The 418,780-nt window shown below is 58.4% G+C and carries 369 protein-coding genes, 3 tRNA genes, 1 other RNA gene and 1 pseudogene; 175 read left to right on the forward strand and 199 right to left on the reverse strand.

What is annotated here, in order from left to right:
- Window positions 1-158: 158 nt before the first annotated feature.
- Window positions 159-965 (reverse strand): response regulator, encoded by an 807-nt coding sequence (locus tag ACZ5C3_RS26025; RefSeq protein WP_464033995.1) that lies wholly within the window; start codon window positions 963-965, stop codon window positions 159-161.
- A gap of 234 nt (window positions 966-1,199) precedes the next feature.
- Between ACZ5C3_RS26025 and ACZ5C3_RS26030 the strand changes: the two genes are divergently transcribed.
- Together ACZ5C3_RS26030 and ACZ5C3_RS26035 are read left to right on the forward strand one after the other, a co-directional pair.
- Complete coding sequence (locus ACZ5C3_RS26030) at window positions 1,200-1,442, forward strand: NepR family anti-sigma factor (protein ID WP_424628211.1); 243 nt, start codon at window positions 1,200-1,202, stop codon at window positions 1,440-1,442.
- Entirely contained in the window at window positions 1,442-1,990 is a 549-nt protein-coding gene (locus ACZ5C3_RS26035) for a sigma-70 family RNA polymerase sigma factor (protein ID WP_464033996.1), read from the forward strand. The genes ACZ5C3_RS26030 and ACZ5C3_RS26035 overlap by 1 nt, the downstream gene beginning before the upstream one ends.
- 100 nt (window positions 1,991-2,090) lie before the next feature.
- Here ACZ5C3_RS26035 and ACZ5C3_RS26040 read toward each other — a convergent pair whose 3' ends face one another.
- The 15 genes from ACZ5C3_RS26040 to urtA form a co-directional block, all read right to left on the reverse strand.
- Window positions 2,091-3,746, reverse strand: coding sequence for a CHASE domain-containing protein (locus ACZ5C3_RS26040; protein ID WP_464033997.1), 1,656 nt, complete (start codon window positions 3,744-3,746; stop codon window positions 2,091-2,093).
- A gap of 217 nt (window positions 3,747-3,963) precedes the next feature.
- Window positions 3,964-4,179: a hypothetical protein gene (locus tag ACZ5C3_RS26045; protein ID WP_464033998.1), complete on the reverse strand. Its 216-nt coding sequence runs from the start codon at window positions 4,177-4,179 to the stop codon at window positions 3,964-3,966.
- Between the two features lie 68 nt (window positions 4,180-4,247).
- On the reverse strand, window positions 4,248-4,883 hold the full coding sequence (gene ureG / locus ACZ5C3_RS26050; RefSeq protein WP_464033999.1) for an urease accessory protein UreG: 636 nt from the start codon (window positions 4,881-4,883) through the stop codon (window positions 4,248-4,250).
- Window positions 4,884-5,078: 195 nt separating this feature from the next.
- A complete protein-coding gene (locus tag ACZ5C3_RS26055; RefSeq protein ID WP_464044360.1) occupies window positions 5,079-5,882 on the reverse strand; it encodes an urease accessory protein UreF in 804 nt (267 codons plus the stop codon).
- Window positions 5,782-6,348 (reverse strand): urease accessory protein UreE, encoded by a 567-nt coding sequence (ureE, locus tag ACZ5C3_RS26060; protein WP_464038438.1) that lies wholly within the window; start codon window positions 6,346-6,348, stop codon window positions 5,782-5,784. Before ureE ends, ACZ5C3_RS26055 begins: the two co-directional genes overlap by 101 nt.
- A gap of 22 nt (window positions 6,349-6,370) precedes the next feature.
- Window positions 6,371-6,670, reverse strand: coding sequence for a putative quinol monooxygenase (locus ACZ5C3_RS26065; protein WP_464034000.1), 300 nt, complete (start codon window positions 6,668-6,670; stop codon window positions 6,371-6,373).
- A 40-nt stretch (window positions 6,671-6,710) separates the two neighbouring features.
- Window positions 6,711-8,426, reverse strand: a complete 1,716-nt coding sequence (gene ureC, locus ACZ5C3_RS26070; protein WP_464034001.1) for an urease subunit alpha — start codon at window positions 8,424-8,426, stop codon at window positions 6,711-6,713.
- 60 nt (window positions 8,427-8,486) lie between these two features.
- On the reverse strand, window positions 8,487-8,792 hold the full coding sequence (locus tag ACZ5C3_RS26075; RefSeq protein ID WP_464034002.1) for an urease subunit beta: 306 nt from the start codon (window positions 8,790-8,792) through the stop codon (window positions 8,487-8,489).
- An 8-nt stretch (window positions 8,793-8,800) separates the two neighbouring features.
- Window positions 8,801-9,103, reverse strand: a complete 303-nt coding sequence (locus ACZ5C3_RS26080) for an urease subunit gamma (protein WP_464034003.1) — start codon at window positions 9,101-9,103, stop codon at window positions 8,801-8,803.
- A 46-nt stretch (window positions 9,104-9,149) separates the two neighbouring features.
- Window positions 9,150-9,986: an urease accessory protein UreD gene (locus ACZ5C3_RS26085; protein WP_464034004.1), complete on the reverse strand. Its 837-nt coding sequence runs from the start codon at window positions 9,984-9,986 to the stop codon at window positions 9,150-9,152.
- A gap of 35 nt (window positions 9,987-10,021) precedes the next feature.
- The gene (gene urtE / locus ACZ5C3_RS26090; protein WP_464034005.1) at window positions 10,022-10,717 is read right to left on the reverse strand and encodes an urea ABC transporter ATP-binding subunit UrtE; all 696 of its coding nucleotides are present in this window, start codon (window positions 10,715-10,717) and stop codon (window positions 10,022-10,024) included.
- A gap of 3 nt (window positions 10,718-10,720) precedes the next feature.
- On the reverse strand, window positions 10,721-11,482 hold the full coding sequence (gene urtD / locus ACZ5C3_RS26095; protein WP_464034006.1) for an urea ABC transporter ATP-binding protein UrtD: 762 nt from the start codon (window positions 11,480-11,482) through the stop codon (window positions 10,721-10,723).
- A gap of 4 nt (window positions 11,483-11,486) precedes the next feature.
- On the reverse strand, window positions 11,487-12,656 hold the full coding sequence (urtC, locus tag ACZ5C3_RS26100) for an urea ABC transporter permease subunit UrtC (RefSeq protein WP_464034007.1): 1,170 nt from the start codon (window positions 12,654-12,656) through the stop codon (window positions 11,487-11,489).
- Window positions 12,653-14,203, reverse strand: coding sequence for an urea ABC transporter permease subunit UrtB (gene urtB, locus ACZ5C3_RS26105; protein WP_464044802.1), 1,551 nt, complete (start codon window positions 14,201-14,203; stop codon window positions 12,653-12,655). Before urtB ends, urtC begins: the two co-directional genes overlap by 4 nt.
- A 139-nt stretch (window positions 14,204-14,342) precedes the next feature.
- Window positions 14,343-15,665: an urea ABC transporter substrate-binding protein gene (gene urtA / locus ACZ5C3_RS26110; protein ID WP_464034008.1), complete on the reverse strand. Its 1,323-nt coding sequence runs from the start codon at window positions 15,663-15,665 to the stop codon at window positions 14,343-14,345.
- Between the two features lie 527 nt (window positions 15,666-16,192).
- Here urtA and ACZ5C3_RS26115 point away from each other — a divergent pair.
- The 3 genes from ACZ5C3_RS26115 to ACZ5C3_RS26125 all read left to right on the forward strand — a co-directional run bounded on the left by ACZ5C3_RS26115 (window position 16,193) and on the right by ACZ5C3_RS26125 (window position 18,436).
- Window positions 16,193-17,626, forward strand: a complete 1,434-nt coding sequence (locus ACZ5C3_RS26115) for a DEAD/DEAH box helicase (RefSeq protein ID WP_464034009.1) — start codon at window positions 16,193-16,195, stop codon at window positions 17,624-17,626.
- 34 nt (window positions 17,627-17,660) lie between these two features.
- Window positions 17,661-17,948, forward strand: coding sequence for a translation initiation factor IF-1 (gene infA, locus ACZ5C3_RS26120; protein WP_464034010.1), 288 nt, complete (start codon window positions 17,661-17,663; stop codon window positions 17,946-17,948).
- 275 nt (window positions 17,949-18,223) lie between these two features.
- Window positions 18,224-18,436, forward strand: a complete 213-nt coding sequence (locus ACZ5C3_RS26125) for a cold-shock protein (protein ID WP_002714433.1) — start codon at window positions 18,224-18,226, stop codon at window positions 18,434-18,436.
- Between the two features lie 116 nt (window positions 18,437-18,552).
- Here ACZ5C3_RS26125 and ACZ5C3_RS26130 read toward each other — a convergent pair whose 3' ends face one another.
- From ACZ5C3_RS26130 to cpaB, 3 genes are all read right to left on the reverse strand, one after another.
- The gene (locus ACZ5C3_RS26130; protein ID WP_464034011.1) at window positions 18,553-19,146 is read right to left on the reverse strand and encodes a TadE/TadG family type IV pilus assembly protein; all 594 of its coding nucleotides are present in this window, start codon (window positions 19,144-19,146) and stop codon (window positions 18,553-18,555) included.
- The gene (locus ACZ5C3_RS26135; protein WP_464034012.1) at window positions 19,143-19,718 is read right to left on the reverse strand and encodes a TadE/TadG family type IV pilus assembly protein; all 576 of its coding nucleotides are present in this window, start codon (window positions 19,716-19,718) and stop codon (window positions 19,143-19,145) included. Before ACZ5C3_RS26135 ends, ACZ5C3_RS26130 begins: the two co-directional genes overlap by 4 nt.
- Before the next feature lie 458 nt (window positions 19,719-20,176).
- Window positions 20,177-21,001 carry a Flp pilus assembly protein CpaB gene (gene cpaB / locus ACZ5C3_RS26140; RefSeq protein ID WP_464034013.1) on the reverse strand — a complete coding sequence of 275 codons (825 nt, stop codon included), beginning with the start codon at window positions 20,999-21,001 and terminating at the stop codon, window positions 20,177-20,179.
- A 425-nt stretch (window positions 21,002-21,426) separates the two neighbouring features.
- On the opposite strand from cpaB, the gene ACZ5C3_RS26145 reads away from it, so the two are divergent.
- The 8 genes from ACZ5C3_RS26145 to ACZ5C3_RS26180 all read left to right on the forward strand — a co-directional run bounded on the left by ACZ5C3_RS26145 (window position 21,427) and on the right by ACZ5C3_RS26180 (window position 29,777).
- A complete protein-coding gene (locus ACZ5C3_RS26145; RefSeq protein ID WP_464044361.1) occupies window positions 21,427-21,609 on the forward strand; it encodes a Flp family type IVb pilin in 183 nt (60 codons plus the stop codon).
- A 306-nt stretch (window positions 21,610-21,915) separates the two neighbouring features.
- Entirely contained in the window at window positions 21,916-22,440 is a 525-nt protein-coding gene (locus tag ACZ5C3_RS26150; RefSeq protein ID WP_464034014.1) for an A24 family peptidase, read from the forward strand.
- Window positions 22,441-22,804: 364 nt separating this feature from the next.
- Complete coding sequence (locus ACZ5C3_RS26155) at window positions 22,805-24,286, forward strand: type II and III secretion system protein family protein (RefSeq protein WP_464044803.1); 1,482 nt, start codon at window positions 22,805-22,807, stop codon at window positions 24,284-24,286.
- Window positions 24,287-24,307: 21 nt separating this feature from the next.
- Entirely contained in the window at window positions 24,308-25,045 is a 738-nt protein-coding gene (locus ACZ5C3_RS26160) for a CpaD family pilus assembly protein (RefSeq protein ID WP_464034015.1), read from the forward strand.
- Window positions 25,042-26,304, forward strand: a complete 1,263-nt coding sequence (locus tag ACZ5C3_RS26165; protein ID WP_464034016.1) for an AAA family ATPase — start codon at window positions 25,042-25,044, stop codon at window positions 26,302-26,304. Before ACZ5C3_RS26160 ends, ACZ5C3_RS26165 begins: the two co-directional genes overlap by 4 nt.
- A gap of 21 nt (window positions 26,305-26,325) precedes the next feature.
- Window positions 26,326-27,804, forward strand: coding sequence for a CpaF family protein (locus ACZ5C3_RS26170; protein WP_464034017.1), 1,479 nt, complete (start codon window positions 26,326-26,328; stop codon window positions 27,802-27,804).
- A gap of 11 nt (window positions 27,805-27,815) precedes the next feature.
- The gene (locus ACZ5C3_RS26175) at window positions 27,816-28,790 is read left to right on the forward strand and encodes a type II secretion system F family protein (protein ID WP_464034018.1); all 975 of its coding nucleotides are present in this window, start codon (window positions 27,816-27,818) and stop codon (window positions 28,788-28,790) included.
- Between the two features lie 9 nt (window positions 28,791-28,799).
- Window positions 28,800-29,777, forward strand: coding sequence for a type II secretion system F family protein (locus tag ACZ5C3_RS26180; RefSeq protein WP_464034019.1), 978 nt, complete (start codon window positions 28,800-28,802; stop codon window positions 29,775-29,777).
- A gap of 63 nt (window positions 29,778-29,840) precedes the next feature.
- Here the strand turns inward: ACZ5C3_RS26180 and ACZ5C3_RS26185 are convergent, their stop codons facing one another.
- Window positions 29,841-30,644: a tetratricopeptide repeat protein gene (locus ACZ5C3_RS26185; protein WP_464034020.1), complete on the reverse strand. Its 804-nt coding sequence runs from the start codon at window positions 30,642-30,644 to the stop codon at window positions 29,841-29,843.
- 146 nt (window positions 30,645-30,790) lie between these two features.
- Here ACZ5C3_RS26185 and ACZ5C3_RS26190 point away from each other — a divergent pair, with 146 nt between their 5' ends.
- Together ACZ5C3_RS26190 and ACZ5C3_RS26195 are read left to right on the forward strand one after the other, a co-directional pair.
- Entirely contained in the window at window positions 30,791-32,173 is a 1,383-nt protein-coding gene (locus ACZ5C3_RS26190) for a leucyl aminopeptidase family protein (RefSeq protein ID WP_464034021.1), read from the forward strand.
- Window positions 32,166-33,011, forward strand: a complete 846-nt coding sequence (locus ACZ5C3_RS26195; RefSeq protein WP_464034022.1) for a C40 family peptidase — start codon at window positions 32,166-32,168, stop codon at window positions 33,009-33,011. Before ACZ5C3_RS26190 ends, ACZ5C3_RS26195 begins: the two co-directional genes overlap by 8 nt.
- 8 nt (window positions 33,012-33,019) lie before the next feature.
- Here ACZ5C3_RS26195 and ACZ5C3_RS26200 read toward each other — a convergent pair whose 3' ends face one another.
- The 6 genes from ACZ5C3_RS26200 to ACZ5C3_RS26225 all read right to left on the reverse strand — a co-directional run bounded on the left by ACZ5C3_RS26200 (window position 33,020) and on the right by ACZ5C3_RS26225 (window position 41,473).
- Window positions 33,020-34,657 carry an ABC transporter ATP-binding protein gene (locus ACZ5C3_RS26200; RefSeq protein ID WP_464034023.1) on the reverse strand — a complete coding sequence of 546 codons (1,638 nt, stop codon included), beginning with the start codon at window positions 34,655-34,657 and terminating at the stop codon, window positions 33,020-33,022.
- A gap of 5 nt (window positions 34,658-34,662) precedes the next feature.
- Window positions 34,663-35,841 carry an ABC transporter permease gene (locus ACZ5C3_RS26205; RefSeq protein WP_464034024.1) on the reverse strand — a complete coding sequence of 393 codons (1,179 nt, stop codon included), beginning with the start codon at window positions 35,839-35,841 and terminating at the stop codon, window positions 34,663-34,665.
- Complete coding sequence (locus tag ACZ5C3_RS26210) at window positions 35,838-36,947, reverse strand: microcin C ABC transporter permease YejB (RefSeq protein WP_464034025.1); 1,110 nt, start codon at window positions 36,945-36,947, stop codon at window positions 35,838-35,840. Before ACZ5C3_RS26210 ends, ACZ5C3_RS26205 begins: the two co-directional genes overlap by 4 nt.
- Before the next feature lie 3 nt (window positions 36,948-36,950).
- On the reverse strand, window positions 36,951-38,819 hold the full coding sequence (locus ACZ5C3_RS26215; protein WP_464034026.1) for an extracellular solute-binding protein: 1,869 nt from the start codon (window positions 38,817-38,819) through the stop codon (window positions 36,951-36,953).
- A complete protein-coding gene (locus ACZ5C3_RS26220) occupies window positions 38,816-40,705 on the reverse strand; it encodes an extracellular solute-binding protein (protein WP_464044363.1) in 1,890 nt (629 codons plus the stop codon). Before ACZ5C3_RS26220 ends, ACZ5C3_RS26215 begins: the two co-directional genes overlap by 4 nt.
- 225 nt (window positions 40,706-40,930) lie before the next feature.
- Complete coding sequence (locus ACZ5C3_RS26225) at window positions 40,931-41,473, reverse strand: c-type cytochrome (protein WP_464034027.1); 543 nt, start codon at window positions 41,471-41,473, stop codon at window positions 40,931-40,933.
- 211 nt (window positions 41,474-41,684) lie between these two features.
- On the opposite strand from ACZ5C3_RS26225, the gene ACZ5C3_RS26230 reads away from it, so the two are divergent.
- Entirely contained in the window at window positions 41,685-42,431 is a 747-nt protein-coding gene (locus ACZ5C3_RS26230; protein WP_464034028.1) for a 3-deoxy-manno-octulosonate cytidylyltransferase, read from the forward strand.
- On the forward strand, window positions 42,428-43,291 hold the full coding sequence (locus ACZ5C3_RS26235) for a prephenate dehydratase (protein WP_464034029.1): 864 nt from the start codon (window positions 42,428-42,430) through the stop codon (window positions 43,289-43,291). The genes ACZ5C3_RS26230 and ACZ5C3_RS26235 overlap by 4 nt, the downstream gene beginning before the upstream one ends.
- A 1-nt stretch (window position 43,292) precedes the next feature.
- Here ACZ5C3_RS26235 and ACZ5C3_RS26240 read toward each other — a convergent pair whose 3' ends face one another.
- Window positions 43,293-44,315, reverse strand: a complete 1,023-nt coding sequence (locus ACZ5C3_RS26240) for an LLM class flavin-dependent oxidoreductase (RefSeq protein ID WP_464034030.1) — start codon at window positions 44,313-44,315, stop codon at window positions 43,293-43,295.
- A gap of 382 nt (window positions 44,316-44,697) precedes the next feature.
- Here ACZ5C3_RS26240 and metF point away from each other — a divergent pair, with 382 nt between their 5' ends.
- The 3 genes from metF to ACZ5C3_RS26255 all read left to right on the forward strand — a co-directional run bounded on the left by metF (window position 44,698) and on the right by ACZ5C3_RS26255 (window position 50,311).
- Window positions 44,698-45,600 carry a methylenetetrahydrofolate reductase [NAD(P)H] gene (gene metF / locus ACZ5C3_RS26245; RefSeq protein ID WP_464034031.1) on the forward strand — a complete coding sequence of 301 codons (903 nt, stop codon included), beginning with the start codon at window positions 44,698-44,700 and terminating at the stop codon, window positions 45,598-45,600.
- Between the two features lie 3 nt (window positions 45,601-45,603).
- The gene (gene metH / locus ACZ5C3_RS26250; protein ID WP_464034032.1) at window positions 45,604-49,446 is read left to right on the forward strand and encodes a methionine synthase; all 3,843 of its coding nucleotides are present in this window, start codon (window positions 45,604-45,606) and stop codon (window positions 49,444-49,446) included.
- 289 nt (window positions 49,447-49,735) lie between these two features.
- On the forward strand, window positions 49,736-50,311 hold the full coding sequence (locus ACZ5C3_RS26255; protein WP_464034033.1) for a hypothetical protein: 576 nt from the start codon (window positions 49,736-49,738) through the stop codon (window positions 50,309-50,311).
- 74 nt (window positions 50,312-50,385) lie between these two features.
- Here ACZ5C3_RS26255 and glpK read toward each other — a convergent pair whose 3' ends face one another.
- The 7 genes from glpK to ACZ5C3_RS26290 form a co-directional block, all read right to left on the reverse strand.
- Window positions 50,386-51,891, reverse strand: coding sequence for a glycerol kinase GlpK (glpK, locus tag ACZ5C3_RS26260; protein ID WP_464034034.1), 1,506 nt, complete (start codon window positions 51,889-51,891; stop codon window positions 50,386-50,388).
- A gap of 140 nt (window positions 51,892-52,031) precedes the next feature.
- Window positions 52,032-52,805 (reverse strand): SDR family NAD(P)-dependent oxidoreductase, encoded by a 774-nt coding sequence (locus tag ACZ5C3_RS26265; RefSeq protein WP_464034035.1) that lies wholly within the window; start codon window positions 52,803-52,805, stop codon window positions 52,032-52,034.
- Between the two features lie 20 nt (window positions 52,806-52,825).
- Window positions 52,826-53,968, reverse strand: a complete 1,143-nt coding sequence (gene pimD, locus ACZ5C3_RS26270; protein ID WP_464034036.1) for a pimeloyl-CoA dehydrogenase small subunit — start codon at window positions 53,966-53,968, stop codon at window positions 52,826-52,828.
- A gap of 14 nt (window positions 53,969-53,982) precedes the next feature.
- Window positions 53,983-55,170: a pimeloyl-CoA dehydrogenase large subunit gene (gene pimC / locus ACZ5C3_RS26275; protein WP_464034037.1), complete on the reverse strand. Its 1,188-nt coding sequence runs from the start codon at window positions 55,168-55,170 to the stop codon at window positions 53,983-53,985.
- 27 nt (window positions 55,171-55,197) lie between these two features.
- Window positions 55,198-56,382, reverse strand: a complete 1,185-nt coding sequence (locus ACZ5C3_RS26280; protein WP_464034038.1) for an acetyl-CoA C-acyltransferase — start codon at window positions 56,380-56,382, stop codon at window positions 55,198-55,200.
- On the reverse strand, window positions 56,379-58,055 hold the full coding sequence (gene pimA / locus ACZ5C3_RS26285; protein ID WP_464034039.1) for a dicarboxylate--CoA ligase PimA: 1,677 nt from the start codon (window positions 58,053-58,055) through the stop codon (window positions 56,379-56,381). The genes ACZ5C3_RS26280 and pimA overlap by 4 nt, the downstream gene beginning before the upstream one ends.
- A 3-nt stretch (window positions 58,056-58,058) precedes the next feature.
- Window positions 58,059-60,146 carry a 3-hydroxyacyl-CoA dehydrogenase NAD-binding domain-containing protein gene (locus tag ACZ5C3_RS26290; RefSeq protein WP_464034040.1) on the reverse strand — a complete coding sequence of 696 codons (2,088 nt, stop codon included), beginning with the start codon at window positions 60,144-60,146 and terminating at the stop codon, window positions 58,059-58,061.
- A 126-nt stretch (window positions 60,147-60,272) separates the two neighbouring features.
- Between ACZ5C3_RS26290 and ACZ5C3_RS26295 the strand changes: the two genes are divergently transcribed.
- From ACZ5C3_RS26295 to ACZ5C3_RS26345, 11 genes are all read left to right on the forward strand, one after another.
- Complete coding sequence (locus tag ACZ5C3_RS26295; RefSeq protein WP_464034041.1) at window positions 60,273-61,154, forward strand: IclR family transcriptional regulator; 882 nt, start codon at window positions 60,273-60,275, stop codon at window positions 61,152-61,154.
- A 39-nt stretch (window positions 61,155-61,193) separates the two neighbouring features.
- On the forward strand, window positions 61,194-61,991 hold the full coding sequence (locus tag ACZ5C3_RS26300) for an ABC transporter ATP-binding protein (protein ID WP_464034042.1): 798 nt from the start codon (window positions 61,194-61,196) through the stop codon (window positions 61,989-61,991).
- A complete protein-coding gene (locus ACZ5C3_RS26305; protein WP_464034043.1) occupies window positions 61,988-62,701 on the forward strand; it encodes an ABC transporter ATP-binding protein in 714 nt (237 codons plus the stop codon). The genes ACZ5C3_RS26300 and ACZ5C3_RS26305 overlap by 4 nt, the downstream gene beginning before the upstream one ends.
- A 173-nt stretch (window positions 62,702-62,874) precedes the next feature.
- The gene (locus tag ACZ5C3_RS26310) at window positions 62,875-63,753 is read left to right on the forward strand and encodes a branched-chain amino acid ABC transporter permease (protein ID WP_464034044.1); all 879 of its coding nucleotides are present in this window, start codon (window positions 62,875-62,877) and stop codon (window positions 63,751-63,753) included.
- 1 nt (window position 63,754) lies between these two features.
- Window positions 63,755-64,774 (forward strand): branched-chain amino acid ABC transporter permease, encoded by a 1,020-nt coding sequence (locus ACZ5C3_RS26315; RefSeq protein WP_464034045.1) that lies wholly within the window; start codon window positions 63,755-63,757, stop codon window positions 64,772-64,774.
- A 9-nt stretch (window positions 64,775-64,783) separates the two neighbouring features.
- On the forward strand, window positions 64,784-66,007 hold the full coding sequence (locus ACZ5C3_RS26320; protein WP_464034046.1) for an ABC transporter substrate-binding protein: 1,224 nt from the start codon (window positions 64,784-64,786) through the stop codon (window positions 66,005-66,007).
- A gap of 192 nt (window positions 66,008-66,199) precedes the next feature.
- A complete protein-coding gene (locus ACZ5C3_RS26325; protein WP_464034047.1) occupies window positions 66,200-67,426 on the forward strand; it encodes an ABC transporter substrate-binding protein in 1,227 nt (408 codons plus the stop codon).
- A gap of 120 nt (window positions 67,427-67,546) precedes the next feature.
- On the forward strand, window positions 67,547-68,836 hold the full coding sequence (locus tag ACZ5C3_RS26330; protein ID WP_464044364.1) for a glycerate kinase type-2 family protein: 1,290 nt from the start codon (window positions 67,547-67,549) through the stop codon (window positions 68,834-68,836).
- 150 nt (window positions 68,837-68,986) lie between these two features.
- Window positions 68,987-70,027, forward strand: a complete 1,041-nt coding sequence (locus ACZ5C3_RS26335; protein ID WP_464034048.1) for a branched-chain amino acid ABC transporter permease — start codon at window positions 68,987-68,989, stop codon at window positions 70,025-70,027.
- Window positions 70,027-71,802 carry a branched-chain amino acid ABC transporter ATP-binding protein/permease gene (locus ACZ5C3_RS26340; protein WP_464034049.1) on the forward strand — a complete coding sequence of 592 codons (1,776 nt, stop codon included), beginning with the start codon at window positions 70,027-70,029 and terminating at the stop codon, window positions 71,800-71,802. The genes ACZ5C3_RS26335 and ACZ5C3_RS26340 overlap by 1 nt, the downstream gene beginning before the upstream one ends.
- Window positions 71,799-72,509 (forward strand): ABC transporter ATP-binding protein, encoded by a 711-nt coding sequence (locus tag ACZ5C3_RS26345; protein WP_464034050.1) that lies wholly within the window; start codon window positions 71,799-71,801, stop codon window positions 72,507-72,509. Before ACZ5C3_RS26340 ends, ACZ5C3_RS26345 begins: the two co-directional genes overlap by 4 nt.
- A 74-nt stretch (window positions 72,510-72,583) precedes the next feature.
- On the opposite strand, the gene ACZ5C3_RS26350 is transcribed toward ACZ5C3_RS26345, so the two are convergent.
- On the reverse strand, window positions 72,584-73,738 hold the full coding sequence (locus tag ACZ5C3_RS26350; RefSeq protein ID WP_464034051.1) for an ABC transporter substrate-binding protein: 1,155 nt from the start codon (window positions 73,736-73,738) through the stop codon (window positions 72,584-72,586).
- Window positions 73,739-74,107: 369 nt separating this feature from the next.
- Between ACZ5C3_RS26350 and ACZ5C3_RS26355 the strand changes: the two genes are divergently transcribed.
- On the forward strand, window positions 74,108-74,530 hold the full coding sequence (locus tag ACZ5C3_RS26355; RefSeq protein WP_464034052.1) for a PaaI family thioesterase: 423 nt from the start codon (window positions 74,108-74,110) through the stop codon (window positions 74,528-74,530).
- 39 nt (window positions 74,531-74,569) lie between these two features.
- On the opposite strand, the gene ACZ5C3_RS26360 is transcribed toward ACZ5C3_RS26355, so the two are convergent.
- Complete coding sequence (locus tag ACZ5C3_RS26360) at window positions 74,570-75,481, reverse strand: LysR family transcriptional regulator (RefSeq protein WP_464034053.1); 912 nt, start codon at window positions 75,479-75,481, stop codon at window positions 74,570-74,572.
- Between the two features lie 110 nt (window positions 75,482-75,591).
- On the opposite strand from ACZ5C3_RS26360, the gene ACZ5C3_RS26365 reads away from it, so the two are divergent.
- Window positions 75,592-76,218: a pyridoxamine 5'-phosphate oxidase family protein gene (locus ACZ5C3_RS26365; protein WP_464044365.1), complete on the forward strand. Its 627-nt coding sequence runs from the start codon at window positions 75,592-75,594 to the stop codon at window positions 76,216-76,218.
- A gap of 17 nt (window positions 76,219-76,235) precedes the next feature.
- Here ACZ5C3_RS26365 and ACZ5C3_RS26370 read toward each other — a convergent pair whose 3' ends face one another.
- The gene (locus ACZ5C3_RS26370) at window positions 76,236-76,964 is read right to left on the reverse strand and encodes a glutathione S-transferase family protein (RefSeq protein ID WP_464034054.1); all 729 of its coding nucleotides are present in this window, start codon (window positions 76,962-76,964) and stop codon (window positions 76,236-76,238) included.
- A 106-nt stretch (window positions 76,965-77,070) separates the two neighbouring features.
- Here ACZ5C3_RS26370 and ACZ5C3_RS26375 point away from each other — a divergent pair, with 106 nt between their 5' ends.
- The 3 genes from ACZ5C3_RS26375 to ACZ5C3_RS26385 are packed head-to-tail and all read left to right on the forward strand — an operon-like array spanning window position 77,071 to window position 78,321.
- Complete coding sequence (locus ACZ5C3_RS26375) at window positions 77,071-77,781, forward strand: helix-turn-helix transcriptional regulator (protein ID WP_464034055.1); 711 nt, start codon at window positions 77,071-77,073, stop codon at window positions 77,779-77,781.
- Complete coding sequence (locus ACZ5C3_RS26380) at window positions 77,774-78,082, forward strand: YkgJ family cysteine cluster protein (protein WP_464034056.1); 309 nt, start codon at window positions 77,774-77,776, stop codon at window positions 78,080-78,082. The genes ACZ5C3_RS26375 and ACZ5C3_RS26380 overlap by 8 nt, the downstream gene beginning before the upstream one ends.
- Window positions 78,083-78,138: 56 nt before the next feature.
- Window positions 78,139-78,321, forward strand: coding sequence for a hypothetical protein (locus ACZ5C3_RS26385; RefSeq protein ID WP_464034057.1), 183 nt, complete (start codon window positions 78,139-78,141; stop codon window positions 78,319-78,321).
- A gap of 20 nt (window positions 78,322-78,341) precedes the next feature.
- Here ACZ5C3_RS26385 and ACZ5C3_RS26390 read toward each other — a convergent pair whose 3' ends face one another.
- The 7 genes from ACZ5C3_RS26390 to ACZ5C3_RS26420 all read right to left on the reverse strand — a co-directional run bounded on the left by ACZ5C3_RS26390 (window position 78,342) and on the right by ACZ5C3_RS26420 (window position 84,792).
- Window positions 78,342-78,797, reverse strand: coding sequence for a hypothetical protein (locus tag ACZ5C3_RS26390; RefSeq protein WP_464034058.1), 456 nt, complete (start codon window positions 78,795-78,797; stop codon window positions 78,342-78,344).
- Window positions 78,798-78,946: 149 nt separating this feature from the next.
- A complete protein-coding gene (locus tag ACZ5C3_RS26395; RefSeq protein ID WP_464034059.1) occupies window positions 78,947-79,642 on the reverse strand; it encodes a nitroreductase in 696 nt (231 codons plus the stop codon).
- A gap of 5 nt (window positions 79,643-79,647) precedes the next feature.
- On the reverse strand, window positions 79,648-80,892 hold the full coding sequence (locus ACZ5C3_RS26400; RefSeq protein WP_464044366.1) for an acyl-CoA dehydrogenase: 1,245 nt from the start codon (window positions 80,890-80,892) through the stop codon (window positions 79,648-79,650).
- 12 nt (window positions 80,893-80,904) lie between these two features.
- The gene (locus ACZ5C3_RS26405; protein WP_464034060.1) at window positions 80,905-82,032 is read right to left on the reverse strand and encodes an acyl-CoA dehydrogenase family protein; all 1,128 of its coding nucleotides are present in this window, start codon (window positions 82,030-82,032) and stop codon (window positions 80,905-80,907) included.
- Between the two features lie 78 nt (window positions 82,033-82,110).
- On the reverse strand, window positions 82,111-82,869 hold the full coding sequence (locus tag ACZ5C3_RS26410) for an SDR family NAD(P)-dependent oxidoreductase (RefSeq protein WP_464034061.1): 759 nt from the start codon (window positions 82,867-82,869) through the stop codon (window positions 82,111-82,113).
- 29 nt (window positions 82,870-82,898) lie between these two features.
- On the reverse strand, window positions 82,899-84,023 hold the full coding sequence (locus ACZ5C3_RS26415) for a CaiB/BaiF CoA transferase family protein (protein ID WP_464034062.1): 1,125 nt from the start codon (window positions 84,021-84,023) through the stop codon (window positions 82,899-82,901).
- A gap of 46 nt (window positions 84,024-84,069) precedes the next feature.
- Window positions 84,070-84,792 carry a TetR family transcriptional regulator gene (locus tag ACZ5C3_RS26420; RefSeq protein WP_464034063.1) on the reverse strand — a complete coding sequence of 241 codons (723 nt, stop codon included), beginning with the start codon at window positions 84,790-84,792 and terminating at the stop codon, window positions 84,070-84,072.
- Between the two features lie 137 nt (window positions 84,793-84,929).
- Between ACZ5C3_RS26420 and ACZ5C3_RS26425 the strand changes: the two genes are divergently transcribed.
- Both ACZ5C3_RS26425 and ACZ5C3_RS26430 read left to right on the forward strand, forming a co-directional pair.
- Window positions 84,930-86,102 (forward strand): acetyl-CoA C-acetyltransferase, encoded by a 1,173-nt coding sequence (locus ACZ5C3_RS26425; protein WP_464034064.1) that lies wholly within the window; start codon window positions 84,930-84,932, stop codon window positions 86,100-86,102.
- Between the two features lie 79 nt (window positions 86,103-86,181).
- The gene (locus tag ACZ5C3_RS26430) at window positions 86,182-87,735 is read left to right on the forward strand and encodes an acyl-CoA synthetase (RefSeq protein WP_464034065.1); all 1,554 of its coding nucleotides are present in this window, start codon (window positions 86,182-86,184) and stop codon (window positions 87,733-87,735) included.
- 7 nt (window positions 87,736-87,742) lie between these two features.
- Here ACZ5C3_RS26430 and ACZ5C3_RS26435 read toward each other — a convergent pair whose 3' ends face one another.
- Window positions 87,743-88,339 carry a hypothetical protein gene (locus ACZ5C3_RS26435; protein ID WP_464034066.1) on the reverse strand — a complete coding sequence of 199 codons (597 nt, stop codon included), beginning with the start codon at window positions 88,337-88,339 and terminating at the stop codon, window positions 87,743-87,745.
- A gap of 171 nt (window positions 88,340-88,510) precedes the next feature.
- On the opposite strand from ACZ5C3_RS26435, the gene putA reads away from it, so the two are divergent.
- Window positions 88,511-91,519, forward strand: coding sequence for a bifunctional proline dehydrogenase/L-glutamate gamma-semialdehyde dehydrogenase PutA (putA, locus tag ACZ5C3_RS26440; RefSeq protein WP_464034067.1), 3,009 nt, complete (start codon window positions 88,511-88,513; stop codon window positions 91,517-91,519).
- A gap of 21 nt (window positions 91,520-91,540) precedes the next feature.
- Here putA and ACZ5C3_RS26445 read toward each other — a convergent pair whose 3' ends face one another.
- The 3 genes from ACZ5C3_RS26445 to ACZ5C3_RS26455 are packed head-to-tail and all read right to left on the reverse strand — an operon-like array spanning window position 91,541 to window position 93,562.
- The gene (locus tag ACZ5C3_RS26445; protein WP_464044367.1) at window positions 91,541-92,038 is read right to left on the reverse strand and encodes a TPM domain-containing protein; all 498 of its coding nucleotides are present in this window, start codon (window positions 92,036-92,038) and stop codon (window positions 91,541-91,543) included.
- A 2-nt stretch (window positions 92,039-92,040) separates the two neighbouring features.
- A complete protein-coding gene (locus ACZ5C3_RS26450) occupies window positions 92,041-92,904 on the reverse strand; it encodes a TPM domain-containing protein (RefSeq protein ID WP_464034068.1) in 864 nt (287 codons plus the stop codon).
- Window positions 92,905-92,926: 22 nt separating this feature from the next.
- On the reverse strand, window positions 92,927-93,562 hold the full coding sequence (locus ACZ5C3_RS26455; protein ID WP_464034069.1) for a LemA family protein: 636 nt from the start codon (window positions 93,560-93,562) through the stop codon (window positions 92,927-92,929).
- 276 nt (window positions 93,563-93,838) lie between these two features.
- On the opposite strand from ACZ5C3_RS26455, the gene ACZ5C3_RS26460 reads away from it, so the two are divergent.
- A complete protein-coding gene (locus tag ACZ5C3_RS26460) occupies window positions 93,839-94,672 on the forward strand; it encodes an enoyl-CoA hydratase (RefSeq protein WP_464034070.1) in 834 nt (277 codons plus the stop codon).
- Window positions 94,673-94,843: 171 nt separating this feature from the next.
- Here ACZ5C3_RS26460 and ACZ5C3_RS26465 read toward each other — a convergent pair whose 3' ends face one another.
- From ACZ5C3_RS26465 to ACZ5C3_RS26475, 3 genes are all read right to left on the reverse strand, one after another.
- Window positions 94,844-96,127: an acetyl-CoA C-acyltransferase gene (locus tag ACZ5C3_RS26465; protein ID WP_464034071.1), complete on the reverse strand. Its 1,284-nt coding sequence runs from the start codon at window positions 96,125-96,127 to the stop codon at window positions 94,844-94,846.
- A gap of 104 nt (window positions 96,128-96,231) precedes the next feature.
- Complete coding sequence (locus ACZ5C3_RS26470; protein WP_464034072.1) at window positions 96,232-96,786, reverse strand: N-acetyltransferase family protein; 555 nt, start codon at window positions 96,784-96,786, stop codon at window positions 96,232-96,234.
- Window positions 96,787-96,915: 129 nt separating this feature from the next.
- Window positions 96,916-97,128: a DUF1127 domain-containing protein gene (locus ACZ5C3_RS26475; RefSeq protein WP_464034073.1), complete on the reverse strand. Its 213-nt coding sequence runs from the start codon at window positions 97,126-97,128 to the stop codon at window positions 96,916-96,918.
- Window positions 97,129-97,243: 115 nt separating this feature from the next.
- Between ACZ5C3_RS26475 and ACZ5C3_RS26480 the strand changes: the two genes are divergently transcribed.
- Complete coding sequence (locus ACZ5C3_RS26480; protein WP_464034074.1) at window positions 97,244-98,185, forward strand: transcriptional regulator GcvA; 942 nt, start codon at window positions 97,244-97,246, stop codon at window positions 98,183-98,185.
- On the opposite strand, the gene ACZ5C3_RS26485 is transcribed toward ACZ5C3_RS26480, so the two are convergent.
- The gene (locus tag ACZ5C3_RS26485; protein WP_464034075.1) at window positions 98,155-98,742 is read right to left on the reverse strand and encodes a TetR/AcrR family transcriptional regulator; all 588 of its coding nucleotides are present in this window, start codon (window positions 98,740-98,742) and stop codon (window positions 98,155-98,157) included. The genes ACZ5C3_RS26480 and ACZ5C3_RS26485 overlap by 31 nt on opposite strands.
- 52 nt (window positions 98,743-98,794) lie before the next feature.
- Here ACZ5C3_RS26485 and ACZ5C3_RS26490 point away from each other — a divergent pair, with 52 nt between their 5' ends.
- Window positions 98,795-99,214: a VOC family protein gene (locus tag ACZ5C3_RS26490; protein WP_464034076.1), complete on the forward strand. Its 420-nt coding sequence runs from the start codon at window positions 98,795-98,797 to the stop codon at window positions 99,212-99,214.
- Window positions 99,215-99,279: 65 nt separating this feature from the next.
- On the opposite strand, the gene ACZ5C3_RS26495 is transcribed toward ACZ5C3_RS26490, so the two are convergent.
- The 4 genes from ACZ5C3_RS26495 to ACZ5C3_RS26510 all read right to left on the reverse strand — a co-directional run bounded on the left by ACZ5C3_RS26495 (window position 99,280) and on the right by ACZ5C3_RS26510 (window position 105,244).
- Window positions 99,280-102,423, reverse strand: a complete 3,144-nt coding sequence (locus tag ACZ5C3_RS26495; protein ID WP_464044368.1) for an efflux RND transporter permease subunit — start codon at window positions 102,421-102,423, stop codon at window positions 99,280-99,282.
- A 9-nt stretch (window positions 102,424-102,432) separates the two neighbouring features.
- Complete coding sequence (locus tag ACZ5C3_RS26500) at window positions 102,433-103,635, reverse strand: efflux RND transporter periplasmic adaptor subunit (RefSeq protein ID WP_464034077.1); 1,203 nt, start codon at window positions 103,633-103,635, stop codon at window positions 102,433-102,435.
- A 695-nt stretch (window positions 103,636-104,330) separates the two neighbouring features.
- Window positions 104,331-104,525 carry a hypothetical protein gene (locus ACZ5C3_RS26505; RefSeq protein ID WP_464034078.1) on the reverse strand — a complete coding sequence of 65 codons (195 nt, stop codon included), beginning with the start codon at window positions 104,523-104,525 and terminating at the stop codon, window positions 104,331-104,333.
- A 362-nt stretch (window positions 104,526-104,887) separates the two neighbouring features.
- Window positions 104,888-105,244, reverse strand: a complete 357-nt coding sequence (locus tag ACZ5C3_RS26510) for a hypothetical protein (RefSeq protein WP_464034079.1) — start codon at window positions 105,242-105,244, stop codon at window positions 104,888-104,890.
- 783 nt (window positions 105,245-106,027) lie between these two features.
- Here ACZ5C3_RS26510 and ACZ5C3_RS26515 point away from each other — a divergent pair.
- On the forward strand, window positions 106,028-106,357 hold the full coding sequence (locus ACZ5C3_RS26515; RefSeq protein ID WP_464034080.1) for a hypothetical protein: 330 nt from the start codon (window positions 106,028-106,030) through the stop codon (window positions 106,355-106,357).
- 228 nt (window positions 106,358-106,585) lie between these two features.
- Entirely contained in the window at window positions 106,586-109,945 is a 3,360-nt protein-coding gene (locus ACZ5C3_RS26520; RefSeq protein WP_464034081.1) for an AAA family ATPase, read from the forward strand.
- Window positions 109,946-109,989: 44 nt separating this feature from the next.
- Here the strand turns inward: ACZ5C3_RS26520 and ACZ5C3_RS26525 are convergent, their stop codons facing one another.
- From ACZ5C3_RS26525 to ACZ5C3_RS26535, 3 genes are all read right to left on the reverse strand, one after another.
- Window positions 109,990-111,180: a patatin-like phospholipase family protein gene (locus ACZ5C3_RS26525; RefSeq protein ID WP_464044370.1), complete on the reverse strand. Its 1,191-nt coding sequence runs from the start codon at window positions 111,178-111,180 to the stop codon at window positions 109,990-109,992.
- A gap of 330 nt (window positions 111,181-111,510) precedes the next feature.
- Window positions 111,511-112,149, reverse strand: coding sequence for an alpha/beta hydrolase (locus ACZ5C3_RS26530; protein ID WP_464034083.1), 639 nt, complete (start codon window positions 112,147-112,149; stop codon window positions 111,511-111,513).
- A complete protein-coding gene (locus tag ACZ5C3_RS26535) occupies window positions 112,146-113,084 on the reverse strand; it encodes a ring-cleaving dioxygenase (protein WP_464034084.1) in 939 nt (312 codons plus the stop codon). The genes ACZ5C3_RS26530 and ACZ5C3_RS26535 overlap by 4 nt, the downstream gene beginning before the upstream one ends.
- A gap of 128 nt (window positions 113,085-113,212) precedes the next feature.
- Between ACZ5C3_RS26535 and ACZ5C3_RS26540 the strand changes: the two genes are divergently transcribed.
- Window positions 113,213-114,094 carry a LysR family transcriptional regulator gene (locus tag ACZ5C3_RS26540; protein WP_464034085.1) on the forward strand — a complete coding sequence of 294 codons (882 nt, stop codon included), beginning with the start codon at window positions 113,213-113,215 and terminating at the stop codon, window positions 114,092-114,094.
- A gap of 281 nt (window positions 114,095-114,375) precedes the next feature.
- Here the strand turns inward: ACZ5C3_RS26540 and ACZ5C3_RS26545 are convergent, their stop codons facing one another.
- From ACZ5C3_RS26545 to kce, 7 genes are all read right to left on the reverse strand, one after another.
- Entirely contained in the window at window positions 114,376-115,332 is a 957-nt protein-coding gene (locus tag ACZ5C3_RS26545) for a cyclase family protein (protein WP_464034086.1), read from the reverse strand.
- Window positions 115,333-115,375: 43 nt separating this feature from the next.
- Window positions 115,376-116,110, reverse strand: a complete 735-nt coding sequence (locus ACZ5C3_RS26550; protein WP_464034087.1) for an ABC transporter ATP-binding protein — start codon at window positions 116,108-116,110, stop codon at window positions 115,376-115,378.
- Window positions 116,100-116,822, reverse strand: coding sequence for an ABC transporter ATP-binding protein (locus ACZ5C3_RS26555; RefSeq protein WP_464034088.1), 723 nt, complete (start codon window positions 116,820-116,822; stop codon window positions 116,100-116,102). The genes ACZ5C3_RS26550 and ACZ5C3_RS26555 overlap by 11 nt, the downstream gene beginning before the upstream one ends.
- Entirely contained in the window at window positions 116,819-117,811 is a 993-nt protein-coding gene (locus ACZ5C3_RS26560; RefSeq protein WP_464034089.1) for a branched-chain amino acid ABC transporter permease, read from the reverse strand. The genes ACZ5C3_RS26555 and ACZ5C3_RS26560 overlap by 4 nt, the downstream gene beginning before the upstream one ends.
- Complete coding sequence (locus ACZ5C3_RS26565; RefSeq protein ID WP_464044371.1) at window positions 117,808-118,683, reverse strand: branched-chain amino acid ABC transporter permease; 876 nt, start codon at window positions 118,681-118,683, stop codon at window positions 117,808-117,810. The genes ACZ5C3_RS26560 and ACZ5C3_RS26565 overlap by 4 nt, the downstream gene beginning before the upstream one ends.
- Window positions 118,684-118,711: 28 nt before the next feature.
- Entirely contained in the window at window positions 118,712-119,968 is a 1,257-nt protein-coding gene (locus tag ACZ5C3_RS26570; protein ID WP_464034092.1) for an amino acid ABC transporter substrate-binding protein, read from the reverse strand.
- Between the two features lie 142 nt (window positions 119,969-120,110).
- A complete protein-coding gene (gene kce / locus ACZ5C3_RS26575) occupies window positions 120,111-121,046 on the reverse strand; it encodes a 3,5-dioxohexanoate:acetyl-CoA acetone transferase (protein ID WP_464034093.1) in 936 nt (311 codons plus the stop codon).
- Between the two features lie 297 nt (window positions 121,047-121,343).
- On the opposite strand from kce, the gene ACZ5C3_RS26580 reads away from it, so the two are divergent.
- The gene (locus tag ACZ5C3_RS26580; protein WP_464034094.1) at window positions 121,344-121,997 is read left to right on the forward strand and encodes a TetR/AcrR family transcriptional regulator; all 654 of its coding nucleotides are present in this window, start codon (window positions 121,344-121,346) and stop codon (window positions 121,995-121,997) included.
- A gap of 68 nt (window positions 121,998-122,065) precedes the next feature.
- On the opposite strand, the gene ACZ5C3_RS26585 is transcribed toward ACZ5C3_RS26580, so the two are convergent.
- From ACZ5C3_RS26585 to ppk2, 8 genes are all read right to left on the reverse strand, one after another.
- Window positions 122,066-122,611 carry a hypothetical protein gene (locus ACZ5C3_RS26585; RefSeq protein ID WP_464034095.1) on the reverse strand — a complete coding sequence of 182 codons (546 nt, stop codon included), beginning with the start codon at window positions 122,609-122,611 and terminating at the stop codon, window positions 122,066-122,068.
- 13 nt (window positions 122,612-122,624) lie between these two features.
- Window positions 122,625-124,073 carry an LVIVD repeat-containing protein gene (locus tag ACZ5C3_RS26590; RefSeq protein WP_464034096.1) on the reverse strand — a complete coding sequence of 483 codons (1,449 nt, stop codon included), beginning with the start codon at window positions 124,071-124,073 and terminating at the stop codon, window positions 122,625-122,627.
- A 341-nt stretch (window positions 124,074-124,414) separates the two neighbouring features.
- On the reverse strand, window positions 124,415-126,973 hold the full coding sequence (locus ACZ5C3_RS26595; protein WP_464034097.1) for an ATP-binding protein: 2,559 nt from the start codon (window positions 126,971-126,973) through the stop codon (window positions 124,415-124,417).
- Between the two features lie 430 nt (window positions 126,974-127,403).
- Complete coding sequence (locus ACZ5C3_RS26600) at window positions 127,404-127,937, reverse strand: HdeD family acid-resistance protein (RefSeq protein ID WP_464034098.1); 534 nt, start codon at window positions 127,935-127,937, stop codon at window positions 127,404-127,406.
- 182 nt (window positions 127,938-128,119) lie between these two features.
- Window positions 128,120-129,574, reverse strand: a complete 1,455-nt coding sequence (locus tag ACZ5C3_RS26605; RefSeq protein WP_464034099.1) for a GntP family permease — start codon at window positions 129,572-129,574, stop codon at window positions 128,120-128,122.
- A 3-nt stretch (window positions 129,575-129,577) separates the two neighbouring features.
- A complete protein-coding gene (locus ACZ5C3_RS26610; protein ID WP_464044372.1) occupies window positions 129,578-130,630 on the reverse strand; it encodes a patatin-like phospholipase family protein in 1,053 nt (350 codons plus the stop codon).
- Between the two features lie 343 nt (window positions 130,631-130,973).
- Window positions 130,974-132,644 carry a Na/Pi cotransporter family protein gene (locus tag ACZ5C3_RS26615; RefSeq protein WP_464034101.1) on the reverse strand — a complete coding sequence of 557 codons (1,671 nt, stop codon included), beginning with the start codon at window positions 132,642-132,644 and terminating at the stop codon, window positions 130,974-130,976.
- A 162-nt stretch (window positions 132,645-132,806) separates the two neighbouring features.
- A complete protein-coding gene (ppk2, locus tag ACZ5C3_RS26620; RefSeq protein ID WP_464034102.1) occupies window positions 132,807-133,604 on the reverse strand; it encodes a polyphosphate kinase 2 in 798 nt (265 codons plus the stop codon).
- A gap of 369 nt (window positions 133,605-133,973) precedes the next feature.
- Here ppk2 and ACZ5C3_RS26625 point away from each other — a divergent pair, with 369 nt between their 5' ends.
- The 3 genes from ACZ5C3_RS26625 to ACZ5C3_RS26635 all read left to right on the forward strand — a co-directional run bounded on the left by ACZ5C3_RS26625 (window position 133,974) and on the right by ACZ5C3_RS26635 (window position 141,178).
- On the forward strand, window positions 133,974-136,724 hold the full coding sequence (locus ACZ5C3_RS26625) for an HAD-IC family P-type ATPase (RefSeq protein ID WP_464034103.1): 2,751 nt from the start codon (window positions 133,974-133,976) through the stop codon (window positions 136,722-136,724).
- 297 nt (window positions 136,725-137,021) lie between these two features.
- Complete coding sequence (locus tag ACZ5C3_RS26630) at window positions 137,022-138,116, forward strand: efflux RND transporter periplasmic adaptor subunit (protein WP_464038439.1); 1,095 nt, start codon at window positions 137,022-137,024, stop codon at window positions 138,114-138,116.
- The gene (locus ACZ5C3_RS26635) at window positions 138,113-141,178 is read left to right on the forward strand and encodes an efflux RND transporter permease subunit (protein WP_464034104.1); all 3,066 of its coding nucleotides are present in this window, start codon (window positions 138,113-138,115) and stop codon (window positions 141,176-141,178) included. Before ACZ5C3_RS26630 ends, ACZ5C3_RS26635 begins: the two co-directional genes overlap by 4 nt.
- Before the next feature lie 92 nt (window positions 141,179-141,270).
- On the opposite strand, the gene ACZ5C3_RS26640 is transcribed toward ACZ5C3_RS26635, so the two are convergent.
- From ACZ5C3_RS26640 to ACZ5C3_RS26650, 3 genes are all read right to left on the reverse strand, one after another.
- Window positions 141,271-141,750: a DUF992 domain-containing protein gene (locus ACZ5C3_RS26640; RefSeq protein ID WP_464034105.1), complete on the reverse strand. Its 480-nt coding sequence runs from the start codon at window positions 141,748-141,750 to the stop codon at window positions 141,271-141,273.
- Window positions 141,751-143,085: 1,335 nt separating this feature from the next.
- Window positions 143,086-143,162 (reverse strand) — tRNA-Arg (locus ACZ5C3_RS26645).
- 140 nt (window positions 143,163-143,302) lie between these two features.
- On the reverse strand, window positions 143,303-144,781 hold the full coding sequence (locus ACZ5C3_RS26650) for an ATP-binding protein (protein WP_464044373.1): 1,479 nt from the start codon (window positions 144,779-144,781) through the stop codon (window positions 143,303-143,305).
- Window positions 144,782-145,110: 329 nt separating this feature from the next.
- Here ACZ5C3_RS26650 and rpmH point away from each other — a divergent pair, with 329 nt between their 5' ends.
- The 8 genes from rpmH to ACZ5C3_RS26690 all read left to right on the forward strand — a co-directional run bounded on the left by rpmH (window position 145,111) and on the right by ACZ5C3_RS26690 (window position 151,568).
- Entirely contained in the window at window positions 145,111-145,245 is a 135-nt protein-coding gene (rpmH, locus tag ACZ5C3_RS26655; protein WP_006609582.1) for a 50S ribosomal protein L34, read from the forward strand.
- Between the two features lie 49 nt (window positions 145,246-145,294).
- A complete protein-coding gene (gene rnpA, locus ACZ5C3_RS26660) occupies window positions 145,295-145,684 on the forward strand; it encodes a ribonuclease P protein component (protein WP_464034107.1) in 390 nt (129 codons plus the stop codon).
- Window positions 145,685-145,687: 3 nt separating this feature from the next.
- Entirely contained in the window at window positions 145,688-147,532 is a 1,845-nt protein-coding gene (yidC, locus tag ACZ5C3_RS26665) for a membrane protein insertase YidC (protein ID WP_464034108.1), read from the forward strand.
- 60 nt (window positions 147,533-147,592) lie between these two features.
- Window positions 147,593-148,261, forward strand: a complete 669-nt coding sequence (yihA, locus tag ACZ5C3_RS26670) for a ribosome biogenesis GTP-binding protein YihA/YsxC (protein WP_464044374.1) — start codon at window positions 147,593-147,595, stop codon at window positions 148,259-148,261.
- Window positions 148,262-148,420: 159 nt separating this feature from the next.
- Window positions 148,421-148,822: a DUF423 domain-containing protein gene (locus ACZ5C3_RS26675; protein ID WP_464044375.1), complete on the forward strand. Its 402-nt coding sequence runs from the start codon at window positions 148,421-148,423 to the stop codon at window positions 148,820-148,822.
- A gap of 75 nt (window positions 148,823-148,897) precedes the next feature.
- A complete protein-coding gene (argB, locus tag ACZ5C3_RS26680; protein WP_464034109.1) occupies window positions 148,898-149,794 on the forward strand; it encodes an acetylglutamate kinase in 897 nt (298 codons plus the stop codon).
- A gap of 17 nt (window positions 149,795-149,811) precedes the next feature.
- Window positions 149,812-150,870, forward strand: a complete 1,059-nt coding sequence (locus ACZ5C3_RS26685) for a DUF1036 domain-containing protein (protein ID WP_464034110.1) — start codon at window positions 149,812-149,814, stop codon at window positions 150,868-150,870.
- Window positions 150,867-151,568: a pyrimidine 5'-nucleotidase gene (locus ACZ5C3_RS26690; protein WP_464034111.1), complete on the forward strand. Its 702-nt coding sequence runs from the start codon at window positions 150,867-150,869 to the stop codon at window positions 151,566-151,568. The genes ACZ5C3_RS26685 and ACZ5C3_RS26690 overlap by 4 nt, the downstream gene beginning before the upstream one ends.
- A gap of 33 nt (window positions 151,569-151,601) precedes the next feature.
- On the opposite strand, the gene ACZ5C3_RS26695 is transcribed toward ACZ5C3_RS26690, so the two are convergent.
- Complete coding sequence (locus ACZ5C3_RS26695) at window positions 151,602-152,813, reverse strand: DNA recombination protein RmuC (protein ID WP_464034112.1); 1,212 nt, start codon at window positions 152,811-152,813, stop codon at window positions 151,602-151,604.
- Window positions 152,814-152,986: 173 nt separating this feature from the next.
- Here ACZ5C3_RS26695 and def point away from each other — a divergent pair, with 173 nt between their 5' ends.
- The 3 genes from def to truA all read left to right on the forward strand — a co-directional run bounded on the left by def (window position 152,987) and on the right by truA (window position 155,240).
- Window positions 152,987-153,502, forward strand: coding sequence for a peptide deformylase (gene def / locus ACZ5C3_RS26700; protein WP_464034113.1), 516 nt, complete (start codon window positions 152,987-152,989; stop codon window positions 153,500-153,502).
- Window positions 153,503-153,570: 68 nt separating this feature from the next.
- A complete protein-coding gene (fmt, locus tag ACZ5C3_RS26705) occupies window positions 153,571-154,503 on the forward strand; it encodes a methionyl-tRNA formyltransferase (protein ID WP_464034114.1) in 933 nt (310 codons plus the stop codon).
- Entirely contained in the window at window positions 154,503-155,240 is a 738-nt protein-coding gene (gene truA / locus ACZ5C3_RS26710; protein ID WP_464034115.1) for a tRNA pseudouridine(38-40) synthase TruA, read from the forward strand. Before fmt ends, truA begins: the two co-directional genes overlap by 1 nt.
- Here the strand turns inward: truA and ACZ5C3_RS26715 are convergent.
- From ACZ5C3_RS26715 to dapD, 4 genes are read right to left on the reverse strand one after another with little or no spacing between them, the layout of a single operon-like run.
- The gene (locus ACZ5C3_RS26715) at window positions 155,237-155,617 is read right to left on the reverse strand and encodes a RidA family protein (RefSeq protein ID WP_464034116.1); all 381 of its coding nucleotides are present in this window, start codon (window positions 155,615-155,617) and stop codon (window positions 155,237-155,239) included. The genes truA and ACZ5C3_RS26715 overlap by 4 nt on opposite strands.
- A 14-nt stretch (window positions 155,618-155,631) precedes the next feature.
- Window positions 155,632-156,201 carry a phosphorylase family protein gene (locus ACZ5C3_RS26720; protein WP_464034117.1) on the reverse strand — a complete coding sequence of 190 codons (570 nt, stop codon included), beginning with the start codon at window positions 156,199-156,201 and terminating at the stop codon, window positions 155,632-155,634.
- A 10-nt stretch (window positions 156,202-156,211) separates the two neighbouring features.
- A complete protein-coding gene (gene dapE / locus ACZ5C3_RS26725; protein WP_464034118.1) occupies window positions 156,212-157,366 on the reverse strand; it encodes a succinyl-diaminopimelate desuccinylase in 1,155 nt (384 codons plus the stop codon).
- On the reverse strand, window positions 157,366-158,211 hold the full coding sequence (dapD, locus tag ACZ5C3_RS26730; RefSeq protein ID WP_464034119.1) for a 2,3,4,5-tetrahydropyridine-2,6-dicarboxylate N-succinyltransferase: 846 nt from the start codon (window positions 158,209-158,211) through the stop codon (window positions 157,366-157,368). Before dapD ends, dapE begins: the two co-directional genes overlap by 1 nt.
- A gap of 157 nt (window positions 158,212-158,368) precedes the next feature.
- Here dapD and ACZ5C3_RS26735 point away from each other — a divergent pair, with 157 nt between their 5' ends.
- Window positions 158,369-159,733: an AmpG family muropeptide MFS transporter gene (locus ACZ5C3_RS26735; RefSeq protein WP_464034120.1), complete on the forward strand. Its 1,365-nt coding sequence runs from the start codon at window positions 158,369-158,371 to the stop codon at window positions 159,731-159,733.
- 84 nt (window positions 159,734-159,817) lie between these two features.
- Here the strand turns inward: ACZ5C3_RS26735 and ACZ5C3_RS26740 are convergent, their stop codons facing one another.
- The 5 genes from ACZ5C3_RS26740 to ffs all read right to left on the reverse strand — a co-directional run bounded on the left by ACZ5C3_RS26740 (window position 159,818) and on the right by ffs (window position 163,282).
- The gene (locus ACZ5C3_RS26740) at window positions 159,818-160,240 is read right to left on the reverse strand and encodes a hypothetical protein (RefSeq protein WP_464034121.1); all 423 of its coding nucleotides are present in this window, start codon (window positions 160,238-160,240) and stop codon (window positions 159,818-159,820) included.
- Window positions 160,241-160,263: 23 nt separating this feature from the next.
- Complete coding sequence (gene recR / locus ACZ5C3_RS26745) at window positions 160,264-160,869, reverse strand: recombination mediator RecR (RefSeq protein ID WP_464034122.1); 606 nt, start codon at window positions 160,867-160,869, stop codon at window positions 160,264-160,266.
- A gap of 1 nt (window position 160,870) precedes the next feature.
- Window positions 160,871-161,191, reverse strand: coding sequence for a YbaB/EbfC family nucleoid-associated protein (locus ACZ5C3_RS26750; protein WP_424628332.1), 321 nt, complete (start codon window positions 161,189-161,191; stop codon window positions 160,871-160,873).
- A gap of 24 nt (window positions 161,192-161,215) precedes the next feature.
- Window positions 161,216-163,075, reverse strand: a complete 1,860-nt coding sequence (locus ACZ5C3_RS26755) for a DNA polymerase III subunit gamma/tau (RefSeq protein ID WP_464044376.1) — start codon at window positions 163,073-163,075, stop codon at window positions 161,216-161,218.
- 110 nt (window positions 163,076-163,185) lie between these two features.
- Window positions 163,186-163,282: signal recognition particle sRNA small type (gene ffs, locus ACZ5C3_RS26760), an RNA gene on the reverse strand.
- A gap of 160 nt (window positions 163,283-163,442) precedes the next feature.
- Here ffs and ACZ5C3_RS26765 point away from each other — a divergent pair.
- The 4 genes from ACZ5C3_RS26765 (at window position 163,443) to ACZ5C3_RS26780 (ending at window position 166,510) form a co-directional block, all read left to right on the forward strand.
- Complete coding sequence (locus ACZ5C3_RS26765) at window positions 163,443-163,868, forward strand: HIT domain-containing protein (RefSeq protein WP_464034123.1); 426 nt, start codon at window positions 163,443-163,445, stop codon at window positions 163,866-163,868.
- A 20-nt stretch (window positions 163,869-163,888) separates the two neighbouring features.
- Window positions 163,889-164,827: an NAD(+) diphosphatase gene (gene nudC, locus ACZ5C3_RS26770; RefSeq protein ID WP_464034124.1), complete on the forward strand. Its 939-nt coding sequence runs from the start codon at window positions 163,889-163,891 to the stop codon at window positions 164,825-164,827.
- A gap of 129 nt (window positions 164,828-164,956) precedes the next feature.
- Window positions 164,957-165,910, forward strand: a complete 954-nt coding sequence (locus ACZ5C3_RS26775) for a sugar kinase (protein WP_464034125.1) — start codon at window positions 164,957-164,959, stop codon at window positions 165,908-165,910.
- An 87-nt stretch (window positions 165,911-165,997) separates the two neighbouring features.
- Window positions 165,998-166,510 (forward strand): Lrp/AsnC family transcriptional regulator, encoded by a 513-nt coding sequence (locus ACZ5C3_RS26780; protein WP_464034126.1) that lies wholly within the window; start codon window positions 165,998-166,000, stop codon window positions 166,508-166,510.
- A 50-nt stretch (window positions 166,511-166,560) separates the two neighbouring features.
- Here the strand turns inward: ACZ5C3_RS26780 and ACZ5C3_RS26785 are convergent, their stop codons facing one another.
- Window positions 166,561-168,060, reverse strand: a complete 1,500-nt coding sequence (locus ACZ5C3_RS26785) for a phosphomannomutase/phosphoglucomutase (RefSeq protein ID WP_464044377.1) — start codon at window positions 168,058-168,060, stop codon at window positions 166,561-166,563.
- A gap of 173 nt (window positions 168,061-168,233) precedes the next feature.
- Between ACZ5C3_RS26785 and ACZ5C3_RS26790 the strand changes: the two genes are divergently transcribed.
- Window positions 168,234-168,836 (forward strand): DUF938 domain-containing protein, encoded by a 603-nt coding sequence (locus ACZ5C3_RS26790; RefSeq protein WP_464034128.1) that lies wholly within the window; start codon window positions 168,234-168,236, stop codon window positions 168,834-168,836.
- A 12-nt stretch (window positions 168,837-168,848) separates the two neighbouring features.
- On the opposite strand, the gene ACZ5C3_RS26795 is transcribed toward ACZ5C3_RS26790, so the two are convergent.
- The 3 genes from ACZ5C3_RS26795 to ACZ5C3_RS26805 form a co-directional block, all read right to left on the reverse strand.
- A complete protein-coding gene (locus ACZ5C3_RS26795) occupies window positions 168,849-169,388 on the reverse strand; it encodes a TIGR02281 family clan AA aspartic protease (RefSeq protein WP_464034129.1) in 540 nt (179 codons plus the stop codon).
- 141 nt (window positions 169,389-169,529) lie between these two features.
- Window positions 169,530-172,001 (reverse strand): ATP-dependent helicase HrpB, encoded by a 2,472-nt coding sequence (gene hrpB / locus ACZ5C3_RS26800; protein ID WP_464034130.1) that lies wholly within the window; start codon window positions 171,999-172,001, stop codon window positions 169,530-169,532.
- 43 nt (window positions 172,002-172,044) lie between these two features.
- Window positions 172,045-173,352: a UDP-glucose dehydrogenase family protein gene (locus ACZ5C3_RS26805; RefSeq protein ID WP_464034131.1), complete on the reverse strand. Its 1,308-nt coding sequence runs from the start codon at window positions 173,350-173,352 to the stop codon at window positions 172,045-172,047.
- Window positions 173,353-173,506: 154 nt separating this feature from the next.
- Between ACZ5C3_RS26805 and ACZ5C3_RS26810 the strand changes: the two genes are divergently transcribed.
- The gene (locus ACZ5C3_RS26810) at window positions 173,507-174,565 is read left to right on the forward strand and encodes an acyltransferase family protein (RefSeq protein WP_464044378.1); all 1,059 of its coding nucleotides are present in this window, start codon (window positions 173,507-173,509) and stop codon (window positions 174,563-174,565) included.
- A 180-nt stretch (window positions 174,566-174,745) separates the two neighbouring features.
- Window positions 174,746-177,760 carry a DNA polymerase I gene (gene polA / locus ACZ5C3_RS26815; RefSeq protein ID WP_464034133.1) on the forward strand — a complete coding sequence of 1,005 codons (3,015 nt, stop codon included), beginning with the start codon at window positions 174,746-174,748 and terminating at the stop codon, window positions 177,758-177,760.
- 87 nt (window positions 177,761-177,847) lie between these two features.
- Here polA and ACZ5C3_RS26820 read toward each other — a convergent pair whose 3' ends face one another.
- A complete protein-coding gene (locus ACZ5C3_RS26820; RefSeq protein WP_464044379.1) occupies window positions 177,848-178,474 on the reverse strand; it encodes a glutathione S-transferase family protein in 627 nt (208 codons plus the stop codon).
- Between the two features lie 111 nt (window positions 178,475-178,585).
- Here ACZ5C3_RS26820 and pyrE point away from each other — a divergent pair, with 111 nt between their 5' ends.
- The 3 genes from pyrE (at window position 178,586) to ACZ5C3_RS26835 (ending at window position 181,610) form a co-directional block, all read left to right on the forward strand.
- A complete protein-coding gene (pyrE, locus tag ACZ5C3_RS26825) occupies window positions 178,586-179,149 on the forward strand; it encodes an orotate phosphoribosyltransferase (protein WP_464034134.1) in 564 nt (187 codons plus the stop codon).
- A gap of 97 nt (window positions 179,150-179,246) precedes the next feature.
- Window positions 179,247-180,671 carry a sodium:proton antiporter gene (locus ACZ5C3_RS26830; RefSeq protein ID WP_464038440.1) on the forward strand — a complete coding sequence of 475 codons (1,425 nt, stop codon included), beginning with the start codon at window positions 179,247-179,249 and terminating at the stop codon, window positions 180,669-180,671.
- A 165-nt stretch (window positions 180,672-180,836) separates the two neighbouring features.
- Window positions 180,837-181,610 (forward strand): DUF2865 domain-containing protein, encoded by a 774-nt coding sequence (locus tag ACZ5C3_RS26835; protein WP_464034135.1) that lies wholly within the window; start codon window positions 180,837-180,839, stop codon window positions 181,608-181,610.
- Window positions 181,611-181,669: 59 nt separating this feature from the next.
- Here the strand turns inward: ACZ5C3_RS26835 and ACZ5C3_RS26840 are convergent, their stop codons facing one another.
- The 6 genes from ACZ5C3_RS26840 to ACZ5C3_RS26865 form a co-directional block, all read right to left on the reverse strand.
- Window positions 181,670-182,731 carry an alpha/beta fold hydrolase gene (locus ACZ5C3_RS26840; protein WP_464044380.1) on the reverse strand — a complete coding sequence of 354 codons (1,062 nt, stop codon included), beginning with the start codon at window positions 182,729-182,731 and terminating at the stop codon, window positions 181,670-181,672.
- A 187-nt stretch (window positions 182,732-182,918) separates the two neighbouring features.
- On the reverse strand, window positions 182,919-183,350 hold the full coding sequence (locus ACZ5C3_RS26845) for a hypothetical protein (protein WP_464044381.1): 432 nt from the start codon (window positions 183,348-183,350) through the stop codon (window positions 182,919-182,921).
- A 222-nt stretch (window positions 183,351-183,572) separates the two neighbouring features.
- Window positions 183,573-184,550: a formylglycine-generating enzyme family protein gene (locus tag ACZ5C3_RS26850; RefSeq protein ID WP_464034138.1), complete on the reverse strand. Its 978-nt coding sequence runs from the start codon at window positions 184,548-184,550 to the stop codon at window positions 183,573-183,575.
- A gap of 68 nt (window positions 184,551-184,618) precedes the next feature.
- Window positions 184,619-185,035: an SgcJ/EcaC family oxidoreductase gene (locus ACZ5C3_RS26855; protein WP_464034139.1), complete on the reverse strand. Its 417-nt coding sequence runs from the start codon at window positions 185,033-185,035 to the stop codon at window positions 184,619-184,621.
- A 168-nt stretch (window positions 185,036-185,203) separates the two neighbouring features.
- Window positions 185,204-186,820 (reverse strand): phosphoenolpyruvate carboxykinase, encoded by a 1,617-nt coding sequence (locus ACZ5C3_RS26860; protein WP_464034140.1) that lies wholly within the window; start codon window positions 186,818-186,820, stop codon window positions 185,204-185,206.
- Window positions 186,821-187,037: 217 nt separating this feature from the next.
- Window positions 187,038-187,775, reverse strand: coding sequence for a HugZ family pyridoxamine 5'-phosphate oxidase (locus ACZ5C3_RS26865; protein ID WP_464034141.1), 738 nt, complete (start codon window positions 187,773-187,775; stop codon window positions 187,038-187,040).
- A 245-nt stretch (window positions 187,776-188,020) separates the two neighbouring features.
- On the opposite strand from ACZ5C3_RS26865, the gene ACZ5C3_RS26870 reads away from it, so the two are divergent.
- The 5 genes from ACZ5C3_RS26870 to ACZ5C3_RS26890 all read left to right on the forward strand — a co-directional run bounded on the left by ACZ5C3_RS26870 (window position 188,021) and on the right by ACZ5C3_RS26890 (window position 192,024).
- A complete protein-coding gene (locus ACZ5C3_RS26870; protein WP_464034142.1) occupies window positions 188,021-188,722 on the forward strand; it encodes a response regulator transcription factor in 702 nt (233 codons plus the stop codon).
- 92 nt (window positions 188,723-188,814) lie between these two features.
- Window positions 188,815-190,662 carry a stimulus-sensing domain-containing protein gene (locus ACZ5C3_RS26875; RefSeq protein ID WP_464034143.1) on the forward strand — a complete coding sequence of 616 codons (1,848 nt, stop codon included), beginning with the start codon at window positions 188,815-188,817 and terminating at the stop codon, window positions 190,660-190,662.
- A complete protein-coding gene (locus ACZ5C3_RS26880) occupies window positions 190,659-191,105 on the forward strand; it encodes an HPr kinase/phosphorylase (RefSeq protein WP_464034144.1) in 447 nt (148 codons plus the stop codon). Before ACZ5C3_RS26875 ends, ACZ5C3_RS26880 begins: the two co-directional genes overlap by 4 nt.
- 206 nt (window positions 191,106-191,311) lie before the next feature.
- A complete protein-coding gene (locus ACZ5C3_RS26885; protein WP_002713595.1) occupies window positions 191,312-191,713 on the forward strand; it encodes a PTS sugar transporter subunit IIA in 402 nt (133 codons plus the stop codon).
- A 5-nt stretch (window positions 191,714-191,718) separates the two neighbouring features.
- Window positions 191,719-192,024, forward strand: a complete 306-nt coding sequence (locus ACZ5C3_RS26890; RefSeq protein WP_464034145.1) for an HPr family phosphocarrier protein — start codon at window positions 191,719-191,721, stop codon at window positions 192,022-192,024.
- 3 nt (window positions 192,025-192,027) lie between these two features.
- Here the strand turns inward: ACZ5C3_RS26890 and ACZ5C3_RS26895 are convergent, their stop codons facing one another.
- Window positions 192,028-193,734 carry a glycosyltransferase family 39 protein gene (locus ACZ5C3_RS26895; RefSeq protein WP_464044382.1) on the reverse strand — a complete coding sequence of 569 codons (1,707 nt, stop codon included), beginning with the start codon at window positions 193,732-193,734 and terminating at the stop codon, window positions 192,028-192,030.
- Between the two features lie 157 nt (window positions 193,735-193,891).
- Here ACZ5C3_RS26895 and lepA point away from each other — a divergent pair, with 157 nt between their 5' ends.
- Together lepA and ACZ5C3_RS26905 are read left to right on the forward strand one after the other, a co-directional pair.
- Window positions 193,892-195,697, forward strand: a complete 1,806-nt coding sequence (gene lepA / locus ACZ5C3_RS26900; RefSeq protein WP_464034146.1) for a translation elongation factor 4 — start codon at window positions 193,892-193,894, stop codon at window positions 195,695-195,697.
- 306 nt (window positions 195,698-196,003) lie between these two features.
- Window positions 196,004-196,183: pseudogene (locus ACZ5C3_RS26905) on the forward strand (YegP family protein); the annotation flags it as partial.
- 216 nt (window positions 196,184-196,399) lie between these two features.
- Here ACZ5C3_RS26905 and ACZ5C3_RS26910 read toward each other — a convergent pair.
- A complete protein-coding gene (locus ACZ5C3_RS26910; protein ID WP_464044383.1) occupies window positions 196,400-198,610 on the reverse strand; it encodes a sensor domain-containing protein in 2,211 nt (736 codons plus the stop codon).
- Between the two features lie 419 nt (window positions 198,611-199,029).
- On the opposite strand from ACZ5C3_RS26910, the gene mepA reads away from it, so the two are divergent.
- The 5 genes from mepA to modC all read left to right on the forward strand — a co-directional run bounded on the left by mepA (window position 199,030) and on the right by modC (window position 202,840).
- Window positions 199,030-199,965 (forward strand): penicillin-insensitive murein endopeptidase, encoded by a 936-nt coding sequence (mepA, locus tag ACZ5C3_RS26915; protein ID WP_464034147.1) that lies wholly within the window; start codon window positions 199,030-199,032, stop codon window positions 199,963-199,965.
- Window positions 199,966-200,128: 163 nt separating this feature from the next.
- Entirely contained in the window at window positions 200,129-200,338 is a 210-nt protein-coding gene (locus ACZ5C3_RS26920) for a TOBE domain-containing protein (protein ID WP_464034148.1), read from the forward strand.
- A 289-nt stretch (window positions 200,339-200,627) separates the two neighbouring features.
- Window positions 200,628-201,449 (forward strand): molybdate ABC transporter substrate-binding protein, encoded by an 822-nt coding sequence (gene modA, locus ACZ5C3_RS26925; RefSeq protein WP_464034149.1) that lies wholly within the window; start codon window positions 200,628-200,630, stop codon window positions 201,447-201,449.
- A 12-nt stretch (window positions 201,450-201,461) separates the two neighbouring features.
- Complete coding sequence (gene modB, locus ACZ5C3_RS26930; protein WP_464034150.1) at window positions 201,462-202,157, forward strand: molybdate ABC transporter permease subunit; 696 nt, start codon at window positions 201,462-201,464, stop codon at window positions 202,155-202,157.
- A gap of 2 nt (window positions 202,158-202,159) precedes the next feature.
- Window positions 202,160-202,840 carry a molybdenum ABC transporter ATP-binding protein gene (gene modC / locus ACZ5C3_RS26935; protein ID WP_464034151.1) on the forward strand — a complete coding sequence of 227 codons (681 nt, stop codon included), beginning with the start codon at window positions 202,160-202,162 and terminating at the stop codon, window positions 202,838-202,840.
- Here modC and ACZ5C3_RS26940 read toward each other — a convergent pair.
- Window positions 202,824-203,669 (reverse strand): ABC transporter substrate-binding protein, encoded by an 846-nt coding sequence (locus tag ACZ5C3_RS26940; protein WP_464034152.1) that lies wholly within the window; start codon window positions 203,667-203,669, stop codon window positions 202,824-202,826. The genes modC and ACZ5C3_RS26940 overlap by 17 nt on opposite strands.
- Before the next feature lie 68 nt (window positions 203,670-203,737).
- On the opposite strand from ACZ5C3_RS26940, the gene ACZ5C3_RS26945 reads away from it, so the two are divergent.
- Together ACZ5C3_RS26945 and ACZ5C3_RS26950 are read left to right on the forward strand one after the other, a co-directional pair.
- Complete coding sequence (locus ACZ5C3_RS26945; protein WP_464034153.1) at window positions 203,738-204,748, forward strand: FecCD family ABC transporter permease; 1,011 nt, start codon at window positions 203,738-203,740, stop codon at window positions 204,746-204,748.
- Complete coding sequence (locus ACZ5C3_RS26950) at window positions 204,745-205,530, forward strand: ABC transporter ATP-binding protein (RefSeq protein WP_464044384.1); 786 nt, start codon at window positions 204,745-204,747, stop codon at window positions 205,528-205,530. The genes ACZ5C3_RS26945 and ACZ5C3_RS26950 overlap by 4 nt, the downstream gene beginning before the upstream one ends.
- 65 nt (window positions 205,531-205,595) lie before the next feature.
- Here the strand turns inward: ACZ5C3_RS26950 and ACZ5C3_RS26955 are convergent, their stop codons facing one another.
- Window positions 205,596-207,392, reverse strand: a complete 1,797-nt coding sequence (locus ACZ5C3_RS26955; protein ID WP_464034154.1) for a potassium/proton antiporter — start codon at window positions 207,390-207,392, stop codon at window positions 205,596-205,598.
- Window positions 207,393-207,625: 233 nt separating this feature from the next.
- Between ACZ5C3_RS26955 and ACZ5C3_RS26960 the strand changes: the two genes are divergently transcribed.
- From ACZ5C3_RS26960 to radC, 4 genes are all read left to right on the forward strand, one after another.
- Window positions 207,626-208,939, forward strand: coding sequence for a mechanosensitive ion channel family protein (locus tag ACZ5C3_RS26960; protein ID WP_464034155.1), 1,314 nt, complete (start codon window positions 207,626-207,628; stop codon window positions 208,937-208,939).
- A 1-nt stretch (window position 208,940) separates the two neighbouring features.
- Window positions 208,941-209,669, forward strand: a complete 729-nt coding sequence (sfsA, locus tag ACZ5C3_RS26965) for a DNA/RNA nuclease SfsA (RefSeq protein WP_464044385.1) — start codon at window positions 208,941-208,943, stop codon at window positions 209,667-209,669.
- A 137-nt stretch (window positions 209,670-209,806) separates the two neighbouring features.
- On the forward strand, window positions 209,807-210,634 hold the full coding sequence (gene map, locus ACZ5C3_RS26970) for a type I methionyl aminopeptidase (RefSeq protein WP_464034156.1): 828 nt from the start codon (window positions 209,807-209,809) through the stop codon (window positions 210,632-210,634).
- A gap of 132 nt (window positions 210,635-210,766) precedes the next feature.
- Complete coding sequence (gene radC / locus ACZ5C3_RS26975; RefSeq protein WP_464034157.1) at window positions 210,767-211,486, forward strand: RadC family protein; 720 nt, start codon at window positions 210,767-210,769, stop codon at window positions 211,484-211,486.
- An 80-nt stretch (window positions 211,487-211,566) separates the two neighbouring features.
- On the opposite strand, the gene ACZ5C3_RS26980 is transcribed toward radC, so the two are convergent.
- Genes ACZ5C3_RS26980 through ACZ5C3_RS27000 form a run of 5 tightly spaced genes read right to left on the reverse strand, consistent with a single transcriptional unit; the run spans window position 211,567 to window position 215,935 of the window.
- A complete protein-coding gene (locus tag ACZ5C3_RS26980; RefSeq protein ID WP_464034158.1) occupies window positions 211,567-212,292 on the reverse strand; it encodes an AprI/Inh family metalloprotease inhibitor in 726 nt (241 codons plus the stop codon).
- Window positions 212,293-212,295: 3 nt separating this feature from the next.
- Complete coding sequence (locus tag ACZ5C3_RS26985; RefSeq protein ID WP_464034159.1) at window positions 212,296-213,279, reverse strand: 2-hydroxyacid dehydrogenase; 984 nt, start codon at window positions 213,277-213,279, stop codon at window positions 212,296-212,298.
- Window positions 213,279-214,076 (reverse strand): ABC transporter permease, encoded by a 798-nt coding sequence (locus ACZ5C3_RS26990; RefSeq protein ID WP_464034160.1) that lies wholly within the window; start codon window positions 214,074-214,076, stop codon window positions 213,279-213,281. Before ACZ5C3_RS26990 ends, ACZ5C3_RS26985 begins: the two co-directional genes overlap by 1 nt.
- Window positions 214,073-214,861: an ABC transporter ATP-binding protein gene (locus ACZ5C3_RS26995; protein ID WP_464034161.1), complete on the reverse strand. Its 789-nt coding sequence runs from the start codon at window positions 214,859-214,861 to the stop codon at window positions 214,073-214,075. Before ACZ5C3_RS26995 ends, ACZ5C3_RS26990 begins: the two co-directional genes overlap by 4 nt.
- 57 nt (window positions 214,862-214,918) lie before the next feature.
- Complete coding sequence (locus tag ACZ5C3_RS27000) at window positions 214,919-215,935, reverse strand: ABC transporter substrate-binding protein (protein ID WP_464034162.1); 1,017 nt, start codon at window positions 215,933-215,935, stop codon at window positions 214,919-214,921.
- A 136-nt stretch (window positions 215,936-216,071) separates the two neighbouring features.
- On the opposite strand from ACZ5C3_RS27000, the gene ACZ5C3_RS27005 reads away from it, so the two are divergent.
- Together ACZ5C3_RS27005 and ACZ5C3_RS27010 are read left to right on the forward strand one after the other, a co-directional pair.
- Window positions 216,072-216,884 (forward strand): creatininase family protein, encoded by an 813-nt coding sequence (locus ACZ5C3_RS27005; protein ID WP_464038441.1) that lies wholly within the window; start codon window positions 216,072-216,074, stop codon window positions 216,882-216,884.
- 136 nt (window positions 216,885-217,020) lie between these two features.
- Complete coding sequence (locus tag ACZ5C3_RS27010) at window positions 217,021-217,299, forward strand: hypothetical protein (protein ID WP_464034163.1); 279 nt, start codon at window positions 217,021-217,023, stop codon at window positions 217,297-217,299.
- 97 nt (window positions 217,300-217,396) lie between these two features.
- Here ACZ5C3_RS27010 and ACZ5C3_RS27015 read toward each other — a convergent pair whose 3' ends face one another.
- Complete coding sequence (locus ACZ5C3_RS27015; RefSeq protein WP_464034164.1) at window positions 217,397-218,242, reverse strand: hypothetical protein; 846 nt, start codon at window positions 218,240-218,242, stop codon at window positions 217,397-217,399.
- Between the two features lie 324 nt (window positions 218,243-218,566).
- On the opposite strand from ACZ5C3_RS27015, the gene ACZ5C3_RS27020 reads away from it, so the two are divergent.
- On the forward strand, window positions 218,567-220,561 hold the full coding sequence (locus ACZ5C3_RS27020; RefSeq protein WP_464034165.1) for a carbohydrate porin: 1,995 nt from the start codon (window positions 218,567-218,569) through the stop codon (window positions 220,559-220,561).
- Here ACZ5C3_RS27020 and ACZ5C3_RS27025 read toward each other — a convergent pair whose 3' ends face one another.
- The 3 genes from ACZ5C3_RS27025 to ACZ5C3_RS27035 form a co-directional block, all read right to left on the reverse strand.
- Entirely contained in the window at window positions 220,562-222,220 is a 1,659-nt protein-coding gene (locus tag ACZ5C3_RS27025; RefSeq protein ID WP_464034166.1) for an FMN-binding glutamate synthase family protein, read from the reverse strand. It lies immediately after the preceding gene.
- A 213-nt stretch (window positions 222,221-222,433) separates the two neighbouring features.
- Window positions 222,434-223,306 (reverse strand): patatin-like phospholipase family protein, encoded by an 873-nt coding sequence (locus ACZ5C3_RS27030; RefSeq protein ID WP_464034167.1) that lies wholly within the window; start codon window positions 223,304-223,306, stop codon window positions 222,434-222,436.
- Between the two features lie 120 nt (window positions 223,307-223,426).
- Window positions 223,427-224,188: an N-acyl homoserine lactonase family protein gene (locus ACZ5C3_RS27035; RefSeq protein WP_464038442.1), complete on the reverse strand. Its 762-nt coding sequence runs from the start codon at window positions 224,186-224,188 to the stop codon at window positions 223,427-223,429.
- 215 nt (window positions 224,189-224,403) lie between these two features.
- Here ACZ5C3_RS27035 and ACZ5C3_RS27040 point away from each other — a divergent pair, with 215 nt between their 5' ends.
- The gene (locus ACZ5C3_RS27040) at window positions 224,404-224,829 is read left to right on the forward strand and encodes an HIT family protein (protein WP_464038443.1); all 426 of its coding nucleotides are present in this window, start codon (window positions 224,404-224,406) and stop codon (window positions 224,827-224,829) included.
- A 44-nt stretch (window positions 224,830-224,873) separates the two neighbouring features.
- Here the strand turns inward: ACZ5C3_RS27040 and ACZ5C3_RS27045 are convergent, their stop codons facing one another.
- From ACZ5C3_RS27045 to ACZ5C3_RS27060, 4 genes are read right to left on the reverse strand one after another with little or no spacing between them, the layout of a single operon-like run.
- On the reverse strand, window positions 224,874-225,572 hold the full coding sequence (locus ACZ5C3_RS27045) for an ABC transporter ATP-binding protein (RefSeq protein WP_464034168.1): 699 nt from the start codon (window positions 225,570-225,572) through the stop codon (window positions 224,874-224,876).
- Window positions 225,569-227,476, reverse strand: a complete 1,908-nt coding sequence (locus tag ACZ5C3_RS27050; protein WP_464034169.1) for a branched-chain amino acid ABC transporter ATP-binding protein/permease — start codon at window positions 227,474-227,476, stop codon at window positions 225,569-225,571. The genes ACZ5C3_RS27045 and ACZ5C3_RS27050 overlap by 4 nt, the downstream gene beginning before the upstream one ends.
- Window positions 227,477-227,479: 3 nt before the next feature.
- A complete protein-coding gene (locus tag ACZ5C3_RS27055; RefSeq protein ID WP_464034170.1) occupies window positions 227,480-228,355 on the reverse strand; it encodes a branched-chain amino acid ABC transporter permease in 876 nt (291 codons plus the stop codon).
- 39 nt (window positions 228,356-228,394) lie between these two features.
- Window positions 228,395-229,741: a substrate-binding protein gene (locus ACZ5C3_RS27060; protein WP_464034171.1), complete on the reverse strand. Its 1,347-nt coding sequence runs from the start codon at window positions 229,739-229,741 to the stop codon at window positions 228,395-228,397.
- Between the two features lie 558 nt (window positions 229,742-230,299).
- Between ACZ5C3_RS27060 and ACZ5C3_RS27065 the strand changes: the two genes are divergently transcribed.
- Together ACZ5C3_RS27065 and ACZ5C3_RS27070 are read left to right on the forward strand one after the other, a co-directional pair.
- Complete coding sequence (locus ACZ5C3_RS27065; RefSeq protein WP_464034172.1) at window positions 230,300-230,674, forward strand: hypothetical protein; 375 nt, start codon at window positions 230,300-230,302, stop codon at window positions 230,672-230,674.
- Between the two features lie 149 nt (window positions 230,675-230,823).
- Entirely contained in the window at window positions 230,824-231,303 is a 480-nt protein-coding gene (locus tag ACZ5C3_RS27070) for a MarR family winged helix-turn-helix transcriptional regulator (RefSeq protein ID WP_464034173.1), read from the forward strand.
- An 87-nt stretch (window positions 231,304-231,390) separates the two neighbouring features.
- Here ACZ5C3_RS27070 and ACZ5C3_RS27075 read toward each other — a convergent pair whose 3' ends face one another.
- Window positions 231,391-233,190: a chloride channel protein gene (locus tag ACZ5C3_RS27075; RefSeq protein ID WP_464034174.1), complete on the reverse strand. Its 1,800-nt coding sequence runs from the start codon at window positions 233,188-233,190 to the stop codon at window positions 231,391-231,393.
- A gap of 424 nt (window positions 233,191-233,614) precedes the next feature.
- Here ACZ5C3_RS27075 and ACZ5C3_RS27080 point away from each other — a divergent pair, with 424 nt between their 5' ends.
- Window positions 233,615-234,595: a Bug family tripartite tricarboxylate transporter substrate binding protein gene (locus tag ACZ5C3_RS27080; protein WP_464034175.1), complete on the forward strand. Its 981-nt coding sequence runs from the start codon at window positions 233,615-233,617 to the stop codon at window positions 234,593-234,595.
- 26 nt (window positions 234,596-234,621) lie between these two features.
- Here ACZ5C3_RS27080 and ACZ5C3_RS27085 read toward each other — a convergent pair whose 3' ends face one another.
- The 4 genes from ACZ5C3_RS27085 to ACZ5C3_RS27100 all read right to left on the reverse strand — a co-directional run bounded on the left by ACZ5C3_RS27085 (window position 234,622) and on the right by ACZ5C3_RS27100 (window position 238,355).
- Window positions 234,622-235,119, reverse strand: a complete 498-nt coding sequence (locus ACZ5C3_RS27085) for a hypothetical protein (protein ID WP_464034176.1) — start codon at window positions 235,117-235,119, stop codon at window positions 234,622-234,624.
- 41 nt (window positions 235,120-235,160) lie between these two features.
- Window positions 235,161-236,252 (reverse strand): DUF937 domain-containing protein, encoded by a 1,092-nt coding sequence (locus ACZ5C3_RS27090; protein ID WP_464034177.1) that lies wholly within the window; start codon window positions 236,250-236,252, stop codon window positions 235,161-235,163.
- A 269-nt stretch (window positions 236,253-236,521) separates the two neighbouring features.
- Window positions 236,522-236,986 (reverse strand): hypothetical protein, encoded by a 465-nt coding sequence (locus ACZ5C3_RS27095; RefSeq protein ID WP_464034178.1) that lies wholly within the window; start codon window positions 236,984-236,986, stop codon window positions 236,522-236,524.
- Window positions 236,987-237,389: 403 nt separating this feature from the next.
- Window positions 237,390-238,355 carry a LysR family transcriptional regulator gene (locus ACZ5C3_RS27100; RefSeq protein WP_464034179.1) on the reverse strand — a complete coding sequence of 322 codons (966 nt, stop codon included), beginning with the start codon at window positions 238,353-238,355 and terminating at the stop codon, window positions 237,390-237,392.
- Window positions 238,356-239,042: 687 nt separating this feature from the next.
- On the opposite strand from ACZ5C3_RS27100, the gene ACZ5C3_RS27105 reads away from it, so the two are divergent.
- The 3 genes from ACZ5C3_RS27105 (at window position 239,043) to ACZ5C3_RS27115 (ending at window position 244,776) form a co-directional block, all read left to right on the forward strand.
- On the forward strand, window positions 239,043-241,823 hold the full coding sequence (locus ACZ5C3_RS27105) for a bifunctional diguanylate cyclase/phosphodiesterase (protein WP_464034180.1): 2,781 nt from the start codon (window positions 239,043-239,045) through the stop codon (window positions 241,821-241,823).
- Window positions 241,824-241,875: 52 nt separating this feature from the next.
- On the forward strand, window positions 241,876-243,558 hold the full coding sequence (locus ACZ5C3_RS27110; protein WP_464034181.1) for a methyl-accepting chemotaxis protein: 1,683 nt from the start codon (window positions 241,876-241,878) through the stop codon (window positions 243,556-243,558).
- An 834-nt stretch (window positions 243,559-244,392) separates the two neighbouring features.
- On the forward strand, window positions 244,393-244,776 hold the full coding sequence (locus tag ACZ5C3_RS27115; RefSeq protein ID WP_464034182.1) for a hypothetical protein: 384 nt from the start codon (window positions 244,393-244,395) through the stop codon (window positions 244,774-244,776).
- A 448-nt stretch (window positions 244,777-245,224) separates the two neighbouring features.
- On the opposite strand, the gene ACZ5C3_RS27120 is transcribed toward ACZ5C3_RS27115, so the two are convergent.
- Together ACZ5C3_RS27120 and ACZ5C3_RS27125 are read right to left on the reverse strand one after the other, a co-directional pair.
- On the reverse strand, window positions 245,225-245,605 hold the full coding sequence (locus tag ACZ5C3_RS27120; protein WP_464034183.1) for a response regulator transcription factor: 381 nt from the start codon (window positions 245,603-245,605) through the stop codon (window positions 245,225-245,227).
- A gap of 162 nt (window positions 245,606-245,767) precedes the next feature.
- Entirely contained in the window at window positions 245,768-246,427 is a 660-nt protein-coding gene (locus ACZ5C3_RS27125) for a response regulator transcription factor (RefSeq protein WP_464034184.1), read from the reverse strand.
- A gap of 494 nt (window positions 246,428-246,921) precedes the next feature.
- Between ACZ5C3_RS27125 and ACZ5C3_RS27130 the strand changes: the two genes are divergently transcribed.
- Window positions 246,922-248,709, forward strand: coding sequence for a PAS domain-containing sensor histidine kinase (locus tag ACZ5C3_RS27130; protein WP_464034185.1), 1,788 nt, complete (start codon window positions 246,922-246,924; stop codon window positions 248,707-248,709).
- 862 nt (window positions 248,710-249,571) lie between these two features.
- Here ACZ5C3_RS27130 and ACZ5C3_RS27135 read toward each other — a convergent pair.
- Window positions 249,572-250,660 carry an ABC transporter substrate-binding protein gene (locus ACZ5C3_RS27135; protein ID WP_464034186.1) on the reverse strand — a complete coding sequence of 363 codons (1,089 nt, stop codon included), beginning with the start codon at window positions 250,658-250,660 and terminating at the stop codon, window positions 249,572-249,574.
- Window positions 250,661-250,944: 284 nt separating this feature from the next.
- Here ACZ5C3_RS27135 and ACZ5C3_RS27140 point away from each other — a divergent pair, with 284 nt between their 5' ends.
- Window positions 250,945-254,358 carry a molybdopterin-dependent oxidoreductase gene (locus ACZ5C3_RS27140; RefSeq protein ID WP_464044387.1) on the forward strand — a complete coding sequence of 1,138 codons (3,414 nt, stop codon included), beginning with the start codon at window positions 250,945-250,947 and terminating at the stop codon, window positions 254,356-254,358.
- Window positions 254,359-254,907: 549 nt separating this feature from the next.
- Here the strand turns inward: ACZ5C3_RS27140 and ACZ5C3_RS27145 are convergent.
- The 7 genes from ACZ5C3_RS27145 to ACZ5C3_RS27175 form a co-directional block, all read right to left on the reverse strand.
- The gene (locus ACZ5C3_RS27145) at window positions 254,908-256,002 is read right to left on the reverse strand and encodes an ABC transporter substrate-binding protein (protein WP_464034188.1); all 1,095 of its coding nucleotides are present in this window, start codon (window positions 256,000-256,002) and stop codon (window positions 254,908-254,910) included.
- A 22-nt stretch (window positions 256,003-256,024) separates the two neighbouring features.
- Window positions 256,025-256,810, reverse strand: coding sequence for an ABC transporter permease (locus tag ACZ5C3_RS27150; RefSeq protein ID WP_464034189.1), 786 nt, complete (start codon window positions 256,808-256,810; stop codon window positions 256,025-256,027).
- A complete protein-coding gene (locus ACZ5C3_RS27155) occupies window positions 256,807-257,580 on the reverse strand; it encodes an ABC transporter ATP-binding protein (protein ID WP_464034190.1) in 774 nt (257 codons plus the stop codon). Before ACZ5C3_RS27155 ends, ACZ5C3_RS27150 begins: the two co-directional genes overlap by 4 nt.
- Window positions 257,581-257,985: 405 nt before the next feature.
- Window positions 257,986-258,783, reverse strand: a complete 798-nt coding sequence (locus tag ACZ5C3_RS27160; protein ID WP_464034191.1) for a TetR/AcrR family transcriptional regulator — start codon at window positions 258,781-258,783, stop codon at window positions 257,986-257,988.
- A 41-nt stretch (window positions 258,784-258,824) separates the two neighbouring features.
- Window positions 258,825-261,116, reverse strand: a complete 2,292-nt coding sequence (locus ACZ5C3_RS27165) for a xanthine dehydrogenase family protein molybdopterin-binding subunit (RefSeq protein WP_464044389.1) — start codon at window positions 261,114-261,116, stop codon at window positions 258,825-258,827.
- Complete coding sequence (locus ACZ5C3_RS27170) at window positions 261,116-261,589, reverse strand: (2Fe-2S)-binding protein (protein ID WP_464034193.1); 474 nt, start codon at window positions 261,587-261,589, stop codon at window positions 261,116-261,118. The genes ACZ5C3_RS27165 and ACZ5C3_RS27170 overlap by 1 nt, the downstream gene beginning before the upstream one ends.
- Before the next feature lie 9 nt (window positions 261,590-261,598).
- The gene (locus ACZ5C3_RS27175; protein WP_464034194.1) at window positions 261,599-262,456 is read right to left on the reverse strand and encodes an FAD binding domain-containing protein; all 858 of its coding nucleotides are present in this window, start codon (window positions 262,454-262,456) and stop codon (window positions 261,599-261,601) included.
- 187 nt (window positions 262,457-262,643) lie between these two features.
- Between ACZ5C3_RS27175 and ACZ5C3_RS27180 the strand changes: the two genes are divergently transcribed.
- Window positions 262,644-263,597, forward strand: coding sequence for an amidohydrolase family protein (locus ACZ5C3_RS27180; protein ID WP_464034195.1), 954 nt, complete (start codon window positions 262,644-262,646; stop codon window positions 263,595-263,597).
- A gap of 7 nt (window positions 263,598-263,604) precedes the next feature.
- On the forward strand, window positions 263,605-264,519 hold the full coding sequence (locus tag ACZ5C3_RS27185; RefSeq protein WP_464034196.1) for an alpha/beta hydrolase: 915 nt from the start codon (window positions 263,605-263,607) through the stop codon (window positions 264,517-264,519).
- Between the two features lie 16 nt (window positions 264,520-264,535).
- Here ACZ5C3_RS27185 and ACZ5C3_RS27190 read toward each other — a convergent pair whose 3' ends face one another.
- A complete protein-coding gene (locus tag ACZ5C3_RS27190) occupies window positions 264,536-265,948 on the reverse strand; it encodes an aldehyde dehydrogenase family protein (protein WP_464034197.1) in 1,413 nt (470 codons plus the stop codon).
- A gap of 122 nt (window positions 265,949-266,070) precedes the next feature.
- On the opposite strand from ACZ5C3_RS27190, the gene ACZ5C3_RS27195 reads away from it, so the two are divergent.
- On the forward strand, window positions 266,071-266,847 hold the full coding sequence (locus tag ACZ5C3_RS27195; protein WP_464034198.1) for an aspartate dehydrogenase: 777 nt from the start codon (window positions 266,071-266,073) through the stop codon (window positions 266,845-266,847).
- Window positions 266,848-266,952: 105 nt separating this feature from the next.
- The gene (locus ACZ5C3_RS27200; RefSeq protein WP_464034199.1) at window positions 266,953-267,405 is read left to right on the forward strand and encodes an SRPBCC family protein; all 453 of its coding nucleotides are present in this window, start codon (window positions 266,953-266,955) and stop codon (window positions 267,403-267,405) included.
- A 17-nt stretch (window positions 267,406-267,422) separates the two neighbouring features.
- On the opposite strand, the gene ACZ5C3_RS27205 is transcribed toward ACZ5C3_RS27200, so the two are convergent.
- Both ACZ5C3_RS27205 and ACZ5C3_RS27210 read right to left on the reverse strand, forming a co-directional pair.
- Window positions 267,423-268,820: an aspartate ammonia-lyase gene (locus ACZ5C3_RS27205; protein ID WP_464034200.1), complete on the reverse strand. Its 1,398-nt coding sequence runs from the start codon at window positions 268,818-268,820 to the stop codon at window positions 267,423-267,425.
- Window positions 268,821-269,033: 213 nt separating this feature from the next.
- Complete coding sequence (locus ACZ5C3_RS27210) at window positions 269,034-269,564, reverse strand: cupin domain-containing protein (protein WP_464034201.1); 531 nt, start codon at window positions 269,562-269,564, stop codon at window positions 269,034-269,036.
- Between the two features lie 617 nt (window positions 269,565-270,181).
- On the opposite strand from ACZ5C3_RS27210, the gene ACZ5C3_RS27215 reads away from it, so the two are divergent.
- The 5 genes from ACZ5C3_RS27215 to ACZ5C3_RS27235 all read left to right on the forward strand — a co-directional run bounded on the left by ACZ5C3_RS27215 (window position 270,182) and on the right by ACZ5C3_RS27235 (window position 275,389).
- Complete coding sequence (locus ACZ5C3_RS27215) at window positions 270,182-271,444, forward strand: thiolase family protein (RefSeq protein ID WP_464044390.1); 1,263 nt, start codon at window positions 270,182-270,184, stop codon at window positions 271,442-271,444.
- A 98-nt stretch (window positions 271,445-271,542) separates the two neighbouring features.
- Window positions 271,543-271,872, forward strand: a complete 330-nt coding sequence (locus ACZ5C3_RS27220) for a Zn-ribbon domain-containing OB-fold protein (protein WP_464038445.1) — start codon at window positions 271,543-271,545, stop codon at window positions 271,870-271,872.
- 2 nt (window positions 271,873-271,874) lie between these two features.
- On the forward strand, window positions 271,875-273,395 hold the full coding sequence (locus ACZ5C3_RS27225; RefSeq protein WP_464034203.1) for a class I adenylate-forming enzyme family protein: 1,521 nt from the start codon (window positions 271,875-271,877) through the stop codon (window positions 273,393-273,395).
- 27 nt (window positions 273,396-273,422) lie between these two features.
- Window positions 273,423-274,043 carry a TetR/AcrR family transcriptional regulator gene (locus ACZ5C3_RS27230; protein WP_464034204.1) on the forward strand — a complete coding sequence of 207 codons (621 nt, stop codon included), beginning with the start codon at window positions 273,423-273,425 and terminating at the stop codon, window positions 274,041-274,043.
- A gap of 254 nt (window positions 274,044-274,297) precedes the next feature.
- Window positions 274,298-275,389 carry an ABC transporter substrate-binding protein gene (locus ACZ5C3_RS27235; RefSeq protein ID WP_464034205.1) on the forward strand — a complete coding sequence of 364 codons (1,092 nt, stop codon included), beginning with the start codon at window positions 274,298-274,300 and terminating at the stop codon, window positions 275,387-275,389.
- A gap of 107 nt (window positions 275,390-275,496) precedes the next feature.
- Here ACZ5C3_RS27235 and ACZ5C3_RS27240 read toward each other — a convergent pair.
- A tRNA-Arg gene (locus ACZ5C3_RS27240) sits at window positions 275,497-275,573 on the reverse strand.
- Between the two features lie 104 nt (window positions 275,574-275,677).
- Window positions 275,678-277,645, reverse strand: a complete 1,968-nt coding sequence (locus tag ACZ5C3_RS27245; protein WP_464034206.1) for a methyl-accepting chemotaxis protein — start codon at window positions 277,643-277,645, stop codon at window positions 275,678-275,680.
- Between the two features lie 222 nt (window positions 277,646-277,867).
- On the opposite strand from ACZ5C3_RS27245, the gene ACZ5C3_RS27250 reads away from it, so the two are divergent.
- Window positions 277,868-278,314 carry a DUF1810 domain-containing protein gene (locus tag ACZ5C3_RS27250; protein WP_464034207.1) on the forward strand — a complete coding sequence of 149 codons (447 nt, stop codon included), beginning with the start codon at window positions 277,868-277,870 and terminating at the stop codon, window positions 278,312-278,314.
- Window positions 278,298-278,786: a secondary thiamine-phosphate synthase enzyme YjbQ gene (locus ACZ5C3_RS27255; protein WP_464034208.1), complete on the forward strand. Its 489-nt coding sequence runs from the start codon at window positions 278,298-278,300 to the stop codon at window positions 278,784-278,786. Before ACZ5C3_RS27250 ends, ACZ5C3_RS27255 begins: the two co-directional genes overlap by 17 nt.
- A 15-nt stretch (window positions 278,787-278,801) precedes the next feature.
- Here the strand turns inward: ACZ5C3_RS27255 and ACZ5C3_RS27260 are convergent, their stop codons facing one another.
- Window positions 278,802-279,224: a CAP domain-containing protein gene (locus ACZ5C3_RS27260; RefSeq protein ID WP_464034209.1), complete on the reverse strand. Its 423-nt coding sequence runs from the start codon at window positions 279,222-279,224 to the stop codon at window positions 278,802-278,804.
- Between the two features lie 159 nt (window positions 279,225-279,383).
- Between ACZ5C3_RS27260 and ACZ5C3_RS27265 the strand changes: the two genes are divergently transcribed.
- The 4 genes from ACZ5C3_RS27265 to ACZ5C3_RS27280 all read left to right on the forward strand — a co-directional run bounded on the left by ACZ5C3_RS27265 (window position 279,384) and on the right by ACZ5C3_RS27280 (window position 281,314).
- A complete protein-coding gene (locus tag ACZ5C3_RS27265) occupies window positions 279,384-279,671 on the forward strand; it encodes a hypothetical protein (protein WP_464034210.1) in 288 nt (95 codons plus the stop codon).
- An 87-nt stretch (window positions 279,672-279,758) separates the two neighbouring features.
- Window positions 279,759-280,169, forward strand: a complete 411-nt coding sequence (locus tag ACZ5C3_RS27270; RefSeq protein WP_464034211.1) for a VOC family protein — start codon at window positions 279,759-279,761, stop codon at window positions 280,167-280,169.
- A gap of 147 nt (window positions 280,170-280,316) precedes the next feature.
- Window positions 280,317-280,940 (forward strand): YidB family protein, encoded by a 624-nt coding sequence (locus ACZ5C3_RS27275; RefSeq protein WP_464044391.1) that lies wholly within the window; start codon window positions 280,317-280,319, stop codon window positions 280,938-280,940.
- A 92-nt stretch (window positions 280,941-281,032) separates the two neighbouring features.
- The gene (locus ACZ5C3_RS27280) at window positions 281,033-281,314 is read left to right on the forward strand and encodes a GlsB/YeaQ/YmgE family stress response membrane protein (RefSeq protein ID WP_464044392.1); all 282 of its coding nucleotides are present in this window, start codon (window positions 281,033-281,035) and stop codon (window positions 281,312-281,314) included.
- 34 nt (window positions 281,315-281,348) lie between these two features.
- Here the strand turns inward: ACZ5C3_RS27280 and ACZ5C3_RS27285 are convergent, their stop codons facing one another.
- Complete coding sequence (locus ACZ5C3_RS27285; RefSeq protein ID WP_464034212.1) at window positions 281,349-282,128, reverse strand: SDR family NAD(P)-dependent oxidoreductase; 780 nt, start codon at window positions 282,126-282,128, stop codon at window positions 281,349-281,351.
- 268 nt (window positions 282,129-282,396) lie between these two features.
- Between ACZ5C3_RS27285 and ACZ5C3_RS27290 the strand changes: the two genes are divergently transcribed.
- The 3 genes from ACZ5C3_RS27290 to ACZ5C3_RS27300 are packed head-to-tail and all read left to right on the forward strand — an operon-like array spanning window position 282,397 to window position 285,465.
- Window positions 282,397-283,458 carry an acyl-CoA dehydrogenase family protein gene (locus tag ACZ5C3_RS27290; protein ID WP_464034213.1) on the forward strand — a complete coding sequence of 354 codons (1,062 nt, stop codon included), beginning with the start codon at window positions 282,397-282,399 and terminating at the stop codon, window positions 283,456-283,458.
- A gap of 29 nt (window positions 283,459-283,487) precedes the next feature.
- Complete coding sequence (locus ACZ5C3_RS27295; RefSeq protein ID WP_464034214.1) at window positions 283,488-284,648, forward strand: acyl-CoA dehydrogenase family protein; 1,161 nt, start codon at window positions 283,488-283,490, stop codon at window positions 284,646-284,648.
- A 31-nt stretch (window positions 284,649-284,679) separates the two neighbouring features.
- The gene (locus ACZ5C3_RS27300) at window positions 284,680-285,465 is read left to right on the forward strand and encodes an enoyl-CoA hydratase/isomerase family protein (RefSeq protein ID WP_464034215.1); all 786 of its coding nucleotides are present in this window, start codon (window positions 284,680-284,682) and stop codon (window positions 285,463-285,465) included.
- A gap of 22 nt (window positions 285,466-285,487) precedes the next feature.
- On the opposite strand, the gene ACZ5C3_RS27305 is transcribed toward ACZ5C3_RS27300, so the two are convergent.
- Complete coding sequence (locus tag ACZ5C3_RS27305; RefSeq protein WP_464044393.1) at window positions 285,488-287,617, reverse strand: acetate--CoA ligase family protein; 2,130 nt, start codon at window positions 287,615-287,617, stop codon at window positions 285,488-285,490.
- A 201-nt stretch (window positions 287,618-287,818) separates the two neighbouring features.
- Complete coding sequence (locus ACZ5C3_RS27310) at window positions 287,819-288,964, reverse strand: ABC transporter substrate-binding protein (protein WP_464038446.1); 1,146 nt, start codon at window positions 288,962-288,964, stop codon at window positions 287,819-287,821.
- 441 nt (window positions 288,965-289,405) lie between these two features.
- On the opposite strand from ACZ5C3_RS27310, the gene ACZ5C3_RS27315 reads away from it, so the two are divergent.
- Entirely contained in the window at window positions 289,406-290,056 is a 651-nt protein-coding gene (locus ACZ5C3_RS27315) for a thermonuclease family protein (RefSeq protein ID WP_464034218.1), read from the forward strand.
- A 7-nt stretch (window positions 290,057-290,063) separates the two neighbouring features.
- On the forward strand, window positions 290,064-291,554 hold the full coding sequence (locus ACZ5C3_RS27320) for a M48 family metalloprotease (RefSeq protein ID WP_464034219.1): 1,491 nt from the start codon (window positions 290,064-290,066) through the stop codon (window positions 291,552-291,554).
- Between the two features lie 128 nt (window positions 291,555-291,682).
- Here the strand turns inward: ACZ5C3_RS27320 and ACZ5C3_RS27325 are convergent, their stop codons facing one another.
- The 5 genes from ACZ5C3_RS27325 to ACZ5C3_RS27345 all read right to left on the reverse strand — a co-directional run bounded on the left by ACZ5C3_RS27325 (window position 291,683) and on the right by ACZ5C3_RS27345 (window position 298,071).
- Window positions 291,683-292,462 (reverse strand): CarD family transcriptional regulator, encoded by a 780-nt coding sequence (locus ACZ5C3_RS27325; RefSeq protein ID WP_464044394.1) that lies wholly within the window; start codon window positions 292,460-292,462, stop codon window positions 291,683-291,685.
- Between the two features lie 389 nt (window positions 292,463-292,851).
- Entirely contained in the window at window positions 292,852-293,190 is a 339-nt protein-coding gene (gene fdxA, locus ACZ5C3_RS27330; protein WP_464034221.1) for a ferredoxin FdxA, read from the reverse strand.
- A 93-nt stretch (window positions 293,191-293,283) separates the two neighbouring features.
- Window positions 293,284-293,553: an RNA-binding S4 domain-containing protein gene (locus ACZ5C3_RS27335; RefSeq protein WP_464034222.1), complete on the reverse strand. Its 270-nt coding sequence runs from the start codon at window positions 293,551-293,553 to the stop codon at window positions 293,284-293,286.
- A gap of 8 nt (window positions 293,554-293,561) precedes the next feature.
- Window positions 293,562-296,948, reverse strand: coding sequence for a helicase-related protein (locus ACZ5C3_RS27340; protein WP_464044395.1), 3,387 nt, complete (start codon window positions 296,946-296,948; stop codon window positions 293,562-293,564).
- A gap of 307 nt (window positions 296,949-297,255) precedes the next feature.
- Complete coding sequence (locus tag ACZ5C3_RS27345; RefSeq protein WP_464038447.1) at window positions 297,256-298,071, reverse strand: DUF3108 domain-containing protein; 816 nt, start codon at window positions 298,069-298,071, stop codon at window positions 297,256-297,258.
- Window positions 298,072-298,481: 410 nt separating this feature from the next.
- Between ACZ5C3_RS27345 and rpmB the strand changes: the two genes are divergently transcribed.
- Window positions 298,482-298,775, forward strand: coding sequence for a 50S ribosomal protein L28 (gene rpmB / locus ACZ5C3_RS27350; RefSeq protein ID WP_464034224.1), 294 nt, complete (start codon window positions 298,482-298,484; stop codon window positions 298,773-298,775).
- Between the two features lie 84 nt (window positions 298,776-298,859).
- On the opposite strand, the gene ACZ5C3_RS27355 is transcribed toward rpmB, so the two are convergent.
- From ACZ5C3_RS27355 to cobS, 3 genes are all read right to left on the reverse strand, one after another.
- Window positions 298,860-299,903 (reverse strand): esterase-like activity of phytase family protein, encoded by a 1,044-nt coding sequence (locus ACZ5C3_RS27355; RefSeq protein ID WP_464034225.1) that lies wholly within the window; start codon window positions 299,901-299,903, stop codon window positions 298,860-298,862.
- 3 nt (window positions 299,904-299,906) lie between these two features.
- Window positions 299,907-301,805: a cobaltochelatase subunit CobT gene (gene cobT, locus ACZ5C3_RS27360; RefSeq protein ID WP_464034226.1), complete on the reverse strand. Its 1,899-nt coding sequence runs from the start codon at window positions 301,803-301,805 to the stop codon at window positions 299,907-299,909.
- A 130-nt stretch (window positions 301,806-301,935) separates the two neighbouring features.
- Window positions 301,936-302,931, reverse strand: coding sequence for a cobaltochelatase subunit CobS (cobS, locus tag ACZ5C3_RS27365; RefSeq protein WP_464034227.1), 996 nt, complete (start codon window positions 302,929-302,931; stop codon window positions 301,936-301,938).
- Between the two features lie 266 nt (window positions 302,932-303,197).
- Here cobS and ACZ5C3_RS27370 point away from each other — a divergent pair, with 266 nt between their 5' ends.
- Window positions 303,198-303,848: a DedA family protein gene (locus ACZ5C3_RS27370; RefSeq protein ID WP_464034228.1), complete on the forward strand. Its 651-nt coding sequence runs from the start codon at window positions 303,198-303,200 to the stop codon at window positions 303,846-303,848.
- A gap of 43 nt (window positions 303,849-303,891) precedes the next feature.
- Here the strand turns inward: ACZ5C3_RS27370 and ACZ5C3_RS27375 are convergent, their stop codons facing one another.
- A complete protein-coding gene (locus tag ACZ5C3_RS27375; RefSeq protein ID WP_464034229.1) occupies window positions 303,892-304,536 on the reverse strand; it encodes a J domain-containing protein in 645 nt (214 codons plus the stop codon).
- 122 nt (window positions 304,537-304,658) lie between these two features.
- On the opposite strand from ACZ5C3_RS27375, the gene ACZ5C3_RS27380 reads away from it, so the two are divergent.
- Window positions 304,659-304,934, forward strand: a complete 276-nt coding sequence (locus ACZ5C3_RS27380; protein ID WP_464034230.1) for a BolA family protein — start codon at window positions 304,659-304,661, stop codon at window positions 304,932-304,934.
- Between the two features lie 81 nt (window positions 304,935-305,015).
- Here the strand turns inward: ACZ5C3_RS27380 and ACZ5C3_RS27385 are convergent, their stop codons facing one another.
- Genes ACZ5C3_RS27385 through ACZ5C3_RS27395 form a run of 3 tightly spaced genes read right to left on the reverse strand, consistent with a single transcriptional unit; the run spans window position 305,016 to window position 308,102 of the window.
- Window positions 305,016-306,320, reverse strand: a complete 1,305-nt coding sequence (locus ACZ5C3_RS27385; RefSeq protein WP_464034231.1) for an HlyC/CorC family transporter — start codon at window positions 306,318-306,320, stop codon at window positions 305,016-305,018.
- A 19-nt stretch (window positions 306,321-306,339) separates the two neighbouring features.
- Complete coding sequence (aroB, locus tag ACZ5C3_RS27390) at window positions 306,340-307,470, reverse strand: 3-dehydroquinate synthase (RefSeq protein ID WP_464044396.1); 1,131 nt, start codon at window positions 307,468-307,470, stop codon at window positions 306,340-306,342.
- An 8-nt stretch (window positions 307,471-307,478) separates the two neighbouring features.
- Window positions 307,479-308,102: a shikimate kinase gene (locus ACZ5C3_RS27395; RefSeq protein WP_464034232.1), complete on the reverse strand. Its 624-nt coding sequence runs from the start codon at window positions 308,100-308,102 to the stop codon at window positions 307,479-307,481.
- Window positions 308,103-308,293: 191 nt separating this feature from the next.
- On the opposite strand from ACZ5C3_RS27395, the gene ACZ5C3_RS27400 reads away from it, so the two are divergent.
- From ACZ5C3_RS27400 to ACZ5C3_RS27415, 4 genes are all read left to right on the forward strand, one after another.
- On the forward strand, window positions 308,294-308,440 hold the full coding sequence (locus ACZ5C3_RS27400) for a histidine kinase (protein WP_424628547.1): 147 nt from the start codon (window positions 308,294-308,296) through the stop codon (window positions 308,438-308,440).
- Window positions 308,441-308,451: 11 nt separating this feature from the next.
- A complete protein-coding gene (gene xerD, locus ACZ5C3_RS27405) occupies window positions 308,452-309,414 on the forward strand; it encodes a site-specific tyrosine recombinase XerD (protein ID WP_464034233.1) in 963 nt (320 codons plus the stop codon).
- Between the two features lie 145 nt (window positions 309,415-309,559).
- Complete coding sequence (locus ACZ5C3_RS27410) at window positions 309,560-310,522, forward strand: acetyl-CoA carboxylase carboxyltransferase subunit alpha (RefSeq protein ID WP_464044397.1); 963 nt, start codon at window positions 309,560-309,562, stop codon at window positions 310,520-310,522.
- Window positions 310,523-310,842: 320 nt separating this feature from the next.
- Window positions 310,843-312,327, forward strand: a complete 1,485-nt coding sequence (locus ACZ5C3_RS27415; protein ID WP_464044804.1) for a L,D-transpeptidase family protein — start codon at window positions 310,843-310,845, stop codon at window positions 312,325-312,327.
- A gap of 85 nt (window positions 312,328-312,412) precedes the next feature.
- On the opposite strand, the gene secA is transcribed toward ACZ5C3_RS27415, so the two are convergent.
- Complete coding sequence (gene secA / locus ACZ5C3_RS27420) at window positions 312,413-315,247, reverse strand: preprotein translocase subunit SecA (protein WP_464044398.1); 2,835 nt, start codon at window positions 315,245-315,247, stop codon at window positions 312,413-312,415.
- 331 nt (window positions 315,248-315,578) lie between these two features.
- Between secA and ACZ5C3_RS27425 the strand changes: the two genes are divergently transcribed.
- From ACZ5C3_RS27425 to mutT, 3 genes are all read left to right on the forward strand, one after another.
- Window positions 315,579-316,502 carry a peptidylprolyl isomerase gene (locus ACZ5C3_RS27425; protein WP_464034235.1) on the forward strand — a complete coding sequence of 308 codons (924 nt, stop codon included), beginning with the start codon at window positions 315,579-315,581 and terminating at the stop codon, window positions 316,500-316,502.
- Window positions 316,503-316,650: 148 nt separating this feature from the next.
- Entirely contained in the window at window positions 316,651-317,892 is a 1,242-nt protein-coding gene (gene argJ, locus ACZ5C3_RS27430) for a bifunctional glutamate N-acetyltransferase/amino-acid acetyltransferase ArgJ (protein WP_464034236.1), read from the forward strand.
- A complete protein-coding gene (mutT, locus tag ACZ5C3_RS27435; protein WP_464034237.1) occupies window positions 317,841-318,293 on the forward strand; it encodes an 8-oxo-dGTP diphosphatase MutT in 453 nt (150 codons plus the stop codon). Before argJ ends, mutT begins: the two co-directional genes overlap by 52 nt.
- Before the next feature lie 55 nt (window positions 318,294-318,348).
- Here the strand turns inward: mutT and ACZ5C3_RS27440 are convergent, their stop codons facing one another.
- Window positions 318,349-319,197, reverse strand: a complete 849-nt coding sequence (locus ACZ5C3_RS27440; RefSeq protein WP_464034238.1) for a methyltransferase domain-containing protein — start codon at window positions 319,195-319,197, stop codon at window positions 318,349-318,351.
- A 112-nt stretch (window positions 319,198-319,309) separates the two neighbouring features.
- Here ACZ5C3_RS27440 and ACZ5C3_RS27445 point away from each other — a divergent pair, with 112 nt between their 5' ends.
- Genes ACZ5C3_RS27445 through ACZ5C3_RS27465 form a run of 5 tightly spaced genes read left to right on the forward strand, consistent with a single transcriptional unit; the run spans window position 319,310 to window position 322,257 of the window.
- Window positions 319,310-320,134, forward strand: coding sequence for a ComF family protein (locus ACZ5C3_RS27445; RefSeq protein WP_464034239.1), 825 nt, complete (start codon window positions 319,310-319,312; stop codon window positions 320,132-320,134).
- A gap of 31 nt (window positions 320,135-320,165) precedes the next feature.
- The gene (grxC, locus tag ACZ5C3_RS27450; protein WP_464034240.1) at window positions 320,166-320,441 is read left to right on the forward strand and encodes a glutaredoxin 3; all 276 of its coding nucleotides are present in this window, start codon (window positions 320,166-320,168) and stop codon (window positions 320,439-320,441) included.
- Window positions 320,438-321,325, forward strand: coding sequence for a carbon-nitrogen hydrolase family protein (locus tag ACZ5C3_RS27455; protein WP_464034241.1), 888 nt, complete (start codon window positions 320,438-320,440; stop codon window positions 321,323-321,325). The genes grxC and ACZ5C3_RS27455 overlap by 4 nt, the downstream gene beginning before the upstream one ends.
- Complete coding sequence (locus tag ACZ5C3_RS27460) at window positions 321,322-321,789, forward strand: DUF1178 family protein (RefSeq protein ID WP_464034242.1); 468 nt, start codon at window positions 321,322-321,324, stop codon at window positions 321,787-321,789. Before ACZ5C3_RS27455 ends, ACZ5C3_RS27460 begins: the two co-directional genes overlap by 4 nt.
- A 15-nt stretch (window positions 321,790-321,804) precedes the next feature.
- On the forward strand, window positions 321,805-322,257 hold the full coding sequence (locus ACZ5C3_RS27465; protein WP_464034243.1) for an EamA family transporter: 453 nt from the start codon (window positions 321,805-321,807) through the stop codon (window positions 322,255-322,257).
- Here the strand turns inward: ACZ5C3_RS27465 and ACZ5C3_RS27470 are convergent, their stop codons facing one another.
- From ACZ5C3_RS27470 to ACZ5C3_RS27480, 3 genes are all read right to left on the reverse strand, one after another.
- On the reverse strand, window positions 322,258-323,157 hold the full coding sequence (locus ACZ5C3_RS27470) for an EamA family transporter (RefSeq protein WP_464044399.1): 900 nt from the start codon (window positions 323,155-323,157) through the stop codon (window positions 322,258-322,260).
- Window positions 323,158-323,325: 168 nt separating this feature from the next.
- The gene (ubiG, locus tag ACZ5C3_RS27475) at window positions 323,326-324,084 is read right to left on the reverse strand and encodes a bifunctional 2-polyprenyl-6-hydroxyphenol methylase/3-demethylubiquinol 3-O-methyltransferase UbiG (RefSeq protein ID WP_464034244.1); all 759 of its coding nucleotides are present in this window, start codon (window positions 324,082-324,084) and stop codon (window positions 323,326-323,328) included.
- 32 nt (window positions 324,085-324,116) lie between these two features.
- The gene (locus ACZ5C3_RS27480) at window positions 324,117-324,584 is read right to left on the reverse strand and encodes a PH domain-containing protein (RefSeq protein ID WP_464034245.1); all 468 of its coding nucleotides are present in this window, start codon (window positions 324,582-324,584) and stop codon (window positions 324,117-324,119) included.
- Window positions 324,585-324,722: 138 nt separating this feature from the next.
- On the opposite strand from ACZ5C3_RS27480, the gene ACZ5C3_RS27485 reads away from it, so the two are divergent.
- From ACZ5C3_RS27485 to ACZ5C3_RS27505, 5 genes are all read left to right on the forward strand, one after another.
- A complete protein-coding gene (locus tag ACZ5C3_RS27485) occupies window positions 324,723-325,976 on the forward strand; it encodes an aspartate kinase (RefSeq protein WP_464034246.1) in 1,254 nt (417 codons plus the stop codon).
- 458 nt (window positions 325,977-326,434) lie between these two features.
- Window positions 326,435-328,702: a phosphoenolpyruvate--protein phosphotransferase gene (gene ptsP / locus ACZ5C3_RS27490; RefSeq protein ID WP_464044400.1), complete on the forward strand. Its 2,268-nt coding sequence runs from the start codon at window positions 326,435-326,437 to the stop codon at window positions 328,700-328,702.
- A gap of 217 nt (window positions 328,703-328,919) precedes the next feature.
- Entirely contained in the window at window positions 328,920-330,005 is a 1,086-nt protein-coding gene (gene prfA / locus ACZ5C3_RS27495) for a peptide chain release factor 1 (protein ID WP_464038448.1), read from the forward strand.
- The gene (gene prmC, locus ACZ5C3_RS27500) at window positions 330,002-330,889 is read left to right on the forward strand and encodes a peptide chain release factor N(5)-glutamine methyltransferase (protein ID WP_464034247.1); all 888 of its coding nucleotides are present in this window, start codon (window positions 330,002-330,004) and stop codon (window positions 330,887-330,889) included. The genes prfA and prmC overlap by 4 nt, the downstream gene beginning before the upstream one ends.
- Window positions 330,890-331,343: 454 nt before the next feature.
- Complete coding sequence (locus tag ACZ5C3_RS27505; protein ID WP_464034248.1) at window positions 331,344-332,111, forward strand: DUF4167 domain-containing protein; 768 nt, start codon at window positions 331,344-331,346, stop codon at window positions 332,109-332,111.
- Between the two features lie 93 nt (window positions 332,112-332,204).
- Here ACZ5C3_RS27505 and ACZ5C3_RS27510 read toward each other — a convergent pair whose 3' ends face one another.
- Window positions 332,205-332,960 (reverse strand): methyltransferase domain-containing protein, encoded by a 756-nt coding sequence (locus ACZ5C3_RS27510; protein WP_464034249.1) that lies wholly within the window; start codon window positions 332,958-332,960, stop codon window positions 332,205-332,207.
- Between the two features lie 139 nt (window positions 332,961-333,099).
- Here ACZ5C3_RS27510 and gloB point away from each other — a divergent pair, with 139 nt between their 5' ends.
- Together gloB and ACZ5C3_RS27520 are read left to right on the forward strand one after the other, a co-directional pair.
- Window positions 333,100-333,867: a hydroxyacylglutathione hydrolase gene (gene gloB / locus ACZ5C3_RS27515; protein WP_464034250.1), complete on the forward strand. Its 768-nt coding sequence runs from the start codon at window positions 333,100-333,102 to the stop codon at window positions 333,865-333,867.
- A complete protein-coding gene (locus ACZ5C3_RS27520) occupies window positions 333,867-334,304 on the forward strand; it encodes a cupin domain-containing protein (protein ID WP_464038449.1) in 438 nt (145 codons plus the stop codon). The genes gloB and ACZ5C3_RS27520 overlap by 1 nt, the downstream gene beginning before the upstream one ends.
- On the opposite strand, the gene yddG is transcribed toward ACZ5C3_RS27520, so the two are convergent.
- Both yddG and phbB read right to left on the reverse strand, forming a co-directional pair.
- Window positions 334,301-335,176 (reverse strand): aromatic amino acid exporter YddG, encoded by an 876-nt coding sequence (yddG, locus tag ACZ5C3_RS27525; protein WP_464034251.1) that lies wholly within the window; start codon window positions 335,174-335,176, stop codon window positions 334,301-334,303. The genes ACZ5C3_RS27520 and yddG overlap by 4 nt on opposite strands.
- Window positions 335,177-335,228: 52 nt before the next feature.
- Complete coding sequence (phbB, locus tag ACZ5C3_RS27530; protein ID WP_464034252.1) at window positions 335,229-335,954, reverse strand: acetoacetyl-CoA reductase; 726 nt, start codon at window positions 335,952-335,954, stop codon at window positions 335,229-335,231.
- Window position 335,955: 1 nt separating this feature from the next.
- Between phbB and ACZ5C3_RS27535 the strand changes: the two genes are divergently transcribed.
- Window positions 335,956-336,186 carry a hypothetical protein gene (locus tag ACZ5C3_RS27535; protein WP_464034253.1) on the forward strand — a complete coding sequence of 77 codons (231 nt, stop codon included), beginning with the start codon at window positions 335,956-335,958 and terminating at the stop codon, window positions 336,184-336,186.
- 37 nt (window positions 336,187-336,223) lie between these two features.
- On the opposite strand, the gene ACZ5C3_RS27540 is transcribed toward ACZ5C3_RS27535, so the two are convergent.
- Entirely contained in the window at window positions 336,224-337,399 is a 1,176-nt protein-coding gene (locus ACZ5C3_RS27540) for an acetyl-CoA C-acetyltransferase (RefSeq protein ID WP_464034254.1), read from the reverse strand.
- A 280-nt stretch (window positions 337,400-337,679) separates the two neighbouring features.
- Here ACZ5C3_RS27540 and phaR point away from each other — a divergent pair, with 280 nt between their 5' ends.
- Window positions 337,680-338,285 carry a polyhydroxyalkanoate synthesis repressor PhaR gene (gene phaR, locus ACZ5C3_RS27545; RefSeq protein WP_464034255.1) on the forward strand — a complete coding sequence of 202 codons (606 nt, stop codon included), beginning with the start codon at window positions 337,680-337,682 and terminating at the stop codon, window positions 338,283-338,285.
- A gap of 43 nt (window positions 338,286-338,328) precedes the next feature.
- Here the strand turns inward: phaR and ACZ5C3_RS27550 are convergent, their stop codons facing one another.
- Window positions 338,329-340,023 carry a putative bifunctional diguanylate cyclase/phosphodiesterase gene (locus ACZ5C3_RS27550; protein ID WP_464044805.1) on the reverse strand — a complete coding sequence of 565 codons (1,695 nt, stop codon included), beginning with the start codon at window positions 340,021-340,023 and terminating at the stop codon, window positions 338,329-338,331.
- 265 nt (window positions 340,024-340,288) lie between these two features.
- Here ACZ5C3_RS27550 and ACZ5C3_RS27555 point away from each other — a divergent pair, with 265 nt between their 5' ends.
- Window positions 340,289-340,603, forward strand: coding sequence for a hypothetical protein (locus ACZ5C3_RS27555; protein WP_464034256.1), 315 nt, complete (start codon window positions 340,289-340,291; stop codon window positions 340,601-340,603).
- 27 nt (window positions 340,604-340,630) lie between these two features.
- Here ACZ5C3_RS27555 and ACZ5C3_RS27560 read toward each other — a convergent pair whose 3' ends face one another.
- The 3 genes from ACZ5C3_RS27560 to mtgA form a co-directional block, all read right to left on the reverse strand.
- Window positions 340,631-341,410 carry a hypothetical protein gene (locus tag ACZ5C3_RS27560; protein WP_464034257.1) on the reverse strand — a complete coding sequence of 260 codons (780 nt, stop codon included), beginning with the start codon at window positions 341,408-341,410 and terminating at the stop codon, window positions 340,631-340,633.
- A gap of 142 nt (window positions 341,411-341,552) precedes the next feature.
- Window positions 341,553-341,738: a 50S ribosomal protein L32 gene (gene rpmF / locus ACZ5C3_RS27565; protein ID WP_424628576.1), complete on the reverse strand. Its 186-nt coding sequence runs from the start codon at window positions 341,736-341,738 to the stop codon at window positions 341,553-341,555.
- Window positions 341,739-341,879: 141 nt separating this feature from the next.
- A complete protein-coding gene (gene mtgA / locus ACZ5C3_RS27570; protein WP_464034258.1) occupies window positions 341,880-342,554 on the reverse strand; it encodes a monofunctional biosynthetic peptidoglycan transglycosylase in 675 nt (224 codons plus the stop codon).
- 151 nt (window positions 342,555-342,705) lie between these two features.
- Between mtgA and ACZ5C3_RS27575 the strand changes: the two genes are divergently transcribed.
- From ACZ5C3_RS27575 to ACZ5C3_RS27585, 3 genes are read left to right on the forward strand one after another with little or no spacing between them, the layout of a single operon-like run.
- Window positions 342,706-343,632 carry a polyprenyl synthetase family protein gene (locus tag ACZ5C3_RS27575; RefSeq protein WP_464034259.1) on the forward strand — a complete coding sequence of 309 codons (927 nt, stop codon included), beginning with the start codon at window positions 342,706-342,708 and terminating at the stop codon, window positions 343,630-343,632.
- Window positions 343,633-343,653: 21 nt separating this feature from the next.
- Window positions 343,654-344,331, forward strand: a complete 678-nt coding sequence (locus ACZ5C3_RS27580; RefSeq protein ID WP_464034260.1) for a DUF1345 domain-containing protein — start codon at window positions 343,654-343,656, stop codon at window positions 344,329-344,331.
- A gap of 13 nt (window positions 344,332-344,344) precedes the next feature.
- Complete coding sequence (locus ACZ5C3_RS27585; protein ID WP_464034261.1) at window positions 344,345-345,949, forward strand: Na+/H+ antiporter; 1,605 nt, start codon at window positions 344,345-344,347, stop codon at window positions 345,947-345,949.
- Window positions 345,950-346,018: 69 nt separating this feature from the next.
- On the opposite strand, the gene ispG is transcribed toward ACZ5C3_RS27585, so the two are convergent.
- The 3 genes from ispG to ACZ5C3_RS27600 form a co-directional block, all read right to left on the reverse strand.
- Window positions 346,019-347,308, reverse strand: a complete 1,290-nt coding sequence (gene ispG / locus ACZ5C3_RS27590) for a flavodoxin-dependent (E)-4-hydroxy-3-methylbut-2-enyl-diphosphate synthase (protein ID WP_464044401.1) — start codon at window positions 347,306-347,308, stop codon at window positions 346,019-346,021.
- Window positions 347,309-347,501: 193 nt separating this feature from the next.
- Window positions 347,502-348,440 (reverse strand): DMT family transporter, encoded by a 939-nt coding sequence (locus tag ACZ5C3_RS27595; RefSeq protein WP_464044402.1) that lies wholly within the window; start codon window positions 348,438-348,440, stop codon window positions 347,502-347,504.
- 38 nt (window positions 348,441-348,478) lie between these two features.
- Complete coding sequence (locus tag ACZ5C3_RS27600; protein WP_464034262.1) at window positions 348,479-348,970, reverse strand: Fur family transcriptional regulator; 492 nt, start codon at window positions 348,968-348,970, stop codon at window positions 348,479-348,481.
- A 182-nt stretch (window positions 348,971-349,152) separates the two neighbouring features.
- On the opposite strand from ACZ5C3_RS27600, the gene ACZ5C3_RS27605 reads away from it, so the two are divergent.
- The 4 genes from ACZ5C3_RS27605 (at window position 349,153) to ACZ5C3_RS27620 (ending at window position 353,571) form a co-directional block, all read left to right on the forward strand.
- Window positions 349,153-350,259 (forward strand): patatin-like phospholipase family protein, encoded by a 1,107-nt coding sequence (locus tag ACZ5C3_RS27605; protein WP_464034263.1) that lies wholly within the window; start codon window positions 349,153-349,155, stop codon window positions 350,257-350,259.
- A 132-nt stretch (window positions 350,260-350,391) separates the two neighbouring features.
- Window positions 350,392-350,862 carry a MarR family winged helix-turn-helix transcriptional regulator gene (locus ACZ5C3_RS27610; RefSeq protein WP_464038451.1) on the forward strand — a complete coding sequence of 157 codons (471 nt, stop codon included), beginning with the start codon at window positions 350,392-350,394 and terminating at the stop codon, window positions 350,860-350,862.
- The gene (locus ACZ5C3_RS27615; RefSeq protein WP_464034264.1) at window positions 350,855-352,012 is read left to right on the forward strand and encodes an HlyD family secretion protein; all 1,158 of its coding nucleotides are present in this window, start codon (window positions 350,855-350,857) and stop codon (window positions 352,010-352,012) included. The genes ACZ5C3_RS27610 and ACZ5C3_RS27615 overlap by 8 nt, the downstream gene beginning before the upstream one ends.
- A 47-nt stretch (window positions 352,013-352,059) precedes the next feature.
- A complete protein-coding gene (locus ACZ5C3_RS27620; RefSeq protein WP_464038452.1) occupies window positions 352,060-353,571 on the forward strand; it encodes an MDR family MFS transporter in 1,512 nt (503 codons plus the stop codon).
- 119 nt (window positions 353,572-353,690) lie between these two features.
- On the opposite strand, the gene pcaF is transcribed toward ACZ5C3_RS27620, so the two are convergent.
- On the reverse strand, window positions 353,691-354,899 hold the full coding sequence (gene pcaF, locus ACZ5C3_RS27625; protein ID WP_464034265.1) for a 3-oxoadipyl-CoA thiolase: 1,209 nt from the start codon (window positions 354,897-354,899) through the stop codon (window positions 353,691-353,693).
- 204 nt (window positions 354,900-355,103) lie between these two features.
- Here pcaF and mutS point away from each other — a divergent pair, with 204 nt between their 5' ends.
- Window positions 355,104-357,839: a DNA mismatch repair protein MutS gene (gene mutS / locus ACZ5C3_RS27630; protein WP_464034266.1), complete on the forward strand. Its 2,736-nt coding sequence runs from the start codon at window positions 355,104-355,106 to the stop codon at window positions 357,837-357,839.
- A 5-nt stretch (window positions 357,840-357,844) separates the two neighbouring features.
- Here mutS and ACZ5C3_RS27635 read toward each other — a convergent pair whose 3' ends face one another.
- From ACZ5C3_RS27635 to ACZ5C3_RS27650, 4 genes are all read right to left on the reverse strand, one after another.
- The gene (locus ACZ5C3_RS27635; protein WP_464034267.1) at window positions 357,845-358,357 is read right to left on the reverse strand and encodes an OsmC family protein; all 513 of its coding nucleotides are present in this window, start codon (window positions 358,355-358,357) and stop codon (window positions 357,845-357,847) included.
- 46 nt (window positions 358,358-358,403) lie between these two features.
- A complete protein-coding gene (locus ACZ5C3_RS27640) occupies window positions 358,404-359,186 on the reverse strand; it encodes an ABC transporter ATP-binding protein (protein ID WP_464034268.1) in 783 nt (260 codons plus the stop codon).
- A gap of 1 nt (window position 359,187) precedes the next feature.
- A complete protein-coding gene (locus ACZ5C3_RS27645; RefSeq protein ID WP_464034269.1) occupies window positions 359,188-360,033 on the reverse strand; it encodes an ABC transporter permease in 846 nt (281 codons plus the stop codon).
- Window positions 360,034-360,131: 98 nt separating this feature from the next.
- Complete coding sequence (locus tag ACZ5C3_RS27650) at window positions 360,132-361,106, reverse strand: aliphatic sulfonate ABC transporter substrate-binding protein (protein ID WP_464034270.1); 975 nt, start codon at window positions 361,104-361,106, stop codon at window positions 360,132-360,134.
- A gap of 257 nt (window positions 361,107-361,363) precedes the next feature.
- Between ACZ5C3_RS27650 and ACZ5C3_RS27655 the strand changes: the two genes are divergently transcribed.
- Entirely contained in the window at window positions 361,364-364,159 is a 2,796-nt protein-coding gene (locus ACZ5C3_RS27655) for a [protein-PII] uridylyltransferase (protein WP_464044806.1), read from the forward strand.
- A gap of 57 nt (window positions 364,160-364,216) precedes the next feature.
- On the opposite strand, the gene ACZ5C3_RS27660 is transcribed toward ACZ5C3_RS27655, so the two are convergent.
- Entirely contained in the window at window positions 364,217-364,750 is a 534-nt protein-coding gene (locus ACZ5C3_RS27660) for a methylated-DNA--[protein]-cysteine S-methyltransferase (protein ID WP_464038453.1), read from the reverse strand.
- A gap of 144 nt (window positions 364,751-364,894) precedes the next feature.
- On the opposite strand from ACZ5C3_RS27660, the gene ACZ5C3_RS27665 reads away from it, so the two are divergent.
- Window positions 364,895-365,257 carry a DUF1304 domain-containing protein gene (locus ACZ5C3_RS27665; RefSeq protein WP_464034271.1) on the forward strand — a complete coding sequence of 121 codons (363 nt, stop codon included), beginning with the start codon at window positions 364,895-364,897 and terminating at the stop codon, window positions 365,255-365,257.
- Between the two features lie 109 nt (window positions 365,258-365,366).
- On the forward strand, window positions 365,367-367,649 hold the full coding sequence (locus ACZ5C3_RS27670; protein WP_464034272.1) for a transglycosylase domain-containing protein: 2,283 nt from the start codon (window positions 365,367-365,369) through the stop codon (window positions 367,647-367,649).
- A 25-nt stretch (window positions 367,650-367,674) separates the two neighbouring features.
- Here the strand turns inward: ACZ5C3_RS27670 and ACZ5C3_RS27675 are convergent, their stop codons facing one another.
- Together ACZ5C3_RS27675 and ACZ5C3_RS27680 are read right to left on the reverse strand one after the other, a co-directional pair.
- Entirely contained in the window at window positions 367,675-368,514 is an 840-nt protein-coding gene (locus ACZ5C3_RS27675) for a M48 family metallopeptidase (protein WP_464034273.1), read from the reverse strand.
- A 256-nt stretch (window positions 368,515-368,770) separates the two neighbouring features.
- Window positions 368,771-370,096 (reverse strand): polyhydroxyalkanoate depolymerase, encoded by a 1,326-nt coding sequence (locus ACZ5C3_RS27680; RefSeq protein WP_464034274.1) that lies wholly within the window; start codon window positions 370,094-370,096, stop codon window positions 368,771-368,773.
- 247 nt (window positions 370,097-370,343) lie between these two features.
- On the opposite strand from ACZ5C3_RS27680, the gene ACZ5C3_RS27685 reads away from it, so the two are divergent.
- The 3 genes from ACZ5C3_RS27685 (at window position 370,344) to ACZ5C3_RS27695 (ending at window position 373,291) form a co-directional block, all read left to right on the forward strand.
- A complete protein-coding gene (locus ACZ5C3_RS27685; RefSeq protein WP_464034275.1) occupies window positions 370,344-371,675 on the forward strand; it encodes an ActS/PrrB/RegB family redox-sensitive histidine kinase in 1,332 nt (443 codons plus the stop codon).
- Between the two features lie 90 nt (window positions 371,676-371,765).
- Window positions 371,766-372,320 (forward strand): ActR/PrrA/RegA family redox response regulator transcription factor, encoded by a 555-nt coding sequence (locus ACZ5C3_RS27690; protein ID WP_464034276.1) that lies wholly within the window; start codon window positions 371,766-371,768, stop codon window positions 372,318-372,320.
- Between the two features lie 389 nt (window positions 372,321-372,709).
- A complete protein-coding gene (locus ACZ5C3_RS27695) occupies window positions 372,710-373,291 on the forward strand; it encodes a biliverdin-producing heme oxygenase (RefSeq protein ID WP_464034277.1) in 582 nt (193 codons plus the stop codon).
- A 1-nt stretch (window position 373,292) separates the two neighbouring features.
- Here the strand turns inward: ACZ5C3_RS27695 and ACZ5C3_RS27700 are convergent, their stop codons facing one another.
- Window positions 373,293-373,784: an MmcB family DNA repair protein gene (locus ACZ5C3_RS27700; RefSeq protein WP_464034278.1), complete on the reverse strand. Its 492-nt coding sequence runs from the start codon at window positions 373,782-373,784 to the stop codon at window positions 373,293-373,295.
- Between the two features lie 496 nt (window positions 373,785-374,280).
- Here ACZ5C3_RS27700 and ACZ5C3_RS27705 point away from each other — a divergent pair, with 496 nt between their 5' ends.
- Together ACZ5C3_RS27705 and ACZ5C3_RS27710 are read left to right on the forward strand one after the other, a co-directional pair.
- A complete protein-coding gene (locus ACZ5C3_RS27705; RefSeq protein ID WP_464044403.1) occupies window positions 374,281-376,716 on the forward strand; it encodes an EAL domain-containing protein in 2,436 nt (811 codons plus the stop codon).
- A 103-nt stretch (window positions 376,717-376,819) separates the two neighbouring features.
- Window positions 376,820-377,491: an MBL fold metallo-hydrolase gene (locus ACZ5C3_RS27710; RefSeq protein ID WP_464034280.1), complete on the forward strand. Its 672-nt coding sequence runs from the start codon at window positions 376,820-376,822 to the stop codon at window positions 377,489-377,491.
- Window positions 377,492-377,524: 33 nt separating this feature from the next.
- Here ACZ5C3_RS27710 and ACZ5C3_RS27715 read toward each other — a convergent pair whose 3' ends face one another.
- From ACZ5C3_RS27715 to ACZ5C3_RS27730, 4 genes are all read right to left on the reverse strand, one after another.
- Entirely contained in the window at window positions 377,525-379,459 is a 1,935-nt protein-coding gene (locus ACZ5C3_RS27715) for a hybrid sensor histidine kinase/response regulator (protein WP_464034281.1), read from the reverse strand.
- 168 nt (window positions 379,460-379,627) lie between these two features.
- Window positions 379,628-380,794: a DUF3095 domain-containing protein gene (locus tag ACZ5C3_RS27720; RefSeq protein ID WP_464038454.1), complete on the reverse strand. Its 1,167-nt coding sequence runs from the start codon at window positions 380,792-380,794 to the stop codon at window positions 379,628-379,630.
- A gap of 138 nt (window positions 380,795-380,932) precedes the next feature.
- A complete protein-coding gene (locus tag ACZ5C3_RS27725; protein WP_464034282.1) occupies window positions 380,933-381,244 on the reverse strand; it encodes a DUF3551 domain-containing protein in 312 nt (103 codons plus the stop codon).
- Window positions 381,245-381,358: 114 nt separating this feature from the next.
- Complete coding sequence (locus ACZ5C3_RS27730; protein WP_464034283.1) at window positions 381,359-381,793, reverse strand: cupin domain-containing protein; 435 nt, start codon at window positions 381,791-381,793, stop codon at window positions 381,359-381,361.
- 86 nt (window positions 381,794-381,879) lie between these two features.
- Between ACZ5C3_RS27730 and ACZ5C3_RS27735 the strand changes: the two genes are divergently transcribed.
- Window positions 381,880-382,284: a YccF domain-containing protein gene (locus tag ACZ5C3_RS27735; RefSeq protein ID WP_464034284.1), complete on the forward strand. Its 405-nt coding sequence runs from the start codon at window positions 381,880-381,882 to the stop codon at window positions 382,282-382,284.
- 15 nt (window positions 382,285-382,299) lie between these two features.
- On the opposite strand, the gene ACZ5C3_RS27740 is transcribed toward ACZ5C3_RS27735, so the two are convergent.
- The 4 genes from ACZ5C3_RS27740 to ACZ5C3_RS27755 form a co-directional block, all read right to left on the reverse strand.
- Complete coding sequence (locus ACZ5C3_RS27740; RefSeq protein WP_464034285.1) at window positions 382,300-382,686, reverse strand: nitrile hydratase accessory protein; 387 nt, start codon at window positions 382,684-382,686, stop codon at window positions 382,300-382,302.
- Window positions 382,686-383,348 carry a nitrile hydratase subunit beta gene (nthB, locus tag ACZ5C3_RS27745; protein WP_464034286.1) on the reverse strand — a complete coding sequence of 221 codons (663 nt, stop codon included), beginning with the start codon at window positions 383,346-383,348 and terminating at the stop codon, window positions 382,686-382,688. Before nthB ends, ACZ5C3_RS27740 begins: the two co-directional genes overlap by 1 nt.
- Window positions 383,345-383,971 carry a nitrile hydratase subunit alpha gene (nthA, locus tag ACZ5C3_RS27750; protein ID WP_464034287.1) on the reverse strand — a complete coding sequence of 209 codons (627 nt, stop codon included), beginning with the start codon at window positions 383,969-383,971 and terminating at the stop codon, window positions 383,345-383,347. Before nthA ends, nthB begins: the two co-directional genes overlap by 4 nt.
- Window positions 383,972-384,057: 86 nt before the next feature.
- Window positions 384,058-385,836, reverse strand: a complete 1,779-nt coding sequence (locus tag ACZ5C3_RS27755) for a B12-binding domain-containing radical SAM protein (protein ID WP_464034288.1) — start codon at window positions 385,834-385,836, stop codon at window positions 384,058-384,060.
- A gap of 560 nt (window positions 385,837-386,396) precedes the next feature.
- Here ACZ5C3_RS27755 and ACZ5C3_RS27760 point away from each other — a divergent pair.
- The 4 genes from ACZ5C3_RS27760 to ACZ5C3_RS27775 all read left to right on the forward strand — a co-directional run bounded on the left by ACZ5C3_RS27760 (window position 386,397) and on the right by ACZ5C3_RS27775 (window position 392,758).
- On the forward strand, window positions 386,397-387,977 hold the full coding sequence (locus tag ACZ5C3_RS27760; protein ID WP_464034289.1) for a type I restriction-modification system subunit M: 1,581 nt from the start codon (window positions 386,397-386,399) through the stop codon (window positions 387,975-387,977).
- Window positions 387,974-389,155: a restriction endonuclease subunit S gene (locus tag ACZ5C3_RS27765; RefSeq protein WP_464034290.1), complete on the forward strand. Its 1,182-nt coding sequence runs from the start codon at window positions 387,974-387,976 to the stop codon at window positions 389,153-389,155. The genes ACZ5C3_RS27760 and ACZ5C3_RS27765 overlap by 4 nt, the downstream gene beginning before the upstream one ends.
- Window positions 389,156-389,167: 12 nt before the next feature.
- Window positions 389,168-392,596 carry a DEAD/DEAH box helicase family protein gene (locus tag ACZ5C3_RS27770; RefSeq protein ID WP_464034291.1) on the forward strand — a complete coding sequence of 1,143 codons (3,429 nt, stop codon included), beginning with the start codon at window positions 389,168-389,170 and terminating at the stop codon, window positions 392,594-392,596.
- 85 nt (window positions 392,597-392,681) lie between these two features.
- A tRNA-Arg gene (locus tag ACZ5C3_RS27775) sits at window positions 392,682-392,758 on the forward strand.
- A gap of 51 nt (window positions 392,759-392,809) precedes the next feature.
- On the opposite strand, the gene ACZ5C3_RS27780 is transcribed toward ACZ5C3_RS27775, so the two are convergent.
- Entirely contained in the window at window positions 392,810-394,840 is a 2,031-nt protein-coding gene (locus ACZ5C3_RS27780) for a YgiQ family radical SAM protein (protein WP_464034292.1), read from the reverse strand.
- A gap of 358 nt (window positions 394,841-395,198) precedes the next feature.
- On the opposite strand from ACZ5C3_RS27780, the gene ilvD reads away from it, so the two are divergent.
- Together ilvD and ACZ5C3_RS27790 are read left to right on the forward strand one after the other, a co-directional pair.
- The gene (gene ilvD, locus ACZ5C3_RS27785; RefSeq protein ID WP_464034293.1) at window positions 395,199-397,043 is read left to right on the forward strand and encodes a dihydroxy-acid dehydratase; all 1,845 of its coding nucleotides are present in this window, start codon (window positions 395,199-395,201) and stop codon (window positions 397,041-397,043) included.
- 142 nt (window positions 397,044-397,185) lie between these two features.
- The gene (locus tag ACZ5C3_RS27790; protein ID WP_464044404.1) at window positions 397,186-397,356 is read left to right on the forward strand and encodes a hypothetical protein; all 171 of its coding nucleotides are present in this window, start codon (window positions 397,186-397,188) and stop codon (window positions 397,354-397,356) included.
- A gap of 18 nt (window positions 397,357-397,374) precedes the next feature.
- On the opposite strand, the gene ACZ5C3_RS27795 is transcribed toward ACZ5C3_RS27790, so the two are convergent.
- Window positions 397,375-399,183, reverse strand: a complete 1,809-nt coding sequence (locus tag ACZ5C3_RS27795; protein ID WP_464034295.1) for an ABC transporter ATP-binding protein/permease — start codon at window positions 399,181-399,183, stop codon at window positions 397,375-397,377.
- An 88-nt stretch (window positions 399,184-399,271) separates the two neighbouring features.
- The gene (locus tag ACZ5C3_RS27800) at window positions 399,272-400,108 is read right to left on the reverse strand and encodes an FkbM family methyltransferase (RefSeq protein ID WP_464034296.1); all 837 of its coding nucleotides are present in this window, start codon (window positions 400,106-400,108) and stop codon (window positions 399,272-399,274) included.
- Between the two features lie 317 nt (window positions 400,109-400,425).
- Between ACZ5C3_RS27800 and ACZ5C3_RS27805 the strand changes: the two genes are divergently transcribed.
- Window positions 400,426-400,776, forward strand: a complete 351-nt coding sequence (locus tag ACZ5C3_RS27805; RefSeq protein WP_464034297.1) for a hypothetical protein — start codon at window positions 400,426-400,428, stop codon at window positions 400,774-400,776.
- Between the two features lie 145 nt (window positions 400,777-400,921).
- Window positions 400,922-403,252 (forward strand): arylsulfatase, encoded by a 2,331-nt coding sequence (locus tag ACZ5C3_RS27810; protein WP_464034298.1) that lies wholly within the window; start codon window positions 400,922-400,924, stop codon window positions 403,250-403,252.
- 93 nt (window positions 403,253-403,345) lie between these two features.
- Here ACZ5C3_RS27810 and ACZ5C3_RS27815 read toward each other — a convergent pair whose 3' ends face one another.
- The 4 genes from ACZ5C3_RS27815 to ACZ5C3_RS27830 all read right to left on the reverse strand — a co-directional run bounded on the left by ACZ5C3_RS27815 (window position 403,346) and on the right by ACZ5C3_RS27830 (window position 407,588).
- A complete protein-coding gene (locus ACZ5C3_RS27815; RefSeq protein ID WP_464034299.1) occupies window positions 403,346-403,621 on the reverse strand; it encodes a DUF3551 domain-containing protein in 276 nt (91 codons plus the stop codon).
- Between the two features lie 177 nt (window positions 403,622-403,798).
- Window positions 403,799-405,802, reverse strand: a complete 2,004-nt coding sequence (locus tag ACZ5C3_RS27820; RefSeq protein ID WP_464034300.1) for a HAMP domain-containing methyl-accepting chemotaxis protein — start codon at window positions 405,800-405,802, stop codon at window positions 403,799-403,801.
- A 218-nt stretch (window positions 405,803-406,020) separates the two neighbouring features.
- Window positions 406,021-407,226 carry a cytochrome P450 gene (locus ACZ5C3_RS27825; RefSeq protein WP_464034301.1) on the reverse strand — a complete coding sequence of 402 codons (1,206 nt, stop codon included), beginning with the start codon at window positions 407,224-407,226 and terminating at the stop codon, window positions 406,021-406,023.
- 113 nt (window positions 407,227-407,339) lie between these two features.
- A complete protein-coding gene (locus ACZ5C3_RS27830; protein WP_464034302.1) occupies window positions 407,340-407,588 on the reverse strand; it encodes a hypothetical protein in 249 nt (82 codons plus the stop codon).
- Between the two features lie 251 nt (window positions 407,589-407,839).
- On the opposite strand from ACZ5C3_RS27830, the gene ACZ5C3_RS27835 reads away from it, so the two are divergent.
- Window positions 407,840-408,067 (forward strand): hypothetical protein, encoded by a 228-nt coding sequence (locus ACZ5C3_RS27835; RefSeq protein ID WP_464034303.1) that lies wholly within the window; start codon window positions 407,840-407,842, stop codon window positions 408,065-408,067.
- Between the two features lie 67 nt (window positions 408,068-408,134).
- Here the strand turns inward: ACZ5C3_RS27835 and ACZ5C3_RS27840 are convergent, their stop codons facing one another.
- The 5 genes from ACZ5C3_RS27840 to ACZ5C3_RS27860 all read right to left on the reverse strand — a co-directional run bounded on the left by ACZ5C3_RS27840 (window position 408,135) and on the right by ACZ5C3_RS27860 (window position 413,829).
- Window positions 408,135-410,429 carry a xanthine dehydrogenase family protein molybdopterin-binding subunit gene (locus ACZ5C3_RS27840; RefSeq protein ID WP_464034304.1) on the reverse strand — a complete coding sequence of 765 codons (2,295 nt, stop codon included), beginning with the start codon at window positions 410,427-410,429 and terminating at the stop codon, window positions 408,135-408,137.
- Window positions 410,426-410,917, reverse strand: a complete 492-nt coding sequence (locus ACZ5C3_RS27845; RefSeq protein ID WP_464034305.1) for a (2Fe-2S)-binding protein — start codon at window positions 410,915-410,917, stop codon at window positions 410,426-410,428. Before ACZ5C3_RS27845 ends, ACZ5C3_RS27840 begins: the two co-directional genes overlap by 4 nt.
- Window positions 410,918-411,105: 188 nt before the next feature.
- Window positions 411,106-412,035 (reverse strand): DMT family transporter, encoded by a 930-nt coding sequence (locus ACZ5C3_RS27850; RefSeq protein WP_464034306.1) that lies wholly within the window; start codon window positions 412,033-412,035, stop codon window positions 411,106-411,108.
- A gap of 93 nt (window positions 412,036-412,128) precedes the next feature.
- Window positions 412,129-412,473 (reverse strand): AtuA-related protein, encoded by a 345-nt coding sequence (locus ACZ5C3_RS27855; RefSeq protein WP_464034307.1) that lies wholly within the window; start codon window positions 412,471-412,473, stop codon window positions 412,129-412,131.
- Window positions 412,474-412,476: 3 nt separating this feature from the next.
- Complete coding sequence (locus tag ACZ5C3_RS27860; protein ID WP_464034308.1) at window positions 412,477-413,829, reverse strand: acyclic terpene utilization AtuA family protein; 1,353 nt, start codon at window positions 413,827-413,829, stop codon at window positions 412,477-412,479.
- Between the two features lie 67 nt (window positions 413,830-413,896).
- Here ACZ5C3_RS27860 and ACZ5C3_RS27865 point away from each other — a divergent pair, with 67 nt between their 5' ends.
- Complete coding sequence (locus ACZ5C3_RS27865) at window positions 413,897-414,226, forward strand: hypothetical protein (protein WP_464034309.1); 330 nt, start codon at window positions 413,897-413,899, stop codon at window positions 414,224-414,226.
- Window positions 414,227-414,295: 69 nt separating this feature from the next.
- Entirely contained in the window at window positions 414,296-414,967 is a 672-nt protein-coding gene (locus ACZ5C3_RS27870; protein WP_464034310.1) for a dienelactone hydrolase family protein, read from the forward strand.
- Between the two features lie 28 nt (window positions 414,968-414,995).
- Here the strand turns inward: ACZ5C3_RS27870 and ACZ5C3_RS27875 are convergent, their stop codons facing one another.
- From ACZ5C3_RS27875 to ACZ5C3_RS27885, 3 genes are all read right to left on the reverse strand, one after another.
- The gene (locus ACZ5C3_RS27875) at window positions 414,996-415,562 is read right to left on the reverse strand and encodes a polysaccharide biosynthesis/export family protein (protein ID WP_464034311.1); all 567 of its coding nucleotides are present in this window, start codon (window positions 415,560-415,562) and stop codon (window positions 414,996-414,998) included.
- 104 nt (window positions 415,563-415,666) lie between these two features.
- Window positions 415,667-416,323: a peptide-methionine (S)-S-oxide reductase MsrA gene (gene msrA, locus ACZ5C3_RS27880; protein WP_464034312.1), complete on the reverse strand. Its 657-nt coding sequence runs from the start codon at window positions 416,321-416,323 to the stop codon at window positions 415,667-415,669.
- A 318-nt stretch (window positions 416,324-416,641) separates the two neighbouring features.
- Entirely contained in the window at window positions 416,642-416,959 is a 318-nt protein-coding gene (locus ACZ5C3_RS27885; RefSeq protein WP_464034313.1) for a hypothetical protein, read from the reverse strand.
- 313 nt (window positions 416,960-417,272) lie between these two features.
- Between ACZ5C3_RS27885 and rpsT the strand changes: the two genes are divergently transcribed.
- Window positions 417,273-417,539 carry a 30S ribosomal protein S20 gene (gene rpsT / locus ACZ5C3_RS27890; RefSeq protein ID WP_464034314.1) on the forward strand — a complete coding sequence of 89 codons (267 nt, stop codon included), beginning with the start codon at window positions 417,273-417,275 and terminating at the stop codon, window positions 417,537-417,539.
- The last annotated feature ends 1,241 nt before the right edge of the window (window positions 417,540-418,780 follow it).

Below are 418,780 nucleotides of genomic sequence, written 5' to 3' on the forward strand. Positions count from 1 at the left end.
CCTGCCCCTAATCAACCGGCTATCGCGTGGGGTGCGACCGTGGTGATGCCGGCCGCACCCCATGTTATTTTCGTGGGGCTATTTTTCCCGGACACATAAAGCAGGCAGCAAAAAGCCGGACGTGAAGCTCCACGTCCGGCTTTGCAATGACTTGTTTCTTAGGAAGCAGCAGCCCTGGACGCACGATTGCGCGAATTACGCTGAAAGAACAGCGCCTGACTTGCGACCGCCGAGACCATCGCCGGCTGGAACGGCTTCGAGATCAGGAAGGCTGGCTCCGGCCGCTCGCCGGTGAGGAAGCGCTCTGGATAGGCGGTAATAAATACCACCGGCACTTCAAAGCTTCGCAACAGTTCATTGACTGCATCCAATCCAGAGCTGCCGTCGGCCAATTGAATATCAGCCAGGATCAATCCCGGCTTCTTATTTTTGGCCAATGCCACAGCATCCGCATGGGTCCGCGCCACACCAATGACGTTGTGACCGAGGTTCTTGATCAGGCTTTCCAAATCCATCGCGATGAAGGTCTCATCCTCGATGATCAGGACATCGGTCGCGATTTCCGCCGCCAGTTCGCGACCGGCGGTATCGGTGAGCTCACGAATCTTCGACACATCCGTATCGAGAATGTGAGCGACCTCCTGCTCCGAGAAGCCTTCCAGTGACAGCAGCAGAAAAGCCTGACGCGCCAATGGTGTAATGTTCGAAAGCCGCTGCTCCGAGGCCGCCTGAGCGGCCGGCGCTTCGGCATTTTCGTTCAGCGACACCGAATTCCAGATCTGCGTGAACAGCCGAAACAGCCCTGCACGCGGTCCAAATTTTTCTTCAAGCAGCGAGGGGTCTTGCAACAAGGCCTCGAGCATGGCCGCCACATAGGCATCGCCGGACGTCTGGCTCCCCGTCAGGGCGCGTGCGTAGCGACGCAACAGTGGCAAATGTTCAGCAACGAGCTGAGAACGAGACATACCCCCTCCAATCGATAGCTAAGGTTAGGTTCGAACAGGCCGCGTGTCGCCACGCCACCGGTTCCCCTTCATCGGGATTATTACGCACGAACTTCATAAAAGTTCCCAGATGCTGGAACTTTATCCCAAACGACGCATTAGGTTTCTCACAAGCGGGGCTGAAGTCTTCATCGGCAGGGGGAAACCACTGCAATTCAAAGCACTTAGCTCTCGGGGAAATAACGGATCACCGCCATGAAAGACTTGAAGCCTCCATCAAACAAACCATCTAGTGGATCGGGTGGATCTGGAAGCGGATCAGGCAAGCCAGGTGGGCTCAACGCCGAGATTCAATCCCGGATCGGACATCAGCTTCGTGCCATGTACGACGATGTGGTGCGCCAAGGCGTACCGGATCGCTTTGCTGAATTGATCCGGCAGCTCGACACCCCGGATGCCGCAGCACAGGCGCTGGCGAAAAAAGACGGGAGGGACTAATGCCTCTCACAGACTCTCTTCGAGATGAGATCCTTGCGACCGTGCCGAGTCTGCGCGCGTTCGCAATTTCACTGAGCGGCAATGGTGACCGTGCGGACGACCTTGTGCAGGAAACGCTGCTGCGGGCATTGGCTCACATCGACTCGTTCCAACCAGGTTCGAATTTGCCGGCATGGTTGTTCACAATTCTGCGCAACCTGTTCCGCTCGGATTATCGCAAGCGTCGCCGGGAAGTCGAAGACGCTGAGGGCAGCTACGCGAAGACCCTCAAATCGCAGCCTGCTCAGAATTCACACCTCGAATTCGAGGAATTTCGAGCCGCGCTTGAGAAGTTGCCACAGGATCAGCGCGAAGCGCTCATTCTCGTCGGTGCGTCGGGCTTCTCCTACGAGGACGCTGCATCCATTTGCGGATGCGCTGTCGGCACGATCAAGAGCCGCGTCAATCGCGCCCGCTCTAAACTGAGCGCCCTGCTCACTGTCGAGGGTGCGGAAGACTTTGGCCCGGACGATACGGTTCGCGCGGTCATTGGAGGCGGCGGGGGTTAGACCTCACCAAATAAAAAAGGAAAAGCAGCCACTTCATGAAGTGGCTGCTTTTGTTTGCCTTTGCCTGCCGTAGCAGGTGCAGAGCAATCACCCGTTTCAGCTAGCGCTTTTTCACCGGCGCACTCAGGCGATTTGTGCGATCCAATTCATTTTCATCGATCACGGTCTCCATTGGAGCCGTCAGTTCATAGACGTAACTGATGTCGGTGAAGTAGCGCTTGGACGTGCCGCCAAGCGCTTCGGGCGCGACACGATCCAGCAGCACAATACCGAAATCGCTATCCGGCCGCCGGGTGGCAGCGCTTGTGTTGAATTCTTCCCAACGGAAATGAAAGACCAGCTTGGGCGGCTCTCCCGTCACTGTCCACTCCACCACCACATGCGGATGTTTGCCAACGAGGGAAAGTCCCTCATCCGTATGAGAAGCCAGCTCGAAGAACAGCAGCGACAGGCTTTGCGCGGCCCGCGCGCTAATCGTGATATCGGGCCCATTGAGAACAATGCGCTCGGCGTGAGGAATGGCGCGGGATTCAAACAAACCTTTGAGTTTGACACCCTGCCACTGGCTCTCACTGAGAAGCGAAACAACATGGGACATCGCGTGAATGCGGCCAATCAACAGTTCGCGTGCGACGTCGATATCAGCACCATGCCGCATAGTCCGCGTCACGATGGACTGGATCACCGCGAGGATGTTCTTCACACGATGATTGAGTTCGTCAATGACGGCTGTCAGCCGCCGCTCAAAACCAATTCGCGTCTCGATTTCGCGGCTGAGCCGTATGTTGTTATACGAAACGTAGCCGAACAAACCGCAGAGGATTGTGGTGAGCGCCGCTCCGATGGCGAGGACGATCGCCGCAACCTCCTGCGCGTGAGCCCCCACATTCGACTTGGCGTAATAGATCAACGTCCAGTCACGACTCCCGAACGACACCACGCGCAACAGCGGCGGATTGTCCGCATCGAGTCGCAGCGGGACCGAGAGGACGTTTCCATTCACATCGGCACTTAGGTTGTTGGACGCATCGCGGGGATCACGCAACGCGACCGAGAACAACGACAACTCATCGTTTGCCAGCATGAGCGGTTCTAGCCGGTATGAAATGGTCAGAAAGCCGGCCACCGCATCCGATCCGTCGCCGCGAACCGCCGCGGCAAGGACAATCCCCATCGGGCCGCCCTTCCGCACTAGCTCAAGAGGGTCAGATGAAACCGGCTTTCCTTCTTCCGCCGCACGCGTCAACATCGGCCCGATGACGGGTTGGTCGTCAAACACACGGCCGACAAATAGTTTCGTTTCATCGTTCTTCGGTTCGACGTCCATCAGTACGCTCGACGGATCCCGCAACTTCGCCGGGTTCAGCGGGGTGTCGTCGAAATTTCGCACTGTGGGATTTGGATAGCCGGCCGATTTCAGTTCAGCCTGGACCTGCGCAAGTTGAGAGACCGGGACGCGTGCGATCCAGCCCGCGACGACGAAGTCCGTTTTGAACGCATAAATCGAAGAGCGCAGTGGCTGTAGCGCATTGGCTTTGTTGATCGACGGGGTCCGGAAAAGACCGACCGCCACTCGGGTGAGTAACTCGCGCTCGCTTAAGCGTTCCTGCACGAGGGCAGCGTGAGTATCCACGGCCCGCGCCAGTGCGATCCGATCGATCGACAACTCCTGCTCATAGACCTTGAAAGCGGCGAGCCCGGAGACAAGCACTCCGATGATCGCCATCAGTCCGATGATGAAGCCGAGACGGAGCACGCACTTACTCGGAAGAGAGGGGGGACGGGAAGGCAGATCGCCGCCGGGAGATAGCGGAGTAGCTCAAAGCTAAGAAAGACGCAGATACTGAACGAATGATCATTTGCGCTCAAGTGCCGACAATCGTTAACCAATTCTGGCGGGAAATGGCCCGTGAGTGGGCTAATCACGTCGCGTTAATTTGGTTCCACCACCACATAAAAGAAATCGATCATTCTTAATTTGGAAGCGGCAGCGGTCGTTTGCCCGGCTCCCGGAAGACATCTCGCTGATCAGCGTCCCTGATAGTGATGCCGGATAGCTCGGGATGCTGCGAAGTGGAATGAGCGATGGCCATCATCAGGCTCAGCACGATGACCACGATCCCGATGAGAATCGCCACAAGGAAAATATCGCTATAGTCTTTGGTCGCGCCACGGTGTCCTCGCTTCATCCGGGTTAACCCGTCCACTGGATGACGGTTCCGAAATGGCGGGCGAACCCGAGACGACGAACGTCCGGCTAGTTTCGGGCTGACGCGGTGGCCGGAAGGCCACCCTTGGCCTCGATAAAGCTGATGATCCGATCGAGGCCGTCGCTCTTCTTGAGGTTGGTCATGACGAACGGCCGTTCGCCGCGCATACGTTTCGCGTCCGTATCCATTTTTTCCAGCGACGCACCAACATACGGCGCGAGATCGATCTTGTTGATCACTAACAGATCTGATCGCGTGATGCCGGGGCCGCCCTTGGACGGAATCTTATCGCCTGCTGCGACATCGATGACATAGATGGTCAAGTCCGCAAGTTCCGGTGAAAAGGTTGCCGCGAGATTGTCGCCACCGGATTCAATCAGCACGAGATCGAGGTTGGGAAACTTGACGCGCATGTCGGCGACGGCGGCAAGATTCATCGACGCATCCTCGCGAATGGCCGTGTGTGGGCAGCCGCCGGTTTCCACGCCAGCGATCCGATCCGGCGTCAGCGAGCCGGAGCGCACCAGAAACTCCGCATCCCATTTGGTGTAGATGTCATTGGTGATCGCCGCGATGTCATAACGTTCCCGCATGGTCTTGCAGAGCAGATCCATCAGCGCCGTCTTGCCCGAGCCCACCGGGCCGCCAATTCCTACACGCAGCGGGCCATTGAATTTTGTCATGCGAATACTCGTGTTGCTGGTGTGGTGGTCCAGAAGTTCACCCGATTTTTCCTGCGAGTCCTTCTGGCGAACTTCTGGACCTGAACCACACTGGAATTTAGGGGGGTACTAGTGTCTTCTCGAATCCAAAGTCCGCTGCGGAGCGCGCAGCATGATGAGGCGGACTTTGGATTCGAGAAGACACCAGGATCGGGCTCATGAGCGGAACAGCCGTGTGTATTGTGCCTCGTGGTGCATGCTGGCGAGATCGGCGCGGAACGTTGCGCTGCCCAAATCATCGAGTGACGCGCTTAAGGATTTCTCCGCAGTCCCACGGATAACATGCTCGAGCGCAGCAAGCGCGCGCTGGCTGTCCGTCTGCCCCAGCGGAATCAGCCGCACGCCGGCCGAGATCCAGTTCGATGTCAACGCATGCAGAAAAGCGTGAAGCGTAAAAGGCAGCGAAATACCGTGACCAGCGGCGAGCACGCCTACCGCGACGGGATACGCGACCTGTCCGTGGCATGCGGTCAGCAGATCGAGAGCATCGCAGTTCCACGCCGCTCGCGCGATCTCGACAAACGCTCGCCCCTGCGCTGTCGTCTCCAGATGACGCTCGCGCGAGGGCACAAATGCCGCGGCCAACTCGACGATATCCTGCAGCGTTGTCCTATCACCCGCCTGCGCCGCTCGGTGGGCATGGCAGAGAAACACGCCATCGCAGAAACCGGGCCCATCGACGAGCATCGCGGACAGCCATTCCTGCAATGTCGCGGTGTCAGTGATATCACCCGCCTCGACCGCCCATTCGATGCCGCTGGAATAAGAGAACGCCCCAACGGGAAATGCGGGCGAAAGCCACGTCATCAGCCGGAAAAGCGACGCCTGATCCTCTTCCGAAATATGATTCAAACTGTTCTCAGTGCTCGTGGTCATGAGCATGGGAATGACCGTGATGGTGGCCGTGCGCGTGATGCTTGTGATCGTGCCCTGCGTGATCATGTCGATGGCTGTGATCATGATGACCGTGACCGTGATGATCGTGATCGTGGCTCTCGCCGGAATAAGCTCCACCTTCCGGGTCGAAGGGCGCTTCGATCTCGATCACGCGCGCGCCGAGCCCTTTCACCATAGCTTCGATCACATGGTCATGGCGGATGCGAAGACCCTTTCCAACGATCTGGGTCGGCAAATGCCGGTTGCCGAGATGCCAGGCCAACCGCACGAGATGTAACGGATCAGCTCCTCGAATTTCCAGAAGTTGCTCGGGAGCAGCGACCACTTCGACCAACCGGCCATCGTCCAGTACCAAGGCATCGCCGCTACGCAGGGCAACCGCCTGTTCAAGATCGAGCAGGAATTCAAGGCCGCGGGTACCCGTCATCGCCATGCGGCGGCGATGACGGTCGTCAAAACCGAGCACGACAGTATCCGACGCCGCCTCGGTCCAGCGGTGATGCGGGCGTACTTGCGTTGCGCGGATCATGCCATCGGCCTCACGACGTTGCTCATCGAACATCCACCTTCGCGGGTGTGATCACCTCGATTTTCGGCGGTGCGGCCATGCAGTTCACCGCAATACGTCCGAACGCTCGCATGTGATCGGCCTTGCGATGCGGCTCCAGCGCCTCGGCATTCTCCCACTGCTCGACGAATACAAGCTTGCTCGGATCGGTGACGCTCTCGTGCATATCATAAGCAATATTGCCCGGCTCCTTGCGAGTCTCCGCGATGCAGGCTTTCGCGCCAGCAATGAGTTCAGCACGCATTTCAGGCTTCACGGTCAGTGTCGCAACCACGTAGATCAAGGCATTTCTCCCGGCTGTTTTTAATTTCGATGCCGGGACCCTAGTACATGAAGTATCGCTGCGCCATGGGCAGCACCTCGGCGGGTGCGCAGGTCAGCAATTCACCGTCAGCGCGCACCTCGTAGGTTTCCGGATCGACCTCGATCTTCGGTGTGGCACCGTTGTGAATCATGCTCTTTTTCGAAATCCCGCCACGCGTGTTTAAAACAGGATAGAGCGTCTTCTCAATTCCAAGCTTCTTGCCGAGGCCCGAGGTGATAGCCGCCTTTGACGTGAACACCACCGATGATGCTGTCAGCGATTTCCCGAACGCCGCGAACATAGGTTGATAGTGCACAGGCTGCGGCGTCGGGATCGACGCATTCGGGTCGCCCATCGGCGCGGCTACGATCGAACCGCCCTTGATAATGCAATCCGGCTTGACGCCGAAAAACGCGGGCGACCACAGCACGAGATCAGCCATCTTGCCTTTTTCGATCGAGCCAATCAGCTTCGATACGCCGTGCGCGATCGCCGGATTGATCGTGTACTTGGCGATGTAGCGCTTGACCCGGAAATTGTCGTTGTCCTTGCCCTTGTCCTCGGGCAGCGATCCGCGTTGCTTCTTCATCTTGTCCGCGGTTTGCCAGGTTCGGATGATTACCTCGCCGAGGCGGCCCATCGCCTGCGAATCCGATGAGAGCATCGACAGCGCACCGAGGTCGTGAAGGATATCTTCCGCGGCAATGGTTTCCTTGCGGATACGACTCTCGGCAAAGGCCAGATCTTCGGCAATCGACGGATCAAGATGATGGCAAACCATCAGCATGTCGAGATGTTCGTCGATGGTATTGCGGGTGAATGGCCGCGTCGGGTTCGTCGATGACGGCAACACATTCTTCAGCCCGGCAACCTTGATGATGTCCGGTGCGTGGCCGCCGCCCGCACCTTCTGTGTGGAAGGCGTGGATCGTACGCCCCTTGAATGCCTTAACGGTATCCTCGACAAAGCCTGACTCATTCAGCGTGTCTGTGTGAATCATCACCTGAATGTCGTGGTCGTCCGCAACGGAAAGACAATTGTCGATCGCCGCCGGCGTCGTCCCCCAGTCTTCATGCAGCTTGAGTGCGCAAGCGCCCGCCTTGATCATTTCGACAAGTGCGGCAGGACGCGAAGCATTGCCCTTGCCTGAAATCCCGAGGTTGACGGGAAACGCATCGAAGGACTGGATCATCCGCGCCATGTGCCAAGGCCCCGGCGTACAGGTGGTCGCGAACGTGCCGTGCGACGGACCCGTGCCGCCGCCGAGCATCGACGTGACGCCCGACATCAAGGCATGTTCTATCTGTTGCGGGCAGATGAAATGGATATGGCTGTCGAAACCACCTGCGGTGAGAATCTTGCCTTCGCCTGCGATGATGTCGGTCCCAGGACCAATCACGATCGTCACGCCGGGCTGGATGTCCGGATTGCCCGCCTTGCCGATGGCAGATATGTAGCCCTCCTTGATGGCAACATCCGCTTTTACAATTCCCCAGTGATCCACGATCAGCGCGTTGGTGATGACAGTGTCCGCCGCCCCCTGTTTGTTGGTGACTTGCGACTGGCCCATGCCGTCGCGGATCACTTTGCCGCCGCCGAACTTCACCTCTTCGCCGTAGACGGTGAAGTCCTTCTCGACTTCGATGATCAGGTCAGTATCGGCAAGCCGGACTTTGTCGCCGGTCGTTGGACCGAACATGTCAGCATAGACGGAACGTTTAATTCTCGTGGCCATGGAAAACGCTTTCAGTATGCCTTGCCGTTGAACTTTTGACCTGAAGGGAATCGCTTGCTTTCACAGCTTGCCGCTGACCTCGCCGCGGAAACCGTAGATGGTGCGCTTGCCCGCAAGCGCGACCAGATGAACCTCGCGCGTCTGCCCCGGTTCAAACCGCACAGCAGTACCCGCCGCAATATCCAGTCGCATTCCGCGCGCTTTCTTACGATCGAACTTCAGTGCGGGATTGGTTTCAAAGAAATGATAGTGCGACCCAACCTGAATCGGACGATCACCGGTATTGGCGACCGTGAGCGTCACGGTTTTGCGGCCGACGTTGAGTTCGATGTCGCCGTCTTTGATGAACATTTCACCGGGAATCATGGACGTCCTCAACGAATTGGCTGGTGAACGGTGACGAGCTTGGTACCGTCAGGAAATGTCGCTTCGACCTGAATGTCGTGGATCATTTCAGGAATTCCGGTCATCACTTGCTCGCGCGTCAGGACTTCCGCTCCGGCTTTCATTAGCTCGGCAACAGTTCGCCCATCACGCGCACCTTCGACGATGAAGTCGGAAATGATGGCTATCGCTTCGGGGTGATTGAGCTTGACGCCGCGCTCCAGACGCCGGCGTGCCACCATTGCAGCCATCGAAACCAGGAGCTTGTCTTTTTCGCGGGGAGACAAATTCATGCGCGCAGTATCCGATTGAAATTGAACTCAGTTGAGTCACTTGAACCTAGTTAAGCCAAAGTCGCGGCAAGCCGGAGGGACTCACCTGCCCGAGCACCATCATCATGTCGGCGCGGAGCTTCGCTGCATCTTGCGCACAGAACCGCACCATTGCAAATCCGTTCCAGGCTGAGACGCCGACTTCACCGCCAAAGCGATCTGACAATTCGCGGATGCGGGCCACGATCGCTTCATCGCCCGGCACAATCAGCGCCGTGCCGATCGCCACCCCGCCTTTCGCGACAGCACGACTTGCAAACTTGCTTGCGAGATCACCGTCAAGCCGAACAGTTTCTGCAAACACTAGCTTACCGCCACGACGCATTCGCCAGCGGTCAGTGAAACTGCCCTGGGCCATTGTTTCGCCCATGGCCGCACGGCCAAACACGACAATTTCGCACAACAGAAGCGAGGCGCTTTCTGCCAGATCAATATTGATGCTGCGTGACACACGCGCCTGATCGAACAGAATCGTTTCCTGCGGCAACCAGGCAAGCCGCGTCTCCGCCTCGGCACGAAGATTGATATTCACCTTCGACTCAGGCCCATGGGAGCGATAAAGCTTTTCGGCGGCAGCGGTCGTGACAGTCAGATGCGCCTGTTCCCGTGTGCAAATATCGATATCGAAGCGATCTCCGCCTGCAATGCCGCCTGCGGTGTTGACGAAGACGGCGGAGAGCCCCTGCTGCTCAGGTGATGGAAAGCGGACACGCAGCGATCCTTCCTCATGCAGCTCTCGACGGCGGGTCAATCCATCGCGGACATGGACGTCAAACCTCACAGCGCCGACCGCACGATTGGCAGCGAAGGTTTCCTGCGTCTGTGATGTGGTCCCGTTCTGCATTCGCCCCGGCCAGCTCAGGCTGTCTTCAGTTCAAGTCAGAGCGCCATCTGGCGGCTGATCTCGCCCGGATCGAGAGTGCTGCGGTCGCATGTGAACTTCACTGCGCCACGATCCATGACAGCAAAATTGTCGCCGAGCTCGCAGGCAAAGTCGAGATATTGTTCGACCAGCACAATGGCCATAGTGCCGAGACTGCGGAGATAAGTAATCGCCCGACCGATATCCTTGATGATCGAGGGCTGAATACCTTCGGTCGGCTCATCCAGGAGAAGCAATTTCGGACGCATCACCAGGGCGCGGCCGATCGCAAGCTGCTGCTGCTGACCTCCTGACAGATCACCGCCGCGGCGGCCGAGCATGCTCTGGAGCACCGGGAACAGCGAAAACACATCGTCTGGAATCGAGCGATCGTTCCGCTTGAGCGGCGCAAAGCCGGTCTTGAGATTCTCTTCGACAGTCAGCAGGGGGAAAATCTCTCGCCCCTGAGGCACGAAGGAGATGCCCTTCCGCGCGCGTTCATAAGGCTTCAATCCCGAAATATCAGCACCGTCGAATGTGATCGAGCCACCGGCGATTGGGTATTGCCCAACCATGGCACGCAGCAAGCTGGTCTTGCCGACGCCATTTCGGCCGAGCACGCATGTCACCTTGCCTGGCTCGGCGAGCAATGACACGCCGCGTAGCGCCTGTGCTGCACCGTAGTAGAGGCTGATGTTGTTGACATTGAGCATAGTTCACCGCCCCAGATACACTTCAATGACGCGCTCGTTGGCAGAGACCTGATCGATTGATCCCTCCGCCAACACAGAGCCCTCGTGTAAGCACGTGACGCGCACGCCGAGCTCGCGCACAAACGTCATATCGTGTTCGACAACGACAACCGTCTTGTCCTTGTTGATCTCTTTGAGAAGCTCGGCGGTCTGATGTGTTTCCACGTCGGTCATGCCGGCCACCGGTTCATCGACCAGCAGCAGCTTGGGATCCTGTGCCAACAGCATGCCAATCTCCAGCCACTGCTTCTGACCATGCGAGAGAGCGCCTGCCAGTCGATCGCGCGAGCCGGTCAACCGGATTGTTTCAAGGACGCGATCGATGCGCTCACGCTCGTTCGCCGTCTCACGCCAGAACAATGTCTTGCGAACCCCATGGTCGGTCTTCAGCGCAAGGCGCAGATTGTCCTCGATCGTCTGGCTCTCGAACACGGTCGGCTTCTGGAATTTGCGGCCAATGCCAAGCTCGGCGATTTGTGTCTCGTCAAGGCGCGTGAGATCGACCGAGCCGTCGAACAAGACATCGCCTTCATCGGGTTTGGTTTTGCCGGTAATGATGTCCATCATCGTGGTCTTACCGGCACCGTTAGGACCGATAATGGCTCGCATCTCGCCCGGCGCAATGGTCAACGACAGATTGTTGATGGCGTGAAAACCATCGAACGAAACATGCACGCCATCGAGATAGAGCATGGCGGACGTCGCGCGGGTATCCATCACATTCATGGTGTTACTCCGCCATCCGTGTTTCAGCGACGCCGTCTTCGAGGGCTGCGCTCGCTGCATTCTCCTCAAGCTGCGCGTCCCGGCGTCGTTCCCACCAGTCTTTCACAGTGCCGACGATGCCCTTGGGCAATAACAGCGTAACCAGGATGAACAACGCGCCCAGCATGAACAGCCAGTACGGCGCCAATACACCTGACGTGAACACCGTCTTGGCATAGTTCACGACGACGGCTCCAAGCGCCGCGCCGATCAGGGTGCCACGCCCACCGACCGCGACCCAGATCACCGCCTCGATGGAATTGCCCGGCGCGAACTCTCCGGGATTGATGATGCCGACCTGAGGCACGTACAGCGCGCCCGCGACACCCGCCATGCACGCCGACAGCGTGAAGACGAAGAGTTTGTAGGATTCCACGCGATAGCCAAGGAACCGCGTGCGGGACTCTGCATCACGGATCGCGACCAGCACCTTGCCGAGCTTCGAGGTGACGATGGCGCGGCAGATTAGAAATGCGACGGCAAGGGCGATACAGGATAAGACGAACAGCACTGCGCGCGTTCCCTGCGCCTGGACATTGAAGCCGAGGATATCCTTGAAGTCGGTCAAGCCGTTGTTGCCGCCGAAACCAAAATCGTTTCTAAAGAACGCCAGCAACAGCGCATAGGTCATCGCCTGCGTTATGATCGACAGATACACGCCGGTGACGCGCGAGCGGAAGGCAAGCCAGCCAAAACAGAAAGCCAGCAGCCCCGGCACCAGAAGCACCATCAGCGCGGCGAACCAGAACATGTCGAAGCCGTGCCAGTACCACGGCAGCTTCTGATAGTTCAGGAACACCATGAAGTCCGGCAGCAACGGATTGCCATAGACACCACGGCTTCCGATCTGCCGCATCAGATACATGCCCATCGCGTAGCCGCCCAGCGCGAAGAATGCACCGTGACCAAGCGAAAGGATCCCGCAATAGCCCCAGATCAGATCGATGGAGAGGGCCAGAATCGCGTAGCAGAGATATTTGCCGAACAGCGCCATTAGATAGGTCGGCACCTGCAGCGGAGACGACTCCGGCAGCAGCAAATTTGACAGCGGCACGAGAATGCCGACTGCCGCGACGATCAACAAAAAGACTGTCGCGCTCTTATCAAGGGACCGGGTGAGAATGTGCGGTGTCATGCTTCCACCGACCGGCCCTTGAGCGCGAACAGGCCGCGCGGCCGCTTCTGAATGAACAGGATGATCAGGACCAAAATGGCGATCTTGCCAAGCACCGCGCCTGCGACCGGCTCGAGGAACTTGTTGGCCATGCCGAGCGTCAACGCGCCGACTAGGGTGCCCCACAGATTGCCGACTCCGCCGAACACCACCACCATGAACGAGTCGATGATATAGCTCTGGCCGAGATTGGGACTGACGTTGTCGATCTGGGACAGAGCGACGCCCGCAATGCCGGCGATGCCCGAACCAAGACCGAAGGTCAGCGCGTCGACCCGGGAGGTGGCGATGCCCATCGAGGCCGCCATCCGTCGATTCTGGGTCACAGCCCGCATCTCAAGCCCAAGGCTCGTAAAGCGGAGCATCGCCAACAGAATGAAGAACACAGCGAGCGTAAAGACGACGATCCAAAGCCGGTTGTACGTGATCGTGATGTAACCGATGTCGAACGCCCCGCTCATCCATGACGGGTTGCCGACCTCGCGGTTGGTCGGGCCAAAAGCGGTGCGCACCGCTTGCTGGATAATCAGTGAAAGTCCCCAGGTGGCGAGAAGCGTTTCAAGCGGACGCCCGTAGAGGAAACGGATGATCGTCCGCTCGATCAGAACGCCGATCAGACCTGCGACCAGAAACGCCAGTGGCACGGCGATCAGCAACGAATAATCGAACAAGGCCGGATAGCTGGTGCGGATGATCTCCTGCACCACGAACGTGACATAGGCGCCGATCATCACCATTTCGCCATGGGCCATGTTGATGACCCCCATCACACCGAAGGTGATGGCCAAGCCGATTGCGGCAAGCAGCAGCACCGAGCCGAGCGAAAGACCGTACCATGCGTTCTGCACCGTGGCCCAGATCGCAAGGGTACTCTGGATCGATCCGATCGCGGTCGTCGCCGCACGCACCACGGATTGCGGCTGGTCCGGCGGCAGGCCCGTCAGGATTGCCAGCGCCTCCTGATCGCCGCGCGCACGAATGACAGAGATCGCGTCGAGCTTGTCGGCTTCGCTTGCATCATCCTTGAACAGAACGATTGCAGCTTTCGCCTGCGCGAGCGCGCGCTTGGCGGTGCTGTTGGTTTCTTTCTGCAGCGCGCCTTCGACGGTCGGCAGAAGTGCCGCGTCGTGTGACTTGAAGACGGACTGCGCGGCTTGAATACGCGTCGCAACATCCGGAGACAGCAGGGTGAGCCCACCCATCGCGGCCTCAACAGCGCGGCGCAGACGGTTATTGAGCCGAACGGCAGCCGCCGTCGCCGGTACATCCGCGACGGGCGCGCCTGTCACGGCATCGGTGACTTTGCCGTCGGCAGCTTTGATGAAAACCTTCTTGCTTTCGGGGTCCGCCAGCAAGCGGCCACCCTGCAAAGCCTCGATGATGGGAGCGGCCTGCGGATTTCCGCTGGCCGCAAGCACCCCGACGGCTTCTTCGGTATCGGAGAACGAATCGTTGGCGAACTGCGCAACAGCATCTTCAAAGGGTCCTGCTAACGCGGGCAAACCCATGGAGACAATCAGCGCCAGCGCGACAAACAGCGCGCGGCTTCGATAAATAAAATTTAAAAGCACGTGACAACCCCGGCAGAGGTGGAAAGGGAGACGGCGACGATCGCCGCCTCCCGGTCGTTCAGTCCAAGTCAGATAGTCAGGAGCCCTGACCACCGCACTTGTTGGTCTTGACGTTGAAGTTGCCGCACTTGTGCGTCACCCAGTCGCCGATCAGGTCCTTCGAGCCATCGAGCTCCTTCGACCAGGCGTCGCCGGCCACGAGGCTCGGGGTCTTCCAGACCACATCGAACTGGCCATCACCTTTGATCTCGCCGATGAACACAGGCTTCGTGATGTGATGGTTCGGCAGCATCTTCGATACGCCACCTGTCAGGTTCGGCGCTTCAGTGCCAGGCAACGCATCGATCACCTTGTCAGTATCAACCGACTTTGCTTTTTCGACAGCCTTCACCCACATGTTGAAGCCGATCACAGACGCTTCCATCGGATCGTTGGTCACGCGCTTCGGATTGTTGGTGTAGGCCTGCCACTTCTTGATGAACTCGGTGTTGGCCGGGGTCTTGATGGATTCGAAGTAGTTCCAGGCTGCGAGGTGACCAACCAGCGGCTTGGTGTCGATGCCGGCGAGCTCTTCTTCACCCACCGAGAATGCCACCACCGGAATATCGGTCGCCTTGATGCCCTGGTTGCCGAGCTCCTTGTAAAACGGCACGTTGGCATCGCCATTGATGGTCGAGACCACCGCCGTCTTCTTGCCCGCAGAACCGAACTTCTTGATATCAGCCACGATCGTCTGCCAATCGGAGTGACCGAACGGCGTGTAGTTAATCATGATGTCTTCCTGCTTGACGCCCTTGGACTTCAAGTAGGCTTCGAGGATCTTGTTGGTGGTGCGCGGATAGACGTAGTCGGTGCCGGCCAGCACCCAGCGCTTCACCTTTTCTTCCTTCATCAGGTAGTCGACGGCCGGAATGGCCTGCTGGTTCGGTGCAGCGCCGGTGTAGAACACGTTGCGCTCGCTTTCCTCGCCCTCATACTGGACGGGATAGAACAGGATCGAGTTCAACTCCTTGAACACCGGCAGCACGGATTTGCGTGACACCGAGGTCCAGCAGCCGAACACGACCGAAACCTTGTCTTTGGTGATCAGCTCGCGTGCCTTTTCGGCGAACAGCGGCCAGTTCGATGCCGGGTCGACGACGACAGCTTCCAGCTTCTTGCCGAGAACGCCGCCTTTCTTATTCTGCTCATCGATCAGAAACAGGATGGTGTCTTTCAGCGTGGTTTCGCTGATGGCCATGGTGCCGGACAGCGAATGCAAAACACCGACCTTGATGGTGTCATCGGCAGCCTTGGCGCCGCCGAGCGTCGCGAGACCTAAAAAGAGGCCAGCCGTCGCAGCCAGCCATCTCCGGCGGCTAAACGGCACGGCCATGGTCGTGCTGAAATGCTTAGTCATGCGATGTTATCTCCCTGACGCAGACGTGAAACGAGACGGCCCTTCGGCCGGCTGCGCCTAAGAGATTCGCAAGAAGTGTGCCATCGCCTGAAATTTCAGCAAACCATTGCTACAACTTAGGAATTTCTGATCGAAAGCTAACCACCCGCTCAATCGGCCTTCTTTTTAGGCGGCTAACTTGCGTGCGAAGGCGGCAATACGCACAAAAAATAATCAAAATGAACCAAATGATTAAATTTGAAGCACAATCAGCGCATCTGGTGAGTGGTGCGTGGCAACCATCGACGTGCTTTTGTCCAAAACGACGGACATTAACCTTGAAAGCGCCGCGTTCCTGTTCCATATCAACTGCGCGACCTTGAGAATCTTCAGGTCCCTGCGAGCCGCGTGTTCTGATCCCGTTTTGCGGTTTCTGGCTTGCTTTTCAGCTAACCGAAACCGACGCCCCAAACACGCGGGTGTCTCTGACACCGCCCGTACCTGACATGACGTCCGGCGCGCGCATTGACTCATAGGAAGACCTGCTTTTGACCTCCTTTCAGGATTTCGGCCTAGCCGATCCAATCTCGCGTGCTCTCAAGGAAGAGAATTACCACACGCCCACGCCTATCCAGGCCCAAACCATTCCAATCGCGATAACCGGACGTGATGTCATCGGTATCGCCCAGACCGGCACCGGCAAGACCGCGTCTTTCGCGCTGCCGATCCTGCATCGCCTGCTGGAAAACCGCATCAAGCCGCAACCGAAGTCCTGCCGCGTTCTGGTGCTGAGCCCGACCCGCGAGCTGTCCGGGCAGATCCTCGAAAGCTTCAATGCTTACGGCCGGCATCTCAGGCTGACCTCCGCTCTTGCGATCGGCGGAGTCCCGATGGGACGCCAAGTCCGTTCGGTCATGCAGGGTGTCGAGGTGATGGTTGCCACGCCGGGGCGCCTGCTCGACATGGTCCAGGGCAACGCCTTGAAACTTGGCCAGGTCGAATTTCTTGTGCTCGACGAAGCCGACCGCATGCTCGACATGGGCTTCATCAACGACATCCGCAAAATCGTCGCCAAATTGCCGATCAAGCGTCAGACGCTGTTCTTCTCGGCGACCATGCCGAAAGACATCGCCGATCTCGCGGAGCACATGCTACGCGATCCGGCCCGGGTTTCGGTGACGCCGGTATCATCCACCGCCGAGCGGATCGATCAACGCATCATCCAGGTCGACCATACCGCCAAGCCGGCTGTTCTGGCGCAACTCCTGAAAGATGAGCCTGTTAACAGGGCTCTGGTTTTCACCCGCACGAAACACGGCGCCGACAAGGTCGTCAAAGGTCTTGCCAAGGTGGGCATTGCGGCGGAAGCCATTCACGGCAACAAGTCGCAGAACCATCGCGAACGCGTGCTGGCCGCCTTCCGCTCCGGCGACATCCGCACACTCGTCGCAACCGATATCGCCGCGCGCGGTATCGACGTTGACGGCATCACCCATGTGGTCAATTTCGACATTCCGAATGTTCCGGAAACATATGTCCATCGTATTGGACGGACAGCGCGTGCCGGCGCCGATGGTGTGGCCATCTCGCTCTGTGCAGGCGAGGAACATACCTACGTGCGTGACATTGAAAAATTGATCCGCTTGAACCTTCCAAAGGAAGATCGTCGTACGCCCGGTCAGCAGCGACCGGCAGCGGCCGCCCCTTCGCAGCATCGTTCCGGCCGTCCTGCAGCAAACGGTCATGGGCCTCGCTCGAACGACGCGGCACCCGGTTCTCAGGGCCCAAGGCGGCGACGGCGACGTCCGGGCGGGGGCAATAATGCACCTCACGCCACACGGCACGAGGGCAGCCGCAATGAACCTTCCCGTCCGTCACAGGGCGGCAACAACAAGGGCGACGGCATTCAGGGCGTCGCGTTCCTGCATCGCGAAAGCCGCCCTGCTCAGGTCCAGCGCAACAAGCGCCCACACCGTTCATAGTCAGATCAACTATCTAGAGGACTCGGAGACCCCTATGGCGAAAGAAGAGTTGATCCAGTTCGAAGGACTGGTCACGGAAATTCTCCCCGACGCAAGATATCGCGTCCAGCTCGATGCCGGACACGAGATCGTCGCCTATACCGCCGGTAAGATGAAGAAGAACCGCATCAAGACGCTGGCCGGAGACCGGGTCACGATCGAGATGTCGCCTTACGACCTGGAAAAAGGCCGCCTGATCTTCCGCCACAAGGACGAGCGCTCGAGCGGTGGGCCGCCTCGCTCCGGACCACCTCGCGGCGGCCAGCAGTTCCGGCGCCGTTAATAAAGCCAGACCCGCCATTCCCGATCGCGCACGGTAGTTCCTTGCGCGATTCGGCTATCCCAGCCGCAAGAGCGACTGATTAATATTTGGCGCACGTCAGGATTGTTTTGAGAGCATATCTCACGTAATATCGACTTATCGATCTTCGGCCGGACGACACTCGCTATCCACCGGTACAGCCAGGTTAGCGCTCGACCTCTTCCAAATTTCGATCTCACCAGCCCATTTAACCGTGGGCTTCTAAACTATATCTATCTCGAGAAGGACTACCCCACGTGAGCATGGGAACAGTGAAGTGGTTTAACGCAACCAAGGGCTACGGCTTCATTCAGCCGGATGATGGCGGCAACGACGTGTTCGTTCACATCAGCGCTGTCGAGCGCGCTGGTCTTGGAACGCTGCGCGAAGGCCAGAAGATCAGCTACGAAATCGTTGCGGATCGCCGTTCGGGCAAGTCGTCGGCCGACAATCTCCGCGCTGCCGGCTAAACGAATTTCCGCGGCTCGGTCCACGGAATACGACCAGAAGGCAAAAAGGCCGTGCGATGCGCACGGCCTTTTTTATTTTCCGCTTTTTTATTTTCCGCGGTGCGTCCGCTCAATCTTCAACTGCACGGCGCATTAGGGTCGTAAGGGACGGAGATTGTTTGACGCGGAGCAGTGAAATTCGTCTTGCTCATGTGAAACGTCTTCGACATGAACCCTTGATTGTTCTCCATAGTGTATCCGACCGAAGGTGTGAAATCATAACCTACTTCGCTCATGATCAAGTATCTGCCATCGACCGCAATATCTTTAGGTACGGTGACTGGGTCACCCTTAGTATGTTTGATAGAGCCTCTGCTCCAATCAATCTGCGGCTTATGGGTTGTGGGGTCGACATAGACCTGAGAAATGGTCGTCGACATGTTTGTGTTTGGATAAGGCCACATGACCGCCTTACCAACTGCAAGGGCGTTATCGATGTTAGCCGTACAGACACTCGTAGACTGGGAAATCAAGTCCGACATCGTGCGTGAGACCACGGCTACTTTTCGTAACGCCGCGTACCCCGCGGTAAACTGAACGGTGCCAAACAGAAGCGCCAACAGCAACGGAAAGATCAACAAGAATTCGATGGAAGCTACGCCACCCTGATCTTTCAAAAAGCGCGATACAAAACGGCCACGGCTCATCCGGTTCAATTCTGAAATCCTCACGGCGCCCCCCCTGGTTCAACGCGGAAAGCGGCGGTTGCCGTGAGATATCTGAACTGCTGGCCGGCCACGCTTGCCAGACTGTAGCCATCAAAATTCACGAGGAGCGGCCACTTATAAAATGTACGGACAATGACCGTGGATCCCGGAGGTGGGCTTGTGTACGAAAGACCCGTTAACTCCCCATTTGCGTCGATCGGAGGCGCAAGGTCTGACGCCGAGACCGTAGTGAACTGGGGAACGACCTTCACGTCGATCATCACGCCCTTGTCCAGCGCGCCTGCTTGGCAATCAAACAGCGTATTACCCAAGCGCGCACAAAGGTCTTTCTTGAAGGCAAGCGCATCAAATTTCTGGTCTTGCGCCTGGTTCGTAAAAATCAACCGCGCCGAGTCCTGCGATGCGGTCGCCAGCACCTCGCCGGCCAGGAACATCAGCGCAAATTCAAAAATCGCGAATAACATCACGAAAAACGGAAGCGCCACGATCCCAAATTCAATCGCAGCTGATCCGCGCTTGTTACGGCGAAAACGACGTAAAATTCTGCTGAGTTTGCCTGAAGACAGTGATGGCATCGAACAAATCCGGAATGGAGCAAAGCTTGCTCATTCCAAAATAGACGACATTAATTGTCGAAAGCTTGCGCCGGATCTAGACAAGATACGGCACAGCGTTATGGAGCAGTTAACCAACAGAACGATGCCTTTCCTAGTGTGGTGGGTCTGACGTTCGTATCAGTGTGAACTGCGGATCCATCATACGAACGTCAGATCCAAAACCGCACTCAATTCATAATTTTGCTAGTGCCCCTTAGATTCTGACATTCGTAAACGAGCTGGCCGCAAGCTGATACGAATGTCAGAATCGGGACACTAGTACCGCCGATTTGAAGTCCCTGCATCAGGTGCGGCGATCTTTTTCAGGGACTTCAAATCGAAGGCGGTACTAGAATCATAGGGTTGCTAGTACCCTTTGCTTTCCGAAGTTCGCAAAGTGGTCGCTGCGGCGTGTCACGAACTTCGGAAAGCGGGTACTAGCCGCCGTCACTCACGACCTTTTTCCGGCAGGTCGACTTGCAATCGTAGATCTGACGCTCGTCACCACGATAGACATTCACAAGATTCTCGGTGCTATCGTCCTCAGGCTTTGCGTTGGAGGCGTTGGCATCGACGAGACTGCGCAATGCAAGCGACAGGGTTCCGCTCTGACGTGCCCTCGCCAAGATCTCCGTTTGGCGAGGTTTAAGCTCGAGAGTCGTGGTTTTTCCAACAACAACCTTCTGTCCGTTTTTCTCTTCGACCATCTGGTCGATCGCAAGAACCCGGATATTGGTCAGGAGCGTTTCCGAACTGATCGTTTCCTTGCCATCGGAATCGGCATTTCTCTGACGGCGGGTCAAAATAACGTCTACGCGGTCATTGGGGAGAATAAACCCACCCGCCCCCGTTTCTGGCGAGATTTCAGTCGAAACGGCCCGCATACCGGTTGGCAGGATCGCCGCCATAAAGCCCGATCCCTGCGCCTTGACGAGTTTGGTATCCCGAATTGGCTCACCGGCCAGCATCGGCGAGCGGGCAATCGAACCCGTTAACTGGGTGACGGCGTCAGCCCGGTCATCTCGACGAATAAAGCTCGCGCTCGCTGTGGCGGAAGGCCATGACTGCCACTGCAAATCCTCAGGTTTCACTGACTGCCCAAGCCCGATGTCGGATTTGGCAACAAGCACGTCCGTGGTTTTCATCTGAGGCGGCGGAGCTTTAACTTCCGCCGTTTTCTGGGTCGGGCCGCTCGCCAGATAGGCCGCTACGCCACCAGCCGTCAGAGCAATGGCCAATACGACAAGCTGCGCCGGTTTCATACGCTTTACTTTCTTACGCTACGCAACAAACAGCGCCTTATGCCTCCGCCAAATGAGCCGACAGGGAAGACGCCAGATATGGCAAATCTGACGTTAATTGATGAATGAACTGCAAACGGAGCAAGCGCTCTGCTCAGTTGCCGTAGTCACTGAGCAACTCGAATCTATGCCGCGCAACGACGTTCGTGACATCGCGCTTGCAGCTCCAAACGCTGATCTTATGGATCAATAAAATTCGATATTAAATTATTTATTGGCATTAATTGCGCATTTACCGTCTGCAAGAAGAGCCTAATACCCCTGTCTTTCGGCAATCGAATTAACTGCGCTGCAATTCCTCCCACGTACGTTCACGCCATGGTCACGGTGGTTTCCGCCCCGCAATGACCAAAGTTCGACAGCCACGTGTACATAGGGAGTCTTAAATGACCAATCTCATTGCTCGCTTCGTCAAGGACGAATCCGGCGCAACCGCAATTGAATACGGCCTGATTGCCGCCGGCATCGCGCTGGCGATCATCACGGTCGTAACCAACCTCGGCACCAGCCTGAACACCAAGTTCTTGGCGATCCAGAGTGGCCTCGACAAGGCAGGCGCCACCCAATAATCACTTTGTGCCAGATGAAATGCGAAAGGCTTCGGTCCCCCGAAGCCTTTTTCTTTTCTTGGCGATCTTTCAACCAAACTGAGTTTATAGCGTATGAGTGAGGCTACCTCGGAGCGAACCTCGGAATTGCGCCGCCGACGAGCGGCCCCGGAGCTTCAGCCAAACATCCTCGTGTGCGCAGCGCTGATACTGGCGTCACTCGTGGTCTTGTTCCGGATCGCCAGCATCTTGTGAACGCTGTTTCACGATTGTTCATACCCGCATCTTATGGTGCAGATCTGATCAAACAGAAACTGAAGCTCAGCCATGATTCTTGATCTTGCACGCCTCTTTCTGTTTCCGGCATTGATTGCGTTCGCAGCCGCGAGCGATCTGCTGACGATGACAATTTCCAACAGGGTATCCTTACTCCTGATTGCGGGCTTCTGCGCAATGGCCGGATTGAGCGGCATGCCGCTTTATGATGTCGGGATGCATATTGGAGCCGGCCTCACCATCCTTGTTCTTGCGTTTGCCTGTTTCGCCTTCGGATGGATGGGCGGCGGAGATGCCAAAATCGCAGCTTGCGTGGGACTTTGGTTCGGCTTCCCACATTTGCTCAACTATCTTATCTACACTTCCTTGTTTGGCGGCGCTTTGACTCTGCTGCTGCTGCAGTTCCGGCAATGGCCCCTGCCCTATGCGCTCGGTTCACAGCAATGGCTATTGCGGCTCCACGACAAGAGTAGCGGCATCCCTTACGGAATCGCGCTCGCTCTGGGCGCCTTGATGATCTATCCGCAAACCGAGTGGATGAAGGCAGTCGATCTGACCTGGCTTCTCGGTCACTAGTGTGGCGGAAACATCTCATTAACTCGGTTTAGATACGCCTCATTAACCATGCTTTGACCTTTAACTGGTCAAATCCCACCACAGCGACGGGTGCGTCGCGGCGTGTTGTGGAAAGTTAATGCGTATGAAGACCGCGAAGAATTTCGTTCCGCCCACTGCTGTCGGTGCCGGCGGCATTGCTGCCTCGGTAATGAGCGCACTTGGCTTCGCGGACACTATCCGGCCGCACAGACGCTCCGGCATCGGCACCGTCAATCAGAATACCGGCCAAAACGGCAACGGCGATGTCGCACGCGACCGCCTCAGTGTCTCAAGCCGTGGCTTTTTATTCGGCAATGCTAAGGCGATCGAGAGGATCGGTAAGATGAGGCGAGAGGGACATCTGGCACCTTTGCGAACTTTCCTGGTGCGTGCCCTATCGTTTGCGGCTGTCTCCGCGTTGATCTTGAACAATGCGGCTTCCCCGGTCCTCGCAAGCGATTACCGTGCCGCGCCAGTACCCGCCGAAACCTCGGCAGCCGGCCAATTGAATGCCAAATTTCTCCCGCTCGGTATCGGTAAATCTGTCGTCGTCGACCTCCCGCGCGACGTCAAGGACGTGCTGGTGGCAGATCCCAAGATCGCCAATGCGGTCGTACGCTCGGCACAGCGCGCCTACATCATCGGCGCAGCGGTGGGACAAACCAATATCATCTTTTTCGACACCGCAGGCCAACAGATCGCCGCCTATGACATCGCTGTCACCCGCGATCTCAACGGCGTAAGGGCTGCGCTTAAGCAAACTCTTCCGTATGCCGACATCAGAATCGAAGGTGTTGGAGATGGCGTGATGCTCACGGGCTCGGTCCCGAGTCCGGTCGAAGCTCAGCAAGCGCAGGAACTGGCTGCACGCCTTGTCGGCGGTGCGGACAAGGTCTTCAACAACCTCGCCATACGCGGCCGCGATCAAGTCATGCTGAAGGTGACTGTGGCGGAGATGCAGCGCAACATCATCAAACAGCTTGGCGTCGATCTCAGCGCACAGATGAACTACGGCACGGCGGTGGTGAATTTCAACAACGTCGCTCCGTTTACTGCGCTTGGGCGTCCTCTTACGAACGGCTCTACCATCGGAAGTTTCGGGCAGACGATAACCCCTAGCGGCCCAGTTCCGTCGGTGACGGCGACGTTGCGTGCCATGGAAAGCGCTGGTGTCGTTCGCACCCTTGCCGAACCCAACTTGACTGCGATCTCCGGCGAAGCGGCCACTTTCATCGTGGGCGGCGAATTTCCGATTCCAACTGGCGTGACCTGTCAGAATGGCGGTTCCGGACCATGTCAACCGTCGATCGCGTTCAAGAAATTCGGCATCTCCCTGAATTTCACTCCCGTCGTCCTGACGGAAGGACGGATCAGTCTTCGCGTGATGACCGAGGTTTCCGAAATCTCGAACGATAACTCGGTGACCATCAACTCGCTGACGATCCCATCCCTCAGAACTCGTCGCGCCGAAACAACCTTGGAAATTCCCTCGGGTGGATCGATGGCGATGGCAGGCTTGATTCAGGATCAAACCAAACAAGCTATCAACGGCCTGCCCGGCCTCGCACAAGTTCCTGTGCTCGGCAGCTTGTTCAGGAGCCGAGACTTCATCAGCAACCAGACCGAACTCATGGTGATCGTGACGCCGTATGTTGTCCGCGCGGTCGCACAAAAGGATCTGTCGCGTCCCGATGATGGGTTTGCTGAATCGGCCGACCCTCAGGCTGATTTCCTTGGCAGCGTCAACCGCATCTATGGCGTGCCCAATCGAGACCCACAAGGCCGCCAGACATACCGCGGCACTTACGGCTTCATTACCGACTGAGATGGGACGAGGATAGTCACGATGATTACACGAGTACCCGATCTCAAAGGCAGCCTGCACATTGCGGGAGTTCTTATGGCGGCGGCAATCGCTCTAGGAGGCTGCAAGCACACCGACGAGGAGATCGTTACCGGCAGTGTGCCGTACGATTATCGTCAGCGGCATCCGATCGTCGTTCAGGAAGCCAGCCGCGCCACCGAAATTTTCGTCGGCCAGGGACGAGGCGGCCTCACGGCGGCACAACGAGCCGACATCATGGGGCTGGCACAGGCCTGGCTTCGCGAGGGGACCGGAGGCATTATCATTGATATGCCGACCGGCACGCCAAACGCTCGCACGGCTACGGATTCGCTTCACGAAATCCAGGCCATTTTCAATGCCGCCGGCATTCCTCCGCGCGGGATTACCGTTCGCAATTATCGCCCAACCGATCCCCGGTTGTTCGCGACCATCCGTGTCAGTTATCCGAGAATCGCGGCGGACGCAGGTCCATGCGGCGTATGGCCCAACGACATCGGTCCGTCGATCAAAAACAAAGAGTATTTCGAAAATCGCCAATACGAAAATTTTGGCTGTGCGACGCAGCGAAATCTCGCCGCAATGGTCGACAATCCATCCGATCTTGTGCAGCCCCGCGCTGAAACCCCTCCACTGGCATCCCGCCGAAACGTGATGTTCGACAAGTATCGCAAGGGTGAAGCGACAACGTCCCAGTATCCCGAGGCGGACAAAGCCAAACTCAGTGATGTAGGCAAATGATCAGTTACGCCCGTCAAGATCAGGAAGACCAGGCAGCCACGCCCGCAGCCGACGAGCACATCGCGCCCGCGCCGCGTGTGTCGGTGCAGGCGTTTTGCGAGACGGTCGAGACCGCAGCCGCAGTACAAGCTGCCGGGGAAGATCGGCGCTTGGATAAAGCCCATCTCAAGATACAGATGGGCGGCATGACCGCAGCCATCGAGGCCTATCGCACCGCACCGACGCCGAATGTTATCGTGCTTGAAACTGATGGTCGTTCCGACATCCTCGGAGGACTCGACCAACTCTCGACTGTATGCGACGCAGGCACCCGCGTGATCGTTATCGGACGCGTCAATGACGTCCTGCTGTACCGAGAGCTGGTAAAGCGCGGCGTCAGCGACTACGCGATCGCTCCGGTCGCCCCTCTCGATGTCGTGCGGTCCATTTGCAATCTCTTCTCGGTTCCCGAAGCAAAGGCCGTGGGCCGTATCGTCGCAATCGTCGGCGCCAAGGGTGGAGTCGGTGCGTCGACAATCGCACACAACGTTGGCTGGGCAATCGCTCGTGACCTTGCCCTGGACTCGGTGGTGGCTGATCTCGATCTCGCATTTGGCACCGCCGGCCTCGACTACAACCAGGATCCCCCTCAGGGTATCGCCGACGCCGTTTTCTCACCGGATCGCATCGACACGGCTTTCATCGATCGGTTGCTGTCAAAATGCACCGATCATCTCAGCTTGCTGGCGGCGCCGGCAACCCTTGATCGAGTCTACGACTTTGGCGCCGAGGCGTTCGATGCGATTTTCGATACGCTACGCACCACAATGCCTTGCATCGTCTTGGACGTTCCGCATCAGTGGTCTGGCTGGACCAAGCGCGCTCTCGTCGGGGCCGACGATATCCTTATTGTCGCTTCTCCGGATCTCGCCAATCTCCGGAACTCGAAGAACATGTTCGACATGCTCAAGGCTGCTCGCCCTAATGACCGGCCACCTCTCTACTGCTTGAATCAAGCAGGTGTGCCAAAGCGACCAGAGATCGGCGTCGGCGAATTCGCGAAGGCTATCGAGAGCCAACCGATTGCCACAATCCCATTCGAGCCGCAGATTTTCGGCGCGGCCGCCAATAACGGCCAGATGATCGCTGAAATCGCAGCAAATCACCGTGTGACCGAGATGTTTCTGCAGATCGCTCAGCGTCTGACAGGGCGAGCCGAAACAAAGAAGCAGCGCAATTCGTTCCTTTCGCCTTTGCTTGGAAAACTTCGGGGCAAGTAAGCCTACGCGTGGAGTATCGTCGTGTTTGGTAAGCGTAGTGGACCAGAAACCGAATTCGGGGGAGCCAGAGCTCCCAGCCGTGGGCCGGAATCCGCTCAAGCACCATCTGCGGCTCCCAGCGCTCCACGGCCCCCCGCCCCGAGCGTGGCCTCCCCGCCGCTGGCTCCGGCGAGAGCCCCCGCACCACCTCCGCCCGTCGAGACGCGGCGTTCAGACACATACTATCAAGTCAAAGCAACCATCTTCGGCGCGTTGATCGAGGCCATTGATCTCGCACAACTCGCTAAGCTCGACGTTGAATCGGCTCGCGAAGAAATTCGCGACATCGTCAACGAAATCATCGCGATCAAAAACATCGTGATGTCGATTGCCGAGCAGGAAGAACTGCTCGACGATATTTGCAACGATGTATTGGGCTACGGTCCGCTCGAACCTTTGCTGTCGCGTGACGATATCGCCGACATCATGGTGAACGGTGCCGGTACGGTTTACATTGAAGTCGCCGGCAAAATCCAGAGAACCAGCATCAGGTTCCGCGACAATCAGCAGCTTCTCAATATCTGCCAACGCATCGTAAGCCAAGTCGGCCGGCGCGTTGATGAATCATCTCCGATCTGCGACGCTCGCCTTGCCGACGGCTCGCGCGTCAACGCCATCGTGCCGCCGCTCGCGATCGATGGTCCGGCACTCACAATTCGTAAGTTCAAAAAAGACAAGCTGACACTGGATCAGCTCGTCAAATTTGGTGCGATCTCACCTGAGGGCGCGCAAATCCTGCAGATAATCGGGCGCTGTCGCGCGAACGTGCTGATTTCCGGCGGCACGGGCTCCGGAAAAACAACGCTCTTGAATTGCTTGACGAACTACATCGACGACGACGAGCGCATCATCACCTGCGAAGACGCGGCCGAACTTCAGTTGCAGCAGCCTCATGTCGTCCGACTCGAAACTCGCCCTCCGAATATCGAAGGCGAGGGTCAAATTACGATGCGTGAGCTGGTTCGCAACTGTCTGCGTATGCGACCTGAACGTATCATCGTCGGCGAAGTCCGCGGACCCGAGGCTTTCGATCTGCTACAGGCCATGAATACTGGCCACGACGGATCGATGGGCACATTGCACGCCAACAATCCACGCGAAGCGCTCTCGCGTGCGGAGTCCATGATTACCATGGGAGGGTTCTCGCTGCCCTCACGCACTATTCGAGAGATGATCTGCGCGTCGATTGACGTCGTCGTGCAGGCAGCTCGCCTGCGCGATGGTTCGCGCCGTATCACGCACATCACCGAGGTGATGGGCATGGAAGGTGACACCATTATCACGCAGGACATCTTCGTTTACGACATCACCGGCGAAGATCTTAACGGAAATATTCTGGGCCGGCATCGATCGACGGGCATTGGACGTCCACGGTTTTGGGATCGCGCACGCTACTACAACGAGGAGAAGCGCCTTGCGGCGGCCCTTGACGCTGCCGAAGTGGCCGGTGCGGATATCTAGGAAAAGTTCGGATGAACATTCAAGCCATAGCATTGGCCTTTCTCAGCTCGGTGACAATCGGCGGGCTGGCGTGGGTGTTTGTCTATCCGCTTCTCAGCGGTGAAAAAAAAGTAGAACAGCGACGGGCCGCGCTTTCTCGATCAGACTCAACTCCTCGCGGCGAAGAGCGCGCACTGCGGTCGCGCCGCGTACAGGTCGAAGAATCGATGAAAGAAGTCGAGCAGCGGCTGAAGCGTGATCAAAAAATTTCACTTGCGATGCGTATTTCTCAGGCTGGCCTGAGCATATCGACCCGGCAATTCATCACGATCTCTGTCATCCTCGGCGGAGGAACGCTGCTGTTGCTTTTTATGAGCGGCGTCTCACCTCTCGCCTCCGCGGGCTTCGCCCTGGCCGCAGGCTTCGGACTTCCACGCTGGGTGCTCAATCGCCTCAAGAATCGTAGAGAAGCAAAGTTCCTCGCAGCCCTGCCGGATGCTGTCGACGTCATTGTCCGCGGCATCAAGGCTGGATTACCGTTGTTCGACTCCATCAAGGTCGTTGCAGCTGATTCTCCTGAACCACTCCGAGGCGAGTTCAACGCAATTATCGAGACGCAGACAATCGGAATGCCGCTCGGTGAAGCATGTCTGCGGCTTTACGAGCGCATGCCTCTTCCAGAAGCAAATTTTTTTGGAATTGTGATTGCGATCCAGGCCAAATCCGGCGGCAATCTGTCCGAAGCGCTCGGCAACCTTTCAAAGGTCCTTCGCGACCGAAAGAAGATGAAAGGTAAGATCCAGGCGATGTCGATGGAAGCCAAGGCTTCAGCGGCCATTATCGGCTCGCTTCCGCCGATCGTTATGCTCCTGGTCTATATCATGACGCCTCAATACATCTCACTGCTGTGGACCCACCCAACGGGGCAGTTCATGCTTGCAGGCTGTGTCCTGTGGATGTCGATAGGCATCTTCGTAATGAAGAAGATGATCAACTTTGATTTCTGACGGGGTCCTATGTTCGATCTTCTAATTACCAAGTTTCACGATGCCAGGTTCATGACGATGCTCCTGTCGGCTATCGCCGTCAGCGCAACAGTCTGGGCACTGGTATCGCCAATGTTTGCCGGCGAGGGCTTGCAAAAGCGCATGAAGGCTGTTGCCAGCGAACGCGAGCGCATGCGTCAACGCGAACGCGAACGTCTGAACCGGCCCGAGAAGGTCGCGCTGCGCCAAACACCCAAGCAGCTTGTGCAGAAGGTCGTGGAGGACTTCAATCTCGGCAAATGGCTTGCCCAGGAGGAGGCTCGCGACAAGCTTATCATGGCCGGATATCGCGGCCAGGCGCCATACACCACGTTCCTTTTCTTTCGCCTCATGATGCCACTCGCATTTCTGCTGATCGGATTGATGTACCTCTTCTTGATTGCGAAGATAAATCAACCGGCACCAATGAAGCTCGCTATGTGCATTGGCGGGGCGTGGCTGGGCATGCAGGCCCCCATGCTGTTTTTGAAAAATGCCATCAGCAAGCGGCAATTGTCGATCCGACGCGCTTTTCCGGATGCTCTCGACCTGCTGTTGATCTGCGTCGAGTCCGGCATGTCAATCGAAGCGGCCTTCCGAAAGGTATCTCAGGAGATCGGCAGCCAATCGATCGCCCTCGCTGAGGAGTTCACGCTCACCACCGCCGAATTGTCCTACTTACAGGACCGCAAAATGGCTTACGAGAATCTCGCCAAGCGAACCGGCTTGGAAGGTGTCAAGTCGGTATGCTTGGCCCTCCAGCAATCCGAGCGTTACGGCACACCGCTGGGTCATTCGTTGCGTGTGATGGCTCAGGAAAATCGCGACATGCGCATGAACGAGGCGGAGAAGAAGGCTGCTGCTCTTCCTCCGAAACTGACCGTTCCGATGATCCTGTTCTTCCTGCCTGTGTTGTTCGTGGTCATTCTTGGCCCGACCGCGATCAGGGTCGCTCAATACATGAAATGACCTTGAATGCGATCACGTGGCTTGGCTTAGCGCGATCGTATCGAATTCTTGAGACAGAAAATTTCAGCTTCGGCTGATTCCTGCAGCCGATGTGGTCTGCGGGCCGCGCTGGCCATCGCGGCTGATCATCTGCTTGAGGTAAGCAACATTCGCCTCGGCCTGGTCAGGAGGCAGATCAGCCTTCGCAATGGACTCAGCTTCGCTGAAACGTCCCTGCAGTCCTACGACAAGGGCCAGATTCTGGCGAACACGCGGATCGCTCGCGCCCCGATCATATGCCCTGCGCAAAACAGACTCTGCCTGAGGTAAATCCTTGGACAAGACATATGAGAGACCGAGATTTGATAGAACAGAAGGCTCTTCCGGTGCAATTTTCAAAGCGCTCGCGTAGTAGCGGCGCGCTTCCTCATGTCTGCCCAGCTGGTCGAGCGCCGTGCCCTGCACGGACAAAATACGCCAATCTGGATTCGCCGGCGAGTGCGCCCGCGTCAGGACATCGAACCCTAACTGAAAGTTTCCGTTATCGACCAAAGCCCGGCCGTACGTTGCGAGCAGAGGCTTATTGCCGGGATTGGCCATCGTCGCCTGCTCCAGCATGGCGACAGCCTGCGAACGCTGCCCGTTCAGGCGCAGCGCCTGGCCATATTGGATCGCGGCGTCGGCATTGCGCGGGTTTGCGCGATAACGTTCGCCGAGCGCATCGACCTCGCTGCGCGAAGGGGCGCTTGGTGTAACCTCCGCCCTCGCATTCAGAGAACCGGTCGCCTCAGGTGACCGCATAGTCTGGCAACCGCCAAGACCGATGGCCAAGATCGCGACGGCTGCAACCGAACCAAGATTGGGGGGCAGATGGAATGAATTACGCATTGGGCACTTGGACTCGCAGTGGCAAATTGGCGAAGCCGGTGTCCTAGCAATAGACCGTTAACCCTAATGTCTGGTTAATTGAGCTATGATGCTCTCCTATCCCGCGCTGCTATACTGCCCTTCCGCTCGCATCCTTCGAGAATTCCATGCATCCAGCTTTTGAGACTTCGACCACCACCACAGCTATTCCTATTACTTTCGCAACGAAATCAACCTGGAAGGCGATCAGCGCGGCTCTTCCTGCCGTCGCGCGCCAATTTGCCGAAGCCAACGCTTTTTCCGCAAAGCCTGGCCAATACCTCGCACTTCCCGAGGCGGATGGAACTTTGGCGCATGTGCTCTTCGGTCTCGAAGATGAAGCGAAGGAGTGGCGCGATCTGTTCAGGCCCGGGCAGTTGCCCGGCCTGCTGCCTGCCGGCGTTTACCGATTTGCGAACCCGCCGCATGATACCCGTCTTGCAGCACTGGCATTCGCTCTCGGAAGCTATCGCTTCAGCCGATATCGCAACAATGACACGCCTGGCGCTCGGCTGGTTCCCCCGGATTGCATCGACGCGCAGGACATCTCGCGCATGGCACAAGCCGCAACGCTCGCGCGCGATCTCATCAATACACCTTCGAACGACATGGGCCCGGAAGAGCTCGCGCAAAGCGCGCGGGAACTCGCGGATCAATATGGAGCGACGTACAGCTGTATCATCGGCGAGGATCTGCTGAAGCAGAACTTCCCGCTGATCCATGCCGTAGGCATGGCGTCCTCGCGCGCTCCGCGTTTGATCGACATCACATGGGGCAATGCTTCCGATCCAAAAATCACGCTGGTCGGTAAAGGTGTCTGCTTCGACACTGGCGGGCTGGATCTGAAGCCGTCCAGCAGCATGTTGATCATGAAGAAGGACATGGGCGGAGCAGCCAACGTCCTGGCGCTGGCGCGGATGATCATGGATGCCAAGCTGAAGGTGCGGCTGCGCGTTTTAATTCCCGCTGTCGAAAATTCTGTCGCCGGCAACGCTTTCCGCCCTCTGGATATTTTCCGCTCCCGCAAGGGACTGAACGTCGAGATTGGTAACACCGACGCGGAGGGCCGTCTGGTGCTGGCCGATGCGCTCGCGCTTGCGGACGAAGAGAAGCCTGATCTCTTGATTGATCTCGGCACCCTGACCGGCGCGGCGCGTGTGGCCCTTGGCCCTGAAGTGCCGCCGTTCTACACCAATGATGAAACGCTGGCCGCGGATGTCGCACGATATGCGCGTGAAGAGAACGATCCGCTGTGGAGGCTGCCGCTATGGATGCCTTATGACGCATGGCTCGATTCAAAGGTTGCCAACGTCAACAACGCGCCGTCGGGAGGTTTTGCAGGCTCGATCACCTGCGCCCTGTTCCTCAAGCGCTTTGTCGAGTCCGCAAAGAGCTGGCTTCATGTCGACATCTACGGATGGACACCCAGCGCAAAGCCCGCCCGTCCGGAAGGCGGTGAATGCCAGGCCGCACGTGCGATCTACAAATTGCTGAGCGCGCGCTATGGCTGATCCTCGCCTCACCCCCGCGCGACCGGATCTTGCCGCCAAGCACCTGGAAGGCAAGGTGCAGGCTGAACGCTTCGTCGAAGGAATGGAGTTCGAGGTCTTCGATCCTATTGCACCGGTCCGTCGCGGCCCATCCCATGATGCCGCGCTCGACACCGAGGCGCTTAAGGGCGAACGCGTCACGATCTACGATCGCGATGCGGAAGGCTGGTCGTGGGGGCAGCTTCAATCGGACGGCTATGTGGGATGGCTGCCTGACAGCGCACTGGTGCAACCGCGTAGCACGCCAACCCATAAGATCACAGCGCTGCGCACGTTCGCTTTCCCTGGCCCGTCGATCAAATTGCCCCCCACGGAAAGCCTGCCGCTTGGCGCGCGTGTTGAGATCGTCAAGAACGACGCTAGGTTCGCGATCACCGGGCAGCGACATTATCTGCCGTTACAGCATGTTGGGCCGCTTGATGCCAATGAGGCTGACTTCGTGGCGGTGGCCGAGAGGTTCGTGGGAACGCCCTATCTCTGGGGCGGCAAAAGTGCCCTCGGCATCGACTGCTCGGGGCTGGTCCAGGTTTCGCTCGCGGCTGCCGGCGTCTTCGCCCCCCGAGACAGCGACATGCAGGAAGCCGCACTCGGAAGGGCACTTCCGCAATCAGAATGGAGAGATGTCAAACGTGGCGATCTGATATTTTGGAAAGGTCACGTCGCCATCGTGCGTGATCACGACAGCATCGTTCACGCAAACGCCCATCATATGGCGACAGCAATCGAACCCATGCCAGGTGCCATAGACCGCATCAAAGCGGCAGGCAGCGAGATTATCAGCATTAAACGATTGGGGTAACCGAACTATCAAACGTCCGGCACAATCGTCGGCGCAGCTTCGATGTTGAATGCCGCCGCGAACAAGGCCTGTGTGTAATCCGTTTTCGGATTCTTGAAGAGGTCGGATGCAATCCCCTCTTCAACGACCTTACCATGACGCATCACGATCAGATGGCTAGCGAGCGAGGCCACCACGCGCAAGTCGTGCGAAATAAACATGTAGGTCAGATCGCGTTTGCGTTGGAGATCGCGGAGCAACGCGACCATCTGAGCCTGAAACAGCATATCCAAGGCACTGGTCGGCTCATCGAGCACCACAAAGCTTGGCTCCAGCACGGCGGCACGCGCGATGCTGATGCGTTGCCGCTGACCGCCGGAAAATTCATGCGGATAGCGAAATCGTGTCGCAGGATCGAGGCCGACGTCTTTGAGCGCCTTGACCACACGCGCTTCCCGCTCATCAGCCGTCAACAACGGCTGATGCACACCGAGCCCCTCCGCCACGATGTCGCCGACGGACATGCGCGGACTTAGCGCACCATAAGGATCCTGAAATACGATCTGCATGTCGCGACGGAACGGGCGCATCTGCTTGAAGCGCAGGCCCTGGATATTATTGCCAAGAAACACGATCGGACCGTCCGAGGAAATCAATCGCAGCAGCGCCAATCCGAGAGTGGTCTTGCCTGACCCCGATTCACCGACAACGCCCAGCGTTTCTCCCTGGCGCACAGATATACTGACGCCATCGACCGCCTTGATATGGCCTACCGTCTTCCGCAAGAAGCCACGCTTAACCGGGAACCACACCTTCAAATCGTCAGACGACATCACAACTGGCGCTTCCGGGCGCGGTGGCGCAGGATCGGGTTTCGGCTCGGCGGCCAGCAACGCCTGGGTGTAGGGGTGCGTGGCGCGTGTGAAAACCTGTTCGACGGGCCCCTTCTCGACGATCTTGCCGTTGTTCATCACACAAACCGTATCAGCGATACGGCGCACAATTCCGAGATCGTGCGTAATAAACAGCATGCTCATCCCCATCCGCGTGCGGATTTCCGCGAGCAGCTTCAGGATCTGTGCTTGCACCGTCACATCAAGGGCGGTTGTGGGTTCGTCGGCAATCAGCAAGTCCGGCTCGTTCGCCAGCGCCATCGCAATCATGACGCGTTGCCTCTGACCTCCTGACAGCTGATGCGGGTAGCTTCCCAGACGCGTCTCCGGCTCCGGAATGCCAACCTGCGTCAGCAACTCCAGTGTTCGTGCCCGGGCCATCGATCCGCGGACGCCGCTATGCAGGTAAATCGCCTCACCAATCTGCGCCTCGACAGTCTGCAGCGGGTTAAGCGATGTCATCGGCTCCTGAAAGATGATCGAAATATCATTGCCACGAATGGCGCGGATTTCATTCTCGCTCATTCCAAGCAGTTCGTGACCTTTGAAACGAATACTTCCGGAAGGATGCGTTGCAGTCGGATAAGGCAACAATTTCAGCACGGAGAGCGCGCTGACTGACTTTCCCGAGCCCGACTCTCCGACCAGCGCAACGCACTCGCCGCGGTTGATCGAGAACGAAATCCGGTCGACAGCGACGCTTTCGGTCCCGCCTTGACGAAACGCCACCGACAACTCTCTGACATCCAGCAAAGGTTGGTTGATCGCATCCATGGCGTTCACCTGAACGTCTTGCGCGGATCGAAGGCATCGCGGACGCCTTCGCCGATGAAAATCAACAGAGACAACATGATCGCCACGGCAAAGAAGCCTGTAAAGCCAAGCCATGGCGCCTGCACATTTGCCTTGCCCTGCGAGAGCAGCTCTCCGAGTGACGGCGAGCCGGGCGGCAGGCCGAAGCCGAGGAAGTCCAGCGCCGTCAGCGTCATCACCGACGACGAGACAATAAACGGCAGGAACGTCATGGTCGCCACCATCGCATTCGGCAACAGATGGCGGAACATGATGGTCTTGTTCGAGACACCAAGCGCGCGCGCTGCCTGAATGTACTCGAAATTCCGGCCACGCAGGAATTCGGCGCGGACGAGACCGACAAGCGAGACCCATGAAAACAGCAACAGTATGCCGAGCAAAACGAAGAAGCCAGGCACCAATACCGACGACAGAATCAGCAGCAAATACAGTGACGGGATCGCTGTCCAGATTTCAATGAAGCGCTGGAATATGAGATCGACCCAACCACCAAAATATCCCTGGATTCCACCCGCCGCGATGCCAATGATGGAAGAAATGATGGTCAGCGCCAGACCGAATAACACCGAGATACGGAAGCCATAGATGAGACGTGCAACGACATCACGTCCCTGATCATCAGTCCCGAGCCAGTTGTATTCGAGATCGCGGCAACTCTTGAGCCCCTTCTTCTCGACCACCGGCTTGCACTGGGCTTCGGTGAGCATCCAGGTCGGCGGCGATGGCGCCGGCGTCGGCAAATCGAGATTATGCGTATCATACGAGTAGCGGATCAGCGGCCAAACAATCGTGCCGCCTTTGTCTGCAATCAATTTCTGCAGGTAAGGATCGCGATAGTCGGCGGATGTTTCGAAGTCGCCACCGAACGTCGTCTCGGAATAATTTACGAATGCCGGAAAATATAAATGACCATCGAACTTGATCAGGAACGGCTTGTCGTTTGCGATCAATTCCGCAAACAGTGAAATGAAGAAAAGAATCGAAAAAAGCCAGAATGACCAATAGCCACGGCGATTGGATTTGAAGTTCTGCCAGCGGCGCCGATTCAGCGGCGAGGGACTGAAACGATGACGCGTCGGCGGCACAGCTTCTCCGAGGGGAGCCTGCGATGTCGTCTCAGCGGGTGGGGACACGATCGTTGTCATACTTCTCGCGCCTCGAAATCAATGCGCGGATCGACCCACATATAGGCCAGATCCGAGATCAGATTTACGATCAGGCCAACGAGCGAAAAAATAAACAGGGTGCCGAACACCACCGGATAGTCGCGGTTCAGCACACTTTCAAAGCCGAGAAGGCCGAGCCCATCGAGCGAAAAGATCGTCTCAATCAGCAATGACCCGGAAAAGAACGCATGAATGAAGGCGCTCGGAAAACCCGCGATCACAATCAGCATCGCGTTGCGGAAGATATGTCCGTAGAGCACCTGCCATTCGGTACACCCTTTGGCGCGGGCAGTCATGACGTATTGCTTGCGAATCTCGTCGAGGAACGAATTCTTGGTCAGCAATGTCATGGTGGCGAAGGCGCCTAGCGCCATCGAAATCAGCGGCAGCGTAATGTGCCAGAAGTAGTCGACGATCTTCCAGTACCAGGGAAACTGCAACCAGCCATCCGACGTCAATCCGCGTAGTGGGAAAATGTCAAAGAACGATCCACCCGCGAACAGAATGATGAGGAGGATAGCGAACAGAAAGCCCGGAATGGCAAACCCAATGATGATAATTCCCGAGGTCCAAGTATCGAAACGAGAACCGTCCTGGACTGCCTTTCGAATACCCAGTGGAATCGAGATCAAATAGGTCAGCAGCGTCATCCAGATGCCAAGCGACATCGAAACCGGCAGCTTCTCTTTGATCAGCTGAATGACACTCACATCCCGGAAATAGCTTTTTCCGAAATCGAAGCGTGCGAAATTCCAGACCATTAGCAGGAAGCGTTCAGGTGCGGGCTTGTCGAAGCCAAACTGCTTTTCGAGGCTCTTGATGAAATCGGGATCGAGCCCCTGAGCACCGCGATACTTTGAGCTGACGGCGTCCGCGGTCGCTCCAGCCTGCGGCCGGGACGCAAAGTCGCCTCCGGATGAGCCCGAGATCCGCGAGCTGGCGCCGGTGTCCGACCCGGACAGTTGCGCGATCACCCGTTCAACCGGACCGCCAGGGGCAAACTGCACGACGACGAAGGACACGAACAGAATTCCCAGAAGAGTGGGAACCATCAGCAAGATTCGGCGGGCGATATAGGCTGTCATGACTTACTTTGCCTGCTCGGGCTTTTTGGCCTTTGCCTCATCAAACCACCATAAATCCGGCACGCCCGCACCGGCGTAGCGCGGAATATTTGGAGGATGGGCGAAGACATCCCAATAGGCAATGCGGTGGCTGGCCGAATACCATTGCGGGACCCAATAACGGCCGGCGCGGAAGACGCGGTCGAACGCCCGGCAGGCGATGCGCAAATCGTCCCGATTGTCTGCAGCAATGATCTGTTCGATCAACACGTCAAGCGCTGGATTGGCGATCCCGGACAGGTTTTGCGAACCTTTGATATTGGCAGCCTGCGAGGAGAAAAATGTGCGCAGCCCATCTCCCGGCGTTGAATCCATGCTGAAGCGTTGAATCGCGACATCGAAATCGAAATCATTGACACGAGCGCGATACTGTACCGGATCGACGAGACGAATGTTGGCGTCAATGCCGAGCACGCCCAGGTTCTTGATATAAGGCGCGTGATGGGGCTGGAGAGCCGGCTCATTGATAAGGAATTCCACCCGAAATTGCGTGCCGTTCGGCAATCGTCGCTTGCCGTCCTTCATCACGCATCCGGCGTCTTGCAACAGCTGCTGGGCCTTGCGCAGTAGCGCGCGGTCCTGACCAGATCCATCAGAAACCGGTGGCACGAACGGCTCACCGAATACTTCATCAGGCACCTGACCACGAAACGGCTCAAGCAACTTGAGCTCTTCCGACGACGGCTTTCCTGTCGCCATCAGGTCCGAATTCTGGAATGGCGAGTGAGTACGCGCATAAGCGCCGTACATGATGGTCTTATTGGTCCATTCGAAATCGAAAGCTTGACCTAGCGCCTCGCGGACGCGCGGATCCTTGAACTGATCGCGCCGTGTGTTGAGAAACCAACCCTGCGCGCCTGACGGCGTGTCGTCGGGCAGAACTTCCTGTTTAACGCGACCGTCCTTGATGGCCGGAAAATCATACCGCGTATTCCAGATGCGCGCGGTGAATTCCTCACGGTACAAATAATTGCGCCCGGTAAATCCCTCGAACGCGACATCGCGGTCACGATAGAATTCGTAGCGCACGGCATCGAAATTAAATGCGCCGCGCGAGACTGGAAGATCTTTTGCCCACCAATCCTTGACGCGCGTGTATTCGATGTAGCGGCCGGCCTCGAAACGCCCGACCTGGTAGGGTCCTGAACCCAGCGGAATGTCGAGGGTGGATTCATCGAATGGCTTTTTATCGTAATAAGCTTTCGAAAAGATCGGCAGGCTTGCTACATAAAGCGGCACATCGCGTGCTCGCTTCTCGGCAAAAACCACCACGAGCGACGCCTCATCGACAGCTTCCACTTTTATCATGTCGCGCAGTCGCTGCTGGATGGTCGGGTGCCCCTTCTCCTTGAGCACATTCAAGGAAAACGCAGCGTCCTGCGCGGTCAACTTTGTGCCATCGTGGAAACGCGCTTCCGGCCGCAATGTAAAACGATACGTCAGCTTGTCCTTTGAAATCTGCACTGACCGCGCAACGAGCCCATATATGGCGTCGGGTTCGTCGCCCGCCCGCACCATCAGCGAGGCAAAGGTCTGATCCATTCCAACCGCGCCATCGCCCTTCAGAATGTAGCTGTTGAGCGTATTAAAGGTCTGTAAGGACTGATTGTATCCGCCGCTGGATGGCACGGTAGAGAATAGGCCACCCTTGGGCGCATCCACATTCACATAATCGAAGTGATGGAAATCGGGAGCGTATTTCAGGTCACCAAACGCCGACATCCCGTGGAATTCGGGATCATTGCCGGCCGCCGAGACCGACGGCCGGGCAAACACCGCGACAGCTGCACTGCCACCCAGAACGAGAACAGACCGCCGCGAAAATTTTCTCAAGAACGCCTGCCAATCTTGTTCGCTCTTTCGGCGTCGAACCACCAGATCGCCGGAAACGCGGACGTCCCGTATTTTGGCAATTCCGTCGGGTGACCGAAGCGATCCCACCGCGCCGTACGCACGCGCGGATAATTCCACTGTGGCACGACATAGTGATTCCAAAGCAACGCACGATCGAGCGCTTTGGTTGCAGCAACGAGATCGGCACGATCCTTTGTGAAGATCACGCGTTCGATCAATGCGTCAATCGCCGGATTCTTGATGCCGATGAGATTGCGAGAACCTGCCATATCGGCGGCCTGCGAACCCCAATATTCACGTTGCTCGTTGCCCGGCGACAGCGATTCCGGCCAGGAAGACACCACGACATCGAAATCCCAGCTTCGGAGGCGGTTCTCATACTGTGTAGAATCGATCGTGCGCACATTCACCGTCATGCCGAACTTTTCCAGCGACGACTTGTAACGCAGCAAGACCCGCTCAAAGGCCGGGTCACTCGTCAACAGTTCCATCTCAAATGGTACACCCGACTTGACGTCGACCAGCCTGCGATCGCGTACCTCGTAGCCGCCCTCCTTCAGAAGCCGAAAACCCTCGCGCAAATTGAGGCGCACATTCTCGGCGCTGCCTCCAACCGGATTTTTGTACTCCGTCGTGAACACTTCGGGCGGTAGTTTATCCCGCACAGTCTCGAGAATTTCGAGCTCTCGTCCCTCGGGCAAACCGCTTGAGGCAAGCTCCGTTCCGGCGAAATAACTTCCAATGCGTTCGTACTGTCCGTAGAAAAGCTGCTGGTTCATCTCCTCGAAGTCGAACCCAAAATTCAGCGCGCGCCGCACCCGCGCATCCTTGAATTTGTCGCGGCGGATGTTGAAGACGAACGCCTGCATGATGCCGGAGCTGCGGTTCGGAAATTCTTGCGTCACAACTCGCTTTTCAGTGACCGCCGGGAAGTCGTAAGCAGTTGCCCAATTCTTCGCGCTGTTCTCGGTGCGCCAATCGAGCTGGTCACCCTTGAAGCCTTCGAGCGCGACCGTGGTATCCCGAAAATATTCGTATCGGATTTCATCGAAATTGTTCTGGCCAACGTTCACGTTGAGATCGCGGCCCCAATAATCCTTCACGCGTTCCAAAATCAGCGTTCGTCCCGGCACGAATTCCTTGATCCGATAGGGACCGCTTCCGAGTGGCGGCTCCAGCGTTGTCGCGGAAACATCGCGATTGGCGCCGGATGCATTTTTTCCTTCCCACCAATGCTTCGGCAACACGTTGAGCTGACCGACGATTTGCGGCAACTCGCGATTGCCGGGTGCATCGAAGGTGAACTTGATATCACGGTCGCCGACTTTCTCCGCCTTCACCACATGGCGATAGTAAGCGGAGTAACGCGGATGATGCTTTTTGAAAGCATCGAGCGAGAAAATCACATCCTCCGGCGTTACCGGCTTGCCGTCGTGCCACTTCGCCTCCGCGCGCAACCGGTAAGTCACAAATGAAAAATCCGGCGGGTAGCTCATCGACTCGGCGAGCAAGCCATATTGCGTCGAGACTTCATCAAGCGCGGATGTCGTCAACGCCTCGAAAAGATCTCCAAGCGGCGCAAGCGATCCTTTCACACCCTCGGTGACCGGATTGAAATTGTCGAAGGTGCCGATCGCACCCAGCCGCACCTGCCCGCCTTTTGGAGCATCGGGATTAACGTAATCGAAACGTTTGAACCCTGCGGGATACTTCACGTCGCCAAACAGCGAGAGCCCATGGCCCCATGCTTGGCCATCTTGAGCATTTGCCGCATCGACAATTGGTAACCCGGAAACGGTCTTGAACACGGGAGCAGCAGCGATGAAAGCCGCGCTCTGAAGAAGACTCCGACGAGAAATGCTCAAGATCAAAGTTCCTGTTGCTATCGGAATGACAATCCGGACGCGGGATAATCGGCGCAACGTTTGGACGGATTATGTCGGTTTTTGGATATGATACCAGCCCGGCATAGCACCCTGTTGCGGCCAAACGTCCCGACAGACATGAGCCTTACAACGCAAAACGGCCAGGCGAACCTGGCCGTCAAATGCATTAAATTCCTGTAACAGCAACCAGCTGAAAGCCGGTCGTTATTGAGGCAACGGCTCCGGATGATCCGACAGCGTGCGCAGATAAGCGATCACGTCGGCGCGCTCGCTATCCTTCTGGATGCCAGCAAAGCCCATCGCCGTGCCCGGGATAAAGCCCTTCGGATTAGCGATGAACTTGTTGAGGTCATCGTAGGTCCACTTGCCGGGCTTGCCCTTCATAGCAGCCGAGAAGTTGAAGCCGCGGCCTTCGCCACGCGTCTCGCCAACGATGTCGTAAAGATTCGGGCCGACCTTGTTCGGTCCGCCCTTTTCGAAGCTGTGGCAAGCCGCGCACTTCTTGGCGGCGGCGGCGCCCTTCTCCGCCGAAGCGGTCTGGAGCAATTTCTCAATCGGCTCGGCAGGTGCGGCAGCCGCAGCGGCAGCGCCAGGTGCACCTTCGGTTTCCTTCACCGCGATTTCAAAACCCGGCTTTTCCAGCTTCGCGGGCGCGAAAATGGCGTGGGCAGTAAAATTGGTCACAAGCAGAACGAGGCAGGTGCCGAGCACCGCGCCCATGATCTTGTTTAGTTCAAAGGAGTCCATTTTCGATCAGGCTCCGGGCCGGAATTTCGAGATGCGCAGCCGCGGGAACGGCCATTGAAATGCCACCTGCAACAGGCGTGCGGCGCCACACAGGTAACGGCGTTGAGATAACGGTTTGCCTGCCTTCTGGCAACCCGTATAAACGGGCGAGTCCTTGAGAACACCCGTCATTTCCTCATCAAATCGGCCGCCTGAGCGCCCCTCGACCCCAATGACCAAAAGCCGCACTTTGGTGCTGATTCCCGCCCGCATGGCGGCGACGCGCCTGCCCGGAAAACCTCTGCTGGACATCGGTGGCCTGCCGATGATCGTTCACGTGCTCCGGCGGGCGCAGGCCGCCCAAATCGGCCGGGTGGCCATTGCAACCGACTCAGCTGACATCGCCCAGGCGGTGACCGCCCACGGCGGTGAAGCTGTGATGACCCGCGCCGACCACCCGTCCGGATCCGACCGGATTTTCGAGGCGCTGGAAACGCTTGACCAGACAGGCGAGATCGAGACCATCGTCAATGTGCAGGGCGACCTGCCCACCATCGAGCCCGCAGCCATCAAGGCCGCCGTTGGGCCGCTCAAGGATCCTGGCGTGGATATCGCCACTTTGGCGGCAGTCATGCGCAGGGACGAGGAACACACCAATCCGAACGTGGTCAAAGTCGTCGGCTCACCTCTCGGCGAGACGCGGTTGCGGGCGCTTTATTTCACCCGCGCGACTGCGCCATACGGCGAGGGCCCGCGCTATCATCACATCGGGCTCTATGCCTATCGTCGGCAGGCGCTGGCCCGGTTCGTCGCGTTGCCGCCCTCACCTCTCGAAATCCGCGAGAAGCTGGAACAGCTTCGCGCGCTTGAAGCCGGGATGCGGATCGACGTGACCCTTGTTGACACAGTGCCGCTGGGCGTCGATACGCCTCACGACCTTGAGACCGCACGCCAGATGTTGGCGGGAAGACCATCATGACCAAATCCTTGAAGATCGCTTTCCAGGGCGAGCCCGGAGCCAATTCTCACATTGCGATCGTGGAAGCCTATCCCGACGCCACGCCGCTGCCCTGCGCGACTTTTGAAGATGCCCTTGCGGCCATATCATCGGGCGAGGCCGATCTGGGCATGATCCCGATCGAGAACTCGGTCGCAGGCCGCGTCGCAGACATCCACCATCTGCTGCCCCAGTCAGGACTTTTCATTGTCGGCGAATGGTTCCTGCCGATCCGTCATCAGTTGATGGCGCCGCGCGGGGCGAAACTCGATGACATCAAAACCATCGAAAGCCATATCCACGCGCTCGGCCAGTGCCGCCGCATTATCCGCAAACTTGGCGTCAAGCCGCTCGTAGCAGCTGACACCGCGGGCTCGGCTCGTATCGTTGCACAGCGTGGTGACAAGAGCTGCGCGGCGATCGCCTCACGCCTCGCCGCCGATATTTATGGCCTCGACATTCTGGCCGAGGACATCGAGGACGAAGATCATAACACCACGCGATTTGTGATTCTCGCGCGTGATGAAAAATGGGCCCCCAAGAATTCCGGTCCCCTCGTGACCACGTTCGTGTTCCGCGTGCGAAACCTTCCCGCAGCACTCTACAAGGCGATGGGCGGCTTCGCTACCAACGGCGTCAACATGACCAAGCTCGAAAGCTACATGATCGAGGGCAATTTCTTCGCCACGCAATTCTACGCCGACGTGGACGGTCACCCCGATGATCGCAACCTGGCCTTCGCGCTGGAGGAATTGAAGTTCTTTTCGAAAGAACTTCGCATTGTCGGCGTTTACCCGGCACATCCCTTCCGGGTCGCATTCAGCGAAAAGGCGGCGGAATAAGTTAGGCGGCCGCCTGTTTTCCAAGCTTGAACGCGTCTGCCAGCAGGCTGTACGAGCGCTTGCGCGCGTCGTGGTCAAAGACCGCGGTGATGACCATCACCTCATCGGCTTCGCTCGCTAAAATTAGCGGCGAGATTTTCTGCATCACCGTTTGAGGACTGCCGACAAATAATCGCGAGCGATTACGCGCGATGTGCGCCCGTTCGGCGTCGCTGTAGGGATAAGCCTTCGCCTCTTCGATACTTGGCAACGGGATATACTGGCCGCGGTCGCGCAGCAGCCGGTTGAGATCCGCGGACGCCGCGAGTTGCTCGGCCTCCTCATCCGTCGGCGCCATGATCACTGCAATGGCAAGGATACTGTGTGGCTTGTCACGCCAGCGCGACGGCTTGAAATGCGCGCGGTACCACGTCATCGCGTCAACAGCATCGTGAGACGCAAAATGATGGGCGAATGCGAAGCCCATGCCGATCTGCGCTGACAGTTGCGCGCTGTAGTCACTCGATCCGAGCAACCAGATCGGCGGCAACGGCGCATCATTCGGCATCGCCACCACGTTGTTATAGGGATGGCCTTCCGGAAACTCCCGCGTCTCCCACAGCGTCAGCTCGATCAGCCGCTCGAGAAAGTCGTCGTCCCCATCACGTCCGTCAAACCTACGACGCAGCGCATGAACGGTCGCATGGTCCGTGCCCGGCGCACGGCCGAGCCCGAGGTCGATGCGTCCCGGAAACAGCGCTTCGAGCATCTTGAAACGCTCCGCCACCATCAGCGGTGCGTGGTTGGGCAACATCACGCCGCCCGACCCGACACGAATGCGCTGGGTCGCGGCTGCGATCTGTCCAATCATGATGTCGGGCGCGGGACTCGCGACCGACGCCAGGTTGTGATGCTCCGCCAGCCAGTAGCGTGTGTAACCGAGCTGATCGGAATGTTGCGCCAGATCGATGCTGTTACGCAGAGCGACGGACGGCTTGGTAGCTGTGGTAACGACCGAAAGGTCGAGGATGGACAATGGAATCATGGTGCTAGGCTAGTGGCCGGTGCGTCGTGGACAAGAGGGCCACAAAGCGCAGCGCCCAAGCCTTCGGCGCGCGCCTCTAGAATGGGCAAAAATTTATAAATGAGTGAATTTCACGCAAATGCCCAACCAATCAGCCCATCATAAGCTGATGATTGCTAATTTTTCTTCAGTATCTCAAGACTTTCTGCCTCCTCCATCCTGCCCACCGCGCTCCTATATCGGGAATATAACTAGCCCATGACAGTATAAGTGGGCAATTTCCCATGATAAATCCAGCTTGAGTGGGCTGTCGGATCCCGTCTCTTTCATCTATTTTAGACGCCTGCCCAAGGACTGCGGCACCGACTGGGGTGCCGGATTTTGAGATGTGGAGTCTTCAAGCGTGACAAGCGAAACACCCGGCGCACAGACGCAAAAGCTCCCGACAATTTCCTTCGAGTTCTTTCCGCCGAAGACGGAGGAAATGGAACGCAATCTGTGGGAGGTCATCAGCCGGCTCGCGCCGCTGACGCCGAACTTTGTCTCCGTCACCTATGGGGCTGGTGGGTCGACCCGCGAGCGCACCCACTCGACCATCGCACGCATTCTCTCTGAAACCGACCTGACGCCGGCAGCTCACCTGACCTGCGTTGACGCCACGCGCGCGGACGTGGATGACGTCGTGGCGCGTTATTACGAAGTCGGCGTTCGCCATATCGTCGCCCTGCGCGGCGATCCGACGAATGGAATCGGCACCGCTTACCAGGCTCATCCGCAAGGCTATCAGACGTCGGCTGATCTCGTTGCCGCGATCAAACGAAACCACAGCGATATGGAAGTCAGCGTCTCAGCCTATCCGGAAAAACATCCGGAGAGCGCCGATCTCGATGCCGACATCGATGTCCTAAAAACCAAGGTCGACGCTGGCGCGGCACGCGCAATCACGCAGTTCTTCTTCGATAACGACCTTTACTTCCGCTATCTCGACCGCGTTCGCGCCGCGGGGATCACAATTCCCATCGTCCCAGGCATTTTGCCCGTGCAGAATTTCAAATTGGCGAGCAATTTCGCCAAACGCGCAGGCGCGACGCTGCCAGAGTGGCTCGCGAAGAAATTCGAAGGCCTTGATGACGATGCGGACACCCGTCGTCTCGTGGCAGCGACGGTTGCCGCCGAACAGGTGCAAAACCTCACGGCCCGCGGTGTCGAGAATTTCCACTTTTACACGATGAACCGTGCGGATCTCGTGTTCGCCATCAGCCACCTGCTCGGCATTCGCCCGAACGGTGCGCAGAAAGCAGCTTGATCCATGACCCAGAAAACTTCTCCCAAGGCCGATCATTTCCGCGCGCTCGCACGCGAGCGCATCCTCGTGCTCGATGGCGCGATGGGCACGATGATCCAGGGACTGCAGTTCGATGAAGCAGCCTTTCGTGGCGAACGCTTCAAGGATTTCCATCGCGACGTTCGCGGTAATAACGACCTGCTGATCCTCACCCAGCCTAAAGCCATCGAGGATATCCATCACGCCTATCTGCGCGCGGGCGCAGATATCGTCGCGACCAACACATTCTCGTCCACGTCGATCGCACAGGCCGACTACGACATGGCTGACATCGCCTATGAGATGAATCTCCAAGGCGCGAAGCTCGCCTGCAATGCGGCCAACCGCGCCACCGCAGAAGATGGTAAGCCGCGTTTCGTCGCCGGTGCGCTGGGCCCGACCAATCGCACGGCCTCGATTTCGCCGGACGTTGCCAACCCCGGCTATCGCGCGGTTACGTTTGATGATCTGCGCATTGCCTACAGCGAACAGATCAACGGCTTGCTGGATGGCGGAGCGGACCTGCTGCTGGTCGAAACCATTTTCGACACACTCAATGCAAAAGCAGCCTTGTACGCGATCGCGGAAATCTCCGAGGCCCGCGGCATTTATGTGCCGATCATGATTTCCGGCACCATCACCGACAAGTCCGGTCGCCTTCTGTCCGGTCAATTGCCGGAGGCATTCTGGTATTCGGTGCAACACGCGACCCCGATCACCATCGGCTTCAACTGCGCACTCGGCGCGGAAGATTTGCGCGCGCATATCGCCGACATCGGTCGTGTGGCAAATGCACTCGTCTGCGCGTACCCCAACGCGGGTCTGCCCAACGAATTCGGCCAGTACGATGAGAGCCCCGAATACATGGCGCGGCTGGTCGGCGAGTTCGCCCAGGTAGGCCTCGTTAACGTGGTCGGCGGCTGCTGCGGCACGACGCCGGATCACATCGCGGCGATTGCTGCCGCCGTTGCGCCACACAAGCCTCGCGTCGTACCGGCCATCGACCCGCTCCTGCGCCTGTCCGGCCTCGAACCCTTCTCGCTCACCGCGGATATTCCGTTCGTCAATGTCGGCGAACGCACCAACGTGACGGGCTCCGCCCGCTTCCGCAAACTCATCAAGAATGCCGACTATACCGCCGCGCTTCAGGTGGCCCGCGATCAAGTCGAGAACGGCGCACAGGTCATCGACATCAACATGGACGAGGGCTTGCTCGACTCCAAGCAGGCGATGATCGACTTCCTCAATCTCGTGGCCTCCGAGCCGGATATTGCTCGCGTGCCAGTGATGATCGATTCGTCGAAGTTCGATGTCATTGAAGCCGGTCTGAAGTGCGTCCAGGGCAAACCGATTGTGAATTCTATTTCGCTTAAAGAGGGCGAGGAAAAATTCTTTCACGAGGCGACTATTGCGCGACGTCACGGTGCAGCTGTTGTCGTCATGGCGTTCGACGAGACCGGCCAGGCCGACACCTATCAGCGCAAAATCGAGATCTGCAAACGCGCTTACGACCTTCTGGTTGAGAAGCTCGACTTCCCACCGCAGGACATCATTTTCGATCCCAATATCTTTGCGATCGCGACCGGCCTCGAAGAGCACAATAACTACGGCGTCGACTTCATCGAGGCCACGCGCTGGATTCGCCAGAACCTGCCGCATGCGCACATTTCCGGCGGTGTCTCAAACCTGTCGTTCTCGTTCCGCGGCAACGAACCAGTGCGCGAGGCGATGCATTCGGTGTTCCTGTATCATGCCATCAAGGCCGGCATGGACATGGGCATCGTCAACGCCGGGCAGATGGTCATCTACGACGACATCGATCCCGAGCTGCGGCAGGTTTGTGAAGACGTCATTCTCAATCGCGATCCTGGCGCATCCGAGCGATTGCTGGCGCTGGCGGAAAAATTCCGCGGCCAGGAAAAGCAGACCAAGGAAGCGGATCTCGCCTGGCGCGAATGGCCGGTCGAAAAGCGGTTGTCGCATGCGTTGGTCAACGGCATCACGGAGTTCATCGAGGCCGACACTGAAGCCGCGCGTCTCACCGTCGATCGTCCATTGGGAGTGATCGAAGGCCCACTGATGGCTGGCATGAACATCGTCGGCGACCTGTTCGGCGACGGAAAGATGTTCCTGCCGCAAGTGGTGAAGTCCGCCCGCGTCATGAAGCAGGCGGTCGCCTATCTGATGCCGTTCATGGAAGAGGAAAAAGCCCGCAACCAGGCGAATGGTATTGCCGGCGATGGCCGCAACTCGGCCGGCAAAATCGTGCTCGCCACAGTGAAAGGCGACGTCCACGACATCGGTAAGAACATCGTCGGCATCGTGCTCCAGTGTAACAATTTCGAGGTGGTCGATCTCGGCGTCATGGTGCCCGCCGCCAAGATCATCGACACAGCGAAAGCTGAACAGGCAGACATTATCGGGCTCTCAGGATTGATCACGCCGTCACTCGACGAAATGGTATTCCTTGCGTCTGAACTCGAACGTCAGGGCCTCGATATTCCACTGCTGATCGGCGGCGCCACCACCAGTCGCGTCCACACCGCAGTGAAAATCGATCCGGCCTACAAGCGCGGGCCTGTTGTTCACGTCAACGACGCCAGCCGCGCAGTGGGCGTTGCATCATCGCTGCTGTCCCTCGATAGGCGCATCGAATACGCCCGCGAGATTCGCGCCGACTATGCGAAGATTTCCTCGGCGCACTTCCGCGCGCAGCAGGATAAGAAGCGGCTGAAGCTGCAGGACGCGCGCAACAATGCCTTCAAGATCGATTGGTCGCAGACCAAACCGACCAAGCCTGCATTTTTCGGTCTCAAAAGCTTCAGCGATTACTCGCTCGCAGAACTCGCCGAATACATCGACTGGACGCCGTTCTTTCAGACCTGGGAATTGGCCGGTCGGTTCCCTGCTATTCTCGATGATCCGAAGGTCGGCGAAGCGGCTCGCGCGCTCTACGACGACGCTCGCAAGATGCTTGACCGGATCGTCAAGGAGAACTGGTTCAAGGCCAGCGCCACGATCGGCTTTTGGCCTGCGAATGCGGAGGGCGACGACATCGTCCTCTACACCGACGAGTCTCGCAAAACACCAGTCGCTACGCTGCACACGTTACGCCAGCAGCTCGAGAAGCGCGAAGGCCGCTTCAACGCTGCGCTATCGGACTTCATCGCCCCTCAGGTCAGCGGCGTGCCTGACTATATTGGCATGTTCGTCGTCACGGCTGGCATTGGCGAGGATGTCATTGCGGATCGCTTCAAGAATGCCAATGACGACTATTCGTCGATTCTTGTGAAGGCGCTGGCGGACCGTCTCGCCGAGGCTTTCGCTGAAAGGATGCACGAACGCGTGCGCAAGGAGTTCTGGGGCTATGCACCGGACGAAGCCCTGTCGAGCGATCAGATGATTCTCGAGCAATACAAGGGCATCCGCCCTGCTCCTGGTTATCCCGCGCAGCCTGATCACACCGAGAAGGCAACGATCTTCCGTCTGCTCGATGCCGAACGGACGGCGGGCGTAAAGCTCACCGAGAGCTACGCGATGTGGCCCGGCTCATCGGTCTCAGGGCTCTATTTCAGCCATCCCGAAAGCTATTATTTCGGTGTCGGCAAAATCGAGCGCGATCAGGTGGAGGACTACGCCGCCCGCAAGGAACTTTCCGCGGAAGAAATCGAGCGCTGGCTCGCGCCTATTCTCAACTACATCCCGACCGCGAACTCTAACACGCCATCGAAGGCCGAAGATGCGACCGCCGACACGGCCTCGCATCCTCCCGGATGCAACTGCGCATTTCACCTGCAGTATCGCAAGAAAGCGGCGCAAGCGAGCTAGTGTCCCGTCACCGAATAACCGACCAGTTGCCGATAAGAGATTAGTCGCAAGACGGTCGGAAATTGCGAGACGCCACACTAGTTGCGGCAGCCGTACTGTCTCAATCTGAGAACCCAAGCGTCTGCTGCACGTTAGCGGCAGACGATATCCTGTCATGTCGAGCCGCAGGAAACGGAACTCGAAACCCTCACGTGTGTGTGATGTCAATTGATACGGAGCAGGGAACAGCGAGCCGCGCGCTGGGTTGAAGACGAGTCTATTTCGTCCCTCAAAAATAAGGAGTTCAACAATGAAGCAGGTGACATTGCTCGCCGCGGCAGCGGCTGTGAGTGCACTGATAGCCACCCCTGTCATGGCGCAGGACAATGTGCGCACCAAGTCGGGCGCGCACATGAAGGGTACGCAGCATCACGCGCGCATGCAGACCCGCGCCATGCAGAACCGCCAAATGGCTCGCGATCGCATGGCCTATCGAGGCGACAATTGGGATCGCCGCGACACCGGTTTCGCGCCGGGAGCCGTTGCTGGGGGAATTGTCGGCGGCGCCATCGGCACAGCCGGCGCAATTACTGCCGGCGCTGTGAATACCGCAGGCGCGGTAGCAACCGCGCCGTTTGGCGGCGGGCCGTACTACAACACGGGCTATTATGGTGACGCCGGTTATGGCAGCCGCGTGCGTTATGGCGGATCTTATGCATCCGCAGACACCATGGGCTGGGGTAACCCGGGTTATGGCGGCGGCTATGGCTATACCACGTACAACTATGACGGCGTCGCAATTCCTGGCTCACCAGACTTTGACGCACGAAATGGCTTCTCGTGCCGTCCGGGAAGCATCACCAAGAGCGGCGCGATCTGTCAGTAATCACTGGGATAGATTTCGGTCCGCTATGAACTCAAACGGCGGCTGCACAGCCGCCGTTTGGTGTATGTGCAGCTCTATTCGCCTGGATCACTCGCCAGCACGCCCTTCACCGCCTGCGACCACCCTTTGAGTTTCCGTGTGCGCGTGGCTTCGCTCATATTGGGCTTAAAGCGATGTTCGAGCCGCCAGCTGTCGGCAAAGCGTGCGGGTTCAGGATAGACACCCGCGCCAAGCCCGGCGAGATAGCCCGCACCAAGCGCCGTGGTTTCCTGAATCATGGGTCGATCCACCGGTGCATCCAACAAGTCTGCGAGACGCTGCATGGTCCAATCCGATACGGTCATGCCGCCGTCAACGCGCAGCACCGTATTCGCATCCGACGCCTCGGGCCAATCGGCGCGCATCGCAGCCCAAAGATCGTAAGTCTGATAACACACGCTCTCCAGCGTCGCGTGCGCAAGTTCCGCTGGTCCCGTGTTTCTCGTCAGCCCGAACAGCGCACCGCGCACACGTGGATTCCAGTAAGGCGCGCCGAGCCCAACAAATGCGGGCACGAGATAGACCGACTGCATGGAATCGGAGCGGTCCGCAAGCGGCCCCGTTTCACTGGCGTGCTTGATGATGCCGAGGCCGTCGCGCAACCACTGCACCGCAGAGCCCGCAACAAAGATCGAGCCTTCCAGCGCATAGGTCCGCTGGCCATTCAACTGATAGGCAATCGTCGTCAGCAGCGTGTTCTTGGAAGCCACCGCCGTGGTGCCGGTGTTCAGCAGAGCAAAGCAGCCCGTGCCGTAGGTCGATTTCATCATACCCGGCGTAAAGCACGCCTGACCGATGACTGCCGCCTGCTGGTCACCCGCGATGCCGCGGATCGCGATGGCGCCACCAAACAATTCCGGAACGCTCTCGCCGAAATCGGCCGATGAATCGCGCACGTCCGGCAGCATCGAGGGCGGCACGCGCAGCAGCTTGAGCAGATCGTCGTCCCACTGACCGGTGTGGATGTTGAACAGCAGTGTGCGCGAGGCATTGGTCGCGTCCGTCGCATGGACCTTGCCGCCGGTGAGCCGCCACAGCAGATAGCTGTCCACCGTGCCGAACATCAGTTCGCCGCGCTCGGCGCGTTCGCGCGCACCCGGCACGTGATCGAGAATCCAGGCAACCTTCGTCCCGGAGAAATAGGGATCAATGATGAGACCGGTCTTGGCGCTGATGGCAGGTTCATGTCCTTCAGCTTTCAGCTTGGCACAAAACTCCGCCGTTCGCCGGTCCTGCCAGACGATAGCCCGATGCACGGCGCGGCCAGTTGCGCGATCCCACACCACCGTGGTCTCGCGCTGATTGGTGATGCCTATGGCGGCAATATCAGCCGCTTTGACGTTGGCTTTGCGCATGGCCTCGCGGCAGGTCGCAATTGTCGAGGTCCAGATATCTTCAGGCTCATGCTCGACCCAACCGGACGCCGGGAAATGCTGTTGAAATTCCTGCTGCGCCTGCGCTGCGATCGAGATGTCAGCGCGAAAGACAATGGCGCGAGATGATGTGGTGCCCTGGTCGATGGCCAGAATATGGGACGCCATGTCGTTTCCTCAAAACATTTTCGTTTCCATTCTTGGGCGCAAGCAAACCGAAAGCCACCGCATCCGTCAACCCGCGCAGCACATACAAAAAGGGGCTCCCGACAGGGAGCCCCTTTTTAAGATTTCGCGTTAGGTAAAGATCAGACAGCCGCTGTGGTTACGCCACCATCGATGACGATCGTCTGCCCGGTCATAAAGGTCGAAGCATCCGACGCCAGATAGACAACGGCACCAGCGATCTCGTGCGGTTCGCCGATACGGCGCAACGGTGTCGTTGCGGTACGTCGCTTGAGATTGGCTTCATCTTCCCACAGCGCGCGCGCAAAATCGGTCTTCACGAGACCCGGAGCGATGCAATTGACTCGTACGTTCTTCGGACCCCATTCGCCGGCCAGGCTGCGGCACAATGCAAAGTCAGCCGCTTTCGAGATGCCGTAAGCGCCGATGACGGTCGAACCACGAAGGCCGCCGATGCTCGAAATAATAACGACCGAACCGCCGCCACGCTCGGCCATTTTCGGGATCGCGAGGCTCGATAGCCAGATGTTGCTCTTGACGTTCGAACCCATGATCTTGTCGAACGCCTCGTCGGTGATGTCGAGCAGCGGTCCGTAGTACGGATTCACCGCCGCGTTGCAGACGAGAATATCGAGCTGACCATAATGCTTGATGGTGCCATTGATCAGCGCTTCGACTTCGTCGCGGCGACTTATGTTGCAGGCGATGACGTGTGCGTCACCGCCCTCCTTGCGAATGCCCTCGGCTACTTCCTGGCAGGCGTCAGCCTTGCGGCTCGAGACTACGACCTTCGCACCCATACGGGCGAGAAGCTCCGCGGACGAACGGCCGATGCCGCGGCTTGAACCGGTGACGACAGCCACCTTCCCCGCCAGATCGAATGGCGACTTTGTCATGGCTGTGTCTCCGATTGCTATCAGATCAGACCGCCCTGCTCGCTGACGCGGCGCAGGTGATAGTCGGTGTCCCCGAAGGTGTTCTCGATCATGGTCAGCCGCTTGAAGTAGTGGCCGATCTTGAACTCCATGGTCATGCCGACGCCGCCGTGAAGCTGGATCGCCTGCTGGCCGACAAACTTCAGGGACTTACCGATCTGCACTTTCGCAGCCGCCACCGCATTCGCCCGTTCCTTCGCATCGGTGAATGCGCCGGCCATGGTGGCGAACATCGACATGCTGCGGGCTTGTTCAAGCGCCACGAACATATCCGCCGCACGGTGCTGAAGGGTTTGGAACGTACCGATTGCAACGCCAAACTGTGTGCGTGTCTTGAGATACTCGACGGTGGATTTCAACGATTCATCCATCGCTCCGACAGCTTCAGCGCACATCGCGATGCGGGCTTCGTCCACGACTTGCTCGATCAGCGGCAGCGCGTTCTCGGGATCTCCGATGGCGGCATCTGCGCCGACCTCGACGCCGGCAAACGTGATATCAGCGGCGTGCAGGCTGTCCTGGGTCGGATAGCCCTTGATCGTGACGCCCTTCGCGTCGGCGGGCACCAGGAACACACCGATGCCGTTGCGATCACGTTGGCCGCCCTTGGTGCGCGCGGTCACGATCAGAGTATCCGCCGAGTCACCATTGAGGACAACGAACTTGTCGCCGTCGATAACCCAACCGTCGCCCTTTTTCTTGGCCGTGGTCGAGACATCGCCGAGATCGTAGCGCGAGTTCTTTTCGAGCTGGGCAAAGGCGAGCGTTTTGCTGCCGTCGATGATCGACGGGATATAAGCAGCCTTCTGCTCGGCTGAGCCGCCGTGACGCAGGAAGCCACCGCCAAGCACAACGGTCGCAATATAAGGCTCCACCACGAGTGCCTTGCCCATCGCTTCCATGACGATCATGGTCTCAATTGCACCGGCGCCGAAGCCGCCATCTTCCTCGGAGAACGGCAGACCAAGCAAACCCTGCTCCGCGAGCTTACCCCAGACAGCTTTGCTCCAGCCCCCCTTTTCGGCAACGTACTTCTTACGCTGTTCAAAATCGTAGGAATCCGCGAGCAAACCGTCCACGCTATCCTTCAGGAGCCGCTGCTCCTCGGACAAATCAAAATCCATTTTAATTCCTCAACTCACAAACCGAGAACGGCTTTGGTGATGATGTTGCGCTGAATTTCGTTCGAGCCCCCATAGATGGAGACTTTGCGATTGTTGAAGTAGCTCGGCGCGATCTGCGCGGTCCAATCCATCGCCTCGTTCGCACCATGTTCGTGATCATCGTAAGGCGCGGCGAACGGCCCGATGACTTCCATCATCAGTTCAGTTGTGGCCTGCTGGATTTCGGAACCCTTGATCTTGAGGATCGACGATGCCGGATTGGGCTTGCCCTTGCCGTGCTTGCCTTCATCGGCAACGACGCGCAATTGCGTCAGTTCGAGCGCCTTCAGCTCGATCTCGACGGCGGCGAGCTTCTCGCGGAACTTGTCGTCCTCAATCATCGGCCGTCCACCGGATTCGACCTTGGCGGCCAATTCCTTGATGCGGCGAATGCGTTCCTTGGACACGCCAACGCGGGCGATGCCGGTACGCTCGTTGCCGAGCAAGAACTTGGCGTAATCCCAACCCTTGTTTTCTTCGCCGACAAGATTGGTGACCGGCACCTCAACGTCATCGAAGAAGACTTCGTTGACTTCGTGGCTGCCGTCGATGGTCTGGATCGGGCGCACGGTGATGCCGCGCGACTTCATGTCGACCAGAATGAACGAAATGCCTGACTGCTTCTTGGCGGTCGGGTCCGTACGGCAGAGACAGAAGATCCAGTCGGCATACTGCGCCAGCGTGGTCCAGGTCTTCTGGCCATTAATCACCCAGACATCGCCTTTACGCTTCGCCGTGGTCTTGAGCGAGGCGAGGTCTGATCCCGAACCAGGCTCCGAAAAGCCCTGGCACCACCAATCATCAATGTTCGCGATACGAGGCAGGAAGTACTTCTTCTGTGCCTCGTTGGCGAACGTGTAGATCACCGGACCAACCATGCTGACGCCGAAAGGCAGCGGCGACGGTGCCGGCGCCATCTGCATTTCTTCGTTGAAGATATAGTGCTGCGCCGGCGTCCACCCGGTGCCGCCGTATTCCTTCGGCCAGTGCGTCACCGCCCAGCCCTTCTTGTTCAGAATACGCTGCCAGTTGACCATATCCTCTTTGCCGAGGTGCCGGCCTTCCTGCATTTTCTGGCGCGTCGATGCCGGAACGTTTTCCCTGAAGAAGGTCCGCACCTCATCGCGAAATGCCAGTTCTTCCTTGGTGAAGCTAAGATCCATCGGACCCTCCTTGAGAGCTGAAATCCGTTATTGGAGAATTTCGAACAGTCCGGCTGCGCCCATGCCGCCACCGACGCACATGGTCACGACGCCGTACTTCGCTTTGCGGCGACGGCCTTCGATCAGCACGTGTCCAGCCAGACGCGAACCGGTCATGCCATACGGATGGCCGACAGCAATCGAGCCGCCGTTGACGTTGAGCTTCTCTGGGTCGATGCCGAGCTTGTCGCGGCAGTAGATCACCTGCACGGCGAAAGCTTCGTTCAGCTCCCAGATGTCGATGTCATCGATCTTGAGGCCGTGACGCTGCAGCAGGCGTGGAATCGCAAACACTGGGCCGATACCCATCTCGTCCGGCTCGCAGCCCGCGGAGACGAAGCCACGGAAAATGCCGAGCGGCTTGAGACCCTTCTTTGCTGCCATTGTGTCGCTCATCACGACAGCCGCGCTGGCGCCGTCCGAGAGCTGGCTGGCATTGCCTGCGGTGATGTGGCCGTTTTCCCGCACCGGCTTCAGGCCAGCAAGACCTTCTGCAGTGGTTTCCGGACGCGGGCCTTCATCCTGCGACAAGGTGATATCCTTGAAGGACACTTCTTTAGTATCCTTATTTACCACGGCCATCTTGGTCGAAATTGGCGCGATTTCTTCCTTGAAGCGGCCCCCCTGCTGCCCAGCGGCCGTGCGGCGCTGGCTCTCGAGTGAATACTCGTCCTGTTTCTCGCGCGAAATGCCGTATCGCTTCGACACCACTTCGGCGGTGTCGAGCATCGGCATGTAAACGTCGCCCTTCATCGCCACGAGTTCTGGATCGACTGCGTGGAACTTGTTCATGTGCTCGTTCTGCACGAGGCTGATGGACTCACCGCCGCCTGCAACGGCGATATCGAGGCCGTCGTAGATCACCGAGCGCGCAGCCAGCGCGATCGCCTGCAGGCCGGAGGCGCACTGACGATCGATCGTCGTACCGGCAACGCTGACGGGAAGACCTGCGCGAAGCAGCGCCTTGCGCGCGATGTTGCCGCCGGTTGCGCCCTGCTGCAGAGCAGAGCCCATCACCACGTCTTCAACTTCGGCACCTTCGATGCCGGCGCGCGACACTGCGTGCGAGATGGCGTGACCGAGCAAGGTCGCGCCCTCGGTGTTGTTGAGAGCACCACGAAAGGCCTTGCCGATGGGTGTACGCGCAGTGGAAACGATAACGGCCTCGGTCATGGGTGACCTCCTGTGACTAGTGGTTGCGACTGTTTGCGTTGTTGAGAGCGTAGTTCGTGGCGGGACAGTTTGCCGACACTCGTACGCGGCAGTTCCTTCACGAATTCGACGGCCACCGGCAGTTCGTGCTTGCCGAGTTTGCCGGTCAGGAATTCGCGCAGTTCTTCGATGGTGAATGGCGTTGCGTTGGCACGCAGCGTCACGAATGCCTTCGCGGCTTCTCCGCGATATTCGTCCGGAATACCGATGACGATGACTTCCTGGACTGCAGGGTGCTGATAAATCGCCTGCTCGATCATCTGCGGGTAGACGTTGAACCCGCCGGAGATGATCATGTCCTTCTTGCGATCGACCAGATAGAAATAGCCGTCGCCGTCCATGTAACCGATGTCGCCGGTCAGGAAGCGATCGCCGACAAAGGCTTCAGCGGTTTCCTTTTCTCGATTCCAGTAGCCGCGCGTCACGTTCGGACCACGGACACGGATTTCCCCGGTCTCTCCGACAGGCAAGACCTGCTTCGGATCATCCAGGGACACCACGTCCATTTCGATGCTTGGTAACATGAGCCCGATGGAGCCCGGCTTGTTCGGCCCTTCCGGAGGATGACTCGTGCCCGGTGAACAGGTCTCAGTCATGCCCCACCCGCTCTTCAGCGTAAGCCCCGTCTTCTTCTCGAAAACCTTCGCAACCTCGACAGGTAACGGCGCGCCGCCTGACCCCGCGGAGGCCAGCGATGACAGGTCACGCTTGTCGAGATCCGGCAGATTGGCGATGGCAATCCACATGGTCGGCACGCCGGGAAAATACGTGGCGCGCTTTTCCTCAATGTCACGCATCACCGCGTGAACGTCGAAGCGCTGATGCATCGAGATCAGGTCGCCGTTGCGGATGTTCCGCAGCAGCACCACCGTCAGCGCGTAAATGTGGAACAGCGGGAGAACCAGAATGACACGCTCGATGGTGTTGCGCTCGGCTTTCGCCTTCGCGCCCCACACATCATAGATCGACACTGCCGACGTCAGGTTGCCATGCGTGAGCATCGCCCCCTTCGGCAGCCCTGTGGTCCCACCGGTATATTGCAGCAATGCAATATCGTCGGCACTGATGGACGGCCACGACGCTGGCGGCTGCGCACCTTCGACGAACTGCTTGAAGGTCACAATCCGCGGATCATCCGGGATTGCCGCGACCGTGTTGCCGACATCGCCCCATCGGGCATCTTCGCAAACGATCAGGCGATCGAGCAGTCCCTTGTTCAGGAACTTCAATGCCATCGGCATCAATGCCGCCAGATTGCAGGTCACGAGCACGCGTGCGCCGCTATCCGTCAGCTTGTGTGACAGCGCGATCTCTCCGTCGAGCGGGCTGAGATGCACGATGCGCGCACCGGCTGTCAGCCCCCCGAAGAAATTGATCGGATGATCCGGCGTGTTACCGAGAAAGAGCGCAATCGACGTGCCCTTGCCGTAGCCGGCCCGCAGAAAGGCTGACGCCGTGACGTCAGCCATATCCTTCAATTCAACGAAGGTGATCGGGCGGTCCCGAAATTCAATCGCAATGCGCGATCCAAAATCGGAGGCCGCCTTCGACAGCAGATCCGGCAAGGTGCCGCGGGCGATAGACGCATCCCAGCGCACACCTTCCGGGTAATACTGCTCCCCGGGGTGCATCATCGATCAACCCTTGGCGAGCGACGCGAATGTCTTGCCTTCGTCTGCAAGGCGCTTCAGCAACGGCGCCGGTTCGAGTGACGGATCGTTGGTCTGCTTGGCGTAGAATGACAGCCGGTCCGCGATGTGCTTCAGGCCAACCTGGTCAGCATAGAACATCGGGCCACCACGATAAATCGGCCAGCCGTAGCCGTAGAGCCAGATGACGTCGATGTCGCTGGGGCGCGATGCGATCTTTTCTTCAAGAATGCGCGCGCCCTCGTTGACCATCGGATAGATCATGCGTTCCAGGATCTCATCATCGCTGATGGTGCGGCGCTTGAGGCCAAGACGCGCACAAGTCTCCTCGATCAGCTTTTCGACTTCCGGATCCGGCAATGGCGCGCGCGAGCCGGCTTCGTACTTGTAGTAGCCTTTGCCAGTCTTCTGTCCGAAGCGACCCGCCTCGCAAAGCGCATCCGCGATTTCCGACTTGATGCCGCGATCCTTGCGCGAACGCCAGCCGATATCGAGACCGGCGAGATCGCCCATAGCAAACGGCCCCATCGGCATGCCGAACTTAGTGACCACGGCGTCGACCTGCTGCGGCAGAGCACCTTCAAACAGGAACTTCTCGGACTGCTTGGAACGGGCCGCCAGCATGCGGTTGCCGACGAAGCCGTCGCAAACGCCCACCACCGCCGGCACCTTGGCGATCCGGCGCGCAACGGCAACAGCCGTCATCAGCGCATCCGGAGCGGTCTTCTCAGCACGAACAATTTCGCACAGCTTCATCACGTTGGCCGGGCTGAAGAAATGCATACCCAGCACATCCTGCGGACGCTTGGTGATCGCCGCGATCTCGTTGATATCGAGATACGAGGTGTTGCTGGCAAGCACAGCACCTGGCTTGGCGTATTGATCAAGCTTGGTGAAAACTTCCTTCTTGATCGCCATCGTCTCGAACACGGCCTCGATGATGAGGTCTGCATTCTTCACATTCTCGAGGCCGACGACACCGTTGATGAGCGCCATGCGCTTGGCTGGCGCATCCGCCGGAATGCCGCCGCGCGCCGCGGTGGCTTCGTAATTCTTCTGCATGATGCCGAGGCCGCGCTTGAGCTGCTCCTCGCCGGTCTCGATCAGCGTTACCGGGATGCCGGCATTGGCGAATGACATCGCAATGCCGCCGCCCATGGTCCCGGCGCCGATAATGGCAACGCTCTCAACCTTGCGCGGCTTGGTTCCTTCCGGAACGCCGGACACCTTTGCAGCCTCGCGCTCCGCGAAGAAGGCATAACGCTGCGCTTTCGACTGATCGCCATTCATCAGCTTGAGGAAGGAGTCGCGCTCCTTCTTCAGGGCCTCATCAAACGGCGTGTCGAGGGAGAAGCTCACCGCTTCGGCCGCAGCGAGCGGCGCATGCAGACCACGATTGCGCTTATTTGCCGCAGCTGCCGCGTTGGTGAAGATCGAGCGATCAGCCTTCGCAGCGGCGAGCTTCGCATCGTCGTCACGGAGCCTGCGCAGCGGACGCTTTTCCGCCAGCACCTTGCGCGCAAACGCCTCCCCGCCAACTGCCGGCTCACCCTCAATGATTTCTTCGATCAAACCAGCCTTCAACGCGTCCGGCGCACCGATCGGATCACCGGTGACGATCATCTTGACCGCGAGTTCCGGACCGACCGCGCGCGGAAGACGCTGCGTGCCACCGGCGCCTGGCAACAAACCGAGCTTTACCTCTGGAAGACCGAGCTTTGCGTCCTTCACCGCGACGCGAAAATGACATCCGAGCGCCAGTTCCAATCCACCGCCAAGCGCAGTGCCGTGAATAGCCGCGATCACCGGCTTCGGAGAATTTTCAATCCCAACAATCACCTCGTGAAGACTTGGTGACTGGGGCGGCTTGCCGAACTCGGTGATGTCGGCGCCTGCAATGAAGGTGCGCCCCGCGCACGCAATGACGATCGCCTGAACTTGCTGGTCAGCAGCGGCATTCTTGACCCCTTCAAGGATGCCTTTTCGCACTGCAGCACTCAGTGCATTCACTGGAGGACTGTCGACCGTGACGATTGCAACTGCGTCATGACGTTCCACCTTGACCACTTCGCTCACGCAACTCTCCCTAAAATCGAGGCCTTTTCGTTTATTTCGCAGAGCGGAACTAAATTCCACATCTTGACATGGAGGCATATTTTGAAGCACGTGCCTTGTCAACGAAGACCATCCATGCAGCGGAACATGAAACGGGCACCAAAGAAATCTGCGACCGATCGCAGTTTCGTCGTGGCACTCTCGCGAGGCCTCGATGTCTTGCGCGCGTTTCGCCCCAATGACGGGCTCCTCGGTAACCAAGAGATTGCCGCGCGCACAAATTTACCGAAGCCAACTATTTCGCGACTGACTTACACGCTCACCAAGCTTGGTTATCTCACGCAGGTGCCGCGGTTCGAGAAGTATCAGCTCGCTCCTGCAGCCATGGCGCTCGGCTACGCCGCACTCGCAAACATGGGCGTCCGCCATGTGTCCGACCCGTATCGTGATCAGTTGATGCGAGAAACCGGTGGCGCAGTTGCGATTGGCGCGCGCGATCGGCTCAGCATGATCTATTTCGGGCAGAGCCGCAGTGAACTTACTGTGGGTGTGTTACTTGATGTCGGATCGCGTGTTCCGATCGCAACGTCTGCGATGGGACGCGCTTACCTTTGGGCGCTGCCGGACGAACAGCGCGCCGAATTGATGCACGACATCAAAGAGCATGTCGGAAATCGCTGGCCAAAAATCCGCGAGGGGATCGAGCGCGCAGGCGAAACGGTTGCCAAGCATGGTTTCGCCATGTCCGCGGGAGAGTGGCACAACGATATTCATGCTGTAGGCGTCGCACTAAAGTTGAACGACGGCACAGGACCTTACGCATTCAACTGCGGCGCGCCGGCGTTTAAGTTCACCGAAGAGGCGTTGCTGAGCGACATTGGCCCGCGCCTTGTCGCGATGGTAAGGAACATAGAAGCCGCAATGACGGGCAACGTCATGCGCAGACCACACAACAAAGAAATTGCCGACACAAAGAAACTGAAATCGTCAGGAGGGAAAGTTGCGCGTGTTATTGAGGGGATTGGATAACCGCAATAGCCGCGGTTTGCAGGCTGTGAGCGTCGGCGTATGACGCAGGCACAGGTTGCGCAGGGACAGGATCCCCTGCTTGCGGTTCGCGACGTCAGCGTCGTGTTCGGCGGCATCGTTGCGTTAAATGGCGTCTCGTTCGACATGAAGAAGAGCCAGATCCTCGGCCTGATCGGCCCGAACGGTGCCGGCAAGACAACTCTCTTCAATTGCCTCAGCAGACTTTATCAACCCACCACAGGAGATATCCTGATGGAGGGACAAAGCATCCTTAACCGCCAACCCTCGCAGATTGCCGCTGTTGGTATCGGCCGCACGTTTCAGAACGTTGCGCTGTTTCCGCGCCTGACAGTGCGCGACAACATCCGGATCGGCGGACATTCCCGCACGAAGAGCGATATCATCAGCGATGCGCTGAAGCTGCCGTGGGTTCGGAGCGAAGAACGCGAACTCAACGTCAAGGTCGATGAAATTCTGACCTACCTCGATCTGCATGACGTCGCCGATCGTGAAGTCGCTGGACTTCCATTCGGAACGCAGAAGCGCGTCGAACTCGGCCGCGCACTCGCGACCGAGCCGAAGATCCTGCTGCTCGACGAACCAGCGGGCGGCCTCAATCACGAAGAAGTCTACAGCCTCGGTGATTTGATCCGGCGCGTTCGCGATGAACGCGACATCACTGTTCTTCTGGTCGAACACCACATGGGACTGGTGATGTCGATCGCCGATCACGTCGTCGCACTCAATTTTGGCAAGAAACTCGCTGAAGGCACGCCTGCCGCCGTACAGTCTGACCCCGACGTTATCAAGGCTTATCTCGGGAGCAAGGACGCATGAGCACGCTGCTGACGATCAAGGATCTGCGCGCTTACTATGGACAGGTCCAGGCTCTGCATGGACTGGAGCTTTCGCTCAATGAGGGCACAGTGACCACGCTGCTCGGCGCCAACGGTGCCGGCAAGACAACGACCTTGCGCGCGATCTGCAATATGATCCGCTCAACAGGCACGATCGAATTCGAAGGCAAGCCGCTGGCCGGCAAGTCGACCGAGAACATTGTTCGCCTTGGTATCGCGCACGTGCCTCAAGGCCGTGGCACCTTCACCAACATGACAGTCGAAGAGAATCTCCAGCTCGGCGCGATCTCTCGGAACGACAAGAAGGCGATCGAAAGCGACATCGAGCGCATGTATGCGCACTTCCCCGTGCTGAAGCAGCGGCATACGCAGCAGGCCGGCACGTTGTCAGGCGGCGAACAGCAGATGCTGGCGGTCGCTCGCGCGCTCATGTTGCGTCCGCGGCTGATGCTGCTGGATGAGCCGTCCTTCGGACTCGCGCCTCTTATTGTGCGTGACCTCTTCGGCATCCTCGGCAAGATCAATCGCGAGGACAAAGTCTCGATCCTGGTGGTGGAGCAAAACGCGCAGCTCGCCCTTGAGATCGCGCAGACAGCTTATGTGATCGAAACCGGCCGCATCGTGATGTCGGGCAATGCCAACGAGATCGCGAACGACGAAAATATCCGTAAGTCCTATCTCGGATACTAGTGCGACGGATGTGACGTTCGCTCCATGCTTCGGCGAGTACTTCATGCGAACGTCAAATCCAAAGCCGCACTAGCTTAATTACTAAATTGGTGGCCCTTTGATTCCAACGTTCGTATCAGAGAGTGCCGCAAAAACATACGAACGTCGGAATCGGGCCACCAGGGGATCAGCCCATGGAACTGTTTACCAACCAAGTCCTGGCTGGCATCGCCACAGGCGCAATCTACGCCTGTATGGCCCTTGCCGTGGTCATGATCTATCAGGCCATCGACCATCTCAATTTCGCCCAGGGCGAAATGGCGATGTTTTCGACGTTCATTGCCTGGCAGCTGATGCAGTGGGGCCTAAGCTTCTGGCCGGCATTTCTCCTCACGCTTGTCATCTCGTTTGTCGGCGGCATCGTCATCGAACGGACCCTGTTCAAGCCGCTGACCAATGCGCCCGTGCTCGTCCATGTCGCTGGCTTCATCGCACTGTTCGCGATTCTCAACAGCGTCGCCGGCCTGACCTGGGATTTCACCATCAAGCAGTTTCCGTCGCCGTTCGGTTCATCCGGCTTCCTCGGTAGCCAGCTGATCAGCACCCATCAGGCGGGAATGATCGGCGTCACGCTCGTGCTGCTGCTCTTGCTGTACGGATTCTTTCGCTTCACGCGCATCGGCCTCGCCATGCGCGCCGCGGCATCGCTGCCGGAATCCGCACGCCTCGTCGGTATCAACACAAGTTGGATGATCGCCCTCGGCTGGGGGATGGCGAGCGCCATCGGCGCCATCGCCGGTATGCTGATCGCCCCGGTCGTGTTCCTGGAACCCAACATGATGGGCGGCATTCTCCTCTATGGCTTTGCGGCAGCCGTTCTCGGCGGCCTTACCAGCCCGTTTGGCGCCGTGGTCGGAGGCTTCCTCGTCGGCATCTTCGAAAACTTGGTGGGCACCTACATTCCCGGCGTCGGCAACGAATTGAAGCTACCGATCGCACTGGCCCTCATCATTGTCGTGCTTGTCATCAAACCTTCCGGCTTGTTCGGCCGCAAAATCGTTCAGCGAGTGTAATATGAGCACAGTTCAGGACTCTCTCGCCAAACCTGCAGCCGTCGGAGCCGCCGTTTCCAAGAAGACGATGACGGTCGGCACGACAGCGTCGCTGATTCTGCTCGCGCTACTGCTCGTTGTTCCCCTGTTTGTGAAGAACTTCATTATCTTCCAGATGACGATGGTGCTGATCTACGGAATCGCCATTCTCGCGCTCAACATTCTGACCGGTGGCAGCGGTCAGTTCTCGCTGGGACAGAGCGCATTCTACGCAGTCGGCGCCTACACCGCTGCGATCATGATGGAGCACTACAATTTCAACTATGTCCTGACCATTCCGGCCTCGGGCATGATCTGTTTCGTGTTCGGCTTTCTGTTCGGCTTCCCGGCGCTACGCCTGAGCGGCGTGTATCTCGCGCTAGCGACCTTCGCGCTCGCGGTTGCGATGCCGCAGCTCCTTAAGCTTGGTGTGTTCGAGCCGTGGACCGGCGGCGTCCAAGGCCTGGTCGTGACCAAGCCCGATGCGCCCTTTGGCCTGCCGATGTCGCAGGACATGTGGCTCTATTATTTCACACTGTTCATCGCGCTCGTGATCTATGTGCTCTCCCTGAACCTGCTGCGCAGCCGGTCGGGACGCGCCATGATGGCCATTCGCGATAACCAGATTGCGGCATCCGCCATGGGCGTGGACCTGCCGCTTTACAAGACGCTGGCCTTCGGCATCAGCGCGGCGTTCACCGGCATCGCCGGAGCACTCGGCGCCATCGTGGTGCAGTTCGTTGCGCCTGACAGCTTCACCATCCAATTAGCCATCGCGATTTTTCTCGGCATGGTGGTCGGCGGCGTCGGCTGGTTGCCGGGATCGCTTGCGGGATCCGCGTTCATCGTGTTCGTCCCCAACGTTGCGGAGGGGATTTCCAAAGGCCTCTCAGGCGCCGTGTTTGGCGTGCTGTTGATCGCCGTCATCTTCCTCGTGCCACACGGCGCGAGGCAAGTCGCTTACACCATCGAAGCTCTGTTTCGAAAAATGAAGAAATCCTAAGGAGAGAAAATGCTTTCTACCAGACTCAGCGTCGCAGCATTGTCAGCAGCCGTCGCGCTGGCCGTGACGAGCGGCAGCGCCCTCGCGCAAAAGAAATACGATACGGGCGCGACCGACACCGAGATCAAGATCGGCAACATCATGCCTTACAGCGGCCCGGCTTCGGCCTATGGCGTGATCGGCAAGATGGAAGAAGCCTACTTCAAGATGATCAACGAGCAAGGCGGCATCAACGGCCGCAAGATCAACTTCATCACCTACGATGACGGCTACAGCCCGCCGAAGGCGGTGGAACAGGCCCGCAAGCTGATCGAAAGCGATGAAGTGCTCTTCATCTTCGGACCGCTCGGCACTGCATCGAATTCGGCGATCCAGAAGTATATGAACGCCAAGAAGGTGCCACAGCTCTTCGTCGCTACGGGCGCGACCAAGTTCGGCGATTACAAAGACTTCCCTTGGACCATGGGCTGGCAGCCGGCCTACCAGAGCGAAGGCCGGATTTACGGCAAGCACCTGGTGGCGACCAAGCCTGACGCCAAGATCGCCGTCATGTATCAGAACGACGACTTCGGCAAAGACCTGCTGAAGGGCTTCAAGGACGGTCTCGGTGCGAAGGCTTCGCAGATCGTCGCGGAAGAAAGCTATGAGGTATCCGAGCCGACCATCGACTCGCACATCATCAAGCTCAAGGCGACCGGCGCCGATGTCTTCGTCAGCATCACCACGCCGAAATTCGCGGCTCAGGCGATCAAGAAGGTTGCAGAAAGTGGCTGGAAGCCGACCTACTATCAGAGCAATGTCGGCGCGTCTGTTGGCAGCGTACTGAAGCCGGCTGGGTTCGAAAACGCACAGGGCCTGCTGTCCGCTGCATACGCCAAGGACGGCGCAGATCCACAGTGGGACAATGATGAAGGCATGAAGAAATTCTACGCCTTCCTCGCCAAGTATGCCCCAGACATGAACAAGACCGACGGTTCGGTTGTCTACGGCTACGGTCAGGCCCAGACTATTGTGCAGGTCCTGAAGCAGGCCGGTGACGACCTGACCCGTGCAAACATCATGAAGCAGGCGGCGAACCTGAAGGCCTTTGCGCCGGACACGCTGTTGCCGGGCGTCGCCATCACCACCACCCCGACGGATTTCTATCCGATCGAACAGCTTCAGATGATGAAGTTCGCCGGCGACAAGTACGAGCTGTTCGGACCGGTCATCAGCGGCGAGCTCAGCCAATAATCTCTTCGCGCTGCGAAACGATTCGACTTCATACGACTAATAAATGAGCCCTCTGCGACGTTGTCGCAGGGGGCTTTTTATTGAACGGCTTCGGCAAAAGGTATTGAATATTCGTGAAGCCAGAAAGAGCTTTAAAGAGAAGAAACGAACAAAGAAGACAAGAGGAAACGAACACGATCAGGGAGTAAGCGAATGAGGACCAAGTCTGGACTAGCAGTACTTTCGGCTGCGTTCACGATTCTCGCAGCCACATGCAGCGGCGCACTTGCTCAAAAAAAATACGATCCGGGTGTAACGGACACCGAAATCAAAATCGGCAATATCATGCCTTACAGCGGACCCGCTTCCGCCTACGGCATCATCGGCAAAACCGAGGCCGCCTACTTCAATAAAGTTAATGCCGAGGGCGGCATCAACGGTCGCAAGATCAATTTTGTTTCTTACGACGACGGCTACAGCCCGCCGAAAGCAGTCGAGCAAGCCCGCAAGCTTGTCGAAAGTGATGAAGTTCTCTTCATATTCAATTCGCTGGGCACGCCATCGAATTCAGCCATCCAGAAGTACATGAATGCCAAAAAAGTGCCGCAGCTGTTTGTTGCGACCGGCGCGACCAAGTGGAACGATCCGAAGGAGTTTCCTTGGACCATGGGCTGGCAGCCCAACTATCAGAGCGAAGGCCGCATCTACGCCAAGTACCTGATGAAGGAAAAGCCGAACGCCAAGATCGGCATTCTTTATCAGAACGATGACTTCGGCAAAGACATGCTGAAAGGCCTGAAGGATGGCCTGGGCGCGAAAGCGGCCAGCCTGATCATCGCCGAAGAACCTTATGAAGTGACCTCGCCAACGGTTGATACCCAGATCGTCACGCTGAAATCCAAGGGCGCGGACGTCTTCATGAGTTTCACCACGCCGAAGTTCGGAGCTCAGTCCATCAAGAAGGTGGCGGAGCTTGGCTGGAAGCCGTTGTTCATTCTCAACAACGTTGCAGCGTCTGTCGGCAGCGTCATCAAGCCGGCCGGTTATAACAACGCCCAGGACGTCATTTCCGCGGCCTACGCGAAGGATGCGACTGACCCGCAATGGAAAGACGATCCGGGAATGAAGAACTTCGACGCGTTCCTGGCGAAGAACTTCCCGGAAGGTAACCGCGAAGACGGTTCGGTTATGTACGGCTTCAATGCCGCGCAAACGCTGGTGCACGTCCTCAAGGCGTGCGGCGATAACCTCACCCGAGAGAACGTGATGAAGCAGGCCGCCAACCTGAAAGGCCTTCAGCAAGACGGCATCTTGCCGGGCATCACGCTCAACACCAGTCCGACAGACTTCGCGCCCATCGAGCAATTGCAGTTGATGCGCTTCCAGGGCGAGCGCTGGCATCTGTTTGGCGACATTATCAGCGGTGAAGTTGGCGGCTAACTTCAGTTTAATTCTGCTGCAACGCAACAAGGCCCTTCGCAATAACTTGCGAAGGGCCCTTTTATTGACGGGATCACCGTGCGATGTGTGAGCCTCCCGCCACGTGACCAAGATGCCGCAATGACCGACAGACGTCCCCTGCTGCACGCGATCTTCGATGCCGCGGTTGCCGCAGCCCATCCTGACCGCATTCTCGCTGCTCACCTGCCCTCGCCACCGCGTGGACGGATTATATGCCTCGCAGCCGGCAAAGGCGCAGGCGCATTGGCTGCCGCCGCCGAACGGCATTATCTCGACACGGTCAAGCTCGATCCCTCGCGGCTGTCGGGCCTTGCCACCACGCGGCATGGCCATGGCGTCCCCACCCGGCGTATCGAAGTCGTCGAGGCTGGCCATCCCGTCCCGGATGAAGCCGGAATGAAAGCCGCCGGCCGCACCCTCGAACTTGCCGAGACCGCGAAGGCTGACGATCTGGTGCTCGTGCTGATGTCAGGCGGCGGATCGGCCAACTGGATCGCCCCAGCCGAAGGCGTCTCATTCGCCCAGAAGCAGCAGATGAACAAAAGTCTGTTGCGATCCGGTGCTCCGATTTTCGAGATGAACACCGTGCGCAAGCATCTCTCGCGCATCAAGGGTGGACGCCTTGCTCGCGCCGCAGCCCCCGCTCCGATTTTGACGTTGGCGATTTCCGACGTCCCGCATGACGATCCTGCGACGATTGCATCCGGCCCCACTGTGCCCGACCAGACGACACTCGCCGATGCACGTACGATCGTCGAACGCTATGGCATCAAGGCGGAGGATGCGGTCCGCGATGCTCTCAATGATCCGCGCAACGAAAGCTGCAAGCCAGGAGACGCGGCATTCGAACGCGCGGAATTCAAGATCATCGCGCGGCCGCGTGAATCTCTCGATGCCGCCGTCGCGGTGGCAAAGCAGGCTGGTTACGACGTCATCGACCTCGGCGCCGACTTGGAGGGAGAGGCGCGCGACGTTGCCGCCGCCCATGCCCAACTGGCGCTGAAGGCCCAGGCCGAGGGGAAAAAGCTCGCCATTCTGTCCGGCGGTGAGCTGACTGTGACCGTGCGCGGCAACGGCCGCGGCGGCCCGAACCAGGAATATGTGCTGGCGCTTGCGGATCTACTTGCGGATACGACCGGCATTTCAGTGCTGGCTGGCGATACCGACGGCGCCGACGGCGGTGCGGGAAACGCGACCGATCCTGCCGGCGCGATTTGTGATCGGTGGACATTCGCGAAAATGCGCGAACTCAAGCTCGACCCGAAAGCCTACCTCGACAACAACGACGCAACCGCGTTTTTCACCGCGACCGGCGATCTCCTAAATACCGGCCCTACCCTGACGAACGTTAACGATATCCGCATCGTGCTGGTCGATCGGGTCTCCTAAACTGCGCCCCACGCACCGGAATTGGCGTTCTTGAGCTTGGTCGCCTTAGCCGTTAAGAACACCGGCAAAATCGACGGTGCGGAACTCAACCGCCGTTTGGTCTGGTTGGCGGATCACTTCCGCAGCACGCGCGGCGCGTGAGGGGGCATTTTGGACAGCACGATTCTTCTGTTCCTGCTGCAGGACGGAATTACCAGCGGCGCGATCTATGCGCTCCTCGGCCTTGCGCTGGTGCTGGTTTTCGCCGTGACCCGCGTGATCCTGATCCCGCAGGGCGAGTTTGTCACGTTCGGCGCGCTGACTTACGCCATGCTCTCTGCAGGCAAAATGCCAGGGACCACTTCGCTTGCCATTGCCTTGGGCGTGGTCGCATTTTGCTTCGACATGATTAGCCGCCGCAATACCATGAGCGGACGGCTGTTCCTGCGTTCGTTTGCGCTGAACATCGCACTGCCGCTCATGATCTACGGCATCGTGACGATGTTCATCGGTCAGCCAGCTAACGTGTGGCTCAACTTCGTATTGTCCATCGTGATCGTCGCCCCCATCGGCCTCTATCTCTATCGCATCGCCTATCAGCCGATCGCCCATGCATCGGTTCTGGTGCTGCTGATCGCATCGGTCGGTATTCACTTCGCGCTGCAGGGGTTGGGTCTCGCTTTCTTCGGTCCCGAAGGGCTCCGTGGACCGGCGATTTCAACCGCGGCATTCACGATCGGGCCCTTACGCTTTACCGGTCAAAACATCGCCATCTACGTGATCACCATCCTGCTGATCATTGGCCTTTGGCTGCTGTTCGGACACACGCTCTACGGCAAGGCCTTGCGCGCCACCGCCGTCAATCGCCTTGGCGCCCGTATCGTTGGAATCCGCACGTCGCTCTCGGGCCAGATTGCATTTCTGTTGGCCGCGATCATTGGCGCCATCTCGGGCATTCTGATCGTGCCGATCACCACCGTGTACTATGACACCGGCTTCCTGATCGGTTTGAAAGGTTTCGTCGCTGCGATCATCGGCGGCCTGGTGAGCTATCCTCTCACCGCCATTGCCGCACTTGTGGTCGGCATCGTCGAAGCTTTTTCCTCGTTCTATGCCAGCAATTACAAAGAAGTCATCGTCTTTACGCTGTTGTTGCCCGTCCTGGTCGCGCGTTCGCTCGCTTCGCCGCAAGTCGAAGAGGAGAACGACTGATGGCGATTTCGCAACGCTGGATGGTGATGATCTTCGCGCTGGTCATGGCGCTCGTTCCCTTCGTTCCAGGAATTCCTCCGTTCTGGATCGTGCTGCTCGACAACATTGGCATGGCTGCACTGGTCGCGATGGGTCTCGTGCTGCTGACCGGCGTCGGCGGCCTGACATCATTTGGCCAGGCCGCGTTCTGCGGCTTCGGCGGCTACGCTACCGCGCTGCTGACGACATCTTATGGCCTGTCACCATGGCTGACGTTACCAATCGCGTTGATCGTGAGCGGTGCAGCCGCTGTGGTACTTGGCCTGATGACGGTGCGGCTCTCGGGTCACTACCTGCCGCTGGGGACCATCGCCTGGGGACTGAGCCTGTTTTACCTGTTCGGCAAACTGGAATTTCTCGGACGCAACGACGGCATCTCCGGCATTCACCCTCTCTCACTTGGCTCGTTTCAGTTAGCAGATCCTGGCAGAATCTATTTCGCCATCTGGTTTGCCGTGATCATCTGTGCAGTGTTGACCACGAACCTTTTGGACTCACGCACCGGCCGCGCAATCAGGGCCCTGCGACGCGGCCACGTAGCCGCGGAAGCCTTCGGTGTGGAAACCGCACGCGCCAAGCTGCTGGTGTTTATCTATGCCGCTGTGCTCGCCGGACTGTCCGGATGGCTGTACGCGCACTTCCAGCGCGCAGTGAACCCGACACCGTTCGGCCTCAACGCCAGCATCGAATACCTGTTCATCGCCGTGGTCGGCGGTGCCGGTTATGTGTGGGGTGCCGTGCTCGGCGCGGGCATTGTCGTGGTGCTCAAAGAATTTCTGCAAAGCACCCTGCCGGTTGTCTTTCATGGTTCGGCTCAGCTCGAAACCGTGATCTTCGGCATTTTGCTGGTGGCTTTGCTGCAAGTCGCACCAGGTGGAATGTGGCCGCGGCTCGGAGCACTTTTTCCATTCACGTCGACACCGCGCCGGCCTGAAGCGAGCGAAGCCCTTCCGGCGGCGCACCGCCCGCAAGAAAGCGAGAAACCTCTTCTAAACATCGTGAAGGCGCGCAAGCAATTCGGCGGCGTTATCGCGGTCAACGATGTCAGCTTCGATGTTGGGACTGGCGAGATCGTCGCTCTGATCGGACCGAACGGCGCCGGAAAAAGCACCACGTTCAATTTGATCACTGGTGTGTTGCCTGCATCGGGCGGCAGCATTTCCGTTCTCGGCAAAAACGTCAGCAATGCGTCGCCGCAAGGCATCGTGAAACTCGGTGTTGCCCGGACATTCCAACACGTCAAACTCGTGCCGGACATGACCGTGCTGGAGAATGTCGCACTCGGCACGCATCTGCGCGGACATGCGGGCCCCATTGCCAGCATGTTGCGGCTGGATCGTTCGGACGAAGAAAAGCTGCTTTCCGAAGCAGCCCGCCAGATTGACCGCGTCGGCCTCGGCGAGCAGATGCATCAACTGGCTGGAAATCTCTCTCTCGGACAGCAACGCATCGTCGAGATCGCGCGCGCCTTGTGCGTCAATCCATTGCTGTTGTTGCTCGACGAGCCGGCTGCAGGGCTGCGCCACATGGAAAAGCAAAAATTGTCCGCACTGCTGCGGCAGCTTCGCAATGAGGGCATGTCGGTGCTGCTGGTCGAGCACGACATGGGTTTCGTCATGGATATTGCCGACAGAATCGTTGTTCTTGAATTCGGCACCAAGATTGCCGAGGGCGTCCCTAGCGCCATTCGCACCAATCCTGATGTGATCAAGGCCTACCTTGGAGGCGCGGCATGAGCCCTCCGCCGCTGACCGTCTCCGATGTATCGATCTCCTACGGCAATGTCGAGGCCGTACGCAATGTCACGCTCGACGTGAATGCCGGAGAGATCGTTACCATTATCGGTGCCAACGGCGCCGGCAAGACTACGCTGCTGAATGCGATCATGGGCATCCTGCCCCTCACCGGCAGCGTGACATTCAGGGGCAAGCAGATCAGCCGCCTCGACATCGAGGATCGTGTCGCCGAAGGGCTTTGCATTGTGCCCGAGCATCGCGAATTGTTCGGCACCATGACCGTCGAAGAAAATCTTCAACTCGGCGGCTTCCGTGTCGCTCGCGCAAAGGCGGCAAGCGAACAGGAACGCGTTTATACGCTATTCCCGCGCCTGAAAGAACGTCGCACTCAACTCGCTGGGACGCTCTCGGGCGGTGAACAACAAATGCTGGCAATGGGTCGCGCATTGATGAGCGATCCCAAGCTGCTGATGTTGGACGAACCAAGCCTCGGCCTCGCGCCGCTGATCGTGGCTGATATTTTCCGCATTATCGGCGAGCTGCGGCAAATGGGCGTTTCGGTGCTGCTTGTCGAGCAAAATGCGCGCGCTGCACTGGACATCGCCGATCGGGCCTACGTGATGGAGCTTGGCGAATTCGTCATGAGCGGATCGGCCAAGGACATCGGCGCCGACGAACGCGTGGTGGCGAGCTATCTCGGTCTCTAGATTCTCGTAGTGCAATAAAAATGGCCGGGCGAACCCGACCATTGATCTGAGCTTCAAGACTGGAGGTCATCCAGTTACTTGATCATCGTGTACTTTCCATTCTTCACGGTCAGAAGAATGCGCGAACGATCATCGGTCCCGAAGCGATCTTTTTCGGTGAAGTTGTAAACGCCCTGAGTCGCCGGAATTTCCCGCTCCGTGAGCAGCGCCTGACGAATGGCTTCGCGGAATTCAGGTGTGCCCGGCTTCGCCGTTTTCAAAGCCACCGGCACAACGCGCTTGAGCATTTCGAACGCATCATACATATGCCCGGCGAACTGGCTGCGGGTGTTCGCGCCGTACTTTGCTTCATAGGCCGTATCCAAAGCGAGACCCGGCTTCTTCGTCAGCGCGCTGTCAGCCTGCTCTTCTGGAGCCATCACTGGCCCGGAAGCCATGATAACGCCTTCCGCCGACGCTCCAGCAATCTTGATGAAGTCAATCGCCGCGGCACCGTGGGTCTGATAGATCAGGCCCTTGTAGCCGCGCTCGCGAAGCGCGGTCTGCGGCAACGCCGCACCCGCGCCGGAAGCACCGATCAGAATGGCGTCGGGATTGGCAGACACAAGCTTCAGCACCTGCCCCGTCACTGACGTGTCGGGACGCGCGTAGCGCTCGTCGGCAACGATGGTGAGACCGCCCATCGCGCTGGTCTGGTTCTTGAGATCGTTGAGCCACAGATCCCCATAGGAATCCGAGAAGCCGATGTAGCCAATTGTCTTCACGCCGTTCTTCTTCATGTGCTCATAAAGCACCTTGCCCATGATCGGCACGGGCTGCGGCAGCACGGCGGTCCACTTTTCGCGAGCCGGGGTAACTGGGATTGGCGCAAGGCTGAAATGAGGAACACCAGCTTCGTTGGCAACGGTGGCAACCGCAATCGCCGGCGGCGTGGCCGACGAGCCGATGATGATATCGGCATTGGACTCGGTCACGAAACGCCGCGCATTGGTGGTGGCATTGGTCGGGTCGCCCGCGTCATCGAGCACAATGGTCTTGATCTTCACGCCGCCGATTTCGGTCGGCACGAAGTCCAGCGCGTTCTTCTCCGGAACACCGAGGGCGGCAACCGGCCCCGTGGTGCTGATGCTGATACCCACAGTCATGTCCTGCGCCGAAGCCGGTGTCGTCAGACCCGGCAGCGCAGCCGAGGCCACAAACGCCACGGCAGCCAAAATTGATCGTTTCATTCAGTCCTCCCTGTCGGTTTCTTCAACCGCGAAACACCACGACAATCGCGCCATTGCGGCGCACCATCGCACTCAAAACCTCCGCCATACAGATACAAGTTATCCGTCATTTGCAATGGCTTCGACGCGGTTTGGACCGCTTGACCCGGACGCTCCGAAATGGAATCGGGGCGCTGGTTGCTCGTCAGAAAATGGCGGCGGCATACCGCACCAAGATCGCTAGCCCGCGTTCATGCAACCGTCACCCTCCGCGCACGTTTGAAACAACCGAGACGCGATCGTTTCAAACTTTGATTTCCAATGAGCGCATCACACGCATCGCCTATCAATTCTGGCAGTGAAATCGTGTGCGCTTCAAGGAGACAGACCATGACCGTTGCCGATATTCCGTCAGGCTTTGAACGTCATTCGCGACGAAGCCCCGTCACCGAGCCCTGGGAACCGATCTATGCGAAGAAGACAGACAATGCCTTGATCATCGGCCTTCGGTTGGCACAAGTTCACACCAATTCGCGTGGCATTGCCCACGGCGGCTTGATCACGACACTCGCCGACAACGCAATGGGACTGAGCTGTGTCGGCAGAATGCCCGAACATCCGCACGGGCTTGTAACAGTATCTCTCGGCATCGATTTTCTTGGTTCAGCGAATGTAGGGCAATGGCTGGCTGTCGAGACTGATTTTATCAAGCTCGGCGGATCAATCTGTTTTGCGCAATGTTTTGTCACCGCCGATGGTGAACCGTGCGCGCGGGCCAATGCAACGTTCAAGGTGCTGCGAAAGAAGCTCTAGATTCTAGTTTTGACGCGTTTCCTTCACACGTTCCGACAACTACTTCTCGTCGTATGTTTTTGAAAAACGCCAGTCTGCTTGCTCGACGACGAGGTCGATAAAGGCTCTCACCTTCGCGGACAGCAGGCGTGATGTCGGATAGACGAGATTGATTGGCATCGGCGGCGGTTCGTAATCGGCCAGCACGATCTTGAGTCGTCCTGCCTCGATGGCTTCCGCGGCTTGATAAGCAAGCACCATCGCGAGACCACCATCCTGTTCAGCATGCAGAACTGCGGCATCCGCGCTGTTGGTGGCATAGCGAGAAACATGCGACACACGAACATCGCGCCCGTTCTCCTTGAAGTTCCATTCGCTGAGCGGGCTGCGGCCGGTGAAACGAACAATCGCGTGTTGAGCAAGATCGGATGGCTTCAACGGCGTTCCGCGCTCTTCCAGATATGCCGGCGATGCCACAACCACTTGCCGCATATCGCCGACGTTACGCGCGACCAGACTTGAATCCGCGAGATGTCCGATGCGAACCGCAACATCGATGCCCTCGTCGACAAGATTGACCATGCGATCCGACAACCGCAATTCAGCGCTGACGGCCGGGTATTGTTTCAGATAGGCCGACATCATGTTGCCGACATGCAGACGCCCAAACACCAACGGTGCGGAGACGACGAGCCGACCTGAGGGTTGGCTGCGCTCGGCTTGCGCCGACGCCTCTGCCTCCTCGACATCTCCGAGAATGCGCCGCGCCCGCTCCAGATAGCGCTCGCCGACGTCAGTGAGCGTTACCGACCGTGTCGTGCGCTGTAGAAGCCGCGCCCCGAGCCGCTCCTCGAGACCGGCGACCAATCGCGTAATCGCCGACGCGGACAGCCCGAGCTTACGGGCAGCAGGGGCAAAACCCTCTAGATCTGCCACCGCGACGAAGGCTTGCATGGCATCGATACGGTCCATCGGATTATTTCATATTATGCAATGATGAACTGTCAATGGCGAAGATTGCGCCCACATGTGCAACAGCTTATTTGTGTAGTCAAAATCGTGTCGTGCTTAGGAAGTCTTTGATGACCGATATCCATGTTTCGAGCGATGTTGCCTTCACCCCGGCGGTCAAAGCGATTCAAACCCGCAAAGGCTCGCGCGAGAGTTACGCCCGCGTCGAAGAACGGGGCGGATGGCGAACCGAAATCGATGAAAATCTAGCGGCTTTCATCAGCGAGCAGACGAGTTTTTTCCTGGCCACATCCACGGCTGATGGGCAGCCTTACATCCAGCATCGCGGTGGCCCCCCCGGTTTCATTCACATTCTGGACAAGAGCACGCTCGCGTTCGCGGATTTCCGCGGTAACCAGCAGTACATCACGCAGGGAAATCTGTCGGAGAACCCGAAGGCGTACATTTTCCTGATCGACTACGTGCACCGCCGCCGCGTTAAGCTGTGGGGAGAAGCGCGGGTGGTCGAAGATGATCCCGCGCTGGTCGCTTCGCTGATGCCACGCGGCTACAAGGCGAAGTCCGACCAGGTGATCCTGTTCAAGGTTAGCGCCTGGGACATGAACTGCCCGCAGCACATCCCGCAGAAGCTTGATGTGGCCGATGTCGCAGCTGTCGTCGGCCAACGCGACGAGCGGATTGCGGCACTCGAAGCAGAAGTTGCGCAACTGAAGCAGTTGCTTTCGAAGTCATCGTAGCAACTGCTTCACACAGCTTAGGCGGCCGCTTCCAGCGGCTGCCATGCATGCCTCGGATAATACTGCGCCATCATCCGATCAACATAGGCCACAAGGTTGGCGAATTCCGATGCGTGATCACGCAATGGCGAATCGAAAAATGGCGTCAGCAAGCCTGCCAAAACACCGAAAGCCGTCGCATCCACTCCGCATGGACGATCACCCATAAGGTAGGGCTTCCAGCCCAGAAGCATCGATAGCGATGACAGTGACTTCGTACCCAGTTCCACTATTTCCGGCAAAGCGTGGCGCCCTGGTCCCGCCATGTAGACGACATCCTTGACGCGTGCCTGAGCTTCGCATCGGAGCTGGTCACGAACGGGTTCCGGGGCGGTGTCGAAGAACTGCGACGGCCCCTTGGTAAAATTCGCCGGCATACCCCAACGCATATGGACCAGCATCCAATAGAGCTGATTTTCGACCATCCGTTCGATGGCCCAGGCTTCCGCGCGCTGACGCTCGTCGAGTGCGGCATCAAGGTCGACACCATGGGTTTTCTCGATATGCTTGCGAATAAAGGTCGAATCCGCGATACGCGTTTCACCATCATCGAGGTAGGGTAACTGTCCCTTCGGCGACTGGTCACGGGCGCCGATCTCCTTGGCATAAGCAAGACCCGACATTTTGAGCTGAACCTCAGTCTTGGTCACGAAGGGGCTAGCCTCCGGAAGTCCAAAATAGGGGCCGAAGCCGTAAAGCGTGATCATGGCGGCATCCTTGTTTTGTTGATGAGATGCCTGTTTCTAGCTACCCCCTGTTGCCAACGTGGTGTCAGCAGCAAACCATGGTCTTCACTCGGGCGGGATTGACTCAATGAGACGCGCCGATCGGCTGTTTCAAATCATTCAAGTGCTTCGACGTACTCGCAAACCGTTGACGGCGGAGGCGATAGCCAGCGAACTCGAAACGTCCAAGCGCACGATTTATCGCGACATCGCTACTTTGATCGGGCAGCGCGTGCCCATCAGAGGCGAAGCCGGCACCGGCTATGTGCTGGAAAAGGGGTTTGATATGCCCCCTCTCATGCTAACACCGGATGAGATCGAAGCGGCCGTACTGGGCGCACAATGGGTCGCCGGACGCGCAGACCCAGTGCTGGCAAAGGCGGCGCACGACCTGATTGCGAAGATCGTCGAAACCATTCCCGAACGCCTCCAGCCGCTCGCGCTCGAACCAGCCAGCCGCGCGGCGCCGAAATTGGATCAAGAGGACGACACCATCGATATGACGCGTTTGCGCGCGCATATTCATGCGGAGAAAAAGATCGAGCTCGATTACCGCGATGAGCATGGCCGCGGCACACGACGTACGATTTGGCCGATTGCGGTCGGTTATCTCGAGGCCGTCCGGCATCTGGCGGGCTGGTGCGAGCTACGCGCAGATTTTCGCAGTTTTCGCATCGACCGGATCGTACAGGCGCACTTTCTTGAGGAGCATTATCCTGAGCGGCGGACAGCCTTGCGAGTCAAATGGATGAAGAGCATGCATATGTCCCGCATGCGTGAGCAAATGAACGATGGATAGTCCCTGCCAAAGCTGTGGCGCGTGCTGCTCCTACTCCCGGAACTGGCCACGGTTCACCATTGAGGACGACGCAGCGCTGGATTTAATCCCTGCGGAACTCGTCAACGAACGGCTGTCCGGCATGCGGTGCGATGGCGAACGATGCTGTGCATTGACCGGGAAAATCGGCGAGGCCACGGCATGTGGAATTTATGCCGTTCGGCCAGAGGTTTGCCGAACCTGCATGCCCGGAGATCCAGAATGCGCCATGGCCCGGCGCAAGTTCGGCCTTCCGGAACTCGCTATCGATTCTATCGAATAATCGCGGAACGAAGCGCCTGCTGTGACGTCAACTCTCCCGAACAGGGAGCAAAGGCTATGTTACAGACGGAAATTCATACCTATGCCCGGCAGTTGATGGAGACATTCGGTCAGAATGCCATCGCGAAGGCAGCAGAACGCGCGGTTGAATGTGAAGCGGAAGGGAAGACGGACCAGGCCAAGACCTGGCGAAGCGTCGAAGACGCGTTGAAGCGTATGCGCGGCCCACGCCAGAGCTAAAATCGCGCTAAGAGACGTCCTTAGACTGCGGTCGTTTCGGCGGCGACAGAAGAATCTGTATCCCCGGAGATGGTCGAGGCTGCGGCGGTGTCGTTATCCTCGCCGTCAAAGTCATCGTCGTTCACATCGACGAAAGTGCTGAGTGGCGCGGTGGATAGCGTAATGGAACGGCGGCTGCTTGGCGCGGAGGAAGAGTTGGTCGCCGGAGCTTCGCGTGACACCGCGAAGAGGGTCGCGCCAACGGTTCCGCCTTGTTCGACCAGGTCCCGCTCATTGCAGGTTGCCGCAATCGCAAGGCTTAATGAGTGAAGATGGGCGCGTCGGTAGCAGAACAGGGCAAGCATCGCGCGAACATCGGAAGACACGGTTTCCACCAGCTCGGCCAGTCCGTGCGGACTCGCGCGATAGAGGCTCCCGAGCAGATCGTCACCGACGGGGCAGGCATCGTTTTCAAAGACTGTGCGGCTCGACCACATTGCAAATCTCCCTGATGGGAAGGATGCAATGCAATATCCTAACGGAAGGTTAACCAACCCACCAGGTTCGGCCGCGCATTCACTTTTTGTAGAAAGATCGCCGGTCTGGAATGTGGAACGTGATTCGAATCAGTAGCCCGCTTCAGCATTTAGTCGCCCACAAAGGTGACTGCCTCAGGAATAGCCGCCCGGCGCGTCCGATAGCTGTTGGCCGGATGATTCTGGTCAGGATATCCGAATGAAATTCCGCAAACCACGCGCCTATCCGCAGCGATGCCGAGATGTTCGCGAATCACATCCGAATGAACGGCAAGGGCTGCCTGCGCGATAGTGGCGAGGCCCACGGCTTGTGCGGCCAGCATGAAGTTGCTGACGTAACCACCGCAGTCGACCGCGCCATAGACTCCGAGTGCTTCGTCGCTGGTGATGATCGCCACGTGGGGAGCGCCAAAGAGGCGGAAGTTCTCGAGCGATTGTTTGCGGTAAGCGTCCTTGTCACCGCGGGCGATCCCAAGCGCACCATAGAGTTGAAACCCGGTTTCACGCCGCCGATCGAGATAAATGCCTCGGTATTCGCGCGGGAACGGAAAGTCGCCGGCGTGCGAGGCACCATTGCTCGCAGCTTGATACATAACGTCCGCGAACGTGCTGGCGGCGCTGCCGCTGAGAACGTGCACCTGCCAAGCCTGGCTGTTGGACCACGAAGCTGTTCGTTGCGCCGCGGTCAGAACGCGTTCGATCGTGGCGCGCGGCACCGGATCCGGCCTGAATGCGCGGCAGGAAAACCGCGCAGCCAGAAGCTTCTCCACGACCGCGATGTCATCGTTATCGACCTGAGCATCCATAACGCTTAGCGTCCTTTGGTCGGAATGGCGTTGAAGGGGACATCCTTATCGACGCGGATATCACCCGGCAGTCCCAGAACACGCTCTGCGATGATGTTGCGCAGGATCTCATCCGTTCCGCCCGCAATACGATCGGACGGCGACCGCAGCAGGATCGACTGGAACTGTCCGGCGGCAGCGACACTGTCAGCATCAGTCAAAACACCGGCAGCACCCTGCAGATCCATGGCAAACATCGCGATGTCCTGCAGCATCGTGCCAGCAACCAATTTACCGATAGAGTTTTCCGGTCCTGGGCGTTCACCGCGCGACAGCGCCGAGATCGAACGATAGCTGGTGTATTTCAAACCACTCGCCTTGACGGCCCAGCTCGCCAGCTTCGAACGCACATTCTTGTCGTCGATGGCAAGTCCGTCTTCCAGCATCAGATTGCTACAGAAGGCGAACAGTTCCGGAAGTCCGGTCGATTGTCGCGCGCCGATCGACATGCGCTCATTCATCAGCGTCGTCAGCGAGACATTCCAGCCGTCATTAACAGCGCCAAGGCGCTGCGAGTCCGGAATTTTCACATCAGTAAAATAGACCTCGTTGAATTCCGATTGGCCGTTGGCCTGCTTGATCGGCTTCACCTCGACGCCAGGCGACTTCATATCGAGGAAAAACATCGTCAGCCCTTTGTGCTTAGGCTGGGTCGGATCCGTGCGGGTGATCACGATGCCGTAGTCCGAGAAATGCGCGCCCGTGGTCCAGACTTTCTGGCCATTGATGATCCAATCGTCACCCTTCTTTTCCGCACGGGTGCGGAGGCCGGCGACGTCTGATCCGGCGGACGGTTCAGAGAACAGCTGACACCAGATATCCTCACCGGATGCCAGTCGCGGCAGATACTTCGCCTTGTCCGCTTCGCTACCGAATGTCATCACCGTCGGGCCACACATGCCTTGACCGATGAGGAAAACACCTTCGAGCTTGCCGTAGACGCCCTCTTCCTGCTGCCAGATGACCCGCTCGATCGGCGAAGCGCCACGGCCGCCGTATTCCTTCGGCCAGTGCAGGCACGCCCATCCGGCTTCAGCCTTTTTCTTTTGCCACTTCTTCGATTCGACAAGGATGTCCCTGTCCTTCAGCGCGATGCGACCAACGGTCGGCTGCGACAGCTCCGCTTCCAGTTCTTTAGGTGCGTTGGCGCTGATCCAGGCGCGCGCCTCAGTGCGGAAAGCTGCTTCCTGCGGGGTATCATCAAAATTCATGATACAATCCTCTTATACGGCGTTGCGGAAGCGCATGCGGTCGATCAACTGGTTTTCCCAGTACGACAAGCTGCCGAGCGACAGCGCGAGTGCATTGGCGCGGCGGTAATACAGGTGACAATCGAAATCCCAAGTGAAGCCCATACCGCCATGCACCTGGATGTTGTTCTTCGCACAGTGCTGGAACGCCTGCGTGGCGCTGATGCGCGCCGTTGCAGCGGCCTCCGGCAGCTCCATCGCATTGGTCGACAAAGCCCAGGCGCCGTAATAGCAATTCGAACGCGCGAGCGTTGCGGAGACATACATATCCGCGAGCAAATGCTTCACTGCCTGGAATGAGCCGATCTGCCGGCCGAACGCGATACGATCGAGTGCGTAGTCCCGCCCCATCTCCAACGCACGGTCTGAACCACCAAGTTGCTCAAACGCCGTCAACACTGCGGCACGATCGAGCACGCGTGCGAGAATGCCCCAACCCTCGCCGGCCGCACCGAGCGGTTCCGCCTTGCATCGGTCGAAGATGATTTCCGCCTGATTGTGCGACTGGTCGATGTTGGTCAATGTCTTGCGCTGAACGCCGTCTCCGCTGAGATCAACCAGAAACAATCCAATGTCACTCTCGCGTCCCGTCGAGGCTGTCCGCGCGGCAACAATCGCGAAATCAGCTATGGTCCCATCCGCGACAGGTGCCTTGGTGCCGGAGATTGCGCCTTGCGAACCGGACACCTTGATAGACTTATGCGCCGGATTGCCTGTGCCCTCGAACAGCGCCAGCGTTCCGACGGCCGCACCGGATGCAATCGCCGGAAGCCATTTGGCTTTTTGCGCATCGCTGCCGGCCAGCATAAGCGCTTCCGCGGCAAGATAGACTGTCGATGCAAACGGCACCGGCGCCAACGCCCGTCCCATTTCCTCGGCGATCACGCACAATTCGAGATACCCCGCGCCAGCACCACCAAATCGTTCGGGGATGGCAACGCCAAGGAAACCCATCTCCGCGAGCCCTTTCCAGAGCTCGCGGTCGTAAGGTTGCTTGCCCTCCAGCACGACCCGGACCGCTTTGGGCGGACAGTGCTGCGCCAAAAATCGCCGCGCTTCGTCGCGAAGCTGCTTTTGATCGTTGGAGAAATCGAAATTCATGCGTTCCACCCGGGGTGTGTTTGAAGAATTCATCGGCGAGGGCTTTGTTGTTCTTATCGCCCTCGCCTGCTGGACGCGTTAGCGCGGCGCCATGCGGATCGCACCGTCGAGCCGGATCACCTCGCCGTTCAGCATCGGGTTCTCGACAATATGCACCGCGAGATTGGCGTACTCGCTCGGGTCGCCGAGCCGTGCGGGATGCGGCACCTGCGCACCGAGGCTGTTTCGCGCCTCTTCGGACAATCCCATCAACAGCGGCGTCAGGAACAGGCCCGGTGCGATCGTCATCACTCGGATATTGAGCGATGCGAGATCACGCGCCACGGGCAAGGTGAGGCCAACAATGCCGCCCTTCGATGCGGAATATGCGGCCTGACCGATCTGGCCATCATAGGCAGCCACGCTCGCGGTATTGATGCATACGCCGCGTTCTTCACCGATCGGAGCCGCCGTCTGCATGCGTGCGGCGACCAGCCGGATGCAATTGAACGAGCCAATGAGATTGACCTTAATGACACGGGAGAAATGATCGAGCGGATACGCGCCGTTCTTGCCGACGGTTTTGACCGCGCCGCCGATCCCTGCGCAGTTCACCAGCACGCGAATGGTGCCGTGCGCAGCTTCGGCCTTGTCGATTGCTTCCTTGACCGGCGCCTCTTCCGAGACGTCGCCCACAAGCGCCAGTCCCTTGATCTCGGCAGCCACTTTCTCGGCGCCTTCTTTGTTCATGTCGATCACGGCAACCTTGGCGCCTTTGGCTGCCATGGCGCGCGCCGTCGCCGCGCCAAGACCAGAGCCGCCGCCTGTGACGAGAACCGAGATATCCTTGAGCTGCATGGGATGTTTCCTGTTTGTTTTGAAGTTGATTACGCAACGTGGTTGGCGGTCAATTCGGACCATTGCAACAGAATGTCTGCAGCATCGACTGGCGGCGTTGCGGGCGATCCTTGAATGGCCGATGGCGTTCGTGAAAAGCGTGGGGCAGGTGCCGGCTGAACGCCACCATGCACATCAACAAAGGTCTGGCGTGCAGCGAGATGCGGATGCAGCGGCGCCTCGAACATTCCAACGACAGGTGCTGCGCAAGCGTCCGATCCTTCGAGGATCGTCGTCCATTCCTCGCGCGTCCTGGTCTTGAACAGCGCCGTCATCTTTTCCTGTAGATCCGGCCACTGTTCGCGATTCATCTGGTTGTCAAAACAGGCCTCATCGAGGCCAGCGAGTTTTCTCAACTCCGCATAAAACTGAGGCTCGATCGCCCCGATCGCCATATACCGCCCGTCCTTGCACTCGTAAGTGCGATAGAAGTGGGCGCCACCATCCAACATGTTGGTCCGTGGCTTCTCGTGCCAGAGACCCAGCGCGCGCATGCTGTGAAACAGGGTCAGCATGTTGGTCACGCCATCGCACATCGCGGCGTCGACCACCTGCCCTTTGCCGGATGTGCGCGCCTCAATCACCGCAGCCAATACGCCGACCGCAAGGTAGAGCGCGCCACCGCCATAGTCGCCGACAAGATTGAGCGGCGAAACCGTATCGCCATCGCAAGATCGGAAGGAATCCAGCGCACCCGTGATCGCGATGTAGTTGATGTCGTGACCTGCCGCGAAAGCGAGAGGCCCGGTCTGCCCCCAGCCCGTCATGCGGCCGTAGACCAGACGCGGGTTGCGCTTCATTGCAACGTCGGGTCCGAGGCCAAGACGCTCCATCACTTGCGGGCGAAATCCTTCAATCAAAATGTCCGCTGCCGCGATCAGATCGAGGGCCTGCTGAACGTGATCGGATTTCTTCAGATCGAGTTCAACCACACGGCGCCCGCGGTGGACGAAATCCCGCGCATCACGCTCTCCCTGTCCGGGCCGCGTAATGGTGACCACATCGGCGCCCATATCCGACAGCATCATCGATGCGAACGGGCCTGGACCAAGGCCGGCGAACTCAATGACGCGGATACCACGCAGCGGGCCCTTTGCCGCCAATTGCTCCTTCATCCGTCTCTCCCAGATTTGTTTTTCTTATTTGCAAGCGTCATCCCTATCACGCGCGAGCAACCGGACTGTCACTGATATCGCTCGGTATATCAGCCTTGTCGGTGAGCATGCCGCCCAGGATCAGGTTGGTCATGTGGGCGATATACTCGCGGCGAACGGCATCCGTAATGCCATTCGCACCAAAGCGCGCGCTCATCTGTCGCCCGTAGAAAAGATGGTCGCAGGCACCCACCAGGCTTGTGTAGAACAATGCCGGGTCAGCCTTACGGAATTCTCCTGCGGCAATGCCCTCCGCCAGCAGCCTGCGCTGAAACTCGAACAGCGGTGTGACAAAGAAACGATTGACCTCTCTCGCCGTCTCCTCGCTGCCTTGATGCAGCAGCAGATGGATCAGTCGGTTCAGATACGGAAAACGGTAGTAGGCGTTGATGATACCGGCAATGTGCCGCTTCAATTTCTCGGTCGGTGAAATTGGCTGATCGAGCACGAACGCAAGGTTGGCCATTTCAGCACCGGCATCGCGAGCCAGCAGCGCAAGCAGCAAACCGTCCTTGTTGCCGAAATGGTATTTCACCAACGCCGAGTTGACGCCCGACTTCTCCGCGATATCGCTCAGCGAAATATCGGTTGAATTGCGCTCGATCATCAAGTCGCCCGCAGCCACCAGCAATTTGGCAGCCGTCGCATTCATCGGCGCAGCATCTCGTTCCGGTATTTGCTTGGCCGGCAACTGTCGTCGTGACGCTTTTGGACCAGGGCTAGGCGACATTCGCAATCCTTTGCGTAAGGATGACAGCTAAGCCGATGATCGGACGCTGCTCAAGAGTTAATTGACCGATTGACTAAATCCCGAGCCGCCACTTAAATTCTCGCCAATCAACAAGAACGACAATCAGGGAGAATGACATGGCCGAAGCTTACATCGTCGCCGCTGCCCGAACCGCCGGAGGCCGCAAGGGAGGCCGCCTCGCGGGCTGGCACCCCGTCGATCTCGCCGCATCTGTGCTGGATTCACTGGTGGATCGCACCGGCGTCGACCCTGCGCAGGTCGAAGATGTCATCATGGGCTGCGTCATGCAGGCCGGCGAACAATCAAACAATGTGGCGCGCAACGCGGTGATGGCCTCGAAGCTGCCGGAAAGCGTGCCCGGAACATCGGTGGACCGTCAGTGCGGCTCCTCTCAGCAGGCGCTGCATTTTGCCGCACAAGCCGTGATGTCGGGCTCGATGGATATCGTGATTGCCGCCGGCGTCGAAGGCATGACGCGCGTGCCCATGGGCCTGCCCGCCTCGCTTCCGTTCAAGAACGGTTTCGGCACGTACATGAGCCCGAATATTCAGGAACGTTATCCCAACATCCAGTTCAGCCAGTTCACCGGCGCGGAAATGATGGCGCAGAAATACGGCATCGAAAAAGACGAGCTCGACGCGTATTCCTATTACAGCCACCAGAAGGCGATCGCCGCGACGCAGGCCGGCGCCTTCAAGGACGAAATCGTGCCGCTGCAAATTACGCGCGCCGATGGCTCGACCGACAGCCACCACATCGATGAAGGCATCCGCTTCGATGCCAGCCTCGACGGTATCAGCAGCGTCAAGCTGCTCGCCGAAGGCGGGCGTATCACCGCCGCCAGCGCCAGTCAGATCTGCGACGGCGCCTCCGGCGTGATGGTGGTGAACGAGAAAGGCCTGAAAGCACTCGGCATCGCGCCAATGGCACGTATTCATCACATGACCATGATCGGCCATGATCCGGTGATCATGCTGGAAGCACCACTGCCGGCCACGCACAAAGCGCTGAAAAAAGCCGGCATGAAAGTCGACGACATCGACCTGTTCGAGGTCAATGAAGCCTTCGCGTCCGTGCCAACCGCGTGGCTGAAGGACACCGGCGCCGATCCCGCACGGCTCAACGTCAATGGCGGCGCAATTGCGCTCGGGCATCCGCTCGGCGGTTCAGGCACAAAACTGATGACCACGCTGGTTCACGCCTTGAAGCAGCGCAACAAGCGCTACGGCCTGCAGACCATGTGCGAAGGCGGCGGCATGGCGAATGTGACAATCGTCGAACGACTTTGACGATAATAAAGGCGGGCTCATCACCCGCCTTTATTGTTTCACGCCAGCTCCTATGTCCGCCGCAGCAGGTCGCTTCAGCATGACTCATCCGTCCCTTCACGCGCAGACGACGCCTGACAAGATCGCCTATCAAATGGCGAAAAGCGGCGAGGCGATTACGTATCGCGAGCTCGATCAGCGTTCCAACCAGGGAGCGCATCTGTTTCGCAAGCTCGGGCTGCGCAATGGCGACCACATCGCCATCCTGATGGAGAACTCTCTCGCGTTCATGGAAATCTGCTGGGCGGCCCAGCGCAGTGGTCTCTACTATACGGCCATCAGCCGCTACCTCACCGCCGATGAGATCGCTTATATCGTCAAGGATTGCGGGGCCAAGGTTGTCATCACCACCCCGAAGTGCGGCGAGACGATCGCAGAATTGATTTCATTAAGTGCAGATGCCCCCATCTTCTTCATGACGGGTGAGGCCCGTCCCGGATTTCGGTCGTGGAACAATGAGCGCACCGCTCAGCCCATAACGCCCATTGCTGATGAGACCGCAGGCTTCGACATGCTCTATTCGTCAGGCACCACCGGACGGCCAAAAGGTGTCCGCCGTGTCGGGAGCGAAACTTCGATCCTCGTCCCCAACGCTTTCCTGAAATATCTGTGCGTCGACATGTACGGCATGTCTTCGGACAGCATCTATCTCTCGCCGGCGCCGCTCTATCACGCCGCTCCGCTGCGCTTTAACATGATGGTCGGCGTACTTGGCGGCACTTCGATCATTATGGAGCACTTCGACGCCGAAGAATACCTCAAGCTCGTCGAGAAGCATCGCGTCAATGTCTCGCAGCTTGTGCCGACGATGTTTGTCCGCATGCTCAAGCTGCCGGACAACGTCCGTACCCGGTATGACATCTCGTCGCTGAAATCGGCGATCCATGCCGCCGCGCCGTGCCCCGTCGAAGTCAAGGCGAAGATGATCGACTGGTGGGGTCCGATCATCGTCGAATACTACGCCGGCTCGGAAGGGAATGGCGTCACCGTTTCAAATTCGCAAGAATGGTTGACCCATCGCGGCACCGTCGGACGCGCCGTCGTCGGCAAGGTGAAGATTGTCAATGACAACGATGAGGAGGTGCCGGTTGGCGAGGTCGGCACGGTGTATTTCGCCGATGCACCGCAGTTCGCCTATCACAACGATCCCGAAAAGACCAAACGCGCCTACAATTCCAAAGGATGGTCCACGCTTGGCGACGTCGGTTATGTCGATGCAGACGGATTTCTCTATCTCACCGACCGCAAGGCCTACCTGATCATCTCAGGCGGCGTGAACATCTACCCGCAGGAAACCGAAGATATTTTGATTACGCATTCCGCGGTGGCCGATGTTGCGGTCTTCGGCGTGCCGAACGAGGAAATGGGCGAAGAAGTCAAGGCCGTGGTGCAACCACACAACATGTCGGCGTCCGGGAAAGAGCTCGAAGCCGAGCTCATCGCCTTTTGCCGCCAACGGCTGTCGCCACTCAAGTGCCCGAAAAGCGTGGATTTCGAAGTTGAACTGCCGCGGACGCCAACCGGGAAATTGGTGAAACGTCACCTGCGAGATCGCTATTGGGCGGCGACGAAGAAAACACCGGCACAGACGTAGCTGGCTCTCAGTCTTCCCGCAGCCATTTCTCCACGAGCATCACCTCCGGCGCCTGCAGGTACTTGGTGGTCCACATATCAACGGACCACTCGATCCCGCTTTCTTTTTCAACGATCACCGCCGTGTTGTGCGGCAACTGCATCGTAAGAATATTACCTCGATACCGGGGGTTACCGACCGTGTGGTGTTTCAACAGCCCCCACTCCTGCAGCACCAGCAGAAAGCTCGACGTATTCCGGGTGGAATCCCAACAGTCGAAATTGCTGGCGTCGGCCCCCGTTCGGATGTCCGCCCGTTCCACGCGTTTGTTGGTCCCGATCATGGGGCCAACGCGGTGATCAAACCAGATCACGGCTTTCTGAATAGCAGCACGTTCAGCGGTGGCGGTTGCCTTCCCGGTCGCCAGAATTTGCGCCAATTGCTTTCTGTCGGCGGCTGAAAAATCAAGCAGTGCGCGGCGACGGCAGACAAAGCCATAGCAAACCGTCATCTCGCTGGCGTTCGGCGGGTTGATCGAGACCGACGTATACAAGTCCGCCTGCTGCGGACTGAGTTGAAGGGCACGGGCCGGCAGCACGCCGAACACAAGGCCAAACAGCGCCACAGCGATGGCGATACGGGAAGAAAATCCAGACAACGGACTGCCCTGTTGAGGTTTCGCGAGGAAGAAGTATGGCGGATTTGATGTGCAATCAACAGACAGATCGCGCATGCCATGCATATTCGGATGGAATTGTGGCGGCTTCCAAGACTAGGATTTGCTCAAGAGGATGTCATGTCCACAGCCCATTCCAAGGTCCCGCCATTTTCCGCGCCTTACGCGGCAGATGACACCCGGATTGCAGCGCGGCTGCTTGCCTTGCCGCCGCTCACGCCAGACAAGAATGCCCGAATCGATCAGACCGCGACGAAGCTGATCGAGGCAATTCGCAGCCAAGATACTGGGTTCGGCGGCGTCGAGGACATGCTGCGGGAATTCGCGCTCTCCACCAAAGAGGGGCTCGCCCTGATGGTGATGGCCGAGGCCTTGCTGCGGGTTCCCGATGCTGCCACTGCGGATCGCTTCATCGAAGACAAGCTGGGTCAGGGCGATTTCGCCCATCATCAGATCCGGTCGAATGCCTTGTTGGTCAATGCATCGGCGTGGGCGCTTGGCATGTCCGCACGCGTCATCCAGCCCGGTGAAACGCCGAGTGGCACCATCGGCCTTCTCGCCAAACGCCTTGGTCTTCCCGCCGTGCGCACGGCCACGCGTCAGGCGATGCGCCTCATGGGCAATCATTTCGTGCTGGGCGAGACCATCGACGCGGCTCTCGCACGCGCCGGCAGTGACCGAGTTCACGGCCACCGCTATTCATTTGACATGCTGGGCGAAGGCGCGCGCACTGCGGCGGACGCCAGGCGCTACTTCGCGTCCTACGCCGCAGCCATTGACGCGATCGGACATGCGGCAGGAAGCAAGCCTTTGCCGGACCGTCCCGGCATTTCGGTGAAGCTGTCCGCGTTGCATCCGCGCTATGAGCCACTGAGCCGAACCCGCGTGGTGGCAGAGCTGGTGCCGCTCGTGACGGAGCTGGCGCGGCGCGCGAAAACATTTGACCTGAATTTCACCATCGATGCCGAAGAGGCCGACCGGCTCGAGTTGTCACTCGATGTCATCGATCAGGTGTTTTCCGATAGCTCACTCGCGCGCTGGGATGGTTTCGGTCTGGCCATTCAAGCTTATCAGAAGCGCGCAGAAGCGGTGATCGATCATATCCATGATCTCGCCTCCCGCTATGACCGGCGCATGATGGTCCGCCTCGTCAAGGGCGCCTATTGGGACACCGAGATCAAGCGCGCGCAGGAGCGCGGCCTTGACGACTATCCGGTGTTTACGCGCAAGGCGATGACTGACCTGAACTATGTCGCTTGCGCGCGAAAATTGCTGGCACTTCGCCCGCGCCTGTTCCCGCAATTTGCGACTCATAACGCGCTCTCCGTCGCGACGATCACTGAGCTTGCGGGCAGCAGTCGGGATTTCGAATTCCAGCGCCTGCACGGGATGGGCGACGCCCTTTATGCACAGCTGAACGAAGATAAACCGACTCTCCCGTGTCGAACTTACGCACCGGTGGGAAGTCATCGCGATTTGCTGGCTTATCTCGTGCGCCGCCTCCTGGAGAACGGCGCGAACTCATCATTTGTGGCGCAGGCCTCCGACGAGACCATCCCTGTCCTCAAACTACTGGAGCGGCCGGAAGCTCTCATAGGAGCTGCGAGCAACGCCCGCCTGCCCCATTTGCCTCGGCCACCTGATCTTTATCTTCTGCGCCTCAATTCGCGCGGTATCGAGTTCGGCGATCGAACTGCACTTGATGCCCTGCTGCAATCGGTTACCCGGGAGGCTGCATTGCTTCCTACGAAAGCCCCGCCTCCAAGCTCCGACGACCTAGCAAAGACAATGGCTGCAGCCCAATCCGGCTTCGCGGCATGGAGCAGAACGCCAGCCGAGATCCGCGCATCTACTCTCGAGCGTGCAGCCAGTCTGCTCGAGCAGCGCATGCCGCGCTTCATCGCATTTCTGCAGACCGAAGGCGGCAAGACCATCGACGACGCCGTATCGGAAGTCCGCGAGGCCATCGACTTCTGCCGTTACTATGCGATGGAAGGACGCCGGCTGTTTGGTCATGACGTCCAGATGCCCGGCCCCACCGGCGAGAGCAACGCTTTGCGGCTGCGCGGCCGCGGCGTCATTGTCGCTATCTCGCCGTGGAATTTCCCGCTTGCGATCTTTCTCGGACAGATCGCCGCTGGCCTGATGGCCGGCAACACTGTCGTTGCCAAGCCTGCAGAACAAACACCACTGATCGCTGCAGAGATTATCAAGCTGCTGCACGAAGTCGGCATACCGGCGTCAGCGCTTCACTTGGTTCAAGGCGATGGCAAAGTCGGCGCAGCACTTGTCGATCACCCCAATGTCGCGGGCGTTGTCTTTACAGGATCAACTGAAGTCGCGCGGTCCATCAATCGCGCGCTTGCTGCCAAAGACGGCCCAATTGTGCCACTCATCGCCGAAACGGGCGGCATCAATGCCATGATTGTTGATGCGACCGCCCTGCCTGAACAAGTCGCCGATGACGTGGCGATATCGGCGTTCCGCTCAGCTGGCCAACGCTGTTCAGCCCTCCGGCTGCTGTTCGTCCAGGACGACGTCGCCGACCGCATGATCGCGATGATCGCGGGCGCCGCGAACGAGTTGAAAGTTGGCGATCCGCGCGATCCCGCCATCCAGATCGGTCCTGTTATCGATGCAGATGCAAAGCTGCGCCTCGACGCACACATCGCACGCATGAGAACGCAATCCCGCGTGCATTTTGCCGGCGTCGCACCGGCGACAGGCAATTTCGTCGCCCCGCATATTTTTGAGCTATCGAATGCTGCCGAACTTACCGAGGAAGTGTTCGGCCCCATCCTCCATGTGGTGCGGTATAAATCCGACAAATTGGGCGCTGTTCTGCAATCCATCGCCGCCAGCGGCTATGGATTGACCCTTGGCATTCACTCACGAATTGATGAGACGATCGACGAGATCATCGATCGGCTCGCAGTTGGAAACATTTACGTCAACCGCAACATGATCGGTGCAGTCGTCGGCGTGCAACCTTTCGGCGGGCAGGGCCTGTCTGGAACCGGACCGAAAGCTGGCGGCCCACATTACCTTGCGCGCTTCGCGACTGAGCAAACCATCACGATCAACACTGCAGCCGCAGGCGGCAATGTCGCACTGATGTCTGATCAGTAACAGTCTGCAATAAGAGCCGAATTAGATCACGACCGGTTTATCCGGCAATTCATTCGGATGCGGTCCTGACGCCGGGAAATGCTTCACCAACAACTTGGTGACGGCCGTAATGCCTGCCAGCACGCCACCCTCGAAATTTCGGCTGCGAAACTCTGCTTCCATCGCTCGGCAGATCGCTTCCCACTCGGTCCGCTGAACCTTCGTATCGATGCCGCGGTCCGCAACGATCTCGACGTCGCGATCGGCGAGCAAAAGATAGATCAGAATGCCGCTATTCTTTTCAGTGTCCCAGACCCGCAGTTGCGAGAACACATCGATGGCGCGCGCACGCGCCGATTGATCCCTGAACAAGGGGCGTCCATCGAGCGCACCTTCTACCGCAAAGCAAATTTGCCCGGTGTGCGCTTTCTCGCTGACTTTGATGGCCTTCTCAATATTGAGCAACGCGTCGCGCGGAAAAGCGCGCCGAATGCTCCAGCGATAGGGAAGAAGGTGCTTGCCGATGCGTTGAATGCCCATGGCTACCACCTGCCCGAGGCGCCGCCGCCTCCGAAGCTGCCCCCGCCCCCGCTAAATCCACCACCTGAGCCGCCAGAGCTCCCTGAGCTCCAACCGCCGCCACCCGTGCTGTAACGCCCGCCACCACCAGTGCCCACAGCGTCGCCGATTAGCGTCACAAAAAACGCAATCACCCCCGCAATCAAAGCCACCGGCAACGCACCGATCATCGCCCACGCGATGAAGGCGACGCCGCCGCCCATTACCAGCGAGCCCAACAATCTACCGAGCATCGCCCTGAGAATTCCGCCAACGACCAAAGCCCCAATAATAATAACGGGGAGAAGTTCTCCGAAATTGTCGAAACTGCCGCTTGTGTCCGGCCTCGGTTTGGGCGCGGGCAGCGGCTCGCCATCCACCACACGCACCATGCGTTCGACGCCGTCGGCAATTCCCCCGTCGAAGTCTCCATTGCGAAATTTCGGCGTGATGATCTCGGCAATGATCCTTCTTGCCGTGGCATCGTTCAGCACGCCTTCAAGGCCGTAGCCGACTTCGATACGCAACGTGCGATCATCTTTGGCCACGATCAGAAGCGCGCCGTCATCGATTTTTTTCCGCCCGAGCTTCCACTGCTCGACCACGCGCAAGGAATATTGCTCGATGGTCTCCGGTGCGGTCGTCGGCACGATCAGCACCGCGATCTGAGTGCCCTTGCGGTCCTCAAAATCCTTCAGCGTCTTGTCGAGGGACGCAATCTGGTCGACGCTCAGCGTTCCGGTCAGATCGACCACGCGGTCGGTGAGTGGCGGCACCGCGACTTCGGCCACTGCGGACCAAGCCCAGCACAGCATGAACGCAAGAATGACTGCTCTTGCCGCCCTCATCGCGGATGCTCGCGTTGCGCGCTTATTTTGCGGGCGCGGGTGTTGCCGGCGCTGGCGACGCAGGAGGCGGCGGGTTGAAATCGACCTTCGGTGCGGTCGATATCTCCTTCTCGTTATCGACCGTGAAGTTCGCCTTTTCCTTGTAGCCGAATGCCATTGCTGTCAGGTTGTTCGGAAACGTCCGGATGCCGACATTATAGTCCTGCACCGTCTTGATGTAGCGATTGCGCGCCACCGTAATCCGATTTTCAGTGCCCTCTAGCTGCGCCACCAGATCGCGGAACAGCTGGTCGGATTTGAGCTGCGGATAGTTTTCCGTTACCACCAGCAAGCGCGATAGCGCACCGGTCAACTCGCCTTGCGCGGCTTGGAATTTCTGCATCGCCGCCGGGTCGTTCACCACATCCGGCGTCATCTGCACGCTGCCGACCTTGGCCCGCGCGTTGGTGACACCAAGCAGGACATCCTTTTCCTGCTGTGCGAAGCCCTTCACCGAATTGACGAGATTGGGAACCAGATCCGCGCGGCGCTGATACTGATTCACCACTTCCGACCAGCCCGATTTGACCGCTTCGTCATTCTGCTGGATGGCATTGTATCCGCAGTTAGTAAGGCTGAGTGAGGCGAGCGCCGCTAAAACCGTCAAAAGCTTGCGCATGGCTATCTCCAAAATAAACAAAGTCGAATACGACCCTACAATGGCCCCGTGTCAATTATCATACACGTTCATGTAGACTAGTGGGGCGGATTTGACGTTCGCCCCCCCTGCGTGCCGCGAATTTGTGATGCGAATGTTAGAATCGGACCACTTGGTCATCTCACCCATCCGCAGCCCAACCTCGCGCAACCCTGTCATGTTGCGCGAGGTTTCGCTGGTATCAGCTCGCTGTTGCCTTCAGAGTCCGATGAGATCACGCGCGGAGTAGGACGGCACATGAGCAACTCGGCAGACAGCATCAACATCGATACTGGAACGGATGAACTGCTTTGTTCGCTGCGCGATCGCGTTGCCATCATCACGTTGAACCGCCCACAGGCTCGCAACTCTCTCTCTGACAATCTCACTCCGGCCTTGCGCACGATGATCAAGGAGCGCGGCGAAGATCCGAATGTCGGCGCAATTGTCATCACCGGTGCCGGCACCGCCTTCTGTGCCGGCGGCGACGTCAAAGGCATGGGCGCAAACAGCACGAAGCAAGCATGGTCGTTCGATCAAAAGGTCGAGGATCTGCAGGACCGCCAGCGCCGGCTGACCGGCGCGTTGATGTCGGTCCGCAAGCCGACCATTGCTGTACTTCCCGGCGCCGCAGCGGGCGCTGGTCTTTCGATTGCGCTCGCTTGTGACATCCGGATTGCAGCAGAATCGGCGTTCGTGAGCACAGGATATATGCGCGTCGGCCTCAGCGGTGATTACGGCATCGCATGGATGCTGACGCGGCTGGTCGGCACCGCTCGCGCCCGTGAGCTGATGTTTCTGTCCGAGAAGATTGACGCCAGACGCTGCGAGACGATTGGTCTCGTCAATCGGGTGGTGCCCGACGACAAGTTGCAAGAGGAAGCCTTCGCGATGGCCAAAGCGATGGCGGAAGGTCCGTCCATCGCCCTGCGCTACATGAAGAACAATCTGGACGAAGCCCTGGCCTTCGACTTCAACACCGCGCTCGACCATGAAGCCGAGCGGCTGGTGCGCGCAGCCGCCACCGCCGATCACAAGGAAGCGGTGCAGGCCTTCATTGAAAAGCGCAAGCCGAACTTCAAAGGCACCTAATTGCCTCTAGTGGTCCGATTCTAAAGTTCGCGTCCCATCTCAGCAGGCACTCTTGCGAACGTTAGAATCGAAGGACCACTAGCAAATATAAGATTCTAGTGGAGCTTTGGGATTTGACGTTCGCATCACGAATTCGCGGCAAGCAGGGTAGCGAACGTCAAATCCGCTCCACTAGGTGGCCTGCAGCAACGCCACCGTGCCCTGGCCGCCGTCGGCGCAGATACTGACGATGGCACGTTGCCCGGACGGCATCGCCGCCAGCTCTTTCACGGCCTGGCTCAGGATGCGCGCACCCGTTGCCCCGAAGGGATGGCCGATGGCCGTGCTGCCACCTGTCGGATTCAGCCGCTCCCGCGGAAATTTTCCGAAGTCGGCCGTCACCTTGGCTTTGTCCCGAATGAACTCAGGGCTCTCTAGTGCCTTGATGTGCGCGAGCACCTGGGCTGCGAACGCCTCGTGGATCTCCCAGAGATGGATGTCCGCATAGGTGAGGCCGTGCCGCGCCAGCAGGCGTGGAATGGCGTAAGGCGGCGCCATCAGAAGACCTTCTGTGCGGAAATCCACCGAGGCTATTTCCCAATCGATCAATTTAACGCGCGGCGTCTCAGTCGGGAGTTTCTTCAAACCGGCGGGTGAGGCTACCCAGATGCTGGATGCGCCATCCGTCAGAGGCGAGGAATTGCCCGCAGTCAGAGTGCCCTTGCCGCTGGTACGATCGAACGAAGGCGACAGCCGTGCCAGCTTCTCAAGCGATGTGTCCTTGCGTGGAATCGTATCCCGGCGCACGTCGCCGAACGGGATCACCAGATCATTGAAGAAACCGCGCTCCCAGGCTGCAACGGCGCGTTGATGACTTTCCAGCGCGATCTGGTCCTGCGCCTCGCGCGAGATATTCCAGACCTTCGCGGTGATCTCGGTATGCTCGCCCATGCTCATGCCCGTGGTGCGATTGCTGACCGCGGGGATATAGAGCCGCACATCGCGCAGCTTGAGATCGATAGCGTGGCTGAGCTTCTGCCCGAGCGAACGCGCCGACTGAAACTGGCGCACCCAATTCGATAGCGATGTCCCTAATCCCAGTTGCACCTGGCTGAGGCTATCAACGCCGCCGACCAATGCGAGGTTGCGCGCGTCACCATCGAGCATCCCGGCGACTTCAAACACGCCCATCATGCTGGTCGAGCACGCCATGACCGTGGAATAGGCCGGGACTGTTGCGTCCACGCCGGCATCCATCAAGACTTCGCGGGCGATATTGCTCCAGGTGAGGTTCGGGACGACATTGCCCCAGACTGCGAAGTCGGGCTTGCCGCCGTTGAGTTGCCCGACCATGTGCTTCACCACCGGGACCGATAGCGCGATCGCATCGACACCGCTCAATGGTCCATCGACCTTGGCGAAGGGCGTACGGACACCTGCCGCCAGCCAGACTTCGGTTTTTGCGGCTTGTGCCATCGGACCACTCCCGGATCAAAACGCCGCCATCGGCGCACTTGAATCCTAGTCGATCCGACCGATCACACACAAGCAGCCAAGACACACGAGCTGAAAAGACACGGTTAGGCAGCGGCGAGCGCAGCGTACAGTTGATCAATGATCGCCGCATCTTTCCAGCCCGCGCACGGAATATTCGCGCGGCCGCCCCGCAGAGTCTTTTGGATACGAACCTGCCGCCAGTCATACGGAGCCGGCAAAAATTCGTAGCCCGACTTCTGTGCAAGCCCTATCATTTGTTCATTGTTGCGAAAGGTCTCTCCGACCAGGCGAGCAGCACCAAGCGCAGCCGACCGGCATTCAAGGTTAGCCAGGATCGCCGATCCTATCCCACGGCCTTGCCAGGCATCACCGATCGACAGTCCAAACTCGGTGCTGCGCTGGTCCGCATCATAACTATAGCGCGCTTCGCCAACGACAGTGCTCACGCCGCCAACCTTCATCTCGGTAACCACCGCAAAGCCGCCATTCTCACCAACGTGAAGGGTCTTATCGAGCTCTGACGGGGGCAGCTCGCTCGCTGCTCCCATCAGACGATTGTAGCGCGACCGCTGTGACAACGACCGGAAGTAAGACTGAAGAGCATCACCATCGCCCGAGGTGACGAACCGAATGATCAATGTTTCTCCGGTCCGCAACCGTACGACATCGGTAAACCTGCCAAGCGAACTCAAGCCAGCTTGATCTGTGCCAAAGGCCACCTTCTGATCGCTCCATCTCTGACGAGATTCAGCTTCCCAGTGCTGGGGTTATGCCCGCCAGAACGGCTTGTTTGCTTCGACTTCATAGTCCGACCAGCTGGCACCGATGTCGTGGAAATCTTGATCGCTCATCCGGGCCAACTCGATCCGATATTGGTAGCGATAGCGCCACTTCTGCAAAATATCGGCGATGTAAGACACTGGATGCGCTATGTTTGAATGATGATGATTTCTCATCACTTCGCTGTTGCAAACTGACATTTTCGCCTCCTGAAATAACCTGATGCCGCTAATATCTGCGTTGCGATGCAGCTTGACAAACGACAGCTTGTCCTCCGATATATGAGATATTATCATGTATTGGGATGCCAGACCGATGATCGCAAGGCTACCCTCGCTGAATGGGCTACGCGCCTTCGAGGCGGCCGCCCGGCATTTAAGCTTCACACTCGCAGCGCAGGAGCTGAACGTCACGCAGACAGCGATCAGCCATCAGATCCGCCGCCTGGAGGAAGAACTCGGCATCCGCCTGTTCATTCGTCAGAACCGGTCACTGGCGCTGACGCCGCAAGCCATCGAATATCTTCCCGGCATCCGAGCCGCGTTTCAGGATCTGCGATCGGCCACCGATCGCCTGCTGCGCAATGACAGCGACCGCGTTTTGACCGTCAGCACGCTCACTTCGTTAGCGGTGAAGTGGCTGATGCCGAGGCTGCGTGGCTTTCAGGAAAAACATCCGGATATCGATGTCCGCATCACGACATCCGTCGAGCTGGTCGATTTTCGCAAGGACAATGTTGATCTCGCAATCCGGTTCGGCCGCGGACAGTGGCCGGGCCTTCGAGCCGACTGGCTGATGGCCGAGCATCTCTTTCCGGTCTGCAGCCCAGCATTGCTCAAAGGAAAGCAGGCTCTCCGGCGACCGGAAGATTTGTCACGCGTCACGCTGTTGCACACCAACGCGCACGATGACTGGCGATTGTGGCTCACCGCCGCAGGACTACCGCCCGAAATTTCACAGAATCCTGGCCTGACTTTCGATCTGGCGTTCATGACAATCCAGGCCGCGATCGACGGCATCGGCGTAGCCATGGGCCAAACCGCGTATGTCGCGGACGACATCGCCAAGGGGCGTCTCGTCGTTCCGTTCGACATTGCGATGCCTGCCGACGCGGGCTTCTACATCGTTGCGCCGCAGGGCAAAGCGACGATGCCGAAAATCAACGCCTTCCGCGACTGGCTACTCACCACCGCGGAAAATGAACGAAACACGCAGTCGCCCCAAACTCATTCGGGGAAAAGAGCATTAATCGCCTGACCGACCAGCGCATGGGCGCGCGCCCGCGCAGCTTTATCCTCCGACACCCACAACGCCAGCTCGTTCAATCCGCCGGAGAGCAAGTGCGTCAGCGCCTGTGCATCACCCTTCTTCATTCGCCGCTCTGCCAGCACCGCTTCAATACCAGCGCGAAGCGATGCCATGCCGAGCTTTGCATCGACCGCGCGCCAATGCGCCCAGCCGAGCACGCTTGGCGCATCGATCAGATAAATGCGCTTGATGGCAGGATTGGTGGCCGCTTCGAGAAACGCGATCGATCCTGCTTTTAATGCATCGATTGCCCTTGCGGACTTTTCGGCTTCGCGCTCGATTGCGACGAGCACATCTCGCGCGACATCTTCAAACACCGCAGCAAACAGCGCCGCCTTGTCTTCGAATTGATGGTACAGCGCGCCACGCGTAACACCGGCCGCCTGCACAATGTCTTCCGTGGCCGTATCGGCATACCCGTGCTTGCCAAACAGCTTACGCGCCACAGCAATCAGATGATTGCGGGTCTTAAGAGCCTGGGCCTGCTTCCGATTCAATTCTTGCATACAAACAGTATGTATGTATTTTTGGACCCAGGCAAGAAACCAGGAGGCCAAAATGCAACTCGCTGATTTCTATCCCCTCATCATGACGGACAAGCTCACGGAGGCTCGTGACTTCTACGTTCGCTGGTTCGGCTTCACACCGCAGTTCGAATCCGATTGGTGCGTCTATATGCGCTCAAAAGGGGAGCCAAGCTTCGCCCTGATGTTCATGCTGCCCGACCATCCCTCACGCCCTCCAGGCCGAGAAGCTCATTCAGGCCAAGGTTTGATCCTGACCCTGCAGGTGGAAGATGCTGAGGCCGCTTTTAAGGAGATGCGGGCCAAGGGCCTGCCGATCCAGCACGGTTTGGCGGATGAACCGTGGGGGCAACGCCGTTTCCTGACGCGCGACCCGGCGGGGATATGGATCGACGTGGTCGAACAGACCGCACCCGCCGAAGGTTTCTGGGAGCAATATACCGTTGCGAGTTAACGCCAGCGCTGCGAGTGAAGACGGCCTTCTCGGCAGCTTCACCGTTCTAAGTGCGCTTGAAAGAGTCAGGCAGCGACCGACTTCACCGGCTTCTTCCGGCTCGCACGCCATTCCTCGAACCGCTGCACGACAACGAAGAACGCCGGCACGAACAGGACGGCAAGGCATGTTGACGCCAGCATGCCACTGAACACGGTAATGCCGATTGATTTACGAGCGCTGGCACCGGCTCCTGTCGCAAGGACCAGCGGCAGAACGCCAAGAATGAACGCGAAGGATGTCATCAGGATGGGACGGAAGCGCGCCCGAGCGGCTTCGACTGCGGATTCCTGCAAAGGCTTACCATCGCGGACACGCAGTTCACGCGCGACTTCCACGATCAGGATGGCGTTCTTTGCCGATAGCGCAATCAGCAGGATCAATCCGATCTGCACATAGAGATTGTTGTCGATCCGCAGAGCCGTCAGCACCGACGTCGGTCCAAGTAGCGAAAGCGGCACCGCAAGAATGACCGAGATCGGAGCGTACCAACTCTCATATTGTCCGGCCAGGACAAGATAAACCAGCAACAGGGCCAGACCGAACGTGAAGTAAATCTGATTGCTGACGATTTTTTCCTGATACGACATCGCCGTCCATTCGAAGGCAGTGCCGGGGGGCAGCGTTTTGGCTGCAATCTGCTCCATGAGCGTTATGGACTGACCGGAGCTGAAGCCCTGCGCAGGTAGTCCAATCACGGTCGAGGACGGATAGAGATTGTAGAGGCTGATCAGCGAAGGACCGACCGTGGGTGTGATCTTTGCGATGGTCCCGAGCGGGATCATGTTACCCTGCTGATTACGCACCGTCATGTTCTCGATGTCCACCAGGCGCAGCCGGTATGGCGCGTCGGCCTGCGCATAAATCTGGAATGTCCGTCCAAATCTGTTGAACTGGGCGACAAACGTCGAGCCCAGATAGGCAGCAAGGGCCGAGAACACTTGATCCGTCGAGACTTGCATCGTCTGGATCTTGACGCGATCGACCTCGACATTGAATTGCGGCACCAGTGCGCGGAAAGGCGAACTCACTCGCTGGAGTGAGCTTTGCGTCTGGGCGTTGGAGACCACCGCATTGGTAATGGTCTGCAATTTGGCATAGTCGGAGCTGCCATCACGCAGCTCAATCTGCATGGCAAATCCAGCCGCGTTTCCGATACCTTGGATCGGCGGCGGCGGCAGCACGATCACCCGCGCTTCGGGGACCTCCGCCATCGACTGGTTCAGGCCAACCACCAGCGACCGCAAATCTTGACCGGGCCCGCGCTCACTCCAATCTTTCAACACCAAGTACGCCACGCCGGCATTCGCAAGGCTCGCGCTATTGTCGAGTGCAGAAATTCCAGCGATGCCTAGCACGTGCGCAACCCCCGGCGTCTTGGCGGATATCTCGCTCACGCGATCCATGACGCGCTGGGTGCGATCCAGTGATGCGCCATCAGGCAACTGCACGGCCGCGAGCAAGTAGCCCTGATCCTCGATCGGTAGGAATCCAGTCGGCACGCGTGATAAGCCGTAGCCACCGAGAGCAATCAAAGCCAGAGCAACGATCACGGAGATGCCGCTGTGAGCGACAAGACGCTGGATGAAATTGGCGTAACCGCGCTCGATCCGCGCGTAAATCGCATTGAAACCGCGATAGAACCAGTTGCGTTGCTCCGGTGGCACCGCTGGCCGTAGCCACAAAGCACACTGCGTCGGCTTCAGGGTCGCCGCATTAATCGCGCTGATCAGCGCCGTCGCGGCGATCACGAGCGCGAACTGCGCATAGATTCGCCCCGTCAGGCCTGGCAGGAATGCTGCGGGCAAAAACACCGAAACTAGAACAAGAGTGATGCCAATGATCGGGCCGAAGAGCTGATCCATCGCGCTGATCGCAGCTTGCGGCCCGGACATTCCACGCTCGATATTATGTGCAGCCCCTTCGACCACAACGATGGCATCGTCCACCACGATGCCGATAGCGAGAATGATCGCAAACAAGGTTGAAAGATTGATGGTAAAGCCAAGCAGCGCCATGGCCGCAAACGCGCCGATAATCGTGACGGGCACTGTTGTGGCCGGCACCAGCATGGCCCGCCAATCCTGCAGGAACACAAGGATCACGATCAACACCAGCAATGCCGCCTCGATCAACGTTTTGTAGACTTCGTTGATCGACGCCTGGACGAATTTGGTGGTGTCGAATGGAATGTCGTAGGTGACGCCTTGCGGAAAGTTTTTGGCAAGTTCGGCCATCTTGTTCTTCACCTCGCCCGCGACATTGATGGCGTTAGCGCCCGGCGACTGGAATACAGCGATGCCAGTTGCCGGGCGGTTGTCGAGCGAGAAAACCTGGCTGTATGTCTGTGCGCCCAGTTCAACGCGCCCGACATCACGCAGGCGCGTGACGTCTCCCGCGTTGCCAGTCTTGACGATGATGTTGGAGAACTGCTCAGCGTTGTCGAAGCGGCCTTTCACATTCAGCGTGTATTGAAAGGCCGTTCCGCCCGGCGTCGGCGGCATGCCGACTTGGCCGGCAGTGACCTGCTGACTCTGCTGCTGCACGGACTGAATGACATCTTGAGGCATCAAGCCCCTTGCCTGCAGCTTCTCCGGATCGAGCCACAAACGCATGGAATACTGGCCCGCGCCAAACACTGTGACATTGCCGACGCCCGGCAAGCGCGCAAGTTCATCCTTGAGGTTGATGGTGGCGTAGTTGCTTAAGTAAAGGCTGTCGCGCTGGGAATCGGACGACGTCAGAGTCACGAAGAGCAGGATAGAGGTGGAGCGCTTCTGAACCGTAACACCTTGGGTTTGCACCGCCTGCGGCAGAGACGACAACGCGCTCGAGACTCTGTTCTGAACCAGCACCTGCGCGAAGTTGAGATCGGTGCCGATCTTGAACGTGACAGTCAGCGTGTAGCTGCCATCTGCGGCACTGTAGGACTGCATGTAAAGCATATCCTCAACGCCGTTCACCTGCTGCTCGATGGGCAGCGCCACTGTGTCGATGACAACCTGCGCGCTCGCACCCGGATAACGCGTTGTCACCTGAACTGTGGGTGGCACCACATCGGGATATTGGGCAACGGGAAGACGCAGCAGCGCCACTGCGCCGATGAGAACCATCAGAATCGCAATTACATTCGCGAGAACCGGCCGCTCGATAAAAAATTTCGAAATCATGCGCGATTCCTAGTTTGCTGACGCGCGTGGCTGCTCGATCGTCTGTAGCTTCGGATTGACTTTCTGCCCCGGTATGGCCCGCAGGACGCCTGCAATTACGATGCGGTCCTCGGGGCCAAGACCTTTTTCGATCACACGGAGATTGCCTTCCACAGGGCCGATCTCCACCTTACGCTGCTCGACAACGTTGTCGCTGTTGACGACCAGCACATATTGTCCGCCCTGATCGCTACCCAGAGCAACATCGGGCACGAGCAGTGCTTTCACTGATTCCTCGATGGGCACCCGCACACGCACAAAATAGCCGGGCAGCAGCGCGCGGTTGGCATTCGGAAGAATGCCGCGAACTGGAAGCGTTCCGGTCGACTGGTTGACGGTCGGCGCGGCATAATCCAGCTTGCCTGTGTGGGGATAGCCGGTCTCGGTCTGCAGGCCAACCTCAACCGGTATGTTCAGAAGATCGGCCGACGTGAGCCCTTTCATCATGGCTTCAGCACGGATGCGCAGGACGTCCTGCTCACCCACGTTGAAGTTCACATAGATTGGATCGAGTTGGACGATCGTCGCGAGCTGCGTCGGCGACGCGACGCCGACCAATTCACCGACTGAAATAAGGTGCGCTGTCACGATGCCATCGAATGGTGCAATCACATTCGTGTAGCCGTAGTTGACAGCAGCAATCTTGGTATTTGCCTGGGCCTGTTGGAGATTGGCCTGAGCGTTGTCGCGCGCGGACGTCGCCTGATCAAAGTAAGATTGGGTTGCAAATTGCTTGGCGACAAGCTCCTGCTGTCGCTTGAATTCCGCATCAGACTGCTTCAGCGAAGCCTGAGCACCGACTTCCGCAGCCTGAGCCTGATCCAGCTTCAATTTGTACGTCTCAGGCTCGATGGTGAAAAGCGTCGTGCCTGCCTTGACGAATGAGCCGTCCTTGTAATTGATCGCCTGCAGCACGCCCTGCACGCGCGCGACGAGGTCGACGCTTTTGACAGGCGCTGTATTTCCCGTTGCGTAGAGATAGCGCGTGATCGACTTCTGAAGCGGTGGAGCAACATCCACGACTGGTGGAGGCGGCTGAACAAACGTGTTTTGCTCACATGCAGTGAGTAGAAAAACTGCTGCTAAAGAAAATGAAACACGTTGCACGCGGGCCTTCGTAATTTGTGCACGGCCCCCAAGCAATGTGTCGAGCAGCGAATGACTCAAATTCATTCCCATCCCTCCCTGTCGACGTGTCTTCGGCAAGCAGGCTCGCACTAGTGGTCCGTTTCTAACGTTCGCATCCCGTTTCGCTAGGCACTCTTGCGAACGTTAGAAGCGAAGGACCACTAGCAAATATATAATTCTAGTGGAGCTTATGGATTTGACGTTCGCATCACGAACTCGCGGCAAACAAGGAGGCGAACGTCAAATCCGCTCCACTAGTGTGGCGGTTCTGAAGTCCGCATCATTCGCGCGGCGAGTCCGGAATGCGGACTTCAGAACCAAAGCCACACTAGAACAATAACTCGCTAGAGTCCTTCGATTCCGAAGTCCGCAGACGAACGAGCAGTGGCATGATGCGAACTTCGGAATCGGGACTCTAGGACGATAGCATATTCTTCTTGCCGGAAAATCTAAAAGCGTGCAGTCTTTCTCCGTTTCAAGGTCTCTGCTCGTCACTGCTTGATTTTATTCGCTGCTGACACGTCTTCTACAAGGCAAAGCACTGGAGATCGAAATGCCCGTGGTTATTGAATGCCGCCTGGCGGCACTATTTGCTTTAATTGCGACAGGTCTAATTTTTCTGATTGATCCCGCTGCAGCGCAGCAGCCCACATCGGCGCAACGCGATGCAATTCGCTCAGCGTGCCGCTCCGACTACGAAGCCCACTGCGCAAGCGTTCCGCCCGGTGGCAAGCCGTCGTTCATGTGCCTGCAGAAGAACATGGCCAGTCTGTCGCCGGACTGTCAAAAGGCGGTGAATGCTGTCGGGGGGTCATCAGCGGCACCGGCAGCAGCGCCAAAATCTTCCACGGCGCCCCCTCCAGCAGCGACACCCAAATCTTCAGCAGCACCTCCTGCAGCAGCACCACCAGCGCAAGCAGCAACAGGTGCTGCACCGGCCCCAGCCGCTCCGCCACCGGGTGGCACGGCCACGCAGGCGACAGTTGGAGCGGCTCCCATGGCTCCAGCAGTCGCGCTTACTCCACGTCAGGAATTTAGGCTTGTCCGGCTTTCCTGCAGCGGGGATTATCGCACCTACTGCGGTAACGTTGCCTTAGGTGGAGGCCGGGTCGCCCAATGCCTACGCGCGAACGCGGCGTCGCTTTCCCCGGGCTGTCAGAGCGCGCTGATGGGGCTGCGCCAGTCGCGCTAAATCTTGACCTTTCGAACGTGCTTGAATTGCGAGCGACAGATGTTTACTGACGCATCCGCTTCGGGTCGCTTACCTCCCGAAGCGGGAGCCATTATGTATTGCTCTCTATTCGCCGCGGAAGGCGAGGATCAGCTGCACAAGGCGCACTGAGAGCGCGATGTAGCATACCGCCATGATGATCTGCAGAACGGTGTGCCATTCCGATTTGGAGAGCCGATACAGGCCATCAAGGAAATTCAGCACAAGAAGAATGACGCCGAACAACACAACGCCGCGCCCGACAAGACCGTGCCGCAAGTATCCAAACAGCATGATGGCCGGCTCGTTCGTCGAGATATGGGTGCCGGCCGACACCACTAACGTCCCCACAATAATTCTCTCAACGTAACCAAAGACAGCGTGCACGGACTCTTCCATGTGCCCACTGTAAAATGAATGCCACTTGCTCTTGTACGTATTCATTTCAAGCTCCGTCGATTTCAAAAACAAAACGATGAGCAGTAAAGTTAGATAGAGCGCCCTCTCATATTGGGCCACAGATGTTTCAGGATAGGAAGAGCACTCGACGGAGACGAATTTCACTTCAATCACTCGCTCCTGCATCGGTTTGGTGCTGCGCCTAGCGGCATTCCGTAGGCGCGCTCAGAAACTGACATCCTAACGGGACAATGTCAGTGACATTTTCCTTTGTTGCGGCCGGCCTACCTCCAAAAGGGTATCGTCCCGTTGCCTAGTGGCCGTGGCCACCAAGTGCTACTCTTATCGATGCCAATGCATTGCCCGAACCAAATGCGAGTCGCGTATGCGTGCGTGGCACATCATGGACACAACGTCTCCAGCGATCGCCGAATCGGCGATGGATCCATCTCGCTCAAAGATGGCTTTTAAGGAGTCCCTCCAATTGATTGGCTCCATCGGAGCGGTGCCGATCCCATCGGCGCATCATCAACGACATCTTCGCCAATACAAAAACTGCGGAAATACAGAGACCGAGCCAGTCGCTCGGAGAGCTATAGCGTTCTCAGTCGCATTTCTTTTTTAAAAAGCTGAAGGAGAGAACCATGGCAATGACTCATGCACTTTTCGCATTGTCGTCCCTTGCTGCCGTTTTGACGGCCCCCAGTACTTACGCCCAGGGAATTCCACCGGAGGGTCCTGTCTCCGTGACATACACGGCCACACAAATTCCACCTCCAAAACCGATGCCGATCGGCGGCGGCAGAGTTTGCCGTCGTGAACCAGGCTATGGCAGCGTCGAACGACGCCGGAAACCCTGTGCTCCATAATATGGGAGGACGCTGCCAAGGCAGCCGTCTCATTGATACCGCCGTAAAGAGCATGGAAGTGCGCGCATTTTGCACTTACGTCGACAAGGACGGCGATCAAACGTTCGAGCAGTGCGACTTCCTGCCAGGTCAACCGAATAAGTGCAAGCTAACAGGAGGCACCGGTAAGTTCGACGGCCTGCAGGGCGAACTGGTGATTACCTTCGAGATCGCCAAGAGCAATTTCGATGGCATCAGCCAGGCCATCGGCCACAAGAAGGGAACGTACAAGATCGTGAAAACGAACTGATACTTTCCAGGTCAGTCCCCGCGCATCGTGTGCAGTCGGAGCCACGGCGCGGGGATTGTCGCGTACAACCACCGGCGGCTCCGTCGCGCTGGCACAAGGGATTGGCGGCGATGCCAGTGAGGATAGACTAGCCCACTCGGGGCGAACGCCGATCGATACCCGAGCTCTGAAAGCCGCTTTGCATGCCCACTTGTCATGCTATGATCCCGCGGAACCGTGGGCGCCACCATGACTGGTATTGCGGAGTGGCTAGCATCGATCGGGTTGGGAGAGTACGCCCAGCGTTTCGGCGAGAATGCGATTGACCTATCGGTCGTTCGCGATCTTACAGAACAGGACCTCAAGGACCTCGGCGTTCTGCTCGGGCATCGCCGCAAGATGTTGCGCGCTATTTCAGAGCTCAAGGCCGGCATCCTCATAACGCCCCAGACCAGAACCAGACTGATGCCGCGCGATGCTGCAGAGCGGCGCCAGCTGACCCTGATGTTTTGCGATCTGGTGGGCTCGTCTGCGTTATCGGTCCGCCTTGATCCTGAGGACTTGAGGGCCGTTATCGGCGCGTATCACGACTGCATCGCGAAGATCATCGGCAAAAATGACGGTGTTATCGTTAAGTACCTTGGCGACGGCGTGCTTGCGTCTTTCGGCTATCCGGTCGCGCACGAAGATGATGCTGAACAAGCGACGCGCACAGGACTGACGCTCGTGGAAGCTGTCGCCAGCCTCCCGACGGATATCGGCGAGAAGTTACAGGTGCGTGTCGGTATCGCGACCGGGACCGTGGTTGTCGGCGATTTGATTGGCGAGGGCGCAGCCAAGGAGCAGGCAGTCATTGGTGAGACGCCGAATCTTGCAGCACGCCTGCAAATGCTTGCCGAGCCCGGCACAGTGGTTATCTCTGAAAGCACGCACCGCCTCACCGATGGATATTTTGAGTACCGGCATCTCGGGCCAATCACATTGAAGGGTTGGACGGAGCCGATCTCTGCATGGCAGGTTCTGCGAACCACGGGTGTCGTGAGCCGGTTTGAAGCACAACACAAGAGCAGGCTTCACCCACTCGTTGGACGCAACGAAGAACTCGAATTGCTGACACGCCGCTGGCGTGCCGCCACCCACGGCCAGGGCTCCGTTGCAGTGCTGACGGGAGAGCCCGGTATCGGCAAGTCGCATATTACTCTGGCACTTCAGGAGTACGTCCAGACCGAGCCACATTATACGTTGCGCTTTTTCTGCTCCGCACACCATACCAACAGCGCGCTGTATCCGTTCCTCGGCCAACTCGAACGCGCAGCCAGATTCGAACGAAGTGACACGCCGGCTGAAAGACTCACGAAGCTCGAGGCTTTGCTCGCACTATCCGGTCCCCAAACAAGCCAGACGATGCCGCTTGTCGCCAATCTTCTCTCGATACCTTGCAACGATCCTTACCATCTTGCGGAAATGACCCCGCAGAAACGGAGAGAGATGACGTTGACGGCGCTTCTGGCGCTGCTCGACGGACTGTCGGCGAGACGGCCGGTGTTTCTCATTTTCGAAGATGTTCACTGGGCAGACCCGACCTCACGGGAGCTGCTAACCGCGATCTTGGATCGTGTGCCACGCCTCCGCGTGTTGCTCCTCATTACCGCAAGGCCGGAGTTCACACCGCCGTGGCCAGGCCATGCACATGTAACAACCGTCTCCCTCACACGATTGAATCGACGCGACGGGGCGACGTTGATCGACCGCGTCACCGCCGGCAAAGCGCTTCCCGAAGAGGTCATGAACGAAATTCTCGAACGGACCGACGGCGTACCTCTTTTCGTTGAAGAACTGACCAAAGCAGTACTCGAAACGGAATTGCTGGACGAACAAGACGGTCGTTACACCCTCAAACGCCCGTTACCTGCGCTGGCAATCCCAACCACATTGCACGCATCATTGATCGCCCGGCTCGACCGCCTGGCTCCCGTGCGGGAAGTGGCACAAATCGGCGCCGTTGTGGGCCGCCAGTTCTCTTACGAGTTGCTAAGCACCGTTGCTGGATTGCCCCGAGAGAAACTCGACGACGCGCTTGCCCAGCTGGTTCGATCTGAATTGATTTTCTGCCGCGGCGAAAATCCGGATGCGGTCTATATTTTCAAGCACGCGTTGGTTCGCGATGCAGCCTATTCCGGTCTGCTGAAGAGCCGCCGTGCATCACTTCATGCCACGATTGCGGACGCATTCGAACAACGCTTCCCCGAGATCGTGGAAGCTCAACCCGAAACTCTCGCACATCATCTCACAGAGGCAGGTCTGATTGAAAAAGCGGAGGGCTATTGGCTGGAGGCCAGCAAGAAAGCCGCCATGCGCTCTGCCAATCTTGAGGCGATCGCACATGCGCAGCGCGGCATAGAGACGTTGGCTTATTTGCCCGACGGAAAAGAAAAGGATCGGCGGGAGCTCGATTTTCAGTTTGCCTTAGGCCCCTGCCTTATCGCAACCCAGGGACCTGCATCAAACCATGCGATCGCTACCTTCGCCCGCGCCCGTGAACTATGCGAGCGCCTCGGCGATCCCCCCGAACATCTCCAGGTGATGTTCTGGCTAACCACCGCAAGTGTCATTCGCGGCGAACTGCCGATCGCCCAGGAAACAATTGCGGTCTTGCTCAATCTTGCGCAAGCACGCGGCGATCGTCCGGCACTGCTTAACGCCATGCGCGGACAGGCCATGATCCGACTTTTCATGGGACAGTTGACAGGCGCACGTGACGTGCTTGAGCGAGCTATCGAAGCATTCAACATCAGCAGCGAAGACGAACGGTTGGCTGCCCGCGCGGCTGGACAAGATGCCGGCGTTGCAGACATGGCCCTCATGTCATGGGCCCTCTGGCTACTGGGCAGCACCGATACAGCCATCGCACAGGCTGCAGCTGCCATTAAGCGCGCCGATGATATCGACCATCCCCATTCGCAAGCCTATGCCTGCTACTACGCATCTGTCCTTCACGCCTTGCGGGGAGAATTCACGCAGGCGCAGGGCTATGCGGAGCGCTGCCTCGCTCTTTCGGATGAGCACGGCTTCCGGCAATGGCGTGGCCTGGCGCATGCGGTGCGAGGCATATGCAGTGATCTGTTGTCCCCATCCTCCGCCGCACTCGAGGAAGTCCATATGGCTTTGGAGGAGTATCGCGGCGCTGGCTATCAGCTCGGCATCACGGCACTCTATGTGTTATTATGCCCAGCCCTTCTCGCTAACAGCAAAAGGGAGGCTGCGCTGGACCTGATCGAGCAGGGATTGACGATGACCGATCGCAATTCCGAACGGATATTTGAAGCTGAGTTGTATCGGCTGAAGGCACAGGCGCTGCTTGTCCGTGGGGTACCAGGCAGCGACCCTGAAGTGCAGTCGCTGCTCGAGCAGGCATTGGCCTTGGGCAAGAGCCAGCAAGCAAAGGCGCTTGAGCTTCGCGCGGCGAAAAGCTTGGCAGCACTATGGATTGACGAAGGCAAACATCGAGAGGCCCTCGCCCTGCTCGCGCCGATCTACGCTTCATTCACGGAAGGTTTTGAAACCCGAGATCTCATCGAAGCGAAGTCACTGCTCGATCAACTGCACTGACTTGATGCAACCCTTTGCCTTACGACCGACATTTGTCTTCATGGTCATTCATTAAGAAACCGAGGTTTCCCAGTCCCATTCTCGCCTGCATCGCTGTAAGCCTGGATTGCCTTCTCGGCCGCAGCCCGCCCCAATCTCTGCCCTTTGTCGAGGTTGCTGTGGTTCCATTTGAAATCAATGGTGCTTGGCACTTGAATCTCGACCACTGTGCCCTTCCACTGCTTCTGACCTGGGTCGGGATATCGAAGGTGATACTTGAAGAGCTTGACGTCATCTTCGCCTACAGTAGCGGCAAAGAGCTGGCATAGATTTGCCAGCGCGTCGTGAAGGTTTTCAGGTTTACGAATCTGTTTGGCGTCAACGATCCGGCTTACCCATATTTCATCCAGATCGGGATGCTCCTCTAGCAAGCTCCTGAAGTTGACTGTGTCGACCAGCGCGCCTTCACAATATGTCTCCCCGTCAATCTTGACGGTCTCCTCGACAAACGGAAGCGCTGAACACGCGCAAAGCGTCGAGGCTTCGATATCGCCTTTATATCCTTTGTCTTTCATTGGGTAGTTCGAGAAGAACGCGAGCTCTTGTGTGTCCAAATTCCAAGCGTTGTGAAAGATCCAAGGCTTGTCTTCGCCAAAAAGTCTGTCGAACCTAATGCGCTTCATAAATTCGCTGTCCGGATAGTTGATCCTCGACAGGCCAGTGATGTTGGATAGATACATGAGCGAGGTCAGATAACGAACCGCCGGATTAGGCGCCAACACCTGATTGAGAATCCATCCGTTAATGTCACCTCTATCCCACTTCTTGTACTTTCTGCGCATCGGAGAGTGATCGTACAAGAGAGACATCGTCTCATTGAAGGCGTCCATCATCTTATGCGGCTGCCAAAGGTGCTTGTAGCTATCGGGATCGGACGCAAATTCCATCATCGCACGCGAATTGCCAAACCAGTCCGCACCGAACACCGAGTTGATGGGAAAGCGCTCATAGCTTTCATCATCGCGAAACACGCCGTCCCGAAAAAATTGATAGGTCTGCTCAACCTCTCTGCCCTTGTCGCATTGATTGTAGACAATCCCGACCCATGCGCCGATGCACGACAGCGACCACACATCAAACGTGATGCCGGCGGAATGAAGCGCCCTTAAAGCTCCGATGTGCAATCCTGCGGCCGGACCGCCACCCCCAAGTGTAATTGCTCTTTTGGGAGTCCGAGACTTTACAGGCTCCTTCATATGAACCCCCTTTTATGTATGTTTGAAATAAAATGCGGCGGCAATACTCGCTATTTAAAGAACGCACACGCAGTTTAATTGCTTTATTTAATATTGGAAAGCGCATGTCTACGCGTGTGATATGGCAGCAACGCTGACGGAGTGGGCACTCATCTTCGGCGACTAAAAATTGTGAAAAATGCGGAATATCAAAAAGCAGCTTTTCACCCCGTTTGGAAAAGCCAGACATAAAACCAATACATAAAGTTGAAGCCCGCCAATCATATTCGACTAGCGGGCTTCATGATGACTGCTGGTGAAGTTACCCGACCGCGTTGCATGAAATCATTATCAGGCCTCGTGCGTTGCCGGAACGCTCCTCTCCGCCATCCACTGTCTCGCAAGCAGGAGATCTGCCTGCGAAAGTTCATGCCCGACGGGTACAATACGCCGATCAACATCTGCGCCAGCGTTGCGCAGCATTGCAGCTAGTGCCTCGCCGTTGTCCGAAGGAATGATCGGATCTCGCAATCCCGACAGAATGAGCACGGGCTTTCCGCTGAGATCTGCTCGAGGCGGCCGCGACAACGGCACCATCGCACGTAATAGCAAGCCTCCGGCAAGAACATTTGGCCGGAGCAGAAGCATCGCGGCTGCGATATTCGCACCGTTGGAATAACCCAACGCAATTGGCGCGCCGATATCGTACTGCTTGCGAGCATCCTCAACGAAATCGGCGAGCTCATTCGCACGCCGCACAACATCATCCTCGTCAAAAACACCTTCCGCGAGACGACGGAAGAAACGGGGCATGCCATGCTCAAGCACTTGCCCGCGAACTGACAGCAAAGCAGACCCCGGCGAGGCCGCGCGCCCCAGCGGCAACAGATCATTCTCATCACCACCGGTGCCGTGCAACAGAAGAAGCGGCGGGGCTTCGAGCCGGATGGCCGGCTCGAAGCGATGGATGAAAGACTGTTTCTGTGTCATCTCGTGGCTCCTTCCAACGCAGGCAACACGTTTTCGATGTCTTTGCGATGCGGCTCAAGGAAAGACGGCAACTTCAATTCCGTGCCCAGCGATGCCACTGGCTCGTCGACGGCGAAGCCCGGAATGTCGGTCGCAATCTCGAACAGAACACCGCCGGGTTCGCGGAAGTAGATCGAACGGAAGTAGTTGCGATCCTTCTGCTCCGTCGGATGCATGCCGTGACCGGCGACGAGTTTTCGCGCCATCACCGCTTGCTCAGCATCATCTGCCGCACGAAACGCGATGTGATGCACCGAACCTCGGCCTTGCTTTCCCGGCAGAAAACCTTTGGCTTCATAGATGTCGACGATGTGTCCGAGCTCCGCGCCTTCCGCGGCGTAGCGGACAACCGACCCTTCCCGCCCACGTTCCTTGAAGCCGAACACGTCGGTCAGAATTGTGCCGGTCTTTGTCGCGTCGTCGAGCAGCAGCGTTACGCCATGAAAACCACGGATCGCATGCTCCGCCGGAACATCACCATTACTCCAGCCCGGCTCGTTCTCTGCGCCTGATACGCCGACAAGTGCGAGGCTCATCCCGTCTGGATCGGTGAAGGGAAGCACCGCCTCGCCAAACCGTTTTTCCAAGGCCTCGTGTGCAATGCCCTTCTCGATGAAGCGATGCGTCCAGTAACCCAAGGACCTCGCCGGAACGCGGAAAGATGTCTGCTGAGCTTGGCCGACGCCGCCACGACCGGCTGCGGCATTCTCCCATGGGAAGAATGTTAGGATCGACCCCGGCTGGCCGGTCTCATTGCCATAATAGAAGTGATAGGTGCCGGGATCGTCGAAATTGACCGTCTTCTTGACGAAGCGCAGCCCCAGGGCGCGAGTATAAAAATCGAAATTTCGCAATGCGTTACCAGCAATTGCAGTGACATGGTGGATGCCTGACATAGTCTTTTCTCCTCATTTGAGCGGGCTCGCCGCCCGTGTTGAGGGGAATGTGGGTCATCCTTATTTCATGGACAATTAGGCAAATCAGAGCATTACTGTCTACGTTTTGGCAACAATAGGATGCCGACATGGACAAGCTAGCCAGCCTTCGCGCGTTCACTAAAGTCGTCGAGCTCGGCAGCTTTTCGGAGGCAGGTCGGGCGCTGCGCCTCTCCCGCTCCGCGATCAGCAAATATATCAATGACCTGGAAAACGAACTCAGCGTTCAGCTTCTGAACCGGACGACGCGGCAGGTCAGCCCGACAGAGAATGGCCAGGTCTATTTCGAACGGGCCATTGGTGTACTGAGCGAGCTTGATGCAGCCGATCAAGCCGTTACGCATCTGCAAGCAACGCCACGCGGCCTCTTGCGCGTCAACGCGCCGATGTCGTTCGGCACACTGCAACTTGGTCCGGCCATTGCCGATTTCATGGAGCGCTATCCCGAACTTCGCATTCAGCTCGTGCTAAGCGACGCGCAGGTGGATCCGGTGCAGGACGGACTCGACGTCACGTTGCGCATTGCCGAGCTCGAATCCTCCAGCCTGATTGCCCGCAAGATCATGCCGGTTGAACGGGTTGTCTGCGCGTCTGCAGATTATTTCGCACGTCACGGCGAACCGAAACACCCGAATGACCTGCGCGATCATAACTGCCTTACCTATGGCTTCCTCACCACCGGCAACCAATGGAAGCTGACCGGGCAAGACGGCGACCACTGGATCCAACCGCGATGGACCTTATGCGTCAACAATGCCGAGGTTCTGCGCGATGCGGCTATCAATGGGCGTGGCATCGCTGTTTTGCCGGTGTTCATCGCATCGGACGCATTGCGTGACGGGCGATTAAAAACCTGTCTCGTCGACTATCACCCGCCGGAACTTACACTCTATGCGATTTATCCGCCCACACAGCATCTCGCTGTCAAGGTGCGGCTGTTTATCGATTTCCTCGTCGAGAGGTTCGGCTGAACCGACCTTAGCGGCTCAGCAAAATGGTGGGAATTGCAGTATGGCCCGCGGCCATGACGGATATTCATTGGATGAATCGCCGACTTTTGAACCATCGCTCGTGACGTGCGACGGGAAACCGCTGTGGAAGATCCAAGCAGCCAGTGGGTTACGTCTTAACAGCCGCATCAACCGAAACCACATCACACGACCCAATCGAGAAATTTCTCTCTGAAGTGGCCCGCCGGTCCCGGCGGTGGAGTCCGGCGCTGGCCGGACTCCCATCGTTGTCTGATAGCTGTCTACTTGATCGCAAGCGGATTGATCGGCGAACCCGTACCGCCGGTGATGACGAGCGGAGGGCCGGCAAACATGAACTCGTAAACTTTGTCAGCCGCGCAATCTTCCGCAAGCTCCTTCACATAAAAGATCTCGCCCATCGTAAGCCCCATGGCGGGAATGACGACCCAGTGCCAGGGCTGCGCGACTTCTGGCCCTTCGTTCGGCCGCACTTCAACACCCCAGGTATCAGAGCAGATCGCAGCGATCTTCTTTTCATGGGACCAATAGCAGTTCTCGAACTTCACGCCTGGTGCATCGCCGCCCGCATAACCGCCCCACGCCTTGTTCTTGATACAGCGCTCCATGTGACCCGTGCGGATGATGACGAAATCACCCTCCCCGATCGTGACTCCCTGCTTCTTCGCGACAGCATCGAGTTCGTCGTTCGAAATGGCATAACCATCGTCGAGTGAATCGACGCCTTTGAACCGCGCGACGTCCAGGAGGACACCGCGTCCCACCATGCGATCGCGGGTATGTTCAATCCCAAGTCGATGAACGCCGCGGCTATCGACATTTTTGGCATCGTGGCCGTTATACATCTTGTCGATGTAGAAGACGTGTCCAAGCGAGTCCCAATGGGTGGCCGCCTGAACCGGCATGTTGATGGCATCATCCGCGTAGCGCATCCGATTGACTTCATCCTGCCGACCGGCGATCGCATCTGTCCCGGTTGCCAACATCGTGTGAATGGGATTCCAACGACCGCCGAACAGGCCGCTCTGCGGGCCATTCGCATCGAGCGGAATTCCCATCCCAAAGACCTTGCCCTTCTTCACGAGCTTGGCGGCCCGAGTAACGTGATCCGGCGTGACGAAGTTCAGGGTACCGATCTGGTCCTCTTTCCCCCACCGTCCCCAGTTCGAAAGCTTCTCGCTCGCCTCGGCGATTGCGGCCTTGCCAACCTTGATATCCATTCTCGACTCCCGTTCTTCTTGATTGAGCTGGGTGTAGTGGGTCTCAATCGCCTCCGAGATAGAGACGACGAACAACGTCGCTGCTTCTCAGATCGGCGACACTGTCAGCGGCAAGCGCGACCTGCCCGTGGACAAGCACGTAGCCGCGGTTTGCTATTCTTGTCGCTTGTTCGAAATTCTGCTCCGCCATCAAAACAGTCAGACCGAGCGCGGATGAAAGCTCCGCGATCTTGTCGATCATGCGTGCGACCAGAATGGGAGCGAGGCCAACCGATGGCTCATCGACCAGAAGAATGCGCGGACCAGCCATCAACGCACGTCCCAGCGCAAGCATCTGCTGCTCGCCGCCGCTCATCGAGCCGGCCATCTGGCTGCGACGTTCCTTCAGACGCGGAAACGCCTCGAAGCAGAACTCAATATTCTTCGCGATCTGGGCCCGCGCTGTTCTCCGATAGGCGCCCAGCGTGAGATTTTCTTCGACCGTCAGCTTCGGAAACAGTCGTCTGCCTTCCGGCACCAGCGAAATTCCAATATCGACGATTTCCTCCGTCGACATACCAACGAGATTGTGCCGCTGCCCATCGATCTCTGCGACAATGGTCCCTCGGCTCGGAACAATCTGTCCGGTGATACAGCGCATCAGCGTGGTCTTGCCGTTGCCATTGGTCCCGAGGAGCGCGACAGTTTCCCCGTCGCCTGCCCGCAGACTGACATTCGACAGAACGGTGACAGCACCGTAGCCCGCATCAACGCCTTCAATGGTCAGACTATTGCCCAAGGTAGGCCCTCACCACTTCTGGATGGTCCATGACTTCGCGTGGATCGCCGTCCGCAATCTTTGCGCCAGCGACAAAGACGACGACACGCTGGGAGAAGCGAATAACCGCGCGCATGATGTGTTCGATCAAAATGATCGCGATGCCACTGTCATTGAGCCGCATGAGCAGATCGAGAATCTCATCGACCTCAGAGTCCGACAGCCCGGCCATCGCTTCATCGGCGATGAGAACGCGAGGCTGCGCAGCAAGCGCCCGCCCCAATTCCAGTTTTCGTAAGTCGACCTGGCTGAGGCTCTTCGGACTGGCATCCGCTCTCGCCAGAAGTCCCACCTGTGCAAGAACATAGTCAGCCTTCGCGTTCAATTCATCCCGGTCGGAGATACCCGAGATAAACGAGAGTGGGACGCCGATATTTTGTCGAACCGTCAATCCACGAAATGGCCGCGGGATCTGAAAACTTCGAGCAAGGCCAGCACGCGCTCGCCTCCACGCAGGCGTACCAGTGATGTCAGTATCTGCGAATACCACCTTGCCTTCATGCGGGAGAGCACCCGTCAGGCAATTGACGAACGTGCTCTTCCCAGAGCCGTTTGGACCAATCAAACCGACGCGTTCGCGCTCTCCCAGATCGAAATCGATTCCGTTCAGGGCCGTGAAGCCGCCAAAGCGCTTTGTGACCCCTCGGGAAGATAGGATGGCAGATCCGCTCATTTGCGTTTCTCCCTCATGTCCTTGATGAATCCGATAATCCCGTTGGGTGCGACCGTGATGAAGAATACGAGCAACACACCGACAATGAGCAGATTCAGGGCTGACGAAATCGTCACGGTGGCAATCTGCTGGAGCGTTCCGAGCAGCAATGCGCCTATCACAGGGCCTAGCCATGTCGCCGTGCCCCCGATAAGCGGCATGGCGATAGCGTTGACCGCGATGGTCAAGCTGAACGTGGAACTCGGATCGACATAGGTGACGAAATACGGGAACGGCGCGCCAATGGCCCCAAGCAATGCGCCGCTGACCGTGGTTGCAAACAGCTTCATCCGCAGGGACGGCACACCGGCACATTCCGCCGCCATCTCGTCATCCTTGAGCGCCGCCAGACCGTTGCCGATCCAGGAATTCTCGATGAACCGCGCAATCAGGATCGTTCCCATGGCGAGGATAAGCATCACCACAAACAGATACCGCGCGTAAGTTCCGAAGAACGGCATCGTTTCGGGGTGAAGAATGTAAACGCCGCGAGAACCGCCCACAAACGACCAATTCACGATAAGTGTATTGAGGACCACAGACATCGCGAGCGTCGCGATCGAGAAGAAGACGCCCCTTAAGCGCAGGGTCAGATAGCCCATGCCCAGTCCGAGCAAGCCCGCGAGGACCGCCGCTAGTGGAATAGTAAAGACCAAGGGCCATTGCAGGGTCTTGTAGATAACGACGCTGGTGTAGACACCGACCGCGAAGAAACCCGCGACACCGAAATTTACGTAGCCCGCATAGCCGCCAAGAATGTTCCACGCCGTCGCCAACGCCACGAACTGTAGAACCGTATAAGCCGCCAGAAAGGCGTAGTCCGTCTTTGCGAGGTCAAGCAGCAAAACCGATGCGACACCAACGACCGCGCAGATCACGATGGGCAGGAGCCAGCGCATCAATTTCGCGGACGCGCGGCTCTCGGGCAACTGTGTTACGATTTCCTTCATCGCCCAAATATCCCCGCAGGCTTGACGGCAAGAGCGACGAGCAGCAGCCCGAAAGCTACCGCCGGGGACCACGACGGACCAAAGAACGTCGTCGTAAAGCTCTCCGCGATACCAAGGATCATCGACGCTACGATGGTGCCCGGCAGGCTGGTCATGCCGCCAAGCACAGCGATAGCGAAGACGCGCCCGATGAAATCCCGTCCCAACGACGGCTCAATCGGTTGAATGATGATGAGCAACGCGCCCGCGATGATCGCCGTCGCAATCGATAATCCGAAAGCAACTTCCTTGACCTTTACCGGATTTCCACCGACGAGACGAAGGGCCAGTGGGTCCTGTGAGACCGCCAGAATTGCCTTGCCGATAAAGGTCTTCGACAGAAAGACCATAATCCCGCCGATGACGGCCAGCCCGACAATGAGCGGAACGAGCAGCCGCCACGGAATGGCGATGAAGCCGATCGATATGGTCGGACCGATGTAGGCGGCTTCGACGAAACGATAGTCAACACCGAAGGTCAGGATTAATCCGACTTCGATAATGAAGAGAATGCCGAAGAAGAATGCCAATCCCTGGAGCGATTCCTCTCCGCGCCTCTCAAAGGCGAGATAGTAAAATCGATAGAGGAGCCGCCCGACCACGTAGGCCGGCAGTGCCGCGATGACACAAGCCAACACGGGATCAATGCCCAGATACGTGTTGCAGTAGTAGGCGATAAACCCCCCGGCCATAATGAAGGCCGGGTGGGCGATATTTACAATGTCCAGCATTCCAAATGCGATCGTGATTCCGACGGCGACGGCACAATAGAAGCCGCCTAGAAGGACGCCGGAGACGATGGCATTGGAGAAGAGGTCAAGACTGAAAATCATTGATCGTCTCCGGTCGCGCTCACCTCCGTCAGCGTTTGATGGGTTCAAACGGGGTCACAAGATCGCCCGACTTGAACGCAACCGGATCCAAAATGACCTGCTTGCCGGCCTGCTTGAACTGCTCGACGTCATTGCCGACGATGCCGCGATACTGGATCAGCAGCACGCGAGGTTCAGCCCACTCCCCGCGATCACCGAACTTGATGTCGCCAACGATTGTGGAGAATTTCGTCGCGCGCATATAGTCGGCGAGCTTCTTGTCCTCGAGCGATTTGACCGCGTTGATCGACGACTCGAGAATCTGCATTTCCGCATAGGCAAACGGCGGGATGTAAATGCCAAGCGGATCGACACCAGCTTGAACCGCACGCTCGCGATACTTGGCAAGGAAGGGCGCCACGCCAGGAAAATTCATCGTCGGTTCTGGCGCATAAAGGTCGTAGGAGACTATGTTGTTCAACATCGGGCCGAGCTGTTGCTTCAAGGCAGCGAACTGAAGCCCAATCATGCCTCCGCCAACCATTCGAGCGTTCAAACCAACCTCGTGGATTGCGCGGATCATGCCGGCCGAGTCCGGCGGGTAAGAACCGATGAACAGCAGATCCGGGTTGGTCGCCTTGATCGCGCGAACAATCGAACCGAAATCCTGGGTGTTAGGCGGGTAATTCCTGTCGTAGACGATCTTGATTCCGGCCTTCTTCGCGTTTTCGCGTGCTCCTTCAATACAGAGAACACCGAATTCGGCATCCGCGCCAACCAGAGCCACTGTCTGGGGTTTGGGAGAGAGCTTCGATGCAAGTTCGAAATAAGCCCGAGAAAACTCGAACTTCGCCTGAGGTCCATTCGGCTGCATCTGGAAATATTGGTCGTAACGAAATTCATCGTTCGCCGCCAAAGCGAACATCGAAAGAAATACCTTTTTCTTCTGCATCACGACGGGCATTGCAGCCGCCGTCGGCACCGTTGCGTAACCGGAGATCACGATATCGACCTTATCGATGTCGATCAGCTTCGAATAGATCCCCGGTACCGTCGCGGGATTGGATTGGTCATCATAGTGGACCAGTTCAACCTTGCGGCCCAACAGACCACCGCGGGCGTTAACTTCTTCTGCCCAGATTTGATAGGACAGCAGCGCGGCCTTGCCTCCTCCAGCGAGCCCACCCGTCAACGCCATACCGAAACCAATTTTGATCGGAGCCGCCTGAGCTCTTGCGGAAGACGCCATCACCGCCAGTGCACCACCGGCAAGCGACAACGTTTCGCGACGCGTAAGTTTCGTCATAGTCTCTCTCCCTAAGATGGGCTTGTGCCCTTGCTGCCGGGCTTTTTGCCCTTGTGCTTTTTTTAGCTAGACGACGATCGACGCACGCACAGTCGCACAGCGGGATGCAGAGTTATCCAGGCATCCCGCTTCCTGCAGCTGCTTAGAAATTCACTTGATCAGCCCCCTTCAGCGAAAGAATCTCACGCGCTTCATCGGCGGTGGCGATTTCAAGGCCCATTCCTTCGATAATCGAGCGAACCAACCGGACCTGATCGGCGTTCGACGTTGCAAGTTTACCTGGACCCGCCCAAAGCGAATCCTCCAACCCGACGCGCACGTTGCCACCCATTGACGCTGCCATTGCGGCTATACGCATTTGGGAAGCCCCTGCGCCGAGGACCGACCATTCATATTGATCACCGAACAATCTGTCGGCTGTGCGCTTCATGTGCATCACGTCTTCCTGGTGAGTGCCAATGCCGCCGAGAATTCCGAAGACCGACTGTACGAAGAGTGGCGGCTTAACGAGACCGCGATCGAGAAAATGCTTTAGATTATAGAGATGCGCGATGTCGTAGCACTCGAACTCAAATCGCGTGTTGTTGTTGTAACAAGTCTTCAGAATGTACTCGATGTCCTTGAAGGAATTCCTGAAGACCAGATCGCGCGTTGATTCCAGAAACTGCGGCTCCCAATCGTATTTGAACTCCTTGTATCGATCCAATAAATGAAACAAGCCGAAGTTGATTGATCCCATATTCAGCGAGGCAACTTCAGGCTTGAAATGTTCGGCAGGCTTGACGCGCTCTTCGACGCGCATGAACGGGCTGCCGCCTGTTGTGATGTTAATCGCAGCCTTCGTCTGCTGCTTGATGCGGGAGAGAAAGCGGCCGAAGCCCTCGGGAGTTTGATCGGGCCTCCCGTTTTCCTGGTCACGCGCGTGAAGGTGAAGAATGGCAGCGCCGGCTTCGGCAGCCCCCAGCGCGTCGGCAATGATCTGATCTGCAGTGATGGGCAGATGAGGCGACATGGAGGGGGTGTGAATCGCCCCCGTAACTGCGCAAGTTATTATTACCTTGCGTTTTAACGCGGCCATGAATGCCTCCCTATTTATGTTTCTATGGGCTAATTGGACCCTTGTTAGTAATCATTTGCTCATTAAGATGAGGAGTTGTCAAGCGACCGTTGGATGACTTTATTCGGCTCTGCGCTTGGCGCAGCGGCTCCCCATATTTAAAAGATGCACTCGCAACTGCAGCAAAGCCCGGACGAACCCTAGAGAATTTGGATGACCACGAAGCCAAACGCGCGCTCCCCTAAAGCCAGAATGAGCGAGGACGTGAGTGCCGTGACGCAGCGTCGCATGCGTCTTTCCCCTCAAACGAGGGAACGCATGATTCTGGACGCAGCTATCGACTTTTTTGCTGAAGAAGGTTTTCGGGCTCAGACCCGCGCGCTCGCAGATCGCATCGGCGTTTCGCAGTCACTGATTTATCGCTACTTCGGTTCGAAGGAGAACTTGATCGAACGCGTTTACGAGAAGACCTTTCTGTCGCGATGGAATCCAGCGTGGGAAGAAACGCTTGCCGATCGCAGTCGCCCGCTCCGTGAACGGCTGCAGGAATTTTTCAGATCTTATCTGGTGGCTGTCGATGACCGGAATTGGATTCGGGTGGCCATGCATTCCAGTCTGGAGGGAAGCGATCTTACAAAAAGATATATCCAGGGACACGTCACACGCTTGCTCGGCAAAATTGCGCTAGAACTGCGCAGCGAGACAGATGCCAAGAAAAAACACGAACTTTCACCGATGGAGCTGGAACTCGCCTGGCACCTGCATTCGACAGTTATCTATTACCTGATCCGCAAGCATATTCACGGCACCGCAGTCAGTCTTCAGACTGACGATATCGCGGACATGATCGTCAACAATTTCCTGGACGGCGTGAACTCTCTTGCCATGCCCAAGTCGAAAATGATGTCGTCCGGAGCCGCCGGAGGGCAGGCACAAAAAATCGAGCATCGATCAAAGAATCGCATCTCATGAGGTACAGACGGGCGTAGGCGTTCACAGCGAGCGGAATGGTGAACTCGCCATCAGTACAATCTCGACTTTCATTGCATCGTCGACGTGATCCAACCGACTTCACCGCCTGAAGAAAGCAAGTCGAGCGCCTTTTGCTGAAGATCCGCTGCGCTGGCTCTGCCTTGTGCCGCGGCAACCATCAGATCACACCGGTGCGACACCGCTATGCCAACGGCCTGCCGCGTCGACCCATCGTTCATATCGAGACGATAACGTCTGATTCGGCCTGCCATCCCGGCGACATGCACCACTTCACCTTGCTGTAACGGCCTGAAACGCGGGCTGATCAAATCAAGATCGGCCACCCGATCGACCTCATCATCATCGGCAACCCCGGTATCGCAATTGCAAAACCCGATCTTGGGGCGAACATATAGCTCCATTTCGCTGCCGCAGGATGCCGCCGGGCAGCGGTAAGCGTGGCCCGGCGGCCAGCCATCTCTTGGAAATGGCCAGGCGATGTTCTGCCATGCGTTACCGCGCGCGGGAGCTCCGATATAGGCTGCGATAGCCATGGCGGAAGACGCGATGATCGCCAGCATACCCGCCCCGATCAGCGTCGCCTTGCGCGCCATAGGCACCCCCGCTTCAGTCCTGCTTAAGCCCTGCGACGTCGCGCGCTTCGCCAGTCAGTTCGAGAATGTGCAAACCCGTGTTGGCGCGGTCGACGCTATAGATGTAACCGCGTTCGTCGGTCTCCACATTGTTGGTCTGGATCGCCACGCGGCAGCGTTCCTTGCCATCGACGATCACACAGCGCTTGTCAGTCGCCGGCGTAATCGATGGGATGAAATATCCGACCTCCCTTGGGTGATATGGATCACGGATATCGAGTGCGCGCACGCCTGCATTGAAGAAGGCTATGAAGGCCATCTTCTTGTAGAAGACCGGGGCCATGCTTTCGTTTGACGAATGCGACCCGAACCGTCCTCCTCGCTCACAGAACGATCCACTGGCCTCCGGCACCGTGTAGCTCGAGATCATCATCGGCCGGCTCTCGACAGTGACATCGGCGAACCACACCATCTGGCGCGGCTCGCCGCATTCGTTGAGAATGGCTTCATCGACAATCATCACGATGTCGCGGGTCTTACCGTCCTTATCCTTGGCAAATTCCGCGATCGGCATGTCCTTCATCGGAAAGGTCGTATGCGCTCCGTTGAAGGCCGACATCGGCATGCGTGAGATTTCAGGATACCGCAGATTCTCCGGTGTCGGCTCCTTCGGCCCGTTAATCAGCTTGTCGCGATCGACGATCTGCAGGAAGCCCCCCTTGTTTGTGCCGTAGCCGAAATAGATGCGATTGGCCTTCGGTCCGAGTGAGATCGGGCCATGGACCTCTGTCGGAACGGCACCGGTCGCACCGGGCTCCTGACCTGGCAGACCAAAATCACGGATCTTGATTGGATGGGCAGGGTCGCTGAGATCGTAGACCTGCGTCATTCGCTTCGTTCGCCAGTCCGGCGCGCCGGACACCAGAAAGGCGATGCCGGTGTCACATTCCCACCAGCTCTTGTGCGTGTCCTTCAATCCGTCAATTCGCGTCACCAGAACCGGATTGGCTGGATCGGCAACATTCCAGATCTCATGCGCCTCACTACCGAAAGTGCGCAGCATGTAGACTGCTGAGGGATCACCCTTCGGCAGCGCCTTTCCGTCACACACGCGCACCATTTGCGCGCCGCCGCTCTCGTACTTTCCCTCTTGTCCGGGAATATGGCGCAGATATTTCGGATGAGCGGGATCCGTCACATCAACAATGGATGTGCCATTTGGCTCCGGCTTGCCGGTTTGAGGATTGACCGGATCAGGAATCTCGTCCGTACCGCCGTGGTGTCCGATATAGGCGATCCAGCGATCACCCTGATGATGAATGGTGGGCTGATAGCCGCTGCGCGCCTGCAGATCGTTCATCCCCACAAGCTTCATGTTCTTGGCTTCGGGAGCCGCCCCAACGACTTGCTGCTGTGCATGCAACGGCGCGGACCAGCCGGAGAAAGCGACCAAAAGATACGTCGCGAGTTTGAGTCGACCCATTTTCTTGCACTCCCTCATTTCAAATTATCGCGTTTCCCCTGCGATCCGATGAGCGGCTCTTGTTGCGACCGCTTTCGTTCCCTTTCAATTGCGCATGACCATGTGCAACGCGGGCCGGATTTAGAACCCTATGCCGAGATTATCGAGTGAACAATTCGCTCACCGCGCACACCTCTCCTCTTAAAAAAGCAGCTTGCAAAATTAGTTTTCGCGAATTTCACGTCGCGGCGTTCAACTTTTAAGCGATTGAACTGGCCTTCGGCTCTCTGAAATTGGTGCAGGCCGGGACGATTTTTGATGACGACGAGGGCAACCCGGAGCAGCGCCGGTTCGTGTAGAGACTATGTGTCCCGCAAAATTGAATGAAGACGCCGAGCCAGGTCGGCCAAGCGGAAGGGCTTGTCAATAATCGAGAATTCTCCCACCGCGTTGTGTCGCTCCAACACGTCCTCCGCGTAACCCGAAGTGAGCAAGATCTTGATATTTTCCCTCAAGCGTCTGGCCTCGCGCGCAAGCTCCACACCATTCATCCCGTTGGGCATGACGATATCGCTCAACAAGAGTTCGAATTCCTGACCACTATTGAGTATCTGAAGCGCCTCCGCACCATTGCGGGCAATGGTAATTTGATAGCCCAAGCCCGTGAGCATCGTCGATGTGACGTCCAGGAGATCCTCGTTGTCGTCAACCAACAGGATACGCTCTGATCCAGCCGGTATCGCCGTGGGTTGGATATGGCTTGCTTCCGCATCTGGCATTTGCGTCGCCTGAGGGAGATACAAATCGATGGTCGTGCCTGCACCGACGGCACTGACAATATCAATGTGTCCGCCGGACTGCCGAACAAACCCATAAACCATGCTTAGACCGAGCCCCGTACCCTTTCCGACCTCCTTGGTCGTGAAGAACGGTTCAAATACCCGATCCCTCACTTCTGCAGTCATCCCGCAGCCGGTATCCACGACGGAGATCTGGACATACGATCCCGGCACACGTCCGGCGACAGCCGATCTCGCATCCACAACGACGTTCCGCGTCTTAATCATGAGCATACCACCATCCGGCATCGCGTCGCGCGCATTCAAAGCCAGGTTGAGGAGCGCTGTCTCCAACAACGCTGGGTCAACACGGCACAGCCACAACTTGTCATCGGTCTGCACCGCGACCTCGCATCTAGCTCCGACAGCTTGATCAATGAGTCCTTGAAACGCCGAAATCAGCTGGTTTGCGTTGACCACCTTTGGATTGAGGACTTGCTGCCGCGAAAAAGCGAGGAGCTGTGACGTCAGCTTCGTTCCGCGGTCAATAGCCCGCCGCGCAGTGGTCGCGTATTGCCGGGTCTTGCAAACATCTATGGCGCCTTCGACGAGTTCGAGATTTGCAGAAACCACCGTAAGCAGGTTGTTGAAATCGTGCGCCACGCCACCGGTGAGTTGGCCGACGGCTTCCATTCTCTGGCTATGATGAAACTGCACCTCAATGGCGCGACGTGCCTCGACTGCATTCTTGTGTTCGGTTATATCGCGGAGAAAAATTGCGATGCCTTCACTCGAGGGGAATGCGTTGATCGCATACCAAACATTTCGACGAGCACAGAACGTTTCGACAGAAACGGGACGTTGATCTGAAATGGCGAGTCGCAACTGACTCATAACCTCGCTGTCACCAACATCTGGCAGAACCTCCAGCAACGTCATCCCAAGGAGATTACGATTTTCGATCAGCTTCCAAGCTGGCCCATTGAGATAGGTGATGCGCCCACTTGGATCGACAATGACCACACTGTCAGTGGTACTTTCAAAGATCATCGTGATGCGGGCGGCGGCCTCCTCCGCTCTCTCTTTCGCCTCCGATAACTCTTGTTCACGATGCTCTAACGCATCCGCCATCGTGTTGAAGGCCTCCGCAACCCCCGCGATCTCGGATTTCCCTCGGATTTCCACGCGGCGGGAGAACTCACCGATCCGCCATTGGTTCGCTGCGTCCACCAATTTCCCAAGCGGTTGATGAATGAACCGTCTTGCGCCCAGTGATATCAACACCAGCGCCAACACGGTACTCAAGCAAATCAAGAAAATGCCGCGCTCAGTGCGGCGTTGGATCTCAGCAAACGCTTGGACCTTGTCGATACCAAAACTGATCAGAAGCCCGCCGTAGTCGTCTCCGAGGGATGAATAGCCAACAATCCGCTGCACGCCATCAAGATCGACAATGTCAGCAGCGCGTCGATGACCGACGTCGAGGTTTTTCTCAGCGGTCTTTCGCCCGACAAACAGACTATTGTCAGGATAGCGCGCAAGATAGGCGCCATTGCGGTCCATAATGGCGAGCGCGGCTCCGGCTGGGGCGCCTTTTTTTGCGATGTAATCGGCGAGCCAGTCGAGGCTCAGAGTCGCAATGATAACCCCACCTATTTGTTTGTCGTCGCCGTAGAACGGCTCTGCGAACTGTATCGCTCTTCGACCGGATGACAGACCGTACGAAAATTCTCCCACTGCGAAATCTCCAGTCTTAAGAGCACTGGCGAAATAGGCCCGCTTGGAGACATTGACCGGCTTATGGCTATTGTAGGGATCGCAGAAGGTCTGGCCATTCAGATCCGTAACAACGAGAGTGAGAAACGCAGGAAAGCGTTGCTTTACTGCTCCCAGGTAGGCATTACATGCCAGCGCATCCCTCGCCTTGATCGATGGGAGTTGTGATAGCACGATCAGGACTTGACGAATTCCCTGGATGGTCTGCCGTTGCTCAGCCGCGGCCAGGTCGGCCAGATTAACCGCGTGGTTCTGCACTTCGATCTGGCGCGAACGGCGGAGATCGAATTCATTGTAAGCTTGGATCGCAATCGCCGGCAGTAGCGCGACAAACACCAGCACAAGTAGCCGCGATAAAAGAGTCACTTCTCAATTCCCAGTACTATAATTTTCGACCGTCGGAATAAGGGATTGCAGCAACTCGTGACGGCTTATGAGCATGAGTAGACCTACTGACGGATTCCGTTTGTCCACCTCTACGCTAAGCGAACGATGAAGACGTCGTGTAACGGCTAGATTTCATCAGCGAAGAGTTTCGTTACAAACGTAACGTGCTCAGGTCGCGGTTGAGGGCGCTCGCAAGAGCACAGACGTGGATCGAACGCCTCAGCGTAATCCATGCGGTTTCGTTAGCTCAGTTTTTTTTCAACGGGCGCAACAAAGCACCTCGGCACGTTGATCGAATACCGCAAACTTCCTGGTCAAGTTTTCTTGAGACAATGATAAAAGGCGACCGCTCCCACACGCGCGAGCGGCGCCAGTTCATTGCAGAAGCATCTTCCTTCGGTCAGCGAAGTCAGCGCCGGGCACGAAACGCCAGCGCGATGAGTGAAACACCCTGGATAAGGAGCAGCACGGCGAACACAAACGGCACCGCCAATGCAGCGGCCATGGGAGCGCTCAATAGCAGCAATCCAATGAGCAGGTTGATAACGCCCCGGATGAATGAACCAATGCCACCACCCGAGAACCCGCCAATGAGTTCCAACACGCCGATAATCAACCCCTCGATGCCGAAAACGATGACAATGGCCGTTGGCACCGTCAATGCGGCGACCAATGGATGCCTCACAATCAAAATACCTGCCGCAACGCTCACAAGTCCGATCAGCAACGACCATATCCACGGCACAGAGCGATCGACAAACATTTGAACGAGCGAAAGAACGCCGCTGACGATCCAGTAGAAACCAAGAAACGTGACCAGCGCGACGAGCGTGGTGCCGGGCGCAGTGAGGAGCATCAAGCCCAGGAGAATTCCGGCGATGCCCTGGAGTAGAAAGACCCACCAGATACTTGATTGCGAGGGCTGCAAGGTTGTCGTGGTCATAACGTCGATCTCCTATTTTGCTTTAATTGCAACGGGATCTCTCGCCAGCTTGTAACAATCCTCTTCGTGCCGATTTAGCGCGGCCATTCCAGGCGAGCCGTTTAGGCCGCCCTGCAGATTTTACGCAGAAAAGCAGCCAATGTGAAAAGTCCTTTCGGACATGCATCGATAGCTTTCCACCGTCAAAACGACCCGAATGCGGATCCTAGGACAATAACAGCAGCGAGCGCGATCAGCGCGCTGACAATTCCGACCATGACGATGTCCAGATAGCTTTCGCGATGTGTGCAACCGCAAACAGCGAGCAGCGTTACCACCGCGCCGTTGTGCGGCAGGCTATCGAGGGTCCCGGAGCCGATCGTGGCGACCCGGTGCATAAGCGAGGGATCGATACCTTGCTCCGCTGCGATGCGCATATAGGTGCTGCCGAGCGCATCGAGCGCGATCGTCATGCCACCGGAGGCCGAACCGGTCAGAGCGGCGAGCACATTGGTCGCGACCGCTAGCGAGACCAGCGGGCCGCCTTCGATCGAGAGGACCCAGTCACGCACAAGCGAGAACGCCGGCAGCGCCGCAACGACAGCGCCAAAGCCCACAAGGCTGGCGACGCTGAATGCCGGCAAGACGGAGGCGTTGGCACCCGCGTCCATGCTTTGACGCAGTGCCGGCAGCCGCCGACGGTTGATCAGAACGAGCGTCAGGATCGCAGCCGCGAGCGCCACCACCACGGACCAAACGCCCGCGACCGCGGACAGCGACGTACCTCCCCAGCGCTCCTCCGCCAGAAAGGAAAAATCGAGCCGCGGCAAAATGAGAAGCGACATCAGAAGATTGACGCTGACGACAACGATGAGTGGCAGCACAGCGGTGCCGATTGGCACCGCGGCATCACTGTGATGACCATGGCGAAGTTCCGCCGGATCGAACTCGCGCGCGGTCGTCGCTCGCTCCCGGATGATCTCATCAGCGGCGATGGCATCGGGAATGATATCGGCTTCGACGCCAAAGCCCTCACCCGCACGTTGCGCCGCCCGTTCGGCACGCGCAAGCCACCACAAACCAAAGACCAGCATGATGATTGAGGCGATAATGCCCAATCCCGGCGCTGCAAACGGCGTCGTGCCGAAGAACGGCATCGGAATCGCATTCTGAATCGCGGGCGTGCCCGGGAATGCCGTCATCGTGAACGTCGATGTGCCGAGCGCGATAGCCGCCGGCATCAGCCGCCGCGGGATGTTTGCGGTCCGAAACAGTGCCTGCGCCATCGGCGCCAGCACAAAAAAGGCGACGAACAAGCTGACGCCGCCATATGTCACCAGTGCACCCGCCAGCACGACTGCCAGTATAGCGCGACGCGGCCCCAATCGTTCCGTCATGAAGTTCGCGATGGCCTCAACCGAGCCACTGTCGTCCATGAGCTTGCCGAACAAGGCGCCCAACAGGAACAGCGGGAAAAATTGCGCGAGAAACTGTGTCGCGCTGCTCATGAATGTCTGTGTCCAATGAGCGAGCAGCGGCTCTCGCGAAATGGCGGCTGCAACCAGTGCGGCCGCGGGCGCGAGCAGCAGAACACTCCAGCCGCGATAAGCCAGAAAGATCAGTATCCCGAGTGCGAAGAGAATTCCTAGAAGGCCCATGATTCAGACCTGCTCCAGAAGAACATCTAAATTGAGCGTAGACGTTTTTCCCACGCGCTCACCGTTAGCTTCCAGGAAGGATTCGGCGCTACTGCGGCCTTCACCATGCAGCATGGTTAGAAAATCCCATTCCGCATTGAATTTTGAAGATGCTCCAAGTTTGGCGAGAGCCGCGCTCGCAATCAGGTGCATCCGCATCCCTGCCCAGCGCGCCCCCTCACCGGTGCCTGCGTCAGCGACCTGCCGAAGCAGCGCGATCATGCGCAGCTCCTTCAGCAACGTGGCGTTGAACGACACCTCATTCAATCGATCGAGAATCTCACGTGCTGACCGCGGCGTCCCCTGGCGTTCGACAGGGTTGACCGCGACCAGCAGCGTATCCCTCGATTCACACTCCCGCACCAGCGGCGTAATGGTGGGATTGCCGGAATAGCCGCCATCCCAATAAGGCTCGCCATCAATCTCTATCGCCTGAAACAACGTCGGCAGACAGGCGGAGGCCAGCAACACATCGGGCGTGAGCTCGGCGTTCCGAAACACACGCCCGCGGCCGGTGCGAACATTGGTTGCCGTGACAAACAAGCGGATGGGCGACTCTGCCACTCGCTTGAAATCGACGCACTCTTCCAGAATTTCCCTCAGCGGATTAACGCCTCGCGGGTTGATGTCATAAGGAGAGAATAGGCGCGCGGCCAGGTCGAAGGCGACAAAGAAAGGCGACGTATCCAACGTCCAGCGGCCCAGGAGCATGTCCAACGGACTTCGCCGGATAGGGCTGAACCGCGCCGCATCCGATACGCGCTGCCAGAACACCTCAAGCGCCGCCCTCGCGCCTTCCGGCCCGCCCGCGGCGTATCCATCTGCCAGGACAACCGCATTCATCGCCCCCGCTGACGTGCCGGAAATTCCGTCGATCCGCAGCCACGGCTCCTCAAGCAATCGATCAAGCACGCCCCAGGTAAAGGCGCCATGAGATCCGCCGCCTTGCAGCGCCAGATCAACCAGAATCGTATCGCGAGCCTGACGAACAGAAGTATCGGAAGGAGCAGACATCATGCACTCCCCAATTACAGCGCATCAAAATGTACGCCGGCAACGATTTCAGCGCTATGACGTTCTGGCTCTACGGACCTTCATATCGAGCGATAAAGCTCGCTCCGACGCAAGTGTTGCGCAAAGCCGAATTGTGGACGTTCTCATCACAGCCAATTCAGTCAATCGATAAGAATTGAACCGGTTTTGATTCTCCGCGCTCACAGACCTGAAAGCATCGGCTCGCCACTCAGGAGAACATGTGAGTATCAGCATAAAGCAGCAGTAAATGTCGTTATCTCTGCAGGCGGGAGCAAAGTAATCTTCAGCAAGAGAAGTACCAAATCGAGAGCCTGGATATCGCACGTCAGTTCTGTTTACCGTCACCAATCAAATGAGCCGCGCAACGCCAGGCATGATGCGCAAACATTTCGAGGCGTCGCGCCGCGTCGACACGGACAATCGCCTCGTCGGCAGTCAAGCCTCCGCTTCCAACCGCACCCAAGGTCGCCGTGCGATAAGCGGGCTGCGCATCTTTCAGAGCTTTCGCAGAATTCTCAAGCTGAACAAGAGCCCCGTCAGCCAACGTCGCACCCTCTGCGGGGGCCACAGCATCAGCCCCCTCATGAACGCCGGTTTGAGAAACTTTAGCAGCGACCAAGGCCGCATTGCGCATTGCGTCCGCGCACAATTGCGTGACACGCGTATTGTCGGGACTGTCTTTTCCCGAACCAACGTCAGTGTCTTTACTTGCTGCTTCCGCAAGCCGAGAGGCGTGGTCGAGCGCGTGTAGGGTACTGGTTAATCGGCGGTGATCTTCCTCTGTTTCCGGCGGGCCACTCACGTCCGCGATAAACTCTTGCGTCTGGCGAAGGGCGTCGGCCGCCTCTGCCATTGAGGCATTGCCAGGGCGAACGGCTCCTCCAGGATTGTTGGACTCCAGTTGAGCATTGATAGAACCGCAGATCGCTTCAAGGGCGCGTGCAACCGTTCGTCGCGCGGCCTCAATAGCCGCAATCGGAATTGCAAGGGCTGCGGGATCAAGACATCGGGTGAGCAGAGAACCTCGCTCCGGCAGGAGACGTTCAACGAATTTCGTGAATTTGTCGACGATCGGCAGCAACACCAACACGCCGACAACGTTATACGCCGTGTGATAGGCGGCCAACAGGCTAACGCCATCGATCGTGTTTGAGGCGCGAACCATCAGAGGCGTGACAACTGGAAAGAGCACCAGGGCGATCACAGCGGCGATCAACTTGAACAGGATGTAGGCAAGCGCCAGTCGTTTGGCGGTGCTGCTCGCACCAATCGCCGCCAAAGCAGAACTGGTTGCCGTCCCGATGTTTTGACCAATGATGAGAGCACACGCCTGATCGAGCCCGACGGCCCCGGCATAAAAAGCGGACAACGTCACAGCGATTGCTGCGGTCGAGGACTGCATGAGCGTGGTCATCACCAGCCCGACAATCACCAGAATCAGCACTCCCAAAAAGCCAGACCACCAGCCGGCTCCCGCTGCAGCGGTAACAGCGGGCAAGTCCGCCGGATGCAGTTGTTCGGCTAGTCCTCCCATGCCCTGCTGCAAAGTTGTGAGCCCAAAAAGCACAAGAGCGAAGCCCGCAAGGGATGCACCCGCTGCAGAGATACGACCGCGACCCAGGAGCTTAACCAGCGCACCGATAAAAATCAGAGGTAGTGCAAAGGACGTGAGCGAAACACGAACACCGATGAGCGCAACCAGCCAGCCGGTCCCCGTCGTTCCGATGTTCGCGCCGAAGACGAGACCGAGCCCCTGAGGAAACGTGAGCAGGCCGGCGCTCACCAAGCCGATTGTCGTCATCGTCGTCGCACTCGACGACTGCACAAGGAGGGTTACGATCGCTCCCCAGAACACGCCCGACAGGGGCGTCGCCGCCGCCTTGCTTAACACGGTTCGCAGCGATGCTCCGGCCATGGCCTTAAGGCCGCCGGTCATGACCGACATGCCAAGCAAGAACAAGCCTACGCCACCAATAACTGCGATCGTTGTCGACATGCCAGCTCCTGGGCTGAACCACCACATCAGTTAAGATTGCGGAGAGCGACGACATGAATATGAAGCAAAGCATGCTCCTCTGCGACACCAGCGCTGACCAGGCATGCCGTGCCGTAGGCTAAACTGTCCGCCGTCTTCTGACGTCACATTCGATACACGTATCTAGAACTTTTCCTCCACGAAGTGCCGCCCCTCGAGCGTTGCCTGATCATCATACGCGCCCTTAACATCGCGCTTGGGAAGCTTCACAAGCTTCCTCTGTGTCTTTTTATAGGGAATCAAGCCGAGCAGATGACTGATACAGTTGAGGCGTGCGCGACGCTTGTCATCGGAGCGCACAATAAACCATGGAGCGAAATCGGTGTCCGTCGCCTCGAACATGATATCGCGCGCGCGTGAGTATTCGAACCACTTGCGCCGGGAGCAAAGGTCCGTTGGGCTCAGCTTCCACTGACGAAGCGGATCGGTGATGCGTGCCTCGAAGCGACGTTTCTGCTCCGCGTCACTCACCTCCATCCAGAATTTGATCAGAAAAATGCCGTCATCCACAGCATATCGTTCGAATTCCGGACAAACCTCAAGAAAGCGCTGGTGCTGATGCTTTGAACAAAAACCCATGACGTACTCGACACCCGCGCGATTGTACCAGCTGCGATCGAAAATCACGATCTCGCCGGCTGCGGGAAAGTGCCGAAAGAAACGCTGCATATAAACTTGCGATCTCTCGCGATCCGAGGGAGCAGGCAAAGCCACAACGCGGAAGACGCGCGGACTTACGCGTTCGGTCAGGGCCTTGATCGTGCCTCCTTTGCCGGCCGCGTCGCGCCCTTCAAAGACCACGACCACGCGGAGACCTTTTTCCTTCACCCAATCCTGAAGAGCACACAGCTCAACCTGCAGGCCGCGGAGCGCATTCTCATAGTCCTTGCGCGCCATTGGCTTATCGGATGCGACGACCATACTGTACCCTCCGGATTGGATTAAGGTTCGCAGCCTTGGTGCAGCAATTAGCCAAACAGCATGATAGCCGGTCGTCCTTCGCGCGACAGTGTCTTTTATCGCCAGTTGAAAGGATGCGGACTATCAATAACTTGGTGATCGCGATGAGACCGTCTTGTTGCGTTGCAACTCAGAAAGCTCGGCATCATGGCGGCCAAGCCCAGAGCCCCTTGGATGAGGTGCTCATCGAACGTTGAGGCACCTCCTTTACTCGCGTTTCCAAGACGATCTAAACTCCATCCCCGGCGGATTGCGGTTTGGTGAACTCTTCGCTCCGCTGCACGTCGATTGGTCGAACTCTGGTGCAAATCAAAACCACGGAGTACGCCGATGACCACGATAGCGAGCAACGTGTCCGAACACGGCTCAACACCATGGCATGCGGTTGCAGCAGACGATGTGCTGCGGCGGCTGGACACTAATCTGCAATCCGGCCTCGCCTCATCCGATGTTCAGCGCCGTCTTGAGACATATGGCCAGAACAAATTGCCTGAAGGCCGCAAACGCGGACCGTTCATGCGATTCCTTATGCAGTTCAATAATGTCCTGGTTTACGTTCTGCTCGCCGCGGGTTTCGTTAAACTGATGATGGGCCTTTGGCTCGATGCCTCCATCATTCTGGGCGTCGTCATTCTCAATGGGCTTCTCGGATTTATCCAGGAAGGAAAAGCTGAGGAGGCGCTGGATTCAATCCGAAGCATGCTGTCCGCGGAGGCAAGAACCCTGCGCGCTGGAGAAACTCGCTTTGTCCCAAGTGAGGACCTCGTCCCAGGCGATGTCGTACTGCTCGAATCCGGTGACAAGATCCCCGCCGATCTCCGTCTCGTAGATGTCAGGAATTTGCGGACCGAGGAAGCGGCTCTCACCGGGGAATCCGTGCCCATCGACAAAACCACGGACGCTGTGACTGAGCGGGCGACCGTGGGCGACAGAGAGGGCATGGCCTTTTCCGGAACAATGGTGGCTTCAGGGCGCGGCACCGGTGTCGTTGTTGAAACAGGCGCCAACACAGAACTGGGCCGCATCAATCAGATGATGACGGCCGTGAGTGCTCTCGAAACACCCCTGCTGCGCCAAATCAAGAAATTCGGATATGCCATCACCGCGGTGATCGGCGTCGTCAGCGTGATCGTTTTTCTCTTTGGCCGTTTTGTAAGGCAGATGCCCTTCATTGACATCTTTCAATCCGTGGTGAGCATTGCCGTGTCCGCCATTCCGGAAGGGCTGCCGGCTCTCATCACGGTCACCCTGGCAATCGGCGTGCAGCGGATGGCCCAGCGTAACGCTATCATTCGTCAGTTGCCGGCCGTCGAGACGCTCGGTTCAGTATCCCGAATTTGCTCAGACAAGACCGGCACGCTGACTCTGATGGAGATGATGGTCGTCTCGGCAGTGACTGCCGGAACAACTTACACGGTGACAGGACAAGGCTATGCAGCGGCGGGCGAAATACTGAAGGACGGCAAGCCCGCCGGCCCAGATTCGACCTTGAAGCTCATGGGCAGGGTTTCGATGCTTTGCAACGATGCAGAACTGCTGCAGGAAGATGGCGTCTGGAAGGTTGAAGGAGATCCCACGGAAGGCGCACTCTATCCATTCGCCACCAAGATCGGACTCGAACGGCAGGCCGAACAATCCGCGTTTCCAAGAATCGATATCATTCCGTTTGAATCAGAACATAAGTTCATGGCCACTGTGCACCAAGACGCCACCGGCAGGACGATGCTCCTCGTCAAAGGCGCGCCGGAAGTCATCATGGATCATTGCGATCGGCAGCATATTCAAGATGACCAGTCTGCGGCGATCGAACGCGACTATTGGCTGACAGCATCAGATCTCCTCGCCGCGCAGGGCGAACGCGTGCTGGCTTTGGCATGGCTGGAGCAACCAACACTCAAAGCAGGTACGCTCAAACCAGCGGATTTACCGGGAAATCTGGTGCTGATCGGACTCATTGGATTGTTGGATCCGCCGCGACAGGAAGCCATTGAAGCCGTTAAAGACTGCCACCGCGGCGGCATCCGCGTCACCATGATCACTGGCGACCACAAGATTACCGCTGCCGCCATTGCAGAAATGCTGGGCATCGGCGACGGGAAAACCGCCATCACGGGCGCCGAAATCGAGGACATGGATACTGCGACGTTGCAGGACCGCGTCCGAGACGTCGACGTCTTTGCGAGGGCCAGCCCGGAACACAAGCTTCGCCTCGTGAAAGCGATTCAAGCAAATCGGCAAGTCGTCGCGATGACCGGCGACGGGGTGAACGACGCGCCAGCCTTGAAGAAAGCCGACATTGGCGTTGCCATGGGAATCAAGGGCACCGAGGTGACCAAGGAAGCCGCTGAGATGGTGCTCGCCGATGACAACTTCGCCTCAATCACGGCGGCGGTTAAAGAGGGACGGACGGTCTATAACAACATTGAAAAGGCGATCCTGTTCATGTTGCCGACGAACGTCGCCCAGGCACTTGTGATCATGGCGGCCATTTTTGTCGGCTTTACTGCGCCGATTACCGCACCTCAAATCCTGTGGGTGAATATGGTGACGTCCGTCGCACTCGGGCTTGTGATCTCGTTCGAACCACACGAACTTGATGTCATGCAACAACCGCCACGCGCCGTCGATCTTCCAATCCTGGATTCGTTCGGTGTGTGGCGCGTCGCCTTCGTCGGCTTGGCGTTGCTCATACTCACCCTGTGGGCATTCTTCTGGATGAAGTCGAACGGAGCATCCGATGCACTTGCCCGGGCTGTTGCCGTGAATGCGCTGGTCATCGGTCAGGTCTTCTATCTGCTCAACAGCCGGTACAAAATTGACTCATCCCTGTCTCTAAAGGCGCACATGGACAACAAATACTTGGCGCTGGGTATCGGCGCGGTTGTGGTGCTGCAGTTGTTGTTCACCTATGCGCCGCCTCTTCAGGCCTTGTTCGAAACTGAAGCCATTCCGCTCGCAGTATGGCCACGGCTCTTGTTAGGTGGCCTCATCTTCTTCCTGGTGGTCGAGGGCGAGAAATTTCTCATTCGAAGAATGCGTGCGGCGCAACCTGCAAATACTGTCGTTCAACGAACTGGGTAGGTTTGCGCTATCTCGCCAGCGAGCAATGAGCGCCTCTTGGCGGCTTCATTACATGCGCTCGTTGACGTAATACCTTTGGGTACTGCTCAACCGCAATTGCTATCTTTAATCCGCAAAATCCGATAAACTGATTGGCGAAGGCTATCGTGGTTTTCGAAGATTTTAGACAATTACGAAACGGGCGTGATTGCCATAGCGTCACGCAACAAGAGCCGCAAAAACAAAATGGGAATAAGAGCGCGATAGATAAAGCGACGCAGCCGGAAGGGCTTTGTCATGTCTGCATACGTCGATCGTATGAGTCAGATATGTCGTGCGACGCGGTTGCTATTCATCGCTTTCATAATCCCAGCCGTGCTTGCCGCATGTCAGCGTGAGGCGGAAACTTCTGCTGCCCCGCAAGCACGGCCCGTAAGAGCTATAACAGTTGAAAAACGCGAAGCCGGAACGCCGCTGATATTCACCGGTCGCGTCGAAGCGGAAGACGAAGTGGCGCTTGCGTTCCGTATTTCGGGGCGTTTGCTCGAAACCAACAGAAAGCTCGGAGATCGCGTAGAACCGGGACAGGTGTTAGCGCGCCTCGAATCCCAGAACGAGTTAAACACGCTGCGGCAAGCCCAGGCAGGTCTCGCTGCAGCGCAGGGCCAATTGACCCAGGCGCGCAATCATTTTGAGCGCCAGGAAACACTTTTGGCGCAAGGCTGGACAACCCGTGCAAATTTCGATCAGGCGAAACAGGCACAACAAACCGCCCAATCGCAAGTTGACGCTGCCGAAGCCCAACTCAAGGTTGCGCATGATCTAGTCAGCTTCACTGAACTCAAGGCGGACGCGCCCGGCGTTTTGACGGCCACCGGCCCCTCGGCGGGTGAGGTGGTCCAGGCGGGACAAAGCATTGTCCGCATCGCGCGAAAGGACGGGCGTGATGCAATCTTCGACATTCCGTCGCAAATCATCCGAACAGCGCCGAGCGATCCTCAAATCACCGTAAGTCTTGCGGACGACCCAGCGGTGACTGCGCGCGGGCGCATCCGAGAAGTCGCTCCTCAGGCTAATCCTGCAACGAGAGCTTTCGAGGTGAAGGTTGGATTGACCGATCCACCGCCAGCAATGCGCCTCGGGGCAACAGTGACCGGGCGCATGGAGACGGTGGCTGTCCCGATCATCGAAATCCCGGCAACGGCACTGACGAAAATAAATCAGCAACCGGCGGTTTGGATTGTCGACCCGGCGAACAATACCGTCTCGATGCGGAATGTTGACGTCCTGCGTTTCGATCAGGCCCAGGTGGCCGTCTCCCAGGGGCTCGACACCGGCGAAATCGTTGTCACCGCAGGTGTACAAGCCTTGCACCCCGGTCAGAAGATTCGCGTGCTCGGATCGACGCCATGACTCGCTTTAATCTATCAGGATGGGCACTGAGGCACCGCTCACTTGTCGCGTATCTCATGATCATCGCTGTGATCGCGGGCGTGTTATCCTATTTTCGCCTCGGGCGCAGCGAGGATCCGTCTTTCATCATCAAGACAATGATCGTCCAGGCCGCATGGCCCGGCGCGACTGTCGAAGATACGCTCAAGCAGGTCACCGAGCGGATCGAACGCAAGCTTCAGGAAACGCCTCATCTCGACTTTCTGCGCAGTTATACGAGTGCCGGCGTTACCACGATCTTTGTCAACCTTGAGGGCAGCGCGAGCGCGAAACAGGTTGCTGATACCTGGTACCAGGTTCGCAAGAACGTCGGCGATATTCGCCACACGCTTCCCGCGGGCATCGTCGGACCCGGCTTCAACGATGATTTCGGCGATACATTCGGAATCATTTACGGCTTCACGAGCGACGGCTTCACCCATCGTGACCTTCGCGATTATGTTGAAGAAGTTCGCTCGAAGCTGCTTCTTGTCAAAGATGTATCGAAAATCGAATTACTAGGCGCTCAAGATGAGAGAATTTTTGTTGAATTCTCGATGAAAGAGCTCGCCGGTTTGGGTATTGACCGCTCCGCACTGATCGCGGCGCTCCAGGCGCAAAATATCGTACGCCCGTCCGGCACGATTCAAACGGGTTATGAAAGCCTTTCACTGCGCGTATCGGGGGCGTTTCGATCCGAGCAGGACGTCGCGAACGTCAATTTCGTCGTCGGCGGACGCACCCTTCGTCTCAGCGACATCGCGCAGGTTCGCCGCGCCTACGCCGACCCGCCACAGCCAATGTTTCGCGTCGATGGTGAACCAGCAATCGGCTTGGCCATCGCTATGCGCGATGGCGGTGACATTCTTGCTCTCGGCAAGAACATTAAGAACGCAATGGCGCAGATCACCGCCGACCTGCCAATTGGTATCGAACCGATATTGGTGGCTGATCAGGCCGTAACCGTCGATGGCGCAATTTCCGAATTCATGACATCCCTGTTGCAGGCGATTGCGATCATTCTTGTCACGAGTTTCATCAGTCTTGGCATTCGCCCAGGCCTGATCATCGCGCTCTCCATTCCTTTGACCCTCGCCATCGTGTTCCCCATCATGAAAATGGCGGGCATCGACATGCAGCGCATCTCGCTCGGCGCTCTGATCATCGCCCTCGCGTTGCTCGTCGACGATGCCATGACCACCACAGACGCAACGTTAAATCGGTTAGCCCAAGGCGACAGCAAGGTCGAAGCTGCGACATTCGCGTTCCGCACTTACGCGTTTGCCATGCTCGCCGGAACGCTCGTCACCATCGCAGGATTCGTCCCAGTCGGTTTCGCGGCAAGCTCTGCGGGCGAATACACGTTTTCTCTCTTTGCTGTCGTCAGCATCGCGCTGATCGTGTCCTGGTTCGTCGCGGTCGTTTTCGCACCGCTGCTGGGTGTCGTGATCCTGAAGCCGCCCAACACAGCCCAAGACGCCGGCCCCGGGAAAATCTCGCAATGGTATCGGGGATTTCTCACCACGGCCATGAAAGCGAAATGGCTGACGATCATTCTCGCACTGGCCTTCTTTGCTGCGTCCTTTCTCGCGCTTCCCCTCATTCCGCGACAATTCTTCCCATCGTCCGATCGTCCGGAACTTCTCGTCGATCTTAGCCTACCCCAGAGCGCGTCAATCTATGCCAGCGAGGCTGCAGCAAAGCGCTTCGATGCAGCCCTCAAGGGTGACACAGATGTCGCGCGCTGGAGCACCTACGTCGGGCGCGGCGCCATCCGCTTCTACTTGCCGCTGAACGTCCAACTGCCGAACGACTTCTTCACCCAAGCAGTGATCGTTGCAAAGGACGTTCCAGCGCGTGAGCGCCTTCGCACCAAGCTGGAGAAATTCCTGGCGAATGAGTTTCCAAACGCGGTCACGCGCGTCTCCCCACTCGAACTTGGCCCTCCCGTGGGCTGGCCGTTGCAATACCGCGTCAGCGGCCCAGACATTGCTCAGGTTCGAGACATTGCCCTGAAGCTCGCTCAGATTGTTGCAACCAACCCGGAGGCCGAAAAGATCAATTTTGACTGGATGGAGCCGGCGCGCCAGGTTCGCATCCGCATCGATCAAGACGAGGCGAGGCTCTTGGGCCTGAGCACGCAGGCCATCGCGTCGGTCCTCAACACCGTCATATCGGGGACGCCTGTTACTCAGGTGCGCGACGATATCTATCTGATCGACGTGGTGACGCGAGCAACCGATGAACAACGTGTTTCGCTCGCGAACATGCGGACCCTGCAGGTGCCCCTCCCGAACGGACAAACAGTTCCGCTGAGCCAGTTCGCGGCGTTCGAATATCAGCAGGAATATCCCTTGGTTTGGCGCCGTGATCGCGTACCTACGCTCACAGTCCAAGCCGACGTGGCGCCGAAAGCCTTGCCGGAGACGGTCATCAACGCGTTGACACCCGCGGTCGACGCGCTGATAAAAAATCTTCCGCGCTCATATCACGTTGTGGTGGGCGGCACGGTCGAAGAGAGCAAGAAATCCCAGGCCTCAGTCATTGCCGTCGTGCCAGTGATGTTGCTGTTGATGCTGACTGTTCTCATGGCGCAGTTGCACAGCTTTCAGCGACTGTTTCTGGTTCTGAGCGTCGCGCCGCTGGGCTTGATTGGCGTCGTGGCGGCACTTCTCTTTTCCGGCAAGCCATTGGGCTTTGTGGCGATCCTCGGGATCCTTGCCCTGATCGGAATGATCACGAAAAATGCCGTGATCCTGATCGGACAGATCGAAGCGGAGCGGGCGCAGGGTAAAACTGTCTGGGACGCAGCCATAGATGCCAGCAGCGCCCGCTTTCGCCCCATCATGCTGACGGCGATCTCGACAGTTCTCGGCATGATCCCGATTGCGCCGACGGTGTTCTGGGGACCGATGGCCTATGCGATTATGGGCGGATTGCTGGTCGCAACCGTTCTCACGCTGATTTTCTTGCCAACACTTTACGTCGCGTGGTTCGGTGGAAAGGAGCAATCCACCGAAACTCACTCGTCGGCATCAGGGTAACCGGTATGACAGCCAACACATCCGTGAGGCGTCGTAGGTTCATATCATCTCACACTTCACGCCCCTGCATCGCGTGCGTTGTGGCTATCGCCCTAGCGAAGAACCAATCTCGCGACTCCCAGAGCCAGATTGACGCCGGTTTGGCCTTCGACGGAAAGTGGCTGCAGGGAAATCGTCCGGTTGGAGCCGCCGATGAGCACATTGGCGCCAACACCAAAACCAAACGACACATCACCGCTCGCCCCCACATAGGTGCCTCGCAATGTCCCGCGGCCAACGTGCCGGCTTGGCGCGAAAACGGCCCAAAACAACCTTCCTCCTGTCGTCACGCCAACGTCGAGACCAACACGGCTAATCGTTCCCTGATACGTATAGCTCCGCCCCGTGTCGACAGATCGAAACACGCATCGAAGTCTCTGCCGCGAACCGACGATCATCCCAACTGTTGGACCAGAATTGCAGGTCAGTCCGCCGACGCGACTGCCACGACGATCTTGCGCAGACGCAGGCAGAGCCGATCCAATGATGAGTAAGCATGCAGTCGCCACAACCCATAGCCTCGACATTTTCATCTCCTCAAGAAGATCCCCGAATGAAGCGAAGTGTAGCCAGTTTATCGTACGTTCTTGTCAAGAATGTTTAGGTACCCACCTATTCCAATTCCAGAGCTCTCAAGCGTGCCGCAAGCCGTAATGCGCTATCAGTCACAGCGCAGGCAAAAGACTCGAAGCTTAGCGACGCAAACGATTCATTCCTACGACACGCCCTGTTCGGGCATCGATGCGAACGTTCAACAGGTCCCGCCCGCGGCGGGGCTCTCCCAACACGATCCAGTATCGACCACGTCGATCAACGTTGCGAACGCGAGAAACGCCACTCAACCTTGCGATGTGAAGCGCTTCCTGGCGATTGAATTCACGGTGGAATGCGCGAGCGGCCTGATCGCCGTCACGGTCGATAGCCGCTCCTTGTGCAAGAGCCGGCGAGAAACCAAACATATTGAATAAATTAAGACCAACGATCAGGGTACACGTAAGGAGTCTCTTCATCGCCGCCCCCGACTTACCAAAGCCAGATCTCGTGTCGACACGCTATCACGACCAATCTCCCATTGTCGGCATCAGATTGCGTTTGCGCCGCGATGTGTTTGATATGCAGTCAGCACCGATCGCTGTGCTGCGCCGCAAGACGTCACATCTGACTTGCGGCCTTGACCATCTCCAATACAATTCGAAGTGATAGTCGTGGTTGGGCTATCGTTGATGATGGGACGAATAACGAGCAATCAGCTCCATTCTGATTCGCAGATTCGCGATACAATCAGATGATGAGTGTGGCTGATCTGACCGCCTCGATTTTACGAGTGCACGGCTTATGAGTGTCACGTTTACAAGTAAGACTTGGCTGCGCTGCAGCGACCGGGATGCCATCCACGATACGCGCCTCCGCCGTGAAGCTCTCGCGCACACGCTCGGCGGCCGCAATCGTCGCCTGTTGATTAGGCCCACTGACAATCGCGGCGAACGGAATGCGCACGAGAAACAGGCCACCACCGAGCGCGGACCAACAGCATCAGCGCGTAGATTGTCGGAATGTAGAGTAGCGGCATGGTTCGAGTCCGGTCGCAGACCGTATACCGAAATCCGTGCTACGACTTGTTTGCGATAATTGGTAAACGCCGTCGTAACGGCCTCTGGATGCTGGAATGCGGATCTCTGTCCGTCTATCGGCTGTCGCAATGGACTTGGTCGCCTCGCGTGGTGATCTTGCGCTCACACGCGGAGTGCAGGCCGACAAACGCGGTCGAACAACCGCCCCGGGCGGCACGACTAAGCAGACATCATGAGGCGACCACGATCATCGTGACTAAGGAGTGCGCGGCCTGAATGATCCATTTTCTTTGGAAATGGCGCGCTCGAAGAGATTCGAACTCCTGACCCCCAGATTCGTAGTCTGGTGCTCTATCCAGCTGAGCTACGAGCGCGCGCTTCACGGACAATTGGGGCCAAGAAGGCCCGCCGCGAAAGAGCGCCATAGCTAACGGCTCCGACATGGCTTGGCAAGAGTCGATTCACGGATTGATTGGGGCAAGTTCAGCCCAAAACGCAAAACTGGTGAAGTTTTTCAGGCGCGAGCCCGTGCTTCGCGCAGGCTGAGCAGCTCCACGGCCCGATCCGGGATCGTAATCCGGAACGTTGCGCCGATCGTTCCCTCCACCAGATTGAGGTCTCCGCCATGAGCGCGGACCAGCTCGGCGGCGATAGCGAGGCCGAGCCCCGTCCCGCCGTCGCGGGACGAGCCCTGGAATGCCTCGAACAGGTGTTCGCGGGCTTTCACCGGAACACCCGGACCGGTGTCTGAAATCTCCAGAATCGTCACGGCGCCCTCGCGGCGACCGGTGACCCGAATCTGATGTGCCGGCGCGGACTTGGATTTCTGGCTTTCCAGCGCCTGAGCGGCATTCCGTACCAGATTGAGCAGAACCCGGAACAGTTGATCGGGATCGGCATCCACCATTAGACCACGCTCAATGGCATTGACCCACTCGATCAACGCGTCCGACGCAAGCCCTGCCGACTCGCGCACCTCATTGACGATCGGCTCGACGAGGACCAGACGACGATCAGGCGGCGCTTCCTGTGCCTTCCCATACGACAGGGTTGACTGGCAGAACGCGATGGCGCGCTCGAGCGAGCGCATCAGCTTCGGCGCGAAACGCTGCACCCGCGGATCCGGGACGCTCGCAAGCTGGTCGGACAGCAATTGTGAAGACGCCAGCAGATTGCGTAGATCGTGGTTGATCTTGGAGACCGCGAGGCCCAGCGCCGCAAGCCTGCTCTTTTGATGCAGCATCGACACAAGGTCCCGCTGCATATCTGACAACTCGCGCTCCGCGACCCCGATTTCGTCGCCTCGCCCCGATGGATCGATGATCCGGGCCGTGCTCTCAGGGTTTTCATGGAAGGCGACAAGATTCGCGGTCATACGCCGCATCGGGCGCACGAACAGATGGTGAAGTGCGTAGTAAATGAGGCCAGACGTAATGATGGCCATGACCAGTGACAGCAGCAGCAAGTTGCGGGAGAAACGGAACATCGCGTCGCGCAGCGGCTTCTCGTCGACGACGACTTCGATGAATTGCTCACCGCCCGGCGGCGGCCCGATGATGCGAATGACTTCGTCACCGTTATCGAGCATCACCTGAAACGCATCGAAGATCGCCGACCAGACTGACATCTCGCGCATATCGACGTCATGATCGATCTTCGTCGGCATGTCGGCAACGGCCAGCAGGCGCCGCTGCTGACCCGTTTTGATAGCGACCGCCCGCGCCCCGATGCTTGCGAGAATTTGCCGTGCCAAGGCATCCGGGACCATGCCCATGGGGGCTGCGTCCAGGACCAGCGCGGCGGTATTCGCCGTGGCCAGCCGGTCATTGAGCCGGTTCACCCGAAAATTGGCGATGGACGGCACGTAGATCAGGATTTCGGCGATCAGGATCAGCGGAATCGTCAGCAGCAGCAGCTTTCCGGACAGCCCAAGCCATGCCCCCGGCCGGGGCTGGGGAGCCGCTTGAGCTGGCTGCTCGCCGGATTCAGACATGAGATCGATGGCCTGCCTCTATTTTCCGCCCGAACATGCGCCTCGATGACGCCTCGGTCAAACCCCAGAAAGCATTAAGGTTTGTCCATCCAGGGACCTGGCGTATAACCCAAAGCGGATGACAGACTTAATAAATCCCAAGATTGACGAAAACAGGCCGCTCCCGTATAAGCCGCGCCAACTGTCCACGATGGCCCGGCTCGACCGGGCCGGTTCATTTTGGGGCCGAAAGGCCTCTTTTTGGAACCGAAAAATGGCCCAAACAGGCTGACATCGCCGGATTTCATCTCAATTTATCGGCGAATTGCTCGGCCAGCGGAGAACGACCCGTGAAGCGGACTTATCAACCAAGCAAACTGGTGCGCAAGCGCCGTCACGGCTTCCGTGCCCGTCTCGCGACCACGGGTGGCCGCAAGGTTCTCGCTGCGCGCCGTGCGCGCGGCCGCAAGCGTTTGAGCGCCTGAGCGGACTGCATCCGAGACCTTTTATGCTCCGGTTGAGATCGTCGAGATCATGAACCGGTTGAAACAACGTGCGGATTTCGTCGCAGCATCCCATGGACCGCGAATGGCAAGTGCTGCCTTCGTGGTCCAGAGTCGTATGCGCGATGACGATGGCCCGACTAGGGTTGGTTTTACCGTCACCAAGAAGGTTGGAACTGCCACGGAACGCAACCGCGTCCGCCGCAGGCTTCGCGAATTGGTGAAGCGGCTCGATGTCACATCCATGCGACCGCACCATGATTATGTGATAGTTGGCCGTAGAGCTGCGCTGGACCGCGGCTTCGAAACTATGTTCAACGATTTGCGCTCGGCGCTCGGTCGCCTCGAGCAGCAAAGTTCGAAACGGCTAAACAACCTGCCCCATTCAGTATCCACGCTCGAGCGGAATGACGAGACCTGAACGATGACCGATAACCGCAACACCATCCTTGCCGTCATCCTGTCCGGCCTCGTGCTGATCGCGTGGCAGTATTGGTACAACATCCCGCAGATGGAAAAGCAGCGCGCTACGCAGCAGGCCCAAAGCCAGATGGCGAATCCTGCCGGCGCGCCTGGCGCCAATCAGCCGGCAGGCGCGACGCCCGCACCTGCGGCCCCAGGACAGCAGGCGGGTGCTCCTGCGACCCAGCCCGCGGCGACACAGGCAGCTCCTATACAGCCGCGTGACACGGTGATCGCTGCTTCTCCGCGCGTGAAAATCGACACCCCAAGCGTGAGCGGCAGCATCTCGTTGACCGGCGCACGGATCGATGACGTTGCCTTGGTGAAGTACCGTGAGACGGTCGATCCAAAGTCACCGGCGATCGAGCTGCTTTCGCCGTCCGGAACGAAAGAGCCTTTCTACGCTGAATTCGGCTTCGTCCCTGCCGCCGGCTCGACCGTCAAGATGCCGGACCGCGATACTGTCTGGAAGCAGGAAGGCGCGAACGCGCTCACGCCTTCAACCCCGGCCGTACTGACCTGGGATAACGGACAGGGCCTCACCTTCAAGCGCACGATTTCCATCGACGACAAGTACCTCTTCACAATCAAGGACGAGGTCACAAACGCCGGCAGTGCGCCGGTCACGATGTATCCGTTCGGCCTGATCTCGCGCCACGGCACTCCGCCCGTCTCCGGCTACTACATCCTGCATGAAGGCTTGATCGGCGTTCTCGGCGATCATGGCTTGCAGGAATACAACTACAAGAAAATCGACGAGGCCAAGGCGGTTGAGTTCAAGGCGACCAATGCGTGGCTCGGCATCACCGACAAGTACTGGGCCGCGACGCTGCTTCCGGACCCGAAGGCTGCGGTGCAGGCGCGCTTTTCGTCAAACCTGGTCAACTCGCTACGGACCTATCAGACCGATTATCTGCTCGATCCGATCACCGTTGCGACTGGCGGCACGGCCACAACGACCACAAGTCTCTTCGCCGGCGCAAAGGAATCCAAGACCGTCGACGCGTATGACCAGCAGCTCGGACTTAACAAGTTCGATCGCCTGATCGACTGGGGCTGGTTCTACTTCATCACGCGCCCGATGTTCTTTATGATCGACTTCCTCTACCACATCGTCGGCAACTTCGGCGTCGCCATCCTGCTGGTGACGGTGTTGGTAAAGGGGATCTTCTTCCCGTTGGCGAGCAAGTCCTACGCGTCGATGGCCAAGATGAAGGCCATTCAGCCGCAGGTCGCTGCGCTCAAGGAGAAGTATCCTGACGACAAGATGAAGCAGCAGCAGGAGATGATGGAGATCTACAAGAAGGAGAAGATCAATCCGATCGCGGGTTGTCTTCCCATCGTGATCCAGATCCCCGTGTTCTTCTCGCTCTACAAGGTGCTGTTCGTCACCATCGAAATGCGGCATGCGCCGTTCTTCGGGTGGATCAAGGATTTGTCGGCACACGATCCGACCAATCTGTTCACTCTGTTCGGCCTGTTGTCCTACGATCCGACGCAGCTGCCGATCATCGGACACTATCTAGCGCTCGGCTTGTGGCCGATCATCATGGGGATCACGATGTGGTTCCAGATGAAGCTGAATCCGACACCGCCCGATCCGACGCAGAAGATGATCTTCGACTGGATGCCGCTGATCTTCACCTTCATGCTCGCATCGTTCCCTGCCGGCCTTGTGATCTACTGGGCGTGGAACAACACGCTGTCGGTGCTTCAGCAGAGCTACATCATGCGGAAAAACGGCGCGAAGGTTGAATTGTTCGACAACCTGAAGTCGACATTCGCCGGCAGTAAGAAAACGACCTGATTTCCTTAAACGTACACGCCCGGCAACTTCGCCGGGCGTTTCATATCCGAGAGCCTTCGCATGACCACCGATAACGATGCGGAGCTGATTGAAGCCGGACGAAAGATCTTCGCCGGCGAATGGAAGTTTTTCTGGGCATCGCCATCCATCGAAAGCCTGCCGCCGATGAAAGGCGTGGAGGTTGCGTTCGCTGGCCGCTCCAATGTCGGCAAATCAAGCCTCATCAACGCGCTGACCAATCGCAACGGACTGGCGCGCACCTCGCATACGCCCGGCCGCACCCAAGAACTGATTTTCTTCGAGGGCCCGACGCCTGCCGACGGCAAAGACGTGGGGCTACACTTGGTCGACATGCCTGGCTACGGCTACGCATCGGCTCCGAAGACGCAAGTCGCGTCATGGACCGCGCTGATCCATAAATTCCTGCAAGGTCGCGCCAACCTCGCGCGCGTCTATGTGCTGATCGATTCCCGTCATGGCTTCAAGGAGGTCGACGCCGACGTGCTCAAGACGCTCGACAGGGCCGCGATGAGCTATCAGGTGGTGTTGACCAAGGCCGATCAGGTGAAAAAATCGGAGCTTGAAGGCACCATGGCTTCCACCATTGAGACGCTTCGCAAGCATCCGGCAGCATTCCCGGAGATTCTCGTCACGTCATCGCGCACCGGCGCGGGCATGCCGGAGCTGCGCGCCGCAATGATTAAGCTGTTACGCGAGCGTGGAAGCTAGCACGTCACTCATCATAACGTGATGCTACAGCTTTTTACGTGCTTCATTGCGCGTAATTGAATCGGCAAACAGCCAAAACGCATAAGGCATGCGCCAATCTGCAGGCCGCTGTTCCGGAAATCGGATAACGGAAGACAAATCATTTCAGGACAATGACACATGCGCACCGATGCTCCCCTCGCCGCTGCTGACACCGCAATCCGGCTCGCTGTGATATTGGCCGGACTGATGGGCGCTCTTGGCGTGGCTTTTGCCGCCGCTGCAGCCCATCAGCCTGACGCAACGCGGCTAGGATCGGCGTCCTCCATGCTGCTGTTTCACGCCAGCGCGGTGATTGGAGCTTCCCTTCTGGTCAGCCAAGGGCTGATTCAGCGGTATCTTGGCCTAGCCGCGACCTACGGCTTTATTTTGGGCGCTGCACTTTTCGCGGGCGACCTCGCCATGCGCCAGTATGTGGGTCACAGCCTGTTCACAATGGCCGCACCGACCGGTGGGACTTTATTGATCCTGAGCTGGCTCGTGCTCGCTGTCTCCGCGGGATGGCCGCAGCGCCGGGGCTGATCCGCGCGACAAGTGCTTTCCGCATCGGCGCCAATCGGCTAAACCGTCCTCGCCCGCCAGCGAACGAGATTCCCCATGATCGATCTGCCCAATATCAGCCCGCAAGATCAGGCCCGCATCCTCTCCGAGGCGCTGCCGCACATGCAGCAGTACGATGAGGAAACCATCGTCATCAAATATGGCGGCCACGCCATGGGCGAGGAATCCCTCGCCAAGCAATTCGCTCGCGATATCGTTTTGCTGGAGCAGACCGCGATCAACCCCGTGGTGGTTCATGGCGGCGGCCCGCAGATCGCCTCGATGCTCGCTCGGTTGGGGATTAAATCGGAATTCGCGGCTGGCCTGCGCATTACCGATGCGGCGACCATCGAGATCGTCGAGATGGTGCTGGCCGGTTCAATCAACAAGCAGATCGTCACCCACATCAATGAAGCGGGCGGCAAGGCCGTTGGCCTTTCCGGCAAGGACGGCAACATGGTAACGGCGGTTAAAGCCACCCGCACCATGGTCGACCCGGACTCGAACATCGAGAAGATCGTTGATCTCGGCTTTGTCGGCGAACCGGACACGGTCGATCTCACGCTGCTCAATCAGCTGATCGGTTACGAACTGATCCCGGTGCTTGCCCCTGTTGCAGCCTCGGCGACCGGTGAGACATTCAACGTCAATGCTGACACGTTTGCCGGCGCGGTCGCTGGTGCACTGAAGGCGAAGCGTCTGCTGCTGCTGACGGACGTGCCCGGCGTGCTCGACAAGTCCAAGAAGCTCATTCCGGAACTGTCGATCAAGGACGCTCGCAAGTTGATCGCGGATGGCACCATTTCCGGCGGCATGATCCCGAAGGTCGAAACCTGCATCTATTCGCTGGAAGCGGGCGTTGAAGGTGTCGTCATTCTTGACGGTAAGACTCCCCACGCAGTGCTGCTGGAGCTGTTCACCAACCAGGGCACCGGCACCTTGATGCACAAGTGATCTTCGGCGAAACCGCGATGAGTTTGATCGATGCCGTCATTGCGAAAGCAATGCGGCATCTATCATATTCCTATTCGCGAAATGCCGCAGCGCTGTTTGTTCTAGCTTTTGCTCAGTCCTTGGCTGCAAGCCCTGCTCATGCCGATCTGAAGATCTGCAACCGCATGAGCTATGTGGTTGAAGCCGCCATCGGGATTGACAACCAGAGCGCAACTGCCACCCGCGGCTGGTTTCGCATCGATCCCGCGCAATGCCGCGTCGTTGTACAAGGCACGCTCACAGCGGATCGTATCCTGCTTCACGCCCGCTCGCTTCCGGTCTACGGGGCGTCGCCTGTGCCGCAGAACGGCAGCGACACCCTGTGCATCGCGCCTACGGACTTCGTGATTGCAGCCGCGCGGCAGTGTCGCGGTGGTCAGAGCGCCGTGCCGTTTACAGAAATCAAGCCCAGTATCGACGACGACGGCAACCAGGTGGCTTATCTCGCCGAAGATTCCGAATACGATGATGAACAGGCACGGCTCGCCGCAATCCAGCGCCTACTGGTGATTGCCGGTTATGACGCGGCGCCGATCGACGGCGTGGATGGGCCAAAGACGCAAAATGCGCTGTCCGCATTTTTAAAAGCGCGGGGCCTCGCCGCGGACGCCCCACAGGCAGCGAACTTCTTCGACACCATGATTGCGGCCGTTGAATCGCCGTCAGCCACGGGATTGACCTGGTGCAACGACACCTCTTACCGAATCATGGCTTCGATCGGCACCGATGACGGCAAGGCGATTACCAATCGCGGCTGGTATCGCATCGAGCCTAGTAAGTGCGTGCATCCCGACGTCACGGGGCAACCGCGGAAGGTGTATAGTTTCGCTGAGGCCGTCGATACCGATGGACGCACTATCAAGCTCAACGGCCGTCCGCTGAACTGGGGCGGAACAACCACGCTCTGTACGCGCGAGACGCAATTCGAATTCACCGCCGAAAGCGATTGCGGCGCGCGCGGCCTGAACTCCAGCGGCTATGGGCAGGTAGATATCGGCCCGACCGCCGGCAAGACGCTACGATTTGGGATGCCATGATTCAAAGAGCCAAGCGGTCTTTCACCCATATCGAGACCTGGGTGTTTGATCTCGACAACACGCTGTACCCGCATCACGTGAATTTATGGCAGCAGGTCGATGTCCGTATCCGCGACTTCGTCGCGAACTTCTTGAATGTCTCAAAGGACGAAGCGTTCAAGATCCAAAAGGATTATTACCGTCGCTACGGCACCACGATGCGTGGCATGATGACCGAGCACGGCCTGCGCGCCGACGACTTTCTCGCATATGTCCACGAGATTGATCACTCCCCACTCGAACCCAATCCGGCCATGGGGTCGGCGATCGAGAAACTTCCGGGCCGCAAGCTGATCCTCACCAACGGGTCACGCGCCCATGCCGGCAAGGTGCTGGAACGGCTTGGCATCGACAGGCATTTCGAAGACGTGTTCGATATCGTTGCTGCCGAACTTGAGCCCAAGCCCGCGCGGCAAACTTATCTGCGCTTTCTCAAGCTGCATGGCGTCGATCCCGAAAAGGCAGCTATGTTCGAAGATCTCGCCCGCAATCTGGTGACACCGCACGATCTCGGCATGACCACCGTTCTCGTGGTGCCCGACGGCACCAAGAATGTCGTGCGCGAGGATTGGGAGCTTGAGGGCCGTGACGCAGCCTACGTCGATCACATCACGGACGATTTGACGGGTTTCCTGGGAACTCTCGAAGCGAAGCGCTGAGGCGCAGCACCCCACAAGCAGATAACCTGCTCTTCATTCGCCGGCTTGCAGCTTCCGTGGCGCGCGTGACTGAAACAGATCGCTCGCGGGCGGGATCGCCTGTGGTGCATCGCCTTGATCGGCGGGTTTATCGAAATCGAGTTCCTCGATCTTGGCCGCGCGCTTGCCGATCTTGTTGACCGAGATCAGCACCTGCCGAACATCTTCATTGACCTGATCAAAGTGGCTGCCGAGCTTGCTGACGCGGTCACGCAGACGCTCGACATCACCCATCATGTTGACCACTTCGGTGCGGATCTGGTCGGCGGCATCGCGCATGCGCGCGTCTTTCAAAATCTGCTGCATCACTTGAATGGCAAGCATCAGAAGTGACGGCGACACCAGCACCACGCGCGCGCGATAAGCCTTCTGGATGATGTCGTCGAAGCCATCGTGGATTTCCGCATAAACCGATTCCGAGGGCACGAACATCAATGCCGTATCCTGCGTTTCGCCGGGAATGAGATATTTGTCGGCGATGTCGGTGACGTGCTTCATCACGTCCTGACGCAGCCGTTGCGTGGCGTATTTCCGCTCTTCGTCGCTTCTGGCATCGCGGAGCGCTGTCACAGCTTCCAGCGGGAATTTCGCATCGATGCACAATGGCCGCTGGTCCGGCAGATACACCACACAGTCCGGCCGCTTCCCCGTCGACAGGGTATGCTGGAATTCGTAGCTGCCCTTCGGCATCCCGTCCTGCACGATGGCTTCCATCCGCGCCTGACCGAACGCGCCGCGCGCCTGCTTGTTGGCAAGCACGTCACGCAACGTCGTCACTTGCGTTGTCAGATCGGTGAGATTCTTGTGCGCGTTGTCGATGATGCCGAGACGTTCGTGCAGCACACGCAGCGAGTCCATGGTGTTGCGCGTGGTCTGCTCCATGGACTGACCGACCTTGTGGGTCACGGAGTCGAGCCGCTCGCTGACCGCGCGCGCCATCTCGGCCTGCCGGCCGGCCAGCGCCTGCCCCATGGCATCGACACGGCCTGCGGCCTCACTCTGCAACCGCACCATCTGGCTGAGACGTTCTTCCAGCTCGTTGGCGCGAATGGCCTGCGCCATCGCCGTCTCCGCGCCCTTCCGGCCGGAGCGCGCAATGACGATGGCAATAACCACAAGCAGCAGAAGCGCCAGCACACCGAAGACGATGAGGGCAGCCCCAGTACGAACCGGCATATCGCCGAGCATGAAAAGAATGTCGTTCATGGCGACCTTTTAGCGCGATTCGGCAACTCCAGCGAACGAATAGAGAACATTTATGGTTAACAAAGCCCTTATTTTTATGGTTAACCGCGGGTTAACGGCGCGCCTACACCTCCGCAAACGCTTCGCGAAACAAGGATTTGACCCCGGCAGGCGCTCCCATTACATCGCGCAGCATGGCTATTCGTGAAATCATCAGCTTGCCGGACAAGCGTCTGCGGCTCGTCTCTGAACCTGTCAAAGCGATCACGCCGGACATCCGCGCGCTCGCCGACGACATGCTGGAAACCATGTATGACGCGCCCGGCATCGGTCTGGCCGCCATCCAGGTGGCGGTTCCGCTGCGGCTCATCACCATGGACCTCTCCAAGAAGGAGGGGGAAAAGGAACCGCGCGTCTTCATCAATCCTGAAATCCTGTCCTCATCCGAAGAATTGTCGGTTTACGAGGAGGGCTGCCTCTCGATCCCCGAATATTACGAAGAGGTCGAGCGGCCGGCCAAGGTGCGGGTGCGCTTCATGGATCTTGATGGCAAGATTCATGAAGAAGACGCCGAGGAGCTCTACGCCACCTGCATCCAGCACGAGATCGACCACCTCAACGGCGTTCTGTTCGTGGATTATCTGTCCAAGCTCAAGCGCGACCGCGTGATGAAAAAGTTCACCAAGGCCGCCAAGTTCGCGGCGAAATAAGCGTGATCCAGAAAATCGATCCTTCGGTTTTCCAGCGAGATCATGCCTGAAATGTATTGGCCGATCGCATGCCGCTTCGTCTGATTTTCATGGGCACGCCGGATTTCGCGGTGCCGACATTGTTGGCGCTGGCGGACCACGGTCATGAGATCGTCGCCGTGTACACGCGCGCGCCGAAGCCCGCCGGCCGCGGCATGAAATTACAGGCGACGCCGGTCGAGGTTGAAGCGCGGCGGCTCGGCATCCCCGTGCTGACGCCGAAGACCTTGAAAACACCCGAGGCCGAGGCGGAATTCCGTGCTCACGATGCCGATGCTGCAGTTGTGGTCGCCTACGGCATGATCCTGCCGCGGAACATTCTCGATGCCGTGCCGCTTGGTTGTTTCAACCTGCATGCGTCGCTGTTGCCACGCTGGCGCGGCGCTGCCCCGATCAACCGCGCCATCATGGCCGGTGACGCGGAAAGCGGCGTCATGGTCATGAAGATGGATATCGGGCTCGACACCGGCGACGTCGCCATGGCCGAACGGCTCGCCATCACCGACAACATGACCGCGCAAGATCTGCATGATACGCTGGCACCACTGGGCGCCGACCTGATGGTGCGTGCGATCGGCGGGCTGGCACGCGGCGGGTTGCAATTCACCAGGCAAAGCGAGCAAGGCGTCACCTACGCAGCCAAGATCGACAAGCTTGAAGCACGGATCGATTGGACCAAGCCGGCGAACGAGGTGCTGCGCCACATCCACGGCCTCTCTCCATTTCCCGGCGCCTGGTTTGAACTGCCGCTGGAAGGTGAAGCTGTGCGCGTGAAAGTGCTGCGCTGTCAGTTCGCCAAAGGCGCGGGCGCGCCGGGCGACCTGCTCGACGATCAGCTCACCATCGCCTGCGGAGAAAACGCCGTCCGTCTGCTCGACGTGCAACGCGCCGGCAAGCAGCCGATGAAGGCGATGGAATTCCTCCGCGGCACGCCGCTGAAACCGCCGCTGCGTGTGAGCTGATGCCTCGCTACAAACTCATCATCGAATATGATGGCGCGCCGTTCTGCGGCTGGCAGTATCAGGACAATGCTCCATCCGTGCAGGGTGCGCTGGAAGCCGCTGTCACGGCAATGACGGGCGAGATGGTGCGTGTCAGCGGGGCGGGGCGCACAGATGCGGGCGTGCACGCGCTGGGACAGGTCGCACATATCGATCTGACGCGAGAGTATCGCGCGGATCGCGTGCGCGACGCACTGAACGCGCATCTGCGGCCCCATCCCATTGCAGTGCTTTCGGCCGAGATCGCACCGGAGACGTTTGACGCGCGGTTTTCCGCCATCAAGCGGCATTACGTCTATCGCATCGCCAATCGCCGCGCGAACCTTGCGCTCGGCGCGGGCCATGTCTGGCGCGTTCCAAAGACCCTCGACGTCGAAGCCATGCACGAAGCGGCGCAGGTTCTGGTCGGCAAACACGACTTCACCACGTTCCGTGACACCGAATGCCAGGCGAAGTCGCCAGACAAGACGCTGGATGCACTCGATGTGACGCGCGACGGTGAGAATGTGATCGTCACCACCTCCGCGCGCTCCTTCTTACACAGCCAGGTGCGCTCGATGGTCGGCTCGCTGGTGTGGGTCGGTCACGGACGTTGGGATGCCGATGATATGCGCGCGGCGCTGGACGCATGCGATCGTGCAGCCTGCGGGCCAGTCGCACCGCCGGATGGGCTCTATCTGGTGCAGGTAGACTATTAAGCAGCCGCAATAACTTCGATTTCGAGCAGCCACTTGCTGTCGAAGATTTCGGCGACGATCACTGTCAGAGCTGGTGCGTGGCTGCCGAGAACATCTTTCCGAACCGTGCGATTTTCCAGATTGTATCTGCGGTCGGACAGGAACGTCGTCACCTTGACGATGTTGCGCAGCCCCATATCGACGGCCTTGAGTTGAGTCTCCACATTGGCCCAGACTTGGCGGCACTGCGCCTCGAAGGTCTCGGGCACAACACCATCGGCTGATTGCGGGATCTGGCCGCTGACGAAGGCCCAGCGCCTCACATCGCTCACTTCGCAAACCTGCGCATAACCGAACGGTTGTGGAGCGTTTGCGGCGTTGACGCTGCGTCGTTCCATCACGGGCCTCGCGCTCAAGATCGGTTGATGATCTGCCGCTTCAAGATATCCCAGAACAGCTCTTCACCATCCGCGATGTTCTCGGTCCAGTGATCGGCAGCATTGTCATCCGCATCATCAGTGATGAACTTGAAGGCTCGCCATGGCACGCTGTGGCGATGGCAAACATGCGCGATGGCGAACAATTCCATGTCGACGACGTCGATATTGTTCTCCGTCAGCCACGGATCGGCGGACGTGACAAAGCTATCGCCTGTACCACAGACGACGCTGCCGTAGCCTGACGATAGGCGATCAAGGTCCTGCGAAAACGGCGTGCGCCCGCGCGGCGCCAGCGGCATCGCCATCATATCACGCTGAACGACGGCTGAGACTTCGACGAGGCCACGCAGCGACTTGGTGATCTTTCCCGCCGTACCATAATTGATGACAAGCGTCGGCTGCAGAGATGTCACCGCCAGTACGGTCGCACTGGTGGTGTTGATCTTGCCGACACCGGTATAGATCACTTCAACGCCAACCGGCGCACGTGCCTTGTCGAGCTCATCGCTGATGGCAGTTAGAACGAGAATCTTGTCGCTCATGGGCAAAGGCTCATGCGAAGTAACGTTGCAAAATACCGCGATAGATGGTCGCGAGCTTTTCAAGATCGGCGACTGGCGTCCGCTCATCGACCTGATGCATGGTCTGGCCGACCAGCCCGAACTCCAGCACCGGACAATAGTTCGTAATGAAGCGCGCGTCCGACGTGCCGCCACCGGTGTTGAGGTCCGGCTTGCGGCCTGTCACCTCTTCAATCGATGCGACCACGAGGTCAGTGAATTGTCCCGGCTGCGTCAGGAAGGCATCGGAGTTCGATGGCTCCCATGTCACATGCGCTTTGATGCGGTTGCCCGAGGCTTTCACCACGCGTTGCTCGATCAACGCCTGCAGCGATGCCCGCGTGTGGCAATCATTGTAGCGGATGTTAAAGCGCGCCCGCGCCTGCGCCGGGATCACGTTCCACGCCGGATTGCCGACATCGACCGACGTGAATTCCAGATTCGACGGCTGGAAATGATCGGTGCCCTGATCGAGTGGATCGCCACTCAACGCAGCGATCAGCGTGGCAAGATCGGGAATGGGATTAGACGCGCGATGCGGATAGGCGACATGGCCCTGCGTGCCGTCCACAATCACCGTGCCGGACTGCGATCCGCGGCGGCCAACCTTGATGCAATCGCCGATCTCGTTGACGTTGCTCGGCTCACCGAGCAGGCAATGATCGAATTTCTCGCCACGATCCGCCGCCCACTTCAACAGCTTGATGGTACCATTGACGGCAACATCTTCCTCATCGCCCGTGATCAGGAATGAGATCGAGCCCTTGGGCTTGCCATCGTTGGCGGCGAGATAGTCGAGTACCGCCGCGACGCAGCAGGCGATCCCGCCCTTCATGTCTACGGCCCCGCGGCCGTAGAGATAGCCGTCTTTCACGTCGCCGGAAAACGCGCCATGCGTCCATTTCGATTCATCGCCGGCAGGCACAACATCGGTGTGGCCGGCGAAGGTGATGTGCGGGGCTTCGGTGCCGATCCGCGCATAAAGATTGTCGATGTCAGCCGTGCCCGGCTCGCTGAAGGTGACACGATGAACGTCGAAACCCGCACCCTTCAGCAAGGTCTCAAGAACACCAAGCGCGCCCGCGTCTGCCGGCGTCACCGAAGGACAACGCAACAGGTCGCGGGCGATGGTGAGAGCGTCGGACATTAGTCGCGCAGCAGCTCGTTGATGCTCGTCTTAGAGCGGGTCCGCTCGTCAACGCGCTTGACGATCACGGCGCAGCTCAGCGACGGGCCTGGCGAGCCATCCTTGAGCGGCTTGCCCGGCATCGAACCCGGCACCACGACCGAATATTCCGGCACTTCGCCGATGAAGGTTTCGCCGGTCTCACGATCGACGATCTTGGTCGATGCACCGAGAAACACACCCATGGACAACACAGCACCCTTGCGCACGATCACGCCTTCGGCGACCTCCGAACGCGCACCGATGAAGCAATCGTCTTCAATGATCACAGGCCCAGCCTGCAGCGGCTCCAGCACGCCGCCGATGCCGACGCCGCCGGAGATGTGCACGTTCTTGCCGATCTGCGCGCAGGAGCCGACCGTCGACCAGGTGTCCACCATGGTCGATTCATCGACATAGGCGCCGAGATTGACGAATGACGGCATCAGCACGACGTTCTTAGCGATGAAGGCCGAGCGGCGCACGATAGCGCCGGGGACAGCGCGGAAACCTGCTGCGCGAAAACGATTCTCGCCCCAGCCCTCGAACTTCGACGGCACCTTGTCCCACCAGGTGGCGCCGCCGGGGCCGCCGGGAATAGCCGTCATGTCATTCAGCCGGAAGGACAGCAAAACAGCTTTCTTCAGCCATTGATGCACCTTCCACTGGCCATCAGCCTGCCGTTCTGCGACGCGAGCCTTGCCCTCATCCAGCAGTTGCAGAGCGTGGTCCACGGCCTCACGGACTTCGCCTTTGGTCCCGGAATTGACGGTATCGCGGGCATCGAAAGCGGTGTTCAGCGTGGTTTCGAGAGCGGAGAGAGACATTGCTTTTCCTTGACTATTCCTCGGACGGCTCCTGTGCAGAGCCCCAAAATTGTCAGGAAAGCTTGTCGGAATTTGATGGGTCAGTGTCAAGCAGCCGGAGCCCCCGTTTCACCCATGATGGCGGGAGAAAGAGGCTCGAATCTGCTAACACCGTGCCATGACAGCTCCTGAAACGGTGAAGGCAGCCCCACCCCGTCCCCGCGCGTCCTGGCGGGCCGCTATGGCAGTGTACCTGCAGCCGCGCGTGCTGATCGTGCTGTTTCTCGGTTTTTCCTCGGGCCTGCCGTTGGCACTGTCCGGGTCCACGCTGCTGGTGTGGATGCGGGAATCCGGTGTCGATCTCGGCACCATCGGGCTGTTTGCTCTCGTCGGCACACCGTACACGCTGAAGTTTCTCTGGGCGCCGCTGGTCGACGCGCTGCATGTGCCGCTCCTGACGCAGTGGCTGGGACGACGGCGCGGCTGGCTGGTGTTCGCGCAACTGCTGCTCATAGCGGCGATCCTTGTGCTCGCCATAACCGACCCTGCGCAATCACCCTTCTATGTTGCATTCGGTGCGCTGCTGGTGGCCACGGCTTCCGCAACACAGGACATCGTTGTCGATGCCTTTCGTGTCGAAAGCCTGCCGGAAAGCGAACAGGCCGCGGGCATGGCATCCTACGTCGCGGCCTATCGTGTCGGCATGCTCGTCTCAACAGCAGGCGCACTGTTCCTGGTCAGCGGATTTGAAGCGACAGGCCTCGCGAAATCGGCCGCATGGATGTGGGGCTATATCGCCATGGCCACGATGGTGCTGATCGGCATGATCGCATCATTGGCTGCGACCGAACCCGAGCAGTCCCGCCGCGCGGATCAGGCGACATCCGGTGAAAGTGCACTCAAGCGCGTCACCACGGCTGCTGTCGGCGCGTTCACTGAATTTCTCACCCGCAAGGATGTCTGGGCGATTCTTGCATTTGTCGTCCTGTTCAAGTTCACGGATGCGTTCTCCGGCGCGATGACGGCCCCGTTCGTGATCGATCTCGGCTTTAGCCGCAATGACTATGCCGCCATCGTCAAAGGGGTTGGTCTCGCGGCGACCCTGATCGGCGGGTTCGCCGGCGGCTTTCTGGCCCGTGCCTGGTCGCTTGAAGCTTGTCTGTGGATCGGCGGCGTCCTGCAGGCGATTTCGAACTTGTCGTTTGCCTGGCTGTCGCACGTGGGTCTCAATCAATGGGCGCTCGCGCTCGCGATCACCGCCGAGAACTTCACCGGCGCAATCGGCACAGTCATCTTCGTCGCGTATTTGTCGTCGCTGTGCCAAAGCCCGCTACACACCGCGACACAGTACGCCCTCCTGACGGCATTCGCCGCCATCGGCCGCACCTATCTGTCGTCAGGTGCGGGCTTTGTGGCGCAGGCTATCGGCTGGCCGCTGTTCTTCGTGCTCAGCGTCGTCGTCGCCATACCGAGCCTCATCCTGCTGGGATGGTTGCAGCGGCGCGGCCATTTTGCAGAACTAGTCAAAGGCCGCCAATCCTAACTGAAGCCAACTTCAAAAAGAAACTGCCGGGTCTAGGCCCGACAGCGACATTGAAATCCAGACTGCGAGAACTGCGATACGAAGCTAGTGCTTCACTACGCTCCACTTCGAGACGATGGCATCGCTAAACTGCCCGGCCTCTGCGGCGCAGGACATTTCGTCGGCCTTCAGCGAAACGCTCTTGCCGATAAAAGGCTTCAGCGCGGCAGCCTCAGCATCGCTGTTGGTTACGATCTGAAATGTCTCGGGACCGGTTTCGAGATTGCAAAGGCCCGATGGCGCCGGTAACCGGCGCGGCTCACTGGTCAGCTGATACGTGATCATCCGCTTCTTTTTCGGACCGCTGCGCATCGCGGTCAATTCTCCAGACAGCACCTCACCGGCATGAAGCGGCTTCGGTGCGGGTGGCTTGGCGGCTTGCGCGGACGCTCCCGTTGTCCCCAGGGAGATCGCGCACCACGCGGAAAGAAAACCCGCTGCGAGTTTTGCAAACAGAGATGACTTCATGCGACTTCTATTCCCAGTCATTTTTAAAACAGAGTTCGCTGCCGCATCGCAGCCGAGAGCGTACCTTCATCGAGATAGTCCAGCTCACCACCAACGGGCACGCCGTGCGCAAGTCGCGTGATTCGGACATTAGCATCCTGCAGCAGGTCTGTGATGTAGTGGGCCGTCGTCTGCCCATCGACAGTTGCGTTGAGCGCCAGAATGATTTCCGTCACCTGTGAATCGTGCGCCCGCGCCACTAGTGCATCGATGGTCAGATCCTGCGGACCAACGCCGTCGAGCGGCGACAATGTCGCGCCCAGCACGTGGTAGCGGCCGTTCGTGGCGTTGGCGCGTTCCAGCGCCCATAAATCTGAAACGTCCGCCACAACAACAATGATGGATGGATCACGCCGCGGATCTGTACAGACCGTGCATGGGTTATGCGTATCGATGTTCCCGCAAGTCTTGCACACCTGAATCTTGTCGATCGCAACCTGCAGAGCAGTCGAGAGCGGCGTCATCAGAGCTTCGCGTTTCTTGATCAGATGCAGCGCCGCGCGCCGCGCCGAACGCGGCCCAAGCCCAGGCAACCTTGCAAGTAATTGGATCAGCCGTTCAATCTCAGGACCGGCAACCGAAGTAGCCATATTAGCCGAGACCCAACCCTGGCGGCAGACCGAGCCCACCCGTCAGCGACTGCATTTTTTCCTGCATCGCCGTCTCTGCCTTGCGGCGTGCATCGCCATGCGCCGTCACCAGCAGATCCTCGAGGATCTCGCGTTCTTCGGCCTTCATCAGCGACGGATCGATCTTGATCCCCTTCACTTCCATCTTCGCAGTCATGCGAACAGTGACGAGCCCGCCGCCGGACACGCCTTCGACCTCGACGTGTTCGAGTTCGTCCTGCATCGCCTTCATCTTCGATTGAAGCTGGGCGGCCTGCTTCATCATGCCGAGAAAATCAGCCATGAGTCATTCCTCTTTGAAATCGAGTTAAAGTTCGTCGTCTTCAATCGGCTCGACGGGATCTTCGCCAGTCGGCTCGCTCGCGGGTTCCGGCGCCAATCTGCGCACATCCACTAACTGCGCGCCGGGGAATCTCGCGAACACCGCCTGCACGCGAGGATCGGCATGCACGCCTTCCCTGAGCTGCTCTTTTGCCACCAGCGCCTGTGAACGCAGTGTCGGCTGCCCCTCCTCGTTGGACACAACGATCGTCCAGCGACGACCGGTCCAGAATTCGAGCTTGCGCGACAGATCGTTGATCACGGAGCGCGCAGCGCTACGCTCAAGCGCGACTTCGAGCTTTCCGTCTTCCATGCGCACAAGGCGCATATCAGCCTCAAGCGCGGATTTGAGCTGCAGATCGCGCTTCTCGCCCGTAAGGGCGACCAGTTCAGCGAACGTTGTTATCCGCCGCTGCGGCTGCGCAGGCGTTGCTTCAGCGGGCACAGGCACGCTCATCCGCGGACGGTTCAATGCTTCACCGCCGGGCCGCGCGCCCGAAGCCACTGCTCGTACAGGCGAGCCATGGCTCACAACCGGTGCCATCGACACCATGCCACGCGGCGCGCCATTGCCGCCGCCGTTTCCACCGACCACAGGCGATGAACCACCGCCCGCATCGATCATCCTGATCGCCTCATCCGGTGTCGGAAGGTCAGCGACATAAGCGATGCGCACCAGCACCATTTCCGCGGCAGCTTGCGGACGCGTCGCAGCCTGCACTTCCGCGATGCCCTTCAGCAGCATCTGCCACATCCGCGACAGCACTCGCATGGAAAGCTTGGCCGCAAAATCACGCCCACGGACACGTTCGGTTTCGCCGAGCGCCAGATTATCGGCCGTGGCCGGCACGACCTTCACGCGGGTGACGAAATTCACGAACTCGGCAAGGTCGCTCAGCACCACGACCGGATCGGCGCCAGTGTCGTACTGCTCACGAAATTCCTTGAAGGCAGCAGCGATATCGCCGCTGGCCAACGACTGAAATAAATCGATGACGCGGGTGCAATCGGCAAGACCCAGCATCTGCCGGACGTCTTCAGCGCGGACAACGCCAGCCGCATGCGCAATCGCCTGGTCGAGCAGCGACAACGAATCGCGCACCGAACCTTCCGCCGCACGTGCGATCAGCCCCAGCGCCTCGGGCTCGGCCTTCACGCCCTCCTTGTCGGAGATATTGGCGAGGTGCGCCATCAGCACGTCAGAATCCACGCGCCGCAGATCGAACCGCTGGCAGCGCGACAACACCGTGACCGGCACTTTACGAATTTCGGTCGTGGCGAAAACGAACTTGGCGTGCTCTGGCGGCTCTTCCAGCGTCTTCAGGAAGGCGTTGAACGCCTTCTCCGAGAGCATATGCACTTCGTCGATGATGTAGACTTTGTAGCGCGCGCTCGACGGCGCATAGCGGACGCCGTCGGTGATCTGGCGCACGTCGTCGATACCGGTATGCGACGCCGCGTCCATTTCGAGAATATCGATATGCCGGCTTTCCATGATCGCCTGACAATGGGTCCCCATCGTCGGCATATGGATGGTCGGCCCCTTCACCGAACCATCCGGCAACTCGTAGTTCAGCGCACGGGCCAAGATGCGCGCGGTCGTGGTTTTCCCCACGCCGCGAACGCCCGTGAGAATCCAAGCCTGGGGAATTCGTCCGGCCTCGAACGAATTCGAGACGGTGCGGACCATGGCCTCCTGGCCAATCAGATCGTCGAATGTCGATGGGCGATATTTACGCGCCAGGACTCGGTAGCCCGTCTTGGCATTTGCGGAACCGGATGCGCCGCCGAGCGCGAAACCCGCCTGATCGGCTTGGGTCACGGCGGAAATGTCAGCATCGGTCATCGATTGATCCGCGAAAATCTCATCAAGGGGTGTCTAGCGGAGAGTCCGGTGCCCGGAATCCCGGAGCGCCCGCACGCATTGCACCGATCCGAGCACGTCGGATAGAAGAGGTAGGAGACTGACGAGCGACCCGATCCGGACCTCGTTAGGGCTGCTTCCTTCCGGACCTGACCCGGTTGGCGAGTGGCTCGTCCACCGCCAATCTCCCGGCCCCTATTTGGGGCCAAAGCGGCCGGAAAGCAAGCGTGGTATTCCGCCATGAAAAGGCTCCCGATCAATAATTTGCGCGAATTTTGACCGTGAAAGCGGTAACAACGGACGCCTAATACGCGCTAGGTTGAACCTATCAAAACCTTACGGAATTCTGATGGCTGCCGACGTTCCTGCCTGGTCGCTCAATCCCCAGCTTGAAAAAGACACGATCAATATCGGCGACCTCCCGCTGTCCCGCGTGCTTGTCATCAAGGACGCAAATTATCCTTGGCTGCTGCTGGTTCCACGCCGCGCAGACACCGTTGAGATCATCGACCTCAGCGAGGTCGAACAGGCGCAGTTGACGACCGAGATCAACCGCGTCGCGCGCGCGCTCCAGGACATCACCAAACCCGACAAGCTGAACATTGCCGCGCTAGGGAATGTCGTCCCGCAATTGCACATTCATATCATCGCCCGCCGCTCCAGCGACGCGGCCTGGCCTCGGCCGGTCTGGGGTGTCGTCCCGCCGCTTGCCCACGACCCACAGGAAGTGGAAGCCTTCATCAGTGCCCTGCGCCGCAAGATCTGGTTGACCTGACCTTTAGAGCTCAAAAAAACATGACGTTAAACGACTCCTTTCCGCTCGGACAGCCGGGCTTCGTCTCCCATCCGATCGATCGCGCCGCGCATCTCCGCGGCAATGACGAAAAACTGTACGCAATGGAAACCCATCGCGACGCGCGGGCGTATGTGATCCATCGCGATTCGTTGCTGATGACACACGGTGCCGACGGACCGCGCGCGCTGCTGACATTGGATGAAGCCCGTAAGTTTGGCGCCAATCCGGGCACAATTTTTCTCGGCCTGAAAGATGGTGCCGCCATTTTCGGCATGGGCATCAGCGCGACCGCCGCTGAAGCATTGATGGGGCGTAGCGACGTCGGCGTGGAAAATCTGCGCGCGGTCGCGGCAAGCGGCGCAGTCGCAGCACGCGAACTATCGACCATTGCCATGGCGAAATCCCTCGTCAGCTGGCATCAACGTCACGGCTTTTGCGCCAATTGCGGCACACGCACCTCGATGACCCAGGGCGGGTGGAAGCGTGACTGTCCGAGTTGCAAGGTAGAACACTTTCCGCGCACGGATCCTGTGGTCATCATGCTGGTGACGTCAGGTGACAAATGCCTGCTCGGGCGTCAGTCGCAATTCCCGCCGTCGATGTGGTCGTGTCTTGCAGGCTTTGTTGAAGCCGCAGAGACTATCGAAGATGCTGTTCGCCGTGAGATTCTGGAAGAATCCAACATCCAGTGTACGGATGTGCGTTACTACATGACGCAGCCGTGGCCTTATCCATCGTCACTGATGGTCGGATGCACGGCACGCGCCACCACGACCGATATCATCGTCGACAAAACCGAACTGGAAGATGCACGCTGGTTCAGTCGCGACGAAGCTGTTGCCATGCTCAAGAGGGAGCATCCGCAGGGGCTGACAGGGCCACATCCGGTCGCAATCGCGCATCATCTGCTGGCAAACTGGATCGCCCAAACCACATGATTTTCAGCGGTTCCTCAGCAGGAGGAACCGCCCTGCTCCGTTGATTGCTCCGGCGCTACACGGGATTTCGCGCCGGAGATTGCAGCTCAGCTATGTTGAGCCGGCGTACATTGCGCGAGGAAGTCGCTTATGGAATCTCCGTCCCCGCCGCCGAAGAAGCCATTGCGAATTCTGTGCATCGGCATGCCGGTGCGCGACCTGATTTTCCGTGTCGACGACGTGCCGGCACGTGGCATGAAAAAGCGTGCAGCGCATTTCACCGAATTGACCGGCGGCAATGCGCTGAACGCCGCCGTTGCGATCTCGCGGCTCGGCGGCCGGGTCCGAATGTCGGGCCCGATGGGGCACGCGGGAGAGAAAACCACCGCGCACATGTTTGACGACATGACGCGCGAGGGGATCGAGAGCGCCCTGGTTCACATGCCGAGCCTCGTCACACCGATTTCCAGCATCATGATCGACCCGAGCGGCGAGCGCACCATCGTGACGTATCGCGACCCCGAATTGTGGAAGGTCAAGCTGCCGGACGCTAAAACGTTGCTGAAGGACTGCGACGCCATCCTGACTGAAAATCGCTGCGCGGAATTCGTCACCGGTCTCTGCGTCGAGGCCCGCAACCGCGACATCCCGGTAATCCTTGATGCCGACCGCGTCATGTCGCTGAGTGAAGGCCTACTGGTGGCGTCCAGCCACATCATCTTTTCGGCGGAGGCGTTGCACGCAACGGCAGGAATCACTGATGACACTGAAGCGTTGCGCAAGGTTGCAGACCTGACGCCGGGCTTCCTTGCCGTCACCAATGGAGCGCAAGGCACGCTGTGGCTCGACGACCAACGGCAGCCGCATCACGTGCCATCGTTTCCGGTTCAGACCGTCGATACCCTGGGCGCCGGCGACGTGTTCCACGGCGCCTTCGCGCTCGCCATCGCCGAGGGAAAGCCGATCCAGGCCGCCATGCGGTTCGCCTCAGCAGCGGCTGCACTCAAGTGTACCCGCCACGGCGGAGCCTTTGCCTCCCCGCAACGCGCTGAAGTTGAAAGACTTTTGGCCGAATCGCCTGCGCTCAAACTGGCAGGAGAATAGCTCTAAGGACGACCTGAAGAGCTTGCATGAGAAGATTTTTCTATATATTAGGGGTCAAAGCCTCCATTATGGAAGAAAGTTCTTTTTATGACCGACGTCGCCGCCCCGACAGCCGCTGAGACCAACCGCCGCCTCGATGCCATCGACCGCAAGATCCTGACCGTGCTGCAGGACGACGCCTCCCTGTCAGTCGCGGAGATCGGCGATCGCGTCGGCCTGTCGTCGACCCCCTGCTGGAAGCGCATCCAGCGCATGGAAGCCGAAGGCATCATCCTTCGCCGCGTCGCCCTCGTCGATCAGAACAAGATCGGCCTCGGGATCACGGTGTTCGTTTCGGTGGAGAGCGGCGACCACTCCGACGCCTGGCTGAAGAAATTTGCAGACGCCGTCAGCGCTATGCCAGAGGTCATGGAATTCTATCGGATGGCCGGCGATGTCGATTACATGCTGCGAGTCGTCGTGGCAGATATGCAGAGCTATGACGTGTTCTACAAAAAGCTGATCAGCGCCGTCTCACTCAAGAACGTGACTTCGCGCTTCGCGATGGAAAAGATCAAATCTGTCACCGCGCTCCCGGTGCCGGCCGCAAGCGCGGCATGATCTCCGCTTGTCTATAAAATTAGCCCCGCTGCGGAAGCGGGGCTAAAAGGTCAGATTTTCTGATTGTACTCGCCGACTTCAGGATGGGTGCGCAGCACCGAATCCATCGCCTCGAACATGTCGCGCATGCGCTGTTCGGAGACCGGACTTTCGACCACAACGACCAGCTCTGGCTTGTTTGACGACGCGCGGACAAGGCCCCAGCTGCCGTCTTCGCAGGTGACGCGGACGCCATTGACCGTGACAAGATCGCGGACCGGCTGACCGGCGACCTTACCGCCTTTCGCTTTCACATCCTCGAAATGTTTCACCACCTGATCGACGATGCCGTACTTTACTTCGTCGGCGCAGTGAGGCGACATGGTCGGCGACGACCATGTCTTCGGCAGCGCGTTCTTGAGATCCGACATCTTCTTGCCACCTGCGCGATCGAGCATTTCACAGATGGCAATGGCTGACACGAGACCATCGTCATAGCCGCGCCCGACTGGCGAATTGAAGAAGAAGTGACCTGACTTCTCGAAGCCCGCCAACGCCTTCAATTCATTGGTGCGGCGCTTCATATAGGAATGCCCGGTCTTCCAGTAGGTCGTATGCGCGCCCTGCTTCTGCAGCACGGGATCCGTCACGAAGAGACCGGTCGACTTCACGTCGACCACGAATTGCGCGTTCTTGTGGATCGCGGACATATCGCGCGCCAGCATGACACCGACCTTGTCCGCGAAGATTTCCTCGCCAGTGTTATCGACAACGCCGCAGCGATCACCGTCGCCATCGAAACCGAGACCAACATCCGCCTTGTGTTCAAGGACTGCATCGCGAATCGCGTGCAGCATTTCGAGATCTTCCGGATTGGGATTGTATTTCGGGAAGGTGTAATCAAGCTCGGTATCGAGCGGGATCACCTCGCAGCCGATCGCTTCCATGACCTTGGGTGCGAAAGCGCCCGCGGTCCCATTGCCGCAAGCCACGACAACTTTCAGCTTGCGCTTCAGTTTCGGCCGGTCGGTCAGGTCGGCGATATAGCGCGACGGAAAATTCTCCACGAACTGATACGCGCCGGCCGGCTTCAACTTGAAGTCCGCATTCAGCACGATTTCCTTCAGCCGCGTCATTTCGTCCGGACCAAAGGTCAACGGACGATTCGCACCCATCTTCACACCGGTCCAGCCATTATCGTTATGGGACGCCGTCACCATCGCGACGCACGGGACGTCGAGGTCGAACTGCGCGAAATACGCCATGGGCGTGACCGCGAGGCCGATGTCGTGCACCTTGCAGCCGGAAGCCAACAGGCCCGAAATCAGCGCATATTTGATCGACGCCGAATAGCCGCGGAAGTCGTGTCCAGTCACGATTTCCTGCTTTGCACCAAGTTCGCCGATCAGGGTACCGAGCCCCATGCCCAGCGCCTGAATGCCCATCAGGTTGATTTCCTTGCCGAACAGCCACCGCGCGTCGTACTCGCGGAAGCCCGTTGCCTTCACCATCGGCTCGGATTCGTAGGCATAGGTGTTCGGGAAGAGTTCGGGCTTCGGCTTCGGAAACATTCAAAGGCCTCGTGAAAAGGAAAATGTTCAATCCAGCAGCCATAGCGAATGCGATGAACCGTGGAAAGGCGGGAGTCACACTTTGGCGACGAATTACGGCATATTGGCAGCGTTGATCCAGTGTGGGCGTTCAGAAGTTCGCCCGAACACTAGAATGGCACAAGCGAGGAACCATGACCGACCATCGTCTTCAAGCACCTGCTACGGAGCGTAACCGTGAGCCCATTTTAGATGTGCTGCGCGGGGTCTTGCCGGCATCGGGCGTTGTGCTGGAAATTGCCAGCGGCTCTGGACAACATGTAGCGTATTTCGCGCAGCACTTCCCTCACCTGACCTTTCAGCCATCCGATCCAGATGCTGCCGCACTCCAAAGCATCCCGGTGTGGACACATGACGCGGGTGTGACCAATGTGTTGCTGCCCGTCATGCTGGACGCGGCATCCAATAACTGGCCGCTCGAAAGTGCCGATGCGATCATCTGCATCAACATGATTCATATCTCGCCGTGGCGAGCGTGCGAAGGACTTCTTCGGGGAGCCGGAAGACTTCTGCGTCCGGGATCTCCGCTCTATCTGTACGGTCCCTATCGACGCGCTGACGTCGTGACGGCACCGAGCAATGACGCATTCGATGCAGCCTTGCGAGAGCGCAATGCCGAATGGGGCCTTCGAGACTTGGAAGCGGTTGTGAAGTTGGCGGCGGCGGAGGGCTTTTCGGCCCCGGTGATTACGGAGATGCCTGCGAACAATCTGAGCGTGGTGTTTCGACGCAGCTGAGATCGCTGAGACTTATTGCTCCATCACCAACTTGCCATCGGCGAATTCAAAGCGCTTGAGCTTCGACAGGAACGAAAGTCCGAGCAAGTTCTCTGACAGTGCCTCGTCAGGGAGCACCATGGCATCCACGTCTCGCACGATGAGTCCGCCGATATCGACCATCGCAAGCCGCATACGCGCAGCCTTGATCTTGCCATTGGCCGTGGACACCACCGTCGTGTACGCGTTGGGGGATGGACGCACCCCGATCTGTGCCGCGGACCGCTCATTAAGTGCAATTACGGATGCTCCGGTGTCGACCATGAAGTCGATACGCTGCCCATCAATGCGGCCATCGGTTTGAAAGTGACCGCGCCTGTCGCGGGGAATCACAAGGCTGCGTCCGCTGGCAATACCAACCGTCTGCGGCTGGACCGATGCAAAAGAATCGACGGACTTCGAGCCTTCGATTGCTTTCGCCTGTGCGGCGTCGGACGACATCTTGTCCGCCATCTGGCCCATAAAGGTGCCTATCACGATGAGGACGACCGCAAAGATCATAATGCTACGCATCACGCCACGCCTGCTTTTGACGAGCCCAACTCACCAGACCATACCGGGCTGGAAGTTGGGCCTAACCGCACCAGCAAAGATCGCTTTTTCCGAGAAAAGGGTGATTGAAACGTTAACGCTTCCGAAAACGCATGTCCGAAGTCAGGTTCCGCGCGGTTTGACGCGACGCGTCGGCATCGCAGTGGCCGGATCTTCAGGCCAGGGATGACGCGGATACCTCCCGCGCAGATCGGAGCGTACCGCGGCGTAACTGCCGCGCCAGAAACCCGGCAAATCTCGCGTGACCTGCACCGGCCGATGGGCCGGTGATAGCAGCTCCAGCACCAGCGGAATTTTTCCCTTCGCAATCGACGGATGCACGTTGAGGCCGAACAGTTCCTGCAGACGTACTGCGATGGTCGGCCCTTGCTCCGCTTCATAATCGATCGGTAGGGACGTACCCGTCGGCGCTTCAAAGTGTGTCGGCGCCTCACGGTCGAGCCGCGAACGCAGCTCCCACGGCAGCAGACCCATCAAGGCATCGGACAAATCGCCCGCAGAAATATCTGCGAGCGATGTCTTGCCAAATAATGCAGGCACGAGCCAATCGTCACGCGTCTCCGCAAGTGCCTTGTCTGACAGATCCGGCCACTCGTCCGGAGATGCTGCGCGCAGGAACATAATGCGGTCACGCCATTGCTTCAACGGCTTCGACCAGGGCAACCGATTGAGCCCCGCGGCAACTACACCATCCGCGAACACCTTGGCCGCTTCAGGCGACGGCGTGATCGCAAGAGGCTGCTCGGACAGCGTGATCGCATGAAGCTTCCTGCGCCGCCGGGCGCGCAACGCCATCGCAGGTTTGTCAAACGTGATCTCATCTGCGACTTCGATGTGCGCGTAGAACTCAGCTTCGATGTCCTGCTGCGTGATCGGCGCGGCGAGCAGGATGCGGCCGTTCGCGGCAGTACCGGTCAATTCTGCGACAGCAATATACGGCGCGCGAGCCAGTGCCGAAGTCTGGTCCATGCTGGCCCCGCGTCCGTTGGCAAGCAGGAAAGAACCATTGCCGCGATTGCGCGCGACACGATCGGGAAACGCGAGCGCGAGCATGACGCCTGTGGAGAGCGATTCGCCCTCAGGCCCCTTCGGCGCGATGTCGGCAACTTGTTCTGCCCAGCGCTGCGCCAACTGCCGCGCACTGGATGCGCGCTGCGAACGATCACGACGGAAATTGTCGAGACGTGCATCCAGATCGACACTATCTCCGCCAAGGCCGCGTTCAGTCAGAATCGCCGCGATCAGCGCCGCCTCTTCACCGGAACTCAGACGATTGGAATCGACGATCATACGCGCCAGCCGCGGCGGCAGGGCCAATGCCCGCAGACTGTTGCCTTCGCTGGTGATGCGGCCATCGTCGTCCAGCGCATCCAGTTCGCGCAGCAAAGCGCGCGCCTCTGTCAACGCTGGCACCGGCGGCGGATCGAGAAATGTCAGCGATGCCGGATCACTGGCTCCCCAATGTGCGAGATCAAGCACCAGCGACGACAGATCGGCCGATAAAATCTCCGGCCGTGTGTAGGCATCAAGCGAGGTTGTCTGCGGCTCGTCCCACAGACGATAGCAAACACCCGGCTCTGTGCGGCCAGCGCGACCACGACGCTGATCCACCGCCGCACGCGACGCGCGGACTGTTTCGAGACGTGTGAGACCAATGTCGGGTTCATAGCGTGGCACGCGCGCCATCCCGGAATCCACCACAATCCGCACGCCTTCGATGGTGAGCGAGGTCTCGGCGATGGATGTCGCAAGCACGACCTTGCGCTGTCCTTTTGGCGCCGGTGCAATGGCGCGGTCCTGCACACCTGCTTCCAATGCACCGAACAACGGCACGATTTCCGTGTTTGGATCGCTCAGACGCTCGCTGAGCGCATTTTGCGTGCGGCGGATTTCCGCAGCACCTGGCAGAAACGCCAGCACCGAACCGCCATCGGCCCGCAACGCGGTCGCGATAACGTCCGCCATCTGCCGCTCGACAGGCACGTCCGGCTTGCGGCCGACATAGCGCGTCTCGACGGGAAAAGCCCGGCCTTCACTTTCAACCACCGGCGCATCGCCAAGCAACTTCGCTACGCGCGCACCGTCGAGTGTTGCCGACATCACCAGGATTCGCAAATCCTCGCGCAATCCCTGCTGAGCGTCGCGCGCCAGCGCCAGACCAAGATCGGCATCAAGCGAGCGCTCATGGAATTCGTCAAACAAAACCGCGGCAACGCCGGCCAGTTCTGGATCATCCAAAATCTGCCGCGAGAAAATGCCTTCGGTCACGACCTCGATGCGCGTCTTGCGCGATACCTTGGAGCCGAAGCGCACACGATAGCCGACCGTGTCGCCGACCTTTTCGCCCAGCGTCTGCGCCATTCGCTCCGCAGCTGCGCGCGCCGCGATCCGGCGCGGCTCCAGCACGATAATCTTTTTGCCGTTCGACCATGCAGCCTCCAGCAATGCCAGAGGCACGCGCGTGGTCTTGCCCGCACCGGGCGGCGCGACAAGCACGGCCGTGCTGCTGCGGGCGAGTGTGGTCGTCAGATCAGCGAGAACGGCGTCAATCGGAAGCGGCGAGTCAAACTTCATGACTCGCTTCATAGCCGCTCAGCCGGGGTCCGGGAAGGAGAAGCTAGGCGCCCCGCCCGACGCTGTCGTAGACGAAGCCCAGCTCTTCCATCTCATCGCGCCGATAGATGTTACGCAGATCGACAATGACGGGACTTTTCATTTCGCGCTTCAGGCGCGCGAGATCGAGCGCTCGGAATTGCACCCACTCGGTGACAATGACCAGCGCATCAGCGTCTTTCGCGCACGCGTAAGGATCTTCACAGTAGAAGATATCGGGTAATTCGTGCTTCGCCTGATCCATTCCGACTGGATCATAGGCCCGCACCTGCGCGCCATGATCGAGCAACCCGGTCACCAATGGAATCGACGGTGCCTCGCGCATGTCGTCGGTTTCAGGTTTGAAGGTCAGCCCCAACACACCGATGGTCTTGCCACGAAGATTGCCACCAACCGCAGCAGCAACCTTGCGTGACATCGCCCGCTTCCGGTTGTCATTCACTGCGAGCACCGCCTCAACAATGCGCAGCGGAACATCGTGATCAAGGGCAGTCTTCACCAGCGCGCGGGTGTCCTTGGGAAAACACGACCCGCCGAAGCCGGGACCCGCATTGAGGAATTTCGTGCCGATGCGATTATCGAGGCCAATCCCGCGCGCAACCTCCTGCACATCCGCGCCGACTTTCTCGGAGAGGTCCGCGATCTCGTTGATGAAAGTGATCTTGGTCGCGAGAAATGCGTTTGCCGCATATTTGATCAGCTCGGCGGTACGCCGCTCGGTGTACATGATCGGCGCCTGGTTGAGATATAGGGGCCGATAGACTTCGCCCATGACTTTACGAGCACGTTCATCGTCCGTGCCAACCACAATGCGGTCCGGATGCTTGAAGTCGCGGATTGCCGCGCCCTCGCGCAGAAACTCAGGATTGGATGCCACGGCAACATCCGCTGCTGGATTGGTTTCGCGGATCAGGCGCTCCACTTCATCACCGGTGCCGACCGGCACGGTGGACTTCGTGACAACGACCGTAAAACCCTGCAGCGCCTTGGCGATGTCGCGCGCCGCCGCATGCACGTAGCTGAGGTCAGCATGACCATCGCCGCGACGTGACGGCGTGCCGACTGCGATGAACACCGCATCAGCCTTGCCGACTGGGCCAGCAAGATCCGTAGTAAAATCGAGGCGTCCCGCCTTCACCGAGGTTGCGACTAGGCGATCCAAATCCGGTTCGAAGATCGGGATTTCGCCGCGGTTCAACGCGGCGATCTTGCCAGCATCGGTATCAACGCATGTCACGCGATGACCGAAGTCCGCGAAACAAGCCCCCGAAACCAACCCCACGTAACCCGTGCCGATCATGGCAATTCGCATGAAGACCCCTACTCAGAGATAATTAACCATCCAGCGTATTCACGCGCCTTTTAGCCCGATTCCGGGGAAAGCAGGCACATCATTTGAATGAATAAAGGAGAATGAAACGCCTGCGTCCAATGATAGGGCGAATTTGGACCGAAACGAGACACCCATGAATAATAACGGCACATCAGCTACCCGCTTGTCGCCTGTCTCAGAGCGAGTTGACTGGGTCGACTATGCCAAAGGCATATGCATCGTGATGGTCGTGATGATGCATTCGACATTGGGCGTCGAGGCCGCGGCGGGCAAGCATGGTTTCATGCATCTTGTGGTGGAGTTCGCAAAGCCGTTCCGGATGCCGGATTTCTTCCTGATTTCAGGCCTGTTTCTAGCGCGCGTGATCAATCGCGACTGGCGTACTTACCTGGACCGCAAGGTGGTCCACTTTGCTTACTTCTACGTGCTGTGGCTGACGATCCAATTCGCCATCAAGGCTCCCAGCATGGCCGCCGAGCAAGGCTGGCCGTATGTCGGTGTCATGTATTTGCAATCTTTCATCGAACCGTTCGGCACGCTCTGGTTCATCTGGATGCTGCCCGTGTTCTTCGTTCTGACCAAGGCCACCCAGCGAGTGCCCTCGGCTCTGATCTGGGTCGCGGCGGCTGCACTTGAAATGGCGCACATCTCGACGGGATGGACCGCGATCGACGAATTCGCAGCGCGCTTCGTCTACTTCTATTCCGGCTATCTGTTCGCAACGTATGTTTTTACATTGGCGAATCGCGCCAGTATTTATCCGGGCCTTGCTTTGGCCGGCCTCGCCGCATGGGCGACCATCAACACGCTGCTCGTCTTCAGCGGCGTCTCAGAGCTGCCCGGCATTTCACTGATGCTCGGCTTCGCCGGCGCCTGCGCCATCATCACCATCGGCGTGCTGCTCGCCCGTGCCAACTGGCTCAGCGCGCTACGCTATTGCGGTGAGCACTCCATCGTCATCTATCTGGCCTTTTTCCTGCCGATGGCCACCTCCCGCGCTCTGTTGCTCAAAACCAACATCATTCCAGACCTTGGGCTGGTTTCGATTATTGTCACGACCGCCGGCGTGCTCGGTGCGCTCGTGATGTGGTGGGGCGCCAAACGGGTCGGGCTGAACTTCCTGTTCGAACGACCGGACACCTTCTGGATCGCTCCGAAACAGCGCGCCGTGCAGCTTCAGGCCGCAGAATAGCCGAACGGGCTCTGGACTCAGTCCTAAACCCTCCTCGGCAAGGTTCCTCGAAAAATTCAGACCAAGCGTGTCTCCGCCCTGTGCGGGGACGCTGCGGTTAGGCGAAAACACCGAACATTTCGGTGCGCATCTGCCATGCGGAGGGGTGTCAATCGCGGCCAAAAACCTTAAGTTGCCGCCATGTCGAAAAAGCCCGCCACAGCCGCTCAACCCGCCGCCGTCAAAGCCCCCGCCAAAGGCGACCATATCTTTCTGGTCGACGGATCATCGTATATTTTCCGCGCCTATCACGCGCTGCCGCCGCTGAACCGAAAATCCGACGGATTGCAGGTCAACGCTGTGCTCGGCTTCTGCAACATGCTTTGGAAGCTGTTGCGCGACATGCCGCAGGACAATCGGCCCACGCATCTGGCGATCGTCTTCGACAAATCCGAACGAACCTTCCGCAACGAATTTTATCCGGAATACAAGGCCCACCGGCCGCCCGCTCCGGACGACTTGATTCCGCAATTCGCTCTGATCCGTGAGGCTGTTCACGCCTTCGATCTGCCCTGCCTGGAACAGATCGGGTTCGAGGCAGACGACCTGATCGCAACCTATGTGCGCGAGGCGTGTGAGCGCGGCGCCAACGCGACCATCGTCTCCTCGGACAAGGATCTGATGCAGCTCGTGAATGACTGCGTCATGATGTACGACACCATGAAGGATCGCCGCATCGGCATCGCCGAGGTAATCGAGAAGTTCGGTGTGCCGCCTGAGAAAGTTGTCGAGGTGCAGGCGCTGGCAGGTGATTCCGTCGACAACGTCCCCGGCGTGCCCGGCATCGGCATCAAGACCGCCGCGCAGCTCATTACCGAATACGGCGATCTTGAAACGCTGCTGGCTCGGGCTGGCGAGATCAAACAGCCAAAACGGCGCGAAGCCCTGATTGAAAACGCCGAGAAGGCCCGTATTTCGCATAGGCTGGTCTTGCTCGACGACAAGGTGAAACTCGATGTGCCGCTGGATGATCTCGCGGTTCACGAGCCAGATCCGCGCAAGCTGGTTGCGTTCTTAAAGGCGATGGAGTTCTCCACGCTGACCCGACGCGTCGCGGACTATTCGCAGATCGATCCATCTGACGTTCAGCCCGACGAGAAAGTGAAGAGCTCCTTCGCACCTTCGGCAGTGGATGAGGATTCTCCAAGTACGCTGCCGCTCGGCGGTGAGCCGGATGCGTTGGCCGCGGGGACATCGTCGACACGTCAATCGAAACCCGCTGAAGCCAAAGGCGGTGCGGCAAACGAATTGACTCCGAAATCGCTTGCAGCCTTGCGCGCCGCTGAAGCGCTCAAGACGCCTGTCGATCGCGGCAAATACGTCACCGTTCGTACGCTCGAGCAGCTCAATGCATGGATTGCACGCGCGCGGGACATTGGCCATGTCGCTATCGACACTGAGACCACAAGCCTAGACCCGATGCAGGCAGAACTCTGCGGATTTTCGCTGGCGCTTGCTCCGAACGAAGCCTGTTACGTTCCGCTGATCCACAAGCAGGGCGGAGACGGCTCAGGCCTCTTTGCGGGAGGCTTGGCGCCTGATCAGATCAAGATGGAAGACGCCTGCGCCGCACTGAAACCGCTGCTCGAAGACGAGAGTGTTCTGAAGATCGGACAGAACCTCAAATTCGATGCACTGGTATTTGCACAATGCGGCATTCAGTTGCGCTCGCTCGACGATACCATGCTGATCTCCTATGTACTCGACGCCGGACGCAGCCCGCACGGCATGGATCCGTTGTCAGAGCGATGGCTCGGCCACACACCAATCAGCTACGGCGAAGTTGCCGGCACCGGCAAAAATCAGGTGTGCTTCGATCAGGTCTCGATCGAAAAAGCCACGGAATATGCCGCGGAAGATGCGGACGTCACCTTGCGCCTGTGGCGTGCGCTCAAGCCGCGCCTCGCAGCGGAACGCATGAGCGCGGTGTACGAAACTCTCGAGCGGCCGATGGTCAACGTCCTGTCGCGCATGGAGCAGCGTGGCATCACCATCGATCGTCAGGTTTTGTCGCGCCTCTCAGGCGATTTCGCGCAGACAGCGGCACGGCTTGAATCTGAGATCCGCGACCTCGCGGGCGAGCCGATCAATCCGGGAAGCCCCAAGCAGCTCGGCGACATCATGTTCGGCAAGATGGGGATGCCCGGCGGTAGCAAGACCAAGACCGGCGCATGGTCGACGTCTGCGTCCGTTCTTGAGGATCTGGCGGAAGAAGGCCATGAATTCCCGCGCAAGATTCTCGACTGGCGTCAGGTGTCGAAACTCAAGTCGACTTACACCGACGCGCTGCCGACCTATGTACATCCACAGACACACCGGGTGCACACATCCTACGCTCTCGCCGCCACCACCACCGGACGACTGTCGTCGTCAGAACCGAACCTGCAGAACATCCCGGTGCGGAACGAAGAAGGGCGTAAGATTCGCCGCGCCTTCATCGCAACGCCGGGCCACAAGCTGGTGTCAGCAGACTATTCGCAGATCGAATTGCGGCTTCTTGCGGAGATCGCCGATATTCCGGTGCTCAAGCAGGCGTTCCAGGATGGCCTCGACATTCATGCCATGACAGCGTCGGAAATGTTCGGCGTCCCGATCAAGGACATGCCGGGCGAAGTGCGACGCCGCGCCAAAGCGATCAACTTCGGCATCATCTACGGCATCTCGGCGTTCGGTCTGGCCAACCAGCTCGGCATTCCGCGCGAAGAAGCGGGCGCCTACATCAAGAAATACTTCGAGCGCTTTCCCGGAATTCGCGCCTACATGGATCAGACCCGCGATTTCTGTCGCGAGAATGGCTATGTCCAAACACTGTTCGGCAGGAAGTGTCACTATCCGGATATCAAGGCAAGCAACGCGTCAATTCGAGCCTTCAATGAACGCGCGGCAATCAATGCCCGTCTGCAAGGCACGGCCGCGGACATCATTCGCCGCGCCATGATCCGCATGGATGATGCGCTTGCCGCGAAAAAACTCTCCGCGAAAATGCTGCTGCAGGTGCACGACGAATTGATCTTCGAAGTGCCGGACGACGAGGTGGAGAAGACGCTGCCGGTGGTCCAGCATGTGATGCAGGATGCGCCATTCCCGGCAGTCATCCTGTCGGTGCCGCTACAGGTCGATGCCCGCGCCGCGCATAATTGGGATGAGGCGCACTAGATTTCGTCTCCCTTCGCTCACTGAGTGAAGGGAGACGAATTTCACAATGCACTCGGAAACGTTGATGCTCGAATTGAGTAGCCGAAGTTAGTCCAGCTTCGCCTCGAATCCGCGTTTCACAGCCGGCCGCGCCATCAGGGCATTGTACCACCGTTGGACGTTCGGATATTCGCTGAGCGGAACCTTATGGCGTTCGTGCCGCCAGGCCCAGCCGAGGATCGCGAAGTCGGCAATCGACAATCTGTCCGCAACGAATTCGCGCTCTGCGAGACGGCGATCGAGCACGCCATAGAGCCGATGGGTTTCCTTCGAATAGCGCTCTAGGCCGTAGCGGCGATCCTGCTCATTATCGACCATCAGAAAATGGTGCACTTGTCCTGGCATCGGCCCGAAACCACCCATCTGCCACATCAGCCATTCCCACACCGGAATTCGCTCACCCAAATCCTTCGGCAGGAACTTTCCGGTTTTCTCGCCGAGATAGAGCAGAATGGCACCGGATTCGAAGATGCTGACCGGCTTGCCGTGCGGTCCGTCCGGATCGATGATGGCGGGGATACGGTTGTTGGGGCTGATCTTGAGAAATTCCGGGGCGTGCTGCTCACCCTTGGAAATATTGATCGGGTGGATCTTGTAAGGCAGCTCCATTTCCTCGAGTGCGACGCTGATCTTCCGGCCGTTGGGCGTATTCCAGGTGTAGAGGTCGATGGTCATACGATTACCTTGCAGTATGGGCTTCCACTGTTGACGGTGCGCGATCCGCACTGGAATGTCCACGCAACGAGCGCTAAAATTCGATAAAATCCCCCTAGCGTGAGATCACCATTGTCCAACCCTGCCCCCCGCGCACGCCTTGCCGACATCATCCGCACCCGCTCGTTCGGGCGCGGCGAAATCACATTGGCTTCCGGCCGCAAGAGCGATTTTTATTTCAACCTCAAGCCGACCATGCTCGATCCGGAAGGCGCCGCACTACTCGCGGAGCTGTCGCTTGACGCACTGAAGGATGACAAGGCCGATTACATCGGTGGGCTGGAGATGGGCGCGGTTCCGATCGCGGGCGCTATCGCGCAGCTGTCCTGGCTGAAGGGAAATCCGATCTCCGCCTTCTTTGTGCGCAAGAAGCCGAAAGAGCACGGCGCGCGGCTCGCGGTGGAAGGGCTGACGAAGGGCGAGACACTGCAGGGCAAGCGCATCGTCATCGTCGAGGATGTTACCACCACTGGCGGATCAGCCATCAAGGCGGTCGATGCCGTGAAGGATGCCGGTGGCGAAGTTATCCTGGTCTTTACGATGGTGGATCGCGACGAAGGCGCGACAGAGGCCTTCCGTGAAGCCGGCATTCCGTTCCGCTCGCTGTACAAGGCGGGAGAGTTTCTCAAGGGCTGATGCCCTGTCTCTTCCTGACGAAGAGATCGAGTCGGAGCGTGCTGCGGTGGATCGCATTTTCGCATCTCACAACGGGTTGCTCTCCACTCTGCAAAAGATGAAGAAGCTTTTGGGTCGCGGCTTCATTGCCGCGGCCATTTTTTCAGTTCTCCCTGCTCCTGCTTTCGCGGCCGAAGGCCTCAATGGCGCTCAGCTATCATTGACATGGGCTCTGCCATTCCTTGGCATTCTGCTGTGCATCGCCACAGGGCCGGTGTTCTACCCGCACGCGTGGGAACATCATTTCGGAAAATTCACCGCGTTCTGGTCTGCGCTGATTGTTATTTCATTGCTGCTGACGCTGGATATTCACGCCGTCACCACAACATTGGCGCACGCTATATTCACCGAATACATGCCTTTCATCCTGTTGCTGCTGGCGCTGTTCACCACTGCCGGCGGCGTTTATCTGGAAGGAAATCTCCGCGGCAGTGTGCTTACCAATACGCTGCTGCTCGCGGCTGGAGCTGTCATGGCCAGCATCGTCGGGACCACCGGCGCGGCAATGATCCTGATCCGGCCGCTGATCCGCGCCAACGACGATCGCCGTTCCAATGCCCATGTAGTGATATTCTTTATTTTCCTGGTCGCCAATATCGGCGGTGCGTTATCGCCGCTCGGCGATCCGCCGTTATTCATCGGCTTTCTCAAAGGCGTCGATTTTTTCTGGACCACTCAGCACTTGTGGCTTCAGACATTGACGGTCGCCGGCATCGTGCTCGCCGTGTTCATTGTCATTGATACCTATGTGCATCATCGCGAAGGCGGTTTCGTGCGCGTGAAAGATCCCACGCCGGACAGCCCTCTAAGACTGCATGGCAAGATCAATCTTGTTTTGATCCTGATCATCATCGCGGCCATCCTGATGAGCGCGCAGTGGAAGCCAGGCATTGCCTGGTCCGTTATCGGCGTCGAACTCCAGCTTCAGGATCTGCTGCGCGATATCATTTTCGTTGTGGTGACGATCGCGTCTGCAGCACTGACAAGAAAGGAGCATCGCGAAGCTAATGGCTTCACCTGGGGCCCAATTATAGAGGTTGCGATTCTCTTTGCAGGAATCTTCATCTGCATCATCCCGGTCATGGCGATGTTGCAGGCTGGAAGCCAAGGTCCCTTTGCTCCCCTGCTCGCACTCGTTACGCATCCCGACGGCAGCAACAACAATGCTGCATATTTCTGGCTGACGGGCGGGTTGTCGTCGTTCCTCGACAACGCCCCCACCTATCTCGTGTTCTTCCAGCTTGCGGGCGGCGATCCACAGGTGTTGATGACGGCAAAGGCCACGACGCTCGCCGCGATTTCCTCCGGCGCGGTCTTCATGGGCGCCAACACCTACATCGGCAACGCGCCAAACTTCATGGTGTATGCCATCGCGCGACAGGCCGGCGTGAAGATGCCCAGCTTTTTCGGTTACATGCTCTGGTCGGGGCTTGTGCTCATCCCGACATTCGTTCTCGCGACATTCTTGTTTTTCCGCAGTTAGCGCGACTGCTTATTTCCTGCGCACGGCTCGCCTCCCTAACCCCGCGTTTACCATCGCGCATTATTGTTCCACCTGTCGAGGCACCGCCCCGGCGTGGTCAGTGGCGTGGGTGAGGCAAACGTGTTGCGTCAAGAGTTGCGTGTTTCGTGCGTGCGGCGTTGCGTCATGTTCGTTCTTGCCGCTCTCCTCGTTATGCCCGGGGTATTCGTCCCGCGCGCAGCTTCCGCCGGATTCTTCGATTTCCTGTTTGGTGGCGATGAGAAGCCGGCTCCCCGCGGATCGCAGGCCAATTCTTTCGCCGATCCCTTTGGTACAGAAAGCCAGCCAGCACAGCCGCGTACGCCAGTCGCCAGTAGCGGCCGGGGCACGGCCTTCTGCGTGCGAACCTGCGACGGCCGCTATTTCCCGTTGACCATGCGCGGCGGCGCGACACCGGCGCAGATCTGCCAATCATTCTGCCCCGCCAGTGCGACCAAGGTCTTTTCCGGCAGCACGATCGACAACGCCATCGCGGACAGCGGCGAACGTTATGTGAATTCGCCGAACGCGTTTGCTTATCGCAAGGCGTTGAAAGCGGACTGCACCTGCAACGGACGCGACTCTGCAGGCCTTGCCCCGGTCGATCTGTCGCTCGACACCACACTGCGCCCCGGCGACATCGTTGCAACATCGACCGGACTGGTCGCCTATTCCGGGACCAGAACCGCGACCGGCCAGACCGCCGAGTTCACGCCGGTCGCCAATTATCCCGGCCTTACCGCCGATGTTCGCACGCGGTTGGGAGAGATGAAGGTTGCTCCCGTGAGCGCGGAAGTGACCGAAGAAGGCTACATGCCGCCGGACAATGTCGGCACACTGGCGCAGCCTGATTTCACACAGCCGCCAGCCGGCACGCGCGGACCAGCGCTGCGGAAAGACAAGCGCGCTGACCTGAATTGAGCGCGAGCTGTTCAAGCTGCATCCAGCGCCTTTGCGAGGATGCAGCTCTCATTGCTCAGTTACGTTCCCTGCTTCGGCACCGTCTTGAGCAGTTCATCGACCTGCTGCTTGTAGAACTTCGCCATGCCCGTGGTGAGGTGACCACGGGTGTCCTCGCTCGCGGGAATGAGGAACAGCTTGCCGTTCTTCACGCGCTTGAGTTCACGGTCCATGATTCCGGTCTCAGGCGGGTTGCGCTCGTCATCGGCTGAGTTGATCGCGAGCAGTGTCGCCGAAATCTTTTCCAGGCCCGGAGATGCGTTGTAATCGCGCGACGATCCCCACTGATAAAGAAAATCATTGGCATCCGCATTGAACGCTGCAGCCAGACGCTCATCGACCATCTTGTCGGCCTTGTCGCCGGTCGGCGCCAATTTCTGATACGCCAGCGTTCCGCCACCGGTTGCGATGCCGAAGAACACGCTGGCGATTTTCAGGAAGCGCGGCTGCGTGGTGTAGTTGCCGTCGTTGTATTCCGGATCGTTGCGGATGGTCTCGAGCATCATTCGCCGCAACATCCAGTTGCGGCTCGCCATCTCACTCGGCTGCGCGGCCATCGGTACCAGAATGTCAGCGAATTCGGGATGCTTCTCACCGAGCAGCCAGGTGTTCATACCGCCCATCGAATTGCCGATGACCATGCGCACGTGCTTGATGCCGAGACCTTCACTCAGAAGCCGGTACTGCGCATCGACCATGTCGTCATAGTTATACTTGGGGAATTTTGTGCGCAGGCCGTCCGAGGGTTTCGACGATTTGCCGTGGCCAAGCGCGTCAGGAAGAATGATGTAATACTTCGTGGCATCAAGCGGCTGGCCGGGACCGAACATTTCACCCGCGAAGGCCGGATTCAGCATGCTAGCGGCAGAACCGCCGGAACCATGCAACACCACCACCGGCTCACCCGAAGGGTCTCCCACGGTCGCGTAGCTCAACCGCACCTCCGGCATCACTTCGCCTGTGTGAAATTTGAAGTCTTTCGCGATCCACGTGCCCTGTTTCGGCGCGGGATAGTCGGCGGCGCTCGCCGCGAATGATGTCACTACAAATGCGAAAGCCGCCGCCACGCGGAAAAGCTTCATGCCTGTCTCCTGCTATTTCATCCCGGCCAGACTCTAGGCGCAGCATTGCGCTCCCGTTCTGGCTCGATTAGCAAACTACAGGAAGACTCTTCGTCCAGGAAAGGCAGCAGGCATCCGTGCCATAAATTAAAAGATGCCACCGTGAGGGAATAATCGCGGCGTCCCGCGAGATACAGAAAACCGCCTTCTATCGGCCGACAATCACCCCGATCACGTTCGGCGCGGCGAGATACTTCTCTTCCATCTTCATGCGCGCCCGCGCCTTGATTTCCGGCGTCAGCAGACCGCAATGCTCGGCGAGAATCATCCAGCAATACCCCCACCAGTCGGTGAGGATGCCGTTGTCATCGACGAGGTCATAGCCATGCTCGGCCGCGAAGACACGCGCCTTTGCCTCGTCCAGCGTGTCGAGGAATTCGTGGTCCTTGAGTGAGAACAGATCGTCGTCGAAATCGTCGGTCGTATAGCCCCAGATCGACATGCAAACCGCGTTGAACTCGCGATCAATCTGGTCGTCATCCACCAGCCGGGTGCGTGCGGTGATATGCAGGCGCGACAGCGTCCGAGCGAAATCCGCGATGCGCGTGAGCGCCATGTTGTCGAAAGCAATGTTGGACATGTCGTCCCCAAGACCAGTGACAGACCCTAGATATAGTGGCGCAGCCGCACCGAATCGGAATGATATATCAATGGCCTACAAAAATGTTCTTAATTTGTTCTAAACGGTAAAAGATTTACTAACACTCCAAAATGAAAGCAGAACACCCTCCCGGCTGTCCTGCTTCTCACCCCAGCGGCCTGGAAACCAAACGACCTCGCCAGACGAAGACGATTGGCGCTCCTATTTCGCTGCATTCAGCGAGCGCACCACACGCAACCCGACAACGCTTGTGCCGCTGGTTGGACTCGCACTGTCGCGATACCCCGAGCGTATTGTCTGGGCCTGCCAATTCCACCGGCCGCCGCGGATCATGTGCTTGGAGCAATCCCCTTCGAGCCACGGCGAACCATCGGTCGGCGTGTCTTCGTTGTAGCGTTTATTGTAACAATCCTGCGTCCACTCGTAGATATCGCCGTGCACCTGATAGAGGCCAAACGGATTAGGTGCATAAGAGTCCACCGGCTTCGGTCCCTTGCTGTCTTCGCCGCGCGGACCATTGGCATAAGGAATCGACGCCATATAGTTTGCGTCCTGCGGGCCGACGGTTTTGCCGAACCAGAACGGCGTCGTGGTACCGGCGCGGGTGAAATATTCCCGTTCGGATTCACTTGGCAGGCGATAGGTGCGGCCGGTTTTCTTCGAGAGCCACGCCAGATAGGCTTGCGCATTCTCGAAACTCAGGCCCTGAGCGGGTAAACGGCCACGCCCAAAGCCATTGTCGTCTCCACGAACCCCGTTGCAACCGCCATCCGCAAGACACGCATCCCATTCGTCAAACGAGACAGAAAAACGGCCGACCGCAAACGGCTTTGCAATGGTGACCTGGTGAACCGGGTCTTCGCCCTTCCAGCGATCCGGCTCATTCGGCGGTGTGCCCATCATGAAGCTACCCGCAGGCACCACGACCATTTCGGGACATTCCGGACATTCCTTAAAGCTGTCTTTTGGCTTCAACGTCGCTTCGACTTCCGCCGACAGCGGGGCCGTCCCCCACGGCTGAATTTGCTTCGGTGGCGCGACAGGCTCTTTCACCACCGCCTGTTGCTGGCTGACCGGCGGCTTCGATTTGCGGGAATGTTTCTTCGCCGCTAACGCTGGCCCAGATGCCGCCGAGACCATAACAAGCGCAACAACACCCAGCTTAATCAATTTGCTCACAACTGCCTCCAGACGACACATCTTGTCGTGTGTCGCGGCCGCCGGCAGGCTGGTTCAAACGGTCGTTGCTATGGCTGCCCTTCTGGGCGCGGCGAGGAATGGTGATGCGCAATCATCCATTGGCCGTCGCGCTTGACCACCAGCATGGTGAAACGCGAAGGACGCGGCGTGTCGTTCTCCACCGCACGGCTGAATGTGTAGAAGCCGGTGCCGACCACCGCATCGTCGCCGAGCACGATGGTATGCCGCTCCGTGATCGTGTTGCGGCGACCGCTGTCCGGCAGCATCTCGAAGTACTTTCGAATGGCTTCGGTCCCCTGGGAGATGATCGGGCTTGTCGTTCCGAGGAGGATAGCGTCCGACGCATAGAGACTGACAAGCAGATCGCGGTCGTTGGCACTGTAAGCCGCAGACCATCGATCGATGACGGCACTTCCATCTTCTGCCGGTCCGGCCGTGACTACAGTTTGAAATGTCGACGCCATCGATTGCTCCTCATGATCTGATCCGCGCCACTCGTATAGCTTGAGGCATCGCATCGGCTCAACAAAGGAGGCCTCCGAGCATCTAAGCAAAACCCGTCCACGACGGTAGCTTTCAGCAAAAAGGGCGGCTCGATGAGCCGCCCTTTTGTATTCGAGACATTTCGCGACTTATTCCGCGGCGAGCTTGGCTTCCGGCGCGGCAGCAAGAACTTCCGCATCAACATGCTTCTCGAACTTGGCGAAGTTCTTCTGGAACATGCCGACCAGCGCGCGTGCAGTCTTGTCGAACTCCGCCTTGTCCTTCCAGGTGTTGACCGGATCGAGGATCTCAGTCGGCACGCCGTCGAGCTTGGTCGGCACTGCGAAGCCAAAGTACTTGTCGGTGCGGAATTCGGCGTTGCGCAGCGAACCGTTCAGTGCAGCGGTCAGCAGAGCACGCGTCACCTTGATTGGCATGCGGCTGCCGACGCCGTACTTACCGCCGGTCCAGCCGGTGTTCACCACCCAGCAATCGACGTTGTACTTCGCAATCAATTCACGCAGCAGCTTGCCATACTCCGCCGGATCGCGCGGCAGGAACGGCGAACCGAAGCACGCGGAGAATTCCGGCACCGGCTCGTTGCCGAGGCCACGCTCCGTACCGGCCACCTTCGCGGTGTAGCCGGACAGGAAGTGATACATTGCCTGCGCCGGCGTCAGCTTCGCGATCGGCGGCATCACGCCGAATGCGTCGGCAGCGAGCATCACCAGATTCTTCGGGTGCGAAGCGCGGCCGGTGCGCGATGCATTCGGGATGAAATCGAGCGGATAGGCCGAACGGGTGTTTTCGGTCTTCGATCCGTCATCGAAATCGGGCACGCGGGTCTGCGGATCCAGCACCACATTCTCAAGCACCGCGCCGAAGCGAATGCTGGCGTCGAAGATTGCAGGCTCTGCTTCGCGCGACAGCGCGATTGTCTTTGCGTAGCAGCCGCCTTCGAAGTTGAAGATGCCGTCCGGACCCCAGCCGGTTTCATCATCGCCGATCAACGTACGGTTGGGATCAGCCGACAACGTGGTTTTGCCGGTGCCGGAAAGACCGAAGAAAATTGCGGAGTCGCCATCAGGGCCGACGTTTGCCGAGCAGTGCATCGGCATCACGCCCTTCGCAGGCAGGAAGTAGTTCAGCGTCGTAAACACCGACTTCTTCATTTCACCGGCATACTGGCTTCCGGCGATCAGCACGATCTTGCGAGTGAAATCAATCGCGACAATGTTTTCCGACTTGCCGCCGTGACGCTTCGGATCGGCGCGGAAGCTCGGCAGATCGACGATGGTCAGTTCGGGCGCGAAGCTCGCGAGCTCAGCAAACTCCGGACGAATGAGCAGCGTCCGAATAAACAGCGAGTGCCAGGCAAGCTCGGTGTAAACGCGGGTCTTGATGCGATAAGTCGGATCAGCACCACCATAGAGGTCCTGAGCGAAAAGCGTCTTGCCCTTGCAGTGTGCGATGAAGTCGTCGTGCAACGTCTGGAACTGTTCAGAGGTGATGGACTGATTGCCGTCCCACCACATCGTCTTGTCGGTATTGGCATCGCGAACGGTGAACTTGTCTTTCGGACTGCGGCCGGTGAACACACCGGTTTCGGCGCAGAGTGCACCTTCCGCAGTCAGTACGGCTTCACCGGCGCGGATGGCGTGCTCATACAGCGGCGCCGTTCCAAAATTCCAGTTCACCCCACCCAGATCTTTGAAACCGAATTTATCGGCGCCGAAAGCACCGTTGCGCACACCCGACTCTTGCACTTTAGATTCTCCTTTAAAACCGCGTCTCTTTCACGCTCGTCCCAAGCGCTGAATTCGCGGATACCGGGGAACCAATTATAGCTCCCGGGCTTCGATCCCGCGACTTATTAGTGACCAACGCTGGTGTTGCCAAGTCGGTCCCGGAAGTTTGGTTTATTGCATAGCGGGATTGCTGCAAAACAAGTTGGAATTCACAGACTTGGCCAAGTTGACTGGATCAATCGGGTTGCGTTCGAGCCTTGTCTGCAAGGGCCTTCAGTGTTTGCCGCACTGCGGCAAGGGTCGTGACGCAATGCGGGAAGTCCAGCCGCAACGTGCGCGCGTTGTCCTGCATGTCGAGCCCTCCGGGATCGCATCCCGTGCACCGCCACGTGCCCGGTTGTGCACCGAGAAGGTTTGTCGCGTAGAGATTCATTGTCTCGGTGTGATCCGCATTCATGTGCAAAACGATGTCAGGCTCGGCATCGATCAAGGCATCAGCGCCTGTGAGATCGGTCAGGAAATCGCGCGGCGCGAGATCGATGATGCGCCCGAAGCCCGCAACCAGATGAAGCCCTTTCGGCTCGACCCGAAAGAATGAAAAATCCTTGAAGTCGGCGAACATCTCTGCCGATGGATGAGCCGCAAGATAACGACGGCGGAGCTGAGCAACGTTATCGCCGCTTGCTTCTTCGGCGGTGCCTGCAAGCATGATGCGCGCGCCTTCGAGCGGATCGCCGGCGGCACGTTCATCCAGCATCACGGACACGCGCGCATCAGCCAGAATGTTTTTCGTGTGGATCGCAAGCCGCGAAATCAACAGGATCGGCGCGCCATCCGGCGCGGATGCGACATTGATCAACGAGCAGTAGGGATCGCCCGTGCCGGCCATGAGAGTGGCCAGGGCCCCCTGACGGCTGCGGCTCAAAAGCGAACGAGCCAGCCCGGCCGGGTTAAAGTCTGCGGTAGGCTCCATTGCGTGGCCCTAGGACGGTTCGATTAACGGCTTTTTCTTGGCAGAAAGGGGTTATTTCGGCAAATTATGGCCCTATATAGCCAGTACAAACACGAATTCTTTGAGTGTGGGAATTCGGTCACATTTCAGCCCAGCTTGCATTGCTCGTTGCATCGCAAGCGTAACGCCTTATTTCGGGGCATCCGGTTTGAACCGGTAGTCAGAAAAGTCGCCACGCCACAACTATCGATTTGGAAAGCAGATTCATGCCCACAATCGCCTTGGTCGATGACGACCGCAACATTCTCACGTCGGTCTCGATTGCTTTGGAAGCCGAAGGCTACCGCATCATGACCTATACGGATGGCGCGTCCGCCCTCGATGGCTTCAAGACGAGCCCGCCCGATCTCGCCATCCTCGATATCAAAATGCCCCGGATGGACGGCATGGAGACTTTGCGAAGGCTCCGCCAGAAATCCGACTTGCCGGTCATCTTCCTCACCTCGAAGGACGAGGAGATCGACGAGTTGTTCGGCCTCAAGATGGGCGCCGACGACTTTATCCGGAAGCCGTTCTCGCAGCGCCTGTTGGTCGAGCGCGTCAAGGCAGTGCTACGTCGCGCGGTGCCGAAGGATCCGACAGTTGTGCAAAAGGAAATGGACGCCAAGGCGTTGGAACGCGGCTTGCTGCGCATGGATCCTGAACGTCACACCTGTACCTGGAAGAACGAACCTGTGACACTCACCGTCACGGAATTCCTGATCCTTCAAGCACTGGCGACCCGACCAGGTGTTGTGAAAAGCCGCAATGCATTGATGGATGCCGCCTATGACGATCAGGTCTACGTCGATGACCGCACCATCGACAGCCACATCAAGCGGCTCCGGAAGAAGTTCAAGGCCGCCGATGACGATTTCGAGATGATCGAAACGCTTTATGGCGTCGGATATCGGTTCAAGGAAACCTGATCGATCGCATTCGCAGCCGGTTTGCCTCCTGACGAACGCGGATAATTGCGATAGGGTCGCGCCCTCAACGAAACAACCAAGCGGTTCAGCATTTGCTCGATCGAACGCAGCTTGACCCAAATGAAGACGCCAGAGACGAGTCATCGTCTCTGGCGCAGGAATCTGATTCCTACATCGAGACTCCCGAAGAAGCGCCGAGCCGCGGTTGGCGCAGTCCAAGCGAGCTGCTCAAGGGTGCGGGCCGTTATTTCGTCGCCCTGACATTTTCGAGCCTGACCCGCCGCATCGTCTCGCTCAACTTGATCGGCCTGATTGCGATGCTTGCGGGTATTCTCTACCTGTCGCAATTCCGCGCCGGACTGATCGACGCCCGCGCACAGAGCTTGCTGGTGCAGGCGGAAATCATCTCAGGCGCGATCTCAGCATCAGCCACTGTCGAAACCAACGCCATCACGCTCGATCCTGATCGGCTGGCGGACCTCAAGCCCGGCGATTCCATCGGTCCCACCGAAGAAATCATTTCGGGCATGGACTTTTCGATCAACCCCGAGCGCGTTGCGCCGGTGCTGCGGCGGCTGATTTCACCTACCAAGACCCGCGCCCGCATCTACGACCGCGACGGCGTCCCGTTGCTCGACAGCCGCAGTCTTTATGGCCGCGGCGACGTTCTACGCTTCGAGCTCGCGCCGCCAACGGCTGAGAAGCCGGGCATCGCCGAACGGACGATGATTGCAATCCGCACCTGGCTCAACCGCGGCGATCTTCCGCTTTATCGCGAACTCGGCCCCGAAAACGGCAACGGCTATCAGGAAGTTCAGCAGGCGCTGGACGGCAAGAAAGCCAGCATGGTGCGGATCAATGACCGCGGCGAAGTCATTGTGTCGGTGTCGGTGCCGGTGCAGCGCTTCCGCGCCGTACACGGCGCGTTGATGCTTTCGACACAGGGCGACGACATCGATCAACTGGTGACCGCCGAACGGCTGGCCATTCTGAAAGTGTTTGCCATCGCCGTCGGCGTGATGATCATTCTGTCATTGCTGCTCGCGAGCACGATCGCAGGCCCGGTACGTCGGTTGGCCGACAGCGCGGATCGAGTCCGCCGCAGGATCAGGACCCGCGTGGAAATCCCCGACTTCTCCGGGCGCGGCGACGAGATCGGACACCTGTCACGCGCGCTGCGCGAGATGACCGACTCTCTTTACAATCGCATCGAAGGCATCGAGAGGTTCGCGGCCGACGTCGCCCACGAATTGAAGAATCCTTTGACGTCGATGCGCTCGGCAGTCGAAACCCTGCCGCTTGCCCGATCCGATGAAAGCCGGTCTCGGTTGCTCGCTGTAATCGAGCACGATGTCCGCCGGCTGGATCGACTGATCTCGGACATCTCGGACGCCAGCCGCCTTGATGCGGAGTTGCAGCGGCAGGACGCCGAGCCCGTGGATACTCGGCGACTGCTGAACACGTTGACCACGGTTGCGAATGAAACCCGCCAAGGCAACGATGTGAAGGTGGAGACCCGCTTTGAAGGGGCGTCGTCCGACACGTTCTCGGTGCCAGGGCATGATTCCCGCCTTGGACAGGTGATTTCAAATCTCTTGACCAATGCGCAGTCGTTCTCGAAGTCCGGCGGCAAGGTCCGGATCGTTTGCCGGCGCCGCAAGGGCGAAAAAGGCGAGAAAGGCATGGTCGAAATCGTGATCGACGATGACGGCCCAGGCATCCGGCCCGGCGCGCTCGAAAAAATCTTTGAGCGTTTTTACACCGACCGGCCGCATCAAGGGTTCGGCCAGAATTCCGGGCTTGGCCTGTCGATCTCCAAGCAGATTATCGATGCCCACGGCGGCCGCATCTGGGCCGAAAACCGGGCTGGTCCGCTTGATGCGGACGGCGATGCACGGATCGCCGGTGCACGATTTATCGTGCGACTGCCGGCGATATGACCCAAGAGGCGACAGCAAGCATCCACGCTTCTGCGGTGCTGGTCGGCGAACAGGCCGTCCTGATTCGCGGCCCGTCCGGCGCGGGAAAATCCCGCCTTGCCTTTGATTTGATTCTCGCCGGACGTGCGGGACAATCGGCCAAAACCACCTTGATCGGCGACGATCGCGTTCGTCTCATCCCGCGGGACGGCGCGTTAATTGTGCAAAACGTCCCCGAACTCGCAGGGCTGATCGAGATTCGCGGGCTCGGCATTCGAAAAATAGACGTGGTTTCGGAGGGCGGCATCAACGTCGTGATTGATCTTTCCGCCTCCGACGCTGAACGCCTGCCACCACCAGAAGCTCTGAAAACGATCATTTCCGGCATCGAATTGCACCGAATTCCCGTCGCCGCAGGCCAGAACCCGCTACCTCTGGTCCTGGCATTTCTTACGACAACTTAAGGTTAGTGGGACCTCCCACGACCTTCGGATGATTGCCCGAAACGGATTGGTAGCCATATAAGCCCTACACTCGCCACCAAGCCGACCAGCCCTACCCCTCGATTTTTCAGGGGGTACGCGGCAACAACCCCTCTTGCGTCGGGGCTCTGGATGGTCAACATGTGGCCCTTTCGTGCGGTGCACCAAGCGCCCGCGAGGAGTCTTGGATGATTGGTCTAGTACTGGTGACCCACGGGCGTCTTGCCGACGAGTTCAAGGCGGCGCTTGAACACGTTATGGGTCCACAAAAACAAATCGAAGCCATCACGATTGGCGCCGAGGACGATGCCGATCTGTGTCGCAGCGACATTATCGAGGCGGTCAAGCGCGTCGACAGTGGCGATGGCGTCGCTATTCTCACCGACATGTTTGGCGGCACCCCGTCGAACCTGGCGATCTCCTGCATGAGCCGCCCGAAGGTGGAGGTTCTCGCTGGGATCAACTTGCCGATGCTGGTGAAGCTCGCAAAGGTGCGGGACGACAAGCCGCTGCCGGACGCCATTGCCGCCGCGCAGGAAGCGGGCCGCAAGTACGTCACCATCGCGAGCCGAGTGCTCGCTGGGAAATGATTGACATGCCGGGCGAACAGACATCGACGGCCGGCGCACTTGTCCGAGAACTTCCTATTCTTAACAAACGCGGCCTGCACGCCCGGGCATCTGCGAAATTTGTTCAGACGGCCGAAAAGTTCGACGCAGAGCTCACGGTTACGCGCAATGGCGAAAGCGTCGGCGGCACATCGATCATGGGGCTCATGATGCTTTCCGCCGGGATCGGCACCTCGATCACGGTGTCCGCCACCGGCCGAGAGGCCCAGGCGGCGCTCGATGCCATCACCGAGCTTGTTGCGAATAAGTTCGGCGAAGAAGACGCTGGCTAACGCCTACTGCTCTTCCTTCCGCTCCGGACCAACGATCCATATTTTCCAGCGCACCGCAGGGCCAGCCTTGCCGTGGAAATAACGCCGCGACGTCATCGTCAATTTCTCGGCGTTCGGCACGGTGTCATTCATCCACTTCTCACACACCGGCAGACGGGAATCGGTCGTGTCACACACACCGATAAATCCAAGCTTCAGCGCTTCTTCGAGGCTAGTCAGCCCCGATGCCCAGACTTCGCCCGGCGTCAGTGGTGCGGGATGGTCGGGGCTGTAGAACGTCATCGGTTCACCGACTTCGGTCGTGCCGGCAACCACCGCCCAACGGGAATTGAAGCGCGCACGCCAGGCTTCAGTTAGCTGCAGCGCGAATTCCGAGCGCGGCGCGAAACGGGTGCCCGCCTCACCGTCGCGCCGCACCGTCTGCGCCGCGAAGATCGGCGAGATCAGCAACATCGCAAGCGTGAGGGCCAGCCACATCAGCATGAGCCGGATCAACGCCATTTGCGTCACCCGCAACGATGGGATCGCAACCAGCGCCAGAGGGACAAGGAAAAACAGCGAAATGCCCCAGTCGGTCTTCATGTAGATGCCGAGGACGACCGCTGCGATCGGCGGCACAAGTCCGACGATGATTTGCGTCACCCAAATATTGCGGGCCTGTGACAGGTAGACGCCAGGGTTGGGACCGCGAACCCATGGCCGCTTCGCGGATTCAATGAACTCGCGAACCACCCCTTTCGTGCGGATCGACTTCCACCATTGCAGCTTCCATGCAAGCGCGACGGCAGCCAACGCGATCGGAAGAAGCAACAGGGCAATATTGTGAGCCACATAGGTCGACGCGAGCCGCAGTGCCTCGGCAAAGGTCCGTCCGCCGTAGACGTCATCGGCATAGATCAAGGGCAGAAAATCCGACTGCTTCAGCCACCACAAATGCGGCAACATCGCCACCACACAGGTCGCGATGGCCACCCACGGCGCAGGAGAACGCAGAAACTTCATCCGCTCCGGATGGATCAGCGCCGCGAGCCCGACGGCGCCGATCATCGTCAGCACCCAGTATTTGGTCATCAGCGCCGCGGCGCCGGCGAGCCCAAGCCACAGGCCCGATTTCCACGTCCGCTTTTCGAACGCGTCGAGATAGGCCAGCACCACCAGCGGCAGCGTGACGAGCTGCAACAGGTCAGGATTGTACTTGAAACCCTTGAAATTGAAGATCGGATAGATCGCGAGCATCGCCACCGAGAACATCGCGCGGCGATGGTCCACAACGCGAACAGCGATCAGCCAACACAGGACAAGTCCACAGCCCAGCACCGTCATCGCCAGGGCATAGGTCGCCCAATCGGTCACAGGAAAGACCTTGAACCAGAGGCCGGCGATCCAGCCCGACAGAGGCGGGTGCTTGCCGTAGCCGAGCTCAAACTTCTGTCCCCAGGCAAAAGCCTCGGCGACATCCATGTGGACGTCTTGCGCGCTTTTCAGGGCCGTCAGGATGATAGTCCAAAGCAAGGAATGGACGATTGCAAAGCCGATAACAAAATTGAGGCTAGTGCTGGGATCATGGGCAACCGCCGCAACCCAGGCGGCCACACGTCGGGTCACAGGCACATGGCGCTGCCGCGCCCTTTCGCGGGATTTCAGTCCTGTTCGCGGCCCCGGATTTTTTCCGGAGCGGCGCCCCGTCACGGTGGATGACATATCGGACATTACGGAAACCTGCCCTCGATCTAGCACTGACGTCAGCCGTTGCTACCAGCGCAAAGCCCTGACCGGCAACAGCAAATCATTGCGATTTCTGCGGAAGTGCATGCCGGAACAACCCAATTTTGTTGCTGCTTTGCGGCGCGAATGCTATCCCGCGCCCATGACAACAACCCCTATTTCCAACATCCGCAACTTTTCCATTGTCGCCCACATCGACCATGGCAAGTCCACGCTCGCCGACCGGCTGATCCAGACCACCGGCGGGTTGCAGGACCGCGAGATGAAGGAGCAGGTGCTCGATTCCATGGATATCGAGCGCGAGCGCGGCATTACCATCAAGGCTCAGACCGTTCGCCTGAACTACAAGGCCAAGGACGGCAAGGACTATATTTTCAACCTGATGGATACGCCCGGCCACGTCGACTTCGCCTACGAAGTGTCGCGTTCGCTGGCGGCCTGTGAAGGCGCGCTACTCGTTGTGGACGCGAGCCAGGGCGTGGAAGCCCAGACCCTCGCCAACGTCTACCAGGCGCTCGACAATAACCTTGAGATCGTGCCGGTCCTTAACAAGGTCGACCTGCCCGCCGCCGAGCCCGAGCAGGTGAAGCAGCAGATCGAAGACGTGATCGGTATCGATGCGTCCGACGCCGTGATGATCTCGGCGAAGACGGGCCTCGGTATTCCCGACGTGCTGGAAGCCATCGTGACGCGCCTGCCGCCGCCGAAGGGCGATCGCGACGCCACACTTAAGGCGCTGCTGGTGGATAGCTGGTACGACGTTTACCTCGGCGTGGTGGTTTTGATCCGCGTGGTCGACGGCGTGATGAAAAAAGGCCAGCGCATCCGCATGATGGGCACCAACGCGGCCTATGATGTCGAACGTGTCGGTTTCTTTACGCCGAAGATGATCAATGTCGACGAACTCGGTCCGGGTGAGATCGGCTTCATCACCGCCGCGATCAAGGAAGTGGCAGACACCCGCGTCGGCGATACCATCACCGATGATCGCAAGCCGGTCACCGAAATGCTGCCGGGCTTCAAGCCTGCCATCCCGGTCGTGTTCTGCGGACTCTTTCCCGTGGATGCGGACGACTTCGAAACCCTGCGCGCGGCGATGGGCAAGTTGCGTCTGAACGACGCCAGCTTCTCCTTCGAGATGGAAACGTCAGCCGCGCTCGGCTTCGGCTTCCGCTGCGGCTTCCTCGGCCTCCTGCACCTCGAGATCATTCAGGAGCGGCTGTCGCGCGAGTTCAATCTCAACCTGATCGCGACTGCGCCGTCCGTCATCTACAAGATGCATCTGACCGACGGGCAGGAGATCGAGATTCACAATCCGATCGACATGCCGGATGTCGTCAAGATCGCCGAGATCCACGAGCCATGGATCGAGGCGACGATCCTTACGCCCGACGAATATCTCGGTAGCGTGCTGAAGTTGTGCCAGGAGCGCCGCGGCACCCAGAAAGAGCTGACCTATGTCGGCACGCGCGCCATGGCGAAATACGAGCTGCCGCTCAACGAGGTGGTGTTCGATTTCTACGACCGACTCAAGTCGGTGTCGAAGGGCTACGCGTCGTTCGACTATCACCTGACGGACTACAAAGCTGCAGACCTTGTGAAGATGCAGATCCTCGTCAACAACGAGCCGGTGGATGCGCTCTCGATGCTCGTGCATCGCACCCGCGCCGAAGGCCGCGGCCGCGCCATGGTCGAGAAGATGAAGGAGCTGATCCCGCCGCACATGTTCCAGATTCCGATCCAGGCGGCGATCGGCGGCAAGGTGATTGCGCGTGAAACAGTACGCGCGCTCCGCAAGGACGTGACCGCGAAGTGCTACGGCGGCGACATCACGCGCAAGCGCAAACTTCTGGAGAAGCAGAAGGAAGGCAAGAAGAAGATGCGGCAGTTCGGCAAGGTCGACATCCCGCAGGAAGCCTTCATTGCCGCGCTCAAGGTCGATAGCTGAGGCAGTATTCCCGTATCACGCGGATGCCAGACGCATCGGTTTCATGCCCGCCGATTTTCGGCAGCCTATGCCAAGGGTATGATCAACGTTTTCTCAGCAAATCAACGCAGCCCTTGGCGTCAAACACTTGAAAATTGAGCGAAGCTGTCTCGAAACGGAAAGAGACAATGGATTCGCGTGACCGTTTTTTGAAAAGCCGGGCCGCAAGGCGCAGTTCTCGATCATCATCTGGCGCACGCGATATCTTGACTCTGGTTCCATCAGCGCCAACGGTGCGGTTGCTGCGAATCAGCTTTGGAGAACGTGATGGCCTACAAGTTTGAAATTTACAAAGACAAGTCCGGCGAATTCCGTTTTCGTTTCCGTGCGCCGAACGGCGAAAAGATGTTCGCCTCAGAAGGATATTCCAACAAGGCGTCCGCCAAGAGCACCATAAAATCGATCGTGAAGCATGTCGGCTCCGCCGAGATCGAAGACGTCTCGAAGGAAAAGAAGGCGTCCAAGGACGCACCTAAGGCAAAGAAGACCAAAAAGAAGAAGTCGAAGAAGTAAGGCGCCTCTCCGGCAGCCTTATCGGCTCACCAAATTGCATATAAAAACAAATTCGCCCCGGCGCTTGCGTCGGGGCTTTGTTTTTTAGCCTTCTGGAACAGCTACGACCCGGCGCAAAACGGCCAAACGCAAATCAACTCGTTAAGCCGCTCAGGCCGCGGCTTCACCGGAGTTACGCTGCGCCTGTAGGAGGCGCATGATTTCCTCGTTCGGCCGGGCGCGGCTGAACAGGAAGCCCTGGCCTTCGTGACATCCTTCCGCACGCAGGCAGCTCAATTCAGCCTCGGTCTCGACGCCCTCAGCCGTGATGGTCACCCCGAGGCCCTTACCAAGACTAATGATCGAACGCACGATGGCCTGTGCATCCTGATTGGAACCGAGATCGCGGACGAACGACTGATCGATCTTGATCTTGTCGAACGGGAAGCTGCGAAGATAGCTCAGCGACGAGTAACCGGTGCCGAAATCATCCATCGAAATTCGCACACCGAGTGCACGTAGCGCATGCAACGTGGCGAGCACCTGATCACTCTTGTCGAGCAGGACTGTTTCGGTGATTTCAAGCTCAAGCCGCTTGGGCGACAACTCCGCGGCCTTCAATGCGTCCATCACGACTGAGAGTAGATTGCCAACCTTGAACTGCAGTGGCGACAGGTTGACCGCAACGCGCACCTCATCCGGCCATTGCGCCGCGTCCGCACAGGCGCGGCGCAACATCAATCCGCCAATCGCGCTGATCAGCCCCGTCTCTTCCGCCACCGGAATGAATTCGCCCGGCGAGATCATGCCGCGTTCACGATGCGGCCAGCGCACCAGCGCTTCGAAACCTGTGACGCGGCCGCTCTTCAGATCCACCAACGGCTGATAATAGGGCTGCAGCACGTTGTTCTCGATCGCCGCGCGCAGATCGATCTCGACACGGCGGCGCGACTGCGCGCGCGCGTCCATTTCAGCCTCGAAGAAGCTGAATGTGCCGTGACCTTCGCTCTTCGCACGGGACAACGCCATGTCCGCATTCTTGAGCAGCTTCTCGGCATCATCGCCATCGCCTGGCGCAATCGCGATACCGATGCTGGCACCGCTCACAATGGTGTTGCCATCAAACAGATAAGGTTCGCTGACCGCATCGATCAATCGCTTGGCGAGAAACGCGACGTCTTCGGGGCGATCGACGCCCGCCTGCACGATGGCGAACTCGTCCGATCCGAGACGCGCCACCGCGTCTTCTTCGCGCAACGAGGAACGCAGCCGCTTGGTGACGCCCTTCAGGAGCTTATCGCCGACCGCATGTCCCAGCGTGTCGTTGATACCCTTGAAATTGTCGAGATCCAGGAACAGGACCGCAACGTTGTCCCCGCTGCGGCGCGTATGAGCCAGCATCTCATCTAGACGCTGACGCAGCAGAATGCGATTGGGCAGACCGGTCAGGCCATCGTGCTGCGCCATGAAAGCGAGCCGCGCTTCGGCGCGCTTGCGCTCGGTGATGTCCATCAAGGCAAGCAGCACCGCAGGCTGATTGTCGAACATCAGATGGCGCGAATAGATCGCCACATCGATGAGCGATCCATTGGCCTTGATATGCTTCCACGTGCGTGCAGCACGCTCCTCGGTGGTCTGTTCACCTGCCCAAGGCATTGTCTGATCGAAGGCCTGGACATCGGAAATCTTCAGTTTTTCGAAATCCGCGAGCGGATAGCCGTAGTGTTCGATCGCCGACTCGTTGACGCCGATAATGTGCCCATCGCTCTGGGCGCAAACGAGCATCGGAACGGGATTACCGTCGAACAGCAGCCGGAATGACGCCTCGCGTTGTTTGAGTTCTGTAATATCAACGCGCAGACCGATGATGCCGCCATCGCCGGTCAGCCGCTCTTCGATGAGAATGCAGCGGCCATCCGAGAGAATTTGCTCGTGACGCTGACCGGGATGATAGAGCCTTTCAAGCCGCTCGGAGATCCACTCCTCCTCGCGCCCTGTAGCTTCAGGATAGTCACCACGTTCAACACCAATGCGCAGCGTATCTTTGAGATTTGCTCCCGATTGGAACAGATCCGCGCTCTTGTTGTAGATTTCGGAGTACTTTTTATTCCAGAGGATGTAGCGACCATCGGCATCCAGAAACACGATGCCTTGCGGCAAAATGTCGATCGCTTCGCGCAGGCGCGCGTTTGACTTCTGTGCCTCCGCGATTGCGGCTTCAACTTCGGCGCGTTTGCGAACGACCTCGCTAATCGCAGCAGCGGCTTTCCGGCTTTTCTGCGCAAGCTTGGGCGAAGCCTTCGCAAGCCGAGCTGTTGAGCTCCGCTTAGGCGATCTAACTTTTCCAGCTCTGGTTTTTGGTCTTGGCCGATTATTCGGCATCGCCTCGCGCCCGCCTTTTGCATTCTGCAACGGGCATTGTCACCCAAGTGTCTGAAAAAAAGGTATCTTTCTCCGAGGCTTACCGCTTGGGCACAACGGAGCACCATCTCGCAAATGTTCGCCTGACGGGCAGAGCTTCATACCTGACAGGCATAAAACCCGCTATTTTCCGAAGCGCTGCACACCCGTGTCGAGGTTCCGCATTCGCTCGCCGCTGTACGAATTATACCGAGATTTATTCCGAACCGGGTTTGTCGTCTTCGTGCTCATGATTAATGAAATCTTAAAGATCGCCAAACGACTGCGATCCCGCTTGATGCAAAGATGTCGGCTGGATGACCGGTACGCCACCACATTGGCCGTTCAATTCGCCGTCATGTCGCCTCGTACATAGGGCGCTCTTGCGCTATAAGCGCGCCATGATGCGGCCTCGTCTGATTCTCGCACTCGTCCTGTTTCCCGCCCTGCTGGCGGCGACTGCCGTTCAGGCACAGGACAAAGGCTCAGTAAATCCAAAGCCGCTCCCTCCCTTGGCCAATCCCAATGACCCTCATGTGGCCGCGAAAGAGCTGTTCGGGCGCAAGCCGAAGCCGGCTTCGCTCCCGCTTCACTCCATCGGCTTCTATGCCAAGGGCTGCATCGCAGGTGCTGAAGCTTTGCCGATCAACGGACAAACCTGGCAGGTCATGCGGCTGTCACGTAACCGCAACTGGGGTCATCCAGACCTGATTGCACTGCTTGAGCGGCTTTCCGAGAAAGCTCACAAGGTCGCCGGTTGGCCGGGACTCCTGGTCGGAGACATGTCGCAGCCGCGTGGCGGACCGATGCTGACGGGCCATGCCAGCCATCAGATCGGGCTCGATGCCGACATCTGGTTGACACCGATGCCGGATCGCATGCTTTCGCGCGAGGATCGCGAGGAGATGTCCGCCGTGATGATGGTCCGCCCCGATCGGCTCGACGTCGATCCGAAGACATGGACGCCAAAGCATTTATCGGTGATCCGCGCGGCAGCGCAGGAGCCGCAGGTGGAGCGCATCTTCGTCAACGCCGCGATCAAAAAAGCGCTATGCCGCGAAGCGACGGGTGATCGCAGTTGGCTGTCCAAAGTGCGGCCGATGTACGGGCATGATTATCACTTCCATATTCGCATGAAATGTCCCGCCGGAAGCGGAACCTGCACCCCGCAGGAACCGCCGAATGGTGGAGAGGGCTGCAGCACAGGTGACCTCGCCTACTGGTTCAGCGACGCCGTGCTTCATCCCAAGCCACCAGAAACGCCGCCGAAGCCAAAGCCACCGATGACCCTCGCAGATCTCCCGGCCGAATGCCGGCAGGTCTTGCTCGCGCCGTAACGAAGCCTTTCGTGCTTTGAACTTGTAATCCGGCTTGATAGGTTGATGTCCGTCGCGCCGTAACCGCGCCAGAATTTCGGACCATTGTCCGACTTCGTCTTTCACCATCGCTCAATAGCACATCGCACTGGCGAACGCTTTGCTGTCGAAAGAAAGGACCGTCATGAGAATAAGCGCGCGCAACCAGATCAAGGGTAAAATCGTCGAGGTCAAGAAAGGCACTACGACCGCACATGTGCGTGTCGATATCGGCAACGGCCAGATCATCACCTCGGCCATCACCAATGAAGCGGTTGATGAGCTTGCCTTGAAGACAGGTGGCGCGGTGATCGTGGTCGTCAAGGCTTCCGACGTGATGATCGCTGTTGACTAAGTGAACATCGGTGGTTCACGACCGGCGTGGACCACCGCACCACTCGACACCGCGGCTGATTCCGCCGAGATTTTTGGCCGTTGCCTCTCGGCACGTGACCCGCCTGCGACAGCGTAGCGGCCGAAAAGCCTTTACGCAGGGGCTGTGCCTGATATGTTCGCGCCACGATGTCCCGGCGAGCCGTAAGCCTGCTGGGATCACGGAACGGCGCTTCCGATTGTCGTGCAAAACTTAACTTTGCCAACGCTTGCAGGTGCCTCCGCACTGTGAGCGGTTTTGGAGCGCCATCATGAATTTACTCTCCCGCCTTTTCCTCGCCTTTACGATTCTGCTTGTGCCCGCGCTGCCGCAGGCCTTCGCGCAGGACAGCAAAGCGACGACCGCCCCCACCGCTGTACAGGACAAGGTGCTGACGGTTTTCGCCGCAGCTTCGATGAAGAACGCACTGGATGAGGTCAACGCCGCCTATACTGCGAAGACTGGAGTCAAGGTCACGGCCAGCTACGCCGCCAGCTCGGCTCTCGCCAAGCAGCTCGAACAAGGCGCCCCGGCGGATATCTTCATTTCTGCCGACACTGACTGGATGGACTATTCGATCGGCAAGAAGACCATCAGTGAGCCAACCCGCGTCAATCTGCTCGGCAACAAAATCGTTCTGATCGCGCCGAAGGATTCGAAAATCAGCGATGTCACCATCGGACAAGGCTTCGATCTTGCGAAGCTCGCGGGCGACGGACGCATCGCCACCGGTGATGTGAAAGCTGTGCCGGTCGGAAAATACGCCAAGGCTGCACTTGAAAAGCTGGGCTCGTGGCAAGCCGCTGAATCGAAATTTGCAATGGCCGAAAGCGTTCGCGCTGCATTGGCCCTGGTAGCACGCGGAGAGGCCGCGCTCGGCATCGTCTACGAGACCGACGCGAAGGTCGAGCCAGGCGTCAAGATCATTGGTGCGTTCCCTGCGGATTCGCATCCGGCGATCATCTATCCCGTTGCCTCTACGGCAACCGCGAAGGCTGACGCAGCGGGTTACCTGGCATTCCTCAAGTCAGGCACTGCCAAGAACACTTTCAAGAAATACGGCTTCACATTCCTGATCAAGCCGACCTCATAATCGCGAACGACCGTGTCCCAAATCTCTGCTGAAGAATGGACGGCGATCCTGCTCTCTATCAGGGTCGCCGCAGTCGCAACTTTGATCGCGACACCACTCGGTGTTGCGGTGGCATGGCTGCTGGCCCGCCGGGACTTCTGGGGCAAGGCCGCGCTCGACGCCGTGATCTACCTCCCGCTGGTATTGCCGCCGGTTGTCACAGGCTATCTGCTGCTGTTGACGTTTGGACGAAAAGGCCTCATCGGCGGCTGGCTCGCCGATCATCTCGGCATCGTCTTCGCGTTCCGCTGGACCGGCGCGGCATTGGCTTGCGGCGTGATGTCCTTTCCGCTGCTGGTACGGCCCATCCGATTATCAATCGAAGCGGTCGACCAGAAACTTGAGCAGGCGGCCAGCACCCTTGGCGCGCCACCGTGGCGCGTCTTTCTCACGGTCACTTTGCCCCTCGCACTTCCCGGTATTGTCGCCGGCATGGTGCTTGGCTTCGCCAAGGCGATCGGGGAATTCGGCGCAACGATCACATTCGTGTCCAATATTCCAGGCGAAACTCAGACGATATCTGCTGCTATTTATACGCTCACGCAGGTTCCGGATGGCGATGCCGCAGCTCTGCGCCTCGTCATCGTGTCGATCGCTATTGCAATGGTTGCCCTGATTGCTTCTGAAATTCTGGCGCGGCGCGCCACACGACGGCTTCACGGATACTGACGATGCTCTCTGTCGATATCGTCAAGCAGCTCGGCGACTTTACCCTTAAGGCCGCATTCAAGAGCAACGGGCTCGTGACAGGCTTGTTCGGCAACTCCGGCGCCGGCAAGACAACGATCGTCAACATGATCGCCGGCCTGACCAGACCGGATCGCGGCTTGATTTCGCTCGATGGCGAGACGCTCGATGATACGGAGGGGGGCATTCACATTCCGCCTCATCGTCGTCGCATCGGCTACGTCTTTCAGGATGCGCGGCTATTTCCGCATCTCAATGTCAGACAAAATCTCGACTATGGGCGCCGCATGAACGGACTTGATTACGATGCCGCCGCCGAAAGCCGCAGTGTCGAGCTTCTCGACATCGGTCACCTTCTCGATCGCCGTCCGGCGCAACTCTCCGGCGGCGAGCGTCAGCGTGTCGCGCTTGGACGCGCGCTTCTCGCAAAGCCTCGCCTTCTTCTGCTCGACGAGCCGCTGGGGTCGCTGGATGAACAGCGTAAGGCGGACATCCTGCCCTACTTCATTAAGCTGCGGGACGAAGCCAGTATCCCGATGGTGTTCGTCAGTCACGACGCCAATGAAATGCGCCGGCTCGCAACCAATGTGGTGATGCTGAAACGCGGCGCGGTCGCCGCATTCGGCGGCATCGAAGTTTTGCCGAAACTCACTTCAATGTCTTGATTGCCTTGGCGAGATAATTCAGTCCTTCGAGCAACGGCGGGCCGCCGCACAGCGCGTAGCGCGATGGCAGATCGATCCGCCGGTTGGCTCCATAACGCGCCAACAGCGCCGGATGCGTGATGAACAATGCGCCTTGGTCTCCTGCATCCTGCGGAGCGTCCTGCAGCACCAAAACATCAGGCCCGTCGATCAGAAGTTGTTCGAGGGAAACAAATCCACCGAAGCCGGACGGTGAATTCGCAGGCGGCCGCAACCCGGCGAGCGTCAACATCCCAGCCACCAGGCTCACAGGGCCTTCGCTATAGCCGCCGCGTTGAACGACAAGCGCCGTCCGAGACGGCTTCAACGAAACGGCGGTGAGTTGCTTTTCAGCATCCTCAAGCCGGCGCGCCATCGCTTCACCACGGTCGGGATGGCCAATCAATTGACCGATCTCGCGAGCCTGCTGGATCGCCTCCGCGATGTTGCTGATGAGACTGACTTCGACGACGCGAATTCCCATCGCGCTCAGCATGGCGTGGGTCGGACGATTGCTGGGACCAACCAGCACGAGATCAGGCGCCAGATTGACCACCGATTCCGCATCCCAATCGAGCCGCGGGAAACGCGCAGCCTGATCGGTCGTTACCGACAGTGTGGCATCGGTTGCATAGGGAGACAGACCGGCAATCTGTGAGGGATCCGCCAGTGCAAGAAGCAACTGATCGGCACAGAGATTAAAGGAGACGATCCGCTTTGCCGGCGCCTCCGCTTGCGCGGAATCTAGCGTAAAATAAGTCGCCGACAGGCTCAGAAACACGGCCAGCGTGACGATGGTTTTCTTGATCATGACGCTCCGTTATGCCACGCCAATTGCGTGACGTCAGCTTCTGACGCGCGGACTGCATTTGGATCAAGATGACCGTCGACCGTCGAGGCAACTGGCTGACTGTGATTCTCGCCATTCTGGTGGCGGGGCTGTTTGCGCTCTCGCTGATGACCGGGCCCGCCCATTTTTCGCCACAGGCTGTCGCCAGCGCATTGGTGTCCGATCACGGCGTAACATCGATCATCGTACGCGACATCCGGCTGCCGCGCACGCTGCTGGCGATGATGATCGGCGCGACATTCGGATTGGCCGGCGCCTCACTGCAAGGCCTGTTGCGCAATCCACTTGCCGAGCCCTCATTGTTCGGCGCTCCGCAGGCGGCTGCCGCAACAGCGGCCGCGATCATGGCATTCGGCTTTGCCGGTGCCCTGTCCCTCGCCGTCCCGCTCGGGGGTATTGCAGGCGCATTGCTGTCCGTCGGAGCACTGGTAGCTATCGCAGGACGACGCGCATCGCTGACGGTCACATTGCTCGCCGGCCTTGCCCTTGCCAGCCTCGCCGGCGCCGCCATCGCGCTGATCCTCAACCTCGCTCCTAATCCTTACATCGCCTTGGAGATCGCATTCTGGCTGCTCGGCTCGCTACGCGATCGCAGTATGGAGCATGTCTGGCTTGCAGCGCCCTTCATGATCACGAGCTGGCTCATACTCGCATTGAATGCCGGCGCATTCCGCGCCCTGACGCTCGGGGAAGACGCCGCCGCCTCGCTTGGCGTCAATGTCGAACGCACACGTGTGCTGGTGGTCATTGGTGTCGCACTCGGAGTCGGCGCCGCTGTCTCCGTCGCAGGCGCGATTTCATTCGTCGGCCTCGTTGCTCCGCATCTGGTGCGAAGATTTTACGGATCCGACCCTGCACGCGTCCTGCTGCCGGCTTCGCTTGCTGGCGCGGCACTGTTGACCGCGGCGGATATTGCCGTCCGGCTGGTACCCGGTGCCATCGAGATCAAGATCGGCGTCGTCACGGCGCTGATCGGCGTCCCCTTCTTCCTGGCGATGATTTTCCGTGAGCGGCACGCGCTGGAGGACAGCACGTCATGAAGCCGAATGCCGCTCCTCGCCTCATCGCCAGCCACATCACGGTCGTCCGTAGCCGCCGTAGGACCGTGGATGACGTGGACCTCGCGCTCAACGCGGGCGAATTGACAATTCTGGTCGGCCCGAACGGCGCGGGGAAAACAACACTTGTACGCGCGATCATTGGTCTCATCGCGTCCAAAGGTTCGGTCAGTTTCGATGGCACTAATCTTCGCGCCATGACGCCGCGTACGCGAGCTCGGGCGATTTCATATCTCCCGCAAGGGCACGAGTTCCACTGGCCCATGAGCGTGGACAGTATCGTGGCACTCGGCCGCGAGCCGCACGCCGATCCCTTCTCACAAACATCTGCAACAGATCGTGTTGCCATCGAACGCGCCATGCAGGCGACAGAAGTGACGGAGTTCTCATCGCGGCTCATCTCCACACTGTCAGGCGGTGAGCGCGCTCGCGTCGCCATCGCGCGCGCTTTGGCGACCGAGGCATCCGTGCTGATCGCGGACGAGCCCACAGCGTCCCTCGACGAACGCCATCAACTGATCGTTATGGATCTGCTGCAACGTGTCGCCCATGGCGGCACGGCTGTGCTCGCCATCATTCACGATCTTGCCCTTGCGATGCGGTTCGCTGATCGCGTTGTTGTCATGCATGAGGGGAAAATCGCTGCCAATGACACGCCCGCGCTCGCTCTGACACCGGATCGGATCGCCGACGTGTTCGGCATATCAGTGAACCGCGTGGAAACGCCGGATGGTCCCTTGCTGATTCCTTCGCGCGCTCTTTAGAGCGTTTTCGAGCGAAGTGGCTACCGGTTCGCGTGAAGAAAACGCGTCAAACAAGAATCCAGAGCTCAAGGGCTGCTCAACGACGTCCAGATCTTCGACAGTTTGCGCTTGGCAGTTGCTCGTCGTGTCTGCGGCGGCGCCGGCGGCGGTTCATCCTCCGGCAGACGAAGACCAACGACATTGACCCGATTGCCACCAATACTGCGCGCGACCAGCACAATGGTGTCGAGCGGCAACGTCGCATTGACCCGTGGCGCATGGTCAAGATGGATATCGAAATAGTCTGCCAGCGTCAGATGCTCATTGCCCGGCTCGACATTGACCCCGTAAATCTCGGCAACATCCTTCAGCAAAACGTCGCCGGGCATCATGAAATCGCCCAGCAGATGCGGATCCGGTGCGGGCACCACCGGCATATCGACGAAGAAACGATCCAGCGCCTCGGCCTTTTCGGGAGGCGCCAACAGATAGAGATAATCTCCCTTTACGACCGGAGAAGCTTCGACCGGCGACAGGATCTTTTCGTCGCGGATCACCAGCGTCGGCTTCGACCATGACGGGATCAAACCCCGCTTGAGATACAGGCTGTTGGCACGAACCGGATAGCCGACGAGCTGCTGCTCAAGCTGGCCTGGCAAATCAAGCTCGACACGACGCGGACCGCGCTCTGCCCTTGGCAGCGCGACGTGGAGTTTTCGTGCGGCGACGCCGAGCGTCCAGCCTTGCAATAGCAGCGAGATTAGCACGACGATGAAGGCGACATCGAAATAGATGTATGCGTTTGGCAGCCCCACCAGGAGGGGAATCGAGGCGAGAAAGATCGCCACCGCGCCCCGCAGGCCGACCCAGGCGATAAAGATCTTTTCCCGCCAGTTGAAGCGAAACGGCGCCAGGCAAAGAAACACCGCAACCGGACGCGCCACCAGCATGAGCACCAGCGCCACTGCTGTTGCAGGCAGCGCGGTCCTGAGCGTCCGTTCCGGCGATTCAAGCAAGCCCAACAGCACAAACATCACGATCTGGGCGAGCCATGTGGCGGCGTCCATAAAGGCCACTACCGAGTTATGCGCGCGGGTCGGACGATTGCCGATCAGCATTCCGGCGAGATAGACCGCGAGGAACCCAGACGAATGGCAGATCTGCGCGATGCCGAAAATCACCAGCGCACCAGTCGCGACGAATGGCGCATGCAATCCCTGTGGCAAGGCGACGCGATTGAGCGCAAACACCACAAGCCACCCGCCAGTGACACCCACCAAAGTGCCGATAACGGCTTCTCGTCCGAATTGCAGGGCAATGTGCATTCCGGACGTCTGCCCGAGCGACAGCAGTTCCACCAGCACCAGGGTGAGAAAGATCGCGAACGGATCGTTGGTGCCGGATTCGACCTCCAGCGTCGCACCGACGCGTGGGCGCAGGCGCAGGCCCTGTGCGTGCACCAAAAGGAACACCGCGGCAGCGTCAGTGGACGCGATCACGGCGCCGACCAGCAGCGCCTCTGTCCAGCCGATATCCAGCGCATACTTTGCCACTGGTGCCGTGATCAACGCGGTGAGCAGCACGCCTACGGTCGCCAGCACGACCGACGGCCCGAGCACGGTGCGGATGGTCTGGAAACGCGTTTTCAGGCCGCCATCGAACAGGATCAGTGCCAAAGCCAACGAACCGACGAGGTAAGTGGTTTGCACGTCGTCGAAACGCAGTCCGCCGGGACCGTTTTCACCCGCCAGGATACCGATCAGCAAGAAGACCAGCAGCAAGGGAGCGCCAAAGCGCAACGCCAGCAGGCTTGACAGGATACCCGCCATGACGAGCACAGCGCCGAGCAGGATGGCAATGCTAACCGTATCGAGGGATGCCATTACCGCTGTTTGTCCACCTATCCGTGCCCGTCTCAATTCCTTGTATTTGCATGCTTATCGTCGCATCGGCTGCACGCCAACCTATTTGTGCGGTGCGCGCTGATAAGCCCGTTTTGCTGGTGTTCAATCGCCATCCATGCGAGTTGAAAGCAGCCTTCAGGCTTCGAGTCTGAAAATCTGCGACAAATGCGAATCGGCGATGCGGTAGACGCTCGCTCAAGAGAGACCGGACCATGCCCTGGGCAGACATCCATGACCTGTTAGGCGGGATTAATCGCACAGTCCGCGCGGAAATCTCGTCGCCATGGCTCTACGCCCAGATCGGCATCATTCTGGCCGGCGCAGGGCTCGCACTGGGCTTCGCGACCGCTATTCGAGGGCGCATCGCTTTGGGGGCGTTGGTACGAGCCGCAGAGTGGCCCGGGTCGCTCCGCAGCGTTCTGCGTGCGTTGCTGCGGCATTCCGGAATAGCGATTTTCGCGGTGCTGATGGACCTTTGCCATTTGATCATGGCTCACGCTGCCGTGCCAAACTACCTGGTCGCGACGGCTGCCAGCCTCGCGACGGCTTGGCTCATCATTCGCCTGGCCACCAGCCTGATCCGCAACGACTTCCTTGTCAGGGTCGTCTCCATCGTGGCGTGGCTGCTCGCCGCGCTCAGTGTCTTCGGGCTGTTGCAGCCAGCATCGGACGCACTGGACTCGGTTTCGATCATGCTCGGAACCTTGCGCCTGACACCGCTACTCGTGATCAAGGTCATCATCTTTCTGGGTTTGGCTCTGTGGGTGTCTAATATCCTCAGCAATTTTCTCGAGACCCGGATCAATCACTCGAGAGACCTGACGCCTTCCATTCAGGTACTGCTGACCAAGATTGTCCGGCTCGCGTTGATGGTGCTCGCGGTGGCCATCGTAATGAGCGCCGCCGGTATCGATCTTTCGGTCTTCGCCCTTTTCTCGGGAGCCGTCGGCGTCGGGCTGGGCTTCGGCCTGCAGAAGATCGTCGGTAATTTCATCAGCGGCATTATCCTACTGGCTGACAAATCGGTGAAACCGGGCGATCTCATCACTGTAGGCGAGAGCTTTGGGCGTGTGAGCGCCATGAACACGCGCTACATCTCGGTGGCAGCTGGCGATGGGCGCGCCTTCCTGATTCCGAATGAAGACCTGATCACAAAAAAGGTCGTCAACTGGACCTACACAGATACAAACACGCAGTTGAAGGTCAACTTCGCTACCAATTACGAGGCCGATCCGAACCTCGTCTGCAGGCTCGCGGTTGAGATCGCCTGCGCCACGCCTCGCGTTATTCCCGCCAAACCGCCGACTTGCCTGCTCACGGACCTCACTGACGTCGGCATGAAATTCTCGCTCACATTCTGGATTGCCGATCCCGACGCCGGCATGGACAACGTGCGCAGCGACGTCATGCTGGCTTTATGGGGCGCGTTCAAGCGCGAGAACATCCGCGCGCCCTATCCCTTGCGTGAGATCCTGGTACAAGGCGGCGCACAGCCGGTCGAACCGGTGAACGAGGCGCGCGACTGAGATGCATTTTCCCAGCGAGCTCGTTCCCGCGACCCTGATCCGTCGCTACAAACGCTTTCTTGCCGACGTCCAGCTTGCGGACGGCACAGTCATCACGGCGCACGTCGCCAATCCTGGCGCCATGACGGGCCTGCAAGCTGAGGGCGCACGGGTATGGCTGTCGAAGTCCCCGAGTCTTGCGCGCAAGCTGCCGTACTCGTGGGAACTGGTGGAAGTGGATTTCGGCCAAGCGCACGAGCTGGTCGGCGTCAACACCATGCATCCGAATCTGATTGTCGCAGAAGCTCTCGCGGCCGGGGTCATTCCCGAACTTGCGGGCTATGCGACCATCCGCCGCGAGGTGAAGTATGGCCGGATCATCAACGGCAAGGGATCGCGGATCGATTTTCTGCTGGAGGACCCGGCAAAGTCACCCTGCTATGTCGAGGTCAAGAACGTCCATTTGATGCGCCGACTTGGGGTTGCCGAGTTCCCAGATTCGGTCACCGCGCGCGGTGCGAAACATCTCGATGAGCTCGCCGAAATGGTCGCGAGCGGGGCCCGCGCCGTGATGTTGTTCGTGATTCAGATCGGCTCGGCCTCGTCCTTCGCACTCGCACGCGATATCGATCCCGCCTATGGTCGGGCGTTCGACAGGGCATACGCCGCGGGCGTGGAGGCACTGGCGTGGACCTGCAAACTCACCGAACATGACATCGTTCTTGGCCAACCGGTCCCCATCGAGCCCTGAAAAGCCCACAAAATGGCCCTCTCCTGCCGCTTCGCTTGCACTCGGGGCCGCATCCATTAAATTAACAGCCCGGTTTGAAGCTTTTTGCTCCAAGCTACTGGCCTCACTCGAAACAGTACCACCAAAGAAACACCCGAATGAATTACGTCGAAGCTACCGAAACCTCCCTGCGCAAAACTGGACAGATCAAGCTCCATGGACCCGGCGCATTTGCCGGCATGCGCAAGGCCGGCGCACTGGTTGCGAAATGCCTCGACGAATTGGTGGACATCGTCCGGCCCGGAATTTTCACGTCACAGATCGACGAATTCGTCCGTAAGTTCGCCTTCGACAATAAATCCTATCCCGCGACCCTGATGTATCGCGGCTATCGCTATTCCACCTGTACGTCGATCAACCACGTCGTCTGTCACGGCATGCCCGGCGATCGCCAGCTGAAGGAAGGCGATATCGTCAATATCGACGTCACCTTCATCCTGGATGGCTGGTATGGCGATTCCAGCCGGATGTATGCCGTGGGTGAAATTTCGCGGCGGGCCGAGCGGCTGATCGATGTGACCTATGAGGCGCTGATGCGCGGCATCGCCGCGGTGAAGCCCGGTGCCACCACCGGCGACATCGGCCACGCGATCCAGAGCTTTGTCGAGCCGCAGCAGATGAGCGTCGTGCGCGATTTCTGCGGTCACGGCCTGGGACGCATGTTTCACGACGAGCCGAACATCATCCATGTCGGACGGCCCGGCGAAGGCGTCGAATTGAAACCCGGCATGTTCTTCACCATCGAGCCGATGATCAATCTCGGTAAACCGCACGTGAAGATTCTCTCCGACGGTTGGACCGCTGTGACGCGGGATCGCTCGCTGTCAGCTCAGTTCGAGCATTCGGTGGGCGTGACGCAGGACGGCGTCGAGATCTTCACCCTGTCGCCCCGCAAGCTCGACAAACCGCCTTACAAGACGGCCTAACCCGTCTCTGGCGGCCAGCAGCTAATACGCGCTTAGAAGCCGAAGACTGACACCGACGGCGGCTGCAAATGCTGGTTGCAAAACTTGTAAGGTACGGCATGGTTGGTGCGTATTCTGAGTACGCATCACGCAATGTCCTCCAAGTCAGACCAGCCATCCGCCCAAACGGAAGCCGCCGAGGCGCCGCATTATCACGGCCACCGCGAGCGGCTGCGCGACCGGTTTCGCCAAGCCGGCGCCGATGCCTTGAGCGACTATGAGTTGCTGGAAATGGTGCTGTTTCGCGCCCTGCCGCGACGAGATGTCAAACCCCTTGCCAAAATGCTGATCGGAAAATTCGGCTCATTCGCCGAAGTCGTTCATGCACCGGAATTGCGGCTGAAGGAGATCAGCGGACTTGGCGATTCCGCGGTGACCGAGATCAAGCTGATCGCAGCGGCCGCGAGCCGGGTCGCCAAGGGGCAACTGAAGCAGAAAGCCGTGCTGTCGTCGTGGACGGCCGTGATCGATTATTGCCGTACGGCCATGGCATTCGCCGACAAAGAACAATTCCGCATTCTGTTTCTCGACAAACGAAATCAACTCATTGCCGATGAAGTCCAGCAGGTCGGCACCGTCGATCATACGCCGGTCTATCCTCGCGAGGTGGTAAAGCGCGCGCTGGAATTATCCGCGACCGCAATCATCCTCGTGCATAATCATCCGTCCGGCGACCCGACGCCGTCGAATGCCGACATTCAGATGACCCAATCCATTATGTCCATCTCGAGTCCATTGGGGATTTCCGTGCACGACCACATCATCGTCGGCAAGAACGGCCACACCAGCATGAAGGCGCTACGGCTGATCTAGATTTCTCTTTTTGACGCGCTTTCTTCACGCGAACCGGTAGCCACTTCGCTCGAAAATGCTATGGCATTTGCGGCAGCAGATTATTGCCGCGTCAAGATCAGCGGATCCGCACTGTCCGGCACACGCCGCCATTGCGCGTTGTCATCCGCCTCGAACCGCCAGATTTCGCCGGTGGCCGACTGCAATAGTAACTCGCCGCGTTCGATGCGCCACATGGTCGGCGCGAAAGTAACCACCGCCTGATCGCAGCGCGGCTTCAGATAAACAGCGAAGTTATCGGGCGACGCTTCCGTGTTCGTCAGGGTTAGTCCGCAAACCGTCTTGCCGCTGCCACGCATCATCATCCAATCACCGATCAGTTGATCAGTCGACTTCGACAGCGCCCGCGCCGCCGCGAGGTTTTGCAGCAGATAGACGCCCTCGCCCTGCCGCAAGCCCTCAAAAATGCCGCTTTCGACTTCGGTCACGTCGATGACGGACTGCCCCTTGGCATCCTGAAGCCGCACGATATCGAGACCCTTCACGCTCCACGCCGCGATAGCTTTGGTGAAAGGCAATGCGTCACCGCACCCCTTGTCGAGCTCGAGCTTGAGGCCCTGCGGCGTGGCATCGCCTTTCAGCGTAATCACGCAGGTCTTGTCGCGACCGGCAGTGGACAATTCCCACTGCCCGATCATGTCATTCGTCAGTGAACGCGCATCTTGCGCGTGCGCGGATACACCGCAAACAATGACAGCCAACAGTGCGAGCAAAGCAGCACACGGTTTTGCCAAATGTTCGCTGAATGACATCCGCGCGGCGCTCATGGCTCAGCGGCCCTTGACCGGCGTTTCCGGGATCGGCGTCAGCGGCGGCTTGCCGGAGAACCATTCCTTGATGTTGTCGACCACAAGCTGATCCATCGCATTGCGCGTCGATATTGACGCAGAACCGATGTGCGGAAGCAGGACGACGTTCTGCAGGTTACGCAGTTCTTCCGGAACGTTCGGCTCCTGCGCGAACACATCGAGGCCGGCTGCCATGATCGTGCCGTCCTTGAGTGCCGCGATCAGAGCAGGCTCATCGACAACAGAGCCACGAGCCACGTTGACGACGATGCCGCGCGGGCCGAGCGCCTTGAGCACTTCGGCATTGACCATCTTCGCAGTCGACGCGCCGCCGGGCATGATCAGCACCAGCGTATCGACATCCTTCGCCATCTCGACGAGGTTCGGATAGTGCTTGTGGCTGACGTCCTTCGCCGGATTGCGCGAGTGATAAACCACAGGCACCAGCGATGCATCAAGCCGGCGCGCGATGGCTTGGCCGATACGTCCCATGCCGACAATGCCGACCTTGCGATCGCGCAACGACCCGTGGCTGAGCGGGAAGCCCTGCGTGCTCCATTGGCCCGAGCGCACAAAGCGATCCGCCTTGATGAATTCACGGGCGGTTGCGATCAACAAACCGAGCGCCACGTCGGCCACTTCTTCGGTCAGGACGTCCGGCGTATTGCAAACGACAATGTTATGCTCACTGGCATATTTCGCATCGATGTGGTCGTAGCCGACGCCGAAGCTCGATACGATTTCCAGTTTCGGAAACCGCGCCATCATGGCGCCATCCGCCTGTACCAATCCGCTGACCGCGACACCGCTGATGCGGGCGGCCACCTCCGGCGACAACCGGTCCAGGTCATGCTTGTTTTCGCATTTGTGCAGCGTGTAGTGCGCCGGAAAACCGCCGTCGATAACAGGTTTCGATGGTCCATAGATCAGAACGTCGGGGTTATTCTGGGAATGACTTGCAGACATCAATTATCCTTTCCAAGCGCACTTTCGTGCCAGCGTCGTAGCACAAGATACGAGGCCAGCGAGAGGGCCCCATAAATGACAATCCCGGCAATCGAGAGCAACAGCAATGCTGCAAACATCCGCGGAATGTCCAGCCGGTAGCCGGATTCGGCGATCCTGTAGGCAAGTCCGGAACCCGCCCCTGCGGATCCGGCGGCGATTTCCGCGACCACGGCGCCGATCAGTGACAGGCCGCCCGCGATCCTTAAGCCCCCCATGATGTGCGGCAATGCCGAAGGCAACTTCAGGTAACGCAGGGTCTGTGTCCGCGATGCACCATAGAGCGCGAACAAGCCGGCCAGATTGCGGTCCACGGACTTCAGGCCCAGCGTGGTGCTTGACAGCACCGGAAAGAAGGCCACGATCCATGCACAGACCACGACCGCCAGATGCTGCGGCAAATAGATCAGCAACAAGGGCGCGATCGCAATCACCGGCGTGACTTGAAGGATCACCGCATAGGGAAACAGCGCGTATTCGAGCCATTTCGAACGGCTGAACACCATCGCCAGTGCAATGCCGCCCACGGCTGCGGCAATGAAGCCCTGGACTGTGGTCAAGAGCGTCGCGAGAAGCGACCCAAACAACAGCGACCAGTCTTGCACCAGCGTGGCGAACACAACGCTGGGCGCCGGGAGCACATAGTCGGGAATATCATTGATCCGGACCACCGCCTCCCAGATCGCAACGCCCAACGCGAGCGTCAGCACCGGCAAGCAGATCTGGAGAAGACGAACGGAGGATCGGTCTGGCGTCATAGCGCGCGCCCCGCTGCACTCGCCGGGACAAGTGCGTTGGCAAGCGCAGCCGACACCTTGCGGCAATGCGCGGCGTAGTCCGCCGAGGTGCGGAAATCAGCATCACGCGCATCCTGACTGTCGATGCGAAACTCCTCGCCGATACGGCCCGGCCGGGACGTCATGACTAGCACGCGCTGTGACAGATAAACCGACTCGAAGACCGAATGGGTGACAAAAACGATGGTCTTGCGCAGCGTGCGCCAGATCGTGAGCAAATCGTCATTCAGCTTGAAACGCGTGATCTCATCGAGTGCGGCGAAAGGCTCGTCCATCAAGAGAATATCAGGGTCGGTCACCAGCGCCCGCGCGAGCGAAACGCGCATCTTCATACCGCCTGACAGTTCACGCGGATACGCTCCCGCGAATTCCGCCAACCCGACATCCTGAAGGGCGCGGCTGACGCGCATGTCCGACTGGTCGCGCGCGATATGCGACAGCTTGAGCGGCAATTGCACATTGTTAGCCACCGTCGCCCACGGCATCAGCGTCGGCTCTTGAAATACGAAGCCGATATTGTGCTTTGAGGAATCCTGCCCGCGTCGTGCAACGTTGACGACACCCTGTGTCGGCGTACTCAATCCGGCGATTATCCGCAGCAGCGTGGACTTGCCGCAGCCGGACGGCCCAACCAGCGAAATGAATTCCCCGGCCTCGACGTTCAGATCAAGCGGCCCCAGCGCGGATACGCCATTGTCATAGACCTTGGTCACATCGCGAAGCTGAATCACTCTACTCGACGGCATACCGTCGTCGGTGCGGGCCGGTACATCTGTCGGTAAATTAATCAAAGATGCACGCCATCATTTGCTTGGGCGCAGATTAGTGCCGATACCTTTATTGACGAACCGCAGCGTATAGGACTTGCGATAGTCAATATCGCGCGGCGTGACATCGGCTTTGACCATCTTACCGAAGAAATCCGCCATGCGATCATCACTCATCGCGCCGATACCGTTCTTCAGCGTGTCACCCGAATCCACGATGCCGTACTTCTTCATCGTCTCGACGGAATACGCCAACAGCTCGTCGGTCATCTCCGGGTTATTCTTCTTGATGAGTTCGTTGCCGGGCTTGTTGTCGCCGTAGAGATAATTGTACCAGCCGAGGATTGACGCATCGACAAAGCGTTGCACGAGATCGGCCTTCTTCTCAGCGAAGTCGGTTCGCGTTTCGATCAATGTCGAATAGCTGCTGAATCCATAATCTGCGAGCAGGATCACAGTCGGCTTGAACTTGGCACGCTTCTCGATCGCGAAGGGCTCCGACGTCACATAACCCTGCATGGCACTTTTCTTGTCAGCCAGAAACGGCTGGGGATTCGAGGTGTAAGGCTTCACCTGATCCTCGTTGAAGCCATATTCGGACCTCAGCCACTGGAAATAGGTCGGCATGCCCTCCTTGGAGACAAACAGCGTGAGCGGCTTCAGGCCTTCAAGGCTGGTCACCTTGGATTCCGGATGCGCCAGGAACACCTGGGGATCTTTCTGGAAGATGGCCGCGACCGCGACGACCGGCACCTTGTTGGCCACCGCATCGAACGACTGCAGCGTGTTGGCGCTCATGAAGAAGTTGATCTTGCCGGCAACAAGCTGGATGCGATTGTTGACGTTAGGGCCGCCGGGCACAATGGTCACGTCAAGTCCGTAGCTCTTATACGTCCCGTCCGCGACCGCCTGATAAAATCCACCATGCTCGGCCTCGGCCACCCAATTGGTGCCAAACGACACCTTATCGAGCTCCGCAGCCAGTGCCCCCGAGCCAGCACTCCAGAGCGCGAGACCGGCAATTAGCGCTCGCGATATAAGGCTCGGCATCATCATTGGACTCCATCGATCATTTTGCCGCATGATAGGAAACAAGAATAGCGACCTTTGTGGGAAACAACCACACGTGCGAAACTATCCCGCAAATCATTTAAAAACGCCTGCTTGAACAAAACGTACCAACATGACGATGAAACCTCCGCTCGACTGGAGCGACGCCCTTAAACTGAATGTGGACAAGGACGCCGCATCCCGCTGGATTGCCGTTCTTCCACTCGCCGCGACGGAGCAGCACGGGCCTCATCTGCCGTTCGAAACCGATGTTCTCATTGGCGATGCTTATCTGACCCGCGTGCGCGAAACGTTGCCGCAGGATATACCCGTCACATTTCTTCCGATCGAGCGGGTCGGCATTTCGACCGAACACATCGCGTATCCTGGCACGCAGACGCTGACGACAGATGCTGCGCTGAAGAAATGGATGGCGCTCGGCGATGATATTGCGCAGATGGGCGTTCGAAAATTGGTCATCGTCACCAGCCACGGCGGCAACAGTTCCGCGATGGCGCTGATCGCGCAGGACTTGCGCGCGAAGCATGAGATGCTCGCGGTCACTACAAGCTGGAGCCGTTTCGGCGTTCCGAACGGTGCGTTCCCGGCCGACGAAGTGCGCTACGGCATTCACGGCGGTGCCATCGAGACCTCGATCATGCTGGCGGCTCATCCGCAGCACGTGAAGCAGGATCAAATCGCGAATTTTGAATCTGCCGAGATTCAAATGGCGAAGGAATTTCGCTGGCTCTCCGCCGGACGCCCTGCCCCCTTCGCCTGGGCCACGCAGGATCTCAATCCACAAGGAGCAATCGGCGATGCAACACTCGCAACCGCCGAGAAAGGCAAAGCCTTGCTTGATCACGGCGCACGCGCGTTCATCGAATTGCTGATCGATGTCGACAAGTTCGACCTCGGAAGACTGGCAAACCAGCCAGTACTTCGCACCTAGCGCTTTAGCAGCCTGAAATTACTGACTTTTTATACCCGGCAGATTCTTTTGCCGGGACTCGAACCTGTTTCCGGCGGCTCCACACCAATTGACATGTGGGCCCGATGGCCCGCCCCAAACAAGGATGGAGCCGATCATGTCAGTGAAAACCAGAATTGCCGCTTTTGCAGTCGCCGCACTTACTTTGACAGGAGGCATTGCCGCGACCACGCAGCAGGCTGAAGCCGGCTACAGAGGTGTCGGAATCGGTCTTGGCATCGCTGCCGGTGCAGTCGCTGGCGCTGCTATCGCGAGCAATGCGTATGGCGGGCCGGCCTACGTTCATGACGGATACGGTTATCGCCGCTGCGGCTGGGTTCGCCAGTTCGACGCATACGGCAACTACATCGGCCGCGTCCGCACCTGCAATTACTGATCACATCGTGAGTTGATTTCGGCGCGACGCCTCATCCACGACGTGCCGATCTTAGACCCGCCCGGTTGTCCCCCCGGGCGGGTCATCCTTTTGCGCATCAGAAACCTATACCGAAGCGCAGTCGAACCTGGTGACGTTCGAAATTCGTCAGGTCGAGACGACCAATGTCACCATGCGCACGGCCGGCAACCTGAACATTCCACGCAAGCGTCATATTGGCGCGCGGCGAGAACATCACGTAGAGCGTCGGCCCTACGAATACCGCATCTCCAGCGAAGCCGGACAGGCCCGCCGTTTCGTAAGCACGCAGGTAGCGGACTTCACCGCCGAGGAAGACGCCATTGAAGATGCGATTGGCAAGTGCGGCACTCACCTCCGTTACCGCCGCCCGCTCCCACGCTCCTGTCGTATGATCGCGAGCCCATGACGGCGCGTAGACAAAGTTGATCGCACCAAACAAACGATTCGGGACGAGTTCGCGATCCAGCGCCAGGGAGAAATCGAGCGCGGTGTCTCGCGCACGCTGGCCGGTCGCGGTATCGATCCGCGCCAGCGATGTATCGAGGCCGAACGTCAGGCCGAAGGGCGCATCCGCCCGGTTGAGAAAGCGGTACTTGAATTCCACGCCGCCCGACGCGGCTCCGAGATTGTTGATATCGGCAATGCCAGGCACCGCGGAAATCGCGTGATGGCCAAATTCCACATGCGGCGCGATGCGAAAATTGTCGGTCGCGGTGTATTTCACTTGCAGCGAATTCATCGCTGCGTAGTAGCGGCCTCCTCGCTTGCCGAAGCCGGAGTCCTGCTCACCTTCGATTTCAATTTCGCCAGCGCTACCGATGTCCGAACCGACGGTGAAGCCGAACATGTGCTCGCTGTCGACGCCGGACAACGTCTCAGACCGGGACCGCTCTTCTGCGCGAACCTCACCAGGCTCAGCCATGCCTATACTCGTGAGCAGCGCTAACGCGATGCGGGCCGGCGTTACGCAACTGTCACAAAACGATGTCATGGCTGCGAGCTCGATCCCAGGCGTTAGTTGCAATTCATTCGCAATAAAGTACTTGCGAACTGATCGCAACTGATATTTGATAATCACTCGCAAATAGCTTCAGCAGATTGAATTAGTTGAATTTTCTTGATGCCCTGCCAGCGCTTCCTCCTCCATCCCCCGAATTTTCTCTCCCGCCTTGGCGATCGTCTGGCGCGCTGTCACCCGCGCGTGTCAAATCCCGACCACGTTGATTTTCTTCGGATTCGGAACCCTATGATCGGGCGGCGCGTACCGGACATCGTGAACAGCCTGCTCGCCGGCGCCGCACTTGCGGCGCTGTCGATCGGTGCTGCGCATGGCGCCGACATGCCGCTCAAGGCTCCTCGTTTCGAGCGATACTGGGACTGGAGCGGCTTCTATGTCGGTGGCCACTCTGGATACGGCTGGGGTGGATTTGGTCCCGGCACCAATCCGCTCCCACAACAAGGCATCCTGTTTCCGCACAGTGTCACCGGTCTGATCGGCGGCTTTCAGGCAGGTTACAATCTACAGCTCGACAGGTGGGTGCTCGGCCTCGAGGCTGACGTCTCTTTCACGGGTCCGCTTGATCAGCCGAAACTCACGCCCGCGCCATTCAACACCACGCTGGATTACGTCGGCACCGCACGCGGGCGCATCGGCTACGCATTCGGCACGTGGCTGCCCTATGTCACCGGCGGCGCGGCGTTCGGCAGGACCCATGTCGATCTCAATAACGCAGACGGTGACATCGTCGGCACCAAGGCGCGCATGCATCTTGGCTGGGTTGCGGGCGCGGGTCTCGAATTCGTTTTGGGCGGCAACTGGACCGGCAGAGTCGAGTACAACTACATGGATCTCGGCGCTCGCACCTATGGGCTCGGCGATGTTCCGCTCCCCGATGTGGCGGTCGATCCCAAGATTCATACGATCAAGCTCGGAGTGAACTATAAATTGTGGGAGACACCGGGCATCGGTGTTTCGTCCCTCAAGCAACCTGCCCTGCCTGAGTCATCTGACTGGAATGTGCACGGCCAGACCACGTTCATCACGCAAGGCTATCCGAGCTTCCGCTCGCCTTACGCAGGCGTGAACAGTCTGCCCGGCGCAGGACAGGCGCGCGAGACCTGGACGGTCGACGCGTTCATCGGCTGGCGCTTGTGGGAGGGTGGCGAGTTCTACTTCAACCCGGAGCTCGCCCAAGGCTTTGGCATCGGCAGCACGCTGGGGCTTGCCGGATTTTCCAACGGCGAAGCCCAGAAAGGTGGCGCGGAATATCCGAAATTCCGCGCACAACGCTATTTCTTCCGCCAGACATTTGGCCTTGGTGGCGAACAGGAAGAGGTCGCAGACGCCGCCAATCAACTGCCGGGCAAGCGTGACATCGATCGTGTCACCGTTACTGTCGGCCGGTTTGCGGTCGGCGACTATTTCGACGGCAACTCCTACGCGAAAGATCCACGCGCTGATTTCATGAACTGGGCCATCTGGTCCTCGGGCGCCTACGACTTCCCGGCCGATCTGCCGGGCTTCACCCGCGGCGGCGTCGTCGAACTCAATCGCAAGGACTGGGCGCTGCGGGCCGGATTCTTCCAGGTGCCGTCGCAGCCTAACAGTGATGTTCTCACCTTCAACACAGGTGGCGCCGTTGTCGAACTGGAGGAACGCTACGCGATCTTCGAGCAGCCCGGCAAACTCCGCCTCGGCGTGTTCGCTAATCGTGGCAACACCGGCAACTATCGTGAAGCGCTGGCGATCGGCGCGGCCAATCCCGGAATCGACATCAACGATATTATGGCAGCCGACCGGAAAGAGCGATCGAAGTACGGCTTCTACGTCAACGCCGAACAGCAGATCGCGACGGACCTCGGCGTCTTCGCGCGAGCAAGCTGGAACGACGGACAGAACGAAATCCTGTCGTTTACAGATATCGACCGCAGTATTTCCGGCGGCGTCTCCGTCAAGGGAAGCTATTGGGGACGTCCTAACGACACGGTCGGTCTCGGCGGCGCCATCAACGGGCTCTCGGCCGGTCATCGCGATTTCCTCGCGGCCGGCGGCAAGGGCTTGCTCATCGGCGATGGCCGGCTGAACTACGACAACGAGCGCATTCTGGAGACCTACTACGCATTGTCGCTCGACAAGGCGCTCACCTTCACCGCCGACTATCAGCTGATCGTCAATCCCGCCTACAACGCAGACCGCGGACCGGTATCCATCTTCTCCGGGCGCTTGCACGCCGAATTCTGATCAGGCGCGAACGACCGTCAGTTCAGGCACATTCTCCAATGGTGAGAAGGATTCGGCCTGCGCTAGCCTCCACGCATCGCGGAAGCGCGGGCTGTCGGTATGACCCTCAAGCAGCTCCCCTGGACGCAACTCAGGATAAAGCCGTGCGAACGAGAGAACTTCGGTTCCCGAAATGCGATGCGAGAAATGAATCGGCCTGATCTCTTCCGGATGGCTCAGGCCTGATGCGGCGATTAGCTCAGCGAGCGCATGCATCGTTGCACGATGATAATTGTAAACACGCGTTGTTTTGTCAGGGACCACCAGCGCGCGGTTGCGGGTCCGATCCTGCGATGTGACCCCTGTCGGACAACGATCCGTATGGCAGCTCAGCGACTGGATGCATCCCAACGCAAACATGAATCCGCGTGCGGAATTGCACCAATCCGCCCCAAGCCCGATCGCCCGCGCAATATCAAAAGCAGTCGCGATCTTGCCTGACACGCCGATACGAATACGCTGGCGCGCATTGATGCCGATCAATGCGTTGTGAACGAAGTTGACGCCTTCGCGCATCGGCATGCCGAGATGGTCCATGAACTCGGCAGGAGCAGCCCCGGTGCCGCCCTCGTTGCCATCGACCACGATGAAGTCCGGATAGATTCCAGTTTTCACCATCGCCTTGCAGATCGCGAGAAACTCCCAGCGGTGACCGATGCACAGCTTGAAGCCGGCGGGCTTGCCGCCTGACAGCCGCCGCATCTCGGCGATGAATTGCATCATCTCGATCGGTGTCGAGAACGCCTTGTGGTACGCGGGAGAAATGCAGTCTTCTCCCATCGGGACGCCCCGAACCCGCGAAATCTCTGCCGAGACTTTCGCGGCAGGGAGCACGCCACCATGACCGGGTTTTGCGCCCTGACTGACTTTCAACTCAACCATCTTGATCTGGTCATCGCTCGCCACCTTGGCGAACAATTCCGGATTGAATGTTCCATCGGGGTTCCGACATCCGAAATAGCCCGAACCAATTTCCCAGATCAGATCGCCGCCGTTTTCGCGGTGATACGAGCTGACACCACCTTCGCCAGTGTCATGAGCAAAGTTGCCCTTCTTCGCGCCGGCGTTCAGCGCGCGCACGGCGTTGGGGCTCAGCGCGCCGAAACTCATCGCCGAGATATTGAACACGGATGCCGAATAAGGCTTCGCGCAATCCGGGCCACCGATCTTGAGGCGAAATTCCGGGTTGGGGAGCGGCTTGGGCGCCACAGAATGGTGCATCCATTCATAGCCGGCCGCGTAGATGTCTTCCTGGGTTCCGAACGGGCGCTTGTCGAGCACCATCTTCGCGCGCTGATAGACTACCGCGCGCATATCGCGGCTGAACGGCTTGCCGTCCTTTTCGCTCTCGAAGAAATACTGCCGCATCTCGGGGCGGATCTCTTCGAGCAGAAAGCGGATGTGCGCGGAGATCGGATAGTTGCGCAGCACCGCATGGCTTTTCTGCAGGACATCGTTGATCCCCAACACGGAGAGCGCTCCGAACACGGCCCCTGGAATCGCAAACAGCCAGATATGCCGAGGATCGTGAAACGCGCCTGCCGTGAGCAAGATGGTGGCGATAATGCAGAGCGTCAGAACAATAAACCGCGGCGAGAAGGCGAGCATAAGCGTCTGCATGGAACCCTCGATGACCAAAGGATCAATTGGTCAGGCACTGCCAAAATCAATCCCGACGATGATCGCAGGATCGATCGTCACAATGAGTGTAAGCCAAAATTATATACGGATTTTCCAATAACAGCACGAAGCGCATCGAGCGCTATTGACTTAATCCTGTCATACAAAATCGCGTGACATGTTCCTTGCTGCAAAGCAGCAAGATGGGATGGCTCAATGGCTGTGCGGCCGAATCCCTCCCGGGATTCCACCCTTTTCCAGGCCACCGTTCGCAATCCAACTTTCGGTGCTTTTCTGAGCCCGGGCGATGTGATCGTCGGTGCGCGAAAAGTCATAGGGCGAGCCAACCAGCGGACACAATGGCGGCACAACATAGTATTCAATCGCGGAGTCGAGATATTCGAGCTCGGTCGTCATCTGCCGGGCAATCAACAACGTCAGCGCGTGCAGCGCCATCGCAACCGCGCCCGTCGGCGGCGCATGTCCTGCGCAGGCAAAACCTGTCGGCATGATAATCAGCCGCCGCGCGCCTTTCTGAATGGCGACGGTGATCGGCGTGTTGCTGGAAATCGCGCCATCCGCGAGAAACATATCCCGGTATTTGACCGGTGCAAACGCGCCCGGAATTGCCGTGCTCGCGACGATCGCTTCGGCCGCTGACCCCTCGGACAATACGACTGTCTCTCCGGAAACAATGTTGGTCGTGACGATATGGACGGGGAGCTTCGCGTGTTCCAAATTCTTATAAGGTAGGTGATCCTCGACAAGCTTGCGCACACCACTGTGCGAAATCAGAAAATCACGACGCCACAAGAAGCCGGCAAATGAGCGGAGCGATATGGGAAAGACGTCGTGGCGCGTTAGACCTCGCCAGATGGTCGCGAGTTGCTTAACGCCATCGAGCGTCGGCGCCCCGGCATAATACGCGCCATTCATCGCGCCCACGCTTGACCCGACGACGAGGTCGGCGGTCACACCATGAGCCGCCAACGCCTCCATCATGCCGACTTGAATGGCGCCGAAACTGCCCCCGCCTGCGAAGACAAAGGCAGTTTTTGGCCTGATGGGTGCTGAAGGTTGATGCATCGACGTAACGTTCAAATATTGCGGACAGCCTGCTACTGCGCCGCCGGATGAATTTATATCAGTGGCGATTTCAGCGAATCAATCGCGTTCGCTCGCTCGGCTCCCTGCAGCGATAGGCTATCATTTCACGAATGACCGTGACGGCTTCTCATGCAGAGCGAAAACGTCAAGTTTGTCGCCAACCGAGGGGTAGAGTTCGCGAACCATCGGATCATGCCCCGGGATTACCCGGTCCGGATGCCCGGCCAGGCGCTCCGCTTCCGCCCAACCCTGCACCATATCGCCGACGTTATAGACGATGGGAAACGGATTGCCACGATGCATGTTACCGTAATAGTGCGACGCGTCCGACGCCAGGACGACAGGCCCGCGCGCAGTTTCGACACGCACCACCTGCAGGCCATCGGAATGGCCACCAACATGATGCAGCGTAACACCGGGCGCGACCTCGCCGTCACCATCATGGAAAACCACGCGCTCACTATAGACATGGCGAACCATCAGCGTGACGTCTTCCGCAGAGAACGGATGACGCAGTGCACCGTGGCACATGCACCGCCCCGTCGCGAAACTCATTTCGCGGTCCTGCAAGTGAAAACGAGCATTTGGAAAGCGATCGAGGTTACCCGCATGATCGTAGTGCAGATGTGTGACCACGACGTCGCGAATGGTTTCCGGCTGCACGCCGAAACGCACGAGGGCATCCGCGGGATTGATGGTCAAGGCTCGCGACCTCTCACGCGCGGCGGCTTCGTTGAAGCCAATATCGACCAGAATATCGCCGTTCGGTCCCCGGACCAGCCAGATGAAATAATCCAGGTCTGTGCCTTCGTTGTGCACGTCGTGGATCATGTAGTTTTGCTGAGGCTGCCGCCCGGTCATGGTCGCATAACGGAGGGCGTAAATCTGATACTGCGGAGTCAAGGGCGTCCTCTCTTTTTGATTTTGGATGGGCACTCTGCACAAAGGCGCGGTGGTCGACAAGCACTGCACAGACATCCAAGGCCGGAGTGGACGAATTGTGATGCTCTGTGGGATGATGGTTTGGAATAATCCTCGCTGCGGCGAGACTCCTTATATATCGGACAGAGACGATGATGGCCGTTTACGACAACCAGAACATCTTCGCGAAAATTCTGCGTGGCGAAATTCCATCCTACAAGGTGTATGAAAATGACCACACCTTCGCCTTTTTGGACATCATGCCCCGGTCCCCCGGGCACACACTGGTGATCCCGAAAGCTCCCGCCCGCGGACTTCTCGATATTTCAGCCAACGACTTCGCAGAAGTGGCGCGTACGACCAAGAAAATCGCCGTCGCAGCTGTGAAGGCTTTCCAGGCGGACGGCGTGATCATTCAGCAGTTCAGCGAACCGGCCAGCGGTCAGGTGGTCCTTCATCTGCACATGCACGTCATGCCGATAAAGGAAGGAGTGGATCTGCTCCCGGCCCAGACGGTGAAGGAAGACCCCGGCGTTCTGGCGCAGCATGCGGCCAAGCTGATTGCCGCATTGGCTGAATGACGTACCCTGGCGGGGATGAGCTCCCCGCCCGGTCCTGATGACGATTAAACGCCGAGATAACGCTGCAGGATTTCAGGCTGCGCCTTGATTTCCTGAGCCGGTCCCTCGTGAGCAATGTGACCATTGTTGATAATGTAGACGCGCTGCGCCAGCGCGAGCGTCGCCGCCAGATTCTGCTCCACCAGCACGATGGTCTGGCCTGCCGCCGCCAGATTTCGGCACGCCATCATCAAGTCGCGGACGATCACCGGCGCAAGTCCTTCGAACGGCTCATCAAGCAGAACGATTTTCGGATCGCGCACCAACGCCCGCGCAATCGCAAGCATCTGTTGCTCACCGCCCGAGAGATCCGTACCACGGCTGCCGCGACGCTCCTTCAGGCGCGGAAACATCTCGTATATCCGGTCGAGCGGCCAGCGCTTTGACGCGGTCAGTCCCGCGAGAATGATATTTTCCTCGACATTGAGGCTGCCGAAGATGCGGCGATCCTCGTGCACCAGTTGCATGCCGGCTTGCGCAATCGCGTGGCTCTTCTTCCCCGCGATATCAACGCCATCGAACATCACAGTGCCCGAGCGCGGCGTCACTACGCCCATCAGGCTTTTCAGCGTCGTGCTCTTGCCGGCGCCATTGCGGCCGAGCAACGCGACCACCTCGTTGCGCTCCACGCGCAGCGATACGTCGAAGAGGATATGGGAATCCCCGTAGTACGAATTCAGGCCATTGACTTCGAGCAAACTCATTCGAGCACTCCACCGAGATAGGCTTCCTGCACCTTGGGATTGCTCTTGATCTCCTCCGGTGTGCCTTCAACCAGCACGCGGCCTTCCTGCAACACGGTGATGCGACCCGCCAATTCAAACAGCGCATCCATGTCATGATCGATGATGATCATGGTGCGGCCCTGGCTGATAGACTTCAGCAGCTTGACGGTCTCGATGCGCTCGCGCGGGCTCATACCAGCCAAAGGCTCGTCGAGCAGCAAAAGGCTGGGTGAATTCGCCAGTGCCAGACCAATTTCGAGCCGGCGCTTCTCGCCATAGGCCAATGACGACACCAGGGCATCCGCGCGCGCAGTCAGATTGACCATGGCAAGCGTATGCTCGACCTGATCGGCCACGCCTGGAAAGCTCTCAGCGCCGCGCAGCATGTCGAGCCGGAATTTTCCACGCAGTTCGGCCAGCACCGCGATCGTCACGTTTTCACGGACGGTGAGACGAGAGAACAGCTGATTGACCTGATAGCTCTTGGTGAGGCCGAGCTGGCAAACGTCGGTGACGTTCTTGCCGGTGATGTCATGCCCCTCGAAGATGATCTTGCCGGAGGTTGGCGGGATCTCGCAGGTCAGCATTTTAAAGAACGTCGACTTACCCGCACCATTAGGGCCGATCACGCCACGCAATTCACCATGCTGAACCGTGAAGTTGATGTCGCTGTTGGCCATCAAACCGCCATAGCGCTTGCTGAGGCCAGTCGCCTGCAGGATCGGACCGCTATAGCCGTCGAGCGCACGATGGCGCGGCGGCATCGGTGCGACGGCCGGTTCCTTGGCCACTTCAGCTTCGGCTGCTCTCTGTTCCTGCTCAGCCGTCATGCCGGAGACGGCCTCACCCGGCTCCGTGACAGCCGGTTTCTGTCCGAACGACAGTTCGATCAGATCCTTGATGCCGCCGATAATACCCCGCCGCAGGAAGCAGACCAGCAGCACGAAAATCACGCCAAGCGCCAGTTTCCACGACGCACCAAGGCCAACGGTGTCTTGCAGGAAGTCGCGCAAATAAAGCCAGACGGCGGCGCCAACCAGGGGACCATACAATGTCCCAAGACCACCGATGACGGTTTGCATCACGAGCTGACCGGACGTGTCGAACGTGAAAGCATCCGGCGGCATGTAGCCCTGCATCACACCGAGCAAGCCACCGGCCAACCCGGCGTAGGCCGCAGCAATGATGAACACCAGCAACTTGTAGCCATGGACGTTGTGCCCGACGGCAGCGGCACGCAGTGGATTGTCACGGATCGCTACGAGAATACGTCCGACTGGCGAATGCACAATGCGCCGGGCAATGACGATGCCGATCAGATAACACACAGCAAGAAAACCATACATGGTCCAGCCGCTGCCGATCGCGATGGTCGTAAAGCCGAAATTGAAGACTGGTGCGGGCACACCTGGCAGACCGTTTTCGCCGCCGGTAAACGCCGACAACGGCGAGTTCTCAACGAAGAAGAACACCTCGGCGATCGCCACCGTAATCATCGCGAAATAAATTCCGGTGCGGCGTAGCGCGATCAGGCCGACGACGTAGCCCACCACCGCCGCGATCAACATGCCGATGACCAGGCTGAGCACAACACTCGGAAAGCCCATGCGGGTCAGCAAATAGGCCGCGATGAAGCCGCCTGTGCCGAAGAACGCCGACTGACCGAACGACAGCATCCCGGTGTAGCCGAACAGCAAATCGAAGCCGATGCCGAACAGGCCGAGCACAAGGATGCGGCTCATGGTGTCCGGCACAAAGCCGAAGTGCGGCAGAATAAACGGTGCCGCCACCAGCCCGATCAAGGTGATGATGTCGGGCAGCCATCTGAGGCGCACCCAGAGTGATGGCCCGGACGCCCCGGGCTTTGAGGACGGCTTTGACATATTTCAGTTCCGCCCTTGTGATCCGAGCAACCCATGCGGCCGCGCGACCAGCACGATCGTCATCACGACAAATAGCATCGCGTAGGAGTATCCGGGGTTGATCATCGAGGTGACGCTGAGGATTTCACCGGCGATCAATCCACCGAGTACAGCTCCGGGGAACGAGCCGACGCCACCGATCACGATCACGACAAAGGCCTGCACCAGGACGGCATCTCCAATGTCCGGCGTAATCGGGGCCACTGGCAAATTGACGATGCCCGCAAAACCCGCGGCCATGGAACCAATACCGAAGACGATCATGAAGATCCGGTAGACGTTGATGCCGAGCGAATCGACCATCACCGAGTCTTCAATGCCGGCGCGAACGATCATGCCGAGACGCGTGCGGTAGAGCACAAGATAGAGTGCGAGGAGCGCGACCGCGACGATGCCGACAACCGCGAGGCGGTACGTCGGATAGAACATGAAGCCAAGTGATGTGATTCCGGTTGCCCATGGGGGCGACGGCATCGAGCGCGACAGGCTTCCAAAGAAAAAGCGGATGATCTCGACGAAGCAGATGCCGAGACCGAAAGTGACCAGAATCTGATCTTCGTCCGGCCGGCTATAGAAATGCCGGATGATCACCCGTTCCATGATCACGCCGACCAGCAATACGAACAGCGAACCGCAGATTACTGCCGCCGCGAAGGATTCGGTATAGCTGTAGGCAACGAAGCCGGCGTAGCCGCCGACCATAAACATTGCTCCGTGCGCGAGATTGAGCACGCCCAGCGTGCCATAGATGATGGTCAGGCCAGAGCTGATGAGCGCAAGAAGCGCCCCCAGCACCAGACCGTTGAACATCTGTGAAACAAGATTAGCCCAGTTGAACACCAGTTGCCTCGCGCACGGAGAATAAACAGTGACGCGAAATCAGGTGTCGCTGCCGAGTTTGCATCCGAACGCGTCGGGCGCCTGCATCAACGGACCGCCCTCCACGATGTCGATCACCTCGTAGAAATCTTCCGGGTTCTTCATGTCAGCCGGCTTCTTGCCGCGCGTAATGACGACCGGACGGATCAACTGGTGATCGGCTGCACGGAACTGAACTTCACCGACCATCGACTGGACCTTCGCACCAGCCTCGTAGGCCTTGATGACGTCCGGCGGATAGAACGATTTGGCGCGCTCGACCGCATCAGCCCACATCGCAAGCTGCAGGTAACCGCAACAAGCACCCCACTCCGGATTGCTCTTATACTTGGCGCGGAACGCCTCGTTAAAGATCTTGGCGAGCGGATACTTGTCTTCCATCGTCCACCAATAATCGGTGGCTGCGATCACACCCTGCATGTTCTCAGCACCGACTTCCTTGGCGAGGAACGGCGTGTTGTACGGCAAGGTGAGCGTCATCTTGCTGAGAATGCCGAACTGCTGGGCCTGCTTCGTCGAGAGCACCGCGTCACGGCCGAAATTGATATTGACGACAACATCGGCGCCGCTGTTTGCGACGTTCAGCAAGTAGGACGAGAAGTCCGTGGTGCCGAGCGGTGAAATCTGGTTGGTGACCGTGGTCCAGCCGCCTTCCTTCATATGATTTTCGACCGATTCACGCACGGTATGGCCGTAGGTGTAGTCCGGCGTCAGGAATGCAACCTTCTTGTTCTTGCCGAGACTCTTGATCAACACCGGCACGATCGCCCGTGCAGCCGTCTCCGCGTAGAAGCACTCACGGAAGGAATAGCGCACGCAATCCTTGCCCGTGGTGTCGTTGGAGCCCGAAATGCCAGGCAGATAGATGACCTTTTCACGGTCCGCGGTCTTGTTCATAGCGACCGCTTCGGCGCTCGACACCGAACCGGTGATCACCACGGCCTTGTCCTGGCTGATGAACTTGGAGAAGTTCTGCACCGCCGTATTTGGCTTGGCTTCGCTGTCGGCGATGCCGTGCTTGACCTCTTTGCCGAGCACACCCTTTTTGATGTTCGGCGAAATCTTGGTCATCAGGTCGTGGCCGGCATTGAGATGCTCGATCGCGAGCTCATAGCCCTTGATCAGGTCCTCGCCCTGCGCGGCATAAGTGCCGGTACGCGGCACGGAAATTCCTACGAAAACCGACGATCCAGACGACCCGGCCGGATACGTCCCAAGCGCCGGATGATCATCGGCGAGGGCCGGAACGACCATGCCTGCGGGCAACAGCGCGCCACCCGCCAGCCCTGCTGCTGTCTGCAACAAGGCGCGACGCGACACATTGAAATCCTGAATATTCTTCTTCATCACGTTTATCCTCCCAAGATATATTTGTTGTGTGATGCGCGACGTTGTTGGTCGCCAAGAGCGGACTGAGAATCCGCTGTCGCAGAAACGTCATCGTTCTGCGGTGTCTACTCCTGTAATTCTCTCAAGCGTCGCGGTCCGCGTGATTGCGGACCAGCTTCGCGAATATGCGGCGGGCATATCGCCTTACGATACACAGGGCGTCAATGTCACTTTCGTCGCATGAGCTATCGCATTAGGATAGGGTCGCTTTACGATACATCCGGGCATCATGCTGCGTTGCAACGAATCTCCTATACATCCCTGCATTCTGCGTGGATTGACGCGGACATCGCTGCTTTTTGAGAAAAATTATAAGCGCAGCACGCCATCGGCGGCGGGACGCGTATGAGCACAAAGCTTAAAGGCGCGGTCGCCCATCACAACGCTTCGTCTTCCGAGGCAACATCGTCTCCTGCTGGGACGTCTCCCGAGACATCAGAGAACAAACCGCGATTAGTCAGTATTGCGGGCAACGCAACAGGAACGCGACCGGCGCCCCCATTGAGCAGCCGCGCCTTGAACGTGTTGAAGCTGCTGGCGCCGGAGCTGATCGGGGAAACACCGCCGAAGGGAAAATGGACTCCGACAACTGCGCTGCTGCAAAAGCTGACGATGAAGCGGCTTGCGACAGCGCGAAATTGTGGCCCGCAAACCGCTGACGAAATCATCACCTGGGCCGCATCCCGAGGGGTAGTCGTTCAGCCTGTCCACCATGCCGGCAAATCGCTGACGGCAATGTGGAAGGATCTTGAACTGAAGTTTGCGGCAGGTGCCCTTACAAAGATGGAAGTGACGGAGGCTTTGGAGCGTTCAATCCGCCGCAGAAGCACAAAGATCCCTCTGGCATTCCAGATCATCCTTCTGAGCCTGATCAGCTCCGCCTGCGAATAGCGATCGTCCGACGGGTTACCAACCGCGGGTTTATACCTACATATCGGTGAGGCGCGGCAATCCGTCACGGATACTGGATTCCAGAGTCCTCTAGTGTCGGGCAGCGACGGCGGTGCCGCCGCCTCCCAATGGCTCACCCAGGATCAGGAATGACCCGCTCAAAGCAAAGGCCTCAACGTACAGCGTTGCTTACCTCGAGCCGCGCCGGCCAAACTGTCCGGAGCAAACCTGAGGCGGTCGATTACGAAGCCCTGGCCAACTTCCGGTTTGAGCTTCGAAAATTTCTCGCATTCAGCGAAACTGCAGCCACCAAAGCCGGCCTGACACCGCAGCAGCACCAGGCGCTTCTGACGATCAAGGGCTTTTCCAGCCAGAACCCTGTTTCGATCGGAGAGCTGGCAAACCTGCTGTTCATCAAGCATCACACGGCTGTCGAACTCGTGGACCGGATGACGAAACTTGGACTTCTTAGCAGGGTGGTTGACGACACCGACGGCAGGCGAGCCCTCGTCAAACTGACGAGAGAAGGCGAGCAGCGGCTACGGAAATTGTCGAGAATTCACTCCGAGGAGCTTGGCGCTGTCGGCCCGACGCTCACCAAGATTCTGAAACCGTTTCGGCGACGCTGACTTACTCCGAAAGAACTTGCGGCGACGCAGAGCGTCGTCGCAAGCGAGGTTGTATCATCCGTTTCTTGTTGTATCTGGCGTACGGAGCTACGCGGGCTCGTTCTCCGTAACATTTACTGCTGCTCGGCGAGCAAAATACGCAACACGCTGCGCTTCTGCCGATTTGGCTGTCGCCCGGATACGCAACAGATCTTTGCGGGACACGAGCCCTACAAGCCTTGAGGTCTTGCGATCGAGAACCGGCACGCGCCCAACATCGGCGGCAACCATGCGATCCGCCAGATAAGCCACCGGTTCGTCCGGATAACCGACGATCAGCGATTTATCCGAAACACGGTCGAACAGGGTCTCTTCGCCGTGGGATCGTTCGGAGCGCCACTGCAGCACATCAGCGCGCCCAACGAGACCGACAATTCCTCGGTCCGCGTCGAGGATCGGATAGGATTTGTGCCGCCGTTCCTCACCTGAAAAGAAAGCTACAGCCTCATCGATACGCATGCTGGCAGGCAACGTATCCACATCCTTCACCATCACCTCGGAGACACGCAGCAATTCGAACGGATCGATGCTGTATTCGCGCACGATATGCTGACCGCGGCGTGCGATTTTTTCAGTCAAAATCGAGCGCTTGAGCAGCAGAACAGTGACGGCATAGGCGGATGCCGTTGCAATCAGCAGCGGACCAAGCAGCGTGAAATTTCCCGTCAGCTCCACGGCGAACAGAATGCCGGTCAACGGCGAGCGCATCGTGCCGCCCATCATCGCCGCCATGCCGATGAGAGCCCAGGCGCCGGCGTCTCCCGGCAAGAGCTGACCTTCAAGCCATCCGGCGCAACCGCCGAAAATCAACAACGGCGCCAGCACGCCGCCCGATGTTCCGGACGCAAGCGCGATGATCCAGATAGCCGACTTCACAAGCAGGATCGCAACAACTGCATTCGTCGTGATGTGACTGCCGAGCAGGTCGCTGATGATGTCATAGCCCACGCCCAAAGCCCGGGGTTCGATCAATCCACCCAAGCCGACGAACAGGCCGCCAATCGCAGGCCACCACATCCAGTGGAACGGAATTTCTCCGAATAGATCTTCCGCCTTGTAAAGCAAGCCAGTGAGAAGGCCCGACTGCAGCCCCGCGACAATACCGACACCGATGCAGACAAACAGTCCCCACCACGGCAAATCCAGATGACCCGCGAACGGGAACAACGCCCCAGAGTCGAGAATAAATGGACGCCAGGCGGATGAGACCGCGCATGCGGTAATCACCGGAATAAGGCTGCGCGGCTTCAACTCGAAAAGCAGCAGTTCGACTGCGAGCAATACGGCTGCGATCGGAGTGCCGAAGATTGCAGTCATGCCGGCAGTCGCACCCGCAACAAGCAGCGTCTTTCGCTCTGCTGCGCTCATGCTGAAGCACTGCGCAAACAGCGAACCGATTGCGCCGCCGGTCATGATGATCGGCCCCTCCGCGCCAAACGGGCCGCCAGAGCCGATCGAAATTGCCGACGACACCGGTTTCAGGATCGCGACTTTCGGCTGCATGCGGCTGCCGCCAATCAAAATTGCCTCGATCGCCTCCGGTATGCCGTGTCCTCGAATTTTCTCGGAACCAAAGCGCGCCATCAGGCCGATCACCAGTCCGCCCAGGACTGGAGCCAGTACCATCCACACGCTCGGCTTGAGGCCAGAGAGCGGAATGTGTTCGGCTGTGAATTTTTGAAACCATACCAGATTGGTGGTCAGAGCGATGAGATGCAGAAGCAACCAGGCTGCTGCAGCACCACCAGTGCCGACAAGAGCAGCCATCAGAACCAACACGAGGACGCGCCGATCGGTCGTGAAATCGCCAAGACGCGGCGAAGCATTCATGGAAGGGGAACGATGCATGATGAACTTTCGGGATGCCGCGGCAGCTTCGGCGCTGGCGCAATGGGACTTAAGCGGAGGGCCATCACGGCGCAACAGATATATCGGAAAACGATATAAAAAGACTGAACGCGGCCAACAGATATGCCCTAAGCTCATATCTGGAGCATGGAACCGGAATTTCTTCAAATTTCAGAAATCGTACGCCAGGGAACAGTCCGCAGAAATTTCAAAACCAAATCGGGTGAAATCCCGCACCGCAGACGTCAGGGAGCGACCAAACGTCCCGGGTCCCGACCCTTGTATGGTCGATCCGCTTGCCGGATCATGCGTAACAATTTCGCACCAGAATACCGCTGCGCGGCCGGATCATTGCCCGGAGACATGCCGCAGAATCCGAAGGCCGCAGCCATAAGCGGCCCCGTTCTATCCAGGGAGGAACGCCGTGTATTTGAAATCAATACAGTTCGCCGCACTCACTTTGTTGGCGAGCATCTCCATCACAGTTGATCACGCACAAGCCCAGTCATGGCCGCAGAAGCCCATCACCTTCGTCGTGCCATTCGCAGCCGGCGGCGGCACCGATGCTTTTGCGCGGCCACTCGCAGCGCAACTCGACACACAGCTTGGGACGCGCGTACTGATCGAAAATCGCGCGGGCGCCGGTGGCACTGTCGGCGCGTCACAAGCCTCTAAAGCTGCACCCGATGGATACACCTTCTTCATGGGCGCGGCCCATCACACCATTGCGCCATCGCTTTATCCTAATCTCGACTACGACATTGAAAAGGACTTCATCGCAGTGGCCCTGATTGCGCGGCCACCGCAGGTCGTTGTCGTCAATCCCAACAAAATCGACGCCAAGACGCTGGCCGAATTCATCAGCTATGCGCGCGCCAACCCAGATAAACTGAATTACGGCTCCGCCGGCGCAGGCACCACGCATCATCTCGCTGGCGAATTGTTCAAGATTCTAACTCAGACGCGAATTCTCCACGTCCCGTACCGTGGGGCTGGCCCCGCGATGCAGGACCTCATCGCGGGTCATGTGCCGATCGTATTTGACGGGCTCGGTTCATCAGCGCCACAGATCAGAAGCGGGCAATTGCGCGCACTCGCGATTGCAGCACCAACACGCGTCCCCGCATTTCCCGATGTCCCCACGGCCGCGGAGGCAGGATTGCCAGGCTATGAAGTGTCGACCTGGTATGGATTGTTTGCACTCAAGAACACGCCGCCTGAAATCATCCAGCGCATGACTAAGGAACTGCAGGCCGCCTTACAGACGGCCACCGTGAAGGAAGCCTGGGAACGCAATGGATCTGACGTCCCCGATGTGACGGGAGCCGCTTTCGCCAGCTTGGTCTCTACAGAGACCGCGCGCTGGCGAAAGGTCGTCACCGAGGCCGGCGTGAAGCTCGACTGAGACGCGAACGTCAACCGACCGAAATTTCAGGCGCCCAGAGCACTCGAGATTTCGGTCAGTGTCGCCTTCTCCGCATCGCTTACCTGAACACCGCCGATGCCGAACAGGCTGCCGCCTTCCGTGGCAGCCTCCGCCGTGTGCTGACTGATCTGGCGGAGCCATTGCTTAAAAGCGGCAGCATCTTCAGGAGCTTTTGCGGCTAACAAGGCGGATACCTGCCGCAATAACTCGACAGACTGAGCCTTGATTTCTGAAGGTTGACTGCCTGAGAGTTTCTCTTGAAGCCCTTCACGCGCAGCACTTCGTCCTTCACTCGTTGTGAAATCAGCAGCCACCGCTTTGACGAGCGCGTTGGCTCCAGGATCGCTTTTGGCCTGCGCCAACGCACCACCAGCAGCCAAAGACTCTTTCATCAAGCCCCACAGCCCACTGGGATCAGCAGCCGTGATCGCCATACCCGCGATGACTGGACTTTGCAGGAGCAAGGCCCATTCCTCTTTCGTGAAGCTCGCCTTATCAGCCATTGGTCTTTCTCCTTGGAGTCAGATGTTGGAGGCAACGTTCTTCAAGCGCGAGAGAGCGCGTCGAGCTTGCTACGAAGTTCATCGATCGCAGGCTTCGCAATTCCTGCGACACCTGGCATGGCGAGTACCTTGTCACACATCTGATTGATGGTCGGTGCCGCTGACGCAATCAGCGTCGCCAGCGCGGCCTTTCCTTCGGGGCTCAGGTTCGAAGCCCGCGTGCTGACATCGTTTAGCTGAGCCGTTGCCTCACGAATTTTTGGAAGGGCCGACTCTGCCGACGCTGTGTCTGTGATTCCCGGAAGTGCGGACCTCAGAGTGCCCATCGACGAATTGACCTGATTGGCTAGATTCACTCCGCCGACTGTCAAATTGGGGTTTGCTACGCCTACGGTTGTTTCAGGTTGCGCTGCAGGCCGGGGGACCTCCGCCACCTTCTCACCCGGGCGCCCCATCAGATACCAGGCGAGGCCTCCGACCACGACGAGCGCGGCCAACCAATAGGGCCACTGCGACGCGCCAGTGCTGGCCGTGCGCGTAATCCGGTCAGACGAGCGGTTTGCAGCCCTTTCTATCTCGCTTCTCGCAGCGGTGCGGTCGATGAGGCCAGCGGCGCTCAACTGATCGGCAAGGCCACTTGGGATCGCCGAAACGATCTGGTCTTTCTGGGAAGCAAGAAGCGACGCCACACCACTTGCGTCGAGCCCTGAATTGCGCTGCTGCTGTCCCAGTGCACCGAGCACCACCGGAGCCAACATTCCAAGCATCGACTTGCTGGCGTTTTCATTGATTCCGGCGAACCTGCCGATCGACTGCGCCATGCTGTCCAAGGCCCCGCCGCCGAACAACCCTGACAACATACTCGATCCGGTATCGGCGAGCGTCTTCTGGCCTGAGCCAGCAATCGCGCTCTTCACGCTTTCGAGCGAGCCTGATTGCTGCTGTAACAAATTGAACAACTGGCGCATTCCGCCCGGGGTGGTGGCAGCATCCGCCACGCTCGACAAAAGCGCAGGGACGGCACCTCCAATCGCCTTTTGCACGAGGTTGCGGTCAAGGCCCAGCGCGGAAGCAATCTTTGCAATCATGTCGGGAGTTAGGAATTGCATCACAACAGAAACGAGATTAGGCATGGCGCGCCCTCCTACTAAAAGTTGTGAGGTCCACGCGCGAACACGCCAAGCGCCGATTGGTTCCGATTCCTTCCATCACATTTGGTTACGCCACAGGATTGCAACACATTCATGCTGGCTGCTTATCGATCGCGACCGCGGAGCGTCCAGACCAAATCAGCCGGAATGCAAAGCACGCTCGGCGTCGCACGCGCTTGAGTTACGGATGTCCCGTAATTGTCTTCTTTCAAATGAAAGGCGACGTTGCAGCGAATTGATCGTAATTTCGATCAAGCGCCCTTCCCCGGCACCTGGCCCGGGCAATCACCAACGCGACGCATTATGGTGAGAATAGATGATGAAGCGGCCTTGTAACCGGTAATGAGAGTCTCAATGGTCTGCGACACCAGATCCTTGGCGAAGTGGAAAGTGATGATGGTCTTGGCCCCGTTGCAGTCCATGGCAAATGCGAAGCCATCCGGCATGTTCTTCGTTTCGCCCAGCGTGCAATATTTATTGAAAGTCCCCGACGACTGGTATTGCTGCAACGTTTCGTCACGGAAGTGATCGAAGTCGACAGACGTAGCGCAGGTCTTCGACTTTACCGGCTGCGCCTGGAATTGGCTGTTGCGGCTTTCGGTCTCGTACTCGCCGGGAACGAACACGGGCTTCGGTTTAATCAACGGAACGGCGTCCTGAGCCATCGCGCCTGAGACCGACAGAGCGAAGGCGAAACTCACAATGGCTGCTTTCACGAACGTCACTTCCGAACCTTCAGATCGCGCGAAGAGAAAGGAACGTCCTTCCGCTTCCGCGTGAGCACATTAGCGACAGCCGTATAGCTCATTTTGGTTTCGGCTGTAAGACCGAAAAGCAAGCGCGCGAAGCTTCAACATCCCATGGCACTCTTCGCTTACGGTTACTGCGCGCAAGTTCGGACATCAGAAGAAACGATCGACATTGACGCCTTGAAGGCCGCCTACGCGCGGATGCGATCTCAGCCTGAAAATCAGCTCACAGCCCGATGCGTACGTCGCTCGCATGGAGCTAGCTGCACGAACGACTTCGACGATCTTTGGCCTTTAGCTTCGTCGCGTACTAAGCATGCGCAAATGATGAAGAAAAATCGATGAAATGTGGGAGACGTCTCGACCACATTTAATCTGAACCGAGCAAATGTTGCGCGCCAACGCTAGAAGAAAACAACGAGGCAGATATCTCGCGCAACCGAGCTCTGAGCCACCGGATCCCTTCGTCTTTCTCAAACCTAGAATGCCAAATCATCAAGGTAGGCGATAAGGACAACTTGATAGGAAGAGGAGCGATGGTTAACCCGAAGATCGGAGCATAGCGCGTCGCCGCGGTCACTGGCAGTGTAGCAAGTATCGGCGCCTTGGATGCTATCGCGGCAACAGAGAAGAAGTGCGCGGCAGAGGTCATCACGTTGGGGCTTCTGCCATGCATTGCAAAGGCGCGATCCAAACAGCCGAGCGGATTCTCTTTCGTTGAAACCAACGCGTGGGGAAGCTCGAAATATTGCTCAATGCTGAGAGGCCCGTTTAGATTCAACAACTCCTCATTGTAGCAGCACACATAAGGTTCATGAAAAAGCGTTTCATGGCAAAACCATGTAAGTTTAGCATCGAATAGGCCAGCCCCAATCTCGGCGCGCCCCTCCTCGAGCATGTCTGTGATACTTCGCCGGTCCGCTTCTCGTACAGAAAGCCTGACACCAGGCGCTATTGTCTTTACGTTTGAAAGGAGCTCCGGAAGGAGCAAAGCCTCCAAGTTAGGTGTCATGGCCATTCGGAATATGCGTCGCTCCGAAGATGGATCAAAGGTGACACGGAACGAAAGAGCGTCTTGGGCTTGCGCTAGAAATCGACGGACCGGTGCAGCTAATTGTAATGCGTAAGGCGTAGGCTCCATTCTGTTTCCGCTTCGCACAAACAATTCGTCTTGCAGCAGCATGCGCAACATAGACAGCGAGTGGCTCATCGCGGGCTGCTGCACCCTCAACCTTTTCGCAGCCCGCGTCACGTTACGCTCGATCATCATTGCGTCGAACGCAAGAAAGAGATTTAGGTCGAACGATCTCAGGTTGTAATGGTCGATACTGAGCATTGGCTCGCGCTGATGGAAATGTCGGTTACAAATCAGAATGGAATCGATTCAACCCCTGCAGGTTTCCTGACGACGATCAACGAGTCGGCAGTTGTGGAGTTGATTAGCCAACGGGAGCTTGGCAAATACTTTGACGGCGACGTTTCGTCGCATATTCCGATTGCGCAATCAAAGAGTTCGGCGAAACACACAATCGATACAACTAATCGGTGTCATCAAAACGATCAATGACAGTGCTCTTGATGATTTTCGAGCAAACAGCAGATTGATTCTCGAGGGCGACGCATTGTGAGGCGTCCGAATGAAGTTCCAACGACTACGCAATCGTCTGCATTATCGATTTGATAGATCAAACCTATTGCCGTTCATGATGCACATCACGGCTTCTTGAGCACGATCTATCCAAGAAGTCACTGTGGCACAGAGGTTTCTGTAATTTGGCGAGTCGCGGAGAGCCATGCGACCTGATTGAGCGATCCCCTTAGCGTGATCGACCCACCAGATAGAAAATACTTTGTTAGGGAACCTCCCTAAATATCGCGACAAATCGCCGCAACGCTTGATACCACCCGCAGTCGCTTAAGATTAGAAAGCGTCTAAAGGCGGCTTATCCAACTTTGATGGCACCGCGAACACCGACGCTTCGTCGGTGAACGTTTCCGCATGCCTAAATGGACGCAATATCGAATGAAGCCAACCAGCATTGGCACAACAACTGTGCTGCGCACTCAGAAGGAGCCGTCAGATCCTCCAGTCGGCACGATAGATCAATCCACCGGTCAAGGACCGGCCCGACCGACTCCCATTCGTTGGCTCATCTTTGGAGGGGCCTTCCTTATTGTCGCGATTGTGCTTAGCGCAGTTGCGATGATTGCGACATTCCGTGAGCGGGCTTTGGCAACCGCAGAGCGCGAGCTGAGCAACACCGTCCTTCTCCTGAGCAGGCATTTTGATCAGCAATTCGACGACTTCGACGAAGTCCTCAAGGAGGTTAGCGCACAGGTTCGCATGACCGATCCTAAACTTGAAGAGAAGGAGTTTGCGCGTCAGCTCTCCACTGAGAGCACACACGAAATGCTCAAAGAAAAAGTCGGCGGCTCGCTGGATACAGTCGGCGTAAGTATCTTCGGTGCAGATGGCCTTCTCATCAATTCTTCTCAAGCGTGGCCCGTTGCTGCGATAAGCATCTCGGATCGAGATTTCTTCAATAGCTTCAGATCCAATGCTACCGATACTCCTTTGCTGATCGAATTGGTTCGCAGCCACTTCTTCAATGGATGGGCGATCGTTTTCGCCCGCAAATTAGTGGATTCTCATGGAAAGTTCTTGGGTGTCGTCACGCGAGGCATATCCCCGTCACACTTTGCAGGATTCTTCGCCTCCCTCGCCCTTGGATCCGACACAACGATATCGCTGGTTCATCGCGACGGAGAAACACTAGCCAGCTACCCTCACCTTGATGGAGCGGCAGGCAAAAACTTCAAAGGAGCTCCGCTCCAGGCCGTCCTGTCAGGGACCGACCACGCAAACCTTCGTATTGTCAGCACGGTTGATGGAAGGGCAAAGCTTGGATCCGTCCATGCACTGGGCGGCTTTCCGATGTCCATTGTTGCAACGCGGGCAGTTTCAGCAGCGTTGTCCGATTGGCGGGAGCAAACGCATTTGCTCGTGGCGGCCGCGTTACTGTCTATATCGGTCATTGTTGGAACGCTGCTCTTGGTCGTGAAGGCACTTCTGCAGCAGAGCAAGAAATCTCAGGACAGACTGACTCTGGAAAAGCAGAGACTTGACGTTGCCATCAATAATATGACGCCGGCGTTGCTGCTCTATGATGCTGAACAAAGGCTGGTCGTGTGCAACAGCCGATATGTTCAATGGTTTGGGCTATCTTCCGAGGTTGTCAAACCCGGCTGCTCGTTCCGCGAAGAGCTGGCCCAGCGAATTGCAACCGGCTCCCTCAAGGGAGATCTCGAACAATACTGCGCGTCGTTCTTCAGCGCCTTGAAGGACGGGAATACGGCGCATTCTTCGTTTGAGACTCCCGACGGACGCGCTTTTGAAGGATACCATCGCGCACTGCCAGACGGAGGATGGGTCTCAACAATCGAGGAAGTAACAGAGCGAAAGCGCTATGAAGACCGGATTACACATCTCGCGCATTACGATTCTTTGACTGGTCTTCCAAATCGTTTCCTTTTTCAGGAAACCTTGCAAAAGGAACTCGACCGCCTCGAAGGCGACACACAAATCGCGGTTCTCTATATAGATCTCGATGGATTCAAGGGCGTCAATGACTCGTTGGGACACGATGTCGGCGATGCATTACTCGCGGCCACAGCGCATAGACTCAGAAGCCAAATCAAGCCGCCGGATTTTGTTGCCCGCCTCGGCGGTGATGAATTTGCAATAATCGAGGTCGGCCGCGCCGAGGAGGCCAGAGTAGCCCGACTGGCTGCTGAAATTTCAACCATACTGCGCCAGCCGTTTCTTTGCCATTCGCATCACATTTTAACCGATGCCAGCATTGGCGTTGCTTTGTCGACGGATAAGCGAATTGACCGCAACCAGCTTTTGAAGAAAGCCGACATGGCGATGTATGCGGCCAAAGATGACGGCCGCGGAACTTTTCGATTTTTTGAAGATGAGATGGACGCAAAAGTGAAAGACCGACACTGGATGTCGTCTGAATTGCGCCAGATCGTGCTAGAAGGCGATTATGCGCAAGCCGGTTTCGCGCTTCACTATCAGCCATTGGTTGACTTGCAGACCGATGAAATTTCCGGGTGCGAGGTTCTCCTGAGATGGCACCATCACACCCGCGGCAACCTGTCTCCGGATCAATTCATCCCGGTCGCTGAGGAGACAGGCCTGATCTGCCAACTTGGCGAGTGGGTCCTCAAGCAAGCCTGCACCGATGCATCGTCCTGGCCCGCGAATATCCGTCTCGCAGTTAATGTGTCGCCTGTTCAATTCAGGTCGTCGAGCCTGGCGCTGGCCATAGCCAGCTCGCTCGGCCAGTCGGGTCTGTCCGCAAACAGACTTGAGCTCGAGATAACGGAGGCGGTTCTCATCCGCGATGATCGAGCCACACTCGAAATGCTTCATCAGATACGTGGCCTGGGAGTCCGGATTGCGCTGGATGATTTTGGTACGGGGTACTCTTCGCTGAGTTATCTCAGGAAGTTTCCATTCGACAAGATTAAGATCGATCGATCGTTCATCGCCGATATAGCAGAGCCGAATGGGGCCACATCGATCATAAAGGCGGTCGTTGACATCGCGAAGTCTCGAAACATCACCACGACCGCAGAGGGTGTCGAGACCCACGAGCAAAGAAGAATATTAAGAAGCCTCGGATGCACGGAAATGCAGGGATACTTGTTTAGCCCCGCGCGACCTCTCACGGAATTGCGACCAATACTCAACCCGGACGCCAACGGCGGCGACCTCATTCGTGTTGGGACATGACACCTCATCTACAGTCCAAACAACGTTGTTCAAACTTTTATAGGGGATCCACGTGCGCCTTACATTGAAGACATCACTTATCATTATTCTGTCGCTTCTACTCGTCATCTTGCTGGGACAGGGGTGGATTGCGATCTCAAGAATTAAAGCGATCGGCTCAAACACCGATGACATCACGACGAACTGGATGCCATCGGTAAAAACCCTGGCGGAAATCAAGTTCCTGACGACACGGTTGCGGCTAGATGGCGCTCGAATTGTTATGACAGCCGATGCCGGTGAGCGCGCGCAATTGTTGACGGCCTTTCAAGCTCATAATCAGGAACTCGAGAAGGCGTCGAAGGCCTATCAAGAGCTGATCACTGGACCCGAAGAGAGAGCGCTGTGGACAAAGTTTATTGATAAGTGGCCGGTGTACGAAAAATTACAGGAGCAAGCGTTAGCCGAAGCGGCATCCGGAAACCGCGAAAAAGCCGCTGATCTGTTCGGCTCAAAGGATGTAAGTGTCTTTACTGGAGCGATCGCGGCCCTGGACGCGGACATAAAGTTTAACGACGATGGCGCGGCTCAAGCGACTGCGGAGGCACGAGCGACCGTTACATCGGCCCTATGGCAAACCTGGATCGTCGCTGGCATCGCAATATCGATTGGATTCTCTGTTCTGGCTTTCATCGTGTTGAGAGTCACAAATCCATTGCAGAAATTGAATAACGCGATGGGAAGTATGGCTCGCGGACAACTCGATATTCAAATCCCGGGCATTCAACGGCGGGACGAAATCGGTGACATTGCACAAACGATTGGCGTGATTCGAGACAACGCCGCCCGGGAAGCGTTGGATAAGCAGGAGGCGGCGTTGAAAGAAGAAGCTCTCCAAGCCACACGCCGCAGGGACGATATGCACAAACTTGCCGATAGTTTCGAGGGAGCGGTTGGCGAGATTATTGAAATGGTATCCGCAGCTTCAACGGAATTGGAGGCCGCAGCTCATTCCTTGACACAGACGGCAAGGACGACACAACAACTCTCAACCTCAGTCACAACGGCCTCAGAGGAAGCATCGAGTAACGTTCAGTCGGTCGCATCGGCGACGGAAGAAATGGCTACTTCCATTCGGGAGATTGGACGCCAAGTTGAGACCTCGAACAATATTGCTGTCAATGCGGTGCGCCAAGCCGAAGAAACAGATCAGCGAATTGCGCAGTTAACGAAGGCCGCGACGCGCATTAGTGATGTTAGCGAGTTAATTCAGGCAATTGCAGGCCAGACGAACTTGTTGGCTCTCAATGCCACCATCGAGGCTGCTCGCGCTGGAGAGGCAGGACGAGGATTTGCCGTTGTGGCTTCCGAAGTCAAGGAACTAGCAGCGCAGACCGCCAAAGCCACTCAAGAGATCTCCCAACAGATTGCGGAGATTCAATCTGCGACAGGCGAGTCGGTTGTTGCCATCAAGGAGATCGGTTCAACGATCAATGACATGTCAAAGATCACAACGACCATAGCTGCAGCCGTCGAGGAGCAAGGGATGGCTACTCAGGAAATCGCTAGAAACGTTCAACAGGCTGCAGCAGGCACAGCAATGGTTGCTTCCAATATCGACGATGTCAACAAAGGCGCCGGTGAAACAGGATCCGCATCGGCGCAGGTCCTTACCTCTGCACAGTCGCTTTCATCGGAAAGCAATCGGCTCAAGGTAGAGGTGAGAAAGTTCTTAGAAACAGTGCGAGCTGCGTAACTTAATTCAGATAAGGAAAACGAGCCGCCAGATAGATCTGGCGGCTCGTAATGTCACGCTTACGGTGGATAGAACGCGAACTTAACGACTATTGCGTATTCCATGGAATAAACAGGGCGTGGCAATGCGCGTTTTTCCTGTTCCGGAAGTGCCTTAGGAAACTGCCGAGTGGGCCACTCCAAGCGTTATGAGACGGCTTCAAGTCGACTTAACCATCTGCGGTCGCTGTGTTGACGGGCCTTGAAGCGGTCCGCGCACTTCTTTGAGCAGAGGGCGATCGACCAAGAGTAGTGTCGAATAAGGCCAAATTTTCGATCGCAAATCGCGCAACGCTTCGCCGCGCCATTCCACGGATGTTGCTGCCTCCTGCACATTGTTGGCTCCTATGGCTGCAGCGGACGTCTCTTGTTTGGTGTCGCGTCGCTTAACGCGTGCGTAAAAAACTTGACTGACTCGTCAGGCTATTCGTCACCTGCAATCGACCCTTCCGACCGCAGAAACGTAAACGGATTGTGTCCGCCGTATCAATCGTACGTAGGTACGCGTCTCGTATCGAAAGGGTTCGGGCCAGCCATACAAAAGTTTGTGCCGATTTTCTTCCGACCAAGTTCGTTCGCTCGTCTGACGCGAGATCGCCGGCTGCTAAACCAAGGTATAAGGCAGCGCAAACCAACAGGGTATCCAAGTTAACTCCGGTAGAATCAAACCGTGTGCCTCGACCGTATAGGATTGCCGTTGGATAAGGCACGCCCCGACATGCTGAAACAAAGTCACCGCGATGTCGAAGCCACGCCATCACATTCGCGATTTGTCACGCGAACAAGGCGAAGAGTCATGAGCAGCATTTCGCGGTTAGCATTAGCCTTGCGTCGTGCGACAGGGGGACAGATCGCACTCTACTGCGGCGTTACCCTGGTCCTTGCAGGATCCTGTGCACAGTGGTGGCTCACCTCTGCACCGCGTGACTATGAAGAATGTTTCGACGCGGCGGAAAGGGCAACTACATCCAAGGAAACGCGGAGGTCGCTGATCTCTGAATGCGAGTTCAAATTCTTTGGCCGGCGCAAGATTGGCGGCGGATATACATACTATGATTTTATGCAGAACCGGAGTTTTGATATTGCCGGTCCCAATCCAAACCCACGAGAACTCAAGTGGATGGATGAGCAATACATCGTCTATCTGGACGGCTTGCGGCGGGAGACTATGCGCCGTTAAAAAAGCCAGCGCTTTAAACAAATGCCTTCGCGAATAGGAAGGTCTTGGCGCGATCCGCCTTGTGCATTTCCATGACCTCTAAAACTCTTGCGACAACTGTTCGGCTGCGGTCTCCGCTTTCATTCGCAGGACCCAGCGAATGTAGCTTTCCTGGCCCTTGAGAAAGCATGTCCGCCCGCAATAGTGCTCATACGCGGGATTTCGCAGGGAAATGATTTTTGGATCTTCACTGTCGCATTCAGCGCAACGAAGGACTATTCGCATGGCGACCTCCTTCTGAGGAATTACCATTCTGCGGGTGGAAGCTGCTGCTTCGAGTGTTTTGAGTTTGCCTCTCTCGCAGTCCATCATCAAGCTGTCTGAATGTTTGGTTTTGTCATCCTTGCGTATACCGGTGCGCAGGGCGTACATGGCGCGGCAGCTCAGTAGTCATGAGCTCAGTGTTAGCTCATTCTTGGCCATGCTGTTCCAGAGCGGCGTTAAGGCATTGAATCAAAACGTCCGCACCGAAAGGCTTGGTCAGGACGCACGTCGCGCCCGCTTTCAGCGCTGTCGCGCGGACGCTCTCAACGGGAAAAGCCGTAATGAAGATGAACGGCAGGCGATGTCCCTGGGCGCGCAAGTGAGCTTGCAGTTCGACACCGCTCATTTTCGGCATTTGAACGTCGGCAATGACGCACGACGTGCCATTCAGCTCGTTGGACAGCAAGAATTCTTCGGCGGATGTGAATGCATGGACGTTGTAGCCGAGCGACTTCACGAGAGTGGAGGTCGCGGCGCGAACAGATCCATCATCGTCGATGATGGAGATCACTGGAATTTTGGACAAAACGGTCTTCCCTGCGGGCGCGAACGGAGAGACTCAGCGCAGCCGTCGAAGGAAAGAGTGCGCCGCAAACAACGATCGGAAAATCATACTTAGGTTTGTACAACAAACGACCTAGTGTGAAGGATTCGCAGAGAGAATGAAGCGAACTTCTGAACCACCGCACTAGAATTTCGGGTGATGAATTTCGAGCATCTCGGCCATTCTCACGAGATCAGCCAACGATTTCGCTCCCATTTTCTTCATGACCTGCCCGCGGTGTATTTTCACGGTAATCTCAGCAATGCCAATCTCCGCTGCAATTTGCTTGTTCATGAGCCCGGTGGCGACCAAAGCCAGCACGTCCCGCTCTCGAGGAGTCAGCGTCGCGAAAACTGCCTGCAAATTGGAGAGCGCCTTTGCATCAACCCGCCGCTGTTTGTCACACGCGATCGCGGTCGCCACGGCATCAAGCATGTCCTGATCGCGAAACGGCTTGGTCAGGAAATCCACGGCGCCGGCTTTCATCGCCTTGACCGTCATTGGAATATCTCCATGCCCCGTCATGAAGATGATCGGAATGTGAATACCGACCTTCACCAGGTCAGCCTGAAAATCCAAGCCGCTCAGTCGAGGCAACCTGATATCGAGGATCAGGCAACTCGCAATATCAGGAAGCTTGCTCTGCAGAAACTCGGGCGCCGAGCCGAACACCTCGACCCGCAACCCCACTGATCGGAAAAGACTCTCAAGCGCGTCGCGAACAGAGGCATCGTCGTCGATGATGAAGACGATCGGCTCCTCAGCGCCCGCGAGATCGCGAGCCAATGTTAGGCGCCCGTTCACGACGCATTGTCCTCCTTGGCGATATGCCAAACGAAGCCAAGAGAAGTCTGGGATCGGATTGCCTGCTTATGCATTGCAGCATTCCCGATCGTTCGAGCTTACCAGAGCAAAGCATCATTTGCCCACAAATCGATAAGCCATGCCAACCGTTGGTAGTGTGCTCGGCCCGAGCGCACCTATTCCGTTTTGCCAACGTCCTGCTGCTGCCGCTTTACTCACAGGAAAGATCGCGACAAGCTACCGATGTGGCAAATGGGGTACTGGCTGCGCAAGCCGGCAGCTCGTGCTCCATCGCTCTCGATCTGGGAGCGTGAGCTCGCCAGATTGGCCGAACCATAAAGTCCGATCGCGATATTGAGACCGCCGGTATGTTCCCCGGCGTGTTCACAGGCATGTTCTTGGCGAGGCGTGACATGCAGACAGGACAGCACCCAGCGGAAGATACTGCGGCTTCGCCGGCCATCGTCACGTCGCGTGCTGATGCATTTATTGGCGTGGCCATCGCACTCGGGATCTTCATCCTGGACACAATGACTCCCGCGGAGAACGTTCTCGCCGTGCTGTACGTGGGCGTTGTGTTGCTATCGACCAGGTTTCTTCAGAAGCGTGGCGTTGTGCTGGCGTCATTGGGGTTAATGGCGCTGACGGTACTCAGCTATGTGCTGTCGGATGACGATAACTCGCCAGGCATCGGCTTATCGAACCTTCTTCTCAGCCTCGCGGCAATTGGCGCTACAGCTTTCCTCGCCGTGCAAGGCCAATCGAGAGAAATGGTGCTGCGCGAGCAGGCTGGGCTCCTCGATCTCACCCACGACACCGTCTTCGTGCGCGACGTGAATGACGTCATCGTCTACTGGAACCGAGGCGCCGAGGAACTGTACGGATGGAAAAAAGGCGAGGCCCTCGGCAACGTATCTCACCAGCTTATGCAGACGATCTTTCCCATGCCGCTCGAAGAGATCACGGCCGAGTTGCTCCGTACTGGCCGCTGGGAAGGGGAGCTGGTCCACACGAAGAAAGACGGCACGCGGGCCGTCGTGGCGAGCCGGTGGGCGGTGCAACAGGACCCAGGCGGACATCCCGTTGCGATCCTGGAGACCAATAACGACATCACTGAGCGCAAGCATGCCGAAGATGCCTTGCGGCGAAGCGATGCCTATCTGGCGGCAGCGCAGAGATTAAGCCTCACGGGTAGTTTCGGTTGGAAGATTTCCAGCGGAGATCTCTACTGGTCGGAGGAGACTTTCAGGATTTTTGGGTACGACCGGACGGCCAGGCCTTCACTCGAGCTGGTCGAACAACGAATTCATCCAACTGACGTCGTCGGAGTTCGACAACAGATCGAACGCGCATTACGCGACGGCAAGGATTGGGAGCTCGAACATCAGCTCCTGATGCCTGACGGTTCGGTGAAGTGCGTGCACGTTGTGGCCCGCGCCGTAAGAGATGAAGCGGGCAAGGTCGAGTACGTCGGCGCCGTCATGGATATCTCAGCGGCCAAGCGGGCGGAACAGGAGCTGCGCCAGGCACAGGCGGAACTCGCTCACGTCACGCGCGTCACGACGTTGGGCGAGCTGACGGCCTCTATCGCCCACGAGGTCAACCAGCCCATCACCGGGGTGGTCACCAGCGCCGAGGCCGCCTTGCGCTGGCTCGCGGCTGAACCGCCCAATCTGGACGAGGTTCGCGAGATCCTGGGCCGTATCGTCAAGGACGGCGGGCGGGCCAGCGATGTCATCCACCGGATCCGGGCCCTCATCAAGAAGGCGCCCCCGCGTATGGCTCCGCTGGACATCAATGAGGCCGTCCTCGATGTCATTGCCCTAACCCGAAGCGAATTGCTGAAGCATAACGTCTCGCTGCAGACCGAGCTCGCCGCGAGCTTGCCGCTGATCGAAGGCGACCGCATCCAGCTGCAGCAGGTCATTCTCAACCTGATCCTGAATGCGGTCGAAGCCATGGGTGACGTCGACGAGAACACGCGAGAATTGCATATCTGCACTGGGAGGGAGGCCTCGAACAACGTGCTCGTCACTGTGCGGGATTTCGGCCCCGGGCTGGACCCGCGGAGTGCGGACCACCTCTTCGAGGCGTTCTACACGACCAAGCCCGACGGCTTGGGCATGGGCCTGCCAATCTGCCGTTCGATCATCGAGGCTCACGGAGGACGGTTATGGGTTACCGCCAATGATCCTCGGGGTTCCGTTTTTCAGTTCACCCTCGCTCTTGAACGGGATGACGTCGTTCCCACCGAGCACGCCGGTCCAATGCCCGTGGTGTGAGCTCGCAGCTCCAGAGGGCGAAGGATCCGTTCTCGGCAACGCAGATGCGCCTTGTTCTGATCGCCTGCCGCTCGGAACGTCGATTTCGTTAAACTCTGGTCGTGTCGTCATTGAGTTTGTCGCTCTGGACGAGACCAGTTGCGTGAGAAGCTTTGCGTGCAACGTGATACGGACGTACAGGTGCGCAGCGTGGAATCCGTCGCATGAAGAAAAGCCGCGCCGCTGAACAAGGAATTCGGGATAGGAAAGACCGCGCTCCCGTTAGGGAGCGGGTAAGGAGCGCGGCCAAGTCTAGGATGAAGTTTTGACGGGCACTTCACTTGTCAAGATAATCAGAGAGAAACGTATCAGACCATTACACGGAGGTTGATCCGCACGGTACGTTCGATTGACCGAAGCATACTTAAGTATGGGCGTCCTCCACGTTGCGCTGAAGAGAAAGCCTCAACCTAGTCCACCATAGCGGCGCGATGGATGCCCGCCTCGTAAGGAAATCGCGCTAAACACACTGAATCGTAAGCCTGCTGTTCGAGCCGGCCGCTGACAAAGCAGGAAAATAACGAAACATCTATTTTCGAAGGGGAAATGCGCAGAAATGTGCTGGCGATCCCGGGAAGACTCGAACTTCCGACCTACGGTTTAGGAAACCGGCTTCCATGAAGCGATTTCAACGGTTTATCATAATCGTGTTGCCGCTATGTTGCATCGAAACTTCGTCTAATCAATGCTCTTGCTGACCCATCTACGACAGCCAATCCCCTTCCACCGCACCTACGCGTAAGAGATCGTCAGGCTCAGTCTTCGCACATGGCATGGATGCGCGCCGGCTAGGGTGCGCATCGCAACCTCCGAGACAACTCGGTCAACGAATTAATCCGAGGTCAAAATTTTTCGCTTGTTGGACGACGGCGTTACGATCGTAGTCGTTTATTTGGTCAATCAGGTCATTGGTATATATTCGCGAGGTCGGAACGGGCTTGGCTATCTGTCCTCCTGCCAGCAGAAAATCGCTCAAATTTTTCCAATCGTCTTCGAGGAAGAGTCCGTTCTTGCCGTTGGTTTTAGGGCTCGTCCAACTGGGGCTCCGCAGCTGGAGGATCTTTAGTCCTTCGGCAAGCGCCTTCTGAGGATCAGCCTCCTTCGAACGGCTCTCCGGATACACTTTCCAGGTGATGTAAACCGCCGCTGCTGGGTTAGCGCGGGTAAAATCGACCGCCTTCGACACTGCTCGTGCAAATCCGATCAGCATTTTCGGATTATTTTTAATGGTGTCATTTTTTGCAAGGAGCGAGAGATCCGGCAGCGCTTCAAACTTTTCACCGACATCAAGATCCCTCAGCGGGACGCCGGCGAGCTCAAATCGAGCGTTGGCAACATCCCAAAACGCGACCGCATCGACAACCTTTTGTCGAATGGCAGTCGCAGCTTGGGAGCCAGACCCGATCGGAATAAACGTGACGTCCTTGTCTGGATCTAACCCGGCTGAACGCACATAAGCCTTGCCGTAAGTGAGCCCCCCGCTTCCAAACGAAGGGACGCCGATCTTCTTTCCCCGAAGCTCCGCGATCGTCTTGATGTTGCTGCCTTCCGGCACGGATATCGTCCAGATATTGTTATAAGCAAAACAGTAGTAGTAGCGAACGTCCAAGGACGCCGCCACATTCTCTTGCATGCTGATCACGGCTTGCGAAGGACTGGCTACGCCAATATTCGCGTTGCCAGAGCCGACTTGAATGGCGATTTCATTTGACCCGCCTACATTAAGCAGATCGACATCGAGCCCCTCTTGGCTGAAATAGCCCAGATACTTTGCGACGATGAAAGGCGCCTGCGACTCATCCATGTTTCGTATGCCGATCAAAGCCTGGACTTTTTCGGCGGCGAGCACGGGCTCAGAGTGCACGCCAAACGAAACCACTAAGGCAAGAAGAAACAGTCGAAGCTTGCTCATGCGCGCCTCCTGACGAAGATACGGCCAAAGCCGGTATCAACTCCCAATAACGGGTTGCTTTACTCGAATACGAACAACAAACCTGAACTGTGTTGACTCGATAGTCAACATTTGTTGACCATATAGTCAACATTAAATATGGTTACGAATTATTTCGTCGGTCAACATGTTCCCTGGTGCGCTCGGCCGGCCCATACTTCGTCGTACGCTTTGGCAGAGTCCGAAAATGTCGGTTTGTGGCCGGGAGCTCTCCAGGGTGCGCGCTGCGCTACGGAAAACAGACGATGGATGAGATTCAAAGCTTCTGTACGTTGTGCGGCTCGCAATGCGGAACGATCAATGTGGTCGCGGACGACCGGCTGGTCGCTGTGCGAAACGATCCCAGCCATCCCACCGGACACGCCGTTTGTCCGAAAGGAAGAGCTGGTCCGGAAATTGTGGCCGCGAACAATCGGATCCTTTATCCGATGCGCCGCACACGGCCTAAGACAGATCCTGATCCGGGGTGGGTACGTATTTCCTGGGACGAGGCGCTCGATCTGTGTGCCGGAAAGTTGCTCGATATCCGGGAACGCTACGGGGCCGAAGGCGTCGCCTTTGCTGTAACGACGAAAAGCGGAACCGGTATTGCTGACAGCATCGAATGGATCGATCGATTCGTCCGCTTATTCGGAAGCCCGAACATCGCGAGCTCCACTGACGTTTGCAACTGGCATCGGGACGTCGCGCATCGGTTCACGTTCGGCGTCGGCATGCCGGCCGCCGACTATGCACATGCAGGGCTCATCATTCTTTGGGGGCACAATCCGACCAGCACTTGGCTCGCTCAAGCGGACGCGATCGCGCGTGGCCGTGCGAATGGTGCAGCCATGATCGTCGTCGATCCGCGAGCCACACCTCTCGCTGCCGATGCTGACGTTTGGCTTCAGGTTCGGCCAGGGACCGACGCGGCTTTAGCGCTAGGAATTTCCAATCTCCTGATCCTGGAGGGAGGAGCCGACCTGGAGTTTCTGAGGCAATGGACCAATGCGCCGATGCTTGTGCGCGAGTCCGACGGACTGTTTCTAAGAGCGCAGGATCTACCAAATTACAAAGATGAGAAGACGACGCAGCAATTTGTAGCGTGGGACGTCCAGACCGATAAACCTTACGTCTATGACACGACTCGGCTGCTCGACGTCGAGGCTGCTCGCCGATTGGCTTTAGCCGGGCGGTATGAAGTTCCGGGTCCTCATGGTGAAGCGATCGCGTGCAGGCCTGCTTTTGATCACTTCCGGCGAGCCTGTGCCAATTGGACGCCCGAACGGGTCGAGCAGGTCACCGGGGTCCCGCGCGAAAAGCTGAAAGCCGCGGCATCGTTCATGGCGAGCCATAGTAAAATTGCCTACCACTCTTGGACAGGTATTGGTCAGGGCAGCAACGCTACTCAAACTGAGCGCGCAGTCGCCACGCTCTATGCTCTACGCGGATGCTTCGATGAGATCGGCGGCAACCGCATCTATGGCAAGCAGCCGGTGAACAAGGTCGACTCCACTGCTCTCCTCGCTGAGACGCAATCTGCCAAGACTCTCGGACGCGACATCCGTCCGCTCGGACCTGCGGCCGAGGGGCGCGTGAAGCCGCTGGACGTGTACCGCGCCATCGTGACGAGCGATCCTTACCCGATCCGCGCGTTAGTGGGTTTCGGATCCAACCATCTGCTCACGCAGGGAGACACCGACGAAATTCGCCGGGGATTGGAAGCCGTAGAATTCTATGTCCACAGCGACATCGTCGAGACCCCAGTTGCTCGTTATGCCGACGTTTTGCTGCCCACGAGCACTCCTTGGGAGCGGGAAGGTCTACGATTCGGCTTTAACATTAGTGAAACCGCTCAAAATTTAGTTCAGTTGCGCCCAGCCGTCGTGACGCCGCGGGGAGAAGCGCGCTCCGATCTGGAGATCGTATTTGCCCTCGCTAAACGCCTGGGCATCGGAGACAAATTCTTCGATGGCGACATAGACGCTGGGTGGAACTACATGCTGGCGCCTCTCGGGATCACCGTCGAAGACCTGCGAGCGAATGACGGCCAAATTGTTCGTCCAATTGAACATACCACGCGCAAATACACGCACGTGGATACCGAAGGCCACGTGGTTGGCTTCCAAACCGAAACAGGACGAGTCGAGTTTTATTCGGAACTTCTGTTTCGTAATCGCCAATCTCCTGTACCGATCCACGTAGATGAGGACGTCAATCGCTCGCTCTACCCGTTTACGCTGATTAGCATGAAGAACGGCGTCTACTGCCATAGTCAGCACCGCGGGATCGCCTCGCTAAGGCGGCGTGCCAGCCGACCAACGATCCGATTGCATGGCAATGCAGCGCGCCTGAAGAACATCGGCGACGGGCAAACTGTCGAAGTCGAAAGCCGCTATGGGCTGACGCGTTTCGTAGCCGAGATTGACAATACTCTTGCATCCGACGTCCTGGCCGCCGAATTCGGATGGTGGGAGGCCTGTGAACCGCTCGGCAAGCAGGCCTACCCGCTATCAGGGGCGGCCAGTTCCAATTTTAATGCCCTCGTGTCTGCCGAGCGACGCGATCCGGTCAGCGGCTCTGTTAATCATCGTGCGGTCGCCTGCAACGTCAGGTGTGTCGATGATCTGGAGAGCCGCTCGTGGCGGGGGTTTCGGCGTTTCAACGTGTCGCATCTGCATCGGGAATCGGACCTGGCCCTTGCTGTTTCGCTGTCACCTCGGGAAGGCGACGCGCTGCCTGAATACGAACCCGGACAGTACCTTCGTATGAGGCTAACGCATCCCGACACCGGAGAACTGCTGACGCGAGCTTATTCATTGACCGGAGCGGCTCGTGTCAAAAATCGCTCGGAATACACAATCTGCGTGGGCCGCTCTTTGGCCGCCGCTGAGCCCGGCGTCTCGCTCTCGTGTCTCATACATGAGACCCTGAAGATCGGGGATACGGTCGAGGTCGAGGCTCCAAGTGGCGCTTTTACGATGCCGACGGCGTCTTCCGTCCCACTGGTCCTGATCGCAACTGGGATCGGCATTACCCCGTTTATGAGTCTTCTCAATTCCCTCGGCAATGGCGATGAAATGCCTTTCGTGACCTTGCTGTACGGCAACAGAAACGGCTCGGAGCACGCGTTCAAGAGCCAGCTTCGCGTCCTTGAAAAACGTTGGCCGCGACTGACCGTCAGAAACTTTTATAGCCAGCCCCGCGCTTCGGACATCTTGGGAAGCGACTATCATGTCACCGGTCGCCTTGATGCCGCTCACATCGACCCTTTACTGATCGCGAAACGCGCACGCTTCTATCTATGCGGATCGGATGCAATGGTCGCCTCGATGGTCAAGAGCTTGGTATCGCTCGGGGTACCAAAATTCGACATCTATAACGAAGTCTTCATCTCACCGACGAACACGCTTGATGACAGCCTGCACTCCTGTTCGGTCTTATTCAAGCGATCCGGCGTTTCTTTCCAATGGTCTCCGAAAGACGGGACACTGCTCGAATGCGCCGAGCGCTTGGGCGTACGCGCCCCTAGCGGCTGTCGGGTCGGACAGTGCGAGAGCTGCGCTGTGCAAGTTCTACGTGGAAGCACAAAGCAACTTTCTGGTGCGATACCGGAAGATTCTGACACGGTGTTCACATGCCGAGGGATTCCGCTAAGCGATCTCGTTCTCGATCTCTAGGGAGTATGCTCGCGGTACGCGAGACTAACGCGCAGCCTTCTGAGACGGCGCCATGCGAAGCACGCCAGTAACCCGGGCGTCGGGACGGAGCACGGCGGCGGCTGAACTATATTCGTCCTCTTTGTTTCTCTGAATTCGTACGCGTGGATTAATCTCGCGATACGGCCGGGCGGCGCAAGCAGTCGTTGATCGCTTCACTCAGGCTCTCGTTTGGAACCGCGATCACGGTGATATTACGGAAACCGCCGGCGCGAATTCACGAAGACAACCGAAAATCAGCCGCAGCTTCCACAAGATCGCCGGCTTCCGACGAATTTGACAGAAGCTAGGCTACGAACCGCTCAGAAATGCAGATCGCCGAACAATGGGTCCCAATCAAAACGCCTCGGCACCGTGTCCGAGGGCGGGTAGCCTCCCTCCTCGAAGCCAGCCACCCAAGCGACCCGGCATCGCCGGATCAAGTCGGTGACGATATGTAAGACCTTGTAACGATCAAAGTAGTCCACTCTATTCAACATATGACGTGGCCACAGTGTCATAATTATTCGGCTATTGAAGCTTCGAGAGCACTTCTTTCTTCGCGGCATCAACGATAGCCGCCCGATCATATTGGTTGATCGAGTCGATAAAATCGTTGGTGATGACGCGATCCACTTGCACGGCAGCCGGGATGACCTTTTGATCGGCGAAGAACTGGATCAAGCGTTCCCAATCACTTTTCACCATGAGGCCATGCTTGTCGCCGATCTTTTTCGAATTCCAAATGCCGAGCCTCGCCTGATTGACAACCACACCCTCTTCAAGCGCGGCTTTCGGATCCGGATTCTTGGATTTCGATTCCGGATATGCCTTCCACGTAATCAGCACAGCGGCCTCGGGATTGGCCATCGAATAGTCGTAGCCCTTTGCGACGGCCCGAGCGATGCCCGTCAGCATTTTCGGATTCTTGGCGATTGTCTCGTTTCGCGCCAGCAACGCAACGTCAGGCAGCGATCGCAGGTTCTCGGCGACGGGAAGCTCCCGTAGCGACAATCCTGAGAATTTGAACTTTGCGATAGCAGCATCCCAGTACACAACACCGTCGACCATCTTGCGCTGAACTGATGTCACGGCCTGCGCACCGACACCGATCGACAAAAACGAAATATCTGTATCCGGATTCAAGCCCGCAGCTTGTGCAAAGGCACGACCGAAGGTTGTCCCCGCGCTTCCCATGGACTGAACACCGAGCTTCTTTCCCTTCAACTCGGCGATGCTCTTGATCGGACTATCGGGCAACACACCCACAGACCAAATGTTGGAATAATACAAGCCGTAGAAGTAACGGATATCGAGCTTTCCGGACTGAACACCGACAAGTGCTTCACCGGGCGAGGCGGCCCCGACCTCGGCATTCCCTGAAGTAACTTGAATGGCCGACTCGTTTGATCCCCCTACTGCGATAAGAGTTACATCGTAACCTTCGTCGGCAAAGTACCCTTTCTCTTTCGCAACGACGAATGGGGAGAAAGCTTCATCAATGTTTCGGACGGGAATTAATACGCGAACTTTCTCGAGTGCGTTCGCGGCGCTGAAGTCACACACAACAGCAACAAGGATCGCCGATGAAAGAACTAGGCGACGCAGGCAACAGCTAATCGGCATATCCGACTCCTTTTAGGATCGCTTAAGTCATCACCGGCGCTTCGCTACGACGGATCCAGAAAATGTAACGGCGGGCCGCGTAGCGCATGAGACCGTGCATCACCAAACCGATAACCGAGAGGATAATCAAAACTGCGAAGACCCCCGGAACATCCATGCTGAAGTTCAGTGTTATGACGAGATACCCTAGGCCAACCTGGGCACCGACAAATTCACCCACGATAGCTCCAATGACTGCCAGCACTGCGGCAATCTCCAGTCCGGCGAAGATGAGAACCAACGCGGACGGAATTCTCAATCGAACGAGAATCTGCCATTTCGTCGCTCCGAAGGCCTTCATCATCTCCAACTGGTCTTTATCGGTTGAATGAAAGCCGGCGATGACGCTGACGAGAATAGGAAAGAAGCAAATGAGAGCCGTGATGACGACCTTCGAAGTCAATCCATAGCCGAACCAGATGATGAAGAGCGGCGCGATCGCAATTTTAGGCAGAGTTTGAAGAGCAACCAAATAGGGGTAAACGAGTCGCTCAAAGGCTGGGATCAACGAGATCATTGCGCCAACGACGAGGCCGGCAATACAACCAAGCACAAATCCGAGCAAGACTTCGAAAAGCGTCGCCCAAAGATGAGGCCAGATCGTTCCGCTTGCAAACAACGAGTAGAGGCGAAGAACCGTCGAGCTAGGTGTCGGCAGGACAATGGGTGAAATCTCAAACAGACGACATGATCCTTCCCAAACGGCTAAGAATGCGATTGCAAGGATAATCGATTGCAGTCGGTTTTTGCTTGAAGAGGTCTTGCTCATAGCGATGTCGCCGTCATTGATTGCGCGCCAAAGATCGTACGGATGTGATGGCAGATCTCACCGAAGCGTGGCGTACCCATTGTTTGAAGGCTACGGGGACGCCCTACATCGACATCGATGACTTCCGATATTCTTCCCGGCCGTGGAGACATAACCACGACGCGATCGCCAAGAAGAACAGCTTCTGGAATGCTGTGGGTGATGAAGACGACGGTCTTCTTCTCTTCCGACCACACTCGCATCAGTTCCATGTTCATGGCTTCGCGGGTCATCGCATCAAGCGCGCCAAACGGTTCATCCATGAGCAAGATGCGCGGCTCACGCATCAAGGCACGGCAAATCGAAGCACGCTGCTGCATGCCGCCTGACAATTCAAACGGGTATTTCTCAGCAAAGTCCTGCAACCCCATGAAGGACAAGAGCCCTCGAGCGCGCGTAACGACGGCTTCAGATTTATCGTTTCGGAGTCTGGCGGGGAGCAGGACGTTCTCAAGCACTGTGTTCCAGGGCAGCAACGTCGCCTGCTGAAAGACAACCCCAACGTCGGGACGTGGCTCGGTAATCTGAGAGCCCGCGCACTCCGCCACTCCCGATGTCGCTCGTTCCAACCCCGCCAAGATGCGCAGCAGCGTCGTTTTGCCACAGCCGCTGGGACCTACGACTGAAATGAATTCGCCCTCGCGGATGTCGAGATTCACATTCGTCAGTGCGTTTACTGTTTCGCCCGAGCGCGTATTGAATCGCTTTTCCAGATTAGCAATTCTGATCATCGTCGGTTTTCCGGAAACATCGACAACGCGTTCACCATCCCTGTTTTTCAGCTGAGCGCTTGAAGCAATCATCCCTAAATCCATTTTGCCTTAATCTATCGCGTCACATACGCGGAGACTTGGTCTCTGTTGACTAGAGAGTTAACTGGGATTTTTAGGATTTGTCTAGCTGCAAATATTTTTTGCTGCAAAGCATTCAGGCAATGCGCGGGGCCAATTGCCTAATTGTTGTTGTTTGATCGCGCTCGAAGTCAACCAAACGAAATGGGGGCCAACGGCTTTACCGTCGGCCCCCATCTAACCAGTTGGTCTTCAACCACAAAAACGGACGTTATCGGAACGGATCGCAGCGCTCGTAACCGCGTGCACTGCACTCGATTTGTGCTGTATGCACAGTCGATTTTTTCAGGATTCGACTTTGCGGCGTTCGCGGATGTCGGCCTGAGCAGATTTCGTTTCAGTTTTTTGGCGCAACATATCTTCTGGATCGAACACGCAAAACTGCAGAACAACGTTCGTCACGTGCCGAACCCATTCTTGACGCGAGCTGACGGAACTCAGGTCTCGTCCGAGAGCTATTTCCAGAGTGTATTGGTTTGACAGGTAGTGATAGCAAAGCGACGACAGCGTGAGATAAACCAGCGTCGGGTCGAGATTCGCCCGAAATATTTTATCTTTGCTTCCACGATCGAGAATGAAGCTCAGGGTTTCGACAAGCGGATTGTACAGATCCCGAATCCGCTTCGACTTCCGAATATACTTGCCGCGATGTTTGTTTTCCTCATTCAGCAAACGAATGAGATTTGGATTGCTTTCCAGCGCGAGAAAGGTGTGCTCGATCAGCTGCTCCATCGCGAAGATCGGATCGCTGGCGCGGATGGATAGATCTCGCTGCTGATCGCGAAATGCCTCGTACATCTTTTCAAGCGAGGCGACGAAAAGCCCCTCCTTCGACTTGAAATAGTAGTACAGCATGTTCTTGCTGAGACTACATCGCTCCGCGATCCTATCAACGCGCGCGCCTTCGAATCCGATACGACCGAATTCCTCCATCGCGAGTTTTAGAATCTTTTCCCGAACACGAGCTGGATCGCTGCTTCGACGCGCCAAGACGGACTCCCTTATCTCAGATGGCCAAATGAGGGTTCCTCCGTGTCCCAGGGCAAGTGCCTCTCTGGACGCGGGCGGGTCCCCACCCGACACCAGAGAGAGCGTAAACGCCTGCGAAAATCAAATAAAAATGCTCAAATCGGCGAAGCTCCCGCACTTGCGTTCTCCGCCAACTGCCAGATTCGCGGTGGCGATAGAGGCAACTCCATGGGCTGCACATTGAGGTGAGAGAGCGCGTCTGCGATGGCGTTTGCCATTAAGCCCCCCACAGGAATGAGCCCGCCCTCTCCCGCCCCCTTAGCTCCCAATGGGTTATTTGGGCAAGGCTTCAATTCAACCGTGATCGAGTCGATCTTTGGAAAATCCGAAGCCGTCGGCATCAGGTAATCGGCGAAAGAACCTGTAAGAAGCTGCCCCTCATCATCATAAACGAGATGTTCGAGAAACGCGCCGCCGAGACCTTGAACGATCGATCCGATGGCCTGTCCATGCAAGGTCAGGGGATTGATCATGCGTCCCACGTCTTCCACCGACATGTAGTCCAAGACCTTGACATGGCCGGTGCCAGGATCAACCGCGACGTGCGCGGCCTGGCTGCCATAAGCCCACGTATATTTCTTATTGAAGAATTCGGCTTCAACCTCCAGCGGCTCTGTCGAAAGCTCTCCGAACGGAATGCTGGATTGCCGGAACGTAGCCCGCTCTTCACCCAGCGAGACTTCGCTTGGAGTGCACCCAAAGTGAGCGGCTGCCTTCTCACGGATGAGACCCTTCAACTTCTCAGCACCGACGAGGATTGCAGATCCTCCCATGACGGTCGAACGTGAATGATAAGCTCCGTAACCATCCTTCACATAGCTCGTAGACCCATGAAGAATTGAAATTTTGTCGTATGAGAACTCCATGGCATCCGCAGCAATCTGCGCCATGATGGTTTCCAGCCCCTGCCCGACTGAAGATGATCCCATGTAGACCGTCAGCAATCCGCCAGGTTCCAGGACCAATCGGACTTCTTCTTTTGGGCCCGCTGCACCTCCCTCGATAAAGCTTCCGACAGCGAGGCCATGGTAGTATCCGTCGATGAGTTGCCCGCGAAGTTTGGATTTTTCCTCCCAGTTAAACTCCTGCAAGCAGCGGTCGAAAACTGCGTGATAATCACCGCTGTCGAGCTCTGTCGAACTGTCATAGGGCGTAATTGAAGCAAGCGGATACGGCATCTGAGCGTCGGCCACCAAATTTTGACGGCGTATTTCCACGCGGTCGATCTTCAGGTCTTGAGCCGCCAGATCAATCATTCGCTCGCGAATGAAATCTGTTTCATAACGTCCGGGCCCCCGATACGTCCCACTGGGCGTCTTATTTGTGGTCAGCATCGAGCTCTTGATATCAATGTGCTCGAAGCAATATGGACCACTCATGTACTGCGCGACATTGCGCGGCCCGACCGAACCGTTCGTCCGGACATATGCTCCTGTATCGCACCACGCCTGCCCTCGCAGTCCGATGAACTTGCCGTCACGTGTTGCTGCGAACTCGACCTCACACTCGACATCGCGGGCATGATTGGCGCTCATCATGTGCTCGCGCCGATCTTCAACCCATTTAACGGGCCGACCAACGATCTTGGCGGCGGCTGGGATGAGGAAGTCTTCCGGATAGAATTCTCCGCGAGACCCAAAACCGCCGCCGACATCCACCTCAATCAGGTCGACCGCCTCCAGTTCGAGACCCATTTGGGCTGCGAGAGTACGGCGATTATACCACGCCGTCTTTGCCGCGCCCCAGACAGTCAATTTTCCAGCCGCACTGTCCCACTCGGCCACAAAGCCACGTGGCTCCATGAACATCGCGGCGTGCCGCTGCACTTTAAACCTCTCGCGCCGAACGTAATCGGCGGTCTTGAAGGCTTCGTCCGCGTTGCCGCGGAAAGCCGTCCAGGTGATGGCGACGTTCGAACCATGCTCCTCGAACAGTAATGATTTCTTCGCCTCGGCATGAGCGCGATTGGCAACGGGGGCCAGCGGCTCAATGTCCAAGTCTATGAACTCGAGTGCATCCTCTGCAATGGCCTGGCTTTCAGCAATAACCACAGCAACCGGCTCTCCGACGTAGCGAACCTTGCCATCGGCGACCACAGGCTGGTGAAAGGTCTCCAACTGCGGCAAGGGCTGCAACCTCAATGGAATCCGCGGCACCACGTCTCCGAAATCTTTCGCCGTCAGGACAGCATGAACGCCCTTGAGCGCCAGCGCAGCCTGGGTATCTATCGACTTGATCGCTCCGTGAGCGGTGGAGCTTCGCAAAATCACCGCGTAGAGCTGGTTCGGCCTATTGACGTCAGCAACGTAAGTTCCGGCGCCCCGGACCAGACGGAGATCCTCAACGCGCTCCATGGGACGGCCGATATAGGAATTCGATACTTTCATCACTTGCCGCCCTCATTCCTGTATGAACTGCGCGCCTCCAAGACGGCCTCGACGATCGGGATATATCCTGAGCACCGACAGAGATTGCCCGAAAGAACATCGCGAATGCGGTCTTCGTCGGCATCCGGTTCGTGGCTGAGCAGAGCGTGTGCCGTGGTGATGAACCCCGGCGTGCAAAACCCGCATTGCAGAGCATGATGCTTGCGAAATGCAGCCTGCAGCGGCGTCAGCTCGTCACCGGAAAGTCCCTCTACGGTGACCACTTCCTCATTTTGCGCTTGAACGGCCAACATCAAACACGAGCGTACAGCTTCACCATTGACCAAGACGGTGCACGCTCCGCACACACCGTGCTCGCATGCGAGATGCGTTCCCGTTTGTCCGAGGTTGTTCCGGAGGCAGTCTGCGAGCGTCGTGCGCGGCTCGACATCGGCTTTTACCGAGCTGCCGTTGAGATCGAATTCGATTTGCATAACCAACTCCTAAATCAACGTTTTCTTCAGGCCGCGCGCAAGAAGGGTCGAGACAAGGGCCGCCCGATAGGCGCTTGGCGCATGAATATCTGATGGTGGATCCACCGTTTGCCTGGCCTTCGCAGCGGCGGCGGCAATCACCTTCTCGCTCGGAACATTTCCGTTCAGCAGATCCTCGACTTCGGTCAACCGGATTGGCCGGTCCGCTATGCCGATGGCCCCCACATGGGCGCCAGCGATCTGTTGCTTTTCATCGAGATCGTAATAAAGGGCGACTCCCGCCATCGCGAAATCGCCCTTCCTTCGCGCGAACTCCAGAAATGCCCACTTTCGTTTTGAATTCCACGCGGGAAGATGGATTTCCGTCAAAATCTCATCTGGTTCGAGCGTCGTTTGAAGCGGACCTACGAAGAAATCGGCAGCTTCTTCAGTTCGTGTGCCCGAGGGCCCGACAATGGTCATGCGCGCCTCGCAGGTGAGCGCGATTCCCGGCATTTCTGCTGAGGGGTCCGCATGCGCGACAGACCCGCCGACCGTTCCTCGATTGCGAACCTGATAATGCGCAACGTGCTTGATCGCCTCCGCAAGCAGGGGATGACTGACAGCGAGCCGCTTGTCTGCCTCGATATCGCACCAGCGCACTTTTGCACCCAATCGAACCCCATCTTCACCGATGGCAATCGCGTCCAGGTTTTTGAGATATTTGAGATCGACCAGGAGGTCCGGCGATGCGAGACGGTAGGCCAACATCGGCATCAGGCTTTGTCCGCCGGAAATGACCTTGGCATCTCCATTTCTCGACGCGAGCAGCTTGACCGCCTCATCGACTGAAGTGGGCGCTGCGTATTCCAGAACCGGAGGCTTCATTGGGCCCCCCAGCAATAAACAACCATCGGCTTACGGCCTCCTCAGAAGTGATACACCCGCGCCTTACCAAGCTGACGGCTGTAGTGACCAGGCAATTTCGGGATCACTATATGGATTGTTGACTATTCGGTCAACACATGGCTAGCCTATGTAAAATCGCATGACATCATAGAAACGGGAATTTGCAATGCACAACAATACGCCAGTTATTGCCATCGAAGAGCACTATTGGGATCCCGAGCTGGCGAAGTATTTTCCCAGTGGCGAAAACAAGTCTCACGTCCAGGATTTATTGACCGAAATCGGCGATGTTCGACTGCGCGCGATGGATGACGCCGGAATTGATGTCCAGGTGCTCTCCCACGGTGCACCAGCTGCACAAAAATTGCCGGCAGAACTGGCTGTCGACTTGACGAAGCGAACGAACGATCGTCTCGCCGAGGCGTGCGCCAAGTATCCATCTCGCTTTGCAGCATTTGCGGCGCTTCCAACCCCAGTTCCGGAACAGGCGGCTTTAGAGCTTGAACGATGCGTCAAGGATCTTGGCTTCAAGGGCGCAATGATTCATGGCCTGACAAACGGCCTGTTCATTGACGACAAGCGGTTCTGGCCGATCTTTGAGGTGGCCGAAAAGCTTGACGTTCCAATTTACTTGCACCCGTCGGTTCCAAATTCAGAGGTGACCAAACTCTACTACGACGATTACGCGGCTGAATTTCCGACTGTCATCCGGCCGGCTTGGGGATTTACGGTCGAGACAGCAACCGTCGCTATCCGTCTTATTTTGAGCAGAGCGCTCGAGAAGTACTCGAAACTCCAGATCATCCTTGGGCACCTTGGAGAAACGCTTCCGTTCTTGTTGTGGCGCATCAACCAATCGCTTGCTCGCCCGGGCCAAAAGCCTCTCGATTTCCGCAAGCTGTTTTGTGAACATTTTCACGTTACGACGAGCGGCTTTTTTTCGACTCCGGCGCTCATGTGCACCATGCTTGAGCTTGGCATCGACCGCATCATGTTTGCCGTCGACTACCCTTACGTCGTGAACCAAGACGGAATGGATTGGATCGAGCAACTTCAACTATCGCCGGACGACAAACGTAAACTCGTCGGGGACAACGCACGCAAACTTCTGAAGCTGTGAGTTTAGAATGACCGTGCTGCCGACGATACCGACCGAACTATCGGACCTTATGGCGAAGGTTGGCCCGATTTGGGCCTCCGATACCAAAGGCCATATTCAATTGATGATCGACAAATTCACCGATGTTTTAAAGTGGTCACCAAAGGACAACATCGCTGTCGAGTCCATCTCTTATGGAAAGCATGAGAGACAGCAATTTGAGCTTTTCACCCCCTTGAGGGGACCTCTCAGCCGAAGGCCTGCTCTCATTTTCGTGCACGGAGGAGCCTTCACCGAAGGCAGTCGGCATCGCAGCACCGAAATCTACGCCAACGTGCTGTATTACTTTGCACGGCACGGCGTCGTCGGCGTCAATCTCGGCTATCGTCTCGCGCCAGAGGCTCAGTACCCGGAAGCAACCTTTGATATCGCGAAAGCGGTGGGTTGGGTCCGAGCTAACGCCGACCGGCTTAACGTCGATCCGAAGCGGATATTTCTCATGGGCCACTCTGCGGGCGGTGCTCATGTCGGGAGCTACGCCTACGACAAGAAGCTCCAGCCCGCGGGCGGTCATGGTCTTGCCGGCGTTCTGATCGTCAGCGGGAGGGTTCGCGCTGACGCGCGAGACGATAACCCGAACGCGAAGCGCGTCATGGCCTACTATGGCCCGGATACATCCGCTTACGATGATCTATCCCCGGTATCGCACGTAGATGCCCAGAGCCCACCCACGTTCGTGGCCTGCGCCGAATTTGAAAATCCTCTGATCGACGTTTACTGCTTCGAACTTGCCCATCGCTTGGCCGCCACAAAGGGACGCGCTCCACCGTTCGTGTGGATGAAGAGGCATAATCACACATCGATTATCGCCCACTTCAACACCGCAGAGGACAAGCTAGGTCGTGCCTGCCTTCAATTTATACAGGAAACGCCGCCAGCTTAGGCTCATTCACTCAGCGTCAGGCAAGCCTGACGCCAGTGAACTTCGGCTGCGTATACTCCTCGAGCGCATATGGCAGTCCTTCACGGCCCACGCCTGACCTGCCGACGCCTCCAAATGGATAGTTGTCGAGGCGGAAACGGCTGGCTTCGTTGATCCAGACGGAGCCCGCTCTGAGATCCTCCGAAACACGCATCGCCGAAGCAAGGCTCGTCGTGAAACACGACGCCTGTAGTCCAAACTCACACTCGTTGGCGATCTGAATCGCATGGTCGAGGCTGTTGGCACGGATGACAACAACAACGGGGCCAAAGACCTCCTCACGGATCAAACGAGCCTCGGACGGAGGATCGACGACGATCGTTGGCGGAATCACGCAACCGGTGCTGTCCCCGGAGCTTATGATGCTGCAACCGAGTGCCCGCGCATCCTCCAGCATTGAGGTTATGCGGGCTGCAGCGCGCGCGTTTACAACCGGACCCAGATCGGTATCAGGCAGTCTCGGATCTCCCAATTTGAGCCGCTTGGATGCCTCGACAAAGCGATCGAGGAACCTATCGAAAATTGTCTTTTCAACGATGATCCGCTGGGTCGAAATACACTGCTGACCGCTTGCCTCGAAAGAGGATGGAATGAGGCGCGCGACGGCATCTTCGAGATTTGCATCCGCAGCTACGATATTTGCCGAGTTTCCTCCGAGTTCGCCCAGGAAGCGCTTCGCACCTGCAGCACGCGCCAGCGCGTCGCCCGCCGACGTTCCGCCCGTCAGCGTCACGACATCGACGTCGGGATGCGCTGCAAGCGCAAGCGCTTCCTCACGGTCCCCCGGAACGACGTGAATGAGCCCCTCTGGCAGGCCCGCTTGTACAAATGCCTTCGCTATGGCTTCCGCGATCTGCGTGCCTTCGAGGCTCGGCTTGATAATCACCGCGTTTCCAGTCACGAGCGCCGGCGCGACTTTCTGAACCAGCAAGTTGGATGGTGCATTGAACGGCGTAATTGCGGCCACCACCCCATAGGGCATCCGCCGCGTGAATCCGAACAGACCCTTGCCCGCTGGAACAGCATCGAGCGGAATGACCTCGCCGCCCAGGCTATGGATATGCTGCGCACAGGCTTGAATAAACGCAATGCTGCGTTTCACTTCCATTTCCGCCGCCCGGCGCGGCTTGCCGATGTGTGAGATCGTCATCGTCACCAGGCGCTCGAATTCACCTTCTAGGACCTTTGCTGCAGCGATAATCCAGGACGCACGCTCATGAGCAGATGCTTTGGCAGAGGCCAGGAAAGCCAATCGTGCTGATTTTGCCGCGCGCTCAACCACATCGCTTCCGCCCGCCTGCACTTCAAATGCGGTGACTTGGGTCCAAGGATCGACAACCGTGAAACGACCGTCCTTCGTTGCAGGGGCGCGCCCAGAACTCTCAGCCATCTTCATTCCTTTCTTCTTGCTCTCCGAGGCGCACGACCAGGCGCCCATCTCTGACTTAGAAGCTTGACATCATGTTGACCGTATAGTCAACATATAGATGACCTTGGATCGTGGAGTTTGCCTTGAGGATTGCAGTTATTGGATATGGAGCAATCGGACGATTTCTGATCTCGCAATTGGATTGTGAGCCGGACATCGAAACCTGTGCAGTGCTTTCATTGCCTCGGCCGGACACGTGCTCCAAGCCTGTAGTCGACAATGTCGATGAACTTCTCTCGGCACGGCCCGACCTGGTTGTGGAATGTGCCGGTCACGGCGCTTTACGAGTTTTCGGCGAGACTGTCCTGCGCCAAGGAACCGATCTGCTCGTCGTATCGGTCGGTGCGCTAGCCGATTCAGAATTGGAAACAGCACTGCGGGTCGCCAGCGCCACCGGGGGAGGCAAGCTACTGATTCCCGGTGGGGCCCTCGGGGGCATAGACGCATTAAGCGCGGCGCGCGAGGCAGGCCTTTCATCCGTCGACTACATCGGACGAAAGGCACCCGCCGCGTGGAAAGGAACGGCAGCCGAGAAGATCGTGCAGCTCGACCGCGTGACGGAGCCTCATACCTTCATCGATTGCGAAGCTCGGACGGCGGCTCTGACATTTCCGCAAAATGCGAACGTCGTGGCTGCCATCGCGCTGGCAGGCTTAGGCTTCGATAAAACCCGCGTCCGCCTCATCGTTGACCCGCAGGCTGAGGGCAACGTCCACTCCTACGTGGCCCGTGGCGAATTCGGCGAAATCTCCACCATCATTCGTTCGAAGACATTGGCGGCGAATCCGAAGACGTCGATCCTCGCTCCTTTTAGCCTGGTTCAAACCATCAAAAAGCGAAGCGGATTGATCCCCGCGTGATGCCGGGGATCGCATCATTGAGCTTCAACCCACTTGAACTACGCGTTCTGCCGAACGCGCACAGCAAAGATGCTGCCTCACTCACGCAACGCAAGGATCTCTGTCATGCCCATGACGATGAACGGAACCATTGAACTGGCGGCCCCCCGCGCAACGGTTTGGAACAAGCTCAACGATCCCGACACGCTCAAATCGTGTATCCCGGGCTGCGAACAGCTCAACCTCCTCTCCGAGCACGAATTCGAGGCCGTCGCCGTCAACCGGATCGGCCCCGTGAAAGCCAAGTTCAAGGGCCGCGTGACCTTGTCGGATATCGCGCCGCTGGAAGGCTATAAGATTTCCGGCACCGGGGATGGCGGCATCGCAGGTTTCGCCAAAGGCGCGGCCTCGGTTCGCCTGGCCGACCATGGCGAAAACACCCTGCTCTCCTATGAGGTCGAAACTCAGATCGGCGGGAAGCTGGCTCAACTCGGACAGCGTCTCATCGACGGCACAGCGAAGAAACTAGCCGATCAGTTCTTCGAAAGATTTGCCGAAGCCGTCAAACAGGCCGCCTGATCATTGCCTGTTCCGAGCTATACGAAATCCAGGTTGACCAGTCGCTCGAAGCTCAACATTTCATCCCATTGCTGTTGAGACATGAGCTCCCGCTCCACCACAACGAGTTGGTGGAGCGACTTTCCTTCCAAATAGCTGGTACGGGCGATCTCGGCACACACGCGATAGCCGAACAAGGGCTTCAGTGCTGTGACAATCCCAAGGGAATTCAGAAGCATATTTCGAGTATGCTCCTCGTTAGCGGTTATTCCGACGATGCAGCGATCGCGTAGGCTCGTCATCGCCCGTTCCATGGTCCGAATGGAAAAGAAGAGCGAAAAAGCGATCACCGGCTCCATCACATTGAGCTGCAACTGCCCTGCTGAGGCCGCGAGCGTAATGGTGGTATCGAGCCCGATAACCAGAAAACTCACTTGATTCACGACTTCCGGGATAACCGGATTGACCTTCCCGGGCATGATGGAAGATCCAGGCTGCAGTTGAGGCAAGTTTATTTCATTTAATCCGCATCGAGGCCCCGAGCTCAGCAATCGGATATCATTGCATATCTTTGTCAGTTTGCTGGCCGTTCGCTTCAGGGCCCCCGAGAGCTGGACATATGCGCCGGTATCCGATGTCGCTTCCACGAGGTCGCTCGCCAGCACGAACTCAATCCCCGTTAGATCGCTCAGGTGCTTCACCGCCAGCCGAGGATAACCACGCGCAGCGGTGACCGATGTCCCGATCGCGGTCGCTCCAAGATTGATCTCTCGAAGCAGCTTCTGAACTTCCCGTGTCCGATCGATTTCCTCTCCAATGGTTGTCCCCCAACCCCGAAACTCCGAGCCCAAGGACATCGGTACCGCGTCTTGAAGATGGGTCCGCCCCATCTTTACGACGCGTGCGAATTCCTTTCCCTTGTCGAAAAACGAGTCGCGCAGCTTCTCCAGAGCAGCGACATATCCCTCAAGCCGCAGGATCAGTGCCAGACGAAAGGCCGTGGGATACGTATCATTGGTCGACTGACCATAGTTCACGTGATCGTTCGGGCTGACATGCTGATAATCGCCCTTATCGCGGCCGAGCAATTCCAACGCGAGGTTCGCGATCACCTCGTTGGCGTTCATATTGGTTGAGGTTCCGGCCCCGCCTTGGACGAGATCAGTGATGAACTGATCGTTCATGGCTCCGGTGATCACTCGGTTGCAGGCCTCCAAGATCACCGCGGCAATATCCGGTGCCAAGACCCCAAGATCTCGGTTCGCCATCGCAGCGGCCTTCTTGACGTAGCCAAAAGCCTTCACAAAGGAAGGCTCATGATTCATCGGGACGCCGGTGATATCGAAGTTCTCAAAGCCTCGAAGGGTTTGGACGCCATAGTAGAGGTCGTTAGCAATCTCGCGCTGACCAAGAAAGTCGTGCTCGATGCGGCTCATGTGCGTCTCATCTTCTTAGCACCAGTCACACGATTGTTCTGACTTCCCAGACCGGCGGCAGGATCATCAGGAGGCCGAGAATATCTGCGGCTGCGATTGCAACCGCAGATCGCGCAATGATCTGCGATGTAGAGAGTACCATTTCGCCACGACATAAGGGACTCCCGCCCCGCATAACGCCGAGAGTGGAAGCCCTACAATCAGGCGCCTCGTCTATGCTCCGGTGAGGTGAGCATCACGACGCTTGTATAGCTCGTCGTCCGCATAACCCATTGTTTCGGGCTTTCCGCGGCCGAGCATCACCTGAAAATAGACCGGCTCCAGGCTGTTGTTCTCGTAGCCGTGAATGACGCCAGCCGGGCAGGAAATGCATTCCCATGGTCCGAGGCGCTTTTCAATTTTCCGACCATCCTCATCTTGCACGAAGACGTCGAGATGACCTTGTAGAACGAAGAAGACTTCTTCTACCTCATGCGTATGCGCTGCGTTCCCCTGTCCAGGCGGCACAAACATGATCGAGAGAGTGAAGTTTCCCGGAGGAATCGCAGAATTGTCTCCATGCTTGCCGGAACCGCCAGCGCCAATAAATCGGTGCTGTGCACGCTTGAAACCCTCGATCTTCGCATCTTCGAAAGCCGCCCAGTCGGCACGTCGATCGGCGTAACGAGCGACGTAGCGGGCCATGATGTCTTCAAGCGAAGCTGATTCCAACTCCTTGGGGCGAGCGTGACGTGCGACAGCCATTTATCTCTCCTTTTGATATGAATCCGGCTCGAGACGCAGAGCAGTCGCGCCGCGAGCCTAACGTGGATACCGCCGCCCTAACGGGTCACCTGGCAATCCTCGCTGGCTGTCAATTTCTTACCTCAAGTTGACTACTCGGTCAACAGAACGGCCGCATTCGTACGAGGTGGGGATGTGAGGAAATAACCAATGCTCGGCGTAGCGACCTTAGGGGCCACCGGGACAGAGCGAGGGCGCGAAGCCGTTACATCAGGAATTTCATGGCCCTTTTATAAGTGACAGGGCCCCTACCTGCCCGATCAAAAAGCCACCGCCCCGCGTCACGAACATCTTGAAGGCGCTTGAGTTAGGTTGTTCGGCCAAGTACCGCAACAAAGCTCCGCACAGACCAATCACGTCTCAGCGACGTTGGTTCGGTTTTCGACTGCACAGTGAGTTCCCCTCCTGCTGCAGCACCAACTCGGTGGTTGCGTGGCAATATCCAGCAGCTCTCGAAGACTACCGGCTTAGCGCGGAGATCAACCCGATCCCATCATTCATCGATCCTATTGATGGGTCGGCCCGACTGACTAAGCACGACGAACGGTCCCGATGGGTTGGCCCCTGAGGTATCGAACATGAAGGATGCAACGTGCGCCTCAAAAAGAAAATCTGTACAAACGTACAATTTGTCGTACACTTGTACGACAAGGGAAATTGAACGAAACCAAATGGGTCCGTCAATGAAAGACGTTGCTATTGCGGGTTACGCAGAGACGAAGATCGACGTGCGGGGAGGTCGAACATCGTACGAGTTGGCCGGAGATGCTCTCGACCAAATCCTGCGTCAAACAAACGTGGATAAAAGCGAAATAGACGGCCTATTAGTGTCAGAAACCATGAGCGAGAGTGCCAATCCATTCTGGGCTCAGTATATGGCGGACGTTCTGGGCATGTCCCCAACTTGGCTCGAGCTGCTCGGGCTCGGAGGCGTCTCCAGCATTGGTGGTGTGGCGCGTGCGGCCATGGCGATCAGAAATAACGCGTGCTCCATCGCGCTTGTCCTGGCCGCAGATGCACAATCCAGCGGCCAAACGCCTGAGCAGGGCGCTCAACGCTTTGAATTTCAATATCCGACAGGCTTAAGAGGTCCTGTTGGCGCGTTTGGGTTGATCATGCGGCGGTATGATCATCTCTATGGTTTAAACCGGCGCGCACTTGCTCGACTAGCGGTGACCCAGCGCAGCCATGCGGTTCTGAATGACAATGCATGCCCGCGCCTGCGGAAGGCGATCACTGAAGATGACTATTTGAATTCGAAGCTGGTCTCAGATCCGCTGCGTGTCCTCGATAGTGTCATGGTCTGCGATGGCGCGAATGCCGTTCTGGTCATGTCGAGCGATGAAGCCAAACGGCGAGGTCTTAAGGCAGTTTATCCGACCGGTTACGCAGAACTGACGCACTATAAAGTCACCGAGCCGCTCACAGAAATCACTGAGTCAGGATTTCTGGCGGCCGGTCCGCGCGCGCTGAAGCAATCCGGATTGAGAGCGCAGGATGTGCAGTCTTTCCATCCCTATGATGATTTCATCATCGCGATCATGTTGCAGCTCGAGCAAATCGGCTTCTGCGACGTCGGCAAAGGTGCTGATTTCATTCTCAACAAGGATATGACGTTCAAGGGAGATCTCCCGCTTAACACTGGTGGCGGCCAGATTTCCGCTGGGCAGCCGGGGCTTGCTGGCGGAGGACTAAACCTGGTCGAAGCGGTTCGGCAGATGTTCGGTGACGGCGGGCCGCGGCAAATCAAGAGGACCCAGAATGCGATGGTCACCGGCATCGGTGGCATCCCCTATGCTCGCAACTGGTGCACGTCAGCGGTCATGATCCTGGAGCAATAGAGATGAATGAAAACGTAAAGGCCGTCCGGCCTCTTCCAAAAATCGGATCATACATTGATACGAAAGAGTTTTGGGATGGAGCAAAGCGCGGGAAGTTGATGTTGCAGTTCTGCACTGAAACCAAACGCTTTCAGCATTTCCCAAGGCCGGTCAGCCTGTTCACCGGTCGAAAGACTGTCGAGTGGCGGGAGGCGTCGGGCTACGGAACGGTCTATTCATGGACTGTAACACGATCGCCCTGGCCAGGCCACGAGCAGCGCATCCCGTATATCTGCGCCTATGTGGAGCTTGATGAGGGCGTGCGTTTTCTGTGCAATCTGGTCGATTGCGACGAGAATGAAATCGAGATTGGCATGCCGGTCAAGGTGCGGTGGGATCGGCTGACTGAGGAAATCGAGTTCCCCGATTTTGCACCAAGAGGGAGATAGCCGTGAAGCTGCCGGCATACCTTGCTGCTCAAGCACAACTTCTACCGAACAAGGCAGCTCTCGTCTGCGGTGACAATCGCGTTACGTTTCGGCAGCTTCATGAGGACAGCAGCCGTATTGCCACCTATCTGCGTCACTCCGGTATCCAGGTCGGAGACCGTATTGCGATTTGCCTGCCGAATTGCTGCGAGTTTGTGACGATCTTCTTTGGAATTGTGAAGTGTGGCGCGATCGCGATGCCGATCAATATGCGCCTTTCTTCAAATGAGATTTCAGCGATCATAACGGATGCAGCGCCGGCGGCGGTCTTCTTCAGCGAATCCGAGAGAGACGCCGTCGCGAAGTTCGATACGGATGGTCTCCGGCGGTTCTTCGTTGGAGATACCTCAAGCTCGAATGAAGCACCGCTTACAACTCTTCTTGCGGCTAGGATCGAGCAAATAGACGTTCCGCCAGAGTGCGATGATTGTATGATCTCGTATACCTCTGGAACGACCGGACGACCAAAGGGCGTTATCACCACGCAGGCAAATTACATCGTCGCGAACGGCTTCTTGAACGCGACGTATTGGCGACTGTCTGCCGACGATCGAATTTTGGTCACGACACCATTGGCGCATCGAACCGCTTTCGCGCGCGTTGGAAACATGGCCGTCCTCGGCGCGACCCTACACATCATGCCTCGTTTCGATGCAGAGGAAGCGACCAGGATAATCGAGGCTGAAGAGATCTCGCTTATTTCGATTGTCCCAACCGTCGGCCGAATGATGCTGCCGTCTATTGTGGCAAGTCCCGGCCGGTATCGCTCCCTGCGCATCCTTGTTGCTACGGGTGAGGCGTTTCCTGTCGAGACTAAGCGACGATTGATGACGGCGCTTCCGCACCTTCAAATATTTTCCTTCTTTGCGATGACGGAAGCGGGCTCGCTGGCAATGCTCCAGCCGCAGGATCAGCTCAAGTACAGCAGTTCCGTCGGGCGCATCACGCCAGGAGTGGAGCTTCGCCTGGTCAACGAGGCGGGCGTGCCAGTTCAAACCGGTGAGGCGGGCGAAATATGGGTACGGTCAGGACTCCCGGGGCAATATCTCCTCTTCAGGACATACTTCGGGCAGCCTGATGCGATGCGTCACGCATTTCAGGATGGCTGGTTCAAGACGGGAGATATCGGTCGGTTTGATGAGGACGGCTATCTCTACATCGTGGATAGAAAGAAGGACATGGTCCTTTCCGGCGGGTACAACGTGTATTCTAAGGAGGTCGAGTTGGTCCTCCTGCGTCATCCGGGGGTCGCAGACGCGGCGGTGATCGGTGTGCCTGACGAGATTTATGGGGAGTCAGTGGCAGCGTTTATCGAACTCGAACCTGCGGCCAGCGTATCGGCTGATGAGCTTGTTCAGCGTTGCGCAGAAGAGCTTGCCAGTTATAAGAAGCCGAAGCACGTCGTCTTCGTGAAAGAACTTCCCAAAAACAGCACGGGAAAAGTCTTGAAGACCGAACTGCGTAGTGCTTTCACGAAGCATTAGATCGTTTTAACAGCCAACACGGCCGGTATGCCAGAAAACTCAGCAGCAACGAAGCAAGGATCCTCTCCTGTCGAAAGCAGGGGGAAGCTTCAACAAAGGCATATCGCTGGTGTGGTGTATGACCTGATCGCCGAATTGGGCATTGAAAATGTAACGATGCGGCAGATTGCCGAGGCTGCAAATGTAAGTCTCGGCACGATTACCTATCATTTTCGGTCAAAAGAAGCGTTGATAGCGACGGCACTCGAGGCAGGTTATGCCTTGCCTGATGACTGGGACCAGCACAAGGGGTCGCCAGTCGCCCAACTTCGTCGCATTGCCTCATCTTACATTGAACAGTTGCCGGCAAATCGATGGTGGCGCTTTTGGATCAACTCAGTTGCGATGAGTACCCGAAGTTCCGAGCTTCAGATCATCCAATCGAAGCGCTTTGACAAGCAAAGGCGTTTTTGGATTAAACTGATTACTGAGGGACAAAAGGCTGGCGAGATCAGGCCGGATATTCCGGCCGAGGAGACCGCCGACCAAATGCTGGTTGAGGTTCACGGCCGAATCATTCTTCAGCTCATGAAACCTGGCGCCAAGATGAGAAATGCCGCTCGTGACGCGATCAATAAAATGATCGATGACATTCTGACCGACGCATAACTTCACACGCTTTTCACCACCTAATAACCTGCGGCGAAAGTCGGCGGCGACTGGTGGATGCGCGCGTCGAATACAGTCCCGCACGTCCGTACGATTAATCGTACGTATGTACGATTTTAATTGACAGCCAATTTTCTCCTCGTACGCTGACCGGATCATTCGCGATCAGCCGTTGAGGAAGTTGCGGTATCGTTTGGCGGTTCGGGTCGTCGTTTGAAGTCTGTGTAGATGCGCTTCAACAAGCGAGGACAAACATGACCAAGTCGTATTCCGTTTTCGTCGCGCTCATGCTTGCTATGTCTATGAATGTGGAGGGGAGCTTCGCCGCGGAGAAAGTTCGCGCGCTTATCCCTGTACGCAATATCGATGAGTCCCTCGCGCCGTTTCCGGTGGCTAAGTATCTGGGCTACTACGCGCAAGAAGGCCTCGACGTCGAATTGCTTGCGGTCGGCGGCTCGAATGAAGTTGCTATTCAGATTGCTGCTGGAAACGGCGACGTTGGGGAAGCAACGCCCGCGCAAGCGGTGATTGGCATGCAGCAAAATGCAAGCGCACCGCTTGATTTGCGATACTTCTACAACGCGGGCTACCGAAACATATGGTCGATCTCGGTTCCCGCTGACAGTCCGGTTAAAAGCATCGGTGATCTTCGCGGAAAGAAAATCGGAGTCACTGCACTGGGAAGCGCTGGCACGACGTATGGAAAGGCTTACGTAAGGTCTGGCGGCTTGAATCCGGATACCGACGTTACATTTATTCCGATAGGAGCTGGCCCGCAGGCAGTTGCCGCAATTCAGCAAAAGATTGTTGATGCGGTTGTGTTTTGGGATGCTGCCAATGTCCGGTTCGAACTCAGCGGGCTTAATTTGCGCCCGCTCAAAATCGACGCGAAGCTCGAGGCGCTGCCGGATGTTTCGATTTTGGCACGCAACGACGTCATTCGCGACAAGCCCAAAATGCTGGTCGGTTTCGCGAGAGCCGTCTCTAAGGCGCTCGACTTTACATTAGCAAACCCGGCAGCAGCAGTTCTGATTACCTGGAAAATGTATCCGGAAAGTCGACCAAAGGAGAAAGATCCTGAAAAGGCTTTGGCTCAGGGCCTAAAGATTAGTCAGCTGAGAATGGCGGGATGGACCAATCCGGAGACACGCGGCAAGAATGGCCTCTTTATCGACGCCGATTGGAAGAACCTCAGTGATTTCCTGTTGAGAGAAAAGCAGATTGCTCAACCGGTGCCGACGTCACGCATGTTCACCAACGACTTTATCGACGACATTAACAAATACGACAGGGCGGCTGTCGTGCGGCAGGCGAGAGAATTTGATCTGAAATCGGTCCAACCATGAGCGACTATGAGAAACTGCGCTCCGACCGATTGAAGCGATCGGCCGGCTTATTTTGCTTTGGTATATGCTGCTGGCGTTAATGCGTCCGCGGCCAACTAGAAAATGGATGGCGATCCCGGGAAGACTCGAACTTCCGACCTACGGTTTAGGAAACCGTCGCTCTATCCGGCTGAGCTACGGGACCGAATGCCATTCACACCCACACATTGCATGGTGTTCCGACTTCCTTATCAGAGCCCGCAGCCTGCCGCTACCCCGCTCTTGCAGGCTTACGCTGTCATATCGCCGTCAAGCCGCCCGGATGCTGGCAAGGAAGCGGTCCACCTCGTCACGTAGGGTCTCTGACTGCACCGCTAGCTTTGCCGCAGATCCGAGCATTTCACGGGCCGCCGTTTCCGTCGTGGCAACTCCCTCGGTGACGCTCAGAATATTTTGCGACACTTCACCGGTCCGCGCAGCCGCCTGCTGCACATTGCGGGCGATTTCCTGCGTCGCCGATCCCTGCTCTTCGACCGCGGACGCGATCGATGAGGAGATTTCATCGATGTCGGCAATGGTTGAGGTGATGGCGCGGATGTCCTCCACGACTGCATTCGTCTCACGCTGTATGGACGCGACCTGAGCGCCGATGTCCTCGGTCGCTTTGGCGGTCTGCGTCGCAAGCGATTTCACCTCGCTCGCCACCACCGCAAATCCCTTGCCGGCCTCACCGGCTCTCGCCGATTCGATGGTGGCGTTCAGGGCCAGCAGATTGGTCTGACTGGCAATGGTGTTGATCAGCTCGACGACTTCGCCGATTTTCTGAGCCGCTGACGACAAGCTCTTAACGCGGGCGTTCGATTGTTGGCTGCCGTCCGCCGCCTTGCTTACCACGGCAGACGCCTGCGCGAGCTGCCGCCCGATTTCGCTGATTGAGGATGACAACTCTTCAGATGCCACGGCGACACTCTGAACGTTATCGGAGGCATGTTCGGACGCAACTGAGACAATTTCGGTCTGCTGCCGCGATTGCGCGACGGTTGATGACATCGACTGTGCCGTCATCTGCATGTCAGATGCGGCCGAAGAGACGCTTTCGACCACACCTCGCACGCTGGCCTCAAAATGATCGGCCAGGGCAGCAAAGGCCTTTCGCTTCTCTTGTTCCGAGCGCGCCTTGTTTTCCTCCTGCTCCGCCTGAAGCTGACTCACCCGAATGGCGTTATCCTTGAACACAGCTACAGCCTGCGCCATCTGCCCGACTTCATCGCCGCGCTCACGCATCGGCAAATCAACGGAGAGATTGCCGTTGACTAGCTCGCGCATCGCATCGGTGATGGCGAGGATCGGACGCGATATGCCGCGGGCAATCAGCAAACCGGCCGCAATCGCGAGAAGCAGACCCAGCGCCGCCATGCCGGCTGCCAGTAACCGGGCGCGCTGTTGCGAGGCGACGTACTCGCTGTTGTCCATGACCATTTCGACGACACCAATAGACTTACCGGAGAAATCCTTGATCGGCCCCAGAAGCGCCGCGACCGGGGTACCATTCAGATCACCCTGGCGAATCAGGAAATCGCCATCACCGACGCCCCGGTAGTCGGCCGTACCGAAAAAGCTTTTCCCGCCGAGCGTTCCGCCGAAGGTCTTGAACGTGTTGTCGCCAGCAAGATGAAAGGCGATATCGACGCCGCGGGTGCGCTTGAATTCATCAAAGAAGCCCTGGCCAAACGTCAGGCCAAACTCAACTGATCCCACGTGCTTTCCAGCGGCCATGACAGGCACAACGCCGCGGATGCCGAGACCGGCAACACCGCCCTCCAGACCGACGATCGTTTTCTTCTCCGCATTGGCCGCGACCACCGTCTTTCGGAAGCTGGAGAGATCATCGCCGAACTTCGCCGGCTGATGCACACGGAGATACGAGACAGCCGGCGGTGTGTGAAACTGGAACTGATCGACGCCATATTCCGATTTCATTGTCGCAAAGCCTGGACCAAATAACCGCATCAAGGCGTCCCGGTCATCCTTAGCCATGGCCTCCTGCACTGCCGGGATGGACGCGACAACCGCGCTCATGGCGGCGGCCCGGCGCGATTCCTGTCCGAGACGCGACTGAAGCGCGTCATAGTGGCTTCGCAATTCACGCTGGTCGGCCCGATCGACAATGCCAGCGATGATCCACATGGCCCCAGCCAGCATGAACAAGGCTGTCGTCGCCGACGCGAATGCCAGTGCGGCCGTGATTCGCCCTCTCAGGCCAAAATTCCTCAGCATTGTAAGCTCGCGGTGAAAATACGAGTGACCCAGCGAGCGCGGATTTTATCCGCAAGTCATTAATGGACCTTAATTTTGTCCGCGCCGCCGGAGACAACACGATGCGTAACGTATTCGCAGTCCGGCCTTGCGTATGAAATCTCTTGAACAAAAGGCTCGCCGCAAGCTTACTCTTGCTTTGCTGAGCCTCCTCAGACCAGGATCTTCTCATTGGGAGTGGGCATGGCCGCATCATTCGATCTCAAGCGCTTTGTCGACGCACAAGCACCTGTCTATGACCGGGTGCTCTCGGAGCTCCGCGCTGGACGGAAGCAAAGTCACTGGATGTGGTTCATTTTTCCGCAGATTGCCGGTTTGGGACACAGCGTCATGTCACAACGATATGCCATCTCTTCTCTTCAGGAAGCGACGGACTATCTGCACCATTCCCTGCTCGGACCACGGCTTCGCGAATGCACGAAACTGGTCTGTGCAGTTTCGGGAAAGTCCATCGACAGTATTCTTGGATGGCCGGACAACATGAAATTCCACTCATCGATGACCCTGTTTGACGATGCCTCCGATCAGAACCAGGAATTTGCCGAGGCTATCCAGAAATACTTCGACGGACGTTTTGACCGCACCACACTGGAGCGGCTGAACAAAGCGCTGGATGCCCACACGGAGTGAACGCATCATCATGACCTATGCGCCAATCGTATCGGCCCCCATCAATGTTGTCGCCACCACGACACTTACTCTCACAACGCACGGGGAAGGGTTCACCAACTTCACCCGGGAAGTCCGCCAGTTTCTCGAAGAAACAGGCGGGATATCCGGAACGATCAATCTGTTTATCCGGCACACCTCCGCGTCGCTGACGATTCAGGAGAATGCCGATCCCGACGTGCTCACGGATTTGACGACAGCACTGAGGCGAATGGCGCCGGACAACGCCGGATGGATTCATGCGACCGAAGGACCGGATGACATGCCAGCTCACATCAAGACCATGGTGACGTCATGCAGTCTTCAAATACCGGTGATCGACGGCGCGATGGCACTCGGGACCTGGCAAGGCATCTATCTGATCGAGCACCGTGCGCGACCGCACCGACGCGAAATCGTCATGCAATTCGTCGGCACGCGCGACCACTCATGAGACGCGATTGCAGCTTCAATCTGTAATCACCCTCGCCCAAAATACGCGATAGGGAGAGCTCGGATTCGAGACTGACGCGACGCCGACTTTATGCGCCCCTTCCATCAGCAGATTCTCACGGTGACCCGGACTGTCTTTCCATTGCTGCAATGTCTCGGCGAAGGTTCGAAAGCCCGCCGCGATATTTTCCGCAGCCCTCGACTTGCGCAGCCCAGCCACGCGCGACGAAAAGCTGCCACCGACAGTATGGCTGATCGTACCGCTCGACGCCATCGCACGCGCCTGCCGGAGCGCAGCGGCATGCAGCCTGCTATCAATCTTCACGAACGACAATCCGTGGGCGCGTCGATAAGCGCTGATCTGACCGGCATAGTCAGCCGCCATGGCAGAGGTCTGCAAAACAAGAATGAAGCAAATGATGAAAGAAGCAATTTTCATTTTCACCTCAGCTTTGTGGGACAGAGAACGACGACTGTGAGATTGGCGTCGATGAATGTCCATTCATGGACATTAAAATTCAAAGATGAATTCACTCGGCCACATTTTCGAGCAACTTTTTCTCATCACTCGTGTTTGTTTTTGAGTAAGGAGAACGAGATGAAACTTAAATTGGCTTTCATTGGACTGGCGGCTCTTGGCGGGGCTGCGCTGGCATCCGGCACCGCCTCGGCGATGCCGAACGGTCTGGCAGGAGCTGCGCCAACCACCGCAAACAACGTCGAGCACGTCCGTTGGGTGTGTAATCCATGGGGACGGTGCTGGTGGCGGCCGAACTACTACGGGGCTTACGGCTTCTACGGCGGGCCACGATTCTATCGTTCTCCGAGGTATTACGGAGGACGCGGCTGGGGTTATCATGGCGGCTGGCACGGTCGCCGTTGGTGACATAGAAAGGAGGGCATCAGCCCTCCTTTTCTTTTATCGACATCGCTGAACGTCGCGATCAATTCTCTCAAACTTACCGGAAAGCTCATGCCGATTGAAATCAGTGCCCTCGATCACCTGGTCGTGAACGTCACGGACGCCGAGCGATCGGCCGCGTGGTATGAACGCGTTCTCGGGATGAAGCGCCTTGATTTCGATCCGGGACATGGCCGCGCCAAGCGCATTTCGATGTTGTTCGGCGGCCAGAAGATCAACCTCCGGCCGGTGACAACAGACAAACAGGAGTGGTTTACCGCAGACCACGAAGCGGCCGGGAGCGACGACCTGTGCTTTCTGACCACGGCGGCGCCGCAGGATGTGGCCACTCACCTCAAAGACTGCGGTGTCGCGATCGAAGAAGGGCCGGTTGAAAAGCAGGGTGCGAGAGGCACATTGATGTCGGTCTACTGCCGCGACCCGGATGGCAGCCTGATCGAAATTTCATCTTACAAGAGCTAACAGCCCATACCCAAACGCCAGCCCATGAGCGTTCTGTTCACGTCGCATCGCACTGCGACAGCGCTTGCGGTTCCACTGCCTTGTAACCGTCATGTCGAGCCGGTAGTCTTGATCTCGCGGGGCAGCATGAGACGACAGGAGACGACAATGGGTTTGCTCGACGTTCTCAACGGTATGCAGAATGGACCACGCGGCCCAAGCGAGCCGAGTGACCAAAGCCAGAGCAGCGGCGGGATGTCGCCGATGACCATGGCGATACTTGCCCTTCTCGCCTACAAGGCAGTCAAACATCTCGGCGGCAGCCACGCGCAAACAAACCCCGCTGGCACTCAGCCCACCCAAGCTCCGACGAGCTTGCCCCCCGGAACGACCACGGCAAGCGCCGACAGCGGGCTTGGAGGCGCACTCGGCGGCGGTCTCGGTGACTTGATGAAAGGCCCGCTCGGCGGGGCCCTCGGTGGCCTGTTAGCCGGCGGCGCAGCCGGCAGCGTCCTGAGTGGCGGTCTTGGCGATTTGCTGAAGCAATTCCAGGACAGTGGCCACGCCGAAACTGCCAATTCATGGGTCAGCCCCGGCGAAAATAAGCAGATCGCTCCGAATGACCTCGCCTCCGCACTCGGCGCGGATCAGATCAGCACGCTGACCTCTCAAACCGGTCTGTCACGCGACGAATTGCTTGCAGGTCTTGCACGGCAGTTGCCGGATGTCGTCAATCAGCTGACACCGAACGGCAGGCTGCCGACCGAACACGAAGCCTCCCGCTGGATCTGATGAAGTTGTTCAAACAGTGATGGAGCGGATGACCCACCGCTCCATCGTTTCGCAAATCGATGTTTCACACTGAATGATGAAGGATAGCGGCAATGGGCGGCATTCTCTGGATCATCATCGTTGGTTTTGTTGCAGGCATTATCGCAAGGCTGCTGTCGCCGGGGCCGAATAACCCGACGGGCTTCATCCTCACCACGATTCTCGGCATCGCCGGCGCTTTTCTCGCAACATTCATTGGCCAGGCAATTGGTCACTATGGGCCCAGCCAGGGGGCGGGCTTTATCACCGCCACCATCGGTGCGCTGGTTGTGCTGTTTATCTGGAATCGGCTCGTTGCACGCGGCGTCGTTTCCGATCCGGGAAACCGAGCTTGATCGCAAAGCTGATTCAGATGTCCTGAATCAGCTTTTACCAGACCAAGTGCGCACCGGCATCGATGCGCACGATTTCACCTGTCATGTTGCGTGACTGCGGACCGGCGAAGAAACAGACAACGTCCGCGACGTCCTCGGCGCTCGACGCGACCTTAAGCGGGGATTTCTCCATAACCATGTCACGGATCTTGGCAGCCTGCTCGGCACCGCGTCCCTTTGTAAACCATGGCGTATCGATATAGCCCGGACAAACCGCGTTAACGCGGATCAGCGGCGCCAGCGCCCGTGCCAGCGACAACGTCACTGAATTCAGCGCGCCTTTGCTGGCGACATAAGCAACAGACGATCCGATACCGGAAACTCCCGCAATCGATGATACGTTGACGACAGACGAAGCACGCCCTGTCTCCTTCGCGCCTGCTTCGAGCAAGTCACGCGTGGCTCGGATCATCTGGTACGGTCCGATAGTGTTGACCGCGAAAAGACGTTGGAAGTCTTCGGCGGAAAGCCCCTCGAGATTATCATGTGCTATGTGCTTGGTCGTGCCGGCATTGTTGATCAGTGCGTCAAGCCGTCCCCAGGGAGCCGCAGCGGCCGCGATCTTCCTGCAGTCTTCGTCACGAGAAACGTCGCCCTGAACAACCACAACTTCAGCACCGGCGGTGCGGCACAGATCGGCAGTCTGTTCGGCTTCCTTTTGGCTGGACGAATAGTTGATGACAATGCGTGCGCCTTGCTTCGCCAGGATCGCTGCCGATGCCGCGCCAAGCCCTGATGCCGATCCTGTGATGATGACCCGCAATCCGTCCGCCATTGGAATGTCTCCTCGAATTTTTTGATGTGGCGCTGCCGCCATGCCGGCCGCAACCTAGCGACATAAATCGCAACGGAACAGACCTTTCATCGCAAAGCGCATGGCATGGCTCGCATGAAGCACTTTCCATCGATCTATGCATATGCGGCAAAGACCCGCGATGCGTTCGCAGCTTGTCATCGCATGTGCTTTTCCTCATCATGCTCGTAACAAGAAACACATCCACATTCTGCATAGCGGAATTGGCAATATTTGAGTGGGAGGCGTCGTGGAGAGCGAGAATATTGTTGCGGAAACCGCCGAGCGCATTTTTGCAGACCTCGCCGACACACAGACCATCAACAGTGATAAAGCCAATCATTGGAAAACACCGCTGTGGTCCGCTCTGACCGACGCCGGCTTGCCGCTGTCATGGGTGCCGGAAGCATGCGGCGGTGCGGGCGTCAGCCTCGCGGAAGGTTTTAGCGTTGCACATTCGGCGGGAAAATTCGCCGTTGCCGTTCCACTGGTCGAAACCATGCTGGCGGGCTGGCTGCTCTCACAAGCCGAGATCCCATCGCCATCCGGGACAATGACGGTGGCGCCCTCTCGTCCTCAGGATCGCATGACGCTCAACAGCGACAACATGCTGAGCGGCCGCGTTCGCGGCGTCCCTTACGGAGCGGCCGCCGAGCATATTGCTGTTGTTGCAGTTTCCGCGAATGGCACGGTGATTGCGCTTGTGGAGGCGGCGGCGTGTCATATCGACGCCGGTGAAAGTCTCGGCCATGACGCATGGAACACCGTGACGTTCAACAACGTCAAGCCGCTGACGGTCAAACCAGCCCCGGCCGGCTTCACGCTGCGGTCGTTGATGCTGATGGGAGCGACCTTGCGCAGCCTGCAGATCGCGGGTGCGTTGGAAGCCTTGCTCGACATCAGCGTGCGCTATTCCAACGAACGTATCGCCTTTGAAAAGAAGATCTCGAAATTTCAGGCGGTCCAGCACAACCTCGCGAAGCTGGCCGGTGAAGTCGCGGCTGCGGTCACAGCCGCTGGCTCTGCCGCGGATGCCATTGCCAACAGTTCGTCGTTCGGCGACGCAGTGTTTTTCGAAGCTGCTTCAGCCAAGATCCGTTGCGCGGAAGCCGCCGAAAAAGGCACTGCGATATCCCATCAGGTGCATGGCGCGATCGGCTTTTCCATGGAGCACATTCTGCATCGCTATACGTTGCGCGCCCTCGCCTGGCGCGACGATTTCGGCCACGAAAGTTACTGGGCGACGGAGCTTGGAAGTTTTGTCGCCGCGCGCGGCGCCGACGAGCTGTGGCCGCTGGTCGCATCGCGATAGTGCCGGCGTGACATTTCAGGATCAGTGACATGACGACAGCCCTACGTTTCGATCAAATTCGCCTGCCCCCGGAATGTGAGGCCTTGCGGCGCGAAGTCCGCGAGTTTCTTCGCGAGGAAATCGCCGCCGGCACATTCAATCCAGATGAACCGCAGCGCGAAGACAGCGACATCCCGGAATTCAGCCGCCGCGTCGGCGAACGCGGCTGGATCGGCATGACATGGCCGAAGCGCTACGGTGGCCATGAGCGGAGCTTTCTGGAACGCTATGTCGTGACCGAAGAGATGCGCGTGGCCAACGCGCCAACGCGGCGCTTCTTCGTTGCCGACCGGCAGAGCGGTCCGGTTCTGCTCAAATACGCCAACGAGCGGATCAAGATGGACATTCTGCCGCGCATCTGCCGCGGCGAGGTCTGCTTCGCGATCGGGATGAGCGAGCCGAATTCCGGATCCGATCTGTTCGCGGCAAAGACAAAGGCGACCAAGACCGACGGCGGCTGGCTGATCAACGGCACGAAGATCTGGACCACCTCCGCTCATATCGCAGACTATATGCTCGCGATCTTTCGCACCTCGCCGCCGACCAAAGAAAATCGGCGCCATGGGCTGACGCAGTTTCTCGTCGACATGAAAGCGCTGGGCATCAAGGTCAATCCGATTGCACAGATCAGCGGATTAAAGGAATTCAATGAAGTCGTCTTCGAGGACGCATTCGTTCCAGATGACCACGCGCTCGGCGAAATCGACGGCGCGTGGAAACAGGCGACCAGCGAATTGGCCTACGAACGCAGCGGACCGGAACGGTTTCTCGAAACATATTATGTCCTGACGGAGCTTGTCCGCGCGCTGGGCGATAATCCCGATACACGGGGGGCGGAGGGTATCGGCCGCCTGGTGGCGCAGCTGCACACCATGCGCCGCATGTCGGTATCCGTCGCCGGCATGCTGCAGGCGGGCAAAGAACCTGTGGTGGAAGCCTCGATCGTCAAAGACATCGGCACGATCTGGGAACAGCAATTGCCGCATCGCGTGCGCGATCTCGCGGCCTTTATCGACAGCGACACAGCCAATCACCACACGCTTGAGGACCAGCTGGCGTTCGCCACCAAGATCGCGCCCAAGCTGACAATTCAGGGCGGCACCACGGAAGTCTTGCGCGGCATCATCGCGCGTGGCCTTGGCTTGCGCTGAGCAAGACGGATCAATTCCGAAAGGATATCAAATGAGCGGCTCTTCCGATCTCGGCGTTGAGAAACATGGTCATGTGACGTTGATCGAGATTCGCCGCCCTCCGCTGAATTTTTTCGATCTGTCCTTGATCCGGCAAATCGCCGACACGCTCGATCAACTCGACGAAGACAGCGAATGCCGCGCTGTGGTCCTTGCCTCACAGGGCAAGGCGTTCTGTGCGGGGGCAAACTTCAACCGGCCTGTTGCTGAAGGGGGAGACGCTGCCTCGGGCACTGGCACCACCGGCGACCTCTACCTCGAGGCCGTGCGCATCTTCCGCAACAAAAAGCCAATTATCGCCGCTGTACAAGGCGCCGCCATTGGCGGCGGACTTGGTCTTGCGGTATCAGCCGATTTCCGCGTGACATGTCCGGAAGCACGCTTTGCCGCCAATTTCACCCGTCTTGGATTTCACCCGGGCTTCGGCCTGACAGTTACGTTGCCCGAGATCATCGGGAAAACGAATGCCGCGTTGATGTTTTACACCAGCCGCCGCGTCACCGGCGAAGAGGCCTTCGAGATGGGGCTCGCCAACGTGCTCGTGCCACAAGACCAAGTGCGAGCCGAAGCATTCAAGCTGGCTAACGAAATCGCTGAGAATTCACCGCTAGGCTTACTATCAACACGCGCGACCATGCGCGCCGGCCTCGCCGATCGCGTCAAGACACAAACAGACCACGAACTCGCGGAACAAACCTGGTTGCGTAAAACTGAAGATTTCGCGGAAGGCGTCAAGGCCACCGAAGAACGCCGGCTTCCAAATTTCAAGGGGCGCTAAGGCGACCAGCGGAAATGCGGCGCTATCGCGTGGAGCGCCCACCGGCCACGAGGGCATCAATCACGGTAACGCCATCGCCGTCGTCATGCACGATCACCGGATTGATTTCGATCTCCGCAATGTTGTCCCTGAGATCATCCGCAAGGCTGGAGACTTGCGCAATCAGCTGGGCGAGCGCCGCTTTGTCAGCCACGGGCGCACCACGGAAGCCGTTGAGAAGCGGCGATGACTTCAGTTCATCAATCATGACTTTCGCTTCGGCCTCGTTCACCGGAGCCGGACGATAGACAACATCCCTGAATAGCTCGGTTGTCACGCCCCCGAACCCCACCATCACGATCGGCCCGAAGGTAGCGTCGTCGACGGTGCCAACGATCATCTCGACGCCTTTCTTGGCCATGGGTCCAATCAACACGCCTTGAAGTGCTGCACTCGGCTTGAATCGGCGCGCATTCTCCATCAGGGCCGAAAACGCAGTGTTAGCCTCTTCAAGGTTGGCTAAATTGATGCGCACGCCCCCCGCTTCACTTTTGTGCGGGATGTCGCGCGACTGGATTTTCATAACGAGAGGATACGTCATGCCACCAATGACGCCGGCGAGAGCGGCTTGCTCCGTTACGAGGACTTCATCAGGCACTGTGATGCCTGCCTCCCGCAAGAGCACCTTACTCTCATATTCGGAAAGAGCTCCTTCAATCCGCGCCAGATTTGCAACAGGCTTTGTTGCCGTGCGAGGCGAGACATCGGGCTCATCCAGCACAAACCGTCCACGATCGATCAACTGCCGGGCTGCGCGGCCGAGAGTTGCCAATCCCTGAAAGGCGACAATGCCCGACGCCGCCAGCCCCACGCGCGCGAATTGCGACGGCAAAGTATAGGAGAAAAGCAGGATCGGTTTGCGCTGAGCATCGATCAGCGGTTTGATCTCATGCGTCTTGACCGGGATCCGTGTCTCGCTTCCCAGCGACAGCACGACCACGATGAGGTCGATGTCATCGGACCGATCAAGCAGCTCGATCACTTTCTGCAAGCCTCCGCTATGAACAGCCTGCGCCGTGATATCGACCGGATTACATGCCGATCCGTAAGAAGGGATCAGCGAACGAATCTCGGCCTGCATCGATACCGGAAGTTCTGGAATCTGCAGTCCTTCTGCCGCAAGTGTATCGGCCACCCACGCGCCTGCACCGCCTGAGACTGTGACGATCGCGGTGCGATCACCCGGCGCCAAGGGCGCGGTGGCGAAGGCCGCAGCGATAGCGACTGCCTCATCGAGATCATTGGAAACGATGAGGCCATATTTGGCAAAGACCGCGTCGTAAGCTGCCGTCCAGCCCGCCATGCTGGCGGTATGGGACGCAGCCGCACGCTCGCCCGCGCCTGAACGCCCCACCTTCGAGACGATGATCGGCTTACCGGATTTCGCAGCACGCTTTGCCGCAGCAACGAACATTGCCGGATCACGAATGCCTTCGATAAACAGCAGGATGATGTCTGTCGCCGAATCCTGCACCATATAGTCGAGAAATTCGCCGGCAGCGAGATCGGATTCATTTCCAGTGCTGATGACCTTGCTGACCGCAACACCGATCGCCTTGGCGCGATTGTAAATCGCAAAACCGATGCCGCCGCTTTGCGCAATAATGCCGATGCGGCGCGCGCTCGCCAGCAATCGCGGTGCATCCGGCTTGACGTCGACCGTTGGGCTGAATGTCGCCGCGATACGTTCCAGCTCGTTATAAAACCCTTCGGCATTCGGACCGGAAATCCGCATGCCCGAACGCTTGGCGAGGGCAGCAATCTCCGCCTGCATGTCCGCGCTCGCACCGCCCTCCTCGGCAAACCCCGATGAAATGATGATCGCGTTTTTCACCCCCGCGGCCACGCATTCGTTCAACACACCAAGCACCGCGCGCGCAGGAACGATGACGATGGCGATATCGATCGGCTTCCCAACCGCTGAAATCGACGCGAAGCATGTCAGATCATCGATCGCGTCATAAGCCGGATTGACGGGATAGATCTCGCCCGAAAATCCGTTTCTGCGCAAAAACGCGAGCAACATTCCGGGAATTTTTGTTCCGTCGCGCGAGGCGCCGATGACTGCAATGCTTTGGGGCGAAAAGAACGTATCGAGGGGATGCGTCGTCACGTCGGTCCTCGTTGATGAGGGAGTTGATGCTGTCGCGAGACCACTTTTCTCCCAGACAGCAGCTTGTTGTTCTTGCGGCACCACCAGCAAAAGAAAGCCGGCCCGAATTGTGAGCATGCTCACAATTTCGGGCCGGCGATATTGACGTTATTGCGACCCCGTCATGCTCGATTGCATCATGCGCGAGACCGGCTCTTCATCTCATTTCTTGATCAACGGACAACGCGACGCTTCAAGCGGCTGGAACGCCTGATCGCCCGGCACCGTCGCAAGCAGCTTGTAATCGTCCCAACGCGCCTTCGACTCAGAGGGCTTCTTGACCTCGAATAGATACATGTCATGGATCATGCGGCCGTCTTCGCGGATCTTGCCGTTCTTCGCAAACATGTCGTTGATCGGTGTCGACTTCATGACTTTCATCACGGCTGCGGAATCGGTTGTTCCCGCCGTCTTCACCGCATTGAGATAGACCAACACAGACGAATAGATGCCAGCCTGCGCGGATGTCGGCGCATGGTTGACCCTTGCCATGAAGCGTTTTGAAAACGCCCGGGTCTCGTCGTTCATGTCCCAGTAGAATCCTTCCGCCAGCACCAGCCCTTGCGCGGTTTCGAGGCCGATGCTGTCGATGTCGGTGATGAAGGCCAGCAGCGGAGAGATCTTCTGCCCGCCCTTCATCAGGCCAAATTCGGCCGCCTGCTTGATGGCGTTGATCGTGTCGCCGCCGGCGTTCGCGAGGCCGATGACCTTTGCCTTGGACGATTGCGCCTGCAGCAGGAAGGACGAGAAGTCGGACGTGTTCAGCGGGTGCTTGACTGTGCCAAGCACCTTGCCGCCCATCTTGGTCACGACCGTGGACGTGTCCTTTTCGAGATCCTGCCCAAAGGCGTAGTCTGCCTGCAGGAAGAACCAGGTATCAAGACCAGCCTTCACCGCGGCCATACCGGTCGAGTTCGCCTGAGCGAACGTGTCGAAGTTGTAGTGCACGGTGTAAGGACCGCAGGCTTCATTGGTCACACGAACCGCGCCTGGACCGCTGAGCATGAGGATCTTGTTACGGGCCTTTGCGATCTCATTGACGGCGAGCGCTGTTGCGGAGGCCGCGACATCCATGATCGCTTCGACGCCTTGATTGTCGAACATGTCGCGCGCGATGTTGGCCGCGTTGTCGGCCTTGTTCAGGTGATCGGCTGTGATGACCTCCACTTTGCGGCCTAGCACCTCACCACCGAAATCCTCCACCGCCATCTTGGCAGCCGTTTCGCTGCCAATCCCTGTAATGTCGGCATAAAGGCCGGACATATCGAGAATTGCACCGAGCTTCAGCGGCGGCTTGCTCTGGGCCATCGCCGCACTCGCGCACAGCACGACGGCTGATGAAATGAGGCCACCAAAAATTGTCTTCGAAATCTTCAAAGTCGTCTCCGTGTTCGGTCATCTGTCATGCAAAGACTGATGCGCGCGATCATGCAGCAACGCTCGATCCCGAGCAAGCAAACGGCTGTTGTTGCATTCGAGATGGCTTGACTCGCATTCATAAAGGACAACAAGTTTCGCAGATCGAAATTAGCTCTCCATATTTCAGTGAATGACATGTCTCATGCCATGCGGAGCAGCATGACATCTTCTTGGCGCAACACGCTCGCTATTGCAGCATGCACTTGTGTGACACTGCTCACAGTCTTCAGCGACAGACTTCAAGCGGCTTGCTCTGCAGCAGCGCAAGGCGAAGGGCATGTCGTCAATGTCATCAACGCGACAACTTTCCGGCTCGACGACGGGCGAGAGGTGCGGCTGGCTGGCATCGAACCATCGCCGGAGGGCACGGCGAATGCGACAGAGGCGCTGGCATCGCTGATCGTCGGTCGCGATGTCAGCTTGTCCGGCGAGGATGACCAGCCCGATCGCTATGGACGCCAGCGCGCTTTCGTCTCCTTGCGCAGCCCACCACTCTTGGTTCAGGCCGAACTCCTGCGGCAAGGGGCCGCGATCGCCTACCCGCCTGCATCTGACCAGGACTGTTCCCGGGAACTCCTGGACGCCGAAAATACCGCCCGGACGGAGCGGAGGGGGCTTTGGGCCAGTTCCGCTGCCTTAAAAAACGCGGAAAGACCCGGCGATATTTTGACCGGGATTGGGCGATTCCTCGTCGTGGAGGGCAAGGTTCTGTCTGCACGACAGGCGGGTGCGACATTTTATGTCAATTTTGGGCGGCGGTGGACTACGGACTTTGCCGTGACAATTTCACGGCGCATGATGCCCTCCTTCGAAAATGCGGGGCTTGATCTGAAATCCTTGGTAAACAAGCGAATTCGGGTTCGAGGCTGGGTGGAAAAACATGGCGGACCACGGATGGAAATGGTCCGTCCGAGCCAGATCGAATTGATCCCAGCAACGGGCATCGCGACAAATCGCGTGCCGACAGAAGAAGGCAAGTAACGGCTTGATGACGTTTGTGGGTCGACAACTGACAGGGACGCAGAGCCGCGTTTTCGCGGCGGCCGTTCTGTGCGCGTCGTTGTCACTTGGCGCCTGCGGCGATATGGGGCGCTTTCAGGTTGCCGCTCCCAAACCAGCACAGACATCGTCCAAGCCAAATAAACCTGCGACGTCGACGGCGGCAACCGAACGCGAGCATGAACGCATCCTCTCGTCTTATGGTGGCGCTTACGACGACCCAAAACTCGAGGCGCTGATCACCAAGACCGTCGACCGCCTCGTGGCGGCCTCGGACCGCCCCGACCTCACCTACAAGGTCACTATTCTCAATTCGGGTGCTGTGAACGCATTCGCGTTGCCGACAGGACAATTGTACGTCACGCGCGGCTTAATCGCACTCGCCAGTGACACATCCGAATTGTCATCTGTCTTGGCGCATGAGATGGCGCATGTTCTCGCCAAGCACGCCGCGATCCGCGAAGATCAAGCAAAGCAAGCCGCAGTCGTTACACGCGTTGTCGCCGACATGGGTAACGATCCAGACATGACCGCCCTGGCACTCGCCAAGAGCAAGCTGACAATGGCGAGCTTCTCGCGCGCTCAGGAATTCGAAGCCGATGGCATCGGCGTTGGCATTGCGGCACGAGCCAAATTCGATCCTTATGGAGCGTCGCGTTTTCTGACCGCAATGGAACGCAATGCGGCGCTGAAAGCTGGCCGTGCGCCAGCCGATCCGCGCTCGATGGATTTTCTCTCATCGCACCCGGCAACGCCTGAGCGCGTCCAGAACGCGCAAGCCAACGCACGGCAGTATGCCTCTCCCGAAAACGACGAACGAGATCGGGAGACTTATCTCTCGGCGATCGACAACCTCGTTTATGGCGAAGATCCCAGCGAAGGCTTTGTGCGCGGGCGACGCTTTCTGCATCCCAAACTTGGATTCACATTCCAGGTGCCGGATGGCTTCACGCTTGAAAATACCGCGCAAGCGGTTGTCGGCGTTCGCGAAGGCGGCACGCAGGCCATGCGCTTCGATGTGGTGCGCGTGCCTTCCGAGCAGACGCTGGGCGATTACCTGAATTCAGGCTGGATGGAAAACGTCGACAAGAGCTCCACAAGCGATATGTCGATCAACGGCTTTCCTGCCGCCACAGCCACCGCCAGCGGCGACCAGTGGCAATTCAGAATCTATGCGCTTCGCTTCGGCAGCGACGTCTATCGCTTCATTTTCGCAACCAAGCAGAAGTCGCAAGATGCCGACAAAGGCTTCCGCGACACGGTCAATTCGTTCAGGCGCTTGACGCTGGCGGAGATCCAGGCCGCGCGGCCGCTGCGCATCAAGGTCATCACCGTGCAGCCCGGCGATACCGTTGAATCGCTGTCACACCGCATGGCCGGTGTCGATCATCCGACCGAACGCTTCCGGGTCCTGAATGGACTGGACACCCGCGTCGCGGCACTGAAGCCGCGTGATCGCGTCAAGATCGTCGTGGACTAGAGCCAATTCGCTCGAAAACGCTTTAGCCGCGCAGGCATCCACACCGAGTAAGACAGACAACTAGTGAGACAAACAAAAAGCCCGGTCATACGACCGGGCTTTGTTATAAAACGCGAGAAGCGATGTGCTCAGGCTGCTTCGTCAGCGGAGAGCGAGTCGTCATCACCATCATCATCGCCGTCATCTGAGTCTTCACCTGCCATATCGGCGGCGACATCAGCCTCGGCCTTGGCTCCGCGACGCGGGCTCTTGGCGAGATTCGACTCGATTTCCTTGACGGCTTCGGTTTCGGTCACATGCTGAACGACCGCGATTTCGCGCGACAGGCGATCGAGCGCTGCTTCATAAAGCTGACGTTCGCTGTATGACTGCTCAGGCTGCGATTCCGAACGGAAAAGATCGCGCACGACTTCCGCGATCGCGACGATGTCACCCGAATTGATCTTCGCTTCGTATTCCTGCGCACGGCGAGACCACATAGTGCGCTTGATGCGTGCACGGCCCTTGAGGGTCTCCAGAGCGCGCTTGACCAGAGCAGGATCGGAGAGCTTGCGCATGCCAACGTTGGCGACCTTCGCGGTCGGGACGCGCAGCGTCATTTTGTCTTTGATGAAATTGATGACGAACAGCTCGAGCTTCGCGCCCGCAATTTCCTGCTCTTCAATCGCAAGAATCTGGCCGACACCATGCGCCGGATACACCACGTACTCGTTGGTCTTGAATCCCTGACGCTGGGTCAGAACCTTCTTCGGCTCTTCCACGCGCGGCGCAGCAGCCGGAGCGGGCTTGCTGGCGGCGGTCTTCACTGGAGCAGCCTTGGCAACGGGAGTCTTAGCGACAGTCTTCGCACCAGCCTTCACAGGAGCTTTGGCAGGCGCTTTTGCAGTAGCAGTCTTTTTGGTTGGCATCGTGCTTCTTTTGTTTTTTGAGTGTTGGGCGGACGCGCGCGCATCCTTCTTTGACGCGCTGCGACCGGCAGCCGTCGTCTTCTTCAAGCCCTTGTCCTTGGAAGCCTTGTCCTTTGGCTTAGAGTTCTTTTTATGACGCGATTTGTCTGACACAGCGCCTATGCGTGGAAACCGCCACGCCCCTGTTCAATGGTTTTTCGGGGGAACCCATCAGGGCCCAAACCGGGGACAAAAGGGATCCAGCTCGACTAATGTGCCAATAATAGCACATTTCCCGCAAAAATCAATGATTTATGCCCCCTCCGACAAATCGGAGGTGGTTAACCCGGCACCCATCGCCGGGTAAGGTTAAGGCTTCGACGCAGGAAGCCTAACGATGAGAGATTAAGTCAGTCGCCCGCCCCCGGATTTGGGGAAAAGTATTTTTCAAATTTGCCTTCGACGCCGTCGAATTCCTTCGCGTCAGCGGGCGCATCCTTTTTCTGAGTGATGTTGGGCCACGACTTGGCGTGCTCGGCATTCACCTCAAGCCACTTTTCGAGCGCTGGCTCGGTGTCAGGCTTAATCGCGTCGGCCGGACATTCAGGTTCGCAGACACCGCAGTCGATGCACTCGTCCGGATGAATTACGAGCATGTTTTCGCCCTCGTAGAAACAATCCACGGGACATACTTCCACGCAATCCATGTATTTGCACTTGATGCAGTTTTCAGTGACGACGTACGTCATCCAATGCTCCGGACGGGTATCATTTTCATGTGTGGGGTAGCGCAGGATGTCCGGCGCTGCAAGGAACTAAAGCTCGTATTTATGGGCAATTAGTTACTCTTCCGGCAATTGCAAATCTGCGCAGAGCGCATGGACGGAAGCCGCATCACCCCGTCGCTCCGCAAATCCGATGACTTTCAAGATACGAACACGGGCATCAAGCGCGACGGTGAGCACGTCACCGATCTTAACCCCATGGCCCGGCGATTTCTCGCGCGTGCCGTTGATCCGGACATGCCCCTTCGCGACCAATGCCGCAGCGTCTGAACGGGTTCTGACGACCCGTGCGTGCCACAGCCATCGATCGACGCGCTGACGTTCCAACTCCGAAATTATTCCTTCCGATTACCGGCAAGCTGCTCCTTGAGCGCCGCCAATTTTGCAAAAGGCGAATTCGGATCAGCCGGCCGGTCGCGTTCACGCGGCGGCGCGCTGGTGGCGTAGGTCCGATGGGAGCCCCCTCCGCGATCGTCCTTACGACCATCACGTCCGCCCTTACCCTTGTCGAACTTGCCCTTGCCTCTGTCCTGATTCCGATCCTTGAAGTGCTCACGCGGCGGACGGCCACCCTTGTCATCACGCGGGGCACGCGCCTGTGCAGCTTCGTTGTTCTGCGGAGAAGCTGCCGCCGGCGCATCGCTACGCGGACGATAGTTGTCGTTCAGCCGGTCTCGCCGACGATGACGGCCGTGGCGCTCACGCTTGTCGTCAGCGCCGCCGGCAGGCTCATCAGCGGCAGGTGCCGCGGCAGACTTGTCCGGCCCCTTGTATCGGCTGCGATCGTGGCGCGGACGGCGTTCCTCGGAGCGCCCGCCTGGCCGCCAAACTTCAACCAGTTCGGGTTCAGCCGCAGCTGTCGCGTCAACAGCCTTTTCAGATGCTGGTTCAGCGACCGGAGCGGCAGCTTCAGCCGTCGGCTCAGAGGCCGCGGCTTCGGGTGTTGCTGCCGTGGGCTCGGTCGAAACTTCAACAACCACAGGCTCTGTTACAGGCTCTTCGGCAGCCAGCTCTGACGCTGGGGCGAAATCCACGCCCGGCAAGCGGGAAGCCGTGGTTTCAACAGGCGCCTCAACCGGGACTTCAGTCTCGTCGGTAACAGCCGCGCTTTCCTCGGTCGCAGCTACAGCGCCAGCCTCGGAAGCAATCGCTTCCGATGCAACAGCAGCGTCATTCGAGGCTTCCGCGGCTGTAGATTCGGCAGGCGCAGCCTCAGTGGCAGTTGCTTCCGCAGGCGGAGCAACAACCGGCAGCGGCGGCCGCTTCTCCATGCGGTACCCCAATGCCCGCAAGATCGACGCGAAATCTTCGCCCGCCGATCCGGTCAATGAAGTCATCGCTTGAGTGGCGGTGAACGAACGCCCATCAAATGCGCCGGCAGGCTTTTCACCCGATGAACCAGGGCGCCACGACAGTGCCGGCCGGATCAGATCAGCAAGCCGTTCAAGAATATCGACACGGACGGCGCGTTCACCGCAAAGCTTGTAGCCGAGCGTCCGATAGGCTTCCTGATTGAGCGCCTTGTCGGCGGGAAACGACGTGCGTCCACTCGACGCAAGGTGCTGTGCACCGGTCAATGCCGACCAATCGGTGTTGTCGTGCTTCAAGGCCCACAACAGGGACGCCAGGCCGCGCGCAGCAGGCTTCAGCAAATTCGGCAGGAAGATGTGATACGCGCCAAAACGCACACCGTACTTGCGCAGCGAGGCACGTGACGGCTGATCGAGATCTTTCATCTCGGCGGCAATCTTGGGACGCTCCAGAACACCGAGAGCTTCGACAAGCTGGAATGCAATACCGCGTGCGATGCCGGTAATGTCTTCCGCTTTCGACAGTTCGAACAACGGTCCCAAGATTTTTTCGATATGTGTCTTGAGCCAGAGGTCGAGACGGTTCTGCACACCGTCGCGGGCCGCTCCTGTCAGCCGCTCATCCGCGATAATGCGAATACGCGGATTGAGTGTGCTGTCAGCAGCGACGAGCTTGGCAACAGCATCGCCGGTCCAGCGCAACGTTCCATCGGATGCCAGCACAAACTGTTCATCCGGCGCATTGGACAATTTTTCGGCGCGTGCATCGATCTCGCCGGCCAGCGCCTTAAGCGCTGTCGCCTGCAAGGCCTTGGCATCGGATCCGGCTTCGGCAGACTCAGGCGCAAACATGAACCCGTCGAGGCGGCCGATCACATGGCCCTCTACAATGACTTCGCCGGTCTTACCAATCTCAGTGTTCAGCATCGTGTTTTCCCGCAAGCGGCGCATCAATACACTGGTCCGGCGGTCAACGAAACGCTCAGTTAGCTTTTCATGCAGTGCATCTGACAATTTATCTTCGACGCCGCGTGCAATTCCCTGCCAATGTTCAGGGTCCGCCAGCCAATCCGGGCGATTTGCGGCGAATGTCCAGGTTCGTATCTGGGCAATTCGGGCCGATAATGTGTCGATATCCCCGTCGGTTCGGTCGGTTTGCGCGATCTGGGCGGCAAACCAGTCATCCGGGATTTTGCCCTTCCGCATCAAAAACCCGAACAAGGTCGTTACCAGTTCAGCGTGAGCGGCAGGTGACAGCTTTCTATAATCTGGAACGAGGCAGGCATCCCACAGGCGTTCCACTGCCCCAGGGGTTCGCGCCAGGTCGCGCACGTCCTCGTCGCGGGCGGCATGGTCGAGCACCCGGATGTCTTCTGCGATCGGCGCACGGCTCAGCGCTTCGTGGCTGGGCGTCAGCGACAGCGAGACCTGCAGCGCCCCGAGCGACGAGAAATCGAGCTTCGAATTTCGCCACTGGAGCATTTTCACGTTGTCAAACGTGTGGTTCTGCAGCGCATTGATCAGCTCGGGCTCGAATGGCGCACACCGCCCTGTGGTACCGAAGGTGCCATTGCGCGTCGCACGGCCGGCGCGGCCCGCAATTTGGGCAAATTCCGCCGGATTCAGGCGCCGAAACTGATAGCCATCATATTTGCGGTCAGATGCGAAGGCGACATGGTCGACATCGAGATTGAGCCCCATGCCGACCGCGTCGGTGGCGACGAGGTAATCGACATCGCCGGATTGAAACAGCTCAACCTGGGCATTTCGAGTCCGCGGGGACAGCGAACCCAGCACCACTGCAGCACCGCCATGCTGGCGCCGGATCAGCTCGGCGATCGCATAAACTTCGTCGGCAGAAAATGCGACGATCGCGGTACGGCGGGGCTGGCGCGTGATTTTGCGGTCGCCGGCGAATTCAAGCTGCGACAGGCGCGGCCGGGTGACGATGTTTGCCCCCGGCAACAATCGCTCGATGATCGGCCGCATGGTAGCCGCGCCGAGCAATAGCGTTTCATCGCGCCCGCGCCGATTCAGGATCTTGTCGGTAAAAACGTGGCCGCGCTCGAGATCGGCCGCGATTTGGATTTCGTCGACCGCGAGAAACGACACGTCGATATCCCGCGGCATCGCCTCGACCGTGGACACCCAGAAACGCGGCCTGGGCGGCTTGATCTTTTCCTCACCGGTGATGAGGGCGACCGCTTCAACACCCGCACGCGCGACAAGCTTGTTGTAAACCTCACGCGCCAGCAGGCGCAGCGGCAAGCCGATGATACCGGACGAATGCGCCAGCATCCGCTCGATCGCGAGATGGGTCTTGCCGGTGTTGGTGGGGCCAAGGACCGCGGTGACGCCGGCACCGGGGGCCCGGTCATTTACAAACAACGGCACTGAAGTGGACAGGGACATTAGGACGGGTCCGCACAACGCACACGACGCGGAACGCCGCAGCAAGCTTCTGGAAGTGTCTCACAATGCAACGTTTTTGACGCTGCGCCTTAAGATATGGAACGAGTCCGGAACGAAAGAAGCCCGAATCGCTGACTCCTATGATGTTCGGCTTCGTTCACCGCAATATGTCGCGCACCTTATCCTTTAGCGGCACTACATCAAGTCCTGACGCATCCCATAGGCAGTCGGCTTTGCGGTGAATCTCTTAATGCCGGAGTCGAATCGGATTGGCCGAAGAGTCAACATGATTCAGAACCGGAATCTGCTAGTTCGTCCTTGCAGTTTTTTGGACCGAAATGAATTCCGTCGCCTCGATTACCCCAGTGCCGATTGGGGTCGGGATCACGATCTTGAATGGAACAAGGACGCGCGTTCCTGCGATCGGCGCGAACCAGATTTCCATGCCGCGCTGAGCGGCCACGTATTTGATGGAGGCACGATCCGGCACGTAGCCCGCGATCGGCGTGAAATAAACTGCACACACCACTGCAGGACCTTTGTAGCCCTTTTCGGCCTTGACCATCTCCATACGCTTGTAATCAAGGCTGAGATCGTAGCGCATACGGCCGTCGAACACCGGGATCGTCCTCCGGCAGGCCTCAGGGGTCAGCGGATCGCCTGTCCCGGCCACACGCAGCAGCGAACCGGTCATCGGGTCAAAGACATTGCGGCGTTGAGCATCAGTGACCGGGATCCGGTCAGGCGTCACCGGCGGCTCAGGCTCGATCGACGTTTCCTTCACGCTGCCGGCAGCCAGGACGATACGGATAATCTCGGCCTTTTTGCCGTAGTTGATGGTCGACAGATAGCTCAGCGGCGACAGTTGGCCGTTGACGATCCGGCCTTGGCTCGTGCCGGTTCCGCTGCCACCGCCAATTGACTTCATCAGGCCGGTAGTGGCGCCGCTGACGGCCGCGGCATACTGATCGTCGGCAACATCGACGATCCAGCCGCCTTTGCCGATGGTGATCCCAGCGAGAGAAGCCTCGTATTTCGCGTCCAGCCGACCCTGGGCCACCGCGGGAGCGGCCAGAAGTCCAAATGCTGCGAAGGTGAACAGCGCGCTAAAAGCATGCGCCATGGCGCCAAGCGGGCGGCGCGGCATAAATAAACGGGGCATATCCACCGATGGAGAATCCTGTTGCGCAACGACGCGTCGACCGACTGAAATATCCGGCAAAATCCCGCCGGGAAAGCCGCCCCGCGAATCTTGCGCGAGTTTCTTTGAAATCCCTGTCGTCTTCATTTTGTGGGGGATTACGTCGTTTATATGTTGGAGAAATCCCTGTATTAGCGAGGGAAATCGCGTTCCAGGCCGAACTGCTTTTGACGAAAATCGTCCTGATTCGATGGCCAGAACAGCGCTCTCACCTTGACGCTGGGCGGCTGGGCCCTTATACGTCCGCGGTTCCTGAAAATGGACAACTTTTAAACCCCCACGCGAGCTCCTTTTAAACAGGTCGGCTCCGGGGATGACAGAGGATTTTCGCCATGTCTCGGCGCTGCGAATTGACCGCCAAGGGCGCTCAGGTTGGCCACAAAGTCAGCCACTCGAACCGCAAGACCAAGCGCAGGTTTCTGCCGAACCTGTGCAACGTCACGCTGATCTCGGACACGCTGGAACGCACTGTGCGCCTGCGTGTGTCGGCAAACGCGCTGAAGAGCGTCGATCACCGCGGCGGTCTCGATGCCTTCCTGCTCAAGGCGAATGTCGCCGAGCTGTCGCCGAAGGCTGTTGAGCTGAAGCGCCAGATCGAAAAGAAGAAGCTCGCTGTAGCCAGCTAAGCTCAGCTTCTTTCAAAGATGATTCAGGCCGGGCTTTCCACCCGGCCTTTTTTCGTTGCTTGATGCCTTCACGGAAGAACGAACTCACTCTTCCACCAGCGTGAACTGCAGCAGCAGCGTCCGCTGAATCATGGAAAAGTTGTCGTCGGAAATCATGGTCACCACCGTGTCGCCATTCTCCGCGACATGGGTGTCGATGCCTTCCATGTTGTCGATCTCATAGCCGAGATCGACTTCGAATATCGTTGCACCGTCGATCACCGCGTCGGGAGCGATAGAGCCGGCGGCGACACGGCGGATACGGATACCGACGCCCTCCATCACCGAAAATTTTCTTTCGAGCAACAGCAGGTCACCTGACGGAAGTAACGTGGCGTCGCTAATGTCAAAATTTTTCGTCCGTTTGACCGAGAATTGCCCTGGCGCAGGCCCGCCGATGAGGAAACCTAGAATATTTCCCGCGGGATCAAGACCTCGCTCGGAGATCGCAACCAAGGTCCCTGCGAGCGGCTGCCCCTTCGGCACAAAGACCAGCGTCTCAAGTCCCTTGTTGAAGGGCAACTTCTCGATCCCGGCTGGTAGCGAGATCGGCTCGCCCCGAGCCCGGACGCCGTCCCTGCCGAAATCAAACCGCAGGATCTGATTGACGCGTTCAAGACCGACATAGGCTGTCGTCCCATCAAACGCGAGCGACTCCGTATCAAACCATCCGCGCTGGGTAATCTTCCTGCCGTCGCTGCCCAGGATCGGTGCAGACTTCACGTCGGCAAGGCCCGACAGCGCCTTACCTTGGTAAGTGAGCCGCCCCGTAAACCAGTTCGCCTTGTCGCTGAGAGAAATAAATCGCTCGCCCTTTTTGTCGAGCCGCAATGCAGACAGCCCGCCGAAGCCTCGAAACGAGGATGTCAGCACAAGTCCGCTGCGAAACTCGAGCGCGCCATAACGAACATGCGACGCATCACGAGGATCGAAATGCTCGATCTTGCGCGCATTCACCTCCAGAGGAACAGGACCATCACTCTTCACGTCTTGCGCGAAGGCCTGCAGCGGCGCGAAAGGACCGGCACCTGCGGGAAGCGCCGCCGCGGCGTTCAAGAGTAACCGACGGCGGCTGAGGTTTATGGCCATCTGTCAGGAGTGCAGTTTGCGCCGCCGCGATGGGGCTGGAGTTTCGACATGCGTTTCGCTGAACAGCTCGGCGAGCTTCTCGGTAATAGCGCCGCCAAGCTCCTCAGCATCCACGATCGTCACAGCGCGGCGATAGTAGCGCGTGACATCGTGACCGATGCCGATGGCAATCAGTTCGACCGGTGACCGGGTCTCGATCTCCTCGATGACGTGACGCAGATGCCGCTCGAGATAGTTGCCCGGATTGACTGACAGCGTTGAATCGTCGACCGGCGCACCATCGGAAATCATCATCAGGATCTTGCGCTGCTCGGAACGGCCGAGAAGGCGCTTATGCGCCCAATCGAGCGCCTCACCATCGATGTTTTCCTTGAGCAGGCCTTCGCGCATCATCAAGCCGAGATTCTTGCGCGCACGGCGCCACGGTGCATCCGCCGACTTGTAGATGATGTGCCGCAGATCGTTGAGACGGCCCGGATTGGCCGGCTTGCCTGCGGCGAGCCACGCTTCGCGCGACTGGCCGCCCTTCCACGCCCGCGTCGTGAAGCCGAGAATCTCGACCTTGACGCCGCAACGCTCCAGCGTTCGCGCCAGGATATCGGCACAGGTTGCCGCGACCGTGATCGGCCGCCCGCGCATCGAGCCCGAATTGTCGAGCAGCAACGTCACCACCGTGTCGCGGAACGTCGCCTCCTTCTCATGCATGAAGGATAGCGGGTGATATGGATCGGTGACGACGCGCGAGAGCCGCGCCGGGTCGAGAATTCCCTCTTCGAGATCGAATTCCCAGGCGCGATTCTGCTGCGCCATCAGCTTTCGCTGCAGACGATTAGCCAGCCGCGCCACGATGTGCTGCAGGTGCGCCAGCTGCTTATCGAGATAGCTGCGCAGGCGCTCCAATTCGTCGGGCTCGCAAAGATCCTCGGCTGAGACGACCTCGTCGAATTTTGGCGCAAACGCGTGATACTCAGGTCCCCGCGGCTCGTTGGCACCGCGATTCTGTGGGCGCTGAGCCTCGCCCGGCGTTTCGTCTTCACCAAGATCGGCATCATCGAACGTATCGCTGGCGGATGCCTGCGCGCTCTCCATCGCGTTTTCGGACATTTCCTCGGTGGATGACTGCGCCTGCTCGGCGCTCATTTCCTCTGAAGAATCGCTCTCCGGTGAACCGTCCGCGCCGGACTGGTCTTTTTCACCCTCGCGGTTGTCGTCCTGATTGTCGTCCTCATCCTGTTCGGCATTGCTGTCGTTGACGAGCTCCAGCGCCTCGAGCAGATCATGGATGGCATCGCCGAACCGAGCCTGATCCTCGGTGAAGCTGCTCAACTGATCGAGGCGCGCGCCAATCTTGTCCTCAAGCGTCGGCCGCCAAAGGTCGACCATCTTGCGGGCCGCAGCCGGCGGCGCGAGACCAGTCAAACGCTCGCGCACCAGCATCGCCAGCGCATCGGCCAACGGCGCATCAGCGCGATCGGTAATCTCGTCGTATTTACCGCGATGAAAATGATCATCGAGCATTGCCGTGAGGTTCTTGGCGACACCGGCCATGCGTCGCGAGCCGATCGCCTCCACGCGTGCCTGCTCGACAGCATCGAACACGCCGCGCGCCTGCGGATTGCCCGGCGCCAACTTGCGGTGAACTTTCGGATCATGACAGGCGAGGCGCAACGCGATGGAGTCGGCGTGACCACGCACAATCGCGGCATCTTTCCGCGTCAGTTTGCGCGCGGGCTCGGGCAGCCGCGCCTTGCCGGGCGAAAGTCCCGGGCGCTCGGCCGCAAACGTCACTTCCAGTTCGGGCTGCTTGGCGATGGCCCGCAAAGCGGACGTCACCGCCCGCTTGAACGGCTCGGTCGGTGATTCCTTGGAGCCAGTCTTGAATTTAATATTGGATGTGCTCATCGCGCCCTATTCCCTCGCCCCACTCCGAGGAGAGGGGCGGGGTGAGAGAGTAATGCGGAAGACGGAACACGAAGCCCCTCACCCAACTTGCTTCGCTCGCCACCTCTCCCCAGCGGGGAGAAGTTCATCCTTAGCTCAACGCGACATTTACCGATGACTCCGGCAGCTCCGCGTTGAAGCAACGCTGATAGAATTCAGCAACCAGCGGGCGTTCAAGCTCATCGCACTTGTTCAAGAAGGTCACGCGGAAGGCGAAACCGATATCGCCGAAGATATCGGCGTTTTCGGCCCAAGTGATGACCGTGCGCGGGCTCATCACCGTCGACAGGTCGCCGTTGGCGAAAGCGTTGCGCGTCAGGTCCGCGAGGCGGACCATCTTGTTGACGATGTCGCGGCCGGCATCAGTCTGATAGTGCTTCGCCTTGGCGAGCACGATCTCGACTTCGTTGTCATGCGGCAGGTAATTCAGCGTGGTGACGATCGACCAGCGATCCATCTGGCCCTGGTTGATCTGCTGCGTGCCGTGATAGAGGCCCGACGTGTCGCCAAGACCAATGGTATTGGCAGTCGCAAACAGGCGGAACGCTGGATGCGGCTTGATGACCTTGTTCTGGTCGAGCAGCGTCAGACGACCGGACACTTCGAGCACGCGCTGGATCACGAACATCACGTCCGGACGGCCGGCATCGTATTCGTCAAATACCAACGCGACATTGTGCTGGAGTGCCCATGGCAGAATGCCATCGCGGAACTCAGTGACCTGCTTGCCGTCACGCACGACGATCGAATCTTTGCCAACGAGATCGATACGGCTGATGTGGCTGTCGAGGTTGACGCGTACGCAAGGCCAATTCAGGCGCGCGGCGACCTGCTCGATGTGGGTCGACTTGCCGGTGCCGTGATAGCCCGTGACCATGACGCGGCGGTTACGCGAGAAGCCGGCGAGAATGGCAAGCGTGGTCGCGCGATCGAAACGGTAGTCCGTATCGGCTTCCGGCACATGCGGGTCGGTGTTCGAATAGGCGGGCACTTCAAGATCGCTGTCGATGCCGAAGACCTGACGAACCGACACTTTCATGTCGGGGAGATTTGCGGGTTCCTGCGATGTGGTCATGGCGGCGGTCATCAATCCTCCGTGGTCCCGGATGCTCCCGAAACCAGACGTGCTTGCTGCGGGGTGGGTGCTATTTTTCCAACGTAGCAGAGAGAAGCGAATGGCAGAAGCCCGCTTCCCATTGAAAGTTCCACTGTATTATCATCCAGATAAACCGTCATTGCCAGTTTGGAAGAGCTGCCCTGTGCATGACGCGCAGGCCAGATCAGCCTTCTGAGGAGCCATTTTCGGCTAAGCTGATCGAATCGGCTTTCACAGCCGTCAGCACCGGATTACGCGTGAATTCATATCTTCAGGACCTGATCGGCCTCGTTTCAGCCCATGCCTCGTGGGCCTACGCCGTTATATTTCTGGCCGCGCTGCTGGAAGCCGTGCCCGTCGCCGGGTCGCTGGTTCCGGGCTCTACCGTCATCGTGGCGCTGAGCGCGCTGGTGCCAAGTGGCAACCTGAAACTTGCACCAATCCTGACGGCAGCCATCGCCGGCGCCCTGCTCGGAGATGGGCTGGCCTACTGGCTGGGCCGCCACGCCGAACGTGAGGTTCTGACCACGTGGCCACTATCGAAATATCCTGCCGTCGTCTCGCAGAGCGAGACGTTCTTTCATCGCTACGGGACGTTTGCGGTGTTTTTCGCCCGTTTTGTCCCGCCGGTACGGGCCGTCGTGCCCATTATTGCGGGCTCCCTCGGTATGAGCGCGCCGCGCTTTTTTGCAGCCATGGTTCCGGCGGTGTTGCTCTGGGCACCGGCCATGATCCTGCCTGGCGTTCTGGCCGGCTCGGCCGCTGAGCAATGGGGCGCCAAGGCCGAACATTATGCGTTGCCGCTGGTGAGCGGGATCATCGCCATCGGCTGCCTCGGCTGGGCGCTGTTCTGCTGGCGCAAGAGACAGCACAACAAAGCCCTGCCAACCGATACTTCGGCCAGATAGATCACCGTCTCGGTTTTTCAGATGTCGCGAGGCACCCGAGCTATCAGGTGCGCACCACCGTCTTCAGGTAGTTGTAAGCTTGGATGATCTCAATCAACCGATCCTCGGTGGAACGGTCACCGCCATTGGCATCCGGATGATGCTGCTTCACCAACAGCTTGTATTTGGTTTTCACGTCCTCGAGCGTCGCCTCCGGACCCAGACCCATGACCTGCAGTGCCTTGCGCTCGGCATTGAAGATCTTTCGCGTTTCCGGCTTTGGTTCGGACGTTGAGCCGGAACCGGGCTGCCAGCGGTTGCGGCCGTTCATTTCGCTGAACACACTGAAAGGATCGACCGCGCTATCGATATCGAGATCGGCCTTGCCCTTCTTGCCCTTGGTGGCGCCGTTGGCCCCCATCTTCCATGTCGGCCGATGTCCGGTCAGCGCGTCTTTCTGATAGCTGGCGACCGCTTCGTTCGACATGCCCTGGAAGAAATTATAGGACTGATTGTATTCCCGCACATGGTTCAGGCAGAAATGCCAGTACTCCTTCTCCTTACCGCGACCTTTCGGCGCGCGATGAGGCGCAGTGTTCTTGCACTCTGGCCATTCACACATGGCCACATCTTCCTTCACGCGCGGTTGCTTCTGCTTCGCGGTGGGTTTGATGCGGATCTTGTCGAAGTATTTCGATTCGAAGGTCATGGCTGACTATGACGATGCCTTGCTGAAAGCTTCAAGTCTTGACACGCGAATTAGCGTCCCAATTTTCGGTTCACTCTGCGCGCCATTGACGAATACAGATAAGTGACGATATTGCGCGGATCATGACGACCAAAGATATTATCACAAATAAGTTGAACGAAGCTTTCATTCCCGAAAGCCTCGACGTGATTGACGAGTCCCATTTGCATGAGGGCCACGCCGGTCACAGGCCCGGCGGTGAAACGCACTTCCGGGTACATATTGTATCAAAGGCCTTCGAAGGGAAGAGCCGGATCGACCGTCATCGTATGATAAATGCGCTGCTGGCGCCCGAGCTTTCCGGCTCGGTTCATGCCCTGGCGATCAAGGCTCACGCCCCTGGCGACAACAAAGTCTGACGCCCAGACCTCTCGTGTGGTGGTTCAGAAGTTCGCCCGGTTTTTCCTGCGAGTCCTCCAGCGAACTTTGGATTCGGGACACTAGAACGCCGTTCCGGCCTTCGGCACTTTTTGGAACGTTTCAGTCTCGCGCGGCAGCGGTACGATTCGCAGCGCAGTGATGCGATTGCGCTCGCGCCGAAGCACGCGGAACCGGAATCCATGGAACGTGAAGCTCTGCCCGCGGTCAGGAATTGAACGCGCCTCATGGATCACCAGGCCCGCAATGGTCGTGGCTTCCTCATCCGGCAAATTCCAGTCCATCGCGCGATTGAGATCGCGGATCGGCACCGAGCCTTCAACGAACACCGAACCGTCCGGCTGGGCGCGCACGCCGGCGACCGCCACATCGTGCTCGTCTGAGATGTCGCCGACGATTTCCTCGAGAATGTCTTCGAGCGTCACCAGCCCCTCGACCTCTCCGTACTCGTCGACCACCAGAGCAAAGTGGGTTTTGCGGCGGCGGAAGGCCTTCAGCTGCTCGGAAAGCGGCCGCATCTCCGGCACGAACCATGGCTCCAGCGCGATCCCAACGACATCAACCTTGGAAATATCGCCTTCGGCCAACTGAATGGCGCGCAGGAGATCCTTGGCATGCAGGACGCCGACAATATTTTCAGGCTTCTCGCGCCACAACGGGATGCGGGTGTACTCGGTCGCCAGCACCTCACGAACAAGCTCTTCCGACGGCAGATCGGCATTGATCATCACCATCTCGGTACGGTGGACCATGACATCCGAGACCTGAAGATCCTTCAGATCGAGGAGGCCTCCCAGCATGTCGCGATCGTGCTTCTCGACGCCGCCTTCATGGTGAATGAGATCGACCGCGCCACGCAACCGTTCCGTCGGCGACAGGATCGGCTGATTGGCGCCGACAGGAATTCGCAGCAACTTGAGCAGCCCACGAATGATGACCTCGATGACGGTGAGAACCGGACCCAACACCGCGACCACCAACGTCATCGGCCGCGCAACCAGGAGCGACATGCGGTCCGGTGCATTGATCGCTATGGTCTTCGGCAGCACCTCGGCGAAGATAATCACCAGCACCGACATGACGGCCGTGGCGTAAAGCACGCCGACTTCGCCAAACCAGGCCGTGAACACGCCGGTCGCAAGCGCAGAGGCACCAATATTGGCCAGGTTGTTGCCCACCAGCAGCGCACCAATCATGCGCTCGCGGATATTGAGAAGGTAGGCGACGATGCCAGCCTCGTGGCTGCCCTGCTTCTGCAGCCGCAGCATGCTCGATCGCGATGATGCGGTCAGCGCGGTCTCGCTCGCCGAAAAGAAAGCTGAAATCAGCAAACACCCGATCACGACGCCGAACGAGAACCAGTACATGGCGATTTCATCGACCTCGTTAAGAAGCGAGCTTGCGCACCAGGAATTCGCGAACGGTAGACGGGTCCACGTCGTTGGCGATGACAGCCTTGCCGATCTTTTCGAGCAGAATGAAAGTAAGCTGTCCGCGCTTCACTTTCTTGTCCTGCGCCATCAGCGCCATCAGGGTATCTGCGTCGGCAAGACCTTCCTGTTGGAAGCCCGCAATGTCCTGCAATCTCGTCGGCAGGCCGACAACAGCAAGGTGACGTTGCACGCGCTCCGCGTCCGCAGCAGGGATCATATTCATTTCCGCCGAGAATTCAGCGGCAAGCACCATGCCAACGGAAACGCCCTCGCCATGAAACAGCCGGTCAGAAAAGCCCGTCGCCGCCTCAAGTGCGTGGCCGAAGGTGTGACCAAGATTGAGCAGCGCACGCTCACCGTTCTCGCGCTCGTCGCGCGCGACGATTGCCGCCTTCGCGCGGCAGCTCGTGGCAATCGCATGCTCCCGCGCACTGCCGCCGGAAAAGAGGTCTGCGTGATTTGCCTCCAGCCACGTGAAGAAGGCTTCGTCCCCAAGCACGCCGTATTTGGCAACTTCCGCATAGCCCGCGCGAAACTGGCGCGGCGTCAGCGTGTCCAGCACCGCCGTATCAGCCACAACAAGAACAGGCTGATGAAAAGAGCCCACGAGATTTTTGCCATGAGGCGAGTTGATGCCGGTCTTGCCCCCGACGGATGAATCCACTTGCGCCAGCAGGGAAGTCGGAACCTGGACGAAATCGACGCCGCGCCGGACGATGGCGGCGGCAAAACCGGCCAGATCGCCGATCACACCACCACCCAGCGCAATCACCAGATCGTTGCGCTCGATCTTCGCGGCAATCAGCGCCTCGCAGACATCCTGCAAGACTGCATAACTTTTGGAAGCCTCGCCCTCGCCAACAACGAAATGCGACGAGGCTACGCCCGCCTCCGCCAACGCAGCTTCGGTCTTGTTGAGCCAATGACCTGCCACCGTGCGATCGGTCACGATGGCCACACGGACGCCGGGGCGCAGCTCTTTGATGCGGTGGCCGAGCGACGGCAGCACGTCGCGGCCGATCACGATGTCATACGCTCGATCGCCGAGGGCGACATCGACTGTCACCGGGCTGGAATTTCTCATGGACACGGTCATGGGGCTTTATTCGCAGAAGATGAAGCTGTGCTGCCGGACAACAGATAAGCATGAATGGCGTCAACGCACTCGTCGACAATCTTTTCGTGTGGCACATCGCGGGATGCGATGGCGATGTCCGCCAGTTGATAAAACGGACTGCGCTCGATGATCAGTCGCTCAATCGTCGCCGCAGGATCCGCCGTCTGCAGCAAGGGACGATCGGCGCGCCGCTTGACCCTGCGCAGGATGACATCGCCGTCGGCCTGCAGCCAGACTGAAACGGACTTCGCACGGATACGATTGCGGGTTTCCTCCCGCATGAAGGCACCGCCTCCCGTGGCGAGCACGCAGGAAGGACCGTCGAGCAAAGCGGCGATAACGCGGGCTTCGCCGTCGCGGAAATATGGCTCGCCGTGTTCCGCGAAAATCTCGGGGATCGTCATGCCGCCATGGCGCTGTTCGATCTCATGATCCGCATCCAGAAACTGCAACCGCAGCCGCGTGGCCAGCCTGCGGCCGATGGTCGACTTCCCTGCTCCCATCATGCCGACGAGCACAATCGACCGCGGGCCCAGCGCCGCTGTGATTTCGGCCTCCTGGGCTGTGGGGTCGTGCTGTCTGGCCGCGGGTTCGGTCATCATTTGAGCCTGGGTGACCGCGACTGCGGCCGTCGCTACACCCTATACTACTCTGGCGGAGGCTCCCGCCAGAGTCTCTTGCCGAAACACGGCGAACATGTTGGTAGTTGGTCGGCCTGACACGTTCCATTGGTTAACACGTGGCCCGGGCACAACTCAGGCTTTCCAAGCACCCTTCGAGGCAAAGTTCGATGCCCAGCCTGTTCCGCTTCCTGACCGTCGTCGCAGTGCTCGGCGGGCTGATCTATGGCGGCATTTTTGCGCTGGCCAATTTCGTCAACCCCAAGCCGCGCGAGATGACTGTCACCATCACCCCCGATAAATTTCTCAAACAATAAACGGGACCGCTATGCGGCTCGACAAATCTTCTGACGCCCGGCTGATCTCCCTGTTTCTCGACATGCTCGCTGCTGAGCAAGGCGCGGGCGACAACACCCTGCAGGCCTATCGCTCCGATCTCGAAGATCTTTCAGAGTTCATCGCGCACCGGAAAAAAACTTTCCTCATCGCCGACACGCAAGTCCTGCGCGACTACTTGGCCGATCTCGATACCCGCGGCTTCAAGTCGTCGAGTGTGGCGCGCAAATTGTCCTCGATGCGCCATCTGTTTAAATTTCTTTTGAACGAACGGGCGCGTGAGGACGATCCGGCGGCGATTCTGTCCGGCCCGAAGCGCGGCCGCAGCCTTCCTAAAGTGCTTTCGATTGCAGATGTGGATCGCCTGCTCACACACGCGCGAACGCTCGCGCAAACGCCAGACCAATCTTCCTTGCAACGCATTCGCGCGCTGCGGCTCTCGTGCCTGCTTGAAGTTCTTTACGCCACGGGTTTGCGCGTTTCCGAGCTGGTGTCGCTGCCGCTGTCGGCGGCGCGGCGCGACGCGCGCATGATCGTGGTCCGTGGCAAAGGGAACAAGGAGCGGCTGGTGCCACTCAACGATGCCTCGAAGCAGGCGATGGCAGATTATCTCGCCGCGATGGACGCAAGCCGCCCGGAGCAAAAGAAGAAAGCGCTGCCGGCGTCAAAATGGCTTTTTCCCTCGTCTGGCGAAAGCGGACACCTGACGCGCCAACATTTTGCCCGCGACCTCAAGGAGCTCGCCGCTAGCGCAGGCATCGCGCCGCGCCTCGTCAGCCCCCACGTCCTGCGTCATGCCTTTGCAAGCCATCTTCTGCACAATGGGGCGGATCTCCGCATCGTACAGACGCTGCTCGGACACACCGATATTTCCACGACGCAGATCTACACCCATATTGTCGAGGAAAGACTCAAGAGCCTGGTCCGCGACCTGCACCCATTAGCCGACAAATAGTTCTAAAAAATTAGTAATATCAGGATGTTTTGAGCCGGAGCTTGACTTGTGCCCCCTTCTTGACTTGAAAGACGCCAACAAGCATTCAAGGACACGTTATATCCGCCCTTCGCTGGAAGCGCGTTAGACCTTATGTATCTCTCACATGCCGGACCTGATGCGCAGCTATCTCGATTTTGAAAAACCCGTCGCCGAACTTGATTCCAAGGTCGACGAATTGCGCGCGCTCGCCGCGAGCGGCAGCGACATCAGCGAAGAGGTGTCGCGTATCGAGGAAAAAGCGACACAGGCACTGCACGAGCTCTATACCAACTTGACGCCGTGGCAGAAAACGCAGGTCGCGCGTCACCCGCTGCGACCCCACTGCGTCGACTACATCAAGTCACTGATCACCGAATTCACCCCGCTCGCCGGGGACCGTAAGTTCGGTGACGACGAAGCGTTGATCGGCGGCTTCGGACGTTTTCGCGGCGAAAGCATTTGCGTCATCGGCCAGGAAAAGGGCTCGACCACTGAGACCCGGCTGAAACACAATTTCGGCATGGCCAAGCCTGAAGGCTACCGCAAGGCCGTGCGGCTGATGGAAATGGCCGATCGCTTCGGTATTCCCGTGCTGTCTCTGGTGGATACGGCGGGTGCATATCCGGGCATTGGCGCCGAAGAGCGCGGACAGGCGGAAGCGATTGCACGCTCTACTGACGCTTGCCTCAGTCTTGGTGTCCCGAATGTCGCGGTGATTATCGGCGAAGGTGGTTCCGGCGGCGCCATCGCAATTGCAACCGCAAATCGCGTCCTGATGCTGGAACACGCGGTCTACAGCGTTATTTCACCCGAAGGTGCCGCTTCGATTTTGTGGCGCGACGCTGGGAAAGCGCAGGAAGCGGCGACCAATCTCAAGATTACAGCGCAGGATCTCGCCCGCTTTGGTGTGATTGACACAATTTTGAAGGAGCCGCCCGGCGGTGCCCACCGCGATCCGGAGGGCATGATCGCCAAGACCGGCGACGCCATTGCGCAGGCGTTCAACGACATGCGCAACCTTGATGCGAAGGCGATCCGCAACCAGCGACGTCAGAAGTTCCTTGAGATCGGACGCAAGCTCGTCTGATTACCGCTCCGTCGCCATTTGTGGCTTTTTCTGGGCATTTCGCGCGCAATCCCTGTTTACGCGCCGTTGACCATCCTGGCGCCGAGCCCGTCCCGGCAAGCCGTTCAGCTTGCGAGCGGCAGCCCTTAAGGATAATGATTGTTCAATAAATTCCGCGCTTTTCTCATCGTCAGGGTCACTCTGCCTTCACAATGAAAACAGGCGCAGCCGATTGAAGTGGATGAGTTCTTCTACGGCCTACAGGATGCCATTTTGCCGGGGAAAACTTTCGCGGCGGGGATGCTAGATTAGTCTGGAGTTGGGGATTGCCAGTTTTTGCATTGACCGACCGCACGAAGATGCGCGCGCTCGCCACATCGGCTGTGCTTGCTGCAAGCGTGTTGCTGTCAGGCTGCAACGGCGACGCCATTTCGCCGACCGCAAAAGCAACCAAGCCGATCCCGGAAAAATTGCTGGCTGATATTGAAGCCAAGAACATGGACAAGGGCTCACCCATGCTGGTGCGCCTGTTCAAGCAGGAAGCCGAGCTCGAAGTCTGGAAGCAGGACCGCACAGGCCACTTCGCGCTGCTGAAAACTTATCCGATCTGCCGCTGGTCGGGTGACCTTGGTCCGAAGGTCAAGGAAGGCGACCGCCAGGCGCCGGAAGGTTTCTACTCGATCACGCCTGCGCAGATGAATCCGCAGTCGGCGTATTACCTGTCGTTCAACATGGGCTACCCCAATGCCTATGACAAAGCATGGGGACGGACCGGCTCGCAGTTGATGGTGCACGGCGACTGCTCTTCGCGCGGCTGCTACGCCATGACCGACGAGCAGATTTCCGAAATCTACGCACTGGGCCGCGAGTCCTTCTTCGGCGGCCAGAGCGCATTTCAGGTGCAGGCCTATCCTTTCCGCATGAACGCACAGAACATGGCAAAGTATCGGAACAACCCGAACATGCCGTTCTGGAAGATGATCAAGGAAGGCAACGACCACTTCGAAGTGACGAAGCAGGAGCCGAAGGTCGATTTCTGCGAGAAGAAGTACGTCTTCGATGCACAAAAGCCGGCGAATTCCACCAAGCCTTTGACGTTCAACGCGTCGGCTCAGTGTCCGGCCTATGAAATTCCGCAGGACATTGCCGACGCTGTGCGTGAAAAGCAGCAGCAGGATGATGCGAAGATCGCGCAGTTCATCAGCCGCGGCACCCCGGTTGCGCGATCCCGCGCCGGTATCGACGGCGGCATGCATCCGATTTTCGCGTCGAAACTGCCTGAAGGCCAAGCTGCTATCGACAAGGACGTGACCGACTATGCGGTTGCATCCTATCTGCCCGCACCAGGAACCATTCCCTCGCATGCCACCATTCCAGCGGCGCCGGAAGCACCAGTGTTTGGGGCAACGTCATCATCGAACAGCGAGCCGATGGTTGCGGTTACGACGCCCGCGCCGGACACCAACGCCACAAATACGACGTCGTCTTCATCGTCCTCAGGCGAAGGCTTCCTGAGCCGCTTGTCGCGATCCGTCGGCTTGAAATCGGATCCTCCGCCGCAGCCGACGACGGTCGCCGCCGTAGCGCCGAAGGCGGCTAAGCCCGTCAGCCAGAAGGCGAAATCGGTCGCGCAGGCCAAGCCCGCCGAGCAAAAGGCTGCTGAACCGCGGGTGATCTCGCTCGACAAGACGCAGCAGGCGCAAGCCAAGGGTGTCTTCCCGGAACCGACTCCCGCCGCGGCCCCACCAGCACAGCAATCTATCGCTGGCGCCCAGCCTCCGGTTTCATCGAGTTCGTTCGATAGCCGCTGGTCGACCGCCCGCTAATTCGAGCATTCTTTCGTAGATAAAAAAACGCCGGTCGAAAGACCGGCGTTTTCTTTGAACTCAACTCCGGCCGATCGACACCGGCTCAGACGTAGCGTCCATGGCAATGCTTGTACTTCTTGCCTGAACCGCAGGGACAATCCTCGTTGCGTCCGATCTTGCCCCAGGTTGCGGGATTCTGCGGATCGCGCTGATCCGGTGCGACAGGCGCGAGCGAAGCCGCCGCAAACGACATCTCGTCCTCACCCGTATTCGGGTTGAGCTTGTGCGCTTCCATCTGCGGTAATTCCGGCTGCTCTTCCGGTGGAATGATCTCAACACGGACGAGCTGCGCGGTCACCGCTTCACGCAGATGGGTGATCAGGCCTTCGAACAGGGCGAACGCTTCGGACTTGTACTCCTGCAACGGATCGCGCTGGCCGTAACCACGCAGGCCGATCACCTGACGCAGATGGTCCAGCATGACCAGATGCTCGCGCCAAAGATGATCCAGCGTCTGCAGCAGAATCGATTTCTCGACATAGCGCATCACGTCCGGACCGAACTGTGCCGACTTCGCCGCCATGTGTTCATCGACGCGCTTCTCGATACGCGCCAGCATTTCCTCGTCGGCAATGCCTTCTTCCTTGGCCCAGTCCTCGACCGGCAAATCAAGGTCGAGCACGCGCTTCAATTCTTCCTTCAGACCCGCGATATCCCACTGCTCGGCATAAGCGTGCTCGGGGACGTGCTTGGTGACAAGGTCGTCGACCAGAGCATGGCGCATATCCGCCACGGTCTCGGCAACGTTCTGATCGCGCATCAGATCGACGCGCTGCTCGAAGATTGCCTTGCGCTGGTCGTTCTGCACGTCGTCGAACTTGAGGAGATTCTTGCGGATGTCGAAGTTGCGCGCTTCGACCTTCTGCTGCGCCTTCTCGAGCGCCTTGTTGATCCACGGATGGATAATCGCCTCGCCTTCCTTCAGGCCGAGACGGGTCAACATGGTATCGAGGCGATCCGACCCGAAGATGCGCATCAGATCGTCTTCCAGCGACAGGAAGAACTTGGTGCGGCCAGGGTCGCCCTGACGGCCAGCACGGCCTCGCAGCTGATTGTCGATGCGGCGTGACTCGTGACGCTCGGAACCGATAATATAGAGGCCACCCGGCTTGGTGACCGTCTTTGCCGGCCTGCTGCCCTTGGCGGGCTCAAGCTCAATGGTTTCTTCCGCTTTCAATACGATTTCGCGGAACCGTTCGATATCAGCCTTGATCTGCGCGATCCGCGCCTGCTTCTCAGCCTCGTCGGTGATGTCCGCCGTTTCCTGCGCAATGCGCATTTCGAGCGAACCGCCGAGTTTGATGTCGGTGCCGCGGCCGGCCATGTTGGTCGCAATGGTGATCGCGCCCGGCACGCCGGCTTCAGCAACGATATAGGCTTCCTGTTCGTGGAAGCGTGCATTCAGCACCGCGAACAGCTTCGCGGGCTTGCCCGCGCGTGCGGCCGCGTACAGCTTTTCCATCGCCTTCGGATTGCCGAAATCGATCAGCTTGTAGCCGTTTTTTTTCAAGAACTCGCCGAGCACTTCCGACTTCTCAATCGAAGCCGTACCCACCAGCACTGGCTGCATGCGCGCATTGGCGCGCTCGATTTCGGCCAGAATAGCGCGGTGCTTTTCCTCTGCCGTGCGATAGACCTCATCGTCTTCATCCAGACGCGCGATCGGCAGGTTGGTCGGCACCTCGATGACTTCGAGCTTGTAGATGTCGAACAGTTCGTCCGCTTCCGTCGCCGCCGTACCGGTCATACCGGCCAGCTTTTCGTACATGCGGAAATAGTTCTGGAACGTAATCGAGGCGAGCGTCTGGTTCTCCGGCTGAACCGGCTGATGTTCCTTCGCTTCCAGCGCCTGATGCAGACCTTCCGAATAACGCCGGCCCGGCATCATGCGGCCGGTGAACTCGTCGATAATGACGACTTCGCCGTCACGAACGATGTAGTCCTTGTCGCGGGTAAACAGCGAGTGCGCGCGGAGCGCCTGATTGACGTGGTGAACAACGGAGACGTTCTCGACGTCGTAGAGCGAGTCGCCCTTGAGCTGTCCGGCATCGCGCAGCAGGGTCTCGATCTTCTCCATGCCGGCTTCGGTCAGCGTGACGGCGCGCTGCTTCTCATCGACTTCGAAGTCCGCGGTCTTTTCCAGCTTCGGGATGTAGGTGTCGATGGTGTTATAGAAATCGGAGCGGTCATCGAGCGGACCGGAAATGATCAGAGGCGTGCGCGCTTCATCGATCAGGATCGAGTCGACTTCGTCGACAATCGCGAAGAAGTGTCCGCGCTGGACCATGTCCTCCAGGCGATACTTCATATTATCGCGCAGATAGTCAAAACCGTATTCGTTGTTGGTGCCGTAGGTGATGTCGCAACCGTAAGCCGCTTGCCGCTCGGCATCGTCGAGGCCATGGACGATCACACCCGTGGTAAGGCCGAGGAAGCCATAGACCTGGGACATCCAGTCGGAGTCGCGCTTGGCCAGATAATCGTTGACCGTGACGACATGGACGCCCTTGCCCGCGAGTGCATTGAGATAGACCGGCAGGGTTGCGACCAACGTCTTGCCTTCGCCGGTCTTCATTTCGGCGATGTCGCCCTCGTGCAGAACCATGCCGCCGACGAGCTGCACGTCGAAGTGCCGTTGACCGAGGGTGCGCTTGGCAGCTTCGCGCACGGTCGCAAACGCAGGCACCAACAGATCGTCAAGGCTCTTGCCTTCAGCGATCTGTTTGCGGAATTCGTCCGTCCGCGCTTTCAGCGCCTCGTCGGACAACGCCGCAACCTCGGGCTCCAGTGCATTGATGGCATTGACGCGAGACTGGTAACCCTTAATACGCCGGTCGTTGGCAGAGCCGAAAAACTTGCGGGCGAGCGCACCGAGCATCGAAAATTCCTGTCTAGCAGTTTGGTGTTGCAGCCGCGGGGACCGCGACCACTTACCCGTGAGAGGCGTATCCCCAGAATTCCTTGCGGGGGCAAACCCTTGCAGATGAGTGCGGGAAACGAATTCCGGGGTTCACGTGGTCAACCGCGGCACCGTCCCACAGCAGCCTCAAGAGCCCGCGGGAGAGATATGGGCCGCTCCGAGCCTTGTCAACGCGCGAACCTGTCAAGGATTTCATGATTTTGGCGGCTTTTTCGCGTTGCTTCTCGGCAATGGTTGAGCGAGTGTCCGGCCGCCCGAACCGTCCGACTTTGACCCATAAGGATTTTCCATGACTGTTTCTCAGACCAGCACGGCCCTGAGCGCGCGAACCGGCCTGCTCTCGACCGCCGCGGCAACTTGTCTCGCGGTTTTCTTGATGGCTGGCCAGCCGCTCCACGCACAAAATGCCGATCCCGTGATCGCAAAAGTTAACGGCGCGGAAATTCATCAGAGCGATCTGGCGGTTGCCGAGGAAGAGCTTGGACCGAGCCTGCAGCAGATGGACCCGGCCAGCCGCCGCGAAAACCTGATTTCCTTCCTGGTCGACATGAAAATCGTCGCCAAGGCCGCCGAGGACAAGAAGGTCGGCGACAGCGCCGACTTCAAGAGAAAGCTCGCTTTTGCCCGTGACCGGCTCTTGATGGACAGCATCCTCAACACCGAAGGCAAGGCTGCCGTCACCGACGACGCCATGAAGAAGGTCTATGACGACGCCATCAAACAGGCGGGCAACGAGCAGGAAGTCCATGCACGGCACATCCTCGTTCCGACCGAGGAAGAGGCGAAGGCGATCGTCGAGGAACTCAAGAAGGGCGCCGATTTCGCAGAACTCGCCAAGAAGAAGTCGAAGGATCCAGGCGCAGCCGATGGCGGCGACCTCGGCTTCTTCACCAAGGAACAGATGGTTCCAGAATTTTCGGCCGCGGCCTTTGCGCTCGAACCCGGCAAGATTTCGGACCCTGTGAAGTCCCAGTTCGGCTGGCATGTCATCAAGGTTGAGGAAAAGCGCGATCGCAAGCCGCCTCCATTCGACCAGGTGAAGCCGCAGATCGAGACTTTCGTCGTTCGCAAGGCGCAGTCCGATTACGTCACCAAGCTGCGCGAAGCCGCCAAGGTCGAGCGCCTCGACAAGAAGGACGAGCCCGCAGCAGCGGCTACTCCGGCTCCGGACGCGAAAGCGGCACCTGGCGGCGCCATGATGAAGAAGAAATAAACGTCACGAATTCGTCATCTGTGACATTCTGATTTAGAGAATGCCCGGCTTCGTGCCGGGCATTTTCATTTCTACCTTTTGATTTCTGCCTTGCGATTCACCTGCCCGATGAGTTTGATGCGCCCATTCTCAAATCCGGAAGATTGCAATGTCGACAACGGTCTCGCCTCTCGCCCCCACCCACGTCCCTGATATGCCGCGGATCGCCGGTGTGCGTCTTGCGACAGCCGCTGCCGGCATTCGCTACAAGGACCGTACCGACGTCCTGCTGGCGCTGTTCGACAAAGGCACGGCTGTCGCGGGGGTTTTCACCAAGTCCAAGTGCCCGAGCGCCGCGGTGGACTGGTGTCGCGCGAAGCTAAAGGGCGGCGAAGCCCGCGCTCTGGTGGTCAATTCCGGCAATGCCAACGCCTTCACCGGCAAGAGCGGCAAGCAGTCTACTACTCTGACCGCATCGATCGCCGCGAAGGCAGCGGAAACAACGCCGGCCAAGATCTTTCTGGCCTCCACGGGCGTCATCGGTGAACCGCTCGACGCGACGAAATTCGATGGCGTGCTGGATAATCTCGTGCAGAGCGTTGCGGAGGATGGCTGGCACGATGCCGCTCGCGCCATTATGACCACCGACACATTCGCGAAGGTCGCAACCGCAACGGTCAAAATCGGCAACACGAAAGTGCACATCAACGGCATGGCCAAAGGTGCGGGCATGATCGCGCCCGACATGGCGACCATGCTGTCGTTCATCTTCACCGATGCACCGATCTCCGCGGCGGTGCTGCAATCGTTGCTCAAGACTGGCGTCGAAGACACGTTCAACGCGGTGACGATCGATGGCGACACATCGACCTCCGACACGCTGCTTGCGTTTGCAACCGGTGCGGCCGCAGCCGAAGGCGCGCCAAGAATCACTCGTGCCGCCGACCCGAAACTGAAGGCGTTCACGAAGGCTTTTCACGGGGTGCTGGCGGACCTCGCCGAGCAGGTTGCACGCGACGGTGAAGGCGCACGCAAGTTGATCGAGATCATCGTTGACGGCGCAACGTCGAAGAAATCTGCGCGCAAGATCGCGATGTCCATCGCCAACTCGCCGCTGGTGAAGACCGCGGTCGCCGGCGAAGACGCCAACTGGGGCCGCGTCGTCATGGCTGTCGGCAAAGCCGGCGAACCTGCCGACCGTGATAAACTGTCGATCTCGTTCAATGGCATTCGTGTCGCGACCAAGGGCGCGCGTGATCCGTCCTATAACGAGGCGGAAGTCTCTGCGCTGATGAAGGAGCAGAAGATCCAGATCAAGGTCAATCTCGGTCTCGGCAAGGGAACCGACCGCGTGCTGACATGCGATCTCACCAAGGAGTATGTCACGATCAACGGCGATTACCGGTCGTGATAAAACTCACCCTCGTTGTTGCCTGCGCGCTGATCGACGCCGACAACCGCGTCCTCATCGCGCAGCGTCCCGAAGGAAAGGCGATGGCGGGGTTGTGGGAGTTTCCCGGCGGGAAGCTCGAGCCCGGCGAACGGCCTGAGCCCGCGTTAATCCGCGAACTCACTGAGGAACTCGGCATTACAGTGCAGGAGCCGTGTCTCGCGCCGTTAACGTTCGCCAGCCACGGCTATGAGACCTTCCATCTGCTGATGCCACTTTACATCTGCCGGAAGTGGGAAGGCATCGTCACCGCGCGCGAAGGCCAGAACCTCGCATGGGTCCGTGCCAACAAGTTGCGCGACTATCCGATGCCGCCGGCTGACATTCCCCTCATTCCACATCTCACCGATTTGCTGTTGTGATGCGCGCAGGAATTTCGTGATGGCACGTGGATAAATTCCACGTCGCCACAACACATCACGGCTTCGATTTGCCTTTAACGGCAGCCTCTAGGCTCATCTTCGCTGATCCCGGCTTCAGCGCCTTCTGCTGGCTTTCATGGGGCGCCCATCCCGAGAGCCAGATGATATCGAACGTGGCGCGGATGCGCCCGTCGGGATCGGCAAAACGCTCCGCATAGACGTGTGCCATCTTCAGCAACGTGGCTCGGCGCGACAACGTCCGGCGGCGCTCGGTCAGAATATTGGCGGCGCCCATACGCCGCAGATCATGCATGAGCGCGAATGCATTGTCATAACGCACCACGATACGATCCACATCCGTCACAGGCAACGCAAAGCCCGCACGCTGCAGCAAAGCTCCGACATCTCGCAAATCGGCAAATGGCGCGACGCGTGGCGATACGCCGCCTTCGATTTCGGCTTCAGCCGCGGCGAAGGATTGCCGAAGTTCGGTCAGCGAGTCTCCGCCGATCATGGCCGCAAGCAGCAATCCATCCGGCTTGAGGGCGCGGCGCACCTGCGCCAGAACGCCCGGCAGATCATTCACAAACTGCAAAGCCAGTGCCGAAACCACCAGATCGAGGGATTGGGGCACCAGCGGCAACGGCTCGCTGTCGGACGCGGGCAGCGCGACCGCCGCAAGTTGCAGCACACTCGCATCGATCGCGCCGCGTACCTGATCGCCCGGCGTGCCGAGGTCAACACCGTTCGAGAATTCACGCAGCACAGCATGCAGCCGCTCGGCCATATCCTCGGCCACACGATCCAGCAAAAACGTCGCAGGTCCGAGCTGCGCCGCGCGACGCAGCCGCTCGCGGAGCAAAGCGCGATCGAACAGGCGCGGAGGACTATCATTCGTCGTCATGGGCCGTTGGTACGTCTTGAGCCGTCATCTGACAATATCGAAGCCTACTTGCACCGAAAGCCCCACTTGAGCCGGCCATACCGCCGGTTTAGCTTCGATTTGCGGGGGAGATATGTCCGAGGTGGAAGAGACAGCATCACGACCTTTGAGCGACCGTCTGCAGAGCGGACTGTTTCGCGCTTTGAAGGGCTGTCGTGACATGTGCTTGGCCATTCCGCGCGCGGCGCTGGATATCGCCCTACCGACCCTATGTGTGTCCTGCCACGAACCTGTCGCTGGCGAAGGCGTATGCTCCGCCTGCTGGGCAAAGCTGTCGTTCATCGCGCCACCGTTCTGCGCACGGCTTGGCATTCCGTTTGTCTATGATCCCGGCTCGGGATTCCTCTCGATGGAAGCCATTGCGAAGCCACCGGCTTACCAGCGCGCCCGCGCCGCCGTGCGCTATGACGAAGTCGCACGCACGCTGGTCCACGCGTTGAAGTATCAGGATCGCACGGATCTCGCCCCCACCATGGGTCGCTGGATGGCCCGCGCCGGGCACGAGCTTTTGAGCGAGGCGGATGCGCTCATCCCTGTGCCCTTGCATTGGCGGCGAAGCTGGAGCCGCCGTTACAACCAGTCGGGCGCTTTGGCTAAGATCATCAGCCGGGAGACCCGCCTGCCGGTCGTCGGCAACGCTTTGCAGCGGATGCGGCCGACATTGCAGCAGATCGGATTGTCCAAATCCGATCGCGCACTCAACGTCCAGGGCGCGTTCAAGGTGCCTTTGGAGAAAAAGTCTTCCGTCCAAGGCAGACGGATTGTTCTGGTTGACGATGTGTTGACGTCCGGCGCCACGGTCGATGCATGCGCCCGCGCGCTGTTGCGGGCCAGGGCTGCGCAGGTGGACGTGCTGGTGTTCGCGCGGGTTGTGGACACATTCAAGCCCCCCATATAATTTGTGTCATTCACCGCTGTAGAGACACAACATGCCTGCTGAGATTGAGATCTATACCCGCCCCGGATGCGGCTATTGCAGTGCTGCGAAATCCCTTCTGACCCGGAAGAAGGCAGCTTTCACGGAATTCGACGTGGCGGTTGATCCGTCTTGGCGTGCCGAAATGGTCGAACGCGCCAAGGGCGGCGCGACCTTTCCGCAGATCTTCATCGACAAGACGCACATCGGCGGGTGTGACGATCTCTATGCGCTCGATCGCGAGGGCAAGCTCGACGGCTTGCTCGACGGCCAGAAAGTTTCGTCATGAGCACGATTGAAGCCGGCGCCCCGTTTACCGCAGCTATGGTGCAGATGCGCACCGCGATGCTGCCTGAGACCAGTCTTGCCGAAGGGATCAAGCTGATCCGCGAGGCCAAGGACAAGGGCGCCGACTACGTGCAGACACCTGAAGTGAGCAACATCATTCAGGTCAACCGCAAGGGTCTGTTCGAGGTTCTCGCGACCGAAGAAGATGACCGTTCGCTCAAGGCGTATCGCGAGCTCGCGCGCGAACTTCAAATTTATCTTCACATCGGATCCCTGGCGATCAAAGCGACACCAGAACGCGCGGCCAACCGATCATTCCTGATCGCACCGACCGGCGACATTCTCGCCCGCTACGACAAGATCCATATGTTCGACATCGAACTCGACGGCGGCGAAAGCTATCGCGAGTCCGCGAACTATCAGCCCGGCGAAACCGCGGTGATCTCGGACCTGCCGTGGGGCCGCCTCGGTCTCACGATCTGCTACGATGTGCGCTTCCCTGCGCTTTACCGGGCGCTTGCCGAGGCCGGCGCGTCTTTCATTACGGTGCCATCGGCTTTCACGGTTCGTACCGGACAGGCGCATTGGCATGCACTGCTGCGCGCCCGCGCCATCGAGAATGGATGCTTCGTGTTTGCTGCCGCACAAGCCGGGAAGCACGAGAGCGGGCGTGAAACGTACGGCCACTCCCTGATCGTCGATCCGTGGGGTGAAATCCTCGCCGAAGCCGGCACGGACACCGGCGTTATCTTGGCGAAGATCGATCCGGCGAAGGTTTCGACCGTTCGCAAGACCATTCCGTCCCTGCAACACGGGCGCCGCTTCACGCTGGTCGACCCCAAGGCAGGTCCGGACCATCTGCACCTTGTGCGAGGATCGGTATGATCCGTTACGCGTTGCGCTGTGAGCGCGGCCACGATTTTGAAAGCTGGTTTCAAAGTTCTTCCGCTTACGACAGCCAGCGCAAGCGGGGCCTTGTTGCGTGCCCAATGTGCGATTCAACCAAGGTCGAAAAGGCGATCATGGCCCCACGGATCGCGCGCAAAGGAAAGACAAAAGCGCAGCCGGTTGCGGCTCCCGTCTCCTCCGCGGGCGAAGAATCAGCATCTCTGGTGATGGCTCCGCAGGAGCGCGAATTGATTACCAAGCTGAAAGAGCTGCGCGATCATGTACTGAAGAACGCCGATAACGTCGGGGACAAATTCCCGGATGAGGCGCGCAAGATGCACTACGGCGACATTGAACATCGTGCGATCTACGGCGAAGCCTCAGCGGACGAAGCCAAGGCACTGGTCGATGAGGGCATCGAAGTTGCCCCGCTGCCGATACTTCCTGACGATCGAAACTAAGCCACTAGGCCGCCCATGAGCCCTGAAACGATGTCATCGTGGCAAGGCTCCTGGCAGATGTGGGCGATATTGTCGGCGGTGTTTGCGGCGCTCACAGCCATCTTCGCAAAGGTCGGCGTCGAGGATATCAATCCAGACCTCGCGACATTCATCCGTACGGTGATCGTACTCGCGAGCTTTGCGGTCATTCTGTTTGCCACCGGCCAGTTCGCCAGACCCGGGCCGATCTCCGGCAAAACATGGACATTCCTTGTGTTGTCCGGGTTAGCCACCGGCGCCTCGTGGCTATGCTATTTCCGCGCTCTCAAGCTTGGACCCGCGACACTTGTCGCACCGATCGACAAATTAAGTGTTGTGCTGGTGGCGCTGTTTGCCTTTGTGTTTTTGGGTGAACGTCCTTCCCCGAGCGGATGGCTCGGTATCGGCCTGATTGCCGCCGGCGCCGTGCTTCTCGCACTTAAGAGATAATCAACCCGCCACCAACATGGCCACGCCGATCAGGATCAGTGCGATGCCGCTGACTTCGCGTAGCGAGATCGGCTGCTTCATTGAATAATAGGCGACACCTTGCGCGAACAGCACTTCGACGAGTGCCAACGTTCGGACATTTGCCGCAGCGGTGAGCGCAAAAGCGAGAAACCAGAACAGCGACGCGAACGATCCCATGAAGCCCGCAAACATCGACGGCTTCCATAACCGGAAGATCGCCGTCATGGTGCCGGGCGAACGCACAATCAGCCACGCGGACAAGATGATGCTTTGCATCAGCAGGGTCGCAACCAAGGTCAGGCTGGCTGCCGTGACAAAACTGACGCTGGTGACGTTCAGGATCGCGCCGCGATAGCCTACCGCCGACAGCGCAAAGAATGACGCGGCCAGAAGACCAATCAGAGTGGGCTTCAAGCTGCCGAAACCCTTGGCTCCACCGGGACGCAGCGCGGTGATGACCACACCGATGGTAGCGATCAAGATTGCAATCACCTTCAGAACGGTGAGGTGATCCGAGAGAAAGACGAAGCCGAAGATCGCGGCCTGAATGGCTTCGGTCTTGAGATATGCGGTTGTGACCACAAACGACCGCTCATTCATCGCCATCAGCATGAGAGCGGTGGCAATAATCTGTGCCATTCCGCCGGTCACGAGCCACGGCCAGAATCCTGCCTCCGGCCAGGACAACCGATCGCCGGTGGTCACGAGAATCAGACCCAAGAAAATCAGCGAGAAAGGAAAGCCAAACAGGAAGCGGATATGCGTCGCGCCTAATGTTCCGAGCTGCGCCGTCAAGCCGCGCTGCATGGCGTTGCGCACAACCTGCCCTGCGGCCCCCATCAGGGTGAAGGGAATCCAGAGCCAGACAAATTGGGTCATGATGTGATTTCAACCGAACCGGCCATGCCGTGAACGGTCATAAAAGCCACTGCCTGACGGTTCAGGTCAACCAGCGTCCCGTCATGCCGGGATTGCAGCACCTAGTGTCCCGAATCCAAAGTCCGCCTCATCGCGCAGGAAAAACGGGCGAACTTCTGAACCATTACACTAGGTCGTGGCCTCGGCGATCATCATGTAGTTCACGCCCATATCCGACGACAGGCTCCATTTGTCTGCAATCGGACTGTAGACCACACCGGCCTGATCGCTGATGGCGAGCTTGTTGCGATCAAGGTGATGCGTGATCTCCCCGGGAGTCACGAACTTGTCCCATTGATGGGTGCCGCGCGGCAACCAGCGCAGCACATATTCGGCGCCGACAATGGCCAGTGCGAAGCTCTTCCAATTGCGGTTGATGGTGGAGATCACCATCATGCTCGCCGGCTTGAGCAGCGCCGCGCAATGATCGAGGAAGAGACCAACATCAGCGACATGCTCAACCACTTCCATGGCCAATACGATGTCAAAACGCTCACGTGGATTGATGTCTTCGACTGTGGTGCAGCGATAATCGATCAGCAAATGGGAGCGATCAGCGTGCAGCTTGGCCACCGCGATATTGGTGTCGGACGGGTCGACACCCACCACCTGAGCACCAAGACGCGCTAAGGGCTCGCACAGCAAACCGGCTCCGCAACCAATATCGAGGATGCGCAGTCCTGACAGGCAGTTGAGGCTCTTGGGATTGCGATCGAACTTCCGGCAGATCGCATCGCGGATATAGGCCAGCCGCAGAGGATTGATCTTGTGCAGCGGGGCCATTTTGCCCTTGGGATCCCACCACTGCTCGGACAGCTGCGAGAAACGCGCTATTTCCTTGGGATCGACCGTGGAGGCCGACAACGGACTGATGGTCGTGCTCAACATTGCTACTGCCGCGTACGCATGAGAACGGACGTTTATCTCGCCGTGATATGATTCCGGAATTCCAGCGGCGAGGCGATCATCTTAATCGTTTTCCTGCCTTCACCTACACCCATAACCGTAACGTTTCCCCAGCCAAAAATTCTACCGGCGATACTTTGCTCGACATCGACGCTTTCGATCTTATCCAGACTCATCTCAAAGGTCTGCCGCTTGATGAAGCCCTCCTTGTGGACCACCCGCAGCGATGTCACGTCCGTTTCAATGATCCAGCGCCGAAACCAGGCCCGAAACAGCTCAAATACGGCGACACCCGCGAGCAATGCGCTAACGACCCACAAAATCTTCTGCAAACCGTCATTTGAGACCGTTTGCGCCCCGAACAGGCAGATGCCGGCAAGCAACAGGCACAGCAGGCCCGGGACGTAAATGATTCCGTGAATGGTTGTCGAATACAGCACTTTCTCGCCCGGCTGCAGTATCTCGTCGATATAACGCCCCATACCTGCCTCAAAACCCAAATTGCCGGAGTTGCTTGCCCGCGACCTGATGGGTATGTATAGCCCCCTTTTCGGGGTTGTACCGCCTTTTGCGCGGGAACCACCTTCACAACCAGATCAACCAGGACTGCGCCGTTCGCCATGGGCCGCCTTGTGATGAAATTCGGCGGCACGTCCGTCGCTAATATTGAACGTATTCGCAACGTCGCACGGCACGTTAAACGCGAAGTGGATGCCGGCCACGATGTCGCCGTGGTCGTGTCGGCCATGTCCGGCAAAACCAACGAGCTGGTCGGCTGGGCTACCGAAACATCGTCGCTTCACGACGCGCGCGAATATGACGCCATTGTCGCCTCGGGAGAGCAGGTCACGTCCGGCCTGCTCGCGATCGCGCTTCAGGCGCTCGGCATTCAAGCCCGGTCGTGGCAGGGCTGGCAAATTCCGATCCAGACCAGCGATGCTCACGCGTCAGCCCGCATCACGGGGATCGACGGCGGCGAACTGATCAAGCGTTTCAAAGAGCGCAAGGAGGTGGCGGTCATCGCTGGCTTCCAGGGCATCCATGAACCAACCGGGCGAATCACCACCCTTGGACGCGGCGGCTCAGACACGTCGGCCGTGGCTATCGCAGCGGCGATCCAGGCCGATCGTTGCGATATCTACACTGACGTTGACGGCGTCTACACCACCGATCCGCGCGTGGTGCCAAAGGCGAAACGCCTTGAGAAGGTTGCGTTCGAGGAAATGCTCGAACTGGCGTCGCAGGGCGCGAAGGTCCTGCAGGTGCGCTCCGTCGAACTCGGCATGGTGCATAACGTGCGCGTGTTCGTGCGCTCGAGCTTCGACAAACCGGAAGATATCGATCCCCACGGCACCCCGCCGGGCACGCTGATCTGCAGCGAGGAGGAAATTATGGAGAGCCAAGTCGTCACCGGCATCGCCTTCTCGAAGGATGAAGCCCAGATCTCCGTTCGGCAGATCGAGGATAAACCGGGTATCGCAGCCGCCATCTTCGGCCCGCTCGCCGATGCCAGCATCAATGTCGACATGATCGTCCAGAACGTGTCGCAGGATGGCAAGACGACTGATCTCACCTTCACTGTCCCAGCATCCGACTATAACCGCGCCAAGGACACCATCACCAAGGCGAAGGACAAGATCGGCTATAAAGCCGTGGACAGCGCCACCGATGTCGCCAAGGTGTCCGTCATCGGCATCGGCATGCGCAGCCATGCGGGTGTCGCCGCTCAGGCCTTCAAGGCGCTTTCGGAGCGCAACATCAACATCCGTGCGATCACCACCTCCGAGATCAAGTTCTCGCTGCTGATCGATGCCGCATACACGGAATTGGCGGTTCGAACGCTGCACACGTTGTACGGTCTGGATCAGGCCTGACGCCAACGAGACGCGGAACGCTAGTGTCCCGCCTCCGAATAACCGACCAGTTCGCGGCGCGCTCGCCCGGTTATTCGGAGGCGAAAGGACACCAGCAGGATCAAAATGCTAGTGTGGCTTCTGTCTCGCCATTGCCGATAAGAAACTAGCCGCAAGAGTGATCGGCAATGGCGAGACGCCTCACTAGTTCCGCGCCATCGCTGCACTGCGACATTTCGAGATTTCCTGCCACATCTGGGCTGTTATTTGGCAAGTGTTTTGCTTGGCAAAACGAGCCTCAATTCGATATAGCCTCAGGACAAGGCAGTTGCTTTTTCGTCCCTGACCCTGGCATCGAAAATGTCACGGGCTGGCGGACGATAAGTGGGTGTGGCCTGAATACTTGTTTGTTTACCTCTGGTTAACGCTATCACGGTCCCGCCGGACCGTGCTGGAGTTACAGCGAAGGATGTCAACGGATGCGGAGCGCGCTGGGAGGCCCCCGCGTCTTGCTGAGACGGCTCCGCGAGGTGATGGCCGAACCGGTCAGCGCTCAGGAACGCCTCGACAAGATCGTGGTGCTGATCGCCGCCAACATGGTGGCGGAGGTCTGCTCGACCTACGTGCTGCGCGTCGACAACACGCTTGAACTCTATGCCACCGAAGGTCTGAATCGCGACGCCGTCCACCAGACGGTCCTCACGGCGCATGAAGGTCTGGTTGGCCTCGTCGCGAGCGAAGCGACGCCGCTAAACCTGTCAGACGCGCAGTCGCATCCGGCATTCTCGTACCGTCCGGAAACTGGCGAAGAAATTTACCACTCCTTCCTCGGCGTGCCGATCCTGCGTTCCGGCAACACGCTCGGCGTGCTGGTGGTGCAAAACCGCGCCCACCGCACTTACGTCGAAGAGGAAGTCGAGGCGCTGCAGACCACCGCCATGGTGGTCGCGGAAATGATCGCCTCCGGCGAACTGTCCGCCATCGCAAAGCCGGGAGCCGAGCCGGCTGCCCGCCATTCGCTGCACAAAACTGGGGCGATTCTCTCGGACGGCATTGCGCTCGGCCATGTGGTGTTGCACGAGCCACGCGTCGTCATCACCAATTACATCGCCGAAGATCTCCCGAAGGAGCTCAAGCGGCTGGACACCGCAATCCTCAAGCTGCGCGCCGATCTCGACCGCATGCTGGAGCGCGGCGATGTCGCCGAAGGCGGCGAACACCGCGACGTGCTTGAAGCCTACCGGATGTTCGCCAACGATCAGGGCTGGCAACACAAGCTGCACGAAGCCGTCGCGACGGGCCTCACCGCGGAAGCCGCCGTCGAGCGTGTTCAATCGGACACCCGCGCGCGCATGCTGCGCTCGACCGATCCCTATCTGCGCGACCGCCTCCACGACCTGGAAGACCTCGGTTACCGCCTGATGCGGCAACTCGTTGGACAGGATCATGCGCCATCACGCGAGCAACTGCCTGACAATGCCATCCTGATCGCGCGCTCGATGGGTCCCGCCGCGCTGCTCGATTACGACCGCAAGCGCCTGCGCGGCCTTGTGCTGGAAGAAGGCACCGCTAATTCGCACGTCTCGATCGTTGCGCGGGCGCTTGGAATTCCTGCCGTCGGCGAAGTGCAGAACGCAGCCGGCATCGGCGATCCGGGCGACGCAATCATCGTCGATGGCACGTCGGGGTCGATCTACATTCGCCCTTCGACGGAGATCCAGTCGGCGTATGCGGAACGTGTTCGCTTTCGCGCCCGCCGCCAGGAGCAATATCGCGAGTTGCGCGACAAGCCGTGCATGACCAGGGATGGTCAGCCGGTCGAACTGATGATCAACGCTGGTCTCGTCATCGACCTCCCGCACATCGACGACACCGGCTCCTCAGGCATCGGGCTGTTTCGCACCGAATTGCAGTTCATGGTCGGCCAAAGCCTGCCGCGGACCAGCGAACAGCTTGGACTTTATCGAACGGTGCTTGATGCGGCCGGCAGCAAGCCGGTGACGTTCCGCACCCTCGACATCGGTGGCGACAAGGCGCTGCCGTACATGGATACGATCGTCGAGGAAAATCCCGCGCTCGGCTGGCGCGCGATCCGGCTCGGCCTCGACAGGCCCGGTCTTCTGCGCGGACAAATCCGGGCGCTGCTGCGCGCCGCCAGCGGACGTTATCTGCGCGTGATGTTCCCGATGATTTCGCAGGTCGATGAATTCGACCAGGCAAAGCTGGTGATCGAGCGTGAGCTCACCTATCTGAGACAGCACGGCCATACGCTACCGGAACGCGTTGACGTCGGCACCATGGTCGAGGTGCCTGCCCTGCTCTACCAGATGGATGAATTGCTGAAGCGCGTCGATTTCGTGTCGGTCGGCTCGAACGACCTGTTTCAGTTCATGTTCGCGGTCGACCGTGGCAATTCCCGGGTTACCGATCGCTTCGATACGCTCTCGGCGCCGATCCTCCGTGCGCTACGCGACATCGTGAGAAAAGCGAATGCGGCTGGAAAGTCGGCCTCGCTGTGCGGCGAGATGGCGTCGCAACCGCTTGGCGCGCTGGCTTTGGTTGCGCTTGGATATCGCTCGTTGTCGCTGTCGGCGACCGCACATGGTCCCGTCAAGGCGCTGATCCTCGAGCTTAACGCCAAGAAGGCTGAAGCGATGATCACGCCACTGCTGGACGCGCCGGCCGGATCGGTATCAATCCGAAGCAAGCTGATGGAATTCGCCGAGGCTGAAGGGCTTCCGCTTTAGCGTGTGTCCTAGCGTCCCGATTCCGAAGTTCGCATCATCCCGCTGCCCCTTCGTTTGCGAACTTCGGAATCGAAGGACACTAGCAATTTAGTAATCTAGTGTGGCTTTGGTTCAGAAGTCCGCATTCCAGACTCGCCGCGCAAATGATGCGGACTTCTGAACCGCCACGCTAGCCTACCCGCCGACGCAACGCGTATGAATCACCTGACCAACCGAGATTGCAATGCTGCCCGAAGCCAAACTTGATACCTTGCTGGCACGCCACGCGGCGCTCGAGGCCGAGCTGCTCGGTCAGGTGAATTCCGACACTTATGTTCGCATCACCCGTGAGTTGAGTGAGCTCACACCTGTCGCCGATGCCGTAAAAGCCTATCGCGCGGCAGCAGCGGAAATATCCGATATCGAGTCCCTCATTGCCGACCCGCAAACCGACGCGGAGATGCGGGCGATGGCGGAAAGCGAACGCCCCGAACTCGAAGCGCGCCGGGAAGAACTGGTGCAGCATATCCGCATCGCGCTCTTGCCGAAGGATGCGATGGACGAGCGCAACGTGATGCTCGAAATCCGCGCAGGCACCGGTGGCGACGAAGCCTCTCTGTTCGCGGGCGATCTGTTCCGGATGTATGAGCGCTTCGCGGCCTTGCAGAGCTGGAAAGTTGAAGTGATTTCCGCGAGCGAAGGCACCATGGGCGGCTACAAGGAAATCGTTGCCGAAGTTCAGGGCCGCGGCGCCTTCGCAAAACTGAAATTCGAATCCGGCGTGCATCGCGTGCAGCGCGTTCCAGACACCGAAACGCAGGGCCGCATTCATACCTCCGCAGCGACAGTGGCAGTGCTGCCGGAAGCGGAAGATGTTGACATCGACATCAAGGACACCGATCTGAGGATCGAGACCATGCGCGCGCAGGGCGCTGGCGGTCAGCACGTGAACAAGACCGAATCCGCGATCCGCATCACGCATATTCCCACCGGCATCGTCGTCAACATGCAGGACAGCCGCTCGCAGCATAAGAACCGCGCATCGGCAATGAACATTCTGCGCTCGCGCGTTTACGACGCTGAGCGCCAGCGCGTAGATGCCGTACGTTCAGCCGAGCGCAAGGGCCAGGTCGGATCGGGAGATCGTTCCGAGCGCATCCGCACCTACAATTTCCCGCAAGGCCGCGTGACTGATCATCGCATCAACCTCACGCTCTACAAATTGCCGCAAGTCATCGCGGGTGAAGCACTGGGTGAGTTGATCGATGCTCTCACCACCGAACATCAAGCTGCGCAGCTTGCTGAACAGGGCAACGCGGCGTGACCGCTGCCAAGCTCGCGGGACTGAGCATTGACGCCGCACGACGTGCACTGACTGCGCGCCTCAAAGACAGCGGTATCGATTCCCCCGAACTTGATGCACGACTGCTGATCGGCGCGGCGCTTCATCTCGATCATACCGGGCTGGCGAGTCACAGCGCGCGCCAAATCACGCCTGCCGAGTCCGATATCATCGAAAGCTTCGCACAGCGCCGGATGGCTCACGAGCCGATCGCCCGCATCCTTGGTCACAAGGAATTCTGGGGCCTCGATCTCCGCCTGTCGAAAGCGACGCTTGTTCCGCGGCCCGACACAGAGACCGTGGTCGAAGCAGCACTTGAATTCATTCGAAGCAATCCCATGTTGGGGAGACAAATTCGTATCGCCGATATCGGAACGGGCTCTGGCGCTATTTTGCTGGCCCTGCTGAGCGAGCTTAATGGCTCCGTGGGAACAGGCACCGATATTAGTTGCGAGGCGCTTGCAACGGCGGAATCGAATGCGCAGCAGCTGGGCATCGCTGATCGTGCAAGTTTCGTTCAGTGCAATTATGCCGCCGCATTGTCGGGTTCTTTTGATCTGATTGTATCGAACCCGCCGTATATTCGTTCGTTGGATATCCAGACGCTTGATCCAGACGTGCGCGACAATGATCCGCATCTGGCACTTGACGGAGGTCCTGATGGGCTTGATGCCTACCGCGCAATCGTCCCTCAAGCCGCGAAACTGCTGGCACCGGGGGGCGGCCTGATTGTTGAGGTTGGGTACGATCAGAGCGGGCAGGTGAGCCAAATGATGCAGGCGGCGGGGTTAACCCTTTCGCGCCCGGTACGGGTCGATTTAGGCGGTATTCCTCGCGCTGTGATAGGCCAAAAGGCGGGCCTTTAAAGGATGTTTGGAACACAAAAAACCTCTTGGAATATTGCTCAGGAGCGACTAGGTTCCGGCCACAACATCGGTTCAGGGTCGTGGCTCCCGTCAGGGATTATGGGGTTGAAGCCAGACGTCTCGCGAGAGATACCCTCCGGGTCAAAGGTTCCTAAAAGGCAGGTCATGTTAAGCGCGAAGGCTGAAAGTGCTGCGCAGCTTGAGACCGCGAAGCGAACGAAAGCCTAAGATTGCGCTCGAATATTCACTTGCAGAACATCACGCTTGCTAGTGCAAGCTGATTTGATCCGGCCCAGATGGTTCATCACCTGCGGGCATGTGGAGAACGCGTCCTTGTTGAACGCGATACGCGGCAAAGTCGAAGTGAATCTGGACGGGTCCGCTTTTATGCGGACAATGCGCCGTGCGTCCGGGATACCTACCACCACTATCCAGAATCGGTAAAAGGCACGACATGAGAAACGGTCCGAACAACAACAAGCGTATGCGCGGTCGGAACAACAATAACAACAATAATAATAATAATAACCGCCGCGGCCAGAACCCGATGACCCGGGTGTTTGAATCCAACGGACCTGATATCAAAATCCGCGGCACAGCCTCTCACGTCGCCGAAAAATATGTCCAGCTGGCCCGCGATGCGCGGAGCTCTGGCGACCCGGTTGCAGCAGAAAATTACTACCAGCACGCCGAACATTATTTCCGCCTGATCGCAGCGGCCCAGGAGCAACTGCGTCAGAGTCAGCCGCAGCAACAACCGATGGTTCGCGGTGAGGCCGACATGGACGACAGCAGCGAGGACAGCGACAGCTATTCGAGCTTCGGGGCTGAACCTGGATTTGTTCAGCAGCCTCAGCCACAATATCAACCACGCGAAGCTCAGCCTTATCAGCCGCAACCACGCGAACAGCGCCAGCCGCGCGAAGACCGCCAGCCGCGTGAGGACCGTCAGTCGCGTGAGGATTACCGCGAGCAGCGCGAACATCGTTCGCAGCAACAGCCGTCCATTCAGCATTCCGAGAACGACCAGGTAGATCGCCTGCCCTCATTCATCACCGGCGGCGCTCAACCGCAGCCCGCGGCAAACGGGCACGAGAATGGCGGAAACCCTAACGGCGAACGCTTTGGCCATCGCCGTCGGCGCCGGCCGCCTGGACCTCGCCCCACGGAGAGCCAGATCGCCACGCCTCCGAGCGATGATTTCGGTCCCGCAGGCGACTGACCCCCAGCGTCACTTCATTGATCGACAAAAACGCGAGCTTCGATTCTGATTGAGCCAGAATCGAAGCTCTTTTTTGTTTCGCTCGAAAACCCTCTAACCGGTGGCAGGTGTGTCGTCCCGTCGGGTCGGGGTTGGAACGAGCACCGGCGGCATCGACGGAATAAGCCGCGTCCGCTCGCGGCGCGCAGGAATAGCGCGATAGACTTGCTTCGATGCCTCCACGATGTGCACGCCTGCAAACGGCGAAGACACAGCGGCACTCATGCGCTCCCACGCCATCGCCGAGCGCAAGATCCAGCCGCCTTCGATCGGCGGCATGAACAGCGCTTCGCCCCACGCCGTCGGCGTGAACCAGGTTTGCCGCAGCAGATGTGTGATCTGGGAGCGCGAATAAGGACGGCCGTGACCGAACGGCGTATTGTCGGTTCGCGCCCAGACGCCGCGGCGATTAGGGATGACTGCCATCATGCGCCCTGACGGCGCGAGCACACGCCAGACCTCGCGCAGCACCCCTTCCGGATCGTCCGATATTTCCAGCGCGTGAACCAACAGGATGCGGTCAATCGCAGCGTCTGCCAACGGCAACGAGAACTCACTGACAAGCGTCGACAGCGTCGGGCGCGCGGTCGGCCACTTCATAACGCCCTGGGCCGCCGGCATGAGCGCGATACAACGCTCCGCGTCCTCGCGGAACAGGCCAAGATAGGGTGTCGGGTAACCTATCCCCGCGACACGCATCCCGTCTGCATGCGGCCAAAGCTTTTGGATGCCGCGACTGATCACCCGCCGCGCCACGGTGCCCAGGCGCTGCGAATAGAAGTTGCGAAGATCGATCACGTCGATTGTCATGATTTGAACCTAACATGACCCACCGGGGCATGCAGCGGGCTCCGGGCCCTGCTAGCGGTAGATTGCTGCTGGCGTTAACGCATTCACTCGGTGCGGCCGCCGTGTTAGCGTGCCCGTAATCCTGATGAACGGAGACGTTATGACTGCCGAGATCCGACTTTTCCCCTGCCTGTCCGATAATTTCGGCTATTTGATTCACGACCCGGCGACAAAGGCGACCGCCTCCATCGACGCGCCGGAAGCAGGCCCGATCATCAAGGCGTTGCAGCGTGAAGGTTGGACGCTGACCGACATTCTTGTCACGCATCATCATGCCGACCATGTTGGCGGCATCGCCGAACTCAAAGCCAAATACGATTGCCGCGTCATCGCGCCACATGACAAGGGAGCAGCCATTCCCCTCGTCGACGAACGCGTAAAGGAAGGCTCCACTGTCAAGGTCGGTAATCTGACAGCACGAGTGCTGGAGACACCCGGTCATACCCTCGATCACATCAGCTACGTGTTCGACGCCGACCGCGCACTGTTCTGCGCCGATACGCTGTTCTCGATCGGCTGCGGCCGCGTCTTCGAGGGCACCTATCCGATGATGTGGGATTCGCTTTTGAAGCTTCGCGCACTACCCAATGACATGAGAGTCTATTGCGGACACGAATACACGGCCTCGAACGTCAAATTCGCACTCACCATTGAACCGAACAATCCCGCACTGAAGACTCGCGCCGAGGAAGTCACACGCCAGCGCGCGGCGAATCAACCGACAATCCCAACGCTGATCCGTGACGAGAAGGAAGCCAACGTGTTCCTGCGCGCCGACGTACCGAGCGTCGCTGCGGCTGTCGGCCTGGCGGGGAAAACGCCCGCCGAAGTGTTCGGCGAACTGCGAGAACGCAAGAACAAGGCATGATGTCAAAGCAATCGTCCCTTACTGCGGCCGAGGTCATTGCACGCCTCGACCTTAAACCTCATCCAGAGGGAGGGCATTTTCGCGAAACATTTCGCGATCCTGCCAACGACAGCAATGGTCGCTCGGCATCCACCGCGATCTACTTTTTGCTGGCGCGTGGTGAAAGGTCGCACTGGCATCGCGTCGATGCGGCTGAGGTCTGGCACCATTACGCGGGCAGCGCGCTGACACTGCACATCGCCGATGATACCGGCAAACGTGCGGTTCAACTGGGACAAGACTTGTCCGATGGTGAGCTGCCACAAGCCGTCGTGCCGGCACATGCATGGCAAGCTGCGGAAACAACGGATGATTGGACGCTGGTCGGTTGTACAGTTGCGCCAGGCTTCGATTTTGCAAAGTTCGAACTTGCGCCGCCGGACTGGAGTCCCAGCTAACGCTTCTTGCCGAACACCATATCTTTTGCAGCGATCAGTCCGCCGCCTGCGATCAGGGCAGCGGCGATCGCGAGTGTTGTTGTCGGCTTTGCAAAGCCGGCGACGATGAGAAACGTCGTCGAGAGCAAAGGTGTGGCGTATGATGCCGCCCCAAGCACGCGGATGTCGCCGCGCTTCATGCCGATGTCCCATACAAAGAATGCAATTCCGACAGGCCCCACACCAAGGGCAAGGATGGCGAGCCATTGGCCCAATGTCTCAGGCCACACGGTGACTTCCAGCAAGACGTGCATCCCTGTGGCGAGAACGGCGGTCACAAGACAAAATCCTGCGACCGCATCGGTCGGCACCGCCGCGAGCTTTCGCGACATCACGGAATAGCCGGCCCAGACAAAGGCGGCGATGAAAGCCGCGACGAAGCCGGGGATGTAGCTTGCGTTGAATTCGGATCCGCTATTGCCGGCGAATAGAAGAACGGTGCCTGCGAAACCGAAGACAGCGCCGACGATATGGTGCGGCGCCAGCCGCTCACCCGGCAGCGACGACGACAGCAGCACGATCAGAAGCGGCCACAGGTAGTTCAGCAGGCCGGCTTCAGCGGGCGGCGCCAATCGAAGGGCAAGAAAATACAATGCGTGGTAGCCGAATAATCCCCCTACGCCGACGGCCCACACCAATGCAGGCTGACGCAAAGCGGCGACGGCCCCCGGGCGCCACAGCCACGTCAATGGACCAATGCAGGCGCCGATCGCGAATGTCATCGCCAACAATTGGAACGGCGGGACGCGGCCGGTTGCCACGGTCAATGCCGCAAGCAACGACCACATGACAATGGCGGCCAAGCCAACGAGGGTCGCGGTGGAAGACGTCATCGCGAATCAGTGCCACGCGGATCGCGACGACGCCACTAGAATAACCGGACTTTCAGTGCAGATATTGACCGCCGTTGATGGTCATGGTCGAGCCGGTGATGAAGCCTGAGTCATCGGAAGCCAGGAACACCACCGAACGCGCAATTTCCTCCGGCTCGCCGAGTCGATTGGCGGGGATCTGCGGAATCACATTCTTTTCCAGCACATCCTTCGGCACAGCCTGCACCATCTCGGTATTGATGTAGCCAGGGCAAATCGCGTTGACCGTGATGCCGCCACGCGCATTCTCCAGTGCCAAAGCCTTGGTGAATCCAATGTCGCCGGCCTTCGACGCCGAATAGTTCACCTGACCGAACTGGCCCTTTTGGCCGTTGATGGATGAGATGTTGATGATGCGTCCGAACTTGCGGGTGCGCATGCCCTCGATCACCTGCCGTGTCACGTTGAACAGCGAACCGAGATTGGTGTTCACGACGGCATTCCACTGATCGAGCGACATCTTGTGGAAGGGGACGTCGCGGGTGATGCCGGCATTGTTGACCAGCACCTCGATGGGTCCGATTTCGGACTCAACTTTCTTGATCCCTTCTGCGCACGCGTCAAAAGAACTGACATCCCATTTATAAACGGGGATGCCGGTTTCCGCCTTGAACTTCGCAGCGGCTTCATCGTTGCCGGCATAATTTGCCGCAACCGTATAACCAGCAGCCTTCAGAGCTTTGCTGATCGCCGCCCCAATGCCGCGCGTTCCGCCCGTCACCAATGCCACGCGTGCCATCTTGAATGTCTCCTCAGGAAAAATTTCCGACGTTCTTATGGAAGGAAAGTATTTCGGCCATTTGAAGGGACGGCAAGAAAAAATGCCCGGCAAATTGCCGGGCATTGTGATTTTGTATTGTGCAGTGCGCTGGCGTTACAAAGCCATCATCATTCGACGTTGGCTTAAAGCGTTTTCGAGCGAAGTGGCTACCGGTTCGCGTGAAGAAAACGCGTCAAAACATGAATCTTGAGCTTCGGTTCTGATTGAACCGAAGCTCTAGAACGATTTTAGCGCTCAACACACATTGCGATGCCCATACCGCCGCCGATGCACAGCGTGGCGAGAGCCTTCTTCGCATCGCGCTTCTGCATTTCGTGCAGCAGCGTCACCAGTACACGCGCACCGGATGCGCCGATCGGGTGACCGATGGCAATCGCACCACCGTTGACGTTGACCTTGGACGTATCCCAGCCGAGGTCTTTGTTGACCGCACATGCCTGCGCCGCAAAAGCTTCATTGGCCTCGATCAGATCGAGGTCATCCGCTTTCCAGCCTGCCTTCTTCAACGCGGCACGCGAAGCTGGGATCGGTCCCGTGCCCATGATTGACGGATCAACACCAGCCTGTCCCCATGAGACAATGCGGGCGAGCGGGGTCTTGCCTTCCTTGGCAGCCTGCTTGGCGCTCATCAGCACCAGGGCGGCAGCGCCGTCGTTGATGCCGGACGCGTTGCCTGCGGTGACCGAACCATCCTTTTCGAAAGCCGCTTTCAGCTTGCCCATCGCATCCATGGAGGCGCCATGGCGCGGATATTCATCGGAATCAACAACAATATCGCCCTTCCGGCTCTTGATGATGACCGGTACGATCTCATCCTTGAACTTGCCAGCCTTCTGCGCGGCCTCGGCCTTGTTCTGCGAACCGACAGCGAACTCATCCTGCTGCTGGCGCGTGATCTGATACTGCTTCGCCACGTTCTCGGCAGTGTTGCCCATGTGATAGCCGTTGAAAGCGTCCCACAGGCCGTCCTTGATCATGGTATCGACAAGCTCGAGCGAGCCCATCTTCACGCCGCCGCGCAGGTATTGCGCATGCGGCGCCATGCTCATGGATTCCTGACCGCCAGCAACCACGATCTCGGAATCGCCGTTGCTGATGGCCTGATAGCCCAGCGCGACGGCGCGCAGGCCCGATCCGCACAGCATGTTGACGCCCCAGGCGGGGCTGGCCACCGGGACGCCGGCGCCGATCGACGCCTGCCGCGCCGGGTTCTGCCCCTGCGCCGCGGTCAAAATCTGGCCCATAATGACTTCGGTGATACGGTCCGGCTCAACGCCGGCACGCTCCAGGGCGGCCTTGATGGCGACAGCGCCAAGGTCATGGGCGGGGGTGTTAGCAAACGCACCATTGAAACTGCCAACGGCAGTGCGCGCGGCGCTGACGATGACGACATCGTCGGTCATGGACATCTCCTGAGCTTGTGGTGAGGTAACCCGCCAGGTTGGCGGGGCGGTCTCTCGCCAATATCCTCTTAATGTATGTCACGGGTGTCAATCAGCCCATCTGCGAATTGATGCATCCGACGCATGGCTGGCGGGGCCCGATCCGCGCCGCCCGGTTAACCCTCCTGCATAAAACGGTGGCAGTACCCATCTGAAAGTGCTTAGTTTATTGCATCGCATTGTTTGCACTGCCCTCGGCGATGTCCGGCGGTTCCATCCCTCGATAGGTATGTGTGAGTCCATGGCAAAATCTGATCAGCCAATTACCATCAAAAAGTACGCTAACCGGCGTCTCTACAACACCGGAACCAGCACTTACGTGACGCTTGAAGACCTCGCGGCCATGGTGAAGGAAGGCGAAGACTTTCTCGTCTACGATGCAAAGACCGGCGACGACATCACACGCTCAGTTCTGGCGCAGATTATTTTCGAGCAAGAAAACAAGGCCGGCCAGAATCTGCTGCCGACCACCTTCCTGCGTCAGCTCATTCGCTTCTATGGCGACAGCATGCAGATGGTGGTTCCCAAATATCTCGAGCAGTCGATCGATACACTGACGCGCGAACAAGAAAAATTCCGCAAGCAAATGACCAATACTTTCAGCATGACGCCGTTCGCGCCGCTGGAAGAGCACGTCCGCCGCAACATGGAAATGTTCGAGCGAACATTCTCAATGTTCAAGCCGTTCGGCGCACCTTCACGCAAGGAAAGTCCGCTCGGCGATGATACGCCGCCGCCAAATGGCAGCGAGCCACCTGCCGATGATATCGACGATCTGAAGCGTCAGATGAAAGAGATGCAGGATCGCCTCGAGCGCATGGCGCGTGAGCCCGAGAACAAGGGCTGACGAGTTAGCCGTCCGTAAGAAGCTGGACTAGCAAATCATCCCATCATCGCACGGCGATGATGGGGGGAGTTGCTGGACTGCCTGCAGGGCGCGCCAGTGTCGCAAGGCCGGTCAAGCGGCCCTGGATGTAATCGCAACCCCACCCTTGCAGCAGCTTCGCCGATTCTTCGTCTTGCACCCATTCGGCGACCGTCTGGATGTTGAGACGGTGTGCAAGATCGATCAGCGTCTGGACGAAAGCCCGGTCGTCGGATGACCGCGCGATATTCTGCACGAAAGCGCCATCGACCTTCACGATATCAACGCCAAGTTTGCGCAAATTGCGGAATGAGGTGTAGCCCGCACCGAAATCATCGATCGCAATCCGGCTGCCAAGATTCTTGAGGCGGGTGACGAAGCCTCGCACATCGTCGAGATCCTGGATCGCGACCGTCTCGGTAATCTCAACGATCAGCCGTTCAGCAACCCCGGGATTCGCCCGCATCAATGACTCGATACTGGCCCACCAATCAGGATCCATCGTGGTGGCCGGCGAGATGTTGAGACTAAGCCGTGCATCCGGCGCATCCGCCAGCTCCGCGACCACAAGCTCGAGCACGCGGTGATCGACGAGCCGGATCAGACCCAGCTTCTCGGCAACCGGGACTATGTCAGGTGACAGGGAGTATTCACCGTCTTCCTGCCTCATCCGCACCAGACATTCATGGAAGGCGATTTGCCGCGACGTGGTCGTGACCACCGGCTCATAGGCCATGACGATGCGACGTTCGTTCAGCGCAGTCACGATCTCATCGGTCACACGAATGTTGACGCGGCGCTGGGCATCACGTTCCACACTCGGGCGCCATTGCATCAGAGAGCCACGACGGCGGTGCTTGGCGAGATCGAGCGCTTCCTGCGTGCGGTTCATGGCTTCTTCTGCGGTCCGCGCATGACGTGGCGCGCTGATCGCACCGATCGACGCCGTCACAGCCACCGGCCCTAACGGCGTCGGCACCACCTCGTCACGAATGCCGGCCAGAAACCGCTCGGCTGCAACGTTCATGTCGTCCACGGTGCAGTTCTTCAGGATCAGGCCGAATTTATTGCCGGAGAAGCGCCCGAGGACATCGCCCCCGCGCAACCGTGCGCGAATCCGCCGCGCGACCTCCAGAATAACCCCATCGGCGACGTCGTAGCCGAAAGCATCGTTGATCCGGGCCAGATGATCGATGCCGATCAGCATGAAAGCAAATGACGAACGAAAGCGCGCCGCCTCCTCGATCATCTCGGCTAGTGAGGCTACCAGACGCGTCCGGTTGAACTCGCCGGTCAAAGGATCGTTCTGCGAGAGTTTGAGAAGCTGTTCGTCACGCGCGCGCCGCTCATTGTTGACGCGAATGAGGCCCAGCGCACGAACGGGCCTTCCAGCGGCGTCGGCAAACCAGCATCCGGTCTCCTCGATCCACAGCAGCGGAGCCGACATGCTCGCCCGGATGCCGTATTCGATCTGATACGGTACCCCCTGGCCCACATCAGAGCCGGTCGCGTTCAACACGGCATCCGATCGGATGCCGCGCGAAGGCTCGATCAACTTTGAAAATTCGGACGCCCGCGACAACGCCTCAGCCGAAATCTCGGGCAACACGGTCGCGACATTGTCACTCCACTGCAAAGCGTCGCCGACGATGTCCCAGACAAATGTTGCATGCCCAAGAGCCGAGAGAATATCCGCAGCGCCTGCAGACCCTGACTTTATGGATTTCTGTGCGAAGGAGCCTGTCGGAGGCGCAAGAATGGTTGTCAAAGTCGCCTCATTCCGGGACAGGGCCAGCTGATTCGCTGTGTCAGGATAAAACGTTCCGTGGCGATCAGCCTAGTCCATGTTCTTGAAGAATGTGCCAACCTACGTAACGCACAATGCAAAAACGCTGATAAGCGATTGCCAACCATCTCCGGCACGGACCTTGCGATGTTTGTCTTAGCGGACGTTTCACGTCCCAAAACGAGACAGGCGGCAAATCGTGCAAATCAATCCGACGACGCAATATGGCCCATTCGAAACCAAGCGGAATGTTCAAGCGGACGCCGTCAACACCCGGGCAAGCACCGCGTTGGTTCCAGTCGAGCGGGTGCAGGAGCGCACGTCGTCGCATCGTCACGTTTCAACACGTCCGAACGCATCCTTCGTGGCTCATTTGATCGCAACAGCCGAGCAGGCGCCTCAAACACGAACTCTGCGGCGAGCCACGCCAACCGACGCACTTGCTGCTTATGGTGACGTCACGCAGCGTGCGACGACCGTATCAAATAATGGAAAGATGTTGCGCGTCGCCTGATTGAGGCTGCAACAAAGGGCAAAGCAATCAGGGCTTGGGGGAGGCTGGCGGAACAGCTGGCTTGCTGTTCGCATCCTCGGCCGGTTCGCTTTCGTTGTCCTTGATCAGATGGGACACATTCCAGTCAGCGATCTTGCGTTCTGCAGCAGTGCTCTCGGGCGTTCGGACAGTTGCCAGTGACGGCGCCGGCTTGGACGGCACTTCGGGCTCACGAGCAGGCTCCGGCTCTACCACCGGTGGCGTGATCGGCTTTGGCTCTTCGACCATCACATCCCGTGCAGACGGTCGATCGACAGAGACGTGATCAGGACGCGCTGGCTCGGAAGCCGGTCGCTCAACAGGTGCGGGCGCGGGAGTTGGAGCTACTGGCACGACGGGCTCGCGGCGAACTGGGGCCGCAGGAGCTGCGACTGGCGCCTCTGCGCGCGCGCGGCGCAACCTTCTGTTGCGAATTCCGATCACCAATCCGGCGAGGAATTCCACGGCGGTCAGAACGACCAACAAAAAGAACGTCGAGTTTCCGAATGGCGCCAGCAACACGAATTCCGCGGTGGCCGCACCAAACACGATTAAAGACAGAAGGTGGTCGGTGACATAGCGTCCGCGCGCCGCTTTGATGACCTCGAACATCAGCAAAAGCATGGCGAACGCCAGCAGGGCATCGGCAAAGGTCACGGTCCAGACCACGCCGGACATCAGCGTCACGCTGACGATCGGCGAGGAGAAAGCCACGCCGGGCATCAGGAAAACGAAGATGTTGTAGATCGCGAGCGGGATGAGAAGCAGCGGGAAACCGACCATGGACATCGGCAAGCTCTCTAACAGGGCCGTTGTTGGAAGCGCGCTCGTCACATGGATGTATGGCGTTCTTGAGGAGCCCGCATTAAGCGCGCTCTTCCGCTGCCAACATCAAACCGACGCCGCCTTGAAGGCGGCGCGGCCGGAAGGATCAGGCGTCCTTCTTGACCTTCAGAACCTGACGGCCCTTGTACATGCCGGTCTTCAGGTCGAGATGGTGCGGACGGCGCAATTCGCCCGAGTCCTTGTCTTCAACATAGGTCGGCTTCTTGATCGCGTCAGCCGAGCGGCGCATGCCGCGGCGTGACGGCGAGGTTTTCCTGCGTGGAACGGCCATGGGGTCGTCGTCCTTTAAATCAAGGCTCACCCGCCGAGCGGGGGCTTATCCAAAATCCGGATTGAGGTCGGGCTTATAGAGGAAGGTGCCCATGAAAGCTAGAGCATTGGGGTCCCGAAAATGCGTTAAAATGGCTCAAAATCAATGATTCCGGTCCCAGCAATTGGAGATTTCGGCCGACTGGGCTCGCACCACATAGGTTCCGGCCAGTCGGCGGACGCCGGGTCCAGGCCGGCGGGCACTGCGGGTCACCGGGTTAGGTAAAATCGAGGCCAGGGTGGCGGCTTCCAGCGGCGTCAGCGCCGACGCAGAGCGGCCAAATGCGTAGTTCGCCCCTGCTTCTGCCCCGAATTGCCCGCTCGGCCCCAATTCCGCGACGTTCAGATAGAGTTCCAGAATGCGCTTCTTGGGCAGGACAAGGTCGATCCAGAGGGCCAACGGGAATTCCAGCCCCTTGCGGATAACGCTGCGCCCCGGCCAAAGGAACAGGTTTTTGGCGACCTGCTGGGTGATGGTCGACCCGCCCCGCGTCACCTCGCCTTCCTGGGCGTCCTCAATGATCTCCTGTACCGAATTCCAGTCGATGCCATGGTGAAAGCAGAATTTGGCATCTTCCGCGGCCACCACGGAGCGCGGCAAGAAAGGGGAAATGGCGTCGATATCGATCCATTTTCGCGTCATCGGCTCACCCGTCAGGGACCGGATGATCATCAACGTCGAAATCGGGTGGCCCGTGCTGTAAAGGGGCGTCAGGACATAGGGCAGCAGCAATAATCCTAGCGCAATTAGGATTAACGCACGGATCACGCGTCGCATTCTGCCCTGCCCTCGATCATCCGGTTCAATGTAGCTATCAGAAACGGGCAATCCCGCGAAATTCTCGTTCGAGACCAGCCCTCTGCGGAATTGACGCGGACGATGCCATGATCGATTGTCCGGCCGAAATTGCGCCCTCCTGGAGTTATTGATGACCACCGGCACGTCCCCACAAGAGTTTGCGAAACGTCTCGACGCCACGGCGGCGGACACCGAAGCGCTGCTGACGCGCCTCCTGTCCGATACACCGCTTGCGGGCGAGATCGTCCGGCCGCAGCGGCTGATGGAGTCGATGCGCTATTCGAGCCTCAACGGCGGCAAGCGCCTGCGTCCGTTCCTGGCGGTGGAGAGCGCCGCGGTGTTCGGAGTGCCCCGCGAATCCGCCCTCATGGCCGGCGCCGCTCTGGAATGCATTCACTGCTACTCGCTGATCCATGACGACCTGCCGTCCATGGACAACAGCGACCTGCGCCGCGGACGGCCGACCGCGCACAAGCAATTCGACGATGCCACTGCGATTCTTGCCGGCGACGCCTTGTTGACGCTGGCCTTCGACGTCATCACCCGCGACGAAGTCCATCGCGACGCCGGCGTGCGTCTTGCGCTGACACGCGCACTGGCACGCGCAGCAGGTGTTGGCGGCATGGTTGGCGGCCAGATCATGGATCTCGCCGGTGAAGGCCGCTTTGGCGACCGCGAGCCGCCCGATGTCGCCAAGCTCCAGCAGATGAAGACGGGAGCGTTGCTGAAGTATGGTTGCATCGCGGGCGCGCTGCTCGGCGAGGCCACCAAGGAACAATACGACGCGCTCGACGCTTATGGTCACGCGTTCGGAGAGGCATTTCAGATTGCGGACGATTTGCTTGACGTCGAAGGCGATGCCGCAGCGCTGGGCAAACCTGCAGGACAGGATGCGGCCGCGGGCAAGACCACCTTCGTTACACTGCTCGGCATTGATGGCGCCAAGGCGCGTCTGCGCGATCTCTTGAAGAATGCAGATGCCGCGCTTGCGCCTTTTGGAGCGAAGGGGGACGTTCTTCGAGCAGCTTCCCGCTTTGTCGCGGAGCGACAGAACTAAACGACGGAACGAAGCCTTGGCATGACGGACAAGCAAACGGACGATCCCTATCTTCATCGTCTCAAGGGCATGCCGAGGCCAGTCCGCATCATCTACGCGCGGCCACGTTTATTCATTTCACTCGCGATCGGGTTGGTGGTGCTGTTTGTGCTGCCGGCCTATTTCAGACTCGCGACACGTCTCCTCATTGCGTGGGACACCTCGACCGCGCTCTATATCGTCCTCGCGTTCGCGCTGTTTCTGTCCTGCGATAACAGCCGCATGAAACGGCTCGCCAGCGTTCAGGATGACGGCCGCTTCCTGATCCTTATTCTTACGGCGGCCGCCGCCCTTGCGAGCATTGCCGCTATCGTGCTGGAGCTTGGCGTCAAACCCCAACGCCCACCGCAGCTCATCCTGGCGGTCGTGACGATCGTGCTGTCGTGGGCCATGATCCATTCGACATTCGCACTTCACTATGCGCACGAATATTATCGCGGCGCCAAGGGCGCCGGTCTCGCGTTTCCGGGCGATGACAAACCCGATTACTGGGATTTTGTGTACTTCTCATTCGTCATCGGCATGACCGCTCAGGTGTCAGACGTCGGCATCACCGACAAGACGATCCGGCGCACAGCGACCGCGCATGGCGTGGTGTCTTTCATTTTCAACACAGCTCTCGTGGCCCTGATAGTTAATATCGCGGCAAGCGCGATCTAAAGCGGGGCCGCGCATGGCAACGACATTTCAAATTTTTCTGCTTCTGCTGACGGTATTCGCCGGAACCGCTGCCGTTGCGAAAAAATTCAATCTGGCGCCGGCCATCCTGCTGATGGTCGTCGGCATCACATTGGCGTTCATGCCCGGGTTGCCGAAAGTCGTGCTCGAACCCGAAGTCGTCATGCAGATTCTTTTGCCGCCGCTGATCTATTCCGCCGGCGTCTCGATGAGCTGGCGCGAATTCAAGTACAATCTTCGGCCGATCGTGACGCTGGCCATCGGATCCGTGATCTTCACAACATGCGCTGTCGCCGCGGCAACCCACTACATGCTGGGACTGCCGTTAAGCGTTGGCTTTGTGCTCGGCGCCATCGTATCGCCGCCGGACGTCGTCGCTCCGCTGGCGATCGCACGCCGACTGGGACTGCCGCGCCGAATCCTTGTGATCCTTGAAGGCGAAGGACTGGCCAACGACGCCACCGCGCTCATCCTTTATCGCTTTGCAATCGTCGCCATCGGTACGAGTGCATTCTCAACCGTCAAGGCGACGGAAACGTTTTTTGCCATCGTCATATGCGAGGTGCTTTTCGGCATTGCCGTGGGATGGCTCAGCCTGCGCCTGCGGCAATGGGCGCATGAGCCGCGCATCGAAATCACGCTGTCCCTGCTGACACCCTATCTCGCGTTCTGGGTCCCCGAACATCTCGGCGGCTCCGGCGTGCTCGCAACGGTCGCCTGCGGCCTCTATGTCAGTTGGAATGGTCCATTGCTGATTTCCTCGGCCACGCGTCTGCAAGGCATCTTCTTCTGGGATCTCGTCATCTGGCTGATCGAGGGCATTCTGTTTCTGCTGATCGGATTCCAGATGCGGCTGTTGGTAGAGAAATCCAACGCGCTGCCGCTCGGCGAAGTCCTGACTGCTATTGCTGTTGTCTCAGCGATCGTCATTGTGGCGCGTTTCGTCTGGATGTTCCCGGCCAGCTATCTTCCGCGCTGGCTGAGCAAGCGCCTTAGGGAACGAGACCCCGCCCGATGGCGCTACATTTTCATCATCTCCTTTACCGGAATTCGAGGCGTCGTCTCGCTGGCGGCGGCGCTCGCGATTCCCTTGACGTTGCCGGACGGCCAGAACTTCCCGCACCGCGACCTGATCCTGTTCGTCGCCTTCGGCGTAATTTTCGTCACGCTTGTCGGCATCGGCCTGACTTTGCCGATGGTGGTGAAGGCCCTCAATCTCGCACATCACGGCCGCGCCGAAGCAATCCACGAACGGGAATCCGAGATCACGGCGCGACGCGAAATCCTGCATGCCGCACGGAATTCGCTGAAGGAGATTATCGAGGAACGTAATCTGCCGGAGAGCCTCGCCAGGTTCCTGCAATCACGGCATGAGATGCGCATGCAGGCGCTTCCCGATCCTCCCAGCGAAGCTGGCCAAATCACGCCTGTAACACGAGGCGCAACCCTGGTGCGCGAGATGATCTCGATCGAGCGCAAGCTGCTGCATCAACTGCTGCGTGACGGCAAGATCACCGACGAAGTACGCCGCCGCATCGAACGCGACCTCGACCTCGAAGAGGCCGTTGTCGACAATCGCGAGAAATCGACGCCGCTCTGATGGCACTAACAAAAACGCGGCGCCTAGTGACCACTAGGCACCGCGTTTTTCAGACCGAATGATTGATACTTATTCCGCTGCAGTCACGGCGGTCGCTGACACTGCGCCCTTCCCATAACGCTGATCGATATAATCGATCACCAGCGCCTTGAAGTCGGCCGCGATGGTCGGGCCGCGCAGCGTGCGGAATTTCTGACCGTCCACGAAGACCGGCGCAGCCGGCGTTTCACCCGTGCCAGGCAGCGAGATGCCGATGTTGGCGTGCTTGGATTCACCGGGGCCGTTGACGATGCAGCCCATCACCGCGACGTTCAGTTCCTCGACACCGGGATAACGCGTCTTCCAGCTCGGCATTTCATCGCGGATGAAAGCCTGAATGTCGCGCGCCAGTTCCTGGAACACCGTCGACGTTGTCCGACCGCAGCCGGGGCACGCAGCGACCAGCGGCACGAAGGTGCGGAAGCCCATGGTCTGGAGAATTTCCTGGCCGACTTTTACCTCGAGGGTGCGATCGCCACCTGGCTCAGGAGTGAGCGAAACACGGATGGTATCGCCGATGCCATCCTGCAGCAGAATGCCGAGCGCCGCCGACGACGCGACAATGCCCTTCGAGCCCATGCCGGCTTCGGTCAAGCCAAGATGAATTGCGTAATCGGACCGTGCAGCGAGCTCGCGATACACCGCGATCAGATCCTGGACGTTCGACACCTTGGCCGACAGAATCATCTTGTTCTTCGGAAGGCCGATTTCCTCGGCGCGCACCGCAGAGAGCAGTGCAGACTGCACCATGGCCTCACGCGTCACTGCGCGGGCGTCGATGGGATTGGGTGACTTGGCGTTCTCTTCCATCAGTCGCGTCAGCAATTCCTGATCGAGCGAACCCCAGTTCGCGCCGATACGAATGGCTTTGTTGTTCTTGATCGCGATTTCGACAATGTCGGTGAACTGGGTGTCGCGCTTATTCTTGAATCCGACATTTCCGGGATTGATGCGGTACTTCGCCAGAGCGGCGGCGCAATCCGGATAATCGGCGAGCAACTTGTGGCCGATATAGTGGAAGTCACCGATCAGCGGCACGTCAACGCCGAGCTTGTCGAGCTTCTCGCGGATGTGAGGAACCGCAGCAGCGGCCTCATCGCGATCCACCGTGATGCGGACCATTTCCGACCCGGCGCGCGCGAGCGCTGCAACCTGGGTCACCGTGCTGTCCACGTCAGCGGTGTCGGTGTTCGTCATCGACTGCACGACGATGGGCGCACCCCCACCGACTTTGACATTGCCGACTGTTACCTGAACCGTTTGATGGCGCCCGTTGGGGCCTGCCTCGATGGTCTTGGTCCGTTCTTTCAAATCGCTCACTTCAGGGTCCCTTTTTGGGGCTCAAATATCTGGTTCGGTCACGGGGAGCAGCGGGTCACTAGTACCCGCTTTCCGAAGTTCGTGCACGTCGCTGCACCCGCTTTGCGAACTTCGGAAAGCAAAAGGGTACTAGGAACTCATAGTTCTAGTACCGCTTTCGATTTGAAGTCCCTGAACGAGGCCGCCGCAACTGTTACAGGGACTTCAAATCGGCGGTACTAGCCGCTTCATGCGGGCGATTTACCAGATATAGGCCCGCCATGACCAGAAGGGCAGCCCCCGCAAAGGCTAATGTGAGGGTGTCATGCATAACGAAATACCCCCCAACCACGCCAAACAGGGGGGTCATGAAGGTAAATGACGACAATTTGCTCGCAGAATAGGTCTTTATCAGGAAAAACCAGATCAGGAACGTGATCCCGACCACCCAGAAGGTCTGGTAAGCCATCGACGCCAGGGCGATGGTTCCCGGGATGTGGGTGATCTTTTCGCCCGACAGCAGTGCGCCCAGAGCCAAAATCGGGATCGAGACCGCAACCTGATAGGCGAGCGACTTTTCCGCTGGCGCCCGGATCAGCGACGTCCCTTTGGCTGTCAGGGTCGTCGCCGCCCAAAGCACACCCCCACCCATCACCATAATGTCACCCATAATGACGGTGGCATCAACCGAGGCTTGGGGCACGCCGATTGCCACCGCGACGCCGGCGAACGACAGCGCCAATCCGCTCCACTGCAGGGGACTCAAATGTTCGCCGAGAAAGCGGCGGGAGCCCAGCGCCACCACAAACGGGGCCACATAGAGAAACACCACGGCCCGCGATGCGCTCGTATAGACGAGCCCCTGATAGATCAAAATGAATTCCAGGCCGAAGAACAGGCCCGCGATCAAGCCGGGCCGCAGCGTGCCGTCGCGCTCGAACATCCTCACACCACGCACCCAGGCGATGAGCATGATCACGACCAGGCCGCCGATGGAGCGCAACGCTGCCTGCGTCAGCGGCGGAATGTCAGGGAGCGCAACCTTGACCGAGATCTGGTTGAAGCCCCAGCTCAGGCACAGCATCACCATCAGGGCAATCGCTGTCGCACTCAGCGGACGCGCCTTTGTCGTCGTCGATTTATTCGATGGCATGGCCCCCCGCGACAGGCTTTCCGCCTTGTTGTTCTTGATTAAGCAATTTTCTGACAATGAGCGCAGACGCCGGTGATTTCGACCACTGACAATTTCGGCGAAAACCCTGTCCCGCGCGCGGCTTCGTTGAAGCTCTGCGCCAGCGGCGTTGCCGGGATTTCACCCACGGAGCCACAGATTTCGCAAATCAGGAACGCCACCATCGTTGTCTCGTCGTGATTGTGAGCACAGGCGAGGAAAGCGTTACGGCTTTCGATCCGATGGACCAACCCGTTTTCCATTAGAAAATCGAGCGCGCGATAAACCGTAATGGGCGCAGGACGCGGCATCGTCTTTGCGAGCTCGTCGATCACTTCGTAAGCGCCGAGCGGACGATGGCTTGAAAGCAGCGCGCCCAGCACCTGCCGTCTGATCGGAGTGAATTTCTGTCCCCGGCCATTGCAGACACGCTCGGCATGCGAAATCGCATCCTCGGTGCAGCGGCCGTGGTCATGATCCGGCGCGGGAAAAACGGGTTTCGTCTGTTCCATTGTTAAACATGTAGTGCGGTTGGCGCGATTCCGCTCATATTTTTCGCGACATCATCGCAATATGAAATTTTTGCAACGCAGCAATTCCTATTGCATTGCATCACGAACTCCCAAATCATCCAGCGCCGACGAAAACGTCACCTGCTGGAACCGGCTTCCGCCATTTAGAGAGATCATCGACCATGGCGACCACGCTCAAATCCTATCTCGATAATCTTTCGCCATGGAATTTTAGCGGCGCGCGCAAAGTCAGCGCAGCCAAGAAGATCAATCTCGCACTCCAGGGCGGCGGTTCTCACGGCGCCTTTACGTGGGGCGTGCTCGATCACCTCCTCGCCGATGGCCGCCTGGAAATCACCGGAATTTCCGGCGCTTCAGCAGGCGCCGTTAATGCCGTGATGCTTGCTGATGGCCTGACGCGCGGCGGAGCGGAAGAAGCGCGCAAACGTCTCGCCGATTTCTGGCGCGCGGCAAGCACGGGCGGCGATCTGCCGCCGGTTCAGCGTGCACTGACCGACCGCTTGTTCTCGATGATGCCTTTTGCGGCGACGCCCGTGCAAAGCTGGTTCGAAACCATGGCGCGCTATTTTTCGCCCTACGAACTCAATCCGCTGAACATCAATCCGCTCAGCGACCTGATCGCGCGTTTCGTGGATTTTGAAGCGCTTCGCAGCAACACCGATCTCGCACTCTATATCTCGACGACCAATGTTCACACCGGACGCCTGCGCATCTTCGCTGGCGATAGAATCACCGCCGATGTGGTGATGGCGTCGGCGGCGCTGCCTTTCCTGTTTCGTGCTGTGGAAATCGACGGCGTCCCCTATTGGGACGGCGGCTATATGGGCAATCCGGCCATCTTCCCGTTTCTGCAGACGACGGAAGCCGAGGATGTGCTCGTCGTCCAGATCAACCCGGTCTCTCGCACCACCACGCCGCGCACATCCGCCGAGATCATCAACCGTCTCAATGAAATCACCTTCAACTCGGCGCTGATCTCGGAATTGCGCACGATGGATTTCGTCAATCAGCTGATCGACGATGGCCGGCTGCCGCGCGGGACCGGCAAGGATCAGTACCGGCGCTTGAACATCCACCGCATCGATCTCGGCGGTCTCGGTACGCGATTGGCGGCCTCCAGCAAATTGAAGACCGATTACGAGTTCTTCGAGCTTCTGCACCGGGCCGGCATCCGGGCTGCAAAGCGGTTCCTCGACACCCATTTCGACAAGATCGGCCGCACCAGCAGCATCGATCTGGCCGCAGAATCCGGCGTCGAGTGGGCCTAACCCGGCTTATCTACCTGAAATTGTGAGATTTTTCTTTTGGTATGCGTCATTCGCAGGTCTCGTATCTGGATTCGTCGCCTCGCAAATTAGTAAGCCTTGCTTATTATAGCCAAAGCTTACCAAGAAGCGCCCATGCCCAAGAGCCAAACCGATTTTCTTTTTATGCTGTTCGAGACGCAGCGCCTGCTGCGGCTGCTCGCGGAGAAGCGGGCCGCCCCCTACGGCATCACCAAAGCCCAATGGGGCGTGCTGGCTAAACTGGAGCGAACCGAAGGTCTCAAGCAGTCCGAGCTCGCGGAGTTGCTGGAAGTTCAGCCCATCACGCTAACTCGCCTGATCGACAGGTTATGTGAGAACGACCTGATCGAGCGGCGCGAAGACGCCAAGGATCGTCGCGTCAATCGGCTGTACTTGCGCCCGGCGGCGCGGCCCCTGCTCGAAAAACTTGGCGAGCTGCGCGCAGATATCACCGGGACCGCCTTGAACAACTTCAATACTGAGGAGGCGAACGATCTCGTGCGCCAACTCGAAGCCATCAAAAACAATGTGCGCGATGCATTACAGAGCGCCGACAATAAACTGAAGGACCAGCATTATGGCTGACCAGGTCGTCAAATTTCCTGCTGAACAGAAAGCGCAGGACAAAGAACCTGCGCCGGGCAATCAGCGAAAGGGGTGGCGTCAGACCGTGCGCGAACGACGGCGCACGCTGCTGCTCGTTGTTGTGCCATTGATTGCGATTGTCGGTGGCGTTGCATTTTATTTGTCCGGCGGACGCTATGCGACGACAGATGATGCCTATGTCGGCGCACAGAAAGTGCTGATCACGCCGGACATCTCCGGGAAGATCGATAAGGTCGTCGTCAAAGAAGGCCAGCACGTCACCGTCAATGACGTCCTGTTTGAAATCGATCCCGTCCCATTCCGCTTTGCCTTGCAGCAAGCCAGGGCTGCTCTTGAACAGGCCAAGACGACCTACGACAACCTGAAATCCAATTATAACTCTTACACGCAGTTGCTTGAGCTTGCGCAGCAGGGCGTCGACCTGAAGCAACGCGACGTCGATCGCAAAGCGACACTTGTGAAAAGCAGCGCTGGATCGCAGCTCGATCTCGACACCGCCACGACCAATCTCGTTCTTGCGCGCGCACAGCTTGAACTGCTGCAGCAGCAGACGGCGAATTCGAAAAACCAACTGCTCGGCAATCCGGATCTGCCGCTGGAGCAATTCCCGCCTTACGCGCAGGCGAAAGCTGCACTTGATCAGGCACAGCGCAATCTCGATCACACCGTTTTGCGCGCGCCGATGAGCGGCACCGCCACGCAAGTCGACCAGATTCAGCTCGGCCGTTTTGTCGCGGCTGGCACACCAGTGTTCAGCGTGATCGACGACTCTTCACCGTGGGTTGACGCGAATTTGAAGGAGTCCGATCTCACTTACGTAGCGAAAGGACAGCAGGTTACGCTATCAGTGGATGCGTTTCCTGATCATAGCTTCAAAGGAACCGTTGGCTCACTGAGTCCAGGAACTGGCGCGCAGTTCGCTATTCTGCCACCGCAGAACTCGACCGGGAACTTCGTGAAGGTCGTGCAGCGTGTTCCGGTCCGGATTTATTTCGACACTCATGATGCCGCCGTAAAGAAGCTCAAGGCTGGGATGAGCACGTATGTCTGGATCGACACCGGACATCAGCGCTCACTTGCTGGCCTTCTCGGCCTCTCCTCCGCATCGGCGCAGGAGGAAACCCGGTGACCGCCTCCGCCACCTCCACGGCGGCGGTCCCGGGTCTTCGCCGAAACATGGTCACGGTCTGCGCGATGACCGCGACCATCATGCAGGCCCTCGACACAACGATCGCAAACGTGGCGCTGCCCTACATGCAGGGCACGCTGTCCGCATCGCAGGATCAGATCAACTGGGTGCTGACATCCTACATTGTTGCTGCAGCCATTATGACCGCCCCAGTCGGCTGGATCGCCAATCGCTTCGGACGCAAAAAGATCTTCATCATCTGCTCGGCCGGCTTCACGGTCGCATCAGTGATGTGCGGCCTCGCGCAGGACATCACGCAGATGGTCCTATTTCGCCTGCTGCAGGGCGTGTTCGGCGCGGCCCTCGTGCCGCTCTCGCAAGCGGTGATGCTTGATTCCTACGCACTGCATGAACGCGCGAAGGCGATGTCCATCTGGGGCATGGGCGTGATGCTGGGACCGATCATGGGCCCCTCCCTCGGCGCATGGCTCACCGAAACCTATTCCTGGCACTGGGTATTTTTCGTGAACTTGCCATTCGGCATCGTCACGGTGCTGGGCCTTCTCGCCTTTATGGACGAAACCAAGCTCAACCTCGAACTCCGCTTCGACTGGTTCGGCTTTCTTGCACTGGCAATCGGCATCGGCTCGATGCAGCTCGCGCTGGACCGCGGCGAACAGCTGGGCTGGCTTGAATCACCTGAAATCGTGGCGGAATCGATCATCGCAATGATCGGCTTCTACTACTTCTTCGCGCATTCGTTCACGACCAAGCAGCCATTCATCCAGTTCGCAATCTTCAAGGACCGCAACTTCATCGGCGGCTGCGTCTTCATGGCGGTGATGGGTCTCGTGCTCTACAGCACCATGGCGCTGGCATCGCCTTATCTGCAGAACGTCATCGGCTATCCGATCATGACCGCCGGCCTGCTGCTGGCCACGCGCGGCCTCGGCACATTCGTCGCAATGATGTTGGTGGGCCGCATCATGAAATATATCGAAGCCCGCACGCTGATCGCGAGCGGCATGATCCTCATGTCGGTTTCGCTGTTCTTCATGACGGGCTGGACAGATCAAACTGGTGTGCCGACAATTGTCATTGTCAGCATTGCCCAGGGCTTCGGTCTGGGGCTGGTGTTCGTGCCGCTCTCGACCGTCGCCTTCCTGACGCTACCCAATCATCTGCGGACCGACGGCACCGCGATGCTGACCCTGGTGCGCAACGTCGCCAGCTCGATCGGCATTTCCGTCGTCATCGCGAAGCTGACCGAAGGCGGCCGTGAGGCTTACGCCGTTCTCAACGAACACGTCACGCCGTTTAACCACGCGATGCAGATGCCGGACGTGGCCGGCATCCTCAACATGCAGACTGATTCCGGTCGCGCTATCGCGGATGTTTTGCTGCAGGTTCAGGCACAGATCATCGCGTTCTCGCGCGACTATCAGATGGTGATGATCGTGACGCTATTGGCGATCCCGCTCGCGCTCATGATCGGGTCGAGCAAGGCCGCCATGCGGCAGCAAGCCCAGTCAGCGGATCATGCGGCGGTCATGGACTAACCACGATCACGGCCAAGCAACAACGTCTGTACGGCTCACGTCTCTACCTCAAACAAAAAGCACGATCAGCGGGTGACCGTTGATCGTGCTTTTTTTGAGACCGCTTTTCAGCGAGAAGATCAGTTCAACTTCTCGATCGCTGCCGCAACGCCTTGGCCAACGCCCACGCACATGGTGGCAATGGCGTACTTGCCACCGCGCTTTTCCAAGCCGTGAACTGCGGTCATCGCCAGACGCGCACCGCTCATACCGAGCGGGTGACCGAGCGCGATGGCTCCACCATGCGGATTCACGAAGTCAGCGTCTTCCTTGACGCCGAGCTGACGCAGCACCGCGATGCCCTGTGAGGCGAAGGCTTCGTTGAGTTCGATGAGATCAATGTCAGTGATCTTGAGACCGAGACGTCCGAGCAGCTTCTGCACCGCAGGTACCGGACCAATCCCCATCACGCGCGGCGCAACGCCTGCCGATGCCAGACCGAGGATGCGCGCACGCGGCGCGAGGCCATGCTTCTTCACGGCCTCTTCGGATGCCAAGATCATAGCCGCAGCGCCGTCATTGACGCCGGAGGCGTTGCCGGCGGTGACGGTGCCGTTCGGGCGAACCACAGGCTTCAGTTTCGCCAGCCCTTCAATGGTGGTTTCGGGACGCGGATGTTCGTCCTTGTCGACGACGATAGGGCCTGCCTTGCCGCCGGGAACCGTGATCGGTGTGATTTCCTCGGCGAAATATCCCGCGGCGATCGCCTTGCCCGCACGCTGCTGCGAGCGAATCGCGAACGCGTCCTGATCGGCGCGCGAGATCTGGTAGTCCTCTGCCACGTTCTCGCCGGTTTCCGGCATCGAATCGACGCCGTACTGCTGCTTCATCAGCGGATTGATGAAACGCCAGCCAATCGTGGTGTCATAAGTTTCAACCGTCCGCTGGAAGGGCTGCTCTGCCTTACCGGTCACGAATGGCGCGCGCGTCATGGACTCAACGCCGCCGGCGATCGCAAAGTCGATTTCGCCCGCGCGGATCGCACGTGCCATGCCGCCGACTGCATCGAGACCCGAGGCGCACAAACGATTGAGGGTCACGCCCGGAATGCTGTCCGGAAGACCCGCAAGCAACAGTGCCATGCGCGCCACGTTGCGGTTGTCCTCACCGGCCTGATTGGCGCAACCGAAGGCGACTTCATCCAGCGCGGTCCAATCGACATTGGGATTGCGCGCCATCAAGGTCTTGATCGGCGCGGCTGCGAGATCGTCCGTACGCACCTTGGCCAGTGAACCGCCAAAACGTCCGATCGGCGTACGCACCGCGTCACAAATGTAAACATCACGCATTGTTTGCTCCCTGAATGCCAAGCGGACGGAACGACCGCATCGAAATTGGCGTGAGTTTTAGGAAGGCCCATCCGCCGCGTCAAACAATCGATGCTCAACCGGCCTCGGTTTCGAGCAGATCGGCTATGCCGACGGCATCTAGGAACGTGGAAAACACAGTCTCAACGCCCCAACAGGGCCGAAAACTTTGATAGTTTTGCCCGCATGACAATCCATTCGACACCCCCCGCCCCCATCGAGACCGAAGCCACCTCACCGGAGGCGGCCAGCCGCGTCACGCCGATGATGGAACAGTATCTCGACATCAAGGCCGCCAATCCCGGCGGCCTGCTTCTGTTTTACCGAATGGGCGATTTTTATGAATTGTTCTTCGAGGATGCCGAGATCGCATCGCGCTCCCTCGGCATCACGCTCACCAAGCGGGGCAAGCATCTCGGCCAGGACATCCCAATGTGCGGCGTGCCGGTCGAGCGGGCCGACGACTATCTGCACCGGCTGATTGCCCTGGGACATCGCGTCGCCGTCTGCGAACAGATGGAAGACCCTGCCGCGGCCCGTAAGCGCGGCAACAAAAGCGTGGTCCGCCGCGATGTGGTGCGGCTTGTGACGCCGGGCACTTTGACCGAAGATACGCTGCTCGACGCCAGAACCAACAATTACCTGCTGGCCATCGCACGGGCCCGTTCATCCGCGTCCGGCGGCGATCGCATTGGCCTCGCATGGATCGATATCTCCACGTCGGAATTCATTGTCACCGAATGCAGCACAGCGGAGTTGGGCGCGACGCTGGCGCGCATCAATCCGAACGAAGTGATCGTCACCGACGCCTTATATAGCGACCCCGAACTCGCCGCGCTGTTCCGAGCCTTGCCCGCTGTCACTCCGCTGACCCGCGACGTGTTCGACGCTGCGACCGCCGAGCGAAGGCTCTGCGACTATTTCGCCGTCGCCACCATGGACGGCTTTGGCGCGATGTCGCGGCTGGAAGCGACCGCTGCAGCCGCAGCCGTGACCTATATCGATCGCACGCAAGTCGGCAAACGCCCGCCGTTGTCGCCACCGGCGCACGAAGCTGCCGGCACCACCGTGGCGATCGATCCAGCAACCCGGGCCAACCTCGAACTCACGCGTACGCTATCGGGTGAACGACGCGGATCGTTGCTCGACGCCATCGACTGCACCGTCACCGCGGCCGGATCGCGACTGCTTGCGCAACGGCTTGCCGCGCCATTGATGGACAGCGCGACAATCGGCCATCGCCTCGATGCCATCGCACTGTTCACGCACGACAGTGCTGCACGGGAAGATCTTCGCGGCATCCTGCGCGCGGCACCGGATATCTCGCGCGCACTGGCGCGGTTGTCAGTCGGGCGAGGTGGACCGCGCGATCTCGCCGCCCTGCGCGACGGTGTGCTGGCGGCTGATCAGGTGGTGGAGCGGCTCTCGCGCATCGCCGATCTGCCGCGCGATATCCACATGGCGCTCGATGCGCTACGCCGGCCCTCACGCGACCTCGCCCAGGAATTCGCACGCGGCCTTGCTGAGGATCTGCCGCTGCTCAAGCGGGATGGCGGGTTCGTGCGTCAGGGCTATGATTCAAATCTTGATGAGACACGCAATTTGCGTGACGCGTCGCGGCTCGTGGTCGCCGCAATGCAGGCCCGTTACGCCGACGATACCGGCATCAAGGCGTTGAAGATCCGCCACAACAACGTGCTGGGTTACTTTGTCGAGGTCACCGCGCAGCACGGCGACAAGCTGATGACGGCGCCGCTGAACGCCACCTTCATCCATCGCCAGACGCTTGCGGGACAGGTGCGCTTCACCACCACTGAACTGGGCGAGATCGAAGCCAAGATTGCCAACGCCGGCGAGCGAGCGCTCGGTCTTGAACTGGAGATTTTCGACCGGCTGTGCGCGAAGGCAATTGCCGCGGGAGACGATCTGCGCGCCGCGGCGCATGCCTTTGCACTGCTGGACGTCACATCGTCACTTGCGAAGCTCGCAATCGACGAAAACTACGTGCGCCCTGTCGTCGACAATTCGCTGAAATTCTCCATCGAGGGCGGACGGCATCCTGTCGTCGAACAATCTCTCAAGCGCGACGGCCAGCCGTTCATTGCCAACGCCTGCGATCTGTCGCCCGGCCCCTCGCAATCGTCAGGACAGATCTGGCTGATCACTGGTCCGAACATGGCTGGTAAATCGACCTTCCTGCGGCAGAACGCTCTGATTGCGCTCCTCGCTCAAATGGGAAGCTTCGTGCCGGCGAAGCTCGCACATATCGGCATCGTCGATCGACTGTTTTCGCGCGTTGGCGCGGCGGATGACCTCGCGCGCGGACGCTCGACCTTTATGGTGGAGATGGTCGAAACCGCGGCTATCCTCAATCAAGCGAGCGAACGCGCGCTGGTCATTCTCGACGAAATCGGACGTGGCACGTCGACCTTCGACGGCTTGTCGATCGCCTGGGCCTCCATCGAACATCTGCATGAAAGCAATCGCTGCCGCGCGCTGTTCGCCACGCATTATCATGAGCTGACAGCACTCTCGGCAAACCTGCCGCGCCTGTTCAACGCGACCGTGCGCGTCAAAGAATGGCAGGGAGACGTCGTCTTCCTGCACGAGGTGCTGCCCGGCGCAGCCGATCGCTCTTACGGCATTCAGGTGGCGAAACTCGCAGGTCTCCCCGCGGCGGTGATTGCGCGGGCGAAATCTGTTCTGACCAAACTGGAAGCGCAGGATCGTGGATCGACCGCGCGAGCGCTTGCAGACGACTTGCCGTTGTTTGCCGTGACCGCACGCGCGACATCAGAACCGCAGCCGCCGAGCCCGGCCGATCAGCTTGTCGAAGCGCTCAACGCATTGCATCCCGACGACATGTCGCCGCGGGATGCACTTGAAGCGTTGTATGCCTTGAAGGCGAAGCTGCCGAAATAACTCGATCAGATCCGGTTGATTGAGACGCTGGTCTTCGGACCATTCTTGATGGTCTGATACACCACGCAGTAACGCTCGGTGAGCTTCAGCAACTGATCGAGCTTTTCCTGCGGCGCGTCGGTATCGACATCGAAGCGGAGACGAATTTCCGCAAAGCCCACCGGCGCTTCCTTATCGACGCCGAGCGTACCGCGGAAATCGAGATCGCCTTCGGCGCTGACGTTGCCGGACTTCAGCGGCGCATCGATCGCTGTTGCCACAGATTTCAGCGTCACGCCGGCGCAAGCCACCAGCGCCTCGAGCAACATGTCGCCCGAACACAATTCGAGACCGGAGCCGCCGGTGGCCGGGTGCAGACCTGCAACCGCAGCCATGGCGCGACCGGTTTCAACCTTGCAAGCGATGCCTTCGCTTTCCAGCGAGCCATGGGCTTTCAAGGTGATGAAAGCGGCGTTCGGATCTGACTTGTAGCGATCCTTGATCGGGGCCTGCATAGCGCGGAGTTCGGTTGAGTCCATCTGACTGCTCCAAGAACGATGATCGAAACGATTTCTGTACGCGGTGTTACCACCACATGGCCGCGCCTGCCACAGGCTGCTCGCTACCGGGCTTCGCACGGTCAAGTGAACGGTCCAATGCCGTCAGCACCTTTCGCTTGACGGCTTCGAACAATGGCGACGTGCGATCACGCGGACGCGTCAACTCAACCCTGATCTCCTCGAACAGGCGGCCGGGCCGTGGACGCATCACCATCACGCGGTCGGCGAGCACGACGGCTTCATCGACGTCATGAGTGACAAGAATGAGCGTCGGCTTAGTATCAGCCCACAGATCAAGGAGATGATCCTGCAGATCTGTGCGCGTAAATGCATCGAGCGCCGAGAAAGGTTCGTCAAGCAGCAGCACTTCGGGTGACGGCACGAGAGCCCGTGCGATTGCTACGCGCTGCGCCTGCCCGCCGGACAATTCGCGGGGCCATGCCTTGGCCTTGTCAGCGAGGCCAACGCGCTCCAATGCTCGATCAATCTTTTGCTGACGCTCAGCAGTTGGCAAATGCATGATGCCGAAGCCGACATTGTCGGCGACGCTCAACCACGGAAGCAACCGCGGCTCCTGAAAGATAATGCCCACCTTTTCATGCGGCGCCGTGATCGACATGCCGTCCAGCGTAATCTCGCCGGTCGTCGCGCGTTCAAGGCCCGAAATGGCACGCAGCAGTGTCGACTTGCCGCAGCCGGAGCCACCGATGATCGCGATGATCTCGCCGAGCTTGATCCGCGCCGAAAACCCTTCGAGCGCATGGACGCCGTTGGGATAAACCTTGCCGACATGATCGAGAGTCAGCATCTCAAGCCCTCTCCGCATGCGAGCTGAAAGAATCCTGCCAGCGCAAAAATGGTTTGGCGGCAAACTGGATCAGCCAGTCGGTGGTCTTGCCGAGGATCGCGAACACAATGATTGCGGCCATGATCTGCGCGGGCTTGCCGAGTTGCTGTCCGTCGGTCAGCAGAAAGCCGACACCTTCGGATGCGCCCATGAATTCGGCAGCGACCACGAACATCCATCCGAGCCCAAGGCCTGTTCGCAACGAAACAATAAAGGCGGGCAATACCGCAGGCAGAAGGATGCGCCTGATCATGGCAAACCCGCTGAGCCGGAATGTGCGGCCAACCTCGATGATCTTGCGATCAATCCCAAGGATCGCATCCATGACGCCGAGATAGATCGGGAAAAATACACCGACTGCGATCAACGCTACTTTTGATGTTTCAAAGATGCCGAGCCACAGGATGAAAAGCGGGATCCACGCCATGGACGGAATCGCGCGCAACGCCTGCAAAGTCGGATCGACCAACCGCCGCGCCAGTGACCAGTAGCCACAGACCGCTCCGAAGACCGTCCCTGCCAAAACGCCGATACCGAAACCCGCGCCGACGCGGCTCATGGTCGCGATCACATGCCGGCTCAATTCACCACTGGCCGAGAGCTCCACAAGGGTCTCCCAGATCCGGCTTGGCGGCGGCACAAGGCGGCCATTGGAATAGCCAAGCCGCACCGCGAGCTCCCACGCCACCGCCAGCCCGAGCGGCAACAGCAGGCCGATGGCAGGCCGCGCAATGCGTTGCAGGCGCCCGGCGGGACGCCGCGTGGCCACGCCGGCCTCAAGAGCTGGATTTTCGAGTGTCATGGCCACAGCAAAAACGCGCAAATGCTCCGGATTGCAAGACCCCTTTCATAACAACAGCCTGTACGGCGAGGACCGTACAGGCTGTTGATCGTCGTTAACGTATCTCAGTTCGTCGGCAGCGGAACCTGATCGTCGATCAGGGAATCGACCGCCGCCTTCACATCCACGCTGGACTGGATGACCCCCGCCTGCTGAAGGGCGAGGCCTGCCGCCAGGATCGATTCACGCTGCGGCGCGCCGATACGGTTATGCGTCAGCTCGGTGCGCTCCTTGAGCTGCTTGTCGATCACCACGTCAGGAAGCTTGGTGGCGGTCTTGAAACCCTGCTTGAGCTCATCGTAGTGGCTGAGCGAATATTTGCGCGCCTCTTCATAAACGGCGAGCACGCGGCGCGTGATGTCCGGATAGGTTTTCAGGAATTCCTCGCGAACGTTGAGAATGCCCCAGGTGTTAGCTTCCGGCTTGCGGTAGAACAACTTGGCACCATCCTCGATTTCCGCCTGCGCCATCATCGGATCGAGACCGGCCCACGCATCGACATCGCCGCGAATGAGCGCGGTCTTGCCATCGGCATGCTGCAGCAACACTGGCGTGATGTCCTTTTCGGTCAGGCCCGCCTCAAGCAACGCACGCACCAGGAAAATGTGCGGATCGGTGCCACGCGTAACGGCGACGCGCTTGCCCTTCAGATCCGCGACTTTCTCGATCTTGGAATCCTTGGTCGTTACCAGCGCGGTCCATTCCGGGCGCGAAAAAACGTAAACGGACTTGATCGGGTTGCCGTTGATCTTGGCGACCAGCGCGGCGGATCCCGCGGACGAGCCGAAATCGATCGACCCGGCATTCAAGAATTCAAGCGCCTTGTTGGAGCCCGCGGACTGCACCCAGACGATCTTGATCCCGTCCTTGGCAAACTCCTTTTCCAGCAGCCCCTTTTCCTTCAGCACGATAGACACCGGATTGTAGGTCGCCCAATCGATCGCGATCTGCTTCGGCGCATCGGCGGCGAACAAGGCGCCTGGCGCAAGCGCCGCGCCTGCGATGATCGCGGCAAACGCGCGTCGGGTGAACTGGGACATCATCTTCTCCGTGTGGTGTGTTCAATCTTGTAGACGCTGCAATCTCATATCCCGCAGCAATTTGACAGAGGCCAAAGGCACTGAATTATTTGTTTCATTTCAATAAGTTAATCGATCAACGTCAATGAGAAAATAACTGTCTGAATTGCGCCCGGGAAGGAACGACATTCCTTGAATTGTTGGAAAATGAGAACAGATGACGTTGGATGACTAATCCCTTGATGACACCGCTTTCACTGTCCGATATTTCGGTTGTTATGGACAATGTTGCGGTCACCCTCCCGCCAGATCCCGAAACGGTCTTCGACAGCGCCCGCATCGCTGCCGCAATCAGCGCGCTTGCCGACAAGCACGCCGGCAACGACGACCTTTTCCGCTCCGCCATGGCTCAGTTGCTCAAGGGCGAACTCGCCGCAGCGCGCGAGGCCGCACAGGTTCAACTGCTGAAAGACCGCCACGGACGACGCTGCGCGGAGTGGCTTTGTTTCGTTCAGGACGAAATCATCCGCATCCTGTTCAACGCGGCGACCCGACACCTCTATCACTCGCCGACTCCATCGGACTCCGAGCGAATGGCTGTTATCGCGACCGGCGGCTATGGCCGCGGCCTGATGGCGCCGGAATCCGACATCGATCTGCTGTTCATCCTGCCCTACAAGCAGACGGCCTGGGGCGAGCAGGTCGCCGAAGCCATTCTCTATTGCCTGTGGGACATGGGGCTGAAGGTCGGTCACGCGACGCGCTCGGTAGATGAATCGATCCGGCAGGCGCGCGCCGATATGACGATCCGCACATCAGTGCTGGAAACGCGCTTCCTCACCGGCGACACCGCGCTTTATGAGGAGCTGGTTACGCGGTTCGACAAAGAGGTCGTGCAGGGCACGGCGGCCGAATTCGTCGCCGCAAAACTTGCCGAGCGCGAGGAGCGCCACCGCCGCGCGGGCCAATCGCGCTATCTGGTCGAGCCTAACGTCAAAGACGGCAAGGGCGGCCTGCGTGACCTGCATACGCTGTTCTGGATCGCCAAATACGTCTATCGCGTCCGCGAAACCGAAGACCTCGTCCAGCGCGGCGTGTTCGATGCGCAGGAGTACCGCACGTTCCGCCGCTGCGAGGATTTCCTGTGGTCGGTCCGCTGCAATATGCATTTCTATACGGGCCGCCCGGAAGAGCGCCTGTCGTTTGAAATGCAGCGCGAGATCGCGCAGCGGCTCGGCTACACCTCGCATCCCGGCATGCAGGACGTCGAGCGCTTCATGAAGCACTACTTCCTGATCGCTAAGGAAGTCGGCGACCTGACCGCGATCCTGTGCGCCAAGCTCGAAGACCAGGAAGCCAAGCCTGCACCGGTGCTGAGCCGGGTGATGGCGCGGCTACGTCCCGGCCGAAAGCGCGGCCGCGTGCCGGGTGGCGAAGATTTCATCATCGACAACAACCGCATCAATCTGGCGGTGCCCGACGTTTTCAAGCGCGATCCCGTCAACCTGATCCGCATCTTCCGGCTGGCGCAGAAAAACAATCTGGCGTTCCACCCGGATGCGATGCGCTCGGCCACGCGCTCACTTAATCTCGTCAACCAGAAGCTCCGCGAGAATCCCGAGGCCAATCAGCTGTTCCTCGAAATTTTGACGTCGAACGATTCGGAGATCGTGCTCCGGCGCATGAACGAGGCCGGCGTGCTGGGCCGTTTCATCCGCGCCTTTGGCCAGATCGTGTCGATGATGCAGTTCAACATGTATCATCACTACACGGTGGATGAGCATCTGCTGCGTTGTATCGGTATCCTTCAGGACATCGAGCGTGGCGGCAACGAAGAGTTCACGGTTGCCAGCGACCTGATGCGGAAGATCCGCCCCGAGCATCGCGCGGTGCTCTACATGGCGGTGTTTCTGCACGACATCGCGAAAGGACGACCTGAGGATCATTCGATCGCGGGGGCCAAGGTCGCACGGCGGCTGTGTCCGCGTTTCGGCTTCAACGCCGCAGAGACCGAACTGATCGCCTGGCTGATCGAAGAGCACCTGACCATGTCCACGGTGGCACAGTCACGTGACTTGTCCGACCGCAAGACCATCGAGAACTTCGCGGCTGTCGTGCAATCCGTCGAGCAAATGAAGCTGCTGACAATCCTCACCACCGCAGACATCCGCGGCGTCGGCCCTGGTGTCTGGAACGGCTGGAAGGCGCAGCTGATCCGCACGCTCTATTATGAGACCGAGCCGGTGCTGACGGGCGGCTTCTCGGAAGTCAACCGCGCTCAGCGAATCAAGCACGCACAAGCCGAATTCCGCGCGGCGTTCACCGAGTGGCCCGAGAAGGAACTCGACGCCTACATCGCGCGTCATTACCCGGCCTACTGGATGAAGGTCGACCTGGCGCGCAAGATCCGCCATGCCCGTTTCGTCAAGGCAAGCGAAGCAAGTGGACATAAACTGGCGGTCAATGTCGGCTTCGACGAAGCACGCGCCGTCACGGAGCTGACGATCCTGGCGCCGGACCATCCATGGCTGCTGTCGATCATCGCCGGCGCATGTGCGTCTGCCGGCGCCAACATCGTTGACGCGCAGATTTACACCACGACCGACGGCATCGCGCTCGATACCATTGCGATTTCGCGCGAATACGATCGCGACGAGGACGAGGGACGGCGCGCGACCCGCATCGGCGACACCATTGAGCAGGTGCTGGAAGGCAAACTTCGATTGCCGGACGTTATGGCGAAGCGCAGCTCTGCAAAGGCGCGTTTGAAGCCGTTCGTTGTCGAGCCTGAAGTCATCATCAACAATCAGTGGTCGGACCGCTACACCGTGATCGAGGTGTCAGGGCTCGACCGCCCCGGCCTGCTCTATCAACTGACCACCGCGATCTCGAAGCTCAATCTCAATATCGCCTCAGCGCATGTGGCGACCTTCGGCGAACGTGCACGCGACGTGTTTTATGTGACCGATCTGCTCGGCGCGCAGATCACTGCGCCGACACGGCAGGCCGCCATCAAGCGCGCGTTGATCCACCTCCTCGCTAACGAGGACAACGCTGAGAAGCCTGCGGCCTGATCACCGCTCCCGTCGTGGCTCAGAGGTTCGCCCGATTTTTTCTGCGAGCCCTTCCAGCTATGTTGCGGGTGTAAACGTCGCACCTTCGTGCTCCAGCAGCCACTGCTTGCGCTTGAGTCCTCCCGCATAGCCGGTCAGCGAGCGGTCGGCCCCAATCAACCGATGACACGGCACAACGACACTGATCGGGTTGGCGCCATTGGCGAGACCGACGGCCCGCGCTCCGTTCGGAATGTTTAGCCGCGCCGCAAGCTCGCCATAGCTCGACGTCCGGCCCGCTGGAATGCTCTGCAACGCCGTCCAGACGTTTTGCTGGAAAGACGTTCCGCCTGTTCGCCATTTGACCGTCGCCAGCTGATTGAGGTCACCGGAAAAATAGCCTTTCAGTGCGCGAACCAAGCTCTTTGGCGACGACGCCTCCTCAAGAACGAACTCTCCATAGTGCCGGCGGAGCAAGCGTCGCAGCCGGGTTTCGTAATCCGACCAGTCGAGCGCACGTAAAAAGCCTTCGTCATCGGTCACCAGAAGGGCGACGCCAATGGGCGTCTCGAGCCGGTCGAGCGAAAATCGTTCAGTCTGTTTTGCGGGCATAGAAAGCTCTTTCATCTCCGTCTCTGCCAAATATCGCTGCTTTGACGACATCTGTCTTGCCGATTCCTGACAAGCGCGAGCCCTTCACACTTTCGCACCGTCGCGTGCTAGGTTCCATCCATCCAATCGGCTTGGGGGAGCACTATGAGCTATGTCGCCAATGGTCTCGTCGCGTTGGTCGCGGCGCTGCATCTCTATTTCCTGATCCTCGAGATGTTTCTTTGGACCAAACCGAAAGGCTTGGCGACGTTCGGCAATACACTCGAGAAGGCGCAGCAATCTGCCGTGTTGGCCGCCAATCAGGGCCTTTACAATGGCTTTCTCTCAGCCGGCCTGATCTGGGGCCTTGTTCACCCCAACGCAGCGTTCGGTTTTCAGATCAAGGCCTTCTTTCTGCTCTGCGTGATCGTGGCCGGGCTCTACGGCGGATACTCCGTCAGCAAGAGGATCGTGATCGTTCAGGCGCTTCCTGCGATCGTTGCGCTTGCCTTACTGTGGATTGCCTAATCGCGGCCATGCCTAAAGTTGCGTTAACGTCCGCTTAACGCGCCTTTAAACCGCCACCGCTACCCTGCAAACCACAGCGACAGTTCAGTGGGGCGTGGGCGTATCGCGTATGGCGTCGGGGCAAAAGAAAAAAAGCGGACGCAAGGAGCCGAAATTCGACGGCCCGGCCTCGCTTGACAGTGTACGCCTCAATAGCTGGGATCGCGTCGGCCATGCCATTGACGACGACGAGCCGAAGCCGAAACGTCGTCGCGCGGCACCTGTTGAGGATGACGATGTCGATGAGGCGCCACGCGAACGACGCGCGCGCAACTCCTCCTCGCACAAAGACAAAGATAATTCGTCCAAGGGCCGTTCGCGGTCCGCGCTAGGTCGCCTTGCTTATTGGGGCGTCGTTCTCAGTCTTTGGGGAGTCATTGCCGGTGCCGGACTGTTTGTCTGGGTCGGCGCGCAGCTTCCCTCTATTCAATCGCTGGAAATTCCCAAGCGGCCGCCGACGATTCAAATTGCCGCGATGGATGGCAGCATCATTGCGACACGCGGCGAAATGCCCGGCGCCAACATGTCTCTGAAGGATCTGCCGCCTTATCTGCCCAAAGCATTCATCGCCATCGAAGATCGGCGCTTCTACTCGCACTTCGGTATTGACCCCACCGGCATCGCGCGCGCGATCGTCGCGAATTTGATGCATCGAGGCGTATCGCAGGGCGGTTCCACGCTCACGCAGCAGCTGGCCAAAAATCTGTTCCTGACCCAGGAGCGCACCCTTCAACGCAAATTACAGGAGGCCGAGCTCGCCCTTTGGCTCGAGCGGAAATATTCCAAGGCCGAAATCCTCGAACTGTACCTCAATCGCGTCTACTTCGGATCAGGCGCCTATGGCGTGGAGGCCGCTGCGCAACGGTATTTCGGCAAGTCTGCAAAGAACATCTCGCTGGCGGAAGCAGCGATGCTGGCGGGCCTCGTGAAGTCGCCGTCCCGCCTCGCCCCCAACCGCAATCCTGAAGGCGCCGAAAAACGGGCTCAGGCTGTGCTCACCGCGATGGCGGAGGTGAAGTTTGTCACCGACGCGCAGGCACAGAGTGCGATCGCGCATCCCGCCCACGCCGTGAATCCGGCCGGTGCCGGCACCGTCAATTATGTGGCTGACTGGATCAGCGAAGTGCTCGATGACCTCGTCGGCCAGATCGACCAGGACATCGTGGTCGAGACCTCGATTGATCCGAAATTGCAAAGCGTCGCTGAGGCCGCCATCATCGATGAGCTCGCGACCAAAAGCATAAAATTCAATGTCAGCCAGGGCGCGCTGGTGGCCATGACGCCAAACGGCGCCGTGCGGGCCATGGTTGGCGGCCGCAACTACGCCGAGAGTCAGTTCAACCGCGCGGTGACTGCGAAACGTCAGCCTGGCTCGGCGTTCAAACCTTTCGTCTATCTCACAGCCCTCGAAGCTGGATTGACTCCTGAGACAGTTCGCCCCGACGCTCCACTCGACGTCAAGGGCTGGAAGCCAGAGAACTACAGCCGCGAATACTTCGGCCCCGTCACGCTAACGCGCGCGCTTTCAATGTCACTGAACACAGTCGCCGTCCGGCTGGGCATGGAGGTGGGGCCTGCCAATGTCGTGCGCACTGCCCATCGACTGGGCATTGCATCGAAGCTGGAACCCAATGCGTCCATTGCCCTTGGCACGTCGGAAGTGTCTGTGACCGAGCTGGTTGGCGCCTATGCGCCATTCGCCAATGGCGGATTCGCGGCATCACCGCACGTGGTGAACAAGATCCGAACGCCGCAAGGCAAAATTCTTTATGCCCGCCACACCGATCCGCCGCTGAAAATCATCGACCCGGCCTATGTCGGGATGATGAACAGCATGATGCATGAAACATTGGTGACCGGCACGGCGCGCAAGGCCGACATTCCCGGCTGGTCCGCCGCGGGCAAGACCGGCACCAGCCAGGATTTCCGCGACGCGTGGTTCATCGGCTACACCGCCAATCTCGTGACCGGCGTCTGGCTCGGCAACGACGACAATTCACCGACGAAGAAAGCGACCGGCGGCGGCTTGCCTGTCGAAGTCTGGACCCGCTTCATGAAAGCCGCGCATCAGAACGTGCCACCGGCGCCTCTGCCTGGATCTTATCAGCCGCAGAGCAATGACGGCGGCGGGTTCCTGTCGAGCTTATTCCCCGGTAACGCCCGCGCGCCGGCTCCTGTTCAGCCGATCGAGCGGCAACAGCAGATTCAACAAAGTAGCAATCAGGGCTATTATCCGCCGCCTCCGCCCACCCCACAGGGTAGACCTCCTGTGACGCAGACGTCGGCGCGGCCTGAGGCGGATGCGGGTCTTGATGGCTGGCTGATTGATCGCGTGTTAGGCGGCAGACGCTAACCTGCCGCCGCCCTCGTGATTTGTATTATTCCTCGATCCCGTAACGATGCAGATCGTTGCCGTGGGTATCGAGCCACTTCTTCGCGCGCTCGGTGGCCGGACAAATCCGCCCCACCACTTTCCAGAAACGCAGCGAGTGATTCATCTCAACCAGATGCGCGACCTCATGAGCTGCGAGGTAATCGAGCACATAGGCCGGCGCGAGGATAAGCCGCCAGGAAAATGACAGCGCACCCGCAGAGGTACACGACCCCCACCGGCTGGATTGATCACGGATAGTGATCCGCTTGACCTTGACCCCGAGCATCTCCGCATAACGATGCGATGCATCGGTCAGCGCACGGCGTGCTTCGCGCTTGAGGAAGTCATGAACACGACGATCCATGAACTCCGGATCACCCGCGACACAGAGAATCTTCTCTCCGCTGTCGCGTGTATCGGCCCAAACGGTTCCACGCTCACCCGCGCGATGCACGATGCGATGTGGAACTCCGCGTAATGGAATTGATGCACCATGCGAAAACGGTGCAGCCTTCGGCAAACCACCGAGGCGCGCCGCAATCCAGGCACCGTGACGCTGTGCAAAGTCTTTTGCATCGGCCAGATTGCCGCGCGGCGGCATCGTCAGGATGGCTTCGCGCTTACTTGGATGAATACGGAGCGTGTAACGGCGCGCACGGCGGTGGCGCCTGAGCTGAACAGCGTAAATTGACGAGCCGATTTTGACGGCGAGGGTGCGAGGTTCGGTGGGGCGGCGATAAAGAAGAGCACGAAAGGCCATGTCAGCGGGTCCGGACAGCAGGAGTTCGCCGGGATTCTGCCATATCCGCCGCCAGTGAAATTCATCGGCGCAAAAACAAATCATTTGCCCAATATATCGTGGATTTAAGGATTCGCCCTCCTAGATGAGGGGTCCTGAAACACGAAATTACGATTCACTTCTAAGCTTTCAACCCACCCGGAGGCGGGCGCGAAAATTCACTTTTATGGCGCGATTGTGCGCGGCTATTTTCCCTTTGGAATCAAAGTCTTGAGGAGGAGGCGGGGATTCCTGCGCACGTAAAACCGCAGAATCCCCAATAAAATATGGCATTTCTGACGAAATAGGCCTCTCGGGAACCCTATTCCGCAGCCACCAGCGAGCTTTTGCTCAGTGCCGCCGAGCGCATGAAATCCGAGATTCGAGGGACGATTTCGGATTTGAAGCGCGAGCCGTTGAAGACGCCGTAATGACCCACGCCTTTCTGCACATAATGAACGCGACGGCTATCAGGAATCGCGCTGCATAGTCCGTGGGTTGCTTCAGTTTGACCCAAACCGGAGATGTCGTCGTTCTCGCCTTCCACTGTCATCAGTGCAACACGCTCGATCTTTGATGGATCGACCCGCTTGCCACGATGCATCATCTCACCTTTCGGCAAAGCGTGCTTCACGAACACCGCATCGACGGTCTGAAGATAGAATTCAGCCGTCAGATCCATAACGGCGAGATATTCGTCATAGAATTCGACATGCTTGTCGACGAGATCGCCGTCGCCTTTGACGAGGTTGCTGAACAACTTCTTATGCGCGTCCACGTGGCGATCCAGATTCATGCTGACGAAGCCCGTCAGCTGCAGGAACCCTGGATAAACATCACGCATGAATCCCGGATGAGGGAAGGGCACCTTGGTGATGACATTGTTGCGGAACCACTCGATCCCCTTCTCTTCCGCAAGATTGTTCACCGCCGTCGGATTGCGCCGCGTATCGATCGGGCCACCCATCAAGGTCATAGAGGTTGGAAAGTAAGGATCTTTCGCGGCTTCCATAACCGAAACGGCCGCGAGAACCGGAACGGCCGGCTGACAGACCGCGACAACGTGAACGTTGCCGCCGAGCACGTGCATCATCTCGATCACGTAATCGATATAATCGTCGAGATCGAACCGGCCCTGTGCAACCGGCACCATGCGCGCATCCGACCAGTCGGTGATGTAGACTTCATGGCCCGGCAAGAATGCTTCGACCGTGCCGCGCAACAGCGTCGCATAGTGGCCCGACATCGGCGCGACGATCAGCACCCGCGGCTGCGGCTCGCGCAGCGGATGGCTCAGCTTGCGATCGAAGTAGAGCAATCGGCAGAACGGCTTTTCCCAGATGCTCTTCACTTCCACCGGGACACGTACGCCATTGACCTCGGTATCATGGAGGCGCCATTCCGGCTTGCCATAGCGGCGCGTGGTGCGCTCGAATAGTTCGCACCCTGCGGAAATGGACTTTCCGAATTCCGTGTTGGCAAAAGGATTGAGCGGATTTTCGAAGACGAGCTTCGTCATATCCGCAAAAGCACGTGCGGGATTGAGCGATGCCTGCCCCATCTCGTACATCCAATACATATTGGTAGTCAGCGCAGGGCTGGCTTCGGTGGGCAGTTCAGGCGGCCTGCCAAATTCGCCAATCGGCATGTGACTTCCTCGATCCCGGTTTCGCAGCGCAGCATACTGTCGAGAGTGCGACAAACCGTCAATGCGCCGAAGGTTCTTTGGAGATGGTTATTGACGTGTAAGCGGGAAAAAACAGAAGAAACCTATCTCCATTCACTAAGCGGGATAGCTGCGGCGATAAGATCATCCGCAAATTCATCGACTTATGGCAAATCGAGTTGTTCCCGCCGATTTGTGATCGGCATTATTCGACGCTAAGGATTGCTGGATGAGCGACATTGCCGCCTCGGATTTCCGTCACCCGCGCCGTTACGTACGTCTGGATACCATCCTACGGCTGCGCTGGCTCGCCGTACTGGGGCAACTCGCGACGATTTTCATCGTCTCACAGGGCCTCGATTTCGACGTACCGATTGTTCCCTGTGTCACTATTATCGGCTTTTCGGCGCTGCTCAATCTTGTGCTGCAGATCACGTTCAATCCGGTTCATCGCCTGGAACCGGCCTACGCGGCCGCCCTTCTCGCCATCAACATCGCCGAACTCGCGGCACTCCTGGTCCTGACAGGTGGCCTGCAGAATCCGTTCTCGTTTTTGTTTCTTGCGCCGGTGCTGATCTCAGCAACCGCCCTGCCAACGCGCTTCACCATCGCACTCGGCCTCCTTGCCATTGCCTGCGCAACAGCGCTTGGATTCTTCCATCTGCCGCTGCCATGGAACGGCGATGAGCCACTGGTGCTCCCGCCAACTTACATGACAGCGGTCTGGCTTTCGATCGTGCTGGCGATCGGCGTCACCAGTCTCTACGCATTCCAGGTCACCGAGGAAGCTCGCAAACTCTCCGACGCGTTAGCCGCCACGGAGCTGGTGCTGACACGCGAACAGCATTTGACACAGCTTGACGGCCTCGCCGCCGCTGCTGCGCATGAACTCGGCACGCCGTTGTCGACGATCTATTTGATCTCGCGCGAACTTGAAGGAATCAGCCAGAGCGACAAGCTCGACGAGCACACGCGCAACGACCTGAAAATGCTGCGCGAGCAGGCGCGCCGTTGCCGCGATATCCTGGCCAAAATCACGCAGTTGTCGTCGCGTGATGCATCACTTGACCGAATGCCGCTCTCTTCACTGATCGAAGAAACAGTGGCGCCTCACCGCGACTTCGGCATTGCGATCAAGGTCCGCGTCGCGCTCGTCGACGACCCCGAGCCCGTCGGCGTCCGCAATCCGGCGATCCTGTACGGTGTCGGGAACATTCTCGAGAACGCCGTCGACTTCGCGCGGGAGAAGGTCGAGGTGAATGCTTGGTGGAATACCGAGGTGGTGGAAATCATCGTGTCCGATGACGGGCCTGGCATCCCACCCGACATCCTCAAGCGCATTGGTGAGCCATATCTCTCGCGACGCCGAACCAACGACGAACAGAACGGCCGCGACGGCCTTGGCCTCGGCGTTTTCATCGCCAGAACATTGCTGGAGCGCACCGGCGCGCGCGTTTCGTTTACCAACAGGGTGTTCCCGGCTCACGGCGCCGTGGTCACGATCGTTTGGCCGCGCGAGCGTTTTGAGACCACGGAAGTCCCGTCGACTTCGCTGTCGTGACTAAGGGCCGCACCCCAGCGGCCTTGGCGGTACCCAATTGCCACGCCATATGATTCCAAGCATGATGGCCGTAACAGGAGGTTCCCAAACGTGACCGCAACCGCCGAATTAACTGAGATCGCAGACCGTTCTCTTCTTATCGTTGAGGACGACAAAGCATTTCTCGACCGGTTGGCGCGCGCGATGGAAACTCGCGGCTTCGCCGTAACCGCCTGCGACAATGTGTCTGAAGGCCTGAACCACATCACCAAATCGGCTCCGGCCTTTGCGGTCGTTGACCTCCGGCTCGGTGATGGCAATGGCCTTGACGTGGTCTCCGCACTCAAACGCCAGCGTCCGGACGCCCGTGCCATTGTGCTGACGGGATACGGCAACATTGCCACTGCAGTGACTGCGGTGAAAATGGGTGCAATCGACTATCTCTCGAAGCCGGCCGACGCCGATGACGTGGTTGCGGCCCTGCTTGCGAGCACGACGGATAAGAACCAGCTGCCGCAGAACCCGATGTCGGCCGATCGTGTTCGCTGGGAGCACATCCAGCGTATTTATGAGATGTGCAATCGCAACGTTTCCGAGACAGCCCGGAGGCTGAACATGCATCGCCGGACGTTGCAGCGCATCCTGGCCAAGCGCGCTCCCCGCTAAGCCTGATGGAACTCTTTTGATTGTAGCTGCGTTGACTGCGCAGACACAATCAGGGGGACGCGGCTGCGCTGCGGGCCATCATGCGAAAAGCTCGGCATATAGACATCTCCTCCCGTCTCGAGGCCACTAAACAATTCGGCCTGGTCGAAGACTTCCGGATCGAATGGCGGGAGAAATCTCTTTGCCCGCCGCGGGTCATCATTCGCGGCCGGTCGTCATTTCCTGAGCAGATAACAAGAAACTACGTGACCAGCCTGATCGGTCACCTCGTTCCAACGCGTGAAATCGTGATCACGCGGGATCACTGAGCGATGGGTGAAATCATCGCCGTTGATTTCGGTCATTTCAGTTCAAGTGCGCATTCGTTTTCTGAGCGAAGGCAGGGCGCCATGATGACCTCAATTATGACGACCTCAATCCGAGATATCGTCAGCGAAGCAACACAGACATCACATCAGCGGCTGGATCTCGCCCTCTCCTGGCTCGATCTCGGCAGACCGCGCAACTATGCGGGCTTCCTGCGCGGCCAGGCGGAAGCGCTATTTCCCATCGAGACGGCCCTCCAACGAGGAGGCATCGAGGCCCACATCCCTGACTGGCAACAGCGCGTGCGGACCGCGGCACTCGAACACGATCTTGCCGTGATGGACGTCGCCTGCGACCCGCTGCCCGTCCCCGAATTCAAAACCACCGCAGAAATGCTCGGCGCGCTCTATGTGCTGGAAGCCTCACGCATGGGTGCGCGGATTATCCTGGCGCGTCTGGCGCAGGACCCGGACTCGAGCGCGCTGGCCGCCACCGCTTACTTGCGGCACGGTTTCGGCAAGCGGCTCTGGCCGACGTTTCTCGCGGTGCTTGAAAACCATCCCTCGGCGCGCGCGGATACAGCGGGCGTCGTTGAGGGCGCGCAGGTCGCTTTTGGTATGTTCGAAAGCGCCCTGATTCCTATCGCTAACGTCGCCGCCGAATAGACTATTCGTCGATGTCGCCATGGCCTTGCGGGTCAACGAGCACGCTCATCCGTCGCGCCGCCAGCAATCCGAAGCTGACGATCATTGATTTTCGTGTCGCTGCCGGCAGCCGATGCTCCGGCGCATCGCAATGCAAATACGCTCCATAAGCATCAGCAACGATCAGCCCGGTATCAGGCGGGAAAATCTCGCAGGGCAGATCCTGTGTGAAGGCGAAAAACAGCCGATCACAATGCATCCGGTAGTCCTGCCATTTTTGATCCGCGCGCAGGTCTTCCAGTGATGACTTGATCTCCACGATCCAGATGTCGCCCCGCGCATTCATGGCCACCAGATCAGCGCGGCGGCCGGATGGCAGAGACAACTCGCCGACGCAGGAAAAGCCCAACGATCTCAAAAATCTGGACGTGCCGCGCGCAACTGCAAGCGCTGTCTCAGACTGACGGCGGTCTTGCGGCGGAACAATATTGATGAAGCCGACAGGTGAATTCATGGCCGAAGCAATCTAGCAGGCTACCGACCGGCTCTCAGCCCAAAACTTGTATTTACCCGCCATAATTCCGGCCAACAGCGCAAGGCCTTTAATGACAAGCTCACCGTTCTTGTCCAGAAACGTGACAACTTCATCGCCGAGGAAAAAGCGCAATACGTCTTCACGACCAAATCGCCCTTCGACAGCGTGGTCGAAAATACGCTGAAATCACACACCAAACGATAGTTAACGAATTCCAGCAGGTGACGACCAGCACTGACAAGCGCCAGCCCGCCACCGATCGCGCAAACTTTCACGAAGACATTTACGTGCTGTTCACACAGCTTCTCGCTGCACGTAGGGCGAGTGCTCAAAATTCGGTTCTTCTTAATCTGGTACCGTCACCCTGTCCGACGCGCCTCAGACCGGCAAATCGTCGTGCGGAAGCGCTTTTGTTTCGAACTGACGGGACCGGAATTTTCTAACACGATTTTCACCCGAGGCGGCGCGGCATCCGATGAGATTAAATCTGCTGTTTGGAAACGCACGACTGCTGCGCCTCGTTGCGCCTTTTATTATTATCGTGCTGTTGCAGGCATTCGTTGCCGGCATGAGCCTGAATGTCCTGTCTTCGGTGCGCTCCTATGTCGGGGGAGAGAGCCTCTGGTCCAAGGGACAAAAAGAAGCAATTCATTCGCTTTATCTTTACAGCGGCACCGGCAGGCAACAATTTTACGAGGGATATGAACGCGCAATTGCCATTCCTCTGGGTGATCGCGCGGCGCGCCTCGCACTCGAACAAACGCCTCCCGATATCGCGACAGCTCGTCAAGGTCTGTTGAAAGGCGGCAACAACGCCGACGACATCGACGGCATGATCTGGCTGTTTCGCTATTATCGCGATCTTCCCGCCTTCAAAAAAGCCATCAACCATTGGCGCGCCACGGATCTTTTGCTCACGGATCTGACCAATCTTGCCAATGCGATTGACACCGAAAATGCCAATGGACCGGCGGCTCCTGAAATCACCGATGAACACCGCGCCGAGCTCAATCGGCTCAATGCCCGCCTAGCACCGGAAGCGATGGCGTTCTCTGCAAGCCTGGGAGATGGTTCCCGCCAGATCAAGATCGTTCTGACGATTGTTAATCTGTTCACGGTCGGCCTGCTCATCCTCGTACAATATCTCTACGTGCGGCACTTCCTGGCGCAACGTCAGAAGGACGAAGACGCGCTGAAGGCTGAGAAAGAGCGTGTACAAATCACGCTGGCCTCGATCGGTGACGCAGTTATCAGCACAGATGCTCTTGGCTATGTGGAATACATGAATCCCGCGGCGGAGACCTTGGTGTCACGCCGGATGATCGATTCGAAAGGCCTGCCTCTCACTTCACTGTTTAAAATCGTCGACGAACAAACCGGCGAAACCAGCGAGTGTCCGATTGAACGGGCGCGCAATGGACACGGCGCGATTTCCAAGCCGCACATGCTGATGCGCAATGACGCTACATCCGTCGCGGTCTCGGTTGTCGGCGCACCGCTGCATGAGGACGGACAATTTGCCGGCGTAGTGCTGGTGCTCCGCGACATGACGAGCGAGCGGGAATACATCTCGCAACTCTCGTGGCAGGCTTCACATTGCAGCCTGACGAATCTGGCCAACCGGCGCGAATTTGAACATCGTCTCCGGCAGGCATTGCAGCACTTGGAGAACGAGGACGCGGAATCCCGCGCGCTGATGTTTATCGACCTCGACCAGTTCAAGATCATCAACGACACCTGCGGCCACGCCGCTGGCGACAAGCTGCTGTGCGAAATCTCGGACCTGTTGCGACGGCAAACAAGATCAGGAAATCTGCTCGCGCGGCTCGGCGGTGATGAGTTCGCCGTTTTGCTCGATCACACCCATATCGAGCAGGCAGCATTAAGTGCAGAACGGATTCGGCAATCAATCCAGGACCTCAACTTTGTCTGGAATGGACGCGCGTTTAATGTCACCGCGAGTATCGGCCTCGTCTACCTGCTACAGGGTCACGCCACGATGGATGAGACGGTGCGAACGGCCGATCTTGCCTGTTACATGGCGAAGGAAAAGGGCCGCAACCGCATTCAGATCCACAATCCCGGCGACACCGAACTGCAGCATCGCTTCGGCGAGATGGCTTGGGTTCAACACATTCGTGAAGCCCTTGAGGAACAGCGCTTCTGCCTCTACGCCCAGAAGATAGCGTCCCTGAATGGCAACGACCACGATGGCGCCCATCTCGAACTGCTGTTGCGGCTGCGCGACCGCGACGGGAAGCTGGTGCCCCCTGGAGATTTCATTCCCGCGGCGGAGCGCTATGGCCTGATGCCGCTGATCGACCGCTGGGTCGTTCGCCATGCATTCGAAATTCTGGCGACAAGGCTTCGCCGCGCATCATCGAATATCACGACATGCGCCATCAACCTGTCAGGCGCGACGTTCAACGATGACGGTTTCGTTGATTACGTTTTCGAGCAGCTTCATTTGCACGGCATCCCCCCGACGATGATCTGCTTCGAAATCACCGAGACCAGTGCGATTGCCGATCTCGATAACGCCAACCGTTTTATCAGTGTGCTGCAGAAGCTGGGCTGCCGCTTCTCGCTCGACGATTTCGGCAGCGGAATGTCGTCCTTTGGTTATCTCAAGAATCTCCCGGTTGACTATCTCAAGATCGACGGAGGATTCGTAAAGGACATGCTCGACGATCCGATCGACCGTGCCATGGTCGAGATGATTAGCCGGATCGGCAAAGTCATGGGCAAGCGGACCATCGCCGAATTTGTCGAGAATGACGAAATTCTCCAGGCGCTCCGCGACATCGGTGTTGATTATGCGCAAGGCTACGGCGTCGGGCGACCTGAACCATTCGATGCTCTCACTGGGATCGAACATGCATCCGACGCTATGCCTCGACGAGTGGCATGACACGGCAGTGACAAGGAACCCCTGACAGCTAACTGCAGTTGGTTTCAAGAAGATTTGGCGGAAAGCACTTGGCGCGGCCGAAAAAATCGGCAATGTGTCGGGCATGAACGACACATCCAATGACGCGAACGCCAAAGCCGGCGCGATCATCATCCCGGTCTCGCCATTCCAACAGAATTGCACGCTGCTGTGGTGCAACGTCACCCGCCGCGCTGTGGTCGTCGATCCTGGCGGAGACGTTCCGCAGATCCTCGCAGCGATCAAGCAAGCGGATGTGACGGTCGAGCAGATCTGGATCACGCATGGCCATATTGACCACGTCGGCGGCGCCGCGCAGTTGCGTGATGAATTGAAGGTGCCGATCGAGGGACCACATCTCGCCGACAAATACCTGCTCGATCATGTGGTAGAGAGCGGGGCCAATTACGGCATGGTCGGCGTGCGGAATTTCGCACCTGATCGCTGGCTCAGCGAAGGAGACCAGGTCAAGGTGGGCGAACTCACCTTCGACGTGTTTCATTGCCCCGGTCACTCTCCAGGAAGCGTCGTATTCTTCAATAAGGAGATGCGGTTCGCGCTGGTTGGCGACGTGCTGTTTAATGGTTCGGTCGGCCGAACCGATCTGCCGGGCGGCGATCATGCCACATTGATCAGCTCCATCACCAACAAGCTGCTGCCTCTGGGTGACGACGTCGGCTTCATCTGCGGACATGGACCTGGATCGAGCATCGGCCACGAGCGCCAGACCAATCCGTTCCTGAACGGAATGGCCTAAGGCCGCTCGCGTCAGGACGCGATCAACGACGAATCAGCTGCGCATGATGGCGCTGACGGCCTGCGACAGCTCCTGCTGGCGGAATGGCTTGGCGAGTTTGGGCAAGCCGATCTCCGAGCCCGGCGGCAATTCGGCATAGCCCGTTGCCAGGATAATCGGGAGACCTGGCCGTTCGTCCTTGATCGCTGTTGCGAGCTGCACGCCGGTCATCTGCGGCATCGCGTGATCGGTGATCACCAGATCGACAGCCTCTTCTCGCCGCAAAATATCGAGCGCCTGTTTGCCGGACGTCGCTTCGAATACCTTGTGCCCAAGTTCCTCGAGCATCATGGCCGTGTTCATCAACACGAGGCCATCATCATCGACGGCAAGCACCACCAATGGACGAACCACTTCGTCCCCTCCTTTTGCGGCGCTGGCGGCTTGGCTCTCCGCGCGCATTTCCTTCGCAATCGGAATCCACAGCTCCGCCACCGTGCCTTTCCCCTGCTCGCTTTTCAGCACAAAACGACCGTTGGTTTGCTCCATCATGCCATGCACCATAGACAGGCCAAGACCGGTGCCGCGGCCGATGCCCTTGGTGGTGAAAAAGGGCTCCATCGCACGCGTCAGCGTGGCTTTATCCATGCCTTCACCAGTGTCCGTCACCGACAGGCAGACGTAGCGCCCCGCTTGCAACCCGCTTGACGAGCCAGCCATTACCTTTTCTTCGCGAGCACCAATTGTGATGGTTCCTCCATCCGGCATGGCATCACGCGCATTGACGGCAAGATTGAGCAGCGCCATCTCGAGTTGATTTGGATCGGCAAGAACGACCCCGATCTTGAGTGGAAAACGTGTTTCAACAGAGACCGACGGCCCAAGCGAGCGCTGCAGGAGATCCATCATGTCGCGTACAAGACCGGTTACGTCGACCGGCGAAAATTCCAAATCCTGACGCCGCGCAAATGCGAGCATCCGCTGTGTCAACGCCGTGCCACGCTCCGCAGCCTGCTTTGCGTTACCGATCAAGCTCTCAATCTTGGGATCGTCGGGCAGCCGCTTGCCGACGAGTTCGAGACTGCCAAGAATGACCATCAGCAGATTGTTGAAGTCGTGCGCGATACCCCCCGTCAGTTGCCCAATCGCTTCCATCTTCTGCGACTGAAACAACGCCTCACGCGTTTGCTCGAGGGCTTTTTGTGCTTCGCGACGTTCAGTAATATCGCGCGTGATCTTGGCAAAGCCAATGATCTGACCGCGGTCATCGCGAATCGGATCGATGACCACGTTGGCCCAGAACTGGGTGCCATCCTTGCGGACACGCCAGCTCTCCCTTTCGTAGCGCCCCTCACGCACTGCGGTTTCCAGCGCATATTGAGGTTCGCCCTTCAGCCTGTCCTTCTCGGTGTAGAAACGCGAAAAGTGCTGGCCAATGATTTCCTCAGGGCGATAGCCCTTAATCCTCTGCGCACCAGGATTCCAGTTGGTGATGCGACCGTGAGGATCGAGCATGTAGATCGCGTAATCGGTGACGCCTTGCACAAGGAGGCGAAATTGCTCTTCGCTTTGCCGCAGCAGCTCCTCTGCGGCTTTGCGCTCCGTGAGATCCCGCGTGATCTTTGCAAATCCAACAAGGCGCCCCGATGGTGCGCGGATCGGATCGATAACCACATGCGCCCAGAACCGGGTGCCATCCTTCCGTATCCGCCAACCTTCATTTTCGAATTTGCCTTCGCGTGCTGCTGTCGCCAGCGCCCGCGCAGGCAGCCCGGCCTTCCGGTCCTCTTCAGAATAAAAGCGAGAAAAATGGCTGCCGAGGATCTCGGACGCCATGTAGCCCTTGAACCGTTGCGCTCCCGGATTCCAACTCGTCACGATGCCGTCCGCATCGAGCATATAGATGGCATAGTCCGTGACAGCATCAATCAGGAGGCGATATCGATCGCCATCGGTCAACGTCGTCTCGAAACGGTCGACCGTTTTCATCAAGCTCCCGCTATCAGCCATTCGTATGCCCACATGTTCAACGGGGTGAAACACAAAACACGCGGGAAAGTTCCAGACGCCTTATGCGACTAAAGTCCTAGTGCCCCGAATCCAAAGCTCGCTGGATGGACTTGCAGGAAAAATGAAGCGGACTTCCGAACCACCACACTAATTCAACATCGCCTTCAAGGCTGTGGCCGCCGATGCATAACCACCACGGGCTCCATCAATGAAATGGAAGTGGTCTGGCCGGATCACGGAGAGCGTAAAGCAGGTCATCATGGCAGCGTCCTGCCGGTGCAAACCGTAGCGAATCGTTCCATTTGAGGCTGCGGCGACTAGACGCTCCTCGATGGCGTCGGCGAGCCCTGCGCTACAATCGAGGACCATACGCAGACCATCGTCGTACTTCCTGAAATCGGAATTCTCGACGAGCTGCTTCAAATAAACCTGCGGGACAAATCCTCCGATCGAAATTCCATAGCGAAACAGGACATACGAGAACAACGAGACCGTATGAACGCGGAGGCGGCGCAAAAAGAGCGGTTTGCCGCGCCGTGCACGTGCCTCATACTCCGTACCCGAAGTAGGCCAACGCATTGGTGGCCCGCTTGACGGCACCGGGCGTCCTGCACCCGGGCTCCTTTCCACCAGTGTAATCACATCCTCGATCAAACGGCGGAATGCGGCGCTATTGGCATCACTCGCCGGCACGATCAACAACGATAGGATCAAGCCGCGCTCGGTTGGAATTTCGGCGAACCGGCACGACAGACCGGTGAGATCTGGATGCGCTCCGGCGGGCGCCATCTCCACGGTATATTCACCGCGCTTCATGCTGGCTTCCGCCCAGGCGAGACCACCACCAGAAAACATAGCGTAGGATACGTTCGGCGATGGCGCATAGCGCGCAACACGAACGTCCAGCCCTTGCGCGCGGATCGCTTCGATGGGCACCAGTGCGACCCGCATGATCAGATCGAGATCTTCCTTCACCCAGGTCGCCGTCGCTGCAAGCGCCGCGCGCGTCGCTGCTGCATCTTGCGGCGCTACAGCGAAGCTTGCGCCATCGCCGCCGAACGCGAATGGAAAATCGCGGTTCTCGAGTGCATTGGTGACAGACGCAATCACGGAAGCGCCTGCCATATTCACCGCCTTGTAGCGATTGTTCGCAATCGCTTTGGTGGATTGCACAATGTCAGCAACGCCAATCAGCCAGCCATCAGGCACCCGCTGGTACAATGATGGCTCCATCAACCGGCTGAACCCATGAAATACCGGCAGGCGGGCGTAAAAATCATCTGCCTGTGCCACCGGGCGACCACCGACATGCATGTTTTCGGACGAACGCTTCACACCGCCATGCCTCACGGATCAAATCACACTCAGTCAAAATGAAAAACGCTCCGATCCTGATTCGACCAAGACCGGAGCGCCATGCTTCATCAGCATTCGTATCTATTCACCAATTGCTCAATTCGGAACATGGCGACGGGTCTTACGGTGGCGAGGCGGAGGAACAGGAGCCGGCTCCTGCTCGCTATAATACGCGTACCAGGGATTACGGCTGCACGTTCCGCCCACGCCACTCGACGTCGCGATGCATTGCTCAAATGAATAGAATCTGCAGTCTCTGCCTGGGCCAAGGCGGCTGAAGTTCTCCCAGCAATAGGGACCTTCCGGGTAAGCCTGTGCAGAGGTTGATGCGCCGGCCACAATAGCCAGAGCCGCAACAGCGGCGGAGGCCCACAGGGCAACAGAGGCTGGGCGTTTAGTGTTCTTCATTCAGTATCTCCTGCTTGTCCCAGTCTCCGTGGGCTCATTTCATATAGCGCTACGGGGCGATTTCGCCAACGAAGGGGCGCATTTTCTCACCCTGCAAACCGTCCCGAAGCAATCTCATTCGGCCGGCTTTACATTCCGCGCCATGAACGTTTCCGGTGATCCATCTTGCGGGTCAACAAAAACGATATCGGTTGGTTCGCGGCGCGGCGTATCGACCGACAGGAAAACCACAGGCTGCTCGAATAACTCGGGCATGGCATGAACGGTCCCGCGCTCGAAAAACAACAATTGTCCCGGACGAAACTCCGCCTTCGTGGCCGGATCCTTCATCCAGAAGGTGCCCCGACCAGAGACAACATAAAGATATTCATCACAAGTCACGTGATAGTGCGGCGGCGTTGGCCGGTAGACCCGAAAGACCCGCGCGCTCGCCTGCTCCCGATTGGTAAGGTATTTGTCGACCAGCAGGGTCGTCGCGGTGTCCGGCAGCGACTTCGCGATGGCTTCGATATCGAATATTCCGGTTGAAGCTTGAATCTCATCGCGCATCGCTATTTCCTCACAAACGTCGGGCATCCGTAATGTGACGGGGTTATAGTGCCCGCGAGGCCCAAGGACCAGCGATTGGACGCACGATGTCGCCTTTATCTCTTCTTCTCAATATTGCATGGATTCTCTTTGGCGGCCTTTGGATGGCTGCCGGCTGGGTGCTCGCGGCTGTGATCATGGCGATCACCATCATCGGACTGCCTTGGGCCCGCGCGGCGTTCAACATCGCAGCCTACACACTGCTTCCCTTTGGCCAGAAGGCTGTCTCGCGCGACACATTGACCAATCGTTCCGACATCGGCACAGGGCTGCTTGGCTTCCTGGGCAATCTGATCTGGCTGGTGTTCGCAGGCTGGTGGCTGGCACTCGGCCACCTGATCACCGCCGTCCTGCTGGCGATCACAATCGTCGGCATTCCTTTCGCATGGGCGCATTTGAAGCTCGCCGGCATAGCGCTCTGGCCGATTGGCAAAGCGATCGTGCCTGCGTAAAGGCATTCAACCTAATCAAGCTGAACGGAAATCTTCCGGCGCAAGCTCAATCGGGTGACCGTGCGGTGTGCGATCCGCCGCATGGTCCCAGGCATCACGATAGCGATGCAGAGCATCCTCGGTCGCAACATGTTTCGAAGAGACGAGCTTCTCGAGGGCAGCTAGCCAGTGGCGATAATACGTCTCGCCCGTATCGGCATCCCCCTTGGCCTGCGCCTGCTTGATCTCACGCGCCAGTGCGTCAGCCCACTCCGGCCACGTGAACACGCCGCGTCCGTGCAACGCCACGGCCATCGCGAAAGCCCGCGCTTCCCACGGCTCCCGAAACACCGGACCGTCTTCGTCACGCGGAATTCCGGGTAGCGCGGCAGTCGCCTGCGCCGCTGCGTTCTGGTCAACCATTATTCGGCAGGCTCCAGATACGACTCCCACGCATCAACCGAAACGGCCGTATTCGCATCGGCGCGCTCGCCCCACAGCTCCCAGCCCGTAAAACGAACCGTGTAGAGCCACTGCGGAGCTTCGCCCGCACCACGCGCGTTGCTGTCCGGAAACACGTGACATCCATGAACGCGATCCACGATGCCGACATGCCCGCGCACATAGCGCGGCAATCGCGTGTGCCCCTTGGGATGAAGGTTCTTCGCGCGTACGCGATCACCAATGGCGAACATGGCTTGCAACGCAGCGTCGCGTTCAGTCGGCCCGCCCCGCCGCAACATCGCGGCGACGTCGTCCCGCGCGAGCACAGCGACGCCAGCCTTTGGCGAGACAAGCACGCGCCCTTCATCGATTTCAGAAATCGATACCAGCCCACGTTCTTCCATCAGACGCTCGAGGCCTGCGAGCCAGATCTGGTAATAGCTCTTACTCAAATAATCGGCGGGCGAGCGATCCTCACGCGCAAACCGCGACATGTCGATATTCCAGCCACCGGGCTTTGCCATGGCAAGCGTCAGCGCCAGCACGCGGCGCTCCCAGTCGCTATGAAACACCGGCTCATTCGGTTCAGGCACCACCGGGCCGAAACCATCGACGCCGCCCATGTCATGCGCGCCGTTCATCGCATCTGCTCCGGCGATTTCGGAAAGCCGGTCCCAATCATGCTGTCACGCGTGACGAGATCGGCGAGCGCTTCCTCGCTCCACCCTTCGGTCCCGGCAGGGCGTTGCGGCACCACCAGATAGCGGATTTCAGCCGTGGAATCCCATACGCGGATTTCGGTTTCAGCGGGAAGTGTAAGACCAAAATCGCGCAACACACCACGCGGGTCGATCACTGCGCGCGATCGATACGGCGCGGATTTGTACCAGACCGGCGGAAGCCCAAGCACAGGCCACGGGTAACAAGAGCACAGCGTGCAGACGACCATGTTGTGCTGGCGATCGGTATTCTCGACCGCCACGATGTGTTCGCCCTGCCGTCCCGCGTAATCGAATTCAGCAATGGCGGATGTCGCGTCTGCCAGAAGCCGCGCATGGTAAGCCGGATCGGCCCAGGCTTTTGCGATCACACGAGCACCATTACGCGGACCGACTTTTGTTTCATAAGTCTCGATCAGGACATCAAGTGCCGCCGGATCGACATAGCCCTTCTCGGTCAGAACCGTCTCCAACGCGCGGACACGCAGCTCCGTCTCCGACAGCTCGGAATGGTCATGATCGTGATGATGATCGTGGTCAGACATGGGAGAAAGATACGCCCCTCGACGAGAAAATGTCGAGGGTTACCGCCAGCAACCCAAATCTCCGAAAATGCAGGGCCGCCAGAATCTCAACTGGCCTTCTGGGCCCCAACGGTCAATTCGCGCACGTGCCTCTCGTGGTGCACTGCGTTTCGGGCGGCATCATTCTGATTGAACAGCTCCAGCGAATCCAGATCTTCCTCGATTGCCGGCGTCAACGCTTGATCCATGTAGGACTTCTTCAGAGGATCAGCCTTGATGCTTTTTGCCAGGCCATAGAGATGCCGCGCCGCTCCCGCAACGCGCACGAGCTTGCGTGCCGTATCCGCAAGGTATTTTGGATAAAACGCCCAGACCGGCTCGATCTCAAATGTCGGTCGGCGATCACGACGGAATTTTAACCGGAAGATGCCGCCTTGCAGCGGGTGCACGTTCTCAACCGCAGTGAATTGCGAGAAGTGCAGAAGCGTCCCTGCCAATGAACTCAGATTGATGCCCGTCGCCCCTGCACGACGCAAAATGCGCTCGAGGTGCTTCGGCGTGTAGTAAGTCTCCCAGGCCTCGCGATAGATATCTTCCCATTCCTTCGGCGTCATTTTGGCGTGCGCCGTCACGACATGTTCGGTGTCGTATTTGTTCATATCGGGATCCATCGCGACACCTTGGCGGTGCAGCACCTGGTGATCCTCTGAGCCCGGCAACGGCGTCAGGCAAAAGAATTCCATCATATCGATCGGCAGCTCGCGCTGGACGATCGAGATGTCGCGCCTGATCGACTCAGGCGTGTCATTCGGAAATCCGAGGATGTACCCCGCATAAGTCACAGCGCCGACGTTCTTCCAGGCGAGCAGCAGCTTGCGATATTCGGTAATCTTGTTTTGCCGCTTCTTGGCTGCGATGAGCGTATCGGGATTAACGCTTTCCATTCCGATGAAGACGCGGCTGACGCCTGCCTTCGCACACTTCTCGACAAAATTTGGGATCTTGTGACACAGCGTGTCGACCTGGATCATCAGACTTACTTTGATCCCCTCATCGACACGCAGCTTGATAATACGATCGAGGATGATCTCCCAATCCTTGTTGCGGGCGAGGTTGTCATCGGTGATGAAGAAGCGATGGATACCTTCTTCCCAATTCTGTCTAATGATGTGTTCGATATCGTCGGGCGAACGGCGTCGCGATTTCCGTCCCTGCACATTGATGATCGTGCAGAACGAACATTGGTAGGGACAACCGCGACCCGCATCGAAGGTCGAATAGTTACCCACCGTGCGGCTGACGTGCTTGCGGAGCAACATGGGCACGGGCGCGGCCTGAATTGACGGCAGGTCATTGAGGTAGTTGTAGACAGGCTGAAGTGTTCCCGTTGCGGCATCGCGCAGCAGAGCGTCGAGCTGCTCCTCCGCTTCGCCCGCAAACAAGCTGATCCCTAAGTCCACAGCCTCCTGGATATCCGGCTGCATGCCTTTCAGCATCGACAGACAACCGGAAACATGAAAGCCGCCGATCACCACATTGACGCCGGCGGCCCGCAACGGGCGGGCAATGTCCATCGCGCGGGGAAACTGGTTTGATTGCACGCCAACGAGGCCGACCAGACCGAAGCCGCCATGACGCTTGAGCTGAGCGATGATCTTCTTGGGCTGGATCCGCGTGTTGGTCTCGTCAATCGGCGTCACATCGATGGCGACGTCGGCGCCAAGCACTTGGCGTTCAGCGGCGTCGATCGAGAGGCCATAGAGTGCAGCCAGCGAATTCGACGGCATGACCGAGCGAAACCACTGAATCACATAACCGTCGTCGTCGTAATGAGATGGCTTGATCAGGATGAGCTGAAAACGCCGCTGCGGTGGAATAGTTGGCATAATTCTCACCTTGTCATGACGGCTTCGACCATCCTCGCGGTAATCCTTTGATTGTCAACGCAATCCTTTGTGACGAAAAAGAGGCGCGGTTGCGAATATGGGTGATTTATCTGGCGGTTACAGCGTAACAGCGAGCATCGGCGCTCCGGGACGTTCTGTTTCGAGCGCATTTCGCAATCTGGCTGTCACAAATGGGCCGGGGCAGCGCGTTGTCTCGTCATGGCAAGGGGTGCACATGCTGAGCGCGGACGGGATTGGCCGTTGTCCTTGGTCTGAGTCGCAAGGACTGAATACGGGCAGGCAAAGGCGTCCCCTAAAGCCGGAAAATATCCTGGGCCTTACTGAACAGTTCGGCGATCCAGCGAGATTGCATCGGACGACCCCTAAAGCGGATAAAACAGCCCCCCTGAAATCCGAACTACCTTGGACAGGTGAGCCGTCCTTGCGGCTCCTATCAGACGAGCCGGGACAAGTATGCCCCTAAGGCTTAGGTCGAACGCCAACCTCCTTCACTATTTGCTCTCTCCCCAGTAGGTTTACCGGCTGATTTGGGAGGCGAAATGCTCACTGGTGAACTGCGGTCGAAGATTGATGGGGTGTGGAATGCGTTCTGGGCCGGGGGCATAGCCAATCCGCTCGAGGTGATCGAGCAGATCACCTACCTCCTGTTCATGCGCGGCTTAGACGACGCGCACACGCGCGAAGAGAACAAGGCCAATCGCCTTAGCAAGCCGATGGAACGACGCATCTTCCCGGAGGGCAAGGATGGCCTCGGCAAGGGCGGAGGCGTGGCCTACGAGGAGATGCGCTGGTCCAAGCTGAAGAACATCAGCGATGCTCAAACTATGTTCGACTTGGTCTCCGGACACGTTTTCCCGTTCCTGCGCACTATGGCCGACAACGACACCGCCCACGCAACCCATATGAAGGGCGCCCGCTTCACCATTCCGACGCCCGCGCTGCTGGTGAAGGTTGTCGATCTCATCGATAAACTTCCGATGGAGGATCGCGACACCAAGGGCGACCTCTATGAATACATGCTGTCGAAGATCGCCAGCGCCGGGCAGAATGGCCAATTCCGCACGCCGCGGCACATCATTTCGCTGATGGTCGAAATGACCGCGCCCGCACCAAAGGATATCATCGTCGACCCGGCCTGCGGCACCTGCGGTTTCCTTGTCGCAGCGGGGGAATATCTGCGCGAGAACCATCCCAAGCTGTTTCACGAAAAGGAAAGCCGCGATCATTTCCACGAGGAGATGTTTCACGGGTTCGACTTCGATGGAACCATGCTACGCATCGGCTCCATGAACATGACGCTGCACGGCGTCGACAATCCCGATATCCGTTACAAGGATTCTCTGTCGCAGGAGCACGGCGGCGATGAAGACCGTTACTCGCTGGTGCTTGCCAATCCACCGTTCGCCGGCTCGCTCGACTACGAGACCACTGCGAAAGACTTGCTTGCGGTGGTCAAGACCAAGAAAACCGAACTTCTGTTTATGGCACTATTCTTGAAGCTGCTGAAGCCCGGCGGGCGGGCGGCAGTGATTGTGCCGGACGGCGTGTTGTTCGGCTCCTCGACCGCGCACAAAGCACTCCGCAAGATGTTGGTGGAGGACCACAAGCTCGACGGCATCGTCAAACTGCCCTCCGGCGTATTCCGTCCCTATGCGGGCGTTTCCACGGCGATCGTGCTGTTCACCAAGACCAATTCCGGCGGCACGGACAATGTCTGGTTCTATGATTGCCAGGCCGACGGCATCTCTCTGGACGACAAGCGAACCCCGCTATTATCGACCGAAAAGCTCGGACCCCGCCCCGGCACGCGGGATGAGGCTGGGCGGCTGACTCCAATCACGCTGAGCATTGATGAGCTGGCGAAAAACAATCTGCCGGATATTGCCTCGCGCTGGAAGGAACGCAACGGCGCCGAGCGCGAGCGTCCGCGCACAGCGCAAAGCTTCTCCGTCTCCAAGACCGAGATCGCGGCGGCAAGCTACGACCTCTCAATCAACCGCTATCAGGAAGTGGTGCACGAAACCGGCGAGCATCGCGCCCCGAAGGAAATCATCGCGGAGTTGAAGGTGCTGGAGAGAGAGATTGCGGCGGGGTTGGAGGAGTTGGAGAGAATGCTGTGACTATACATGTCACTCGACTCGACGACGTGTGCGAAATTAACCCGCGCATGCCGAAGACCGTTTCAGACGAAGATTTGGCATCCTTTTTGCCGATGGCTGCAGTCTCCGAAGATGGGCACATTAGCTTCGAGGAACAGCGCGAAGTTCGGGAGGTCAAGAAAGGATACACGTATTTCGAACGTGGCGATGTCTTGATTGCCAAGATTACTCCGTGCTTCGAAAACGGCAAAGCCACTCGAACTTCGTCGTTGATCAATCCGATAGGCTTCGGCTCCACTGAGTTCCATGTATTACGAGCAGGCGATGAAATCGACCCTTCGTATCTCTTCCACTTGATTTGGAATTCTAGATTTAGAGAAGTGGGCGCGAACAACATGACCGGCAGTGCCGGCCAGAAGCGAGTACCCGCTGATTTTATTAAACGTCTTCAAATCCCTCTCCCTCCACTCGACGAGCAGCGGCGGATCGCGGCGATCCTGGACAAAGCGGATGCGCTGCGCCGTAAGCGCAAGCGCGCGCTTGAATTGCTCAACGGCCTTCCACAGTCGATCTTTGTCGAGATGTTTGGAGATCCATTGAAGGATCAAAAAGACAGCGGCGATTGGACTTGTGAGCCGTTGGACGCCAGCATCAGTTATATCGACTATCGAGGAAAAACGCCGCCAAAAGCCGAAACGGGTGTTCGCTTGATAACCGCGAAAAACGTAAAAATGGGGTATATCAACCCCGAGCCAATGGAGTTTATCGAAGCTGATGCCTACGACCATTGGATGACGCGCGGATTTCCAAAGATGGGCGACGTGCTGTTCACTACGGAGGCTCCGCTCGGTAACGTCGCAATCTTAGACAGCCCCGATAAACTTGCAGTTGGGCAACGACTTCTCACGATGCAGCCGGATAAATCAAAAATCAAAAGTGAATATTTGGCCTATTTTTTGCGATCACCGGGATTCTCGAAGAAAATGATCGAGAACAGCAGCGGTTCTACCGTCCGAGGAATCAAATCACGCCTCCTTAAGAGAATTGATATTTGTTACCCGCCCATTGAGCATCAAGCGCGATTTGCCGCTGCCTTGCGGACGCTCAATGCCATAAAAGAGCAGGCTAGTGCTCTTCATATCGGGGCGGACTCTCTCTTCGCATCCCTCCAACATCGCGCCTTTTCGGGCCAACTCTAGGCGGACAATTGCATGTCCAACTTCGCCTTCCTCGCCGCTGAATTCCCTGCCGTGCATGAGGCTGCGGTGGAGGCGGAGCGTCAGGCGGGCGTGTCGCCGACGGCGGCGGCGTTCTTCGCGGGCAAGACCGTCGAAGTCGCGGTGAAATGGGCTTTCAAGAACGACCCCGGCCTCAAGCTGCCCTATCAGGACAATATCGCGGCCCTGCTGCACGAACCGACGTTTCGTCGCGCCGCGGGCGAAGCCGTCTACAGCAAGGCACGCTACATCAACACCTTGCGCAATCGTGCGGTGCATGAGGAGAAGAAGATCACCGCGGGCGATGCCGCCGGCGCGGTGAAGGAGCTGTTTCACGTCTGCTTCTGGTTCGCGCGCACCTATGCGCGCAAGGGCAAGCCGGCCGACGGACTTGTGTTCGATGCATCCGTGCTGTCGCGCCGCGACGAGGCGTTGAAGAAGGCGTTCAGCCACATCAAGGCGCAGCAGGCCGCGCTCGACTCTAAGAACGGCGAGCTGACCAAGCTGCTTACCGACAGACAGAACCTCGATGACGAACTAAAGACGCTGCGCGCCGAGGTTGCGGCTGCGCGCAAGGCTGCAGAGGCGCAGCCCGACGCGCACGACTACAACGAAGCCGAGACCCGCGACCGCTATATCGACCTGCTGCTGCGCGAGGCCGGCTGGCCGCTGGACAAGCCCGAGGACATCGAGTTTCGCGTCGAAGGCATGCCGAACAACGAGAGCATTGGCTTTGTCGATTACGTGCTGTGGGGCGCGGACGCCAAGCCGCTCGGTCTTGTCGAGGCCAAGCGCACCCGCAAGGATGCGCGGCAAGGCCAGCAGCAAGCGAAGCTTTATGCGGATCGGCTCGAAGCCCGTTACGGCCAACGGCCGGTGATCTTCTACTCCAACGGCTACGAGCACTGGATCTGGGACGACACGCGCTATCCGCCGCGCCAGATCGGCGGTTTCTACAAGCGCGATGAGCTGGAGCTTCTGATCCAACGCCGCGCTAGCCGCAAGTCGCTAGCCGAGACACGCATCAACACCGCGATCGCAGGCCATAAACGGCCCTATCAACAGCGCGCCATCCGCTCCATCGCCAAACACTTCGAGGAGGATGGCGAGCGTAAGGCGCTGCTGGTGATGGCGACGGGCTCGGGAAAGACACGCACCGTGATCGCGCTGGTCGACCTTCTGATGCGCGCCGGCTGGGTGAAGCGCGTGCTGTTCCTCGCCGATCGTGTCGCACTGGTGAACCAGGCCGCAGGCGCCTTCAAGGCGCATCTGCCCGATTCCGCTCCGGTGAATCTCGTCACCGAGCGGACCAGCGAAGGCCGCGTCTTTCTATCGACCTATCCGACGATGATGAACCTCATCGACGGCAAGCGGGACGGCAAGGCCAAGTTCGGCCCCGGTCATTTCGACCTCATTGTCATCGACGAGGCGCATCGCTCGGTCTATCAGCGTTTCCGCGCCATTTTCGAATATTTCGACTCGTTCCTTGTCGGACTGACGGCGACGCCGAAGGAAGAAATCGACAAGAACACCTATTCGCTGTTCGACCTCGAAGACGGCGTGCCGACGGACGCCTATTCCCTCGACGAGGCGGTGGCTGACGGCCACTTGGTGCCGCCGAAGGCGATCTCCGTGCCGCTGAAGATCGTGCGCTCCGGTCTGCGCTATGACGATCTCAGCGACGAGGAAAAGGACCAGTGGGACATGCTGGAGTGGGGCGAGGACGAAGTCCCCGATACTGTCGAAGCGGCCGAAGTCAATAAGCGACTATTCAATACTGATACGGTCGACCTCGTTATTGCTCACCTGATGCAGCACGGCATCAAGGTTGAAGGTGGCGACCGGCTCGGCAAAACGATCATCTTCGCCAAGAACCAAGATCATGCGCTGTTCATCGAAGATCGATTCAACAACGCCTATCCAAACCTGGCCGGACATTTCGCCCGCGTTATCACCTATAAGACTGGAGCCTACGCCCAAACCTTGATCGATGACTTTTCGAACAAGACCAAGGCTCCGCATCTCGCGATTTCAGTCGATATGCTCGACACCGGCATCGACATCCCTGAGGTCGTCAATCTCGTCTTTTTCAAGCAAGTCCGCTCCAAGACCAAGTTCTGGCAGATGATGGGACGCGGCACACGACTATGCCCGGACCTGTTTGGCCCTGGTCAAGACAAGGAATTCTTTCGGGTCTTCGACTATTGCCAGAACCTCGAATTCTTCGGTGCTGATCCGGAGCTGAAGGAGGCGAGCGCAGCGAAATCGCTTTCAGAGCGCTTGTTCACAGCGCGACTCGATCTCGTGCGCGCGCTGGATACAAAAGCTGGCAAATCCGACGGCCTTTCTGAGCGCTCTCAACAGACTTATGGAGAACCTCACTCAGACCAGCCCCTGCCAAGCGAGCAAGACATTCAAGCAGATGCGTTGAAGACATTGCAGGAGACGGTTGGTGGGCTCAACCTCGACAACTTCATCGTTCGCCAGCATCGCCGTGTCGTCGAAAAGTATCTTGCCCCGGACGTCTGGCATGCGATCGACGACGAGAAACGCAAGGAGCTGGTTGACGAAATCGCACCGCTGCCCTCCTCACGCAGCTTCGGAACGGAAGAGGCAAAGCGTTTCGACCTTTTGATGTTCTCACTGCAGCTCGCGCTGCTGAAGGGCTCTAAGCGGTTCGATACATTGCGGAAACAGTTGCTGGAGATCGCTTCGGCACTCGAAGAGCAGACTGGCATTCCAGCAATCGCGCAACAAGCCGCTCTGATCGAGGAAGTCCAGACTGATCAATGGTGGGAAGGCGTCACCGTCCCGCTGCTTGAACTCGTCAGGTTGCGGCTGCGCGATCTGGTTCAGCATATCGAGAAATCGAAGAGAGCGGTGGTTTACTCGAATTTCGCCGATGAGATCGGGGACGGCGTCGAACACGAATTGCCACAGGTCGGTGAGGCTGACTTCGCTCGCTTCAAGGCGAAGGCCCGGCACTTTCTGAAGGCCCACGAAGATCACCTCGTTTTGCACAAGCTGCGTCAGGGTCGGCCGCTCACCTCGACCGATCTCGGTGAACTTGAGAAGATGTTATTGGACGCGGGTATCGGGGAGGCTGGAGATATTCAACGCGCCCGCGAGGTGAGCCACGGATTTGGGCGGTTCGTCCGATCGCTGGTCGGATTGGATCGTGCCGCGGTTAGCGACGCTTTCGGCGAGTTCCTAGGGACGGGCACCGCGACAGCGGCCCAAATCGAATTCGTCGGCATGGTGATTGAACATTTGATCGATCAAGGTGTCATGGATCCAGGTCTGCTCTACGAGCCGCCATTTACGGACATCGCCCCAACGGGACCGGATCAGCTTTTCGGCGAGGAGCGGGTCACGCAGCTGTTTTCCAAGATTGAAGCGCTTAATGCTTCCGCAGTGGCCTGAACACTGACTCGGTGGACCATCTGAGCACCAGGAAGCCCTTTATGACCGTTGCCCGCATGCGGCCAATCGGCTAAATGGGACTTAAGCACCCGTAGCTCAGCTGGATAGAGCGTTGCCCTCCGAAGGCAAAGGTCACACGTTCGAATCGTGTCGGGTGCGCCACTGCGACAGCATCACAGCACGCAGATTCAGGCGCCCGTCCACCGCGCCGTTTCACTTCCTGATCGGCACGCCCTTCGTGGTGAAGCGCTGCGTCCTGCCGCCATCGCGAACTGGGCGTCGCGTGCCGGCAGCCTTGCCGGTGCCGGGCGGCTGATGGGCCGGCACAAGTTGATCGGGGCGTGAGCCGATCAGATCGGCGCGACCCATGTCTTTCAGCGCCTCGCGCAACAGCGGCCAATTATCAGGATCGTGATAGCGCAGGAACGCCTTGTGCAGCCGGCGTTGGCGCAGCCCCTTGATCGCCTCAACCTTCTCACTCGCTCCGCGCCGCACACCGCGCAACGGGTTGACGCCGGTATGGTACATGGCCGTGGCGGTGGCCATCGGCGACGGCAGGAAGGTCTGAACCTGATCGGCGCGATAGCGGTTCTTCTTCAGCCAGAGCGCGAGGTGCATCATGTCCTCGTCGGTCGTGCCCGGATGCGCCGCGATGAAATACGGGATCAGGTAATACTTCTTGCCCGCCTCCTGCGCAGCCGCTTCGAACATTTCCTTGAAGCGGTCGTAAGCGCCGATCCCCGGCTTCATCATCTTGTCGAGCGGACCGCGCTCGGTGTGCTCGGGCGCAATCTTCAGATAGCCGCCGACATGATGCGTGACGAGCTCTTTGACGTATTCAGGGCTCTTCACTGCAAGATCGTAACGCACACCGGACGCGACCATGACTTTCTTGACGCCCTTCGTCTCGCGCACCTTGCGGTAGAGCCGGATCAGATCGTCGTGCGAGGTGTTCAGGTTCGGACAGATGTCGGGGAACACGCAGGACGGCAGTCGGCACGCCGCCTCGATCTTTGGATCCTTGCACGCCATCCGGTACATGTTGGCGGTCGGCCCGCCGATGTCGGAGATCACGCCAGTGAAGCCCGGTGTCTTGTCGCGGATCAGCTCGATCTCGCGCAGGATCGAACCCTCCGAGCGGTTCTGGATGATGCGGCCTTCGTGTTCGGTGATCGAGCAGAACGTGCAGCCGCCGAAGCAGCCGCGCATGATCGTCACCGAGAACTTGATCATGTCCCAAGCCGGGATCTTGGCATCACCATAGGACGGATGGGGCGCGCGGGCGTAGGGCAGATCGTAGACGGCGTCCATCTCCTCTGACGTCAGCGGGATCGGCGGCGGATTCAGCCACAAATCGCGATCACCGTGACGCTGGACGAGTGCTCGCGCGTTGCCGGGATTGCTCTCTCGATGCAGCACGCGTGATGCGCGGGCATAGGCTTCGCGGTCCTGCTCGACCTGTTCGCACGCCGGCAGCCGGATGACCGTATCGCCGGGGCGGCGGCTTGCGCCTTCATCGGCGGAATCGAGATCGTCGGCGTGCAGTTCAGTGTAATTCTCAGGCACGCGGCGAAACAGCGCGACGCCCCGGACATCATCGAGATCGCGGGGCGAGTCGCCGTCGGCGAGCCGGTGTGCCACTTCCACAACGGCGCGCTCAGCATTGCCGTAAAGCAGCAGATCCGCTTTGGCATCCGCGAGGATCGAACGGCGCACCTTCTCGGACCAGTAGTCGTAGTGCGCGATGCGGCGCAGCGACGCTTCGATGCCGCCGAGCACGATCGGAACATCCTTGAAGGCTTCGCGGCAGCGCTGGGCATAGACGATGGTGCAGCGATCCGGCCGCTTCCCGCCCTCGCCGCCGGGTGTGTAGGCATCGTCATGGCGCAATCTTCGATCCGCCGTGTAGCGGTTCACCATCGAATCCATGTTGCCGCCGGTGACGCCGAAGAACACCCGCGGCTTGCCCAAAGCCTTGAACGGCTCTGCCGACTGCCAGTCAGGTTGCGCGATGATGCCGACCCGGAACCCCTGGGCTTCCAGCAGCCTGCCGATGATCGCCATCCCGAAGCTCGGATGGTCGACATAGGCATCGCCCGTCACCAGCACGATGTCGCAGGCATCCCAGCCGAGCGCCGTCATCTCGGCGCGGCTCATGGGCAGGAACGGCGCCGCTTTGCCGGAACGCGTCCGGTGAGGCGGCAACGACATCAAGGGCTTTTCAGCGACTGCGAGATTGTTCATGGCGCCACGCATAGGGCTCCGGGCCTGCAAATACAACCAGCGGACGGCGATTTCGACGACCCGCGAAGACGTCCGCGATCAAGAATATTGTCGTAATATCTCAATGAGATAAACGTTCGGTGTCTTGTGCTGACTGGCGCGGCACCCTCACCGCGATGGCGCGGGCAACTTCCGGTCATCGCAACCCCGATTTCCGGCACTTTTCCCGCCGCCAGGGCTCGGATATCCTTCCCGACCACCCGCGATTGGAACGAACGGGCCACCGCATAGCGCCCCTGCGCCAGGTCCCATTCAATTCTGCCGGTCTGCCCTCTAAAAGATAATCATCTCAAAATCACAAATACTTAAGGGACAAACGATGCCTGCCTATCGCTCCAGAACGACAACCCATGGCCGCAACATGGCAGGCGCACGTGGCCTCTGGCGGGCCACCGGCATGAAGAACGAGGACTTCGGCAAGCCGATCATTGCCGTGGTCAACTCGTTCACCCAGTTCGTGCCCGGCCACGTCCACCTCCAGGACCTCGGCCAGCTCGTTGCGCGCGAAATCGAGAAGGCGGGCGGCGTTGCGAAAGAATTCAACACCATTGCGGTCGACGACGGTATCGCCATGGGTCATGACGGCATGCTCTACAGCCTGCCCTCACGCGAAATCATTGCCGACAGCGTCGAGTACATGGTCAACGCGCATTGCGCGGACGCCATGGTCTGCATCTCTAACTGCGACAAGATCACGCCCGGCATGCTGATGGCCTCGCTGCGACTCAACATCCCGACGGTGTTCGTGTCGGGTGGCCCGATGGAATCCGGCAAGATCAATCTCAAAGGCAAGAAGCGTGCGGTCGATCTGATCGACGCCATGGTCGCCGCGGCCGACGACAAAGTCAGCGATGAAGAAGTCGAAGTCATCGAGCGGTCCGCCTGCCCGACCTGCGGCTCGTGCTCGGGCATGTTTACCGCGAACTCCATGAACTGCCTCACCGAGGCGCTTGGACTTGCGCTGCCAGGCAATGGCTCCATCCTCGCGACCCATGCCGATCGCAGAGGACTGTTTGTCGAGGCCGGTCATCTGATCGTTGATCTCGCACGCCGCTATTATGAGCAGGACGACGAGACCGCGTTGCCGCGGACGATCGCCAGCTTCAAGGCATTTGAGAATGCGATGACACTCGATATCGCGATGGGCGGATCGACCAACACTGTGTTGCATCTGCTGGCCGCGGCCTATGAGGGTAAAATTCCTTTCACCATGCAGGACATCGACCGGCTGTCGCGCCGGGTGCCGGTGCTCTGTAAAGTTGCTCCTTCGGTCGCAGACGTACATCTTGAAGACGTGCATCGCGCAGGCGGCGTGATGGCCATCCTCGGCGAGCTCGATCGCGCAAACCTGCTCAATCGCGGCCTGCCAATGGTTCATAGCAAGACGCTGGATGACGCCCTGGGGCGCTGGGACATTCAACGCACCAAGAGCGAAAGCGTCCGCACATTCTTCAAAGCCGCGCCCGGCAACGTGCCCACACAAACGGCGTTCAGCCAGGAACGCCGCTTTGAAGAACTCGATAACGACCGCACTGCCGGCTGCATTCGCGATTTCGAGCATGCCTTCTCGAAGGATGGCGGTCTCGCCGTGTTGTTTGGAAATCTTGCGCTTGACGGCTGCATCGTCAAAACAGCCGGCGTCGATGACAGCATCCTAAAGTTTGAAGGACCGGCACGCATCTTCGAAAGTCAGGACGCCGCAGTCGAGGGGATTCTCGGCGGCAAGATCAAGGCCGGCGATGTCGTGGTGGTTCGCTACGAAGGACCGCGCGGTGGCCCCGGCATGCAGGAAATGCTCTATCCGACCAGTTATCTGAAGTCGAAGGGCCTCGGAAAGCAGTGCGCGCTCATCACCGACGGACGCTTCTCCGGCGGATCATCGGGCCTGTCGATCGGCCATATGTCGCCGGAAGCAGCGGAGGGCGGGCTGATCGGACTCGTTGAAGACGGCGACCTCATCAAGATCGACATTCCTGCGCGCTCCATCAGCCTTTTGGTCGACGACGCCACGCTCGCGCAACGCCGGGAAGCGATGCTCGCCCGTGGGACGGATGCATGGAAGCCTGCGAAGAAGCGGAACCGCAAGGTTTCAATGGCGCTCAAGGCCTATGCAGCCCTCACCACCAGCGCCGCCCACGGCGCAGTGCGCGTCGTTCCGGAATAAGGCTGCTTCTCCGCCGTGAGTTTAAGTGACAGGCTCTCTTGAGAGCCTGTCACGATTACGCGTGATTACCGATTCTGCTTGCGGCGCCGTCTATTCTGCGGCGAACATGGCGCGGTTCCCTCTGAGAGACCGGAGTTTTGACATGGTCAAAGCAACGAGCAAGCCGGGAAAGAAAGACGCCAAGGGCACGAAGCCCGGCAAAAAGGAACCTCCCGACAGCGATATTCCTCCGCCGGAAGATGAATTCGGCGGCGGAGATTTCGTCTCTCCTGTCGAGTCGCCACCGACGGATGACGACAAGCCGCTTGAGTAGGATCGCATGATGCTGCGATCAGAACCTTGAGGCGACAGTAGCCCGACGCATCGCTGGCAAGAACTCCCCGGTGGCGCCCATCAACCTTGATCCGCCCGGATATCTTTCAAGCGTGACTTTGTGACCATGAAAGACTCCGAGCTCGGCGCGATGCGCGACACTCACAATCGCGGCGTCTTTCATTTCGTCGTTGAGTAATTGCATCATGCGGCTCTGGCTACGCGCATCGAGCGCGGATGTCGCCTCGTCCAGCACGATGATGTCAGGCCGATGGAGAATGATCCGCGCAAAAGCCAGTCTTTGTTTTTCGCCGCCCGACAGAATCTGGTCCCAGGACGCTTCCTCCGCCACGCGCGTCTCAAGATGAGCCAGGCCGACTTTATTGAGCGCGGAGCAAATTTGATGCTGTGTCCAGTTTTCAGCAGCAGCGGGATATGCAACCGCACGCCAGAGCGAGCCTGATGGAATGTAGGGCTTTTGTGGCAACATGAATAATCGACGTCCGGCGCCAACATCGACGCTACCGCTGCCCCACGGCCAAAGTCCCGCAATCGCCCGCACCAGCGTACTTTTGCCGGAGCCGGATTCACCCGCGACGAGGATCCGCTGGCCCGGTTCGATCGTCATGCGCGAGCGCTCGACCACGGTCGTTCCATCGTCGAGAGCGACCGACAAGTTGTTAAGGGACAGAAGGGCCGACCCCGCAATTTGGCCGCGCCTGATGCGGTTAAGCCCTTCGCTTCGTTCCTCGGTTTCGAGCTTGTCGAGTAATCCCATCAGGATCGCGACACGGCGCGCACTGCCATTCCAGTCCGCCAACCGCGGATAATTGTCCACGAGCCAGCCGAAAGCGCTTTGCACGATGGCGAACGCCGACACGGCTTGCATCACTTGCCCCAGGGACATTTCCCCTTCGAGAAATTTCGGCGCACACAGGAGAATCGGAACAACCGGCGCAAGCAGGCTTGACCCTTGTGAGACGACAGTCGTCCGCATGTGCTGGCCACACAGCAGCGCCCACTTGTTGATCACATTGCCGAACGAACGCTGGATTTCAGCACGTTCTTCCGCTTCGCCGCCTAAGAGCGCGATGCTTTCACCGTTCTCGCGTACCCGCATCAGCGAATAACGATATTCCGCTTCAGCCTGGTTCTTTCCGATCGAGACCGAAACGAAGTTTCTCCCGACAACCATCATCAGGCTGCTCGCGATGACGGCATAGAGAACGGCCGCCACGACGAGAAAACCTGGAATGGTGACGCTGATGTTGGAAATCTGCAGCGAGACCGATCCACCGATGGTCCAGAGCACGACGATGAATGTCGCAGCCGAAAGGCACGCCAATGTCACGCCTGCGAAAAAATCAACCGGCGCATCGGTCGCAACACGAAGATCCTCGGCGATCCGGTATTCGGGGTTTTGATGGCGATCATCGATTAGGTTGAGCTGGTAGTAGCGACCGTTCTTAAGCCAACGGCCGACAACACTCTTTGCAAGCCACCCGCGCCAGTGCCGCTGAATTCCCATCCTGACAAAGACCTGTGTCGTGCTGCACACCACACTTGCGGCAACCAATGGAAAGAAAATCGCCGCCAAATGAAGGACAATAGAGGCGTCCTTCTTCTCGATGGCGTCGAAGATCGATCGGTTCCAGACATTGATGCGATACTGTAGGAAAACATGCACAACGATCAGGGCAAGAAGTCCTCCTGTGAGTATCCAGGCCAACCGATCGCCTTCGAAGCTCCAAAAGCCGCGAGCGCTTTTCCAAAAGCGCCTGAGCAAATCGTGATGTTCGATGCGTGCCGTCTTTGCCGTTGAAAGCATGAGATCCGCCTCCGGATTGTGGACGAGATCGCTTCAACCGATAATAAGTTTGCAATTCTTCTGGCACGGACCATGTCCGGCCGCACATCTACTTCATGAGCAGCCGCGATACGAGTTCAGCGTCACGGCGTGGCACGAACATATAATCGCATTCGGCGGCATTATCCCAAGTCCAAATTTTGTTCGGGAATTGCGCGATGTTCGTAAGAGCGCGAACGGTGCTGCAGTCATCGCTCTTCTCCACGTTGAGACAAATGTAATCCATGTCGACAATGAACGACATCAGATCCCTCATTCTCTGCTCGTGGATAGCTTCACTGACCCTGCTATCCCTATGAAGCACCTCGCAGAGAATCCAGCATCCTTCCTTGAGAGTCTTTTTCATTCCACGTAGCGTGGAAAGCTCGGCCCCCTCGACATCGATTTTTATAAGAGCGATGTCGGAAATTCCAACTCGTAGACGAATATCATCAAATTTGTAGCAAGCGACGAATTGAACGGCCCATTCGCGGTCGGGCCGCAGATCTATTTCAATGCTTGCTGAAGAGTCGACGATCGAGTCCTTCTCAAGCAACAATTCCCGTATCGTGTTTTCATCTGCCAAACCCGCCGGGATCAACGAACAATCCAATCGGCCATTAATGCGGATAATGTCGCTGAGCGCGCTGACACAATGATGATTTGGCTCAAATCCGAAATATGACGTGGTTATTGAAGCTGCGAAGTAATCCATCAACGTCTGGCCGCAGTTCGCGCCGACATCAACAAACGCACCTGCACGCTCGGCCAATACCTTGCCGATGACCTCCGTTTTCCAGTCTGGTTTCCACGTTACAAGTTGATCTGATGCAACAGGATCTGCGGGAATGAGGATGTCTCCGCGCGACACCTGAACCCTGTAGCACGAGAGAGAATTTACGCTCATTCGGATGCCTTGACAGCAATGACGCTTGGCCAATATCCTCGCCTAACATTAGCAAATTGTTGCTCTCAAGTCTCGCAAGTCGTCTGAGCGTCGTAAGCTACTGAGCTCATCGCTGCTGCACCTGAATACTGAGAGCTCTCGACTCGCCCGTTAAGGGGAGCGACAATTGGCCGGCTTCAAGTCAACAGGGTGAATGCGTTTCGGCGCAACGGAAGCGGCTGGCGCTACAAAGTTCCTGTATTTTAGTTGCTTAGTGCGTGAAGACGATTCCGAAGTTCCGGGCCATGTCTTGACGCAACTCGCGACGGATCAGCACCATGACAATGGCCATCCGCGACGAGGATTTGTTTGAAGCAACATCGCCCTTTACGGTGCTGCAACGTACGGGGCTGGAGAGACGGGGCGTCCCCAATCTTACCCACAATGGTGTCTGGGTTATACTCGCCGGATGGGTACCGCTGGTTCTCCTCGCAGCCTTGCAAGACCTCGTGTGGCATACGGACAGTATCCGCTCCCTCATCAGCGAGATCGGAGTCTATGCACGATATCTGATCGCCGCACCCCTGCTCGTTGTCGCGCAGGCGCGCTTCGCCCCCCAGTTGAATGCCATTTTACGTCAATTCGTCCGTTCATTGCGATTCCGCGGGCCACCCTCTTCCAATATTTAAAGGGGCTGCTGTTCTAAAACTAACACGCAAAGGAGGATCACAGCAGGTGCGGTCAACCTGCAACGAAATGGGGAGCATACCTGCGAACAGAAATACGCCTTGGGGAGCATACGAAGATATCAGCATAACCAAAGGAGTATAAGTTATGGCCAGGAAAGCCTTTCGCGGCGTTATCAAGCTTGATGTCCGCGATTCAAAACCTGATTGGACGCCATTCACTCTCCCCAGAGCCCCCGAAGGATCTCCGAACGTACTAATCATTCTGTATGATGACACAGGGATGGCCGCGTGGTCGCCCTATGGTGGCGCGATCAACATGCCGACACTTCAGCGCCTCGCGGATCGCGGATTGGTTTATTCGCAGTGGCACACGACAGCGTTGTGTTCGCCGACGCGCTCGACATTCCTGACTGGGCGAAATCATCACCTCAATGGCTGCTCATGCATTACCGAAGCAGCGCAGGGATACCCGGGCTGGAGCGGCCGTCTCCCGGCGGAGTGCATGACGATCGGACAGGTTCTGCAAGATTCCGGATGGAGCACGTTCTGGCTTGGAAAGGATCACAATGTTCCGGAACAGGATATCGCGTCCGGCGCCAATCGTAGCGAGTGGCCTCTGCAGAAGGGATTCGATCGCTTCTACGGCTTCCTCGGAGGCGAAACCAATCAATGGTATCCCGATCTCGTCGATGACAACAAGTTTGTCGATCAACCATATAGCCCGGAGGAGGGTTATCACCTCTCCAAGGATCTGATCGACAATGCCATGCATATGATCCGCGACCAAAAGGCGAGCAATCCATCGAAGCCGTGGTTCATGTGGCTGTGCCCTGGCGCCAATCATGCGCCGCATCACGCACCGCAAGAATATATCGACAAGTACAAGGGCCGATTTGACGATGGCTACGAAGCCTATCGCGAATGGGTGTTGCCGCGCATGATTGCTAAAGGGCTCCTGCCCAAGGATACCAAGCTGACGCCCATCAATCCGCTCCCCGGCGAGATCGCAAATCCGGGCGATGCCGTACGTCCCTGGAATTCACTCAATGCGGACGAGAAGAAGCTGTTTGCTCGTATGGCCGAGGTTTACGCGGGGTTCTCGGAATATACAGACGTGCAGATCGGCCGCCTGATCGAATATCTCGAAGAAAGCGGACAACTCGACAACACGATTATTTTCTATTGCTCTGATAATGGAGCATCCGGGGAGGGAAGTCCCAACGGCTCGGTCAACGAAAACAAGTTCTTCAACAACTATCCCGATGAACTGTCCGAGAACCTGAAGTATCTCGACGTTCTCGGAAGCGTAGATACTTACAATCACTATCCGACCGGTTGGGCGGTGGCATTTTCCACGCCGTTCCAGATGTTCAAACGCTATTCGGAATATTCAGGCGGAACATGCTGTCCGCTCGTGATTTCCTGGCCCAAGGGATTCAAAGGAAAGGGCGAGGTGCGCAATCAATATCATCATTCAACGGATATCGTGCCGACCATCCTCGATGTCTGCGGATTGCAGATGCCGAAGGTCTATCGCGGCGTGAAGCAGCATCCCCTCTCTGGTGTATCCATGCGCTACACGTTCACTGCGAAGCCCAGCGCGCCGACGAAAAAGAAGCGCCAGTATTATGCGATGCTCGGCACCCGGGGCATCTGGGAAAAAGGGTGGAAGGCTGCGGCTCTTCATGCGCCCCTCACCGGCAAGGGGCATTTCGACAAAGACGAATGGGAGCTTTATCACGTCGATGCTGACCGCTCCGAGTCTACCAATGTTGCCAAGCGTTATCCCGCCAGGCTGAAAGCCCTTATCAAGGCGTGGTTCGAGGAAGCCAAGAAGAACAATGTATTGCCGCTGGACGACCGCAGCGCTGCAGAACTGCTGGGCGTCGAACGGCCCAGCGAAGAAAAGCCGCGCGAGCGTTATATCTACTATCCGGACACCTCACCGGTCCCGGAGGGCGTGGCCGTCAATGTGCGCGGACGTACATACAAGATCCTGGCGAATATCGAGATCACCGATCCGGATTGCTCAGGCGTCATCTTCGCACATGGATCGCGCTTCGGCGGTCACACGCTCTTCGTCAAGAATATGAAGCTCTACTATGTGTATAATTTCCTCGGCATCAAACCCGAGCAACAATTCGTCTCCGGGGAATTGAAGCCCGGCAAATACACTGTGGGTGTCGAGTTCATTCGCGGCAAGGCCGGGAAACATGGTGAATCGCTCGGCAAGACGACGCTTTACGTCAATGAGAAAATCGCGGCGCAGGGCGACATGAAGACACAACCGGGCAAATTCACCCTCTCCGGCGACGGTCTTTGCATCGGACGCGACAGCGGCGATGCTGTCAGCGAAGAGTACAAGTCACCCGGGACGTTCAAAGGCGGGAAGATCCACTTCGTCGGCGTCACCGTAGAGAAACGGCAATACCTCGATCTGGAAAAACTGGCAGCCAGCGCCTTTGCGGTCGACTAGACAGGCACGGCGTCAACGTACGCAGCGAAAAGCCGCGCGCATAACCGCGCGGCTTTGGTCTCCGCTCAGGGAGGCGATCACATCTGGGTGGGTTCAATAGCGTTGACCGTAAAACCCCTGCCCTCTCGGCGGGCGTCTGCTCGACAGTGCAGGATCGGGTTGCGAAAGCCAGGTGTTCGGCTGGCAATAGCCGCTGGTGCCAGACACGGCAGCCTGACATTGTTCGTACGTGTCATATTTGCAATCGCCGGGACCGCCCTCGCCCCTCCTGCAGAACGGGTAGTCCCTTGCCTGTGCAGTGGTACCATCATATGCCGAAACTGCGGCAATCGCTAATATAGCTAAAACTAAAAGTCGCATGATCATCATCTCCGAAGGCAATAGGACACGCGGATTACGCCACTGCCAGATCCCATATATGTGTGATTGATTGGCTCGAAAGCCTATCCGATCCGCTGAACACGCGCTTAACAACAACGCGACGAAGAAAAGCCCCGGCAATTTGCCGGGGCTTGATTGACTCCAAATTGAGCGATCCGGCGTGCCTTAAGCAGCACGGACGGTGCTGAGAAACTTACCGACCTCGAGCTTGAGGCGATTGCTCTCGCCGGAAAGCGATTGCGCAGCCGACAGCACCTGCGACGAAGCCGATCCCGTTTCAACCGAACCGCGCTGCACATCGGTAATGTTGCTAGACACCTGCATGGTACCCTGTGCCGCCTGCTGAACGTTACGCGAGATCTCTCGCGTCGCCGCTCCCTGCTCCTCGACTGCGGACGCAATCGTTGACGAGATCTCCGACATCCGTCCAATGGTGTCGCCAATCTCCTGGATGGCGCCAACGGATTCCTGCGTCGCTGTCTGGATGCTGGATATCTGCTGACTGATCTCGCCGGTTGCTCTGGCTGTCTGTTCGGCCAATGCTTTCACTTCGGAAGCAACCACCGCAAAGCCGCGCCCTGCGTCGCCTGCACGGGCAGCCTCGATGGTGGCGTTCAACGCCAACAGGTTCGTCTGCCCGGCAATTGTGTTGATCAACTCGACAACATCGCCGATGCGCGCGGCAGCTTTCACCAGTTCACCAACCCGCTCATTTGTCCTGCGAGCCTGTGCCACCGCCTCCTGGGCGATGTTTGCAGACTCGGCAACCTGACGGCTGATCTCGTTTACCGACGATGTCATCTCCTCGGTCGCGGAAGCGACGGATTGGACGTTGGTGGACGCTTCTTCTGACGCAGCCGCGACCAACGTGGTCAATTCCTGGGCACGTGAGGCGCTGCTCGTCAGCGTGCTCGCAGAAGCCTCAAGCTCGGTCGAAGCTGATGACACCGTTTCGACGATCTCGCCGACGGCCTTCTCAAAGACATTTGCGAGCTGATACATATCCCGCTTGCGCTGCTCGGCCGCGATCTGATCCTGCCGCGCCTTGGCTTCAGCTTCAGCGCGCGCCTTTTCCTCCGCCTTGACCTTGAAGCCCTCGACGGCTTGCGCCATGTCGCCGACTTCGTCCTTCCGCTCCAGTCCCGGAAGCACGACGTCGAAATTGCCCTCGGCGAGCTCCTTCATGCCGGATGTCAGGCCCGAGAGCGGACGGATGATGCCCCGTCCAATCAAGAATGCGACAAGGAAACCGACGATCAACGCGGATCCGGCAACAAGCTGCTGCATCGTGACAGTGCCATCGATCCGTTGATTGACGCCGCCGGTGGTACGGGCAAACGCCCCCTCAAGGCTGGTGACGACAGCATCGATCTTATCAATTGCACTCACGATCAAAGGCGTCACGGTCTTGTAATAAATCTCATCGCCCATGATGAGCTTCGCTGACGCTCTCTCAAACCCGCTCGAATAGTTCGCCAATCCGGATTTGATCGACGCCAAGACAGGATCGGCGCCCTGCGGAAGATCGAGTCTTTCCAAATTCGCGATCAGCTCGGAGGCCGACTTGATACTATTCTTGAATATCGTGACGTCCTGCTGGTTGCGCGACACGATAAATCGCCAGTTCGACATCCGGACGCGAAGGAGCTCTGCCTCGAGGGCTGCGACAACTTCCGCTGACGGTGTTCGTCGCGTGGCATCCGTCAATTTCTTGATGTTCGCCGCGAGCCTATCGCCCTCAGCGTACAGCGCCGTTCGATCCGCGATCATCTGCTTGATCGTATCTTCGAGAGCGATCCGCTTGGATTTCAGTTCGCCGATGTCCTGCTGGATACCCTTGTAAGCAACCCGGCGCTCTTCAGCGCGAACTGTCCTGACGGCCGTATCCAGCAAAACGCTGATGTTCGCTAATCGCTTATCTGCATCGGCCAGCGATTCCGCGTTCTGATCGAATGTGTAGCGCAGAATTCCGCGTCGGATCGCATGCAAATCCGTTGCGATGCCACCAGCGCGAATAGCATTCTTGGACTGAATCGTCATGTCATCTACGCTTTCGCGGATCGCCCAAAGCTGCCACACGGCAAACCCAGCAAGCACGACCCCGAACAGGATCAGCACACCGAAACCGCCATAAAGGCGGCCACGGATTCGTAGGTTCAGCGGCAACATGGAATTTTCCCTTGAAAGCAACGTATGAATCAAATCGCGGCCACAGCGGCTTGACCCGTCGTGTGCCATCTACCGATCTTTGGGGTATCGAAAAGACGCCTGAGAAGCGGCGTGAAACCTTGGGGAGGGCGGCAGCCCCCGCAATATCGAATAAACATAGACAATTTTCAGTTAATCGAAGGCGAGCGGCGTTGTGCGGCTATCTGCCACCGATGCTGCTAACTCGCAATTACCGGCAAGCACTCGATCGCCCTCATACCGGGCCGCTTCCGCCATTTGATCTCAGATTCATCGACCGCGAGCTTTAAGCTCGGCCAACGTTTGAATAGCGCCTTCAGCGCACAGCGCCCCTCGATACGCGCAAGCTGGTGGCCGAGGCAAAAATGGATTCCGGTGCCGAACGCCATGTGCCGGTTCGGCTTTCGTTGAATGTCGAGCCGTTCCGGATGCGGGTTGGCTTGCGGATCCATGTTGGCAGCGGCCAACATGACCATGACTTTCTCGCCCTTCTTCAACCGCACACCGCCGAGATCGATGTCCTTGCGCACAAAGCGCGGCTTGGTGAATTGCACGGGCGTGATGAACCGCAGGAATTCCTCAACAGCCAGATCGGCGCGGCTCCAATCTTCCCCCAGCCAATCCCGTAAGCCGGGGTTTATGAGAAGTTCATAAACAGACCCGCTAATCAGATGCGTGGTGGTCTCATGTCCTGCAAACAACAGCAGGAAGACCATGGCGACCATTTCGTCAGGCGTGATCCGTCCACACTCCCTTTCCACACGGACGAGCTCGGCGATCAGCCCTTCACCTCCATGCTTTCGAACTATCTCAATGTGCTGCCGCATATAGCGCTTCATCGCGATGATATTCGGGATCATGCTGAGAAAGCCGAGCGCACCGGAGAGGCGCGTGAAGCCACCAGCCCATGCCGTGAATTTTGATCGATCAGCCATTGGCAACCCGAGCAATTCACAAATCACCGACAGCGGCAACTTGCGCGCATAGTGCTCTACGAGGTCGGCTGGGCGTCCTGTTGCGAACAGCTCATTGGCCAGTTGCTCGCCGATCGCAAGAATATGCGGCTCCATCTCCAGGATGGCCCGACGGCGAAAGGCTTCGTCGACAATGTCTCGCAGCCGCCCATGGTCCGGTTCGTCCATCGCCAGCATATTGTTGGCCAACGTGCGCAGGACGCCGGGCATCCACCACTGGAAGCCAGCGACATTGCCGTCATCCCTGCGGATGGTGAATGTCTCACTGTCCTTTAGAACCCGATCAGCCAGCGCCTGTGTTGTCGTGGTCCAGACTTTACCGACGATCGGAAACCGGACTTCAACGACAGGGCCCGCTGCGCGCAACTTTTCCAACGCGGCAACTGGATTGCGAAAGTAATCTTGGCTCGAGAAATCTGCGTGGAACGTCACGAATAGCTCCTTCCGAACCGCGAAAGGCGAGGCTCCATATTTATGGATCAGGACGCCCAAAAGAAAAGGCCCCAGGACGGGGCCTTTTCAGTGAGGTCATTCAACATCACAAGTTAGTGGCCGCTGCCACCTTCATTCGTTCCCTGACCACCTGTTTGCTTGGCGCCCGATTTATGCATCGCGCTGCCCGTGGTCTTACCGGTATGTTCCTTCTTCATGTGACGTTCACCGCTTGGCGACATCGTCGTCGTGCCACCCGATTTCGCACTGGGCGCACCGCCTTGGCCTTCATTGGTCTGCGCAACTGCGCCAGTTGCTGACAGCGCCAACGCACAGGCGCCGGCAAGCAAGATTTTCTTCATGAGTTTCTCTCCTTTCGAGACAACAGGCGGCAAACTCCGAAGCCTCCAGATACGTTCCCTTTTTGTTGATCACATCATGCGTGAAGTCTCACACAGTGATTTGAACCACAGTTTTGACAACGAATGGACGCTAGTGTGGTGGTTCAGAAACTCATCCGATTTCCCGCGCGTGCTTCCGGCGAACTTCTGAACCTAAAAATTCTTCCGCGTGAAATCGCAAGCCTGTGCGAACTTCGGAATCGGACCACTAGATGCGCAAAGTGATCGAATTTGACGACGAGACTTATCAAGCGCTCGTACAACTTGGCCGCGATCGGATGGCAACGCTGCAAGAACTTGCGGATGAAGCGTTTGCCGACGTGCTCAAGAAACACGGCGTGCCGATTGATCTCAAGGATGCGTTGCGGAAAAGCGCGGGCACCCTCAAGCCGGCTCGAACCAAGACAACGACGAAACGCCCCGCAAAACGCCGTGAATAGGATGTGATCACGAAACAGCCGGAGACATCATATCAATGCCTCCGGCTGTATCAGATACGTGCCTCGTTTATGCCCTTCGCATATTCGCTTTCACAGCATCCGCGGTGATCGGCAACGCGCGAACGCGGGCGCCGACCGCGTTGTAGATCGCATTTGCAAGCGCCGGGGCCACAACGGTGACCGCCGGTTCACCCACACCACGTGGCGCATCACCATTGGCGATGACGGCAACCGCCACTTCCGGCATTTGGCTCATCCGCAGCGGTGTGTAGGTGTCGAAGTTGGTCTGCTCGATGGCGCCGTCTTTCATGGTCGCCTTCTCATACATCGCCAGCGAAAGCCCCCAAAGAGCAGCGCCCTCAACCTGAGCACGAATGCCGTCGGGATTGACCTGGGTGCCGACGTCGGTCGCCACCGTCAACTTCTTCACCTTGACCTCGCCGCTGTCATCGACCGCGACATGGGCAACACAAGCCGTCCAGCTTGCGGTCGCACGCTCCTGCGATGAGACACAAGCTACGCCCATGCCTTCGCCTTTGGACAGCTTCTTGGTGCCGTAACCTGCGAGGCCCATCGCCGCGAGCAATGTATTACGCAGCCGCTGCGCGCCACCATCATTTTGACCTGCGCCGTCGAGCATGCTGATGCGGAATTGCGCCGGATCTTTTCCGGCCGCGACCGCGAGCTCATCAATCATGCTTTCCACGGCCCAGAAGGTCCAGCCCGGCGCCACAGAGCGTAGTTGCCCCGATGGCGTGGCCGATTGCGCGAGTTCGTTGAGGATCGCGCGCACATTATGGTTGGGCACGGAATAGAAGAAATCCGCGCCGTTGACTGTGAACGCATCGAGCGCACCCTTCTTGTCGACCGAAGGAGACAGGAAATCGGGAATGCCCCAGCGCTTGGTGGGCCAGGCACTGACGACATCGTGGTTCAACGCAACCAGCTTGCCGTCATTGTCGAGCCCGGCCTTGATCTTCTGGAATGTCAGCGGGCGCGAGAAGTCCATGGTGGTGTCGTCTTCACGCGAATAGATCACCTTCACGGGCTTTCCGACCGCTTGGGCCGCCAGCACTGCCGGCACCATCATGTCGGCATCGAGCCGCCGGCCGAAGCCGCCGCCGAGCCAAGCCTGATGCATCACGATGAACTTGGGATCGACGCCGAGCGCTGCCGCGGCGATCGCCCCCGTTCGAGTCGCGAACTGATTGCCGGAGTAAAGGTGCCAGATGTCACCCTGCTTCTGCGCCGTGGCATTCATCGGCTCCAGCGGCGCATGGATGTTGATGCTAGTGGTGTATTCCGCCTCCATTACTTTGGCGGCTTTGCCGAGAGCTTCCGAGGCGTCGCCGGTTTTAACAAAGAACAGGCCGGAATTGCTGTCCGCCTGCAATCGCCGGGCTTCTTGCAGCAAGGTCTCGCTGGACACGTTGGCATTCGGCCCCTTGTCGTATGTGACCTTCAGGGCATCAGCCGCCTTCCGCGCCGCCTGATAAGTGTTGGCCACCGCCACCACCCAGCCGGTCGTCGTCTTGGTCTTATCCTCAAGCACCACGGCCTTGATGAAGCCAGGCACCTTCTTCGCTGCAGCATCATCCACGGACTTCACGGTCGCGCCGTAACGCACCGGCGGCATGACGATCTTGCCGTAGACCATCCCCGGCAGCATTGTGTCGATGCCGTACTTCGCGGTGCCATTGGTTTTCGCCGGGATGTCGAGCTGCGGCACCGATACGCCGACCAGCGTGTATTTGTCCGGCGTCTTGAGCGTGATGGACTTCAGTTCGTCAGGCGAAAATGTCTTCTTCGCCTTGCCACTTTTGACGATATCCGCGAACGTCGCCGACTTTTTCGATTTCGAATGAGAAATCGTCGAATCGCGCACCGTGAGTTCGCCCGCGGGAACATTCATCATCGCGGCCGCGGCTTCGGTCAATGCGATACGGCCGGCCGCGCCGGCACGGCTCATCGCATCAAAGTTCATCATCGTGCTCCAGCTTCCGCCGGTAATCTGGGCCTTGAGCACCGGATCATCGTATTTCGGATCGTTGGAGGCGAGTTGAACGCGCATATCCTTCCAGGATGCGCCAAGCTCTTCGGCGACAAGCTGCGCCATGGTGGAGGCGATGTGCTGCCCCATGTCGGCCTTGCCACATGTGACGGTTACAAGCCCGTCAGGGCCGATCGAATACCAGACGCTTGGGTCGAAGCTGCCAGGTGCGGCAAGCGCTTGATCTCGTCCAAGCAGGCCGGGGATTGATGCATAGCCGAGCGCAAGTCCTGCGGTCGCGGCACCAACGATAAAGGAGCGACGATTGAGCTCGACCGGTTCGGAACTCGCGATTGTCGTGTGCGTATTCATGTCGCCCTCCGATCAGCAGGGGCGTTCGACGCCGTGCGCATATCCGTAGCGGCGCGCATGATAGCCTTTTGGATGCGCGAATACGTCATGCAGCGGCACAGGTTGCCGTCCATGTGCGCGACCACTTCCTCTTTCGTCGGATTGGTGTTCTTGGCGAGCAGCGAAGCCGCCTGCATGATCTGGCCTGACTGGCAGTAACCGCATTGCGGCACCTGCTCTGCAATCCAGGCCTTCTGCAAGGGATGATCGCCCTTGGCGCTCAATCCTTCGATGGTGGTGATTTTCTTGCCGGCAACGTCGCTCAGAGCCGTTTGGCACGAGCGCACAGCTTCGCCGTTGACATGAACCGTGCATGCGCCGCACAAGCCCGCGCCGCAGCCAAATTTCGTTCCGGTCATCTGCAATTGTTCGCGGATGACCCAGAGCAGCGGCGTGTCTCCCGCCGCGTCGACGGACATATTCCGCCCGTTAATGCTGAGAGTAGGCATCACTTTGATTCCCTGCCGGTGCACGACATCGCTTACGGCGATGACTCACGACGAGGAGGCTATCCGGCACGCACCGGTGGATGCCGAACCACGCGAGCATGGTCGGGTTTGCAACGGCAGGCAACAAAATTAGAATGGATCAAAAAAGAAATCGGCCTTATCGGCAGCATTGTGCAACGCGACAGCGATCACCGTTGCGCCGATTTTGCCACGGCTTTGCGTGACGGAATGGTCATGGCGGCAATACCGACAATGACGCAGATCAATCCGATCAACGCGGTGGACGACAGGGACTCACCGAGAAAGATAACGCCGAGTGCAACGCCGATCGGCACCCGCAAATAGGCTTGTGCCGTGGCACCAACCGAGCCCAGGGTCTGGATCAGCTTGAAATAAATCACGAAGGCGAGCGCCGTCGAAAACACCGCAAGGCCGACCAAGGCCAAAGTCGAATTCATGGAAGGCGACAGCGTCCAGGGATGATCAACCACGAGGCTTAGGGGCACGAGCAACATCGCACCGCAAATCATCGATCCTGCTGCCGGCACGATTGAATCGAGCCCGTTGAAATTCCGGCCAAACAGCGCCGCCGCACCAAAGCTCACCGCCGACAACACAAGCGCGAGCTGCGCAAACAGCTGCTGTCCCAGTCCGCCGAGTGCGTTGACCCCAACCACGAGGCAGATGCCCGCCAAGCCGGCTACCACGCCGAGTGATTGGCGCAGGGTTGGCCGTTCATGGCGAACAAATAGCACGGCCAGCAGGAAGGCGAAGATCGGCGCATTCGAGCCAAGAATGGTCGCTAGGCCTGCATCGACGTGGCGTTCTGCCCACGCGATCATTGTGAACGGCACAACACTGTTGAGGCATGCCTGAATCATGAAGCGCCACCACACGGCAGGATCTCGCGGCATCTTGATACCGCGCATCTGCATCACCAGCAGCAGAACGCCACCGGCAATCAAGGTGCGGGCCGCGATCAGCGTCACCGGCGGAATGGTCGCAACACCAATCTTGATGAACGTGTAGGAGGCGCCCCACAACGTCGCCAGCATCAGCAACAGAGCAAGATTGGCCGCATAATGGGGACGTTGCCGGGCTTCGATGGCGATGGTCATGAGGTTGCCGTGGTATCCGATATCTCCGGCAACATTGCCATGCCGCCTGACGTCAGTGTTTCGATCGGGATCGAAGTTTATCCCGCTTTGAAGTTATCCGCCTTGCAGCAGATTGCCGTATTGTTCGGGGACCTCGATCTCAAAGCCGAGGATCGCCGCCGACAACGCCTTTCCGTAATTGTCGAGGCTGAGGCTGCGCGAAACACCGCCGCCGAGTGCGCCTTCCGCCACAAAATTCAATGCGGCGAGATTGTCGACCTCATAGCGCGTCACGTTGCCTTTGATGGCGCCGCGGTAGAAGGCCTTGAAGTGCTCCGCGGTCAGCTGCGCCTTGAGCAATGGATAGAATTCATCGCGATAGGCGATCACCGAGATATTCGATGTGTTGCCCTTGTCGCCGGACCTGACGTGAGCCACCCGTTCGAGTTTGACCTGCATCGCTCAGCTCTCATACCAGGTGATAGTGGGCGGTACTGCTTCGCGTGGAACCAAGCTTGACCAGACGCCGATGATCTCGCGGGTCCGGTCCTGATGCGGCACGCGCTTGCCGGTCATGGCGACGCCCGAGACCGCCATTCCATCGATCTCACGGCCAACCTTCAACGCCTCTTCCCGCGTTTTCGTGCGGGCCGCGACACGCACCGCGACCTCATAAGGCTCGGGCGTATCAGGCGGGCTGGCCTCGCCGTGAATGGCGTTCAGACCAACGAAATCAATCCGCAGATCATCAGCCTTCAAATCGACGATGCGAAAGCGCTCTTCCAGAACGGTCTTGGCAAGCCGCGCACGACGCAAGGCGCCGGGGCCCGCATAGAAGAACATGTCCTCGCCAATGAAGCCTTCCATGCAGCCCATGGAGACTTTCAAGGTCGGTGTTCGCGGCTTGCCACCGATATTGCGGACCCGCATCCGATCGGGACCGGCCTCTTCCAGCACTGCCGTGGTGAAATCAACCACCACATCAGGCGTGATGTAGTTCGCCGGATCATGGACCTCGTAGAGCATCTGCTCCTTCATGGTCATCGCATTGATTGCACCGCCGGTGCCGGCGACCTTGGTGATCACTGCGCTGCCATCGGACTCCACTTCGGCGATGGGGAACGCCAGATCCCACGGTGAGGGCACGTCCTTGAATCCGGGATCGGCGAAATAGCCGCCCGTGACTTGGGCGCCGCACTCCAGCAGATGACCGAGACCACTGCCAGCACCGAGCCTCACCGCGTCATCCGCGCGCCAGCCAAATTCATGCATCATCGGCGCCAGGAACAGAGACGGATCCGCCACGCGTCCGGTGATCACGATATCCGCACCGTCACGCAACGCTTCAACGATCGGCTCTGCCCCGAGATAAGCTTCCGCCGAAATCAGATCCGATGCGATCGAACTGACGGGCTTGCCGTTCTCCAGAATCGTACCACCCAGCTTTGCCATACGGTCCGTGATCAGGCTGCCTGAAACTGCCGCCACTTTCTTGCCCCGGGCATTGGCATCGCGCAGTAACTCGACAATGCGTCGCGCGGCTCCGTCCGGATTGATCCAGCCCTGATTGCTGATGATCTTGGTGCCCCGCTTCAGACAGCCCGGCAACACGGCCTTCATACGATCGTCGAGATAGGTGTCGTATCCTGGAAAGGACGGATCGCGCCGCTTGCGGACCTGCGCCGCCGAAACCGTGGCTTCGGCCATTGTTTCAAAACAGAGATAATCGAGATCGCCGCGCTCGGCGTTGAGTTTTGCCGGCTCGATGCGGTCTCCCCACCACGCCGATCCAGCACCTATTCGCAATGCCGACAAAAAGTTGATCCTTCTTTCCGAGGCTTGAGACTTGCCTTGTCAGGCAAAACCGACGAGAAATCCGTGCATGAAACTAGTTGTGTTCGCTTCACTTGTCGCCCTCGGTCTTGCGCATACGCCTGTGCGCGCAGAGCGGTTGCCTCCATCCCCTTTCACCACGACACTGTCCAATACAACGCCGTTGGTGTTCGGCATGAGCACGACGGACGCAGAAGCTGCGCTCGGGCAGCCCCTGACTTACGTCAAAGGCAAGCCCGGCAATGAGATCTTTCGGGTTATCCGTAACGTCGGTGGCAGCCGCTGGTCATACCGCGACGATGCGCTTTATCTGCTCTTCCGCGGCGGCCGCCTCACCGGCTGGAAAGGCGACTGGAGCCACAACTGGATGTGGCGGTAAGCGCGCGCTCGTAAAGCGCCCTGGGGTATTACGAGCAATTCACGTCCATCATATGGAAGGACCGTCCGCATGGGACAGAACATCACTTTGACCGCATCCGACGGCTTCAAGCTCGGGGCCTACCGCGCCGATCCGGCTATCTCTCCGAAGGGCGCGATCGTTGTCATTCAGGAAATCTTCGGCGTGAATTCGCATATCCGCAATGTGTGTGATCGCCTGGCAAATGAAGGCTATGTCGCCATTGCGCCTGCGATCTTCGATCGCATCGAGCCCAACTTCCAATCCGGCTATTCACCAGACGAAGTGGCCGTCGCTCGCAAATTTGTCGCCAATCCCGACTGGGCCGCCATGCTGCGCGATACGCAGGCCGCGATTGACGTGGCGAAGGGCAGCGGACCGGTCGGTATTATCGGTTTTTGCCTTGGCGGCAGCGTCGCCTATGCCGCGGCGACCAAGCTGACAGGCCTGAAGGCTGCGGTCGGCTATTACGGTGGCGCCGCCGTGCGCTTCGCGGACGACAAGCCGACGGTGCCGACGCAGCTCCATTTTGGTGAAAAGGACAGTGGTATTCCGCTTACCGATGTCGAAACGATCAAGACCAAGCGGCCGGACGTGGAGATCTTCATCTATCCCGGCGCACAGCACGGTTTCGGCTGCGACGAGCGCGCGAGCTATGAAAAGGCAAGCTCCGATCTCGCCTGGCAGCGCAGTCTCGCGTTCTTCGCTGCGCATTTGAAGTAGAAGCAGGCGTCAGGATCGAAGGTGGCTTTTAGAACCACCGTTCACCAATCACGACGGTGTCGCCGGGTTTGAGATAAGTGACCGGCGGCACCGTGGCGCGCTGGGTGCCAGCCCCACCGGTGCGCGTGAGCTCCATCGAACCACGTTGAGCCCGCGGCGTGAACCCGCCCGCGATGGCCACCGCGCTCTCGATCGTCATGTTCGGCACATAAGGATACTGGCCGGGGGCCGCGACTTCGCCGAGGATAAAGAAGGGACGATAGGCTTCGACCTCCGCGGCCACATGAGGTTCACGAAGATATTTTGTCTTCAGTCGCGCCGTCACTGCGGCCGCCAGTTCTGCAGGCGTCAAACCGCGTGCGCCGACCGCACCGATCAGCGGCATGGTGATCGCCCCGCCAGCATCGACTGTGTATGTGTTGGTGAGACCTTCCTGTCCGTAGACGACGATCCGCAACCGATCGCCCGCATCCAGTCGATACGGCTCATCGACGGCCGCATAGGCGGACGTGATCGGCTCAGCCGAACGCATGCAACCCGACACCACGACGGTACAAAGAAGGAGAGCGATCAGCGGTAATCGAGACGCGCGCATGAAACGCTCCGGGCCTGCTCTCGTGTAAGAAACAGGCCCGGTTTGCAGTTGGTATGGTTAAGAAAGGGTAACCAGCCGCTGAGTTCCAACAGGAACTCAGGCATTTAGGCATTGACGCCTACTCCGATCGGGCACGACACACCGGTGCCGCCCAGACCACAGTAGCCGCCTGGATTCTTCGCCAGATACTGCTGGTGATAATCCTCGGCAAAGTAGAACTCGCCGGCCGGTGCGATCTCGGTGGTGATCGCATCATATCCCTTTGCAGCAAGCGCCTTGCCGTAAGCCGCTTTCGACGCCAGTGCAGTCTTCATCTGAGCATCGCTCGTGGTGTAGATCGCAGAACGATACTGCGTACCGATATCGTTGCCCTGGCGCATGCCCTGCGTTGGGTTGTGGCTTTCCCAGAACGTCTTCAGCAAGTCGTCGTAAGAAACTTCCTTCGGGTCGAAGACCACCAGCACAGCTTCGGTGTGGCCGGTGCGGCCCGAGCACGTCTCTTCATAAGTGGGATTTGGCGTCGAGCCGCCGGCATAGCCGACCGCCGTGACGTAGACACCATCACCGAGCTCCCAGAACTTGCGCTCTGCTCCCCAAAAACAGCCAAGACCAAAGACCGCTGTCTCAAGGCCCTCGGGATAAGGCCCTTTGAGCGGGTGGCCATTGACGAAGTGAGTTTTCGCGGTGGGAAGCGGGGCAGCACGGCCCGGCAACGCATCTGCTGCAGTCGGGATCTCAAGAGATTTGCGCATAAAGAACATCGCTCAATTCCTCCGTGGATCACTTATATATGTATCTACGCGAGATACGGCAGGATGTTACGCCTGCGTCGCGCCATCATATGTCCGGCATCGCCTCTTGAAATCGAAACGAACGTTGTCGGCGCACGAGGCGGGATGCGAATGTTAGAATCGGGCCACTAGTACCGCCGATTTGAAGTCCCTGTATCAGTTGCGGCGATCTCTTCCAGGGACTTCAAATCGAAGGCGGTACTAGAATCATAGGGTTGCTAGTACCCTTTGCTTTCCGAAGTTCGCAAAGTGGTTGCTGCGAGTATCACGAACTTCGGAAAGCGGGTACTAGTACCGCGAGTAGCCGATCAGCGGCTTGCCCGGACGGAATAGCAGCATCAGCAGAATACCCAAGATCCCCATCACTGCCCAAGCCGGCTGGTTGAGGAGCACTTTGATGACTGCATTCCATAAGAGCGGCGAGAAGCTCTCGACCATACTCTGCACGGCATGCTGACTGCCCTGATTGATGTCGTTCCACAATTCGCCGACCCGCGTCAGCCGCAGGGTCTGATCGGCGATCGAGCGCGCACCGTCATAGACCAGGGCAAGGAACCCAAGGACCAGCAATACCAGTCCGATCAATCGAAAGAACCCGCGGATCATCTCCCACCCCATCCAAGGCCGGCTACGGCTCCCCAGCCGTCCGGCAGCCCCGCCATACCGCCCCGATTAGCTAAATTCAACGGTAACCGGGGCCTAAAGCCCCTTCTGGGGGCCGAATCAGGCCTGGAAATCGTTGACGCTGCAAACAGGTATCCTTATAACAGCCCTCGACTGGCGGTGGGCGCAATCCTGCCGCCGCTGTTCTTTGAGAAGAACTTTTTCAAGAACATCCAGATTTTCACCCATCATCGGCCGAACGGTCGATATCGATCAGTGTGGCGGCCTAAGCCGCAGCCTGAAGGACCGAGAGCACATGGCCAATACCACCTCTGCGAAGAAGGCGACGCGCAAGATTGCCCGCCGTACCCTGATCAACAAGTCGCGTCGCACGCAAATGCGCGGCGCTGTTCGTACCGTTGAAGACGCCATCCAGAAGGGCGATCGCAACGCGGCACTCGAAGCGATGAAGCGCGCAGAGCCCGAACTGATGCAGGCGGCTCAGTGCAACATCATTCACAAGAACAACGCGAGCCGGAAGGTGTCGCGCCTGACGCATGCCATCGCCAAGCTTGCGCAGTGATCTGACTGATCAAGTCGCTGATCAAGACAAAAGCATCTCTGGAAGCCCGGCGCCTGCGCCGGGCTTTTTCTTTTCGAGCCGACGCTCATCATGTCGCGCCATCATCAGCGTAGCTGACGATTGACGACGCGGCTCACGTCACATCGTCGCACTTGATGCTGATCTCAGTCGATCAAAACGCGATGCTGAAAGCGTCTGCGGTAACCATGCGGCCCTTCTCTCGCCGCCATCCAACGTCAGAACGCTTGACGTATCGACGATGTGTCTCGCACTCGCACATCGATTCGGCGCGCGATGTTTGAAAACGCAACGGACAATGATGTTTGCGAATTGCAAGCCCGTATTGATACGGAAGCCGTGGATGGCGCGGGAGTTACCCTGTTTCGTTGAACAAAAAAATGCACGACTCGTTAGCCACTTATCGGCATAGCGACGCACACCACTTTCAAAACGTGGTCGCGCCCGGATCAAACATAAACAATTTATGAATTTCTTTTGTGGGAGCGGCGCGTATGTGACAGTTGTCCAACGTTACGAATCTCTGCGCAGATTCAAAACCTTGCTGTTCTGCCACACCGCACAACGCGTTTCGCATTGCGAGCAAATCGAAACACACGCACTCGATGCAAAATCAATTTCATTGCGAGTGGCGGCGCCTCGTGTATTTCTTATTCCGTCGCGCCACCTGCGGCTCTTCTGATCAGCGCGGTCTGAGAACTGGGGTGGGCGTGCAAGTAAAACATAGTCTGCACGTTAGCGACGCTTTCCAAGCGATGGGTCGGGTTTAACCTCACGTGGTTTGTGAGATCGGCTTGCCGTGCGAAATTTCTCCGGTCGTGGATTTCCGGTTTACGGACACGACAGCAACAAAGGGGAAGGCGCACGGAGATAGAGGACCGGTCACTTGGACGGTGGAATGTTGAAGGACGGGGTTGGGTAGTAGACGGGCGGCACTGCAAACCTGAACAGTGAATTGTTCGGGATGCGAAAATTGAATTTTTGACACATCAACACGACAGCAACTTGTCGCGGTTTCCTACGCGACAGGAGGGGGAGCTTTTATGTCCATCAAACAGAAGCAGCCAGAAAATCTAAAAACATTTTCGATCGGCAATCCCATTTCAAAGACATCTTGCGCGCCCACCGCTTCCTGCGCGCCATCCGCGTCTAACGGCTTTCCGCCTCATAGTACGCGCTAGCCCCACCGCGTTTCCTTTCGAGTTCCAGCAGTCTCGACGGCA

Source organism: Afipia dichlorophenoxyacetatis, assembly GCF_055386385.1.

Bases quoted from the DNA above. Each gene is read 5' to 3' on its own strand.
- ACZ5C3_RS26025 (WP_464033995.1), bottom strand. From the start codon at position 965: ATGTCTCGTTCTCAGCTCGTTGCTGAACATTTGCCACTGTTGCGTCGC.
- ACZ5C3_RS26030 (WP_424628211.1), top strand. From the start codon at position 1,200: ATGAAAGACTTGAAGCCTCCATCAAACAAACCATCTAGTGGATCGGGT.
- ACZ5C3_RS26035 (WP_464033996.1), top strand. From the start codon at position 1,442: ATGCCTCTCACAGACTCTCTTCGAGATGAGATCCTTGCGACCGTGCCG.
- ACZ5C3_RS26045 (WP_464033998.1), bottom strand. From the start codon at position 4,179: ATGAAGCGAGGACACCGTGGCGCGACCAAAGACTATAGCGATATTTTC.
- ureG (WP_464033999.1), bottom strand. From the start codon at position 4,883: ATGACAAAATTCAATGGCCCGCTGCGTGTAGGAATTGGCGGCCCGGTG.
- ACZ5C3_RS26055 (WP_464044360.1), bottom strand. From the start codon at position 5,882: ATGATCACAGCCATCGACATGATCACGCAGGGCACGATCACAAGCATC.
- ureE (WP_464038438.1), bottom strand. From the start codon at position 6,348: ATGATCCGCGCAACGCAAGTACGCCCGCATCACCGCTGGACCGAGGCG.
- ureC (WP_464034001.1), bottom strand. From the start codon at position 8,426: ATGGCCACGAGAATTAAACGTTCCGTCTATGCTGACATGTTCGGTCCA.
- ACZ5C3_RS26075 (WP_464034002.1), bottom strand. From the start codon at position 8,792: ATGATTCCCGGTGAAATGTTCATCAAAGACGGCGACATCGAACTCAAC.
- ACZ5C3_RS26080 (WP_464034003.1), bottom strand. From the start codon at position 9,103: ATGAATTTGTCTCCCCGCGAAAAAGACAAGCTCCTGGTTTCGATGGCT.
- ACZ5C3_RS26085 (WP_464034004.1), bottom strand. From the start codon at position 9,986: ATGCAGAACGGGACCACATCACAGACGCAGGAAACCTTCGCTGCCAAT.
- urtE (WP_464034005.1), bottom strand. From the start codon at position 10,717: ATGCTCAATGTCAACAACATCAGCCTCTACTACGGTGCAGCACAGGCG.
- urtD (WP_464034006.1), bottom strand. From the start codon at position 11,482: ATGAATGTGATGGATACCCGCGCGACGTCCGCCATGCTCTATCTCGAT.
- urtC (WP_464034007.1), bottom strand. From the start codon at position 12,656: ATGACACCGCACATTCTCACCCGGTCCCTTGATAAGAGCGCGACAGTC.
- urtB (WP_464044802.1), bottom strand. From the start codon at position 14,203: ATGGGTTTGCCCGCGTTAGCAGGACCCTTTGAAGATGCTGTTGCGCAG.
- urtA (WP_464034008.1), bottom strand. From the start codon at position 15,665: ATGACTAAGCATTTCAGCACGACCATGGCCGTGCCGTTTAGCCGCCGG.
- infA (WP_464034010.1), top strand. From the start codon at position 17,661: ATGGCGAAAGAAGAGTTGATCCAGTTCGAAGGACTGGTCACGGAAATT.
- ACZ5C3_RS26135 (WP_464034012.1), bottom strand. From the start codon at position 19,718: ATGCCATCACTGTCTTCAGGCAAACTCAGCAGAATTTTACGTCGTTTT.
- cpaB (WP_464034013.1), bottom strand. From the start codon at position 21,001: ATGAAACCGGCGCAGCTTGTCGTATTGGCCATTGCTCTGACGGCTGGT.
- ACZ5C3_RS26145 (WP_464044361.1), top strand. From the start codon at position 21,427: ATGACCAATCTCATTGCTCGCTTCGTCAAGGACGAATCCGGCGCAACC.
- ACZ5C3_RS26150 (WP_464034014.1), top strand. From the start codon at position 21,916: ATGATTCTTGATCTTGCACGCCTCTTTCTGTTTCCGGCATTGATTGCG.
- ACZ5C3_RS26155 (WP_464044803.1), top strand. From the start codon at position 22,805: ATGAGGCGAGAGGGACATCTGGCACCTTTGCGAACTTTCCTGGTGCGT.
- ACZ5C3_RS26160 (WP_464034015.1), top strand. From the start codon at position 24,308: ATGATTACACGAGTACCCGATCTCAAAGGCAGCCTGCACATTGCGGGA.
- ACZ5C3_RS26165 (WP_464034016.1), top strand. From the start codon at position 25,042: ATGATCAGTTACGCCCGTCAAGATCAGGAAGACCAGGCAGCCACGCCC.
- ACZ5C3_RS26175 (WP_464034018.1), top strand. From the start codon at position 27,816: ATGAACATTCAAGCCATAGCATTGGCCTTTCTCAGCTCGGTGACAATC.
- ACZ5C3_RS26180 (WP_464034019.1), top strand. From the start codon at position 28,800: ATGTTCGATCTTCTAATTACCAAGTTTCACGATGCCAGGTTCATGACG.
- ACZ5C3_RS26185 (WP_464034020.1), bottom strand. From the start codon at position 30,644: ATGCGTAATTCATTCCATCTGCCCCCCAATCTTGGTTCGGTTGCAGCC.
- ACZ5C3_RS26190 (WP_464034021.1), top strand. From the start codon at position 30,791: ATGCATCCAGCTTTTGAGACTTCGACCACCACCACAGCTATTCCTATT.
- ACZ5C3_RS26195 (WP_464034022.1), top strand. From the start codon at position 32,166: ATGGCTGATCCTCGCCTCACCCCCGCGCGACCGGATCTTGCCGCCAAG.
- ACZ5C3_RS26200 (WP_464034023.1), bottom strand. From the start codon at position 34,657: ATGGATGCGATCAACCAACCTTTGCTGGATGTCAGAGAGTTGTCGGTG.
- ACZ5C3_RS26205 (WP_464034024.1), bottom strand. From the start codon at position 35,841: ATGACAACGATCGTGTCCCCACCCGCTGAGACGACATCGCAGGCTCCC.
- ACZ5C3_RS26210 (WP_464034025.1), bottom strand. From the start codon at position 36,947: ATGACAGCCTATATCGCCCGCCGAATCTTGCTGATGGTTCCCACTCTT.
- ACZ5C3_RS26225 (WP_464034027.1), bottom strand. From the start codon at position 41,473: ATGGACTCCTTTGAACTAAACAAGATCATGGGCGCGGTGCTCGGCACC.
- ACZ5C3_RS26230 (WP_464034028.1), top strand. From the start codon at position 41,685: ATGACCAAAAGCCGCACTTTGGTGCTGATTCCCGCCCGCATGGCGGCG.
- ACZ5C3_RS26235 (WP_464034029.1), top strand. From the start codon at position 42,428: ATGACCAAATCCTTGAAGATCGCTTTCCAGGGCGAGCCCGGAGCCAAT.
- ACZ5C3_RS26240 (WP_464034030.1), bottom strand. From the start codon at position 44,315: ATGATTCCATTGTCCATCCTCGACCTTTCGGTCGTTACCACAGCTACC.
- metH (WP_464034032.1), top strand. From the start codon at position 45,604: ATGACCCAGAAAACTTCTCCCAAGGCCGATCATTTCCGCGCGCTCGCA.
- ACZ5C3_RS26255 (WP_464034033.1), top strand. From the start codon at position 49,736: ATGAAGCAGGTGACATTGCTCGCCGCGGCAGCGGCTGTGAGTGCACTG.
- glpK (WP_464034034.1), bottom strand. From the start codon at position 51,891: ATGGCGTCCCATATTCTGGCCATCGACCAGGGCACCACATCATCTCGC.
- ACZ5C3_RS26265 (WP_464034035.1), bottom strand. From the start codon at position 52,805: ATGACAAAGTCGCCATTCGATCTGGCGGGGAAGGTGGCTGTCGTCACC.
- pimD (WP_464034036.1), bottom strand. From the start codon at position 53,968: ATGGATTTTGATTTGTCCGAGGAGCAGCGGCTCCTGAAGGATAGCGTG.
- pimC (WP_464034037.1), bottom strand. From the start codon at position 55,170: ATGGATCTTAGCTTCACCAAGGAAGAACTGGCATTTCGCGATGAGGTG.
- ACZ5C3_RS26280 (WP_464034038.1), bottom strand. From the start codon at position 56,382: ATGACCGAGGCCGTTATCGTTTCCACTGCGCGTACACCCATCGGCAAG.
- pimA (WP_464034039.1), bottom strand. From the start codon at position 58,055: ATGATGCACCCCGGGGAGCAGTATTACCCGGAAGGTGTGCGCTGGGAT.
- ACZ5C3_RS26295 (WP_464034041.1), top strand. From the start codon at position 60,273: ATGAAACGGGCACCAAAGAAATCTGCGACCGATCGCAGTTTCGTCGTG.
- ACZ5C3_RS26300 (WP_464034042.1), top strand. From the start codon at position 61,194: ATGACGCAGGCACAGGTTGCGCAGGGACAGGATCCCCTGCTTGCGGTT.
- ACZ5C3_RS26305 (WP_464034043.1), top strand. From the start codon at position 61,988: ATGAGCACGCTGCTGACGATCAAGGATCTGCGCGCTTACTATGGACAG.
- ACZ5C3_RS26310 (WP_464034044.1), top strand. From the start codon at position 62,875: ATGGAACTGTTTACCAACCAAGTCCTGGCTGGCATCGCCACAGGCGCA.
- ACZ5C3_RS26315 (WP_464034045.1), top strand. From the start codon at position 63,755: ATGAGCACAGTTCAGGACTCTCTCGCCAAACCTGCAGCCGTCGGAGCC.
- ACZ5C3_RS26320 (WP_464034046.1), top strand. From the start codon at position 64,784: ATGCTTTCTACCAGACTCAGCGTCGCAGCATTGTCAGCAGCCGTCGCG.
- ACZ5C3_RS26325 (WP_464034047.1), top strand. From the start codon at position 66,200: ATGAGGACCAAGTCTGGACTAGCAGTACTTTCGGCTGCGTTCACGATT.
- ACZ5C3_RS26330 (WP_464044364.1), top strand. From the start codon at position 67,547: ATGACCGACAGACGTCCCCTGCTGCACGCGATCTTCGATGCCGCGGTT.
- ACZ5C3_RS26340 (WP_464034049.1), top strand. From the start codon at position 70,027: ATGGCGATTTCGCAACGCTGGATGGTGATGATCTTCGCGCTGGTCATG.
- ACZ5C3_RS26345 (WP_464034050.1), top strand. From the start codon at position 71,799: ATGAGCCCTCCGCCGCTGACCGTCTCCGATGTATCGATCTCCTACGGC.
- ACZ5C3_RS26350 (WP_464034051.1), bottom strand. From the start codon at position 73,738: ATGAAACGATCAATTTTGGCTGCCGTGGCGTTTGTGGCCTCGGCTGCG.
- ACZ5C3_RS26355 (WP_464034052.1), top strand. From the start codon at position 74,108: ATGACCGTTGCCGATATTCCGTCAGGCTTTGAACGTCATTCGCGACGA.
- ACZ5C3_RS26360 (WP_464034053.1), bottom strand. From the start codon at position 75,481: ATGGACCGTATCGATGCCATGCAAGCCTTCGTCGCGGTGGCAGATCTA.
- ACZ5C3_RS26365 (WP_464044365.1), top strand. From the start codon at position 75,592: ATGACCGATATCCATGTTTCGAGCGATGTTGCCTTCACCCCGGCGGTC.
- ACZ5C3_RS26370 (WP_464034054.1), bottom strand. From the start codon at position 76,964: ATGATCACGCTTTACGGCTTCGGCCCCTATTTTGGACTTCCGGAGGCT.
- ACZ5C3_RS26375 (WP_464034055.1), top strand. From the start codon at position 77,071: ATGAGACGCGCCGATCGGCTGTTTCAAATCATTCAAGTGCTTCGACGT.
- ACZ5C3_RS26380 (WP_464034056.1), top strand. From the start codon at position 77,774: ATGGATAGTCCCTGCCAAAGCTGTGGCGCGTGCTGCTCCTACTCCCGG.
- ACZ5C3_RS26385 (WP_464034057.1), top strand. From the start codon at position 78,139: ATGTTACAGACGGAAATTCATACCTATGCCCGGCAGTTGATGGAGACA.
- ACZ5C3_RS26390 (WP_464034058.1), bottom strand. From the start codon at position 78,797: ATGTGGTCGAGCCGCACAGTCTTTGAAAACGATGCCTGCCCCGTCGGT.
- ACZ5C3_RS26395 (WP_464034059.1), bottom strand. From the start codon at position 79,642: ATGGATGCTCAGGTCGATAACGATGACATCGCGGTCGTGGAGAAGCTT.
- ACZ5C3_RS26400 (WP_464044366.1), bottom strand. From the start codon at position 80,892: ATGAATTTTGATGATACCCCGCAGGAAGCAGCTTTCCGCACTGAGGCG.
- ACZ5C3_RS26405 (WP_464034060.1), bottom strand. From the start codon at position 82,032: ATGAATTTCGATTTCTCCAACGATCAAAAGCAGCTTCGCGACGAAGCG.
- ACZ5C3_RS26410 (WP_464034061.1), bottom strand. From the start codon at position 82,869: ATGCAGCTCAAGGATATCTCGGTTCTCGTCACAGGCGGCGGCTCTGGT.
- ACZ5C3_RS26415 (WP_464034062.1), bottom strand. From the start codon at position 84,023: ATGAAGGAGCAATTGGCGGCAAAGGGCCCGCTGCGTGGTATCCGCGTC.
- ACZ5C3_RS26420 (WP_464034063.1), bottom strand. From the start codon at position 84,792: ATGTCGCCTAGCCCTGGTCCAAAAGCGTCACGACGACAGTTGCCGGCC.
- ACZ5C3_RS26425 (WP_464034064.1), top strand. From the start codon at position 84,930: ATGGCCGAAGCTTACATCGTCGCCGCTGCCCGAACCGCCGGAGGCCGC.
- ACZ5C3_RS26430 (WP_464034065.1), top strand. From the start codon at position 86,182: ATGACTCATCCGTCCCTTCACGCGCAGACGACGCCTGACAAGATCGCC.
- putA (WP_464034067.1), top strand. From the start codon at position 88,511: ATGTCCACAGCCCATTCCAAGGTCCCGCCATTTTCCGCGCCTTACGCG.
- ACZ5C3_RS26445 (WP_464044367.1), bottom strand. From the start codon at position 92,038: ATGGGCATTCAACGCATCGGCAAGCACCTTCTTCCCTATCGCTGGAGC.
- ACZ5C3_RS26450 (WP_464034068.1), bottom strand. From the start codon at position 92,904: ATGAGGGCGGCAAGAGCAGTCATTCTTGCGTTCATGCTGTGCTGGGCT.
- ACZ5C3_RS26455 (WP_464034069.1), bottom strand. From the start codon at position 93,562: ATGCGCAAGCTTTTGACGGTTTTAGCGGCGCTCGCCTCACTCAGCCTT.
- ACZ5C3_RS26460 (WP_464034070.1), top strand. From the start codon at position 93,839: ATGAGCAACTCGGCAGACAGCATCAACATCGATACTGGAACGGATGAA.
- ACZ5C3_RS26465 (WP_464034071.1), bottom strand. From the start codon at position 96,127: ATGGCACAAGCCGCAAAAACCGAAGTCTGGCTGGCGGCAGGTGTCCGT.
- ACZ5C3_RS26475 (WP_464034073.1), bottom strand. From the start codon at position 97,128: ATGTCAGTTTGCAACAGCGAAGTGATGAGAAATCATCATCATTCAAAC.
- ACZ5C3_RS26480 (WP_464034074.1), top strand. From the start codon at position 97,244: ATGATCGCAAGGCTACCCTCGCTGAATGGGCTACGCGCCTTCGAGGCG.
- ACZ5C3_RS26485 (WP_464034075.1), bottom strand. From the start codon at position 98,742: ATGCAAGAATTGAATCGGAAGCAGGCCCAGGCTCTTAAGACCCGCAAT.
- ACZ5C3_RS26490 (WP_464034076.1), top strand. From the start codon at position 98,795: ATGCAACTCGCTGATTTCTATCCCCTCATCATGACGGACAAGCTCACG.
- ACZ5C3_RS26495 (WP_464044368.1), bottom strand. From the start codon at position 102,423: ATGATTTCGAAATTTTTTATCGAGCGGCCGGTTCTCGCGAATGTAATT.
- ACZ5C3_RS26500 (WP_464034077.1), bottom strand. From the start codon at position 103,635: ATGAATTTGAGTCATTCGCTGCTCGACACATTGCTTGGGGGCCGTGCA.
- ACZ5C3_RS26510 (WP_464034079.1), bottom strand. From the start codon at position 105,244: ATGAATACGTACAAGAGCAAGTGGCATTCATTTTACAGTGGGCACATG.
- ACZ5C3_RS26515 (WP_464034080.1), top strand. From the start codon at position 106,028: ATGGCAGCGTCGAACGACGCCGGAAACCCTGTGCTCCATAATATGGGA.
- ACZ5C3_RS26520 (WP_464034081.1), top strand. From the start codon at position 106,586: ATGACTGGTATTGCGGAGTGGCTAGCATCGATCGGGTTGGGAGAGTAC.
- ACZ5C3_RS26525 (WP_464044370.1), bottom strand. From the start codon at position 111,180: ATGAAGGAGCCTGTAAAGTCTCGGACTCCCAAAAGAGCAATTACACTT.
- ACZ5C3_RS26530 (WP_464034083.1), bottom strand. From the start codon at position 112,149: ATGACACAGAAACAGTCTTTCATCCATCGCTTCGAGCCGGCCATCCGG.
- ACZ5C3_RS26535 (WP_464034084.1), bottom strand. From the start codon at position 113,084: ATGTCAGGCATCCACCATGTCACTGCAATTGCTGGTAACGCATTGCGA.
- ACZ5C3_RS26540 (WP_464034085.1), top strand. From the start codon at position 113,213: ATGGACAAGCTAGCCAGCCTTCGCGCGTTCACTAAAGTCGTCGAGCTC.
- ACZ5C3_RS26545 (WP_464034086.1), bottom strand. From the start codon at position 115,332: ATGGATATCAAGGTTGGCAAGGCCGCAATCGCCGAGGCGAGCGAGAAG.
- ACZ5C3_RS26555 (WP_464034088.1), bottom strand. From the start codon at position 116,822: ATGAGCGGATCTGCCATCCTATCTTCCCGAGGGGTCACAAAGCGCTTT.
- ACZ5C3_RS26560 (WP_464034089.1), bottom strand. From the start codon at position 117,811: ATGAAGGAAATCGTAACACAGTTGCCCGAGAGCCGCGCGTCCGCGAAA.
- ACZ5C3_RS26565 (WP_464044371.1), bottom strand. From the start codon at position 118,683: ATGATTTTCAGTCTTGACCTCTTCTCCAATGCCATCGTCTCCGGCGTC.
- ACZ5C3_RS26570 (WP_464034092.1), bottom strand. From the start codon at position 119,968: ATGACGAAACTTACGCGTCGCGAAACGTTGTCGCTTGCCGGTGGTGCA.
- kce (WP_464034093.1), bottom strand. From the start codon at position 121,046: ATGGCCGCGTTAAAACGCAAGGTAATAATAACTTGCGCAGTTACGGGG.
- ACZ5C3_RS26580 (WP_464034094.1), top strand. From the start codon at position 121,344: ATGATTCTGGACGCAGCTATCGACTTTTTTGCTGAAGAAGGTTTTCGG.
- ACZ5C3_RS26585 (WP_464034095.1), bottom strand. From the start codon at position 122,611: ATGGCGCGCAAGGCGACGCTGATCGGGGCGGGTATGCTGGCGATCATC.
- ACZ5C3_RS26590 (WP_464034096.1), bottom strand. From the start codon at position 124,073: ATGGGTCGACTCAAACTCGCGACGTATCTTTTGGTCGCTTTCTCCGGC.
- ACZ5C3_RS26600 (WP_464034098.1), bottom strand. From the start codon at position 127,937: ATGACCACGACAACCTTGCAGCCCTCGCAATCAAGTATCTGGTGGGTC.
- ACZ5C3_RS26605 (WP_464034099.1), bottom strand. From the start codon at position 129,574: ATGGGCCTTCTAGGAATTCTCTTCGCACTCGGGATACTGATCTTTCTG.
- ACZ5C3_RS26610 (WP_464044372.1), bottom strand. From the start codon at position 130,630: ATGATGTCTGCTCCTTCCGATACTTCTGTTCGTCAGGCTCGCGATACG.
- ACZ5C3_RS26615 (WP_464034101.1), bottom strand. From the start codon at position 132,644: ATGTCGACAACGATCGCAGTTATTGGTGGCGTAGGCTTGTTCTTGCTT.
- ppk2 (WP_464034102.1), bottom strand. From the start codon at position 133,604: ATGGTCGTCGCATCCGATAAGCCAATGGCGCGCAAGGACTATGAGAAT.
- ACZ5C3_RS26625 (WP_464034103.1), top strand. From the start codon at position 133,974: ATGACCACGATAGCGAGCAACGTGTCCGAACACGGCTCAACACCATGG.
- ACZ5C3_RS26630 (WP_464038439.1), top strand. From the start codon at position 137,022: ATGAGTCAGATATGTCGTGCGACGCGGTTGCTATTCATCGCTTTCATA.
- ACZ5C3_RS26635 (WP_464034104.1), top strand. From the start codon at position 138,113: ATGACTCGCTTTAATCTATCAGGATGGGCACTGAGGCACCGCTCACTT.
- ACZ5C3_RS26640 (WP_464034105.1), bottom strand. From the start codon at position 141,750: ATGAAAATGTCGAGGCTATGGGTTGTGGCGACTGCATGCTTACTCATC.
- ACZ5C3_RS26650 (WP_464044373.1), bottom strand. From the start codon at position 144,781: ATGTCTGAATCCGGCGAGCAGCCAGCTCAAGCGGCTCCCCAGCCCCGG.
- rnpA (WP_464034107.1), top strand. From the start codon at position 145,295: ATGAACCGGTTGAAACAACGTGCGGATTTCGTCGCAGCATCCCATGGA.
- yidC (WP_464034108.1), top strand. From the start codon at position 145,688: ATGACCGATAACCGCAACACCATCCTTGCCGTCATCCTGTCCGGCCTC.
- yihA (WP_464044374.1), top strand. From the start codon at position 147,593: ATGACCACCGATAACGATGCGGAGCTGATTGAAGCCGGACGAAAGATC.
- ACZ5C3_RS26675 (WP_464044375.1), top strand. From the start codon at position 148,421: ATGCGCACCGATGCTCCCCTCGCCGCTGCTGACACCGCAATCCGGCTC.
- argB (WP_464034109.1), top strand. From the start codon at position 148,898: ATGATCGATCTGCCCAATATCAGCCCGCAAGATCAGGCCCGCATCCTC.
- ACZ5C3_RS26685 (WP_464034110.1), top strand. From the start codon at position 149,812: ATGAGTTTGATCGATGCCGTCATTGCGAAAGCAATGCGGCATCTATCA.
- ACZ5C3_RS26690 (WP_464034111.1), top strand. From the start codon at position 150,867: ATGATTCAAAGAGCCAAGCGGTCTTTCACCCATATCGAGACCTGGGTG.
- ACZ5C3_RS26695 (WP_464034112.1), bottom strand. From the start codon at position 152,813: ATGAACGACATTCTTTTCATGCTCGGCGATATGCCGGTTCGTACTGGG.
- def (WP_464034113.1), top strand. From the start codon at position 152,987: ATGGCTATTCGTGAAATCATCAGCTTGCCGGACAAGCGTCTGCGGCTC.
- fmt (WP_464034114.1), top strand. From the start codon at position 153,571: ATGCCGCTTCGTCTGATTTTCATGGGCACGCCGGATTTCGCGGTGCCG.
- truA (WP_464034115.1), top strand. From the start codon at position 154,503: ATGCCTCGCTACAAACTCATCATCGAATATGATGGCGCGCCGTTCTGC.
- ACZ5C3_RS26715 (WP_464034116.1), bottom strand. From the start codon at position 155,617: ATGGAACGACGCAGCGTCAACGCCGCAAACGCTCCACAACCGTTCGGT.
- ACZ5C3_RS26720 (WP_464034117.1), bottom strand. From the start codon at position 156,201: ATGAGCGACAAGATTCTCGTTCTAACTGCCATCAGCGATGAGCTCGAC.
- dapE (WP_464034118.1), bottom strand. From the start codon at position 157,366: ATGTCCGACGCTCTCACCATCGCCCGCGACCTGTTGCGTTGTCCTTCG.
- dapD (WP_464034119.1), bottom strand. From the start codon at position 158,211: ATGTCTCTCTCCGCTCTCGAAACCACGCTGAACACCGCTTTCGATGCC.
- ACZ5C3_RS26735 (WP_464034120.1), top strand. From the start codon at position 158,369: ATGACAGCTCCTGAAACGGTGAAGGCAGCCCCACCCCGTCCCCGCGCG.
- ACZ5C3_RS26740 (WP_464034121.1), bottom strand. From the start codon at position 160,240: ATGAAGTCATCTCTGTTTGCAAAACTCGCAGCGGGTTTTCTTTCCGCG.
- recR (WP_464034122.1), bottom strand. From the start codon at position 160,869: ATGGCTACTTCGGTTGCCGGTCCTGAGATTGAACGGCTGATCCAATTA.
- ACZ5C3_RS26750 (WP_424628332.1), bottom strand. From the start codon at position 161,191: ATGGCTGATTTTCTCGGCATGATGAAGCAGGCCGCCCAGCTTCAATCG.
- ACZ5C3_RS26755 (WP_464044376.1), bottom strand. From the start codon at position 163,075: ATGACCGATGCTGACATTTCCGCCGTGACCCAAGCCGATCAGGCGGGT.
- ACZ5C3_RS26765 (WP_464034123.1), top strand. From the start codon at position 163,443: ATGGCTGCCGACGTTCCTGCCTGGTCGCTCAATCCCCAGCTTGAAAAA.
- nudC (WP_464034124.1), top strand. From the start codon at position 163,889: ATGACGTTAAACGACTCCTTTCCGCTCGGACAGCCGGGCTTCGTCTCC.
- ACZ5C3_RS26775 (WP_464034125.1), top strand. From the start codon at position 164,957: ATGGAATCTCCGTCCCCGCCGCCGAAGAAGCCATTGCGAATTCTGTGC.
- ACZ5C3_RS26780 (WP_464034126.1), top strand. From the start codon at position 165,998: ATGACCGACGTCGCCGCCCCGACAGCCGCTGAGACCAACCGCCGCCTC.
- ACZ5C3_RS26785 (WP_464044377.1), bottom strand. From the start codon at position 168,060: ATGTTTCCGAAGCCGAAGCCCGAACTCTTCCCGAACACCTATGCCTAC.
- ACZ5C3_RS26790 (WP_464034128.1), top strand. From the start codon at position 168,234: ATGACCGACCATCGTCTTCAAGCACCTGCTACGGAGCGTAACCGTGAG.
- ACZ5C3_RS26795 (WP_464034129.1), bottom strand. From the start codon at position 169,388: ATGCGTAGCATTATGATCTTTGCGGTCGTCCTCATCGTGATAGGCACC.
- hrpB (WP_464034130.1), bottom strand. From the start codon at position 172,001: ATGAAGTTTGACTCGCCGCTTCCGATTGACGCCGTTCTCGCTGATCTG.
- ACZ5C3_RS26805 (WP_464034131.1), bottom strand. From the start codon at position 173,352: ATGCGAATTGCCATGATCGGCACGGGTTACGTGGGGTTGGTTTCGGGG.
- ACZ5C3_RS26810 (WP_464044378.1), top strand. From the start codon at position 173,507: ATGAATAATAACGGCACATCAGCTACCCGCTTGTCGCCTGTCTCAGAG.
- polA (WP_464034133.1), top strand. From the start codon at position 174,746: ATGTCGAAAAAGCCCGCCACAGCCGCTCAACCCGCCGCCGTCAAAGCC.
- ACZ5C3_RS26820 (WP_464044379.1), bottom strand. From the start codon at position 178,474: ATGACCATCGACCTCTACACCTGGAATACGCCCAACGGCCGGAAGATC.
- ACZ5C3_RS26830 (WP_464038440.1), top strand. From the start codon at position 179,247: ATGAAGAAGCTTTTGGGTCGCGGCTTCATTGCCGCGGCCATTTTTTCA.
- ACZ5C3_RS26835 (WP_464034135.1), top strand. From the start codon at position 180,837: ATGTTCGTTCTTGCCGCTCTCCTCGTTATGCCCGGGGTATTCGTCCCG.
- ACZ5C3_RS26840 (WP_464044380.1), bottom strand. From the start codon at position 182,731: ATGAAGCTTTTCCGCGTGGCGGCGGCTTTCGCATTTGTAGTGACATCA.
- ACZ5C3_RS26845 (WP_464044381.1), bottom strand. From the start codon at position 183,350: ATGTCCAACATTGCTTTCGACAACATGGCGCTCACGCGCATCGCGGAT.
- ACZ5C3_RS26855 (WP_464034139.1), bottom strand. From the start codon at position 185,035: ATGGCGTCGACATTTCAAACTGTAGTCACGGCCGGACCGGCAGAAGAT.
- ACZ5C3_RS26865 (WP_464034141.1), bottom strand. From the start codon at position 187,775: ATGGAGCCTACCGCAGACTTTAACCCGGCCGGGCTGGCTCGTTCGCTT.
- ACZ5C3_RS26870 (WP_464034142.1), top strand. From the start codon at position 188,021: ATGCCCACAATCGCCTTGGTCGATGACGACCGCAACATTCTCACGTCG.
- ACZ5C3_RS26880 (WP_464034144.1), top strand. From the start codon at position 190,659: ATGACCCAAGAGGCGACAGCAAGCATCCACGCTTCTGCGGTGCTGGTC.
- ACZ5C3_RS26885 (WP_002713595.1), top strand. From the start codon at position 191,312: ATGATTGGTCTAGTACTGGTGACCCACGGGCGTCTTGCCGACGAGTTC.
- ACZ5C3_RS26890 (WP_464034145.1), top strand. From the start codon at position 191,719: ATGCCGGGCGAACAGACATCGACGGCCGGCGCACTTGTCCGAGAACTT.
- ACZ5C3_RS26895 (WP_464044382.1), bottom strand. From the start codon at position 193,734: ATGTCCGATATGTCATCCACCGTGACGGGGCGCCGCTCCGGAAAAAAT.
- lepA (WP_464034146.1), top strand. From the start codon at position 193,892: ATGACAACAACCCCTATTTCCAACATCCGCAACTTTTCCATTGTCGCC.
- ACZ5C3_RS26910 (WP_464044383.1), bottom strand. From the start codon at position 198,610: ATGCCGAATAATCGGCCAAGACCAAAAACCAGAGCTGGAAAAGTTAGA.
- mepA (WP_464034147.1), top strand. From the start codon at position 199,030: ATGATGCGGCCTCGTCTGATTCTCGCACTCGTCCTGTTTCCCGCCCTG.
- ACZ5C3_RS26920 (WP_464034148.1), top strand. From the start codon at position 200,129: ATGAGAATAAGCGCGCGCAACCAGATCAAGGGTAAAATCGTCGAGGTC.
- modA (WP_464034149.1), top strand. From the start codon at position 200,628: ATGAATTTACTCTCCCGCCTTTTCCTCGCCTTTACGATTCTGCTTGTG.
- modC (WP_464034151.1), top strand. From the start codon at position 202,160: ATGCTCTCTGTCGATATCGTCAAGCAGCTCGGCGACTTTACCCTTAAG.
- ACZ5C3_RS26940 (WP_464034152.1), bottom strand. From the start codon at position 203,669: ATGATCAAGAAAACCATCGTCACGCTGGCCGTGTTTCTGAGCCTGTCG.
- ACZ5C3_RS26945 (WP_464034153.1), top strand. From the start codon at position 203,738: ATGACCGTCGACCGTCGAGGCAACTGGCTGACTGTGATTCTCGCCATT.
- ACZ5C3_RS26950 (WP_464044384.1), top strand. From the start codon at position 204,745: ATGAAGCCGAATGCCGCTCCTCGCCTCATCGCCAGCCACATCACGGTC.
- ACZ5C3_RS26955 (WP_464034154.1), bottom strand. From the start codon at position 207,392: ATGGCATCCCTCGATACGGTTAGCATTGCCATCCTGCTCGGCGCTGTG.
- ACZ5C3_RS26960 (WP_464034155.1), top strand. From the start codon at position 207,626: ATGCCCTGGGCAGACATCCATGACCTGTTAGGCGGGATTAATCGCACA.
- sfsA (WP_464044385.1), top strand. From the start codon at position 208,941: ATGCATTTTCCCAGCGAGCTCGTTCCCGCGACCCTGATCCGTCGCTAC.
- map (WP_464034156.1), top strand. From the start codon at position 209,807: ATGAATTACGTCGAAGCTACCGAAACCTCCCTGCGCAAAACTGGACAG.
- radC (WP_464034157.1), top strand. From the start codon at position 210,767: ATGTCCTCCAAGTCAGACCAGCCATCCGCCCAAACGGAAGCCGCCGAG.
- ACZ5C3_RS26980 (WP_464034158.1), bottom strand. From the start codon at position 212,292: ATGAGCGCCGCGCGGATGTCATTCAGCGAACATTTGGCAAAACCGTGT.
- ACZ5C3_RS26985 (WP_464034159.1), bottom strand. From the start codon at position 213,279: ATGTCTGCAAGTCATTCCCAGAATAACCCCGACGTTCTGATCTATGGA.
- ACZ5C3_RS26990 (WP_464034160.1), bottom strand. From the start codon at position 214,076: ATGACGCCAGACCGATCCTCCGTTCGTCTTCTCCAGATCTGCTTGCCG.
- ACZ5C3_RS26995 (WP_464034161.1), bottom strand. From the start codon at position 214,861: ATGCCGTCGAGTAGAGTGATTCAGCTTCGCGATGTGACCAAGGTCTAT.
- ACZ5C3_RS27000 (WP_464034162.1), bottom strand. From the start codon at position 215,935: ATGATGCCGAGCCTTATATCGCGAGCGCTAATTGCCGGTCTCGCGCTC.
- ACZ5C3_RS27005 (WP_464038441.1), top strand. From the start codon at position 216,072: ATGAAACCTCCGCTCGACTGGAGCGACGCCCTTAAACTGAATGTGGAC.
- ACZ5C3_RS27010 (WP_464034163.1), top strand. From the start codon at position 217,021: ATGTCAGTGAAAACCAGAATTGCCGCTTTTGCAGTCGCCGCACTTACT.
- ACZ5C3_RS27015 (WP_464034164.1), bottom strand. From the start codon at position 218,242: ATGGCTGAGCCTGGTGAGGTTCGCGCAGAAGAGCGGTCCCGGTCTGAG.
- ACZ5C3_RS27020 (WP_464034165.1), top strand. From the start codon at position 218,567: ATGATCGGGCGGCGCGTACCGGACATCGTGAACAGCCTGCTCGCCGGC.
- ACZ5C3_RS27025 (WP_464034166.1), bottom strand. From the start codon at position 222,220: ATGCAGACGCTTATGCTCGCCTTCTCGCCGCGGTTTATTGTTCTGACG.
- ACZ5C3_RS27030 (WP_464034167.1), bottom strand. From the start codon at position 223,306: ATGCATCAACCTTCAGCACCCATCAGGCCAAAAACTGCCTTTGTCTTC.
- ACZ5C3_RS27035 (WP_464038442.1), bottom strand. From the start codon at position 224,188: ATGACCGGGCGGCAGCCTCAGCAAAACTACATGATCCACGACGTGCAC.
- ACZ5C3_RS27040 (WP_464038443.1), top strand. From the start codon at position 224,404: ATGGCCGTTTACGACAACCAGAACATCTTCGCGAAAATTCTGCGTGGC.
- ACZ5C3_RS27045 (WP_464034168.1), bottom strand. From the start codon at position 225,572: ATGAGTTTGCTCGAAGTCAATGGCCTGAATTCGTACTACGGGGATTCC.
- ACZ5C3_RS27050 (WP_464034169.1), bottom strand. From the start codon at position 227,476: ATGTCAAAGCCGTCCTCAAAGCCCGGGGCGTCCGGGCCATCACTCTGG.
- ACZ5C3_RS27060 (WP_464034171.1), bottom strand. From the start codon at position 229,741: ATGAAGAAGAATATTCAGGATTTCAATGTGTCGCGTCGCGCCTTGTTG.
- ACZ5C3_RS27070 (WP_464034173.1), top strand. From the start codon at position 230,824: ATGACCCGCTCAAAGCAAAGGCCTCAACGTACAGCGTTGCTTACCTCG.
- ACZ5C3_RS27075 (WP_464034174.1), bottom strand. From the start codon at position 233,190: ATGCATCGTTCCCCTTCCATGAATGCTTCGCCGCGTCTTGGCGATTTC.
- ACZ5C3_RS27085 (WP_464034176.1), bottom strand. From the start codon at position 235,119: ATGGCTGATAAGGCGAGCTTCACGAAAGAGGAATGGGCCTTGCTCCTG.
- ACZ5C3_RS27090 (WP_464034177.1), bottom strand. From the start codon at position 236,252: ATGCCTAATCTCGTTTCTGTTGTGATGCAATTCCTAACTCCCGACATG.
- ACZ5C3_RS27100 (WP_464034179.1), bottom strand. From the start codon at position 238,355: ATGCTCAGTATCGACCATTACAACCTGAGATCGTTCGACCTAAATCTC.
- ACZ5C3_RS27105 (WP_464034180.1), top strand. From the start codon at position 239,043: ATGAAGCCAACCAGCATTGGCACAACAACTGTGCTGCGCACTCAGAAG.
- ACZ5C3_RS27115 (WP_464034182.1), top strand. From the start codon at position 244,393: ATGAGCAGCATTTCGCGGTTAGCATTAGCCTTGCGTCGTGCGACAGGG.
- ACZ5C3_RS27135 (WP_464034186.1), bottom strand. From the start codon at position 250,660: ATGAGCAAGCTTCGACTGTTTCTTCTTGCCTTAGTGGTTTCGTTTGGC.
- ACZ5C3_RS27140 (WP_464044387.1), top strand. From the start codon at position 250,945: ATGGATGAGATTCAAAGCTTCTGTACGTTGTGCGGCTCGCAATGCGGA.
- ACZ5C3_RS27145 (WP_464034188.1), bottom strand. From the start codon at position 256,002: ATGCCGATTAGCTGTTGCCTGCGTCGCCTAGTTCTTTCATCGGCGATC.
- ACZ5C3_RS27150 (WP_464034189.1), bottom strand. From the start codon at position 256,810: ATGAGCAAGACCTCTTCAAGCAAAAACCGACTGCAATCGATTATCCTT.
- ACZ5C3_RS27155 (WP_464034190.1), bottom strand. From the start codon at position 257,580: ATGATCAGAATTGCTAATCTGGAAAAGCGATTCAATACGCGCTCGGGC.
- ACZ5C3_RS27165 (WP_464044389.1), bottom strand. From the start codon at position 261,116: ATGAAAGTATCGAATTCCTATATCGGCCGTCCCATGGAGCGCGTTGAG.
- ACZ5C3_RS27170 (WP_464034193.1), bottom strand. From the start codon at position 261,589: ATGCAAATCGAATTCGATCTCAACGGCAGCTCGGTAAAAGCCGATGTC.
- ACZ5C3_RS27175 (WP_464034194.1), bottom strand. From the start codon at position 262,456: ATGAAGCCTCCGGTTCTGGAATACGCAGCGCCCACTTCAGTCGATGAG.
- ACZ5C3_RS27180 (WP_464034195.1), top strand. From the start codon at position 262,644: ATGCACAACAATACGCCAGTTATTGCCATCGAAGAGCACTATTGGGAT.
- ACZ5C3_RS27185 (WP_464034196.1), top strand. From the start codon at position 263,605: ATGACCGTGCTGCCGACGATACCGACCGAACTATCGGACCTTATGGCG.
- ACZ5C3_RS27190 (WP_464034197.1), bottom strand. From the start codon at position 265,948: ATGGCTGAGAGTTCTGGGCGCGCCCCTGCAACGAAGGACGGTCGTTTC.
- ACZ5C3_RS27200 (WP_464034199.1), top strand. From the start codon at position 266,953: ATGCCCATGACGATGAACGGAACCATTGAACTGGCGGCCCCCCGCGCA.
- ACZ5C3_RS27205 (WP_464034200.1), bottom strand. From the start codon at position 268,820: ATGAGCCGCATCGAGCACGACTTTCTTGGTCAGCGCGAGATTGCTAAC.
- ACZ5C3_RS27210 (WP_464034201.1), bottom strand. From the start codon at position 269,564: ATGGCTGTCGCACGTCACGCTCGCCCCAAGGAGTTGGAATCAGCTTCG.
- ACZ5C3_RS27215 (WP_464044390.1), top strand. From the start codon at position 270,182: ATGAAGGATGCAACGTGCGCCTCAAAAAGAAAATCTGTACAAACGTAC.
- ACZ5C3_RS27220 (WP_464038445.1), top strand. From the start codon at position 271,543: ATGTTGCAGTTCTGCACTGAAACCAAACGCTTTCAGCATTTCCCAAGG.
- ACZ5C3_RS27230 (WP_464034204.1), top strand. From the start codon at position 273,423: ATGCCAGAAAACTCAGCAGCAACGAAGCAAGGATCCTCTCCTGTCGAA.
- ACZ5C3_RS27235 (WP_464034205.1), top strand. From the start codon at position 274,298: ATGACCAAGTCGTATTCCGTTTTCGTCGCGCTCATGCTTGCTATGTCT.
- ACZ5C3_RS27245 (WP_464034206.1), bottom strand. From the start codon at position 277,645: ATGCTGAGGAATTTTGGCCTGAGAGGGCGAATCACGGCCGCACTGGCA.
- ACZ5C3_RS27250 (WP_464034207.1), top strand. From the start codon at position 277,868: ATGGCCGCATCATTCGATCTCAAGCGCTTTGTCGACGCACAAGCACCT.
- ACZ5C3_RS27255 (WP_464034208.1), top strand. From the start codon at position 278,298: ATGCCCACACGGAGTGAACGCATCATCATGACCTATGCGCCAATCGTA.
- ACZ5C3_RS27260 (WP_464034209.1), bottom strand. From the start codon at position 279,224: ATGAAAATTGCTTCTTTCATCATTTGCTTCATTCTTGTTTTGCAGACC.
- ACZ5C3_RS27265 (WP_464034210.1), top strand. From the start codon at position 279,384: ATGAAACTTAAATTGGCTTTCATTGGACTGGCGGCTCTTGGCGGGGCT.
- ACZ5C3_RS27270 (WP_464034211.1), top strand. From the start codon at position 279,759: ATGCCGATTGAAATCAGTGCCCTCGATCACCTGGTCGTGAACGTCACG.
- ACZ5C3_RS27275 (WP_464044391.1), top strand. From the start codon at position 280,317: ATGGGTTTGCTCGACGTTCTCAACGGTATGCAGAATGGACCACGCGGC.
- ACZ5C3_RS27280 (WP_464044392.1), top strand. From the start codon at position 281,033: ATGGGCGGCATTCTCTGGATCATCATCGTTGGTTTTGTTGCAGGCATT.
- ACZ5C3_RS27285 (WP_464034212.1), bottom strand. From the start codon at position 282,128: ATGGCGGACGGATTGCGGGTCATCATCACAGGATCGGCATCAGGGCTT.
- ACZ5C3_RS27295 (WP_464034214.1), top strand. From the start codon at position 283,488: ATGACGACAGCCCTACGTTTCGATCAAATTCGCCTGCCCCCGGAATGT.
- ACZ5C3_RS27300 (WP_464034215.1), top strand. From the start codon at position 284,680: ATGAGCGGCTCTTCCGATCTCGGCGTTGAGAAACATGGTCATGTGACG.
- ACZ5C3_RS27310 (WP_464038446.1), bottom strand. From the start codon at position 288,964: ATGGCCCAGAGCAAGCCGCCGCTGAAGCTCGGTGCAATTCTCGATATG.
- ACZ5C3_RS27320 (WP_464034219.1), top strand. From the start codon at position 290,064: ATGACGTTTGTGGGTCGACAACTGACAGGGACGCAGAGCCGCGTTTTC.
- ACZ5C3_RS27325 (WP_464044394.1), bottom strand. From the start codon at position 292,462: ATGCCAACCAAAAAGACTGCTACTGCAAAAGCGCCTGCCAAAGCTCCT.
- fdxA (WP_464034221.1), bottom strand. From the start codon at position 293,190: ATGACGTACGTCGTCACTGAAAACTGCATCAAGTGCAAATACATGGAT.
- ACZ5C3_RS27340 (WP_464044395.1), bottom strand. From the start codon at position 296,948: ATGTCCCTGTCCACTTCAGTGCCGTTGTTTGTAAATGACCGGGCCCCC.
- ACZ5C3_RS27345 (WP_464038447.1), bottom strand. From the start codon at position 298,071: ATGGCGCATGCTTTTAGCGCGCTGTTCACCTTCGCAGCATTTGGACTT.
- rpmB (WP_464034224.1), top strand. From the start codon at position 298,482: ATGTCTCGGCGCTGCGAATTGACCGCCAAGGGCGCTCAGGTTGGCCAC.
- ACZ5C3_RS27355 (WP_464034225.1), bottom strand. From the start codon at position 299,903: ATGGCCATAAACCTCAGCCGCCGTCGGTTACTCTTGAACGCCGCGGCG.
- cobT (WP_464034226.1), bottom strand. From the start codon at position 301,805: ATGAGCACATCCAATATTAAATTCAAGACTGGCTCCAAGGAATCACCG.
- cobS (WP_464034227.1), bottom strand. From the start codon at position 302,931: ATGACCGCCGCCATGACCACATCGCAGGAACCCGCAAATCTCCCCGAC.
- ACZ5C3_RS27375 (WP_464034229.1), bottom strand. From the start codon at position 304,536: ATGACCTTCGAATCGAAATACTTCGACAAGATCCGCATCAAACCCACC.
- ACZ5C3_RS27380 (WP_464034230.1), top strand. From the start codon at position 304,659: ATGACGACCAAAGATATTATCACAAATAAGTTGAACGAAGCTTTCATT.
- ACZ5C3_RS27385 (WP_464034231.1), bottom strand. From the start codon at position 306,320: ATGTACTGGTTCTCGTTCGGCGTCGTGATCGGGTGTTTGCTGATTTCA.
- aroB (WP_464044396.1), bottom strand. From the start codon at position 307,470: ATGAGAAATTCCAGCCCGGTGACAGTCGATGTCGCCCTCGGCGATCGA.
- ACZ5C3_RS27395 (WP_464034232.1), bottom strand. From the start codon at position 308,102: ATGACCGAACCCGCGGCCAGACAGCACGACCCCACAGCCCAGGAGGCC.
- ACZ5C3_RS27400 (WP_424628547.1), top strand. From the start codon at position 308,294: ATGCCCAGCCTGTTCCGCTTCCTGACCGTCGTCGCAGTGCTCGGCGGG.
- xerD (WP_464034233.1), top strand. From the start codon at position 308,452: ATGCGGCTCGACAAATCTTCTGACGCCCGGCTGATCTCCCTGTTTCTC.
- ACZ5C3_RS27410 (WP_464044397.1), top strand. From the start codon at position 309,560: ATGCCGGACCTGATGCGCAGCTATCTCGATTTTGAAAAACCCGTCGCC.
- secA (WP_464044398.1), bottom strand. From the start codon at position 315,247: ATGCTCGGTGCGCTCGCCCGCAAGTTTTTCGGCTCTGCCAACGACCGG.
- ACZ5C3_RS27425 (WP_464034235.1), top strand. From the start codon at position 315,579: ATGACTGTTTCTCAGACCAGCACGGCCCTGAGCGCGCGAACCGGCCTG.
- argJ (WP_464034236.1), top strand. From the start codon at position 316,651: ATGTCGACAACGGTCTCGCCTCTCGCCCCCACCCACGTCCCTGATATG.
- mutT (WP_464034237.1), top strand. From the start codon at position 317,841: ATGCGATCTCACCAAGGAGTATGTCACGATCAACGGCGATTACCGGTC.
- ACZ5C3_RS27440 (WP_464034238.1), bottom strand. From the start codon at position 319,197: ATGACGACGAATGATAGTCCTCCGCGCCTGTTCGATCGCGCTTTGCTC.
- ACZ5C3_RS27445 (WP_464034239.1), top strand. From the start codon at position 319,310: ATGTCCGAGGTGGAAGAGACAGCATCACGACCTTTGAGCGACCGTCTG.
- grxC (WP_464034240.1), top strand. From the start codon at position 320,166: ATGCCTGCTGAGATTGAGATCTATACCCGCCCCGGATGCGGCTATTGC.
- ACZ5C3_RS27455 (WP_464034241.1), top strand. From the start codon at position 320,438: ATGAGCACGATTGAAGCCGGCGCCCCGTTTACCGCAGCTATGGTGCAG.
- ACZ5C3_RS27460 (WP_464034242.1), top strand. From the start codon at position 321,322: ATGATCCGTTACGCGTTGCGCTGTGAGCGCGGCCACGATTTTGAAAGC.
- ACZ5C3_RS27465 (WP_464034243.1), top strand. From the start codon at position 321,805: ATGAGCCCTGAAACGATGTCATCGTGGCAAGGCTCCTGGCAGATGTGG.
- ACZ5C3_RS27470 (WP_464044399.1), bottom strand. From the start codon at position 323,157: ATGACCCAATTTGTCTGGCTCTGGATTCCCTTCACCCTGATGGGGGCC.
- ubiG (WP_464034244.1), bottom strand. From the start codon at position 324,084: ATGTTGAGCACGACCATCAGTCCGTTGTCGGCCTCCACGGTCGATCCC.
- ACZ5C3_RS27480 (WP_464034245.1), bottom strand. From the start codon at position 324,584: ATGGGGCGTTATATCGACGAGATACTGCAGCCGGGCGAGAAAGTGCTG.
- ACZ5C3_RS27485 (WP_464034246.1), top strand. From the start codon at position 324,723: ATGGGCCGCCTTGTGATGAAATTCGGCGGCACGTCCGTCGCTAATATT.
- ptsP (WP_464044400.1), top strand. From the start codon at position 326,435: ATGCGGAGCGCGCTGGGAGGCCCCCGCGTCTTGCTGAGACGGCTCCGC.
- ACZ5C3_RS27505 (WP_464034248.1), top strand. From the start codon at position 331,344: ATGAGAAACGGTCCGAACAACAACAAGCGTATGCGCGGTCGGAACAAC.
- ACZ5C3_RS27510 (WP_464034249.1), bottom strand. From the start codon at position 332,960: ATGACAATCGACGTGATCGATCTTCGCAACTTCTATTCGCAGCGCCTG.
- gloB (WP_464034250.1), top strand. From the start codon at position 333,100: ATGACTGCCGAGATCCGACTTTTCCCCTGCCTGTCCGATAATTTCGGC.
- ACZ5C3_RS27520 (WP_464038449.1), top strand. From the start codon at position 333,867: ATGTCAAAGCAATCGTCCCTTACTGCGGCCGAGGTCATTGCACGCCTC.
- yddG (WP_464034251.1), bottom strand. From the start codon at position 335,176: ATGACGTCTTCCACCGCGACCCTCGTTGGCTTGGCCGCCATTGTCATG.
- phbB (WP_464034252.1), bottom strand. From the start codon at position 335,954: ATGGCACGCGTGGCATTGGTGACGGGCGGAACGCGCGGCATTGGGGCG.
- ACZ5C3_RS27540 (WP_464034254.1), bottom strand. From the start codon at position 337,399: ATGACCGACGATGTCGTCATCGTCAGCGCCGCGCGCACTGCCGTTGGC.
- phaR (WP_464034255.1), top strand. From the start codon at position 337,680: ATGGCAAAATCTGATCAGCCAATTACCATCAAAAAGTACGCTAACCGG.
- ACZ5C3_RS27560 (WP_464034257.1), bottom strand. From the start codon at position 341,410: ATGTCCATGGTCGGTTTCCCGCTGCTTCTCATCCCGCTCGCGATCTAC.
- rpmF (WP_424628576.1), bottom strand. From the start codon at position 341,738: ATGGCCGTTCCACGCAGGAAAACCTCGCCGTCACGCCGCGGCATGCGC.
- mtgA (WP_464034258.1), bottom strand. From the start codon at position 342,554: ATGCGACGCGTGATCCGTGCGTTAATCCTAATTGCGCTAGGATTATTG.
- ACZ5C3_RS27575 (WP_464034259.1), top strand. From the start codon at position 342,706: ATGACCACCGGCACGTCCCCACAAGAGTTTGCGAAACGTCTCGACGCC.
- ACZ5C3_RS27580 (WP_464034260.1), top strand. From the start codon at position 343,654: ATGACGGACAAGCAAACGGACGATCCCTATCTTCATCGTCTCAAGGGC.
- ACZ5C3_RS27585 (WP_464034261.1), top strand. From the start codon at position 344,345: ATGGCAACGACATTTCAAATTTTTCTGCTTCTGCTGACGGTATTCGCC.
- ACZ5C3_RS27595 (WP_464044402.1), bottom strand. From the start codon at position 348,440: ATGCCATCGAATAAATCGACGACGACAAAGGCGCGTCCGCTGAGTGCG.
- ACZ5C3_RS27600 (WP_464034262.1), bottom strand. From the start codon at position 348,970: ATGGAACAGACGAAACCCGTTTTTCCCGCGCCGGATCATGACCACGGC.
- ACZ5C3_RS27605 (WP_464034263.1), top strand. From the start codon at position 349,153: ATGGCGACCACGCTCAAATCCTATCTCGATAATCTTTCGCCATGGAAT.
- ACZ5C3_RS27610 (WP_464038451.1), top strand. From the start codon at position 350,392: ATGCCCAAGAGCCAAACCGATTTTCTTTTTATGCTGTTCGAGACGCAG.
- ACZ5C3_RS27615 (WP_464034264.1), top strand. From the start codon at position 350,855: ATGGCTGACCAGGTCGTCAAATTTCCTGCTGAACAGAAAGCGCAGGAC.
- ACZ5C3_RS27620 (WP_464038452.1), top strand. From the start codon at position 352,060: ATGGTCACGGTCTGCGCGATGACCGCGACCATCATGCAGGCCCTCGAC.
- pcaF (WP_464034265.1), bottom strand. From the start codon at position 354,899: ATGCGTGATGTTTACATTTGTGACGCGGTGCGTACGCCGATCGGACGT.
- mutS (WP_464034266.1), top strand. From the start codon at position 355,104: ATGACAATCCATTCGACACCCCCCGCCCCCATCGAGACCGAAGCCACC.
- ACZ5C3_RS27635 (WP_464034267.1), bottom strand. From the start codon at position 358,357: ATGGACTCAACCGAACTCCGCGCTATGCAGGCCCCGATCAAGGATCGC.
- ACZ5C3_RS27640 (WP_464034268.1), bottom strand. From the start codon at position 359,186: ATGCTGACTCTCGATCATGTCGGCAAGGTTTATCCCAACGGCGTCCAT.
- ACZ5C3_RS27650 (WP_464034270.1), bottom strand. From the start codon at position 361,106: ATGTCCCAGTTCACCCGACGCGCGTTTGCCGCGATCATCGCAGGCGCG.
- ACZ5C3_RS27655 (WP_464044806.1), top strand. From the start codon at position 361,364: ATGGACAATGTTGCGGTCACCCTCCCGCCAGATCCCGAAACGGTCTTC.
- ACZ5C3_RS27660 (WP_464038453.1), bottom strand. From the start codon at position 364,750: ATGCCCGCAAAACAGACTGAACGATTTTCGCTCGACCGGCTCGAGACG.
- ACZ5C3_RS27665 (WP_464034271.1), top strand. From the start codon at position 364,895: ATGAGCTATGTCGCCAATGGTCTCGTCGCGTTGGTCGCGGCGCTGCAT.
- ACZ5C3_RS27670 (WP_464034272.1), top strand. From the start codon at position 365,367: ATGGCGTCGGGGCAAAAGAAAAAAAGCGGACGCAAGGAGCCGAAATTC.
- ACZ5C3_RS27675 (WP_464034273.1), bottom strand. From the start codon at position 368,514: ATGATTTGTTTTTGCGCCGATGAATTTCACTGGCGGCGGATATGGCAG.
- ACZ5C3_RS27680 (WP_464034274.1), bottom strand. From the start codon at position 370,096: ATGCCGATTGGCGAATTTGGCAGGCCGCCTGAACTGCCCACCGAAGCC.
- ACZ5C3_RS27685 (WP_464034275.1), top strand. From the start codon at position 370,344: ATGAGCGACATTGCCGCCTCGGATTTCCGTCACCCGCGCCGTTACGTA.
- ACZ5C3_RS27695 (WP_464034277.1), top strand. From the start codon at position 372,710: ATGATGACCTCAATTATGACGACCTCAATCCGAGATATCGTCAGCGAA.
- ACZ5C3_RS27700 (WP_464034278.1), bottom strand. From the start codon at position 373,784: ATGAATTCACCTGTCGGCTTCATCAATATTGTTCCGCCGCAAGACCGC.
- ACZ5C3_RS27705 (WP_464044403.1), top strand. From the start codon at position 374,281: ATGAGATTAAATCTGCTGTTTGGAAACGCACGACTGCTGCGCCTCGTT.
- ACZ5C3_RS27710 (WP_464034280.1), top strand. From the start codon at position 376,820: ATGAACGACACATCCAATGACGCGAACGCCAAAGCCGGCGCGATCATC.
- ACZ5C3_RS27715 (WP_464034281.1), bottom strand. From the start codon at position 379,459: ATGAAAACGGTCGACCGTTTCGAGACGACGTTGACCGATGGCGATCGA.
- ACZ5C3_RS27720 (WP_464038454.1), bottom strand. From the start codon at position 380,794: ATGCATGTCGGTGGTCGCCCGGTGGCACAGGCAGATGATTTTTACGCC.
- ACZ5C3_RS27725 (WP_464034282.1), bottom strand. From the start codon at position 381,244: ATGAAGAACACTAAACGCCCAGCCTCTGTTGCCCTGTGGGCCTCCGCC.
- ACZ5C3_RS27730 (WP_464034283.1), bottom strand. From the start codon at position 381,793: ATGCGCGATGAGATTCAAGCTTCAACCGGAATATTCGATATCGAAGCC.
- ACZ5C3_RS27735 (WP_464034284.1), top strand. From the start codon at position 381,880: ATGTCGCCTTTATCTCTTCTTCTCAATATTGCATGGATTCTCTTTGGC.
- ACZ5C3_RS27740 (WP_464034285.1), bottom strand. From the start codon at position 382,686: ATGGTTGACCAGAACGCAGCGGCGCAGGCGACTGCCGCGCTACCCGGA.
- nthB (WP_464034286.1), bottom strand. From the start codon at position 383,348: ATGAACGGCGCGCATGACATGGGCGGCGTCGATGGTTTCGGCCCGGTG.
- nthA (WP_464034287.1), bottom strand. From the start codon at position 383,971: ATGTCTGACCACGATCATCATCACGATCATGACCATTCCGAGCTGTCG.
- ACZ5C3_RS27755 (WP_464034288.1), bottom strand. From the start codon at position 385,836: ATGCCAACTATTCCACCGCAGCGGCGTTTTCAGCTCATCCTGATCAAG.
- ACZ5C3_RS27760 (WP_464034289.1), top strand. From the start codon at position 386,397: ATGCTCACTGGTGAACTGCGGTCGAAGATTGATGGGGTGTGGAATGCG.
- ACZ5C3_RS27770 (WP_464034291.1), top strand. From the start codon at position 389,168: ATGTCCAACTTCGCCTTCCTCGCCGCTGAATTCCCTGCCGTGCATGAG.
- ACZ5C3_RS27780 (WP_464034292.1), bottom strand. From the start codon at position 394,840: ATGAACAATCTCGCAGTCGCTGAAAAGCCCTTGATGTCGTTGCCGCCT.
- ilvD (WP_464034293.1), top strand. From the start codon at position 395,199: ATGCCTGCCTATCGCTCCAGAACGACAACCCATGGCCGCAACATGGCA.
- ACZ5C3_RS27790 (WP_464044404.1), top strand. From the start codon at position 397,186: ATGGTCAAAGCAACGAGCAAGCCGGGAAAGAAAGACGCCAAGGGCACG.
- ACZ5C3_RS27795 (WP_464034295.1), bottom strand. From the start codon at position 399,183: ATGCTTTCAACGGCAAAGACGGCACGCATCGAACATCACGATTTGCTC.
- ACZ5C3_RS27800 (WP_464034296.1), bottom strand. From the start codon at position 400,108: ATGAGCGTAAATTCTCTCTCGTGCTACAGGGTTCAGGTGTCGCGCGGA.
- ACZ5C3_RS27805 (WP_464034297.1), top strand. From the start codon at position 400,426: ATGACAATGGCCATCCGCGACGAGGATTTGTTTGAAGCAACATCGCCC.
- ACZ5C3_RS27810 (WP_464034298.1), top strand. From the start codon at position 400,922: ATGGCCAGGAAAGCCTTTCGCGGCGTTATCAAGCTTGATGTCCGCGAT.
- ACZ5C3_RS27815 (WP_464034299.1), bottom strand. From the start codon at position 403,621: ATGATGATCATGCGACTTTTAGTTTTAGCTATATTAGCGATTGCCGCA.
- ACZ5C3_RS27820 (WP_464034300.1), bottom strand. From the start codon at position 405,802: ATGTTGCCGCTGAACCTACGAATCCGTGGCCGCCTTTATGGCGGTTTC.
- ACZ5C3_RS27830 (WP_464034302.1), bottom strand. From the start codon at position 407,588: ATGAAGAAAATCTTGCTTGCCGGCGCCTGTGCGTTGGCGCTGTCAGCA.
- ACZ5C3_RS27835 (WP_464034303.1), top strand. From the start codon at position 407,840: ATGCGCAAAGTGATCGAATTTGACGACGAGACTTATCAAGCGCTCGTA.
- ACZ5C3_RS27840 (WP_464034304.1), bottom strand. From the start codon at position 410,429: ATGAATACGCACACGACAATCGCGAGTTCCGAACCGGTCGAGCTCAAT.
- ACZ5C3_RS27845 (WP_464034305.1), bottom strand. From the start codon at position 410,917: ATGCCTACTCTCAGCATTAACGGGCGGAATATGTCCGTCGACGCGGCG.
- ACZ5C3_RS27850 (WP_464034306.1), bottom strand. From the start codon at position 412,035: ATGACCATCGCCATCGAAGCCCGGCAACGTCCCCATTATGCGGCCAAT.
- ACZ5C3_RS27855 (WP_464034307.1), bottom strand. From the start codon at position 412,473: ATGCAGGTCAAACTCGAACGGGTGGCTCACGTCAGGTCCGGCGACAAG.
- ACZ5C3_RS27865 (WP_464034309.1), top strand. From the start codon at position 413,897: ATGAAACTAGTTGTGTTCGCTTCACTTGTCGCCCTCGGTCTTGCGCAT.
- ACZ5C3_RS27870 (WP_464034310.1), top strand. From the start codon at position 414,296: ATGGGACAGAACATCACTTTGACCGCATCCGACGGCTTCAAGCTCGGG.
- ACZ5C3_RS27875 (WP_464034311.1), bottom strand. From the start codon at position 415,562: ATGCGCGCGTCTCGATTACCGCTGATCGCTCTCCTTCTTTGTACCGTC.
- msrA (WP_464034312.1), bottom strand. From the start codon at position 416,323: ATGTTCTTTATGCGCAAATCTCTTGAGATCCCGACTGCAGCAGATGCG.
- ACZ5C3_RS27885 (WP_464034313.1), bottom strand. From the start codon at position 416,959: ATGATCCGCGGGTTCTTTCGATTGATCGGACTGGTATTGCTGGTCCTT.
- rpsT (WP_464034314.1), top strand. From the start codon at position 417,273: ATGGCCAATACCACCTCTGCGAAGAAGGCGACGCGCAAGATTGCCCGC.